This is a genomic window from Jatrophihabitans cynanchi (genome assembly GCF_027247405.1).
Lineage (GTDB): Bacteria > Actinomycetota > Actinomycetes > Mycobacteriales > Jatrophihabitantaceae > Jatrophihabitans_B > Jatrophihabitans_B cynanchi.
The window spans coordinates 2,159,611-2,612,893 of sequence record NZ_CP097463.1; the positions used below are offsets into that span (position 1 = coordinate 2,159,611).

The window sequence follows — 453,283 nt, forward strand, 5'->3', positions numbered from 1 at the left end:
AGCTGGGGTGGGGACGGGTGACCACCCGCGCGGTCGCCGACCGGGCCGGCCTGCCGCACGGTGCGGTCAGCTACCACTTCCGCGGTAAGCAGGAACTGCTCATCGACGCGACGATGTTCGCCTTCGAACGCGCGGTGCCGGTCGGTGAGTTCGCGGCACGTGCCACGGTCGCCGGGCTGATCGACCTGGTCGAGGTGCAGGTGGCCGATCGCGAGGCGATCGATCCGGTGACGTCCCGGCTGATGTTCGAAGCGATGCGCGAGGCCGAACGCGACCAGAAGCTGCGGGCCCGGATGGGCGCCATGCTCCACCAGTACCGCGAACTGATGATCCGAACCGTTGCCGACGACCAGCAACAGGATGCGGTATTCGCCGGCGCTCCCGCGGACGCGCTGGCCACCCTGCTCGCCGCCGTCGGCGACGGCCTGCTCCTGCACGCGTTGCTCGACCCGGACCTCGACATACGGGCCGCGCTCGACGCGCTGCGCACACTGCTGCAGGCGCGCGAGGGCAGCGCCGGGGCGCCGCGGCGTCCGAGCACGCGGCGGCGAAAGGAGCCCCGTGCTCGGCGCGAGCCCTGACCCGCCGGCCACCGGCGCAACCAGCCAAACGCGCGACGCGGCCGCGGTCGCCAGCCGCGGTGACCGGCGCTATGGCGGGTCGGCCTACCGCTACCGTGTCCGGTGACGATCGTGACGTAGTTGATCTAGCCGGGTGCGCGCGAGCCGTTGCAGCATCTCCGGAAATGCCGCGTCGAGTACCTGACCGGCGAGGTCGTCTCGCGCGCCCAGGACGACGCCGCTGATCGTCGACAAGTCGAGGTCGGCCTGAAATTCGAGCATCAACGATTCGGTGACGTCGGCGAGGCTGCCCGCCGTCACGTCACGAGCAGGATCTCCGCGGCGCTGGCTCACGGTCGATTCCGGCAGACGAGATCAGTGTGCAGCAGGCCGACGAGAGACGTCGCCGGTGCGGAAATCACGCGGCTCGCCTGGCCGCCACCCCGCTGCCCGCCGCCACGCGACGCCGTGCCCGTGACGCCGCGGGCCAGCACCGTTTCGCCGCCGCGAGCATTTGGCCGGCGGTTACAGCTGCGCATGGGACCAGTCGACGCGCCGCGGCGCCACCGTGGGCGTGCCGAGGTCGAGCTGGATGTCTTCGTGACTGGTCAGGGTGATCGACGCGGGGTCGCCGGTGTAGCGCTTGCCGTTGACGTAGGTCGTGACGTTGCCGGTTGCCGGTCCGACCTGATGGGGGCCGAGGGTTTGGTGCCAGATGCCGAAGAACTGGCCGAGGGTGTAGGTCGCGTGGCTGGGCGCCTCGACGTGGATGATGCCGTCCTGCGCGTGGGTGTGCAGCCAGTAGTAGCAGCGCGATGCCTCATCGAAGGTTCCGCGGCTGCCCTGCTGGGCTACCGGTTCGACGACGCCGATGCCGGCCGGGATCGGGCGCAGGGCGCCGTTGACGTAGACGGTCAGGTGCGTGTGGATGTGGTAGACGGCCTGTTCCATGGAGTTGCACTGAACGCCGTCTGTGGTCTGCCCGGTCGCGGCGGTGCTGGCCGGCGCGAGCGGGGTGCCTTCCTCGAGCACGATGCCTTCAGGTCCGGGCGGACCGGTCAGTGTCGCGCTCGCCGTGTCGGAGGACGCCGCGCTGGCGCCGGAGCCGTGGTGGCCGCCGCCACCGGAGAGGGCCAGCACGACGATCACGGTGACCGCGGCGGCGACCAGCGCGACCGATCCACCCCAGCGCAGCACGCGGAGCCGGCGCTGGCGCGCCGCCTCGGCGGCCCGGAACGCGGCCGCCTTACGTCGCGCGGCTCCGCTGCCGGAGCGGCTCGGCGGCGCGGTGCGTGCCGGACGCGAGGAGCGATTGGTCATCACGGAGTCCCCTTCCAGGTGTGTCTGGCTCGGAATGCAGCCCGCTTTCCGGCAGGCGCGGGTTCGCCGGGGCCGTGTCGGCCGCCCGGCGGTGCGCCGGCGCCGCGGTCATGACTTGCCGCCGGGGATGCGGTGGCCGGTGAGCCAGGCGAGGACCTGGAGCTCCTGTGGGAGGGTCCAGGTCTGGCTGTCGGGGTGGGTGAGGTTGGCTCGTCCGGTGGCGTCCATGAACCGGCGCAAGGTCGGGGGCAGTGGGGCGCCGGGCGCGACGTGCGGGGCGCCTTCGAGCAGGAAGCGTTCATGGCCTTGCTGGTCGAGGAAGAACAGTTCGTCGGAATGTGTCACGTCGTAGGTGAGCGGCTTGCCGGTGAGCCAGTCCTTAGGCGCGGGCGGGGTGTCCGGCGCTTTTTGGATGTAGACGCCGAGCTGTTTCCAGAACGCGGTCAGCGCGCCCGGGGCGCCGGCAGCGGTCAGCCAGTCGTTCGGCGCGGGTGCGTAGAGATGGCGGTAGGCGGTCAGCCGGGCGAGGGTGTCGCGGGCTGGGTCGATGGTCACGCTGAGGAACACGATCTTGTTACCGAGGCCGGCGCGTTCCGCGTCCCGGGCGGCGGCAACTACGTTGGCCGTGTCCAGCGGGCAGGTTTCCTGGCAGAGGGTCATCATGTCCGAGATCACGACGACCTTGCCGGCCAGTTGTGCCAGGTCCAGCCGGCGGCCGGCGGAGGTGACCAGGGTGGTGTCGCGCACCGCGACCGGCAGCGCGTCGTTCGCCTGCTGACCCACATTCGGGCCGGGCGCGGCGGGTGGCGCTGAGCGTCCGCACCCGGCCAGGACGGCGGCGGTCAAGGCGAGCGCCGCAAGCAAACCAATCGTCTTTCGTGCTTGCCGCACGCGGAGTCGACGCCAGCGGCCGAACGGCACGTCGGGGTCGAGATCGAGGCGGACGAACGGCAGGCTCGGCTCGTCGGGGTCGATGCGGGCCTGCAGGGTGGTTTCGAAAACTGGGCGTAGCGTGCGCCACGCGTGCGGGTGGTCGGCGGCATAGCCGGCCAGCGCGGCCGAGGCCTGCTGACCGGTGAGTAGCCGGGCGGTGCCAGGTCTGGGTCGGCGGCTGCCGACCCAGACCCTTACCCGTGGGTTGGCCATGACGTTGCGGAACCACTGTGCGCGGGCGCCGAAGCCGGAGGCGACGACGTAGTGCCCCGGCGCGGGGCGGGCGACGATCTCGAGCACGACGTGCCGGCGTCGGCCGGAGACGCGGCCGGTGTGTTCGAGCATCAGCAGCCGCGCGCCGAACACGGCGCCGAGTCTGGCGCGGTAGAGCCAGATCGGTGCCCGCACGAGCCAGCGCAGCCGCAGTAGTCGCGCCGCCACCGCCGCGGCGGCTCGCGAGCTTCTGGTGTCGGGCATCGCTTAGCCGCCTCCGGTTTCGACTAGGCCGCCGAGGGCGAGGGCCACGTCCTGGACGACGGATTGCTGCCCCACGCGTTCGCTGGTGTCGGTCGGGGCGGCGCTCCAGCCCGGGCCGGTGGCGTAGTAGGCAACCCGGTCGCGCAGTTCGGCTTCGACGGCGGCCTGGCTGGCGCGGCTGGTGAAGGTCAGTACGAGGGCGATGCGGCCGCGGAGCGCGCAGCTCGCGGCGGAACCGAGGTCGCGGGCGGCGGGCAGGTGCAGCCGTTGGGCCGCCGCGGGCGGGGTGAGCGTGTGCGGTTGGCAGCCGGTGATCTGCCGCGCGAGGGCGGCGGCCGTGGTGTGGTAGCCGGAGACCGGGCGTTGTGCGGCGGCTGCGGTGGGGAGCGGCGGCGATGTCTGCTGCTTCGCTCCCCCGGCTGCCGGGGTGGACGCGCATCCGGCGGTCAGCGCGAGAAGCACAGTGGCGATCGCGACCGCTGCGGCGCGGCGAGTGGTCGCGTGCGCGTCAGGCATGCTGGTTCGCCGGCGCCGGTGCCGCTGTTGGTGCGGGGGTGGCGGGTGGGGTGCTGAGCGCGCGGAGCACGTCCTGGTGGCTGAGCCAGCCGAGCAGCCGGGCGCGGTCGTGATCGAGGACGGGCACGGGTCCGTCGGTGGTCGCGAGCACGTCGAGGGTGTGCTGCAGCGGTTCGGCGGCGCTGACCGTGGGCGGGTACTCGACGATGGAGGCGACGGTGTCGGACTCGTGTCCGGGTCCAGCCAGGGTGTCGGCGAGGGCTCGGGCGGTGGCGACGCCGCGGTAGGCGCCGGCGGCGTCGATGACCGGCAGCTGGCCGTAACGGGTGCGGCTGAGCTGGGCTGCGGCCTCGGTCAAGGGCAGGTCGGCCGGCAGCGGCGTGCCCGTGGCGGGGCGCATGACCTGCCCGACGGTGACCGATGCCAGCGCGGCCGCGGCGGGGTCGGTGTTGAGGTCGATGCCGCGGCGGCGCAGCTTGAGGGTGTAGATGGTGTCCGGGGTGAGCAGGTGGCTGATTCCGGCGGCGAGCACGATGGCCGCCATCAGCGGCAGGATGATCGCGTAGTCGCCGGTGAGTTCGAACATGATGATCACTGCGGTGATCGGCGCGCGGGCCGCGCCGGCGAACACGGCGCCCATCCCGATCAGCGCGTAGGCGCCGGCCTGCCCGGACAGGCCGGGCGCAAGCTGGTGCAGTGTCTGGCCGTAGGCGGCGCCGGCCATGGCGCCGATGAACAGGCTGGGCGCGAACACTCCGCCGGAGCCGCCAATGCCGATGGTGAGGCTGGTCGCGACGATCTTGCCGGCGAGCAGGGCGAGCAGGAACGCGATGCCGTATCCGCCGGCGACGCCCTTGCCGAGGACCGGGTAGCCGACGCCGTACATTTCCGGCAGCACCAGCAGCAGGCCGCCGAGCAGGATGCCGCCGACCGCCGGGCGGGCCCACTCCGGCCCCCGCACGCGCTGCCAGGCCGCGTCGCAGCCGTCCTCGATCAGGTACAGCACCCGGGTGAACACGACACCGATCACGCCGGCCGCGAGCCCGAGGGCGGCGAACAGCGCGTACTCGATCGGATCCTGGACGGTGAAGGCGGGCAGGTGCAGGAAGGGTTGGTTGCCGAACGCGGCGCGGCCGATCACGCTCGCGGTCACCGAAGACAGCACGACCATGCCGAAGGATTGGGCGGCGAAGTCGCGCAGGATCAGCTCCATCGCGAAGAACACCCCGGCCAGCGGCGCGTTGAAGGTGGCCGCGATCCCGCCCGCGGCGCCGCAGGCGACCAGCACCCGCATCCGTGGCTCGGCCACCCGCACGATCGAACCCAGGGTGGAGCCGAGCGCGGAGCCGATCTGCACGATCGGTCCCTCGCGGCCGACCGAGCCGCCGCCGCCGATGCACAGCGCCGAGGCCAGTGCCTTGACCGCGGCCACCTGTGGGGGGATCCGCCCGCCGCGGCGGGCGACCGCGTACATCACCTCCGGCACGCCGTGACCGCGGGCCTCGCGGGCGAAGAAGTGCACCAGCGGCCCGTACACCAGCCCGGCCGCGACCGGGGCCAGCAGCACGAACCACCGTCCCAGTCCCGGCAGGTGCGGGTTGGCGGCGTGCCCGGCCAGCGAGTAGTCCCCGTGCCCGGACAGCAGGAGGGTGAACTGCTTGATCAGCCAGCGGAACAGCACCGCCCCGCCGCCGGCGCCGGCGCCCACGACCAGCGATAAGGCGAGCAGCCCGGTGTTCGAGGCGCGCATCGCGGTGACCAGCCGCGCGGGACCGGCTTGCGTTCGCAGCGGGGTGGCGAGCCGGCGCCGTTGTCCACCTCGACCATCGCTCATACGTGCATTATGCAACTAATGCTGTGTGCCTGGAAATTTGGTCTGCGGTGGGGCTCAGGTCGCGCGGGGGGTCGATCCGTGTCCGCTGGACTCCGCGGCATCGACGAGCATCCGCAGCGCTGCGCTGAGCTGCAGCCGTTCGGTGGCGGGGATGGTCTTGATCAGCCGGGCGATCTGCTGCTTGCGGCGTTTCGTGCTCGCCGCGATCAGCTCGTGCCCGGCCGCATGCAGGGTCAGCCGCATCCGCCGCCGGTCCGCGCGGTCGACCGCGCGGCGCACCAGCTTCTTCGTCACCAGCCGTTCGCACATCCGGCTCGCCGTCGACGGCGCGACCCCAAGTTCGCCGGCCAGCTCGGCGACCGTCATCGCCCCGCGCGCCTCGAGCAACACCAGCGCGCGGAACTGCGGCAGCGTCACCTCCGGCGTCAGCCCGGCTAGGGCGTTGGAGGCGACCGCGACGAACACGCGGCTGGCCGCCAGCACCGCGTCGACGACCTCCGCCTGCCCCTCCAGCACCTCGGCGGCGTCGGCAGCCGAACCCGCCACCGGCATCACTCTCCATTCCGTGCATCAAGCAACTAATGCTGTGACCACGATAGGCGGCTCGATGACCTGCAGCGGCGGCACCACGTCGGTTCGGCTCAGCTGGCGTGCGGGTAGCCCACTGTTGAAGGAGGTTCTTGCCGCTGTGCCCGAACGATGGCTGGTCACGCTGAGCTGGCTCGCACTCGCGGCCGGGTTTGCCGCCGCGGCCGACATCCTGATCGACACCTACCTCCGCCGCTACCGGCAGCAGATGCCGATCATGGAAGCAGTGTGGCCGGTCACCGCCCTGTACTTCGGCCCCCTCGCGTCCTGGGCCTATCGGCGCTTCGGCCGCCCCATGACCCGCCACTGGCTCGCCGAGCACGACCGCGACGAGCCGCCGGACAAGCCCGGCTGGGCCACCACCGCCGTCGGGGTCAGCCACTGCGGCGCCGGCTGCACGCTCGGCGACATCCTCGCCGAATTCGTGATCTTCGGCCTCGGCGCTGCGATCGCCGGCGAGGTCGTGTACGCGGAGATGGTCGGTGACTACCTGGCCGCGGTCGCGCTCGGGATCGCGTTCCAGTATTTCGCCATCGCCCCCATGCGCGGGCTGAGCCTGCGCAAAGGCCTGCGAGAGGCGGCCAAAGCGGACGTGCTCTCGCTCACCGCGTTCGAGGGCGGCGTGTTCGGCTGGATGGCGCTCATGGCTTTCGTGCTGTTCCCGGCGCCGCACCGCCTGCACCCGGACTCACCGGTCTACTGGTTCCTCATGCAGGTCGGCATGATCATCGGCTTCGGGACCGCGTGGCCGGCCAACGTGTGGCTGATCCGGCGCGGCATCAAGGCGATGTAGTCGCCGGAGTTGCGGAAAGGCGGTGCCATGGCGGCAAGCACGGGGCGAACAGCGGAGTCACGCGCCACGACTCGGCACGCGCAACTGAGACAAGGACAGCGGCGGGTGACTGGAAGCAGAAGGAGTGGGAGCGCATGTCCTGGCTGACATCATCATGGAGCGATCTCGGCATCACCGCAGGCAAGGCCGTGTTGATGTACGCGACAGCCTTGGTCGGACTCCGGCTCGGCGAACGCCGCACGCTGGCGCAATGGACGGCCATCGACTTCGCCGCTGCGGTCGCCATCGGCGCCATCATCGGCCGCACCGCAGTTGCGAGCACCCAGACCTACGCGATCGGTGCCGTCGCCCTCGTCAGCCTGCTCCTGCTCCACCGGCTGACCAGCCTCGCCCGCTTCCAACCGCTCTTCGGCCGGCTGACCGACCACCGCGTCCGCGTCCTCGTCGCCGACGGCCACCTGCGCCGCGACCAGCTCCGGCGTTGCGGGCTCACCGACGATGATCTCCTCGCCCAGCTCCGACAGCACGGCGTCTTCGACCTGCACACGCTCAAGTACGTGCTGTACGAAGCCACGGGCGGACTCACCATCGTCCCCGAAAACGACCAACACCACGCCAGCGATCTCGTGGACGCCGGCCTGCGATCCAGCGCCGGGTTCCCCATTGACCAAGCGCAACGGCAGAATTAGCGCCGGAGGCACTGCGGATAAGACGTCCTACGGGAGCGACCGGAGCACTCTGGTTCGCGGTTTTCGCGCCGGCTATCCGCCGCTTCCGGGTCGGCAGCACCTTTCTCACCCCTCGCCGGTGTGGTCTTCCCCGGCCGCGCATCTGATGATGTTGGGGTGGCCGCTCGGTCCCGCTGCGCTGCGTCCGCCGGGGCAGCGGGCCCGGAGCATCTGGCCGGCTCACGCCGTATCCGCGCCACCGTCTATCTGCGGGTCTCGACCGAGGGGCAGATCGGCGGGACCTCGATCGACTTGTCACGCGCCGCCACTGCTGCGTTCGCCAAGGAACCTCGTGAATCGCAGCACTCAGCTCGGCACTGGGGTCGCGGCGGTCGCAGCCTGTTGCAATACCTCGAGGCTCGTGCCCGCGGCCTCGACGACGAGCCGGACAGGACTGGGTCCGCGCAGCGGCAGTCCGAGGCGCCCGCGCAGCCGCCGCCGCCAAGGGTTGTTGAAGCAGCGGGGGCGATCTACCGGTTGCTCGGCGTCGCGCAACAGTCCGAGCAGAAGATCCGGCGCCTCGATGACGGGCCTGTTTCGTTCGCGACGCTGTTGCCCGGCGTAGTAGAGCGCCTGCTTGACCAGAATTGCCTTGCCGCACAGCGGTGACCACCCGGTGCGGCGGGTGACCTGTCGGGCGGCGTTATCGACCGCGGCGTCGCCGAAGGTTTGGCGCGCCGCGCGCATGACCGCGTCCAGGTCGATACCGAGCCCGCGGAGCAGGTCGGCATCGTTGTGCCAGGGCGGCGGCAGAACGCCTTGCTCGACGAGCCGGTCGAGCTCGCCGCGGATGGACTCGATATCCAGTCCGTGCCCGACGAGGATGCGGTTCGCGGGCGTCCCGGGCTGCTGGGCGAGCGCGGCGAGGACGTGTTCGCAGCCGATGTAGTTGTGGCCGAGGCGGTCCGCTTCCTGTTCGGCGACACGCAGGATGCAGCGTACGGGTTCGGCGAACTGATCAAGCATCGCGATTCACCGCCCGACACCGATACGGCGCCGGTATTTCTTGTGGACGGCCTGCTTGGTGACAGTCAGCCGATCGGCGATCGCCGGCCAGGTCCATCCCTGCGCTCGGGCGTTGTCGACCTGCAGGGCCTCGAGCACCTCCACCATGCTGCGCAGCGCGGCTACCGCGGCGAGGCCGATCGCGGGATCCTGATGTCGAGTCGCCGCCGCCAAAGTCGTCACCTCGTCCAGTTCGAGTTCACCCACGCTGGTCAATCTAAGTTGACCCGACCCGGTCGGTCAACCCACGTTGACCGTGCCGCTGGTGGTACGGCCCTCGCCGCGAAGGCACACGGCCGTCCCACCGGCATGCTGCCCCCGCCGACCGGCCGCCGCGAGAAACTAGCCTTGCCCCGTGACGGAGGTGGGAACGCAGTCACGCCTCGCGCTCCACGCGGCGGTTTCCGTCGCGGATCGCGCGGGCTATGCGGTAGCCGACGCCGCGTGCTGGCCGATTCGAATCACACGATCGTGTGGCTGCGACCGCATCAGATCCTCGCCAAAGTTGGTCGACGATCTGCAGAGCGCCTGCTGCTGCGTGAGCATCGCGTCGCGCGTGCGCTCGGCGAGGTCGGCGCACCCGTCGTCCCTCCCTTGTCGGGGGTAAAGCCCACGCGAGATCCGGACACCGCCCTGCTCGTGACGCTGTGGCCGCGAGTCGAGCACCTGGGCGAGGACAGCGCCGATGCCGCCGACGTCGGGCAGTCCCTTGGGGAGGTGCACCGTGCTCTCGACCGGTACGACGGCGAGCTGCCGAGCTTTCTCGACAAGCTGGAAGACGCCAGGGCGCTGCTCGGCGACGACGCTCGCATGAGCGCCCTCGACCTGGACAACCGACGCTGGCTTCGGACCGCTTTCGACGCACTGTTCGACGAGTTGAGATCACGCCGGTACGCCGTGCGAGGACTCCATGGTGAACCCCACGGCCAGAATCGGCTGACGACGCCGGCGGGTGTGAGATGGATCGACTTCGAGGGAGCATGTCTCGGACCGGTCGAATGGGACCTCGCCTTCCTGCCCGATGCTTCGTTGCCGGCGTACCCGCCACCGGATGAGGCGCTCGTCCAACTACTGCGCACGCTGAACAGCGCCCGCACCGCCACGCTGTGTTGGGCGCGCTACGACGTACCAGCGCTACGGTGGCACGCCAGGTTCCACCTCCAGCAGCTCCGCAGTCACCTGGTCTGACACCGCGATCATCGCGGTTCGCTGACTTCCGGACCGCCCGCGGGCGGTGGAACGACGCCAACGGTCGGCAACGGCTCGCGCCGCCGGACTGCGCTAGCGTGTGCGGTGGGTGCGTGAGGGCGCCTCCGGGTCCGCGGGCAGAACTGAGTTCACCTCTCGAGCGTGATCACCGGTCTTGTGATCATCTCCGGCCCTGGTACGCGGACCGCCGGGCACCGAGGAGATGTCATGTCGGACCTTCCTGTTCGCCCGGATGTAGCGCAGGCACGCCGCCAGGCGAAAGAGCTGTTGCGTGCGGCGCGCGCCGGCGATGCGGACGCGCTCGCGCGGCTGGCGCGCGTGTCGGCGCCGTTGACGCTGGCTGGGGCGCAACTGGCCCTTGCCCGAGAGCTGGGGCTGCCGAGCTGGGCGGCGCTGACCCGCGAGATCCAAGCGCGCAACACCGCAATCCCCGAGGACGTGCTGCGGTTCTTGAGCTCAAGCGTGAATCTGCAGATCGGCGCGGCCGCGCGCATGCTCCACGACGACCCGGCCTTGGCGCTGTCGGGGTTCCCGGCGGCGGTGGTTCTCGGCGATGCGGCGCGGGTGGAGGCCGAGTTGGCCCGCGATCCCGGTGCCGCCACCCGCGTGGACCCGGGGACGGGCTGGACCGCGCTGCACTTGGCGTGTGCGTCGCGGTTCCATCTCGATCCGGCACGAGCGCCGGGACTGGTCGCCGTGGCCCGCCGGCTGCTCGACGCCGGCGCGGACCTCGACGGGGCAAGCAGCGGCCGGCGGTGCTGGCGACCGCTGGAGTGCGCGGTCACCAGCGCCAACTCCAGCCGCAACAACGAACCGATCATCCGGCTGCTGCTCGAGCGCGGCGCTCCGGTGCGACCCGAAACCCTGGTTGCGGCGCTCTACGCGGCCGGCGGCACCTGGTGCCAGGAGCTGCTCACCCGCGCCGCCGCCGAGACGCCGGAGGTGTTCACCGACGCGCTCGCCGAAGCCGTGACGGGGCCGGACCTGGACGCGGTGGCGGTTCTGCTGGCCGCCGGCGCCGACCCGGACGCGCCCGGCAGCGACGGCCGCACGCCGCGCCGGCGCGCGTTGACCGCCGGACTCGCCGCCACCGTCGCCGCGCTCGGCGGCGCGGGCGCGGATCCGGTCGAGCACCTGCTGGAAGCGATCGTGACCGGTGACGCCAGCCGCGCCCGCCGGATCGCCGCCGCTGATCCAGGGCTCGTCGACCGCCTCCAACCCGACGACCGCGCAACCCTCGTCGCGACCGCCGAGCACGGCAACCGCGCGGCCGTCGCCGTCATGCTCGACCTCGGGTTCCCGATCGGCACACGCCGCGAGGGCGCCGACGAGGACGGCGCCACCGCGCTGCACGCCGCGAGTTGGGCCGGGTCCGCCGACACGGTCGCGCTACTCCTCGAGCGCGGCGCGGACATCGGCGCGCGCGACGCCCGATGGGAGGGTCAGCCGCTGCACTGGGCGCTGGTCGGCAGCGGCGAGGCCCCCGACACCGCGCCGGCACCGGACTGGGTCGCGACCGTCCAGATGCTGCTGGACGCGGGCGCGCCGATCGCGGAGATAACGCTCGACGCGGACGACCCGAAACCTCCCAGCCCGGCGGTGCGCGAGCTGCTGCGCACACGCGGGATCACCGGCACGGGACGCACCGGGTGAACGCCCGGCGCGCCGGGCACGGGTCGTCGCGCGCACGCGTGCCCATTCCGCCGCGGCTGGCGGAGGCGGTCGCCGAGGACGACCTGCCCAGCCGCTGGCAATGGCTCAGCGCACTTCCCGGACGAATCGAGGAGATAGCGGCCGATTGGGGCCTGCGCCTTGGCGAGCCCTACCTGCCCGGTGGTCAGTGCGCCTGGGTCGCGCCCGTCCGCGCCGCCGACGGCGAGGACCTGGTGCTCAAGGTCGCGTGGCGGCACCGGGAGGCCGAACACGAAGCCGCCGGGCTACGGCACTGGGACGGCGACGGCGCGATCCGCTGCCACGCGGCACGCGACCTCGACGACGCGACGACCGCGCTGCTGCTCGAACGATGCCGACCAGGTCGACCGTTGGCCGCCGTCCCGCCGACGCAGCAGGACGAGATCATCGCGGAATTGCTGCAGCGCCTCTGGGCCCGCCCACGGCGGACGGGGCATCCATTCGACACGCTGGAAAGCCTCTGCAACGAATGGGCCGACACCGTCGAGACCGCCTACGCCAGCAACACCCACCGGCTCGACCCCGGCCTCGCCCGGGCCGGCCTGGACATCCTGCGAACCCTGCCCGCCAGCACCTCCACCCACGTGCTGTTGTGCACCGACCTGCACGCCGAGAACGTCCTCTCGGCCGAACGCGAGCCGTGGCTGGTGATCGACCCCAAGCCGTTCATCGGCGACCCGGCCTTCGACGTCGTGCAGCACATGCTCAACTGCGACGACCGGCTCCATACCGATCCAGTCGGTCTGCTGGCGAGGATGGCTGGCCTGCTCGACCTCGAACCGCAGCGCGTGCGGCTGTGGCTGTTCGCCCGCTGCGTCCAGGAATCAGCAGGGTCCCTGACCGCCGGTGAGCTGGCCCGCCGCGTCGCACCCTGAAACCCTGCCCGACGGGGCGTGTCAGCGACGCTGGGCGTGCCGTTTGCGTGCCTCGAGTGCGTCGATCGGCGTGAACAGCAGGCAGAACAACCGGTCCCGACGATGCAGCAGCCAGTTCGGGATCGCCAGGAACTCGCAGCCACCTTCACCACGCGCGACCTGCACCGTCAGGCTGGCGCCGAGCGCGAGCAGCATCGCCACCGGCCACACCTGCGCCAGCGCGACGAACGCGACCACGGACAGGCACTGCACGCCGTGACCCGCCTGTAGCGCGGTGGCGTCGCGCCCACGCAGCCGCATGGCCAATGTCGCCACCGCCGGGACCAGCACGAGGCCGAGCAGCACGTTCCACCACAGCACCCCGGTACCCGGGACGTGTCCGAGCGGATGGTGATGCGGCACGGCCAGCACCCAGGCGAACGCGCCGGCGGCGGCCGCGGTGCGGGTGGCCGCGCCCCACGGCCCGATCGCGCGTCCGAACCGGTAGCGCACCGATCCGACCCATGGCTCCTCGGACGCGACCGGGTCCTGACTGGCGGTGTGCGCGGTGTGCGGGACGGCCGATTTTTCGATCATGCCTCGATGATCGACTCTGTACCCCGGTACCAGGTCAACCCGTTTCGTGAAGGTTGACCCTGTACCCAGGTACCGGGTTCATGCTGGAGGGATGCGAACCCGCGAAGTCGCCGACCGGGCCGGGGTGAACACCCAGACACTGCGCTACTACGAGCGGCGCGGGCTGCTCGCCGAGCCACCCCGCTCACCGGCGGGCTACCGCGAGTACCCGCCGACCGCGGTGCAGGTGCTGCGCTTCGTCAAACGCGCCCAAGAGTTGGGCTTCACCCTGACCGAGGTCGAGGAGCTGCTCGAGCTGGCAGATGGCGGGCCGGATAGTTGCGACGCCGCCCGGGCGCTGGCTGAGGGCCACATCGCCGACCTGGATCGCAAGATCGCCGACCTGCGCCAGATGCGCACCTCGCTGGCCTCGCTGGTCGCGACCTGCGAGCAGCCACGCGCCGATCGCGCCTGTCCAATGCTGGCCGCGATCGACGCCGATGCCCCGCTCACGGAGGTCTCGCGATGAGGGTGGAGGTGCTGCACGTGGCCGACTGTCCCAACACCGCCGTGATCACCCGACGGCTCGCAACACTGATCGCCGAGCGCAGTGACGTCACGCTCGTGCACCGGGTGATCCGGGACGAGGCTGCGGCGGTCGCACGCGGGATGACCGGTTCCCCCACCCTGCTCGTCGACGGAATCGACCCGTTCGCCGCCGGGCATCCGGCGAGCCTGTCCTGCCGGCTCTACACCGACGAATCGGGGACCGTCTCCGGGGCGCCGTCGCTGACCCAGCTGCGGACCGTGCTAGACGGCGCAGTGGAGGCGACGCCATGACCGGCGTGACGAGGACGATGACGGTCGGTGAGCTGTCCCGTCGCACCGGTGTGTCGAACAAGGCGCTGCGTGACTACACCGACTGGGGGCTGATCAACACCCTCGGGCGCAGCGGCGCGAACTACCGCCTCTACGACGAGCAGGCGCTGCACTGCGTGCACCTGATCGCCGAAATGCGCGGCCTCGGGCTCACCCTCGCCGAAATCCGCGCGTTGGCCCGCAGCTATCCGGACGAGAACGGGCAGTTCGTTGGTCCGCGGCTGGCGCAGCGGCTGCGCACCGCACGGGCCCGCGTGGAGGCTCAGATCGCCTGCCTGGAGCAGACGCGCTCCCGCATCGACGCGTTCGAGTCCACGCACCGGGCCCTCCTGGGCGGTCGGTGCGGCAGTGATGCGCGGCGGCTCGAAGGCGAGGCGTGCGCCTGCGCTTGACCTTCCCCCCGGGGGGAGCCCCTACGGTCACGATCGACCGACCCTCTGCTAGGAGGCACCGATCGTGACCGGCACCCCGACCGATCACCGCACCGACGCGAACACCCCGGCCGCGCAAACCGCACGGCTCGGGTCCGCGGCTGCTGCGATCGAGATCGCCGCGCTCAGCAAGATCTACCGCAACAAGCTCGTCGCGGTCGACGATGTGACGCTGTCGATTGCCGCCGGGACCGTGTTCGGTCTGCTCGGCCCGAACGGCGCGGGCAAGACCACCACGATCAAGATGATCGCCGGGCTGATCACGCCGACCACCGGCCGGATCCAGCTGGGCGGCTTCGACGTGAGCAGGCAGCGCAGCCAGGCGGTGCGCCAGATCGGCGCGGTGTTGGAGGGTTCACGCAACGTGTACTGGCCGTTGTCGGCGTGGCAGAACCTGCTGTACTTCGGCCGCCTCAAAGGGTTGCGCAGCGCGGGCATCAAGCCGCGCGCGCAGCAGCTGCTCACCGACCTCGGCCTGTGGGGCCGCCGGCACGACCCGGTCGGCTCGTACTCGCGCGGCATGCAGCAGAAGGTGGCCATCGCGGCCGCGTTGATCACCGACCCGCCGATCATCTTGCTCGATGAGCCCACCCTTGGCCTGGACGTGGAGGCGGCGCGCACGGTGCGTGACTGGATCACGCACCTGGCTCGCGAGGAGGGCAAGACGATCGTGCTCACCACGCACCAGCTCGACATCGCGCAGCAGCTGGCTGACCGGATCGCGGTCATCCGCAGTGGATCGGTTATCGCCGATTTGCCCACCCGCGAATTGCTCGCCCGCTACGCCGAAGACCGCGTCGAAGTGCGCGTCGCCGGATCACTGAACGGGATCTTGCTTCCTGCCGGGGTCATCGCCGAACCGGAGCACGGCGCCACGCGCATCATCGTGCCCAGCACGCGGACCAGCGACGTCTACGCGGTGCTGCGTCGGCTCGAGGCCGGCAACATCGCGATCGTGTCGATGACCCAGGCACAGCCCAGCCTGGAGGAGATCTTCCTGCGACTGATCGGCGATCGGGCGTGACGGTCATCGTGCTGCCGGCGACCAGCACGCCGCGGCTGGTCGGCAACGAGACACTGAAAGGGCTGCAGCTGGCGTGGCGGCGCCGCGCGCTGCTGACCACCTTCGTGCTGATGAACGGGATCACCTTCCTCGGCATCCGGCTGCTCATAGGGGGTGGGCACATCGTCACCCCGCTGCTCGCCGTGACGCTTCCCGCGCTGCTCGCCTACGCGGTCGCGCAAACCGCAGCCATGCAGGGCAGCGGCGGCATCGCCGAGGAGATCAACGGCGGCACGCTGGCCCAGTCGCAACTGTGCCCCGCCTCGCCGCAGCGCCAGGTACTCGGCCGGCTCACCGCCCTGACCGTCGAGGGGCTCGCCACCGCGGTCCCGCTCGCGCTCGTCTTCACGCTCGGCTACGGCGTTCACTACCGACTGCGTCCCGACGTCCTGGTCCCCGCCGCACTGACCGTCCTCGACGGGCTCGGCTACGCGTTGCTGATCATCGCGCTCACCGTGCGGGTGGTCAGCATCGGCGCGATCACGCACGTGTTCGGCATGGTGATCCAGTTCTTTGCCGGCAGCTTCGTGCCGATCACCGTCTTCCCGCACGCCCTGCAGTTCGCGGTCAAGTTCGTCCCGACCACGCTCGGTGTGCAGGCACTCAACACCACGCTGGCCGGACGTGGCCTATCGGCCGCGTGGGCGAACGGCACCGTGCCGTGGCTGATCGTGCATGCCGCTGTGTCGCTCACGCTCGGGTGGGCCTTGTATGCGCGCACCATGCGCCGCGCCCGTCGCGAAGGAGGCCTGTGATGCGCACGCTCACCGCGCTCGGCAATGAGGCCTACAAGGGCTTGCTGCACGCCTGGTCGGAACGGCTGCAGATCCTCATCGAACTGCCGTTCTTCGCACTGTTTGTCCTGCTGCTCGGCCCGCTGCTCGGCCACGGCCGCCAGATCGCCGCCGGGCACGTGCACTGGTCACTGTCCAGCGCCACCACGACCGTGCTGGTGCTGTGGTTCGTCCCGTTCATTTTCTTCTACATGCAGGTCGTCAAACTGTTCTGGCGCCTGCTCGCCGAGATCCAGACCGGCACCATCGAGCAGGTCTACCTCGCCCCGCTGCCGTCCTGGCTGGTCGTCGCCGCCGGACGCATCGTCGCCGCCACCGTCGAGACGGTCCTGGTCGCCGGCGCCACGTACGGCATCGTGTCGCCCTTCGTCCCCATCCACCTGCACTGGACGCCGGCCGCCCTGGTGCCAGCCGCAGCGATCATGATCAGCGGCGTCGGACTGTCCCTGATCGTCGCCGGCGCCACCCTGGTGTGGAAACGCATCCAGCTCGTCAACGACACCGTGCTCATGCTCGTGATGCTGTTCAGCGCCGCCGCCGTCCCACTCATCGCGGTACCCGCCTGGTGGGCGGACACCGCGCGGGCCTTTCCGCTCACCGCCGGCATCGCCAGCCTCAACAACCTCATGCTCGACCACCGCTCGATCAGCCAAACCTGGGGAACGGGCGGGCTCGTGCCGCTGATGGTCACCGCCGCCGGCTACCTCGCCGCCGGGATCCTCGCCTTCCGCCTCGGCGACCACACCGCCAAACGCCGCGGCAGCCTCGCCCGCTACTAACCCGAAAGGACCCCGACGTGACTACGCCCACCGACCCGACCACCCGTAGCGTCGACGCAGCCGCGTTCCGCCGCCTCCTGCACACCGGCGAACCGGCCACGACCACCCAACTCGCCGACGACCTCCAACAACCCGAGGCGACCGTGCAGGCCGCGATCGATGAATTGCACCGGCAAGGCCAACTACGTCTCGATGACGACGGGCGCATCCTCGGCTCGGCCGGACTGAGCATTCGACCCGACCGGCACGAAATCCACCTCAACGGACGCCAGTTCTGGACCTGGTGCGCCTACGACTTCTTCGGCATCTTCGCCGCCCTCGACGCCAGCGGCCACGCCACCACCGTCACCCCCGACACCGGTCAGACCGTCCGGATCGACTTCCGCCACGGCCTACCCGACGCCGCGGAGTTCGTGCTGTTCCTGCCTGCCGACGACCCCACCTGCAGCGCCGACGCCTACGACGCGTGGTGCCCGCACAGCAACCTGTTCCACAGCGCTGACGCTGCCCGCAAGTGGGCCGCCGACCGCGGCGTCACCGGGCACGTACTCACGGCGGCTGAGGCGACCGAGCGCGGCGCGCGTGCGTGGCGACCGGTCGCCGGGTCATCGCGATAGGCGACACCGCTATCCGTGACCGGCTGGACTGGTCAACGCTCGGGCAGCCGGCGTTGCAATCACCGCCAGCCGCCGTTCAAGCACGGTCATACACGTCGTTCGAATTGAACTAACACGCCTTCGAAGCGTGTCGGTGAAGACCGAGACGACGGTTCCGCCGACACTCTCGATCTCGATCTGTCAGTTGGCACCCGTCACCGGGCCGGAAGCAAAATTGGCAACGCCCCTTTGGCCCAAACTGGGATCGTCAGGAACTGCACGCCGCAGACCGAAGCTGGGCTCCGACACGCAGCAGGCCCGCACGTTCGCATGGCCACAGGTCCCCCGCCGCTACGATCACAAGCGACCCAGCCAGGCGGCCCGAAACGGCCCCACACCACGTAGGAGAGCGCAGTGCAGCCCCGTGAATACGGGCCTCTGACTGCGGATAAGACGTCCTACGGGAGCGACGGTGCCCACCGCATACTCCGCGGTGGTCATCCCGGCCTCGACCGACTGCCTGATCGCCTTTGCCCGCTGGGCAATTCGGGTTAAGAGTTCCATGGCGGCCAGCCAACTCCGATCGGCGGGACGTCGCCTCGGACCGGGGGGCGGATGTGGACGACACGCCTCTTGTGGACAGCGAGCACGCACGAAATGCCTGCTGGATCCTGCCTGACCAACGTCCGGCAGCCCAATGGCTCGGGCCCGCGGCGAGCACCCAGCCGGTGCCGTAGGTCGGCTGGATGTTCCGAACCTCGGACGCCGCCGCCCGTCGCGAGTACCGGCCGGTGACTAGGCTCGGAGCCACAGGCTCGCAGGTGCGGAGGGCGCAGAAACGCAGATGGACGTTCGCCCCCTCGTCAGCCTGCGCGGCAGCACGGCCGCACTGCCGTGAACAAGCGCGGCGTCGCGATCATGAGCCTCGCCCACGTCGTCGACGACTCCTACCAGGGCGCCGTGCCCGCGCTCCTTCCGTTCTTCGTCGCGGAGCGGCACTACAGCTACGCCGCGGTGTCCGGACTGACCCTGGCCGCGACGCTGCTCTCGTCGGTCGCGCAACCGGCGTTCGGCTGGTGGACCGACCGGCGCCCCCGCCGATGGCTGATCGGTGCCGGCATCCTGACGGCGGCAGCCGGGGTAGGACTGGCCGGCCTGTTCGCGAACTACGCGATCACCTGGTTCGTGATCGCCCTCTCCGGGCTCGGGATCGCCGCGTTCCACCCGTCCGCAGCGCGCGCGGCCCGGCAGGCGGCGGGCAACAGCAACCGGGCGATGAGTGTGTTCGCGGTGGGCGGCAACGCCGGGTTCGCCCTCGGCTCGCTCATCGCCACGCCCGTCCTGCTGGTCGTCGGGTTGCGCGGCACCGTGCTCCTGGTGCTTCCCGCGGTCGCGATGGTGACGATCCTGGCCGCGCGCCTGACCTCGACGCTCGACGGACCGTCCGGCGGGCGACGCTCGCTGCTGCCCACCGGCGAGGACGACTGGCCGGCCTTCGTGCGCCTGACCACGGTCGTCGTCGTGCGCGCCGTGGTGTTCTTCGGCCTGACCTCGTTCCTGGCGCTGTACTTCATCCACGGCCTGCATACGTCCAAGGCGGTCGGCGGCGCGGCGCTGTCGACCTTGCTCGTCGCCGGCGCGGTGGGCACGTTGCTCGGCGGCTGGCTGGCCGATCGGGCCGGCCGCCTGATCACCATCCGGACCGGGCTGGCGTGCGCGATCCCGGCGATCGCCGGGCTGGTGCTCGTCTCCAGCGTGCCGGTCGCGTTCGTCTTCGCGACGCTCGTGGGTATCGCGCTCTACATGCCGTTCAGCGTGTTCGTCATGCTCGGCCAGGACTATCTGCCCAACCGGATCGGCACCGCGAGCGGAGTGACGGTCGGGCTGGCGGTGAGCGTCGGCGGCCTGTTCAGCCCACTGCTCGGCTGGCTGGCCGACAGCACCAGCCTCCGGTTGACGATCGCGGTGCTCATGGTGCTGCCCGCGCTCGGGTTGCTGTTGTCGCTGCCGATGCACGAGCCGGTCGGGCACGCCGGGCCGATCGGCGACGATGCGGCCGCCGCGATCGGCGATGCGGCTGAGACAGCCGACTCCGCCGGGGTGCTGGGCCCGGACGCCGACCGGTCGAGGTGAACCGGCGGCACGCGGTGAGAGGGGCGGCTGCGAGAGTGCGGGCATGACCCGGCTCGATGCCCGATCCATGCGCGGGTCGACCGTCCCGCTCGGTAACAACCGGCTGTACGTCCTCGAGCAGGGCCCGGTCGACGGACCGGCGGTGCTGTTCCTGCACGGCTGGCCGCAGTCGCACCGGGCGTGGCGGGCGGTCCTGCCGCTGGTCGCGGCGAGCGGGTACCGGGCCGTCGCGGTGGACCTGCCGGGGGCAGCAGGTGCTCGCCAACCCTCGCACCGCCCGGCCGGGTGCGGGCGACCTGCAGCATGGCCGCGGCCGGGTCGACGCCGAGCACCCGGCGGCCGGCCGCGGCGAGTTCGACAGCGAGCACTCCGGTGCCGCAGCCGATGTCGACGACGTCTGCCGCGGACAGCTCATCGGCCAGCGCGAGGTAGAACCCGATGTCGCCGCGCCCGGCGTTCTCGGCGTCGTACAACGCGGCGAGTTCTGGAAGCCGGAAGCCTGCGTCGACCTGCATCGGCGGCTACCAGTGCGCGGGACGGGCGAGGGCGGACGGGATGCGGGTGTGCGCATCACCGCGCGCCGCGTTCAGCTGCGACTGGCTCACGTACAGGGCGCCGAACAGGTCGGCGCCGGACAGGTCGGCGTTGCGCAGGTCGGCGCCGAGCAGGTCCGCCCCACGCAGGTCGGCGTTGCGCAGGTCGGTCGCGATGAGCAGGGCGCCACGCAGGCTGACCCCGGACAGGTCGGCGGCGCGTAGCCGCGCGCCGGCCAGGTCCGCGCCGCGGCGATCCGGCTTGCCGCGACGGACCTCGGCTCGCGTCGCCGCGCTGACGAGCTCGAGCACGGGTCCGACCCGCTCGCGCAGGCCGCCGACGTCCACCTCGGCCAGCCGGTCGGCCGGCCCGGCGGCCAGGGCGGCGACCTCGGCGCGTAGCGCCTCCACCTCGGCACGCCCCCCGGCGCTGGCAAGGCCTACCGCCTGGGTCAGGTACCAGAGCAGTTCGTGCAACTGGCGCACGGTGTCGAACGCCGCGAACATGGCGCGTGCCCGGGCGCGATCCGACCGCCAGTCCGGTTCGCCGAAGATGACCTGCGAGACGCGCTGCCCGGCGCCGAAGCAGTCGAAGGTGACGCAGCCGGAGAAGCCGCGTGGCCGCAGCTCGGCGTGGATCGCGCAACCGAAGTCCGGCTGCAGGTTGGGGCACGGCGTGCCGGCCGGCTTGTCGATCGCGAAGTCGGCCGAGCGGGCGAACGGCAGCGCCACGCAGCACAACCCGGCGCACCGGCTGCAGTCGGCGACCAGTTCCGGCGCAGCCACCGGCGCGCTCATCGCGGCCGCGTCTCGGGTCGACCGTCGTCGCACCGGAGCGTCAGCGTGCTTCCATAGCCACCACTCGACGGTTCGGGCGGTGCCGACGCGAGCACGGGCGGCGCCTCCGAGTCGAGCGCGCCGCACGCCTGCTCGTCGTTCCACTGACGGACCGCCCCCAGCCGCACAGGTCGACCCTAGATGCGACGGTCAAGAAGAATCTGCTGCTGTGCGGCATCGAGCCGGGTAGCTGACCGACCTGACCGATCGGCGGGGCGGGTCACGGCACTGCATCGAGCACCCCGCTCGCGATTCCCACGATCGTCGGGACGATGCCGATGCAGACGAAAGCGGGCAGGAAGCAGAGCCCAAGCGGCGCCATCGCCAGCACGCCGGCCCGGTTGGCGCGGGCGAGCGCCGCGCTGCGCTGTTCGGCGCGCAGGTCACGGGCCAGCCTGCTGAACGCCGCGGCGAGTCGTGCTCCGCTTTTCGCGCTTCGCCGCGCAGCGACGGCGACGGGCGCCAGGTCGGCGTCCTCACCGACGCTCGTCCATGCCTGGTCGGGATCGGCGCCGAGCGCGATCAGGCCGGCGACCCGGCGCCACTGTGCCGCGGCGGCCGGCGCGAGCACGGGTGCGGCGAGCCGCAGCGCGTTCGCGACGTCGCGGCCGCAGCGCAGTGCCGCCGCGGTGAGGTCGAGCGCGAACGGCAGCCGGCCGTCCGGTGGCAACCGGGTGCCGAACAGCCGGGCACCCGCGCGGCGCACCCTGCTCTCGCCGCTCGGCTCGGCGTCCGCACCGCGCAGCAGCCGGTTCGTCCACACCAGCCCGAGGACGTCCAGGACGACGCCCACGCACCAGATCGCGTGCCCGCCCGTCGTGGCCAGCAGGACGTGAACCGGCCGCGCTCCCATCCCCGAGCCCAGGACGAGCCCGAGGATCGGCAGTAGGCCGAGCAGCACCGCCGTCGAGCGGGGACCGGCCAGCGCGGCGCGCACCGCCTGGCCCCGCTCGGTGCTGGCGGAAAGATCGGCACACAGCCCGGCGAGCGTGTCCGTGAGCGGCGCGCCCGAGCTGTCCGCCACTCGCCAGGCGTGCGCGAGTGCGTGCAGGTCCGGGGTCCGGTCCAGCTCGGTGGACAGATCCCCACCCGCACGTGCTGCGCGAGCGGCCGCCCGGCACGGTCCGGACAACCCGGGTGCCGCCTCGGCCGCCGCCTGCAGCGCGGCCGCGGCCCCGGCCCCGGCCTCGATCTCGGCCAGGACCGCCCGCACCGCCAGGTCGACAGACCGCTCGCGCAGCCGCGTGGTCCGCCGCACCGCCGCATCTGCGCCCAGCCGGGCGACGCACCAGAGCATCGCGCCGGCAGCGACGCCGAGCGCGCCTCCCCCGGCCAGGGCGACCAGCGTGGACACGACCAGTGTCAGCGCGACGCGCGGGCGCCGCGTTCCGAGCGCGCGAGCCGCCCGAGCCACCGTCCGGCGCGCAATGGCCGTCCGGCCGGATCGGTTCACCGGCGCGCGCCGCGGCGCGCCCGCACCGCCGGACATGTTCGACAGCCGGCCCCGCCGTTCCGCGGTCGCCGCATGGCGGGCGAGCAGGCGGCGCGCCCGGACGCGGCCCCGCACCCTGGCCTGGATCCCCTGCATCCCCGCAGGGCGTCGCCACGCCGTCACCGCAGCACCGCCGTCACCGCAGCACCGCCGGCACGTCTGCCTGCCGGGCCGCGAGCACGGCGGCCAGTGCGCCGCGCGCGACTCCCGGACCCTCCTCGAGTGTCCAGGCCGGGGCGACCGCGAGGCCGGTGGCCGTCCTCCGGAGCACCCCGATTTCACGAACCCGCCGCGTGCCGTCCTGCCCACGTGCCAGATGCACCACGACGTCGACGGCCGAGGCGGCCAGCTCGGTCACGGTGGCGGGTGGCACACCGGCCAGTGAGCCGAGCGCCGCGAGCCGCGCGGGCACGTCCTGGGCGGAGTTCGCGTGCACCGTCGCTGCCCCTCCCTCATGCCCGGTGTTCAGCGCCACCAGTAGCTCCACCGTCTCCGCGCCACGGAACTCGCCGACGACCAGCCGGTCGGGTCGCATCCGCAGCGCCTGGCGCACCAGCTCGCGCAACCCGACCGCCCCGGCCCCTTCGACGTTCGGCGCCCGGGTGACCAGCCGCACCGCGTGCGGGTGATCGATCACCAGTTCGCCGGCGTCCTCGATCACGACCAGCCGCTCGGCCGGCCGGACCTCGCCCAGCAGCGCCCCGAGCAGCGTCGTCTTGCCGGTGCCCGTCCCACCGCTGAGCAGATACGCCAACCGGGCCCGGACGACAGCCTGCAGCAGTTGCGCAGCCTCGTCCGGCACAGTGCCCCGGCGCACCAGTTCGGCGAGCGTGAACCGCTGCCGGGCGAGCACGCGCAGCGACAACGCGGTGGCGGGCACCAGCGGAGGCAGCACCGCATGCAGTCGGGTGCCGTCGGGCAGCGTCGCGTCGGCGAAGGGCGTCGCGTCGTCCAGCCGCCGTCCGCCGGCCGCGACCAGACGCTGGGCAAGCCGGCGCACGGCGGCGTCGTCGGCGAATCGCACCGGCACCCGCTCCACACCGTGCCCACGATCGATCCAGACCGCATCCGGCGCGGTGACCAGGACGTCGGTGACGCCGGGCAGCGCCAGCAGCGGTTCGAGCGGACCGGCACCGGCCAGTTCGGCGTGCACCTCGCGGCGCAGGACCGCGAAGACGGCGTCGTCGAGGATGTCCCCCGACTCCTCGCGAAGCAGGGCGTCCAGGTCAGCGCTCTCGCCAGCAGCCAGCCGATGCCGCACCCGGTCGACGAGCGCGCTCACGGCAGGCCCGCCGCGCCGACGGATGCTCTGGCGGCCGACTCCGCGCCCGGGCCCACGAGTCCGTCCCGACCGAGTCCGTCCCGACCGAGTCCGTCCCGACCGAGTCCGTCCCGACCGAGTCCGTCCCGACCGAGTCCGTCGACGATGCCGGCGGCGACGCGGGCCAGCGACCTCGGCGGCCGCCCGCGCCCGAGCGGCAGGCCGCCCGCCGGCCGCGGCAGGACGCCGAGCAGCGCGGCACCGACCAATGGCACCGCGTCACCCAACGGCACCTCCCCGCGGCGCAACACCGTCCCGACGTTGACGTCCGGCAACGCGCTGACCACCGCCCGCGCGGCGCTCAACTGCCGTACGCCGGCGTGGGCCAGGACCACCACCAGCCCGCACTCCTCGAGGGCCGCCTCGCGCGCCGGTGACGGCGCCCGCGGCAGGTCGAGCACCGTGCAGCCCAACTCGGCCACCGCCGCGAGCACCTCGCCGACCCCGCCGGCCGGAGGCGAGCGGTCGACGGCCAGCACGGGAACACCCGCCCACCGCGGTAGTCCGGCGGACAGCAGCGCCGGATCCAGCCGGCCGCCGCCCACCCGCACCCCCGACCACCGCGCCCCAGGGACCGCTTCGATGCCGAGCAGCACGTCGATCCCGCCGCCCCACGGATCCAGGTCCACCAACGTCCCACGCGCCGCCCAGGCGAGTACCGCGGCGAACGTGGACGCGCCCACGCCCCCGCTGCCGCCGATCACGCCCACCGCGATACCCACACCGACGACTTCACCGCGCGGCACTGTCAGGCGCCAGCGCAGCGACCCCGGCTGTGGACGACACGCCATCTGTGGACAGTGCGGCTGCAGAAATGCAAGCGCGCCGAGCGCCTCCCGCCCGCATCGATCGGCGCCCGTATCCTCGTAGGCCGTGGCACCCGAACCGGCTCAGGACAGGCGCACCGCCGCCTTCTTCGACCTGGACAAGACGATCATCGCCAAGTCCAGCGTGCTGGCATTCGGCAAGCCGTTCTACCAGGGCGGCCTGCTCAACCGGCGTGCGGTGCTGCGCAGCGCGTACGCCCAGTTCGTGTTCGCCCTCGCCGGCGCGGACGCGGACCAGATGGAACGCATGCGCGCCTACCTGACCGCGATGTGCACCGGGTGGGACGTCGGCCAGGTCCGCGACATCGTCTCGGAGACGCTGCACGAGATCATCGACCCGATCGTCTACGACGAGGCGGTCGAGCTGATCGGTATGCACAAGGCGGCCGGCCGCGACGTGGTGATCGTCAGCTCGTCCGGCGAAGAGGTCGTCGGGCCGATCGGCGCGATGCTCGGCGCGGACGAGGTGATCGGCACCCGCATGGTCGTCGAGGACGGCAAGTACACCGGGGTGATCAGCCTGTACGCGTACGGGCCGGAGAAGGCGGTGGCGATCCGCGCCCTTGCCGACGAGCGCGGCTACGACCTCGCCGCCTGCTACGCGTACTCCGACTCGGCAACCGACGTGCCGATGCTCGAGGCCGTCGGGCACCCGTTCGCGGTGAACGCCGACCGGGCGCTGCGCAAGATCGCGCTCGAGCGCGAGTGGCCGATGCTCACGTTCTCGAACGCGGTGCCGCTGCGCGAACGGATCTCCGGGCTGCGTCCGGAGCACCCGAGCGTCACGGCGGGAGCAGTCGGTGTCGGCCTGGCAGTCGGCGGGTTGGCCTGGTACGCGACCCGGCGGCGGCGCCGCGAAGCCTGACCCGGCAGGCGCGGCGAAAGCGCCCACTCCCGACATGCCGGTCAGGGGTTGCCAACCGCCCGGGCGGGGCGTCCAATACAGGCAAGGACGGGTGGTCGTCGATGGCGGTCCAGCCCCCAGCGGCGCCCGTCCCGCACGGACGATTGGGCACCCACGCGGCGAACCCACCACGCAACAGGTGAGTCGACGCGGACCGCGACATCTGTCGGCCCGCGCCTGACATCCGCAAGGGCACGCCTGGTAACCCCATCATCCGTGCAGGCGGCGCTGGCCTCGCCCACGGCGATACCGGCGCCGTCGTCACGTCCGGCCCATCACCCGCGGGCGATCGCCTCGCAGATCGCGGTGGTCTCCGCCACCCCGGCCACGATGGCGTCCGCGCAGTGCGTGAGCCAGCCGCCGATCCCCTGCGGTGTTCCGGACCGGTAGCCGGCGAGCGCCTCGGGGTAGGCGGCGCCCAGCTCGCGATGCCCGACCTCGAGCACCACCAGCGACTTGGGGTCCAGGCCACGGTCGATGAGGGTGAGCCGGACGGCCGCCAGTGCGACGACGCCGGACGCGGGCGCGAACGCGTCCAGGGAGAGCAGCTCACCGTGGACGATCCCGGCGACCACGGCCGCGGGCGCGGAGGTCGCGTCGAGCACCGCGGCCAGGGTGTCCAGTCGCTCCGCCGCCCCGCCTGCCGGCCGGCCGAGCGCGTCCCGATCCTCGACCAGGTCCGCGGCGGCCAGCGCGTGCAACCGGGCCAGCGCCTGCCGCGGGGCGTGCGTCCAGGTGTCGGCCAGCGCCGGGATCGCCGCGTACGCGCGCAGGGCGCCCTGCAGCACCGGATCGGTGACGGCGGCCCCCGAGCGGACGTCCTCCAGCGCGACGTCGACACCGGACAGCGCGGCGGCGGCCCGGGCCCCGCGCAGTGACGATTCGGCGGACACGTCGGCGGAACGGCGGCGCAGGGTGCGGTTGTTCAGCAGCCGGTCCACGCTGGTGCGGGTGGCTGTGACGCCGTCGGCGACACCGGGCAGTTCGAGCAGCGGGGCAAGTGGATCGGGACGCACGTCGGCCAGGCTACGGGCGACGGCCGAGCCGGACGGCGCCGCCCGGCCGAGACCGGCCGAGACGGGCCGAGGCCGGGCGACACGGCCATGCGCGACCGGGCGAGATCGGGCCGAGACCGGGCGTCCCGGCCATGATCAACGCCGAGTTGTGGTCGATCGGCAGCCACTACTCGACTTTGATCACGATCGCGCGGCTGGATCGCAGCCCGCCAGCCGCCCGCCAGCCGCCCGCCAGCCGCCCGCCAGCCGCTCGACAGCCGCCCGCCGACTGCCCCGTCGTCCACCGGGCGGTCCACAGCGCCTTGCGGCGCCCTCCGTCGACCGCGCGCCAGCTGCGAGCCTGGGCCGGTGTCCGAGCTCGAACTACCACGCGTCCTCGAACTACCACGCGTCGTGGTGACCGCCTGGCTCCCCCGCCTCGGGCTTACCCGCTCAAGGGTGCGCACCGAACTCGGCCACGGGAACTGGCGCGCGATCGCCCGCGGCATCGTGCTCACCCGCCCCGAGCAGCCGACACGCGCGGACTGGGTCGCGGTGGGGATCGCGCTTGCCGGACCGTCCGCCGCGCTCACCGGCTGGGACGCACTGCAGGTGCGCGGGCTCGGCGGCGAGCGCCCGCCGACGCCGCAAGCCACCGTGCTCACGCGCACCGGCAGTAACAGGGTGATCGGCGGGGTACGGATTCGCCGCACTGCCCGGCCGTACACCCGCACCGAGACGTCCGCCGAGGCGAGCCACCACCCGCTCACCCCGATCGTCGCGACCGAGCGGGCCGTGGCCGACACCGCATTGGACTGCAGTCGGCTGTCCGAGGTGCGCGCGCTCGTCGGGTTCGCGCTGGTTCGCCGCCGCTGCAGTCTCGACGCCCTCGTCCGCGAGCTGGACGGCCTGCCACGCAACCGGGGTGCGCACTTGCGGCGGGCGGTGGGCGAAGCACTCGACGGCGTCCGCTCGGCCGCAGAGGCGGACGCCGCCGCACGGCTCGCCCGCCATCCGCGCATCCCTGCCTTCGAACTCAACGTCCCGGTGGTAGCCGCCCGCGGCAGGTGCTTCCTCGTGGACTTCCTGTGGCGCGGACTGCGCGCTGTCCTGGAGATCGACAGCCTGGAGTTCCACATCAGCGCGGAGGACTGGCGGGCCACCATGGCCCGGCACAACGCACTCACCGCGGCCGGGTTTGCCGTCCTGCACCAGCCGCCGTCGGTGGTGGCGGGTCGGGACGGGTGGTGGCTGGACGAGACCGCGGACTGGCTGGGCCGCCGTTCGCGCGAGCTGGGCGTCGCGCTGCCACCGCCTGGCGGTGCGATCCGGTCGCAACCCGGCACCCACCCACGGCGATGATCAACGCCGAGTTGTGGTCGATCCGCAGCCACTACTCGACTTTGATCACGTTCCCGACTTCGATCACGCAGCCGAACCGCGCAAGCCCGCGCGGCTCGGTTGCCCTGCGGCGCGGCAGCGCGTATCACCATGGCATGGACGCAAACCGGCAGATTTCCGACCTCGTCCCGCTGGCCGGAACCGAGCGGGCCGCCGCACCGGAGGCCCGCGACGCCACCGCGCTCAGCCCGACCGAGCCCGTCGAGGCGCTGCTCGTGCTGCGGTACGGCACGCCCGGCCGGCTCGGCGCGTCCGGAAGCGACGCCGCACTCGTCGCCGGCACCGTCGAGTCGCTCGGACTGCAGGTGGTGCGCACCGACCTGCCGTCCCGGCGGATCCGGGTCCGCGGCACCGCCACCGACATCGCGGCCGCGTTCGGCACCGAGTTGCGGCAGGTCACCAGCCGCGCGCCGGACGGGGGCACGGCCACGCACCGGCACCGGACCGGGACGCTGCGGCTGCCGGCAGCGCTCGACGGCGTCGTCACCGCGGTCCTCGGACTGGACAACCGCCCGCAGGCCCGCGCGCAGTTCCGCGTCGCGGCCGCCGCCGACGTACGGGCCAGCTACACCCCACCGCAGCTCGGCCGGGTCTACGCGTTCCCGGACGGCACCGACGGCAGCGGCACCACGATCGCGATCATCGAGCTCGGCGGCGGATTCGGCACCGCCGACCTGGACGCCTACTTCGGCGGGCTGGGCATCGCCGCCCCGCGGGTGCGCGCCGTCAGCGTCGACGGCGCGCAGAACCGGCCCGGCCAGGACCCCACGGGTGCCGACGGCGAGGTGCTGCTGGACATCGAGGTCGCCGGCGCGCTGGCCCCCGCCGCCACGGTGCTCGTGTACTTCGCGCCGAACACCGACGACGGATTCCTGGACGCGGTCAGCGACGCCGCGCACGCCACACCGACGCCGACCGCGATCAGCATCAGTTGGGGGCAGAGCGAGGACGCGTGGACCGCGCAGGCCCGCACCGCGATGGACAGCGCGTTCGCCGACGCCGCACAACTCGGCGTCACGGTCACCGCTGCCGCCGGCGACAGTGGCAGCGCCGACGGGGCGAGCGACGGCAGCAACCACGCCGACTTCCCGGCCTCCAGCCCGCACCTGCTCGGTTGCGGCGGCACCACGCTGGACGCCGACCCGGACACCGGCGCCGTGACCGCCGAGACGGTCTGGAACGACGGCGGCGGCGCGACCGGTGGCGGGGTGAGCGTCGCGTTCGACCGGCCGCAGTGGCAGGCCGAGGCCGGCGTCCCGGGCTCCGGGCGGGGCGTGCCGGACGTGGCCGCGAACGCCGACCCGCGCACCGGCTACCAGGTGCGCGTGGACGGCACGGACACCGTGATCGGCGGCACCAGCGCGGTCGCCCCGCTGTGGGCCGCGCTCGTCGCACGACTGGCCCAGGCCGTCGGCCGGCCGCTGGGGCTGCTGGCCGAGTCGCTGTACGCGGGCACCGCCGCCGGCACCGTCCCGGCGGGCTTCCGCGACATCACCGAAGGCGATAACGGTGGCTACTCGGCCGGTCCCGGATGGGACGCCTGCACCGGACTGGGCGTGCCCGACGGCACGGCGCTGCTCGCCCGGCTGCAGGCCGGCCCGGCCGGCGGCGCAGGTGCGGGCGGGGCGCCCGGGCTGCAATGATCGGGCACGAACTCGCGCACCCCCGCGAGGTGAGGAGCGAACACCGTGACAGTGACACCCCAGTCGGACGAGGTGCCGCAGCCGGGTCGGCACGCTGCCGAGCCGACCGTCGGCCAGCTCGTCTCCGAGGCGTCCGCGCACCTGTCCACGATCATCCAGGGCGAGGTCGCGCTGGCCAAGCTCGAGCTCAAGTCCTCGGTGAAGAACGCCGGCGTCGGTGCCGGCTTCTTCGTGACGGCCCTGGTGCTGCTGTTCTTCTCCTTCACCTTCGGACTGATCGCGCTCGCCGAGGGCCTCACCGCCGCGGGCATCTGGCGCTGGCTGTCCTACCTGATCGTCTTCGTGTTCTTGCTGCTCCTGATCGGCGCGCTCGTCTTCCTCGGCGTCCGCAAGGTCAAGCGGGTGAAGGCGCCCAAGCGCACGATCGACACCGGCAAGGACACCGTCGCCTACCTCAAGGCCAACACGAAGCGGAGCTGAATCGCGCATGGGCTTCGGTCCGCTGCCCGGTTCGCCGGACAGCTCGATCGTCCTCGTCGACGGACCGTGGAGGCATCGGACGGTGCGCGCGAACGGCATCGCGCTGCATGTCGCCGAGCTGGGTACCGGCCCGCTCGTCCTGCTGTTGCACGGGTTCCCGCAGTTCTGGTGGACGTGGCGCCGGCAGCTGACCGATCTCGCCGAAGCCGGTTACCGGGCGGTGGCGGTCGACCTGCGCGGGTTCGGCGCGAGCGACAAGCCACCGCGCGGCTACGACGCTCCGACGCTCGCCGCCGACATGGCCGCGCTGGTCGCCTCGCTCGGCGAGCGGAACGCGATCGTCGTCGGCAACGACCTCGGCGGGCTGCTGGCCTGGACGATGGCGGCGAACCACGCCGAGGTCGTGCGCGGCATCGTCCTGCTCGGTGCCGCGCACCCACTTCGGCTGCGCGCGGCGATCGCCCGCAGTCCCGAGCAGCGGCACGCGTCGGCCTACGCGCTGCGCACCTTCCAGATCCCCCGCCGGCCCGAACACCTGCTGGCCCGCGACGGGCGTTGGGTGCGGCAGCTGTTCGACACCTGGACCGGACCGCGCTGGCGTGGCACGCCGGGCTATCTCGCCGACGTGGAGCGCTACGCCGAGGCGATGCGCATCCATCCCGTCGGCTACTGCGCGTCCGAATACTTCCGCTGGTTGGTGCGCTCGCTGCCGCGCGGTGACGGCCGCCGGTTCGCGTCGTCGCTGCGGGTTCCGGTTGCCGCGCCGGTGCTGCAGTTGCAGGGGGACTTCGACACCTGCGTACTGCCGTCCACGGCGCAGGGCTCGGGGCAGTACGTCGCCGGTGACTACGAGTACCGGGTCCTGGACGGTGTCGGGCACTTCCCGCAGAACGAGGTGAGCGAGCAGGTCAGCGGCGAGTTGCTGCGCTGGGTCAAGCTGCGCTGACCGGCAACTCGCGGGCTCAGGGCGTGCAGTGCCCGGTGCCGACCGGTCTGTCGAGCTGCTGCGCCTTGGCCAGGTCCGGCGCGATCTCGCCGTGCGACAGGGCATAACCGGTGTCCGAGGAGTCCAGCGCGGTCGCGAACACCATGCCGAGCACGGTCCCGTTCGTCGACAGCAGCGGGCCACCTGAGTTGCCGCTGCGGACCACCGCGCGGATCGAGTAGATCTCGCGGTGCACGTTGCCGTTTCCGTAGATGTCGCTGCCGCCGACCGTCGTCAGGGTGCGGATCCGCGCGGACCGAACGGAGAACGGGCCGTCCTGCGGGTAGCCGAGCACGACCGCGGCGTCGCCGTGCTTGGCCGGCAACGCCTCGAACGCGAGCGGCGGGGCGGTCAGCCTGGGGACGTCCAGCACGGCGACGTCCCGCTTCGGGTCGAACAGCACGACGGTCGCAGCCAGGTTGTGGTCCGGGTCGATCTGCACCGCCACCTGGCTGGTGCCGGCCACCACATGCGCATTGGTCACGATCCGGTGCTTGCCGATGACGAAGCCGGTTCCCTCGATGCCACGGCTGCACGACGGTGCCTCGCCGTAGATCTTGAAGATCGACCGGTGCGCCTTCTGGACGCGCAGCTGCACGTCGCGCGGCAGCGTGGCGTCGGGCGGCCCGACGGCGACGCTCGGCCCGTTGGGCAGGTCCCCGAACACCGGCGGGAAGCCGCTCTGGTCCAGGAACGAGCGCAGCGAGGTGTAGAGGTTGCGCACGTCGTCCGGCATCACGTCGTTCACGGTGCGGACGATCTTCGAACTGCTCGCCTCGGACGCCAGGGACGGGAAGGGCGAGGACGCGAGCGGGATCGCCACCATCCAGGCGACCAGCAACACCGAGGCCACCCCGAGCGCAGAGCCCACGCCGCTGTCGAGCACCCGGCCGCGGTCGGACCGGAACCGCGACCGGACGTGGCCTGCTATCCAGGCGCCGAACAGCTGGCCGAGCATCGCGAGCAGCAGCACGCACATGATCGCGACCGGCACCCGCGCCCGGCCGTGCGCCAGGTGCGAGCCGATCGGCTCGGCGATCTGCGCGCCGATCGCGGCGCCCCCGAAGAAGCCGAGCATCGACAGCGCCCCGACGATCGCGCCGTGCCGGAAGCCGCCGATGCCGTAGGCAACGGCGGCGACCACGATGACGACGTCGAGGAGGTTCACTCGGCTCTACTCGGTTGCACGGCTCAGCTCGGTAGCACGACCAGCGTGCCGGTCATGCCCTGCTTGGTGTGGATGGTGCACACGAATTGATATCGGCCGGCCGCGGGCGCGGTGAAGGTGGCTTCCTTGGTCTGCCCGTTGGAGGCGAGCGGGACGTAGTCGGCCGGGAAGTCGGGCAGCTTCCAGTCGTGTGGCGCGCCACCGCCGTCGTTGACCACCACGATCCGCACCTTGCCCGGGTGGACCGTGATCGTCGACGGGGAGAACCGGAAGTCGGTCGCGTGCAGGGTGATCTGCTGGACGCCGTCGACCACCGACGCGGTGCCGGAGCCGCTGTGTGGCTGCCGGTCGGCCGCGGACTTGGAGGTGCAGCCGGCGAGCACGCCGGCCGTGGCCAGCGTGATCGCGGCCAGCGCGGTCGCCGCGCGTGTCGAACGGGTCACGGACATGCACCGACCGTACCGGCGGAACCTGGGCGGCTGCCCGGTGAGGCTGTGTCGTCCGGACATGCGCTCGCGGTGAAGCGCGACGTTATTGCCTCGTGATCTTGTGCCGCTAGCGTGCCAGCGGTGACCCGGCGGCGGCGTGAGCCGCGAGTGCGTCTGTTGCAGACCGCGCCGTGGCGGCGGGCCCCGTTGTTGTTGCTGAGCCGGCCGGTAGTTTTCGCAGGCATCGCGGTCGCATCCGCGGTGCTTGCCCTGGCGGCATCGGCGGGGTTGCTGTTCGGCTCCACGTTGGGCACTGCCAGCTTGCGGGCGCAGGCCGCGGAGAGTTGTCCGGAGAGCTCGATGCCCACGATCAGCGGGTCGGTCTACCTGGATCCCGGTGTGCGTGATCGGCTGCCGGACGTCAACGCTGCCGGGGTGACTGCCCTGCACCGGGCGGGCGTCCCGGGTGACGGTTATTGGGTCGACATCAGCCGCAGCCAGTTCCAGGCGACGCCGGTGACCCTGTTCGCCCGAGCCGGTTCGCTGGGCCACGTCCATACCCTCACGCCGAACCGCGGTCAGCCTGGCTTGTGGTTCCCGGACGACTTCGCTACCAAGATCGGTGTCCATCCTGGCCAGAGCGTGCCGATGGCGAACGGCACGGTGCGGGTGGCGGGCATCTATCGGGCGCTGTCGCCGGACCCGTTCCACCTCGCCAAGCTGCCGCGCTACTGGTGTACGTGGTCGCCCCTGATCCTGTACAAGCTCACCGGCAACGGTGGCACGCCACCGTTGCTACTGGCCGATCCACAGACGCTGGCCAACACCGCCGTGAACGTCCCGAATGCGCTGGAATCCTTCGTCCAGGTCTCCTGGTACGCCCCGGCGCCGATCGGGCAGATGACACTGCAGGATGTGCGTGATGCAGCGCAGCGGTCCGGGCGGGCGAGCGCTCTGCTCGCCACCATCAAGCCGGCTGGCGTCGACCTCGCCACCGACACGACAGTCGATCTCGCGAACCAGGGCAACGGCAACCTACCGGTGACCGCCACCCCGCTGGATGCCGAGATTGGCCGGGCACAACGGATCCAGGACGGGCTGTCCGGTTCGGTCCTGCCGATCAGCATCGCTGGCACCCTGGTGGCGTTGCTGCTGGTGGCCGAAGCAGGCGGCTCATGGGCGGCACGCCGTTCACGGGAGGTGCGACTCCTGACCGCCCGCGGGGTCGGGCCGGCCGCTATCGGCGTCAAGGCGCTGCTGGAAGCCCTGCCGGCTGCTGTCCTCGGGCTTGGGGTCGGTTACGGGCTGTCGTACCTGCTGATGCGCACGCTCGGCCCGGCACCGGCGTTCGGGTCGGGCGTGCCGGCTCGGGCCGCCGCCGTCGCTGCCCTGGCGGCCGCAGCCGGACTGCTGCTGATCGCCGTGGTCGGCGGCCGGTCGGCACGCGACGCCCGCGCCACCGGCACCGTGCCGCGCGGGTACCGGCGCCTGGCCCGGCACCTGCCGTACGAGCTGCTGCTGGTCGGTGTGGGGGTACGGGCCTGGCTCACGATCCGCTCGGGCGATGGCATCAGCTACACGCAGAACATCATCACTGTCGGGCCGCTGCTGCTTGTCTTCCCGCTGCTCGCGCTGACCGGCATGGTGCTGCTGCTCGGCCGCGGCGCGGCGCTGCTGGTGCCGCGGACCGGACGGCTCGCGCGCGCCTTGCCGGCAGCAGGCTACCTGGCGCTGCGGCGAATCAGCGGCTCACCGGCGATCGCGGTCGGGCTGCTGCTCGGCACCGCGCTGCCATGCGGCCTGCTCGCCTACGCCGGTACGGTCAGCGTCGGCGTCCACGACGAACTCGTACGCAAGTACCAGACGAACCTCGGCGCACCGGACGTGCTGCAGCTGATCGGCGTCCACGACGCGACACCCAACTTGGCCCAGCACGGCACCGCTGTCGTGCTGTACTCGAATGGGCCCACACTGGCCAACGGTGCACCGGTTACCGTGATGGGAATCGACCCGGCGACCTTCGGGCGATTCGCCTACCTCGACAAGCAGCAGCGCACGGCGGTGACCAAGCTGGCCGACGGTGGAGCCGCCGCCGCAATCTGGGTCTACGCGCCCGCGCCTACGACTCCGACGCAGGCGAAGCTCGGCCAAACCACGCTCCCGCTGCACGTCGTCGCGCGCACGCACGTCTTCCCCGGCCTGCGCGGCAACTACCAGCCGATGCTCGTGGTCAATCGAGCTGCCTTGACCGGAATTGACGCCAACCTCGATCGACGCAACGAGGCATGGACCACAGACGCCGAAGTGGCGGCACTCAGCACTGCCGTCCAACGCGACGGATACAGCATCATCTCCGCGCTCGACGCGAAGATCCGCGTCTCCAACAGCGGCCTGCTACCGCTCACCTGGATCTTCGGATACCTGCGCGCACTGGCCGTCCTCATCGGCGCCGTCGCCATCGCCGGACTCGTCTTCGCACTGTCCGCACGCACGCGCCGCCGCACCGTTTCGTACGTGATGAGCCGCCGCATGGGCCTGCGCCCCGCTACCCACATCGCCTCGCTGCTGACCGAGTTGCTACTCGTCGTCGGCCTCGGCTGGATAGCCGGCACCCTGGCCGGCCTCGGCGGCTACGCGATGCTGACCCGCTCGCTCGACCTGCAGCCGCAACTGCCGCCCGGCGCCCAGTTCGTGCTGCCGACCATCTCGCTCGCGGCGACCGGTGCCGTCGTCGCCCTCCTCATCGCGCTCGCCGCTGGCGGAACGCACACCGCCGCCGAGCGCGCGAAGCCGGCGGACGTCCTCAGGCTCGAATGACAGCCGGCCGCCGCCGGATCGGCTAGCGCGCGGCAAGCGGGGGGACGGGGCGGCGTAGTGACTCGTCCCACGGGACACTCCACCCGGCCAGGGTGAGCAGCCGGTCCAGCAGCATGCCGGTGAATCCCCACACGAACAGGCCGTCGACCTCGAACCCGGGACCGAGCAGACCGGACGGGTGCACGGTGCGGAACCGGTGCGCCGGATCGGTGAGCGCCGCCACCGGCACGAGCGAGACCCGCTCGACCTCGCGCGCGCTCACCGGCGCGACCGGATGCGGGTCGTGCCACCACGCGAGCACCGGGGTGACCACGAACCCGGACGGCGGGATGAAGATCGGCGGCAGCTGCGCGACCGTCCGCACGCTGGCCGGGTCGAGCCCGACCTCCTCCTCGGCCTCGCGCAGCGCCGCGGCGACATGGTCGGCGTCGGTGTCGTCGACCGCGCCCCCGGGGAAGGCCACCTGGCCGGGGTGCCGGCGCAGGTCGGCGGCACGCTTGATCAGCAGCACGCCCGGCCCGTCGCCGGTGTCGGCGAAGGCGATCAGCACTGCGGAGGCGCGGCCGCTGCCGTCCTCGGGCGGCGCGAACCGCGTCTGGTCCGGTCCGGCCGTGCGCGCCGCGCGGACCAGCGGACGCAGCCAGTCAGGAACCGAACTCAACGCTCGGCCATCATCTGGCTGGCGCTGCGCACCAGCTTCGCGGCGACCTCCGGATCGGTCGGCCCCTCGCCGTACGAAGGGCACAGCTTCGCGATCGGGCAGACGCCGCAGGCGGGCTTGCGCGAATGGCACATGCGCCGCCCGTGCCAGATCACCCGGTGCGACAGGATCGTCCAGTCCTTCTTCGGGATCAGCTCGTTGATCGCGTGCTCGACCTTGACCGGGTCGGTCTCGGCCGTCCAGTGCCAGCGCCGGGCGAGCCGGCCGAAGTGCGTGTCGACGGTGATGCCCGGGATGCCGAACGCGTTGCCCAGCACCACGTTCGCCGTCTTGCGGCCGAAACCGGGCAGCGTGACCAGCTCCGTCAGCGTGTGCGGCACCTCGCCGTCGAAGCGCTCCACCAGCGCCTGCCCCAGCTTGATCAGCGAGGTCGTCTTGTTCCGGAAGAAGCCGGTCGAGCGGATGTACTCCTCCAGCTCGGCGCGGTCGGCACCGGCGTAGTCGGCCGCGGTGCGGTAGCGGGCGAACACCGCCGGCGTCACCTCGTTCACGCGCTTGTCCGTGCACTGCGCCGACAAGATCGTGGCCACCGACAGCTCGAGCGCGTTGGTGAAGTCCAGCTCGCAGTGCGCATCGGGGTACAGCGCGGCGAGCTCGCGGTTGATGCGGCGGGCGCGCCGGGTGAGGGCGAGCGGGGTTTCGGCGGGTACGGCGGTCGACGGCACGCCGTCAGCCTACGAGCCGGCCCGGACACCGCGATCGGGCACAATGGGCGGCGATGATCGGATTCCTGGTTCTGCTGTTCCCGCTCGTGCTGCTCGGCTTCGTCCTGTTGATGGAGCGCGTCGAGCAGCCGCTGAGCCGCGTGGCCGTCGAGCGCAAGATCGAGCACCTGCTCGAGGACGCCAAGTACGACGAACTGGACGCGTTCGTGCGCGGCGGCAACGATTCGGCGCTGTCCCGGCTGCGGCAACGGATCAGCCTGCCGCGGCGGCGCCGCGACCGCCGGTCCTGAGCTCCGGCGCCCGGGTGCCATAGACTGCCGCGAGACCTGAGAGTTGGCTCGCACCCGGGTGAGCGTGAGGAGCAGATGTGGACGAGATTCTGCGCAGGGCAGGCCTGTTCCAGGGCGTCGACCCGGATGCCGTCGAGGCACTGGCCAGCGAGTTCGAGATCATCGACGCCGTGCGCGGCGCGACCTTGTTCACCGAGGGCGAGCCGGGCGAGAGCCTGTACATCGTGCTGGCCGGCAAGGTGAAGCTGGGCCGGCGCTCCTCGGACGGTCGCGAGAACCTGGTCGCCGTGATGGGCCCGTCCGACCAGTTCGGCGAGCTGTCGCTGTTCGACCCCGGGCCGCGCACCGCAACGGCGACGGTGGTCACCGACGCCCGGCTGGCGCGGCTGCCCAAGGCCGCCCTGCAGAACTGGGTGCGCGAGCGGCCGGAGATCGCGATGCAGCTGCTGCGCGTCGTCGCCCGCCGGCTGCGGCGCACCAACACGATGCTCGCCGACCTGATCTTCGTCGACGTGCCCGGCCGGGTGGCCAAGCAGCTGCTGCAACTGGCCCAGCGCTTCGGCTCGGTCGAGGGCGGGCAGCTGCGCGTCACGCACGACCTGACCCAGGAGGAGCTGGCCCAGCTCGTCGGGGCGTCCCGCGAGACGGTGAACAAGGCGCTGGCCGATTTCGCCTCGCGTGGCTGGCTGCGCCTGGAGGGCAAGAGCGTCGTGATCCTGGACCGCGAACGGTTGGCCAAGCGCGCCCGCTGAGTTTGCGAGAAAGTCCCGGTCAGCCGCGCAGGTACTCCAGCTGCGCCTCGACGGACAGCTCCGCGGCCGGCCATACCGCGCGGTCGACGTCCGCGTAGACCAGCTCCACGATCTGGCGCGCCGCAACGTGCGGGCCCAACTGCTGCACCGCCGCGCGCACCTGCTCCAGGCGTTGCGCGCGATGGTCCAGGTAGAACTGCGCGGCCTGCCCGATGTGCGGCAGCTCGGGTCCGTGCCCGGGGAGCACGATCAGCCCGTCCAGGCTGCGCAGCCGGTGCAGCGAGTCGAGGTACTCGCGCAGGTTGCCGTCGGGGTAGGCGACCACGGTGGTGCCGCGCCCCAGGATCGTGTCGCCGGTGAGCACCGCCAGCGCCTCGCCGTCGGCCGAGCTCACCACGAAGGACACCGAGTCGGACGTGTGCCCGGGCGTGCCCAGCACGCTGATCCGCAGCCCGGCGGCGTCGAGCACCAGATTGTCGGTGAGCGGCTCGGCACCGTGGCAGTGCGCCGGATCGGCCGCGCGCACCCCGACCCCGGTGCGCTCGTGCAGTTGCGCCGCCGTCTGGCTGTGGTCGACGTGGCCGTGGGTGAGCAGCACGGTGCTCAGCCCGGGTGCCTGCTCGAGCAGCAGGTCCAGGTGCCCGTCGCCCCCCTGACCGGGATCGACCACGACGACCGCGTCCGAACCGGGCGCACGCAGCAGCCACGTGTTGGTGCCGTCGAGCGTCATCGGGCCGGGGTTGTACTGCAGCAGCACCGAGGCGCTCGGCGTCACCGGCCGGAGCGTCTCGTACGCCGGATGCGTCATCTGAACAGCGCCTTCGGCAGCTCGAACTCGGAGCCGTCCGGCAAGGTGGCGATGACCTTCTCCCCGTCCGCCCGGATCGTCGGCGAGATCGCGTCCAGCGACCGGCCCGGCGCCGCGTCGAGCGCCTGCTCGACGGTGCGGAACGGTGCCAGCGAGGCGAGCGTCGCGACGGTCGGCGGCAGCATTCCCCGCTCGCCGCGCTGCACCTGCTCCAGCGCCTCGCCCACGCCGACCCATCCCGCGGACGACGACTCGGACGTGACGTCCTGCGCCTCGGCGCCGTCCGGCAGCGCGCCGACGAAGAACCGCGTGTCGTAGCGGCGCACCTCCCCCGGCGGGGTGATCCAGCGCGACCACGGCCGCAGCGCCTCGGCGTCGATCCGCAGCCCGTTGCCGCGCAGCAGCTCGCCGAACGACACCCGGCCCGCCTCGACGTCCGCGCGGGCACCGGACAGGTCGGCGACCGGCGAGGTCAGCAGCACGGCGGCCTCCTCGAAGGTCTCGCGGACCGCGGCACCGAGCAGCGCGCGTGCGTGCCGCTCGTCCACCCCGTACCGTTCGGCCACCTCGGCGCCGGCACCGGGCGCGAACGGCAGGTCCACGTCGGCCTCGTCGACCCGTCCTCCGGGGAACACCGACATCCCGGCCGCGAACACCATCTCGCGGACCCGGGTCAGCAGCCACGCCTCGATGCCCGCGGTGCCGTCGCGCAGCAGGACGACGGTCGCCGCGTCCCGGATCGGGACGTCACTCACGCCGCGTCGACCTCGACGACGAGTTCCACCTCGACCGGCGCGTTCAGCGGTAGCACCGCGACCCCGACGGCCGATCGCGCGTGCCGCCCGGCGTCGCCGAACAGCCGGCCGAGGAACTCGCTCGCGCCGTTGACGACCGCGGGCTGGCCGGTGAACTCCGGCGAGGACGCGACGTAGCCGACGACCTTGACGACGCGCAGCACCGCGTCCAGCCCGACCAGGTCGTCGATCGCGGCGAGCGCGTTGAGGGCGCACACCTTGGCCAGCTCGGCCGCCTGGTCCGGCTGCAGGTCGCTGCCGACCTTTCCGGTCACGGCGAGCGCGCCGTTGACGAGCGGCAGCTGGCCGGAGGTCCAGACGAGCGAGCCGCTCCGCACGGCCGGGACGTACGCGGCCAGCGGGGCGGCGACTGCGGGCAGGACGAGGCCGAGTTCGGCGAGTCGGGCGCGATGGGCGGGCATGCAGTTGAACGTAGCCGGACGGCGCGCCGACGGCGCGGCTAGCCTCCGCCGAGACGCCGGGGGCGCGCTTCTCCTACGCTGAGCCGATGGTGTCGAGCAGGCCCGCGACCAGGGCCGCGTCGAAGCTGCGGGCGGAGATCTCCGCCCGCGCGCGCCTGCACATCGTCACCGGCAAGGGCGGCACCGGCAAGACGACCGTGGCCGCCGCGCTCGCGTTCGCGCTGGCGAACGCCGGGCGCAAGGTGCTGCTCGTCGAGGTCGAGGGCCGGCAGGCGATCGCCCAGCTGTTCGACGTCGCGGCGCTGCCCTACCAGGAGGTGCGGCTGACCACCGCGCCCTCGGGCGGCTCGCTGTGGGGGCTGGCCATCGACGCCGAGCAGGCGATGATCGAGTACCTGGACATGTTCTACGGGCTCAAGCGCTCCGCGCGCGGGCTGAAGCGGATGGGGGCGGTCGACTTCGTCACCACGCTCGCGCCCGGGCTGCGCGACGTGCTGCTCACCGGCAAGGTGAAGGAGGCGGTCACCCGGACCGACTCCGACGGGCACCCCGCCTATGACGCGGTCGTGCTGGACGGGCCGCCGACAGGCCGCATCGCCAAGTTCCTGGACGCCACCAAGGAGGTCGCCAGCCTGACCAAGTTCGGCCCGATCAACCGGCAGAGCGACGGCGTGATCACCTTGCTGCACGGACCGCGGACCGTGGTGCACCTGGTGACCCTGCTCGAGGAGATGCCGGTGCAGGAGACGCTGGACGCCGCTGCCGAGCTCGCCGGGCTGGGCTTTCAGCTCGGCGTGGTCGTGGTCAACCGGGCCCGTCCCGCGCTCGTCACCGACGGGCAGCTCGGCACCGACGGCGTCGACCTTCCGGTGCTCAAGGCCGGGCTGCGCAAGGCGCGCGTGCCCGTCGCGCACGCCACGGCGTTCGCCCACGAGATGGCCGACTACGCGCAGCGGCAGCAGCTCCAGGTGGAGAACTCACTTCGCCTGGACGCCCTCTCCGTGCCGCGGATCGAGCTGCCCGATCTCAACCCGCCGGTGGAGCTGGGCGAGCTGAACGAGCTGGCCGGCTACTTCCTCGAGGGCGACCGATGACCGGGCGCCGGAAGCTGGACGTGGCCGCGCTCGTCCGCGATCCGAACACGCGCATCATCGTCACCTGCGGCAGCGGCGGCGTCGGCAAGACGACCACCGCGGCGGCGATGGCACTGCTCGGCGCCGAGGCGGGCCGGCGGACCGTCGTGCTGACCATCGACCCGGCCCGCCGCCTCGCCCAGTCGATGGGGCTGACCGAGCTGGACAACACCCCGCGCGAGGTGACGGGCGTCGCCGGCGGGCGGCTGTCGGCGATGATGCTGGACATGAAACGCACGTTCGACGACGTGGTGCTGGAGCACTCCACGACCGAGCGGGCCGAGCAGATCTTCGCGAACCCGTTCTACCAGTCGCTGTCGTCCTCCTTCGCCGGCACGCAGGAGTACATGGCGATGGAGAAGCTGGGCCAGCTGGCCGGCACGAGGCAGTGGGACCTGATCGTGGTCGACACGCCGCCGTCGCGTTCGGCGCTGGACTTCCTGGACGCCCCGAACCGGCTCGGCCGGTTCCTGGACGGGCGGATGATCCGGGTGCTGACCGCCCCCGCCCGGGCCGGCGGCCGTACCGGGCTCAAGGTGATGACGGCCGGGATCGGCGTGTTCGCCAAGGTGTTCAGCCGCGTGCTGGGCGGTGACCTGATCCGCGACCTGTCCGCGTTCGTGTCCGCCCTGGAGTCGATGTTCGGCGGTTTCCGCCAGCGCGCGCAGCAGACCTACGAGCTGCTGAAGGCACCGGGCACCGCGTTCGTGGTGGTGGCCGCGCCGGAGCCGGACGCGTTGCGGGAGGCGTCCTACTTCGTCGAGCGGCTGTCCGCCGAGCACATGCCGCTGGCCGGCCTGATCGTCAACCGGATGCGCCGCACCGCCGACGCCGGGAGCAGCGCCCCGCTGTCCGCCGCGCGTGCCGAGGCCGCGGCGGAGGCGCTCGCGGCCGGGACCCAGGACCGCGCCGCGCAGCTGGCCGAGGTGGCACTGCGGGTGCATGCCGAGATCGCCGCCGCTTGCGAGCACGACGCCCGGATGACCCGCCGGTTCTGCACCGCGCATCCGGAGGTCGCGGTGGTCGAGGTGCGCGCGCTGCCGCTCGACGTGCACGATGTCGACGGCCTGCGGGCCATCGGCGAGCTCCTGACGGCAGGCTGAGCGCAGCCCGAGCGTACGACCCGGCAGGCGCGCCCCGGCCCGTACGCTGACCTCCGTGGCAGGCTCATCCGCGCGTCCCGACCCCTGGCTCACCGTCGCCAAGCTGCTGGCCGCGATGGTGGCGGCCGGAGTCCTCGTCGCCGGGTTGCTGCTGCCGTACGTCGGCGGCCTGGGTCTGGCGGCCCGGCACGAGGCCACCAAGTTCCTGGACACCACCTGCAACCTCACCGAGACGCCGCCGCCGCAGAAGACGACCATGTACGCGCGCGACGGCAAGACCGTGCTGGCCACCATCTTCAGCCAGGACCGGGTCCCGGTCCCGCTCGCGAGCATCCCGAAGGCGCTGCAGGACGCGCTGGTCGCGACCGAGGACCGCCGCTTCTACCAGCACCACGGCGTGGACATGCGCGGGCTGCTGCGCTCGGCCGTCAGCACCAGCAGCGGCGACACGCAGGGCGGCTCGACGCTGACGATGCAGTACGTCAAGCAGATGCGGTACTACCAGGCCGGCGACAACCTGGAGAAGCAGCGGGCCGCGATCGCGCAGAACCTCAATCGCAAGATCGAGGACGCCAAGTGCGCGATCTACATCGAGAACACCGAGCACGAGTCGAAGGACCAGATCCTCGACAACTACCTGAACATCGCGTTCTTCGGCGAGAACTCCTACGGCATCCAGACCGCGGCGAAGACGTACTTCAACAAGGACGCCAAGGATCTCACGCTGCCGGAGTCGACGCTGCTGGTCGGCCTGCTGCGTGCGCCCAGCGAGTACGACCCGTTCGTCAACCCCGACGCCGCCCGCCAGCGCCGCAACCAGGTGCTGCAGAACCTCGTCGACGTGGGCAAGCTGTCGCAGAGCGAGGCGGACAAGTACAAGGCGACACCGATCTCGCTGGCGACGAAGAAGCCGCCGGACGTGCGTGAGGGCTGCGCCAACGCGCCGGCCACGATCCGCAACGCGGCGTTCTTCTGCGAGTACGCGGTGAACTGGCTCAAGACCGTGGGCAAGATCACCGAGTCGCAGCTGGACACCGGCGGCCTGCACATCGTCACCACGCTCGACGCCGACCTGCAGAACTCCGCGCAGAAGAACCTGTGGAAGTCGATCCCGGCGACCAGCCGGATGACCGCGGTGCTGCCGGTCGTCGACCCGAAGACGGGTGACGTGCTGGCGATGGCGACCAGCAAGCACTACGGCGTCGCGACCTCCACCAAGGACCGCACGCACACGACGTACCCGGTGTTCACCGCGTACTCGGCGTTCGGCGCCTCGACCTACAAGCTGTTCCCGCTGCTCACCGCGCTGTCCACCGGGGTGCCGGACAACTGGCCGCTGAAGAACGAGGAGCCGTACAAGCCGAGCAACTGCCTGACGCCGTCGGAGACCAAGAACGGCGACGCGAACGAGCAGTACAGCAACAACGAGACGCTGAGTTCAGCAACCGCCAAGTCGTCCAACACGTTCTTCGTCGGCCTGGCCGACCAGATGTTCGGCTGCAACCTGCAGCCGATCGTCGCGATGGCCGAGCGGCTCGGCATGAAGGGCCTGACCCAGACGAGCGACGAGAACGCCAAACAGACCGTCGCGCAGGTGATCGTGGACAACCAGCGCGCGCAGCAACTCGTGCTGGGCGACGTGAGCACCAGCCCGCTCGAGCTCACCGGCGCCTACGCGGCCGTCGCGAACCGCGGCCGGTTCAACGCGCCGTCACCGATCCTGCGCATCACCGACAGCAACGGCCAGGAGCTGAACGTGAACCGTCCGGCGAGCGTGCAGGCGATCAGCCCGATGGTGGCCCTGCAGGCCGTGCAGATCCTGCAGGGTGACACCAAGTCGCCGGGCACGTCGGCAACGCCGTTCCAGAAGTGGTACGCGCAGAACAGCAGCGAGGTCGCCGGCAAGACCGGCACCAGCGTCGCGGTGATCCGCGGCAAGGACTCCGACCAGAACGCCTCACTCTGGTTCGCCGGGATGACGCCGGACCTGGTCGCCACCAGCGCACTGATCAACTTCGCCAGCCCGAACGACCCGGCGCGTGACCTGCCCGGCGTCAAGGACCCCGGCCGCGAGGCGTACGGCGAGTACGCGTCGGGTGTCTGGCTGGACGCGCTGATGCCGTCGCTGAAGAGCCGGCAGTGGTCCTGGCCGGACCCGCAGGGCGTCGCCGGCTCCGAGGTTCCGGACCTGACCGGGCACACCATGTCCGACGCCCGCGCGATGCTCAAGGACGCCGGCTTCCGGTTCCAGTTGCTGGACGCCGCCGACAACGTGCAGTGCGCGAGCAAGGTGCCCTACGGGTCGGTCGCCTTCTACGGGCCGAGCATCGCGGTCCAGGGCGCCGTCATCACGGTCTGCCCGTCCAGCGGCGTGGCCCAGCAGGTGTACACCCCGCCGCCACCGAAGAAGACCCCGAAGAAGACCCCGAAGCCGACCGGCCACAGCAGCAGCACCTCGAACCCGCCGCCATCGCGCCCCGGTGGCCGTAACCACGGGAGGCCGCCCGGACAGGGAGGCTGACCGGACTGCTCGTCGGGCCGGGCCGTGCCGTTTCAGCTGAGCTGGCGGCGCACCTCGTCGCTGACCCGCTTGCCGTCCGCGCGGCCGGCCACCCGCGGCTGTACCAGCTTCATGACCTGGCCCATCTGCTGCGGCCCGCTCGCGCCGGACTCGGCGACGGCGGCGCGCACCAGTTCGGCCAGCTCGGCGTCGTCCAGCTGGGCCGGCAGGTAGGTCGCCAGCACCTCACCCTCGGCCCGCTCGCGGTCGGCCAGCTCGGTGCGGCCGGCGTCGGCGAACGCCTCGGTCGCCTCGCGGCGCTTCTTGGCCTCGCGGGCGAGCACCTTGAGCACCTCGTCGTCGGACAGTTCGCGCGCGGTCTTGCCGGCGACCTCCTCGGTGGTGATCGCGGTGAGCGCCATGCGCAGCGTCGCTGTCGTCAGTTCGTCACGCGCCTTCATCGCGGTGTTGAGGTCGGCGTGCAGGCGACTCTTGAGCTCGGGCATACCCGTCACCGTACCCAGCGCGGCACGTAGGGTTGCTGGTATGTCGGGATTGGCACGCATCGCGGGGGGTGTGGTCGCAGCGGGTGCCGCCACGTTCGGCTACAGCCTCTGGGAGGCCAAGCAGTACACGCTGCGCCGGTTCGACGTGCCGGTGCTGCCGCCGGGCGCCGAGCCGCTGCGGGTGCTGCATGTGTCCGACCTGCACATCGTCGCGGCACAGCGCGACAAGCTGGCCTGGATCGCCGACCTCGCCCGCCTCGAGCCCGACCTGGTGGTGAACACGGGCGACACGCTGTCCGCGGCCGACGCCGTGCCCACCGTACTACGTGCGTTCGAGCCGCTGTTCGCGTTCCCCGGCTGCTTCGTGCCCGGCAACAACGACTACTTCGCGCCGCAGCGAAAGAACCCGGTCCGCTACCTGCTGCCGCAGCGGCCGCCCCGGTTCGGCCCGCCGCTTCGGTGGCCGGACCTGGCCGCCGCGATGACCGCCGCGGGGTGGACGGACCTCACCCACGCCCGCGTCGTCCTTCCCGCCGGATCCGGCAAGGTGGCGCTGGCCGGAACCGACGATCCACACCTGTTCCGGGCCCGCTACGCCCAGATCGCCGGGCCGGCCGACCCGGACGCCACGGTCCGGATCGGCGTCACGCACTCGCCCGAGCCCTACCTGCTGCGGGCGTTCGCGCGCGACCGGTACGACCTGGTGCTGGCCGGGCACACGCACGGCGGGCAGGTGCGCGTGCCGTTCGGGCCGGCGATCGTCACCAACTGCGGCATCGACGTGCGGCGCGCGCGCTGGCTGCACCAGTGGGACGAGCGGATGTACTTCCACATCTGCGCGGGGCTGGGTGCCAACCCGTACCTGCCGATCCGGTTCGCCTGCCGGCCCGAGGCGTCGCTGCTCACGCTGGTGCCGCGAGCCGGCTGAGCCGCCCGTCAATGGGCACGGACGCAACCGGTATGCTGGGCCGGTTGCACGCACCGGGGTGTGGCGCAGCTTGGTAGCGCGCTTCGTTCGGGACGAAGAGGCCGCAGGTTCAAATCCTGTCACCCCGACCACCATTGAGCAGGGACACCGTCGCACGGTCGGCGTGGCCTATGAGGAGGGGATACGCGCACGCGGGTCAGTACGCCCGCAGACGATCCCGCCGATTCCTTTTCCGCCCCGTTGCCGGCGGCGTCACGGCGTAGCCCAAGGACTCCAACACATCGACTGCGGCCTTGGGCGCGTCACGCACGCTCGCGCCGACCTGCTTGATCCGCCACCTCTCGCGGCCGTCGGCGAGAGTCTCCCGCGCGTCCTTCGGTGCATCGACGCCGAACTCGTCGATGAGCATTTCCAGGATGTCTTCGAGACAGGGCCGGAATCTGTGCCCCCCGAGCGTGAAGTGTAGGTCGGAGAGCTGGGGAATCCTGCGACCGGCGCCCTTGGCGCGCGCCCGTGACCGAGAGCTCCCGGCACCGGCGTTGGCCATTGTGTAGGAGATGGCGTCCCGATGTGCATGAATCTGAAAGTGCGCAGCCGGGGCGCTCTGTGCGGACCTGTTGTAGTCGTACCGGAACAGCGGTTCAGTCGCACCGAAGGCGGAAACCTTCGTGTAGGAAGTCTCGACAGCAAGGAACATTCTCCGGTGATCCCATACACAGCGGTAGTCGACCTGTAGGCGGAGGGTCGGCGCCTTATCGACGGTAAGAACGATGCCGGTCCGCTCCCCCTGGCGGACGACGAAGCGGTCGAGGCTGGCGACACCCTGGACAGCCGTAGCCCGGAAGGGGTCGGTGTTGGGCCCAGCGACCGCCCTTGCGCTTGCCGTCAACTCGTGAGCAAAGCTTCGCGCTTGCTGGAGGAGCCCCCGCGCTGGCGTGGGCGGGCGACCGCTCACCCTCAGCCGGCGAGCAGGAAGTCCAGGGACTCGATCTCCGAGAGGACCGCATCCTCTTCCGGGGTCAGTCTGTACTCCTCGGCCCGGCGGCGGAGTTCCTCCTCGGTCATACGGACCTGCTGAAGCAACTCACCACGTCGCTCAGCGATCTGGTCGCGAGTCAGCAGCTCAACCATCGGTCCTCCCTCGGGTATCGCCCTGTTTCTGCGGGCTCTGCGTTCCACTGGAGTATGTCGACAGGGTATGACAACTCTTGACAGTGGAATACCACCGACGGCCGAATTTGGCGGTCGGCACGAATGACCTCTTCAAGTGGACACCGTCGAAGGACGAAATGACTGGGTCGTCAACGCTATGGCCCGCCCGCTGTCCGGCCGGAGTGCGACGCGAACGGGCGGGGCACAGTACCGGGCCACCCACGGCGATCGGCTCGCCCCGGATGACCCGGACCTGACGACGACGTCAGCGGGCTTCGGCGCCCAGGGCGAGGTCGAAGCCCCCGCCGCTGCGTGCCAGGCCCATCAGCAGGATGCCGGCCCACTCCAGGGCATAGGCCATGGCAAGCCCTCCTGCGTCGAGCGGCCGCAGGTCCAGGCTCTCCAGAAACGCCGTGACGCGCGCCTTCGCCTCGGCGCTGTCGCCGGCGAGGAACGCGTCCAGCGGCTTGCCCTGGGCGAGAACGTGGCCGAAGATCGAATTCAGCGCCTTCACGACGTGTGTGCTTTCGGGGGTGGCAGCAGCGATCTGCTGGGCCGCCGAGTTTCCTGGCGTAGTCACGAGTCCGCTGGCGTCGGCGTTGAACGGGTTGGAGATGTCGACGACGGTCTTGCCGGCCAGCGCCTCGCCGTACTGCGTGATCACGTCGACCGCGCCGGCGTACAGGACGGCGAGGACGACAATGTCACCCGACGGCTTTGCGCCGAACGTGCCGACGGTGGCTCCGTTGCCGATCTCGTCGGCAAGTGCCTGAGCCTTGGCGGTGTTGCGGCTCATGAACTCGATCGTGTGACCGTGGTTCGCCGCCCGGGTGCCGATGGCGGTGGCCATGTTGCCCGAGCCGATGATGCTGATGGTGCTCATGACGTGTGCTCCTTCGTTGTGTCTGGACTGGTTCGTCGTGAGGGTCTTGCTGGCGGAGTCAGGTCGCCGATGCCGCGACTTGGCCGAAGGCGTCGCGGTGGTCGGACACGAACTGCGCGAAGGTCCGGGCGGGCCGGCCGACCAGGTCAGGTACGTCGCTGGTGACGTAGTCGGCGTCGCCGGTTGCGAACAGAGCCAGCGCACGGGCGTTGTCGCTGGCCGCGTTGCTCGATCGCGGCCTGGTTGCGCCGGCGCAGGATCGGGGAGTCGGCCGAGGCCTTGCTCGTCACCTTCACCAGGTGGTCCACACCCGCCTTGACGGCACTGGCCACCACCGCGAGTTCGTGCGCCGGCACCGCAGGTCTGACCAGCGCGACGGTCGATATGCCGTCCATGGCCGCGTCAACGGCTGCCGGATCGTCCAGGTCGCCGACAACCGCCTCGGCGCCCAACGCCGCCCAGCCGGCGACCGCGTCGCGGTCGCGGACCAGGATCCGCACCGACCATGCCTGTTCGGCCAGCAAGCGGGCGGTCTCGGCCCCGACCTTGCCGGCTGTTGTCACGAGGATCATCCCTGCTCCTAACGTTTGTTGCTCATGCCCTGCCGACTCTCGACGGGCCCTCGGTTCGCGCCATAGGCGCCCGGTGGTGCGGTTCAGGAGCGGATCAGCGAGATGTCGAACTCGAGTGCAATCTTGTCGCTGACCAGGACACCGCCGGTTTCCAAGGCGAAGTTGGTGGTGACGCCGAAGTCGCGGCGGTTGATGGTGGTCTTGCCTTCGAAGCCGGCCCGGAGGTTGCCGTACGGGTCCTTGGCGGTGCCCTGGAAGGCGAACTCGATGGTGACGGTCCTGGTGACGCCTTTGACGGTCAGCTCGCCGGTGAGGGTGAAGTCCTGTTCGCCGACCTGCTCGACACCACTGCTGGTGAAGGTGATCTCGGGGAACTCGTCCATCGCGAAGAAGTCATTGCCGCGCAGGTGGGCGTCACGGTCCTGGTTCCCGGTGTCGATGCTGGGCGCTTCGATCACGACCCGTGCGTTCGAGCGCGCCAGGTCGTGCTCGTCCAGGTGGACGATGCCTTGGAAGCGGGTGAACGAGCCGCGCACCTTGGTCACCATGGCGTGACGGGCCACGAAGCCGATGCGGCTGTGGGCCGGGTCGATGGTGTAGTCGCCGGTGAGTTCGGTGATGGCTTGGGCGGTGCTGGACATGGGTTCCTCCTGGGTGTGTCGGGCTGGAAGCTGGAGCGGTAAGTGGTGGACTCCTCAACCATATGCACTCATTGGTTGAGGAGTCAACCACCCGGTAGGCTGGCGGTATGGCGACTGGACCCAAATGGCTCAACAGCCGCGAAGACCGGGCCTGGCGGGCGTTCAAGCACGCCGGGTACCAGCTCGACGTGCGCCTGAACCGCCACCTGCTGCAGGAATCGCAGCTCACCCAGGCCGACTACGAGGTTCTCGCCGTCCTGTCCGAGGCCCCCACCGACCGCATGCCCGCGCGAGAACTCTGCGCCACCCTGACCTGGGAGAAGAGCCGGCTGTCGCACCAGCTCCGCGGCATGCAGCAGCGGGGACTGATCGCCCGCGAACCCAACCCGGACGACGCCCGCAGCGTCGTGATCCGCTTACTGCCCATCGGCCGCCGCGCCATCGAGAACGCAGCGCCGGCGCACGTGCGCCACGTCCGCCGGCACCTCATCGACCTGTTCACGCCCGCGGAACTGGAGACCCTCGCGGCGCTCAACGAACGCGTCCTGCGGCACCTCGCCGAGGAGCCGTTCGAAAGCTAGGCGCGACATTGGCGCTTCACGGCGCGAGGTCGGTGATCAGGTCGCGACCGGCTCCCCGGCGAGGCGGGCGGCGAGCTGGTGCCGGCCGCTGATGCCGAGCTTGCTGTAGACGCGGGCGAGGTGGGTCTGCACCGTTCGGGTCGAGATGCCGAGCCCGCCGGCGATCGCGGCATCGGAGTCGCCACGGCCGGCCAGCGCGGCGATCTGCCGTTCCCGGGGGGTCAGCGGCACCGCCAGCTCGGCGCCGGCCAGCCACGGCGCGGGCACCCCCTCGCAGCGCGCCCGCAGGATGCGCGAGCGGGCCGCGCTGGCGCGAGCAGCCCGGAACTGCCCGGCTGCGGCATGGGCAACCGCGGCCTCGGCCGCGACCTCGGCGGCAAGCGCGAGGACACCGCCCGCGTCGAACCGCCGGGCGAGCTCGTCCAGCGCGGCCGGATCCCGGGCGGCCAGCGCGGCGGCGTGGTCCACCAGGCAGCGGGCGAACGTTCCGTCCACGTGCGTCGCGGCGGCCCGCAGCGGCAGCAGCACGGCGCGGGCCCCGCCGTAGCGCGCAGCGTCGTGATAGCCCGCGACGGCAACGTTCCACTGTTCACGGTCCGCCGCCACACCGGCGGCCCAGGCCGCGCGATCGACTGCCTCGGGCAGCCGCAGCTCGGCGGCGTGCAAGGCCGCCACCGCGAGCTCGAACTCCGGTTCGTACGTCTTCATTCGCGGCGCGTCCGCGCAGGCGTCCAGCGCTTCCGCGGCACCGGACAGCTCGCCCACGCCGACGGCAGCGCGGGCGAGCATCGAGCTGATGTGCCGGACGAACGACTGGTCGAACGGCGTGAGCGCGACCAGGCACCGGCGCAACCGCCGCAGTGCGGTGCCGGGGCGCCCGCGGGCCAGATCGACGCGGGCCAGGCAGTACTCCGCGCGTGGCCCGGCGAACGGATCATTGTCGGCCGCGGCACGTGCCTGCAGGCGGAGCGCACGCGCCTCGGCCCGGTCGAACTCTCCCTCGTCCAGCAGGGCGCAGCACGCGATCAGCTCGATGCCGGCCGCGCCGAACGGCACGGCTTCGCGGACCGCGGCGGCGTCGGCAAGCACGGCGTCCGCCAGTTCGAGGGCGCGTCGGGTGTGCCCGAGCCAGTACTGCGCACCCACCCCGCCGATCGCGGCGAACGTCCTGGCCACCGGATCCACGGCGCGGTACTCGGCCGGGTGCTCGAGGAGCGGGCCGGCTACATCGAGCGCCTGGGCCGACCGTGCATCGAAGGCCAGCAGCGCCGCGTACAGGCCACGCAACCGGTTACTGGCCGCCGGGACCCCGCTCAGCACGCCCGCGACGAGCTCGGCGCCGGCGGCGGTGTCACCGGTCATCAGCCCCTGCCCCATGGCGGCGCAGTACACCAACGCCTCCCGGTCGGCCTGGGTGAGCGAATCCGGCGGCAGCGCTGCCGTCAGCGCCTTAGCCTCGGCAGTGCGTCCGGTGTGGGTGAGGATCTCGGCGAGCAGCAAGGTCGCCTGCAGCGATCCGCTCACCTCGTGCGCGCGCCGGGCGAGCCGCTCGGCGGTGTCCAGCCGAACGCTTCGCGCGGCGCGCGCGGCCGCCAGCAACCGGGCCGGATCGTCGGCCTGGCCGCTGTCCAGCCGCCACAGCGCGGCGCGGACGAGATCGTGCGGTGACGGTGTCGCCGCTGCTTCCAGGCGGCTCGCCAGGGACAGCCGGATGCGGCGCAGCCGCAGCGGCGGGGTGTCCGCGCGCAGCACCTCCCCGTGCAGCGGATGAGCGCTGCTGAGCTGCGGCCCGGCCAGCCCGGCGCGCACCGTGATCAGACGCTGCGCATCGAGTTCATCGACCATCGCTTCCCCGAGCAGTTCGACCGCGATGCCGAGCGCGAGTGGCTCACCCGCGGCCACCGTCTCGAGCGCGGACCGGTGCTGCTCGGGCAGCGCGCGCAACCGCGTTCTGACCAGCTCCCGGATGCCGGTGCTGACGGGTGGTTCGCCGGCCAGCGTCCACGCCGTGCCGCGCCACACCAGGGTGGCGGCGTCCAGCGCGGCGCTGAGCAGTTCGCGCAGCAGCAGCGGGTTGCCCTCGGCGCGCGCGGCGAAGGCGTGTGCGGTGACCGCATCGACCGGCGCATCCAGAACGGTCTCGATGAGGTCCGCAACGTCCGGGTCGCTCATCGCGCCCAACTCGATGCGCTCGCACCAGCCGTCGCGCCACAGGCGTGCGACACCTGTGGGCAGGTCGGTGTCGAGGGCGGTCGCCAGCACCGTCGCGGTCCCGTCCGCGGCAAGCTGCAGCAGCACCTGGGCCGACCGCTCGTCGAGCAGATGGGCGTCCTCGACCACGAACAGCACCGCCGTTCCGGCCGGCCGCGCGCACGCGTCGTCCACCCGGCGCGCCACCTCGGCCGGGCTCACGACAGCGCCGTCGGCCGAGGTGATGACCGCGGCGAAGGCCTCGTACGGCGTACCGCTGGACGCCGCGTGGCCGAACACTCGCTCGGCCCGCGCGCTCGTACCGGTCCGCTCGCACACGTGTCGCACCAGAGCGCTCTTACCGATTCCCGGTTCACCGAGGACCAGCGCGCCGACCCCGGACGCAACCAGGGAATCGATGCGCGCGGCCTCGCGCACGCGACCGACGAACGGCCACCGATCGGCCATGAGCGGCACGGTACCGCTGTTGTGGCCGCACGTACGTAGTAGTTACGGATGCGGAATGCCGCAGCGCCCGCTTGAGTGAGCGCACGCCGATGCCGCGCCGGCCGGCACACCGAGGAGGGTGGAGGATGCCTACCACTGCCGAGCCCCTGCCACTCGCCCGCGGCGCGACGTGCCTCGGCGTCGCCGTCGTTGTGCTGGTTTCGGCCGGCTGCAGCAGCAGCGGATCGCCGTCGCGGACGTCGCCGCCGGCACCGGTCACCACCGCGAGCGCGCCGACTTCGACGACGGCGCCGGCGACGGCCGCGGCGGTGACCTCCCCCGTCCCGACGCTGACCGGCGCGGCCGCGGGAACCGATCTGTCCGGGCGCTGGTCAGGCCGGTACAGCGGTGCGTTCTCCGGCACGTTCGCGCTCAACTGGCAGGAGACCGGGTCGAGTCTGCGCGGCACCATCACCCTCTCGGATCCGGCCGACACGCTGAGCCTGACCGGGAGCGTCACCGGCACCAGTATCCGTTTCGGTACGGTCGGCTCGGCGGCCATCACGTACTCCGGGACGGTCTTCGGACACTCGATGTCCGGCACCTATCAGGTCAGCGGCGCCGGCGGCGGGAACTGGAGCGCCAACACGAGTTCGTGAGCGGCAACGTAGCATCGGTGCCTCCTGGATCGGAGGTTGTCGATGCCCTGGCTGCTGGTGGTGGTCGCCGGCCTTTTCGAGGCGGGCTTTGCCGTCTGCCTCAAGCTCAGCCACGGTTTCAGCCGCCTCTGGCCGACCGTCCTGTTCTGCGTCTGCGCGCTCGCCAGCTTCGGGCTGCTGACCCTGGCGCTGAAGGATCTGCACGTCGGCCCGGCGTACGCGGCATGGACCGGAATCGGTGCGGCGGGCACCGTCATCATCGGAATGATCTGGCTGCAAGAGCCGGTATCGGTGCTGAAGCTGGTCTCGATCGCGCTGGTGCTCGCCGGCGTCGTCGGCCTGCAGCTCACCGGCGCGGCACACTGAGTTCGACTCAGCCGCCCGAGCTGATCCGGTGGGCGAGTTCGAGCAGCTCGTCGAGATGGTCCGCCAGCAGCAGCGCGGCGACCCAACACGCGGCGGCGCCGACTGCGCTCAGCGCGGCAGCGACCGGCTGCCTTCGCGGTTTCGGTGTGAGCAGGACCCGTACGCGATCGAGCACGTTCGCGCCCGCCGCGGCCAGGGCACCGCGCGGCGCGGGCCGGTGCGCCAACGCGGCAGCGGCCACTGCGTGCGCGACCAGCACCCGGTCGCCGACTTCGCGGGCGGCGATTTCGTCGGCCCAGCGCTCCACGGCAAGTTCGATCGCCCGGCAGACCGGCCGCAGCAGCGGGTTGGCCGATGCGGCGAGCTGCCCGAGCCGGACGTAGCGCTGGTGGTGATAGCGCAGGTGCGCGGCCTCGTGAGCCAGCAGCGCACGGCGTTCGGGCGCGGACAGCGCGCGCAGCATTCCGGTGGAGACCACGATGCGCGGCGTGCGCCCGGGCACGGCGTACGCGAGCGCCCCGGGGTCACGCACGATGACCAGGTTGTCGACGGCCGGACCCAAGCGGGCGGTGGCGGCGTCGATGCTGCCGGCGCGAGTCGCCAGTCGCAGGGCATGCCAGAGCACGGACAGCACCATCAACAAGGCGATCGCCGCCGCCGCGAACCCGACTGCCGGCGGCATCGGGACGTGATCACGCAGCGCGTCCACAGACACGTGACCCAGCGCGGCGGTGGGGACCTCGGCCAACGCGAGCAGCCCGGCCAGCAGCAGGACGACCGCGCACCCCGCCGCGACGGACGCCGCGAGGGTGGTCAACAGCGCAACGGCCGCCACGGGCGGCAGCCCGGTCGCCACCCGTCGCGCCACACGTGCGCCGACGCCGCCCACGAGGAACGGCACGAAGGCGGCCGCAAGGATCACTGCGGTCCGCTCGGGCGAGCTGTGCCCCGGGTGGTCATCGGCGCTTCGCCTCCCGAGCGTCGGACAACAGCTCGCGCAGCAGTTGCTCGCTCTCGCCGTCGAGGGTCTGCACGAAGCGGGACAGCACGCTCGCGCGATCTTCGCCGGCCTCCAACAGGGCACGCATCTGATGCGCGGTGAGGCTCGCCTGCGCGGTCGACACGTCGCCGACCAACTGGTACGCGAAGGCCCGCCCGCGCGGCGAACGCACGAGCGCCCGCTTGGCGTACAGCCGGGACAGGGTGGTCATGACCGTGGTGTAGGCGAGGTCTCCACCGATCTCTGCCTGGACCTGGGCCGGCGTCATCGGCTCATCGGCGATCGCCAGGCACGCGATGATCTCGCGTTCCAGCCCGCCGCTCGTTCTTGCTCTTCCCTGGGCCATCGCACTCCCCGTCCCGCCGCCGGCACGCGATGCCGCCGGCACATCCTGCAGTCTGTCACTCTTGATTCGCGGCGCGTCAGCTCGCGCGGCAGTCCGGTCTCCCGGTGACCAGCTGCATGCTCAGCCGCGCCCGGATCGTCACCTGCCCGGCCTGCGGCGAATGGACCTGCAACCATCCGTCCTGAGTCGTGTCGACGCAGGCGACGCCGGAGGTGACCAGCCAGAGCCGGCTCGACCTGATGTGGACGAGGACCGTCGCGGCCCGGGTGAAGCGCAGTTGCACCGACGCCGGCCCGAGAGCGGTGACGGCGGCCTCGCCCGAGACGAGCGACGGTGTGCCGGCCACCCGCCACACCCGCCAGTGCGCGTCGTGCCAGACCGGCACCAGGTACGGCGGCGGGTGGGCGAGCAGGTGCGCCTCGGCGGTTCCGCCGTAGTCCAACGGGACGGCCGGCAGCGCGACGAGAGCCACTGCGTTCTGCACCAGCCACGTGCGATAGGACGACGCGGTGAGCGGCCGGTACAGCACCCGGTTGTACTGCAGGTCGGCCTGCCGCTCCCAGCCCCGCGCGATCGGGAACCGCGGCGCGACATGGGCACTCTCCCAGTGCTCTCTCGTGAACGGGATCTCCAGCCGCCCGTCCGCCGCGTCCTGCGTCTTGAGGAACGACAGCAGGCCGCGGTAATAGGCCGCGTACTGCGACGGGTCGCTCGCGCCGTGCCAGACCGCGGTGGACAGGGGAATCAGCGGCCACAGCAGCGCGGCTTGCCCGGCGACCGCCAGTCTCGCGAACTGCCGGCGACGCTCGGGCGTGAGCAGGTAACACGCCAGTGGCAGCGCGACCAGCTTGCCGAGCCGGGTGATGTTTCCGCCGACCGGGTTGGGGACCACGAAGCACGCCACGCCGACCAGTGCGTACAGCACGGCGAAGCGCCGGAACACGATGTTCTCGCGCGGGCTCAGGGTGTACGCGAGGACGCTGAAGGCGAGCACGCCGAGCAGGCTCGGCCACGGGCAGGGGAACGGTCCGCCTGCCCCACCGATGACCCCCGCGACGAGCGGCCCGGCTAGCGCCGTCCCGAGCAGCCCGCTGCGCCGCCAGCCGAAGGCGGCGGCCAGCGCCGGGATGCTCAGCAGCAGGAAGGCCCCCGCCAGCGGGCTGGACAGCGAGCACAGCGCGGCGAGAGCGAGCGTCCACGCCGCCCGATCGCGGTCGAGTGCCAGGATCGCGGCGAGGCCGAAGGCGGTCCCGAGCAGGAACGGCACCTGACCGATCACCAGGTTGCTGACCAGCATGAGTGCCGCGGCCACGCTGTAGGCCCGATGCGCTCCGCGCCGGGTGCGCGGCAGCAGGCGATCGGCCAGCCAGGCCGCGGCGGTGGTCGCGAGGACCCCCGTTCCGGCGGCACCCAGCAGCGCGGCGAACACCGGATACAGGACCGAGTACCCGGGCAACGCCTGCCCGGCGTACCACTGATCGGTCCACGCGAGCAGCCCGTTGTGGACGGCGAAGCCCGCCCGGTACTCCTGCGCCGGCCAGTCCGGGCCCCAGCGGGCGAAGAGCACGACCACGATGCCGAGGACGAAGCTCAGGTTGGCGACGAGCGCGGCCGACCGCCTGGAGCCGACGATTGACGGCCCCTCGACCGCCGTCACCGATCGGCCTGCAACGTCAACGCGCACCGGCACGCCGGGCCGGGCCCATGGCCTGGCCGAAGCCCCGACCGACGCACAGCATCAGCCCGCTGGCCAGCAGGCCGAGCCAGCCGGCCGCGCACACCGGACCGTTCTGGATCGCGACCCCGACCGCCAGCGTCAGCACGGCAGCGAGCAGCGCCCACTCGGCGGCTCGCCACACCCGGTAGTGGGGTAACCGGCCCTCAGTCAAGGCCCGGTCCAGCTCGGGGCTCTCGTGCGACAGCTCGCGGTCGATCGCTGCCAGTCGCCGCGACTCCTCGCCGGTCAGTGACATCGTCGGCCTCCTGAATCTGCGGCGCCCGCGGACAGCGCACTCAGGCACGTACCGGCAACGTACTACTCATTGCGTAGTAGTGACGAGGATGCGGCCCCAGCCGTCACTCAGCCGGCGCGGGGTCGGCCGTCGGCGCCGCGCTGATCCGGACGCAGCAGCGACCGGGAGCCGGATCGAGGTGGGCGTGCAGCCCGTCGCACCCGCAGTGATTGAGCGCCGATTCGAGCAGGTCGTGGTTCACCCCGCAGATGAGGTCGGGGTGCTCGCGGGCGAGGTCGTGGAACGGGCAGTTGGCCAGGACCAGTTCGGCGCCGTCCGGGCGCGGCTCGTAGCCGTACTCGCTGAGCACGTCACTCACCGCCTGCAGGGCCTGCGCCCTGCCGGCGCGGCGGCTTAGCTGTTCGCGAGCCTGCTCGCCGAGCCGTCGTCCCGCGGCGGTGGCCGCGTCGCGTAGCGCCCGCGCGATCGAGACGCCCGACGTGCTCGCCGCGGTGATCGCCTGCGCCATGATGTGCCCGGCCAGGTCGTAGCGCCGCTCGGGCAGGCTCACAGCCACCTCGGCGGCCGAGCGCCGGTAGCGCTTGGCGGGACGCCCGGCGCCGGGTCCGCCCCGACCGGGCGGACGGCTGTAGTCGACGTCGAGCAGGCCTTCGGCCTCGAGCTTGTCGAGGTGGAACTTCGCCGCGTGGTGGGCGACGCCGACCGCGTCGGCCGCCTGCACCCGGTCGACCGGTTCGGGCTGCGCTGCGACGTAGCGGTACAGCGCGCGGCGGATCGGCTCGCCCAGGGCGGCGATCCGGCCGACCCGCTCGGCGAAGCTGTCGGTGCTCGGCGCCATCGATAGCACCACCCATTCTATCGGACACTTTTGTTGACGTAAGGCTCGCAGCCGTTCTATCGTTGAATTGTACATCCGATACAAAGGAGAGCGTCATGACGAGCACTGCCACACCGGCACCCGCTGTCACCCCGTCCGTCCGAGCTGCGACGGGGGCGCGATTGCGGTCCGATCCGACGTTCCAGGCCTACTGGCTGATGCGGATCGGGTTCACGATCGTCCCGATCCTGTTCGGCGCGGACAAGTTCGCGCACGTGATGGTGAATTGGGACAAGTACCTCGCGCCGGACGTGCAGCGCTGGCTGAGCCCGTTCGACACCGTGCACCAGAGCATGTTCGCGGTCGGCGCCATCGAGATCGTCGCAGGACTGGTCGTGCTGCTCCTTCCGCGCATCGGCGGCTACGTGGTCGCGCTGTGGCTCGCCGGCATCGTCGTGAACCTTGCGATGATCGGCGGCTACTGGGACATCATGATGCGCGACGTCGCGTTGTTCCTGCTCGCGCTCACATTCACCCGGCTGGCGAGCGCCTTCCCGGCCGGTGCCGTGTCCGACCGGTTGCTGTCCCGCACGCGGCGCGCGCAGCACAGCTGAGACCTGCGGGCAGAACCCTTACCGTTGCCGGGCGCCGCGCGCTCGGCAACGGTCGCGCTAGGTCTTGAGCGGGTAGTTCGGTCGTGGGTCGTGTGCGGTGTTGCGGATGGGGGTTTGGTTGCCTGTCCAGGCGGGTGGGATCCAGTGCGGGATGCCTCCCCTGCCGGCTACGCCTTCATTGGCGGGGGGACCCCCGCTGAGCATGCGGCACACCCAGCCGAGGCGTTCGAACGTGCGGTGGTGGTAGGTGCAGAGTAGGCAGCCGTTGTCGATGTGGGTGGGTCCGCCGTCGGCCCAGGGCACGATGTGGTGGACTTGGCAGTGTTGTGGGGGTGCGTCGCAGCCGGGGAATGAGCAGCCTTTGTCTCGGATGATCAGGGCGTGGCGTTGCTGGCGGGTGAAGATGCGGCAGGGGGTGCCGAGGGACTCGACACGCCGGTGCTACCCGCACGGTTGGCTGAAGACGCGTACCGCCGCGGGCGCTACGCCCGGCTGCAACCACACCAGCGGGCTGCCCGAACCAGCCGGCTCCATCAGGTGCAGCACGATCGTCTGCGTCGCGCCGCGCCGTAGCTCGACAGGCAGCCGGAAGATCGGCCGACCGTGATCGCTCTTGCGCGCTGCGGCAACGGGGTCGCCGTTGCGGCTGACGCTCAGTAACTGGGCGCCGTTGCTCGCGTAGTAGTCGAGCAGCGTGCTGTAGTCGCCCACCCGCGCGCCGGCCGGCGCGGCGTCCAGCCGGTCCGTGACGTAGCGCGGCAGTCCGGTAACGGGAGCGTGGTTGGTCAGCGTGATGGTGACCTGGACGTCGCGCATCGGGCCGCAGCCGCTGCGGTGATAGTCCAGCGTCCGGGCCAGGTAGAAGTCCAGTTTGCCGCCGGAGGTGTTGTTCAGCACCGGCCCGATGAACGGACGCGTGGTGTCCGGGATCGCGCCGGCGTAGGTGGTCTGCTCCAGCTCGCGTTGCGCGGCGGAGTCCGAACTCCACACCAGCAGGCGGCGCTGCGACGAGGCACGGACGAGAGCCTTCGCCAGGGCCGCCGCATCACCGACGCCACTGATCAACTTCTGCGAGGACGCCTTGAGCACCGCGACCAGGAACGCCTTGCGCTGCGCGTAGCCCGGGAACAGCGTGTACTCGTCGCGCTCGGTCAGCGTCACGATGTTCTGCGCGCTCACCGTCCGCCCGTCGGGCAGCCGCACCGGTCCGGTGGCCGCGAGCACGTAGCCGAGCACCGCTGGGTCGACGGCGACCGCACCATCGACGTGCTCACCGCTGGTGCGCTCCCACATGCGCGTCCACACCTGCGCCGCGTAGCGGAAGTCCGGGCTGACGTTGGAGTTCAGGAACGACGTGGTCGGCAGCGAGTCGCCGTACGCGCGCGCGTAGTCCGAGCCGAAGTCCAAGCCGGTGGCGATCAGCTTGTTCGTGTCGGCAGGCAGCAGTGCCGCGTCGCTCTCGAAGTGGGTGAAGCGAACCCGGCCGTGATCGGCGACCGCGATCGCGAACGCCCCGGGCAACCCTCCCGTGCCACGCGCCTCGGCCTCGTTCTGCAGGCCGATGATGTAGCGCCTCGGACCGTCGGCGCCGAGCAGCGGCGGCAGCACGCGTGCGGCGCGAGCGGCGGCGTCGACGTACCCGCCGAACTGGTGCAACTGCGCCGCCAGCGCGCTGCGCGGCCCGTCGACCGCGGGCAGCCAAGTGCTGTGCGGCAGCGCGTCAACCCGGTACGTCACCGCACGTAGCGTGCTCGCCGCGGCCTGCAGGTTCGGCGCCGCGGTCAGCAGCGCGTGCAGGTCGATCGTGTCACCGTGCACCCGCAGCCGCGCCGGGTCCATCAGCTTGGCGACGTCGATGAGTTGCGGGACGGCATCGGCACTCAGGTCGACACCGGCGGCGGTCGCCCCCCGGATCGTCTCGGCCGGCTCGCCGAGGTACGGCACATGCGCGGCCACCCACCAGGCCGGCCCGCTGGTCAGCAGATCGGCGCGGCGTGCGGCCGGGACGATCCCGGCGACCGCCTGCCGCGCCTCGTCCAGCCGTCCGGATGCCACGAGTGACTGCACCCGCCGCAGGTTGTGCTCGATCTGGCGCACCTGCTGGCGGGCGAGCAGCCCGGTGACCACGATCCAGGCGGCAGCCAGCAGGGCAAGGGCGCCGAGCGCGAACAGCACAGCACGGCGAACCCTGCGGTCGTACGCCAGGTAGCGCACCCGGGTCGGCAGCCGTCGACCCGCCGACCGCACCGCCGCGCCGACTGTGCTCACCGCTCCGACTGTGCTCACCGTGCCGACCGTGCTCACCGCTCCGACCGGGCCGACCGCACCGGCCCTCCCGGACCGTCCGGACCGTCCTCGCTTGGTGGGTGCGACGGCACGGTGCGTGCTCATCGGCTCAGCCGCACTCAGCCGCACTCACCTGCGCAGTGACCTGCGCCGGCCGACGTACATCAGCCCGATCCCACCACCGAGCAGCGCGGCCGCGAGCGCAATCAGCAAGGCGATCTGGGTGCCGGTGAAGGCCAGCCCGCCGGTGCCGCTGGCGCCACCGCCACCGCTCCCGCTTCCGCCGGCTGGACCGACCGCGATCGGGTCCACGCCCGCGCCCGCGCGAATCGTCAACACCAGCGAGTCACGGTCGGCGTTCAGGCCGCTCGCGCCGACCCCGGCGAGTACGCGCTGGCCGGTAGGGGCAGGCACCACGACCTGGATGTCGAACGCCCCGTTCCCGTCGGTGTGCGCGGTGGCCACGTGCTTGCCGCCGATGGTGATGTCGACGTCCTCGTTCGGGCAGTAGTTCGCCCCAGCGACCTTGATCGTCTGCCCGACGTACGGCGTGGTCGTGCTGGACATGATCGTCGCGCCCGGGGACATCGGATAGGCGACCGCGCCGGGACAGATCTCCTGCGGCGCGGCGGCGCGCGCGCCGGCCGCGCCGGGCGTGGCGCCCGCCACGGCCGGCACCGCCAGCAGGGCGGCGAGAAGCAGGGCGGGCACCGCGACGAACCGAATCAGACGGCGCATCGGGCATCACCTACACATTCGGCTCGTGGGACAGCGCATTCTGGGTGGATCAACGACGGCCTCGCCGCGGCGATACGCGCCGCGTGACCGCGGGCGCCCCGCGCCGGCTGCCGGTCAGCCGATCGAGCGCTTCACCTCGTCGTAGATCCAGCGGTAGGTCCGCTCCAGACCGTCCGCCAGGCTGATTGACGGAGCCCAGCCGTAGCGCCGGACGATCTCGGTGTTGTCGCTGCTGCGCCCGCGCACGCCCTGCGGCGCGGTGAGGTCGTGCCGGCGCTCGAGCCGCACCCCGGCAATCGTCTCGACGATGTCGACCATCTGGTTGATGGTGACCAGTTCGTCCGAGCCGAGGTTCACCGGTTCGGGGTCGTCCGCATCGGCGATCAGTTGGGTGCCCTTGATGCAGTCGTCGATGTACATGAAGCTGCGCGTCTGCAGCCCGTCACCCCAGACGTCGATCGTGCTGCCACCTGTGATCGCGGCGGTGGCCACCTTGCGGCAGATCGCCGCGGGCGCCTTCTCCCTGCCACCGTCCCACGTGCCGTGTTCGCCGTACACGTTGTGATAGCGCGCCACCCGCGTCTGCACGCCGTAGTCCTCGAGGTAGTGCCGGGCCATCCGCTCGCTGAACAGCTTCTCCCAGCCGTAACCGTCCTCCGGCATCGCCGGGTAGGCGTCCTTCTCGGTCAGCGGCACCACGTCCGCACTCGTCTGGTGACCGGCCGCGTAGACGCACGCGGAGGAGGAGTAGAAGTAACGCTCCACGCCCGCCTCACGGCTCGCCTGCAGCACGTGCGTGCTGGTGAGCACGGACATCATGCAGGCGGCCTTGTTGTTCTCGATGAAGCCCATGCCGCCCATGTCGGCGGCCAGGTTGTAGACCCGCTGCGCGCCGTCGACCGCTGCGCGGGCAGTCTCCAGCAGCGACACGTCACCACGGATGTTCTCGGCGCCGTCGTGCACCTGGTGCCATTGGTCAAGTGGCTTGACGTCCACCCCGCGCACCGATCTGCCCTGCTGCAGCAGCGAGGCGACGAGATGCCCGCCGATGAATCCACCTGCGCCCGTGACCAGAACGTCCACCGTTGAACACCCTTCGCGTGAGTGAGAACTCGGCTGCGAAACGTTCAACGACGCCGGCTACCGATCGGTAACGCTCAGCCCGCCTTGTCGTCGACGAGCGACTTCGCCGCGCGAGCTGCGCGTCGACGCGGCCGACGCGAGTGCGACGGGCCGTCGACCTCGGAGCGGTAATAGCTGTAGCCGTACTCGCCGCTGCGCTTGTTGGGGATGCGGTTGAGCACCAGGCCGAGCAGCGACGCATCGACGCGACGGAGGCTGTGCACTGCCCGCTTGATCTGCGTGTCGGTGGTGACCCCGTGCCGCACGACGAGCAGCGTTCCGTCGGCCAGCGCGGCGACCTCGGAACCGTCGGCCACGGGCAGCAACGGGGCGGTGTCGATGACCACGTAGTCGACGCGATCGAGCAGCGAGCGGATCACGTCCCGCACATAACTGGACGCGAGCACCTCGCTCGGGTTCGGGGGCGTGGGGCCCGACGAGAGCACGTACAGGCTCGAGCCGGCGTTCTGCATCGCCTCGCTGAGTTCGATCTGGTGGATCAGCACGCTGGTCAGGCCGACCGGGCTGAGCAGGCCGAGCACCTTGGCGATGGTCGGGCGGCGCAGGTCGGCGTCGACCAGACACACCGTGAAGCCCGCCTCGGCCAGCGTCGAGGCCAGGTTGATCGCGACCGTCGTCTTGCCCTCGCCAGGGATCGAACTGGTCACCGCGATCACCCGCGGGTGCTGGTCGACGTTCGCGAACTGCAGGTTGGCCCGCAGTTGCCGGTAGTTCTCGGCCCGCACGTTGCGCGTGCCCGCCCGGGTCGCGATCGGGTGCCGGCTCGCCTTCGGGTCGTCCACGACGATGCCCATGGTGGGCGCGCCGGCCACCTTGCTCAGCGCCTCGGCGTCCTTGATCCGGTTGTCGAGGATGTCCCGCGCGACCGCGATCGCCGCACCGACCAGCAGGCCGAGCAGCACGCCGAGCGATATGTTCAGCAGCGGCTTGGGCGAGACCGGTGACGACGGCGCGGTGGCGCGGTCGGTGACGTGCATCTGGACGGACGGCGGTGCCCCGCTGCCGTTCGTGTAGTACCCCTCGATGACGCTGATGAACGCGTTCGCGGCCGAGTTGGCGATCTGCGCGGCGCGGGAGGCCGACGAATCCTGCACGTGCAGGTCGACGATCGACTGGCCGGTCGGTGCGGTCGCGGTGAGCTTGCCCTGCAGTTCGCCGTCGGACATCTGCAGATCCAGGTCCTGCTGCACCTTGTGCAGCACGTCCGGCGACCCGACGATCTTGGCGAACGTCTGCACCTGGATCTGGGTGAACGCGGCACCCTGGGCCTGCAGCGCGGCGTTGGAGGTGTCCGTCGTGAGGACGAAGATCTGCACGTTCGCCTGATAGACCCTGGCACTGGTCGCGGTGACCAGCACGGCGATTCCCGTGGCCGCGATCACGAACAGGGCGACCAGCTTCCATCGCTCGCCGAGGACCCGCAGGTAGGCGCGGAGTGTCACGGAAGGCACCTTTCCCCGGCACCGGCAGGTTCGCCCGGCGCGAGCATGTGAGTAGTACCGGCTGATGGACTAACGCCCGGGCGCCCGATCGGTAACGTGCGGGCCACTCGCTCGTTGCACTGTGCGTGCCCACGCGGATCCGCAGCATGCTCGCCGTCGCGCTGCTGCTCGCGGCCGTGCTCGCGCTCGAAACGCTCGGGCTGAACAGCGGGACGACCGGGACCGTGCTGGTCGCGATCCTCGCCGCGATCGCTGTGACCGTCGTCGCCCTGCGCATCGATCTGGCGCGCGCGGGGCTGGCCGCCGCGGTGGCGGCGGCGTTCACGCTGACCTGGAACGGCTGGTATGTCGGCCCGCTGCGGCCGGGCGACGTCCTGGTGCTGCTCTCGCTGCTGTGTCTGCTGCTCGCGAACCCGAACGGTGCGTTCCGCACGCCGCCATGGTGGGTCAAGCAGCTGGCGGTGCTGGTGCTGGTCGTCGCCGCGGTGAACATCTACTTCCCGCCCGATCCGCTGTATCTCGCCAACCGCGTCGTCCTGAACGCGACCGGGCAGATCTCGCAGTCCACCAAGGGTTCGCTGGTGTCGGCGAACCTCGGTGTCGCGTTCAAGTTCGTCGTGGCCGTCGCCGCGCTGCCGATGGCGTTCGTCGGCGCGGCGCGGGTCGACCGGCGCGCCGTGCGCTGGCTGGCCGTCTCCTTCGGCGCCGGCGCCGGCCTGTCCGGCCTGGTCGCGACGGCCGACCACTTCGGCACCGACCTGGGCCGGCTCGTCACCCACGTCCCGAACGTCGCCTCGCGGCAGCTCGGCTTCTCCGACCACCCCAACTTCCTCGCGGCGGGCGCCACCCTCGGCGCCGCGTTCGCGTTCTGGATGCTGCTCTCCGACGTCCGTTGGGAACGGCTGCTCGGCGTCGCGTCGCTGCTCGGCTGCGTAGGTGGCGTGTACGCATCCGGTTCCCGTGGCGGCGCGGTCTGTGTCGTCGCGGTGCTCGCGCTGAGTGTGGTCATCCAGAAGCGCACCCGCGGGCACACCCCGACGATCGCGCTCGCCGGCCTGTTCGCCGCAGGTGTCGTGGTGGCGTTCGTACCGTCGCTCGGCGCCACGATCCTGCGGGTCACCCGGCTCGCGGGCGGGGTCGCGACCGAGGGCAGCGACTCGGTACGCGCGATCGTCGGCGCGCAGGGCGTGCGCGACTTCTACCACTCCCCGATCCACGGCATCGGCCTGCAGGTCTCCTTCGACGCCTCGCAGGTCTACCTGCAGGAGCTCGCGTCCGGCGGCCTGATCCTGTTCACCGCGATGTCGCTGTACATGCTCGGTGCGATCCTCACCGCTGCGCGGCGGATGCACACCTCGCCACTGGCGGGGGCCCTGCTGGCCGCCTTGTTGATCACCCTCGCCCTGAACGTTTTCGAGGCCGATCTCACCGACCGGTTCTACTACGTGCCCGCGGCGATCCTGATCGCCCTGGTCCAGGTCGGTGACCAGAACCGCGCCGACGGCGGCCCGGCCGACCCAGCCACTACGACCGGCGAGCTGTTGCCGGCGAGGAGCAGCCGATGAACCCCGTTTCCGGCCTGAGGTTCGCGGGCTACCAGGCACGCCGCGTTGCGCAGACCTGCCGTACCTTCAGCAACTGGCCGGTGCTGCTGCGCGAACTGGCCGGCGAGAAGATCGGCCGCGGCTCGGGCGAGCTGGAGTTCTGCACCCGCGGCGGGGCCCGGCTGTGCTGCCCCAACGTCCCCGGCGCACGGTTGCCGATGTACGAGCAGTTCGCCGACGACTGCTACGACCTGGCCTGGGTGCTCGGCCGTGACACCGGCCCGCTGCAGGTGCTGGACGTCGGCGCGCACGTCGGCGCGTTCGCCACCAACCTCGCGCTCGCCCGCCACGACCTCCGCGTCGAGTGCTACGAGCCGTCGCCGGACACCGCGCGCTACCTACGGCGCAACGTCGAACGCAACGCCCTGAGCGATCGGGTGCGGGTGCACGAGCTGGCGATGGCGGCCGAGGTCGGGACGGCGCTGCTGGACGACAACAGTGGCGGCAGCGTGCACAACGGCCTTGTGCAGCAAGACCATCGCCTGGTGGACGGCGCCGACGCGCCCGGCAGGCGCGGCACGATCGAGGTCAAGACGAGCACCTTCGAGCAGGCCCTCGCCGAGGCGCCGGCCCCGTTCGACGTCGTCAAGATGGACTGCGAAGGCGGCGAGTACGACCTGGTCTACGCCAGCTCGCCGGCGAGCTGGGCACCGGTGCGCCGCGTCGTCATGGAGTACCACCCGGTGGCCGGTCAGTCGTGGGCGGAGCTGCGCGCCTGGTTCGCCGCCGTCGGGCTGCGCATGGTGCGGCACAGCTCAAACCGACCGGGCCTGGGCACCGCCTGGCTGACGAGGTGAGGACACCGATGAACCCGCTGATCCGATCACGCCTCCACCGGCTCAGGCGGCTGGCGCAGACCCCGCGGGCGTTCGTCAACTGGGCGCAGTTGCTCACCGGCATGGCGCTGCGCACAGCGGGGTACGGGCCGGACACACTGCGGTTCCGGACGCGTACCGGCCTGGTGATCGATACGCCGAACCGTCCCGGCGCACGCGTCCCGGTGTACGAGATCTTCGCCGAGGACTGCTACCGGTTCGCCTGGTTCCTCGGGCCGCTGCTGATGCGGCCGATCCAGGTGATCGACATCGGCGGGCACGTCGGGACCTTCTCCTGCCGGCTCAGCCAGCTGCACGCCGGAGCGCGGGTGCAGGCCTTCGAGCCGTCCGCGACGACCGCGGCGTTCCTGCGCGGCAACGTCCTGCGCAACGGCTTCGGCGACCGGGTGAGCGTGCACGAGGTGGCGCTGGCCGCCACCACCGGGTTCGCGGTCTTCGACGACAACGGCGCCGGCAGCGGCCTGAACGGGCTGGCCGCCGCGGGCCACGCGGCCGGCACCGCGACCAAGGTCGAGACCGTCGCGTTCGACGACATCGTCGCCACCACGCCCGCGCCGGTGGACCTGGTCAAGATCGACTGCGAGGGCGGCGAGTACGACCTGGTGCTCGGTTCGTCCCCGGCGAGCTGGGCGAGCGTGCAGCGGGTCGTCATCGAGTGGCACCCGGTAGCCGGGCACGAGTGGGCCGAGCTGCGTGACTGGTTCGCCGCGGTCGGCCTGCACGTGCAGGACGAGGACGCGTTCGGCCGGCACGGGTGCGTCTGGCTCTCCCGCGAGCCGCTGCCGCCGTTCGTGCACTGAGCCCGTGGTCCGACTGCCGCCGCGGCTGCGCCCGCTGTTCCCGTACCTCAAGCCGGCATACGTCACGACCACGCGGCTGGTGGCACCGGTCGGGGTCCGGCTCAGCCGGCGCCGTGGCGGTTGGCTGCCGGTCGGAGTCGCGCCCACCCTGGAGCGGGCGGCGGCTGATTCCGGTGGCCGCTGCGTTACCGCGCGGCCCGCGGAGCGGATCGAACGTCCGGCGATGCGCGGCTACCCGGCCGGAACCGCCCTCGCCGACAGGCGCGACGGCGAGCGCGTCGAGCGGGTCGCCGTCGCCGAACTGCCGCGCGGCCGCGTGCTCGGGCCGCACCGCGCGGTGATCACCGGCACCGGCGAGCTGGTACAGGACGTGAGCTGGTACTTCGGGACGCGGCGGCCCCGCGAGCATCCGCTGTTCCTGAACCCGTTCCCCGCGGCACCGCTGCAGCTCGACGGTCGCGTCGGCGTGCTGGCGGCACGCGGCGACGGCAACTACTACCACTTCCTGATGGACGTGCTCACCCGGCTCGGCGTCCTGGAACAGGCGCCTGATGTCGCGCCGCCACAACGGTGGTACGTGCCGCAACGACTCCGTTTCCAGCGCGAACTGCTCGACCTGTTCGCCATCGACGTGGCCCAGCGGATCGATGCCGACCTGCACCCGCACGTCCGCGCCGAGACCCTCGTCGTCGCCGGACCACCCGCGATGGTCGAGAAGAACCCGCCGTGGGCAGTGCGGTTCCTGCGCTCACGGCTGCTTCCTGCGGTCGCACCGGCCGGTGGCGCGCGCCGACTGTACGTGACACGCGGGTCGGCAGCGAACAACCGCGCGGTCGTGAACGAACCAGACGTGCTGGCGCTGCTGCGCGATCGCGGCTTCGAGAGCATCGACCCCGGCGCGCTGTCGGTGCGCGAGCAGATCGGCGCGTTCGGCTGTGCCGACCTCGTCGTGTCCCCACACGGGGCGGCGCTGACGAACCTGGTGTTCGTGCCGCCGGGCGCAGGCGTCGTCGAGCTGTTTCCCGCCGGCTGCGTGCTCCCGGACTTCTGGCGGCTCGCCTGCGGCGTCCCTGGCCTGCGCTACCGCTACCTCTCGGCACCCGGCGGCCCGCGGCGGCCGACCCGCGCCGGCACGATCGTGCGCGACATCCGGGTGGATCTCGACGCGCTCACCGCGATGTTGGACGAGCTGGCCTGACGCGCTTCAGGCGTGCGGCGGTGCGGGCATTCGCAGGTGCGGCTGGGTGTCGGCCCACTCGGCGATCTCACGGGCCAGCTGCGTGCCTATCTCGCGATGCAGCTGTGGCGAGTAGTGGAAGCCGTCCGGGGTGGCCGCGTCGACATCGCCGTCGGCGTACTTGGTCACCAGCTCGCTGGTGCGGAACAGCCGCACGTTCGGCAGGTCTACGCGCGCGACCATCTCGGCGATCGCGTCGTTCATCACGGCGATCCGCTCGGTCATGCCGGGGAACCAGCTGCGATACCTCGTGGCCGGCGGCAGCAGCTCGAACACGAACACCAGCGGGCTGCCCACCTTCTGCAGCTGGCTGATCAACGCCTGCAGATCCGCGGCGACGTTGCGTGGTCGCGAGCGGCGAAGCGTCGGGTCCAGCACCGTATCCAGCTTGGCCTGCAGTTTGGCGAGCGCCATCCACACCGGGCGAAGCACGTGCTTGCGGTACAGGTTGGTGATGCGCCGCGGTCGGGTACGCAGGCTGTTCGCGTGCCGTTCCAGCCAGCGCGGCAGGAACAGGTGGATCGTCTCGTAGTGCCCGTACACCAGCACGACGACGTCCGGCGAGTAGCCGAGCACCTCCTTCTCCCAGCGCAGCAACGTGGTGCTGGTGCGCTCGGACGCGACCGAGATCGTCTCGACCCGTACCGGCCGGCCGGACGCGAGCAGCTCGGCCTCGATCGCGCGCGGGAACGCGAAGTCGGTGCGCGGGCCGCCCATGCCCGAGAGCCAGTTCACGGTGGACGCGCCCTTGACCAGCACGCGGATGGGCATCGGAAGCGGGGCGGACATGTCGCTCGCGGACTCCTACGGGTTCACGGCACCGTGCCGGGCACGGCGCCGAACTGACAACGGCGGAACCGGTTACTAGTGTCTGCGAAATGTCGTCATCTGGCATCTCGGGGGAACTGAGCCTGCGCGAGCTGGTGTTCTCCGACCTCGCGCGGCACCGCGCCGACGCCCGGCCGAGTTGGCTCAAGGTGTTCGCCCGCTGCCTGACGGTGCCGGGCATGATCGCCTCGCTCGTCCTGCGCAGCCAGCAGGTGCTGCACCGCTCGGGTCACGTGCGCCTGGCCGCGATGCTGCGCACGGTCGCGGTGGTCCTGGTGAGCGCGGACTTCGGGCCGGGCATGCAGATCGGCACCGGCCTGCTGCTGGCACACCCGGTCGGCGTCAACATCGGCTACGGCGTGCGGATCGGCAACAACGTCACCTTCGCCGGAGGCGTCACCGCGGCGGCGCGCTATTACGACAACCGCGGCCCGCAGGAGTTCGCCACGATCTGCGACGGCGCCACGATCGGCGCCCACGCCGTGCTCGTCGGCGGTGTGCGGATCGGCGAGAACGCCGTTGTCGGCGCGAACTCGGTGGTGCTCAAGGACGTGCCGGACAACGCGGTGGTGCTGGGCAGTCCGGCGCGCCAGATCGGCGTCAACGCGCCGGTGCCCTCACCCGCGTGACGGGTCGTGCCGGGCGATGAAGCCGGCGACGTCCGGGCTGTCGATCTCGTGCCGCAGCTCGGCCACCTTCTCGGCCGGCCAGTCCCACCAGCTGATCCGCAGCAGCGCGGCTCGGGTCGGCTCGTCGAAGCGGTACTTGACCAGCCGCGCCGGGTTCCCCGCGACGATCGAGTACGGCTCGACGTCCTTGGTGACGACGGCGCGCGAGGCGACGATCGCGCCGTCCCCGATGGTGACCCCGGACATGATCAGCGCCTCGTATCCGACGACCACGTCGTTGCCGATCACCACCGGGCCGCGGCTGTGGATCGAGCCGTCCGGGACCACCCACGATCCGGCCTCGCGGTGGATGTGCACCGCGCTGACGTAGTCCGAGCGGTGCAGCCCGCCGTGCAGGATCGTCGCGGTGTGATTGAGCACGCTGTACTTACCGATGCGCACCGGTTCGCCGTCGGCCGCGTTGTACTGCACCAGCCGCAGATCCGCGCTGGACGTGTCGTCGACGACCACGCGCCGCCGCGGGTCGCCGGAGAAGTTCGCCTCGGCGCCGTAGATCCACAGCTGCACCCGACGCTTGGCGATCATGTTCAGGCGCGACGCGACGCCGGGCCGCTCCGGTTGCAGGCTGTGCCGGTTGGTCACGGCTCGCAGGCTAGCGCGCGTGGACGCCCTGCGCTCGACGAGCGCAACCACCCGAACCGGGTTAGCCTGACGCCACCAGCGACGAGCGGGAGATCAGGCGAATGGGCGTTTCGGCGGACAAGTGCACGGCCGACGTGCAGGGCGTGCTCACCACGTTTCTCGCCCGCATCGACAAGCCGGCCGGGTTCGGTCTGGACACGTCGCTGTACGCGGGCGGCCTCGGACTGGACTCGCTGGAGACGGCCGAGCTGTCCGCGCTGCTCGAGGACGAACTCGGCACCGACCCGTTCAGCTCGGGCGTCATGCCGCAGACCGTCGGCGAGCTGAGCGCGTTCTACGGCCGCGGCGCAGGCGCCCGCTGATCGAGTTGCTGCGTTGATCGAACTGTTGCGGCGGGCGGCCGCGCAGGATGCCGACCGGCCCGCCATCGTCCTGGACGAGTACACCCGCAGCTACGGCGAACTCGTCCATGCGGCAGAGTCCGTAGCGGCCGCGCTGACCGACCGCGGGATCCGCCGGTTCGCAAGCGTCGAGCACGACGCGGCGACCGCCGCCGCACTGCTCGCCGGTGCCTCGCTCGCCGGCGCCGAGGCCTGCCAGTACCCGCCGATCCCGGCCGACGCGGACACCGCCGCCGACGAGATCATCGCGCGCGCACAGCGGTTCGACCATGAGGTTGTCGTGGCTGCGCGCGCGCTCGAGCTGCCCGGCCTGACCAGCCTCGCGGCGAGCGAGCTGACCGGAACCGAAGCGACCCGGCCGGCCCCACCGGAGCACCGGCCACACCTGGTGCTCACCACCGGCACCACCGGTACCCCTCGTGGCGTGCTGCACGACTGGAACCGGCTGCTGCGCGCGACGCAGCGCATCGCGCCCGGCGCGGGCCAGCGCTGGCTGCTCGCCTACGGACTGCACCAGTTCGCCGGGCTGCAACTGCTGCTGCACGTGTTCGCGGCCGGCGCCACGCTCATCGCCCCGGCGCCACGCCGCCCGCGCGAGGGGCTGGCCGCGATGCGCGCGCACGGTGTCACGCACGCGAGCGCGACGCCCACGTACTGGCGCTTCCTGCTCGCGGAACTGCACGCGGACGGCGGCCCGGTTCCCGCGCTCACCCAGCTCACCCTCGGCGGCGAGCCGATTCCCGGCCCACTGCTGGACGAACTGGCCGGCACATTCCCGTCCGCGCACATCTCGCAGGTCTACGCGGCGAGCGAGTTCGGCTCCACCGGGTCGGTCCGCGACGGCCGCAACGGGCTCACCCTCGAGGTGCTGCAGCGTGGCGAGGACGCCGACGTCGCGATGAAGATCGTCGATGGCGAGCTGTGGGTGCGATCGCGGGTGGGCATGCTCGGCTACTACGGCCAACCCGCGGTGGACGCGGACGGCTGGCGCGCCACGGGCGATCTCGTCGAGATCGTGGACGGGCGCATCCAGTTCCGCGGCCGCTCGTCCGAGATCATCAACGTGGGCGGGGTGAAGGTGCATCCGCTGCCGATCGAGGAGTTGGTCGCAACGGTGCCCGGCGTGGCCCTCGCGCGCGCCTTCGGCCGCCCGAACCCGCTCACCGGCTCGATCGTCGCGCTGGAAGTGGTAGCCACGACGGGTGCCGAGCAAGGGGTGGTCGAGGCCGCGATCCGCGGCGCCTGCGCCGAGTTGCCCGCGGCGGCCCGGCCGCGCAGCATCCGGTTCGTCGACGCCATCGCCACGGCCGGCGACAAGATCGCCCGGGCGTCGGCATGAGCGCGCGGGTGGTGATCGTGACAGGCGGCAGCCGCGGTCTCGGCGCCGGCATCGTCGCGTCCTACCTGCGCTCCGGCGACAAGGTTGCCACCTGTGCCCGCGCCGCCACCCAACAGGTCGACTCGTGGATCACCGAAAGCGGCGAACGGTTCCTGTTCCAGCCGGCCGACCTGTCCCGCGCGGACGACGCCAAGGCCTTCGTCGACGCGGTGATCGCCCGATGGGGGCGGGTCGACGTGCTGGTGAACAACGCGGGCGTCGCGCGGGACGGGGTGCTCGGGCTGGCCAGCGACGAGGATATCGACGTGGTCATCGACCTGAACCTCAAGGGCACGATCTACATGACGCGGTTGGTCAGCAGGCGCATGCTCGCGAACCGCAGCGGCAGCATCGTCAACATCTCCTCGATCGTCGGCCGCTCCGGCTATCGCGGTCTCGCCGTGTACAGCGCCACCAAGGCCGCGCTCGACGGCTTCACCAGGGCGATGGCGCGCGAGCTCGGATCGCGCGGCATCACCGTGAACTCGGTCGCACCCGGCTACCTGCGCACCGAGTTGAGTCACGGGCTGGACGAGCAGCAGTTGGAGCAGATCGTGCGGCGCACCCCGGCCGGACGCCTCGGTGAGCCCGAGGACATCGCGCGCACAGTGCAGTTCCTCACCGACCCGGCGAACAGCTATCTGACCGGCCAGGTTCTGGTCGTCGACGGCGGGCTCACCGGCTGAGCGTTCGCGTGGCGAGGTCCGCCGGGCTGGGAGAGGATTGCCCGGTGCCGATGACCGTGCTCGTCGAGCCGCACCCCAGTGGGCACCGCTTCCAGGCGGTCGCCAACGTCGCGCTGCTCGCGGCCCGCACGAGCGACGTGCTGCTGCTGACCTCGGTGGGCGCGACAGCGAGCGAGGAGTTCGCGGCGTACCTCTCCGACGTCCCGATCAAGGTCGAGGAGCGGTTCGCGGCCATCCTGCCGTCGACCCGCGAGCAGGCTCGCGCGATCGCGCAGGCGTGCCGCGCCGGCGACGTCGCGACCGTGGTGCTGATGGACGCCGACCAGGCGCTCAAGCGGTGGTGGTTCGTCGCCCCACGTGTATTGCGCCGGCTGCCCCGCCGGCCGCGGGTCGTGTTCATGCTGACCCGCTACCCCGCGCGCCTGTCGCTCACCGACCGCACCGGCTGGAAACTGCGGCTCAGCAAGGCGATCCTCGTGCTCGCCGCGATGGCGACCGGCAGCCTGCACCGCGTGGCCGGGTTCGCCGGCCGCGACGATCTGACGCGGGGCCGGCTGGTGAAGCGGGCGCGCGATCCCGCCGTCTGCCTTGCGCACTCGCGCGATCGCGCCCGGCTGCGCGCCGAACTCGGGCTGCCGGGGAACCGAAGCCTGGTCGGCATCTTCGGCGTGCTCACCGACCGCAAGCACGCACCGCTGGTGCTCGGGGCGATCGGCGCATCCGGTTGCGACGCCGACCTGCTGCTCGCCGGCCGGGTCAAGCCGGACGTTGCGGCGTGGCTGGACGCGTTGCCGGATGCCTTACGCAGCAGGGTGATCGTGCGCGACGGGTTCCTGGCCAACGCCACACTCGATGCACTGGTCGCATCGGTCGACGTGGTGGCGATCGCGATGACCAACAACGGCCCGAGCGGCATCATGGGCAAGGCACTCGCCGCCGGCGTCCCGGTGGTGTCGGCCGGCTCGACGGTGCGCGCCCGGGAACTGGCGGCAACCGGCAACGGCGAGGCTGCCGAGTTGACCGCCGCCGGCCTGGGCGCGGCACTGGGCCGAATCCTCTGCCGCGGCGGGGCGCCGGTACGTCCGCCGCGCGTCCCACCGGCGACCGGCGAGAGCTTCGCGGCAACCCTGCTCGGCCTGGACGGATCGTGAGCACCGCGGCGGGCAGCGGCGCCGGCGGGCTGAATGCGGTGGCCCGCAGCGCGCTCGCGCGGCTCGCCTCGTTCCTGCCGACCGCGGTCGCCACGCTGCTGACCAGCCGGCTGATCATCTCCCGGTTCGGCATCGACTCCTTCGACGCCTTCATCCTGATCCTGACCCTGATCAGCCTGGTGCCGTTGAACAATCTCGGGGTGGGCGCCGCGGTGACGTCGGCTTACGCGGCCGACGGGCCGGCGTCCGAGCGGTCGCGGCGGGTCACCCTGACCGCGGCGCGGGTGCTCACGCTGTCCACGCTGGGCACCGCCACCGCGGCGCTGCTGCTGAGCGCTGCCGGCGCCTGGCCGCGGCTGCTGGGCGCGTCGTCCGGACCGAACCTGTACTGCGGCATGGCGATGGCGATCTACGCGGTGAGCTTCCTGCCCGGCCTCGGCCAGAGCATGCTGCTCGGCGTGCACCGCAACCACGTCACGGTGCTGGTGCAGACCTTCTTCACGCCGACGATCCTGGTCGGCACCGGCGCGATCGTGCTGCTCGGCGTGGGCGGTGACGCGGCCATGCTCGTGCCACCCGCGGCGCTGGTCGTGAACAACACGGTGACCTTCGTGCTGGCCGCGCGCACGACCGGCCTGTCGTGGACGTGGCTGCTGCGCTCGCTACCGCTGCGCTCACGCGAGCCGGGAGCCTCGATCAGGGCGATGTCCGGGCCGGTGCTGGTGATCACGCTGGCCACGCCGATCGCGCTGCAGAGCGACCGGATCGTGCTCAGTCACGTGGCGAGCAAGCAGGCCGTCGCCAACTACTCGGTGCTGTTCCAGATCATCGCGCCGGCGATCGCGCTGATCGCGGCGTCGGCCCAACCGCTGTGGCCGGTGTTCGCCGAGGCACGGGCACAGGGCCGCGCCGGACCTTCGCTGACGCGGTTGACGGTGCTGTTCTGCGGCGCCGGCACGCTGCTCGGGGCGGTGCTCGCTGCGATCGCGAACCCGGTAGCCGAACTCATCGGCGGCGACGCGATCTCACTCGGCGTGCTGCTGCCGGTCAGTGGCGGCCTGGCGATCGTCACCGCCGCCGCGTCGTACCCGGTGGCGATGAGCCTGATGGACCCGGACCGGGTGCGGTTCGGCGCGTTCCTCACGGTGCTGGCGCTGCCGCTGAACATCGGCCTGTCGATCTGGCTGGCCGGGCTCGTCGGCGCGTCGGGCCCGCTGCTCGCCACGGTGGCGGTCGGCATCGGGGTGCAGGCCGTGCCGGGCCTGATCTACAGCCACACCTGGCGCGCGCCCGGCCGACACCGTCCGGCCACTGTGCCCGATCCGCAGCTGCTCGCTTCAGCGCGCGCGGTCAGCTGCTGACAGGTAGCGTGCACGGGGTGAATCCTGCCGTTCGCGCCGTGGCACGCGGCGCGGTGCGCACCGCCAACACCCCGATCGCGAAAGCCCGAACGGCCCGCGCGCTGGCCGCCGCACCGCGGCCGCTGAAGCTGGAGATCGGCGGACTGACACCCCGCCCCGGCTGGTTCGTGACCAACGTCAGCGCTCTGGCGCGCAACTACCTGGACGCGACCAGGCGCTGGCCGCTCGAGGACGGCTCACTCGAGTTCGTGTACGCCGACAACGTGATCGAGCACATCACGCTGCCCGCCGCGCGCGTGATGCTCGCCGAGGCGTACCGGTGTCTCGAACCGGGCGGCGTCATCCGTCTGGTCACGCCGGACATCCGCGCCCACGTCGAGCTGTACCTGGCCGGCGCCGGCTCGTTGGACACGCCGGCCGCCGCGCACTATCGCGACATGGGGCTGACCGTCGAGCACCCGATCGACCTGGTGCGCATCCCGATCGGCTCGTTCGGCCACCACGCCGGCTACGTCTACGACCTGGACACGCTGGACCAGGAGTTCAAGCGGGCCGGCTTCCACTCGACGCTCCGCTGCCGGCCGGGTGCGAGCGAGCACCCGGCGCTCATCGGCCTGGACCAGCGCGGCCACGAGGGCGGCGCCCAACTCGCGGTGGAAGCAACCCGCTGACGGGACCGCAGGAACAGCCGCACGGTGTGGTGCAAACCGGGATTCACGCGAGCCGGCACCGAGGCCCGTGCCGCCAGCTGTGAGCGCCGTGCATCCGATCATTCGTCCCGGTGTCGCCGTGGCTCCAGCGGCGCGCGTCCCCCACCGGCCGACGCCGTCTCGCGCTTCCCCCGGCCGACGCCGTCACACGCGCTTCCCCCACCGGCCGACGCCGTCTCGCGCGCTTCCCCCAGCCTCCGCCGGCGGCGCGCTTCCCCCACCGGCTGACGAAGTCGCGCGCGCTTCCCCCATCCAGCGGCGAGATTTCGGCTCGCGATCTCGTCGCTGGGTGGGGGAAGCGGATCAGAGTTCGTCGCTGGGTGGGGGGAAGCGGATCAGAGTTCGTCGCTGGGTGGGGGAAGCGGATCAGAGTTCGTAACTGGGTGGGGGGAGCGACACGGATCAGAGTTCGTCGCTGGGTGGGGGGAGCGGATCAGACCCGGCCAGGTCGGCTGCGGGCGCTAGGTGTGATCACCAGGGTCGACGCGGCGCAGCCAGAGCGAGGACGCCGGGTTCTTCTCCCGAGGCAGCGGCAGGTAGTCGTCGAACCGCTCGATCAGGAACCGCTCGTCGCCGTGGCGGATCAGCGGGGTGGACAGCATGATCTCGAACGCGGGATTGAACGCGAGGAACGCCTGCACCAGCATCGCCTCGTTCCAGTACACCGGCCAGCGCTCGCCGAAGAGCCAGGTGTCCGCCGGGTACGGGGTGTTGTACGGGAACGGAACGTCGTGGATGTGCACGAGCACACCGGGCGCGAGCCGGGGCAGTACCTCCAGGAACAGGTACGCCACGTCGCTGTCGATCTTCAGCGCGTGCGACGAGTCGATGAACAGCACGTCGCCGTCCTGCAGCCGTTCGAACCGTGCCAGCGGCACGTCCTGCACGAAGGCCTGCACCAGCTCGACGTCCGGCAAGGTGCGCAGCGCGGGGAACGGGTATGGCTCGATGCAGGTGATCTGCAGCGGCGCACCGTCGGCGACGTTGCGCGCGCCCGCGAGAGTCGCGTAGTACGTCGACAGCCCGGACCCGACCTCCAGGTAGCGGGCCGGCCGATGCTCGCGCAGCAGGTAGTACAGCGTTCGCGCGTCGCCCTTCGGGTAGCCGGGCCCGAAACCTGCACGCTGGTTGGCCGCGTAGTCGCCGGTCGCGGCCCGGAACTCCTCCTCCCAACGGTCGGCGAGTTCGCCCAGCAGCTTGGTCATGCCCGGCACGTCGACGTCCAGCCCGGCGAGCGGGCTGGGCCGGTCCCAGCGTGACCGGGTCGCCTCGATCTCGCGCAGCACCGGCAGCGTCGAGTAGTAGTCGGCCTTCTTGACGACGTTGAGGCCGAACAGCGCGAAGAACCCTTGCACAGCGCGGATCCCGCGCCGCCGCAGCCCGAACGCCATATGGTCCAGGAGCTGCACCATCGGAGCGGGAAGCACGCGCCGCAACCGCTGCTTGAAGCCCACTGCGGCGTGTTCACCGGACACGGTCGGCTCCTTCGCTGCGGACGGGAGTCAGCGCGAACACGCTCGAGTGCGCCGAGCTGCCCGCCGAACGGCGCAGCATCAGCGCACGGAAGGCCGCGAACGCGCCGGGAATGTGCAGGATCGCCGCCTTCACCGCGTCGCGCAGCCCGGACCGGCCCTTGGAACGCAGCGACTCGCGGCTGTACAGCAGGTCCGGGAACCAGGCGCGCTCGTGGTGGGCGACCGTGAAGCCGAGCCGCTCGGCGTAGCACGTGATGGTGCGATCACCCAGGAAATGCAGGTGATCGCCAAGGTTCCAGTTCGGCATGTCCGCCTTGTCGACGGTGCCGCTCAGCTCGCCGGTGGCCATGATCAGCACACCGTCCGGCTTGAGGATGCGGCGCAGCTCGCGCAGCGTGGCGGCCGGGCTGACCAGGTGCGAGAACACGTTGATCAGGCTGATCACGTCGAACGTCCGGTCCGGGTAGCCGAGCTCCTCGACCGGCCGGCCGTGGATGTCCAGCCCGGTGACCTGCGCGGCCGCGGCGCGCCGGTCGGCGTTCAGCTCGATGCCCGCGCCGGTGTAGCCCGCCTCCTGCGCGAGGGTCAGCAGTAGCCCGGCACCGCAGCCGATGTCCAGCCAGGTGCCGCTGCGCACGAACGCGCCGGCCAGCTCGACGTACCCACGGAACCGGTCGGCGAGCACCTGCTCGGCGGCCAACTGCTTGCCCGCGTCGAGCACCTTGTGCGTTCCTGCGTAGTGGCCGGCCTCCAGTTCGGTCATCCGCCCGGCCGGGACGTCCGCGATCGAGAGCAGGTCGCACACCGCGCACTGGCCCAGCGCGATGCCGTTCTCGCGGAACAGTTCGGTGCGCTCGGTCGATCCGCAGCAGTCGCACGGCACCGCGGTGTGCGTGCCGAGCCGGGTACGCGACGCGCTCATGCCGGTTCGCGGCGCAGGAACACGCCGTCCAGTTGCAGCAGCCGACGGGTGCCCGGCTCGGTGAACCCCGGTTCGAGGAACCACAGCTCGAACCCCCGCCCGGTGAGTGCCTCGAGGAGTTCCGGCATCAGCACCTGCCCCTCGTACAGCGCCACCAGTGACATCTCGGTGCGGATCGCGGCGAACCGATCCAGCGTCTTGGCCGCGCCGGCGAAGACCGCCTGCTCGTAACCCTGGACGTCGACCTTCAGCAGCGTGCGGTCCGGATCCAGCCGCTGCGCAACGACCAGGTCGTCGACCGTCGTGGCCGTGACGTGCTCCGTCGCGATGTAGCGGGTCTGCGGCGCGGCGGCCACGCTGCGCTCGAGGATCGGCAACGCCGACGAGGACACCGAGTTCTGCGAGACGTTCATCGTCAGCGTCCCGGGCGCGTCCGAGACCGCGGCGCGCTCAACCGTCCACCGCCGGTCGCGGCCGGCCGTGCGCTGCAGCCCGGCGAACGCCGACGCCAGCGGCTCGACCGAGTGGATCCGGTCGCGGTACCCGGCCCGGCGCAGCTGCCTGCCGAACTGACCGGTGTTGGCGCCGATGTCGAGCACGGTGTCGACGCCGCGGCCGGAAAGCGCGTGCAGGAAGCGGTACCTGAAGCGCTCGCGGGTGACGTCGACCCCGAACCGGTTCGCCAGTAGCACGGCCTGCTCCACGGCGCGCCCGGCAAGGCCGCGACTGTTCGCCATCAGCCGACACACACCTGGCGGCCGTACGCGCCGCTCGTGCTCTTGCGGCTGAGCACCTTTCCGTCGAGCGTGATGCTGCAGGTGATCGGCGTCCCGTCGGCGCCGGCCTGGACGAACACGAGCGCGTAGTAGGGGCTGCCGGTCACGGTGGTGTGCACGGCCCACTGCCGGCCCACGTGCTTGACGTCGCCGGACGGGTGGTCCGGGCTGGTCGGTGCGAGATAGCCGACCCGTCCGATCGCGTGCCTCGACGACGCGGCGAGCACGATCCGGTGCTCGGCGGGCGTGGCGAAGGCGAACCCGGGCGCTGCGGGAGGTGTGATCGTGTACGGCGGCAGGCTGAGAGCGTTCGGGTCGAAGGCGTTGGCCCGTGCCGCGCCGGCAGCCGCGGACGGCGACGGCGACGGCGACGGGGTGGCCGGCGCGGCGCTGCCGGTGGGACCGGCAGCCTCGTCATGCGACGGCCCGGCCTGCTGGTAGGCGCGCACGAACAGCCCGACACAGGTGAGCACTGCGAGCACGGCCGCCACCGCGCTCACGCGCTTGACGTTCCGTCGCGGCCTGCCCATACCGGATCAACGAGCCGGGCAGCGCGGCGTAACGCCGCCACCGCCTGCCGCGGTCAGTACGCGCCGCGCGAGCGGATGACCGCCCAGACGGTCCGCGCGATGATCGCCAGGTCGAGGGTGAGCGACCAGTTCTCGACGTAGTACAGGTCCAGCCGCACCGTCTCGTCCCAGGACAGGTCGCTGCGCCCGCTCACCTGCCACAGCCCGGTCATGCCCGGCTTGACGAGCAGCCTGCGGTGCACGTGCGGGTTGTACCGCTCGACCTCGTCCGGCAGCGGCGGGCGCGGCCCGACCAGCGACATAGAGCCGCCGAGCACGTTGCCCAGCTGCGGCAGTTCGTCCAGCGAGAACTTGCGGATCAACCGGCCGACGGGCGTCACTCGCGGATCGCGGCGCAGCTTGAACAGCATGCCGCCGTCGGCCTCGTTGTAGGCGAGCAGGTCGGCGCGGCGGGCGTCGGCGTCGGCGTCGGCGTACATGGAGCGGAACTTGTAGACCTTGATCGGCCACCCGTCCTGCCCGGTGCGGGTGGCGACGTACAGCGCCGGGCCACGGCTGGTCAGCCGGACGGCGAGTGCGATGAGCAGCAGGACCGGCGCGGCCAACGCCAGCAGGACGGCGGCACCGACCACGTCGACGGCACGCTTGACGACGCGGCGTAGCCCGGTGAACTGCGGCTGGTCCACCCACATCAGCGGCAGCCCCTCGACCGGGCTGACGTGCACGCGAGGGCCGGCGACCTCGGTCAGCCCCGGCGCCATCACCATCGCGCAACCGGTGCCCTCGAGCGCCCAACCCAGCTCGCGGATCCGCCGCGGCCCGAGTCCGGCGCCGGCCACCGCGACCACGTCGACGCCGAGGCGCGCCGCGGCAGCCGCGGCCTGGCCGACGTCACCGACCACCGGCACGCCCGGCGCGAGTTCCTCGCCCACCGCGAGATCCTCCACGCACGCACCGACGACGACCAGGCCCGCGGCCGGGTTGCGGCCGGTCACCTGCGCCAGGTGCCGCACCGACTCGCTGGTGCCGACCGCGAGGATCGAACTGGTCCACTCGCCACGAATCCGCAGCCGGTAGACGAACTTCCGGCCGGCGTACCGCGCCAACACCATGAGCAGCGCACCGGTCGGGATGACGACGGCGAGAAAGGTCCGCGCGATCCCGATCCCGGTCAGGTACCCGCCGATCGCCACGCCACCGGCCATGTTCATCCCGGCCCACAGGACCCGCTGGTACTCGCGGGCGCCGGTGCTGAGCCGGCGCACCTCGTACCCGTCCACGGCCTGGACGCACACCAGCCAGCCCAGCGTGAGCACGCCGCTCCAGAGCAGGTAGTCCAGCACCGCCGAGCGCTCGATGCGCAGCCCGCCGGCCAGCACGATCCAGCCGATCGCGATGGCCACGCTCATGCACAGCGCGTCGGAGAGCACCAGCCGTGCGGCGAACCGCCGCGACCATCGGGCGACGGGCGTGCGCGGTGCGACGCGGGTCTGCGGGCGCGCGACCGCGAGCGCGGGCGCGAGCACAGGCGCGAGCGTCGCCTCGCCGGGCCGCTCGACCGCGCGGGTCACAGCCGGATCCCCCCGGCCGATGCCAGTGCCAGCACCGGTTCCCTGGCGTGCTCGGCGATCCGGACGGCGTCGTGCAGCACCGCATCGAACTCGGCGCCGATCCGCGCGATGTCGAACTGCTCCTCGGCCAGCGCGCGTGCCCGCTTGCCCAGCACCTGCAGGCCGGCCGGGTCGCGAGTGACCTCCGCGATCCAGGACGCGGCCTCGTGCGCCCCGGCGACATCGGGTGTCGCCACGCAACCGCCGGCGCCGGCGACGTCCCGCGCCGCCGGGTTGCCCGCGGGCACCAGCGCCACGATCGGCCGCCCGGCGGACAGGTAGCTGTGCACCTTGCTCGGGACGGAGAACTGGGCCGCATCGGGTTCGAGCAGCGCGATCACGGCGTCGGCGCTGGCCAGCACGTCGGGCAGGTCGGCAGCCGGCTGATAGCCCATCAGCCGCACGTCGGCACGTCCCCGCGCCGCGACCGCCAGATCATCGGCGCCGACCCCCTCGGACACCACGGTCAGCACCGCGTCCACGCCGCGTGCGCGCACCGCGTCCAGCAGTTCCAGCAGCAGCAGCGGGTTGTGCTTGCGCCCCAGGGTGCCGGCGTACAGCAGCCGGACCGGCTCGACCGGAAGCCCGTTGCGCACCGACCACGCGTTCTCGCGCTCGCCCGGCACCAGGTGATCGACCGGCGCCCAGTTCGGGATCACCCGCACGTGCCCGGTCGGCACCCCCCAGCGCCGGTACTGCTCGAGGAACCCGTCACCGATGGCGACCACCGAGTCGGCCGCGCGCACCTGCGCCTGTTCGGCCCGCTGCACCGCGGACGCGATCACCCCGGCCACCGGGCCCGGCAGCCTGCGGCGCGCCTCAGCGGCGACGCCCAGGCTGTAGACGTCCTGGTGCCACAGCACCCACGGCTGGCGGCGGCGCGCGAAGTAGCGCCGCATCCGGGCCAGCGCGAACAGCGGGACGTTGCAGGCCACGACCACGTCGAAGTGCTCGCCCTCCAGCGCGCGCTGCCAGGCGCGCGCGTAGCTCAGCTCGAAGCGGGTGCGCCCGACCGGGGAGTACTTGACGAGCGGCTCGCCGGCACTGGTCGGAGCGAACGCGAGCGTGCGCGGGTCGTCCGATGTCCGCTCCAGCAGTCCGCGCCCGGTGACGTACTGCGCGCAGTAGCCGTGCAGCACGTGATGGCCGCGCGCCGCCAGGTCCCGGGAGAGCTGCGCCTGGAAGGGGTGGCCGCTGTAGTCATGGAGGTTCACCCGCACGCCCGTCCAACGAGAGAACGTGTTCTGGGTTGCGCTCGGAGATACTGGCAGGCGTGTCGTTCCGCATCCTGGCCGTCTGCACCGGAAACGTGTGCCGCTCGCCGATGGCCGAACTGCTGCTGCGCGACTGGGCGGATCCGCGCGCCGGGCTGCAGGTGTCCAGCGCCGGCACCCAGGCGCTGGTCGGCCGCACCGTCGACGGCGGCACGGCCGCCGTGCTCCGCCGATGGGGGCTGGATCCGACCCGGCACCGCGCCCGGCAGCTGACCTCGGCGATGGCCGCGGAGGCCGACCTGATCCTCACCGCCGAACGCGCGCACCGCGACCAGCTCATCCACGACCTGCCCAGCGCGTTCAAGCGGACGTTCACCATGGCCGAGTTCGCCCGGCTGGCCGAACGGCTGCGCACCAGCGACTCGCCGGCCGCGGCAGTGGCGGCAGTGGCCGCCGTCGCCGCGGCGCGCGCCGGCGCCGGACCCGTCCCGCCGGACGACGACGACCTGCCCGATCCGTTCGGCTGGACGGCATCGCGCACCCGGCCGGTGGCCGAGCGGCTCACCGGCATCGTCCAGCTCACCCTGGACGCGCTGAACTTCTCACCGCGGCGCATCCACCGGCTGTCGTCCGGGACGTGATCGGCCCACCCGCGCCGGATAGGCTCGCCATTCGTGACAGGAGATGCTCGCAAGATCACCGTGGTCGGGGACCCGGTGCTGCACACGCCGACCCGTGCGGTGACCGAGTTCGGCCCGGAGCTGGACCGGCTGATCGAGGACATGTTCGCCTCCCTCGCGGTCGCGCAGGGCGTGGGGCTGGCCGCCCCGCAGGTCGGTGTCGACCTGGCCGTGTTCGTCTACGACTGCCCGGACGACGAGGGTGAGCGGCACGTCGGCCACGTGGTGAACCCGACCATCACGACGAGCGGGCCGCCTGTCGTGCACGAGGAGGGCTGCCTGTCGGTGCCCGGCCCGTACCACGATCTCGCGCGCGCGGCCGAGGCAACCGTGCGCGGGGTCGACAGCACGGGCGCCCCCGTCGAGGTCAGCGGCACCGGCTACTTCGCCCGCTGCCTGCAGCACGAGACCGACCACCTCAAGGGCGTGCTGTTCATCGACCACCTGCCCCGCAACCGCCGGCGCCGCGTGCTGCGCGAGATGGAGCCGTTCGAGTGGAACGCGCCGGTGCCGTGAGCTCGCTGCTGCGGCTCGTCCGCGCCGACATCGAGGCGAGCACGCACCCGAACTTCCGGCTCTACGGCGACGCGGTGTTCTGGCGCCGCGCGCTCGGCAAGCTGGCGCTGAGCCCGAACGTGCGCGCGGTCGTGACGTTCCGGATCGCGCACGCGCTCGCCGAACGCGGCCTGCTGCCGGTGGCGCTGTGGCTGCGCGCCCGGGCGCTGCGGCGCAGCGGCGCGGAGCTTCACCCGGCCGCGACCATCGGCCCCGGACTGCTGCTGGTGCACTCGGCCGGGGTGGTGATCGGGCCCGAGGTGGTGATCGGTGCGCGGGCCCGGATCCACCAGGGCGTCACGCTCGGTGAGCCGGTGCCCGTCGGCGACGGGCGGTGGGCGGCGCCGCGGGTGGGCGACGACGTCGTGCTCGGCGCGCACGCGGTGCTGCTCGGTGACATCACGGTGGGCGACGGCGCGCGCGTGGGCGCGAACGCGGTGGTCACCCGCGACGTCCCGGCCGGCGCGACCGTGGCCGGCGTCCCCGCCCGCCCGATCTGACCGATCGTGCAGGCCGCGATCGCGCAACCCGCGCGCCGTGCCGAGCCGCTCAGAGCAGTTCGGCGATCTGAACCGCGTTGAGCGCGGCGCCCTTGCGCAGGTTGTCGTTGCTCACGAACAGCACCAGGCCGCGGCCGCCGTCCAGCGAGGAGTCCTGGCGGATCCGCCCGACGTAGGACGGGTCCTGGCCGGCGGCCTGAAGCGGGGTCGGCACCTCGGCCAACTCGACGCCCGGCGCGGCGGCCAGCAGTTGCTGCGCGCGCTGCACGCTGATCGGCCGTGCGAACTCCGCGTTGATCGACAGCGAGTGACCGGTGAACACCGGCACGCGCACGCAGGTGCCGGACACGCGCAGCTCGGGGATGCCCAGGATCTTGCGCGACTCGTTGCGCAGCTTCTGCTCCTCGTCGGTCTCCAGCGAGCCGTCGTCGACGACCGAGCCGGCGAGCGGCAGCACGTTGAACGCGATCGGGCGGGCGAACTTTGCCGGCTCCGGGAATGGCACGGCGCCGCCGTCATGGGTGAACTCGGCGGCGCGGTCCGCGACCTGGCGCACCTGCTTGTCCAGCTCGTCGACGCCGGCCAGGCCGGCGCCGGAGACCGCCTGGTAGGTCGAGACGATCAGGCGCACCAGCCCGGCCTCGTCGTGCAGCGGCTTGAGCACCGGCATCGCGGCCATCGTGGTGCAGTTCGGGTTGGCGATGATTCCCTTGACCGCACGGCGGACCTCGTCCGGATTCACCTCCGCGACGACCAGCGGGACGTCCGGGTCCATCCGCCACGCCGAGGAGTTGTCGACCACGGTGACGCCCGCGGCCGCGAACTTCGGCGCCAGCTCACGCGAGGTCGCCCCGCCCGCGGAGAACAGCGCGACGTCCAGCCCGCGCGGGTCGGCGACCGCGGCGTCCTCGACGCGCACGTCCACGCCCTCCCACTGCAGTGTCGTACCCGCCGACCGCGCCGAGGCGAAGAACCGGATCTCGTCCACCGGGAACGCGCGCTCGGCCAGGATGCGCCGCATGACCGACCCGACCTGCCCGGTCGCGCCGACGATTCCTACTTTCATCGTCCGGTACCTCCGTAGACGACGGCGGGTTCCTCGTCGGAGCCGAGCTCGAAGGCATCGTGGACGGCGCGCACCGCCTCGTCCAGGTCGGTGTCCCGGCACACCACCGAGATGCGGATCTCCGACGTCGAGATCATCTCCACGTTGATGCCGGCCGCCGCGAGCGCCGCGAAGAACTTCGCCGACACCCCGGGGTGCGAGCGCATTCCCGCGCCCACCAGCGACAGCTTGCCGATGTGGTCGTCGTAGAGCAGGTCGCCGAAGCCGACGGACGCCTGCACCTTGCGCAACGCGGCCAGCGCGGCCGGGCCGTCCGCTCCGGGCAGCGTGAAGGAGACGTCGGTGCGCCCGGTGCCACCGGTCGAGATGTTCTGCACGATCATGTCCAGGTTGATCTCGGCCGCCGCGAGTTCGGTGAAGATGGCGGCCGCCTCACCCGGCTTGTCGGGCACGCCCACGACGGTGACCTTGACCTCACTGCGGTCGTGCGCCACTCCGCTGATGATCGCGTCTTCCACTGCCAGCTCCTCCATGTGACCGGCGACCGTGGTGCCGGGCTTGTTCGAGAACGACGAGCGGACGTGGATCGGCACCCCGTAGCGCCGGCCGTACTCGACGCTGCGCAGGTGCAGGATCTTCGCGCCGCACGCGGCGAGCTCGAGCATCTCCTCGTACGTGACCGTGCTGAGCCGCTTGGCGTTCGGGACGATGCGCGGGTCGGCGCTGTAGACGCCGTCGACGTCGGTGTAGATCTCGCAGACGTCGGCCTGCAAGGCGGCGGCGAGCGCCACGGCCGTGGTGTCCGAGCCGCCGCGTCCGAGCGTGGTGATGTCCATGGTCTCCTTGGAGAAGCCCTGGAATCCCGCGACGATCGCGACGTTGCCGGCGGCCACCGAGTTCTCGACCCGGCCCGGCGTGATGTTGACGATGCGGGCGCGGCCGTGCACCGAGGTGGTCAGCACGCCGGCCTGCGAGCCGGTGAACGACTCCGCCTTGTCGCCGAGGGAGTTGATCGCCATCGCGAGCAGCGCCATCGAGATCCGCTCGCCCGCCGTGAGCAGCATGTCGTACTCGCGGCCGGACGGGACCGGGACGATCTGCTGGGCCAGGTCGATCAGCTCGTCGGTGGTGTCGCCCATCGCGGACACGACCACGACCACGTCGTTGCCCTCGCGCTTGGTCGCGACGATGCGCTCGGCAACGCGCTTGATGCGCTCGGCGTCGGCGACGGACGAGCCGCCGTACTTCTGCACGACGAGCGCCACGGAACTCCCCAATCCATCACTGCGGGCGGAGGTTCCAGGATACCGGCAGGCTCAGCGGCGGTTTCCCGCACGCTTGCGCACTTGGCGCTCCAGCTCCTCGTGCAGGTTGCGCGCCCAGATCTGCGGCGAGAGGCGGCTGCCCAGCGCGCGGCTGCCGTCGGACATCTCGCCCAGCCGTTTCGCACCGAGCGCGCTCATCCGGGCCATCGCCTCGGCCAGTTCGTCCACGTCGCCCGCCGGCACCGTCCAGCCGTTGAAGTTGTCCTGCAGCAGGTGCGGCACCGCGCCGACGCCGTCGGAACAGATCAGCGGCAGCCCGGCGGCGGCAGCCTCGTGCACCACGACGCCGTACCACTCGATGTGCGAGGGAAGGATCAGGCAGGACGAGGTGTGCATCAGCTCGGCGAGCTGCTCGGGCTGCACGAACCCCAGCAGCCGCACCCCGTCGATGCCCTCGAACGCGCCGGCGAGCGGGCCGCCGCCGGCCACGTCCAGGCCCCAGGGCTGCTCGGTGGTCGCGCGGTAGCGCCGGTACGCCTCGGCCAGCTCGGCAGGCGCCTTGTGCCAGATCAGCCGCCCGGTGAACAGGAACCGGCGCCGCTCGGCGAGCTCGTCCGCATCGCGCGGTCCGCGGTCGAACAGCTCGGTGTCGGCGGAGTTCGCGCCCCGGATGATGTCCCCGCCGCCGAAGCCGATCCGGCGCGCGAACCGCTCGGCGCGCTCGCCGGGCACCCACGCGCACTCGAACAGCGGGTCGACGTAGACGTGGTGCGCGAGCAGGCCGGCCCACTGCTTGGCGCTGCCGTGCCAGAAGTTGCTGGTGAACATCACCCGCAACGCGCGATCGCGTTGGGACCGCATGACCGCGCGGTACCCCTTGCCGTCCCACGACCACATGATCACGACGTCCGGCGCGAACCGCTCGACCAACGGCTGCAGCACCTCGGGGCCCGGCATCGTCGCCCAGACGTGCCGCTGCAGCGAGTGGGCGAACCGGCTCTTGTCGAACGGCGCGTAGGCCATCGAGTCCGGGTGCACGAGCAGCAGCTCGTCACCCAGGTCGCTGAGCGCCCGGAAGCAGGTGTCCTGGTAGGCCGTCAGACCGGTCATCAGCACCGCGATGCGCACGCCGATTCCCCTTCCGCCGCCGGCGTCGCGACGATAGCCCGACCGCGCGGGGTGCGCATCTCAGACGGACGCGGCGAACGCCTCCTCCAGCACGCCCAGGCCCTCGCCGAGCAGGCCGTCGCCGATCACCAGCGGCGGCAGGAAGCGCAGCACGTTGCCGAACGTTCCGCACGTCAGCGTGATCAGCCCGCGCTGGTGGCACGCGGCCGACACCGCGGCGGTCAGCGCCGGGTTGGGGGCGTGCGAGCCGCCGCCGTCGACGAGTTCGACGGCGAGCATGGCCCCGCGCCCACGCACCTCGCCGATCACGTCGAACTTCTCGGCCAGCGCGGCCAGCCGCGGGCGCATGATCGCCTCGATCCGCCGCGCGGCGCCGCACAGGTCCTCGGCCGCCATCGTCTCGATCGCCGCCAGCGCCGCCGCGCACGCGACCGGGTTGCCGCCGTACGTGCCGCCGAGGCCGCCGGCATGCACCGCGTCCATCAGCTCGGCCCGGCCGGTCACCGCGGCAAGCGGCAGGCCGCCGGCGATGCCCTTCGCGGTGGTGATCAGGTCCGGCACCACGCCCTCGAACTCGCAGGCGAACCAGTCGCCGGTGCGGCAGAAGCCGGACTGGATCTCGTCGGCGATGAACACGATCCCGTGCTCGGTGCACCACTGCGCGACCCGGGCCAGGAAGCCCGGCGCCGGAACGATGAAGCCGCCCTCACCCTGGATCGGCTCGATCAGCACCGCGGCCGTGTTCTGCTCGCCGACCTGCGCGTGCACCAGTTCGGCGAACTCGGCGAACGCCTCGTCGCTGCAGTGTTCCGGACCGGTCGGCCAGCGGTACGGGTACGCCATCGGCACCCGGTAGATCTCGGACGCGAACGGCCCGAAGCCTTGCTTGTACGGCATGTTCTTCGCGGTCAGCGCCATCGTCAGGTTGGTGCGCCCGTGGTAGGCGTGATCGAACGCGACGACCGCCTGCCTGCCGGTCGCGTGCCGTGCGACCTTGACGGCGTTCTCCACGGCCTCGGCGCCGGAGTTGAACAGCGCCGAGCGCTTCTCGTGGCTGCCGGGCGTCAGCTCGTTCAGCTTCTCGGCCACGGCCACGTACTCCTCGTACGGGGTGACCATGAAGCAGGTGTGCGTGAAGTCGGCGACCTGCTCCCGCACCGCCTCGACGACCCGTGGCGCGGAGTTGCCCACCGAGGTGACCGCGATGCCGGAACCGAAGTCGATCAGCTGGTTCCCGTCGACGTCGACCACGATGCCGCCGCCGGCCCGCTCGACGTACACCGGCAGTGTGGTGCCCACTCCGCTCGCCACGGACGCGCTCTTGCGCGCGTGCAGCTCGAGCGAACGAGGCCCCGGGATCGCCGACTTCAGCAACCGCTTCTGCTCAACCACGTCGCCAACCCTTCTCACCCGGTGTCGATCACCGCGATGACATCGCCCTCACCGATCGCGTCGCCCGCGCGCACCGCGACCTCGCGGACCACGCCGGTGACCTCGGCCAGCACCGGGATCTCCATCTTCATCGACTCGAGGATCACCAGCGTGTCGGCCGGCTCCACCCGGTCACCGACCCCGACGGCGACCGACCCGATGGTGGCGACGAGCTCCGCGGTGATCTCATGGCTTCGCACTGCTGCAGGTTAGGGCCGCGAGCCGCCGAACCGTCTCGAGGCCCTAGAACTCGATGTTGTGCATGACGTGCTTGATGCGGGTGTAGTCCTCCAGGCCGTACACCGACAGGTCCTTGCCGTAGCCGGAGTGCTTGAACCCGCCGTGCGGCATCTCGGCGACGATCGGGATGTGCGCGTTGACCCAGACGCAGCCGAAGTCGAGCCGCCGCGAGACGCGCATCGCGCGGCCGTGGTCCTTCGTCCAGACCGAGGACGCCAGGCCGTACTCGATGTCGTTCGCCCAGCGCACCGCCTCGTCCTCGTCGGTGAACTTCTGCACGGTGATGACCGGACCGAAGATCTCGTTCTGCACGGCGTCGTCATCCTGCTTCATGCCGGCCAGCACGGTGGGCTGCCAGAAGAACCCCCGCTCCCCCTGGCGCGCACCACCGGCGAGCAGCTGCGCATGGTCGGGCAGCCGCTGGAAGAAGCCGCCGACCCGCTCCAGCTGGTTGGCGTTGTTCAGCGGCCCGTACAGCACGTCGGCGTCGTCGGGCATGCCGGTCTTGGTGTTCTTCGCCTGCTCGGCAAGGGCGTCTGCCAGGTCGGACGCGATGCCGGGACCGGCGAGCACCCGGGTGGCCGCGGTGCAGTCCTGGCCGGCGTTGAAGTAGCCGGCGATCGCGATGTTCTCCGCCGCGTACTCGATGTCCGCGTCGTCGAACACGATCACCGGAGCCTTTCCGCCGAGCTCCAGGTGGGTGCGCTTGAGGTCCTTGGCCGCCGCCTCGGCCACCTCGTACCCGGCTCGCGTGGAGCCGGTGATCGACACCATCGCGGGCGTCTTGTGGCTGACGAGTGCCCGACCGGTGTCACGGTCGCCGCACACCACGTTGAAGATGCCGGGCGGGAAGAACTCGGCAGCGATCTCGGCCATCAGCGTGGACGAGACCGGGGTGGTGTCCGAGGGCTTGAGCACCACGCAGTTGCCGGCGGCCAGGGCGGGCGCGATCTTCCAGACCGCCATCATCATCGGGTAGTTCCACGGCGCGACCTGGCCGACGACGCCGACCGGCTCGCGCCGGATGTAGGAGGTGTGCCCGGCCAGGTACTCGCCGGCGCTGCGGCCCTCGAGCAGCCGCGCGGCACCGGCGAAGAACCGGAGCTGGTCGATCGCGGGCGGCACCTCTTCGGTGCGGGTCAGCTCGATCGGCTTGCCGGTGTTCTCGCACTCCGCCGCGATGATCTCCTCGGCGCGCTCCTCCATCGCGTCGGCGAACTTCAGCAGCGCCCGTTGCCGCTCGGACGGGGTGACGTCGCGCCACGACTCGAACGCGGTTGCGGCGGCGCGATACGCGGCGTCGACGTCCTCCGGGCCGGACAGCGGCGCCGAGCCGAACACCTCTCCGGTGGCCGGGTTGACCAGGTCGGTGCGCCGGCCGGCCGCTGCCTCGGCCGGCTTGCCGTCGATGAAGTTCTGCACGTTACGAGCCATTACCAACCTCATAGCTGCCTGTGGCGACGGATTCAGCATTGTTCTACCCGTTGGACAACGAAAAGGGAAGGTTAGCCGCCTGCCCGACCCAACGGCGAGCGATCCTGATACGCTGCAGCCACCATGACGCGCGCGCTGCTTCTTCGCTGCCGCGGCGAGGCCCGGTAACTCACTCCGGTCGGCCCCTCGTCGCGGGCCACCTGGCGTGCTCACAGCACACGCTGCCGACCTCCACCCTTTCCCTCCAGGAGAGCAGCCCGTCATGAGTAGTTCCTTCTCGCAACGCCCGTCCGGCATGCCGTGCCACCGCTACCGCCCCTTCCCCGCCGTCGAGCTGCCCGACCGGCAGTGGCCCGCCAAGCGCATCGAGGCCGCACCGCGCTGGCTCTCGACCGACCTGCGCGACGGCAATCAGGCGCTGATCGACCCGATGAACGCGACCCGCAAGAACACGATGTTCGACCTGCTGGTGCGGATGGGTTACAAGGAGATCGAGGTCGGCTTCCCCGCCGCCAGCCAGACCGACTTCGACTTCGTCCGCAGCCTGATCGAGGGCGGCCGGGTACCCGATGACGTCCGCATCTCGGTGCTGACCCAGGCCCGCGAGGAGCTGATCGAGCGCACCGTCCAGTCACTCGTCGGCGCCCACCAGGCGACCGTGCACATGTACAACGCGGCCGCGCCCACGTTCCGGCGCGTCGTGTTCGGCTTCCCGGGCGACGGGCGCGCGCAGTGCCGCGCGATCGCGGTCGACGGCGTGTCGGCGATCATGAAATACGCCGAGATCTACCTGCCGGACACCGACTTCGGCCTGGAGTACTCGCCGGAGATCTTCATGGACACCGAACTGGACTTCAGCCTGGAGATCTGCGAAGGCGTCATGGACGTCTGGCAGCCCGAGGCCGACCGCGAGATCGTGCTCAACCTGCCGTGCACCGTGGAGCGGTCCACGCCGAACGTCTACGCCGACCAGATCGAGTGGATGTCGCGGAACCTGTCGCGCCGCGAGTTCGTCGCGCTGTCGGTGCACACGCACAACGACCGCGGCACCGCGACCGCCGACGCCGAGCTCGCCGTGCTGGCCGGTGCCCAGCGCATCGAGGGGTGCCTGTTCGGCAACGGCGAGCGAAGCGGCAACGTCGACCTGGTGACGCTGGGCCTGAACCTGTACGCGCAGGGCATCGACCCGATGATCGACTTCAGCGACATCGACGAGATCCGCCGCACCGCCGAGTACTGCAACCGCATCGACGTCCACGAACGGCACCCGTACGCGGGCGACCTGGTGTACACGTCCTTCTCCGGCTCGCACCAGGACGCCATCAAGAAGGGCTTCGAGGACCTGGAGCGGACGGCACGGGCATCAGGTGTGTCCGAGCGCGAGCTGCCGTGGGACATCCCGTACCTGCCGATCGACCCGAAGGACGTGGGCCGCTCCTACGAGGCGGTCATCCGGGTGAACTCGCAGTCCGGCAAGGGCGGCGTCGCGTACATCATGAAGGTCGACCACCACCTCGACTTGCCGCGCCGGCTGCAGATCGAGTTCAGCCACGTCATCCAGCAGCACACCGATGGTGAGGGCGGCGAGGTCGACGCCGCGCTGATGTACGACATCTTCGCGAAGGAGTACCTCGCGCCCGGCGACTTCGCGCTCAAGGCGTTCCAGTCGACGAGCGACAACGGCATCGAGCGGATCGTCGCGGTCGTCAGCGCGTTCGGCACCGATCACGAGCTGACCGGCGTCGGCAACGGCCCGATCGCGGCCTTCTGCGCCGCGCTGTCCGAGGTCGACCTGGGGCTCGGCGGGGTGAACGTGCGGGTGCTGGACTACGCCGAGCACGCCCTGACCGCGGGCCGCGACGCCGAGGCGGCCGCCTACCTCGAGCTCGAGGTCGGCGAGCGGGTGTTGTGGGGTGTGGGCATCAGCGAGTCGATCGTGCAGGCCTCGCTGCGCGCCGTGATCGCCGGGCTGAACCGCGTCTCCCGGGACCGCTGAGGACCTGGTCAGCTCAGCCGGGCGACCGGCGGTTCGGTGGAGAAGTCGATCGTGGCACTCACCGGGGCCGCGACGGCGCTCTTGCGCGACACGATGTGCCGTCCCGCCGTGGCCCGGTACTCGAGGCTGAAGGTGAGCCGGCCGGATGCGTGCACCAGATCGGCATGGCGGTCATCGACGGTGTAGCTGAGCGCGCCGTACCCGGCCGGCTGCTGCCAGCGCGCCGTCCCGGTCCGCAGGCCGGGCAGCGCGCTGCGCGGGATCCGCTGCGGGCAGTCCGCGGGCGCCAGCGAGCGGGAGCTCACGCAGCGGCCGAGCGCGCTCTGCAGCGCGGCGGTGGCGGCCGACCGGCCGTCCGGGGTCAGCACGGCCTGCGGGCTCACCATCGCCGGCGCGTCCGGGTCGGTGAACACCGCGGTGCTCGGCGTCAGCGCGAAGTCGCTTTGGGTCGAGCCGAAGGTGAGCACGCCGGGGAACATCCACACCTCGCCGGTGTCCGCCAGCGGGACGCCGAGCGCGGTCGGTGCAGGCAGGTAGCTGGCCCCGCTGACCTCGACGTTGACGGCGACACTCGGCAGCGCCCAGCCGGTGCCACGCCGGATGACGTTGATCTCGTCGTCGACCGGCGTCTGCCCGAGCAGGTACTTCACCCGCACCACCGCGCCGTAGTCGCCCGAACGCGAGTCGACGACGGTGATGTCGTGGATCGGCGCCAACTCCTGCTGGCTGTGCAGCACCTGCGGGGTGAGCCGGCTGCGGTCCGCGGGCGCGGTGCCCATCGCCAGCGCGGCGGCCGCGTCGCTGCGCGCCAGGGCGCGCAGGTACGAGACGACGATCGAGGTCGCGCTCGGACCTCGGTTGCTCGCCCCGTACACGAGATAGCCGGAGGCCACCAGCACCGCGATCAGGGCGACGGCACCGCTGAACACGTAGAGCCGGCGGCGGGTCGCGGCCGGGACGGCGGGTGCGGGTGGTGGTGCGCTCATTCCGGGGCCGTCCGCTCGATGATCGCGTGCCACTGCACGCCGTCGTCGTCGACCTGTACCCGCGGTCCGGCCGGGGTCGGCGGAACCGGCGGCTCGGCCGGCCGGCGGCGCAGCAGGGCCACGACGGCGAGCGCGATCAGGGCGAGCAGCCCGGCCAGCGCGACCGCGAGCGCACCGAGCACGCGGGGCACCAGCAGCCGCGGCGAGCTCCCGATCCGGAACTCGCCTGTCGAGCCGATCTGCTTGGCCGCCGGCGCCGGGGGCTTGACCCGCGCGGCCTTCGCGAACGCATTCGCCCGGGCCGCGAACGGTGCTGCGGCGGCATAGATCGGGTTGGGCGCGCCGGCCGGCACCGTGGCCGTCACCGCCCGGTAGCCGTCGAGCTGCCCCCAGCCGTAGGCCGGATCGGGCTTGCTGCGCCGCCCGTCCAGGGTGGCCAGCACGCGGGCGATCACCTGCTGCCCGGTGAGCTTGGGATGCTTGGACCACACCAGGGCGACGACGGCCGAGGCGATCGCGGTGGCCTGGCTGGTCCCGTTGCCGGCGTAGGCGAGCCCGGCGACCCGGCTCAGCGACGGGACGTTCACGCCCGGCGCGGTGAACGCGACATACGGGTGTCGCGAGGAGAAGGGCGCGTGCTCGCCGCTGCGGTCGGTCGCACCGACGGCCACCACGCCGAGACAGACGCCCGGCTCCTCGACGGCGTTGTCGCCCTTGCCGCGGTTGCCGGCCGCGGCGAGTACCACGGCCCCCTTGCGCAGCGCGTAGAAGACGGCGGCCTGCTCGTCCGCCGCGCACGGCTCGCTGTCGCTGGACGGGTCGCGACGCCCGCCGAGCGACATGCTGATCACGTCGGCGCCGTGGTCAGCGGCCCACCGGATCGCCGCGCCGAGATGGTCGTCGCTGGAGGCGTCCGACGTGCCGCTGAGCGGGACCGCGATCGGCAGCACGCGCGCGTCCGGGGCGATGCCGGTGATCCCGAGCGTGCCCGGCCTGCCCACCATGATCGAGGCCATCGCGGTGCCGTGCCCGAACTCGTCCTGTTGCCGGTCGGTGCGTCCGTCACCGCTTCGGCCGAAGTCGGTGCCGGCCAGCACCCGGCCGCGCAGTTCGGGCAGCGCGGCGTTGACGCCGGTGTCGATCTCGGCGATCCGGATGCCCTGCCCGCGCGCGCCCTGCGACCACAATCGCGGGATCTGCCAGGTGTCGAACCAGTATTCGGGAGCATCGGGCGGTCCGGGTGCCGCCACCGCCGGCACGGTACCGAGCAGCAGCCCGGCGGCGAGCGCCACCGCGGCCAGCCGCCGCCCGCCGCGGCTCATGTGCCGGCCTTCCAGCGGATCACGATCGGTGACACGGGGTACGCGGCCGACGCGAGCGGCAGTTGCAGCGTGCCCTGCTTGTGCACGTCGAGGTTGTCGAAGGTCAGCTCGCGGTAGCTGCCCGTGAACGGGACGCTGCCGGTGATCTCGATGGCACCGGCGGCCGCGTCCTCGACGTCCAGGTTCATCGACCCCGCGGCGCTGCCGGTGATCCGGCCGGACAGGCTGCCGGGCACGAACCGATCGGACGGCAGCGGGCAGACCGGATCGGCTGCCTTGCCCGCGGCGAGGCAGCCGCGCAGCGCCTTCTCGAGTGCTGCGCCCACCGCCTTGCGACCGGCCTCGCTGACCTCGACCCGGCCCTGCCCCGCGTTCGGCCGGGCGAAGCTCACGCTCGCCGACTGCGGGACGAGCTGCAGGTAGGGCGTGTCGAACCGGATCGGGACCGCGCCCGGGAACGCCAGCACCGTCCCGTCCGGAACCGCCGCACCCAGCACGGTCGCGCGGTCCGCCGCCTGGGCGAGGTGCAGGTCGGTCGCGACCGCGGTGCGGTCCAGCCGCCAGGCGTGGCCGCGCCGGTGCACAGCGACGGTGTCGTTGACGATCTGGACGCCGGTGGCGAACTCGAGCCGGTAACGCACCGCCACCTGAGCCTGGTTCCCGGCCTGGTCCACGGACACGACCTGGACGCGGCGGATCGGGGCGATGCGCTGCTGTTCGCGCAGCACGGCGTCGGTCAGCAGGGTGTGCGGGCCGGCGGGCAGGTCGCCGAAGGCCAGCGCGGCGGGTGCGTCGGAGTCGGCGAGCGCGGCGAGGTAGCCCCGGACCGCACCGTCCGGGCCGGCCGTCGACCGGTATGCCTGGTAGGCCACCGCGGTGCCCCCACCGAGTGCGAGTACGGACAGCAGCACGGCCGCCCAGAACGCGCCGCGATGCCGGCGCACCCGGTGCGCGACCACTACTCCACCCGCCGCCGGCCGGAGAAGGCGCGGCCGAGCGTCACCTCGTCGGCATATTCCAGGTCACCGCCCACCGGCAGACCGCTCGCCAGCCGGGTGACCGTCAACCCCATCGGGCTGATCATCCGGGCCAGGTAGGTGGCGGTCGCCTCGCCCTCGAGGTTCGGGTCGGTCGCCAGGATGATCTCGGTGACGGCGCCGTCGCGCAGCCGGGCCAGCAGCTCGCGGATGCGCAGGTCGTCCGGCCCGACGCCGTCGATGGGGCTGATCGCTCCGCCCAGCACGTGGTAGCGGCCGCGGAACTCGCGGGTGCGCTCGATCGCCACGACGTCCTTCGGCTCCTCGACCACGCAGATGATGCTCTGGTCCCGGCGCGCGTCGCTGCAGATGCGGCACACGTCCGACTCGGCGACATTGCCGCACACGGTGCAGAAGCGGACCTCGTTCTTGACCCGGATGAGCGTGGCGGCGAGCCGTTCGACATCGGCCGGCTCGGTGGCGAGCAGGTGAAAGGCGATCCGCTGCGCGCTCTTCGGGCCGACCCCGGGCAGCCGGCCCAGCTCGTCGATCAGGTCCTGGACGGCACCTTCGTACATCACACCCACGGTCCGGTCACGGGCTCCGTCATTGCCCCCGTCGTTGATCCGGTCATTGACCCGGTCACAGGCCCGGCAGGCCGAGGCCGCCGAGACCGGCGCCACCGAGCCCGCTGGTGAGCGGGCCCATCTTGTCCGCGGTCAGCTCGGACGCGGCGCGGCTGGCGTCACGCACCGCGGCGACGATCAGGTCCTGCAGCGTCTCGACGTCGTCCGGGTCGACGACCTTGGGATCGATCGACAGGGCCTGCAACTCACCGGACGCGAGCAGTGTCGCCGTCACCAGCCCACCTCCGGCGCTGCCCTGCACCTCGGTGCTGGCGAGCTCGGCCTGGGCGGCCTCCAGTTGCTGCTGCATCCGCTGCGCCTGCTTCATCAGCTGCTGAATGTTCGGCTGCTGCCCGCCGATCCCACCACCGCGCCCGGCCACCAGGAGCTCCTTCGTCTCGGGGAGTTCAGGGTAGCCGCCGGGGCCGATAAGTTCGCGCCACGGCGCACGTACAGCGCGGGCGCAGCGGGCGTGGCGCACCGTGTGCGAGGGTGGACGGCGTGCTCGCCCGCCTCGCCGCCGCCGTCGTGCTCGCGTGCGCGCTGGCCGGGTGCGCGACCGGCCACGCCGGACCGTCGCCCGGCCGGTCGCCGAGTGCGGCCGGCACACCGAGCAGCGCGATGAGCCCGCAACCGGCGCCGCCACCCCGGCCGACGGTGAGTGCCCACAGCACGGCGTCGCGGACCACCGCCGCAGCGCGCTCGAGCGCACCGACGTCCGCACACGCGGCGCATCCGGCAAGCACCCACCCGCCGTTGCCGCCGGTGAACTTCCCGCCGGGCGACGGGCCGCTGGTCGTGCTCGACCCGGGGCACAACGGTGGCAACGCCGCGCACCCGGCCGAGGTGAACAAGCAGGTGTACGCCGGGTTCGGCCGGTACAAGGCGTGCAACACCACCGGCACGAGCACCAACGCCGGCTACCCCGAGCACGCGTTCACCTTCGACGTCGCGAAGCGGGTGCGCGCGATCCTGCAGGCGCACGGCGTGAGGGTGATCATGACGCGCACGAACGACACCGGTGTCGGCCCGTGTGTCGACCGCCGCGCCGCCATCCAGAGCACGAAGGGGGTGCGGGCGGCGGTGAGCATCCACGCCGACGGCGCGCCGTCGTCCGGGCACGGCTTCCACGTCAACGAGTGCAGCCGGCGGCCCGAGGGTGCGACCGCCGCGACGGTGGCGAAGTCCGAGGCGCTCGGCCGGGCCGAGCACGACGCGCTGGCGCACGGCTCCGGTCTGGTGCCCTCGACCTACATCGGCACCGACGGGTTCGTGCACCGCTCGGACTTCGCCGGCCTCAACCTGTCGACGGCGCCGACGACGTTCCTCGAGGTCGGCAACATGCGCAACGGCGGCGACGCGGCGCTGCAGTCGTCGCGGTCCGGACGCCAGCGCATCGCCGAGGCGATCGCCGCCGGGATCCTGGCCTTCCTGGCCTGAGGGCTCTCAGGTCCCGTCGATCGGACGGGCGCCCAGTTCGTCCTGCAGCAGCCTGACCGCCTCGGTCTCCGGATCGGCCGCGGCAGGTGCGGCTCCGGCCGGCTCGTAATCGGCGTCGTCGCGCGGATCGGGTTCCGGCTCGCGGGTCGGGGCGGGCGCGTCCGGCATGCGGGGCGCGGCGCGCCCGGACGCTGCGGCACCCTCGGCCTCGACGAGCACCCGCCACGAACCGCCGACAGCCTCGGTGAGCGCGGCTTGCAGGATCGTGGTGTTGCTGTCGTCGGCGATCATGCGGGCCAGTGCCGCCGGTGCACTCAGCGTGACCTGCTCGCCGTCCACCGCGGTGATCTGCGCGTTGTCCAGCAGTGCCCTGGCCCGGCGGGAGCTCTGCTTGACGATCTCCAGCACCTCCGGCCACAGGCGGCGCAGCGCGGTCGCGTCCAGGCCACCGGAGGACGCGGCCGGGACGGGTGCTGGTGCTGCCGCGAGTGCTGGTGCTGCCGCGGGTACAGGCGCAGGAACGGGTACAGGCGCAGGAACGGGAGCAGGGGCTGACGCGCTGGTCTCGGCAGCAGCAGGCAGCTGGGCAGCAGCGGGCGGCTGCGCGGCTGCGGGCGGCTGCGCGACCGGCGCCTGCACCGATTGCGGCGAGGTCTCGGCGATCAGCGAGGCGCGGCGTTCGAGCCGCTCCAGCCGCTGCAGCAGCGCCGCGGAGTCGGTGGCGGCGTCCGGCAGCTGCATCCGCGCGCACAGCAGCTCGAGCACCAGGCGTGGCGCGGTCGTCCCGCGCATCTCGAGCAGCGCGGTGTGCACGATCTCGGCGTAGCGGGTCAGCGTGGCACCGCCGAGCCGGACCGCCTGATCCGTCATCTGGGTCAGCTGGTCCTGCGGCACGTCGATCAGCCCGCGCGCGGCGGCGTCGGGCACCGCGTCGAGCACGATCAGATCCCGGAACCGCTCGAGCAGGTCGGCCGCGAAGCGGCGCGGGTCATGGCCGGCCTCGACCACGCGATCGACGGTGCCGTACACCCCCGCGGCGTCGCCCGCGGCGAGCGCGTCGACCATGTCGTCCAGCAGCGCGCCGTCGGTCACGCCGAGCAGCCCGACGGCCCGCGCGTAGGTGACCCCGTCAGCACCGGCACCGGCGAGCAACTGGTCCAGGATGGACAGCGAGTCGCGGGCCGATCCGCCGCCGGCGCGGACGACGAGCGGCAGCACGCTGGGTTCGACCGAGATGCGCTCGGCCGTGCAGATCGTCTCGAGATGCGCGCGCAACGCCTGCGGCGGGATCAGCCGGAACGGGTAGTGGTGGGTGCGCGAGCGGATCGTCGTGAGCACCTTGTCCGGCTCGGTGGTCGCGAACACGAACACGAGGAAGTCGGGCGGTTCCTCGACGAGCTTGAGCAGGGCGTTGAAGCCCTGCGTCGTGACCATGTGCGCCTCGTCGATGATGTAGACCTTGTACCGGTCGCGCACCGGTGCGAAGAACGCCCGCTCGCGCAGGTCCCGGGCATCGTCGACGCCGCCGTGGCTCGCCGCGTCGATCTCGATGACGTCGATGGAGCCGGGCCCGTTCGGTGCCAGCTCGCGGCACGAGTCGCACTCACCGCACGGGTCCGGCGTCGGGCCCTTCGCGCAGTTCAGCGAACGGGCCAGGATCCGGGCGCTGGACGTCTTGCCGCAGCCGCGGGGTCCGCTGAACAGATAGGCATGGTTGATCCGGCCGGCCGTGAGCGCCGCGCGCAGCGGCTCGGTGACGTGCTCCTGACCGATGACCTGCGCGAACGTCGCGGATCGGTACTTGCGATACAGCGCCAGATGGTCGGCCACAGCACGACAGTAGCCAGCCACTGCGACGACGCCACCGTCCGGGGAGCAGCGGGGCGCGCTGCGCGGTTCGGCCTCACCGGCGGTCACTGCTTCGCGATCACCGTGCCGTCGTCGGGACGGGCGCTTCGGGCTGAGGTGCAAGGGACCCCCCGCGCACCCGACAGAGCCTGCTTATCCTTGCTGCCTTCCGGCCCTGGGGAGGTTCGCAGGATGAACGCCGCACGGGGGGTCGAGCGTGAAGTCTACGCAGAGGGCGGCTGCGCCCGTACGCCCCGCGCTGCGTATCCTCAACCGCGGAGGATTCGCCTAGTGGCCTAGGGCGCACGATTGGAAATCGTGTTGGGAGCAATCCCTCAGGGGTTCAAATCCCCTATCCTCCGCCAGCAGACGCAGACCTCGGTGGGCGACCAGTCCGCCGGGGTCTGCGTCGGTTCCGGCCCGGCCCGCTACGCCGCCGGGTCGCCGTCCGTTGCTGGTCTGCATCCACTGCGGCCGTGCTCGTTCTGTCGGGACCTGCCGATAGCACAAGGCAAAAGTCGGTCCTGACGGGTAGACCCGTCAGGGCCGTGCTGTAGAGCCGAACGCATGGGCGAATCTGCTCAGATCACGGTCGACGGGATCAGGCCGCCACCGCCTCGAGTCGCTCGGCCCGAACGGGCGTGGTGGCGATCGCTGCCAACGGCGCGAGCGCGACCAGGCCGAACGCGAGCGCATAGCGCGAGTCGCCGATGATCGCCGCCAGCATCGGGGCGGAAGCGACCGCGACCAGGTTCTGCGCGGTGTTCTGGATGCCGAGCGCGCGTCCGGACCATTCGGATCCGGCAAGTTCTGCGACCGAGGTGTAGGCCAGCCCGTTGTCGGCGACCGTCACGACTGCGGCGAGGCCGAACAGCACCACGATCCAGCCGGCGTGCCAGTGGGCGCCGAGCGCGAGCCCGAGCATGAGCGCCGTGGCAGCGACGGCGAGTTGGCGCATCGGACGCAGCCGGCTGCGCACCCGGTCCGACCAGATGCCGGCCACGATCCGGCCGGCCGCGCCGACGACCTGGAAGCCGAAGACGACGCGACCGGCCGTGGACGGATCCCAGCCCCGCTCGCCGACCAGGTACACCAGGGTGAAGGTCGCCACAGCGAACTGCGGCAGCACGAGCAACGAACTGCTCAAGTGCACGCGCGCCAACTGCCAGGACCCGCGGTACGGCGAAGGCACACCGGGCTCACCCGCCGACCGCGGCGCACGCGGCGGATCGGCGACGAACGCCCACACGGCGAGCGCCGCGAGCCCGCACAACCCGGCAGGCAGCCACAGCGCGGCACGCGGCCCGATCGCGTCGGCCAGCGGCGGCAGCGTGAGCGCAGCGATCGCCACGCCGAGCGGCTGTGCGGTCTGCCGCGTGCCCATCGCCAGACCGCGCTCCTGCACCGGGAACCAGCCCATCACCATGCGTCCGCTGGCAGCATTCACCGACGCCCCCGCCGCACCCGCGGCCAGCAGCAGAACAGCGGTAGCCGCGACCGTAGGAACGAGAGCCGCAGCAGCGAGGCACACCGCGGCGGCACCGACACCCGAGCCGATCACGACGCGCTCGCCGTGCCGGTCCGCCGCGGCACCCCACGCGATCAGCGTGAGCAGCAGCCCGACCATCGGCGCCGAGACCAGCACGCTGCCGCCGAGTAGGCTCAGCCCGTCGTCACGCCGCAGCGCCGGCAACAGCATCGCGATGCCGTACAGGAACGAACACGTCGCTGCCTGGGTCAGCGTGCCGACCGCGAGGATCGTCCAGCGCCGACCGTCAACCATGCCGACACGCTATCGCATCGTCCTATTCAATGAGAATGTCGTCTCACATGTCAAGACGCATGGTTGCGTCCACGAATCGCGACACCGCGTCGGCGAACGCCTGGGCGTGCCGCCGGTGCGGCTCGTGGCCGCCGCCGGGAAACACGACGAGCGTGCAGGCGGGCAGGTACTCGCGGGTGGCGTGCGCATGCGCCACCGGGATCACCCCGTCCCCCTCGGACCACACCACAAGAGTCGGCACCTGCTCGGCCAGGTAGCGCATCTCCAGGAACGAGCCGCGCTGTCCGGACGGTTGGATGACCGCACGCAATGCCGCGAAGAAGGCCGAGCGACCTGCTTCGTCACCGAGTGCGCGGCCGGCACGGGCGAGGTTGACCAGGTTGTCCGGGGTCAGGTGCAGCAAGCGGTGCAGCCGCGGGTTGCGGTACACCGACTGCATCCGCGGCCGCATCGCCCAGCCGAGCACCCGCGGCGCCACCGGCAGCGCCGCCGCGCGCAGCACCGGGTGCACCTCGCGTCCGAGCCCACCCGCGGACACCAGCACCAGCCGGCGCACCCGCTCGGGATGGTGGTAGGCGAAGTGCACCGCGATCGCCCCGCCCAGGGAATGCCCGCACAGCGTCGCACTCCGCAGCCCGAGCACCTCGAACAGCTCGTCCAGTTGCGCGGCGAAGTCGTCCAGCGTGTAGCCAGCGCGAGGCTTGTCCGATCGGCCGTGCCCGAGCAGGTCGATCGCGAGCACCCGCAACCCGTGCGCGGCGAGCGGGGCGACTGCCTTGTCCCAGGTATCGCTGTCGGACGCGAGGCCGTGCAGCAGCACGATCGGCTCGCCGTCGGGCGGGCCGGCCTCCTGCAGGGCGAGCGTGTAGCCGCCCACCCGCACCGTCCGCCGAACCGTCGCACCCGCCACGAGCCAGCACGTTACAAGCCGCCGGCGGGCGACTCAGCGCACCGGCCTGATCCGTCCCGCGAGGCTCAGGCCGCGGCGGCGCGACGGCGCCGCGCCCGGCGCTCCGGCCTGTCGGCGCGCGCGGCGACCACGTCGTCGTCGAGACCGAGAATGGACAGCAGCATTCTGCAGTCCGAGGTGTCCTGCGCGGACGCGGCGACCACCCGGACGGCGCGGCGGCGCCACTGCGCGTGCAGTTCATCCTCGGCCTGCATCCGGGCCATGTCGGCGTCCGAGACGGGCGTGCCGTCCATGGCCATCCCCGCAATTCGTCCAGTCATGCCGCGACCATTCCCCGCGCAGGTGTCGCACAAACCAACTCGGCACGGCGCCCGGTGATCAGTCCGGGGGTAGCTGCGCCACCTTGCCGAAGAACTCGTCGATCTTCTTCACCACCCGGGCGAACGCGTTGAAGTCGACGGGCTTGGACACGTAGACGTTGGCGTGCAGGTCGTAGCTCTTGGTGATGTCCTCGGCGGCGGCGGACGTGGTGAGCACGACGACCGGGATCCTGCGCAGTTCCGGGTCGGACTTCACCTCGGCCAGCACCTCGTGCCCGGACATGCCGGGCAGGTTCAGGTCGAGCAGGATCAGGTCCGGGCGCGCCGCCTCGGCGTGCTCACCCGTGCGGCGCAGGTACGCCATCGCCTCGGAGCCGTCGCTCACCACCGTGAGCCGGGTGTGCAGCTTGGCCGCGTCCAGCGCTTCGCGCGCGATCACGACGTCTCCGGGGTCGTCCTCGACCAGCAGCACCCGCAGGGGCTGTTGCGGTGCCGGGGATGTGCTCACTAAGACGCCCTTTCCGGAAGTGTGAACCGGAAGGTAGCACCCGATGTGGCGGACGTATCGAGCCAGATCCGGCCGCCGTGGAACTCGACTATCCGGCGGCACAGGGCGAGCCCGATGCCGGTTCCGGCGTACTCGCCGCGCAGGTGCAGGCGCTGGAAGATGGCGAACACCCGGTCGGCATACTGCGGCTCGATCCCGATGCCGTTGTCCTTGACCGCGAACGTCCAGGTGTGCGTCTGCCGGTTGGACACGGCGGTGACCACGACGAGCGGCGGCTGCTCGGAGCGGTACTTGATCGCGTTACCGACCAGGTTCTCGAACAGCGACACGAGCAGCGTCGGATCGCCCATGACGATCGGCAGGTCGCTGTGCCCGACGCCGCCGCCGGCCTCGACGATCTTCTCGTCCAGGTTGCTCATCGCGCGCCGAAGGGCAAGGTTGGTGTCCACCGGCACGAACGCGTCCGTGGAGCGGCCCACCCGCGACAGCGCGAGCAGGTCGGCGATCAGCGCCTGCATCCGCTTGGCGCCGTCCACCGCGAAAGCGATGTACTCGCGCGCCCGGTCGTCGAGCTGCTCGCCGTACTGGCGTTCGAGCAGTTGGCAGAAGTTCGCGACCTTGCGCAGCGGCTCGGACAGGTCGTGCGAGGCGACGTAGGCGAACTGCTCCAGGTCGGCGTTCGAGCGGGCCAGGTCCTCGCTCGTCTGCTCGACGCGGGCCAACTCCTCCGCGATCCGGCGCCGCATCGTCTCCACGTCGCCGCCGAGGTCGATGAACTCCGGCGGGCCGGTGGGCACGATACGGCGCTCGCCCGTCCCCTCAGCGACATCGCGAGCCTGCAGCGCGAGTCCCTCGACGGGCGCCAGCACCCACCGGTGCAGCCCGCGCCAGGCCAGCAGGCCGACCGCGACGAAGAGCAGCACGGAGACGCTCAGCGCGATGAGCAAGGCGCGCAGCGCGTTGGAGCGATCGTGCAGTGCGGTCCGGCTCACCCCGTTGACCGCTGATGACAGGGTGGCTGCCGCCTTGCGGACCAGGTCGAAGCGGGTCTTGCCGTCGGGGTCGTCGACCAGGCTCGACGCCGACGGCTCGTGCGAGTTCACCAGCGAGATCAGCGGTATCGCGGTTTCGTCGCGCCATTGCTTCGCGACGGCCTGCAGTGTCGCCAGGTTGGCGTCGAGCACCGGGTAGCGCCCGACCAGTTCGTGCAGCCGCCGTTCGTCCACCGCCTGCTTGTCGCTGTACTGCTCGAACGGCTGCAGGAACGTGCGATTCATGCTGAGGACGAAGCCGCGGACGCCGGTCTCCTGGTTCACCAGGTCGGCGAACAGATCCTGCGTGGCGGCCGCCGCCGGCTCCCACCGGTTGACGACCTCGTTGCCCTTGCGGACGAAGTCGACGAGCGAGATGACGGTGGCGGTCATGAGCACCGCGAACAGCGCGGTGAACGCACCGAACCCGACCACCACGCGCCGGCGCAGGCTCCAGCCCCGCGCCCGCAACCGCAGGCGGCGCCGGGACGGCTTACTCATCGCGTGGAGGACGGGCCCGTGGTGATCACCACCACGGCCGTGTCGTCCACCACCGACTGGTTGGGCGCGCCGTTGAGCAGAGCCGGGATCCACGAGGCGACGGTGCCCTCGCCGGACGCGCAGCCGTCGACGGCCGCCACGAACTCCTCGATCCCGAGGCTGCCGCCGTCGGCGGTGTTCGCGAACGCGTCGAGCAGCCCGTCGGTGTAGACGATCAGCGAGGACTCCGGCTCCAGCAGCGCGTGCGTCTGCGGCCAGCCACCGGTCCGGATCCAGCCCGGCCGCATCCGAACCACGGACTCCATGCCCAGCGGCGGCCCGACCTCGACGTCCAGGTAGGTCGTCTTCCCGTGGGTGCACAACAGCGGGGCGGGATGCCCGGCCACCCGCAGGGTCGTGGTCAGGTCGGGGTTGATCGTGATGTCGCACGCGGTCACGAAGCCGAAGTTGCCGCCCGTCTCGGCCGCCAGCAGCGTGGCCAGCGTCGGCAGGATCTGGACGTCCGGCGTGCCGGCCAGCACCAGGGTGCGCCACGCGACGCGCAGGTGCACCCCGATGGCGGCCTGGTCCGGCCCGTGCCCCATCACGTCGCCGATGACCACCCGGATGCGGTGATCGGGCGTCTCGATGACGTCGAAGAAGTCACCGCCGAGCACCGCGTGATCCGGGCCGGGCCGGTAGTAGGTCGAGCATCGAACCCGGTGGCTGCGCAGCAGCGGCGTCGGCAACAGGCCTCGCTCGAGGCGGGACTTCTCGGCCGAACTCAACTGCGCCTCGCGCAGTTGCTGGCCGATGCGCTGCGCCCGCTTGCGCTCCATCGCGTAGCGGATCGATCGCTCGAGCAGGTCGCTGGTGATGTCGTCCTTGACGAGGTAGTCCTGCGCGCCGAGCGCCAGCGCCTCGGTACCGCCCTCGCCGTGGCGTCCGGTCAGGACGATGATCGGCGACGCAGGGGAGGCTTCGACAGCACCGAGCAGCGCGGACATCCCGTCGGCATCGGGCAACCCGAGGTCGAGCAGGACGCAGCGCGGTTGCCGCCTGATCGCGACCACGCCGTCGGCGAGCGTGCGGCACCATTCGATCTCGGTATCGCCGATGCCGGCCTCGGACAGGCAGGCACGCACGAGGAGAGCGTCGCCCTCGTCGTCCTCGATCAGCAGGATGTGCGGACCGGTTTCGCCGTACCTCATCACGCGTCCATGTCCACTCCCAGCGACCGGATTCGCCCAGACCGGAACCCTACCGCCGTCCGCGCCTGCGTGACGGGGCTCACCGGCAGAAGTTGTTGACACATCATGAAAGCGGGTACATTGTTGGTTGAGCAATCAACTACAGACCGGAAGAGGCTCCACATGACCACCAGCACCCCCACCACCTTCAGCACCCTGACCGGCGACTACACCTTCGACACCGCCCACTCGCGGCTCGGCTTCGTCGCCCGCCACGCGATGGTCACCAAGGTTCGCGGCTCGTTCAACGAGTTCGAAGGCACGGCCAAGATCGACGGCGACAACCCGGCGAACTCCGTCGTCGCCCTGACCATCCAGGTCGCGAGCGTCGACACCCGCAACGAGCAGCGCGACGGGCACCTGCGCACCAACGACTTCCTGGACATCGAGAAGTTCCCGACCATCACCTTCACCTCGACCGAGATCAAGCATCTCGGCGGGAACGACTTCGAGGTCACCGGCGACCTGACGATCAAGGACGTGACCAAGCCGGTGACGCTGCCGCTGGAGTTCCAGGGCGCAGCCACCGACCCGTTCGGCAACCAGCGGATCGGTTTCGAGGGCTCGACCACGATCGTCCGCAGCGACTTCGGCGTGAGCTACAACGCCGTGCTGGAGACCGGCGGCGTGCTGGTCAGCGACAAGATCACCCTCGAGTTCGAGATCTCGGCCATCAAGGCCGCCTGACGCTCCCCTCGCTCGGTGAACCGGCCCCGCGACCGCGCAGGTTGCGGGGCCGGTCGGCGTCCCGAGGTCAGTCCACGCAGAGACAGAACGGGTGGCCGGCCGGGTCGAGGAAGACCCGGAACGTCGTTCCCGGCTGGTGCGCTGCCTTGGAGGCGCCGAGCTCGAGGACGGCCGCCTCACCCGCGTCGAGCTCCTCCACGATCACGTCCAGGTGCATCTGCTGGGGCACCGTCTGAGCGGGCCACTGCGGTGCGCGGTAGTCGGCAACCTGCTGGAACGAGATGCAGTCCCCGCCGTCGGCCGGGCGGATCTCGGCCCAGTCGCCGTCCACCTTCGCGGTCCAGCCGAGCAACGCGCCGTAGAAGCGTGCCAGGGCGGCTGCGTCGGGGCAGTCGATGACGAATCCGGGAAAGCGTGCGATAGCCATGGGCGGACGCTACGACCGGCGTATGACACAGGTCCACGGCCGGCGCTGACGAGTTCCCATCTCGGGTCAGCGCGCAGGCACCGGGCAGCTCTGCTCCTGCAGGCCGGCGAGCATCGAGAAGCGGCCGACCAGGCAGAAGACGCACAGCAGCGCCAGTTCGACCACCTGCTGCGGGTCGAAGTGCTCACGCAGCGCCGCGGTCTGCTCGTCGGTGATCGACAGGTGGTCGGTGGCGAAGCGCTGCGCGAATGCCACCGCGGCCGCCTCGGCTTCGGTCATGCATCGCCGCTCGCCGCCGATCTCGCCGACCAGTTCCTCGGTGAGGCCCGCCGACACCGCCGCCCCGTGCCGGCCGGCCATGCACACCGGACAGCGCGTCGTCTGGGCCACTGCGATGCGGACCAGTTCGGTGAGCCGGACGCCGAGGTGGTTGTCGAAGCGCGCCGACGCGTAGGCGGCGTTGAACAGCCGGAACTGCTCGGGAGCATGCGCCATCAACCGCAGGAAGTCACGCAGTCCCTCACGCTCGGTGGCATCCCACTGGCGGCGCAGATCCTCGGGCAACTCCTCCGGCTCGACCAGCGGCATGAATTCAGCCATTCCGCTTTATAGCACTGCGGGCGTGCAAATGTGACGGGCAGTCAGCTTCGTTTCCGGCTCACTCGACATCGCCGGGCCGTCCCAGGTGGACCTGCAGCACCGCGGGTACGAAGGCGGAGCTGAGGGGTGGCCTCGGTGCGCCCTTCAGGGTGCCGATGGTGAGGACAGCTCCGCGGCGGCTTGACGAAGCTTCTCCAGGAGCCGGTGGAGCTGCGACACATCGCGCGGACCTAGGTCACGCAGCAGGGCCTCCTCGACCTCGCGTCGTGCGCGCTCGACGGGTTGCTGAAGTGCCTTCCCCGCATCGGTCAGCCACAGCCGCACCAGCCGGTTGTCCGCTGGGTCTCGCCGGCGCACCAGGAGTCCGGCCTTCTCCAGCACGGTCGCGCCCTTCGTCACCGCCGGGGTGCTGACCCCCATGCGCGCTGCCGCCTCGCCAGGCGTACGCCCGTCCTCGTCCCACAACTGCGCCAGGAGGTGATCTTGTCCAAGTCGCAGGCCGTGGCGCCGTAACGCGGCGTCGGTCGCAGCACGGACCACCTTGGTGGTGCGGCCGTACAGATCGAGCAGCTCGGTCATCGTCTCCCTCTTGCCGTCCGATCATTAACCCGTTAACGTTCTAGTCGTTTACCCGTTAACGATAAGGACGAAGTGATGATACTGATCACGGGAGCGAGCGGCCACGTCGGCAGGGAGCTGGTCGCGCAGCTGGCCCACAGCGGCGAACCGATCAGGGCGCTGGTGCGCGATCCTGCTCGCGCCGAGAACCTGCCGCGCGCGGCCGAGCTCGTGGTCGGAGACCTCTCGGACCCGGCGACACTGCCGCCCGCACTCGAGGGGGTCGACCGGCTCTTCGTGCTCTTCCCGGGCATCGATCATGCGCCGGTCGGCCACCTGCTCACCGCGGCGCGGACTGCGGGAGTCGAGCGCTTGACCTACCTGTCCAGCTACGCGGTGGGCATCGAGCCGCTCCCGGCAATGGGCCGCTTCCACCACGAGCGTGAGCAGCTGATCGCGTCCCATGACATCCCTGCCACCGTCCTGCGCCCCGCCGGGTTCATGACCAACACGCTCGACTGGCTCGCCACCCTGCGCTCGGACGGTTTCGTCCTCGATCCGGTCGGCCCTGGCCGCGCCGCTCTCATCGACCCTGCCGACATCGCCGCCGTGGCCGCCGCAACGTTGCTGGACGGGCGGCATGTCGGCGCGACGTACACGCTGACCGGCGACGAGCCGCTGACCGTTCGCGAACAAGCGCACATTCTCGAGCAAGCCGTCGGCCGGCCGATTCCGGTACGCGAGGTGGCCTCGCCCGAGGAGGCCGTCCGGTTCCGCTACCCCGACGGTGCGCCGCCGGCTCTTGCGGCGGCCATCGTCCAGGGCCTGCGGCAAATGCGCGCGGACACCGAAGGCTTCCTCACGCACGACGTCGAACGGCTACTCGGCCGTGCGCCCCGTTCGTTCGCCGACTGGTGCCGACGTCACGCCGACGCGTTCCGCGACGGTCTTGACCGCTGAGGTGACCTCGGCGTTCCGGTCACCGGGAATCTGCGGCCATCGCCGCGGGCTGCCGGGGACGGCGACGAGCAGGCTCCGGGTTTAGCGCGGCGCGCTAACGGGGAATGCTGCCAGCAGGCGGGACGGAGTGCATGTGTTCGAAGCAGAAGACATCCGGGACTGGCGTGGTCACGACGTCGTGGATCCTGCCGGCTCGAAGATCGGCTCGCTCGAGGCCGTGTACTTCGACACGGCGACCGGGCAGCCCACCTTCGCCACGGTCAAGGTAGGCATGGTGGGCCGCCACCGACTCGTGTTCGTCCCGCTGTTCGAAGCGAGGGTGTCGCCGGACCACATCCGCGTCCGCGCAGAGAAGAAGCTGGTCAAGAACGCACCGTCCATCGACACCGACGGCGAGCTCATCGACACCGAAGAACCACGGATCTTCGAGCATTACGGCCTGCGTTACGAACCAGGTGCATCGGGCGAGCGTCGGCTGGGGCGGCGGTAATCATGCTCGCCGTACTTCTGGCCCTGATCATCGTATGGATCGTGCTGGGCATCATCGGCTTCGTGGTGCACGGCCTCATCTGGCTGTTCGTGATCGCCTGCGTGTTGTTCGTGGCTACCCTCCTGGCCGGCGCATTCCGGCGCGGACGACGAACCGCCGGCCGGAGCCGATAGTCGCCTCGTTGACTCGACATCGAGCCACGGCGCGCCGGCCGAGCTTCATCAGGCCGCGTAGACTGGAGCTTGCCAAGTCCTCGTGCACGCCGGCCATTCGATTCCGGCTACAGGCTCTGGTGATCGCCAACTGGTCGCAATCCGATCAGATCGGGGCCCACGATGGCCTTCCCACTCTCGATGAACCTCGACTCCGTGCAGGAACCCGGATTCCAGGAATGTCACGGTAAGCGCGCGTCGAGACAAGGCACCGGGACGCTGACCGGATGACCACGACGACCGTTCCACGGAGGTCGACCCTGCTCGCTCCGCCTGCACAGCAGCCGGTGACGCGTCCGCCTACCGCGCTGGCCGCACGCGTGTCATTTCGCCAGCCGGTGACTTCTGCACCGCACGTGGACGCCGCGTGGTGGCCCCGCTCCCGCGATCTCACGGCGGAGCTGCCCGGCCTGCTCGAGGTGCTCTGGACCGCCGCTCGTGACGTGGACCGGGTGTCCTATCCGGTCGGTTCCTGGTTGCCGGTGACGCGCCGCCTGGATATCGACGGCCGTCGGGTCCGGCTCGGCGGATTCACCCATCAGGACCCGTCGATGATCTCTCTGCACGACGCGTGGGGTGCCGAGCGGATCGACATTCTGGTCATCCCGCCGGACGCAGAACCGGGGCTCGCCGCTGCCGTGATGGTCCTGGCGAACCGCAGCGGTCCGAACGAGCGCGCCTCCCGCATGCTCGAACTGGCCCGCACGACCGCCACGCGGTAGCCACTTCGCCTGCCGCTGACGCCGGATTCCGTCGATGACCGACAGGATCAGGCGCATGGCCGATCGTCAGAGCCCCGCGATGGCCGGCTTCGCTGCCGTCGATTCGGCGCGAAGCGGTGCTCCCATCGCATTGAGGTGGGTCAGGGCCACCCGGTAGGACCCGAGCAACGAGGTCTCGCAGTACGGCAGCCCGAGGGCTTCGCAGTGCGCGCGGACGAGGGGCTGCGCGTGGCGCAGCGAAGCGCGCGGCATGTTCGGGAACAGGTGGTGCTCGATCTGGTAGTTCAGTCCGCCGAGTGCGAAATCGGTGATCAGGCCGCCACGCACGTTGCGCGATGTCAGCACCTGGCGCCGTAGGAAGTCGAGAGTGTCCCCGCGCGCGATGATCGCCATTCCCTTGTGGTTGGGGGCGAAGGTGCAGCCCATGTAGACGCCCCACACCGCCTGGTGGACGGCGGCGAACGCGACCGCCTTCTCCGGTGACATCACCAGCAGTAGGAACGTGACGTAGAGCATCGCGTGCAGGATCAAGCCGATGGCCTCGTAGCGGCGGCTGCCACCGCGTGCGCTGCGGAACTTGCCGGTCTGCACGGCGACGGCGCTGTCGACGTGCAAGCTGATGCCCTCCAGGGTGAGCAGGGGGAAGAAGAGCCAGGCCTGGCGGCGGGCGATGAACCTGCTGACCGCGCCGGTGCGTCTGGCGGCTTGAGCGGCCGTGAACGCCAGCACCCCGTCGCCGATGTCAGGGTCGCGGTCCTCGTGGTTCGGGTTCGCGTGATGGCGGTTGTGGGTGTCCACCCACCAGCCGTAGCTCAGCCCGACCAGGAAGTTGCCGAGCGTACGACCGAGCGCGTCGTTCGACCGCCGACTGGTGAAGATGGCCTGGTGTCCGGCGTCGTGGCCGAGGAACGCGATCTGCCCCCACGCCAGGCCGAAGACGGCCGCATTGATCAACTGGTACCAGGAGTCGCCCACCCACACGACGGCGAGGCAGGTGGCCGCGTACAGGCCGAGCGTGAGCAGGCCGCGGATCGCGTAGGACGGCAGGCGGCGCTCGAGCAGACCCGCGTCGCGAACGGTCTTGATCAGCGCCGCGTAGTCGCTGCCGCGGGCCGCGGTGGCCGTCACGGCGTCACCGTTGCGGAGGTACGGAGCAAGAAGAGGAGAAAGAGCATGAGAGGCACCCTCAGAGAAGGCCGCCGATCGTGCCCGGCTACGAGCTGACGCTCACGGCAGCTTGTCGGGCTGCCGGCCCGGGCTGGCTAGGTCCCAGCCCTCGCAAGTCTACGCGCCTGGACGCGACGGGCCGCATGGTGGCGGACGGCCATCGAATGTGCGCGCGGTCCTTAGGTCACAGCCGCACGTCGAGGCTGGCGAATTCGTCCGGGTCGAGGATCAGGTCGATCTCGGCGATGCGATCATCGGCAAGGGTCAGCCGGACGACGCCAATCGGTCCGCGGCTGCCGCGGACGAGGATGCCAGCAGCTCCGTTGACCAGGGCCGGGTGGCACAGCGTGGCGAAGCGGGGTCCCTGGCTGGCAGCCTGGCGCGCCACGGCGTCGGCGCCGATGAGTAGAGGCGCGACCGCCCGGCGGCCGCCGCGGTCGACGTCAAAGACGACGTGTGGATCGAGGATGTGCAGGAGTTTGTCGAAGTCTCCTGCTCTGGCGGCTGCCAGGAAGGCATCGACGACGTGGCGCTGCCTGGTCAGATCGGGATTCGGAACGGCTGGTGCGCCTTGTACCCGGCGTCGTGCGCGGCTGGCGAGTTGCCGAGCGGCTTCGGGCGTGCGATCGAGCATCGGCGCGATCTGGTCGAACGGTACGTCGAACATGTCGTGTAGGACGAACGCGAGTCGTTCAGCCGGGGTGAGTGTTTCAAGCACGACGAGCAGCGCGAGGCCGACGGAGTCGGCGATGAGGGATTGTTGCTCGGGATCGTTCGCGTCCTCGCTCTGGACGACCAGTTCGGGCAGCCAGGTCCCCGGAAAGTCCTCACGCCGCGCGCGGCGGGCGCGCAGCATGTCCAGGCAGACCCGTCCGACGACGGTGGTCAGCCAGCCGGCCAGGTTGTCGATGGCGGCGCCGGAACGGTTCAGCCGCATCCATGCTTCCTGGACCGCGTCGTCGGCCTCGCTGACCGAGCCGAGCATTCGATAGGCGACTGCGCGCAGGCGCGCGCGGTCGTTCTCGAACTGCTCGGCCAGCCGCATCTCGTCGTCCACGCTCGCGCCCTTCACCAAGTTGTCGGTCCTACCCGCATGACGAAACGGGTGCGCTCGATGTGACCGCCCCCGAACCTGATCACATCCGGTCACGAGCGCACCGGTCGTCGACGACATCTCTGCAGGCACCACCCGTCGAGACCGGAGGTTTTCCATGGCAGCACCCACCGCTGCACCGTCGTTCCTCGCAACGCGCCGCGGCAGACTCACCCTGGCGCTGTTGTGCGCGATCGCATTCCTCGACTTCATCGACGCGTCGATCGTGAATATTGCGCTGCCCCACATTCGCACGGACCTGCACTTTTCAGTGCAGAACCTTCAGTGGGTGCTTTCCGGCTACCTGCTCACCTACGGCGGTTTCATGCTGCTCGGCGGACGAACCGGTGACCTACTAGGCCGCCGCCGCGTCCTGATTGCCGGGACTGTCTTGTTCGCTGCCTCTTCCCTACTCGGTGGACTCGCGCAAAACGCCGGCACCTTGGTTGGCGCCCGCCTCGCGCAGGGCCTGGGAGCGGCGCTCATGCTGCCCGCCGCACTATCGTTTCTGACCACGCTGTTCCCGGAGGGCAAGGACCGGCACACCGCGCTGGGCGTGTGGGGCGGCGTGGCCGGCCTGGCCTCCGCCGCCGGAGTGTTCCTCGGTGGCGTACTGACCGAGGGCCCGGGGTGGCGGTGGGTGCTCTTCGTCAATCCGCCGATCGCCGTACTCCTGCTCGTCGCCGTTGCTGTACTACTGCCCGGTGCGCGGCGCAGTGCACCGCTGGCCAACTTCGACTTGACCGGCACCGTGCTAGGGACCGGCGGCATGCTGCTGCTGGTCTACGCGCTGGTGAAGGCGCCTGATCAGCAGTGGGGTTCGGCCAAGACGATCGGCGAACTCGCCGGCGCGGCGGTGCTCCTGGGCGCGTTCCTGCTCGCCGAGGCGCGCAGCGGCAATCCGCTCGTCCCGCTGTCGATCTTCCGCGTGCGCGGGCTGGCCGCCGCGAACGTGACGCAGCTGATCGCGCTCGCAGGGTTCTTGTCGATGTTCTTCTTTCTCACCCTCTACATGGAGTCCGTGCTGGACTACTCGCCGCTGCGGACCGGGGCCGCCTACCTGCCGCTGTGCGTGGGAGTCGGCTTCTCGGCGGGCATCTGCTCTCAGCTACTGGCCCGGATCGGCACTCGCCCGATCATCACCGCCGGCGCCGTCATCGCCGCCGGCGGCCTGTACTACCTGTCTCGGGTGCCCGTCGACGGCTCTTACATGACGGACTTGTTCCCAGGGCTGATGATCGTCTCCTTCGGGTTGGGCGGCGTCTTCGTAGCGGTCACCACCGCCGCGAACGCCGGCGTACCCGCCGACCAGGCCGGGCTTGCCGCCGCGCTGCTCAACGCCTCGCAACAGGTCGGCGGCGCGCTCGGCCTGGCGATCCTGTCGGCGATCGCGACCGCCCGCACCAATCACCTGCTGATCAAGCACGCCAGCGCCGCCCACGCGCTGACCTCCGGATTCCACCGAGCCCTGCTAACCGGCGCCGCCTTCGTCCTCGCCACCGCGGTCATCGCCCTGCGCACCACGAACAGCCGCGGCGAGCAACTCGAACCGCAGGTCACAAGTCCGGTGCTCGAGCCAGCTACGACGCCGTAGCCCTCAGGCACGTCAGCTTCGACCTACCTACTCACCTCAGTCAGGTCGATCGAAGCAGAGATCATGCGCATCACCGTCATCGGCGCCAACGGACCACCGGACGCCTGCTCACCGAGCAGGCGCTGGCAGCTCGGCACCGTCCACCCCTCGAACCCACGGTGGCCATTAGCCACACACGCTTTCGAGTCTGAGTGGCGGGGACCGCGCGGGATCGTAGGCCGGCGTTTCCGCCGGGGCGGCTGCTTCGCGGCCCTGCGCGATACCTCACGACATCGGGTGAAACTGAAACTGAAACTGGTACGACGGACCGCATGGTGGCGGCCGGCCATCGGAGGTCCGCGAGGTCTGTTCGCAGCCGATTGACGCTAGAGGTCGAAGATCAGCGCCAGCGTCTCGCGCAGCTGCCGCAGGCTCACCACGCCGACGTTGCCGAGGCGGGCACCAACCCGTCCGGTAGCGATCGCGCGCACATGCTGGCACTGCGCGGCCGAGCGCAGCGCCAGGCCGCTACCCGCGGCGGGCTCGATGACGACCTCGCTCGCGCTGGACCGGATCGTGCGTGTCAACGGGACCACCTGGACGACGTTCGGGCCGCCACGCAGGATCCGGTCCGCCGTCACCACCACGGCCGGGCGTACCAGGCCGACCTCGGAACCCTCGGGAAACCCGAGGTCCAGCTCGACGACGTCACCCCCCGTCAGCACCAAGCCAAGCCGTCTCGTCGGTGGTCAACGGCGCCGCGAGGTCACGGCCGATCTGCTCCTGCTCGAGTAGCCGTACCGCTCGCGATGCAGCCTGGGCGACGGTGATGTGACGCTCGCGCGCCAGTCGGTTCAGGTGATCCCGGGTCGACCGGTCGACCCGGATCGTCGTCGTCTCGGCCATGGCATCAACGGTAGGCGATGTAGACGAATCCATCTACATCGCTACCGTCCGCGTCGTCATCACGCACGGGCAGGATGCCGGGGCGGTGCAGGGGGCGACACGCCAGAGGGAGGCGAGAGCGCGATGTACAAGGACGAACCCCCCGCCATCACGAGATCTCGGCCTCCCAGTTCGCTCATGAGCGCGCCGGTCTCGACCAGCTCCGAGAGCTCCTCCCCGTCATCCGCCAGTGCGACGGGAAGCCTCCGACGCGGCCTGCGACAGGCGGGCAACCTCGAGCCTGAGGAGCAGTTGCATCGACGCAATCGGCGGGGGCACAAACCCGGAGCGGAGGTAGAAGTTGCGTGCGGCGTCGTCGATCGCGTCGACCAACATCGCCCGGGCCCCGATGACCTCTAAGGACGCGGTGGCAGACCTTATCGCTTCACGAAGCAGGTCGGGCCCCCAGCCCTGGCCCTGATAGGCGCGATCAATGGCAAAGCGTCCCATGCGGATCACGGGCACGGGGTCAGCCGCCCGTCGCGCGATCTCGGCTGGGGCGTCTTGCCGACTGACCGATCCAGCCGACAAGCAGTAATAGCCGGCAATCACATCATCGTCCAGCAACAAGTGCGTCACTGCGGCGCGCGAGTCCATACTCTGGCGGGCTTGAGTGGTCAGCCAGCGGTTGAGGCTGTCATGACCACAGTCGAACGCCTTGCGTTGCTCTCCCGACGGGTTGACCTCGTCATAGCGACGCAGCCGCATACCGCGAGCAGTCAGCGTTCGATCCGCGAGGGCCGCGAGAACAGCGACACCAAGGCCGGGTCAGGCTCGGCAGGCTCATCAAGGATGGCCACGAACCTGTTCCACGTCTCGACGTCGAGGTCGAAGTGACGCTGGTCAGCGAGCACGTCGTGAGCGCGCTCCACAGCCGAGCTGGTCAGGAACTCACTCACTGACTGCCCCAACGCCGCCGCCGCCTGCCGCAGGAGCGCATCGTCGTCGGCGTTGAGCCGCAGGTTCAAACGCGCACTCTTCGTGGCAGGCATGACAACTCCTTGAACGAACGGCCGCACCCTGGCAGTCGTGTACAGACACTGTATGTACGCCTATCTTGGATGTCAAGCGTTCCTGGCGCGTGGTAGCCGGCTGCACGCTCGACCAACCCGACTCGACGACTTCTGTGGTCGAGCGGAGGAAGGCAGAAACCCTTATGCGATAAGGGTTTCAGGGCGGTGGCGGTGGGATTCGAACCCACGGTGGTGTTACCCACACACGCTTTCGAGTTCTGAGTGGCGGGTGTCGCGCGGCATCGTGGGCCAGCGTTTACGGGGGCTCGGCTACTGGGCGAGCCGCGGCGGCACCCCGCGATGCCGAGCGAACTGAGACTGAAACTGAGACGACGCGCGCCGAATGTGCGTGGCCATTTTTGCCGCGCTAGTCGCTGGAAGTACCAGCTGGACGAGTTCAGTCGTGCATCGCTACGGCGCCGACGCCAGGCTCATCAGCCGCTCGGTCAGCCGCTGCTTGAGGCCGTCTCGACCCTCGCCGTTGTTCAGGTACGTCAACGTCCGAATGGCGCGTAGGTCGAAGGGAACGTCGTCCATGGACTGCGTGATCTGGATGACCTCCCGACCGAGGCTGTGCGCGATGCCCGTCTCGTAGAAGACGTTCGGGTTCTTGCCGCTGAGGTCGGCGATTACGATGCGTGAACGCCAGATCAGGTTGATCACGTCATCCATGATGTGGGCGTTCACCCATATGTCGTCCGCGCGGAAGCACCGCATACGCGCTGCGGCGACCGCCTCCTGAAGCGAGGTGTACACGGTGGCAAAATCAGTGGCGAATGGCATCATCACCGCGACGAGGTCAGGCTCTGTTGGAAGTTCCGTCGGTAGCCGGAAGACCTTCGGCCCTAGCGTGGGCCCGAGTATCGATTCGTGGACGACCGCATAAAGGTCGACGTCTTTGACGGCCCAGTGGGTGCGATTGAACTCCCATCTGTCGATTTGAAGCGCTTGAGCCAAGTCCTCGATTCGAGATGTGTCGATCTCCGGGAGCCCAGGAGTGGGAACGAACCGAAAGCGGTAGAGACCTCCGGTCAGCGTCAGATCTTCTACATGTCCCACGCGCGCCACCTGGCGCGAGCCGCCGTCCTGTACCTCTGGCATCAGTAACGTCGGCAAGTTGCGAAGGCGCGCAGGATCGACCGCGCCGGACGGCGCGATGTACTGGAGTATCGCGTTGTCGGTGTACTCGACGACGCGGTCCGGCGACGCCTGGCCACTGGTGAAGCCGACAATCAAGTTGTACATGGGCTTGAACCTCCCATGATCATGAGACTCCGCGAACCTACATCAAGAGTTCGGCCGTAGCACTGAACTGCGCACTTCCTGTCGGGCCGACGGCCGGCTCAGCGAGTTCGGTCCCCAGCGCCGCGCCGTGACCGTCGCAGCAGCCGAACTCACCGTCTATCGTCGTCGGCAACATCGGCTATCGGCGCCGACCCCTGAGCATCCGTGTGATCGATATGCGCGGAGGAAAAAGTGTCTGGGCACCTCGATCACATCGCGGGCGCGGATCAGATCGCTTCGCTCCACCGTGACCCGGCCTCGTCTGTGACAGAAGAGGGGTCAGCAGCGTGGAGCACGCGCGTTCAGTGGCTTCTACCTCTCCTCGTCGGTTAGCGTCGCTCGATCGCCTACCGGCTGGTTGCAGCCCGTTTGAGTCGCCGGTGTCCGGAGCCTGACAGATTGGCCTTGGGGCAGCGGCGTGATCAACGATCAGCCACCTTCAGCAGGCGTCGGGATGTCTGCCCTCCGGTACACCACGAGCACCGCCTCACACCACGACCCCGGCGGTAGTTGCCCGCCCTTGATGACCAACTGGCGTCGAGCGCCGAAGACGACGAGACCGATTCGATGCAAGCCATCGAGCCCATCTTGAAGTGAGCGTTTTGCCTGACGTACGGCTGTCATGCCTTGGTCGATGACGTCATCGCTAATCTCACCCCAGTCTCGCGCCAGGTCGAGGAAGGTGTCGGCTTGGTCGATCTCCTCATCCGAGCCGTCCTCCGGTGATCGGAGCCGGTAGGCCTGTGAGTTGGCCACGACGTCCCAGATCGCGGCACCGTTGGCAAGAGGCGCCAATTCGATGGCGCCCCCGTCGGACGGATCGACGATCCGAATCGGTTCAGGCTCGGATGCCCCGAACTTGTCTGCAGCCCATCGCTCGTGTTCCGCCTTGATCGCGCGCAGCCGTTCGGCGGTGTACTCCTGCGGCTGGTCGTCGACGCGTTTGTGGTCAACTTTGCAGAGCAGGATGAGATTGTCGTAGCTATCGGTCATGTCAGCGGCGAGCACGCCCCCGCGCGGGCCAATGGTGGATCGGGCGGCGATGTGGGCTTCGTCACCGACGATCGATTCGCGGTCGGTAGTTGTGCTGTCCGCAATGAGGATGCGCTTGCAGATGGCGCACGAGTTATGCGCGCGAGCCCAGAGCACCTTGCGGTCGTGATCGCTGATCGCCACTCGACAATTGTCCTCGACCGTGCTGACAGGCCCATAATCGATGCTCGACGCGTTGGCCCCCGAATGCGGTTACGCGTTGCGAGGCACAGACCGTTCGCTGTCGCCTGACTCGCGCCGCTAGTGCGTACTGCGACGCCCCGGAAGTGTGACCGGCGATCTACGCGCCATACAGACGGCGGGCGAACGCCAGGGCCGCGCCCGCGTCATACCAACCCTTGTTGCGAAGGTGGTTCTCCCAATCCATCTCGTCGAGCCGTGAAATGGCGATCTGGTAACCGAGGTCTTCCGGTGGCAGCACATGGGTTTCGGTGAAGTACCAGCCATCGCGTCGCTCGATGATCCGCCGCAGGGTCCCGCGATACCCCATCAGCTCTTGTGCGCGGAGCCGAGTGACGTCCACAAGCATCCCCGCGAGCTGTTCAACCGATTCGGTCGGGTCGTTGAGACCGACCCCAAGGTCGCCGCCGGCGTTGCGCACGGCTTGGACCAACTGCTGGAAGAACTCCGCGGTCGGGGTGCCGGCGCTCCAGGGGTGCATCGAGATGATCGTGCCGTCGTCTTGTTCCAGCTGAACAGTCACATCGTAGTCGCGGGTACCGAGTACGAACCGGTAGTGCAGATCCGTCTCCCACACCGGGACACGCACACCCGCGGGGGTAAGGACGTCGACGTCGGTAGCGTGCCGCAAGGCGATGAACAGCGATTCACGTGTCGGCGCGGTCACCAGCCTTCGGTACAAATCGAGCTCGTCCTCATGTTCGGCTTGCTGGCGTGCCAAGAGGGTCTGTCGGATCTGTTCCAGTGACTGCTGAGTGCGTTCCGCTGTATCCATCGCCGCCTGTGATGTAGCACGAGCTTCGTCAACTCCGCGCTCTATACGAGCAAATCCGGAACGCAGGCGGGTCAATGCGAACTCGCCCGGGATCAGCAGCAGTATCACGACACCAACGTTGTCCAGGGTTGCCGACAACCACGGCGCAGAAGAGCTGACAAGCCAGGAACAAAGCAGCATCGCGCCGCCCAGGGCTAGCACCCCGACAACGAACGCGCGACGGCTCACCCGCTCATTCTCCCGTCCGCATTGGACAGGCAATGACGCGCGGTTTGACGTGCGGGTCGGGTGAGGGTTACCTCGACGGCTCGACGCCATCGAACGGATTCCGTGGTCTCCCGGAAGCAACGCGGGCGAGTTGGGTACTAGGCAAAGGCTCGTGCTCGGGCGTCACCATCCGTGCGTCGTGGTTGGCACCGCACAACAGAGGATCTCGCGGCAACTGGCCCGCGGTTATACGCGTTCGGCCACTCCGCGATATCCGGCGGCAGCCCGACGATGCCATGCGAACTGAGGCTGAGGTGACGGACGCTGCTGGCGTGGCCAGCAATCCGACGTTCGCGCAGCCGATCGAGGCTACAGATCGAAGATCAGGGCCAGCGTCTCGCGCAGCTGCCGCAGGCTCACCGCTCCGACGTTGCCGAGGTGGGCACCGACCCTTCCGGTGGCGATCGCTCGCACATGCTGGCACTGCGCGGCCGAACGCGCTGACAGGCCGTTACCTTCGGCGGGCTCGATGACGACCTCGCTTGCGCTGGATCGGATCGTGCGTGTCAACGGGACCACCTGGACGACGTTCGGACCACCCCGCAAGATCCGGTCCGCGGTCACCACGACGGCGGGGCGCACCAGGCCGGCCTCCGAACCCTCGGGAAGCCCGAGATCCAGCTCGACGACGTCACCCGCCCTCAGCATCGAGCCAAGCCGTCTCGTCAGTCGTCAACGGGGCCTCAAGGTCGCGGCCGATTTGTTCCTGCTCGAGGAGCCGTACCGCTCGCGATGCAGCCTGCGCGACGGTGATGTGACGCTCGCGCGCCAGCCGGTTCAGGTGATCCCGGGTCGATCGGTCGACCCGAATCGTGGTCGTCTCGGCCATGCCGCCAAGGATAGCTGTTGTAGACGAATCCATCTACAAGGCTGCGGGGGCGCGGACCACGGGACAGGCGTAGTTCTCTCCGCGGAGTGTGCGGCATCCCAAGCCGCCGACCGCCACAGAATAGGCTCCGAGCGAATCGAGACAACCACCTCCAGGAGGAGCTTGTGACCGCCTTGACGGGTGCGGAACCTCGCGGAGAGGTCGGAGACTGATGCCGCCGCGTCGAAAGGTAGCGAAGCCGCAGGAGCGGTCGCTGGAGCAGACGTTGTGGGACGCGGCCGACGAGCTGCGCGGGAAGATGGACTCCGCCCAGTACAAGCACGTCGTCCTGGGTCTGATCTTCCTCAAGTACGTCTCGGACACCTTCAAGGTCCGCCATGACGAACTCGCCCGGCTGGTCGACGACCCGGACTCCGAGTACTACATGCCGACCGCGGCCGCCAAGACGTCGGTCCTGGGCGACCGGGACGAGTACACCGCCGAGGGCGTGTTCTGGATCCCCGAAGGACACCGCTGGGAGGACCTGCGCAACGCGGGCCAGCAGGCCGACATCGGCACCCGGGTCGACAAGGCAATGGAGGAGATCGAGCGGGAGAACCCGACCCTGAAGGGCGTGCTGCCGAAGAACTACACCCAGCGCGAGCTGAGCAGCGAGACCATCGGCGGGCTGATCAACACCTTCTCCCGGCACGACCTCGCCGCCGCCGAGTACAAGGACCTCGACGTGCTCGGCCGGGTGTACGAGTACTTCCTGGGCAAGTTCGCCGCCAAGGAAGGCAAGAACGCCGGCGAGTTCTACACCCCCCGCTCGGTCGTCCAACTGCTCGTCGAGATGCTCCAGCCCTACCACGGCCGCGTGCTCGACCCGGCCTGCGGATCAGGCGGCATGTTCGTCCAAGCCGACAAGTTCGTCCGCGCCCACGGCGGCACCCACAACGACATCTCGGTCTTCGGGCAGGAGTCCAACCCGACCACCTGGCGGCTGGCCAAGATGAACCTCGCCGTACGCGGCATCGACGGCAACCTCGGCCCGGAATGGGGCGACTCCTTCCACACCGACGCCCACCCCGACCTACGCGCCGACTTCGTCATCGCCAACCCGTTCTTCAACGACAGCAACTGGGGCGGCGACCGGCTACGGCAGGACCCCCGCTGGGTGTACGGCACCCCGCCGGCACAGAACGCCAACTACGCCTGGCTGCAGCACTTCCTCCGGCACGTCGCCCCCACGGGCACCGTCGGCACCGTCTTGGCCAACGGGTCGCTATCCAGTCAGCAGAACGGCGAAGGCGACATCCGCAAGAACATGGTCGACGCCGACGTCGTCGAGTGCATCGTCGCCCTACCACCGCAACTGTTCTACGGCACCGCGATCCCGGTATGCCTGTGGTTCCTCACCAAGAACAAGGCCGGCACACCAAACGGGGCCACGACCCGGGACCGCCGCGGCGAGACCCTGTTCATCGACGCCCGCAAGCTCGGCTCCATGGAGACCCGCACCGTCCGGGCCTTCTCCGACGACGACATCAACCAGATCGCCGACGCCTACCACTCCTGGCGCGGCACCGACACCAGCAACGGCAAGCCCTACCAGGACGTGCCCGGCTTCTGCCGCGCCAGCTGGACCGCGGACATCGCCGTACACGGCTACGTCCTCACCCCGGGCCGCTACGTCGGCAGCGAACAAGCCGAAGACGACGGCGAACCCCTCGACGAAAAGATTGCCCGACTCAGCACCGAAATCCGCGACGGCTTCAAACGCCGCGCCGAACTCCAAGAAACCGTCCTCGCCGCCCTCGACTCCCTGGATCCGAGCGATGAGTGAGTGGGCCGAAACAACGCTCGGGGCCGTCTGCGGCAAACCTCAGTACGGGGCGATAGCCAGTGGCTCAGATGATCCTGTCGGCCCACTCTTCATCCGCCAGACCGACATCACCAGCGGCCGGGTGGATTGGTCAACCGTGCCCTACTGCGATCTTGCGCCCGATGAGTTCGATAAGTACGCAGTGGCACGAGGCGACATTCTCATCTCCCGACTGGGTGCGGGCGTTGGTAACGCCGCAACTGTGCGAGAGCCTCAGGACGCTGTGTTTGCTGGCTACCTGGTCCGATTCAGGGTCGACCCAGCGCAAGCCGTTGGTGAATACGTTGGCTATCTACTCCAGAGCGCGGCCTGGAAAGAGCATGTCGAGGGCTTTCGATCCGGGGCAGCACAGCCAACCCTAAATGCGAAGCAGATGGCGGCATTCTCGTTTCGACTCCCTTCTTTGAGTGAGCAGCGGCGGATTGCGGGGGTGCTCGGCGCGTTCGACGACCTCATCGAAACCAACCGCAGCCTGATGCGGCTCTTGTCGGCGGCGATGGGCGCCGCCTACAACGGTGCTTCGTCACGGGCGAAGGAGAGCGGTGAACTCCGTGAGTTCGTCGCGAGCGTCTCGCGTGGCATCGGACCGATGTACTCGGACGCGGCGGGTTGTGTGGAAGTCCTCAACCAGAAGTGCATCCGGGATGGCCGCGTGAGTCTTCATGCTGCCCGCAGAATGACGCCACGCAGCGTTCGAGCAGAGAAGATCGCCGAGCCGGGCGATACTTTGGTGAACTCGACTGGTGTCGGAACGCTCGGCAGAGCCGCAAGGTGGATGGGCGAAGCGCCGATGCACGTAGATTCACACGTCTCGGTCGTCAAGGCTTACCGACAATCCGAATCAGGATGGGTTGCTCGAGCCTTGATCGAGAGCCAAGAAGTGATCGAGGGACTCGGATCGGGCTCAACTGGACAGACTGAACTGTCGTCCGAGCGGCTCCTGTCGCTGCGCCTCCCGATACCCAGTGCAGGTACACGATCAAGGCTAGGAGGCTCGTTCGACACGATCGATGGATCCGTCGAGTCCCTGCAAGGAGAGATCGCGAATCTGACCCGGGTGCGTGATGAGCTGCTGCCGTTGTTGATGTCCGGCAGGGTGCGGGTGAGGGAGGTGGCGTAGGTGGCGAGCCCGACTGAGGATGATCTCGAGCGGTGGGTGCTGGAGATCCTCGGCGAGCTGGGCTGGCGCCACGTGTACGGGCCGGACATCGCGCCGGAGGAGCCCGGCGCCGAACGCGCTGACTGGCGCGAGACGATCCTCGAGGGCCGCCTGGCTGCGGCGGTCACGCTGCTGAACCCGGACCTGCCGCCGGCGGCGGTGGCCGACGTGGTGGCGACGGTGAAGCGGGCCGAGTCGCCGGTGGTGGAGTCGGAGAACTGGCGTGCCTACCGTTTCCTGACCGGCGGGGTGCCGGTGGAGTACCACGACGCCGGGGGCGCGGCCCGGACGGCGCGGGCGCGGCTGGTCGATTGGGACAGCCCGTTGGGTAATGACCTGGCGGCGGTGAACCAGTTCACGGTGCAGGGGCCGAAGAAGACCCGCCGGCCGGACGTGTTGTTGTTCGTCAACGGTCTGCCACTGGCGTTGTTCGAGCTCAAGCGGCCGGGTAAGGAGTACGCGAAGGTCACCGGCGCGTACCGGCAGACGCAGACCTACCGCGCCCAGATCCCGGACGTGTTCAAGTGGAACCAGGTCACGGTGATCTCCGACGGCCTCGAGGCGCTGGCCGGGTCGTTCTCGGCACCGTGGGAGCACTGGGCGGCATGGAAGACGATCGACGGGCGTGATCGCGACCCGCTTAACCGGGAGGGCAAGCGGATCCCGCCGGTCGAGGTGCTGACCCGGGGCATGTTCGCCCCGGCGGTGTTCTTGGATCTGGTGCGCAACTTCGTCGCTACGTTCGGCGACGGGGTGAGCACCCGCAAGGTGGTGGCGAAGTATCACCAGTACTGGGCGGTGAAGAAGGCCGTCGGCGAGACGTTGGAGGCGGTGGAGACCGACGGGCGGATCGGCGTGGTCTGGCACACGCAGGGGTCGGGCAAGTCGATGGAGATGGCGTTCTACGCGGGCGCCGTGATGCGCCACCCGGGTATGGCCAATCCGACCGTCGTCGTGCTGACCGACCGCAACGATCTGGACGACCAGCTGTTCGACGACACGTTCGCCTCGGCCAAGCCGGGTTCGCCGTTGCCGGAGGCGCCGGTGCAGGCCGAGTCCCGCGAGCACCTCAAGGGGCTGCTGGCCGGGCGGGAGTCCGGCGGGATCATCTTCACCACGATCCAGAAGTTCGGTCTCACGAAGGAGGACCGCGAGGCCGGCCGGCAGTTCCCGCTGCTGTCCGAGCGGCTGAACATCGTGGTGATGGTCGACGAGGCGCACCGGTCGAACTACGACATGATCGACGGGTTCGCCCGCAACGTACGCGAGGCGCTGCCGAACGCGTCGTTCATCGGGTTCACCGGCACCCCGATCGACGAGAAGGACCGCTCGACCATCGAGGTGTTCGGCGAGTACATCGACGTCTACGACATGACCCAGGCCATCGAGGACGGAGTCACCGTCAAGGTGTTCTACGAGCCGCGGCTGGCCCGGGTCGAGCTGCCTGAGGACGCCCGGGAGGAGATCGACGAGGAGTTCGACGACGCGACGACCGGCAGCGAGGACGAGATCAGCGAACGGCTCAAGACCAAGTGGGCCAAGATCGAGGCCATCGTCGGCTCGCAGAAGCGGATCAAGCAGCTCGCCGCGGACATCGTCGAGCATTGGGAAGCCCGCAAGGACGTCCTGGCCGGCAAGTGCATGGTCGTGACGATGTCCCGCCGGATCGCGGTCGACCTGTACCAGGAGATCACCCGGCTGCGGCCGGACTGGCACAGCGCCAAGGACACCGCGGGCACGGTGAAGGTGGTCATCACCGGCTCGGCCACCGACCCGGCCTCGTTCCAGCCGCACATCCGCAACGCGGCAGAGCGTCGGGCGATGAAGGCACGCGCCTGCGACGCGGACGACCCGCTGGAGGTGGTGATCGTCCGCGACATGTGGCTGACCGGCTTCGACTCCCCGCCGATGCACACCATGTACGTGGACAAGCCGATGCGCTCGGCCGGGCTGATGCAGGCCATCACCCGGGTCAACCGCACCTTCCGCGACAAACCCTCAGGGCTGGTGGTCGACTACATCGGCATCGCCGAGGACCTGCGCTCGGCTCTGGCCACTTACACCGACCGGGACAAGCGCGACCGAGCGATCGGTGAGGACGTGCGGGCCTCGGCGATCCCGGAGATGCTCGTCGAGCACTCCGTCGTGTCCGGGCTGCTTTCCGCGGTGGACTGGGTGACCACGCTCGCCTCCGGGGACGCGAAGGCCTACGTGTACGCGGTCACCGAGGCCGTCGACTACCTCCTCGAATCCGAACGCAACGACACCGACGACGGCACCGAGGGGGAGCCCGGCGAGTTCGACACCGGGCAGGAGACCGGGACCACCTCCCTCAAACGACGGTTCATGGCACACACTGCCCGGCTCAAGCGGCTGTATTCGCTCGTGCCGGCCTCGGCCGAGGCGGTCGCGATCCGGGACGACGTCGCATTCTTCGACGGTGTCCGGCAGTCCATCGCCAAGATCGAGTCCACCGACCGCGAGTCCTCCGGCGACGCGATGGACACCGCAATCCGGCAGATCATCTCCACGCATGTCGCCGGGTCCGGCGTGGTGGACATCTTCGCAGCCGCCGGGCTGGCCAAACCTGACATCTCCGTCATCGACGACGACTTCCTCAAGCACTTCGAGACCAGCGATCAGAAGAACCTGCAGCTCGAAGCGGTTCGCCGCCTGATCTCCAACGAGGTAAAGATCGTCGGCAAGCGCAACATCGTGGCCGGGCGCCGGTTCTCAGAAATGCTCGCCGACGCCATGAACCGCTACCAGAACCGGGCCATCACCTCGTCGCAGGTAATCGCCGAGATCGTCGAACTCGCCAAGGCCATCCGCGCCCAGCGCGAGCGCGGCGAGGCCACCGGCCTGTCCGAGAACGAACTGGCCTTCTACGACGCCCTGTCGACCAACGAGTCGGCCCGGGAGGCGATGAAGGACGAGACCATGCGCGCGATCGCCCACGACCTCACCGCGATCGTGCGCCGCGATGCCAAAACCGACTGGCAGGTCAAAGAATCGGTCCGCGCCAAGCTGCGCACCTCCATTAAGCGGCTGCTGCTCCAACACGGCTACCCGCCCGACCAGGAACCGGGGGCGACGAACCTGATCCTGAAGCAGGCCGAACTGATGGCCGAAGGCGAGGCAGCGGCCTGAGCGCCGGCGCCGACTAGATGACCAATTCCAAGGGGTCAGTGGTCGTATGCGGTCAGGGATCGTTTGACGGGTGCGCCGATCGTGTCGTTGTGCCAGATGGCGGCGGTGAGGGCGAGTACGCGTTGCCAGATGCGGACGATGACGCCGGTGGGGGTGTGTCCGCCGTGGGCTTCGAGGTCGAGTTGGCCTTTGAAGGTGTCGTTGATCGACTCGATGATCTGCCGCAGGGGTTTGAAGAATCGTGCGCCGGGTCGTTCGGTCTCGCCCTTGCGGGCCGGGCGGAGCAGCTCGATGCCGGTAGCGGCCAGGGTGGCCTCGAACTCTCGGCCGTAGTAGTTCTTGTCCGCGATGAGCGTCTGCCCGGGCCGGTGGCCGGCCAGCGTGGGGTCGGTGAGGATGTCGAGCAGCACCAGGCGTTCGTCGGCTTTGGCGCCGGTCAGTGCGGCCCCGACCGGCAGCCCGCCCAGGGTGCACAGCAGGTGCAGCCGCAGGCCCCAGAAGTAGCGGGTATGGCTGGGGCAGTAGCCGTATTCGGCGAAGCCGGCCAGCGCCGAGCGTTTGGCGGTCTCGCGGGAACGGCCGCATTCCACCGGCGTCGAGTCCGCGATCCACACGTCGTCGGTGAACACGCTCACCTCGCGGCCCAGCACTCCGATCAGCCAGCTGATCGTGCCGACCAGCTTGCGCAGCCGTTTGTTGTAGCCGGGCTGCTGCGGCAGGTACGGGAACAGCGGACGCAGATGAGCGCGGGCATAACGCAGCCAGCGGGCCTCGCTGGTGAACCCGAGCAGCGCCTGCATCACGGCCAGGGTGACCAGTTCCGCGTCCACCAGCTTGGGTGCGATCCCGACCCGCGGACGGGGTGGAACCTGTTCCGGGAAGGTCTTCAGCAGATCATCCACGCGCACGTAGAGTGCGGTCGCGAGGGTGTCCAGATCGGCGTCCACGATGAGCCTCCTGCTCGACGTTGGGTCTCAACGCCGATCCTGGACACCCTCGCCCCCAAATCACACACGCCACACCAGTCACACGGCTTGGAATTGGTCATCTAGCCTTTCAGGACCTCCATGAGGTGCGCGGGCTGCGCACGGAGCGCGGCGAGCGCGGGGTGATCCAGAAGCGCGTACGGACCGTGGCAGCACCCGATGGCGGCGACCGCGACGGGCGCAATGGCGGGTCCTCGCAGTTCGCCGTGATAGCCGTCGGCTCCGTCGAGCACGACCACTTCTGCCGTGAGATCGATGCCGACGGCTTCGATCGCCGTCCAGTAGATGGAGATCACTTCACCGGTGGGTTCGCGGGCAACGAGGCGCTGGTTGGTGATGAGCCATTCGAGGGTTCCAGCGCAGTTCAGAACGGGGCGGCGAATATTGGTAAGAGTGCTCCTACCGCCGTTGTAGCTGGTGCGTTGTTCGGTCCATGTTTGCTGGCCGCGCCACCAGTAGTCGGCCGGGGTGCGCTGCCACACGACCTCGCCCTCGCCAAGCACGATCCCGAAGTCATAGATCCGAAGTGCAGGCTGGTCGGCGCCGACGATGGCCACGGCGAGTGCGCGGGCGTTGTCGTACGCCAGGGCGCGGGTGTGATCGCACCACGCGCGGTACTGCCCGAGCCGCTTGCGCTTGCTCGTCATCGCTGCACTCCGATCTGCTCGACGACGGGTTCGGTCACCGTTGATGCTGTACCGGGGGTCTGACGGTTTGTGATGGCTCGAGCGCGTTCGATGGCCGCGAGCGCGGCGCGGGCATCGCCGGCCTCAGTCGCGGTATGCGCGTTCTCGACGGACACGGCTGTCGTTGCGTGGAGCTCGCGGAACGCCGCGACGGTGCGGGCTTCGCGCAGCCACTGCGCCCGTGGCGCGGGTTCGGTCGGCGGTGTGCCGAGGGCAGCGATCCACGGCTCGCGCCGCTCGATCGCCCGGCTGACGAGCTGGGCCGCGCGGTGTTCCATCGCGGCGGCTCGCTCGTCGAGGGCTCGCGCCATGTCCGGGTCGCCGACGTGGGCAGCCCGCGGGACGAGGCCGACGATGCTGCGATCCCGGGCCCTCGCCCGTCCCGTCCTAGCGGAGGAGACCCACCGATCGACGCGACCGTGCAGGACGGCGGCGACGTCCTCGGCGTCGGCCAGGGGCCGAGCCTGGACGAGCATCGGCAGCGCAGTCGCGATGTCCAGGCCTCGGGCTTCCGCAGTACGCAGGGCCGCGACGAGCGGTCCGTACGCCTCGGAGGCGAGCACCTCCACTACCTGATCATTGCCGACGCCGCAGCCTTCGATGAGGCTCTGCCAGTGATCGGCCTCAGCGGTCTTCGCAATCGTGGAGTACTCCTGCGCCAGCCGGACCAGCGAGTTCGCCTCGCGCTGCGCCTGCTCGGCAGTGGTGTGCGCGGCGAGATCGGTGCCGCGGTTGGCGAGCACCCGGGCCAGCACGTGAGCGACCGGGGTTTCGGGGACGGGCCCGTGGCTGGTGTCGTGGTCGGGGTCGTGGAACGTGTCGACGTAGATCCGGTTCATCTCCCGGCCGCGGGTGGCGGCGACGTAGAGGACCTCGCGAGGCGTCGTGACGGTGATCAGGGCGTGGGCGGTGTCGACGGTGGCGCCTTGGGCGCGGTGGGCGGTGGTGGCGTAGGCGAGTTCGACGTGCTCGCGCACGTACCCGGCGGGCAGCACGACCTCGCCGCCGCCGGTGGCGCGCTTCACCGTCATCGATCCGTCGGGGTGGGTGGCGGTGACGGTCCACCGGTCACCGTTCTTGACCCACCGCCGCCCGGTGGCCAGGTGGCGGTTGTTCTCCCGGGTCACGACGAGGTCGCCGACCCCTGCGACCCCGCCGGCAGCGACCTCCAGGCCGGCGGGCTGCACGTGGCCGGTGGCGATGCGGTCGGTGCGGGCTCGCTGGTTGAGCTCGGCGACGGTGTGCGCGTCGGCGGCGATCATCAGCGACGACTGTCCACCGTCGGTGTCGGTCTTCCAGGCGGTGTAGAGGGCGTCGAGCATGTCCTCGCGGTTGCCGGAGCGGATCCGCTCGTGGTCGGTGTAGGTGTCGATCACGGACGGGTCGCCGACGCGGAGCCGGGTGGAGGCGGCCTTCTCCCACGGCTGGTGGAAGCGGCGCACGTCGGTCAGTTCGGGGACGCGGTGGCGGTCGTGGACGAGCATCGCGAACGCGCCGCCGGCCTCGACCGCGGACAGCTGGGCCCAGTCCCCGACCAGCAGCACCTTCGCTCCTGCGGCGCGGGCGTGGCTGACCAGTTCGTCGAGGGCGAAGGTTCCGGCGAGGCTGGCCTCGTCGATGATGACCAACTGTCCGGCCCGTAGCGTCCACCGGCCGCGTTCGGCACGCAACGCGGCGAGCCGAGCGAGCAGCTGAGTGTGGGCCCCGCTCACGTCCCCCTGCTGTGGCTGCACTCGGGCCAATCGCTGCTCCAAGCGCGTGATCTCGGCGAGCCGATCGGGCGTCCGACGGGCCTCGGTGAGCCACTTGGCTGTGTTCTCGGCCTCGACCCCGAGCTGATCGCCGAGCGCCTCGGCGGCGGCCGCAGACGGCGCGAGGCCGACCACCGTCACGGGGCCGTGCGCCGCCTCCCACATGGCCCGCAGTCCGGCCATGCAGGTGGACTTCCCGGTCCCGGCCGGACCGACGAGCACGTCCAGTACCCGGCCGGAGGTGGCGACCTGCTCGACCGCCAGCGCCTGGTCGGTCGACAGCCCGTAACCGCGTCCAGGCAGGGCCGCGTCCGCGACGCGGGCGACGACACCCACGTCGACACGCGGCCCTGCAATGTCGCGTCCGGCCGCAAGCAGCCGGTCCTCGGCGTCCAACAGTGCCCGGGTGGTGTAGACGGCGGTGCCGATGCCGCGAAGCTTCGAGACGCCGTCGGCCCGCCGGAACCGTTCCGGGACGTGGTGCCGTTCGGCCGGTGCCAGGTCCAGCACCTCAGCGACGGCGAGGTTCGCTGTGTGCTCCCCTACGGCGATCCGGTCCGCCGGGTCGGCGAACCGGGCCCCGTGCAGTTGGCGGTGGATCTCGGCCAGAATATTTGCGCGGGTGAACGTGGCCCGCTTGTCCGCGACCGTCCATACCGCCGACCGGGCGAGGTCGGCCAGGATCTCCTCGGCAAGGTCGTCGGCGCGCAGCGCGGGCAGGTCGTTACGGCCTGCCAGGGTCGCGAGCCACGCGACGGTGTCGTTGCCGACGTAAGGGCGGGCCCGGTCCCGCCACGTCTCGGTTTGCTCGGCCAGGCTGTGGTGCTGCTTGTCCGGGCGGGTCGCGAGGGTCGCGCGTTGGCGCATCCGCAGCACCTCGACGGCGGTCGGCTGGCGGCCATAGGCGGCAGTGAAACGAGCGATGTAGCTGTCCTTGGTCATCTCGATCTGTGCGCTGCGTTGGGAGAACTCGCGCATCAGCTCCTCGGCCACGCCGGCGACTTCCCATTTCGGGACCGGGCTGTGGCGGCGGGTTCGCGCGTCCCAGCCCCACCCGAGACAGGCGCTGAGCAGATCGTGCAGGATGCCCTGGTGCAGCTCGGAGAGAGTGACGACCTGCCGGTACAGCGCCCGCGAATCGAGGGTGCGCCACCGGCCATCGAGTGACTGGGCCCGGTTCTGGATGACCACGTGGGTGTGAAGTTGGGGGTCGCCGGCGCGGGAGTCCCGGTGGTCGAACCCGGCGGCGACCACCCCCCGGATCGGTTCCTGCACGATGCCCTGCCGACCCGAGCGGGAGAAGAACGAGTGCTGTTCGGCGTAGGCGATCGTGACGCGGATCGCTTCCTGATGGGCTCGGTAGATGACCGATTGGGTGCCCGCGTCGGCCAGCGCCCAAGCGGTGGAAATCGACTTGGGGACCGAGAACGTCAGGTCGAACCCGGCCACCGTGTTGGCGCCGGGCCGCCGGCCGATTGGACGTCCGGTCACGGGGTCGGCGCACAGGCCGAGCAGGTTGAACAACATTTCCTCGCTGCACACGGTCCCCTCGGCGACACCCTCGCCGTCATTGACGCCGGCCAGCCCAGCACCGAGGAACCGACCTGGCGGGGTCCCCGTCTCGGCGTAATAGCGAGTCAATGGCGAGGAGCGGTCCGCCGCCCCGTCGCCGCGCGCGACCGACTCGATCAAGTACGCGTAGCCGGTGCCGAGTTTCATCGGCCGGATCGAGATCGTCACGCCCTCGGCCGTGCAGGCGTAACCGTCTCACCACCGGACGGTTCCTCGAGTGCCAGACGTGTAGAGGTTTAGAGGTTTTGGGGGCGGTGAGCGGGGGCTGGTCGGTGGGTACATCTCGGGTGTCGGCGCCGGTGAGGTCGGCTGAGATGCGGTCGGTGGGTCGGGTCGGTCGCAGCGCTGATGGGCGGGCGTGTCGCGGTCGACGTGCGTACTGTGCGGGCCGTGGATGACCCGGCCGATGTGCTGACCGTACGGCTGCGTCGTGCGCTGGGCATCGGCGATGACACGCCGTCCGGATCCGCCGACCAGGCGACCCGTCGTGAGCGGGAGGACGCGGCACTCGCCTCATGGGCCGCGGCCACCGCCGACTACGACCATGCAGTCCATGACCGCGAGCGCGTCATCGATCGACTCATCCTCGCGGTCGGTCAAGCGATGCGTCCGCTCGAACGTAGCTACTACGAGCGCATCGAAGGCTGCCTCGCTGCTGAGGACTGGACAGCGCTGGCCAGGTTCGACGGTCGCAACATCGCGCGCGTGGCCGCAACACGGCAGGCGGTCGAGGCGACCCGGGCCCGGCTCACCGCCGCGGCCGCCGGCGCGGACGCGACGGTGGAATCCGCCCGTGGCGCACGCCGAGCTGCAACCGAGAACTTGATCTCGATATTCGGGCTCGGTCGAGCGGCAGACATCACCGGGATGGAACGTCGTCGCCTGTCCGCAGTCCGCGCTGGCCGCTAACGCGATCTACCGCGCGCCGCGCGTAGAAACACCAGGACGCACACAACGACAGAGGGTGGTGCCGTGCCGCCCCGCCGATGGAGGCGGTGATACGCGCGCGCCTGGACGGCTTCTCCCTAGACGCCCTTCGCCATGGAGGGCCACGCGGGAGGCGGCCAGGATGCCCCGATCACCACGGACCGACCCGGCGATGCTCGACCGGCTACGGCAAGCACGGGCCGCCGAGGATGCGGCGCTCGCCGCGATCAGCTCCGCACAGGCACATCTGGACGCGGCGGCGGCCAGGCGTGCCACGGTGCTCGCAGACCTCGACGCTGCCGTCGAGAGCGCCGCGGCGGAACTGGCGCAAGCCCGCGGCGGCCTTGTCGCGGCGGCCGGCCTCGACCGGGCCGCGCTCGCGCTCGGTATGAGCAGGGCGGCACTCCGTCGGTCACTTGCCCGGGACAGGAGTCCGCTCGGGCGAGCGACACCGGATCGAAGCGACACGAGCAGCGTGGCGGCGCCGTCACCAGCGGGCGGTGAGCGATGAGGATCATCCCGGACCCCGAACGAGTCCGCGCGGTCCTTCGCGCCGCGCTCATCGAGCACGCGCTCGAGCTCGGTCTCGACCCGGACACGGTGCGGTTCCCCCGGCCGAACGCGATCACGGCGGTCACCGGCCACGGTCAGGCACTGTCCGTCGACGTGGGCGTCTACGGGATGTCGCGATGAGGACCATGGCGAGCACCCCTGTTGCCGCCGAGATCGGACGGTCGGCCGTCGAGCGCATTCAGATCATGCGAGCCAAGGGACGGTGCGCCGCGCAGATCGCCGACGGCCTCGGGCTGGACGTGTACGTCGTCGACGAGGTCTTCGCCTGGCATGACTGGCTGTGCGAGTGGAAGAAGTCAGAAGGCGGCATGGTTGCCACTCGTCCGCTGCACTGAGCAGGCGGGCGAGGCGCGCGGAATCGGTGTCGGCGACCGTCAGCGAGTTTCTATCCTCGCGCGACCTCGAGTCCGACACGGCCCGGCGCATGAAGCGGGACTGACGGCCCAGGGACGTACGCGACGCGCCCTCGTGCCGGTTGCGACCATCACGGATCGCCTGTACGCATCGACTGGTGAGTAACGACGAATCGTGGGCGCAGGCGACGGCCCGACGGCTTCTGAGTGAGGTCGGAGGCCGGTACCCCCACAGCGCCTGCGTCGCCACGCGCGCTGCCGAGGCTGCATGCGTGCTGCTCTCAAGTTCGGACGCCGAGCTCGTGACGGCGGCCGCATGGCTCCATGACGTTGGCTACTCGCCTGATCTGGTGCAGACGGGGTTTCATCCGTTGGACGGGGCCCGGTGGCTGCGCACCAAGGGCGTCGCGGAGTCGGTCTGCCGCCTGGTCGCGTGGCACACGTCGGCGTTCGCCGAGGCCACGGAGCGGGGCATGACCAACCTGCTCCTAGCCGAGTTCCCTCGCCCCGATGAGAAGTCGTTGCGGGTGCTCACTTGGGCGGACCTCACCTCCAGCGCCACCGGGCAGCCGTGCACCGTCGAGGAGCGTGTTGCCGAGATCCTGGCCCGCTACCCGTCCCACTCACCGGTCTACCGGACAATCACCGCCGCCCGCGCCGAGCTCACGAGGATCGGGTCCGAGGTCGGCCAGGCGATAAGGTCGACCAAGTGATGAGCTTCCGGACCGGCGTAGGACGCGACATCCACCGCCTCGTGCCCGGGCACCCGCTCGTCCTCGGCGGGGTCACGATCCCGGCCGACCGTGGCTTCGCGACGCACTCCGACGGGGACGTTCTATCCCACGCCCTGGTGGACGCCCTTGCCGGCGCGATCGCCGACGGCGACCTCGGCGTGCATTATCCGGAGGACGACCCGGACGCGCAGGACGCCCGGTCCCTGGACTTCGTGACCGAGTTTGGCGAACACGTCCGCAAGGCGGGCTACGCGATCGTGAACGTCGACTCGTTCGTCGTCCTCGGCCCGATCAAGCTGCGCCCGTATATCGAGCAGATGCGCTCCAATGTCGCCGGTGCGCTCAAGCTGCCGCTGGCTGACGTGTCGGTGAAGGCACGCTCGAACGACGGACTCGGCCTGGAGGGCGAGGGAGCTGCGTGTTCAGCGTGGGCCAGCGTGCTCGTCCGGCCGGTAGATCACTGACGAGTCCCAGATCGAGTCGAACGCGGCCGCCAGCCGCGTGGCGATGCTCGCGCGGCCGTCTTCGGGGATCCGGAACTGGAACACCGGGGCGTCGGCGGCCGGCGTGCCGTAGATGTGCCAGTTGACCAACAGCTGTTCGTCAAACCGGAAGATCGACGAGTACAGCGTCGTCGCGTGCAACCGCAGCGTCCCCGGCACGGCGCGCACGACCGGGGACGCGTAGCCGATCGCGAGCCTGCAGCGGCCGGTCATCGCCTCGCCGATCCCCTCCTCAGCACCGCGGGCTGCGACGGCGGCACTGTCCGGGTCGCCGAGACAGATGCGCACCTGGCAGCCGCGCTCGGCGGCATCGATGAGCCGGCCGGTGATGCCGGGCACCGTGTCCCACAACCAGGTCGCCGCGTAGGCGAGGACGTCCACATGACGCTCGGCGCCACGCAGCAAGGTCTCGATCTGGCCCGGTTGCAGCTCGCGGCGGCTGACATGCATATGCGCGAGTTCCTCGGGGATGTCACTGCGCAGTCCGAGGCCGGGCCACAAGATGCCGACCGGTACGCCGACCTCGGTCGCGACCGCCTGCGCCGTCGTGCGGTGCGGCTGCTGGCGGCCGGCGACCCATCGTTGAACCGTCTTCGGATCATCGACCGCGACGCGGCCGGCGAGCGCCGCCGGTGACAGGCCGGCGGCCTGCATCGCCGAAGCAAGGCGCTCGTTGCGGGGCACACAACGACCGTAGCACCAGTGGGGCGTTTGCGGCGATGAAACGCCCCAGCAAGTGCCCGAACAACGCGGTACCGGCGCTCTTCGCGCACCGGTCGAATCGGTCACATGTCAGCGAACATCACCAAGTGCCGCCAAGCATCGCACGGACGTGGACTACGCCGACGCGGCTGCGGCCGCTTCCCCGACATCGAGCCCACCCAGGCGCATCGCGATGACCAACTCGAACGCGAGGCAAGGCGGGTGGCAGCCGACTCCGGCCGGGCGTCGACACCGGCCGTCAGCCCGGCACGACCACCGTTGCCACCGAAGCTTCTGCCAGAAGGACTTCGCGACGCGATCGTCGCGGCGTACCGACAGCGAGCCGAGCTATCGGCCACCAGCGCGGATGCCGCCGTCTCGCGCCGCCCGATGTGGGACCTCACCTCGCTGTTGTGCGAGGCAGCTCCCGCACTGGCGATCGAACCCGGCGAGGTCGCCGTCCGACTCTGCGAGTTGCCGCTGAACGCAACGGCCGAGCAGGTGTGGGCCTGCGTACGGACTGCGCCCCGCGCGGACATGTGGGAGTACTCGAACGAGCACCACCAGTGTGTACGCATCGGCGACTGGCAGTCGTGGTTGCCGTGACCGCCGTCGCGGACGTCGACCCGTACCTCGACGCGGCCGAGCGGGTCTGCGCGCTGGTCACCTCAGCCACCGGCCAGAGCTGGCCGGCAGGCCTCGTCGCGGACATGGCGTTGGTGGTGGCCGCGGTCGCCGACCTCGACCCCGATCGCGACGCCTCGTACCGCTACCGGCCACGCTCCAATATCCGCTGGTTGCGCGGTCAGACCACGCACCGTCACATCAGCCCGGTCGTCCGCCGCGTGGTCGAGGTGTACGGCGTCGCGGAGCCGGTCGCACGACAGCTGTGCCACATCGGCCTCGGCACCGCGCAATTTGACGACCCTGGCCGCCCGGGATCCTCCTCCGCCCTGACCGTCAGCCTCAACGGCGTAGGTGACGTCAGCGACCGGATCGCCCACCGGTGGGCCGCTTGCCTCGCGCGCGCCAAGGGCGCCGGGCCTGTCCCGGTACTGGTCACCAACCGGATGCGACGCCAAGTCCGGCGACACCGCGACGGTCGAGCCGCCACCGGCCTCTTCGTGAGCGCCTGATCTCGCGGATCTCCCCCTCTGCACGTCGAACACCGTCGTGATCGCCCGGTCCGGGCTGGGTGAACCGTCGCCGCCTGGACGGCTGTGTTGGTGACGGCCCCTTCTCCGGCCGCACTTACCCGCTGGAGGTCGGATGCGCACGCTGCAAGGGAGCCAGACATGAAGCCCGCTGTGATCGGCGGGATCGCCGCAGCCCTCATCGGTGCCCTGGTCCTGTTCCTGGTGGTGATCGGCGGTAGCGCGTCGGGGGGTCTGGTTACCTCTGCGCTTGCGGTGACGCCGACCTGTGCCGGCAGGGGTCCGATCAGCGGATTGAATCCGACGCAGGCGGCGAACGCGCACACGGTGATCGCGGTTGCCGAGGGCGTGGGTGGCCGGCAGGCGGCGGTGATCGCGGTGTCGGTGGCGTTGGCCGAGTCGGACCTGCGGGACTTGGGCAACACGAGCGTGCCCGGGTCGGACATCGGACAAGGGATGGGCTCGGATCACGACTCGGTCGGCTTGTTCCAGCAGCGGGCGTCGTGGGGCAGCGTGTCCGACCGCCTGGACCCGACGACTGCGACGCGCCTGTTCGTGTCCCGGCTGCTGGCCGTAGCGGGGTGGCGGCAGATGCCGCCGTGGCTGGCCGCGCAAGCCGTCCAAGACTCGGCCCACACCGACGGGTCGAACTACGAGGCGACGCTCGCGCTGGCACGACAAATCCTCGCGGGCGCCGGTGGTGGAACGAGCTGCGACACGCTCACCGGTGGCGCAGCGGCGAACACCCGGCCGGGTTCGCACGGCTTGCCCGACGACTACATCATCCCGGCCACAGCGAACGCGGCCGAGACGGCGGTGATCACGTTCGCGATCGCCCAACTGGACAAGCCGTACGTGTTCGGCGCGGCGGGACCGAGGGCGTACGACTGCTCTGGGCTGACGATGACCGCGTGGGCCCAGGTCGGTGTCGGCCTGCCGCACTACACGGTTGCCCAGGCGCGCGCGGGCACCCCGGTGGCCAGCCCCGCTCGAATGTCGCCCGGGGATCTGATCCTGGTGCCCGGTGACGACGGCACCGTCGCAGCCCCCGGCCACGTCGGCCTGTACCTCGGCGACGGGTTGGTGATCAATGCAGCCGACCCGGCCGACGGCATCCGCGTGCAGACCTACACCAACTTCGTACAGGTGGGCCATGGCCTGTCCGGCATCCGCCACATCGGCTGAGAGGAGCCACGCATGAACGACGAATACCACACCGCAAGGCACGAGCGGCCGTGGATCGAGTACCGCACCGACGCAGACACCCCATGGCGCGAGCGTGAATTCGACACTGTCGAAGAGGCTGAGGCGTGGGCGCACCAGCACCTCGGGCTCGACGTCGCTGACGTCGGACCGGCCCAGATCCCCGAGCCGGTCGAGCCTCCCCTGGGCATCGGGTGGTGAAACGCCGCCGCCTGGACGGCTGAGGATGAGCGCCCCTTTCGTCCCGGGCGCGACCACCCGAACGATTCAGGAGACGAACGATGCGCATGCGCTCGCTGAACGGCGTGCTCGCCGGCCCGCCCCACATCGACCCCAACACCAACGGCCTACCCGGCGTCGGCGAGGCCGAGAAGATCGTCGGCGCGCTGCTCACCTTCGGGGTGATCGCCGCGGTCGCAGGGCTCGTAGTCGCGGCGATCGTGTGGGCGTTCGGTGGGCACTCGGCCAATCCGGCGCTGGTGCACCGCGGCAAGTCCGGCGTGCTGGTCGCGCTGGTCGCCGCGCTGCTGATCGGCGCCGCGAACGTACTCGTGCAGTTCTTCTGGAACGCCGGCACCGGTCTGTGACCGGCGGCCAGATCAAGACCGGAGGGGGTAGTCGTGTGGCGTGATCTGTGGGCCTACCGCCAGCGGACGGTTCTGGGCGCGGCGGGCGTGCTCGCCGGCCTGCTCGCGGTCGCCGTGATCGCGGCCGCGGTGTCCGGTGGTTCGGGTGGCCGCCCGGACGCGAGGACTACCCCCTCCCCGCCCACCGCATCGGTCTCCAAGCGCGGGCCGAGCGGCGCGGTGCCGGGGCCGCGCGCGAGCGGGTACGACCGGGCTGCGTGGAGCGCCGCACCGTCCGTCACTTCCGCGACCTCGACGGCGTACCCGGCGATCCCGGCCGCAGAGCGGACGCAACCAGACGTGTTCGCAACCGCCTTCGCCCGCGAGCTGCTGACCCGCGACTACCGGCACACCACCCGCGACGAGCTGCTGGCCTGGGCGCAAGCCTGCTCGGCGCCGTTGACGATCGTGCAGGTTCCGATGACCCCGGCCGACCGGGCCACCACGCTGGTCACCTCGCTGGTCACCCCCGGCTGGGACACCGGCGAGAGCGGCACCCCTGTCGGCACCGCCGCCGCATGGCTGGCGGCCCGCTCCCGCCAAGCCCACGCCACCGTCTCGGACGTGCGAGTGCAGTCGGTGCCGGACTTCCCGCCGCCCAAGACCAGTTTCACGCAGGCGACGTTCGACCGGCTAGTCACCGCCACCGTCACCCTGCATTCGACGGTGAGCGGCAAGCCGGTCGCCACCCAGGCGTCGGTGGCCTTCGAGGTCGTCATGACGGACGAGGCCGGGCGCCTTGGGGCGTCCGAGGTTCAGCACTGGGTCACCCGGAGGCGGTCGTGAGTGGCTGCTCGATCAATCCGCTGTCGTGGGGACAGTGCGTCACCGGCGCGCTCGGTCACGTGATCGGTGGCGCCGGGAAGGCGATCGCAGGCGGCGTGTTCGATTCGATCGCGCACGCGTTCGCTACCGCCGCCAGCGGTGCGGTGAACTGGCTGTGGCGCCAGATCGGCTCCGCGACCGCGATCGACCTGTCCAGCAGGTCGATGGGAACGCTGTACGGGATCGCGGCCGGGATCGGCGTGCTCATCGCGCTCGGCCTGTTCGCGGTCCAGGTGATCGCCTGCGCGGTGCGCCAAGACTTCGGCGGCCTCGGCCGGGCCGCCCGCGGCGTGGCCGTCTCCTCGCTCGGTGTGATCGTCGCGATCGGATCCGTCGCGGTGCTCCTGACCGCGGTGGACACCCTGTCGAACGGTGTCGTGCAGGTCGCCACCGGGACCACGATGACCGGTATCGGGAAGAGGCTGGTCGCCGCCGACGTGCTCACCGGCGGTCAGCTCAATTCCGCAGGCATGCTGCTGTTCTCCCTCGTCCTGCTGATCTCGGTCGTGATCGTGTGGTGCGCGCTGATGATCCGCAAGATGCTGATCGTCGTCGCCGCAGTCTTCGCGCCGATCGCGTTCGCCGGAGCAACCAGCGACCTGACCCGCGGCTGGGTCCGCAAGTGGATCGAGTTCACGGTGGCGCTCGTGTTCTCCAAGCTGATCCTCGTCATCGTCTTCATGATCGGCCTGTCCCTGGTCAACGGCGCGGCGGCGACCGGCGGCGTCACCGACCACGTCACGAACTTGGCGATCGGCGCCCTCACGCTGCTGCTCGCGGGGTTCGCGCCGTGGATGGCGATCCGCATGGTCCACTTCACCGGAGACCACTTCGGGCACCTGCACTCCCAAGCCGCCGCGGCCCGCGCCGGCGGCGCCGCGGCAGTCGCGGCGCCCGGGAAGTTGTCGGCCACGCACTCGCAAGCCACCGCCATGCGCTCCAAGATCACGCCGACCGCGGGCGGCTTCGGCTCGGGCTCCGGGCCGTCCAGCGGCAAACAGCCTCCGCCCGGTACCGGGGCAGCGACCGGTGCCGGAGCGGCAGGCTCGGCTGCCGGGATGGCAAGTGTCGGTCTCGCGGCCGCGCGGGCGCCGGGACAGATCGCCGGCTGGACGAGCCGAGCCGTCGACCAGGCCACCGCGGCAACCCCGTCGGCGAGCCCACCCACGGCGCCGGTCCGTCACGCGAACGGGGGCCCAACTCCCCCTGACCGCGGACAGTCAGAGTCTCCGCCGTCTCCGCCGGGCGCTCCACCGCCGCGCCGGTAGACGCGCCCACCCGCACTCGAGAAGCGAGGACACCCAACATGGCCTCACCCATCCCGCCCGTCCCGCTGACCCGGTTCGGCCGCCGCCAGACCAAGGGCCTTCTGCTCGGCTACTCCGCTCCGGTCGTGATCACGGTCGGCGTCGGGCTGCTCGTCCTCGCGCTCGCCCTGTTCACCGCGGGCGCGGCCGGCATCGCGTTCACCGCCCCCGCTTGGGGAGCGCTGGTGGCGGCCGGGTTCGTCCGCTGGCACGGAGCACCCGTGATCGAGTCCGTCTCGCTGGTCGCCCACTGGCAGATCCGCAAACTCACCGGCCAGACCCGCTACCGGGCCAAGCCCGACCGTCCCCGCCCGGCCGGAACCATGGGCCTGCCCGGCGACGCCGCCTGCTTACGGTTCCACGAACACCCGGCCACCGGGGCCGTGATGGTGCAGGACCCGTACCGGCGCACCCTCGCCGCGATCGTCCGCGTCTCACACCCGGCGTTCGTGCTCCTCGACCCCGGCGAGCAGACCCGACGGGTCACCGCCTGGTCCCGCGTGCTCGCCGGGCTCGCTGCGACCGGCACCTGCGCCGGCATCGGCGTTCTCGAGCAGGTGATCCCCGACCCCGGCCGCGGGGTCGTCGGCTGGTGGTGCGACCACGGCGTCCGCGACGGCACCTGGGCGGCCGAGGAGTACGAGACGCTGATGAAGGTCGCCGCACCGTCGGCGTCCCGGCACCGCACCCTGATCACCGTCACCCTCGACCTGCGCCGCGCCGCCGGGTCGATCACCCACGCCGGCCGCGGGCTGGCGGCAGCCGCCGACGTCCTAGCCGGCGACATGACCAATCTAGAAACCGGGCTGCGCAACGCGGGCCTGCACGTCGATGGCTGGCTGAGCACCGGCGAGCTGGCCGCGGTGATCAGGCAGGCCTACGACCCCGAACTCTCGCTCACTACCGGTGATCCTGGTGCGCGCCTCGACCTCGGGCCGGCGGCCATCGACGAGGCGTGGGACTACCTGCGCCACGACTCCGGCTACTCCACGGTGCTGTGGATCTCCGACTGGCCCACCGCCGACGTCACCCCGTCCTTTCTGCACTCGCTGATCTTCACCCCGGGCGTACGCCGCAGCCTGTCGCTGATCGCCACACCCCTCGATGCCAGCGAGGCGATGAGAGCGATCCGGCGTGAGAAAGTCGACTACCTCACCGACCGGGTCCAGAAGACCAGGACCGGACGGATCCTCGACGCCTCCGACGAGGCCGAATACGACGACGTCCTCGCCCGCGAACACGCCCTGATCTGCGGGCACGCGGACATGCGCTACACCGGCCTCATCACGCTGACCGCGACCAGCCTGCCCGGGCTACGCGCCGCGGTCGCCACCACTCAACGCGCCGCCACCAGTTGCATGCTCGAAACCCGGGTCCTCTTTGGGCGGCAGGCCCAGGGATTCACCGCCGCGGCCCTGCCGCTCGGACGGACGGTCAGCTGACATGCCCCTCCTCAATCGCCGGGCTAAGCACGCCGAGATGCCGGTCGCACCGCCCCGACCGACGCGCGAGCCGGTCGCCGGTGCCAGAAGAATCGCCGCTCCCGCCTACGTCCCCGCCGGCACCGGCCGGCAGGCCCGGCGTGCCGCCCGTCGGAACGTCCGTCGGGTCGAAGCCGGTGCCCGCGTCGCCGAGAGCTCTGCCCGCAAAGCTGCACGGGACGCCGACCGCGCTGAACGACAAGCCGCCCACTGCCTGCCCCGCGCCGGCGAGGATGGATCCGACTCGCTACGCGTCTACCGGCCGTTGAAGATCCAGCAGCATCGCGCCACCAGCGAAGTGCTCGCCGGCGCCTACCCGTTCCTGGCCGAAGCCGGCCTCGGGGAAAAGGGCGTCTACGTCGGCACCGACTCCTACTCCGGCGCCGCGTTCTGCTTCGACCCTTGGGTGCTCTACGCCGACGGGGTGCTCACCAATCCCAACGTGCTGCTGGCCGGGATCATCGGCCGCGGCAAAAGCTCCCTGGCCAAATCGCTCGCGACCCGCTCGATCGCGTTCGGCCGCAAGGTCTACGTCCCCGGCGACCCGAAGGGCGAATGGACCCCCGTCGCCGAGGCCGTCGGCGGACAAGCCATCCAGCTCGGCGGCGGACTCTCGACCCGGCTCAATCCGCTCGACGAAGGCCCACGCCCAGCCGCGCTCAGCGAAGCTGAGTGGATCAACACCGTCACCGGTCGGCGACGTGACCTGCTGCGCGCCATCGTCGAGATGAGCCTCGCCCGTCCCATGCACTCGGTCGAAGCCACCGCCGTGTTCACCGCCCTGGACGCCGCCGTCCGCGAGAACACCACACCGACCCTTCGGCACGTCGTCGAAGCGATGTTCAACCCGAGCCACGCCGTGGCCGGCTCCAGCATCGACCAACTCACCGCCGACGGTCGCGCGGTTGCGCACGCGCTGAACCGGCTCGTCACTGGCGACCTTTCCGGGCTATTCGACGGCCCGTCGACCACGCACTTCCACACGGACCTGCCGATGGTCAGCCTCGACCTGTCCCGAATCCACGGCTCCGACCAGCTGATCGCGCTGGTCATGACCTGCGCGTCCACCTGGATGGAGGCGGCCATCACCGACCCGGACAGCGGGCAACGGTGGGTCATCTACGACGAAGCCTGGCGGCTACTACGCTCCCCGGCCCTGCTGGCCCGGATGCAGTCACAGTGGAAGCTCTCCCGCGCGTGGGGCATCGCCAACCTCATGATCATTCATCGCCTGTCGGACCTGGACGCCGTCGGCGACGCCAACTCCGCCGTCCGCAACCTCGCTCTCGGCCTGCTCGCCGACTGCTCCACCCGCATCATTTACGCCCAAGAAGCCGGCGAATCTACCAAGACCGGAGCCGCCATAGGACTCGCCGCCGCCGAGATCGCACAGCTGCCCGACCTCGAACGCGGCGAAGGCCTATGGAAGATCAAAGACAGGGCCTTCCTGGCGCGGAACGTCCTCACCCCAGGCGAGCTCGCCGTTTTCGATACCAACAGCAGGATGGACGGCCCCGCAGCCCGGCGCCCGGCAGGACCATCGCCATGCTGACCCTGGCTAGCGCTAGCGTACGTAGACGGCCAGCTCCGGGCTCTCGCGCTGCCCGCGATCATGCCGGGAGGCGAGCGTCAGCCTCGCCGGGGTTCATCCACTCGGCCGAACCTTCATCCGGAATCCAAGGTGGTACCACCGGCCGCAGCGCGGGCTGCGCCGAATAGGTACACCGCTCAGCGACCGTTGGTTGCTTTTCCGATCCGGCGTTATGCGAGCACGAGTCGCCGCCCGATCCGGGACAACCAGCCCTCATTAGAAGGTTCGCGGCGTGGTCCCCAATGCCCGGGGGTCTACGCGTGAGTCAGCCACGCTCGAGAGCTTCTGGTGCACGTCCTCGGCCTGGTGAGCTGACTACGCCGATTCGGAGCTACCTCACGACGCGTGGAGCCCCGTGCTGCTTCCCGGACCCGTCGGCGTGCACGACGGCCGCGATCTCCTCCGGTCGGGCATAGAAGGTCGTGCCGTCGCGGCGCACGTAGTATTCGGGCCGGTTCTTATTGACTGTGAGGGCATGAAGGGTGCCGTCGCCGCCGGTAACCTCTAACATCAGAATGCTGCGCCCCTCCAGCCGGTGCGCACTGATGCGTGTACGCGGAGATGGCGTGACGAGATCGCGCAAGAGATCGGTGAGCCGCCTTCGCGCCACGGGCATCTTGTCGGCGATTCCGACCAAGGCGCCGTCCCCGTCGGCCACACCGAACAACACGGTGCCACCGTCACCGTTCGCGAACGCGACGACCGTCTTGAATACGGTGCGCTTCTCCTCGGCTGTATCGGGTAGTTTCGCCTTGTACTCCAGGTCCTGACCCTCCCCTTGGGCGGCCAACCGGGTCAAATCGGCGAGCGGGTCCTTTGGGAACTCATCGTTCTCCACATCAGGGCTAATGCGTCCGCCCCAACCGGACAGTGCCCGGAAATCTAGCCACTCATGCCCGGACTTCACCCACAACCAAGCATCGGCTGGCAGTCCATGCGGAAGCGGTATGGTCACCTGCCCTGGCTTCGTAAGGATGGCGCTCGTGCGGTCCTGCACGCCGTTGAGTTCCAGCCGAACGCCCCGCACTTGTCGCCCGCCGATCCACACGTCCAGTGACGACGGCCGGATCCGGACTCGATTGATGCGGGCCCTGTTGTCAATGACTCGCACGGTGATCAACCCCAGCGGCGGAGTGCCAGTGGAGGTAAGGGTGAAGTCGCCATGGAAGAACGCGCTGTACGCGGCGCTTAGGGTCGGAAAGGACGGCGCTTCGTCGCGACCGACCAGGTAACCGGCTGGCTGTTGGAACGTCTGCTGATTCGGCAGGTGCAGTTTGTACTCCGTCGACGGCCAGCGCAGGGCCAGCTGAGAGTAGGCGGCCAGACTGGGAAGCCGCTGCCACGAGAACGTCGTAGCCGGCAGTTCGAAGCCCGCCTCGACCGATCCCACAATCAATCGACGTTCACCGGGTTCTCCGAGCAGTGCAGCGAGCCGGGCGGTAGTCGACAGACTCGTCGCAAAGACGCAGTCCTCGTAGAACCACGACTCCTCACGCCAGCCCGGCGGGCACACGCCGACCACGATCTGCGCCGTCATAAGCCGGACCGGCCCGTCCGCTCGTTTGCTTGTGGGCGGGTCAACCGGTGTGTCGGATGGTCTTCCCTCGCGAACGGCCGTAATCCATACCTTGGATCGACGCGCGCGTAGATACGACCGCATCGCGCCGACGTCGATACTGCCCTGGTCCACACCCGGCAAGCTACGCCCGGCGCCGACACATCTAATGACGACGCACGGAGACGTCTCGTTGTGCCAAGCGCACGACCCGAAAACGGGCTGATGAGCGGACGCTAGCCGCTGCGCCCATTGCGGCGCGCGCGGAGGAAAGCTCGATGTCGGTGTACTGGTGCGGCCGCGACCAAGGGACCAGTCGCAGAGGCGGGAGTGACGAGGCCATGGCGACGGCTTTTAGACCCCGGCTGCGTCAAGCGCCGCCTGAAATCCCGACGGCATTCGCGACCGAGCTCCGGTCACAGCGAGCAAGCCGCCGAGGGTGCGGTAGAACCCGTGGCGGACAGCGTTCTCGTGGCTGCAGTCGCGCCGGGCGAGGCGCTTCTCAAGAGCGTGGATGTCTCCGGGCTTTGAGGCGAGCGTGGACTTGCGTGAGGCAGGAAAGTCGGTCTCGGGGAGCATCCTGTTGGTCGGGATTTGCGCGAGCCGGTCGTCGGTCATCGCGTTATTAACCGAGAAGTAGCACCCAAGCGCGACGGCTTCGCAGATCTCGTCAGGCGTCCCGTTGAACCAGTGGAGCACTGCCCCGGGATGCGGACGCTGGCGAAGGACGGCGAGCAGTTGACGCGTCCGCCCCGTGCTGTGCAGCGACAGCAGCACGGGCTGTCCCTGGCAGGCATGAAGGATCGCCTCCAGCACCTCCCGCTGCGGGCCGTGGGGACCTCTGCGGTCCAGCCCGACCTCCCCCACGATCACATGCCCCTGGACTGCCTCGCGCAGCACGGTCTCGTTCACCGTGCTGATGGCGTCGGGGAGCCCGGGGTGGGCACCAAAGCCCCACGCGAGTGTCGGATCGGATCGACGGGCGGCGGCGCGGGCCTCACTCGGCGTTCGGGTCATCGCGAACACCAGCGCGCCGTTGAGGCCGGCGATCTGGCGGCCGGTGACGTCCGGTGCGATGTGAGCGTGGCAGTCGAGCGGAGGCAGATCAGACGGGGACATGCGCGAGTTCCTCCAGCCCCCGGTCCACAAGGTCCAAGACGTGGTCGAAGTCCGTGTCCGGAGGCCAGACGGCAGACCCCAGGACGCGGTGCCTCGCAATCCCGTTGCGTGTGGCTGACCGCCACGCGGCGATGTCGTGCCGACGATACCTGCGGACGGCCTCGGCGGGTGCTTTAGCCCAAATACCGTTCAGTTAGTGGGTAGGAGGATGACGGTTGGTGGTGCGGCCGGTTGCGGCCAGCTCGCGTGGTGGGCGCGTTTGACGTGCCACTTGGTGTACTTGCGCTTGATCACGCGCGGGTTGGATCGCCGTCGGCGCCCGGGGTTGAGCCTGTTCAGGAGTTGGCGGATCGCCTCGCGCCACAGGCCGTCACGGCGTCGAGGGGGAAAAGGCGCCGCCCTGGGCGAGGGAGCGGCGGCTGACGCGTAGGGCGGCGACGAAGGAGACCCGGTCTGGGTCTCGACCGCCGGTGGTGGCGGTGTCGGCCATCAGCGCCCGGATCGCGTAGTGGCAGCACAGGTATCCCCAGATCTCCTGGAGCACCAGGTCCGGCGATTTGGACCGAAGCACGATGCGGGGCCCGCGCTGGTGCGTCTTGAGTTCGTCGAAGGTCGACTCGATCTCCCAGCGCTCGGCGTAGGCCAGCGCGAGCTGCTCGCCGGGCGCCTCGTCGGGATCGGTCAAGGTGGTGAGCAACCGGTAGGTGGTGGTGTTCTCGCGGCCGTCGTCGAGGGTGTAGTCGATGACCCGTACCGGCATCGGCTCACCATGGCGGTCGGTGGACCTGCGCAACTGGCCCAGCCAGGACCCGTCGGCAAGATCACGCACGTGTGTCGGGTTCGGCCCGAACCTGTCCGTGCGGACGCGCCACAGCAGATCGGCGTTCGTGTCGGTCGCCTTGCGCCACAGCGCGTAGGAGAAGAACCCACGGTCGGCCAGCACCACCATCCCCGGCCCGAACGCCGGCAGCAGTTTCTCGGTCAGCGTCGCTTCCGAGTCCCGGTATGCACCTACCCGCGCGGCCAGTATCGCGTGCGTGCCGCACTCGGCCAGCGCCACCACCCGGGCCTGCGGGAACGCGGACTTCTCGCCCTTGTTCACCCCGGGCCGGCCGAAGAACTCATCGTTGACCGGTACATCGGCAACGTCCAGGCAGGTGCCGTCGATCGCGACCATCCGCCGCCCGGCCAGCCATACCCCCGGCGTGTCCGGGCCGCCCAAGGGCGCAGCGACCCGCTCGAACAATGCCCGCACCGGCTCGGCACCCAGCCGGGCCCGAGCCTGGAAGATCGCCGACTTTCCCGGAAGCACGAACTCCGAACGCCAGCGATCCGACCATGCCAGCCCATCGGTCAGCTGCGCCAGCACGTCCTCGTACGACCCGTCGGCGTACAGCGCCATCCCCACCGCGAAGTAGGCCATCACCCGAGCCGGCAACAACCGGGACCGCTGCTGCGTGCGCCCGACCCGCTCGATCACCTCATCGACCAGATCCGGCGGGAACACCCGCGTCAGCACACCCACCGACACCAGATCCGACAGTCGGCGATCCGACGTCGGCTTCTTCCATCCCGCACGAGGCATGCAACCAAACTACACCGGTGTAAGCTTAACTGAACGGTATTGGCTTTAGCCCACGTCTGAACGGCGTAGTCGGTCAGGTCGGGCATCCCGGCGGCGATGAATGCTGCTCGGCGCACAAGGCAGGCGATGCAAACGCCGCACTGAGTGTTCGGGTTCCCGCCAGGAGGCCTGCCGGGATTGGGCTTGGCGCAGGACACGGTCGCTGCAGCGAGAGCCTGATCGGCGGCCGTTGCAGCGGGCATCGCCCGCTTGAGCAGCTGACCCTTAGTGAGATCGTGGTGCGGGTTCTCTACGGTGATGCCGGTCAGGCCGAGGGTCGCGAGCAGTTCTGCGAGCGCGTGAAAGGTCCAAGGGTGTGTGGAGCGCGTCGTCATCACGCCAGCGCGGGACGGCTCCAGTGGAGGGTTGATGCTGGTGAACCCGTTCTCGGGCACGAGTACGCGCCTCGCGCCCATGCCTGACGCGGCGACGACAGCCATCGTCATGAACAGCAGCGACCGCGTCTTCGGGGTTCGGTTCCCCACGTCGCCGCGATGACGCAGGGGGTACTGGGTGTAGGTGCGCGGCGGGGTCTGCGCGGCGAGGTGCATCTGGAGATGTTCCTGCGCGCGGCGGATGAGGGTCGAGGTGTCGGCGTGGCCGAGGAAGAACGGTGTCCCTGGCTCTCGGAGCCGGATGAGGGCCCCGCACAGCGAATCCAGTCCGCCGGAGACCAAGCAGATGTCGTCGGCGGCGGCCACCTTGAGATTGAGGGACAACTCGGGTTGCCTCGCTTTCGACGGGACGCATCGAAGGGCCCAGTCGTCGCCGGTCAGCCAGTGGAGAAGGTCGACGGCCTGTTCCAGCGCGGTGTCGGTCCACGAATCGGGCTGATCGACGTGGACGGTGAGGGTCAGCGGCCGTGTGAGAGCTTTGGCGGGCTGACGGGCTGTGCGGTCGGCGATGTAGGCCGCCGCGACGACCCGGAGCAGATCCTTGGCCTCGCGCGCTGGGAGGCCGAACTGGGTGGCGTGCCAGTCGATGCCCGCGCGGATCGTGTCGGTGTGGCCTGCTGCCAGCGGCCACTCGTGCAAGGCTGCGCCGGCGTCGCGCCGGCTGTCGCCCTCGCCGGCGAGCTCTATGCGGGCGCTGCTCATCGAGTTCTCCGGAAGATGCTCAGGACGTCTTGGGCCAGGCGGGCTGCCTTGTCGATGAGCCCCTGCTTGCTGAGCTTGCCGACCGGCTTGTCCACAGGGTTGCTGATGTCGCTCGCGATGTACTCCTTGATCTCCTGCTCCATCTTCGCCGCCTCGGAAGGCGGCACCGGGTCTTTGCGATGCTCAGAAGTCAGCTCGATGAGCGCGAACTCGTACGTGAGGTTGCCGGTGAACATCTCGACGAGCCGTTCGGCGTCGGGCTCCTCCGCTGCCTCCATCGCCTCAAGCATGGTCTCCATCGCCGCGGACTTGAGCGCGGCATCTTCGGGGTGCGTCGGGACGCCGAGCAGTTCCTGGGCGATCGCCTCGCATCGCGCCGTGTCGTCGGGTAGAGCGTCGAGCGCGGCCATGTCGAGACCGAGTTCTGCCAGTCCCTGTGCGTCTCGGGCGCGGTAGGCGCTCGCGCCTGCGACTGCGGCGGCCCCACGTGCAGCGCTGCCCGCCAGCCCCGGCCTTCCTCCGCCGCCACCGGTGAGGGACTTGCTGCGCGTGTAGCCCGCGGTGCCGGCCGGCCGGCTCGGTCTAATCTGACCGGCCGCGTACATGCCGGGAGCAGGCGGCGGTCCGCCCTGGGTCTTGTTGAGGGCCTGCGTGAGTGCTTTGACGAGGTCCTCGACCGGCGGCCTTCTGCCGCCTCCTGCTACTTGCTCGTAGAGGTCGTGCGCGTCATCCCACGACGCTGTGCCGCTGCCGCCGTACGCGCCCGAGGTGCCCATCAGCCTTCGTTGCGGGCCTTCTCGATGGCCTCAAGGCTCTTCTGCGCGGCCTTGGTCACCGCTTCGTCCAAGCCTCCGGCCTCAGCCAGCGCTTTCAAGACCGACGGCATCTTGCGAAACACGGGCACCCACTGCGCCTTGACCTTCTGCATCAGGGCAGGGCGCTGAAGCATCGTCTCGACCTCAGGCGCAAGTCTTCCGCTCTCGGTTGCTAGAGCGGTCAGCGAGAGGAACGCGGGTCTTGCATCGTCCTGGACGGGCAGCGACTCGCCGAGCGCACGGACAATGACGTCTTGGCTCTCGGGCGTCATGGCGAGGACGTCCTGGAGAGCAGCGCGCCGCACCGTGTCGGACTGGGCGAGCAGCTGCTCGACCATCTTGCGCTGTTGGCTGTCCATCGCTCCGCCGAAGGTAACGTCGGAAATCAGCGTCGCGGCCAGGCTCAGGTACCGCTCGATCTCGCTGCCACGACCTACCAGGCGCGGTTCGTTCTGAGCCCAGGCTTGTGTGGCGTCGGAGACCTCGGCCGGCTTCGCGGCGTCTTCCTTGCCGTCGGCCCAGTCCTCCCACCGCCGCAGCAGGTCCGTGCGCTCGTCCGAGCCCAGAGCGGCCAGTGTCTTGAACTCCGAGAGATGCCGCAGTTCGAGCAAGTACATCTTGACGAGTACGTCCAGAGGCAGGTGCGCGCCAGCCTCGTCAGCGATCTGCTCGCGGATCGCGAGATTGTTCAGGAACCGCTTGACCGCTCGCGGAGTCTGCCATCTGTCCGCGGACAGCCCGCGGGAGATCACCGCGGCGAGCCTCTGGTGCTCCGCGGTCGGACCTGGCGCGCCGGGGGCGCCGTCGATCGCGTAGGGCGCCTCACCAGCACGGCGGCGAATACGAGCACGCTCGATCATCGCCTTGTTCTGCTCGCCCGACATGTTCGACAGCTGACCGGCGAGAAGCAGCGCCACATACGCCTCGGCGTCGCGCTGGGACAGCCGGGGCAACGACAACGGGATCTGGACGATCTTCTCGGTGTATCGATTTGCGAACTCGCCCTGCGCAAGGCCGCCGAGATGGGAGTTGATGCTCGCTCGAACCAGCGCCTCATCCGCAGCAAGCACGAACGCCATCTTCTTGACCGACAAGAAGAGCTTGATCGCCTCCAGCGTCGCCACCGCCGACGCAGGCAGGCAGCGGTCGAGGTCGTCGACGAGCACGACCACCCTGGTGATACCGAGATCCGACTGCATGAGAGCCGCAAAGTCCTCACGGAAACCCGCCATGCTTTGCGGCTTCTCCTCGCCCTTTTCGTCCTTCCCGCTCGGCGGCGCGGGCGTAAGCGCGTCGATCAACTCCGGTAGGGCGAGCCCCTGCGTGGCCGCACTCGTGATCAGGACCTTCGCGACCCTCCCCCATGCGATCCGTCTGCGGAGACCTTGCAGCTTTTCCACGATGTCGTGGATGCGGTCTCTCGAGACGCCATCCGCCTCGGCCTCGACTCGCTCTTGGACGGCGTTGAGCACCAGGGCAATCAGCGTGCCGCGCACATCCTGACTTTCCTCGAACTCCCACGGGTCGACCGTGACCACCAGCAAGCGCTCGTGCGCCTTCAGTCTCTCCTCGACCAGCCTCAGCAATGTCGACTTTCCGCCGCCCCAGCCGCTCTGAACGCCGATCGTCACTGGGTCGAGCCCATTGGCGTCCAGCACCCTCACGACGGCATCAACGACGCCGCCGAACCCGAGAAGATCCAGAGTCGTCGGGTTGTCGTCGAACATCGGTGCCGACGCGGACTGGTCCATGCCGCCGAGTCTCCGTCACGTCGGACCCTCCGGGCCGCAGCGACACAGATCCGTCGAATCCGATGAACTTCAGGCCGCCTGCGCCAGACCGTCCGGACGAGAGCCTAGAACCGGGTCGCGATCGGCCGGCCGGCCTGCACTGTCTCCGTCGCGTCCGTGCACCCGCTAATCGACCGGTCATCTGACGGATCCAAGCGCGCGATCGACCCCGATCTCAGCGCCGAGCAGATGGACGGCTACGCGGGTCGGAGGCACGCATCATCAGCGGCATAGGGGGACGGTTCCGCGCGGTCGTCGGCACGCCCGCTGCGCAACGGTGCGGAATGGTTCGCGCGGGGCCGCGCGATCTTCCGTGGGATCCTTTCGGAGTGGATTCGCTGACCGAGCATGTAACCCCGAAGCGTTTGGCGACCATCTCCAAACGAGATCGGCGTCTTCTCGCAAGTGCCGGACTCACGTCATGGGCCGCAGGTGGAGTGGCAACCTTTGTCTCGGGAAACGGCTCCGGCGCAGTCGCGCTAGTTGCAGCGGGCCTGGCAGCCGGTGTTCTCGCAGGCGTCGGCAGATGGCCGACGCGAGTGGTTGTCTCCGGTAGCGAGATGTATTGGGAAGAGGTGGACGCCGAGCTCAAGGACGCCCAAGAGGATGCGAGTCCGGAGATGGTCGCAGAGCTCGAACAACTGCGAGCACGTCTCGCCGCTCTTCGCGAGACCCGAGGCGAGCCCACGAGCACACCTGAGGATTACGATCGACAGCTGCTGCTAGCGATCTCTCGCTTGCGCCCGGACGTGCGTGTCACGTCCGCGGAACTGCTGAGTCCATTCGCCGCAGACTTTCGTGCCGAGGCCGATGCTGGTGTGATCTGGATCGAGACGAAGTGGCGAAGGACGGAGGCTGCCCCCTTCCGGGGGCGCACGCTGTCCTCGCTGCTGGGTGGACTGCAGCCTTCGGATCGGCTCCTTGTGGTCGCCAACGCTATAGACGTTGAGCAAGCGTCGCAGCTGATCACCCAGGCACTCGGAGCACGAGGACGAGTTGTCGGCTGGCGTAATGCCACCGATGACGATGACCTTCTGATCGCCCTGAACGACCTTCTCCCGCTGCGGACATGAGAGGCGGATCGACCTGGTCGCGACTCAAGCCGACGGCAGGGCGCGACCGATAGCAGAACGTTGCGGGGCCGCAACGCTGCGCGTGACATCGGCAAGAACATCGATCCAGTCGTCGTGATCGTGCGCCATACCAACCGACCTGCGCCCCAGCTACATCGCCGCGACCCGCGGCGGTGATGGCGGCAGGATACTGAACCTCCGTTGTTCACCCCTGTGGCTGTGTCAACCTGAACTGGCCCCAGCTCGCGCATCTCACGCGGCCGCGGTGGTGTCCGCAATTAGCCGGGATGAGCGCGCACGGCGCTTCCGATCATGGCGATGAGGGGCGCGTCGTGGCACGACGGTTCGCCCGTTCGGCCACCGGCTTCCGCTGAAATCGGTGAAACCTGCTCGCATCGGCGGCTTCTTGTAGACGCCCTCGTTCGGAGGGTCGATCGAGGAGAAGCCGATGGCGAACGGTCCGATCCGTGCGTTACGGGTGACGCCGGGTGGCGCGATCAACGAGGTATTGCTCCCGTCCGGCTCCGAGGGTCAGCTCGGTGTGATGCGCGAGCAGATTGGCTGTTCGATGGTCGAGCCGGTGGGGCTCGGCCCGGATTTGATGATGTGGTGCGACGAGGAGGGTTTCCTCGCGGCCGAGCCGAAGCTGAACTTGTGTGCCACGGGGATCGGGGCCAGTCACGGACGGGTGGAGCAAGCGTATGTCCGCACGACCGTCTTCACTGGCGCAGCGGCCGGGGGCGTCGAGCTTGACGGGTTGACCGAGGCGCAGGTGGAAGAGCTGCGCCGCGAGTGCGCACATGTGATCCGGTTGGCGGTGATGTACCGGCTGTCCCGGCCGGGGTGCACGGCGGTCGACGAAGTACGCCTGGTCCAGGGCGCGTGCGTGACCGACACCGGGATCGGCGCCCGATGAGGCGGCAGCCGATGTCTCGGGAGGAGGCGGCGGCCGCGCGAGCCGAACGGATCGACGCCGCGCAGGCGGTGCTGGCCGACGCGGTGGCCGGCATCCGCGATGGGGACGGCTGGCAGCGGTTCCTGGCGTTCCAGGCCAAGCTGCACGCCTACTCGGCGAACAACTGCCTGTTGATCACGGCCCAGCACCTGCACAAGTACGAGCAGGGCCTCGTGCCGTCACCGCTGCCGACCTATGTCGCCTCGTACCGCAGATGGCAAGATCTCGGCCGGCAGGTGCAGCGGGGCCAGTCCGGGATGGCGATCGTCGCACCGATGCGGGGGTTCCGTCGTGAGGCGGTCGACGCCGACGGCAATACCCGCCGCCTCGCCGGGGACGAGCGCCCCGATGCCGGGGAGCAGGAAACGAAAACCGCCTACATGCGCGGATTCACCGTCGAGAAGGTCTTCTCCATGGAACAGACCGACGGCGACCCCCTGCCGCTGCCGCCGGCGCCGCACTTGCTGACCGGGCAGGCCCCTCCCGGGCTGAGTGACGCGGTCACCCGGCTGGTCGAATCCCGCGGGTTCGCGGTGTCGACGGTCGCCTCGGCAGTCGAGTTGGGTGGCGCGAATGGGCGGACCACCTGGTCGGACCGGACCGTCAAGATCCGGGCGGACATGGACGACGCCGCGCGGGTCAAGACGCTGATTCACGAGGTCGCGCACGTCTTGCTACACGACCCGACCACAGACGAGACCGGGGCGGGGTTACCGACCGGGCACAAGGAGGTGGAGGCCGAGTCGGTCGCGTTCGTCGTCGCGGACGCGCACGGCATGGCGACCGGCGAGTACTCGTTCGCCTACGTCGCTGGCTGGATCGACCGCGAGGACCACGCGAGCGTGATCGCGAAGACCGCGCAGCGGGTCGCGGCCTGCGCGAAACAGATCATCGCCGCCTCCCCGGCCGCGCATACCGACGGCGGGCGGCCGACGGTGCCGGAGCGGCCTGTGTCTCGGCCGGCCGAGCTGGCGCTGGCCGAACGTGAGGCGGTGGGACTTTGAGCGAGCAGGTCTTCGACGGAATGTCCATTCGTGAACACGCCGGGCAGGTCGCGGAATCGGTGCGGGCCATCAATCACCTCAGCCTGCCGTGGGTGGTCGAGGAGTCGCTGCCGTACCCGTCCGACGTGGCGGTCGTGGTGGCCGAGCTGGCTCGGGCCGCGCACGGACTGCGCCAGGCCACGGCCCAGCTCGCCGACCGCATCGAGCGGCTCGAGCAGGCCGGGCACATTCGCGATGCGGACCCCGACCCAACCCACCCGGATCGGGCGGCGCTGGCCTGTCTCTTGCTGAGTGTCTCGGTTGCCGCCGCTACCGGGCGGCTGGCGACCGCGCTGGACAGCGCCCAGCAGCACCTGTCCTGCCTGGCCTGTGCCGAGCAAACGACGCTGTCGACGCACACGGCCACGCCCGACACCACACCGACCGCGGCCGAACCGACCGAGCTGCGACGGCTGGCTCGATGACGACCGACGGGCCCCGCACCGACGCGGGGACGAACCTGGCGCTGGCCGGCATGGGGAGCCTGTTCGGGCTCGGAACTCTTCTGTGGGCTGGCGGGGTGTGCTCCGCGCTGGTGTGCAGCCACCGGGTTCCGCACGGCCGGCTGCTGGCCGGGTACGCCGCCTTCGCGCACGCCGGTGAACCGTCGGCGGCCTGGCACGCACCGGTCGGACCAGCCGTCGTCTACTGGCCGGTCACCGTCCTCGTCCTCACCACTGCTGGCGCGCTCGGTGTCCTGGGATGGCGGATCGTTCACGCCGGGCCCACCCGGCAGCACAGCGACCCCGCCCGCGTGGCAGGGCTGGCGACCCGGTCGCAGGTCAAGGCCGCGGCCGGGCAGCGGGCGCTGCTACGCCGCGCCCGCACCCTCCGACCGTCGTTGGCCAAGCCTGCACCGTCCGATGTCGGCTACCGGCTCGGGCACGCGCGGGGGATAGCGTGCTGGGTGTCGGTCGAGGACTCCATGGTGCTGCTCGGGCCGCCCCGATCCGGCAAGGGCCTGCACACCGTGATCGACGCGATCCTCGACGCCCCCGGCGCGGTCGTGACGACCTCGACTCGCCCGGACAACCTCACCGCCACACTCCAGGCCCGGCAGGCGGCCGGACCGGTGGCCGTGTTCGACCCCCAACACCTGGCCCGGGGGGTGCCGTCGGCGGTGAAGTGGTCCCCGGTGCGGGGGTGTGAGGACCCGCAGACCGCGATGATCCGCGCCCGGGCGTTGTGCGCGGACCCGGCCGAGGGCGTCGAGGGCGCCGCGTTCTGGGCCCAGCAGTGCTACACCGCTGTCCGCTGTCTCCTGCACGCCGCCGCCCTGGCCCACCGACCCACGGTGGAGCTGTACCAGTGGTCGCTGGCACCGGTCGCCGCGAAGGAAGCCGCCGAGATCCTCAAGGCACACCCGGCCTCCGCGCCGGCCTGGTCGCGGGCGTTGGAGGCGATCCTTTCCGCCGACCCGCGCCAACGCGACTCGGTGTGGGCGATGGTCGCCAACACCTTCGCCCCGCTGGCCGACCCTGACGTGCTCGCCACCCTCAGCCCGGCCGCGGGCGAGCAGTTCGACCCCGAGACGTTCCTACGCGGCGCGGGCGCGGTGTATCTGCTGGGCACCGCGTCCGGCGCGAGCGCCACCGCCGGGCTGGTGGCCGCGTTCGTCGAGGACGTCGTCGAGGCCGCCCGGCGTCTCGCGGCCGCCTCCCCCGGCGCCCGGCTCGATCCGCCGCTGGCGGTGATCCTGGACGAGGCCGCGAACTACCCGCTGCCCTCGCTGCCGGCGCTGATGAGCGAGGGTGGCGGCACCGGCATCACTACCCTCGTGGTCCTCCAATCGTTGGCGCAGGCCCGCGCCCGGTGGGGTCACGACGGCGCGGCCGCGATCTGGGACGCCGCGATCGTCAAACTCATCCTCGGCGGAGGCGGCAACGCCGACGACTTACGGGACCTGTCCGCGCTGATCGGCACCCGAGTCGAGCACAAGCGCTCCACCTCCACCGGTGGCCCATACGGGCGCACCTTCAACGACACTACCGAGGAAAAACCGATCCTCGACCCCGGCCAGCTGCGCACCCTCCCCTTCGGGAGCGGGCTGCTGTTGCTCCGCTCGGCGCCGCCGATCCTCACGCGCCTGACCGCCTGGACTGACCGTCCCGACGCCACCGCCCTGCGCGCTAGCAAGGCCGAGTTGGAGGCCGCGATCCACACCGCCCACACTGCCGACGCCGGACGTCGCCGTGCGTGACCCGCGGCCCGGTCGGCCCTGGCCCCTCGGAAGGGTCCGCGTGCGTGCCGCGTACCGCGACTACATCGGCTCGACGGATTGGCAAGCCCGCCGGCGCACCTGGCACGCCGCCTGGATCGATCGGCACGGCACGCGGCCGACTTGTCAGGCCTGCGACGCGCCCTGGGCCCTGAGCCGCGGGGATCTGCATCATCGGACGTACGCCCGCCTCGGCGCCGAGCTGTTCGACGATCTGGTTCCGCTGTGCCGGGCCGACCACGCCGCGCTGCACGACATACTCGAGACAGCCGCGGGCTGGCGACACCTTGGACGCCCTGCCGCGACCGCCGGGATCATCGCCATCCTCCGGCGGCTGCACCGCGCCGACGCGGCCGATCTGGGACAGCTGTGGTAAGCGTGTCTGGCGGCCCAGCTCAGCCGGACCCAGCGGCCCTCATGGCGCAGCTGTTCGCCGGCGACGACTACACCGAAGCCTCCGCCCCACCCGTGCACTGGCCCACACTGGCCGCCGAGGACCTCGCCGACCAGGCCCGCGGCCTGTACGCGTGGACGGTGAGGTTGCAGCACCGGTTCCCCGAAATGGTGCGCTTACCCGCCTGCTGGTACCGGCACAACAGCCTGGTCGAGCTATTGTCCGCGCTGCGCGACCACGAACGCGCCTGCTACGCCGACACCGCAGCCCCCACCGCCGCCGTCACCTGGATGACCGCCTTCCGCGACATCGAAACCCGCCTACGCGGCTGGGTCGCCGAACTGCGTTGCGGCGGCGACCCCCGCTATCACGACCTCAGCGTCCACGCCGTCGCCTCACTCGAGGGCACCACCCCCGCCGACCTCGACGCGTGGATCGCCGACACCATCGCCGCCCGCCAGCTGGCGGCAATCCACGCCGCCGTCGGCGCAACCGGTGAGCGGTGAAACGAGCACGCCCGGACGGCTACTGGTAGACGCGCTCATCCCCAGGCGCCCAGGGCGAGAGGTAGTTGCCGATGTCACCGCTGCTCGATCGGGGCGACATCGCCCGCATCCGCGCCGACCACCCCATCATCGGCGTCCTCGACCGGCTCGGCGTCTACCCGCCCGACCGGTGGAACGGCACCGCAGACTTCATGGTCTCTTGCCTGGTACCCGGGCACCGCGACTCGACGCCGAGCTGCATCATCCATCCCGACACCGGGCGCTGGCACTGCTTCGGCTGCGGTGCCCACGGGGACGTCCTCGACCTCGTCGCCCAGGCCACCGGCACCCGGTCACTGCGTGAGATCGCCGACCGGCTCGACACGCCCGGACCGATCCAGCCCGTCGTCGGCCCGTCGACGGCCACGGCCGCCAGCTCGACAGTCTCGACGGGCGAGCGTCCGGACGCGGGCCGTACTCCCTACGTCCGGGTGATGGCGGTCAACGCCGAAGCTTGGGCGTACACCTCTCAGCCCTTGCTGGCGCGCCGCGCCCACACCTACCTGGCCGGCCGCGGCATCGACCTCACCGCCCTGCAGGCCGAGGCCGGTGCCCCGTTGGCCGGTCACACCCCCTACCGGGCCGACGGGCTCACCACCCACCTGCTCGGCCTCGGGTTCACCGGTGACGAGATCGTCGACGCCGGCTGGGCCACTCGCGACGACGAGACGCTGACCGACCGGTTCCGCCGTCGCGTCATCATCCCCGTCCGTGACCAGGGCGGGCAGGTGATCGGCGTCTACGGCCGCGACGTCACCGGCCGGGCCGCGTGCAAGTACCTCAACACCGCCCACACCGTCGCCTTCCACAAAGGCACCGCCCTCTACCGACCCACCAGCGGCCCGCTCGGCCCCGACGCGACCGTGATCGTCTGCGAAGGCTCCCTCGACGCACTCACCGTCGCCGCCCACGCCGCCGCTGCCGGACTCTCGCGCCGGTACGCGCCCGTGTCCCCGTCCGGGACCGCGCTCACCGACGCCCAAGCCCGGCTCGTACTCGCGATCAGCCCCATGCCACCCGTGGTGTGCGGCGACGGAGACGCACCCGGCCAGGCCGCATCCGCCACCTGGGCCCGCACGCTCGTCCGCCACGGTCGCGAAGCCTTCGCCACGCTCCTTCCGGACGGGCACGACCCCGCCTCATGGCTGACCGAGCACGGCGCGTCCGGCCTCGCGGCGTTCACGCGGTCCGACAGGGCGAGCCAGCCTGTCGGCTCCGTCGGCCGGATCCCCGCCGCTGGACTACTTGCCGACCAGGTCCTCGCCGAGCACATCATCCGCGCGAGGCAGCGTCACCACGACACCGAAACCGTCGTCGTCCTACCAGCGGTCGTGCGGGAGATCGCGGGCCTTGCCGTCCACCTGCCCACCGACGCCGCGCGGGCGAGCTTCATCGAATCCGCCGGCGAAGCGCTTGCGAACTCGGCGGACGGAGGAAGTCCGAGCCAGCGCACCGCCCAGATACGCGCGGCAGTCGCGCGCGAGCTCGCACAACGGCCTGCACCCGAGCGAGCCGCACACGACGCCGGCGTCATGTCACTCGGTCGTTGACCCGCGATCGTCTCGAGCACACAAGGTCAGGAGGAAGAGCATGGGGTTCGATGAGGCGGTGCTCGCGGTCGTCGACGCACCTACGACGGACCTGCCCACGCCGCCGGGGGCGCTACTGCTGAGCGTCGATCAAGCAGCCGAGAGCCTCGGTGTCGGCATGACTCTCATGCGCGCGCTTGTCTCGTCCGGCGAGGTCGAGAGCGTCAAGATCGGCCGGTTGCGCCGGGTACCGGCCGACGCGCTGAGCGCCTACGTGGCGCAGCTACGTGAGCGGACTGCACGTGTGCGTGGCAGGGCGTGCTGACCATGGCCAAGCGCCAGATGAAGCGAGTGACGAACGGCCGGTCGACGATCTACCAGGGCGAGGACGGATATTGGCACGGGCGCGTTTCCGTCGGAGTCCGCGACGATGGCCGGCCGGACCGGCGCCACGTCCAGGGGCTGACCCGGGCCATCGTCGCGAAGAAGGTCGCCGACCTCGAACACGCCCGCACCGAAGGCAACGTCCTTCGCCCCGGACCGCGTTGGACGGTGGCGGGATGGCTGCAGCACTGGCTCGGCGACGTCCGCCCCCACATCAAGACGACGACCTACGACGGATACGAGCGGGCGGTACGCGTCCACCTCGTCCCCGGAATCGGCGCCCACAAGCTGACCGAGCTGCGCACCGAACACCTGGAGCACCTATACGGGCGGATGCTGACGCGGGTGACCAAGCGGGGCACGACGATGCGGCGCGCCGCCGTACACCAAGTGCACCGGGTCGCCCGCAAGGCGTTCAACGATGCGCTCCGGTATGGCTACCTGACGACCAACCCGGCTGCCTTCGCCCGGATCCCTCGCAACGACGAGGCGCTGCTCGAGACCGAGCCACTCACCGTCGTCGAGATCAAGAGGATGTTCGCGGCGGCCGCCAGCACCCGTAACGGGGCCCGATTCGTGATCGCCCTCGCGCTCGGTCTTCGGCAGGGTGAAGTACTTGGACTGCAGTGGGATGACGTTGACTTCGACAACCAGGTCCTCACCGTCCGCCGGGCGCGAGTGCGCCCCCGTTATGAGCACGGATGCGCCGGCACATGCGGCCACAAGTACGCGGGCTACTGCCCGCAGCGGCGCGAGACGAGGCCCACAACGGACACCCCGAAGTCGCTCGCCGGGCGGCGGACGGTCGGGCTGCCCGATCCGCTGGTCGCGCTGCTTCGCGTACACAGAACCCGCCAGGTGCGCGAGAAGCTCCAGGCTGGCGCACTGTGGCATGACGGCGGCTGGGTGTTCAGCGACGAGCTCGGGCGCGCGATCAGTCCCCGCACGGACTGGGGCCGCTGGAAGAAGCTCCTCCAGGTCGCGGGGGTGCGCGACGTCCGACTGCACGACGCGCGCCACACCGCCGCTACGTGCCTACTCCTGCTCGGCGTGAGCCCGCGCACAACCATGGCGCTGATGGGCTGGACCGACCCCGCCATGATGCAGCGCTACCAACACCTCGTCGCACCGTTGCGCACCGAAGTTGCCCAGCAGCTCAGCGCTTTCCTCTGGGAGGAAGACGTTCCACCGGCCGCGAGGACCACGGAGCCGCGCCCGAGGGGTTAGCCGTCGGCGTCGGTTGCCGGCTGCTCAGCGTCTTCCATGAACAAGGGTTGCCGGAGAACCCCGAGGGTCAACGTGGGCAGCCCCATTCGAGTGATCACGTCTTGGACGTACTCGCGCGCGTACGGGTAGACGGCGAAAGAACCGGTCGTCAGCGCGTATGCCTTGAGCTCAGCGGAAGACGGCGGCTCGTCTTCCTCCCGCATGAGAAGTTCGAAGAGCGCGCGATACGTGAAGGCGGCGGATGCGATCGGCGTCCGGTCCGGCTCTCCGCCGTTATCCTCCACGTCCGCTCCCGACTCCGATGCCGTCGGGAACGGGGTTTGCGCCAACGTCAACGTGTAGGTGCAACGAACTGAGAAGAAGGAATCTCCTTCGTTCCATTCCGAGTCGGCGTCGATCTGAAGGTCATACTCGAGTTGACCGCTGCCATCAGGAAGGTCCTCTAGTTCAAGCTTCGAGCTGAATAGGCGAAGGTCGCGCAGTTCGGCCCGCGCCGCGATGCGAGCCGCAAGCTCCCTCTGCGCTTCGATGGAGATCATGTGACCCGTCAGACCGCGACGGCGCGGTCGGCCGTTGATCCGATTGTTGCGTGCGCGAGGGCCCTCGCGATGGCGGGCAACGGCGACTGCTCCGGCTGGCTAACGCGGGTGGTGGTTGTACCACCCGCGTAGCGCATCATCGGATCGACAAACGCCAGAACCCCCGCGTTCGTGTTGAGGGCGAAGTGGATCGGGCGACCCTCGTAAGGGAAGCACCCGCGAGCGGTCCAAGCCGGAGCCGGAGCCACACTCACGCGAAGCCGAGTTCCGACTGCACGGGCGTACCGCTGCAGCGTGCTGATCTTCGGATCGCTGCTTTCAGTCTCGAACTGAGAAATCGTCGGCTGCTTGACACCCATGACGTTCGCGACGTCCGTCTGCGACATGCCACAGGCCTTTCGAAGGGCCACCAGCTCGTCAAGGATGTGGTGCAGCTCGCGAAGGTCCTCCCGCCGCTCGCGCACCTCAGGCTTCTCCGCCTCAACTCGGCGAAGGAACTTCTGGAGGTCGTCGAGTCCGTCGTCCGTCGCAACCGCGCTACCGGACTCGAACATGTCGACACTCATCTGTTCTCCTCATGTCCCGCGATGCTGCTAGTAGCATCGGTTCTAACCTATACAACCTTAGAACTACCGCGAACCTCGGTTTGTTTCAGGGTTCTTCGGTCCTGCACTGCTCGTGCCTTTAGGCCGAACCCACGCGGCGGAGCGCGTCCGCGCGCGCTTCAGGTCCTTCCGAGGGATCTTCTCTTGGTTCTTCGCGAACGCCGTGAGGGCAACGAGGTCGCCCTGGTCCCACTTGAAGATGAGGCGGAAGTGGTTGTTGCTGTGCTCGAAGCGCAACTCGTACAAGCCGTCGCCGATCGGCTTGAAGTGATTCCCTGGCCGGGTCGTGCCCTCCGCGTGCCGCTCCATCAACGTCGAGAGCCCGGAGATGGCGACGGCAGGTAGGCCTCCGAACTCGGCGCCGAACTCGGGGACGAACAGCCATTTCGGGGTCTTCTTGGGGGCGGCAGGCTTCGGTTCGATCGCAGCAGACCGGAACGGCTGCCTGCCGCTTCTACCCTTCGCCACCCGCGGTTCTCCCTTTCGCTCCATGCGCCGGGGCTACACACGGGAAGCGAATCACATTACTGGCATTCGAGCGAGGATCTTGAAGGCCGAGGCCGCCGACGACAGAGGCCTCGGCGTCGAGCGTCAGCCGCGACCGCTCTTGTTCTTCGTCGGGTCCACGTTCACCCACTTCTGCCCCGGCCGGGGCGTGGGCGGGAGCGTGTGACCCTTCGGCATGGTGATCTCCTTGCCGCCGGTCGCCGGCCGGTACTGCCCGGACGTCGGCGCCGGACGGCCCGGGGAAGTCGCCTTGCGCGCCATGATCCTCACCTCCTGTCCAGAACCTGGGTCCCGGACAGTGACCGCAAACAGGCAGGTCGCCCTATTCCGCCGAGTCACGTAAGCTCACGCCGCGCAGCCAAACGCCGACGAGAGCCCCGCCTGGAACCAGCCCTAGGAGCGGGGCTTTCGTGGTTCTGAGGGAGAGCATACACGGTGGAATATAGGTTGCAACCTATGACTCCGGGCTTTGGGATGGGGTAGGGCTCGGCGTCTGAGACCGCGGCCGCGCGGACAGTCGGAGGGCCCGAGAGCATGCGGCGAGCACGGACATGTTCACGCGGTTGGAACTCGTTGATCCAGACCTCTGCGGTTCGCAGTCCGCGCATATAGGCGGCAGCTCCGTCGGCCAAAGTGCCGTGCCGCGCGTAGTCGGCGTCTTCCGGGCGCGCCGCCGTCTAGCGGTGCCGCCCACAACCCGTCTCGGTCAACACCGTCGCTGGCGTCAGGGAGTCGAGCCGTGGCCGGACACAACTGAGACTGAAACTGAGACTGGAGCAGAAATTCTGGACGGAAGCTGCGAGGACCCTCGTAGGTGCCACGGCCGTACAGCCCAGCAAATCCGGGGCAATCTTGGCGGTGGCGGTGGGATTCGAACCCACGGTGGTTTTACCCACACACGCTTTCGAGCCGTATCACCGCGAGGCCAACGCAGGACAAGCGGCCCGTGATTGCTGACGTGCAGCGATCCTACCCGCCCCTGTGGCTTCCAAGCGGGCCTGCTAGTGGCTACCACGCTGGCACCGCACGCCGCGCGGACGCGGCGGATCAAGCCACCCACCTGCAGCAAGTCGGCGCGGGTGCATGTCAGATCGTCTGTATAACTGAACTGGCCTGACAGGCCGAGCTACAGCTTGGCGGGAACGCCAGCACTGACGGAACCTGGCTGCCACCTGGTCGGCTCGTGACGCCGGGTGGGGTTGAGCTTCGTGTCCGCGCACCGTCCGCGTTCAGCGGCGGAACGCGGTGTGCCCGGTCAGCGCCTGCCCGAGGACGAGGGTGTGCATCTCGCTCGTGCCCTCGTAGGTGAGCACCGACTCGAGGTTGTTCGCGTGCCGCATCACCGGGTACTCGAAGGAGATCCCGTTCGCACCGAGGATCGTCCGGGCGCTGCGGCAGATCGCGAGCGCCTCGCGCACGTTGGTGAGCTTGCCGAGGCTGACCTGCGCCGGTTGCAGCCGTCCAGCGTCCTTGAGCCGCCCCAGGTGCAGGGCGAGCAGCGTCCCTTTGGCCAGTTCGACCGCCATGTCGGCCAGCTTGGCCTGGGTGAGCTGGTAGGAGGCGATCGGCGCGCCGAACTGCACGCGCGTGCCAGCGTAGTCGAGCGCTGCCCGGTAGCAGGCGGAGGCGGCCCCCATCGCGCCCCAGAGGATGCCGTAACGGGCCTCGTTCAGGCAGGCAAGCGGAGCGCGCAGGCCACGCCCTTCGGGGAGCTGCGCGTCGGCCGGCAGCCGCACGTCGTCCAGCACAAGCTCGCTGGTGACCGAAGCCCGCAACGACGCCTTGCGCTTGATCGGCGGCGCTGTGAAGCCCGGGGTGCCGGCCGGCACGACGAAGCCGGAGATCCCGTCGTCCGTCCGCGCCCACACCACGGCCACGTCGGCGACCGAACCGTTCGTGATCCACATCTTCCGACCGGTGAGCACCCAGTCCGAACCATCACGCCGGGCCGTCGTCCGCATCGAGGCCGGGTCCGAGCCGGCGTCCGGCTCGGTCAGGCCGAAGCAGCCGATTGCGTCGCCGGCCGCCAGCGCCGGCAGCCAACGTTGCTTCTGCTCCTCGCTGCCGTGCTGCCAGATCGCGAACATCGCAAGCGAGCCCTGCACCGAGACGAGCGAGCGGAGCCCCGAGTCGACCGCCTCAAGTTCCAGGCAGGTCAGCCCGTACTCGACCGCGCTCATCCCGGCGCAGCCGTAACCGGACAGGTGCATGCCGAGCACGCCGAGAGCGCCGAGTTCCTTCACCAGCGCGCGAAGGTCGCTCTCCGGGAGCTCTCCGCGCTCGTACCAGTCGGCCACACCAGGCAGCACCCGCTCAACGCCGAAGTTGCGGATGGTGCCGCGCACCGCCGCCTCCTGCGGACCCAGCATGGTGGCGAGGTCGATCGGGTCGTAAGAGTCGAGCGCGTGGGCAGCGGCGGTGCCACTCATCATGTTCCTGCTCTCGTGGGAAGACTCTGATGCGGAAGCGGTCGGTCCGGCGGTCCGGCCAGCCAGGCGCGGACGAGATCGCCGTGCTGGTCCAGGGCGGGGGGCGGCACCGCCGCGGCCAGCGGGGAGTCGTAGCGCGCCGGGTGGCGGACCTGCGGCGCCCGGTCCGGACCCAGCTCGAGCAGCGGCTCGAGCCCGCACGCCTCGGCGAGCGCGACACCGGCGCCGATGTCGCCGACCGGACCGGCCGGCACGCCGACCGCGGTGAGGGCCCGCTCCCAGTGCGCGGCCGGGGCCGTCGCGAGACCCCGCTCGAGTTCGCCGATCAGCTCCGCCCGGTGGGCGAGCCGGGCCGGGTTCGTCGCGAAGCGCGGATCACCGGCCAGCTCGGGACGGGCGAGCGCGCCGGCAAGCTTGGCGAACTGGCCGTCGTTGCCGCACGCCACCGCCACCACCCCGTCGGCGCAGCGCAACGTCTCGTACGGCGCGATGGACGGGTGCTGGTTGCCCATCCGCCCCGGCGCCGTCCCGGTCACGAGGAAGCTGGCCGCCTGGTTGACGAGGCCGCCGAGCAGGCTCGACAGCAGCTCCACCCGGACGTGCTGGCCGCGACCGGTGCGCCGCCGGTCGGCGAGCGCGGCGAGGATCGCGATGACCGCGTCCTTCCCGGTGAGGACGTCGACGATCGGGAGCCCGACCTTCATCGGCTCGCCGTCGGCCGGTCCGGTGACCGACATCAGCCCGCCGGCCGCCTGCACGATGAAGTCGTAGCCGGGCCGGCCGGCCCCCGCCCCGGACCCGAAGCCGGAGATCGAGCAGTAGACCGCGCGGGGATTGCCGGCGGCGACCGTGGCGTGGTCCAGCCCGAACCGGTCGAGCGCCCCGGGGCGGAAGTTCTCGACGACGACGTCGGCCCGCCGGGCCAGCTCCGCGGCGAGCGCCCGGTCGGCGTCGTGGGCCAGATCGAGTACGACGCCGTACTTGCTGCGGTTCACGCAGTCGAAGTAGGCCGACGACCCGGCCGTCCACGGCGGGCCCCACTGGCGGGTGTCGTCGCCGGAACCGGGGCGCTCCACCTTCACCACCGTCGCGCCCAGGTCGGCCAGCGTCATCGTGGCCAACGGTCCGGCCAGCACCCGGCTGAAGTCGGCGATCAGCACCCCGGCGAGCGGGGCGGCTAGCCCGGCCACGCCGCGACCTCCACGCCGCAGCCGATCAGCGTCCGCAGCAGCGTCACGATCGCCAGGTGGACGTCCTCGTCGAGGCCGTCCGAGGTCGGCTCGGTGAAGCCGGTGACCCCGTCGATGAGGCCGGCGGCCGAACACGCCTGCAGCATCCGGTGCTCCAGCCGCTCGTCGTGCATCACCTCCGGTCGTCCCAGCACGGCGGCGAGCGCGGCGCAGATCCCGTAGCCACCCCAGTTCGACACGGTGACCGGTACGGCGACATCGGTCTCGGCGGCCGGAACCACCCCGCCGCCGCACCCGCAGCCACAGTCCCGCCCGTACGGCAGCACATCACGCAGGCTGCCGCCGGCGTTGCCCATGCCGAGCTCGTTGCCGCCGTCGCCGATGCCGATCGTCGGCACCGACCGCTCCCGGCACAGCGCGATCAGCGAGTCCATCGAGGCGACCGTGGCCGTGCACTCCCGGCCCTGGCTCATGTGCACCCGCCCGGCCTCGTTCGCACCACCCTTCTCGATGGCGATGAACGCCCCCACCCGGTGCACGAACAGGCCCTCGGCCGCGGCGCCCGCGGCGGCCCGGTCGGCCGGGTACGCGACCACGGCCGCCGCGTGCAGCAGCACGTCCGCGTCCCCCGTCCGCACCGCCTCCGCCAGCGGCAGGCAGCGCAGGCCGGCGGCGTGGACGACCCCAGTCATCGCCGGGACCAGTTCCGGCTCGACGAGGATCACCGGCACCGCGCCGAGGCCGATGCGCACCGCCCGGGCGAGCGCGGCCGCGCCGGTCGGGCCGTCGGACTCGGCGACGTCCGTGCTGACATAGGGCCGGTTGAGCCACCCGGTCGCGATGAGCACGAGATCACCTGGCCGGACCGCCGCGGTGAGGGTGCGGGCGGCGAGCAGGGTGAGCGGCTCGCCGTAGAAGTCGCGGAAGTGCGGGTACAGGATGTCGATCCGCCCGCGGTTGGGGAGGTCGGCGGTCAGCAGGCGGTCGATGCCCTCACCAATCCGCCGTACGGCGGCGTCCGGCTCGTTCGCGGTCACGGGGTCCCCCTCACGTCCAGGCCGCCGAGTTCACGCCGACCCCGGTCACCGCGCGCAGCAGCGTCACGAGCGCCTTGTGCACCGGCAGCTCGAGCCCGTCCGCGCTCGGCGCGACCCGGCCGCTGACGCCGTCGATGAGCCCGGCCTGCGCGCACGCTCGCAGGACGTCCTCCTCGAGCTGCGGGGTGTGCAGCAGGTCCGGCTGCTCGAGAAGGACGGCGAGCGCGGCGGCGATGCCGTAGGCGCCCCAGTTCGAGACCGTGGCGGCGACCACGACGTCGGTGGCCCGGCCGGGGACGACGCCGCCGCCACAGCCGCACTCGCAGTCGTCGGCGAAGCGGAGCCGGCCGCGGAGGCGGTCGGCGATCGTGCCCATCCCGATCTCATTACCGCCGTCGCCGACCCCGATGGTCGCGACGCCGCGCTCGGTGCAGGCGGCGAGGACGGCGTCGATGTTGGCCAGGACGTCGGTGGTGTCGTGCCCTCGGCTGGTGTGCACGCGCCCCTCCCGGTTGCGACCACCCTTCTCGACGGCGGCGAAGGCGCCCACGTCGTAGCGCTCGAGCAGCTGGCGGGCCATCGCCTCCGCCGCCACCGTCCCGGTGGGGAAGGCGACGACCGCGGCGGCATGCAGCGGGCTTGCCGACGCGCTCGCGGCGACCGCCTGCTCCGGTTCGACGCACCGCAGCCCGGCCGCCTGCACGGCGGCCGTCACGGCCGGCACGATCTCCTCCTCGGTCAGCACCAGCGGTACCGCGCCGAGGCCGAAGTGCAACGCCCGGGCCAAGGCGGCGGCGCCGGGTGGCCCGTCCGTCTCGGCGATGTAGCGGCTGACGTGCGGGCGATCCAGCCAGCCCGTGGCGATGAGCGCGACCCGGCCCGGGGAGAGGCGGGTGTGCAGCAGCCGGGCGGCGGCCAGCGTCAGCGATCCGCCGTGGTGCGCCCGGGCGGCGCCGTAAAGCAAGTCGATCACCCCCCTGCGGGGGAAGTCGATGGTGATCAGCCGGTCGATCTGGTCGCCCTTGCGGGCCACCGTCTCCTCCGTGGGCGCCGCCACGGCGTCAGGGGATCGTGACCGACAGCAGCGGCGCGTACTGCTGGGCGCCGAATACGTCGCTGTCACCGGGACTGCCGCTGGGCCGGTCCCGGCGGATGGTGAACTTGATCGCCCGCAGCGGTTCCAGCTCGAGGAAGGTCACGACCCGGCCCGGCTCGGTGCGGAACAGTTGTGCCACCGACTCCTTCGTCAGCGCGCGGCTGTCGACGACCCGGTGGAAGGTCTCGGGGTCTGGGAAGAAGATGTCGAAGGTGACCAGGTCGACTCCGGCGTTCTTCGAGCGCAGGGTCTTGGCGAGGTCGACGAGGCGGACGGGCTCGGGCATCGAGGCTCCAGTGGTCACGAGAGGGAAGAGACGACGTTCGTCGGGAACAGCCCCGGCAGCGCCGTCGCCGGGATGACGTGGTTGACGGTCCATTCGTAGGCCGGGCTGGCCGCGAGGACCTCGTCGAAGAGGAACGAGACACTGCCGGCGGTGCCCTTCACCTGCGGAAGGCGGGCGTAGAAGAGCTGGCGGGTGGCGGTCATCGCCACCGACTTGGCCATCGCATCGTCGCGCGCGACCGCTTCGACGACGACACCCAGTTCGTGCGCCGGCGTGGTCACGAACTCGGCCTTGCCCAGGATGGCGTCCCGACCGAAGACGTGGAAGTGCAGCTCGTAGCCCCCCTCGCCGAACCTGTCCGCGACCTGGCCGCGGGCCCAGGCGATGGCGTCGTCGATGTGCCGGATCGTGTACTCGTCCCGGACCCCGGCGAAGCCGATGTAACGGCTACCGACCAGGCCGGAGCCCTCGAGCTTGACGAACAGCTCGTCGGTCGCCGCGAACTTCGGACCGGTGACCCGCGTCGTCTTCTCCGCGACCTGCTCGTACCGGCACTCGGTCATGTCGAGCGTGCCGCCGGCGAGCGCCTCGAAGTAGGGGTGCGAGCGCTCGTACATCGAGTGGCTGGCGACCGAGGATGGCGTGCAGCGCTGGTCCGGATGCATGGCCGTGACATCCACGTACGAGTCGGTGATCTCACCCATCACGCTCTCCTTGCCGCCGTAGGGTTCGGCGCAGAAGGAGGCGCACTCGAGGACCTTGCCCATGTAGTAGGCGAGCTCCTCAGCGAACCCAGCCCGGATCGCGGGGGCGGCGAAGACGGCACAGTCGCTCGACCGCCCACCGATGATCACGTCGGCCCCGGCGTCCAGCAACGAGATGTAGGGCGCGGAGCCGGCAACGGCGACGATCCGGTCGGTGCGGTCGATGTCCTCGAGGGCCAGCTCCGCCCGGCCGTCCAACCCGGGGACCATCGTGCCCCGTCGGATCGCGTCCGCGACCGCTTGCGTGGGCACCTCCGAGTGGAAGTAGCCGATGCGGAACTCGTCGAGCTGGTGCGCGCTCGCGATCTGCTGGATCATCTCGACGAACATATCGACACTGCGGTTCCCACCGGTGTCGCCGGCCGAGCCGATCAGCATCGGGATCTTGCGTTCACGCGCGGCGAGGAGCATCAGCTCGAGGTCGTGGCACTGCCACTCACGCGGGCTCGCGCAGGTGTTGCCGCCGAGCGGGCCGGGGCCGATGTCGCAGCTGCCGGAGTCGGCGATCAGGAAGTCGGGGTCGTGCCGGAGCGACTCGTAGAAGCTGCCCGGGCGGGTGGGCGCGAATCCGAGGTGCCCATTGGGACTCACGATGCGCATCCGTCGCGGTGACATGCCTACCTCAGGATTCCCGGCCCGTGGCCGAACTGGTATGGACTGGTCTGGTACAGAGTAACAGGGAGTTGGTGGAAGTCAATCGCCGCGGCGCTCCGCCGCTAGGCTGAACCGCTGCGGGATCGCCCGGCAGGGCGTCCCGACACCGATAGCCATCGACCGCTGGTCCGGGTGGGCGACGACCGTGGCGATGGTCCAGCCGCTGCCCTCGTCGCCGTGCACGCAGGTCGCCCCGGGCTGCTCGTGCACCGACAGCGCCCCGAGGGGGTCACCGGCGAGCCGGTCGGCATCAGCCAGGTCCACGGCCAACCGTCTGCGCCGGGCCCGCGAATCCAGCCCCTCGGCCGAGCCGGCCGGGTGGCGGCAGGTCCCGGCCAACCCGTCACTCACGAAGTGGTTGGTCGCGCACACCTCGTCGCCGGCCGGTTCGATCACCGCCAGGCGGCTGTGACCGCACTCGACCACGGCGACCGCGCCCTCGGCGTCGGCGAGGATCAGGTTGCCGAAGCCCATGCGCGGGACGGATTCCAGGTAGGCGATCGCCTCGTCGGTCGTCCCGCACTGTTCGAGCGCGTGCATCATCAGGGAGAACCGGGGCAGGCCGATCCCGACATCGGTCGACGGGACGTGCGTGTCGGCCACTGCCAGCCCGCGCTCGTTGATCCCGGCCGAGTGCACTGCCGGGGCCCCGGCGGTCGAGAGCGCGAGCCACTCGTAGCCGGCGGCCGGCTGCACCCGCACGATGGTCTGCATCGAGCGGAAGCGCTGGTCGCTGTCGCGGTTCTTGGCGAGTACGGGGGGACGGCCGGCGGCGCCGCGCACGGCGAAGGTACTGCAGCCCCGGTCACCGCCCGGGATGTCGGCGCTGGCGAAGTAGGTGGCGAGCACGGCGACGAGCAGCCCGTCGGCCGGGACGCCGTACCCGCGCGCCATGCCCTCGACCTGGCCCAAGGTGCTCGGCGAGTGTTCCTCGAGCATGGTCCGGAGCTCGTGCAGCGACGCGCGCACGCCCGGTTCGTCCGGCGCGTAGGCCGCCAGGGCGCTGTGGCACCACTGCGCGACCTCTGCGCGCAGGTGGCTGGTCGCGGCCGCGATCGCCCGCCCGATCCGGTTACCGTCACCGGTTGCTTCGACAGTGGCGAGTTGGCTCACCGGGGCTCCTCCGTAGCAGGGCGGTCGCGGGCGAAGAGGTCCTCGACGGTCTCCCGCCGGACGGCGAGCCGTGCCCCCGCCGCGGCGCTCGAGAGCACGATCGGTGGCCGGAGCGCGCCGTTGTAGTTGCTGGCCGTCGTGTGGCTGTACGCGCCGGTCATCGGGAGCACGAGGACGTCCCCGATCCGCGGCGAGTCGAGCCGGGCGCCGCGGACCAGCCGGTCGCCGGACTCGCAGTGCCGGCCCACGACGTCGCAGACCTCACCGCCGTCCGGGCGGGCAGCGATCGCCGGCTGCATCGGCAGGTCGAGGAGCACGACCTCGAGGTTGTCGGCCATACCGCCGTCGACCGCGACGAACGTCCGGCCGGTGCGCTTCACCGTCGCGACCGTGTAGAGGGTGAGGCCGGCGCGGGCGACCAGGCTGCGCCCGGGCTCGACCAGGATCTCCGCGGACGGCGGGAGGCAGGCCCCGGCCGCCTGCGTCAACGTCTCGGCGTAGGCCTCCACCGTCGGCGGGTCGTCGGTGTCGGCGTAGCGCACGCCGAGGCCGCCGCCGAAGTTGTAGGCGGCGAACTCGCCGTACCGGGCCAGCGCGGCGGGGATCCGGGCAAAGGAGTCGAGGTCGAGGACCTGCGAGCCGACGTGGCAGTGCAGCCCGACCAGATCGAGCTTCGAGCGGGCCAGCCGGGCGATCGCCTCCCGTGCCTGGACCCCGGGGAGTCCGAACTTCGACTCGGGCTGACCGGTCACCATCGACTCGTGAGTGGCGACAGTGATCTCGGGGATCACGCGCAGCATGACGTGCTGCCCGGCCGGCGCCCATCTCAGCAGCCGGTCGATGTCGTCACCATTGTCGATGACGAAGGTGCCGACGCCGTGCTCGACGGCGGCCCGGATCTCCGCCTCGGTCTTGGCGTTTCCGTGGACGTAGACGTCGGCTGGGGCGAAGCCGGCTGCCAGCGCCAGCTCGAGCTCGCCGGTGCCGGCAACGTCGCAGCTGAGCCCCTCCTCGGCCAACACCCGGTAGATGGGCGTCGATGGGAACGACTTCGAGGCGAAGACCACCCGTGACTGCGTCCGGCGCGACCGGAACGCGGTGAGATACCGGCGGGCCTGCGCGCGCAGCTCGTCCTCGTCGACGAGGTAGCAAGGCGTCCCGAACTCGCCGGCGAGCTCAGTGAGCGGGCGGCGGTGCAGGACGAGTTCGCCGTCGGCGCCGATCGCCGCTCCGCCGGGGAGGAAACCCAGTACGCGCGGGGAAGGCGTCACGACTGCTCCGTCTGCTGGGTTGCGACCTCAGTCGCGAGGTCGTGGGCCACGCCCGGGCCGCGCAGGCGGGAGGCGGTCGCACCGCCGCAGTGCACCGTCACGGTGAAGCGATCCAAGGCCTCCGGGTTGCGGTCGTAGCGGGGCCAGCTGCTGTTCGCAACGTCGACCCGGATGCGGTGCCCCACGGCGAACCGGTTGCTGACGTGCAGCGGGCCGACGGTCACGAGGGTCGGCTCGCCATTCTGAGCGCCGGCGACCAGCTGCGTCCACGAGGCGCAGCGCCGGTACCCGTCGGCAAGGTTGAGGGCGAAGCCGTCGGGCCAGTCCCTCGAGGCCGGGTACTCGTCGACGATCTTCACCGACAGGTCGCAGGCCGCGCTCTCCGAGGTGAGCCACAGGTCGACGAAGAGCGGGCCGGTGAGGTCGACGTCGTCGGCCAGGGGGGCGCTGCGGAACGCCGCCACGTCGGGGCGCGCCGCGAGCGGCAACCCCGAGCCGGGGGAGTCGAGCGCGTCCGGCAGCTCGCGCTGATCCTGCCCGCCACTGGCGACGAAGCCGGGAATGATATCGGGGTTCCTGATCGAGCTGCCAATCGTCGGCACCGGACGCGCGAGATCCACCCGGAGGTCGCGCCGGCCGGCCGGGGTTGCGTCGTCGCCCGTCTCGAGCCGCCCGTCCGAGGTGAGGGTCCAGTTGAGGTCCCGGCCACCGGCCGGCGGCCACTGGTCGGCCTCGCGCCAGCAGCCGCCGTGGGCGAGGCGGCCGTTCGCATCCCGGCGACCGCTCCCGCCACCCAGTCGGAAGTAGGTGACCGTCGGGGTGTCGGTGGCTCGCTCGGCCTCGACGCCGCGGAGGTGGGCGTCGAACCAGCGCAGGCGCACCTCGTTCATATTCAGCGACGACTGCGCCCCGAACGCCGCCGCGCCGACGAAGTCCGGGTGGCCGTACGGGTCGGCGTGCAGCCAGGTGCCGACCACGACCCGCTTGGGCTTGCGGTGGTGCGCGAGCAGCTCCAGCTTGCGGAAGGTCGCCCACTGGTGGTGCCCGTACCAGCTAGTGACGAGCAGGACCGGGATGTCCGGATACCGGTCGACGTAAGGCTCCAGGTTCATCTGCGGGTTGTCCCACTCCGGCCCCGCGATCACCGAGTCCTGCGCGAACAGCAGCCAGTCCTCGTACTCGGGCAACGCCGACACCGGGGAGGCACCGCGCCGCCAGGGAGCCCTCCGGAACCAGTCGGCGGCGTGGTCGCGCGAGTGCTCGAGCGCGGCTCGCAGTAGGGGGTCGCGCGCGGCCTGCGGGCTCGACAGGGCCATCCGCAAGGCGTAGGTGCCCAGCTGTCCGAGCACGAACGCACCTTCCTCGCGGACCGTGCGCTTGAAGTAGTTCAGCCCGGCGTCGAGGATCACCTGGCAGCGCAGCGCCGGATGGTTCGTGATCGCCAGCGACTGCTGGTTCGCCCCCGTGTAGGAGAGCCCGGTCGTGCCCACCGCGCCGTCCGACCAGGGCTGCTCGGCGATCCAGGTAAGCAGGTCGGCACCGTCCTCGCCCTCGTGCGGCCGTGCGAGGTAGTGCTGGAAGACGCCCTCGGAGTCGCCGCGGCCGCGGGTGTCCTGCAGCACGACGTTGTAGCCGCGAGCGGCGAAGAAGTAGGCCATCGCCTGCAACTCCGGGTCCCGGCGACCGTAGGGGGTCCGCTCGACGATGGTGGGAGCCGGCCCGCGGGTGCCGTCCGGCGCCTGCGGGACGTAGGCGTCGGTGGCGAGCCGGATGCCGTCCCGGCAGGTGAGGAGGACCGTCTCGCGCGTCGTCCGACCGTGCAGCAGCCAGTGCGGGTTCATCAGTGGGCGGCCATCTCGAGCAGCTGCGGGTCCGGCTCGGGCCAGGTCGCGGAGAGTTCGCTGCCCCGCCGGTGGGCCTTCATCCGCGGATCGGCGAAGTCGCGCAACGCGTCGCCGAGCAGGTTCACCGCCAGCACGATGACGAAGATCGCCAGCCCGGGGATCGTGGCCAGCCACCAGGCGGTCGCCAGGTAGGCGCGACCGTCGGCCAGCATCGCGCCCCAGGTGGCGGTGGCGGCGTTGGCCCCGAGGCCGAGGAAGGAGAGCGAGGCCTCGGTGACGATCACGATGCCGAGCTCCAGCGTCGAGACGACGAGGATCGGGCCGTAGATGTTGGGGAGGATGTGCTTGACCATGATCGCGGTCCGGCTCACACCGAGCATGCGCGCCGACGTGACGTACTCGCGCTCCCTGATCGAGAGGGTCTCGCCGCGGACAAGTCGCACGTAGACGACCCACTCGCTTGCGACGAGTGCGATGATCACGTTACGGGTACCCGGCCCGAGGATCGCGATGATCGTGATGGCCAGGAGCAGGAACGGGAACGCGAGCCAGGCGTCGACGACGCGCATCAGCAGCGAATCGAGCAGGCCGCCGAAGTAGCCGCTGACCAGCCCGATGGCCACCCCCGCCACGACAGAGATGCCGACGGCGATGACCGCGACGAGTAGCGATTCGCGGGTGCCGGCGATGAGCCGGGAGAGGATATCGCGGCCCAGTACGTCGGTGCCGAGTGGATGCCCCGCCGAGAGGGGGGCGCGCAACCGGGCGGTCAGGTCCTGGTGCTGGGGATCGTCGGGGACGAGGAGCGGTGCGAAGGCACCGACGAACGCGAACGCGGCGCAGACTAGCGCGGCGAGCGTCGCGGCGAGCCCCAGCTGCCGCACCGGGCGAGCGATGTGCACCATGTCAGACCCCTGCCTTCTTGCCCTGGCGGACGCGCGGATCGAGGACGCCGTGGATCAGGTCCGTCGCCAGGTTGACCAGGACGAACAGCACCGCCATGACGAGCACACCGCCCTGGATAAGCGGGTAGTCGCGGGCGCTGATTGCGGTGACGATCAACCGGCCGAGCCCCGGCCACGAGAACACGACCTCGATCACGATCGCGCCGCCGAGCAGCGAGCCCACCTTGATGCCCATCATGATCACAGCCGGTGGGAGCGAGTTGCGGAGCATGTGCCGCACCACAGCCACCTCGCTCATCCCGCGGGCCCGCAGCGCCTCGACGAACTCCTGATTCTTGGCCTCGATGAGGCTCGCGCGCAGCACCCGCGCCAACGTCGCCGACATCGCGGCACCCAGGGTCACGGCGGGCAGGACGAGGTGCTCGAGGGCCGATCGGAGCGCGATCCAGTTGCCGGACAGCACCGCGTCGAGCGTGTCGATGCCGGTGATGTCCCGCACGCTGAGGCCGGTCGCGAGGCGCCCGCCCGTCGGCAGGATGCCCAGGTGGACGGAGAAGACGAGGATGCAGATGATGCCGAGCCAGAAGCTCGGCATAGAGATCCCGAACAGTGCCAGCGCGCTACCGGCCCGGTCGTAGATGCTGTTCTGCTTGAGCGCGGAGATCACCGCCACCGGAAAGCCGATCGCGACGGCCACGACGAGCGAGGCGACGGTGAGTTCGACGGTCGCCATCAGCGCCGGGCGCACCAGCGAGCCGACGGACGCGCTACGGAAGATGGAATTGCCGAGATCGCCCTGCAGCGCATGCAAGACGAAGTCGGCGTACTGGCGCCAGAGCGGCAGGTCGAGGCCGAGCTGGTGACGCAGCGCCGCCTTCTGCACGGCACTAACGTTCTGCTCGCCGTAGATCGCGTTGACCGGATCGCCCGGGGCGACGTGCATCAGCAGGAAGACGATGACCGACACGATGAACGCCACGATCACCGTCTGCATCAGCCGGACCGACACGAGCCGAACCATGGATCTCTACCCTCATTCGCAGCAGGAGTACGGGACGGGCGCCGAGGCACCGGGCGGGGCCGGGTGGGGCCGGCCGCGGCCGGCCCCATCCGGGGTGATTCAGCTCCTGCCCACTTGCGTGTTCAGGAGGTGGAACAGGCCGATCGGGGACGGTGTCCAGCCGGTCACGTTCGACGAGACGCCGTAGATCTCGTTCGGCGTCACGATCGGCACCCAGGGCGCGTCGGCCAGCAGGGTCTGCATGATGCCGGCGAAGATCTTCTGCCGCGCGGCCGGGTCGACGGTCGACTGCTCCTGTTTGATCTGGTCGTCGAGCGACGGGTTCGAGTAGTTGGTGTACTTGCTCGTGTCGTCGCGACCGCTCCAGAAGTGCCGGATGATGAGCGCATCGAGATCGCCTTCGGCGACGCCCCAGGAGGAGAGGTACGCCTGCTCCTGCCCGGCCTCGGTCTTGGTATCGAAGGCGCTGTCCTCGACGGTCTGGATCTGCGCCTTGAGCCCTGCGGCCTGCAGCTGTCCGAGCACCGCCTGGCCGAGCGTCGCGTCGGCCTGGGTGACGTCGATGACGACCGGCGTGGTCACGTTCTTGAGTACCGCGCTGGCCGCCGCCTGGTCGAAGGTGTTGCCCGGGATGTTCGGCTGGTAGCCGAGCATCGCCTTGAAGGCGTCCTGGTTCAGCGGCTGGGCCTCGCCGACGTAGAGGTTCTTCGCGATCGACTGGGTGTCGACCGCCTGCACCACGGCGCGCCTTACGGCGGGGTCGTCGAACGGCTTGGCCTTCACGTTCATGCCGAGGAAGAAGATGCGGGTACCCGACACGGTCTCGGTCTTGGTGTCACCGGTGAGGGTCTTGGCGACGTCCGGCGGGATCTCGTTGGCGATGTTGATCGCGCCCGACTGCAACGCGGCCACCCGGGCGGAGACCTCCGGGATGGTCTGGAAGACGACCGTCTTCAGCTTCGGCTTGCCACCCCAGTAGTCGTCGTTGCGGGTCAGGTAGACCTGGTCACCTTCCCGCTTGTCGAACTTGAACGGTCCCGAGCCGATCGGCGCCGTGTTGAACTGCTTGTCGCCGACCTTCTTCATGTACTGCTCGGGGACGATCTGCATGTAGTCGAGGATCGTGAGCAGGCCGGGCGCCGCGCTCTTGGTCGTGAGCTGCAGCGTCATGTCGTCGACAGCCTTGACGTCGCTCACGATCGCGCTCAACTGCGAGTAGTACGAGAGCTGCAGCTTGGAGTCGAGCACCCGCTCGATGTTGTACTTGGCTACCTCGGCGTTGAACGGCTCACCGTTGGTGAACTTGACGCCCTTGCGGAGCTTGAAGACCCAAGTCCGCGCGTCCGGGTTGCTCCACGACTCCGCGAGCCGGGGTTTGGGCCGCAGTTCGTCGCCCTGGGTGACGAGTGTGTCGAAGATCGAGTCGCGGATTGCGATCGTCTCGCGCCCGCCGGTCGGCGCGAGCCCCGGGTCGAGGTTCATGATCTCGGCCGATAGGCCGATGACCAGTCGTTGCCCGTCGGCGGAGTTCTGACCACCGCCGCTGGAGCTTCCAGTGCAGGCCGACAGCGTCACTGCGACGACGGCGGCCGTGGCGCCCAGCGCGGCGGCGCTGCGGTACCGGTGCCGTCTGGGACGTGGCTCACGCTTAGGACGGATCATGGAGGTGCCTCCTCAGGCGATGCGTTTACGCTTGGTCGGATCGGGTACGGGTGTCGCCGCGATGAGCCGGACGGTGTATGGATGCTCCGGTCGGCCGATGACCGCATCGGTCGTCCCCTCTTCGACGACCTCTCCGCGGTACATCACGGCAATCCGGTCACAGAGCCCTTCCACGACGGCCAGGTTGTGGCCGATGAATAGGTATGTGAGACCGAACTGGCGTTGCAGCTCCTGTAGGAGCGTGAGGATTTGAGCCTGGATCGATACGTCCAGCGAAGACACGGGCTCGTCCAGGACGAGGACCTTCGGCTCCACGGCCAGGGCGCGGGCGATCGAGATGCGCTGCCGCTGGCCGCCGGAGAATTCATGCGGGTGCCGGTCCATCATGTCCGCCGTGAGTCCGCAGCTCTCGAGCAGGAACACGACACGGTCGCGCCGCTCGGCCGGCGAGTAGAGGCCGTGGATGCGCAACCCCTCGCCAACCAGCGAACCGATCCGCCAGTACGGGTTGAGCGAGGCCAGGGGGTCCTGGAACACCATCTGGGTGAGCCGGCGAAACGGTTTGAGGTCGCGGCGCCGCAACCGGCCGAGGTCGAAGTCGGCGACCCGGACGTGTCCGGAGTCGATGCTCTCGAGGCCGCACACGATCTTGGCGACGGTGGTCTTGCCGGAGCCGGATTCACCCACGAGGCCGAAGGTGCTGCCGGCCGGCACCTGCAGCGTCACCTGCTTCACGGCCTGCACGTCCTGGCCGCGCTGGAACATCCCCCGGCCTGTGTGGAAGGTGCGGCTGAGGTCGTTGACCTCGATGATCGGCGCGCTCATTCGCCCACCTGCGGGCTCTCGCAGCAGCGGAACCGCCGGTCGCCGAGATCGGTCTCGGCCGGCAGGGCGCTGGCACAGCTGGCTGTCGCGTGCGCGCAGCGGGGCGCGAAGGGACAGCTGGTCAACCGCCCGACCACGCGGATGGGGGCGCCCGGGATAGCCCGGAACGTCCGTTGCTGACCGAGCTTGGGCAACGAGTCGAGCAGCGCGCGGGTGTACGGGTGACGGGGCTCGGCGAACAGCGCCACAGTCAAGGCCTCCTCGACGATCACGCCGCCGTAGAACACCGCCACGCGATCACACGTCTCTGCCACGACACCGAGGTCGTGAGTGATCAGCATGACCGCGGTCTTGCGCTGTTCGACGATCTGCTGGAGCAGCTCGAGCACCTGGCGCTGGATCGTCACGTCCAGCGCCGTGGTCGGCTCGTCGGCGATGATCAGCCGCGGGTCGGAGATCAGGGCAGTGGCGATGACCGCGCGTTGGCGCATCCCGCCCGAGAGCTGGTGCGGGTAGCTGTCCAGGCAGCGGGCCGGATCGCTGATCCCGACCTCGCCGAGCAGGTCCAGGCTGCGCCGCCTCGCGGCGGCGGCGCCGACCGAACCGTGGGTGCGTTGGATCTCGGCCAGTTGCTTGCCGATGGTGTAGACCGGGTCGAGCGCGGCCAGCGCGTCCTGGAAGACGAAGCCGATCGACCCGCCCCGCAGCTCGCGCAGCCGGCGGCGCGTGGCAGCGGTGAGCTCCTCCCCGGCGAGCCGGATGCTCCCGCTCATCACGGCGCCAGCCGGCAGCAGCCCGATAATTGCCCGGGCGGTCATGCTCTTGCCCGAACCGGACTCGCCGACGACGCCGAAGAACTCACCCTCCCCGACGGCGAAGGTTGCGTTGGTGACGGCATGCACGCGGCCGATCTGGACGCTAAGATCCGCTACCTCGAGCAGTGCCGGGGTCATCCGTCCGGGGTCCTCTCGCTGCGTCGGTGCCGACCGGTGGGAGTGGGGCCAGCCCGTCCCGCTCCAGCGCGGCTGCGCTACTGGTCTGGCGCGGTCTGGTCTAGGAGTTTTGTGAACCGTAGAGCGAGGGAACCGACGCGTCAAGCGCCGCGCCACGCCCATCGCCCCCCCAGTCCGCAATGGCCAAAAAATGTGCTGCACGAGCGACCCTGGCGCGACAAGATCATTTTTGCTTGCGGCACCTGCTACCCTGCCCGACAGGCCGCATGGTCTGGCCTGGTTCGGCTCGCGTCCCCTGTCCGGCTTCGGAGAATTCGCATGACGTCCACTGAGAACGACGGCTGGCTGAACTCGCGTCACGAGGCGGTCTTCGCGCACATCCAGCGCGAGATCGCGGCCGGTCGGCTCACTCCCGGGACGAAACTGCTCGGCGAGCGGCGGTTTGCCGAGCAGCTGAGCGTCAGCCGCGAGACCGTCCGACTCGGCTTACGGATGGCCGAGCAGGCCGGCCTCATCGTGCGCGTGCCGACCCGCGGGACCTTCGTCGCGCCGCCGCGGGTCGACCAGGACCTGGGGCGGATGGACGCCTTCGACAGCACGGTGCGGCACCTGCATCTCAGCCCGGCGTACCAGTTGGTGCGCACCGGCTCGGTCGCCGCCGACAGCCAGCAGGCCGAGCGACTCGGCAGCGTTCCCGGGACGGAGCTGCTTTCGGTGGAGGTGCTCGGGGTGGGCAGCGGGCTCCCGCTCGCCTACTACCAGTCCTTCCTGCCGCCCCATGTCGTCGAGCGGCTACCCGGGGAGCCGGAGTGGGGCGCGAAGTCCACCTACCAGATCGCCGGGCACGCGCTGGGAGCCAACGACCTCGACGTGTCCCAGGAGTTCGAAGCAGTGCCGCTTCCGCGAGAGATCGCGCAACTGCTCAGGGTGAGCGCGAAGTCTGCGGGCTTTCGCACGGTCAGCCTCTTCACGCACGGCGCTACGCCGGTCGAATTGCGCATCGGTTGGTATCCGGGAAGCCGCTACCGGTTCCGCATCACCCGGCAGGTCCGACTCACCGAGTGAGGCGTCTGCGGGTGATCGCGCCGCGCTGGAGAGGAACCGGGGAGGCCCAGACCGGCCTTGGCCGCGACGCCGAGATCGAGAAGGTCACCGACCACGGCCAGATCGCCAGCTACTGCGTCATGAGCACCCCGCCGTCGGTCGTCGACGACCAGGTGCTGCCCGCCGACACTGGGGGTCAGACACAGCACGACCCGCGCCGGCGCCAAGTTCGCCGAGCGCGTCGGCGGCCCAGTACCAGCCGTAAGTGGCCTCAGCACCACTTCCGGGGACTCGCCCGCGCGGGCCTCACCGCCACGAGCCGCTCCGGATCGTTAACGATGCGCACCGTCTCCAACCGCTCCCCAGACTCGGTCATCCGGACCAGCACCGAGCGGCGCCAGTTCATGTCCATTCCCACGTACTGCTTTCCTCGTACTGTTCGCTCACAAGGGGCCTCCTTCGTCGTGCCGACGCGAACACGCCGAGGTCTACTCGGTGAGTCCACGAGGAGCGAGGCCCCGCTCCTTCATCCCATCAAGCCCGTGTCCGAGTGTTGGACGAGCCCGTCGAGGCGGCCGCGCTCGCCGGCGACCCATGCTGACGTTCGGCTCTCGGTCGAGACCGAGAACTACGCCAATGAGCAGCTCTGGTCTCGTGGTGACCGCCCTGGTGGCGCTCGAGGTCGCGAATTTCCCGCACGACGAACCCGCACCACTGGATGCGCAACATGAACCTGTCTCGATCAACACCGTCGCTGGCGTCAGAGACGATGAACCCTGCCGCGCTAGCCACGGCGCGACACCAACACCGGACGGCGCCGCGTCACAACTGAGACTGAAACTGAGACTGGAGCAGAGTTCTGGGCGGAAGCTGTGAAGGCCCCCTACGTGTCTGCGGCCCTACAGCCCAGCAAATAGGGGAATTAAGTTTGGCGGTGGCGGTGGGATTCGAACCCACGGTGGTGTTACCCACACACGCTTTCGAGGCGTGCTCCTTTGGCCGCTCGGACACGCCACCGCCGGAAAGACTACAGGACGCAGCCTCAGCGCTTCGCCGCGAAGAAGTCCGCGAGCAGCGCCGAGCACTCGGCCTCGCACACGGCCGCCGCGACCTCGGGCCGGTGGTTCAGCCGACGGTCACGGACGACGTCCCAGAGCGAGCCGACCGCGCCCGCCTTCGGGTCCCAGGCGCCGAAGACCAGCCGGCGGACCCGCGCCAGCACCAGCGCACCGGCGCACATGGTGCACGGCTCCAGCGTCACCGCCAGCGTGCAGCCGTCCAGGCGCCACGACCCGAGCGCGGCACCGGCGCGGCGCAGCGCGATCACCTCGGCGTGCGCGCTGGGGTCCTGCCCGAGCTCGCGCTCGTTGTGCGCCCGGGCGATGACGGACCCGGCGGCGTCGAGGACGACGGCACCGATCGGCACCTCGCCGAGCGCCAGCGCGGCCCGGGCCTCGACCAGGGCGGCCTGCACCGCCAGCTCGTCCGCCGCCATCGGATCCGGCCGGGCGTCAGACACGCAGGTCGTCGAAGGCCTCGGCGCAGCCGGCCTTCTCGCAGACGTGCACCAGCAGGTCGATCGGCAGCATGCCCTCGTGCGCGCACATCGCGAGCAGCTCGCCGGCCGGTGTCCCGAGATCCTCGACGATGTCGGCATCGCCGAACGGTGCGCTGTCGTGGGCCGGCGGCGCATCCTCGTCGTCACTGAGCTCGTCCTCGCCGATCTCGTCCAGCTCCTCGATGATCACGGCCGCCAGCCGGTAGTTGTCCGCGGCGTGGCCGTAGGACAGGAACGCCCGCGGCTCGGTCTCGCTCTCATCGAGCCGCACGATCGCGGCGTACTCGTCGTCCTGCTCGATCACGAGCAGCCGCACGTCGCCGGCGACGTCCAGCACGACATCGGCGATATCGGTGACCGTCTCGCAGTCCTCCAGCGTCACCTCGCTCGCACGCCACCGCTCGCCCGTCCGCGTGAGCAGGGCAGCGAAGTAGGACATCAGCGCGCCCCGATCACCGCACGGCCCGGGCCGACTCGATGGCGCGGGCGTACTCGTCGGCCAGCCCCAGCCGATCCAGGATCTCCTCCAGCATCTCGTCCGGGTACGCGTCGATGTCATCGAGGATCTGTTCCATTTCGTCCTCGCCCAGATCGAGGTCGGCGAACAGGTCCAGGTCACCGATCGGCCAGACCTCGTCCAGCTCGTCGTCCTCCAGCGGCTCCTCGCCGAGCCGGACCAGCACCTGCTCGGCGAGCGGGTAGGCGACCGCCGCGGTGATGTCCGAGAGCAACAGCGCGATCCGGGGACCGTCCTGCCGCGCGATCAGGAAGAACTCGTCGTCGACGCTGGCAACCACGAACGCTCCGCCCTCGGGCGATTGCGAACGCAACGCCTGCAACAGCACGCCCAGATCGTCCAGCACGGCGGGCGGCAGCGGCTCGATCCGCCACACACCGCCGTCGCGAAACGCCGCCACGGCGAAGCCACGTTGTGCCACTTGCCCCACCGCCTCTCGTGCCGTCACCGTCGCGAGGTATCGATCCTGACACGTCTGTCCCGTCCGCGGGAAGTCGGCAACGGCCACGCGCTACCGTCGCTGGCGTGAGTGCACACAGACAGCATCGCGCGTGAGCGCCACTTTCGGCCGCGTCGCAGTGCTGGGGCTGGGTCTCATCGGCGGCTCGCTGATGCACGCCGTCCGGCAGAGCGGGCTGGACGTCGTCGGCTACGACATCGACCCGGCCACCGCGGCGGCGGCGAGCGCGTCCGGCTATCCGGTCACCCCGACCGACGCGGCAGCCGTCCACGGTGCGGACCTGGTGGTGCTGGCCATGCCGCTGCCCCAGGTGCCCGACGCGCTGCGCTCGCTCGCGCCACACCTGGCACCCGGGGCACTGCTCACCGACGTCGGCACGCTCAAACAGCCGGTGCATGCGGCCGTGCGCGAGATCGTGCCGCACGCGCGGTTCGTCGGCGGCCACCCGCTGGCGGGCACCGAGGAGAGCGGCTGGGGGGCCACCGACCCGCTGCTGTTCCGCGACGCGCCCTGGACGCTCACCATCGAGCCGGAGACCGATCTGGACGCCTGGCTGGCGGTGGCCGACCTGGTGTGCGACCTGGGCGCCAAGCCGGTTCCTGCGACGGCGGCCGAGCAGGACACCGCCGTCGCGCACGTCATCGGGCTGCCGCACGTGCTCGCCGAGGTGCTCGCCCTGACCGGGCTGGCCGGCGGGCCGCTCGGGCTGTCACTGGCCGCCGGCTCGTACCGCTCCGGCTCGCGCGTGGCCCGCACCCGTCCTGATCTGGTGGCCACCTGGTGCGACGGCAACGCCGCGCTGGTGCAGGCACTGGACGACGTCATCGGCCGGCTCAGCGGTGCGCGAGAGCAGCTCGCGGCGAACGGGTCGATGTACGAACTGGCCGCGGCCGGGCACGATGCGCGCGTCAACTGGGAGCACCGCCGGTTCGCGCCGGTCGAGCTGCGTGCCGGGGTCGAGGAGCTGTGCGATCACGGCCGCAACGGCGGCTGGATCACCGCGGTGCTGCGCGATGACGACGGCGTGCGGCTGCTGGGGATGCGTCCGCCGTCCTGAGCGGGCCGATTGGCACAATGGCGCGATGCTGCTCAACCTGCTCGGCCTGCTGCTGCTCGGACTGATCGCCGGCGGCATCGCGCGCATGTTCGTCCGCAGCCCGCAGCGGCTGGGCTGCCTGGGTACCGCGCTGCTCGGCATCGTCGGCTCGTACGCCGGTGGCAGCCTCGGCTCGATCCTGTTCCACGACAAGTTCGACCTGCGCAAGGCCGGCACGTTCGTCGGCGCGGTCGCCGGAAGCATCGTCGTGTTGGCGCTCTGGCGGCTGGTCGACCGCTCGCCCCGCCGCTGAGCTACAGCGAGCAGGTCTTCTGGCCGGCGTTCAGGTTCGGCTTCGGCACTGCCGGGTCGCCGGCCCTCGTCGCCGGTGCGGTAGGTCGGCCGGACGCGTCCGGCTGGCCGACCACCGTCGTCGTGCCGTTCTCGTCGCGGACCCACACCGGCTTCTTGTCCCGGATCACCGAGTCGTACAGCGCCCGCCCCTGGGTGCCGTCCAGCAGCACCCGTCCGGTCATCGACGTGCCGGGCGGCGAGTAGTTCCGGTCGGCGATCGGGGCGGTGTAGAACGTGACCCGCTTGGGGTCCAGGCCGTGCAGCGACGACGCCAGGTTACGCAGGTCGGCGAAGCTGGTGTCCTTGTCGATCGTGATCGCCCTGGTGGCCGCGTCCAGGAACGACGTGAGCCGGGTCGGGTTGGTGAGCATCGACCCGCTCATCGCCTGACGCAGCACCGCGCCCAGGAACATCTGCTGGCGCTTGATGCGGCCCAGGTCGGAGCCGTCACCGAGCGACTCACGGGCCCGCACGTAGGCAAGCGCCTGCGAGCCGTTGAGCTTGTTGTTGCCGGCCCGCAGGCGTAACCCGCTGCCGTGGTCGTAGACCGCCTGCGGGCTGCAGACGGTGACCGTGCCGATCGCGTTCACCATCGACTTGAAACCACTGAAGTCGATCTCGACGAAGTGGGTGACGGCGATGCCGGTGAGCTTCTGCACAGTGGCGATGGTGCAGGCCGGGCCGCCGACGGTGAACGCCGAGTTGAACATGTCCGAGTGCGCGGCGACGGTGCTGCCGTCGGCTGCCCTGCATGCCGGGATCTGGACCCACGAGTCGCGCGGGATGCTGATCACCGTCGCGCGCCGGTGGTCCGGCGAGATGTGCACGATCATCGTGGTGTCCGAGCGGGCCCCCGAGGCCAGCCCGTATTTCCGACCCAGGCCCGCACGCGAGTCCGACCCGATGACCAGGAAGTTCTCGGCGTTCAGCTGGCGCGCCGCCTCGCGGATGTTCGGGTCGTGGCGCTGCAGCACCGTGACGCGGTGCAACTGGTGGTTGTACTTCTCGTACAGATACCCCGCGATGCCGAACCCGGTGAGGATCAGCACGAGGGTGAACGCGACGGCCGAGGTCACGGCGCGCACCGCTACCCGCCGCCCCTTGCGCCGCCGGCGACCGGCGCTGCTGCCCGCGTTGCGAGTGCGCAGCCGCTCCAGCAACCGGTCCTGGTCCGGGGACAGGCCGGCCGCCACCGCAGGGATCAGCGGGATGACGGCCGTCGGCGACTCGTCGTACCCGTCGGCCTGTACCCGCGTGATCGGTGCGGTGAACTCCTCGGCCGCGTACGGATCCAGGGGCGGCTGGTCGAGCCACGATCCGGTAGGGGTCGTGTCGTCGGTGCCGGACACGATCCTCCTCGGACAACGTGCGATTGCGCGGGACCGGACGACCCTATTGCCCGCGCCCGAAACCCAGCGCGTTGCTGCCAGCCTGCTGTCAGCGCCCGGCGCCGCGTTCGCTGTGGATGCGCGGCGGCTCGCTTTGGAGGGCGGCGGGGGTGTCCCCTATGCTGGTCGCGGTCACCACCGGGGCTAGCATGATGCGGTTCGCCCTCATCGTCTAGAGGCCCAGGACGCCGCCCTTTCAAGGCGGTAGCACGGGTTCGAATCCCGTTGGGGGCACAGCAGTACCCAGATTTCGCAAGGCCCCGTAGCTCAGTTGGTTAGAGCGCCGCCCTGTCACGGCGGAGGTCGCCGGTTCAAGTCCGGTCGGGGTCGCCAGCCTTCTTCACGACGCCGTGCGGGCGCGTCAGCCCAGCCGGATCCCGGCCAACTGCGTGGCCTGCGCCACGAGCCGGCCGGTGCCGTCCCACACGTAGCACACCTCATCCACGCGCTGAGCGTCGATCAACTGCGCCCGCTGCAGGACCTGCACCGGGCCGGGCACCGGCAGCGCGCGCACGTACACCGACAGTTCCAGGGTCGGCACCCAGCCGGTCTGCTCGATCTCGAAGGTGGCCGGCGGGAAGGCGTCGACCGCGAACAGCAGCGCGGTGGGGTCGAACGGCTCGCCGTGCGTCAGCTCCAGCCAGCCGCGCAGTTCGCCACGGCCACTCGGCCGGCCCGCCGCGAAACTCAGCGTCGCCGGCTCGAGGCGCAGGTCGATCTCGCCCATCATCGGGACCGGGAAGCCGGTCGGCCCCACCGGCGGCAGCCGCACGCACTCGTCCCGGCCGACCTCGCCGGCGGCGGGCAGCCCGTCGGTCCAGTACGGCTTGGTGTCCGGGTCGAGCAGTCCGATCGTGAACAGCGCCTGGACGCACGGCTTGCCCGCCTGCGACATGCGTGCGCGCACCTGGCTGGCCGAGCGCCCGGCGCGCAGCACCTCGGCCACCACGTCGACGGGCCCGGGTTCCGGCGAGTGCAGGTAGTGCGCGCTCGCCGCGAGAACGTGCTGGTGCGCGCCCACGCGGCTCGCGGCCCGCCCGAGTACGGCCAGCAGGTAGCCGCCGTTCGGCTTGCCGGCGATCGTCCAGAGCGGACTCACCTCGGCGGTGAACCGTCCCGGCGCGCTCTGGTCGACAGCGGTCACGTCGGCGAAGGAGGACGTCGGCATGGGTTCATCAAACACCGCGGCCGGGCCATGGCCGCCCTGGCCTAGGCTCGTCCCGGCGGACCGGCGAAGGAGGCGGGCATGGGCGAGCGTCCCGGGCTGCTCGTCGCCGCGCACGGCACCGAGGTGGCCGCCGGCTCGGCCACGACGAACGCCCTGGTGGCCGCGGTGCGCGCAGCGCGGCCGGGGCTGCCGGTGTCGCTGTGCTTCCTGGACGTCGCGAGGCCGTCGCTGACCGAGGCGCTGGATGCGGCGTGCGGACCCCTCGTCGTGCTCCCGTTGCTGCTGTCCACCGGCTACCACGTGCAGTCGGACATTCCGGCCGTGGTCGCCAACCGGCCGGGCGTCCGGGTGGCCCGGCACCTCGGCCCGGATCGGCTGGTCATCGACACGCTGGTCGACCGGCTGGGGCCCTCAGACGCCGCCACGACCGCACTCGTCGGCGTCGGCTCGTCCCGGCCCGAGGCGCGGGCGGAACTGGACGAGGCGGCGCGGCTGCTCGCCGGACGGATCGGGCGGCCTGTGACTGCGCTGACGCTCGGCCAGGACGTGCGCGCCGCGCTGCAGGCGATGGCGCCGCCGGTGGACGTGGCCACCTACCTGCTGGCCGAGGGGCGGTTCGTGAACCGGCTCCGGCAGGCGGCCGCGGGGATCGCGCGGGTGGCCGACCCGATCGGCGTGCACCCGGCGCTGGTCGAGTTGGCGCTGGCCCGCTATGACGAGGCCGGCTTCGACGAGGCCACCGCTGGTCGCGAAGTAGCCCGGTCGAGGTCCGGTAGACTCTGCCGGGTTCGGCCGCCGACAGCACGTGGCGGCCGCACGGCCAGGTAGCTCAGCTGGTACGAGCGACCGCCTGAAAAGCGGTAGGTCGGCGGTTCGATCCCGCCCCTGGCCACCAGATCATGGACCTCACCGCGTGGAACCCGCCGCTCATCACCGACGGCGTGGTCGAGCCGCGCACTGACAGCAATCGCACTGGCAGGAATCGGACGTCGCGCGGATCGAACTGACGTGCGGTGCGGACAATCACACAGCGCAGAAGGTCGCCGAATGCTGCGGCTTCACCAGGCAGGGCGTGCTGCGTTCACACAGGAGTGCCCGGCGAACACGGCTGGCCAGCCGGGGCAATCGGGCTCTGCTCGCATGCTTGCAGGCAGAGCCCGACTGATTCGAACGACTACCGCACCCAGGCCGCCGACCTGCGGATCGGTCAGTGGCGCCCGGAATCGGCGCGTCCGGATGCTCGGACCACCTCGGACCACCCCGGCCCACCCCGGCCGACCGCTGACCCTGGCTAACGACTGACCCTGACCAATCCGTGTCGACCGTCCCGACAGCGACAGGACTTTCGGTCCTGTCGCGGGACCGCTGCACCGTGTGCACTGTTGCGCACACGGTCGACGAGCGACACGCACTCGCCTGCCGCCTGAGGAGATCCGATGGTTGCGACATACGTCTACCCGCGAGATCCCGTCGTGCGAGCCGCAGGTGATTACCTGCACTGGGGCGTCATCCAGCTCTCGCTGGCCAACCTGATCATCATCCTGGCGATGATCGCGATCTTCGTGCTCGCGCTGCTCCTCCCGTTCCCAGGCGGCCGGAATGATACCGCTGAGCACCGGGACCAGATCTCCGAGAAGGCCCAGCTCTCTGAAAAGGCCCGGATCTCTGAAAAGGCCCAGTCCGATGACGCCGGGTAGAGCTCGGGTTGCGGGTGCGCCGCCGGTCGCGACCAACTGGACGGTGCGGCTGCGACGCCGGGTCAGCCGCACCGTGCCGGAGGGCCAATGGCTGCCCGACCGGCAACCTGCCTACGTCCGGTCGTGGATCTACGTATTCGGCGTCGCGACGTTGGCCGCATTCCTCGTCGTGCTCGCCAGCGGCGGGCTGCTCGCCGTCGAGGGTGCGGCCTGGTGGCACGTCTCCTCGGTGGGCAGGTTCGTGAACTCGATGCACCTGTGGAGCGTCGAGCTGTTCTTCGCGTGCATGGTCATCCATCTGTGGGGCAAGTTCTTCATGGCGGCCTGGCGCGGAAAGCGGGCGCTGACGTGGGTGACGGGCGCTGTCGCGTTCGTCGGCTCCATCGGCACCGCGTTCACCGGCTACCTGTCACAGTCGAACTTCGACAGCCAATGGATCGCCGGGCAGGCGAAGGACGGGCTGAACGCGGTAGGCGTCGGGGCGTTCTTCAACGTGCTCAACCCGGCGCAGATGCTGCTGTGGCACATCGTGCTGCTGCCGCTGATCGTCGGAGTACTCGTCGTCGCCCACGTCGTCCTCGTGAGACGGCACGGCGTCGTGCCACCGTTCGACGCGGTGCCGCCCGCCGCCCATCCGGCCGAGGAGCCGGGGCGATGACTACCGCAACGAGGCGACGAGGCCGGCGTGACACCACGCCGGACGCACACCTGTTCCCCACCAGGTCCTACGACCTCGTCAAGGAGTTCGTGATCGCGCTCGTCGTGCTGACGGCCCTGACGGTGCTGCTCGCGGCTGTGTTCAGCTCGCCGGACCGCAAGGCGATCACGCTGCAGGCCTGGGCACGTGCGGCGCCGTCGGACGTTGTCGCAACCGCGACTGCCGAGCTCGGCGGGACCAGCACCAGCGCGTCGTACGGGGCACCGTACAACCATGCGAGTGAGGGCCAGAAGATCGGGCCTCTGGCGCTGCAGAAGTGGGCCGGGGTGCGCATCCCGATCGACAGCGCGAACGACCTCGTGATCAAGCCGCTGCGCAGCGTCCGCGGTGACGCCGTTCTGACGACAGCGTTGAACGCCTGGCACGGTGCCGCCGCCGCCCAGCAGACCGCGTGGGCGACGGCTTACTCCGACGCGCTCGCGGCTGCGCCGGATGGCGATCCGACGAAGGCGGGGGCGGGCGACTTCGGCCCGGTGCCGGTGCTGGCGGGGAAGTTCCGTGCGCTGGCCGCTTCGGGCGGTCTGGAGAGCCTGCTCGTGCGTGACTCGTTCTACCCGTCGGATCAGACCAAGCCGCTACTGCTCCTCGCCGACGGCGCGTACCTCGAGGACCAGGCGCGCGCCGAGAACCTCGGCGGCGACCAGTGGGGGATGATGAACGAGTCGGGAAACTACCCCGGCCAGCCGTGGATGTGGCTCTACACGTTCTGGTACCAGGTCAAACCGTTCTCGACGTCGGGGAACGCTGACGCCCTGGTGTGGGCCCTGATGATGATCCTCACGGCCGCGCTCGTCCTGGTTCCCTTCATACCGGGACTGCGCTCCGTCCCGCGGCACCTCGGAGTGCACAAGCTCATCTGGCGACGCACCTGAGCCGTCGGGCGCTCAGCTAGCGACAGCGTCAGCGCAGCAGCGCGAGCACCAGGGTGATGACACCGACGCCGACGATGCCGAACGCGATCAGGCGCGGCAGGCCGGTCCACGGCAACGGCGCGTCCGCGCGCATCGCCTGCTCGTTGCGCGACCAGTGCAGGTAGCCCTCCAGCGCGGTCAGCGTGCCGCCGACAGCCAGCACGACACCGATGACGATCGCGCCGACCCCTGGATGGTCGACGAAATGGACGACCGCGAACGCGGCGGCCAGCAACGCGATCGAGGTGCGGATCCAGGCCAGGAAGGTTCGCTCGTTCGCCAGCGAGAAGCGGTAGTCCGGACGAATGCCGTCGTCCAACCACTGCGGCCTGCGCAGGCTCGGCCACTTCACGCGCGCCCTCCTCAGGATCGTCCCGCCCAATCCAAGCAGAACGACTTCCGCGCCCGCGCGCACGGCGGTAAAGTGAAACACGTTCCAGTTTCGCCGACGTCGCGGGCAGGTACCGATGCAACCAGTTGCCGACTACATCGTGGTGGGCGCGGGCAGCGCCGGCTGCATCATCGCCAGGAGGCTGGCCGACACCGGCGCCGCGGTGCTGCTGATCGAGGCCGGCCGGCGCGACAACACCCAACTGGTGCGCAAACCCGGCATGATCGGCCCGCTGCACAGCGTGCCGCAGCTGAAGCGGACGGTCGACTGGGGCCACTACACGACCCCGCAGGCCGGCGCGCTCGGCCGGCGGATCCCGCAGACCCACGGCAAGGTGGTCGGCGGCTCCAGCTCGATCAACGGCATGGTCTTCGTGCGCGGCAACCGGCACAACTTCGACGACTGGGCGGCCGAGGGCAACGCCGGCTGGAGCTTCACCGACGTGCTGCCGAGCTTCAAGCGCTTCGAGTCCTTCGAGGACGGCGAGTCCAACTACCGCGGCGGCTCCGGGCCGATCAAGGTGACCCGCGCGAAGAACCTCACGCCTGCCTCGCAGAGCTTCCTGGAGGCATTCAGCGCGACAGCGGGCGTGAAGCAACTGGACGACTACAACGCCGAGAGCCAGGAAGGCGTGTCCCTGTTCCAGCAGAGCAACGCGGCCGGACTGCGCTACAGCACCGCGGTCGGTTACCTCGACGACCGCGGCTCGAACCTCACCGTGCTGCCGAAGACGCAGGTGGTCCGCGTCGTGATCGAGAACGGCCGCGCCACCGGTGTCGAGGTCTTGAGCCGCCACGGGCGCGAGATGATCCGCGCGAACCGGGAGGTGATCCTCAGCGCCGGCGTGTTCGGCTCGCCGCAGCTGCTCATGCTCTCCGGCATCGGACCGGCCGACCACCTGCGCGGACACGGCTTGGACGTGCTTGCCGACCTGCCGGTGGGCGAGAACCTGCACGATCACCTGTTCGTGCCGATGACCTACGCGATGCCGACCGGCGTGCACCGCCCGAACCCGCTCTACTTCGGCAACGCCTGGGTTCGGGAGCGCTTCCGCTCCGGCAGCACCTGGCTGGCCCGCAGCGTGTTCGAGGTGGTCGCGTTCGTGCGCACCCGGCAGGCGGGTGAGATTCCCGACCTGCAGCTCCACGTGCTGCCGTGGAGCTACCCCGCACCGAACCAGGACGCCCCGATCCGGCACAAGCCCGACCCGCGCCGGGCGCTCACGGTGATGTCCACCCTGATCTACCCGAAGAGCCGCGGCACGCTGCGGCTGGCGTCCGACGACCCGACCGCCGCCCCACTCATCGACCCGAACTACCTGGCCGAGCAGTCCGACGTCGACGTCCTGGTCGACGGGATGGAGCTGATCCGCGAGACGATGTCGGCCACTGCCATCTGCGACGGCGTGCAGTGCGAGATCGCGCCGGGCCCCGGCTTCCCGGATCGCGCCGCCCTCGCTCGTGAGGTGCGCAACCGTGCCACGACCGTCTACCACCCGGTCGGCACCTGCCGGATGGGCGTCGACGAGCGGGCGGTCGTCGATCCGGCCCTCATGGTTCGTGGCGTCGACGGGCTGCGGGTGGCCGACGCCTCGATCATGCCGAGCATCGTCGGCGGGAACACCAATGCGGCGTCGATGATGATCGGCGAGCGCTGCGCCGAACTGATCACGCGGCGCTGATCACAGCTGGGCCGCCAGCTGCACCGACATGCAGATGTCGGTGATGCTGCTCTCGCTCTCGCGCAACAGGAACATCGCCCGCTCCACCCGGCGCCGCTGCAGGTACCGGTGCGGCGTTTCGCCGAAGGTCGCGGCAAAGGTGCGGATGAAGTGGGCCGGCGACACGTGCGCGATCCGCGCCAGCGCGGCCACGTCCAGCGGCTGCGCGTAGGCGCGATCCATCGCGTCGCGCGCACGCAGCAGCCGCCGGTTCTGCTGCTCGCTCTCGCGGCTCACCGGCCGGTCAGCGGGTCAGCGTGGGCTGCTCGGGGTCGTGCGTGGCGCCGCCGGCGTCCGGGGCGTCCGGGTCACGTGCCGCCGCAGCCTCGCGCGCCGCCTGCAGACCGGACACCAGTCGCAGCGGCACCTCCTTGAGCATCAGCGCGAGCACGAACGCGATCACCAGAACGCCGGCGCCGACCAGGAACACCAGGTCCATCGCGTCGGAGAAGCCGACCAGGAACGGGTGCGCCAGTGCCTTGTCCAGCGAGTGCAGGAAGGAGGTGTCGTTCAGGTTGCCGCCGCCGCCGAGACCGAGCGTCTTGACCTGGTCCGGGTGCGCCTTAGCCGCCTGCTGGAAGGCCGGTGTCTCGGCCGCCTTGTCGTACGCCGTCTTGATCTTCGAGCCGGCACTGGAGAACAGGATCGACAAGAAGACGGCCGCGCCCAGGGTGCCGCCGACCTGCCGGAAGAAGGTCGTGGACGAGGTTGCCACGCCCATGTCCTTCGGTGGCACCGCGTTCTGCATCGCGAGCACCATCGCCTGCATGTTCAGGCCGAGGCCGGCGCCGAAGACCACCATGAACAGGTCGGTGACCACCAGGGACGTGTCCGCGTGCACCGTCGAGAGCAGCAACAGGCCGACCACCAGCATCGCGCTGCCGATCACCGGGAAGATCTTGTAGCGGCCGGTGCGCGCGGTCAGCTGACCTGCTGTCAGCGAGGCGACCATCATGCCGGCGACCATCGGCAGCACCAGGAGTCCGGCCTTGGTGGGCGAGGCGCCCTTGACGATCTGCAGGTACAGCGGGATCGACATCATGCCGCCGAACATCCCGACGCCGATGACGAACGACTGGCCGGAGCCGACGGCGAACGGGCCGATGCGGAACAGCCGTAGCGGGATCAGCGCCTCGTCGCCCATCAGCGACTCCACCCGGACGAACGCGACCAGACCGAGCACACCCAGGACGTAACAGAAGAACGCAGCGCCGGACGACCAGCCCCAGGACTGGCCCTGCTCGGCGACGATCAGCAGCGGCACCAGGCCGATGGCCAGCGTCGCCGCGCCCCACCAGTCGATGCGGTGCTCGTGCCGGTGGTGCGCGACGTGCAGCACCTTGGTGACCACGACCAGCGCCAGGATGCCGATCGGCACGTTGATGTAGAAGATCCAGCGCCAGCCGGTGACGCCGAAGATGTGGTTCGTGCCGGCGAGGAAGCCGCCGACGACCGGGCCGAGCACGGACGAGGTGGCGAACACGGCCATGAAGTAGCCCTGGTACCGCGCCCGCTCGCGCGGCGGGATGATGTCGCCGATGATCGCCAACGCCAGCGACATCAGGCCGCCCGCGCCGATGCCCTGGAACGCGCGGAACGCGGCCAGCATGTACATCGACGTCGAGAGCCCGCACAGCGCCGAGCCGATGACGAAGATCGTGATCGCGAACAGGAACAGCGGTTTGCGGCCGTAGATGTCCGAGAGCTTGCCGTAGAGCGGCGTCGCGATCGTCGAGGTGATCAGGAACGCGGTGGTGACCCAGGCCTGCGCGGCCAGCCCGTGCAGGTCGTCACCGATCGTGCGGATCGCGGTGGAGACGATCATCTGATCCAGCGAGGCCAGGAACATGCCCAGCATCAGGCCGGACAGGATCGTCAGGATCTGCTTGTGAGTCAGCTCGTCGGACGAGCGAGCCGGTGGTGCGGGCGCCGCGGACGCGGACATCAGTTCTCCCCTTCTGCCGGGCGGTGCCGCTGATCGGCGCGCTCGGAGATCCACTGCGTACTCGCCGACTCGTAGTCGCGAGTGAAGCGCCGCATCAGGTCCGCGAAGCGCCGCAGGTCGCGCTCGCTCCAGTCGGCCAGCATGGCGGCGAAGTACCTGTTGCGGATGTCGTCGTGCCGGGCAACGGTCTCGTCGGCCTTGTCCGTCAGCACGAGCAGGCTGGCCCGCCCGTCTTCGGGGTCGGCCCTACGCTCGACCAGGCCCTCCTTGACGAGGGCGGCAACCTGCCGGCTCACCGTGGACGGATCGGCGCGGACGTGCTCGGCGATCGCGCTCGAGCGCAGCGGCCCCTCGTTCGCCAGGCACTTGAGTACCAGCTGGGCGGTCCACTCGACGTCGTGCGCCGCCGCGTCCAGCACCCTGGCCCGGGTACGGGCGAAGGAGCGCATCAACTGGCTGACGTTGTCAGCGACCGCGACCACGTCCGGACTGAGGACGGGCTGTTCTGTCGCTTCCATGGCCACTCACTTACTTGCGCTAAACAAATAGTTGCAAGCCGCAAGCATCTACCTACCCGGCGCCCGAACGCAAATCCGTTCCGGTGCCGGCTACCCGTTCAGCGTGTCCGCCAGCACCTGTGCCTGGGACAGCCCCAGCTCGTGCGTCGCCGTCAGCAGGGTCAGCGGGCCGTGCGTGGCGCGGAGGTCGGCGAGGGCGCCGGCGGCCGGTTGCGCGGCGAGCTCGGCTCGATAGCGAGCCGCGAACTCCTTCTGCTTGTCCGGGTCGTGGCCGTACCACTTGCGCAGTTCGGTCGACGGGGCGACGTCCTTGCACCACAGGTCCAGGGCGGCGCGTTCCTTGGAGACACCACGCGGCCAGACCCGGTCGACGAGCACCCGCCGCCCGTCGTCCGGCACCGGGTCGTCATAGATCCGCTTCACCCGCACGTCCACACCTCGAGTGTGCCGCATCGGCCTCAGGACAGCAGGGCGATCGACTCCTCGCGCATCTGCACCTTGCGCACCTTGCCGGTGACCGTCATCGGGAAGGCGTCCACCAGGTGCACGTAGCGCGGGATCTTGTAGTGGGCCAGCTTGCCCGTGCAGAACTCGCGCAGCGCCTCGGCCGTGAGCGGCTCGGCTCCCTCGCGCAGCCGGATCCAGGCCATCAGCTCCTCGCCGAACCTCTCGTCCGGGACGCCGATCACCTGCGCGTCCACGACATCCGGGTGGGTGTACAGGAACTCCTCGACCTCGCGCGGGTAGATGTTCTCGCCGCCGCGGATCACCATGTCCTTGATCCGGCCCACGATGTTCAGGTAGCCGTCGGCGTCCATCGTCGCCAGGTCGCCGGTGTGCATCCACCCCCGGCGCAGCACGTCCGCCGTCTTCTCCGGCTCGTTCCAGTAGCCGATCATCACCGAGTAGCCGCGGGTGCACAGCTCCCCCGGCGTGCCGACCGGGACCGGCAGGTCGGTCTCCGGATCGACCACCTGCACCTCGACGTGCGGGTGCACGCGCCCCACCGTCGCGACGCGGCGATCCAGCTCGTCGTCGGCCCCGGTCTGGGTGGACACCGGTGACGTCTCGGTCATCCCGTAGGCGATGGTCACCTCGGCCATGTGCATCTCGTTGATGACCCGCTTCATCACCTCGACCGGGCACGGGGAACCGGCCATGCAGCCGGTTCGCAGCGAGCTGAGGTCGTAGTCGGCGAAGTCCGGCAGGCCGAGTTCGGCGATGAACATGGTGGGCACCCCGTAGAGCGAGGTGCACCGCTCGTCCTGCACTGCCTCCAGCGACGCGGCCGGGTCGAAGCCGGGCGCAGGGATCACCACGCAGGCGCCGTGGCTGGTGGCCGCGAGATTACCCATCACCATCCCGAAGCAGTGGTAGAAGGGCACCGGCACGCAGATCCGGTCCTCGTGGGTGTACCGCATGCCCTCGCCGACGAAGAAGCCGTTGTTGAGGATGTTGTGATGGCTGAGCGTGGCGCCCTTCGGGAAGCCCGTGGTGCCTGAGGTGTACTGGATGTTGATCGGGTCGTCGAACGAGAGGCCGGCCGACCGCTCGGCGACCTGCGCGCTGCTGACACCCGCTGCATCGGCGAGCAGCGCCGTCCAGGTCGGGCCGTCGGTGTACACGACCTCGCGCAGGGCCGGCAGCCCACCGCGGACCTGCTCGATCATCGCTCGGTAGTCGCTGGTCTTGAACTGCTCCGCCGAGATCAGCGTCCCGATCTCGGCCTGGCGGAGCACGTACTCGAGTTCGTGCGTGCGGTAGGCCGGGTTGATGTTCACCAGGATCGCGCCGATCCGCGCGGTCGCGTACTGGACGAGGAACCACTGCAGGCAGTTCGGCGCCCAGATCCCCACCCGGTCGCCGGCGCCGACGCCGCGCGCCATCAGCCCGCGGGCGAGCTCGTCGACCGCCTCGTCCAGCTGGTGATAGGTGAGGCGGCGTGCGGTGGCGCGATCGACGACGGCCTCGCGGTCCGGATGCGTCGCCACAGCTCGCCGCAGGTTGGCATCGATCGTCTCCCCGAGCAGCGGGAGGCTCGAGACGCCGTTGGAGTAGGAGGTCGCCAGCATGCGCCGATCCTAGGTCGCTCAGCTCACTGCCGGCAGCGCTCGATCGGCGTCCCGGCTTAACGCTCGAGCGCCGCACCGAAACCGCAGTAGCGGGGTTTCGGCGCGGCGCTCCGGTGCGCTTGGTCGGTGCCGTCAGGCGTCGACCGTTGCCTGGGTGTTGCCCTCCAGCAGCGCGCGGACCTCGGACTCGCGGTAGCGGCGGTGGCCGCCCAGCGTGCGGATCGAGGTCAGCTTGCCGGCCTTGGCCCACCTGGTGACCGTCTTCGGGTCGACGCGGAACAGCGTCGCGACCTCGGACGGGGTGAGCAGCGGCTCGGACTCAGGGCGGTGACGAGGAGTCGTCATCATTGCCCCCCTTCTGGGGAATCGTCCTGCGGGGTCCTGTCCCGCAAGTACTGCAATGCGGGTCCTGTTCCGCATTACTTGCCCAGTATGCCTATCCGGACACACCGTGCCTACTCGCCGCCTCATTCATGTCCACTGTGTGCCAACGGGGTGCACAGTGTCCGTTTCATCCGGCGCCCTGAACCGGCAGCAAAGGGACAATCGCGGCCGGCGCTTACCTACGTGCGGGCACGGCGGGGGGCGAGGTACGCTGGCAGCACGACAATGACAACTTTCCCGGCGGTATCCCGAACACCCATGCCGCCGGATGAGCGCGTGAGCGAGGGGGTCGAGCCATGGGGCGCGGCCGTGCCAAGGCAAAGCAGCAGAAAGTGGCTCGGGAGCTGAAGTACAACTCCCATCACACCGATCTGGACGCGCTCCAGCGCGAGCTGGGCGGCTCGCCGTCCTATCCGGCGGACACTGCCGAGTACGAGGACGAGGACGAGGACGATCGCGGCGACTGGGTCCGGGCCGGGCACTGAGCGCCGGCCCGTGACCTTGTGATCGCGTGCCAGCGACCCTGTGATCGCGTGCCAGCGACGCAGTTCGATCAGTTGGCGCGCGGACGCCGGATCGCGCCCCTATCGCACGGCCCGGACGCGGTGCGCGCTCAGCCCCAGGTCGCGCCCGGCCCGGCGTAGTCGCCGGCCAGCTCGACCCGCCCCGACCCGGGCCGGACCTCACCCAGCCGCCAGGCGGGTACGCCGCGCCCGGCGGCGACGGCGAGGCAGTCGCCCGCACGCTCGGCAGGAACGACGGCGACCATGCCCACGCCCAGGTTGAACGTGAGCTCGAGCTGTTCGCGCGAGACGTTGCCGGTGCGCGCGATCAGCTCGAACACCGGCTGCGGCGCCCAGGTGGAGCGATCGACGATCGCGTCCAGGTGCGGCGGCAGCACCCGCACCAGGTTGCCGGCCAGCCCGCCGCCGGTGATGTGGGCGAAGGCGTGGGCACCTGCCTGCTCGGCGAGCGCGAGGCAGTCCAGCGCGTAGATCCGGGTCGGCGTGAGCAGTTCGTCGGCAAGCGTCCGGCCGTCCAGCAGGTCCGGCGTCGCCGCCAGGTCCAGCCCGCCCTGCTCGAGCAGCACGTGCCGCACCAGTGAGTACCCGTTGGAGTGCAGGCCGGAGGAGCCGAGGCCGATCAGGACGTCTCCTGCGCCGACCCGTTCCGGGCCCAGGATCGCGTCGGCGTTCACGACCCCGACACCGGTGCCGGACACGTCGTACTCGTCCGGGGCCATCAGCCCGGGGTGCTCGGCCGTCTCGCCGCCGATCAGCGCGCAGCCGGCCAGGACACAGCCCTGTGCGATCCCGGCGACGAGCTGCGCGATCTGCCCCGGCACCACCTTGCCGGTGGCGATGTAGTCGGACAGGAACAGCGGCTCGGCGCCGACCACGACCAGGTCGTCGACGACCATCGCCACCAGGTCGATGCCGATCGTCTCGTGACGCCCGGTCGCCCGCGCGATCGCGATCTTGGTGCCGACCCCGTCCGTCGAGCTGGCCAGTACCGGGCACGGGTACCTGGCCAGGTCGAGGTCGAACAGCCCCGCGAAGCCGCCGAGGCCACCGCGCACGCCCGGGCGCGCGGTGCGGGCGACCTGCGCCTTCATCAGCTCGACGGCGCGATCACCGGCGGCGATGTCGACCCCGGCGTCCTGGTAGCTGGTCATCGGCAGGCGATCACGGGCGGGTCAGGGCGTCTTCGGCCAGGTAGCCGGAGGCATGCTCGGGCTCGCGCCCGGCTACCGACCGCTCGATGCCCTCCAGCACGTGCTTGCCGACCACGTCGGGCAGCGGGATCGGGTACTCGCCGTCGAAGCACGCGCGGCACAGCCGCGTCCTGGGCTGCTCGCTGGCCGCGATCAGCCCGTCCAGGGACACGTAGCCGAGCGAGTCCGCGCCGATCGAGGCACGGATGCCCTCGGTGTCCAGCCCGCTCGCGATCAACTCGGCCTTCGACGCGAAGTCGATTCCGTAGAAGCAGGGCCACTTCACCGGCGGGCTGGAGATGCGCACGTGCACCTCCAACGCCCCCGCCTCGCGCAGCATCCGCACCAGGGCACGCTGGGTGTTGCCGCGCACGATCGAATCGTCGACCACGACCAGCCGCTTGCCCCGGATCACGTCCCGCAGCGGGTTCAGCTTGAGCCGGATGCCCAGCTGGCGGATCGTCTGGGAGGGCTGGATGAACGTCCGCCCTACGTAGGAGTTCTTCACCAGGCCGAGGCCGTACGGGATCCCCGACGCCTCGGCGAAGCCGATCGCGGCCGGCGTCCCGGACTCCGGGACCGGGATCACCAGATCGGCCTCGACCGGGCACTCACCCGCCAGCCGCCGGCCGACCTCGACCCGGGTGGAGTGCACGCTGCGGCCGGCGATCGTCGTGTCCGGACGGGCCAGGTAGACGTACTCGAACAGGCAGCCCTTCGGCGCGGGCGCGGCGTAGCTCTGGCTGCGCAGGCCGTCCTCGTCGATCGCGATCAGCTCGCCCGGCTCGATCTCGCGCACGAAGCTGGCCCCGACGATGTCCAGGGCGGCGGTCTCGGACGTCACCACCCAGCCCCGCTCGAGCCGGCCCAGCACGAGCGGGCGCACGCCCTGCGGGTCGCGTGCGGCGTACAGGGTGTTCTCGTCCATGAACACCAGCGAGAACGCGCCGCGCAGCCGCGGCAGGACGTCCATGGCGGCCTGCTCCACCGACACGTCCGGGCTCGCGGCGAGCAGCGCGGTGAGCAGGTCCGAATCGGTGGTCGCCCCCTGGCCGCCGCCGAGCACGCCCTCGGCGCGGGCGGCGGCGAACAGTTCGGCGGTGTTGACCAGGTTCCCGTTGTGCCCGAGCGCGAGGCCGGTGCCTGCCGTGGTGGTCCGGAAGCTCGGCTGCGCGTTCTCCCAGGTGGTGGACCCGGTGGTCGAGTACCGGGTGTGCCCGATCGCGAGGTGCCCCTGCAAGGTCGCCAGGGTCGCCTCGTCGAAGACCTGGCTGACCAGGCCCAGATCCTTGTAGACCAGCATCGAGCTGCCGTCGCTGACGGCGATGCCGGCCGCCTCCTGGCCGCGGTGCTGCAGCGCGTACAGGCCGAAATAGGTCAGCTTCGAGACCTGTTCGCCCGGCGCCCAGACACCGAAGACGCCGCAGGCGTCCTGGGGTCCCTTGTCGCCGGCGAGCAGATCGTGCGTCAGTCTGCCGTCGCCCCGGGGTCCCGCCACGGGGCCAGTCTACGGGTGCACGGCGCCGGGTCCCGCCACGACCCGCACAGCTTCGCCGGGTACGGTGTGCTCTCGCTATGGGTGAAGTCCTGCTGGTCCTCGCGGTGTTCGCCGCGTGCGCTGTCGAATCGGTCGAGGCGCTGACGATCGTGCTCGCCGTCGGGCTGACCCGCGGGTGGCGCTCAGCCGTCCAGGGCACGCTCGTGGCGCTGGTCGTGCTGGGTGCGCTGGTGGCCGCGCTGGGGCCCGCGCTGCGGGTCGTCCCGCTGGACGCGCTGCGGCTGGTGGTGGGCGGGCTGCTGCTGGTGTTCGGGCTGGGGTGGCTGCGCAAGGCGATCCTGCGCGCGTCCGGTCTGAAGGCGCTGCACGACGAGGACGCGATCTTCGCGCGGGAGCGTGCGGCCGCGGCGGCCGCGAACAGCCGTTCTCGGGCTTCGGTACCGGACTGGTACGCCTTCACGCTGTCCTTCAAGGGAGTGCTGCTCGAGGGGCTCGAGGTGGTGTTCATCGTCCTGACGTTCGGGGCCAACCAGGGCCACATCGACCTGGCCGTCATCGGTGCGGCGGCCGCCGTGGTTTCGGTGGCCGCGGCCGGCTTCGCGGTTCGCGGCCCGCTCGCCCGGGTGCCGGAGAACACGCTCAAGTTCGGCGTCGGCGTGATGCTCACCGGTTTCGGGCTGTTCTGGGGTGCCGAGGGCGCCGGAGCACACTGGCCGGGCAACGACGCGGCGCTGCCGGTGGTGCTGGTGTGCGTGCTGGCCGGCGCGCTGGGTGCTGTCGCGGCGCTGCGCTCGGATCAGCCCGAGCGGGAGAGGATCGCAGCGTGAGGTCGATGGGCAGGTGGCTGAAGGGGTTCGCGCTGTTCTGGTGGGACTTCATCGTGGGCGACGACTGGCGGATCGCGGCAGGTGTCGTGGTCGCGCTCGCGCTCACCGCCGCGCTGGCGCACGCCGGTCTCACCGCGTGGTGGCTGCTCCCGCTCGCCGCGGTGGCGATGCTCGCCCTGTCGCTCCGGTCGGCACACCGCACCGCGCGTCCGGCTTCCCCCACCGACTGACGACGCCCGCCCCGGCTTTCCCCACCGGGTGACGACGCCCGCCCCGGCTTTCCCCACCGGGTGACGGCGTCCGCCCCGGCATCCCCCACGCGGTGACGACGTCCGCCCGGCTCCCCCCACCGGGTTACCAATGGGAGCGCTCCCATTTCGGGAGCCGGTGGGGGGAGCGCAGCGGCCCAGGGCAACTCAGCTGAGCACGGGCAGGTAGGCAGTCAGGTCGGCGCGGCTGCCGCTGGCCCGGACCGCACCGGCAGCGACCGCATCGCGAAACAGCGCGCGGCCGGTCGCCAGGCGCAGCCAGGTGAGCGGGTCGGTCTCCACCACGTTGGGCGGCGTCCCGCGGGTGTGCCGCGGGCCGGCGACGGCCTGGACCGCGACGAACGGCGGTACCCGCACCTCGACGGACCGGCCGGGCGCCTGCGCGGCCAGCAACTCGGCCAGCGTGCGGGTGGTGGACGCCAGCGCGGCCCGCAACAGCGGCACCGGGTCGCGATCGGCGAGTGAGCGGCTGACGTCGTCGCAGTGCACGACCAGGTCCAGCACCCGGGTCCGGGCGAAGTCCACGGCGGTGATCGGCCCGCGCGGGCCGGCGATGACGGCCCCGTCCGCGATCGCCTCGAGCTCGACCGGTTCGCGCAGCCGGGCGATCAGCTCGCCCGGGGAGCTGTCGCCGGTGGCTGCGATGGTCTGCTCGGTGATCTGCGCGGCGGCCGGGGCGTACGCCTGCACGTAGTCGGCCACGGCGATCGGCGGCCCGGGCGTGCGGTTCTCGCGGGTAGCCAGCCAGCTCTGCAGCCCGTCCTTGCTGCCGGCCAGGTGGCCGATCAGGGTGCGAACGTCCCAACCCGGCAACACCGAGGGAGCCGCGAACGACTCGGTCGGCACCTGCTCGAGCCACGCCCCGAGTGCGCCGCACTGGGCCCGGTACGCCGCGAGTTCCGCGGCGAGCCGCTCGCTCACGGCCACCGGGTCATGCGAAGCGGCTGGGCAACGTTCCGGACCACGCCGCCCGCAGTTCGCGCACCGGGATGGCGAACTGCCCCTGCACCTCGAGCGTGCCGTCGAGCAGGTCGATCACGCCGATGCGCGTGTGCGGCAACCCGCGGGCGGTGCACATGTCGGTGAAACGCACCTGCTCGCTGCGCGGCACGCTGACGATCGCCCGCCCGGTCGACTCGCTGAACAGCGCGACGAACGGGTCGGCGCCCTCGGGCAACACGATCCGCGCCCCGGCCGATCCGCGCAGGCACGACTCGACGAGCGCCTGCGAGAGGCCGCCCTCGGCCAGGTCGTGCGCCGAGTCGATCAGGCCGTCGCGCGAGGCGTTGATCAGGATGTCGGCGAGCAGCATCTCGTGGTGCAGATCCACCGCGGGCGGGAAGCCGCCGAGGAAGCCGTGTTCCACGTGCGCCCACTCCGAACCGCCGAACTCGTCCCGCGTCCGGCCGAGCAGGTAGATCAGGGCACCGTCGCTGCGGAAGGCCTGCGGAGTGCGCCGGGCGACGTCGTCGATCACGCCGAGGACGCCGATCACCGGCGTGGGCAAGATGGCGGTGTTCCCGGTCTGGTTGTAGAAGCTGACATTCCCCCCGGTGACCGGGGTGCCCAGGACCCGGCAGCCGTCGGCGAGGCCGCGCACCGCCTCGGTGAACTGCCACATGACCGCCGGGTCCTCCGGCGAGCCGAAGTTCAGACAGTTGGTGACGGCGAGCGGGCGGGCGCCGGTGGTTGCCACGTTGCGGTACGCCTCGGCCAGGGCGAGTTGCGCGCCGGCGTACGGGTCCAGCCGGGTGTACCGGCCGTTGCCGTCGGTGGAGACCGCGACGCCCCGGCCGGACACCTCGTCGACCCGGATCATCCCGGCGTCCTCCGGCTGGGCAAGCACCGTGTTGCCCATGACGAAGCGGTCGTACTGGTCGGTGATCCAGGACTTGTCCGCCAGGTTCGGCGAGGCCGCCAGCCGCAGCACGGTCGCGCGCAGCTGGGCGGCGCTGCGCGGGCGGGGCAGGTTGTGCCCGTCGTGCGCGTTGATCGCCTCCTGGTCGAGCGGGCGCTCGATCGGCCGGTTGTACTGCGGCCCCTCGTGCGCGGCGGTCCGCGGCGGGAGGTCGACGATCGTCTCGCCGTGCCAACGCATCCGCAGCCGGCCACCTCGCGCCGCCTCCTCCGCCGAAACCTCGGTGACGGTGCCGATGACGGTCGCCAGCACCTCCCACTTCGCGCAGACCGCCAGGAACGCGTCCAGCCGCTGCGGTGTCACCACCGCCATCATGCGTTCCTGCGACTCGCTCATCAGGATCTCTTCCGGCCCCAGCGTGGGGTCGCGAAGCGGCGCCAGGTCGAGGTCCACGTCCATGCCGCCGGTGCCGGCCGCGGCCAACTCGGTCGTGGCGCAGGACAGCCCGGCGGCGCCGAGATCCTGGATCCCGACGACCAGGTCGGCGGCGAAGATCTCCAGGCAGCACTCGATGAGCACCTTCTCGGCGAACGGGTCACCGACCTGCACGCTCGGACGCTTGGACGGTTTCGCGTCGTCGAACGTCGCCGACGCGAGCACCGACGCGCCACCGATCCCGTCGCCACCGGTGCGGGCGCCGAACAGCACCACCTTGTTGCCCGGCCCGTCGGCCTTGGCCAGCTTGATGCCGTCGGCTCGCATCGCGCCCACGCACAGCGCGTTCACCAGCGGGTTCCCGGCGTAGGAGGCGTCGAAGTACACCTCGCCGCCGATGTTCGGCAGGCCCAGGCAGTTGCCGTAGCCCCCGACACCCGCCACCACGCCGGGCAGCACCCGGTGCGTGTCCGGCGCGTCGAGCCGGCCGAAGCGCAACGAGTCCAGCACGGCGATCGGCCGGGCACCCATCGTCAGGATGTCCCGCACGATCCCGCCGACACCGGTCGCCGCGCCCTGGTAGGGCTCGACGTAGGACGGGTGGTTGTGTGATTCGATCTTGAAGGTGACCGCCCAGCCGTCACCGATGTCGACGACGCCCGCGTTCTCACCCATGCCGACGAGCAGCACCGGCTTGTCTGCGGCCTCCGGCGGCTTCTTCTCGGCGAACTGCCTCAGGTGCACCCGCGAGGACTTGTACGAGCAGTGCTCGCTCCACATCACCGAGTAGATCGCGAGCTCGGCGCTGGTCGGACGCCGGCCGAGAATCTCCCGGATGCGGCGGTACTCGCCCTCGGCCAGGCCGAGCTCGGCGTACGGCTGCGGCTGGTCAGCCGTGTTGGCCGCGAGCTCGACGGTGTCCAGCGCCATCTACGCAGCTTCCTGGACGCCCGCGACGCCGAGGAAGAAGCCCAGCCCGTCGGTGCCCGGGCCGGTGAGCGCCTCGACGGCGTGCTCGGGGTGCGGCATCAGCCCGACCACGTTGCCGCGTTCGTTGCAGATCCCGGCGATGTCGTGATAGCTGCCGTTGGGGTTGCCCCCGAGGTAACGTGCCACGACGCGCCCGTTCGCCTCCAGTTCGGCGAGGGTGCGCTCGTCGGCGATGTAGCCGCCCTCACCGTTCTTGAGCGGCACCACGATGTCCTGCCGCATGCGGTACGACGAGGTCCACGGCGTGCTCACGTTCTCGATCCGCAGCGGCTGTTCCTTGCACACGAACTTGCGGTGGTCGTTGCGGATCAGCGCGCCCGGCAGCAGGTGCGACTCGCAGAGCACCTGGAAGCCGTTGCAGATGCCCAGTACCGGCAACCCGTCCCGGGCGGCGGCGACCACCGTCTGCATCACCGGGGAGAAGCGTGCGATCGCGCCGCAGCGCAGGTAGTCGCCGTAGCTGAAGCCGCCGGGCAGGATCACCGCGTCGACATCGTGCAGCGACGGGTCGGCGTGCCACAGCGACACCGACTCGGCCCCGGCGATGCGCACCGCCCGCGCGGCATCACGGTCGTCCAGACTGCCTGGAAAGCTCACCACACCAACGCGAACCGGCACGCAGACCAGGCTACCGGCACCCGGTCCGGCAACGCGCTGCGGTCCAGGGCCGCAGCCGGTTGTGGAATCGGGTCAGCGGCGGATGGTGAAGTTCTCGATCACCGGATTCGCCAGCAGCGTGTCGGCGATCCTGGCGAGCGCCTCGTCGTCGACCTCGTCACCGACCTCGAGTTCGAAGTGCTTGCCCTGGCGCACGTCGCTCACCCCGTGCACGCCGAGCCGGCCCAGCGCGCCGACGATCGCCTGGCCCTGGGGATCCAGGATCTCCGGCTTGAGCACCACATCGACGACCACGCGGGCCACAGCCACTCCTCGGATCTACGGCAGGTATCGGCAGGCACAGCCTAGTGGCCGGTCGATCCGGCACCGGGTCCCGCGCCCGTCCGCAAGCTGCGGTTCGCCGCCTCGAGGTCCTCGGGCGTGTCCACCTCGACCGCGGACAGGTCGGAGATGTCCAGGGCGGCGAACCGCAGCGCGTCCCGCTCGATCGCCAGCTCGATGCCGCGCTCGAAGTAGTCCTGGTCGCCGACCTCGACCAACCGGGCGATCAGCGCCGCCTTGTCGGCCGCCGACACGTAGTTCAGCCCGACGGCCTCACCGAGTGCGGACGCCGTCGTCTTGGACAGCGCGTTGATCCAGCCGTCGGCATCGAGGGTGTACTTGACCTCCTCCTCGCCAACCGAGGCGGTGTTCACCGCGACGAAGGACCGGTCCCGCTCGACCAGCGGCACCGCCCGTTCCAGCACGGCACGCTCGAACACGACGTCCCCGTTCATCCAGAGCACGCCGCCGTCATTCGTGGCGCGCAGCGCTCGCAGCAGGCTCTTGGACGTGTTCGTCTCGTCATACGCCTCGTTGTAGACGAAGATCTGCTCGGGGTTCGCCTCCAGGATCATCTCCAGCTTGAAGCCGACGACGACGTACACCTGGGGGTTCGCGAAGACCGTGCCGAGGTGGTCCAGCTGGTGGGTGTGGATGGTGCGCCCGTCGCTCATCGGGGTCAACGGCTTGGGGTGCGGCCGGCCGAGCCTGGTGCCCCGGCCGGCGGCGAGGATCACCACCTGTTGTCTCATGCTGCGATCAGTCCCCCATCGGTCGTGCCGCTGCTCACGCTACTTGCGCCGCGCGGCCTGCGCGGAACTCTCCACCGCGGCGACGGTGCGCTCACAGCACCGGCCGTCCCGCTCGGGGAACGTTGCTGCGATGCGCTGCAGATACTCCGGCGCCGGGGCGCGCCGCGCGCCGGACACGGCGCCACGGACGGCCGCGACGGCCTGCTCGACACTGGCGCAGACAGGACCGAACCCGTCCCGCTCGTAGTCGTAGTAGCCGCGTCGCCCGACGTGGCCGCCACCCAGGACCCGATCCGCGTCGAACTGGAAGTAGACGACCGGGCGGTCCAGGTAAGCCGCGTTGAAGGCCATCGAGGAGTAGTCGGTCACCATGAGCGCGGCCTCGGCGATCAGGTGCTGCACGTCCCGGCCGGTGAACTCGAGCGGCTCGACGTGCGCCGGCAGGTCGATCAGCTGCAGCGCCGGTTGGATGTTCGGGTGCGGCAGGAACCCGATCCGCAACCCCTCGTCCGCAGCAAGCTGTCGCAACGACTCATCGCAGAGGAAGGCGCGCCACTGGTGGACGTACTCGGTCTGCAGGAAGTCAGGGTGGACGGTACGGCGGTGCGAGCCCGGTGCCTTCGCCTCGTTCAGCCATTCGCGCCAGGTCGGACACACCAGTACGTACTTGCGGTCGTCCGGCCGCACCGTCGCGCCGAGTTCGCGCAGTCGGTCGAAGCGTGGCAGGCCGGTCATCTTCACCTCCTTGGAGGTGAAGACGTACGGGGTGCGGTCGCCGGCGATCGACTCGTACTCGGCGGGCGTGCTCGTGACGAACACGTCGATGTCCTTGCTGTTCAGCCACCGCGAGATGTCGTCCTTGATCACGCCGTGCTGCAGGAAGGTGAACCGCCAGCCGGGCTCCCCCAATCGCACGACCTGGGCCGGCCGCGTGACGGGCGCGTCCACCTGCGAGGAGAGCAGGTGCGCGCAATTGAGCATCAGCAGCCTGTACTGCAGCGACCCGTAAGCCACCAGCCGGCGCCCGAAGCCGTCGCGCTTGAGCCGGATCCAGTCCGGCGTGCCCTCCTGCAGGACGAACCACGCGTTGATGTCCGGACGGTGCTCACGCAGGTAGCGGAACAGGCGCTCGGCGTTGTCGTCGGCCTCGTGCAGGCGATCCATCAGCGCCCACGCGCCGCGGTACTTCAGCCGCACCGGGACCGACCGCGCCAGCCGGAGGGCGGCCCGGTCGGCCGCGGTCACCTCGTCGGCGGCTTGGGCCGCCTGCGCCTTCGCGTCGGCGGTCGGGTCGGCCATGCGACGCAGCTGCGCGGGCCGGGCGTCCAGCACCACCGGCACCGGCCAGTCATCCCGCAGCGGCGCGGGCGTTCCGTCCAGTTCGACCCGCAGGGTGCCGTCGGCCGGAACCCACGCGATGCGTTCGTAGAGCAGGGTGTGCTCGAAGTAGTCGCACGTCCGCACCTTCGCGTGCTCCGGGACGATCCGGAGCCCGCGCGAGTAGATGACCTCCTCCGGCGGCTCGCCTGCGAAGCGGTAGGCGATCCGCACCAGCTTCTGCGCGCGGTCGTACTCGTCCACGACCACGTACGGCGAGACCCAGCGGGTCCCGCTCAGTCCGTGCAGCAGGATGTCGCGCCACTCGGACGGGAATCGCCGCAACGCGAAGCTTTCGATCGCTACCGGGTCGAGCAGGCCGGCGATCTCACCCAGCATCGCGAGGAACTGCTCGGCCACTTCGCCCTTGGCCGCGGTGGGGACACCCGCGACAGCGGCGTCCGAGCTGAAGTACCAGGACAGGTCGTAGAGGATCATGGTCTGCAGCCACTCGGGCATGTGATCGCGCCCGTCGCGTGCTCGATGCAGGATGTCGAGGTAGCCGTAGCGCGGTACGGCGAGATAGCGGTCGGGGTCCAGCAGGCTGTTCTGCAAGGTCGAGCTGCCGTCACCGCGTTTGCGGTAGGTGTAGCGGGCCGAACGCAGGAACCCGACCAGCGGAGCACCGCAGGCCAGCAGGTAGCGCGCGCAGAAATAGCCGTCCTCGTAGATCGGCCGGATCCGGCTGTCGAAGGTCAACCCCTCCCGCTCGATCACCTCGCGCCGGAAGAAGCCGGTGGCGACACTGTTGTGGAAGAAGCCCGGGGACCGGTCGAGGTCGACGAGTTGATCGCTCGTCATCATCCGGCGCATCGGGTGGTCCTCGGCGACGACGCCGGTCTTCTCGTAGAACATGATCCGGTTGGTAGCTACCAGTGCTACCCGCTCGTTCGCAGTCAGGAAGCGGTCGACGATCGACAGGTAGTCCGGGTCCAGCGTGTCGTCCGGGTCGGGGAACGTCACCCACTCGCCGTGCACGTGCTCGAGGGCGGTGTTGCGCGCCGCACCCTGGCCGGCGTTCGGCTGCGACAGCACGGTCACCAGGCCGGGACGGCGCGCCGCCCACTCCTGCAGTTCGGCCAGCGAGGCGTCCGTCGAACCGTCGTCGACCATGACGACCTCGACGCGCTCCAGGTCGAACGTCTGTCGGTCGATCGAGGCGATGAACTCGGGCAGGAAGCGCTGCACGTTGTGTACCGCGGAGACGATCGAGAACCGTGGCCCGGCCGCGGCAGGCAATCTAGCTCGCCTTCTCGAACGGGCTCGGCAGCGGGAAGTACCGCGGCAGGAAGTCGGCCAGGATGCGCTTCTGCGACTGCACGTCCGACTCCGCCGTCTCATGGTCGTTCAGGCAGAACACGTCGTAGTCGCGAGTACGCAGCAGGTTCGTCAACCGCCGTTCGGTGTCCGGGCGGGCGATGTCCTGGTAGGCGTACCTGATCCGTCCCGGCACGGCCCGGCCGAGGTTGTACGCGTAGTAGTGGTGCAGCGCTGAGGTGATCGAGTAGTCGTCCGGATGGCGGAAGCGGGAGCGCGCCACCTGCGCGAACAGCTCGGGGTACTGCTTTTCCATCTCTTCCAGGACGGTCCGCTGCTGCGCGATCGGGGTGTGCTTGAACTTGTGCGTCACGGTCACCCCGAAGCGCTCCTCGATCAGCGCCCGGTTGCGCTTGGCGGCACTCATCACCGGCAGGTCGCGGCTGCTCGGCGGGTCGATGTCCAGCGTGCCCTTGGACAGGAAGAAGTACGACAGGCCGTTCGCCTCGAAGAACAGCTCGGGCTGCACGAGGCGGCCGAAGAAGACGTCGTCGTTCAGGTACAGGTAGCGGTCGGACAGATTCTCGATGTGGTGCAGTTGCGACTCGATCGCGTGCGAGTTGAACACCGGCAGCACGCTCGGGTCGCTGAAGATCTGCTTGTGGTCGACCACCTGGATCTTGGGGTGACTGGTGTCCAGCCACGGCGGCACCTGCTGATCGGTGACCAGGTAGATCCGCCGGACCCAGTTCGCGTACATGGCGACCGAGCGCAGCGAGTAGCGCAGTTCGTCCCGGGACGCGAACCGTGATGGGTGGACCGCGGTGCGGTTGAGCTCAGCCGCCTCCTCGGGCGAGGAGACCGCTGCCTTGCGGGCGCGCCACGCCGGATCGTCTCCGTCCACCCAGGTGTAGACGACATCGATCGGTTCGCGGACCTGGAACACCGACGGTTTGCCCGCGGCGGCCGGCCAGTGCGCCGGCGAATGCACGGCTTCCTCCCAGGCGCCCGGACTGAGATAGCCGGTGACGGCGTTGTCCTCGTCCGACGCGATCCGGGTACCCGGTTCGAACATGCCACCGTCCACCCGCGGCTCGTCTTCGCGGGTGACCGTCCGCCAGAAGTCGAGCGGGATGCCGGTTCCGGCATCGTTCACCACCGTTCCGTCCGGCGCGGCGACCTGGCGGAACAGGATGCAGTGGGCGCTCGAGTCCAGCTCGGCCCGGCCGGCCGGTTCGCACAGCGGCATGCCCACGCCGGCCCAGCCGCGAGCCGGGCTCACCGGCGGCGCCACCGCCCATCCGGGGCCCGCGAGGCCGGCAACCAGGGCCGCCGTGGCCCGCGGGCGATCCTCCTCGGCGACCGCGATCTGTACGGGCGACTCGTGCGTGGCAGGCAGTACCACGTAGGCCACACCCGCGCCGTCGAGGGCCACCCCGATCGCGCGCGCCGTGTCGCGGCGGTGCTGGTGTGCGTCGTACTCGTGCACGACGTGCGGGATCAGGTGGCGGCCGGCCCAGTGCATCCCGTTTGCCTGGCGGCCGGACAAGCTACGCAGCCGTGCGGCGGTGCTCACCTGCCAGCCGAGCTCGCCGTTGCGGAACCGTACGAGCCGCAGCAGGGTCGACTCGGGTAGTCGCGCCGTCACCTGCTGCTTCAGCCCGCCGAACATGCCCACCTCGCCCTGTAGCTCCTCCGGTAGCGTGACCGTGTCCGTGTCACGTATCGAACGTTTACCGTACTTCAGCCGCGCGCTCGCGCTGCCGCGAGTGCTTGCTGACAGACGACCGGGGTCGCGCCCCCGGCAGTTGAGAGGTCAGGGGAGTCTTCCGGTGAGTGTTCCGCCACCGAACCCGGGCAAAGACCACATTGTCATCGTCGGGGCGAGCAAGACGGGAACGACCGGCCTGTACGCCTCCGTCAAGGCAGCACTGGTTGCCGCCGGGATCGCTGCGCGCACGATGTTCGAGCCGCGCCACGCGTTCCGCGTCGACAACATCTTCCGGCTGGCGCCCGGTCAACCGGTCCTGGTCAAGCGCACCCTCGACGGACTCGAGGGCGCCGTGCCGGATCCGCTCGCCTTCGACCGCCGGATCATCACCGTCCGCGACCCGCGCGACGTGCTGGTCAGCACCCTGTTGTTCCGGCCCCTCACCAAGCGGGCGCTCGAGCGAGTGGGTGAGGCAGAGGTCGAGCAGTTCATCGCAGCCCTCGAGCAGAAGGAGGCCGACCCCGCCTCGATCTCGGTGCGCGAGCTGTTCGAGCTGACCGAGACGCTCGGGATCGGCGGGCCGCCGTACAAGCAGATGATGTGGGACCTGACCGCGCAGCAGGGGCTGATGCGGGAGCAGGAATTCCACCCCGTTCGCTACGAGCGGTTCATCGCCGGCGACCTGGCCGACCTTGCCGACTATCTCGGCGTCGCCGTCACGACGGTGTCGAACACCGAGTCGGCGATGTTCGGACACATCGTGCGTTCGAAGTCCTCCGGAGCCTTCCGGCAGTGGTTCCGTCCGGACGACCTGACCTACTACAACGACCTGTTCCGGACCCACTTGACCGAGCTCGGCTATCCGTTGGACGTCGAACTGGAGACCGGCGTGAGGATTGATCCGGCCGAGTCCAGCGAGTACATCCGCACCCATTTCGCCGAACGCCGGGGCAAGCTGGCCACGGTCGAACGAGTCGCCCGGAGCGCCTGGTCGCCCACGGACGTCACCACGCTCGAGGATCTGCAGAACCTGATGAGCTTCGCAGCGGACGGTGACGGCGAGGCCTGCGTGCGGGTCGCCAAGGTCGCGTTGAGCGGGCACCTCCGTGAACGGGACGAGGCGATGGCCTTGCGGTGGGCACGAGCCGCGGCGCAGCTCGGGGTCGGCTCGGGCGTGCGGCTGACGATCTCGCTACTCACCGAGTCCGGGAGTACCGATCCGGCGGTGCATCGCGAACTTCGCGCCTGGATCAGCGAGCTGCGCCTGCGCGATCCCAAGCCGAACGACCAGGACTTGACCTCGCGGCTGCGCCGCGCTGAGGCAGAGCTGAAGCAGATCAAGCGCTCGGGCGGCTACCGGGTCGGCGCCCAGCTGGCCGCCGTGGCGCGCGACCCGCGCCACCGGGCCGCGCCGGCGGTCAAGGAGTTGGCACGCATCTGGCGCGGACGGCACCGGCGGTGACGGTGCCCGGCTGTCGGTGAGTTGCTCAGCAATTCCCCCTGTCGCGCGCGGGTAACCTGCGCTGGTGCCTCACCGGTCACCCTCCGAGCCCGACAACGCCCACCTGCCGAGCCATGCGTCGGACGAGGTGGGCGGCGGACGGCACCGCGGTATGGCACGGGACAGCGGCGCGTGGGTTGCCGGACGCATGGGCGCCAAGGTGCTGGGCGCGTTGCTGTCCGTCGCGCTGCTGCTCGGCTTCGGCTACGGCTGGTGGAACTACCGAAATCTGAACCAGAACCTGCACGTCATCCCGATCAGCAAGCCGACGCCGGCCGGCCACAAGGACATCGACGGCAAGGACCAGAACATCCTCGTCGTGGGCAACGACGACCGCTCGAACATGACCGACGCCGAGGTGCGCCAGCTCAAGGTGGGCCGCGACGGTGGGAGCCTGGCGACCGACACGATGATGATCGTGCACGTCCCCGCGAACGGGAAGAACGCCGCGCTGATCTCGCTGCCGCGCGATGCGTACGTGGCGATCCCCGGCCACGGGATGAACAAGCTCAACTCGGCCTACGCCACCGGCTACACGAACACGTCCGGGAGCTCGGACCAGAAGCGCGGGGCGGGTGCGACGCTGCTGATGCAGACCGTCACCAACCTGACCGGTCTGACGCTCGACAACTTCGTGCAGGTCGACCTGCTGGGGTTCGTGCGGATCAGCAACGCGATCCACGGGGTCACGGTGAACCTGTGCAACGCGGTCGACGACACCGTCGCCCACAACCGCGCCATCGGTAGCGACGGCGGCTCCGGCCTGGTGCTGTCGGCGGGCAAGCACGAGATCAGCGGGGTCACCGCCCTGGAGTTCGTGCGGCAGCGGCACGGCCTGCCCAACGGAGACCTCGACCGTGCCGCGCGGCAGCGGTACTTCCTGACCGCTGCGTTCCGCAAGATCGCCTCGGCCGGCACGCTGCTCAACCCGGGACGGCTGAACGGCCTGATCAGCGCGGTGACCAAGTCGCTGTACGTCGGCCCGGGGTTCAACGTCCTCAACTTCGCCCAGCAGATCAGCGGGTTGAACGCGAACAACATCAAGGGCCAGACGATCCCGTTCGTGCGCTTCGACACCACGGACGTGGGCAGTGTCGAGATCGTCGACCCGGCGCAGGTCAAGCAGTTCGTCAAGAACCTGCTCGGGTCCGGCCAGGACGTGCTCGGTCCGGTCCAGGCCGCCGATCCGGCCTCGGTGACCGTCGCGGTGCTCAACGGTGGCAAGACGAACGGGGCGGCGCAGACGAACGCCGCACGGCTGCAGGCCTACGGCTTCCACGCCACGTACTCCACGCAGGGCACCACGCTGGACGCGACGACGATCCGCTACGCCGACGGCATGCAGGCGCAGGCCAAAGCGCTGGCGGCCTACCTGCCCAAGACGGTGGTGTTCGAGAAGAGCGCCGTCACCCAGCTGACGCTGGTGCTCGGAGCCGACGGGCTCGCTGTCAGGGCCAAGGCATCCGGCTCCACCACACCGTCGAAGGCGACCAAGGCGCCCAAGCCGATCGACGCCGGCTGCATCAACTAGTACCCGGCTCAGCGCCAGCCGATCCGGCGCAGCAGCGCCAGCGATCTGGTCATGATGCGCGCGAAGGACGCATGGCTCAGCCGGCCCGGCGGGGCCAGGTTGACGAGCCGTTGACGGGCCACGGTCTGCGCCTCGGTGTACTTCAGCAGCCCCTCGCTGCCGTGCCTGCGGCCCAGCCCGGAATCACCCACGCCGCCCATCGGTGCGTCCACCGAACCCCAGGCCGCGGCGTAGCCCTCGTTGATGTTGACCGTGCCGGCGTGCAGCCGGGCCGCGACGTCGCGCCCACGCCGCGGGCTACGCGACCAGACGCTGGCGTTCAACCCGTACGCGGAGTCGTTCGCCCGCGCGATGCCGTCCTCGATGTCGACAAATCGATACACGCTGACGAGCGGACCGAACGTCTCGTCCCCGAAGCAGCGCGCTGCGGGCGGGACATCGGCGAGCACGGTCGGCTCGAAGAACAGCGGTCCGAGGTCCGGCCGCGCCCTGCCGCCGGCCAGCACCCGCGCGCCGTGGGCCACCGCGTCCTGGACGTGCGCGGTCACCGCGTCGAGCTGGGCGGCGGTGGTGAGTGAGCCCATGTCGTAGCCGAAGTCGTAGCCGCCGCCGAGACGCATCGCCCGGACCGCGTCGACGAAGCGCGTGACGAAGGCGTCGAAGATCGCGTCCTGGACATACATCCGCTCGATCGAGATGCACAGCTGGCCGGAGGAGGAGAAGCACGCCCGCACCGCGCCCTCGACCGTGCGGTCCAGGTCCGCATCGTCGAGCACCAACATCGCGTTCTTGCCGCCGAGCTCCATCGACGAGCCGATCAGCCGCGCTGCCGCCCGCTCGGCCATCCCTCGGCCGGTCGCGGTCGAGCCGGTGAACATCAGGTAGTCGGCGTTCTCGATAAGGGTGTCCCCGATCGTGGCACCGCTTCCCAGCACCAGCTGCCAGCTATCCGCGGGCAGACCGGCCTCGCGGGCCAGTTGCAACGCCCACAACGCGGTGAGCGCGGTCTGGTTGTCCGGCTTCTGCACCACCGCATTGCCCGCAATCAGCGCCGGGATGGTGTCGCCGGCGGCCAGCGCGAGCGGGTAGTTCCACGGCGAGATGACGCAGACGACGCCCTTGGGGTGCCGCAGCTCGCGGGTGGCGGTGAGGCCGGGCAGCAGCCCGGTGCGGCGCTTGGGGCGCAGCAGGCCGGCGGCGGTGCGTACGTAGTACCGCGCCGTGTTCGCGATGTCGGCGACCTCGAGGAACGCGTCGCGGCGCGACTTGCCGTTCTCGGCCTGGATCAGATCCATGATCTCGTCCTGCCGGGCCAACAGCAGGTCGTGCATCCGCAGGAAGATCGCCGCGCGCCGGCGCACCGGGGTCGCCGCCCAGGCGCGCTGCGCGGCGCGTGCGCGCACGAACGCGGCGGCGACATCGGCCGGACCGCACTGCGGCAGCTCGGCCAGCACCTCGCCGCTATACGGGGCCCTCGTGCGCTTGCTCGCCCCCGAGGTGCAACGCACCTGGCTGAGCAGCCGGTCGGTGCCGCCACCGGTCAGCACCGGCGGCAGCCCGACCGGCGCGGCGGGGACGGAGCGCTCGACGGCGGTCATGCGTCCATAGTGAACGACGTTCAGTAATCCGGCCAGCCCGGCGGCAGCACTGTGCGCGGCGCGCCGTCTCAGGCCGCGGAGTTCGCGCGCAGCGGCTTGAGCGCGTCGGCCACCCGCAGCAGTTCGTCGAGCATGGCCTTGGCGGTCCCGGTCGCGAGTTCGCCGGGCACCAGGACGCCGTCCACGATCGAGGAGGCGACGAACGGCAGCGACACCGAGGCCGGCAGCGCGAACATGTTCAGGGTGCTCACCACCGGCTTGAGCGACTGGACCGCCCGCAACCCGCCGGAGACGCCTCCGTAGCTGACGAAGCCCACCGGCTTGTACGCCCATTCGCCGTGCAGGTAGTCGATCGCGTTCTTGAGCGGTGCGGTGAAGGTGTAGTTGTACTCGGGCAGCACGAACACGAACGCGTCGGCGGCATCGACCTGCGCCGACCAGTCCTTGGTGTGCTGGTGCTGGTAGCGCCGCAGCTTGGGGTGGTTCGGTTCGTTCATCAGCGGCAACGCCAGCTCGCCCAGATCGCTCACCCGCACGTCGAAGCCGGCGTGCTGGCCGGCCAGGGCGATGAACCAGTCCGCGACGGTGGGCCCGACCCGGCCCGGCCGGGTGCTCGCGATGACGACTTGTAGAACCGGCTTACCCATCGATGGACCTCCCCGGTGATGAACTTGACGTGTCAACGGTATCGCTAGATTGATGACGCGTCAATAACTGAGCTATCATGGACGACATGCAGACCCGGTGGCTCAGTGCGGACGAGCAGCGGGCGTGGCGCGCCTACCGACGCATGTCGCTGCTCGCCGACGCCGCGATCGCGCGCGACCTGTCCCGCGAGTCCGGCCTCTCGATGCCCGACTACCAGGTGCTCTCCGCGCTGTCCGAGGCCGAGGACCGGCGCCGCCGGCTGTCCGAACTGGCAGCCAGCATGCAGTGGTCGGCCAGCCGCCTATCGCACCACGTGAGCCGCATGGAACAGCGCGGCCTGGTGATCCGCGCCGACTGCGATTCCGACGGTCGCGGCGCCTTCGTCGTGCTCACGCCCGCCGGGTACTCGGCGATCGAGCAGGCCGCCCCCGGGCACGTCGCCTCGGTACGCCGGCACCTGATCGATCTGCTCACCGCCGAGCAGCTCGCTGCGCTGACCGAACTCGGCGAGCGCGTCATCGACCACTTCGGCGAACAGCGTCCGGCGTTCCCGCTGGCCCCGACTAACTCAGCCAATCGCTGAACCGCAGGCCGGACAGCCGCTCGTACGCCTCGACGTATCTGGCGCGGGTTGCCGCCACCACGTGCTCGGGCAACGCCGGCGGCGGTTGCTCGGAACCGCGATCCCAGCCCGATTCAGCGGACTGCAGCCAGTCGCGCACGTACTGCTTGTCGAAGCTCGGCTGAGCGCCGCCCGGCCGCCACGAATCGGCCGGCCAGAAGCGCGAGGAGTCCGGCGTGAGCACCTCGTCGCCCAGCACCAACTCGCCGCTGACCGGGTCGCGCCCGAACTCGAACTTGGTGTCGGCCAGCAGGATGCCCCGCTCGGCCGCGATCTGCGCTGCGTGCCCGTAGATCCGTAGGGTCAGCTCCCGCAGCCGCGCGGCCGTCTCCGCGCCGACGGTGGCCACGACCGCCTGGTAGGATACGTTCTCGTCGTGCTCGCCCAGCTGCGCCTTGGCCGCCGGGGTGAAGATCGGCTCGGGCAGCCGGTCGCCGTCGACCAGCCCGGCCGGCAGCTCGACGCCGCACACCGCCCCGGTCGCCCGGTAGTCCAGCAGCCCGGACCCGGTGAGATAGCCGCGCGCGACCGCCTCCACCGGCACCATCTGCAACGGCCGGCACAGCATGGCGCGCCCGCGCCAGTGCGCCGGGATCGCCGGGTCGTCGACGCTGATCAGGTGGTTCGGTACGAGCGCCTCGAGCCGGGTGAACCACCAGAGGCTCATGGCGGTGAGGATCCGTCCCTTGTCCGGGATCGGCGTCTGAAGGATGAAGTCGAAGGCCGAGATGCGATCGCTCGCAACCATCAGCAGCCGGCCGTCGGCAGTGCGGTAGAGGTCACGCACCTTGCCGCTGTGCAGGTGGGTCAGACCGTCCGCGCCGCCGGCGTCATGGTCGGTGCCGTCGGTGCTGTCTGTGCTGCCAGGGAGCTCGCTCACGCGGCCAATCCTGGCACGAGCCGGGCACGCCGCTTAACGACACCGATCCCGCCCCGTCGCGCGCGGTTCGCATCGACGGATGCGGCGCGGCTACTGCCGGGGCGGGATCGGTTCGGCTGCTGCGGCCGCCAGGACTACGGTCGCAGCATGGGTGCTGGCGGGGTCACCACCACCAATCGCCGAGTGCCGAGTACGTCCCGCCGAAACCGGCGGACGTCGCGGCACTGGGCGAAGTCGTGTCTGCAGCTGCCGGAGCCGCGCTCGCGGCGAAGGCGAACCCGACCACCATGGCGAACACCGCCGCCATCCGGCGCAGCGTCGTGCGTGTCATGTCGCCCCCTTTGCGCTCTCACGATCCCGATTGACGAAAAATGAGCCTACCTGTGCCCCTTGCTGCTCGCCTGCCGAACAACTCCCTACCCATAGGATTCATTCGGGCGGACGCTATTTCAAATCCTCCAACTGGCAGCAAGTTGCCTGGCACGAAATCCCGGACGGCGATATGACCGATTCAGAAGAGCTGGGCGAGCTGGAGATAGCCCTGTACCGGTCCTTGCTCGCTGCCCCCGGCCGTCCGTCCGGCGACCTGGCGGACTCGCTCGAACTCAGCGTGGACGAGGTGCACAAGCCGCTGGCCCGGCTGACCGAGATGGGACTGGTGCGCACCGACGCCGCCGAACGCCACACCGCCGTCAGTCCGATGCTCGCCGAGGCGACCGTGCTCGGCGCCGAGGATCTCGAGCTGGGCGCCCGCCGCGCGATCCTGGAGGCCAGGCGCAACACGATCCGGCGGCTGGTGCCGGAGTGGAACGACGCGCTGACCTCGGCGGCGTACGAGACGGCCGTCGACGTCATCTCGGATCCGGCCAAGATCGGGAACGTGCTGATGCACTACGCCGACCAGTGCCGTGAGGAGTTGCTGTCCGTCGCGCCCGGACGGCTCCCGCGTACGCGCATCGACAGCCGGACCCGGATCGCGAACCTGTACTCCCTGCGCCGCGGGATCAAGACCAGGGCGCTGTACCAGCACACCGCGCTGCGCGACCGGCACACCCGCTCTTACCTGACCGAGCTTGCCGACAACGGCGCCAAGATCCGGTTCGCCCCGTCGGTGCCCGGCCGCAGCCTGGTCATCGACCAGGAGGTCGCGCTGCTGCCGATTCCCACCGAGACCGCGGGCCAGCAGGGGCTGGCCGTGGTGCGCGAGCGCAACGTGGTGGCCTGGGTGATCGCCACGTTCGAGCAACTCTGGGCCGAGGCGGTGCCGCTGGAGGAGGTCATCAGCAGGCAGAGCGAGGCGGCCGAACTCGACCAGACCAGGGCCGCGATCTTGCGGCTGATGGCCGAGGGCGAGAAGGACGAAGCGATCTCGCGGCGGCTGTCGATCTCGGTGCGCACCTGCCGCCGACACATCGCGGACTACATGGCGCAGGTGGGGGCGACCAGCCGGTTCCAGGCCGGGGTCATCGCCGCCCGCGCGGGGCACACCGACGGGCCATCGGTCGGCTGAGCGGCTGCCGTCTCGCTCAGCCGCAGTTCGCCGCCACGTAGTCCCCTATCTTCCGGGCGTCCTCCGGCAGCTTCTGGATCAGGTCCGAGAGCGCGCCCGCCGTCCCGGCACCCGGGTCGGTGAAGGCATCGCCGGCTGCCTTGAGCACGGTGGCCAGATCGTGGATCGCGGGCTTGATCTCCTCGGGGGCGCTCCGCTCGAGGTCGCTGAACACGGCCGCTTCGGCGTCGATCGCGGACTTGGCCGAGGCGGGATCGCTCATCGCGTCCCCGATCTGCCCCAGCTTGGTCTGCGCCTGCTGCAGTTTGATGCAGAATTCGCCGCCGCCGCCCGACCCGCCGGTCGCGGTGGGTGGTGCCGCGCTCGATTCGCCCGCTGTCGTCTCGCCCGAAGGCGCGGCCGCCGAGCCGCTGTCGCTGGTCGACGCCGGCTGGGTGACCGGGGCGTTGGTGCGCTGGCCGAGAGGGAGCCCACCCTTGCCATTGGTGCTGCTGCTGCAGGCGGTGAGCCCGGCGACGGCGAGCAGCGCGGCTGCGGCCGCGGCGATGCGCAACTTCATGACGGGCTCCCCTGATGAGTGCCGACTGTGTCCGAGCAGCGTAGCGATGCCCGGCGTTGCTCGGACAGGAGCGGCCGGCGCCCGATGTGATACCCGGGCGCGAGTTCGGGTGGCCGCTCGGGAGCCGACACGCCGGGCACGTACCCGCAGCGGGACCGCAGCCGAGCGTCGCAGTGGCGGAGGGCGTGGGATTCGAACCCACGGTTGGGGATCACCCAACAGCGGTTTTCAAGACCGCCGCACTAGGCCACTATGCGAGCCCTCCAAGGCTACGAACCTATCGGACTCGCCGGCTGCATCGGCCCCGCCCGACGGCGTCGGTTAGTCGGCCGCACCGGTCGGTGGAGTTCGGCCGGCCAGGGCGAGGTCGAAGCCCGCGTCGTGCGTGCCAGGCCGACCAGCGGGAGGCCCGCCCGTTCGAGGAGGTGGGCCAGTTCCAGCCCGCCGCGCCGAGGGCGCCCGCATTCCCAACGTCTCCCACGACCTACGAGCTGCCCTACGACGCCACGGTCCGTCTCAGCGAGGAGTTCGGGCCCGACCGATCCGCGCGCGTCCGTCAGGCGGCGCGCGCAGCCAGTTCTTTGCCTGCGTCGCGGGCCGACTCCAGCGCGCCTTGGTACAGGTCGTCCGCGAGTTCGGCGAACTCGTTCAGCGCGGGGTTGACACCGACCAGGGTGAACTCCCGTTCGACGACGGTGAGGTCGGCACCCCAGACGTCCTCGAGAATCCGGCGTAGGTAGCCGGTGGAGTGGTCCCAGCCCTCGCGCGGCGTCCCTGCGCCGTACGCGCCACCGCGCACCGTGCACAGCACGACCGGCTTGCCGGCGAGAAGCGGCGCTGCCCCGGCCCCGGCCCGCGGGTCCGCGATGATCAGGTCCATCCACGTCTTGACGTGCTGCGACACCCCGAAGTTGTAGAGCGGGACGGCCAGCACGATCGCGTCGGCGGCAAGCAGTTCGTCGACCAGTGCCGCCGCCAGCGCGACGGCCGCCTGCTGCTCCGGGGAGCGGGCGTCGGCAGCCACCCGGTTGCCGGCCACTGCCTGCGCCCACATATCGGCGCCCAACACGTCGACGCCGATGTGCCGCCGCTCGATGGTGTCGTGGGGATGGGCGGCCACCCATTCGGCTTCCACCACATCGGCGATCTCGCGGCTCGCCGAGCCCTCGGCACGGATGCTGGCATCAAGACGGAACAGGGGCATGTCGACCTCCAGGAGACTTCAATGTTGAAGTGACGGTTCCGTACTTCAACATTGAAGTCAAGAGGGACCGCGGCGTTCCTCGTATCCTTGCGGGCATGGCCGCCCGCTCCGTCCACCCGGCCGAACCGCGCTGGCTCTCGGACGACGAGCAGCAGGCATGGATCGCCGTCGCCTACCTCGTGCTCCAGTTGCCGGGCGCGCTGGACACCCAGCTCCAGCGCGACGCCGGCGTCAATCTGTTCGAGTATCTGGTGCTCAGCCGGCTGTCGATGGCGCCGGAGCGAACGTTGCGGATGAGCGAGCTGGCAGAGCTGACCGGCGGTTCGCTGTCCCGGCTGTCGAACGTGATCAAGCGACTGGAGCAGCGGGGATTCGTCCGCCGCGAGCCCGATCCGGGCAACGGCCGCTACACGAACGCGATCCTGTCCGGGCCGGGATGGGAGAAGGTGGTCGCCGCCGCCCCTGGCCACGCGGCCGCCGTGCGGCACCTGGTGATCGATCCGCTCGACCCGACCCAGGTTGCCGCGCTGGGCTCGATCGGCGAACGGCTGCGCACCCACATCCGTGGCGAGTGCGACGGCGCGCGCGACCGTCGACTTGCCGGTACGGACGACACCGCGGACTGCTGAGCTGGCGTCCGGGCCGGTGGCTGCGCGCCTCCGGCCCGGACGTCAGCGACTCAGGCGAGGTCGAACCGGTCGAGGTTCATGACCTTGTCCCACGCGGCCACGAAGTCGTGCACGAAGGTTTCCTTGGCGTCCGCGGCGGCGTAGTACTCCGCGACGGCGCGCAACTGGGAGTTGGCGCCGAAGACGAGGTCGACGGCGGTCGCGGTCCACTTGGCCGCACCGCTGGCGCGGTCGTGACCTTCGTAGACGTTCTCGTCGGCCGTCGACACCTTCCATTCGGTGCCCATGTCGAGCAGGTTGACGAAGAAGTCGTTCGTCAAGACGCCCGGCTGGTCGGTCAACACGCCGTGCTTCCTCTGTGCGACGTTGGCATCGAGTGCCCGCATGCCGCCGATGAGGACGGTCATCTCGGGGGCTGTCAGGTTCAGCATGTTGGCCCTGTCCAGCAGCAGCGTCTCCGGAGCGAGCTTCTCCCCGGCGTGCACGTAGCTGCGGAAACCGTCCGCGCGGGGCTCGAGCACCGCGAAGGAGTCCACGTCGGTCAGCTCCTGCGAGGCGTCGGTGCGTCCGGGCGCGAACGGCACGCTCACCTCGACTCCGGCGCGCTTCGCGGCCTGCTCGACGGCAGCGCAGCCGCCGAGCACGATCAGGTCAGCCAGTGAGACCTTCTTGCCGCCGGACTGGGCGCTGTTGAAGTCCTGCTGAACCCGCTCGAGGGCGGGCAGCACCGTGGCGAGCTCGGCAGGCTCGTTGATTTCCCAGCTGCGCTGCGGCTCCAGGCGCAGCCGCGCGCCGTTCGCGCCGCCCCGCTTGTCGGTGCCGCGGAAGCTGGCCGCCGCCGCCCAGGCGGTGCGGACCAACTGCGAGGCCGACGGCCCCGAGGCGAGCAGCTTGCCCTTGAGCGCGGCGATGTCGGCGGCGTCGATCAGCTCGTGGTCGACGGCCGGGACCGGGTCCTGCCACAGCTGCGGCTCGGGCACCCACGGGCCGAGGAAGCGCGAGACCGGCCCCATGTCGCGGTGCAACAGCTTGTACCAGGCCTTGGCGAACGCGGTCGCGAACTCGTCCGGGTGCTCCAGGAAGCGACGGGCGATCGGCTCGTAGATCGGATCCACCCGCAGCGCGACGTCGGTGACCAGCATCGTCGGCGGACGGGTGAGCTCGCCGGTCGCCGGGTCGGGCACGGTGTTGGCGCCGGCGCCGTCCTTCGCCTGGTACTGCCAGGCACCGGCCGGGCTCTTGACCAGCTCCCACTCGTAACCGAACAGGGTCTCGAAGAAGGTGTTGTCCCACGTGGTGGGCGTCGGCGTCCAGGTGACCTCGAGCCCGCTGACGATCGCATCGGCTCCCTTGCCGCTGCCGTACCTGCTCTTCCAGCCCAGACCCTGATCCTCCAGCGGCGCGGCCTCCGGCTCGGGCCCGATGTGGTCGGCGGGCCCGGCGCCGTGCGTCTTGCCGAAGGTGTGCCCGCCGGCGATCAAGGCCAGCGTCTCCTCATCGTCCATCGCCATCCGGGCGAACGTCTCGCGGATGTCCCGGGCAGCCTTCAGCGGGTCGGGCTCGCCGTTCGGGCCCTCCGGGTTGACGTAGATCAACCCCATCTGCACCGCACCCAACGGGTTGGACAGCTCGCGGTCACCGCTGTAACGCTCGTCGCCGAGCCAGCTGTCCTCAGGTCCCCAGAAGATCTCCTCGGGCTCCCAGACGTCCTCACGACCGAAACCGAAGCCGAAGGTGGTGAAACCCATCTCCTCCATCGCGACGTTGCCTGCGTACACGAGCAGGTCGGCCCAGGAGATCTTGCGGCCGTGCTTCTGCTTGACCGGCCACAGCAGCCGCCGGGCCTTGTCCAGACCCGCATTGTCCGGCCAGCTGTTGAGCGGGGCGAAGCGCTGCGCGCCCGCGCCGCCGCCGCCGCGCCCGTCGGCGATGCGGTAGGTGCCCGCCGAGTGCCAGCTCATCCGGACGAACAGCGGCCCGTAGTTGCCGTGATCGGCCGGCCACCAGTCCTGCGAGTCGGTCAGCACGTCGACGACGTCCTGCCGCAGGGCCGCCAGGTCGAGGCTGGCGAACTCCTCGGCGTAGTTGAAGTCCTCACCGAGCGGGTTGGACCGGGGCGAGTGCTGATGAAGCACCTGCAGGTTCAGCTGGTTCGGCCACCAGTCCCGGTTCGTCCGCGGTGCGGTCGCCTTCGGGGCGGGGGCTGAGATTACCGGGTTTTCGCTTTCGGACACGTCGATCGCTCTCCTGTCTGGCTGGTTAGCTCTCTCGGCTGATGGACTGGAGGGGAGCCGCTGTAGGCGCGGATCAGTCGGTGGGCGCCGCGGCGCACTCGGGGCACAGGCCCCAGTAGATGACCTCCGCCTCGTCGATCGCGAAGCCGTGGTCGTCGGACGCGGTGAGGCAGGGGGTGTCACCGACCGCGCAGTCGGCGTCGGCTATCGCACCGCACGAGCGGCAGACCACGTGATGGTGGTTGTCGCCGACCCGCGCCTCGTAGCGCGCCACCGAGTTCATCGGTTGGATGCGGCGCACCAATCCTGCCGTGGTCAGGGCGCGCAATACGTCGTAGACGGCCTGGTGCGACACATCGCCCAGCGCGGCGCGGGCCGCACCGATGAGGGCATCGGTGTCGGCGTGTGGATGCTCGTGTACCGCCGTCAGCACCGCCATCCGGGGCCGGGTCACCCGCAGCGCGGAACTCCGCAACAGGCCCTCGAGCTCTGCGGTCGTCGGCATGCTCGAAGTCTCGCCCATAATCTGGAACAGATCAAGTCCACGTCGATTCTCTCAGGTCCGGCCGCCCGCCGACGATCGTGATGTCCGGGCGGCGACCCGCGGTAGATGGCCGGTCGCCGCGTTCGGGCTTCGCCGCGCGCTCAGGGCGCAGCGGCCAGCGCTGCGCGCGCCGCCGGCAGTGCCGCGGCGCGCGCAGCCGGGTCCAGACCCACCCGGGTCCGCCGATCCAGCAGGTCGCCGACGTCCAGCGCGCCCTCGTGGCGCACCGCGAAGATCAGCTCCGCGCCGCACGTGCGCACGCCGCCGCAGACCGGCCGCAGCAGACCCGGATCGCCGCCGGCCGTCGCCTGCACGTCGACTGCCTCGCTGCCGTAACGGCCCACCAGCCGGTCGCCCGCGGCCACCCGGTCGGCGCCGGCCGCGCCCACGAGCGGCAACCGCCGGGTCACACACGGCCCGGCATCCAGCCCGGCCCGGGCGATCGCGGTGTCGACCGCGTCCTGCGCCATCCGCCGGTAGGTTGTCAGCTTGCCGCCGACGACGGTGACCAGACCGTCCGGCGCAGTCAACACCGCGTGCCGCCGGGACAGGTCCGCGGTGTCGGCCGCGCCCGAGTCCAGCAGCGGGCGCAGCCCGGAGTAGCTCCCGAGCACGTCGGCGCGGGTCAGCGGCACCTGCAGCGCCGAGCCGATCACCTCCAGCAGGAAGTCGATCTCGGCCTCCGACGCGGACGGGACGTCAGGGATCGGCCCCGGGGCATCCTCGTCGGTGAGGCCGACGTACACGCGCTCGTCCGGCGCGGGCAACGCGAACACGAACCGGCTCGCAGACCCCGGCACCGGGACGGTCAGGCCGGCGCAGAGCCCACCGAACGCGGCCTGCGGCAGCACCAGGTGGGTGCCCCGGCTCGGCCGCAACCGCACCGTCGGGTCCACCTCGCCGGCCCAGACCCCCGTCGCGTTGACCACCGCGCGGGCGGCGAGGTCGAGTCGTGCGCCGCTCAACTCGTCATGAAGCACCGCGCCGTGCCCGGTGACCTCGACCGCCGCGCAGCGGGTCAGGATGCGCGCGCCCAGCCCGGCCGCGGTCCGCGCGATCGCGACCACCAGCCGCGCATCGTCGGCCAGTTGGCCGTCCCACCCCAGCAGGCCGCCACGCAGGCCGCTCCGCGCCACGGTCGGTGCGTACCGGCGCACGTCGGCGGCGCCGATCCGGCGCGAGCGGGGCAGCACCGAGCCGGGCGTGCCGGCGGCCAGCCGCAGCGCGTCCCCGGCCGCGAACCCGGCGCGCAGCAGCGCGCTGTGGCCACGCGAGATCCCGGGCAGTAACGGCACCACCTGCGGCAGCGCGCGCACCAGGTGCGGTGCGGTGGTGGTCATCAGGATGCCGCGTTCGACCGCGCTCTCGTGCGCGATACGCACCGCTCCGGAGGCGAGGTAGCGCAGCCCGCCGTGCACGAGCTTGGAGCTCCACCGGCTGGTGCCGAACGCCAGATCGTGCTTCTCGGCGAGCACCACGGACAGCCCGCGCGCGACGGCGTCCAGCGCTACACCCGCGCCGGTCACGCCGCCGCCGACCACCAGGACGTCGACTGTCCCCCGCCCGAGTCCGTCCAGTTCGCGCGCGCGGCGGGCCGCGTTGAGCGAGGTGGCCGGATTCACGGCGTGAGGTACCGATCGAGCAGCTCGCGCAACTGCCCGTCCAGCTCGTCCAGCGAGACCCGCTCGTCGGCGAGGACCGGGCCGGTGAGCGCGAACGAGCCCGCGGCCAGCCACATCGCGCGGGCCAGGGCAGCCGGGTCGCCACTGCGGATCGACCCGTCGCCGGACCGGAGCGCGGCCTCCAGCAGGTCAAGCTGCGCGGCCGTCGATGTGCCGCGCCGCTCGAGCAGGTAGGGCAGCAGGAAGTCCGGATCGACCTCGACGATCTTGCGGGTGAGCGGGTGAGCGCGCACGCCCCGGACCACGCGCACCACCGCCTCGACCAGCGCGCCGCGCGCGTGCGGGCCATCGGCGGAGAACGCGGCAGCGGCGAGCGCGGCCAGCTCGCGCGTGGTGAGCGCGCCGACCACGGCCCGCACGTTCGGCCAGCGCCGATAGAGCGTGGCCCGCGAGACGCCGGCCCGGCGGGCGATGTCCGCGATGTTCATGCGCCGCATCCCCACCGCGAGCAACAGTTCGTAGGCGGCGTCCAGGATCTGCTGCTCGGGGATCGCATTGGCGGCGCGTGGCCCGCCCGACGCGCTCGGCGCTGCATTGCGTTGCTGCGACAGCACGTGTCACAGTGTATCAGCGAGCGGCGGCGGGAGAAGGGCGTGCGACCGTGACCGAGTCCGATCTTCCGGTCGTCCAACTGCGTCCCTACCGCTGGGGCGACCCGCAACGCCGGGCCGAACTGCCGGCCTTCGCCGCGGCCGCGCTCGGCGCACTGGGCGCGCGCCCGGCGCCACCTCCCGTCGATCCGGACGCCGCCCGGCTGCCCGACCACACGCTTGCCGACCCGGCCCGCGCCGCGCTGGAAGCGGTTGTCGGCGCCGAACACGTGACCGCCGAGCCAGCGGCCCGGGTGGCGCACACGCGCGGCTGGTCCACCCCCGACCTGCTCAAGCTGCGCGCGGGTGACGCCGACGACGCCCCGGACGCGGTCGTGCTCCCGGCCGACCACGACGAGGTGGTCCGGGTGTTGCAGGTGTGCGCCGAGCACCGGATCGCCGTGGTCCCGTTCGCGGGCGGGACGTCGGTGGTCGGCGGACTGGTAGCCGACCGCGACGCCTTCGCAGGCGTGATCGCCCTCGACGTCCGTCGCCTGGACGGGCTCGTCGGGCTCGATCCGCTCTCGCGCACCGCGACGCTGCGCGCCGGTCTGCGCGGCACCCGGGCCGAGCAACTGCTCGGCGAGCAGGGGTTCACGCTGGGCCACTTCCCGCAGTCGTACGAGGGCGCGAGCATCGGCGGATACGCGGCGACGCGCTCGGCCGGCCAGTCGTCCGCCGGCTACGGCCGCTTCGACGAGTTGGTGGTGGCGCTCGTCCTGGCAACACCGCGCGGCACCATCACGCTCGGCGCCGCGCCCCAGTCGGCCGCCGGGCCGGATCTGCGCCAGCTCGTGCTCGGCTCGGAGGGCACGCTCGGGGTGATCACGTCGGTGACCGTCCGGATCCGGCCGCGGCCCGCGCTGCGGGTGTTCGACGGCTGGCGGTTCGACACCTTCGCGGCCGGGGCGGCCGCCCTGCGCGCGTTGGCCCAGGACGGCCCGCTGCCGACGGTGCTGCGCCTGTCGGACGAGGCCGAGACGGCGGTAAATCTGGCCGACCCCGGCGCGGGCGGCAGCGGCGGTTGCCTGGCCATCGCCGGGTACGAGGGAACCGCGGCCGACGTCGCGGCCCGCCGGGCCGGCGCAAGCGCGGTGCTCGCAGCGGCCGGCGGCGAGAACCTCGGCACCGCCCCGGGGGAGGCGTGGCGGGCGGGCCGCTATCAGGCGCCGTACCTGCGTGACCCGCTCCTGGACGCCGGAGCGCTGGTCGAGACGCTGGAGACGGCGACGTTCTGGTCCGGTCTCGAGGCGCTGCGCGGCGCAGTGAGCGCCGCCCTGACCGAGACGCTGACCCGGCAGGGCACGCCACCTGTCGTCCTGTGTCACATCTCGCACGTCTACGAGACCGGTGCATCGCTGTACTTCACCGTGCTCTGCGCCCTGGGACCCGACCCGCTCGCTCAATGGGCCGCCGCCAAGCACGCCGCCACGGCCGCGATCCGGGCGGCGGGGGCCACGATCACCCACCACCACGGTGTCGGCACCGATCACCGCGACGCCTACCGGGACGAGATCGGCCCGCTCGCCCTCGAGGCGCTGCGCGCGGTGAAGCGCACGCTCGACCCGGCCGGCATCCTCAACCCCGGCGTCCTGGTCGGGTGAGGCCGTGCGCGCGTTCACCGCACTGATCAACCCGATCGCCGGCGGCGGACGGGCTACCCGGCACTGGGCGCCGGTGGCCGCGCGGCTCGCCACGGCCGGCGCTGACGTGCGGGTCGAGCTCACACGAAGCGGCGAGCACGCGCGGCAGGAGGCGCAGGCCGCGGCAGGCGCGGGCCGCGTCGTCATTGCCGTGGGTGGGGACGGCCTGGTGCGGGATGTGGCCGGCGGTGTGGTCCCCGGCGGCGGGCTCATGGGTATCGTCCCCGCCGGGCGCGGCAACGACCTCGCGCTGGCGCTGCGCCTGCCCGCGGACCCGGACAGCCTCGCCGAGCTACTGCTGGGCGCAGAGCCGCGGACGATCGACGCGATCGAGGCGGACCGAGGTACCCCCGGCAGCCAGGGCACAGCCGCGGGGGGCGTGATCGTGCCGGGCAACGTCTACGCCGGCATCGACTCGGTGGCCAGCGAGATCATCAACGCGAGCCGGTGGCTGCCGGCCCTGGTGGCCTACCGGCTGGCTCCCGTGCGCGCGATCGCCGGCTGGCACCCGCCGGTCTTCACGCTCACCCTCGACGGCGTCACCAGCACGCTCCGGGCGCACACCGTGGTCGTCGGCAACTCCGGCCGCTACGGGCACGGCCTGCACATCGTGCCTCCGGCGCTCGTCGACGACGGGCTGCTGCACGTGATGACGGTCGGCGCCGGGCCGCGTCGCGCGGTGATCTCGTTCCTGCGCCAGGCGGGGCACGGCGGCCACGTGCACCGGCCGGAGGTCGAGATCCGCACCGCCCGCGAGGTCACGATCGCCGCCGATCGTCCGCTGCCGGTGGGGGCGGACGGCGACGGGCTGGGCCGGCTGCCGATCACCGTCCGGATCCGGCCGGGCGCGTTGCGCCTGATCGCTCCGCCGCCGGAGGCGCACGCCACTTGAACGCGACGCGGCCGCGACGTCCGTCTAGAGTCGCAGGCAGTCCAGCGTCCCGGAGGCCGGCGTGTTGCATGGCGAGAAGCGCCAGATCGCTGATCAACTGGCGCAGTCGGTGGCCTTCGCCGGTTGCAGCCGCGACGACATCGAGGCGCTGGTCGCCGCGGGCAAGCAGACCTCGTTCCCGGACGGCTGGCCGTTCGTGCAAGAGGGCACCCCGGCCGACGCCTGCTACGTGCTGCTGTCCGGCACCGCCCGCGTCTTCCGCGGCCGGCAGGAGATCGCGGTGCTGGGCATCGGCGACATCATCGGCGAGATGGCCTTCGTCGAGGGCGGCCAGCGCACCGCGACCGTCTCGGCGGGCGGGCACGGCAGCGCACTGCGGGTGGAGTACGACGCGCTGCGCGAACTGCTCGCCGCCCGTCCGACACTGCGCGAGACGATGCTCACCGTCTACAACTCCCGGCACCCCAGCGGCTGATGGATACCCCCAGGACCCTTCCCCCAGCGGCTGACCCGCGTCCCACCTGCTTCCCCCATCGGCTGACGAGGCCGCGCCCGCTTCCCCCATCGGCTGACGAGATCTCGGCGCCGAATTCGGGAACTGGGTGGGGCAAGCGCGCGAAGGGCTGCAACTGGGTGGGGCAAGGTCACTCCACACCCGCTTCCCCCATCAGCTGACCACCCCGCGCCCGCTTCCCCCATCAGCTGACGAGAACTCGGCGCCGAATTCGGGAACTGGGTGGGGCAAGCGCGCGAAGGCCCGCAACTGGGCGGGGCAAGCGCGCGCCGCGCCGGGCCCCCACCAGCGGACGATTCCGTCCCCAGGACCACGCGCGTGCGTGGCCGTCGGGTAGTGATCAGGCGTCGAGCAGATGGGCGCGCAGCGCCGCCGCGTCCTGCTCGGTCCAGCCGTGGCTGCGCAACCAACCGCCGACGCCGTCGTACTTGGCGGTGATCGCGTCGAGCAACGCCCACATGGTCTCCGGACGGGTGCGGTGCTTGTCGATCTGCTGCCCGTCCAGGTCGCCGGCGTAGGTGCGTGAGGCCAGCAGCCGGGCGAAGATCGCTTCGATCCGCTCGCTGCTGAGCGCATAGTCGGCGACGATCTCCTCGCGCGGCACGCCCACTTCCGCCAGCGCGAGCGCGGTAACCACACCGGTGCGGTCCTTGCCGGCGGCGCAGTGCACGATCGTGGCCCCGTCGGTGCCGGCGATCAGGCGCAGCGCGGCCAGCGCCGAGTCGGGGCGGTCCTCCAGGTAGCCCAGGTAGACCGCGGCCGCGCCGTGGCGTTGGGCCCCGTCGTCCCGACGCTGCTGCCACGGCAGAACGATCGGCTGCTGCGGATCACCGTCCGGGTCTTCGTCCAGTGCCGCGGCGTCAGTGTTGTGTCCGGCCTCGGGGAACAGCGACAGGTGGGCGATCCGGACCCGCGGTTCGGCGGTCAGCGGGCCTGGTCCTTCGGCGTCGACCTCGACACCGGTGCGCAGATCGGCGACCGCGCGCACCCGATGGTTGTCCACGAGGACGCGGATGTCCGCTCGGCTCAGGCCCTGCAGGTTGTCCGACCGGATCAGCCGGTCCGGTCGTACCCGGCTGCCGTCGACGGTCGGCAAGCCACCCAGATCACGCGCGTTGACCGCACCGTCGAGCTCGATCCAGCGCGAATCCGTCACGCCCTCGACCCTACCGACCTGCTTCACGACCTCGCCGAGTGGCGACTCCCGGCTCCCAGTGGCGACCTACGGCGCGCCACTCGAGGTGGTAGGTCGCCACTCGGCGGAGCTGTGAGCGGTTCAGAAGGAGGCCTCGGAGACGTCCATCAGGGAGTTGTCGGTTGCCTCGACGACCTGGCGGCGCGCGGTCAGTTCGGGAAGGACGGTCTGGGCGAAGAACCGCGCCACCGCCGGCTTGCCCGCGTAGAACGCGCGTTCCGGGGCGGACAGGGCCGCCGCGGAACCGTCGCCATCGGCGTCCAGCTTCGTCAGCGCGACGGACGCCTGGCGCAGCAGAAGGTAGCCGACCATGAGATCGCCGGCCGACAGCAGCAGCCGGGTGGTGTTCTGGCCGACCTTGTAGACGTTGGCGACGTCCTCCTGCCCGCTCATCAGCTGCCCGAACATCGCCGCGACCATGGCGCCGAAGTCCTCGAGGGCCTTCTGCAGCGCGCCGCGCTCCTCCTTCAGCCGGCCCTCGTCCTCGATCGACGCCAGGAATGCGGTGATCTCGCCGGACAGCGCGCCGAGCGCGGCCCCCTTGTTCCTGACGATCTTGCGGAAGAAGAAGTCCTGGCCCTGGATCGCGGTGGTGCCCTCGTACAGGGTGTCGATCTTGGCGTCGCGGATGTACTGCTCCAGCGGGTAGTCCTGCAGGTAGCCCGAGCCGCCGAAGGTCTGCAGCGCCTGGGCCAGCTGGTCGTAGGAACGCTCCGAGCCGGCCCCCTTGACGATCGGCAGCAACAGGTCGTTGATCGCCTCGTCCAGGGTGTTGTCCGTGCCGGCGGCGTGGCCGATGACGATCCGGTCCTGCACGGTGGCCGTGTAGTAGACGAGTGCGCGCAAGCCCTCCGCGTACGCCTTGTTGAGCATCAGGCTGCGGCGCACGTCCGGGTGGTGGATGATCGTGACGCGCGGCGCGCTCTTGTCGCTGCTGCGGGTCAGGTCAGCGGACTGCACCCGGGTCCTGGCGAACTCCAAGGCGTTCAGGTACCCGGTGGACAGCGTCGCGATGGCCTTGGTCCCCACCATCATCCGGGCGTGCTCGATCACCTGGAACATCTGCGCGATGCCGTCGTGGACGTCGCCGACGAGCCAGCCCTTGGCCGGGATGTCCGGGTTCTCACCGAAGCGCAGCTCGCAGGTGGTGGAGGCCTTCAGCCCCATCTTGTGCTCGACGTTGGTGACGTACACGCCGTTGCGCTCGCCGAGCTCGCCGGTCTCCACATCGAAGTGGAACTTCGGCACGACGAACAGCGACAGCCCCTTGGTGCCCGGGGCCGCGCCCTCCGGACGGGCCAGCACCAGGTGCACGATGTTCTCGGTGATGTCCTGCTCGGCCGACGTGATGAACCGCTTCACGCCCTCGATGTGCCAGGACCCGTCGGGCTGCTCGATCGCCTTGGTGCGCCCGGCACCGACGTCCGAACCGGCGTCCGGCTCGGTCAGCACCATGGTGGCGCCCCAGCCGCGGTCGATCATGCGCTGGGCCATCTTGCGCTGCGTCTCGTTGCCGTTGGCGTAGAGGATGCCGGCGAACGGCGCGCCGGCCATGTACATGTGCAGGGACGGATTGGACCCGAGGACCTGCTCGGCGACAGCCCAGACGACGGTGCGCGGCACGAGCTGGCCGCCCAGCTCGGGGATCGTCTCGACCCGCCACCACTCGCTGTCGTACAGCGCGCGCCAGGACTTCTTGAGCGACTCCGGCAGGCGCACCGAGTTGGTGTCCGGGTCGAACACCGGCGGGTTGCGGTCGGCGTCGGCGAACGACTCGGCCAGCGGACCCTCGGCGAGCTTGGCGACCTCGCGGATGATGCCGCGCATCGTGTCGGTGTCCAGGTCGGCGAACGGCCCACTGCCCAGCACCCGGTCGGTGCCGAACACCTCGAACAGGTTGAACTCGATGTCCCGGACGTTGCTCTTGAAGTGGCCCATGGCTCGTCTCCCTGGTGCTCTTTCCCGTGCGGAGACCGCCTCGGGAAGCGGGGTTACCGGTCAGTAACTTCCAATGGTATTACTGACCGGTAACCCGTGCAAGGCCGGGGCGGGCTGTCGGTGCCGGTCCGGCCGGACGCCTACCGGACCGCCCGCAGCAGGGCCCGCCAGGTCGGCACGTTGAGCACGCCCGTGCTCGCCAGGTCGTGGCTGCGCTGGAAGGCCTGCACCGCGGTACGGGTGGCGGTGCCGAACGTGCCGGACGCGCTGATGTGCAGTGCGCTCTGCACAGCGCTCACGGCCGGACCGCGCGAGCCGCGCAGCAGCCGCGCCCCGGAGTAGCGCACCAGGGCGGCCTTCGTCGCGGACGCATGTGCCGGCGCCGGGACGCTGCGGTAGTAGGGGCACGGCTGTGGGTTCGCCCGGCGTCGCGGCGTCGCCCAGTTCAGGTCGGCTGCCCGGCAGGGACCGAAGTCGGTCGCGGCCACCGCGCTGCCCCAGAACGTGGTCGTGCCCATCGCCCCGTTCCAGCCCAACGAGATGTGCATGTGGTCACGGTGGCAGGAGGTGTCGTAACCGCGCCCGGGTTGCTTGGCGCAGTTGTTGTACGGCTCCCACTTGCCGTCCCAGGAGCCCCAGATCCGGTTGTTGTAGATCAGGTACATGACACCGAGGCGGCGGGCCATCGCGAAGCGGTTGCCCTGTGCGTCGGTGGCGAGCAGCCAGGCGATCACGGCCCTGGCGTCGGCATAGGTGCGCTTGTTGCGGATCGACACCATCCAGTCGATCGCGCGGCCGTCGTAGTGCTCGCTGATCGTCCCGTCGGTTCCGCAGGAGTACGCCGAGCCGTAGTAGGTGCCGGGGTAGGTGTGCACCAGTAGGTCGGCCAGCCGCTTGGTGCCCGGCTTGATGACCGGGTCGCACGAGACGTCGGCGGCGTAGGCGGCCAGCGGTTCGATGGCCGCAGGCAGGTGCGCGGGCGCCTGCGGTCGGGCCACGGCGGAGGCGGGGCCGGCGAGGACGAGGCCGGCGAGCGCACAGGTGACGGCGATCGCGGCGGCGAGGAGACGGCGGGACATTGGCGGACCTTCAGTTCGGACGGCGTCCCCCGCCGCTGATCATGATCGGTGATCCTGACCCGATTGTGCAACTTCCGGGGGTCTCAGACCGCAGGACGTTGCACGATCGGGTCAGAGCACGCGGAGCCGGACCGTCTCCGGAAGAGCGCGCAGCTCGTCGAGCATCTCCGCGGTCAGGCTCGCGTCGACATCGGTGACCACGTAGCCGTACTCGCCGCGCGTACCCAGCAGTTGCGCCTCGACGTTCACCTTGTGCTCGGCGAACACCCCGTTGACCGTCGCCATCACACCCGGCACGTTGCGGTGGATCAGGATCAGCCGGCTGGTGTCCGGGGCCTGTGGCAGCGCCAGGCCGGGCAGGTTCACGCTCATCGCGGTGGCGCCGTCCAGCACGAAGTCGCGGAACTTGCCGGCGACGAACCGGCCGATGTCCTGCTGGGCCTCCTCGGTCGAGCCGCCGATGTGCGGGGTGAGGATCACGTTGTCCAGGCCGCGCAACTCGGACACGAACTCATCCCCGCGGCCCTTGGGCTCCTTCGGAAAGACGTCGACGGCTGCGCCGGCGATGTGCCCGGCCTGGATGTGCCGGCGCAGCGCGGCGTAGTCGACCACGAACCCCCGGGACAGGTTCAGGAACAGCGAGCCGGGGCGCATCTGGGCGAACTCGGCCTCGCCGAACAGGTTCTTGTTGGACGGCCGGCCGTCCACATGCAGCGTGAGCACGTCGGCCTGCGCGAGCAGTTCGGCGAGCGAGATGCAGCGCCGCGCATTGCCCAGTGCGAGCTTGTCCGCGGTGTCGTAGAACAGCACCTTCATGCCCAGGTTCTCGGCGAGCACGGACAGCTGGGTGCCGATGTTGCCGTACCCGATGATGCCGAGGGTGCGGCCGCGCACCTCGTGGGCGCCCTCGGCACTCTTGTCCCAGACGCCGGCGTGCATCAGGGCGTTCTTCTCGGTCATCCGCCGCGTCATCGAGATGATCTCGGCGATCGCCAGCTCCACCACCGACCGGGTGTTGGAGAACGGCGCGTTGAAGACGGTGATGCCGCGCTCGGAGGCGGCGTCCAGGTCGATCTGGTTGGTGCCGATGCAGAACGCGCCGATTCCCACCAGATCGGGCGCGGCGTCCAGCACGCGTGCGGTGACCTGGGTCTTGGAGCGAAGCCCGAGCAGGTTCACCCCGGCGACCCGCTCGACGAGTTCGTCCTCGTCCAGCGCCCGCGACACCGATTCGACCTCGAAGCCGGCCGAGGTCAGGATCGCCTCTGCGTCGGGATGGATCTGTTCGAGCAGCAGGACGCGGACGGGATTCTGGGTCACCGGCCGATTCTATGGCTCGCCCCCGCCCGGGATTCCCGGACGGGGGCGAGTTCAGGTCTGGTCAGACGCGGCTCATCCGGCCGCGCGAACCGACCCGACGGTAGATCAGCAGCGCGATCACGGCACCGATGATCGAGCCGATGATGCCGGCCGGCTGCAGCGCGCCCTGCGACTTGTCGTGATGGAACAGCACGTAGCCCAGGAAGCCGCCGATGAACGAGCCGACGATGCCGAGCAGGATCGTGCCGCCGATGCCGATCGGGTCCCGGCCGGGGACCAGCAGCCGGGCGAGTGCGCCGGCGATCAGGCCGATGATGATGAGCGAGATGATCAGGCCGAGCATGGGAACCTCCTGGGGGTCCGGTGTGGTCCGATGTGCCTACCCTGGGTCCATGATCGGTAAACGCCGGTCACACAGCCTTACCCAGCCGACGCACGGCTGACTCCCACCCCGCCCCTGGTGTCGGCTCCGTACCTTGCGATCTCGCGGGCCAGATCCAGCGGCCGGATGCTCGTGCGGCCGGCCAGTGCCGCGTCGTCCAGCAGGTCGCGCGGCACGATCCAGGCGATCTCGAACTCCAGGCCGTCCGGGTCGTGTCCGTAGAGCGACTTGGTGGTGCTGTGGTCGGACGCGCCGCCGAGCGCGCCGGCCGCGGCGAGCTTGCCGGCCAGCGCCTGCAGATCGGCGAGCGTGTCGACCTCCCAGGCCAGGTGGTACAGCCCGACCGAGCCGCGGCCGGCACCCGAGTCCGCCGCCGCGGCACCGACCTCGAACAGGCCCAGGTCGTGATCGTTGGTGGAGTCCGGCGCACGCAAGAAGGCGGCGCCGCGCAGTTCGGCCATCCCCTCGATCGGGGTGAACCCGAGGACGTCGCGGTAGAACTCGACGCTACGGCGCACGTCGCGCACGTACAGGACGGCGTGATTGAGGCGGTGGATGGCCATGACGGCTCCTTGACGAGGCGAAACGGGAACACTAGCGCAAGCTAGTTGAGTATTCAACTATTCCCGGGACCGCTATCTCGTATTCTCTGCCCATGTCGACTGCGCGCTGGCTGAGTCCTGACGAACAGCGGGCCTGGCGCGCCTATCTCGAGGCCACCACCTTGCTGTTCGACGCGCTGGATCGCCAACTGCAGAGCGAGGCCGGCATGCCACACGGCTACTACGAGATCCTGGTCCGGCTGAGCGAGGCCGAGGGCCGGGCGATGCGGATGAGCGACCTGGCCGACAAGACCCGCTCCTCTCGCAGCCGTCTCTCGCACGCCGTGGCCCGGCTGCAGGAACGCGGCTGGGTCGAGCGCGCCGGCGTGCCGAACGACCGCCGCGGCCAGCTCGCACGGCTCACCGACGAGGGCTTCGCGGTGCTGGCCGGCGCGGCCCCCGGCCACGTCCGGGCCGTCCGCGCGGCAGTCATCGACCGGCTCTCCCCCGAGCAGATCGGCCAGCTCGAGCGCATCGGGCAGGCGATCGTCGCCGGGCTGGCCGAACCGGGCTGAACCCGCCCGACCGGTCGGCAGTTACCCGGCGTCGCCGGTCGTCGACCCGCCGGTCACCGGGCTGGACGGAGCCACCCCGGTCGGCCCGTCGGCCGCGGCGGCACTGGCCGACCGGTCACTCGCCGACCGGTCATTCGCAGACGGGTCATTCGCAGACGGGTCACTCGCAGACGGGTCACTCGCAGACGGGTCACTCGCAGACGGGTCACTCGCAGACGGGTCGCCGGACGGGGATTCGGGGCCGGACACCGACGGGCAACCGGCCGGCGGCGCGCTGACCGCGGCGGACTGCGACGGTGCGGACGAACTGGACTGCGCCGGCGACGTCGACGCGGTGGACGAGCCGGACGTGCTCGGCGATGTCGCCGGCGATGTCGACGTCGCGGACGGGTCAGCCGGGCACGCTGACGTGCCGCTCCCGGTGGGCGAACCCGAGGTGGGCCCGGTCCTGGACGGCGAGGTGCTCGGGGCAGCGCTCGGCCCGGGCGTCGGGTGCAGCGCGGGCGGCCGTCCCGGGTTCACCGGCGGCGCGGTTGGAGGTGGGATCGGCCCGGGATCACCCGGCAGCACCGGAACGGTCAGTCCGGGCACCCCGCGGGCGTACACCGCCTCCAGCGACAGCACTGTCTCCAGGTACGCGTCCGAGTGGTTGTAGGCGAGCACCGCGCGGCGCTGCCCGTCCAGGGTGGTCAGGTCGCCGCCTGCCGCGCACAGGTAGTCGGCAGCTGCTGCGGCCGCGTCGAAGATGTCGAACGGGTTCGCGGTGCCGTCCAGGTCGGCGTCCACGCCGTACCGGGCCCACGTCGACGGGATGAACTGCATCGGTCCGACGGCGTGGTCGTAGGTGCGGTCACCGTCCAGCCGGCCTCCGTCGGTGTCGCGGATCAGGGCGGTGCCGTGGCCGTTCAGCGGGATGCCGATGACGGGCGGGGAGGACAGCCCATCGGTGTGCAAGACGGCGCCGGCGAAGCGCCCGTGATCGGACTCGACCCGCCCGATCGCCGCCAGCAGCGGCCAGCTCAGGCCACACCCGGGCGCGCGGACCCGCTCCCGGTCCGCGGCCTGCCGGTAGGCGAGCAGTGCGGTCGCCGGGATGCCGTCGGCGGCCAGGGCGGATCCCGGAGCCACCTCGGCCAGCAGCTGCTCGTTGCCGCCCTCTTGATCGGTGAGGACGGCGGACGGCTGCACCGCTGCCACCGTGCTCGACGGGCTCGACGGGGCGGACGCCGCGTCCGGCAGCGTCTTCGCACTCGAGTGCGCCGGGGCCGGCCGTGCCTGCGCGCTCGGGTTCTGACTGCGGATCGCGAGGGTGGTCGCGGCCGCGGCAACGACCAGCAGCGCGATCGCCCCCCGCAACACCGTCCGCCGCCCGAGCGCGGCGAGCACGCCGGGCTGGGCGTGCGTCGGCACGTACGGCGCGTGGGACGAGTGCGGCATGGTCGGTCCAGACGGGAGCGGGCTTGATCGACGTTAGGCCGCAGTCGGCCGGCACGCCAGAGCGATCGGCCTCCCGATCGGGCGGCATCCGACGCCCGGCCGGCCGGTTCGCCGGTGCGACCGAGTCACGGCCACCTGCGCGGTGCCTGCGACGACCAGGCCGGCGTGGATCAGCTGATCAGACGTCCGCGGCTGACCCCGAAACCAGGGACGGCCGCGGAGATCCGCGGCGGTGATGGAGCCGGTGACGGGAATCGAACCCGCGCAATCTGCTTGGGAAGCAGAGACTCTGCCATTGAGCTACACCGGCGAGCGGTACAGATGCTACCGCGACTGCGCGGCCGTGCGGTCGGCCACCCAGCCGGCCACTATGTCCGCCAGCACCGGCATCGGCACCGACCCGCTGTCGAGCACGGCGGCGTGGAACCCGGGCAGGTCGAAGTCGGCGCCGAGGGCTGCCCGGGCTTCGGCTCGTAGCCGCAGGATCTCGCGCTGGCCGGACAGGTAGGCGAGCGCCTGGCCCGGCCAGGCGATGTAGCGATCTACCTCGTTGACGAGGAACGACTCTGGCAGCGCGACGTGGTCGAGCAGGTAGCCGACCGCGCGCTCGCGGCTCCAGCCGAACGCGTGCAGTCCGGTGTCGACCACCAGCCGGGCCGCGCGCAACATCGTCGTGCAGCGCAGCCCGAGCCGGGCGCGTGCGTCGCTGTACAGGCCCACCTCCTCGGCCAGCTTCTCGGCGTACAGCCCCCAGCCTTCGGCGTGCACGGTCATCGACAGCTGCTGCAGCAGCGGCAGCTCGGGCAGCAGCTGCAGCCGGGCCAGCTGCGAGTGATGGCCGGGAACCGCTTCGTGGAACGCGACCGCCTCCAGGTCCCAGCCGGTGCCCGCGGTGGCGCGCAGCGTGTTGAACCAGAACGTGCCCGGCCGGCTGCCGTCGCGCCGGGGCCGCGTGTAGTGCGGGGCCATCCCGGACTCGCCGACGCTCTGCGGCATCGGCTCGACGGCGCAGGGGGCGGGCAGCGGCGCCGGCATCAGCTCGGCGGCCCGTGACTCGGCGCGGGCGATCGCAGCCTGGGCAGCCGAGACGGCCGCCTGCGGGTCGCTTCCGGTGGCCGCCAGCCGCGCCGCGACGACGATCTCCTGCAGTCCGGACAGGCCGAGGTCCGCTCCGATGGCGAGCGCCTCCTCGGTGAGCTGCGCCATGGTGTCCAGGCCGATGCGGTGCAGCTCGTCCGGAGTCAACGCCAACGTGGTGTGCACGCCGACCAGCCGTGCGTAGTCGTCGGCGCCGCCCGGAATCGCGCTGACGCCGGCCTGGTCGTCGGGACGGGCGTGCGGGCGCAGCTCGAGCAGCAGGTCCCGCCACCGCCCGATCGCCGGCCCGATCTGCTCGCGCACCACGTCCTCGACCGCGTCCCGCCAGTCGCCCGCGCCGGCCCAGTCCGCCGGCGCGGCTATCCCGGTGAACGCCGGCGGCAGCGGCGTGGCCAGGGTGCGCTCGGCCCAGTCGATGGCCTGGTCGACGAGCTCGCCGACCGGCAGCCGCCCCTTGGCGCGCCCTTCGCGCAGCCGCTCGGTGGTGCCGTCGAGCCACCGCGGTGCGGCGCGCAGTCGGGCCAGGAAGTCGGCGGCGGCGGCCGCATCCGGCAGCACGGTGCGCGCCATGACCGCGCACAGCGCAGGAGGCCCACCGATCGGCATGGCCGACACGGTGAACTCCTCGGCGCGGCAGGCGAGGCGCTTGCGGCGCTGGTCGCACACGGCGCCGATCACGCCGGCCGTGATCACGTCGGCCCGGCCGTGCGGACGCAGCGCATCGGCGCGCGCGGCGATCGCAGCCAGGTTCGCGTCCAGGGCGTCCTCGGCCTCGGCGGTCGGGTCGGGCAGCAGCGCGTCGTACTCGCGCAGCCCCAGGCCGGTGGCGAGGAACGGGTCGGCCGCGAGCAGGGTGTCCATCAGCTCGTCGGCCAGGGCGGGAACGGGCGCGTCACTGCTCACCCGACGATCATGCCGGACCGGCTAGGTTCGGCGCATGCAGACGCTGCGCACGCCCGAGGAGCGTTTCCTGGACCTGCCGGACTTCGGCTTCGAGCCGCACTACGCCGACGTGCCGGATGCGGAGGGGGGCTCGTTGCGGATGGCCTGGGTCGAGGCAGGGCCCGCGGACGCGGAGCCGGTGCTGCTGTTGCACGGCGAGCCGTCCTGGTCGTTCCTGTACCGCTCGATGTTGCCGTTGCTGGCCGCCGCGGGACTTCGGGCGATCGCGCCGGACCTGGTCGGGTTCGGACGCTCGGACAAGCCGACCCGCCCCGAGGACCATTCGTACGAGCGCCACGTGGAGTGGGTGCGCGCGCTGGCCTTCGACGTGCTCGACCTGCACGGCGTGACGCTGGTCGGCCAGGACTGGGGCGGGCTGATCGGGCTGCGCCTGGTCGCCGAGCACCCGGACCGGTTCGCCCGCCTCGTCGCGGCGAACACCGGCCTGCCGACGGGTGATCACCCGATGCCGGACATCTGGCACGCGTTTCGCGAGGCGGTGCGCAGCGCGCCCGCGCTGGACGTCGCCCGGTTCGTGCAGAGCGGTTGCCGGACGCGGCTGACCGACCCGGTCCGCGCCGCGTACGACGCGCCGTTCCCGGACGAGACGTACAAGGCCGCCCCGCGAGCGATGCCGGACCTCGTCCCGACCGCACCGGACGATCCGGCGAGCGAGGCGAACCGTGCCGCGTGGGCAAGCTTGGCCGATCTGCCGATCCCGGCCCTGATCGCCTTCAGCGACGGCGACCCGATCACCGGGGCGATGGCGCCGGTCCTGCGTCGCGCGCTGCCGGGGGCACAGGGGCGCGAGCATCCGGTGATCGCCGGTGCCGGTCACTTCCTGCAGGAGGACGCCGGACCCGCACTCGCCGCCCGGATCGCGCGGTTCATCGAGCAGACACCCACCCAGTAACCTGTCGCGCATGCTGCTGTCCGACCGTGACATCCGGGCCGAGGTCCAGGCGAACCGCCTGGTGCTCGACCCCTGGGACGCCGAGCTCGTCCAGCCGTCCAGCATCGACGTGCGACTGGACCGCTTCTTCCGGGTGTTCAACAACTCGCAGTACACGCACATCGACCCGGCCGTGCAGCAGGACGAGCTGACCTCGCTGGTCGAGCCCAAGGGCGACGAGCCCTTCGTACTGCACCCGAACGAGTTCGTCCTCGGCTCCACGCTGGAGATCGTCACCCTTCCGGATGACCTGGCCGGCCGGCTGGAGGGCAAGAGCAGCCTGGGCCGGCTCGGGCTGCTCACGCACTCGACAGCGGGCTTCATCGATCCCGGGTTCACCGGGCACATCACGCTCGAACTGTCCAACGTCGCGAACCTGCCGATCACGCTGTGGCCCGGGATGAAGATCGGCCAGCTGTGCCTGTTCCGGCTGTCCTCGGCTGCGGAGTTCCCGTACGGGTCCAGCCAGTACGGCTCGCGCTACCAGGGCCAGCGCGGCCCGACGCCGAGCCGTTCCTACCAGAACTTCCGGCGCTGGCCGACGTCCTGAGCCGGTGTCCTGAGCCGGCGTCATGAGTGAGGGCCGCCAGCGAGCTAGGGCCGGCGCACCGTCCAGTCGTCAGGCGAGGGTGTGCATCCAGCCGTGGCCGTCGGGCACCTGGCCGGTCTGGATACCGGTCAACCGCTCGCGCAGTTGCATGGTGATCGGGCCCGGCTTGCCATCGCCGACCGTCCACGAGTCCGTCGCGCTCCGCACAGCGCCCACCGGGGTGATCACGGCGGCCGTGCCGCACGCGAACACCTCGGTGAGCGCCCCCGAGGCGCAGCCCTCGCGCCACTCGTCGGTGCTCAGCTTGCCCTCCTCGGCGGTGTAGCCGAGGTCGCCGGCCAGGGTGAGCAGCGAGTCGCGGGTGACGCCCGGCAGCAGCGTCCCGGTCAGGGCCGGCGTGACGATGCGCGCGCCGGGACCGGATCCGAAGACGAAGCACAGGTTCATGCCGCCCATCTCCTCCACCCAGCGGTGCTCGGCGGCGTCCAGCCAGACGACCTGGTCGCACCCCTGCGCGGTGGCGTGGGCCTGCGCGACGAACGCGGCCGCGTAGTTGCCACCACACTTGGCCTCGCCGGTGCCGCCGGGTGCAGCGCGGGTGTACTCGGTGGACAGCCACACGGTGACCGGCTTGACGCCGCCCGCGAAGTACGGACCGGCGGGCGAGGCGATCACGAAGTAGCTGTAGCTGCCCGCCGGCTTGTTGACGCCCAGCCCGACCTCGGTGGCGATCATGAACGGGCGCAGGTAGAGCGACTCGTCGGGCGCGGACGGCACCCAGTCCCGGTCGATGTCGACGAGCGCGCGCAGCGACTCGACGAACAGCTCCTCGGGCAACGCGGCCATCCCGAGCCGCTGTGCCGAGCGGGCGAAGCGAGCGGCGTTCGCGTCGGGCCGGAAGCTGGCGATCGAGCCGTCCGGCTGGCGGTACGCCTTGAGGCCCTCGAAGATCTCCTGGCCGTAGTGGAAGACGGTCGCCGCCGGGTCGAACGCCACCGGGCCGTAGGGGACGACCTGCCCCTCACCCCACCGGCCGTCGGCGTAGTCGATGCGCACCATGTGGTCGGTGAAGTACCGGCCGAAGCCGGGCGCGGCCAAGATGGCGGCGCGCTCCTCGGCGCTGCGGGGGTTCGGGTTTCGCTCGAGGCTGAACGTCATAGTCGGACATCCTAGTTCCGCCGGTGTGCGCGCGCGGAAGCCTTATCCACTGCCGATGGCCGCGTCCGCCGTCAGGATCGACACCAGCGAGCCGACCTGCTCGTCGGTGGCGGCAAGGACGAGCGCCGGCAGCGACTTGGTGAGCATCTCCTGCAGTTCGTCCCGACTCACCGTCCGGCTGTCGATCCAGCGGATCGTGCACTCCTCGCAGTAGGCGACCCAGCCGTGGACGGCGAGCTGCGCGCGCGGGCTGAGTTCGAAACCGAGCCGGCGGACCACCTCGATCACCCGGCCCGCCATGCTGGCGCGCGTCTGGTCGAAGATCGCGCGCATCTCGGCGTCGCCGCTGGCCGCGCCGCGCACCAGCGACTTGTAGCTGTCCGGGTTCTCCGCGACGTAGCCGATGAACGCGCCGAGCGCCTCGCGCAGTGCCTCGACGGGCGGCAGCCCGGTGTCCGGTTCGGTGCGCGCGAGCAGGTCCTGGGCGGCGGCCTGCGCGACCGCGGTGTGGAACTCCTGCTTGGAGGCGAAGTAGTGGAAGAGCAGGCCACGCGAGATTCCGGCCTGCTTGGCGATGTCCTCCACCGAGAGCGCGTCCAGGGTGCGGGTGGCGAGCATCTCGACGCCGAGCGCGATCAGCTGCGCCCGGCGAGCGGCGGGATCGAGCCGGGTGCGCTTCTCGCGGGTCATCGTCGTGAGCCTAGCGCCCTATTGAACAGCGGCCAACTAGCTATTGACTCGCGTTCAATGTCGTGTTTACCCTGGACGCCATGACTCAGGTACCCCGCCGGACGGTCGACGTCCTCATCATCGGCAGCGGGTTCGGTGGCCTGGGCGCGGCGATCCGCCTCGCCAAGGACGGCCGGGAGGACTTCCTGGTCGTCGAGCGCGGCAGCGAGGTGGGCGGCACCTGGCGCGACAACACCTACCCCGGCGCGGCCTGCGACGTCCCCTCGCACCTGTACTCCTACTCCTTCGAGCTGAACCCGAACTGGTCGCGCTCGTTCTCGCCCCAGGCGGAGATCCAGGAGTACCTGCGCGCGACCGCGGTCAAGTACGGCGTGCTCGACAGGCACCTGTTCGACACCGAGGTCACCCAGGCCCGGTGGGACGAGGCGGACCGGCACTGGCTGGTCGACACCACGAACGGCACCTTCCGGGCGCGGGTGCTGGTCGGCGCGATCGGTGCGCTGTGCGAGCCCAGCCTGCCGGACGTCAAAGGGCTCTCCAGCTTCCGCGGCGAGATCTTCCACTCCGCCCGCTGGAACCACGCCGCGAACCTGGCCGGCAAGCGGGTCGCCCTGATCGGCACCGGCGCCTCGGCGATCCAGATCGGTCCGGCCATCGTCGACCGGGTCGCCCACCTGGACGTCTACCAGCGCACCGCCCCCTGGATCATGCCGCGCCACGACCGCGCGTACCCCGCGGCCGAGAAGTTCGCCTACCAGCACGTGCCGCTCTTGCAGCGCGCCGCTCGCGAAGCGATCTACTGGGGCCGTGAATCGTTCGTGCTGGGGTTCGCGCTCCAGCCCAAGATCCTGCTCGCCGCGCAGCGCATCGCCCGGCGCAACATCGCCCGCGGCATCTCCGATCCAGCGCTGCGCGAGCGGGTGACGCCACAGTTCCAGATCGGCTGCAAGCGCATCCTGATCTCCAACGACTGGTACCCGATGCTCGCGCGCGAGGACGTCACGCTGGTCACCGACGGCATCGCCGAGGTGCGTGAGAACGCGATCGTCACGGCGAGCGGCGAGACGCGTGAGGTGGACGCGATCATCGTCGCCACCGGCTTCCACGTGACCGACTCCCCGACCTACGAACGGATCGTCGGCGCGGGTGGCCGGACGCTGGCAGACGTGTGGGACGAGCAGGGCCAGCAGGCGTACAAGGGCGCGACCGTTGCCGGCTTCCCCAACCTGTTCTTCGTGATCGGCCCCAACACCGGCCTCGGGCACAGCTCGATGGTGTACATGATCGAGTCGCACATCAACTACCTGTCCAGCGCGCTGGCGGAGATGGACCGGCGCGGGCTGGCAACCGTCGAGGTACGCGACGAGGAGCAGCGCCGCTACAACGACCGGCTGCAAAAGCAGATGCGCCGCACGATCTGGACGACCGGCGGGTGCGCCAGCTGGTACCTGGACAAGCACGGCAACAACACCACGCTGTGGCCGGGCTTCACGTTCGCGTTCCGCCGGATGACCCGCCGCTTCGACGTGGGCGCGTACCGGGTGAGCGCCCGGGCCGCCTCGTCCCCCGCTACCCCGTTGAGTGGCGACCTGTCCGCTGAGTGGCGGGCTATAGCCCGCCACTCAAGCGATAACCCGCCACTCAACAGTGTGGGACGGCAGGCGTGACCGCGATCAGGGGAAAGGTCGCTGTCATCACCGGCGCCGGCTCGGGCATCGGACGGGCGCTGGCGTACGACTTCGCGCGACGTGGCGCGCGGCTGGCGATCAGCGACGTCGACCCCGGCGGCCTCGCCGAGAGCGCCCAGCACGTGCGGGTGATCGGCGCGAGCGTGCACGAGCAGCGCCTGGACGTGACCGACCGGGCCGCGGTGCTCGCGTACGCCGACGCGGTCGCCACCGAGTTCGGCGCGGTGCACATCGTGGTGAACAACGCGGGCATCGCGTTCACCGGCGATGTCGAGGCGATGACGTTCGAGCAGATCGAGCGGGTGATGGACGTCGACTTCTGGGGCGTCGTCAACGGCACCAAGGCGTTCCTGCCGCACCTGATCGCGTCCGGTGACGGCCACCTGGTGAACGTCTCGAGCCTGTTCGGCCTGCTGGCGATGCCCAGCCAGAGCGCCTACAACGCCGCCAAGTTCGCCGTCCGCGGCTTCACCGAGTCGTTGCGCCAGGAGCTGCTCATCGCCGGGCACCCGGTGCGCGTCACCTGCGTGCACCCCGGCGGCATCAAGACCGCGATCGCGCGCAACGCCTGCGCGGTCGAGGGCCGGGACGCCGGGCAGCTGGCGGAGTTCTTCGACAGTCGACTTGCCCGCACGTCGGCGGACTCGGCCGCCAAGTCGATCGCCCGCGCGGTGATCGGCAACCGCCCTCGCGCCGTCGTCGGTCTGGACGCCAAGGCGCTGGACCTGTTCGTCAGGCTCGTCGGTCCGGCCTACCAGCGCGCGTTCGCCTGGTGCGCGGGCCGGGTGATGCCGCGGGCCGACGGCGCGACCGTGGCGCCCGTGGCGCCCGTGGCGCCCGTGACCGAGCGTCCCACGGTCTCGGCGTAGGACCGCGGTCATGGTGCACCTGCCGCGCCCCGTGGTGCGCGCGCTGTCCGCCCCGGCCTACCGGCTGGGCCTGGCCGAGCGCCGCTCCGTCCGCGCGCAACGGCTGATCACCGAGCTGTCCTGCCGCCTCAACCCGGCGCCGTCCGGCACCCGGGTCGAGCACATCGTGCTGGGCGGGCGACCCGCGGAGGCGACCGCCCTGGGTGCCGGCCGCAGCGCGGTGCTCTACCTGCACGGCGGCGGCTACGTCGTCGGCTCGCCGCGCATGTACCGCACCCTCGCGGCACACCTGTCCCGGGCGGCCGCGGCGGTCGTCTACAACCTGGACTACCGGCTCGCCCCCGAACATCGCTTCCCGGCTGCGCTCGAGGACACCGTGGCGGCATTCGGCGACCTGGTTCGCCACCACGGCTACCAACCCGGGCAGATCGCCCTCGCCGGCGACTCGGCCGGCGGCGGGTTGGCGGTCGCCGCGGCCCGCGTACTCACCGACGAGGGCATGCGTCCGGGCGCGCTCGCGTTGCTGTCACCCTGGACCGATCCGGCGGACCAGGACCTGCCCGAGCGCGATTTCGTCGTCAACGTCGGGTGGGGCCGGCGCTGCTCGGAGCTCTACCTCGGCCAGGCCGACCCCTCCGATCCGGGGTTCGCGCCGCTGCACGGGCGGCTCCACGGACTGCCCCCCATGCTGGTGCACTACCACGCCGAGGAGATGCTCCGGGCGCAGATCGGTCGGTTCATCGCGGCCGCACGCGCCGCTGGTGTCGACGTGCGCGAGTTCGAGAGCGCGCGCGTGTGGCACAGCGGTCACGTCCTCGCCGGCCTGCTTCGCGACGCGACCGACGAGGCCCGTTCCGTCGGAGACTTCCTGCGGCTGCAGCTGACCGGCGGGGACAGGGCCGCCGAGCACCGCGCGGCGGGCGGCACGTATCGCGGTTGACCGCCGTGATCGGCTGAGCGCGTGCTCGAACGCGCACGCGGCTTGCGGCCGGCGGCCCTGTCCGCGATCGCCGAGCTCGAGGAACGCACGATCGCGGGCGCGATGTCCTGCGCCGGGTCTGTTCCGGGCTCTTCGCCGCCGGTACCGACCGGATCGGCCTCGAGGTCGCAGTCGACAACGATCGGGCCCTGGGCCGGTACACCTCGATCGGCTTCACCCGGCTCGCCACCGAGGACTACTACGCGCTGCCCTGGCGGCAGCGGCCGGGAACCGCTCGCGGCGGCCCGTAGTTCTAGCTGCAGGAGGTGGTCATGTCCGCCGTCAAGGTAGTGCTGGTGCTTGTCGCGATCTGGGTCGCGCTGGGCGTCGTCGGGTTCATCATCAAGGGCCTTTTCTGGTTGTTCGTGATCGCCTGCGTCGCGTTCGGCTTCACGCTGGCCGGCTCGCTGCGCAAGCGCGGCATCCTCAGCAGCCGCCGCTGACGCCTCACCAGGCCGGCCGCAGCGGTCCGCCGGTGTCTATCCGGCGCAGCGCGCCGAGCAGCCGGCGCAGGCCGTCCGGGCTCAGCTGGTCAGCCCACGGCTTGACCGCCTCGGCGGCACCGGCTTGTGCGGCGCGGGTGCAGGCGCGCCCGCGTGGGGTCAGGCGAAGCGGTCGGCGCCGGGCGTCGTCCGGATCGACGGTGCGCTCGACGTAGCCTCGTGCGACGAGCTGCTCGACCAGCTGGCTGGCCGCCTGCTTGGTGACCCCGAGGTGCTCGGCGACGTCCAGCGTGGTCGCGTTGCCTGCGCTGATCCGGACGAACGCGAAGCCGTGTGCCGGCCGGACGTCGACGTAGCCCCGGCGGGCCAAGGCCTCCTGGATGCGGTCCACGACCTGCGTCGCGATCGACAGCACCCGCATCGCCAGCTCTTCGGCCTCTGCGTCCATCGATCCACTTTGACACAACGGTCAAGTTCCTGGACCATATGGTCAAGTAGCTTGACCATATGGAGGAAGTCATGCCTGTCTTGAGTCCGGCCGACGCGGTACAGCACGACGTGCACGGGAGCCGGTTCACCGCTTACGTCGCCCCGTCCCTCGGCAGCGCGCAGTTGTGCGCCTGGCAACTGGACGTCCCCGCCGGCACACCGGGGCTCGAGCACCGGGTCTCACGCGAGGAGGTGCTGCTCGTCCTCGCCGGCACCCTTCAGGTCACCGTCGACGGAATCGGTGGGCAGGTAGAGCAGGGCCAGGTCGTGCACGTTCCGGCCGGCTCCACGCTCCTCGTCGCCACCGGGGACCGGCCGGCGACGGCGTGGGTCACCACCACGGCGGGCCTGGTCGCCGAGCTCCCCGACGGGACCCGGTTCGAGCCACCCTGGGCGCGGTGACGATCAACTCGCGCCGGACACCGTGCCGGCCAAGTGCGGCTTGCCGGACTCCACTCCGCGCACGTCCAGCGTCCACCCCGCGCCCGTGCGGGTCGACCCGATCGCGACCGTCGTCGGTAACAGCACCGGGGTCTTGAACGAGACGTCGACGGTGAACCGCTCCGGCAGCCGGCCCTCGAGCATTGCCAGCGTGCGCGCCTTGAGCCACATGCCGTGCGCGATCGCCGACGGGAAGCCGAACAGCTTGGCGCTCAGCGCGGACAGGTGGATCGGGTTGCGGTCACCGGACACCGCCGCGTACCTGCGGCCGATGTCGGCGGGTACCCGCACCTGCGACACCGCCCCGGCCGGCGGCTCGAGCGCGTTCCCGGGTTTCGGACCGGCCGGGCGCCCCGGCGGCCGCCCGCCACGGCGCAGGTAGGTGCTGCGGCCGGACCACACGCGCTGCCCGTCGACGGCGCCCTCGCTGAGCAGGTCCAACTGGGTGCCGGCCGGATGCGGCCGCAGGTTCGCCGCCCGCACCGTGAACGACACCTGCTCGTCCACCGTCACCGGGCGGTGCACCGTGATCGAGTTGGCGACGTGCACCAGGCCGACGAGCGGGAAGGGAAAGCCGCGCTCGCTCATCAGCGCGACCTGAAGCCCGAAGGCGAGCACGTGCAGGTACGTCGGCGGAAGGACGGCGCCGTACCTGAACCCGCACACCCGCGCGTAGCCGGCCACGTGCCCGGGATCGATCGGCTGCGGGGCGAGTTCGTACACCGAGTCCGGCAGGTCGCCGCCGCCGCGGTGCAGTGGCGTAGTGGCCGCCGCACGCGCGTACAGCGCGGTCAGCGAGGGCGGGCTGGTCAGTGTGGGCATGGCACCTACGCCCCGACCAGGTTCTGGCCGCACACGCGCAGCACCTGCCCGTTGACGCCGCCGGCACCGGGCGAGCTGAGCCAGCCGACCGCCTCGGCCACGTCGATCGGCAGCCCGGCCTGCTGCAGGCTGGACAGCCGGCGGGCGACCTCGCGCGTTGCCAGCGGCATCCTCGCTGTCATCTCGGTGTCGATGAACCCGGGCGCGATCGCGTTGATCGTCGAGTTGCCGTGCGCGGCGAACGCCGCGGCGGACGAGCGCACCAGCCCGATGACGCCGGCCTTGGTCGCGCCGTAGTTGGTCTGCCCACGGTTGCCGGCCAGCCCGGTCGTCGAGGACAGGCACACGACGCGCGCCTGATCACGCAACTGGTCACTGCCCAGCAGTGCCGCGTCGATCCGCAGCTGCGACTCGAGGTTCACCGCCATCACCGCCGCCCAGTGCTCGGGCGACATGTTCGCGAGCAGCTTGTCGCGGGTGATGCCGGCGTTGTGGATCAGGATGTCCAGCCCGTCGGTGTGCGCCGCCAGGTACGCCAGCAGCCGCTGCGGCGCCTCGGCGGAGGCGACGTCCAGGTGCAGCGTGGTGCCGCGCAGCCGGTTGGCGACCTCGGCGAGCGCCTCCCCCGCGGCGGGCAGGTCGGCCACGACCACGTGTGCCCCGTCGCGTGCCAGTACCCCCGCGATCGCGGCGCCGATCCCGCGCGCCGCCCCGGTCACCAGCGCGGTCTTGCCGGCGAGCGGCCGATCCCGGTCCGCGGGTTCCGCGGCGACTCCGGTGCCGAGCCGGACCGACTGGCCGTCGACGTACGCGGAGCGGCCGGACAGGAAGAAGCGCAGCGCCGAGGGCAACGACGCCTCGTCCTGCACCAGGAGGAGGTTCGCGGTTGCACCACGGCGCAACTCCTTGGCCAGCGAGCGGACGATGCCGTCGAGCGCCTGGCGCGAGGCGTCCACCACGACGTCGCCGCCGTCGGCCGGCAGCCCGAGCACCAGTACCCGTCCGGACGGCAGCAACCGGCGCAGCCGGCCGGTGAAGAAGGCCTGGAAGCCGGCCAGGTCGCCGGGGGTCGCGACGGCCCGGGCGTCGAAGATCAGCGCCCCGTACCGCACGTCCGGACCGTCCAGCTCGGTCACCTCTGCCCCGGTGCCGGCAACCAGCCCGGTGAGTTCAGGCGTGGGCTCTCCGGGGGTGGCACCGAGCAACACCGGCCCGGGCAGCAGCGGGTCGCCGGGCCGGAAGCGGCGCAGCACGGCCGGGCGGGGCAGCCCGATCCGCGACGCGACGGCCGCGCCGACCGGCGAGTTGACCAGGCTGAGGTACTTGTCGGCCATCACGCCTCCAGGATCGCGACGACGCCCTGGCCGCCGGCCGCGCAGATCGAGATGAGACCGCGGCCCGAGCCGCGCTCGTGCAACTGCTTGGCCAAGCCGGCAACGATCCGCCCCCCGGTCGCGGCGAACGGGTGGCCGGCCGCGAGCGAGGAGCCGTTCACGTTCAGCTTCGCCCGCTCGATCGGGCCCAGCGCGCCGTCGAGCCCGAGCCGGGTGCGGCAGAACTCCTCGTCCTCCCACGCGGCCAAGGTGGTCAGCACGGTCGAGGCGAACGCCTCGTGGATCTCGTAGTAGTCGAAGTCCTGCAGGCTCAGCTTGTTGCGCTCCAGCAGCCGCGGCAGCGCGTAGACCGGCGCCATCAGCAGCCCGTCGGCCCGCCGGTCGCCGTGCACGTAGTCGACGGCCGCGGTCTCGGCGTCTACCAGGTACGCCAGCACCGGCAGCTTGTGCGCTGCCGCCCATTCCTCGCTGGCGAGCAGGACCGCCGACGCGCCGTCGCTGAGCGGGGTCGAGTTGCCCGCGGTCATCGTCGCGCCGTCGCCCAGTGACTTGCCGAACGCCGGGGCGAGCTTGGCCAGCTTGTCCACCGACGAGTCCGGGCGCAGGTTCTGGTCCCGGGTCAGGCCGAGGAAGCCGGTGACCAGGTCGTCCATGAAGCCACGCTCGTAGGCGGCGGCGAGGTTGCGGTGGCTGGCCGCGGCGAGCTCGTCCTGCGCCTCGCGGCCGATACCCCACTCGTTTCCGGTGATGGCCTGATGCTCACCCATCGACAGCCCGGTGCGCGGCTCGAGGTTCGCGGGGATCGCCGGGATCAGCTGGGTGGGCCGCAAGCCGGCGAGCGCCTTGAGCCGGCCGCCCAGTGACTTCGCCCGGTTGGCCTCCAGCAGCACCGCGCGCAGGTCCTCGTTCACCGCGATCGGGGCGTCCGAGGTGGTGTCCGTCCCCCCGGCGATACCGCAGTCGATCTGCCCGAGGGCGATCTTGTTGGCGACCAGGATCGCCGCCTCCAGGCCGGAGCCGCACGCCTGCTGCACGTCGTACGCCGGCGTGTACGGCGAGAGCCGCGAGCCGAGCACCGATTCGCGGGTGAGGTTGAAGTCCTTGCTGTGCTTGAGCACCGCGCCGGCCACGACCTCGCCCATCCGCTCGTCCTGCAGCCCGAACCGGGCCACGAGCCCGTCGAGCGTGGCGGTCAGCATGTCCTGGTTGGACGCGTGCGCGTACGGGCCGTTCGAGCGGGCGAAGGGAATCCGGTTGCCGCCGAGGATCGCGGCGCGTCGAATGGTCATCTTCAGGTCCTTTCCGGCTGCCTTGACCCCAAGGTATCCGCTACTTTGAGTAGCGTGAAGAATTCTGTGGCCGCGGTTACCAGCGACAAGCCCCCCGAGTCGGGTCAGGCTGCGCCGCGACCGGACGGCCGGCACTCCCGCTGGGACGCGCACCGCGCCACCCGGCGGGACGATCTGATCGCCGCCACGATCGCGGCGATCAGCGCGCACGGCGCGAGCGTCGGCATGGACCAGATCGCCTCTTTCGCCAGGACCAGCAAGCCGGTGGTGTACCGCTACTTCGCCGACAAGACCGACCTCTACCGCGCGGTGAGCACCCGGCTGGTGCAGCGGGTGCTGGCGAGCCTGACCGCCGTGGCCGCGACCGACCCGCCGCCGCGCAAGCTGATCCACGCCGGCATCGACGCCTTCCTCGGTCTGGTGGAGCAGAGCCCGGAGCTGTACCGGTTCGTCACCCAGCACCCGCAGATCGACACCGCAGACGGCACCGTCGCCGACTTCAGCGCGGTGGTCGCCGACCTGCTCAACGAGCAGCTCGGCGGGCACCTGGAGCAGGGCCGGCTCGACCCGGCGTTCGCGCACCCGTGGGGCGAGGGCATCGTCGGCTTCATCACCTCGGCCAGCCTGTGGTGGCTCGACCATCGGGACGCCATGACCCGGCAGCAGCTGACCGCCTACCTCGGCGCGTTGCTGTGGGGCGGGGCAGCGGGGGTGTACCAGTACGTGGGGGAGCCCGCCGACGCCCGGCCCGCTGCCGGGGTCTTCCCGCACCTGCCGGGTTAGCGAGTCCGGTGTCGCGATGACCGAGCGAGCGCAGGCGCACCCGGGCGACGAGAACCCGGCAACAGAGCACCCAGCGGACGAGCAGCTGCCCGCGGCGCCCGATCCCGCAGTGCTGCGCGCGCACCTGGACGGCCGTTGGGCGCAGGCGCGCCGGAGCGCCCGGGAGCTCTTCGCCGACCCGCGGTTCGCGCCGCCCCCGATCGACGCCGACCTGGCCACGCACCGCGAGCGGGTGCTCGACCAGTTGCTGCTGCTCGTCGACGCGGGCGCGACCCAGGGCGGCTTCCCGTCCCGGTACGGCGGCGGCGACGACCTGGGCGGCTGGATAACCGGGTTCGAGATGCTCGGGTTCGGCGACCTGTCGCTACTGGTGAAGGTGGGTGTGCAGTTCGGCCTGTTCGCCGGGGCGATCCTGCACCTGGGCACCGAGCGACACCACCAGGCGTACCTGCAGGACGCGATCAACGCCCGGCTGCTCGGCTGCTTCGCGATGACCGAGACCGGGCACGGCTCGGACGTCGCGTCCGTGCGCACCACCGCCACCTACCACCCCGGGACGCGGGAGTTCGACGTCCACACCCCGTACGAAGCCGCCCGCAAGGACTACATCGGCAACGCCGGCGAGCACGGCCGGCTGGCGGTCGTGTTCGCCCAGCTGATCACCGAGGGCGAGTCCAAGGGGGTGCACGCGCTGCTCGTCCCGATCCGCGACGAGCACGGCGAGCCGATGCCCGGCGTCCGGCTGCAGGACTGCGGGCCGAAGGCCGGCCTGAACGGCGTCGACAACGGCCGGATCTGGTTCGACCACGTGCGCGTGCCACGGGAGAACCTGCTCGATCGCTATGGCGAGGTGGACCCGGACGGCACCTACCGCACCCCGATCGCCAGCGCGTCACGCCGGTTCTTCACCATGCTCGGCACGCTGGTGCAGGGCCGGATCAGCGTCGGCGGCGCGGCCGGCAGCGCCACCAAGCTCGCGCTCACCATCGCGATCCGCTACGGCCTGGTCCGCCGGCAGTTCGCCCCGCCCGGGGGCGCGGAGATCGTGGTGCTCGACTACCTGGCGCACCAGCGCAGGCTGTTCCCCGCGCTGGCCAGGACGTACGCGCTGCACTTCGCCCAGGCCGAACTGGTCGAGCTGCTGCACGAGACGACACCCGGCCCGGACGCGCGGCCGGACGCGAACGGTCTGCCCGCCGAGGACCCGCGCCGCCGCCAGCTGGAGGCACACGCCGCCGGGCTGAAGGCGGTCGGGACGTGGCACGCGACCCGGACGATCCAGGCCTGCCGCGAGGCGTGCGGCGGCGCGGGGTACCTGAGCGAGAACCGGCTGCCGGGCCTGAAGGCCGACACCGACGTGTTCACCACGTTCGAGGGCGACAACACGGTGCTGCTCCAGCTGCTGGCCAAGGAGTTGCTCACCGGCTTCGCCGAGCACTTCGGTGAGCTGGACCTGCTCGGGACGGTCCGGTTCGTCGCCGACCAGACGGTCGAGACCGTTCTGGAGCGGGTGGGTGGCCGGCTGCTGCTGCAGCGGTTGCGCGATGTCGGCCCGTCCGCCGGCGACGAGGGCAGCATGCTGGGCCACGATTGGCAGCTGGAGCTGTTCGACTGGCGGGCCAGGCACCTGCTGGAGACGCTCGCCCGCCGGTTGCGCGCGGCGGCCGGTGGCGGCGACAGCACCGCGGCCTTCGCCGTGTTCAACGCCGCGCAGGATCACCTGCTCGCCGCCGCGCAGGCACACGTGGACACACTTCTGTTGCGCGCCTTCCTCGCCGGCATCGAGGCACTGCCGGCCGGCGCGGAACGCGACCTGCTGGACCTGCTCTGCGACCTGTTCGCCCTGTCCACGATCGAGGCCGACCGCGGCTGGGTGCAGGAGCACGGCCGGCTCACCGCCGCCCGGTCGAAGGCGGTCGTGGCCGCGGTGAACGAGCTGTGTCGCCGGCTCCGCCCGCACGCGGCCACCCTGGTCGACGCGTTCGGCATCCCGGACCAGGCCATTGCCGCCCCGATCGCCCAGGGTGCCGAGCTGGCCCGTCAGCAGCAGCTGCACGATCCCGGCGGCTGAGCACTCCCGGCGCGCACAGCCGGGGGGCGGTTCGCCGACCTGTCGCCGTGATGTATCGTCTTGATACATCACGACGAGATAGGGGGCCGGTCACATGCTGGAGATCGCCGTCCTCGGGCTGCTGGGCGAGAGCCCGATGCACGGGTACGAGCTCCGCAAGCGGCTGTCCACCCTGCTCGGAACGTTCCGGGCCTTTTCCTACGGTTCGCTCTACCCCACCCTGCGGCGTCTGTCCGAGGCCGGATGGATCTCCGAGGAGGAGCCGATCGAGCCGCCGAGCGGGGCACGGTCGCGACGCGGCAAGCGGGTGTACCGGTTGACGGCCGAGGGCAAGGAACACCTGGCCGACCTGCTGGCCGAGGTGGGCCCGGACGCGTTCGACGACGACGGGTTCGGCGCCCGGTTGGCGTTCTTCGCCCAGACCCGCTCCGACATCCGGCTGCAGGTCCTGGAGGGCCGACGCCGGCGGGTGGAGGAGCAGCGGGACGGCATGAAGAGCACCCTCGCACGCACCGGTGAGCGGCTGGACCGCTACACCCGGGAACTGCACGAGCACGGCCTGGAGTCGGTGGATCGCGAGGTCCGCTGGCTCACCGAGCTCATCGAACACGAACGGTCCGGAACCGAACGGGGCAACGAGCGATGAGTTCGCACCATCCAGCAAGCAGTCACAACCATGAAGGAGGAGCCCTGATGGGTTCAGAGAACAAGGGCGGTCCCATCAGGGTCGCCATCGTCGGCGTCGGAAACTGCGCGTCGTCGCTGGTTCAGGGCGTCCACTTCTACCGCGACGCCGACCCGAGCGGGAAGGTGCCCGGGCTCATGCACGTCGAGTTCGGCCCGTACCACGTCCGCGACATCCAGTTCGTGGCCGCGTTCGACGTCGACGCCAAGAAGGTCGGCCTCGACCTGTCGCAGGCGATCAACGCGAGCGAGAACAACACCATCAAGATCTGCGACGTACCGCAACTGGACATCCCGGTGCAGCGGGGCCACACCCTCGACGGCCTCGGCAAGTACTACCGCGAGACCATCACCGAGTCCGACGAGCAGCCGGTGGACATCGTCCAGGTGCTCAAGGACAAGCAGGTCGACGTCCTCATCTCCTACCTGCCGGTGGGCTCGGAGCAGGCTGACAAGTTCTACGCGCAGTGCGCGATCGACGCCAAGGTGGCGTTCGTCAACGCACTGCCGGTGTTCATCGCCTCCGACCCGGTGTGGGCCAAGAAGTTCACCGACGCCGGCGTCCCGATCGTGGGCGACGACATCAAGTCGCAGGTCGGCGCGACCATCACGCACCGCGTGCTGACCAAGCTGTTCGAGGACCGTGGCGTCGAGGTGCAGCGCACCTACCAGCTCAACGTCGGCGGCAACATGGACTTCAAGAACATGCTCGAGCGCGACCGCCTGGAGTCCAAGAAGATCTCCAAGACGCAGTCGGTCACCTCGCAGATCCCGGACCGCGACCTCGGTGCCCGCAACGTGCACATCGGCCCGTCCGACTACGTCGCGTGGCTGGACGACCGCAAGTGGGCGTTCATCCGGCTGGAGGGCAAGACCTTCGGTGACGTGCCGCTGAACCTGGAGTACAAGCTCGAGGTCTGGGACTCCCCCAACTCGGCCGGCATCATCATCGACGCGCTGCGCGCCGCGAAGATCGCCAAGGACCGCGGGATCGGCGGCCCGATCCTGTCCGCGTCCAGCTACTTCATGAAGTCACCGCCCGTGCAGTACTTCGACGACGAGGCCCGCAAGGCCGTGCAGGACTTCATCGACGGGACCGTCGAGCGGTAGTTCTGCATCTCGCGCCCCACTCGAAAGCCCGGACCACCCTGAAGAACGCGGTGGATCCGGGCTTTCGAGCGCAACGGTTCCGGCCCGCGCGGGCGTCTCTTCGCGCAGCGGCCCTCGCGTCGTTAGGGTGGCCGCCATGACGGTTCCGTCCGATTTCGACAGGCTCCGGTCGTTCTCGCTGCCGCCCGATCCGCATGCGCTGGTCGAGGCGGCGCGGGCCAGGGCGGACCGGCTGGCCGGGTTGCGTGAGCAGTTGGGCGCCCTGCTCGGCCGTGCCGCCACCGACGACGGCTACATCGCCGCGGCCTGGGACGGCACCGGGCTGCACGAACTCACTCTGGAGCCGCGGGCCATGCGGCTGCCGTCCGAGGACCTCGCGGCGGCGATCGTGACCGTCAGCCGGTGCGCTCGCGAGGACTACGACCGGCAGCGCAGCGAGCTGCTCGCCGAGACCGGCGCGCTGCCCGAGGTCGACCTGGAGCAGAGCCGGGCCCGGCTGGCCGAACTGCAGGAGAGCTTCCGCAGCGGCACTGGCGACCTGCTGGCCCTGTTCGAGCGGTTCCGGGCGCAGTCCGGCCGCTGAGGCCCCCCTCAGCGCGAGGAGTCGATCGGGGCGCTCGCCCGGTCCGGGATCGACTCGCCGGTGACGACGTCGGTGATCCCGAGTGCCCGCACCACCGTGCCGAAGCCACCGGCGAACGGGTTGCCGTAGACCTTGCCGACGCCCTCCTGGTAGAGCTTGGCGACCAAGCCCGCAGTGATCGTGCCGACGCCGTCGACGGTGGCCTGCGCGAGATCGGTGAGCGCGTCGTGGTCGCCCATCGCGAACTGAACGCCGACGTCTCCGGCGAGGAACGCACCGATGCCGGCCGCCAGCGCGGCGTCCAGCGTCAGCATCGCCGACTCCAGCTCGGCCATCGACATCTCGCACTCGATCGCGTACAGCAGCGCGTCGGCCTCCAGCGCCTCCGAGGCGCCCAGGTTTCCGACCACCGAGGCCATCGCGGCGAGGATCGCGCCCATGAAGGTCAGCAGGCCGGTGGCCATGACCGCGGCGATCGACACGATGATGAACAGCGAGACGGCGCTGATGATCAGGGCGATGCCGACCGTGCAGGCGAAGACCTGCCCGACCATCAGCTCGCGGATGTAGTCGGCGACCTTCGCGCTGTACGCCTCCTGGTCGGGTCCCTCCCAGCCGGTCGCGGCGACGGAGTTGTTCACGCCTTCGGCCGCGGTGACGGCATCGCCCAGATGCTGGGCCACCTGCAACCAGGCCATCCCTGCCTCGTACTGCGCACCGGGGTCGGACTGCAGCTTGTAGAACTCCCCGGCCAGCGCCCAGGCGTCCGGGATGACACAGGCCGCGGTCGTGGTGCCGATCAGCGCGAACTCGGCCAGGTACTTGCCGGCGTCCAGCGGGCTGCCGCTCATCAGCCGCCCCCACCCGGCTTGATCGTGCTCTTGTGCTCGGCGGCGTCCCAGTCCGCCGCTGTCTTGTTGAGCCGGGCGGCGAACTCCCCGGCGTTCTGCGCCTTGCGGTCCAGGTCGCGATTCTCGAAGTTCCACGCCTCGACATAGACGATCGCGAGCGGGATGTGCACGTTGGTGAAGTTCGAGTACTCGATCGAGCGGGCCTGCCCGAGGGCGCTCGTCGCCTTCGCCAGGTGCGCGGCGACCTCGGTCTCGAACCGGCCCGCGACCGCCCGCAGCGCGTCGGTGTCCACTGTCGCCAACGCGACGGCTCCCTTCCTGCACGGCCGGGCCAGCAGCCACCCTGCGTGCCCCTGCGAGAATCCCCGCGTGATCGATCTGCTCACTATGCCCCACGTACGCGTCGGCCTAACGGTCGAATCCGCCCGCAGCGCCGCGCCCTCGTTCGAGCTCACCGACGAGGACGACCGGCTCCTGGCATGCGCGGCGGTGCGTCCGCTCTCGGCATGGAAGCGGCTGCGCAGGTCGCTGTCGACCCGCGCGCGGTTCGGTTTCGTCATCGACCTGCGCGACCCGCACGACGGACTGGTCCTCACCATCACCAAGGCGCGCGACAGCATCCTGCGCGGCCCACTACGGGTGAGTGCGGCTCTGGCCGACGGCACGCCCGTCGGCACCGCGCGGCAGCGCGCGCCGTTCGCGCACCTGCGGCTGTGTGACGCGGCCGGGGCGGTGCTGGCCGAGGCCACCCGGACGCTGCCGAGCGGGTTCGACCTGGCCCGCCCGGACGGCGCGGTCGTCGCGACCGTCGACGTCCGCACCGTGGGCGTGCGTCAGGCGCTCGCCGGCGGCGCCTACCTGCGCGGCTACTCGCTGCGCTTCGGTGCGGGCACACCCGTCTCGGTGCGGGCGCTGACGCTCGGCGCCGTCCTGTGCCGCGACGTGCAGCTGCGCCCGTCAGGTGCCCGCTAGCGTCCGGACGTCCACCCGATCGGGGCCGAGCCGCGCGCGCATCACCGTGACCGCCTCGGGGTTGCTGTCGACCAGCACGAAGCGCCGGTCCAGCGAGCGGGCCACCGCGCCGAGGGTGCCGCTGCCGGCGAAGCAGTCGAGCACCCAGTCGCCGGGGCGGCTGCTCGCCTGCACGATCCGGCGCAGCACTCCCTCGGGTTTCTGGGTGGGGTAGCCGGTCTTCTCCCGCCCGGTCGGCGAGACGATGGTGTGCCACCAGACGTCGGTCGGCAGCTTGCCCCGTGCGGCCTTGTCCGGGCCGACCAGTCCGGGCGCCATGTACGGCTCGCGGTCGACCGCCTCGGCGTCGAACACGTAGTTCGCCGGGTCCTTCACGTACACCAGGATGTTGTCGTGCTTGGCCGGCCAGCGCCGCTTGGTGCGCGCCCCGAAGTCGTACGCCCAGATGATCTCGTTCAGGAAGCAGTCCCGGCCGAACAACGCGTCCAGCAGCACCTTGGCGTAGTGCACCTCCCGGTAGTCCAGGTGCAGGTAGAGCGTGCCGTCGTCGGCCAGCAGCCGCCAGAGCTGTTCGAGCCGCGGTTCGAGGTAGGCCCAGTAGTCGCCGAAGACGTCGTCGTAGGCAGTCACCCGGCCCAGCACGTTCTCGTAGGTCTGGCCGCGAAAGCCCACCCGGTTGCCGCCGGCGGAGCGGACCGTGCGCATCGACCTGCGCACCTGGGCCCGGCCGGTGTTGAACGGCGGGTCGAGGTAGATCAGCCCGAAGGCGCGGTCGGGCAGCAGCGGCAGCACCGCAGCGTTGTCGGCTGCGTAGATCAGGTCCGGCCCGCCGTCGAGCTCCACGGGCGGTGACGCTACCGCGCCACGGGCCGGCGGACGGGCGGGCGTCAGTTCATCGCCGGGTCCTGCGGGTAGGTCGACAGCAGGTTCAGCGGCGCGGGTTGGCGGCGCAGGACGCCGGACCAGAGCCGGCGGGGGTCGGCACTGAACAGGTCCTCCGCGGCGCCCGGGACCACCCACCAGGCGCCCTCGCCGATCTCGCCGTCCAGCTGCCCGGGCGACCAGCCGGCGTGCCCGGCGAACACGCGCAGCGCCGTGGTGCCCCGGGTGATCACCGAGACGTCCCCGTCCAGGTCGACCGTGCACACCCCGTCCACCACCTGTCGCACTCCCGGCACCTCGCCGGCGACCCGGCCTAGGCACAGCGCACCGTCCGGCTGCACCGGCCCGCCACCGAACACGACCGAAGGCCCGCACACCACGTCGTGCCAGTCGGGCAGCACCTGACCGACCGGTGTACGGCTGGGCCGGTTGACGATCACCCCGACGCTGCCGCCGCTGTCGTGCTCGAGCAGGTAGACGACGGCGCGGTGAAAGTGTGGATCGACCAGCAACGGGGTGGCCACGAGCAGCCTCCCGCCGGCCGGCACGAGCGTGTTCAGCGATCCCCAGTCCGCACTCGTCACCTGCCCATCTTGGCGCGCGTCCGGTCGCACTCACTAGCGTCAGGCCGTGCGAGCTCGCGGACACCTCACCACGATCCTGGCGGCGCCGGGATTCCGGCGGCTGTTCGCGGTGCGCCTGGCCGGCCAGTTCGGCGACGGGGTGTTCCAGGTGAGCCTGGCCGGCGCGGTGCTGTTCAGCCCCGACCGGCAGGTGCACGCGTCCGACGTCGCGGCCGGCTTCACCGTGCTGCTGCTGCCCTACTCGCTGGTCGGCCCGTTCGCCGGCGTCCTGCTGGACCGCTGGTGGCGCCAACGGGTGCTCGTCTTCTCGAACGTGTGCCGGGCGCTCGTCGTGCTGCTGGTCGCCGCGGAGATCGCCGCGCGGTGGAGCGGCGTGCTGTTCTACGCCACCGCGTTGGTGGTGATCTCGTTGAGCCGGTTCTTCCTGTCCGCCCTGTCCGCAGCGCTGCCGCACGTGGTCGTCGAGGACGACCTGGTGACGGCGAACTCGCTGTCCGGGACCGTCGGCTCGATCGCGACCACCCTCGGCGGGGCCAGTGCCCTTGCCGTACGCGCGGCCGCGGGCAGCTCGGCCGGCGCGTACGCGGTGATCGCCACCGTCGCGCTGGCCCCGTACCTCGGCTCGGCGGCTCTGGCCCGCCGGTTCGAGCGCGACCGGCTCGGCCCGGACGAGGTCGAGCGGGGGAACCGCGAGACGGTGGCCGCGATCGCGCGAGGGCTGCTGGACGGGGCGCGCCATGTCCGGGCCCGGCGGCCCGCGCTCTACGCACTGTCGGCCATCGCCGTGCACCGGCTGTGCTTCGGGCTCTGGACGGTGACCACGCTGCTGCTGTACCGCAACTACTTCGCCGCGTCCGGACCGGTGCGCACCGGGCTGGCCGGGCTGACCCAGGTGGTGGTGGCCGTCGCGATCGGCGGCGGTCTGGCGGCACTCAGCACGCCCGGCGCGGCCCGGCGGCTGGGCTACGCCACCTGGCCGGCGCTGCTGCTCGCCGGCAGCGGCGTCGTGCTGCCGGCCTTCGGCCTGCCGTACCGAATCACCCTCGCCCTCGCCGGGGCGCTGCTGCTCGGATTCGCCTCGCAGGGCATCAAGATCTGCGTGGACACGATCGTGCAGGTGAGCGTCGACGACGAGTTCCGCGGCCGGGTGTTCGCGCTCTACGACACGCTGTTCAACCTCGCCCTGGTACTCGCCGCGGCCCTCACCGCGCTGGCGCTGCCGGAGACCGGACGAACCCCGGTGACGCTGGTCCTGCTCAGTGCCGGCTACCTGCTCACCGCCGCCGGTTACCTCGCGCTGGCCCGGACGGTGACCGGCTCGGTCACCGCTGTTGCGCGTACCAGTCGGTGAGCTCTCGCACCGCACGCTCGTGGCCCAGCGGGCCGTGTTCCATACGCAGCGCGAGCAGGTACTGGTAGGCCTTGCCGACAAGCGGTCCCGGCGGCAGCCCGAGCAGCTGCATGATCTCGTTGCCGTCCAGGTCCGGCCGGATCGCGTCCAGCTGCTCCTGGCGCTGCAACTGCTCGATGCGCTGCTCGAGCGTGTCGTATGCCGCCGACAGCGCCGCCGCCTTGCGCTTGTTGCGAGTGGTGCAGTCGGACCGGACGAGTTTGTGCAGCCGTGACAGCAGTGGCCCGGCGTCCACGACGTAACGGCGCACGGCCGAGTCGGTCCACTCCCCGGTGCGGTAGCCGTAGAAGCGCAGATGCAGGAACACCAACTGGCCGACGTCCTCGATCAGCGTCTTGCTGCACCGCAGTTCGCGCAGCCTCTTGCGGGCCATCCGGGCGCCCACCACCTCGTGGTGGTGAAAGCTCACCCGCCCGCCCGGCCCGAACTCGCGGGTGGCGGGCTTGCCGATGTCATGCAAGAGCGCGGCCCAGCGCAGCGTCAGGTCACCGTCGGGCGAGTCGTCCAGGTCGATCGCCTGGTCCAGCACCTGCAAGGTGTGCGCGTACACGTCCTTGTGCTGGCCGTGCTCGTCGGCCGCCATCTGCAGCGCGGGCAGTTCCGGCAGCACGATGTCGGCAAGGCCGGCCTCCACCAGCACCTCCAGCCCCGCTCGCGGGCAGGCACCGAGCAGCAGCTTGTTCAGCTCCGCCTGCACCCGCTCGGGCGTGATCCGACCGAGCTGCCCGGCCATCGACGTCATCGACTCGCGCACCTCCGGCGCGAGTTGGACCTGCAGGGTCGCCGCGAACCGGGCCGCTCGGAGCATCCGCAGCGGGTCGTCGGCAAAGGACTCAGCGGGCAGCGCCGGGGTCCGCAGCACGCCGCGCGCCAGGTCGGCCAGGCCGCCGTAAGGATCGGTGAAGGTGGCCTCACCGGTGACCGAGAGCGCCATCGCGTTCATGGTGAAGTCCCGGCGGCGCAGGTCCTCGGCCAAGGACGTGCCGAACTCGACCGCCGGGTTCCGGCTGACCCGGTCGTAGCGGTCGGCCCGGAAGGTGGTGATCTCGCACATCCGGCCCTCGACACGCGCGCCGACCGTGCCGAACTCGATGCCCGTGGTCCAGGTCGCCTGCGCCAGCGGCTCGACCAGCGCCAGGATCTGCTCGGGCCGGGCGTCCGTCGTGAAGTCCAGGTCGGCGTCCGGCCGACCCATCAGCGCATCGCGCACCGTGCCGCCCACCAGGTGCAGCTCGTGCCCCGCGGCCGCGAAGGCCGTCCCCAGCCGAGCGGCGGCCGCCGGCACCGGGATCAGGTCTGCGGGCAGGCTCACGGCGTGTGCCCGCAGACGGGGCGGGCGCAGCGGGCGGCGTGGGGAGCGGTCACGGGCCGCCAGCGTACCGACCTGCGGATACCATCGGGGCCATGTCGCGGGGCTCGGACGGCCGTTCCGCGCGCAAGGCGCGGCAGCCGCGCCGGCGCCGGGCCCGTTGGCTGCGCCAGGTGAACGAGTTCAGTGCGGGCGGCCTGGTGGTCGACCTCGCCGGCGACGTCCCGCTCGGGGCGCTGATCGGGCGCACCGACCGGCACGGCCGGCTGCTGTGGTCGCTGCCCAAGGGGCACATCGAGCAGGGCGAGACCGCCGAGCAGGCCGCCGTGCGCGAAGTGGCCGAGGAGACCGGTATCAGCGGTGTGATCATGGGCGAGCTCGGCACCATCGACTTCTGGTTCGTGGCCGAGGGCCGGCGGATCCACAAGACCGTCCAGCATTACCTGATGCGTGCGACCGGCGGTGAGCTGTCCGACGCCGACATCGAGGTGGCCGAGGTCGCCTGGGTGCCGTTGCCGGAGATCCCCGGACGGCTCGCCTACCCGGACGAACGGGGCCTGGTCGACACCGCCGGCCGCCTGCTGGCCGACCCGGCATGACAGCACCCCGCATGAGACCCGCATGAGCGGTCGGCACCGCACCAGGGCCGTGCTGGCCGTGGCGGCGGCGCTGCTCTGCGGCACACCGCTCACCCGTCTACAGGCCGCGGCACGCGCGGACGTTCCGGCGAACGACACGGTCCAGGTCAGCGTGCTCGATGTGAATCCGACCACCCCGGCGGCCGGCCCGACGCCCCAGCCGCTGGTCGTGACGCTCAAGCTCACCAACACCACCGACCGGGCCCTCCCCGACCTGACCGTCGTCGGGACCCGCGGCAACCCGATCAGCAACCAGCACTCGCTCGATGCGGCCATCTCGAGCGTGCAGCCGCCCGACGAGTCGCTGGCCGGCCGCTTCGCGGCCACCACCCCGGTCAAGGCGTCGCTTGGCCCACTGGCCAGCCGAACCGTGAGCTACGCCAGCACCACCAGCATGGCGGGCGTGCAGGCGGGCCTGTGCATCTGCCAGACCCGCATCTACCCGCTGTACTTCGCCGTACACCAGACCGGCACGGACGGCGCGGACAGCGTGCTCGGCAGCACCCAGACCTTCATCCCGGCCTTCGCGCCGGACCAGCGCGTCGCACCGACCGAGGTCAGCTGGGTCTGGCCGATCCTGGAGCCGCCGCACCGCTCGCTGTCCGACGACGTGTTCGCCGACGACCGGCTGGCCGGATCGATCGCGCCCGGCGGCAGGCTGGACCGGCTGCTGCAGGTGGTGCAGAACGTCGGCAACAGCGTCCCGCTCACCCTGCTCGTCGACCCCAACCTGCTCGACGAGCTGGCGATCATGGCGGCCGGGCCGTACCGAGTGGCCGCCGCGGGCGCGGGCAGCGACGCCGGCAGCAAGACGGTCCCCGGCACCGGCACCGCGGCTGCCAAGGCGTGGCTGGCTCGCTTCAGCACCGCGTTGGCCGCTGCCCCGAACCTGCAACTCAGCTTCACCCCGTACGCCGACCCGGACGTGGACTCACTGGCCCGCAACGGCCTGGACTGGGCCACGCAACTGCCTCCCGACGCGCAGGCGCGGGTGAGCGCACTGCTCGGCGGCCGCAGCGCGTCCACCGGCCTGGCCTGGCCGGTGCACAGCACGCTGGGCGCGGCCGCGCTCACGGCACTGGTGCGCAACGGGACCGACACCGTCATCGTCGACGACCACACCCTTCCCGGCGGCACCGGCGGCTCGCCCCTGCCGAACGCTCTCGGCCGGCTGCGTAGCAGCGCGGGGCCGGCGACCATGGCGGTCACCTCCTCGACCGTCGAACAGTTCGTCGCTGCGGTGGTCGGCAACGGCGCAAACGGCACCGCGCTGCTGCCGCAGCTGGTGTCGGAGGTCGCGGTGCGCGCCGTCGAGGACGGCAGCCGTTCGCACTACCTGCTGATCACCCCACCGCGCGACGTCGACCCGGATCCGGCCGCGGCGACGCGCGCGATCCGGGAAACCGCCAGCACGGCGTGGTCCCGGGCGCTGTCCCTGCAGGCGGCGACCCACTCGGTCAGACCGGTCGGGCACGGTCGGCTTGCCGACCAGAGCAACTCCGGTGGGCTGCCGACCAGCACCGTGAACACCGCCAGGTACGCCGCCACCGCCGTCCCGACCCTCACCGGCCTGATCCCGGACGCCAAGCAGGCAGCCGACTCGTTCGGTTCGGTCGAGGCGGCAGTGCAGCGCAGCGAGTCCTCGGCCTGGCGCGACAGCCCGCAGCGCAGCGCGCAGATCGCCACCGCGATCCGGTCCCGGCTGAGCAAGCTGCTCGACGGCGTGCACCTGGTCCGTCCGAGCACCGGCTCGTACACGTTCGGCTCGGCCGACTCCCCGCTGCCGGTGACGATCTCCAACACGCTCGACGTGACCGTCTCGGTCCGGCTCGCGATCGGTACGGTCGGCGGGGTGCTCGGTTTCTCGGCCGACGATGTCGGTGCGCAGACCATCGCCCCGCACAGCAAGCTACCGCTGCACGTGCCGGCGCACATCGACCCGGTCCGCCGGATCAAGGTGAACGTGCAACTGCTGAACGGCGACGGTGACGTGGTCGGCAGCCCGCTGGTGCTGTCGGTGCGAAGTACCGCGCTGGGCACCATCGGCAAGATCATCACCTTCGGGGCGGCCGCGGTGCTCGCTGCGGCGCTGCTGTTGCGCGGCGCGCGGCGCTTGCGACACCGCCGGAAAGCGGCCGGACGGGCCCGGTGAGCGAGCCGGACGAGGGCTGGAGCAGGCCCGCGCTGTACACCGGCGGCGAGCGGGTGATCACGCCGCGCACGTTCACCGAAGCGGACCCGATCTCCTCGGTACTCGTCGCGGACTGGGGCGAGGGCGAGGCCGCCGACCAGGTTCGGTGGAGCACCCCGACGTATGTCGGGCGGCGCAGGCTACGGCCCGGCACCAAGCCGGCCGCGGAGACGATCGATCAGGCCAGACGAGACGGCGCGCTCGCCGTTGAGCCGGCCGGGCCTGCCGCGCCCGCCGGGCCTGCCGCGACCGAGCGGCCGCACGAGCCGGCAGCACAGCCCGGCGAGGATGCCGGTAAGCGCGGGCTGCTCGCGAACAGCCGCACGATGGCGATCGCGAGCCTCGTCAGCCGGGTGACCGGCTTCCTGCGAAGCAGCCTGCTGGTGGCCGCGATCGGGATCGGTCACGTCGGCGACGCCTACAACCTGGCCAACAACTTCCCGAACATGGTGTACGAACTGCTGCTCGGCGGCGTGCTCTCCAGCGTGCTGGTGCCGCTACTGGTGCACGCGCAGGAGGACGACGCCGACGGCGGCACCGCGTATACCCAGCGGCTGCTGTCGATCGCCACGGCCGCGCTCGGTGCGATGACGCTGGTCGCGGTGGCCTGCGCCCCGCTGATCGCCGCCGGCTTCGTTCCGTACCCCGATCAGCGCTCGCTCACCAGCGTGTTCGCGACACTGCTGCTGCCCGAGATCTTCTTCTACGGTGTCGGCGCGATGTTCATGGCCGTGCTGAACGTGCGGCACAGCTACGGCCCGGGCGCCTGGGCCCCGGTGGTCAACAACGTGATCATGATCGTCACCCTCGCGGTGTTCTTCGCGTTGCCCGGCCCGAACACGCTCACCCCGACCAGCATCACCACAGCCCAGATCCTGGTGCTGGGCATCGGCACCACCCTGGGTATCGCCGCCCAGGCGCTGGTACTCGTCCCCGCGCTGCGCAGCACGGGCTTTCGCTGGAAGTGGCGCTTTCGGGCGCGCCCCAACGAACAGGGCCGGATGCGCGAGGTGGGCCGGCTGGCGGGCTGGGTGCTCGGCTACGTGGTCGCCAGCCAGATCGGTGTCACCGTCATCGCCGTGGTCGGCGGCCGGCGCCACGTGTTCACCGTGTTCACGAACGCCGACCTGCTGGTGCAGATGCCGTACGGAATCCTGGTCGTCTCGCTGCTGACCGCGCTCATGCCGCGGCTCTCGCGCGCGGCCGCACGAGGGCGCACCGCCGAGGTGGTCGCGGACCTCGGTCTCGGTGCGCGGCTCTCGGCCGTGGCGCTGCTCCCGATCACCGCCGGGTTGATCGTGCTCGGCCCGGCGCTGTGCGTGACGTTGTTCGCCTACGGAGAGACCAGCATCGCGGGCGGCCGGTTGATCGGCACCGCGCTCGCGGCGTCCGCGTTCGGCCTGTTCCCCTTCGCCATCGTGATGTTGCAGCTACGCGTGTTCTACGCGATGCGTGACGGCCGCACCCCGACGATGATCAACGCGGTCATGGTCGCGACCAAGGTGGTCCTGGTGCTGGTGTGCACCGCGACGATCGACGATCCCGCGCACATGGCCGAAGCGCTCACCGTTGCGACCTCGGCGTCGTACCTGGTCGGCGCCGCTGCCGGCCACCTGCTGCTCAGCAGGCGGCTGGGGCACCTCGGCTTCGCGTCGGTGGCGAACACCGCGGTGCGGATCGCGGGGGCGTCGGCGCTCGGCGGCGCCGCGGCGTGGGCCGTGGTGCTCGGCTGCGAGCATGCGCTCGGCCGCGGGCATGTCGGCTCGCTCACCGCGCTTATGGCCGGCGCGGTAGTGGGGCTTGCCGTGCTCGGCGTCATCGCGTCGCGGCTGCGGCTGCCGGAGCTGCAGGACATCCGGGCCATGGTGCGCCGCTGATGCCCGGGAATCGCGCCGAACCTAGGATCGTTGAAGGCAGCACCAGCAGAGGTGGAAGGCACATCGTGACGCAGCATCGCAACGTGATCATCGTGGGGTCGGGGCCGGCCGGGTACACGGCTGCGCTCTACACCGCACGCGCCGACCTCGCCCCGCTCGTGTTCGAGGGTGCGCAGTACGGCGGCGCGTTGATGAACACCACCGAGGTCGAGAACTTCCCGGGTTTCCCCGAGGGCATCATCGGCCCGGACCTGATGCACCAGATCAGGGCGCAGGCCGAGCGGTTCGGCGCCGAACTGGTCAGCGACGACGTCGTCTCGGTCGATCTCAGCGGGCCGGTCAAGACGGTCCGGACGCTGGCCGGGGAGTACACCGCGGACGCGGTGATCCTGGCGATGGGCTCTGCGTACCGCAAGCTCGGCATCGCCCGCGAGGACGAACTGTCCGGGCACGGCGTGTCCTGGTGCGCCACCTGTGACGGATTCTTCTTCCGCGACCAGGACATCGCCGTCGTCGGCGGCGGCGACACCGCGATGGAGGAGGCCACCTTCCTCACCCGGTTCGCCAAGTCCGTGACGGTGGTGCATCGCCGCGACACGCTGCGCGCCAGCAAGATCATGGCCGAGCGGGCCGAGGCGAACCCGAAGATCCGCTGGGCCTGGAACAGTGCGGTCACGGACATCGCCGGCGAGAACGCCGTGTCGGCCATCACGCTGCGCGACACGGTCACCGGTGAGGAGCGGCAGCTGCCGGTCGGTGGACTGTTCATCGCGATCGGCCACGAGCCGCGCAGCGAGCTCGTCAAGGGCCAGGTCGACCTCGACGACGAGGGGTACGTACTCACCACGGTCGGCACCCGCACCAACCTGGACGGCGTGTTCGCGGCCGGTGACCTCGTCGATCACACGTACCGGCAGGCCATCACCGCGGCGGGTACGGGGTGCCAGGCTGCACTGGACGCCGAGCGCTATCTCTCCGCGCTCGCCGACACCATCCCGTCCACGAGCACCGGCGCCGGGCGGGGCTGACCGCCACACGAAAGCGCGGCGACCAGGGTCTTGCGGGAATCCGCCGGGCACACGTTATGTTGCACAGGTACCGCCGCAGGATCAGGAGATGAGAGACATGGGTCAGAACACCGTGCACGTCACGGACGCCAGTTTCGCCAGCGAGGTGCTGCAGTCCGAGCGCCCCGTACTGGTCGACTTCTGGGCGACCTGGTGCGGACCGTGCCGTCAGGTGGCACCCGTCCTGGAAGAGATCGCCGGTGAGTACGCCGACAAGCTGACGATCGCGAAGGTCGACATCGACGCGAACCCGGGCGTCGCCCGCGAGTACCAGATCATGTCGATCCCGACCATGGCCGTGTTCGAAAAGGGCAAGCTGGTCAAGACGATCGTGGGGGCGCGTCCGAAGGCCGCGATCCTCAACGAGCTGTCCGAGTACGTCGCCTGACTCGATCCGAACAGCATGCCACGAGGCGGCCGCCCGGTGCGGCCGCTTCGTCGTATCGCGCATCAACGTTCGCTGTGACGGCGACGGTGCCGGAGCCGACGTGAGGCACAATGACACCGACACGTGCCTGCCCCGAAACGACGAAGGTGCGCCTGACTCATGCACTCACTCCGCCGCGGCGCGACCGGTAGCGCCGTCGTCGAGGTTCGTCGCATGCTGGCTACCCTCGGCCTGCTGAACAACACCGACCCGAAGCAGGAGGACCAGTTCGACGAAGCCGTCGAGCTGGCGGTCCGGCACTTCCAGCAGCGCCGGTCGATCTCGGTCGACGGCACCGTGGGCGCCGAGACCTATGCCGCACTGGCCGGCGCGCAACGCCAGCTGGGCGACCGGCTGCTGGCCCACGACGCGGGCAACCCGCTCACCGGGGACGACGTCAGCGCGTTGCAGCAGCAGTTGCTCGAGCTGGGCTACAACGTGATCCGCGCCGACGGCGTGTTCGGGCCATCGACGGCCGACGCACTGCGCTCGTTCCAGCGCGACTACGGACTGGTTGCCGACGGGCTGTGCGGGCCGAACACGTTGCGGGCACTGCGTCAGCTGGGCCGGCGCGTGGTGGGTGGCAGCCCGCAGCTGCTGCGGGAGATGGTCGCGGTCGCGGTGTCCGGACCCAACCTGCTGGGCAAGCGGATCGTCATCGACCCGGGCCACGGCGGCGCCGATCCGGGCGTGGAGCACGAGGGCATCGCCGAGGCCGAGCTGGTCTGGGACCTGGCCAGCCGGCTGGAGGGCCGGCTGGCCGCGCTCGGGGTACGCACCTGGCTCACCCGCGGCCCGCAGAACGGGCGCTCGGACGCCGAGCGCGCCGAGCTGGCCAATGACGTGAACGCCGACGTGGTGCTCTCGCTGCACGTGGACGGCTTCGCCTCGCCCCGGGCCAACGGTCTGGCCGCGTACTACTTCGGGACGGACGGCTCCAGCTCGACCGTCGGTGAGCGGCTGGCCGACCTGGTCCGCCGCGAATTGGTCGCCCGCACCGGCCTGACCGACGGCCGCATCCACGGCAAGGCCTGGTCGCTGCTGCGGATGACCAAGATGCCCGCGGTGCGTGTCGAGGTCGGCTATCTCACCTCGCCGATCGACCGGCCCATGCTGCTCGACCCACTGTTCCGGGACACCGCCGCCGAAGGGCTGCTCGTCGCGATCCAGCGGCTGTACCTGGCCAGCGCCGACGACCCGCCAACGGGCGTGCTGCAGATCTCCAAGATCGCCGGCTGATCAGCGGGACAACACCGGCGACTGCATCGAGGACAGCAGCCGGTCCAGCGCGTACTCGACGTCCTCCCGCCACGACGCGGTGCTCTTGATGTCCAGCCGTAACCGCGGCGTCCTCGGGTGCGGCCGGAGGGTCTTGAACCCGACGGACAGCAGGTAGTCGGCGGGCAGCAGGCACTGCCGATCACTCGCGTCCGGCTCGCCGCCGTCGATGCGCCCGAAGGCCTCGATGGCCCTGATCCCGCGCCGGCTCACGTCGCGCGCGACAGCCTGCACCAGCGTGCGGCCGAGCCCGCCGCCGACGAACTCCGGCACCAGCCGCGCGGTCATCAGCAGCACCGCGTCCGGGCTGACCGGCGAGGTGGGGAAGGCGACCGAGCGTGGGACGTACGAGGCGGGCGCGTACAGCACGTAGCCGGCCGGGATGGTGTCGACGTACAGCAGGTACCCGCAACTTCCCCACTCCAGCAGGGTGTCCGACAGCCACGCCTCCTTTTCCAGCTCCGCCGACCCGGACGCGCAGGCACGCTCGCCCGCGACGGGATCGAGCTCCCAGAAGACACAGGAGCGGCAGCGATGCGGCAGGTCGTCGAGGTTGTCGAGCGTGATGCTGGTCAAGCGGCGCGTCACGACAGCCATTGTGCCCGGGCAAGGTCCGCACCGTCACCCCACTGGCCGACGCCGGCCGGTGGGGCGGGCTAGGCCCCACCGTCGTAGTCGGACAGGAAGGATCCGATCCGGCCGATCGCCTCGGTCAGATCGTCCGCCCGGGGCAGCGTGACGATCCGCAGGTGATCGGGCTCGGGCCAGTTGAAGCCGCTGCCCTGCACGACGAGCACGTGCTGCTCGCGCAGCAGTTGCAGCACGAACTGCTGGTCGTCCTTGATCGGATAGCGCTCCGGGTCGAGCCGGGGGAAGACGTACATCGCACCGGACGGGCGCACGCAACTGACGCCGGGGATCTTGTCCAACGCGGTGAGCGCGGCTTCACGTTGCTCGTGCAGGCGGCCGCCGGGAAGGACGAGCTCGCGGATGCTCTGCCGCCCACCGAGGGCGATCTGGATCGCGTGCTGCGCCGGGACGTTCGCGCACAGCCGCATGTTCGCCAGGATCGTGATGCCTTCGAGGTAGCTGGCCGCGTGCTTCTTCGGCCCGGACACCGCCATCCAGCCGGCGCGGAATCCCGCGACCCGGTAGGCCTTGGACAATCCGTTGAAGGTGAGCACGAACAGATCGGGCGCGACACGGGCGAACGCGGTGTGCACCGCGCCGTCGTAGAGGATCTTGTCGTAGATCTCGTCCGACAGGACCGCGAGGCCGTACTCACGCGCCACGTCGGCGATCTGCTCTAGTACCCCCGGTGGGTATACCGCACCGGTCGGGTTGTTCGGGTTGATGACGACGATCGCCTTGCTGCGCGGGGTGATCCGGGCGCGGATGTCCTCGATATCCGGCAGCCAGCCGTTCCGCTCGTCGCACAGGTAGTGCACCGGCACGCCGCCGGCCAGGGAGGTGGCCGCCGTCCACAGCGGGTAGTCCGGCGCGGGAACGAGCACCTCGTCGCCGTTGTCGAGCATCGCCTGCAGTGACATCGTGATCAATTCACTGACACCGTTGCCGAGCCACACGTCATCGACGGTGATCGACTCGATCTGCTGCTCCTGGTAGTGGTTCACGATCGCGGTGCGCGCCGACAGCAGCCCCTGCGAATCGCAATACCCTTGCGCCGTAGGCAGGTTACGCACGATGTCGACGAGAATCTCGTCCGGAGCCTCGAAGCCGAACGGTGCCGGATTGCCGATGTTCAACTTGATGATCCGGCGGCCCTCCTCCTCCAGGCGCTTGGCCTCTTGAAGGACCGGACCGCGGATGTCATAGCAGACGTCCTGCAACTTGCGGGACTGGCGCAGATCGCGGCCGCCCGTGCCGAATGAGCTCACGCGTCACACGATGGCACACCATGCGGGTCGCGAGCATCCGATATCACCAGCACCACATGCCGAGGGCGCCGGTTGTGCGCTGCCGGTGCGCTTCTCATGCCACAGTGGCGGCATGGAACTGAGCGAAGCGGTGCGCAACCGCAGGATGGTCCGCTCCTACGACCCGGATCGGCCCGTTTCACGCGAAGTGCTTGACGGGCTGCTCAGGCTCGCGATCAGGGCACCTTCGGCGGGGCATACCCAAGGCTGGCAATTCCTGGTCCTGGACGACATAACGTCGCGCAGTGCGTTCTGGACGGCCACCTCCGGCGGCGAAGCGGACGCTTGGTTGACTCGGATGCAGACCGCGCCCGCCTTGATCGTCTGCTTCTCCGACAAGGATGCCTACCTCGACCGGTACGCGGAGCCGGACAAGGGCTGGACCGATCGCGACGAAGCACGCTGGCCGGTCCCCTACTGGCACATCGACACAGGGATGGCCGCCATGATCTTGCTGCTCGCCGCGCAGGAGGCCGGCCTGGGCGCCTGCTTCTTCGGCGTGCCCGGCGAACGCTGGCCGCAGCTGCGCGCGGCGTTCGCGGTGCCGGATCGGCTGGCAGCGGTGGGTGTGGTGAGCCTCGGCTACCCCGCTGCCGACGTTCGCTCCCCTTCGCTGCGCCGCGGCCGCCGCCCGCTGGACGACGTGGTGAGTTACGGCTCGTTCGCCGCCGGCTGAGCTTCGGTGCGGCGCCGCGGTGAGAGCTGCGGCGCCATCACCGCGATGATCCGCTCGAGGTCGTCGACCGAGGCGAACTCGACGGTGATCTTGCCCTTGCGCCGGCCGAGTTCGACCCGGACCCGGGTGTCGAAGGCGTCCGACAGCTTGTCCGCGAGTTCGTTGATCGCCGGCGCGGTCATGCGGTGCGTGGGAGCGTGCCGGCCGGGCTTCTTGCCCGCGGCGCCACTGGCGTGCAACGCGACCTGCTCCTCGGTGGCGCGCACCGACAGGCCTTCGGCCACGATCCGGGAGGCGAGCTCGTCCTGCGCCTCGGTGTCCTGCAGGCCGAGCAGGGCGCGCGCGTGGCCGGCCGACAAGACCCCGGCCGCGACACGGCGCTGGACCGGGATGGACAGGTTCAGCAGCCGGATCGTGTTGGTGACCTGCGGCCGGCTCCGACCGATGCGTGCGGCCAGTTCGTCGTGCGTCGTCCCGAACTCCTCCAGGAGTTGCTGGTACGCAGCCGCCTCTTCCAGGGGGTTGAGTTGGGCCCGGTGGATGTTCTCCAACAGGGCGTCGCGCAGCATGGCGTCATCGGCAGTGGAGCGGATGATTGCCGGAACGACCGTCAGGCCGGCAGCCTCGGCTGCCCGCAGCCGTCGCTCCCCCATCACCAGCTCGTATCCGTCGCTATCGGGCCGGACGACGACCGGCTGCAGCACGCCGAACTCACGGACCGAGTGGGTCAGCTCGGCGAGCGCGTCCTCGTCGAAGACCTGGCGGGGCTGCTTGGCGTTCGCGTGGATGCGCTCGATCGGCAGTTCAGCGAAGCTGGCGCCCGCCACCGGCAGCAGCGTGGCGCCCGGTTCGACATCGACGGCCCCGTTGTGACCGGACGTGTGGTCGCCGGACATGTGGTCGCCGGACATGTGGTCGCCGGACATGGCTTCAGACGCCGTCGCCGATTCCACTGCCGACTCCACCGCCGGGTGCGCGGCCTCACCCGCGGGCGACTCGGGCATCGCCGGGTCCGGCACCGCAACTGTCGCGCCGGCTCCGAACCCGTCCGGACCGGGTCGTTCGGCGCTGTCGGTGGCCGAACCAGCCGGTGCGAGGGCATCTGCCGGTTCGACCACCGGTGGCGCGGTGGGAATCAGGGCACCGAGCCCGCGCCCCAGCCCGCCACGACGATTCTTGTTACTCATTCGCCAGATCCCCCCGCCTGCATCGTCCTGCCGCGCTCAGCCATTTCGCGCGCTGCCTGAAGGTATCCGATGGCGCCGCGTGAGCCGGCGTCGTAGGTCATCACGGTCTGCCCGAAGCCGGGCGCCTCGGACACGCGCACGTTCCGTGGAATGACCGGCTCCAGAACCAGCTCGCCGAAGTGGGCACGCACCTCGGACGCGACCTGATCGGCGAGCCGGGTGCGGCTGTCGTACATCGTGAGAAGCACCGTGGTGACGGTCAACTCGGGGTTCAGATGCGACTTGACCAGGTCCACCGTGTTGAGCAGTTGCGCCAGCCCCTCCAGCGCGTAGTACTCGCACTGGATCGGGATGAGCACCTCGCGAGCCGCGACGAGCGCGTTCAGGGTGAGCAGCCCCAGCGACGGCGGGCAGTCGATGAAGATGTAGTCCGGCGGCTCGGGCCGGCGCAGGTAGTCCTGGACCGCGCGCTGCAGGCGATGCTCACGAGCCACCTGTGAGGTCAGCTCGATGTCCGCTCCGGCCAGGTCCAGGGTGGCAGGCACGCACTGCAGCGTCGGTGCGAACTCTGCGATGGAGCACAGCTCGTGCAACGGCCTGCCGTTGAGCAACAGGTCATACACCGAAGGTGTGCCGACGCCGTGCGCGATACCGAGCGCCGTACTCGCGTTGCCCTGGGGATCCAGGTCGATCACCACGATTCGCAGGCCATGCAGCGCCATCGCCGCCGCGATGTTCACCGTGGTGGTGGTCTTGCCGACCCCGCCCTTCTGGTTCGCAACGGTGACGACGCGGGTTGCCGCCGGCCGGGGCCACTGCTCCTGGCGCACGTTCATGACATGCACCGCTTGAGCGGCTTCCCTGGCGATCGGCGTGTCGTAGGCCCGGTCCTGGTCACTCGTTTCACGTGAAACATCGCCGACCACGTCAGGAGATTCGAGCAGTGTTTCACGTGAAACCTGACCGGGCTCTGGCTCGCTCATGAACTCCCCTTCTGCTTCCGGTGCGCGGCCCGCTGTATCACGATCACCCGGCTCGGCTGGTCGAGTCCTGGGATCTGGCATTCGACGACCTGCCCGGCGGTGCCACCGGCGCGGCGCACGGCCACACCGTCACGATCGAGCTCTGCTGCTGCACTCCGACCCTTAAGTGCCAGCAAGCTGCCGCCGGGCGCCAGCAACGGTAGACACCATCCCACTAACCGAGCTAGTGGCGCCACCGCACGTGCGGTCACCCACTCGCACGCACCGACCGCGGCGCTGACGGTGCGCTCTTCGGCCCGGCCATGATGCACGCGGACCGCTTCGGCAAGCCCCAGCTCATCGACTGCCCGGACGAGGAAGTTCACACGGCGCTGCAGTGGCTCGACCAGGTCGACACGCAGGTCCGGCCGACGAATCGCCAGAACCAGGCCGGGAAGGCCGGCACCGGACCCGATGTCGACGAGCCGGGTGGACAGGGGGAGCAGGTCGGCGACGGCCGCACAGTTGAGCAGATGGCGGGCCCAGATTCGTTCGGCCTCGCGCGGACCTATCAGCCCGTGTTCCGTGCCGACCGTGGTCAGCAACCTGGCGTACCGGATCGCCAACGGCAGCCGGTCGCCGAACAGCTCCGAAGCGGCCGTCGCCTCCGGTCCGATCGGCGGTGCCGCATCAGGACCGGAGTTCACCGGCTCATCGGTCGGTGAGCACGACGACGCGCCGGTTCGGCTCCTCGCCCTCGGACTCGCTGCGCACGCCGTCGATCACCGAGATCGCGTCGTGCACGACCTTGCGCTCGAACGGGTTCATCGGCGTCAGCCGCGCCGACTCTCCGGACTCCAGTACGCGGGTCGCGGTGTCCCGGGCCAGTGCGGCCAGTTCGTCCCGGCGAGCCTGCCGGTGGCCGCTGACGTCCAGCATCAGCCGGCTGCGGTTCCCGGTCTTCTGCGCGACAGCCAGCCGGGTCAGTTCCTGCAGCGCGTCCAGGGTCTCCCCCCGCGGCCCGATCAGCGAGGTCAGCCCGGAGCCGACGATCGCGACGATCGCCCGGCCGTTCTCCACGTCCAGGTCGATGTCTCCGTCGAAGTCGACGATGTCCAGCAACCGCTCCAGGTAGTCGGCCGCGATGTCCCCCTCACGGACGAGCAGGTGATCCACATCCTGCGCGTCGCTGCCGTCCGCGTCGCTGCTGTCTGTGCCGATGCTGTTGGCGTCGTCGGCGGGCTCGGTCACAACGTCGGTGTCACTCACGGTATGGCTCTCTTTCGGTGTGTTCGTACTGCCCGCGCACGCGGTCAGCGGCGCTTCTTCGCCTGGGTGGGACGCTTGGCCGGTGGCCGCTTGTTCGCCTGCCGTTGCGGGCGCTGGCCCGGCCGGGGTGCGTTGCGTGCTGGTGTGGCCGGCGCGTCCTCGCTCGGTTCGACCGGCTCCTTGGTCAGCGAGGTGGTCCCGGGTCTGGCGCGCTGCGGGCGCTGTCCTGGTTTCGGCGCGAGGGTCTTGCCCAGCTCGCCCGCCGGCGCGGCGGTGAGGCCCTCGTGGGGGTGGTACTTGTTGATGTACAGCTGCTGCGCCATCGTCCAGGTATTGCTCGTGAACCAGTACAGCAGCACGCCCAGCGGGAAGAACAGACCAGACCCCAGGGTGCCCAGCGGGATCAAGTACAGCATCAGCTTCTGCACCGTTGCTGCGGTGCCCTCGGCCTGGGTCGGGTTGCCGGCCCGCACGAGCAACTGGGTGGTGAAGGTGGCCCCGGCGCTGATCAGCACCAGCACCAGAATTACGCCGATCATCACCCCGCGCTCGCCGCCGAGCACGTTCACCTGGTCGGCCGTGTCGGTGAGCCGCCCGGCCAGCGGCGCGCCGAACAGCTTGGCCTGGGCCGCGCCGCAGGTCTCGTTGCGCGTGAAGGTGTACAGCGTCAGCAGCTTGCCGTCGTAGGACGGCTGGTGGCACAGCAGGACAGAGTTCGAGAGGTGCCGCAGCACGTGGTACAGCGCGATGAAGATCGGGAACTGCAGGAACATCGGCAGGCAACCGGACAGCGGGTTGAAGCCCTGCTCCTGCTGCAGCGCCATCATCTGGCGCTGCATCTCGGCCCGGTCGTCCTTGTACTTCTTGCGCAGCTTCTGGATCTCCGGCTGCATCGTCTGCATGTGCCGCTGGTACTTGACCTGCTTGATGAACAGCCGGAACAGCAGCAGCCGGGCGGTGATCACCAGGAAGACGATCGACAGCGTCCAGTTCAGGCCGCCGTTCTTGTCCAGCCCTACCGCGTTGAACAGGTGGTGCCACTGCAGCAAGACCCAGGAGACCGGGGTGTACAGGAAGTTGAGCACTCAATGACTCCTAAACGGCCATCAGGTCGGTCGTGGCTGCGGACGCATCTGCGGTTCGATCAACGAGTGCGGGTACCGGGTCGTGCCCGCCGGCGTGGAACGGGTGGCACCGCAACAGCCGGCGCATCGCCAGCCACCCGCCGCGGGCCAACCCGAAGCGTTCGATCGCCTCGGCCGCGTACGCGCTGCAGGTCGGCGTGTAGCGGCACGACGGTGGCCGTGCCGGGCTGATCGCGGTCCGGTAGAAGGTGATCGCCCGCACCGCGGCGCGGGCCGGGGCTCTCATCTGCCGGCACCGGCAGGCCGCGGCACCCGGGCCAGCTTGCTGAGCGCCGCGTCCAGGTCGCGTCCGAACTCGGCGGACGAGGCCGACGCCGATGGTGGCAACGCCCGCACGACCGTTCCGGAGCCGACGGGCAGCAACTGCACCCTGGCGGCCAGCTGCGCCCGCAGCCGCCGGCTCACCCGGTGGCGGACGACGCTGCCACCCACGGAGCGGCCGACGACCAGCCCGGCGGTCGCCGGACCGTCGCTCAGGCCGGCCAACTGATGCACGACGAGGCTGCCACGGCGGACGCGCGCACCCGTGCGCACGACTGCGGCGAAGTCCGCGGACCGCCGCATCCGGTGCGCCGGCGCGAGCACGGGACGACGAACGTGTCGGCTCAGGCCGACAGTTCGCTGCGACCCTTACGCCGGCGGGCGGAGATGATGGCACGCCCGGCGCGGGTGCGCATCCGCAACCGGAAGCCGTGCGTCTTGGCGCGGCGGCGGTTGTTCGGCTGGAAGGTGCGCTTGCTCACGGACCGACTCTTTCCTATCGAGAGACCTACTCATCCCGCGGTGGTCGCGCGGGTGCGACCTGCAACCTGATCGGGACGCCGTGCGGGCAGCGATCAAGACGCGGACCGCACGGACCGGTCTCCACGGTACGGATCGCAAGCCTGCGCGGTCAAACCGGCCGGGGTGGCGAACCGGCCAACCTATGCCGGATTTACACTACTGCCCGGACGACACGCCGGAACCTATTGCCGCCCCAATCTAGCCGCTGTTAGGTTCCCGGACCGTGTCACCCGGCATTGCCTGACATCCGCGATCCGGTGGACTCCGGTGGTCTCTGCGTACACAGTGTGTGGAGAACTCTGTGGATTTCGCGCCGCCGTGCCGACGTGAGATCGTCGGCGAGCCGAGTTTCGCAGCGCATGACAGCACCTGGAGTGGACCCGATCCGTGGACGACCGATCAGATCTCGTTGCCGTCTGGGACAGGATCAAATCCCGATTCGACGACCCGTCGGTGCGTCCGCAGCAGCGTGCCTGGATCCGGCTGACCCGGCCGCTCGGCCTGGTCGAGGACACCGCGCTGTTCGCGGTGCCGAACGACTGGGCCCGCGAGTACTTCGAAGACCGGCTCCGCCCGCTGATCGCGACCATGCTCAGCGCCGAACTCGGTCACGAGGTTCGGGTGGCCACCACCGTCGACGAGCGCACCGACGAGGCCGCCTCCGACGAGGAAGCCGACCCGGAGGACGCCGAGGCCGACGAGCCTGAGCCGTGGTCACCCCGCCCGGCCCGGCCGGTGCGGACCGTCGCCGGATCGGACAAGGACGCCCGGCTGAACCCCAAGTACACCTTCGACACGTTCGTCATCGGCTCCAGCAACCGGTTCACCCACGCGGCCGCCGTCGCGGTGGCGGAAGCGCCGGCGCGCGCCTACAACCCGCTGTTCATCTACGGCGACTCGGGGCTGGGCAAGACGCACCTGCTGCACGCGATCGGGCACTACGCGCAGCGGTTGCTGCCCGGCCTGCGAACCCGGTACGTGTCCAGCGAGGAGTTCACGAACGACTTCATCAACTCCGTGCGCGACGACAAGATGCAGGCGTTCCAGTCGCGGTACCGCTCGGTGGACCTTCTCCTGATCGATGACATCCAGTTCCTCGAGCGCGCCGAACGCACCCAGGAGGAGTTCTTCCACACCTTCAACACGCTGCACAACGCCAACAAGCAGATCGTCATCAGCTCGGACAAGGCGCCGCGACAGCTCTCCTCGCTCGAGGACCGGCTGCGCACCCGCTTCGAGTGGGGCCTGATCAGCGACGTCCAGGCGCCTGACCTGGAGACCCGGATCGCCATCTTGCGCAAGAAGGCGGCCCAGGACGGGATGAACCTGCCGCCGGAGGTGCTCGAGTTCATCGCGACGAAGATCCAGAGCAACATCCGCGAGCTCGAGGGCGCGCTGATCCGGGTCACCGCCTTCGCCAGCCTGAACCGCCAGATCGTCGAGATGCCGCTCGTCGAGACGGTGCTGCGCGACCTGATCACCGAATCGGACACCCCGCAGATCACCGCCTCGATGATCATGGGTGTCACCGCCGAGTACTTCGCCGTGTCCATCGACGACCTGACCGGGACGTCGCGCAGCCGGGTGCTGGTCGGCGCCAGGCAGATGGCGATGTACCTGTGCCGCGAACTCACCGACCTGTCGCTGCCGCGCATCGGCGAGAAGTTCGGCAATCGGGACCACACGACCGTCATGCACGCCGAGCGCAAGATCAAGGCGCAGATGGCCGAGAAGCTCACTGTGTACAACCAGATCGCCGAGTTGACCAGCCGGATCAAGGTCCGGGCGCGGGCGTGAGCAGTCGCCTTGCCGTTGTCCACACCAGTTGTGCATGCCGCCGTGCACACGCAGCCGCCCGGCTGTGGACAGCGGCGCGGTCGGCGGATCCGTCCACCGGGCCGCGCTGTCGTCGGGATGACCTACGGTTGGTCGTCCACAGGGCCGGCGCCGGTGAACGCTAGCCTGCAGATGGTTATCCCCACTGTGCACAGCTGCGAAGACGATTGACGATGAACTCCCTTCAAGAACAAGAACCACAAGAGCAGACAGCAAACGCGCTGTCTGGGGACAGCCACAGCAGCGACCCGACAGCGAAGCCGTAGCGATGGAGGCACGATGAAGTTCCGGGTAGAGCGCGACGCGCTGGCCGATGCGGTCGCCTGGGCGGCCCGCAGCCTGTCCGCCCGGCCCACCGTGCCGGTGCTCGCCGGCCTGCTGCTGTCGGTCGAGGACGACGCCATCTCCATCTCCGGCTTCGACCTCGAGGCCTCCACCGAGGTCGACGTTGACGTGACCGGTGGCGAGAGCGGGCAGGCCCTGGTCTCGGGCCGGCTGCTCGCGGACATCACCAAGGCGCTGCCGCCGCACCCGGTGGACGTGGCGGTGTCCGGCTCACGGCTGTCGATCGCGTGTGGTTCGGCTCGGTTCACGCTGCCGACGATGCCGGTCGAGGAGTACCCGAAGCTGCCCGCGATGCCGAGCACCGCGGGAACCGTCGACGCCGGCGAGTTCGCGACCGCCGTCGCCCAGGTGGCCGTCGCGGCCGGCCGTGATGACACGTTGCCGATGCTGACCGGCGTCCGCCTCGAGATCGAGGGCGCCAAGCTCACCTTGGCCGCCACCGACAGGTACCGGCTCGCGGTCCGCGAGCTGACCTGGAATCCGCAGGACCCGTCCGCCGACGCGGCCCAGGTCCTGGTGCCCGCACGCACCCTCGCCGACGCGGCCAAGAGCCTCGCGCACAGCCAGAGCCTGACGATCGCGTTGTCCTCCGGCGGGGCCGGCGAGGGAATCATCGGTTTCACGGGCACCACCAGCGGGCGGGCCAGCCGCACCACCACCCGGCTGCTGGACGCCACGTTCCCCGCCTACCGCTCGCTGCTGCCCAGTGAATGGTCGTCCTCGGCCGAGGTGCCGGTCGGCCCCCTGGTGGAGGCAGTCCGGCGGGTTGCGCTCGTCGCCGACCGCAACGCCCCGGTGCGGCTGGAGTTCGCCGACGGTGCGGTCGCCCTGAGCGCCGGCGGCGATGACGAGGGTCGGGCCGAGGAGCAGCTCGAGGTGAGCTACGAGGGCGAGGCGATCACCACCGCGTTCAACCCGCAGTTCCTGCTCGACGGCCTCGGCTCGCTGTCCGCGCCGACTGCGCGGCTGCTGTTCACGTCCTCGAACAAGCCGGTCGTGCTGCGCCCCGCAGGTCCGCAGGACGGCGCTGACGGCATGGACTACACGTATCTGATCATGCCGGTCCGGCTCCCCGGCTGAGTCCGCGCGCCACATGTACGTCCGGCACCTGTCCGTCGCCGACTTCCGCAGCTGGGCATCGGCGGACGTGGCGTTCGAGCCGGGTGCGTGCGCGCTGGTCGGCTCGAACGGGCAGGGCAAGACGAACCTGGTCGAGGCGCTCGGCTACGTGGCCACGCTCGCCAGTCATCGGGTGCCGACCGACGCGCCGCTGGTGCGCACCGGCTGCGAGCGCGCGATCGTGCAGACGGCGATCGTCGCCGACGGCCGCGAATTGCGGGTCGAGCTGGAGATCAGCCCCGGTCGGGCCAACAAGGCGCGGCTCAACGGCGCGCCGGTGCCCCGTCCACGCGAGGTCCTCGGTGCGTTGCGCTGGGTGCTGTTCGCGCCGGAGGACCTGGCGATCGTGCGCGGCGACCCGAGTGAGCGGCGGCGGTTCCTGGACGAGCTGGTGGTGGCCCGCGCGCCGCGGCTGGCCGGAGTTCGGGCCGACTACGACCGGGTGCTCAAGCAGCGCGCGGCGCTGCTCAAGTCCGCCGGCGCGGCGCGGCGCAGCGGCTCGGGTAGCGACCTGCGCACCCTGGACGTGTGGGACGGGCATCTGGCCGAGCACGGCGCCCAACTGCTGGCCGCCCGGCTGCGCGCGCTACAGGCGTTGGCGCCACACGCTGCCGAGGCGTACGCGCGCGTGGCGCCGGCCGGTGCGGCCCTGGAAATGCAGTACGCCAGCTCGTTGTCCGGGTCGCTACCAGAACTGACCGCCGCCGGTGACCCGCCGGAGACCGTGGTGATCGAGGCGGCGCTGCTGGCAGAGTTGGCCCGTGTGCGGCCCAACGAGCTCGAGCGCGGCGTGAACCTCGTCGGTCCGCACCGCGACGACGTCGAGCTGCGCCTCGGTGCCCTGCCGATCCGCGGCTACGCGAGCCATGGTGAAGGCTGGTCGGCCGCGCTCGCGCTAAGGCTGGGCAGCTACGAGCTGCTGCGCGCGGACTTCCCGCGTGGTGCCGAGCCGATCCTGGTTCTGGACGACGTGTTCGCCGAGCTGGACACCGCTCGCCGTGAGCACCTGGCGCTCGTCGCGGGCAAGGCCGAGCAGGCGATCATCACCGCCGCGGTCGCCTCGGACGTGCCCGAACAGCTGGGTGGTGCGCGCTACGACGTGCACGACGGGACGGTGCGCCGTGTCCGGTGACCAGCCAGCCGATGACCTCACCCCGGCGCCGGAACCGGCACAGAACCGGGCAGAAACCCGCCCGTCGTCCACAGGCTCCGGTGGACAACCGGCACAAGCTGTGGACAACGGTGCTGTGGACGCGGTAAAAGCGGCCCTCGCGGCAGCGCAGGGAATCACCCGCGGCAAGGCGCGCCCGCACGCCAGGGGTGGCCGCCGCCGGCTGCGCGAGGAGAACCTGCGCGGCCGCACGCGCGGTGGCTACTCCGGCCCGGCGCCGGATGCCACCGACCCGCAGCGTCTCGGCGAGGTCGCGGCCGGCTACATCAGCGACCGGGGCTGGCGCCGCCCGTTGAACGAGGCCCGGGTCTTCGCCGACTGGCAGCAGATCGTGGGCACGGAAGTCGCCGCCCACTGCCGGCCGATCTCGCTCCGTGCGGGGGAGCTTCGGGTGGCCGCCGAGTCGACCGCCTGGGCGACGCAACTGCGGCTGTTGAGCGGCACGGTGCTGGCCCGGCTCGCCGCGGAGCTGGGCCCGGACGTGGTGCACAAGCTGCACTTCAGCGGCCCGAGTGCGCCGAGCTGGAAGCACGGCGGGTTCTCGGTGCGCGGTGCCCGTGGGCCGCGGGACACATACGGCTGACCATCGGCTCAGCTGGCGTTGACGTGCCGTGCGGGCGTGGGTACGTGGGGACACGTACCGACCGAGGCCAAGGAACGTCCAGGACTGATTCAGGCGCGTCTACAGCCACTTGTGTCATCCCGGTGCGGTAGACTTGGGTCGAAATCCTGGGGTCGGCGTCGGCCGGTGCAAGGTCCCACTCAGGGCACCGCGTGCACCGCTTCGTCCGCCCCTTGTTCGTGTCTGTAACTCGCCAGTCGCCGGCGTCCGTGCCGACGAGAGAGGTTCGTGCCTGTGACGCGCGTCGCCGCCAAGAATGAGTACACCGGCAGCTCCATCACCGTCCTGGAGGGGCTCGAGGCGGTCCGCAAGCGCCCCGGCATGTACATCGGGTCCACGTCCGAGCGCGGCCTGCACCACCTGGTCTGGGAGGTTGTGGACAACTCGGTCGACGAGGCCCTGGCCGGCTACTGCGATCGCGTCGAGCTCACCCTGCTCGCCGACGGGGGGGTGCGGGTCTCGGACAACGGGCGTGGCATGCCGGTGGACATGCACCCGACCCAGAAGCGGCCGACGGTCGAGGTGATCCTGACCGTACTGCACGCCGGCGGCAAGTTCGACGGCAAGGCGTACGCCGTGTCCGGTGGCCTGCACGGCGTCGGCGTCTCGGTCGTCAACGCCCTCAGCCACCGGCTCGAGGTCGAGATCGACAAGGACGGCTACCACTGGAGCCAGCCGTACGTGGACCAGAAGCCTGCCGAACCCCTCAAGCGCGGCGAGAAGACCAAGCGGACCGGAACGACCGTCACCTTCTGGGCGGACCCGAACATCTTCGAGACCACCCAGTACAACTTCGAGACCATCAGCCGCCGGCTGCAGGAGATGGCGTTCCTGAACAAGGGGCTGACCATCGCGCTGCGCGACGAACGGGCCGTCGAGGATCGGGTGAACCCGCAGGCGCCGACCGAGGTGACCTATCACTACGTCGGCGGCATCGCCGACTACATCAAGCACCTGAACGCCAGCAAGACGCCGCTGCACAAGTCCGTGATCAGCTTCGAGGACGAGGACGAGCAGGCGCGGATCTCGGTGGAGATCGCGATGCAGTGGAACGAGACCTACGCCGAGAGCGTGCACACCTTCGCGAACACGATCAACACGATCGAGGGCGGCACGCACGAGGAGGGCTTCCGGGCCGCGCTCACCACGGTCGTCAACAAATGGGCGGCCGACAAGAACATCCTCAAGAAGAACGACGACAAACTCACCGGTGACGACGTGCGTGAGGGTCTCGCGGCGATCATCTCGGTCAAGCTCGGTGAGCCGCAGTTCGAGGGGCAGACCAAGAGCAAGCTCGGCAACTCCGAGGCCAAGTCCTTCGTGCAGCGGGTCTGCAACCAGTGGCTGGCCGACTGGTTCGAGCGCAACCCCACCGAGGGCCGGATCATCGTCACCAAGGCCAGCCAGGCAGCGCGGGCCCGCAAGGCGGCGCAGCAGGCGCGCAAGCTGGCCCGCAAGAACGCCCTGGACACGATGGGTATGCCGGGCAAGCTCTCAGACTGCCGCTCGACCGACCCGAGGGAGAGCGAACTGTACATCGTCGAGGGCGACTCGGCCGGCGGCTCGGCCAAGTCCTGCCGCGATTCGATGTTCCAGGCAATCCTGCCGATCCGCGGCAAGATCATCAACGTCGAGAAGTCGCGCATCGATCGCGTCCTGAAGAACAACGAGGTGCAGTCGATCATCACCGCCCTCGGTACGGGCATCCACGACGACTTCGACCTGGCCAAGCTGCGGTATCACAAGCTGGTGCTGATGGCCGACGCCGACGTCGACGGCCAGCACATCACCACGCTGCTGCTCACCCTGCTGTTCCGGTTCATGCGCCCGCTGATCGAGAACGGGCACGTCTACCTGGCCGCCCCGCCGCTGTACAAGATCAAGTGGACGAAGGGGGGCGCCGACTACGTCTACTCCGAGAAGGAGAAGGACGTCGTCATCGCCGAGGGGCTCAAGGGCGGCCGCAAGCTGCCCAAGGACGAGGCGATCCAGCGGTACAAGGGCCTCGGCGAGATGAACGCCAAGGAGCTCTGGGAGACCACGATGGACCCGGCCAACCGGATCCTGCGCCTGGTCACGCTCGACGATGCGGCGACGGCGGACGAACTGTTCAGCGTGCTCATGGGTGAGGACGTGGAAGCACGCCGCTCGTTCATCATCCGCAACGCGAAGGACGTCAGGTTCCTTGATATCTGAGCGGATATCTGAGCGCGCGCCACTGGAGCGCAACCTGCCCGGGGCGTTGCGGCTGATCCAGTTCACGGCATGCCGGCGAGATAAGGCGATCTTCTGATGACTGACACCACCGATACCGGCAGCTTCGACCGGATCGAGCCGGTCGACATCCAGACCGAGATGCAGCGCAGCTACATCGACTACGCGATGTCGGTGATCGTCGGGCGCGCGCTGCCGGACGTGCGGGACGGCCTCAAACCAGTGCACCGCAAGATCCTCTACGGCATGTACGACTCGGGTTTCCGTCCGGACCGCAACTACGTCAAGTGCGGCCGTGTCGTCGGTGACGTGATGGGCAACTACCACCCGCACGGCGACACCGCGCTGTACGACGCGCTCGTGCGGATGGCGCAGCCCTGGTCGCTGCGCTACCCGATGATCGACCCGCAGGGGAACTTCGGCTCCCCGGGCAACGACCCGGCGGCTGCGTACCGGTACACCGAATGCCGGCTGCAGAACCTCGCGATGGAGATGCTGCGGGACATCGACAAGGAAACCGTCGACTTCATCCCGAACTACGCCGGCAACACCGTCGAACCGGTGATCCTGCCGGCTCGGATCCCGAACCTGCTGGTGAACGGTTCCGAGGGCATCGCGGTCGGCATGGCCACCAAGATCCCGCCGCACAACCTGCGCGAGGTCGCCGCCGGCGTCACCTGGGCACTGGATCACCCGGACGCCACGCCCGAGGAGCTCCTCGAGGAGCTGATCAAGCTCGTCCCCGGTCCGGACTTCCCGACCAAGGCGCTGATCGTCGGCCGGGAAGGCATCGAGGACGCCTACCGCACCGGCCGTGGCTCGGTGCGGATGCGCGCGGTCGTCACCGTGGAGGAGGACGCCAAGGGGCGCGCGATCCTGGTCGTCACCGAGCTGCCCTACCAGGTGAACCCGGATAACCTCGTCGAGTCGATGGCGCAGCTCGCCAAGGAAGGCAAGATCGCCGGCATCGCCGACATCAACGACGAGTCGTCCGACCGCATCGGCATGCGCATCGTGGTGACCCTCAAGCGCGACGCGGTGGCCAAGGTCGTGCTGAACAACCTGTTCAAGCACACCCAACTGCAGACCACGTTCGGCGCCAACATGCTGGCGATCGTCGACGGGGTGCCGCGGACGTTGCGGCTGGACCAGTTCGTCAGCTACTACGTCGAGCACCAGGTCGAGGTCATCGTCCGGCGCACCCGGTACCTGCTGGCCGAGGCCGAGAAGCGCGCGCACATCCTGCGCGGCTACCTCAAGGCCCTGGACCAACTCGACGCGGTGATCGCGCTCATCCGCCGCTCGCCGTCCGCCGACGAGGCACGGACCGGCTTGATGGAACTGCTCGAGATCGACGACGTGCAGGCCATCGCGATCCTGGACCTGCAGCTGCGCCGGCTGGCCGCCCTGGAGCGGCAGCGCATCATCGACGAGGCCGCCGAGATCGAGGCGAAGATCGCCGACCTCAACGACATCCTGGCCAAGCCGGGCCGGCAGCGGCAGATCGTCCGTGACGAGATGGGCGAGATCGTCGACAAGTACGGCGACGACCGGCGTACCAGGCTGGTCCCCTACGACGGTGACGTGTCCATGGAGGACCTCATCGCGAACGAGGAGGTCGTCGTCACGGTCACCCGCACCGGCTACGCCAAGCGGACCAAGACCGACCTGTACCGGGCCCAGCGCCGCGGCGGCAAGGGCGTGCAGGGCGCTGCGCTGCGCACCGACGACATCGTCGAGCACTTCTTCGTGACCTCCACCCACGACTGGATCCTGTTCTTCACCAACAAGGGCCGGGTCTACCGGGCGAAGGCGTACGAACTGCCCGAGGCGAACCGCAACGCCCGGGGCCAGCACGTCGCGAATCTGCTGGCCTTCCAGCCGGACGAGACGATCGCCGAGGTGATCACCCTCAAGAACTACGAGGTCGCGCCGTATCTCGTGCTCGCCACCAAGCACGGCCTGGTGAAGAAGTCCAAACTCACCGACTTCGACTCCAACCGCAGCGGTGGCGTCATCGCGATCAACCTGCGCGATGACGACGAGCTGATCGACGCCGCGCTGGTGTCCTCCGACGACGACCTGCTGCTGGTCAGCCGCAACGCGATGTCGATCCGGTTCCGCGCGGACGACGAGACGCTGCGGCCGATGGGCCGGGCCACGTCCGGTGTGTTCGGGATGCGGTTCAACTCCGGCGACGAACTGCTCGCGATGGAGGTGGTCCGGGACGACCTGGACGGGATCGAAATCTTGGTCGCGACTGAGGGCGGGTACGCAAAGCGCACCAAAATCGAGGAGTATCCGGTACAGGGGCGTGGCGGTAAGGGCGTCCTCACCGCGCGTATCGTGTCGACCCGAGGTGGGTTGGTCGGTGCCGTGGCGGTCAGCCCGAAGGATGAGATCTACGCGATCACGTCCGACGGGGTGGTCATCCGCACCAAGGCAGCGGAGGTTCGCCGGGCCCAGCGCCAGACCATGGGCGTGCGCCTGATGAACCTGCCCGAGGGCGTCAATGTGGTCGCCGTCGCCCGCAACGCCGACGAACCGGACGAGCAGGAGTAGGCGAATGACCCAGTCCCACGGGGGCCACTCGATCGGCCAGTCCGTCACGCCGGGCACCGATTTCGGCGCGACCACGGTGTCCGGCAAGGGCTGGGCGCCGGCCGAGGGGACCGCGGCGACTGCGACTGCGGCCGCCCCGCCGATCGTCTCGTCCGATCTGCACCCGCCGACCCCACCGGGTCAGCGGCCACCGGCGGGCGCCACTGCCGCTCCGCAGGCCAAGGGAGCCGGGCAACGCGGCAACGTCCGCGCGTCGCGCGGCCCGCGGCGCGCCAGGCTGCAGTTGCGGCACATCAACCCGTGGACGGTGCTGAAGTTCTCCTGCGTGCTGTCCATCGCGTTGTTCTTCGTGTGGCTGATCGTGATCGGCGTGCTGTACGGCGTGCTGGACGCCGCCGGCGTCATCAACAAGATCAACGACACGGTCACCACGATCAACGGCCAGGGCTCGAAGGATCCGGTCACCGCCGGCATCGTGTTCGGCGGCGCGGCGATCATCGGCGTGGTCAACATCGTGCTGTTCATCGCGCTGAGCACCATCGGCTCGGTGATCTACAACCTCTGCGCCGATCTGGTCGGCGGCGTCGAACTGACCCTCTCGGAGAGCTGAAACCGGCCGGTTTGGAGGGCGCATGAGTGGCCGGGTAGGCTCACTCTTCGCGTTTGCGGGCCTGTAGCTCAGACGGTTAGAGCGCATCCCTGATAAGGATGAGGCCGGAGGTTCAAGTCCTCCCAGGCCCACCGCAACCACCCATCGCGACGGCGCGGCAGGAGGATGAGGTCGTGACCAAGTCACTCGTGCTGCTGCTCGGCGCGGCCGCTGCGGCGCTTGCCGTGCTCCGCCGCCGCAAGGCCCAGGACACCACCGCACTGTGGCGCGAGGCGACCTCGGACACCTCGCGCTGACCCAACAGCTGAACAGCCCGGGGACGTAGCTCAATTGGCAGAGCACCGCCTTTGCAAGGCGGGGGTTAGGGGTTCGATTCCCCTCGTCTCCACAGCCTTGAGGCCCCGGATTTGCCGGGCTGCATGACCGTCCCTACTCGGTATCGGTGAACAGGGCGGCGTACCGGTCGAGGTAGAGCGGCCAGCCGGCGTCGCCGGCAACGCCGTCGGCGACGGCATTCCAGCCGGGTCCGTGCCGGTCGATGTGGCGGTGGACGAGCGTGACGCGGGTGCTCTCCGCGCTCTCGGCGGTGAAGGTGACCTCGACCTCGCTGGTGTTGGCGGGGTCGGTCTCGAGCTGCCAGGTCGGTCCGATGTCCCAGCTGAAGACGACGCGGGTCGGGGGGTCGTAGGCGAGGATGCGGGCCCATCGGCACTCGGTGCCGTCGGCCGCCCGGTCGTAGAGGTGGCCGCCGACCCAGGGCTCGAACCGGGTCTCGGCGATGGGCGCGCCGAGGAGGTTGTGCTCGGGCGGCTTGAAGTCGCCGAATCGTTCGGTGAATACGGTGAACGCCCGCTCGATGGCGGCCGGCACGACGATCTGGCGGTGGACCTCGGTGGCGGTCTTCTCGGTCATGGCTTCTCCTCGTTCGGGTGATCCGGGGCGTCGATAGCGTCGGAGTAGGCGGCCAGCGTGCGGGACCAGAACGTGTCGAGCTGGTCGCGCAGGGCGCAGACACCGGCCGGGTTGAGGCGGTAGATCCGCCGGGCGCCGGCGGCCTGCTCGAAGACCAGGCCGGCGTCCTTGAGCACCTTCAGGTGCTGGGACACGGCCGGTCGGCTGACGGGCAGCCGTTCCGACAGCTCGCCGACCGCCAGTGGACCGGCCGCGAGGTGCTCGACGATGGTGCGGCGGGTGTGGTCGCCGAGGACCGTCCACTCGTCGTCCGACCGGTAAGTGTCCACGAACGGTAAGTGTTAACTTACGGACTGGGGTCTGTCAACCACCGGTCGACACTGCACCCTGGGCTGGTACTCGATCTCAACCGGCACCAGACGACACCGCCCCGGCCCGGCGTCTGTCCTGCGATCGTGGTGCCCGCGGCCCGCAATCGCATGACAGAGCGCGCGCCGCCTTCGGTCAGCCGCGCACATTGCCCGCGCACAGGATTCACATGGCCACTCGTTGCGCGGCAGGAAGCAGACAGTTGCGCGCACTATTCGCTGCACGGTCGCGCCCCTAGCGTTGTGGCGTGCCGTAGCCCGGGCCCGAAACCGCCGGCCCCCGCACAGCCATCCATCACAAGTGGAGGTATCTGCATGCCCAAACGCCACGTCGCCGCCGCGCTCGGCGCAGTGTCGGCGCTCGTCGCCGGAATCCTGGCCGCATCGCCAGGAGCAGAGGCGGCACCCGCCGCGAAGGTCATCCCCAACACCGCGCCCAGTTGGGTCGGCCACGCTCAGCACCTCGGCCACGCCAGCACGAAGGCCCGCGTCCAGGCCAAGGTCTACCTCGCGCCGCGCGGCGGCCTGGCCGCCCTGCAGCGCGCCGCACTTGCGGTGTCGACCCCCGGCAGCGCCACCTACCGCCAGTTCCTGAACCCGGCGCAGTACCGCGCCCAGTACGCCCCGACCCGGCAGACCGTGGCCGAGGTCGAGTCGTGGCTGCGCTCGTCCGGGCTGAAGGTCACCGGCGTCGAGTCGCACTACCGCTACATCTCGGTCAGTGGCACCGCCGCGGCGGCCAAGCGGGCCTTCGGCGCGACGATCGACCGCTATCGGCACGACGGGCAGACGGTCCAGGCACCCAGCCGTACGCTCACCGCCCCCGCGTCCGTCGGTGCGGCCGTCCTCACCGTCACCGGGCTGGACACCACCGCGCACAAGGTCGAGCCGACCAACGTCAAGGCGCAACTGCCGCCGCCGGCAGGTTTCCGTAACGCGCGGCCGTGCTCGACCTACTTCGGCCAGTTGAAGGCGAAGACCCAGGCGGACTTCCACACCCCGTTGCCACAGTTCGACGGCAAGTACCTGTCCTACGCGCCGTGCGGCTACACCGGCCCGCAGTTCCGTGCCGCCTATGAGGGCAACACCACGCTGGACGGTCAGGGCGTCACGGTCGCGATCACCGACGCGTTCGCCGCGCCGACGATCTTCAACGACGCCAACAAGTACGCCGAGAACCACGGCGACGGCGCGTACCGGGGTGGCCAGTTCAGCCAGTGGACCGCGGGCAAGTTCCGGCACGTCGCCGAATGTGGCGGCAACGGCTGGTACGGCGAGGAGACGCTGGACGTCGAGGCCGTGCACGCCATGGCACCGGCCGCGAACATCATCTACTACGGTGCGGCCAGCTGCTACGACAACGACCTGCTGGCGGCGCTCGCCCAGGCCGTCGACGACAACGCCGCGCAACTGGTGACCAACTCCTGGGGCGAGGTCGAGGAGGGCGAGAGCTCGGACTCGATCGCGGCGTACGAGCAGGTCTTCCTGCAGGGCGCGATGCAGGGCATCAGCTTCATGTTCTCCTCCGGTGACAACGGTGACGAACTGGCGAACTCGGGCATCAAGCAGGCCGACTACCCGACGTCCGACCCGTACGTGACCAGCGTCGGCGGCACGTCCGCCGCCATCGGTGCGGACGGCAGCATGAGCTTCGAGACCGGCTGGGGAACCGTGAAGTACAGCCTGTCGGCGGACGGCCAGTCATGGAACCCGGTCGGGTACCTGTACGGCGCCGGCGGCGGGACGTCCTCGCTGTTCAACCAGCCGGCCTACCAGGCGGGCGTGGTGCGCAGCTCGTACCGGACCGTGCCGGACGTCGCGATGGATGCCGACCCGAACACCGGCATGCTGGTCGGTGAGACGCAGACCTTCCCGGACGGCAAGTACTACGACGAGTACCGCATCGGCGGCACGAGCCTGGCCTCGCCGCTGTTCGCCGGGATGACCGCGCTCAGCTTGCAGAACGCAGGCGGCGGGGTGGGGCTGCTCAACCCGGTGATCTATGGCAACGCGACGAGCGGGGTGTTCAACGACATCAAGGGCACGGCCAAGCAGGCCGGCGACGTCCGGGTCGACTTCGCCAACGGGGTCGACGCGACCGGCGGGCTGCTGTACTCGGTACGCACCTTCAACCAGGACTCGAGCCTGCAGGTGCGCAAGGGCTGGGACAACGTGACCGGGCTCGGCACGCCGAACGGTGGCTGGCTGACCGCGATCGCGCCACCCACATGAGCCGTCCCGCTTCCCCCATCCAGTAACCAGCTACGTCCCGCTCCCCCCACCCAGTAACCAGATCCGGGCCCCGGATCTCGGCACTGGGTGGGGGGAGCGGCGGCGTGTTGGGAACCGGGTGGGGGAAGGCGGGTCGGAAGGGCCGGCAGGTACCGTGGGCGGCATCATGAACGTGCTCGCGATCTGGCTGGGCAAGCTCACCCTGCTGGCGCTGCGAGCTATCGGACGGCGGGGCAACGCGCTGCCCGGCCTGGTGGTCGAGAAGCTGTTCCCGCACTTCCTCGCCCACGCGATGGCCACCCTGCCCGAGGGCGTCGTGGTGGTCACCGGCACGAACGGCAAGACCACCACCACCAAGATGCTGGCTACCCTGCTCGGCGAGCGTTACCGGGTGCTCACGAACGACACCGGCAGCAACTTTGTCCGCGGCGCCATCACCGCTACCTGCGAGCACGCCGGTTGGAGCGGCCGGCTGCCCTACGACGTAGCGGTCTTCGAACTGGACGAGGCCTGGGCGGTCCGCTTCGTGGCGCTCGTCCCGCCCCGCCGGGCCCTGCTGCTCAACGTGATGCGCGACCAGCTGGACCGCTTCGGTGAGATCGACACGACGGCGGGCCTGCTGAGCCAGGTCGCCGCCGCGACGACCGGCCACCTGGTGCTCAACCGCGACGACGAGCGCGTCGCGGCGCTGGCCGCCCGGACCTCCGCGCACGTGTCGTACTACGGCGTGGCAGCCGACCTGCGCAGTGTCTTCCCGAACGACGAGGAGCTGTACGGCGGCGAGATCCGGGTGTCGACGCTGCCGGCCGACGCGGAGCTGCGCGCGTTGCCGCACGACACGGATCCGGCCACCGTGCTCGCGATCGGCGGTGAGATCCGCAGCGTGCGGCTGCGCGCGGAAGGGGCACACAACGCGCAGAACGCGGCCGGGGCCGCGGCGGTGGCGCTCACCTTCGGGCTGTCCGCCGACGAGGTGGTGAGCGGTCTGACGAAGGTGGAGCCGGCTTTCGGGCGGGGCCAGTCGTTCACGGTCGACGGGCGGCGCCTCGTGCTGCAACTGGTGAAGAACCCGGCGGGTTTCCGGCAGAGCCTGCGCACGCTGGACACCGGCCGGTCGGCCGATGCCGTGGTAATCGCGATCAACGACGAGTACGCCGACGGCCGCGACGTCTCGTGGCTGTGGGACGTCGACTTCGCCGGGCTGGACACCCGCGCCGCACGGCTGTCGACCGCGGGCACCCGGGCTGCGGACATGGCGGTGCGGCTGCGCTACGACGACGTCACGGTGGCCGAGGTCGAGGCCGACCTGGAGAAGGCGGTGCGCTCTGCCGTCGAGGCCGCGCCCGCGGACGGGCTGGTGGTCGTGTTCAGCACGTACACCGCGATGTGGACGTTGCACGCGATCCTGCAACGGATCGGGACCCCGACGTGAAGCTGATCCACCTCTACCCGCGCGAGATGAACATCTACGGAGATACGGGCAACGTCCTCGTACTGCGCCGCCGGCTGATGTGGCGCGGGCTGCCGGTCGAGGTGGTGCCGGTGAGCATCGGCGACCGGTTGCCGCACGACGCGGACATCCTGCTCGGTGGCGGCGGGCAGGACGCCGCCCAGGGCGAGATCGGCGCCGACTTCGCCTCGCGCGGCGCCGAATTGCGGGCGATGGCCGACGACGGCGTGGTGATGCTGGCGATCTGTGGCAGCTACCAGATGCTCGGGCACGAGTTCATCACGCACGACGGGCAGCGCATCGCCGGCGTCGGCGTGCTCGATGTGATCACGCGGGGGCAGGCCGAGCGGCTGATCGGCAACAACCACGTCGACACCCCGGACGCCGGCCGGCTGGTCGGCTACGAGAACCACAGCGGGATGACCGAACTCGGTCCCGGCGTACGGCCGCTCGGGCGCACCGCGATCGGGCGGGGCAACAACGGCCGCGACCACACCGAAGGCGCGGTCCGCGACAACGTGATCGGCACCTACCTGCACGGCCCGGTGCTGGCCAAGAGCCCGCGCTTCGCCGACTCGCTGCTGCAGCGCGCGCTGCGCCGGCGCGGCGCGGACGTCGAACTGGAGCCGCTCGATGACACCCTGGCCGAGCAGGCGGCCTCGGTCGCGGTGCGCCGGCCACGCTGACCTCGCGCGGCGCGGGACCTGGTGATCGCCTAGGCTCGCCGCTCATGAGAGCGGCGCTCGGACTCCTCGCGGTGTGCGCGGCCGCCCTGGGTGCGTGCTCCTCGTCCGCCACCGATTCGCCGGTGGTCCAGGACAGCACGCAGACGCGGACGGTGACGCGCACCGCGACCGCGCAGCCCACGTACCTGCCGCCACCGGCGCGCACGGTCACACCGCAGCCGCCCGGCTCGAGGCTGCCGCGCGGCGAGGTGGAGCGGGCCTGCCCGTACATCGCGTCCACCCCGCAGGAGAACGCGCAGCACAACGTCGCCGACATCGAGGGCGATCACGTGTACCGCACCACCGTGCTCACCGACCTCGCGCCGGTCGGCTGCCGGTTCTACTTCTACGCCGGCCCGTACGAGGCGATCGCCGACATCGTCCCGCGCACCTTCGACTCCGCGCTTGCCGCGCACAACGCGATGGTGCTGACCGCGCAGCGCACCGGCAGCCAGGCCAGCGGCCGGAGCGACATCGTGCCCGGTGTGGACGCGGTGCTGTTCCGGACGAAGTTCTTCGGCCCGGACGGTGCCCGCGACTGGGCCTGCGCGTTCGCCAAGGGCAAGGTGATGGTGGTGGTGCACACCCAACGCACCGACCAGTCGGTGAGTGCTTTGGAGCTGGCGAAGGCGATCGCGTCGAAGTTCTGAACACGGCGGCGTGGCAGGATGGCGCAGACCAGCACCATGGCCAGCCACGCACAAGGGAGCCGTCTTGTCCGCGACCCAGATCGCCGTCCTGCACACCAGCGCCGGAGACATCCGCGTCAACCTGTTCGGCAACCACGCGCCGAAGACCGTGCGCAACTTCGTGGAGCTCGCCGAAGGATCGCGCGAGTGGACGCACCCCGGCACCGGTGCGAAGTCGACCGCGCCGCTGTACGACGGGACGATCTTCCACCGGGTCATCGAGGGCTTCATGATCCAGGGCGGCGACCCGCTCGGGCAGGGCTTCGGCGGTCCCGGCTACCAGTTCGGCGACGAGTTCCACCCCGAGCTGTCCTTCGACCGGCCGTATCTGCTGGCGATGGCCAACGCCGGGCCGGGCACGAACGGCTCGCAGTTCTTCATCACCGTCGGGCGCACCCCGCACCTGAACCGAAAGCACACCATCTTCGGCGAGGTCGCAGACGCAGACAGCCGCGCGGTGGTCGATGCGATCGCGACCACCGCCACCGGGCGCGGCGACCGCCCCGTCCAGGACATCACCATCAACTCGGTCAGCATTGAACCAACCGAGTGACCCCTCGGGTCCGCCGGTAGCGACCTGCTACCGGCACCCGAATCGGGAGGCGCTGGTCCGCTGCACGCGGTGTGATCGGCCGATCTGCCCGGAGTGCATGCGGCAGGCGGCCGTCGGCTTCCACTGCCCGGACGACGCGAGCCTGGGCGCGCGCAGCATCCCGAGGCAGCGCACGTCCGTCGGTGCCCGGCTGCGCGAATCGGCGCCGGTCGTGACCATCGCGCTGATCGTCCTGAACGTGGCGGCCTACCTGTACACCGGCGCGAAGTCGCCGGGCGGCCTGGACCGGCCGTACGCCGCCCGGCTGTTCCTGGACTGGCAACTGCAGCCGGACGTGGTCTACCACCACGACGAGTACTACCGGCTGCTCACCTCGGCGTTCCTGCACGTCAGCCTGCTGCACATCGGGGCGAACATGCTCGCGCTCGGCGTGATCGGGCCGCCGCTGGAACGGCTGCTCGGCCGCACCCGGCTGCTCGCGCTCTACCTGCTCGGCGCGCTGGGTGGCTCGGCCGCGATCTTCGCCTTCGGCACGGCGGAGCAGCCGGTGGTCGGGGCGTCCGGCGCGATCTTCGGGTTGTTCGCGGCGAGCCTGGTGCTGGTGCGCCGGCTCGGCCTCGACCCGCAGTGGCTGATCGGGATCATCGTGCTCAACTTCGTCTTCACCTTCTCGGTGCGTGACATCTCCAAGCTCGGGCACCTCGGCGGCTTCGTCACCGGCGGGCTCGCGGCGCTCGCGATAGCGGGTTGGCCGACGGTGCGCACCCGGCTGGCGACCGGTCGTCAGGTCGCCGGGCTGGCCGCGGTCGCCGCCGTGGTGGTGCTGGTCGTCGCGTTGCGCAGTGCGACCGGCGCCTCGTCGTTCTGAACCGGAGGATCAGTCCGGCCGGCAGGCACGCACCAGCGCGGCCACCTGCTCCGGATCGGCACCCAGGGCGCGACGGCTGAACACGACCAGGTGCGGCCCGGCGTCGATCTCCAGGGTGCGCGAGCGCAGGCCGAGCCGATCGCGCACGTCGGCCCGCACGTCGTCAACCTGCTCCCATGGCAGCCGCAGGTGGGTGAAGGGCGTGCGCAGCTCCAGGCCGTGCGCGTCGGCGGCCAGGCGCGGCCAGCACAGCAGGTCGATCAGCGCGTAGCCGAGCAGCACCGCAGCGGCGCCGGCGAACAGCAACCGGCCGGCCGGATCACCCGTCAGGGCTGCGGCACCCACGGCCAGAACGCAGAGCAACCCGGTCAGCGCCGTCAGCCGGTGGTCCGGGCCGAAGTGCAACCGGACCCGGCGCGGCGGGCCCATCCGTTCGTTGTCCACAGAGTTGTCCCCAGCTGGGGATGAGTTACAGCCGTGTAATCACAGGCGTGGACAATGCTGTGGACGCCCGGCTCAGCGCCACTTGACGGCCATGACCAGGCCGACGAGCATCACGCCGAAGCCGACGGCGAAGTTCCACGAGCCGAGGTCGGCCATCACCGGCACGTGTGGCGACGTGCCGCTGCTGGTGAGGTAGTACACGACCAGGTAGGCGAGCCCGATCAGCATGACCGCGGACATGACGATCGGGTACCAGCTCGGGCTAGGGGCAAGCTGCTTCGAGCTCGCGTGCAGCGCCTCGGCCCGCACCGGGGCGTCGTTCTTCTTGCGGACCTTGGACTTGGGCACGTCGATCTCCTGCTCGAGCATCGCCCGGGCAGCCCCCGGACGGGTGACCACGAGTGCGGGCCACACCGGTTAGCGTAGTCGGCGACCCCGATTCGCCCCAGCGACAGCCGGGCGGGGGGAATCGCCCGGGACGAAAGCCCGGACCCGAGCTCGGAAGTGAGGTGCGGTGGTGGGCAGGCTGAGCGGACGGCCCGGCGGGCGCGGCCCATGGCGGGTGCTCGTCCCGGTCGTCTGCCTCGTCGCCGGGCTCGGCTTCGCCGCGAGCGCCCGTGACTCGCGCGGCACCGACCTGCGCCCGGCCGGCACCGCCAATCTCACCGATCTGGTGCGCACGGCCGAGCGGCGGGTGCAGCAGGCCGACGCGGTGCTGGCCGGGCTGCAGCGGCAGGTCTCCGCAGCCGCCGTGGGGGCCGGCCGCGCGGACCATCGCGTCGCCGAGGCCCAGCAACAGGTGACCCCGCTGAAGGCGCCGGCCGGCCTGACTCCGGTCACCGGCCCGGGGATCGTCGTGGTGCTCGACGACGCTCCGCAGTCCGCCGACTCGGCCGGCGTGGATCCGAACCAGCTCGTCGTGCACCAGTCCGACCTGCAGGCGGTCGTGAACGCGCTCTGGGCCGGCGGCGCGGAGGCGATGAGCATCGCCGGGCAACGGATGATCGCCACCAGCGCGGTGCGCTGTGTCGGCAACACGCTGCTGCTGAACGGTGAGGTGTACTCGCCGCCGTTCCGGGTCGCCGCGATCGGGCCGTACCGGCCGATGGAGAAGGCGCTGGACGCCTCCCCCGGGGTGAAACTGTTCCAGCAGGCTGCCGGCTATTACGGCCTCGGCTACACCACTGAGTCACAGGCCGCGCTGCGGCTGCCCGCCTACCGTGGCACGATTGGGCTCGCCTACGCGCGGGCGGGGACGAAGTGAGGCCGAACCAGTGAGCGAGCAGACGCACACCGCGTCGGTCGGTGACGTCCCACCGCTCGTCCCGCCGACCGGTCCGCCGCCGGGCGGCGGCGATGACCCGGACGACAGCCACCGCCGCTCGTCCTTCGGGGACAAGGTGCGCTTCGTGGTCCGCGGCATCGGGCAGACGCTGATCACCGCGGGCGTCGTCGTGCTGCTGTTCGTGGTCTACGAGGTCTACATCACCAACTTCTACGCGCACCGCGCCCAGCACCGGGTGCACACCGCACTCGAGCAGCAGTGGGAGCAGGGCACCGACGTGCTGGCGCTGCCGCAGGGCGAGTTGCGCAAGCTGGACGGGCACGGGATCGCGAACCTGTACATCCCGCGCTTCGGCACGGACTACGCGTGGACGGTGGTCGAGGGCACCAACGACGCCGACCTGGAGAAGGGGCCGGGCCACTACCCGAACTCGCAACTGCCCGGCCAGCTCGGCGACTTCGCCGTGGCCGGCCACCGCGTCGGCAAGGGCGAGCCGTTCCTCAACCTGGACAAGCTGCGGGCCGGTGACGCGGTCGTCGTCGAGACCCAGACCACGTGGTTCGTGTACTGCGTGATCGGCGCCGGCAACGACAACCGCTCCTGCTCCCCCGGCGCCCGTGGTGCGAGCCTGTCGAACGTGGACGCGAACAAGGTGCCCGGCCGCGAGATCGTCAGCCCGAGCGCCGGGCAGGTCGTGCTGCCGGTCCCGAACGATCCGGGCGCGACCCGGCCGTACCGCACCGGCTACCTGACGATGACCACCTGCCACCCGAAGTTCACCGCGAACCAGCGGATGATCGTGCACGCCGTGCTGGACGCGCAGTACCCGCGCGGGATCGCCAAGCACAAGGCCGCGAACGGCAAGTACAGCACCGCGATCCCGGCCCCGATCAACGCCCTCTACACCCAGGTCGGTCACTGATGTACGTATGGATCTGGCGGCACCTACCCGGCACGTTGCCGCTGAAGCTGCTGCAGACCTTGCTGCTTCTCGCGGCGGTGTGCGCGCTGCTGCTGTTCGTCGTGTTCCCCTGGATCGAGCCGCACCTGCCGATCAACGACGTCACGGTGCCCGGCCAATGACCACCCCGCGGATCCTGGTCGTCGACAACTACGACAGCTTCGTCTACAACCTGGTCCAGTACCTCGGGCAACTGGGCGCCGCGGTCGACGTGCGGCGCAACGACGAACTCGTCCCGCAGGATGTGGACGGCTTCGACGGGGTGCTGATCTCACCCGGGCCGGGCACCCCGCAGGACGCCGGCCTCTCGATGGCGATCGTGTCCGAGTGCGCCACCCGCCGGTTGCCGCTGTTCGGCGTGTGCCTCGGGCACCAGGCGATCGGCGCGGTGTTCGGCGCGCCGGTGGTGCGCGCGCCGGAGTTGCTGCACGGCAAGACGAGCGCGGTGCTGCACGACGGCACCGGGGTGCTCGCCGGTTTGCCGTCGCCGTTCACCGCGACGCGCTACCACTCGCTCGCCGTCGAGCGTGCCGCGCTACCGGCCGAGATCGTGGTCACCGGCTGGACCGACTCGGGCGTGGTGATGGCGTTGCGGCACGCGGAGTTGCCGATCGACGGCGTGCAGTTCCACCCGGAGTCGGTGCTCACCCAGGGCGGGCACCGGATGCTGGCGAACTGGCTGACCCGCTGCGGCGCCACGGTGGACGACGCGCTGGTGTCGCGGTTGGGTGCCGAGGTCGAGTCGCTGCGCGAAAGCGCCTTCGCCTGAGTCAGCCGCCGGCGGCGGCGTGCGCCTGCGCGGCGGCTTTGGCCTGCTGCTTGAACGCGCGCACCGCCTTGAGCGATTTCGCGTCCACCACGTCGGCCACCGAGCGCAGCGCGCCCGCTACCCCGTAGTCACCCGCGGCCTCGCGCCAGCCACGCGGGCGGACGCCGAACTGCTTGCCCAGCAGTGCGGTGAAGATCTTGGCCTTCTGCGGGCCGAAGCCGGGCAGGGCGCTGAGCCGCCGCACGAGTTCGCTGCCGGAACCAGCCCCCGTCCAGATCGCGGCCGGGTCGCCGTCGTAGCCCTCGACGATCGCCTGCGCGAGGGCCTGCACCCGCTTGGCCATCGCGGCCGGGAAGCGGTGCAGTGCCGGCGGCTCACGGAAGATCGCCTCCAGGCCGGCCGGGTCGTGCTCGGCGATGGCCCGGGCGTCCAGCGCACCGCCGAGGCGCTCGCGCAGCACCTCAGGTGAGGTGAATGCCTTTTCCATCGGTATCTGCTGGTCGAGCAGCATGCCGACGAGCAGGGCCAGCGGGCTGTCGTCCAGCAGGCGGTTGGCTTGCGGGGTGCTCGCGAGGTACATGCGGTGATCCCATCACACCGAGCGGCTCACATCGAGTGCCATGACGGCGGTCAGTCGCGGTGGCGTGATTCCGGCAGCGGTGGCAGCTCCAGCTCGCCGGACTCGATGACGTCCTCGGCGATCGCGATCAGCTTGCGGTGCCGGCTCTGGCTGGCGATTCGCAACAGGTCGAAGGCCTGCTCGTCGGTGACGCGGTAGCTGGCCATCAGCACGCCAATCGCGGTGCCGATGCGGCGGCTGTTCACCAGCGCCTGCTCGAGGTTGTCGATCTTGTCCTGGCGGCGTGCCGCGGTGTGCGCGAGCGCGCCGTGCGTGGCGAGCAGGACCGCGGTCGTCTGGTCGGTCTCGTCGAATGCGTCGAGTTCGGCGGAGTACAGGTTGAGGCCGGCGAGCAGGTCGTCGTTCTCCAGGTACAGCCGGACGGACAGCATGCTGTGAATGCCGAACTCCGCGGACGCCCGCCGGCCGAACTCCGGCCAGGTGCGGTCGTGGGCGAGGTCGCCGACGCGGTAGGTGGTGTCGGCGAGGATCGCGTCGACGCACGGGCCGGAGCTGAGTTCGTACTGGATCGCGTCGACCCGCAACGGCAGCTCACTGGTGGCGGCGATCGTCTCGAACTTGCCCTTGCGCCCCCGGCTGATCGCCGCGTGCTGGGCCGCCGGGATCGACTCGAAGGCCCGCCGGCTGATCGTCTCCATGACCTCGTCGACGGTGCGCAGCGAGTTGAGCTCACGCCCGAACCCGGAGAACAGCCCCGCCAGCGCCGCCGGGTCGTGCTGTGCTCGGCTCACGTCGTCTCCCTCCCGATGGCCGCGTGGACGGGGCGACGCTACACCCGCGAATCGCCCGCGGTGGCGAGCGCCATGGCAGCCGGTGCGCCGGTGCGGCCCGCGGCCGTGGTTGCCGGGCGTCGCCGCAACTCGACGGCGAGGATCACCAGCGCGCTGGTGAGGGTGACGGTCGCCGCGACGGTGACGGCGAGGTCGTGCAGCACGAGCGCGTAGAACAACCAGGCGGCCTGCGAGGCACAGCGCATCAGCCAGGCACTGATCGACACCGCTGAAGGCACGTGCGCCGGCCGGGTGAGCGAGGTGATCAGTTGCGGCCAGGACGACACCAGTCCGATCGCGAACGCCAGCAGCCCGAGCAGCGTGGGCGGCGCCACGGCTGCGACGGCGCCGACCACGGCGAGCAAGGCGGCGAGCCGGGCTGCCCGGGTCCGCGGCGCGGTCACGCTCGGCACGAGCAGCGCGATCAGGACCGCGCCGCTGACGATCACCACGTTGCCGGGGATCTGTGGCAACTCGCGGGCACGGATGCCGTACAACAGCCAGGTGCTGCACGAGATCGCGGTGAGCGACCAGGACAGCGCCGATACGCCCGGCATGGCGCGGTTGCGCACGGTACGGGCGATCTGCGGGATCACCATGCCCATGCCCAGCGCAGCACCCAGATAGCCTGAGCCCACTGCCAGGCTGTGCAGATCGGGGATACCGGGCAGTAGCTGTATCGATACAGAAGCGTGCACGACTGTAACGATACAGTCAGCCACCAAATCGAGTGCGAGCACCACGAGAGGACAGCCGATGCCGGAAGGCCGGCCCACGCTGGATACGGTCGCCGCCGAGGCGGGGGTGTCCCGGATGACCGTGTCCAACGCGTACAACCGTCCCGATCAGCTGTCCCCGCAGACCCGCGAGCGGGTGCTCGCCGCAGCGGTCAGGGTCGGTTACGCCGGCCCGGACCCGACCGCCGCGTCGCTGCGGCGTGGCAACACCGCGACAGTCGGTGTCGTGCTCACCGAGCAGCTGCCGTACGCGTTCGCCGACCCCGGCATGGTCACGATCCTGCACGGCATCGCGGCCGAGCTGAGCGCGGCAGGGCACGCGCTGCTGCTGGTTCCCGCGGCCGGCCCGGGCAACAGCGAGCCGGGGGCGCTGCTGCGCCGCGTCATGGTCGATGCCCTGATCCTGTGTTCGATCGCGCCGGACGACCCGGCCGTGAGTGCCGCCCTGGACCGGCAGCTGCCCCTCGTCATGGTGGGCAGCCCGAAGCTGCCGAAGGTACCCAATGTCGGTGCGGACAACCACTCGGCAGCCGCCCTCGTCGCCGAGCACCTGTACCGGCTCGGGCACCGCCGCGTCGCGGTGCTGACCCACCAACCGCACAGCGGAACGGGTCCGCGGCGCCCTGGCTTCCAGAGCCGCACCGAGGGGTTCCGCGCCGCGTTGCTCGAGCGCGGCGTACCTGTCGACCACGTGACCGTGCACTCGGCGGAACGAAACGACCGCGACGCCGGTGCGGCGGCCGCGGCCGAACTGCTCGCCGTCTCGCCGCGCCCCACCGCCATCTTCGCCGTCACCGACATCCTCGCACTCGGCGTGATCGATGCCTCGATCGCGGCCGGCATCGCGGTCCCGGACGAGCTCTCGGTGGCCGGCTTCGACGACATCCCGGCCGCCGCAACGAACGTCCCGTCGCTCACCACGGTCGCGCATGCGCTGTACGAGCAAGGGGTCGCGGCAGCCCGGTTGGCACTGCGGCGGATCGCCGGCGAGCGCGTGCGGCCGCCCCGGCTCCCGGCCGAACTGGTCGTCCGGGGCAGTACGGCACGCGCGGCTCGGGCGCAGTGAGGCTAGGACGTACGTGACGCGGGGCAGCGGCTGCGACCGGCGGGGCACGGGGCCGGCTGACCTGCCGGTCGTGGTGGGCGCGGCGATCGTGCGCGCCGGCTCGGTGCTGGCGGCCAGGCGCTCCGCGCCGCCCGCCCTGGCCGGTCGCTGGGAGTTCCCCGGCGGCAAGGTCGAGGACGGCGAGTCGGACGCCGACGCGCTCACTCGGGAGTGCCGCGAGGAGCTCGGCGTCGACGTCGAGGTAGGGACGCAGCTGGCACGGGCGACCGTGCGTGACGTGCTGGAGCTGCGGGTCTACCGGTGCACGCTGCGCGCCGGCGAGCCGGTGGCGCTGCAGGATCACGACGAACTGCGCTGGGTCGGGGCGAGCGAACTCGGCGGGCTGGACTGGCTGCCTGCCGACCGCCCGGCGGTCGCCGCCGTCGGTCCGCTGCTCGGACCCTGAGCGCCCTTGCCGGCGGTAGCTTGGACGCATCAGCGCACCGAGCCGCGAGGAAGAGGCGAGCCGTGACACCGACTCAGCTGCGCGCCTTCGCCGCGATCGTGCGGCTGGGCTCGGTGAAGCGGGCGGCCGCCGAGTTGGCCGTGTCCGAGGCGGCGGTGTCCCTGCACGTGGGCCAGCTGCGCCGGGAGCTCGGCGACAAGCTGTTCTCCCGAACCGCGGCCGGGCTCGCGTTCACGCCGGGTGGGCTGCGTCTGGCCAGCCGGGCAACGGAGCTGCTGGGGCTGCAGGACCGCACCATCCTCGAGGTCAGCCAGGCGCGAAACGGGCGCCGGCTGCTTCGGGTGGCCACCTCGAGCATGTTCGCCGAGCACGCCGCGCCCGGCCTGATCGATCTGTTCACCGGCCGGGCCGCCGACCTCGACGTCGAACTGAGCGTGCACCGCAGCGCGGATTTCGCCCAGCTGCTGCTGACGCGGACGGTGGACGTCGCGATCGGCCCCCGCCCCGCGGTCGTCGACGAGCCGATGCTCTGCACCCCGTTCCTGAACTACGAACTCGCCCTCGTGGCGCACCCGGAGCATCCGCTGACCAGGATGCGACCGGGCGCCGGCGAGCTGCGCGAGCAGACCTGGCTGCTCGGGCCATCCGCGGCCGCGGAGAAGGGGCTGGTCTGGTCGATCCTGCGCCGGATCGAGGTTCCGGAGGACCGTCAGCAGATCTTCCAGAGCCATGCGGCCGCGCTCGAGGAGGCCAAGCGCGGCCGCGGGGTGGCGCTCGTCGTCTCGTTCGCGGCGGCGCAGGAGCTGGCGAACCACGAGTTGAAGAAGATCGTGGTTCCCGCGCTGCAGGCGCGCGAAGCGTGGAGCATCCTGACCCTCGCGGACCGCAGCGCCCCTGCGGCGGCGTCCGAGTTGCGGCGCTTCGTCATGACGCCGCGTGCCACGCAGGCGATGCTGCGCGGCTCCGGGGTCAGCGTCGGGCGGTTCCGTCCCTCGATCCACGTGACCTTGTGGAGCTGACCGCCGAGGAGATCTCGCCGATCGCAGCGGCCAGCGAGCCGAACGTGTCGGCGGGCAGCAGCGAATCGCAGTAGGGCAGCGCCGCCGCCATCGCCGACACCTGGGGGGTGAAGCCGGGTGCGGCCGCCCGCGGGTTCAGCCAGATCACCCGGTACGCCCGGCGGCGCAGCCGGGCCATCGCGGCGGCCAGCTGGGTGGCCGGGTCGCTGTCCCAACCGTCGGACGCGACGATCACGATGGCGCCACGCAGCGCGTGCCCATGGTGGGAGGCGAGCAGGTCCTGCACGTTCGTGGCGATCCGGGTTCCGCCGAAGCGGTCGGCAACCCGCCCGGTGGCCTGCTCGATCGCGGCCTCGGGCGAGCGATGTGCCAGTACGCCGGTGAGCCGGGTGAGCGTGGTCGCGAACGCGAACACCTCCGCGTCGGTGGCCAGCGTGAGGGCCCGCATCAGGTACAGGTACGCCGTCGCCTGCGCCTGCATGGACTGGCTCACGTCGCACAGCATCACCACCGGCCGCGGCTTGTGCACTGCGCGCACGTGCACCAGCTCGATCGGCTCCCATCCGGTGCGCCGGGAGCGGGCGATCGTCGACCGGAGCGCGATGCGGTGCCCACCGGTGGCGACGGCGGTACGGCGGGTACGCCGCGCGGGCCAGACCCGCACCGCGGCGGCCAGCCACTGCCCCAGCAGTCGCGTCTCGGCCGCACTCAGCTGGTCGAACGGAACCTCGGCACGAGCGGCGAGAGCGCTGGGCAGCCGCTCCGGGACGGCGAAATCGGCGTCGGAATCCTCGGCGCCGGCCACGACCGGAGGCAGCGACACCCAGGGCAGCCCGGAACCGGCCTGCTCGTCGCGCGCGCCGCCGGACACCGGGGCGAGCCGATCCTCTCCGGACGGGCCGATCGGTGGTGCGCGGTGGGCGCCGAGCTCCAGCATCGCGTCGTCGAACACCGCGGCGAACATGGCGTCGAACGCCGCCAGCTCGGACTGGTGCCGGACCAGGCTGATCCGCGCGGTCCAGTACAGCGCCGACCGCGACCGCGGCGGCGACACGGCGAGCGCCCGGGCGAGGACCTCGATCGCGGTCAGGCCCACCGGCACGCCGCGGTCGCGCAGCCGCACCGCCAGCGCCACCGCGAACGCCGCCCGGTCGACACCGCGCAGCAGCTGCGGCGACGCGTGCTCGGCAGCCACGGCGATCAGATCCGCGCGGCGTCCGGGTAGCCCAGTTCGTCCAGCGACTGCGCGATCGTGGTGCGGTCGTCGGGCGTCTTGGCGATCGTGCTGAGCGTCCGCACGATGTCGGCGCGCACGAGTTCGGTCACGCCGACGGCCGACAGCGCGGACACCCAGTCGATCGTCTCGGCCATGCCGGGCGCCTTGTCGAGATCGAGCTGCCGCGCCCGGCCGATGAACTCGGTGCTAGACGCGATCAGCGGCTCGCCCGCGGCCGGTACCGACCGGCGCACGATCTCCGCGGCGCGCTGCGGCTCGGGGAACTCGATCCAGTGATACAGGCAGCGCCGGCGCAGCGCGTCGTGCAGCTCCCGGCTGCGGTTGGAGGTGAGCACCACGATCGGCCGGCGAGTCGCGGTGAACGTGCCGAGTTCCGGGACGGTGATCGAGGACTCCCCGAGGAACTCGAACAGCAGCGCCTCGAACTCGTCGTCGGCGCGGTCGATCTCGTCGATGAGCAGTACCGGCGCGGACGGGCCGACGTAGCGGATCGCCTTGAGGACAGGGCGTTCCTGCAAGAACTCCTCGGTGAACAGGTCGGCGTCCGCGAGCGTGCGCCGGTTCGACTCGGCCAGCCGGATCGCGAGCAGTTGTCGCTGGTAGTTCCACTCGTACAGGGCCTCGCTCACCGTCAGCCCCTCGTAGCACTGCAGCCGGATGAGTTCGGTGCCCAGGGCGCGGGCCAGTGCCTTCGCCGCCGCCGTCTTCCCCACGCCGGGCTCGCCCTCCAGCAGCACCGGCTGGCCGAGCGTGAGCGCGAAGAACAGCGCGGTGGCGGTTCCCTCGTCGACCAGGTAGTCGACCTCGTCGAGCCGCTGACGTACCTCGTCGATGCTGCTGAAGGCCACGTGCTACGTCCCGACCTGCGCCGCGTAACGGTCGCGGCAGCCGGGGTTGCAGAACCAGAAGTCCTCGCCCCCGACGGCAAGGTGCGGGGTGTCCGGCATGACCGTGACCGTCATGCCGCAGACCGGATCGACGGCGCGCGCAGGGGCAGCGGCCGCGACGAGCGGTTCCGCACCGTGCCTGGCGCGTACCGAGGTGATCACTTCGGCAAGGATCGACAGCGCCACCTCGGGTGCCGTCCGCGCCCCGATGTCCAGGCCGGCGGGCGTGCTGACGCGGACCCGCTCCGCCTCGGTCAGGGCCAGCTCGTCCAGCACCGCGGTTCCACGCCGCGGGCTCGCCACGAGCGCGATGTAGCGCACCCCCGCGTCCAGTGCCGCCCGGATCGTCGCGTGCTCGTCCCGCCCGTGGGTCGCGATGATCACCGCGGCCGCCTCGCCCGGTGCCGTGCCGGGCGAGGACGGAGCCGTCGCATAGCCGAGCACGTCCGCGATCGCGACGACCGCGCGCGCGATGGGCGTGCTCCCGACCACCTGGATCAACGGCGGCGGCAGCATCGGCTCGAGGAAGATCTCCAGCGCGCCGCCGGACAGGCACGGGTTCACGACGACCCGGGCACCGGGTGTCTCCGGGAAGTCGGCGGCGTCGTCCGGGAGGACTCGCAGCAGCACGCTCTCGCCGGTCCGCAGCGCGTCGACCGCCGCCGTCCGGACCGAGCCCTCGGCACACTGGCCGCCGACGAAACCCTCGATCGCGCCGTCCTGCAGGATGATCGCGTCGTCACCGGCACAGGCCGAGGTGGGCACCTGCGCGCGCACCACGGTCGCGTGCACGAACGGGACGCGGGCGGCCGTCAACTCCATCACCCGGGTGGACATGGACCTGGTCATCGGCGGCTCCGGCTCAGATGGGCGGGTGCGGGTGGCCCTGCATCGCATCCCAGACCCGTGACGGCGTCAAGGGCATGTCCGCGTGGCGGACGCCGAACGGCGTGAGCGCGTCGATCACCGCGTTGACGACGGCGGGCGGCGAGCCGACAGTGGCCGACTCCCCCACGCCCTTCGCGCCGATCGGGTGGTGCGGTGACGGCGTCACCGTCGCACCGGTCTCCCAGTCCGGGACCTCGAGCGCGGTCGGGATGAGATAGTCCATCAGCGATCCGCCGAGACAGTTGCCGTCCTCGTCGAACGCGATCATCTCCATCAGCGCCATCCCCACGCCGTCGGCGAGGCCGCCGTGCACCTGGCCCTCGATGATCATCGGGTTGATCCTGGTGCCGCAGTCGTCCACCGCGACGAACCGACGCACCTTGACGACAGCTGTCCCCGGATCGACATCGACCACGCAGATGTAGGCGCCGTTCGGGTAGGTGAGGTTCTCCGGGTTGTAGCAGATCTGCGCTTCCAGCCCGCCCTCCACGCCCTCGGGCAGGTCGCCCGCGCCGTGCGCCCTCATCGCGATGTCCTGGATCGTGACCGACTTCGTCGGGTCACCCTTGACGTGGAAGGAGCCCTTGTCCCAGTCCAGGTCGGCCACCGAGACCTCGAGCATCCCGGACGCGATGATGCGCGCCTTGTCGCGCACCTTGCGCGCCACGAGTGCCGCCGCCGCCCCGGACACCGGCGTTGACCGGCTGCCGTACGTGCCCAGCCCGAACGGCGTCTGGTCGGTGTCGCCGTTGACGACCTGGATGTCTGCCGGCGGTATGCCGATCTCCTCGGCGATGATCTGCGCGAACGTCGTCTCGTGCCCCTGCCCCTGGCTCATGCAGGAGACGCGCACGACCGCCTTGCCGGTGGGGTGCACGCGCAACTCGCAGCCGTCGGCCATGCCCAGACCGAGGATGTCCATGTCCTTGCGCGGTCCCGCGCCGACCGCCTCGGTGAAGAACGAGATACCGATGCCCATCAGTTCGCCGCGCTCGCGCTTCTCGGCCTGCTCACGGCGCAGGCCGTCGTAGTCGGCGATCCGCATGGCTTCGCGCATCGTCGCCTCGTAGTTGCCGGAGTCGTAGATCCACCCGGTCTTGGTCGTGTACGGGAACTGGTCCGGCTGGATGAAGTTCTTGATCCGCAAGGCGACCGGGTCCATCTTCAGCTCGTCCGCCAGGCAGTCGACCAGGCGTTCGACGAGGTACACGGCCTCGGTGATGCGGAAGGAGCAGGCATAGGCGACGCCGCCGGGTGCCTTGTTCGTGTAGACGGCGGTCTGCTTGGCGTACGCCGCCTGCAGGTCGTAACTGCCGGTGAAGACGCCGAAGAAGCCGGCCGGGTACTTGACCGGCGCGGCCTGCCCGTTGAACGCCCCGTGGTCGGCGAGCACGTTGGTGCGGACCGCGAGGATCTTGCCGTCCTTGGTGGCGGCGATCTCCCCGCGCATGACGTAGTCGCGCGCGAACGACGTGCTGGTCAGGTTCTCGGAACGGTCCTCCACCCACTTGACCGGCTTGCCGGTGAGCAGTGAGGCGACGATCGCGCACACGTAGCCGGGGTAGATCGGCACCTTGTTGCCGAAGCCGCCGCCGATGTCGCCCGCCCGGATCCGGATCTTGTGCTCGGGCAGGCCGGCGACGATCGCGTACAGGGTGCGGTGCGCATGCGGCGCCTGGGTCGTGCAGTAGAGCGTCAGTTGGCCGTCGATGGAGTCGTAGTCCGCGACCGCGCCGCACGTCTCCATCGGGGCGGGGTGCACGCGCGGGTAGACCATGTCCTGGCTGACGACGACCTCCGCCTTCGCGAACACCGCCTCGGTCGCCGCCGCATCCCCGGTCTCCCAGTCGAAGCAGTGGTTGTCGGTCTTGCCGTCCAGGTCGTCGCGGATGACCGGCGAGGACGGGTCGAGTGCCGTCCGGACGTCGACCACGGCGGGCAGCACGTCGTACTCGACGTCGATCAGTTCCAGTGCGTCCCGCGCCGAGTACCGGTCCTCGGCGACGACGAACGCGACCTCCTGACCCTGGAACCGCACCTTGTCGGTGACCAGCACCGCCTGCACGTCGTTGGACAGGGTCGGCATCCAGGCCAGGCCCTTCTCGGCGAGCATCGCGCCGGTCACCACCAGCTTCACCTTCGGATGTGCCTGCGCCGCGCTGGTGTCGATGCTCACCAGCCGCGCGTGGGCCATCGGCGCGCGCAGGATCGCCAGGTGCAGCATGCCGGGCAGCTGCAGGTCGTCGACGTACCGTCCCTTGCCACGGATGAAGCGCGGGTCCTCCTTGCGCAGCATCCGGCCGTGGCCGACCGGGTGCTGGTCGTTGTCCTCGAACTCGGTGCGCGGTCGGTCCTGCAGGCTGGTCATGACGCGCTCCCCGCCCCGACGCTCGTGCGGGTGCCGGCCTGCTCGGCGGCAGCCCACTGGATGGATCGGACGATCGTGGCGTAGCCGGTGCACCGGCAGATCTGCCCGGAGATCGCTTCGCGGATCTCGCTCTGGGTGGGTTCGGGGTTGCGATCCAGCAGCGCCCGGGCCGTCATCATCATCCCCGGGGTGCAGAAGCCGCACTGCAGGCCGTGGCACGCCATGAAGCCCTTCTGGACCGGGTCGAGCTCGCCCTCCTGTTCGAGGCCCTCGACGGTCCGGACCTCGTGGCCGCCGGCCATCGCGGCCAGCACGGTGCAGGACTTCACCGGTTCGCCGTCGAGCCACACCACGCAGGTGCCGCAGTTGCTGGTGTCACAGCCCCAGTGCGTCCCGGTGAGGCCGAGGTGATCGCGCAAGAAGTGCACGAGCAGCAGCCGGCCCTCGATCTCGCGGGTGACCTCCTCGCCGTTGACGCTCATCGTCACCTGCATGCTCATCCCCTCTCGTTGATGCGGGCGACGGCGCGACGCAGCGTCCGCCGGGTCAGTTCGTCCGCGAGGTGCCGCTTGTACTCCTCGCTGCCGCGCATGTCGCTCGCCGGGCTGCAGCTACGCGCGGCGATCTCGCCCGCCAGCGCGTACATCTCCTCGGTCGGCGCCTGGCCGCGCAGTGCGGCCGAGATCTCGGGAAGCCCGGTCGTGTTCGGCCCGACCGCCGCGAGCCCCACCCGGGCGTCGGCGATGACCCCGCCGTCGAGCCACACCGCCGCCCCCGCGGACACCACGGCCCAGTCGCCGGCGCGTCGCTCGACCTTCTCGTACGCGCTCGAACCGCCCGGCCTGATCGGGAAGCGGACCTCGGTCAGGATCTCCGCGTCCCCGACCGCCGTCTCGTACGGGCCGCGATGGAACTCGTCCATCGTGACGACCCGCTCGCCGCCACTGCCGCGGATGACGCAGGTGGCGTTCAGCGTCGTGCACACCGCGGACAGGTCCTCGGACGGGTCCGCCTGGCACAGCGAACCGCCCAGCGTGCCGCGGTTGCGCACGATCGGGTCGGCGATCACCCGCTCCGCGTCGGCGAAGATCGGGAAGGCGGCGGCCAGGTCGGCGGACTCGAGCAGTTCGCGGTGCCGGGTCATCGCCCCGATGCGGATCTGCCCGCTCTCGACGGTGATGTAGCCGAGCTCGCGGTGCAGGTCGTTGATGTCGATCAGGTACTCGAAGTTGGCCAGTCGCAGCTTCATCATCGGCAGCAGGCTGTGGCCGCCGGCGACGAGGCGCGCGCCGTCACCCAGCCGGTCCAGCAATCCGATGGCGTGCTCGACACTGGAGGCCCGTTCGTACTCGAACGGCGCGGGAACCTGCATCGGCGGCCCCTTCCACTCGTGGGTGTGCGCACAGTGGGCGCCCCGCGGCGGGCAATGTCAACGGCAACCTAAGCAGCCACTTAATCTGCTCTTGCCGGGTCGCCGCGGGAGCCGGATGCTCCGCCGAGAGCGCCGTGCCGTGCACCGGACGCGAGGGGAGCGGTTTGTGGCGAATGTCGGCTGGCTGGACCTGGCACTCGCCGGTGCCATGGCGCTGACCGCCGCGCACCACCTGGGCCGGCCGCTCGCCGCACGGCTGTCCGGACGGCCCTGTGAACTGGACGTCAACCTGGCGCACGCCGCGATGGGCGCGGCGATGGCGGCCATGCTGCTCGGGCCGCCCGCGCGCGAGCCAGGCTGGGCCGTGGCGATGGCGATCCCGACGCTGTGGTTCCTCTGCCGCGGCGTGCACGCCTACGTGCTGCACGGGCGCGCCGCGGCGGCTCACCCGCTGCGCGAGGCGTTGCTCTGCGCGGCGATGCTGTACATGCTCGCGGCGCACGGGCCGCACGCCGTGATGGCCATGCCCGGCATGACCACCCCGCAGGGCCCGACGAACCTGGCCGCGGTTCCCGCGCTCACCGTGCTGTTCGTCCTCGCGCTGGCGGCGGTCGCGGTACGCAGCGTGCCGGCGGCAGGCCGGGCGCACCGGGCGGGGACTTCGGTTGCGCCCGCGGCGACGGCGGGCTGCCAGCTCGCCATGATCGGCGCGAGCGGCTACATGCTGGCGCTCATGCTGTAGCCGGTGCGGGGGTGGCCGGTGGCCGATCAGCCCTCCCGCATCGGCACGCGGACGCCCCGTTCGGCGGCCACCTCGGTGGCCCGCTCGTAGCCTGCGTCCACGTGCCTGATCACGCCCATGCCGGGGTCATTGGTGAGGACCCGCTCGAGCTTGGCGGCCGCCAGCTCCGTCCCGTCCGCGACGCTGACCTGCCCGGCGTGGATGGAGCGACCCATCCCGACGCCGCCGCCGTGGTGGATCGACACCCATGACGCGCCGCTCGCGACGTTGACCATCGCGTTGAGCAGCGGCCAGTCGGCGATCGCGTCCGAGCCGTCCAGCATGGATTCGGTTTCCCGATACGGGGAAGCGACCGATCCGCAGTCCAGGTGGTCGCGTCCGATGACGATCGGCGCGCTGATCTCGCCGTTGCCGACCAGCCGGTTGAACTCCAGGCCGGCGCGATCGCGCTCGCCGTAGCCGAGCCAGCAGATCCGCGCGGGCAGGCCCTGGAAGTGCACCCGCTCCTGGGCCAGCGTGATCCAGCGCGCGAGGGACTCGTTCTCGGGGAACAGGTCGAGAATCGCCTTGTCGGTACGGGCGATGTCCTTCGGATCCCCGGACAGCGCCGCCCACCGGAACGGGCCCTTGCCCTCGCAGAAGAGCGGGCGGATGTAGGCGGGGACGAAGCCCGGGAAGTCGAAGGCCCGGTTGTAGCCGGCCAGTTTCGCCTCGCCGCGGATCGAGTTGCCGTAGTCGAAGACCTCGGCGCCCCTGTCCTGGAAGCCGACCATCGCCTCGACGTGCCGCGCCATGCTGGCGCGGGCCCGGCCGGTGAACTCCTCGGGCTTGCGCGCCGCGTAATCGCGCCAGTCGTCGAACTCGACGCCGATCGGCAGGTAGGCCAGCGGATCGTGGGCGGACGTCTGGTCGGTGACGATGTCGATCGGGGCGTCGTTCGCGAGCAGTTGCGGGACGAGCGAGGCGGCGTTGCCCAACAGGCCTATGGACAGCGGCTTTCTGGCGTCACGCGCCTCGACAGCGAGGTTCAGCGCCTGCCGCACGCTGTCGGCGCGCACGTCCAGGTAGCCGTGTTGGATGCGGCGCGCGATCCGGCTCGGGTCGACGTCGATGCAGATGGCGACGCCGCCGTTCATGGTGACGGCCAGGGGCTGCGCGCCGCCCATCCCGCCGAGGCCGGCGGTCAGCGTGATGGTGCCCGCGAGCGTGCCGGCGAAGCGTTTCGCGGCGACGGCGGCGAACGTCTCGTAGGTGCCCTGCAGGATGCCCTGGGTGCCGATGTAGATCCACGAGCCGGCGGTCATCTGCCCGTACATCATCAGGCCCAGGTGCTCGAGGCGGCGGAACTCGTCCCAGTTGGCCCAGTCGCCCACCAGGTTGGAGTTCGCGATCAGCACGCGCGGTGCCCACTCGTGGGTGCGCATCACGCCCACCGGCTTGCCGCTCTGCACCAGCAGCGTCTCGTCCAGTTCGAGGTCGGTCAGGGTGCGCACGATGGCGTGGTAGCTCGGCCAGTCGCGCGCGGCCTTGCCGGTGCCGCCGTAGACGACCAGCTCCTCGGGGTGCTCGGCCACCTCGGGATCGAGGTTGTTCTGCAGCATCCGCAGCGGGGCCTCGGTGTGCCAGCCGCGGGCGGTGAGCGCGGTGCCGTGCGGCGCGCTGATCATGGCGTCTCCTTCAGCTCGGGTCAGGCCAGTGGTGCGGGCAGTGCGGCGTCGGCGGCGGCGACAGCGGCGCCCGAGCGGACGAACTCCACTGCCGCCTCCACCTCCGGGGACAGGTGACGGTCCGGACCAGGGCCGGCGACGCGCTCGCGCAACGCCGCGACGACCGCGCCGGTGGCCGGCCCGGGGTGCAGCGGGCCGCGCAGGTCCAGGGCGCGCGCCGCGGTGAGCAGTTCGATCGCCAGCACCCGGGTCAGCGCGTCGACCGACCGGCGCAGCTTGCGCGCCGCCGACCAGCCCATCGAGACGTGGTCCTCCTGCATCGCGCTGGACGGGATCGAGTCGACGCTGGCCGGCACCGCGAGCCGCTTGAGCTCGGACACCATCGCGGCCTGGGTGTACTGCGCGATCATGTGCCCGGAGTCGACGCCCGGATCGTCGGCCAGGAACGGCGGCAGGCCTCGGCTGCGCGCGACGTCGAGCATCCGGTCGGTGCGCCGCTCGCTCATGGACGCGACGTCCGCCGCCGGGATCGCGAGGAAGTCCAGCACGTACGCGACGGGCGCGCCGTGGAAGTTGCCGTTGGACTCGACCCGTCCGTCAGGGGTGATCACCGGATTGTCGACGGCGCTGGCGAGTTCGTGGCCGGCCACCAGGCGCGCGTGCGCGAGGGTGTCGCGGGCGGCACCGGCCACCTGTGGCGCGCAGCGCATCGAATAGGCGTCCTGGACGTAGGGGCAGTCCGGCCCGGTGTGGCTGGCGATGATCGGCGAGCCGGCCAGCAGCGCTCGCATGTTCGCGGCGGCGACCGCCTGGCCCGGTTGTGGCCGCAGCGCCTGCAGGTCGGCCGCGAACACCCGCGCCGTGCCCAGCATCGCCTCCACGCTCATCGCGGCGGTGAGGTCGGCGGTGCGCAGCAGCAGGTCCAGGTCGGTGCACGCGAGCAGCAACTGCCCGAGCATGCCGTCCGTCCCGTTGATCAGCGCCAGGCCCTCCTTCTCGGCCAGCTCGACCGGCTCCAGGCCGTGCCCGCGCAGCGCCTCGGCGGCGGGGAGCTCGGCGCCGTCCGCGGTGCGCACCGTCCCCTCGCCGATCAGCGCGAGCGCGACGTGCGCGAGGGGCGCCAGGTCGCCGGAGCAGCCGAGCGAGCCGAACTCTCGCACGATCGGGGTGATGCCGTTGTCGAGCAGCTCGGCGAGCAGGCGCGCGGTCGGCGGTCGGACGCCGGTGCGCCCGGTGGCCAGTGTGGACAGGCGTAGCAGCATCAGCGCGCGGGTCACCTCGCGCTCGACCTCGGGGCCGGAGCCCGCCGCGTGCGAGCGGATCAGCGAACGCTGCAGCAGGGCGCGCTGCTCGGGTGCGATGTGCTTGGTGGCCAGCGCGCCGAAGCCGGTGGAGATGCCGTAGTGCGGCTCGATGTCGTCGGCGAGGGAGTCGACAATCGCGCGGGACGCCTCGATCGCGGTGAGGGCGGCCGCGCCGAGCTGCACGCCGGCGCCGTGGCGGGCCACGGCCACGACGTCCGGCTCGGTCAGCGGCCCGACGTCCACGGTGATGCGCTCCATGACGCCCACTGTGCCGCCCGGGCCGGGCCAGCCGCCACCGCGCACGCACGCCGTCTGGTATCCCAGACTGCCCCAGCCGGCCGCACCCCCCGATCGCTCCGCTGAGTGGCGACTTCTGCGTTCAGTGGCGACCTATAGCCCGCCACTGAACGCGTAACCCGCCACTCAACGAAGGGGGGCGCGCGCTACGGTCGGCGGATGCGCGCTGTCGTCATCACCGAACCAGGCGGCCCCGAGGTGTTGCGGGTGCAGGAGGTGCCCGCACCCGAGCCCGCACCCGGCGAGGTGCTCGTCACCGTGGCCGCGACCGCGGTAAACCGGGCGGACCTGCTGCAGCGGCAGGGCAACTACCCGCCGCCGCAGGGCGCCTCGCCGTACCTGGGGCTGGAGTGCTCCGGCACCATCGCAGCAGTCGGCGCGGCCGTCACCGGCTGGCGGGTGGGTGACGCGGTGTGCGCGCTGCTGGCCGGCGGCGGCTACGCCGAGCAGGTCGCGGTGCCGGCCGGACAGCTGATGCGCGCGCCGCAGGGTGTGTCGCTGGTCGACGCGGCCGCGCTCCCCGAGGTCGCGTGCACCGTGTGGTCGATGGTCTTCGGCGCGCAGGCCGGCCGGCTGCAGCCCGGCGAGCGGCTGCTCGTGCACGGCGGGTCCAGCGGGATCGGGACGATGGCGATCCAGCTCGCCCGCGCGCGCGGCGCAACCGTGTTCGTCACCGTCGGCACGCCGCGCAAGGCCGCCTTCTGCCGCGAACTCGGCGCGGAGGTTGCGATCAACTACCGCGACGAGGTCTTCGACGAGCGCGTCCTCGCCGAAACGCACAACGCGGGTGTGGACGTCGTGCTCGACAACATGGGCGCCGTCTACCTGCCGCGCAATGTCCGCTCGCTCGCCGTCGGCGGCCGGCTGATCGTGCTCGGCCTGCAGGGCGGGCGCAAGGGCGAGCTGGATCTCGGCACGACGCTGGCCAAGCGGCTCACCGTGCACGCCGCCGGACTGCGCGCCCGGCCGTTGCCGCAGAAGGCGGCAATCGTCGCCGAGACGCAGCTGCAGGTGTGGCCGCTGATCGAGTCCGGCACGGTGCGGCCGGTCGTCGACCGCGTCCTGACCCTGGACGACGCGGTCGAAGCGCACCGGCTGGTGGAGTCCAGCGAGCACATCGGCAAGGTGCTGATGCGCGTCGCCGGGTAGCGCCTGGTTGCGTGCCGGGGGTGGTGCGTAAGACTGGACGGGTGAGCGATGACATCCAGCACCCGCAGCCCGAGCCGTCCGACGCCGACGAGCGGGCCAAGAACGAGATCGAGCCGGCCGAGCCGTCCGACGCCGAGGAGCTGACCGCCATGGTCGAGCAGCCGGCGAAGGTGATGCGCATCGGCACGATGATCAAGCAGCTGCTGGAGGAGGTCCGGGCCGCTCCGCTGGACGAGGCGGGCCGGCAGCGGTTGCGCGAGATCCACGAGTCCTCGATCCACGAGCTCGAGGACGGCCTGGCGCCCGAACTGCGCGAGGAGCTGGACCGGCTGAGCCTGCCGTTCGGTTCGGAGGTGCCGTCCGAGGCCGAGCTGCGGATCGCCCAGGCCCAGCTGGTCGGCTGGCTGGAGGGCCTGTTCCACGGCATCCAGACGGCGCTGTTCGCCCAGCAGATGGCCGCCCGTGCCCAGCTGGAGCAGATGCGCGGCCGCGCCCTGCCGCCCGGCGTCGGTGAGCAGCACGTGATCGTCGGCCCCGGCGGGCAGATGATCGTGCCGGGCGGGCGGCTCGGCGAGCCCGGCGAGGAGCGGCCGGAGCGCGGCACCGGCCAGTACCTCTGACCCGCCGGCGCGATCAGCCGGCCAGCAGCGACTCGATCAGGACGGCCACGGCGTCCTCGTCATTGCTGCCCAGCACCGCGCCCGCCGCTGCCACCGCCGCCGGATGCGCGTTGGCCACGGCGTAGCTCGTCCCGGCCCAGACCAGCATCGGCACGTCGTTGGGCATGTCGCCGACCGCCACGATCTGCGCCGCGCTGATGCCGTGCGAGCCGGCCAGGTCGGCCAGCCCGCTGGCCTTGGTGACGCCCGGCGCGCCGATCTCCAGCAGACCGAACGAGGACGAGTGGGTCACGCTGGCCCGCTCGCCGATCACGTCGCCGGCCAGGGTCAGGAAGTCGTCGGCATCGGCGCCGCGGTCCTTGGCGAGCAGCTTGACGGCCGGCTGCGCGAGGATCTCGGTCAGCTCGCCGACGACCGGTGGCGGTATCGGCCGGCCCTGCCGGTCGGCGCGCGGGTTGATCTGCCAGTCGTGCACGTAGCCGGGTTCGGCCGCGAAGCCGTGGCCGTACTCGGCCGCGAACTGCACGTCCGGGAACGCCGCACGCAGGTCACGGGCCAGCTCGGCCAGCGCCGGCGGCTGCAGGAAGTGCGCGCGCAGCACCAGCTCGCGCGCCAGGTCGTACAGCACCGCTCCGTTCGCCCCGACTGCCACGCCCAGGTGCCCGGTCGTCTCGATCACCTCGTCCAGCCAACGCGGCGGACGGCCGGTGACGAACGCGATCAGCAGCCCGGCGTCGTCGGCAGCGCGCAGCGCCGCGCGGGTGCGGTCGGACACCGTGCCGTCGGAGCGCAGCAGCGTGCCGTCCAGATCGGTCGCGAGCATCCGGATCGAGTTGCCTGCCGTAGCGGGGTTCATGCAGGCGTCAGCACCTCGCGGCCGCCGAGCCACGGACGCAGCGCGGCGGGCACGTACACCGAGCCGTCCGGCTGCTGGTGGTGATCGAGCAGGCAGGCGATCGTGCGGGCGATCGCGCACAGTGTCCCGTTCAGGGTGGCCACCGGCTCGTTGCCGGCCGCCCCGCGGGTGCGGATGTTGAGCCGGCGCGCCTGGAACGTCGTGCAGTTGGACGTCGAGGTGAGCTCGCGGTACGTGCCCTGCGACGGGAACCACGCCTCGCAGTCGTACTTGCGTGCGGCCGAGCTGCCCAGGTCACCTGCCGCCACGTCGATCACCCGGTAGGCCAGCTCGAGCGTGTCCAGGAACTGCCGCTCCCAGGCGAGCAGCCGCTGGTGCTCCTCGCGCGCGTCCTCGGCGGGCACGTAGGAGAACATCTCGACCTTGTCGAACCAGTGCACCCGGATGATGCCCTTGGTGTCCTTGCCGTACGAACCGGCCTCGCGGCGGAAACACGAGGAGAAGCCGGCGTAGCGCAGCGGCAGGCTGTCGCGGTCCAGGATCTCGTTCGCGTGGTAGCCGGCGAGCGCCACCTCGGACGTGCCGACCAGGTACAGCTCGTCGTCGGCCAGCTTGTACACCTCGGCCGCGTGCGCGCCGAGGAAGCCGGTGCCCTCCATCGTCTCCGGCTTCACCAGCGCGGGCGCGATGACCGGGACGAAGCCGGCCGCGGCGGCCTGCTCCATGGCCAGGTTGACCAGCGCCAGCTCGAGCTGCGCGCCGACCCCGATGAGGAAGTAGAAGCGCGCGCCGCTGACCTTGGCGCCACGCTCGGTGTCGATCGCCCTGAGCGCCGCGCCGATCTCGGTGTGGTCACGCGGCTCGGCGACCTCGGGCACGATCCCGACCGTCTCCAGGGTCACGAAGTCGTCCTCGCCACCGGGCGGCACGCCGTCCTCGACGACGTTCGGCACCGCGAGTTGGGCCGCCCGCAGCGCCGCGTCGGCGGCGGCCTGGTCGGCCTCGGCCGCCTTCACCTGCGCCGCGAGATCCCTCGCCCGCGCGAGCAGGTGAGCGCGCTCGTCCGCACCGGCCTTCGCGACCGATCTGCTGGCCGCCTTCTGCTCGGCACGCAACGCATCCGCCCGGGCCACCGCGGCACGCCGGGCGTCGTCGGCGGCGAGCAGCGCGTCGACCACGCCCTCATCCGCGCCGCGGACCCGCTGGGACGCGCGCACCAGGTCGGGGTCGTCGCGCAGCACTCTGAGGTCGATCACAGTGACCAGGCTATCGGCCGGGCCAATCTGTTCATCTGCCGTTCACCTGGACGTCGGAGACGTTCACCTGATCGCCCTAGCGTGCCAGGCGTGGACATCTCCTTCCTGGTGATCGTCGTGATCGTGACGGCCCTGGTGTTCGACTTCACCAACGGCTTCCACGACACCGCCAACGCGATGGCGACCTCGATCGCGACCGGCGCGTTGCAGCCGAAGGTGGCCGTCGCGATCTGCGCGGTGCTGAACCTGGCCGGAGCGTTCTTGTCGACCGCGGTCGCCAAGACCATCTCCGGCGGCCTGGTCGACGAGACCCGGGTGACACCGGCGATCATCTTCGGCGGCCTGGTCGGCGCGATCGTGTGGAACCTGGTCACGTGGCTGGCCGGGCTGCCGTCGTCGTCGTCGCATGCCTTGTTCGGCGGCCTGATCGGCGCGGTCTTCGTCGCCGCCGGCTCGGGCGCCGTGCACTTCGACGCGGTCGTCTCGAAGATCCTGCTGCCCGCGCTCGCGTCGCCGCTGGTGGCCGGCCTGGTCGCCTTGCTGGCGACGTCCGCCGTCTACCGGATCATCCGGCGCACCCGCCGCAGCACCGTGCAGCGCGGCTTCCGCGCCGGGCAGACCGTGTCCGCATCGCTGGTCTCGCTGGCGCACGGCACGGGTGACGCGCAGAAGACGATGGGCGTCATCACCCTGGTGCTGATCTCGGCCGGCGCGTTGCCTGCCGACTCCGGCCCCCCGTTGTGGGTGATCGTGACGGCCGGGCTGGCGATCGCGGCCGGCACCTACGCGGGCGGCTGGCGGATCATCCGGACGATGGGCAAGGGGCTCACTGACATCGAGGCGCCGCAGGGCTTCGCCGCCGAGACGTCCTCGACCGCCGTGCTGCTCGCCTCGTCGCACCTGGGCTTCGCGCTGTCGACCACGCACGTGTGCGCAGGCGGCATCCTCGGGGCCGGGCTGGGCCGCCGGCGCGCGCAGGTGCGCTGGACGCTGGCCGGACGGATGGCGATGGCCTGGCTGGTCACGCTGCCCATGGCCGCGCTGGTCGGCGGCGTGGCGGCGAAGGTGGCGTCCACCGGGAACGCAGGCGTCGCCGTGGTGGCGGCGCTGGCTCTCCTCGCCGTCGCTGCGATCTACCGACACTCGCGCCGTCAGCCGGTGACTGCGGACAACGTCAACGGGGTACCGGAACCCGCCGTCGAGCTGGCCGCTTCGGTGCCGGCCGTCGCCGCCTGAAGGGAGCAGCAATGATCCACTGGGCAGACCTGGCGAAGGTGGCATGGGTGAGTCTGGCCTTCGGCGTGGGCATCGCCGTGGTGTTCGCGCTCGGAGTCGTCGGCGCGGCTCAAGCCGATACGGCTCGGGCCGGTACGGGCCGGGCCGGTACGGGCCGGGCCGGTACGGGCCGGGCCGGTACGGGCCGGGTACGCGGCTATGTGGTCGCGGGCTCGTGCTTCACCGCGTGCGCGGCGGCCGCACTGTTCGGCATCTACCTGATCGTCCCGCAGTTCCACCGGTAGCCCAGTTCCACCGGTAGCTCAGTTCCACCGCTAGCCCAGTTCCACCGCTCGTCGGCGTGCAGTATGCCGAGATAGTGGGTCAGAGCCGACCCGACCCCGCGGCGAGTGCGAACCGCGCCCGCGGTGCCACGCTCACTGCTCGGGGACGGGCTCGTGGTACAGGTGACAGGACACCTCCACGGACGTACCGGCCACGGGCAGCAGCCGGGGCACCGCGCGCGGTACGAACTCCATCCGCACCGCGCCGCCGTCCACGCCCATGCCCACGACGCCGGTCCACAGCGGCTCGTCCGGGTCGCGGCGCCGCTCCTGCTCGAGCAGGTCGAGCAGGTCCTCGGCCGGACCGCGCCCCGGCTTGACCAGCGCCACCTGCGGTGCGGGCTCCTCGATCGTCAGGTCGCCGGCGATCGCCGACTCGTCGGCGTACTGATCCGGTGGGACTTCCGTCCAGCGCTGCTCGAGGATCATCGGCAGGTCGCGCGCCTGCCACCCGCACGGGGCGAAGGCCTGCGAGCAGCGCGGATGGAACGGGCAGCCGGCCGGCGGGTCGGACGCGTCGGGCACCTCGCCGCGGGGCAGGTCGCGGGCCACGCCGCGGGACGGATCCGGATCGGGCACCGCGCGCAGCAGCGCCTTGGTGTACGGGTGCCTCGGCTCTTCGAAGATCTGCTCGGTGGGGCCGATCTCGACGATCTTGCCGAGGTACATGATCGCGATCCGGTCGCAGAAGAACCGGGCGCTGGCCAGGTCGTGCGTGATGTAGATGTAGGTCAGCCCGAGGTCGCGCTTGAGCTCGTCGAGCAGGCCGAGGATCTTCGCGCGCACGCTCATGTCCAGCATCGAGATCGGCTCGTCGGCGACGAGCAGCTCCGGGCCGAGCGCGATCGCGCGGGCGATCACAGCACGCTGCTTCTGGCCGCCGGACAGCTCGGCCGGGTACTTGTCGATGAACCGGCCGGCCGGAGCGAGGCCGACCCGCTCCAGTGCGGTGGCCACGGCAGCTCGCCGCTCCCCCTTGCCCGGGAACAGCCCGTGGATGCGCAACGCGTCGGCGATCGCGCCGCCGACGGTCATCGACGGGTTGAACGACGCGCCCGGGTCCTGGAAGACCATCTGCAGGTTGCGGCGCAGCGGGCGCATCGTCGACTCGGACAGCCCGACCAGCTCCCGGCCGCGGTACCGGATGCTGCCGCCTGTCGGGCGGACCAGCCCGAGCAGCGCGCGCCCGAGCGTCGACTTGCCCGAACCGGATTCGCCGACCAGGCCGAGCACCTCGCCCGGCGCGAGGTCGAGGTTCACCCCGTCGACCGCCTTGACCGAGCCGGCCGAGCCGCCGACCAGCCGAGAGAGCGAGTTGGTGCGCAGCGCGAAGTGCACGTTCAGGTCGCGGATCGCGACGATCGGCTCGCCCGCCGGCAGCGGAGCGCCCGCGGACGTCACGTCAGGCTTCGTCGGCAACGGACACCTCCTCGCGTTGCAGTGGCCGGCGTTGCTCGTCGGTCAGCTCGTCGGCGAGCAGCCAGCACTCGGCCAGCTGCGCGTCGCGCTGCACCAGCGGCGGAAACGTCAGGCAGACGTTCATCGCGTGCGAGCAGCGTGGGTGGAACCGGCAGCCGGCGGGCGGGTCGACGAGGTCCGGCGGGGCACCCGGGATGGACACCAGCTCCTGCGTGCTCAGCGAGATCGTCGAGGACAGCAGCGCCCGGGTGTACGGATGCTGCGGGTTGGCGAACACCTCGCGCACCGGACCCTGCTCGACGATGCGCCCGGCGTACATCACCGCGACCCGATCGCACGCCTCGGCGACGATGCCGAGGTTGTGCGTGATCAGCAAGATGGCCGGCGCGTACGTCTCGCGGATGTCGGCGAGGATGCGCAGGATCTGGGCCTCGACCAGCACGTCCAGTGCGGTCGTCGGCTCGTCGGCGATGATGAACTTCGGACGCAACGCGAGCGCCAGCGCGATCATGATCCGCTGGCGCATGCCGCCGGAGAACTCGTGCGGGTAGTTGCGGTAGCGCGTCGGCGGGATCCCGAGTGAACGCAGCGCGTCGAGCGCGCGGTTGCGCCGATCGTGCCGTGACAGCGAGCGCTCGTGCGTCTTGATCGCTTCCTCGAAGTGCTCGCTCACGCGCATCAACGGGTCCAGCCGGGTCATCGGCTCCTGGAAGATCAGCCCCATGCCGGCACCGCGCAGCCGCTCGCGCTGCTTGCGCGGCAGTGCGAGGATCTCGGTGCCGTCGAACCGGATCTGCCCGTCGATCGCGGCGCCGCGCGGGAGCAGGCCCATCAGGCCGCGTCCGAGCGTCGACTTGCCGCAGCCGGACTCGCCGACCAGGCCGAGCACTTCGCCCGGCCGCAGCGCGAACGAGACGCCGTCGACGGCGCGGACCGGACCGGCCGGCCCGGCGTACCAGACCCGCAGGTCGCGGACGTCCATCACGTGCTCAGCGCTCACGGTAGCTCCCCGCTTCCAGGGCGGGCAGCTCGACATCGGTGACCTTCGCGGTGCGGAGCAACGGGTTCAGCACGTCGTTGAGGGACTCGCCCACGAGCGTCACGCCGACCACGATCAGGACGATCGCCAGTCCCGGGTAGAGCGAGGTCCACCACTGCCCGTTCCCGGCGTCGCTCACCGCCTTGCTCAGCTCGTAACCCCACTCGGCCCCGGCGGACGGTTCGATGCCGTAGCCGAGGAAGCCCAGCCCGGCGAGGGTGAGGATCGCGTCGCCGGCGTTGAGCGTGGCGATCACCGGCACGCTCTGCACCACGTTGCCGAACAGGTACCGCGTCATCAGCACCCGAGGTGGCGCGCCGATGGCACGCGCCGCCTCGACGTACGGCTCCTCGCGCGCGGCTACGGTCGCGTTACGCACCACGCGGAAGTACTGCGGCACGTAGACGACGGTGATCGAGATGGCCGCGGACAAGATGCCGCCGCCCTGGGTGTTCTGCCCGTGATTGATCGAGATCGACACGATGATCGCGAGCAGCAATGACGGGAAGGCGAACAGCGAGTCGGTGATCAGCACGAGCACCCGGTCCAGCCAGCCGCCGAGGTAACCGGAGACCAGACCGAGCGGCACCCCGATCACGATCGAGAGCACCACCGCGAGGATGATCACCTCGAGCGCGGTGCGAGCGCCGTAGATCACCTGCGACAGCACGTCCTCGCCGCCGGACGCGACGCCGAACCAGTGCTGCCCCGACGGCGGCGAGAGCCGGATGAAGAACTTGCCGTTCGCGGAAGCGTCGTTGAAGCCGTACGGCGCGAGCAGCGGCGCGAAGATCGCGACGACGGCGAAGAACAGCACGATGACGATGCCGGCGACCAGCATGCCGCGCTGGAAGCCGGACGTGGCCCGCATCGCGTCCATGCCGGGGATCCGGCTGTGCCGCCGGCCGCTCGGCGCGACCGCGACGGCGACCTCGGTGCTCTCGAGTTCGGGCAAGTTGATGCTCATGCTCAGTACCTCACCCGCGGGTCGATCAGCGCGGCGATGACGTCGATCACGAAGCTGATCAGCGCGACGATCACCGCCGCCGCAGTGACGATGCCCTGTACCGCGACGAAGTCACGCCGGTTCAGGAAGTAGGCGAGCTTGTAGCCGAGCCCCTGCCACTCGAAGGTGGTCTCGGTGAGCACCGCGCCGCCGAGCAGCGCCGCGATCTGCAGGCCCATCACGGTGACGACCGGGATGAGCGCGTTGCGGAACGCGTGCTTGCGTACCACCCTGCCCTCGTGCACGCCGCGGGCACGCGCGGCTTCGACGTAGTCCGAGCGCAGTGTCTGCAGCAGGTTGACGCGCACCAGGCGCAGGAACACGCCTGCGACGAGCAACCCGAGTGTGATCGCCGGCAGCACCGCGTGCTTGATGACGTCCCAGAAGTAGGACGGATCGCCGTACAGGATCGCGTTGATCGCGTAGATGTGCGTGTTCGGCGAAACGCTGTTCAGCAGCGGCTCGATCTGCCCGCCGGCGCGGCCGTTGGCCGGCAGCCAGCCGAGCTTGATCGCGAACAGCAGCTTGAGCAGCAGGCCGAGGAAGAACACCGGCACCGCGTACGCCAGGACCGCGAACAGCCGCAGGCCCACGTCCGGCAGCCGGTCGCGGTAGCGGGCCGCGACCCGCCCGAGCGGGATGCCGACGGCCAGCGCGACGATCACTGCCCAGAACGACAGCTCGAGGGTGGCCGCGCCGTTGACGATGAGGATGTGGCTGATCGGGGTGTTCTCGGTCAGCGCCTTGCCGAAGTTCCCGTGCGCGACGCTGGTGATGTAGTGCCAGTACTGCTCCAGCAGGGGCTTGTCCAGCCCGGCCGCGTGCTCCCGCTTGGCGATCTCGGCGTCGGACAGGTGGCCGGCGAAGGCGGACTTGATGGGGTCGCCGATACCGCGGACGGTGAAGAAGACGACGGTGACGAGGATCCACACCATCGGGATCACCAGCAGTAACCGGGTGATCAGGTAGGTGCGCAGTGATCCGGACGAACTCTTGGTGGTGGCCACCTCGGATGCGGGCCCTTCGTGCGAACCTCAGCAGGCGCCGGGCACGCCGTTCTGGCGTGCCCGGCGCACTGCCCGGGCGGAGCGGTGTCAGCTCTTGCTGAACAGCCACATCCGGAACTGATAGGTGGGGTCCAGGGTGTCCTGGACACCGCTGATCCCCTTGCCGGTCACGGCAACCTGCTTGCCCGAGAGCAGCGGCAGCAGCGGCAGGGTGCCGGTGGCCAGCTTCTCCTGGATCTGCTTGAACGCATCCGTGCGCTCGGCGCCGGCCTTGGTCTCCTCCTGGGTCAGGAGCGGCAGCACGCCGTCCTTGTCACACGGCCGGTTCTGGGCACCCGGGTCGCAGTAGTGCGCGTGGACGAAGTTGTTCTCGGCGAGGAACGGGCCGAGGTAGTTGTCGCCGTCCACGAAGTCCGGGAACCAGCCGAGCTGGTAGATCGAGTAGGTGTCCTTCACCCGCTCGGCGTTGTAGGTCGTCCAGGCCGTGCCGTTGATCTTAACCTTGAACAGCCCGGTCGACTCGAGTTGGCGCTTGATCTCGTTCCACTCGTCCGCCGAGGTCGGTCCGTAGTGGTCGGTGGTGTAGTCGATGTTCAGGTTCACCGGAGTGGTGACGCCGGCGGCCGTGAGCGTCTGCTTGGCCTTGTCCTTGTTCGGCGCGTCGCCGTAGGTGTCCTTAAACGGCTCGGTCGCATCGGCGATACCTTGCGGGATCATCGAATAGGCGGGCTGGTAGGTGCCCTTGTAGACGTTCGTCGCCAGGTCATTGCGGTCGACCGAGTACGCGATCGCCTGCCGGATGGCCAGCTTCTGCGCGTCGTTGTTGCCGGGCATCGTCTTGAAGTTGAACACCATGTAGCGCAGTTCGCCGCCGGAGCCGGTCAGCACCTTGACGTTGCTGTCCTTGCTCAGGCTCTCGACGTCGGTCGGGGCGAGACTGCGCCACGCGATGTCGATCGCACCGCTCTGCACGTCGAGCTTGAGGTTGTTCGACTCGGTGTAGTACTTCAGCGTGATGTCGCTGGCCTTGGCCTTGTTGGGGCCGGTGTAGTTCGGGTTCGCCTTGAGCTGCACCAGCGAGTTCTTGTTGTAGCTGCCGAGCATGAACGGCCCGGAACCGACGACCTTGTCGTCCGAGAGCAGCTTGTCGGCCGGGAACACCTTGCTGTCGACGATCGGCCCGGCGGAGGTCCCGAGCACGAACGGCCAGGTCTGGTCGTTCGGGTTCTTGAGCGTGAAGACGACCGTGCTGGCGTCCTTGGCCTCGACCTTGGTCATGTTGCCGATCAGCGAGGCGGGACCGTTAGGGTCGTTGATCTTGTTGATGCGGTTGAAGGAGAACACCACGTCATCGGCCGTCAGTGGATCGCCGTTGGAGAACTTCAGCCCCTGCTTGAGCGTGCACGTGTACTCGGTCGGCGAGGAGAAGCCGCACTTGTCGGCAGCATCGGGCGCGGGCGCCTTGCCGCCCGCGGGGACGTTCATCAGGAACTGGTAGATGTTGTCCTCGAGCAGCAGCGAGCCGTTGTCGTACGAGCCCGCCGGGTCGAGAGCGACGACCTGGTCGGTCGTGCCGATGGTGATCGCCTTGCTGCCCGTCGCGGACGAACTCCCGCTGCCGCCCGGCGCCGGGCTGGAGTTGTCGCTCTTCTTCTTCCCCGCGCCGCACGCGCCGAGCGACACGGCTAACGCTGCGGCCGCAGCCACGGCGAGTAGCCGGGTTGTTCGAGATGAGTTCAGCATGTCGTCCTCTCTCTCGCGGGCCTCGTCGCCCGCACTGGCTTCAGGTGACCGCAGCCACAAGCGGTGGCCGAGCCTAGTCCATCCTGAGGGCAGACTTGCCTGGTGATAACGGTTTCCAGGTATCGATTCGGTCAACTCGTCGACGACGCCCTCGACACCCTGCCGGACGAACTGCTGCGGCTGCTGGACAATGTGGTCATCCAGATCGCGGACCGGGACCCGGATGATCCGCACCTTTTGGGTGTCTATCACGGCATCGCCCTCACCGAGCGCACACACGACTACACGTTCGCGCTGCCGGACACCATCACCATCTTCCGGGAGGCCATCCTCGCGATCTGCGCGACGCAGGACGAGGTCGCACACGAGGTCGCGGTGACCGTGGTGCACGAGATCGGGCACCACTTCGGTATCTCCGAGGCCCGCTTGCACGAGCTCGGCTGGGGCTGAGACAGCTTCACCCCCGAATCCGCTCGCTACGCTCGTGCCGCTGGAGGTTGCTGATGGGATCACCTCAGGCTTTGAGCGAAGCCGAACGCCGCGTTCTCGCCGCCTGGGCGGCCGACTGCGCAGAGCGCGTGCGGGGCCTCCGGCCGGTCAGGATTCGCAAGGCCGGCTGCCCTGGCTGCCCTCGAACCGGACGCGCGGCGGTGGCGGCTGGTTGCGCATCCGGCCACCGCTGGCGGGCATGCGGTCACCGTAGGCGCAGCGCGCCTCGTAGGCTGGGCCGGTGAGCTCACCCCGCAAACCTGCGCCGTACCCAACACTCCGCACGTTCGCGGGGACCCCGAGGTGACCGATCGGCTGCCGATCAAGATGCTGCACGACCGCGTGCTGGTGAAGGAGCCGCGGGACGAGGGCGAGCGGCGCTCGTCCGGGGGCATCCTGATCCCGGCGACCGCTTCGGTGGCCAAGCGGCTGATCTGGGCCGAGGTGCTCGCGGTCGGCAACCACGTGCGCGCCGTCGAGGTCGGTGACCGCGTCCTGTTCAGCCCGGACGACCACCACGAGGTCGAGATCGCCGGCGACCAGTACCTGCTGCTGCGCGAGCGTGACCTGCATGCGGTCGCGGCCGAGCGCAACGACGCGAACACCGGCCTTTACCTGTAGCCAGCCCGGCGCCGCGCTTCACTGCGCAAAGGAACAGGTCGGACCGGTCAGCAGGCGAGCCCCGTCGAACACGTAGCGCTCAGGACGCGCCCGTCCCGCGGACCCGGTCCAACCAGGCCCGGGAGTCGGTGAAGTCGCCGTCGGTGCGCCCGCCCGGCACCGGGCCCTGGACGCCGTCGCGGCGCGGGTACGAGCCGAGGTAGCGCACGTCGGCGCACACCCGGCGCAGCGCGGCGATCGCGTCGCCCACCCGCTCGTCGCAGATGTGCCCCTCGCAGTCGATGGAGAAGCAGTACTGGCCGATCCGTCCCTTGGTCGGCCGGGACTCGATGCGGGTCAGGTTGACGGCGCGGGAGGCGAACTCGGTCAGGATCTCCAGCAGCGCGCCCGAGTGGTCCGCGCGCAGGTAGGCGACCAGCGTGGTGCGGTCGTTGCCGGTGCGTGCCGGCGGGGCGGCCGGGCGGGTGAGCAGCACGAACCTGGTGACCGCGCCGGGGTTGTCGGCGATGTCGCGCGCGAGCGCGGTCAGGCCGAACAGTCCTGCGGCAACCGGCGCGCTGATCGCGGCGTCGAACTCGCCGGCGGCCGTTGCCTGCGCTCCGCCGGCCGTCGAGCCCACCATCGCCACCTGGGCGCCGGGCAGGTTAGCCTGCAGCCACCGGCGAACCTGCGCCTCGGCGTGCGGGTGCGTGGCCACGGTGCGGACGTCGGCCAGCGCCGTCCCGTCCCGGGCGAGCAGGTCGAAGCTGACCGGCAGGTACGCCTCGGCCGCGATCACCAGCGGTTCGCCGCCCGCCAGTTCGTCCAGTGTCGCCGGCACCGCGCCCTCGACCGAGTTCTCCAGCGGCACCAGCGCGCCGTCCGCCGCGCCGGAACGCACCGCGTCGATCGCCGAGGTGACGGTGGCCATCGGTTGCAGCGTCGCGCCCGCGGCCGCGTCCAGCCCGAGCAGCGCGGCGTGCGCGAAGGTCCCCTCGGGGCCCAGGAAGGCGAGCGTGCTCATGGCCGCCGTCCTCCCCCGTTGAGTGGCGGGTTAGCGGCTGAGTGGCGGGTTACAGGTCGCCACTCAACGCGAAAGCCGCCACTCAACGAGAACGGGAGCATGGTGGTCAGCCGGCTTTGCGGGCGAGCAGCCCGCCGCGCTGCTTCTGCAGGGCGGACGTGACGGCCTGCGCCTCCTCGGGCGAGAGCTCGTGCTCGCCCTTGCCCGCGGCGACGCCCTTCGCGTACACCCGGGTATCGCTCTGCCCGGCGAGCGCGCTGATCGTCACCCCGTCGCCGCGCTCGTCCAGCAGTGCGAGTGAGAAGGACATCCGCCCGGACACGCCGGGGAACGCGTCGTAGCGCACCAGCGCCACGTGCTGCAGCACGCCCGCGACGTCGGCGGCACCGGCCTGCGCCGCGGCGAGCGCCTCCTCGCGGGCACTGGCCGTGAACTCGCGCAGCTCGGCCAGTTCCTGCAGCGCTGCGGTGGTCAGCTCGGCGTGCCGGCTGGTGGCCTCGAGCAGTGACTCCTGCCCCTGCTCACCCCGGGTACCCCGCGCGAGCAGCGTCGTCGCCCGGCGCACCTTGGCAAGCGTCCGCAGCGCGCAGTACGCCGCGACGAGGGCGACGTAGGCCATGATCAGCGCGAAAACCGCGACGTAGGTGGTGGACATCCTCACCAGGCTAGGGGCGGCGAGCCCGGATGCCCGGACGACACGGCAGGATGGACGCCCGTGACCTTTCTAGCAGCCGCGGCGATCGCGTTCGGCGTGATCGTGCTGGTCGAACTGCCGGACAAGACGCTGGTCGCGACGCTGGTGCTGTCGACGCGGTACCGCCCGCGTCCGGTTCTCGTGGGGGTTGCCGCGGCCTTCGCCGTGCAGTGCGCGATCGCGGCCACGGCCGGCAGCGTGATCACCCTGCTGCCGCGCCGGGCGGTCGAGGCCGTGGTGGCGGCACTGTTCGCGATCGGGGCGGTGCTGCTGATCCGCGAGTCGCTGGAGCCGGACGACGACGACGTCGAGTTGGCCGAACACCGCGAGTCGCGGCCGTTCTGGCGAATCGTGTTGACCTGTTTCGGCGTGCTGTTCGCGGCCGAGTGGGGCGACGCCAGCCAGATCGCGACGGCCGGGCTGGTGGCGCGCAAGGACGGCCTGCAGCATGCGGTGGCGACCGGGGTGGGCGCGTTCGCCGCGCTGGTCGCGGTGGCCGCGCTGGCGACCGTCATCGGCAAGGTGCTGGTGCGCCGGCTTCGGCTGCACCTGGTGCATCGGGTGGCCGGCGTGCTGTTCGCCGGGTTCGCCCTCATCGCGCTGGTGGCGGCGATCCGCGGCTGACCGCCACGCCACGGGTTAGGCAGATTGTCAGGCCTTTAGGCCTGTCAGCTGGGCATCCTGTGCAGAGTGTCAGGGTTTGCGGCGACAGGTTGCGGTATCGCAGCCCGGATTGAAAGCTGGCTCCATGACCAGTGTGGAGCTGACCCCCGACGAGCGCGCCGCCGAACTCACCGTCGAGCGCCTGAAGCAGCTCGTCGGCCTGGTGGACTACGACGAGGCGAAGGACCCGTTCCCGGTCACCGCGATGGACGCGGTCGTGTTCGTGGCCGGTAACGCCACCCAGAGCGCGCACTTCTACCAGCACGCGCTCGGCATGGAGCTCGTCGCGTACACCGGCCCCGAGACGGGCAACCGGGACCACAAGGGCTTCGTGCTGCGTGCCGGATCGGCGCGGTTCGTGATCCTCGGCGCGGTCGACCCGGCGAGCCGGTACGCCGACCACCACCGGCGGCACGGCGACGGGGTGATCGACCTCGCGCTGGAAGTCCCGGACGTCGACAAGTGCATCGCGCACGCGCGGGCCCAGGGGGCGACGGTGCTCGACGAGCCGCACGACGTCAGCGACGGGAACGGCACGGTACGGACGGCCGCGATCGGGATCTACGGCGAGACCCGGCACACGCTGGTGGACCGTTCGCGGTACGACGGCGTGTACCTGCCGGGTTACGTGCAGCGCACGTCCACCCTGCCGACGCCGGAGCGCCGGCTGTTCCAGGCCGTCGACCACTGCGTGGGCAACGTCGAGCTCGGCCGCATGGACGAGTGGGTCGACTTCTACAACCGGGTCATGGGGTTCGTGAACATGGCCGAATTCGTGGGCGATGACATCGCGACCGAGTACTCGGCGCTGATGAGCAAGGTGGTCGCGAACGGCAACCACCGGGTCAAGTTCCCGCTCAACGAGCCGGCGATCGCGAAGAAGAAGTCGCAGATCGACGAGTACCTGGAGTTCTACGCCGGCGCCGGCTGCCAGCACATCGCGCTGGCGACCAACGACATCCTGCGCACCACCGACGAGATGCGCGCGCGGGGCGTGGAGTTCCTGGACACCCCGGACTCCTACTACGAAGATCCCGAGCTGCGGGCCCGGATCGGCCACGTGCGGGTGCCGATCGAACAGCTGAAGGCGCGCAAGATCCTGGTCGATCGCGATGAGGACGGCTACCTGCTGCAGATCTTCACCAAGCCGGTGGGCGACCGGCCGACCGTGTTCTTCGAATTGATCGAGCGGCACGGCTCGCTCGGATTCGGCAAGGGCAACTTCAAGGCCCTGTTCGAGGCGATCGAGCGCGAGCAGGAACTGCGCGGGAATTTGTGATCTCGGCGCGGCAGCTAGCGCCCATCGCTCCGTGGCGGGCTACTGGGATGCTGTACGTGTGACTAGCTTCGCCGGACTGGACCTGCGCCCGGAACTGCAGCAGGCGCTCGACTCGCTGGGGTACGAGGAGCCGACGCCGATCCAGCGTGAGGCGATCCCGCAGTTGCTGGCCGGCCACGACCTCATCGGCCAGGCCGCGACCGGCACCGGCAAGACCGCCGCCTTCGCGCTGCCGATCCTGAACGTGCACACCCCCGGCGGGCGGGATCCGTACGCGCTGATCCTGGTGCCGACCCGCGAGCTGGCGATCCAGGTGTCTGAGGCGATCCACCGGTACGGCCGCGACCTGGGTGCCCGGGTGCTGCCCGTCTACGGCGGCCAGCCGATCACCCGGCAGATCCGCGCGCTCGAGTCCGGGATCGACGTCGTCGTCGCCACCCCCGGCCGCGCCATCGACCACCTGGCCCGCAAGACGCTGCGCACCGACAACCTGCGCATCGTGGTGCTGGACGAGGCCGACGAGATGCTGGACATGGGCTTCGCCGAGGACATCGAGGCGATTCTGCAAGAGATCCCGGCACAGCGGCAGACCGTGCTGTTCTCCGCGACCCTGCCGGCGCGCATCAACGGGCTGGTCAAGCGCTACCTCACCGACCCGGTCAAGGTGAAGATCCACCGCGAGGAGAAGGGCGGCGCAGCCAAGCGGGTGCGCCAGGTGGCCTACCTCGCCCCCCGCGCGCACAAGCCGTCCGCCCTCGGCCGGCTGCTGGACATCGAGCAACCCGCCGCCGCGATCGTCTTCTGCCGCACCCGCGAGGAGGTCGACTCGCTCAGCCAGAGCATGACGGCGCGCGGCTACCGGGCTGAGGCGCTGCACGGCGGCATGACCCAGGACCACCGCGACCGGGTGATGCAGCGGGTGCGCAGCGGCGCGGCCGAACTGCTCGTCGCCACCGACGTCGCCGCCCGCGGGCTGGACATCGACCACCTCACCCACGTCGTCAACTACGACGTGCCGTCGGCACCGGACGCGTACGTGCACCGCATCGGACGGGTCGGGCGCGCCGGGCGCGAAGGCGTGGCCATCACGCTCGTCGAGCCGCGCCAGCACCGGCTGCTCAAGACGATCGAGAAGGCCACCAAGCAGGCCATCGCGGTCGAGAAGCTGCCCACCGTGGCCGATCTGCGGGCGCGCCGGCTGGAGCTGACCCGCGCCGCGCTGCACGAGGCGCTGGAAGAGGACGACGTCGAGCAGTTCCGCGTGGTCGTCGACACGCTCACCGACGAGTTCGACCTGATGCAGGTCGCGCTGGCGGCGGTCAAGCTCGCGCACGAGGCCAGCGGGCCGGTCGACGCGGACGACGAGATCCCCGACGTCACGGTCCCGCGCGACGGGGACCGCCCGGCCGAGCGAGGTCGCGACGGGGGCAAGGGCAGCCACGCCGCGAAGGGGTCGCCCCGTGCGGTGTCGGGCGGTGAGTCCACCCGCATCTTCGTCAGCCTCGGGCACGCCGCCAAGATCCGTCCCCAGGACCTCGTCGGCGCGATCGCGAACGAGACCAGCCTGTCCGGCCGGCAGATCGGCGCCATCGAGATCACCCACAAGTTCTCCATCGTCGAGATCCCCGAGCAGTCCGTCGACGAAGTCGTCGCGGCACTGCAGGCGACCTTGATCAAGGGTCGCAAGGCGAAGGTGGAGCGGTACAAGCCGCGTACCGAACGACCAGAACGATCAGGAGCGAACAGGTGAGCGTGCAGCTGCGACCCGTCCTCGGCACCCTGCCGCCGTACGTCCCCGGACGGACCGTGCCGGGTGCGATCAAGCTGGCCAGCAACGAGACGCCGTACCCGCTGCTGCCGCACGTGGTCGAGCGCATCGCCGCGGCCGCCGCCGCCGCGAACCGCTACCCGGACAACGGCTCGGCCGAGCTGACCGCCGCGCTGGCCGCGAAGTTCGGTGTCGCCGCGGAGCGGGTCGCGGTGGGCTGCGGCTCGGTGTCGCTGTGCACCCAGCTCGTGCAGGCCGTCGCCGATGCCGACGACGAGGTGATCTACGGCTGGCGCTCGTTCGAGGCGTACCCGATCATCACCGCGGTCAGCGGCGCGTCGTCGGTGCAGGTGCCGCTGCGGGCGCACGTCCACGACCTGGACGCGATGGCCGAGGCGATCACCGGCAAGACCCGGCTGGTGTTCGTCTGCAACCCGAACAACCCCACCGCGACCGCGGTGCGCCGCGACGAGCTGGTCGCGTTCCTGGGCCGGGTGCCGGCGAACGTGGTCGTCGCGCTGGACGAGGCGTACCGCGAGTTCGTCACCGACCCGCAGGTGCCGGACGGCACCACGCTGCTCGACGAGCACCCGAACGTGGTGGTGCTGCGCACCTTCTCCAAGGCGTACGGGCTGGCCGGGCTGCGGGTCGGCTACGCCGTCGCGGCCGACCCGGCGATCGCGGGCGCGCTGCGGCAGACCCAGGTGCCGTTCGCGGTGACGACGGTCGCGCAGCAGGCCGCGCTGGCCTGCCTCGAGCCCGAGGCCGAGGCGCAGCTGATGAAGCGCGTGGACGAGATCGTCCACGAGCGCGACCGGGTGCACCGCGAGCTGATCGCGATGGGGTACGACGTGCCGCCGACCCAGGCGAACTTCGTCTGGTTCCCGCTCGGTGACGCCACCACCGACTGGGCCGCGCACTGCGAACAGCGGCAGGTGATCGTCCGCGCGTTCGCGGGCGCCGGCGTCCGGGTGACGATCAGCAATGCCGAGGAGAACGACCGTTTCCTCGCCGCCGCGCGCGAGCTCGCCCCGACGCCACACTGACCCGATTCGTAGGGTGAGGCGCTGATCGGCTGGTAGGAATGCGCGCATGAGCATTCGCGTTCGGCTCCTGCTCGCGAGCGCGCTGATGCTCTTCCTCGAGCTGGCGCTCATCCGGTGGCTGGGCGCGAACATCGTCCACCTGTCGTACTTCTCCAACTTCGTGCTGATGGGCTCGTTCCTGGGGATCGGCCTCGGGTTCCTCCGCGCCGCGGGGCGCGACCGCGGTCCCCGGCCGATGCCGCTGCACGCCCTGGTCGTCCTGCTCGGGCTGGTCGCGTTCGTCAGCGCCTACCCGGTCACGGTCGACAAGACGAGCAACAAGCTGATCTTCTTCACCACCGGCACGACGACCGGACCGCCGATCTGGATGACGCTGCCCGCCGTCTTCCTGGCCGTCGCGGGCGTTCTCTCCGGCCCGGGTGAGATCGTCGGCTCGTGCTTCGGCCGCCTGGAGCGGCTCGAGGCCTACCGGCTCGACCTGCTCGGCAGCCTGCTGGGCATCCTCGCCTTCACCGGACTGTCCTTCCTCGGCGCACCGCCGCTGGTGTGGTTCACGATCGTCGGCGTGCTGTTCATCGCGCTGCTCGGGCGGCCGGCGACGTCGGTGAGCGTGACGCTGCTGCTCGCGCTGCTGGTGATGTTCGTGTACCCGCTGCGCCACGACACCGGTGACTTCTGGTCGCCCTACTACAAGGTCTCGACCGCGCTCGTGGTCGACCAGGGCCAGCGGACGTGGAGCGTCGACGTCAACGGCATCCCGCACCAGCGGCTGACCTCTGCGGCGCTGCGCTCGTCGGAGGAGCCGTGGTACCTGCAGACCTACCGGCAGATCCCGCACCGGCCGGGCAACGTCCTGATCGTCGGCGCCGGGACCGGGACCGACGTGGCGATCGCCCTCGCCCAAGGCGCCACGCACATCGACGCCGTGGAGATCGACCCGACGCTGCTGCGGTTCGGCCGCCAGCACAATCCCGATCACGCGTACCAGGACCCACGCGTGCGCACCCACGTCGACGACGGTCGCGCGTTCCTGGAGAGCACCGGCACGAAGTTCGACCTGATCATCTTCGCCCTCCCGGACTCGTTGACCCTCGTGTCCGGCGCCAGCTCGTTGCGCCTGGAGAGTTACCTGTTCACCAGGCAGGCCGTTCAGGCGGTCCGCTCGCACCTCGCGCCCGGCGGCGCGTTCTCGATGTACAACTTCTACCGAGAGCAGTGGCTGGTCGACCGGCTGGCCGGCACGCTCGAGGACGTCTTCGGTCACGCGCCGTGCGTGTACGAGGACCGCGCCGCTACCGCACTGGCGGTGATGACGGCCGGGTTGACGCCCGAGGACCAGACGTGCGCCAGGCCCTGGGCGCGCACGGCCGCGACGCCCCCGCCGGCCACCGACGACCAACCGTTCCTGTACCTGCGCGAGAGCACGATCCCGTCCCTGTATCGGACGGCACTGGTCCTGATCGTGCTCGGCAGCATCCTGGCGATCGGATTCGTCCTGGCCCTGAACGCGGCGGGCGGTGGCGCCGGGGGCGCCCGCCGGCTGCGCGAGCAGGCGCGGGGCCTGTGGTCCTATCGCGACCTGTTCCTGCTCGGCGCGGCGTTCCTGCTGATCGAGACCAAGAGCGTGACCGGGTTCGCCCTGCTGTTCGGCACGACCTGGGTCGTCAACTCCCTCGTGTTCGGCGGCGTCCTGCTCGCGGTCCTCGCCGCGGTCGAGGTGACCAGCCGGACCAGGACCCCACCCCTGATCGCGATGTACGCGCTGCTCCTGGGTGGGCTGGCCCTGAGCTGGCTGGTTCCGGCGAGCTGGCTGCTCTCGCTCGGCGTGCTGCCCAGGGCGGTGGCGGCGATCGCGGTCAGCTTCCTGCCGATCTTCGCGGCCAACATCATCTTCGCCAAGCGCTTCTCGGCAACCGCCGATGCGCCGCTCGCGTTCGGCACCAATCTGCTGGGTGCGATCGTGGGCGGCTGCCTGGAGTACTTCTCGCTGGTGTTCGGCTATCGGGCGCTGCTGATCCTGGCGGCCGCGCTGTACGTCGGCGCCTACCTGGTCATGCCGCGAGCGGCGGTCGCCGGCCGGTCACTCGGCGGCCGGCTGCGGCGGCGCGGGGTGCCTGGTGCGGCGGTAGCCGTAGACACCGCCGGCGCCGAGTAGCGCGAGGACGACCAGGAACGGCAGCGCGGCGCCGAAACCGGTCGCGAGCCCGCCGGCGGCCGAGGTGAACGCGTCCCACCCGCGCTGCAGGCCGCCCAGGAAGCCGGTGCGCGCATGGTGCGCTGCAGCGGGCGTTGCCGCGGCCGTGCTCAGCGACAGATCGATCGTGGCCAGCGCGGTCTGGTGCGCGAGCGCCCGCTGCTGCGCCAGCAGGGCCTCCAGGTCCGACTGGCGCTGCGCCAGTTCGTTGTCGATCACGATCATGTCGCTGACCTTGCTCGCGCGGGAGTACAGCGCGTTGAGCTGGTCGATCGCCAGCTGCGCGCTGCGCACCCGGGAATCGACATCGGCCACCTGCTGGGTGACGTCCTCGGTGCTCATGTGCCGGTCGAGCTCCTTGCCGAGGCCGGCCAGGTCGTCCAGTGCGGCCGTGGTGTCCGCCGGCCGTACCTTGATGGTCACCGTCGCCGCGGCGTGCGCACCGCCGCTGCGTTGCTCCGCGTACACGTCCCCGCCGTAGCGGCGCGCGATCACGCCGGCCTGATCGGCCCGCGCGGCCACCTCGTCGGCGTGCTGGACGCTGACGCTGATGTCCGCCTTGACGATCTTGGACTGCGCATCGGCGACGTCCGGCGCCTTGGCCGCGCCGCCGCCGGCCGGGTTCGCCCGTTCGCCGGCCGCGTCGGCCGCACGTGCCGGTGCCGCCTTTGCCGCGCCGCCACTCACGAGGGACCGCCCGTCCGATGAGGACGATCCGGAGCACCCGGCCAGCAGGGTGGCAGTGGCCAGCGCCAGGCCGGCAAGCACGATCGGTCGCATGGTCCGCTCCAGTCAGCTCGGGTTCCTGACTGTCTGGACGAGGCGGCGGGCACGTGCGGTTCTGCGGCGCGACCGCCGGGACTGCTCAGTGCAGCCCGTGGTCGTCCGGCTCGGTCGGCTGCTGCGTCCCGGCGGCCTCGCGTACCGCGGCCGCCACGGCGGTGGGCACGGCCGGGTCGAACACCGACGGGACGATGTAGGTGGCGTTGAGCTGGTCGTCGCTCACGCAGCAGGCGATCGCCTCGGCGGCACCCAGCAGCATCGGCACGGTGATCTCCCGCGCGCGGGCGTCGAGCAGGCCGCGGAACACGCCGGGAAAGGCGAGCACGTTGTTGATCTGGTTCGGGTAGTCGCTGCGCCCGGTCGCGAGCACCGCCACGTACTGCTGCGCGGCGTCCACGTCGACCTCGGGGTCGGGGTTGGCCAGCGCGAACACCACCGGGCTCGGCGCCATGTCGGCGAGCCACTCGGCGGGCAGCACGTTGGGCGCGCTCACCCCGATGAACACGTCGGCGCCGCGCAGCGCGTCGTGCAGGTCGCCGGTGACACCGGCCGGGTTGGTCTGGGCCGCGAGCGCGGCCTTGGCCGGGTTCAGCGTCGGGTCGGTCGGCGAGAGGATGCCCTCGCGGTCCCACACCAGCACGTGCGCGGCGCCGGCGGCGAGCAGCAGCGTCACGATCGCGGTGCCCGCCGCACCGCCGCCGGAAATGACGATGCGCGCAGTCGCGAGCGTCTTGCTCACGCAGCGCAGCGCGTTGGTCAGCGCGGCGAGCACCACGATCGCGGTGCCGTGCTGGTCGTCGTGGAACACCGGGATGTCCAGTTCGGCGCGCAGCCGCCGCTCGATCTCGAAGCAGCGCGGCGCGGAGATGTCCTCGAGGTTGATGCCGCCGAAGCCGGGCGAGATGCCCCGCACGATGCGCACGATCTCGTCGGCGTCCTGGGTGTCCAGGCAGATCGGCCACGCGTCGATGTTGGCGAAGCGCTTGAACAGCGCTGCCTTGCCCTCCATCACCGGCAGCGCGGCGCCGGGCCCGATGTTGCCGAGCCCCAGCACGGCCGAGCCGTCGGTCACCACGGCGACCGAGTTGCCCTTGATGGTCAGCTTGGCGACGTCCTCGGGGTGCGCGGCGAGGGCGAGCGAGACCCGGCCGACACCCGGGGTGTACGCCATCGACAGGTCGTCACGCGTCTTGAGCGGCACCTTGGACTCCACGCTGATCTTCCCGCCCAGGTGCAGCAGGAAGGTCCGGTCCGACACGCGGTGCACGGTGACGCCCGGCACGCCGCGCATCGCCTCGACGATCTCCGCGGCGTGCTCGCCGTTGGACGCCGAGCAGCTGACGTCGATCGTGATCCGGTCCGGGCGGGACTCGCTGACGTCGATGGCGGTGACCAGCCCACCCGCGGTGCCGACCGCGGTGGCCAGCATGCCGACCACCGAGGCGGACGGGGCGGCGTAGAGGCGCACGGTGATCCCGTACGACGCGCTGGTGGGAAGCGGCCGCGGCCGCGCGGAGTCATGCATGCCCATCTGCACATCGTCTCAGTTGCCCGCACGTGACTGCGGCCCGGCACGGCGGAACGACCCGCCGTGCCGGGCCGCGACGGACCCGAGTGGTTGGCTCAGTGCGCCACCACGTGCCGCATCACGCTGTGCGCGGGCAGGTGGCGGGAGTTGCCGGCGTACCGCCACTGGTACCACGCGGAGGCGAACTGGCGGATCTGCGCGCTCGCCCGCCCTTGGGTACCGGTGATGCGCGTGGCCACCTTCACCCACGCGTGGTTGCGGTTGGCCCGCATCCAGAGCGTCACCTTCGCGTGCACCGGCTGGTGCGTCGTGGTGTCGACCACGCGCACCGTCAGCGTCGCGTGTCCGCCTGGGTGCACGTGCCGCGAGCCGCCGATGCCGACGTGCGTCCGGTCGAACGCCGGCCGCACCGGTGCCGAGGACGCCGAGTACGCGCTCGTGCCCGCCGAGGTCAGCGCCGCCACCTGGAACACGTAGCGCGCGCCGTTGGTCAGGCCGGTGATCGTCGCCGACGTGGCCGTCCGGTTGTGGTACGCCGCCGACGCCGACCGCCAGGTGTGCCCGTTGTTGCTGGAGTACCTGATGTCGTACCCGGTGATCGGGCCGGCGCCGGTCCAGCTGGGTGCCGTCCAGCTCAGCCGGACCGACCGGTTGCCGGGCGTGCCGCGCACGTGGGTCGGCGCCGACGCCTTGGCCGGGCCGAGGTCGACGACCTGGGCTCGGTTGCCGGTGGCGTTGTGCAGGTGCAGCACGAGCGCCTTGGTGTGTGCGTTGCGCACGTCGGCGTCGATCGACACCCCGGCCTGGTCGAGGTACAGCGGGTCGGAGACCGCCACCCGCGGCTTGGCGACGTCGAAGGCCACCGGGCCCACGTCGTCGACGTCGCCGTTGCTGAGCGGTGCCGCGTACGCGCTGAACGTGCCGACCGTGTAGCTGATCGGGAACTTCTTCGGGTTGCCGGTGACGCCGATCGCCGCCGGCCAAACCGGCAGGGTCACCACGTCGGTGTCGAACACGTTGCTGTCGACATCGCCCAGGTTGAAGTTCACCGGCTCGGCGTCGATCGCATCCCCGGTGTTGAGGTCGATCAGCCAGGCCAGCAGCACGTCGGTGCCGGGCGCGTTCTGTGCGTACACCTCGTAGTCCGGCACGTCGTCACCGTCGACGTCGATGTCCACGTACGGGATCGTCGCGTTGCCGATGGTGGCGTTGTCGCCGTAGGTCGCGACGCCGAAGTACAACCAGCCGTTCTCCAGCGTGCCGTCGTCCGGGCTCCGCGAGCTGCCTGCGCCGACATACTTGATGTCGCCGCCCCTGGCCGTCTCGTTGACCGTGCAGTCCGAGACGCCGTCGGCGCCGCAGGCGGGCAGCCGCCCGCTCGTGGCGCCGAGATCCATCACCGACACCAGCGAGTCGTACGCCTCCGAGGTGGTCGGGTCGCCCTGGCGCACCCCGGTGCCGGTCAGCTTCAGCGCAGCCTTGCCGGCGTGGAAGCTGCCTGTGGCAGTCATGCTGGACACCGGCTTGGCGGCGGCGTACACCGGCACCCGCAGCGTGTCGTGCCCGGCCTGGTCGATCAGCAGCCGGCCCGACGCGTCGGACAGGTACTGGCGGGCCAGCCCGGCCTGCTCGCTCGCCATGGTCGGGTCGATCGTGTGCCGCAGCGCGTCGGCGGTGACCGTCACGGTGACCGTGGCGTTCGTCGAAGCACCGGCCGCGATCGTGACCGAACTCGGCGAGACCGAGTAGCTCACCCCGGGCTGCTGGATCGCCGCGCCGTACGACAGCGACAGCGTCGCCGACGACGCACCGGTGTTCTCGACCTTGATCGTGTGGGTCCTGGTGACGGTCGTCCCGGCCGGCGCCTCGATCACGCCGAACGAGGCGCTGACGGCGCCTTCCATGCCCGCGTCGACGTCGTAGGCGAGGATCTCGGTGTTCACCGCGTCCAGGGCGTCGACCCGGCCGGCTCCGTCCCGGGCGGGACCGTAGATGTGACCGCTCTGGTTCGCACCGGTGTAGATGTCGTGCGAGGCGGTGTTCATGATCGCCGCCTTGACCTGCTCGGTCGTCCAGCTCGGGTGCTGCGCCCGGACCAGGGCGGCGATACCCGCGGTGTGCGGGGTCGCCATCGAGGTGCCCGAGATCGACAGCACCTCGTCGCCCGTGCCCATGCCGGCCGAGGAGATCGTGTCTCCGGGGGCCGTCACGTCCGGCTTGACCACGCCGATGGAGCCGTGCGTGCCGCGCGAGCTGAACGAGGACAGCAGGTCGGTGATGCTGGGGTCGGTCGAGGGCTGGTTGTTCAGCAGCGTCTTGGTGAACGTGACGTTCAGGGTGCCCGCGCCGGCTGCGGACTGCAGCCGCGCGGTCTCGGTCTTGGTCAGCTGGAACACCGGGATGTCCTTGTCGCCGGTGATGCCGGCGCCGAACACCGGGACGTCGCCGGTGAAGATCGCGCCGATCGCGCCGGCGGCCTTGACGTTCGCCGACCGTCCGACCGAGCCGCACTTGCGGGTGGCGTCGTCGGAGTCCCAGGTCAGCCAGGCGATCTTGCCGGCCACCTTGGCCGCGTCGGCACTCGAGAGCGCGGCGCATCCGTCCGCGTTGGCCGGCGACAGCTCGACCACGTCACCGGTCACGTCAGGGGCGTTGGCCCAGTCGTAGGCGACCGACACCTGGCCCACCGCGGTGCCGGCGACGCCGCCGGGCGCGTTAACGGTGATGCCGGACAGCAGTTGGTACGCGTCCACCGAGCTGGCCACGGCCAGCGAGCGCACCGCGTTGCCGGGCGCGCCGCCGGTGTCGGTCAGGTCGCCGTTGTTGCCCATCGCGATGACCGGCAGCACTCCGTTGGCCGCGAGCTGGTCGACGACCGCGTTCTCCGGGTCGTCCGGCGTCGCGTAGTCGCCGCCGAGGGACAGGTTGACGATGTCGAGGTGGTCGGAGAAGTCACCGTTGCCGTCCGGGTCCAGCGCCATGTCCAGCGCCGGGATGACCTCGTCGGTCGAGCCCTCGCAGCCGAACACCTTCAGCGAGTACAGGATCGCACCCGGTGCCATGCCGGGGCCGATCTTCATGCCGTCGAGGTCGGAGCCGGTCAGCGCGGTGTAGTCGCCGGTGAACGTCGATCCGTCGGCGTTCTCACCGTAGCCCGCGACTGTGCCGGCCACGTGGGTGCCGTGCTCGTTGCAGTCCAGTGGGTTGGCGTCCGGGTGCGGCACCGGCTGGTAGGTGTCCGAGGTCGGGTCGGCGTCGTAGTTGTCGCCGACGAAGTCCCAACCGCCGCCGACCTTGGCCTGCGCGAGGGGCGGCAGCGCGGCGCGCCAGTCGTACAGCCCGCCGGCGCTCGCGTGCGTCTCGGCCGCCTTGTACGCGGCCGTGGTGCCGGGCCCGCCGAAGTCGGCGTGCGTGTAGTCCAGGCCGGTGTCGATGATGCCGACCGTGACGCCGGCGCCGAGCTGATGGACGTTCGTCCACGTGTTCAGCACCTTCGTCAGCTGGGCCGCGCTGGCGTTCGAGGCGGTCTTGGGCACGATCTTGGAGATCTTGACGACGTCGCTGCGGGCGGCGATCGCGCGCAGCGCAGCGGCGTCAGCGGTCACGCCGATGCCGGGAACGGCGTTGCTGACCTGGAAGAGCTGGCGGGCGCTGCCGTCCTTGGCCCGGACGGCGGCGAGTACCGCGCTCGCGTCCTTCTTGACCTGGCTGCGGCGCGACAGCGCCGCGGACTTGGCCTTGGACCGCTTTGTCGAGGCGGCGCCGGGAACGGCGCGGTAGGTGTGCGCGGAGGTCGCGGCCGCCCCGGATCCGGCGAGCTGCACGAACACGGTCTGGCGTCCGGTGGCGTGCTGCAGCGCGCCCATCTTGGCGGCTCCCGGAATCGAGAGGCCGTGCTTGACCGTGGGCGCGGCGTGCGCGCCTGTCGGCGTGGCGTGTGGAGCCGACGGCTGCGCGTCGGCCGCGCCTGCGACCACTCCGGCGACGAGCAGTGCCACGGCCGTTCCGGCCGTCACCGCACTCGACCTGCGATACCTCATAGGACCTGTCCCCATCCCTGCGCCGCCGTCGAACTCGGGATCTCCGAGCGACCGAACGCGCGCATGGGCGGAGACGCTAACGCTCAGCGGACGCTTATGCCAGGCTTAGGCGCGAAATCGGCGGATTGATCGACCGCGCCTCTCCGGCCAGGACGCGCAGCCGGACCGGCGTGGTGCAAGGATGAGTGGCGCTCGCCGTTCGCACGTCACAACGAGGTGACCACGCCATGACCGAGACCCGTCCGGGCACCCCTGCGCCCAGCGGAGTCGATGCCGATACCTTCGCGCGCCGTTTCCTGGCCCACGCCGGCAGCCAGTTGCCCGGCCGGGACGACGACGAGCTGGAGATCCTCGCGAACGAGAACCTCGCCTTCGGCGCGGTGCGGCGGCCGGGTGAGACGTTGCTGCGGCTGCGTGAGCTGGACGCGGACACCAGCGCGATCGAGATCGTCACCTCGGACGCCGCGTTCCTGGTCGACTCGGTCCGGGCCGAGCTGCAGCGCTGCGGCCGGCCCGCCGAGCGGGTGCTGCACCCCCAGGTCGTCGTGCGGCGTGACTCCGACGGCGCGCTCATCGAAGTGCTGGACATCGACGACAACGCCGATGTGCCGCCAGGTGCACTGGTCGAGTCGTGGATGTACATCGAGCTGGACGCGGTGCCCGCCGAGGAGCAGCCGGTCCTGGCCGACGACGTGCGCCGGGTCCTGGCCGACGTGCACCACGCGCTCGACGACGCGCCCGCGATGTACGCCCGGCTGCGGCAGTTGGCGGACGCGCTGAGCGCCGACCCGGGCGAGTTCGACCGCGAGACCAGCGCCGAGGCCGGCGCGCTGCTGCGCTGGCTCGCCGACGGCAACTACATGATCTTGGGGCACGCCGCCTACTCGGCCAACGAGCTGGCCAGCCCGCGTGCCCAGGCGCAGGACGACGACGCCGAGGGGGTGCTGCGCGGGGCCGCCCGGATCTCGCCGCTCGAACTGCTGCCCGCGTACCGCAGCGGCGCCCCGCTGGTGATCTTCAAGTCCCCGCTGGTGTCGACGGTGCGCCGCTCGGTCCGCTACGACTGCGTCACCGTCGTGACGCAGGGTGACGGCAAGCAGATGATCCACGTGTTCCTCGGGTTGATCACGAACGCCGAGGACGGCCTGGTGGGCCGCGTGCCGGTGGTCCGCCGGCGCATCGCCGAGATCCTGCTGCGCTCCGGGGTGCGGGCCGACAGCCACACCGGCCGCCAGCTGCTCGCCGCGTTGCGCACCCTGCCGCGCGACGAACTGCTCGAGGCGCCGACCGGCGACCTGCTGCGGCTGGCCCAGCTGGTGGTGAACCGCGCCGAGCAGAAGACGGTCGGCGTGTTCGCCCGGATCCACCTCAACCGCGACTTCGTCAGCGTGCTGGTGTACTTCCCGGCCGATCGGTTCGGGCCGGAGACGCGGCGCCGGGTCACCGAGGTGATCTCCCGAAACTGGCCGGGCGAGATCATCGGCCGCGACGACCGGATCGTCGAGCTGGACCTGGCCCGGATGCAGTTCCTCATCGCGGTCCGGCCCGGCACGCAGCCGCCGTCGCCGGACCGGCCCGCCGTCGAGGTCGAGGTGGCCGCGGTGACCCGGCGCTGGAGCGACGACCTGCGCGACCTGCTGGTGGCGCAGCGGGGTGAGGAGGCCGCCGAGCGGCTGATCCGGATGTTCACCGGTGCCTTGCCCGAGGGGTACAAGGAGGACTTCGACGCGGCGGCGGGCGCGCGTGACCTGATCACGTTGGACGAGCTGCCGCGCGAGGACGGGCTGGCCTTCCAGCTCTACACGCCCACCGACGAGGACGAGGACGCCGACCGGCGGCTCAAGGTGTTCCGCACCGGCCAGGCCGTCACCCTCGCCCGGGCCCTGCCGATCTTCACCCAGATGGGGATCGAGGTGCTCGACGAGCGGCCCTACGAGATCGCACTGCGCGACGCCCAGGACGTCTGGATCTACGACTTCGGCCTGCGGCTGCCCGCCGGCGTCGACTTCGACGAGGAGCGCTCGACCGCGGTGATCGACGCGCTGCGGCTGCTGTGGCGCGAACAGATCGAGCAGGACGGGTTCAACGCGCTGGTGGTGCGCACCGGGATGTCGTGGTGGCAGGCCAACATCCTGCGCGCCTACGCCAAGTACCTGCGCCAGGCCGGGACCACCTTCAGCCAGGGCTACATCGAGCAGGCGCTCGTCGAGCACGCGGCGCTGGCAGAGGGCATCGTCGAGCTGTTCGAGGCGCGCTTCGACCCCGGGCGTGAGGGTCAGGCGACCGAGCCGCTGGTCGAGCGCATCGAGGCGCAGCTGGCCGAGGTGGCCAGCCTGGACCAGGACCACATCCTGCGCTCGCTGCTCGCGCTCGTCCGCGGCACGCTGCGAACCAACGCCTACCGGCTGGACGACGACGGCAACCGGCGCACCGCGCTGGCGATGAAGCTCGACCCGCGCGAGATCCCGGACCTGCCCGAACCCCGGCCCCGGTTCGAGATCTGGGTCTACTCCCCGCGCGTCGAGGGCGTGCACCTGCGTTTCGGCGCCGTCGCCCGCGGCGGGCTGCGCTGGTCGGACCGGCGCGAGGACTTCCGCACCGAGGTGCTCGGCCTGGTCAAGGCACAGATGGTCAAGAACGCGGTCATCGTCCCAACCGGCTCCAAGGGCGGCTTCGTCCCCAAGCAACTGCCCGATCCCGCCGACCGCGATGCATGGCTGGCCGAGGGGATCGCCTGCTACCGCATGTTCATCTCCTGCCTGCTGGACGTGACCGACAACTACGTCACCGACGCCTCGGGCGCGCAGACGATCGTGCCGCCGCCGCAGACCCGGCGCTACGACGGCGACGACCCGTACCTGGTGGTCGCGGCCGACAAGGGCACCGCCACGTTCAGCGACATCGCGAACGGGATCTCGGCCGACTACGGCTTCTGGCTCGGCGACGCGTTCGCCAGCGGCGGCTCGGTCGGCTACGACCACAAGGCGATGGGCATCACCGCGCGCGGCGCGTGGGAGTCGGTGAAGTACCACTTCCGCGAGCTGGGGCTGGACACCCAGACGCAGGACTTCACCGTTGTCGGCATCGGAGACATGTCCGGCGACGTGTTCGGTAACGGCATGTTGCTGTCCGAGCACATCCGGCTGGTCGCTGCCTTCGATCACCGGCACGTCTTCCTCGATCCCGACCCGGACGCCGCGAGCTCGTTCGCCGAGCGCCGCCGGCTCTACGGGATGCCGCGCTCGTCCTGGGCCGACTACGACACCTCGCTCATCTCCGCGGGCGGCGGGGTGTACCCGCGCACCCTCAAGGCGATCCCGATCAGCCCGCAGGTCGCCGCGCGGCTCGGGCTGCCGGCCACGACCAGCAAGCTCACCCCCACCGACCTGATCCACGCGATCCTGCTCGCGCCGGTGGACCTGCTCTGGAACGGCGGCATCGGCACGTACGTCAAGGCATCGACCGAGCCGCAGACGGCGGCCGGTGACAAGGCGAACGACGCGCTGCGGGCCAACGGCGCCGAACTGCGCGCCCGCGTCGTCGGCGAGGGCGGCAACCTCGGCTTCACCCAGTTGGGCCGCATCGAGTACGCGCGGGCGGGAGGGCAGATCAACACCGATGCGATCGACAACTCCGCCGGGGTGGACACGTCCGATCACGAGGTGAACCTGAAGATCCTGCTGAACCGGTCCGTCGCGGCGGGGACGATCACCGTCGCCGAGCGCAACGACCTGCTCGCGTCCGTCACCGAGGACGTCGCGGCACACGTGCTGCGCGACAACTACGAGCAGAACGTGCTGCTGGGCATGGCGCGCAAGCTGAGCCCGGCGTTGATCAGCGTGCACCAGCGGTTCATCCAGGCGCTCGAGACCGCCGGCGAGCTGGACCGCACGCTGGAGTTCCTGCCGTCGGACAAGGAGATCGCCGCGCGCGAGGCCGAGGGCATCGGCCTGGTCTCGCCGGAGAACTCGGTACTCGTCGCGTACTCGAAGATGACCCTCACCCGCAAGCTGGAGTCCTCGACGCTGCCGGACGAACCCTGGTTCCGCCGTGCCCTGGCCGGCTACTTCCCGCCGGCGATCGCCTCCCGCTTCGCCGACGAGTTGGACAAGCACCCGTTGCAGCGCGAGATCATCACCACCGTCGTCGTCAACGACATGATCAACCGCAGCGGGACGACGTTCGTTCACCGGGCGATCGAGGAGACCGGTGGCGACGCCGCCGAGATCACCCGCGCGTACAGCGTGGTCCGCGAGGTGTTCGGCCTCGGTGAGCTGTGGGCGGAGCTGGAGAGCCTGGACAACAAGGTCCCGACCGATGCGCAGCACGCCGGGTACCAGGAGATCCGCCGCCTCGTCGACCGGGCGACGCGCTGGCTGGTCGACGTCCGGTTCCCGATCTCGGACGTCGCGGCCGAGATCGACCGGTTCGGCCCCACGCTGCGCGAGCTCGGCCCGCGCATCGCCGAGCTGGTGCGCGGCGCCGAGCTGGCCGACATCCACGGCGAGACGGCACGGCTGGTCGAGCTGGGCCTGCCGACCGAGCTGGCGACGACGCTTGCGCAGCTGCTCAGCACGTTCCTGCTGCTGGACGTGGTCGAGATCGCCAACGCCAGCGAGCACTCACCGGCCGAGATCGCCGAGTTGCACTTCGCGCTGTCGGACCAGTTCTACGTCGACGAGATGCTGACCGCGGTGACCGCGTTGCCGCGAGATGACCGCTGGACGACCCTGGCACGCGCGGCGATGCGGCACGACGTGTACGCGGCGCTGTCGGCGATCACCACGGCAGTGCTGCGCGGCACCGACGACGCGCTGAGCGCCGATGACCGGACGCAGGTGTGGAGCGAGGCGAACATCGAACGCGTCGAGCGGGCGCGTTCGACCGTGCGCGCCGCGCTCGACCGGGACACGATCGACCTGGCGACGTTGTCGGTGGCACTGCGTGTGATGCGCGGCCTGCCCACCTGATCGCTGCCGCTTCCCCCCTGCTGCGACGGAAAATCGGCGCGAATTCTGGTAACAGGGTGGGGGGAGCGAAGCAAAGCGGGGCGGGAGGGCCCGGTTGGATCGGCCCGACGTGATCAAGAAAGCGACGTGATCAAGAAATCGACGCGACGCGGTGCACCGGCACGTGCGCCCAGACCCGCTTGCCGGAACGCAGCGGCACAACGCCCCAGTCGTCGGACACCGCGGCCACGATCTGCAGCCCACGGCCGGACGGTTCGGTGCTGCCGGGCGTACGCGGGCGCGGCGGTTCGGTGCTGGCGTCGGTGACCTCCACCGTCACCCCGTCCGGATCGAGCTCCCAGCGGACGGCGAGCGGGCCGTCGTCCGCCCTCGGCGTGTGCCGGACGGCGTTGCCGACGAGCTCGCTGAGGACCAGCACCACCTCGTCGATGGACTCCGGTTCGATGCCGCGCTCGGCGAGGTCGGCGCCGACCCTGCGGCGCACCAGCCCCGCGCTGGTCGGCTCGTGCCGGACCTCAATGGCGGACACCGCTCGCCTGCTCTCCTCCGACCGCAATTCCCCCGGACCTGTCGTTGATACCCGAGCCGCGCCGCCGGTTAACCGCCCGGGCTGTTCGCTCACACCCCGTCCACCTGGGCGATCACCTCGGCGGGGCGGTTGGTGATGATCGTGTCGACCCCCAGGCGCAGCACGTGCTCGACGTCGGCGGGATCGTCGACCGTCCAGACGTAGACCCGGTGCCCGCGGGCGTGCGCCCGGGCGACGAAGCCCGGATCGGCGCGCAGCAGGTGCAGGCCGGGTCCGGCGATCGGGACGCCGGCCGGCAGCATCCCCTCGCGGCGCACCGGATACAGCCGCTCCATCAGCAGCACCGTGGGGATGTCCGGCGCGAGCAGCTTGACCCGGCGCAGCGCGGTGGGCGCGAAACTCATCACGGTCACCGGGTTGCTCAGGTCGGCCGGTTCGCGCAGCGACTCCCCGGGTCCGGCTCGCCCGGCCCAGCCGAAGCGGCGCAGCAGCTCGACGAGCTCCTTCTCGACCAGCCCGCCGTAGCGGGTCGGGTGCTTGGTCTCGATCAGCAGCCCCACCCGGCGGTCGGCGTCGCGGACCAGTTCGAGCAGCCGCTCCAGCGTGAGCACGCCGCCGGACAGCGTCACCAGGTCGGGCGCGACACCGGACAGGTACGGCGCCGCGTTCACCAGGTCGTCGGCCGAGGCGGGCAGGTCGCCGTGCCATGACGAGAAGTCCAGCGCGCTGAGTGCTGCCAGGTCGAACTCGCTGACCACACCGCGGCCGTCCGAGGTCCGGTTCACCGTGCGGTCGTGCACGCAGACCAGGTGCCCGTCCCGGGTGAGCCGCACGTCGCACTCCAGCGCGTCCGCCCCGGACTCGATCGCGCTGAGGTAGGCAGCCAGGGTGTGCTCGGCCACGTCGAGTGACGCGCCGCGGTGGGCGACGATCAGCGGCCGGTCCGGCGGCTCGATCGCGGCGCGGGCTGCGCGGGGTCTCACCCGTCCATCGTGCCCGAAGCGCTCAGAGCACCTGCGGCGGCGCTCCGGTCTCGCTCACCATCGCGCGGCCGGCCTGTGCCCAGGCGTGCATGCCGCCGGCGATGTTCACCGCGTCGTAGCCGTTCTTGACCAGCCAGGCGGTCACCTGTCCGGAGCGGCCGCCCACGGCACACACGACGTGCACCCGCCGGTCCGTCGGGATGCGGTCCGGCTCGTAGTGGACGGTGGTGGGGACGCTGTTCATCGGGACGTGGACCGCGCCGGGGATGTGCCCGGCCTGCCACTCGTAGGGCTCGCGCACGTCCAGCACCGTGCCGTCCGCGGTCAGGTCTTCAGGCAGGTCGGCAACCGACGCGGACGGGGGCGCGGAGAAGAAGCTCACCGCCCCAGTCTGCCGCAGCGGCTCGGGGTGGCTCAGCGCAGCAGGCGGGACATGCGGCGGTCGGCCAGTTCGCGGCCCTCGGTCTGGCAGGTCGGGCAGTACTGGAACGAGCGGTCGGCGAAGGAGACGGTGCCGATCGAGTCGCCGCAGACCGGGCAGGGCAGCCCGCCGCGCGCGTGCACCTGCAGCCCGCTGCGCTTCTCCCCCTTCAGGGTGGCCGCCCGCTGCCCGACCGACCGCTCCACCGCGGCGGTCAACACCGACCCGATCGCGTCGTGCAGCCGGGTGATCTCGGCGTCGGTGAGCTTGGCCGCGAGCTTGAACGGCGAGAGCCGGGCGGCATGCAGGATCTCATCGGAGTAGGCGTTGCCGATGCCGGCGATCACGGACTGGTGGGTGATCGCGCGCTTGAGCTGGGCGCGCTCGCCGGCCAGTAGGCCGGCCAGCTGGTCGCGGGTGAGTGACAGCGCGTCCGGCCCGAGCTGGGCGATGCCGGGGACCTGCCGCGGGTCGGTGACCAGGTAGATCGCCAGCCGCTTCTGGGTGCCCGCCTCGGTCAGGTCGAAACCCGAGCTCGGCCCGGCCGGGAACTCAGGCGCCAGGTGCAGCCGGAACGCGAGCGGTCCGCGTCCGGGCTTCGGCGGCGCCGGGCTGAGCTGCTCGCGCCACTGCAGCCAGCCGGCGCGAGACAGGTGGGTGATCAGGTGCAGGCGGTCCGACCCGTCCCCGACGTCCAGCGAGAGGAACTTGCCGTACCGCGAGGCGCCGCTCACCACGGCCCCGTTCAGCGCGGACAGCGGTGGATCGAACGTCTTCACCGCGCTGAACGACGCGACGTCGGTGCGCACCACTGCGCGTCCGGCGGCCCGCTCGCGCAGGAAGCTCGCGAGCGCCTCGACCTCGGGCAACTCAGGCACGCGTCCAGATTACGGTGCGCCCGGACCGCGGCGTGGTGCTTGCCGTGTGCCACCGGCACCGACAGCATCACCGTGTGCAGGCATACGCCGTGACCGCCGATGGGCTGAGCGTGGTGCGCGGCGGGGTCGAGGTGCTGCGGGGGATCAGCGTCGAGATCGCCACGGGCGGCGTGACCGGCCTGCTCGGGCCGAGCGGGTCGGGCAAGACCACGTTGCTGCGCTGCATCCTCGGGCTGCAGCGGATCGCGCGGGGCACCGTGTGCGTACTCGGCCGGCCGAACGGGGACCCGGCGTTGCGCACCGAGGTCGGCTACGCCACCCAGGAGGCCTCCGTCTACGACGACCTCACGGTCGCGCAGAACCTGCGCTACTTCGCCGCGCTGCTCGGCACTCCTGCCGCGGACGTGGTTCGCGTGATCGAGGCGGTACAGCTGGGCGGCTACGCCGATCGGCTCGCCGGACGGCTCTCCGGCGGGCAGCGTTCGCGGGTCAGCCTGGCGGTCGCGATGCTCGGGACGCCCCGGCTGCTGGTGCTGGACGAGCCGACCGTCGGGCTGGACCCGCTGCTACGCGAGGACCTCTGGACCCTGTTCCATCGCGTGGCCGCGGACGGCGTCAGCGTGCTGGTGTCCAGTCACGTGATGGACGAGGCGGACCGGTGCGACCGGTTGCTGCTGCTGCGCGAAGGAGCGGTGCTCGCCCACGACACCCCGGCAGCGCTGAAGGACCGCACCGGCACCGGTTCGATGGAGGCCGCGTTCCTCACCCTGGTGCGCTCCGGGTGAGCCTCGGGACGACCGCCGTGGGGCGTAGCGCGGTGCGGACCGGGGCCACGGCCGGCAGGGTGCTGCGGCAGCTGCGGCACGACCCGCGCAGCGTGGTGCTGATGATCGTGGTGCCGTCGCTGCTCATGGTGCTGCTGCGTTACATGTACGACTCGCGCGCGGTGTTCGACCGCATCGCGCCCGCCCTGCTCGGGTTCTTTCCGTTCCTGATGATGTTCCTGATCACCTCGATCACGATGTTGCGCGAGCGGCGTGGCGGAACGCTGGAGCGGCTGTTGACCACGCCGATCGGGCGGCTCGATCTCATTGCCGGGTACGGCGTCGCGTTCTCGCTGTTGGCCCTGGTCGAGGTTCTCGTCGCGGTGCTCGTCAGCGTGTGGCTGGGGCTGTCGATTGCCGGCTCGTTGCTCTGGTTGCTGGTTGTCGCGGTCCTCAACGCACTGCTCGGCGTCGCCCTCGGCTTGCTGGCGAGCGCGTTCGCGCGCACCGAGTTCCAGGCGCTGCAGTTCATGCCGGTCCTCGTGCTGCCGCAGTTGCTGCTGTGCGGGCTGTTCCAGCCGCGCGGGCAGATGGCGAGCGTGCTGCGCTGGCTCTCGGACGTGATGCCGCTGTCGTACGCGGTCGATGCGCTGCAAACGGTGACGAGCGCGAGCTCGCTGAGCGGGACGTACTGGCGGGACGCGGCCGTCGTCGGCGGGTGCGTGGCGCTCGGCCTGGTGCTGGCCGCCGTGACGCTGCGCCGCCGCTCTGCCTGACGGGGAAGCCAGGGCTAGCGGGGGAAGTCCAGGGCTAGCGGGGGAAGTCCAAGCCGGTTGCCGCGTGGCAGCGGTACCCGTTCGGGTTCTTGGCCAGGTACTGCTGGTGGTAGCCCTCGGCGTAGTAGAACGGGCCGAGCGGGGCGATCTCCGTGCCGACCCGGTCGAAGCCGCGCGCCTGCAGGAACGCCGAATAGGTCGCCTTCGCCTCCTCGGCCACGGCGCGCTGCTCCTCGCTCGTGTAGTAGATCGCCGAGCGGTACTGGGTACCGATGTCGTTGCCCTGGCGCATGCCCTGTGTCGGGTCGTGCACCTCGAAGAAGCGGGCAACCAGTTCACCGAACTCGACCAGGGCGGGGTCGTAGGCCACCAGCACCGACTCGGTGTGACCGGTGCGCCCGGTGCAGACCTCCTCGTAGGTGGGGTGCGGGCTGAAGCCGCCGGCGTACCCGACGGCAGTGGTCCAGACCCCCTCGGTCTGCCAGAAGATCTCCTCGGCGCCCCAGAAGCAGCCGAGCCCGAACACCACCGTGCGGATCCCGTCCGGGAACGGCGGCTGGATCGGTCGGCCGTTGACGTGGTGCGTCGCGGGCACGGTGAACGGGTAGTCGGCCCGGCCCCGCAGCGCGTGCTCGGGGCTGATCAGGTCGGTCTTGGGATGCGAGAAGAGCATGACCTCAGGCTACGAGCGCGCGCCGATCGCGGCCACCGTGACGCGATAGCGATCAGGACGACGTAATCTGGCAGCTATGACGCAGTGGGGTCTGGACACCCTCTTCAATCCCGCCAAGAGGCACATGGATGAGGAGAAGCGTCGGCTGCAGTCGACCCGCGAGGAGGTCGGCGACAGTTCAGGTGGGAAGCGGATCGACCTCGAGTCCGGCAAGGTCCGGATCCGGCGCGACGATCGGGGCGTCCCGCGCGAGGAGGAGGATTCGGCCGCCGAACTGGTGGACGGTGCTGCTGCCGCCGCTGCCGAGGACGCCGCTGCCGAGGACACCGCACCCGAGCACTCCGCTCCCGACGCGACCGCCGCCGGCGCGGTCGAGCCGGGTTCGCCGGTGACGATCGCCGGATCGGCCGCCGAGCGGGCGGCCGCGCGTCGGCGCCGCGCGGCCAAGTAGCCGGCGCCCGCTCGATCGCGAAGCCCGGTTAAATCGCGAAACCCCCAGTGGGCGGGGGTTCCACTGGGGGCTTCATCGCGATCTCGGACCAGTTCCGGTGAGCGGGGGTTCCACCGGCGTTCGGACGTTGATCATTTTCGTCCTCGTGATCGGTTAGCGGGGGGGTTCACCGATCGGTCGGACTGTTCAGTTATCGGCTCGGTGGCCGCGGACTTGAGTCGAAGATCGAACTGAAGTTCCGCGCTTCTCGAACCCGCGTCATGGACGCAAACAGAACTATGCCGTGAAGTGTGTGTGAAGTCAAGTTGAGTTCCAAACTATTTAGCTTACATCGATGTAACTTGATCGGGCCGCGACACGGCGGCGGTCAGCTGGCGGACTCGCCGAGCGTGAGCGTCACCGTCGTGCTGTTCCCGCCCCGGGAGTAGGTGAGCTTGACCTGCTGGCCCGGAGCGTGGGAGCGGACCGCGGCCACCAGCGCGTCGGCCTCGTCGATGCGCTGCCCGGCCAGGGCGGTGACCACGTCGCCGACTCGCAGCCCGGCCTTGTCCGCCGGGGATCCGCTGGTGACGCTGCGAATGACCGCCCCACTGCCCTGCGTCGCGCTCCCGCCGACGCTGACCCCGAGCACCGCGTGGGTGGCCTTGCCGGTCGAGATGAGCTCGGTCGCGATCCGGCTCGCCTCGTCCGACGGGATGGCGAAGCCGATGCCGATGTTGCCCGACGAGCTCTGCTGCCCGGGCAGCTGCAGGCCGCCGCTGGACTGGTCGGTCGCGATCGCGGCGTTGATGCCGACCACGTCCCCGTTGAGATTCACCAGCGGACCACCGGAGTTCCCGGGGTTGATCGCGGCGTCGGTCTGCACCGCGTTGAACACGGCCTGATCGTTGCTGCTGTCCCCGGTCGTGACGGGGCGCGCGGTGTTGCTGACGATCCCGGCGGTGACCGTGTCGGACAGCCCGAGCGGGGCCCCCACGGCCACCACGGTCTGACCGACCTGCAGCGCGGACGAGCTGGCGAACGTCGCCGCGGTCAGGCCGGTCAGCTTCACCTTGAGCACGGCCAGATCGTCGGACGGATCGGTTCCGACGACCGTCGCGGGGACGGTGCGCCCGTCGGCCAGGGTGACCTTGATGGTGCCGTTGCCACCGGTGGCCGTCGCGATCACATGATTGTTGGTGAGGATGTAACCGTCCTGGCGGATGATCACGCCAGAACCGGTGTCACTCTCCTGGGGCGATGTGACGTTGATCGTGACCACGCTGGGGCCGATCTTCGCGGCGGCCGCGGTGACGGTGCCGTCGACCTTGGCCGCCGGCGCCGGCTGCGTGCTGAACGCCAGCCCCGCCGAGGGTGCCGTCGTCGCGTTGTCCCGGACGAGGGCAACCGTCCCGGCCCCGACGCCACCGCCGATCAGCGCGGCGATCACGGCGGCGGCCAGCACGGTGCGCCGCCCGGCCGCGGGACGCTGCGCCTGCTGCGGGCCGGCAGGGTGCGGTCCGGCAGGGTGCAGCTGGCCGGTCTCGGGTGCCTCGCCCGCCGGTCCGAACGCGCCGAGCGGCTGCTGCGCGTAGAGCGGGTACTGCGGCTCGGCCGGCTGGTACGGCTGGTATGGCTGATACGGCTGGTACGCCGCCCCGGACGGCTGCTGTGGGCCGGCCTGCTGTGGGCCTGCCTGCCGTGGTGCTGTGTCCGGCTGCTGAGGGTCGTTCGCGTTCGGCTGGTTCGGCTGGTTCGGCTGGTTCGGCTCGGTCATGCCGTCCAGGGTCGGCTGCGGCTCTGTGCGCTACCTGTGACCAAGCCGTGCGTTGCCGAGGGCTGGTGCCGAGAGCTGGTGCCGAGGGCTGGTGCCGAGGGCTGGTGCCGAGGGCTAGGCGGGCTCCGCGACGTCCTGCTCCCACCCGCCGCCGTGGGTGCGCTGGATCAGGTCGTTCACGATCGGTCCGATCACCTGCGGGAAGCCGGCCAGTTGTACCCCGATGCTGTACCGGTCGGTGGTCACGCCGCTGGCCGGGTCGGACTCGTCCAGCGTCATCCGCTCGCTGAGCGTGAGCATCTGGAACGCGATGCCCCGCGCGTTCAAGAACGCGGTGACGCGCTGCACCTCCGCGTCGTCGACCGTCTGCAGGAACACCTGACCGCTGAGCCACCCCGTCATGTCCATGGACCCGATTGTGCAACCCGCCGCGCCCCAGGCCCGCAGCGAGTTGCAGCGAGTTGCACAATCGGGCAGGTCAGGGCGTGAAGGCCAGCACCTGCGGGTCGTGATCGCTCGTCTGGTTCGTGTACTCGGCGTTGACGTGCACCACCTGGTAGTTAATGCCGCGCACCGCCCGGGTGACCAGGATGTGGTCGAGCACCTGCGAGATGCCGTTGTACACGTAGGTGTACTGCTGGTCGGCCGGCAGCGTGGTGATCAGGTCGGTCAGGCTCGCCGGCCCCGTCCCGGCCGCGTTCCCGGTCCGCAGCACGGCCAGCGCGGCGCTGAACTGGTAGTCGTTCAGGTCACCGAGCACGACCACCTCCGCCTTCTTTTCCACGTCCAGCAGCGACCGGACGAATTGGTGCACGACCAGCGCCTGCCCGGCGCGCTGCACCGTCGAGGACTGCTCGGGGTACTGGAAGCGCCCGTCGGCGTTCTGGTCGCCCAGCTTGGAGTCGAAGTGGTTGGCGATCACGATGACCCGCTGGCCGCGGAAGCTGAACTCCCCGGCCAGGGGCTTGCGGCTGTCCGTCCAGACCGGGTTGGTCGGGTCGATCCGCCCCGGCGACAGGCTCAGCGCCGCCTTGCCGTGCGACTTGACCGCCTGGGTGCCGGTGGTGGAGCGGTCGACGGACGTGCTGCCGGTGTCGACGAAGCTCACCCGGCTCGGGTCGTACAGGAACGCGACCCGGATGTTGCCGCCGGGCTGCCCGCCGTCCTTGTCGTTGACCGGGTCGATCTCGCGCCACTGGTAGGACGGCCCGCCGGCGGCACTGATCGCGGCGGTCAGCTTGGCCAGCGTCTGGTCGGCGGCCACGGTGCCGTCGTCGCGCGAGCCGGTGTTGTCCTGCACCTCCTCCAGCGCCACGATGTCCGGCGCGGCCAGGTTCGTGACCACGCCCTGCGCCAGCGCCTGGTACTTGGCCGCCGAGTCGCCCTGGGCGAGGTTCTCGACGTTGTACGTGGCGATGGACAGCTGGCGGGTCCCGGCGGGCTGGGCGACGACGGGCGCCGGGTGGTTGCGCTGCGGTGTGCCGACTGTGGTCGCGTCCAGGGCGTAGCCGCCGAAGGAGGACCAGTCGATCGGGCCCACCGTCGCGCCGGCCAGCACGTCGCCGACGTCCAGCCCGAGATCGGCGCCGTTCGCGGTGACCACCTCGAGCCGGCCGGACGGGGTCGCGTTCTCGGCGAGAACCTCGGTGCCGCCGCGGTAGGTGCGGTTCTGGTCGGGCTTGGTGGTGACGTACTGCTCGCCGTACTTGTTGGACGGGCCCACGACGCGCGCGTTGTCGACCTCCACGCGCATGCCCTCGAGCGACTCGTAGAAGTCGAGCGCGGAGCGATCCGGCGTGATCGGGGTGTCCTCGATGTTGCCGCCGCCGAGGTCCGGTGCGTAGGTGTCCGGGACGGTGGCCGGGGTGAGCACGACCGGGGCCGGCAGCGGGTTGCCGTGCGAGAGCACGATCGCAGTCGCGGTGCCGATCTCGGTGGTGCTCAGGTTGGAGGTCGTGCTGACCGTCTCGCCGCTGGACAGCGGATAGTAGTCGCTCACCTTGCCGCTGACCAGCACCGAGTCACCGACCGCGACCGGCGGTGCCGAGCCGGTGTAGACGAAGATGCCCTCACTGGTGGCCGCGTCACTGTCGGGCGCCGGGTCCTGCACCCAGTAGCCCTTGCTCGAGCCGCTGGTGCGCAGCCCGGTGACGATTCCGGGCACGTTGGTCACGGAGTCGCCGGCGTGCGGCGACACCCACTCGCCGCTCTGGATGTCGTGGATGCGCAGCGGGCCGGGCTCACCGGTGCCCGTCCCGCCACCGCCGGCCTCGTTCGCCGCGCCGGGCGTCGGGTCGGCGGCGGTGAAGTCGGTCCCGTTCTGGTCGGTGTCGGGACCGGAGCCACGCTGTACCGACGTGCTGTTGGACGGCCCTGGCGCGTCGGCATCGCCCTCGTGCACGACGGCCGAGCCGTACCCGACCAGGTCGACGACCGAGCCGTCGGCCGCGCAGGCGGGCACCGTCTTGCAGGTCAGCGCGGTCGGTGAGTTCACCAGCGCGACCGTGCCCGCGGCGCCGGACATGTTCGTGGTGCCGCTGGCCTGGGTCGGCGGCAGCGGGTCGCCACCGCCGCTCCCCGCACCCTCGCCGATCAGGTACAGCCCGCCCGGCGCGATCGAACCGGTCAGCGTGGTCACGGCCCAGCTCGAGCTCGCGCTGGCCGTCGCCGGCAGGTACTGCACCGACCACGACGAGAGGTCCACCGGCGCGGCGCTGCGGTTGGTCAGCTCGATGAAGTCGTTGTGCAGCGGGGCACCGGTGTTGCCGCCGCCGCCGTACACCTCGTTGAGGACGACGGTGGCCGAGGAGGCCGAGGCGGGGACTGCGACAGCGAGCAGCCCGGCGGCGCCGACAAGGGTGGTTGCGGCGAGCAGCGCCGGTAGGCGAAGTGAGCGCACGGGGGGTCCTTTCGAGCGGTGACCGGATCGGCTTTGCGGGGTGATCCGCCGATATGACGTCGAGCAGAACGTAACGCGCAATTCCGGCGCCGACCAGCGTTCGCCCTCGCCGGAGCGGGGTCACCCTCGCCTTTCCGGGGGCGCGGTGAAAGGGTGACGGTCATGAACGTGCTGCTGATCGGGCCGCCGGGTTCCGGCAAGGGCACCCAGGGCGAACGGCTCGCCGCGCGGCTGGGGCTGGAACACATCGCGGCCGGCGACCTGCTGCGTGCCGAGGTGCGGGCGGGCACGCCGCTCGGCCGGCAGGTGGTCGAGTTCATGCAGCGCGGTGACCTCGTGCCGGACGTGATCATCATCAGCCTGGTGATGCCGAAGGTGCTGGCCGCGGCGAGCGGGGCCGGTTACCTGCTGGACGGCTTCCCGCGTTCGGTGGAGCAGGCTCGCGAGGCGCGCGCTCTCGCCGAGCGGGTGGGCGCCTCACCGGACGCCGTGCTCTACCTCGACGTGCCGCGCGAGGAGCTGATCCGCCGCATCCTGCATCGCGCCGAGATCGAGGGGCGCGCGGACGACAACCCGCAGACCGTGGCGAACCGCCTGCAGGTGTTCAACGACGCGACCGCGCCGCTGATCGACTACTACCGCGGCCGTGGGATCTTGCACGTGATCGACGCCGACAAGGACGCCGACGAGGTCACCGAGGCGATCATCGGCGTCCTGCAGGCTGCCGCCTGATGCACTACTGCAGCAGCCGCTTGAGCACCTTGCCCGCCGGATTGCGGGGCAGCTCGTCGAGGAACACCACCTCGCGCGGCACCTTGTACCGGGCCAGGTTGGCCTTCACGAACTGCGTGATCGCGTCCTGGTCCAGCCCGCTCCCCGGCTCGCGGACCACGTAGGCGCGCAGCCGGGAGCCGAAGTCCGGGTCCGGCACCCCGATCACGGCGGCGTCGGTGACGTCCGGGTGCGAGGTCAGCAGCTCCTCGATCTCCAGTGGGAACACGTTCTCGCCGCCGGAGACGATCATGTCGTCGTCGCGCCCGTCGACGAACAGCCGGCCGGCCGCGTCGACATGCCCGACGTCGCCGGTTGCCATCAGCCCGGCGATGGTCTGCTTGCTGCCGCCGCCGGTGTAGCCCTCGAACGCGATCGAGCTGCCCACGAAGATCCGGCCGGTGTGGCCGGCGGGCACCCCTGCGCCGTCGTCGTCAAGCAGCTTGACGATGGTGCCGAGCGGCGGGCGGCCGACGGTGCCCGGTGCGGCCCGCAGATCCTGCGGGGTGGCGATGCTCGCGTACGCGACCTCGGTCGAGCCGTACAGGTTGTAGACGATCTCGCCGAGCAGGTCCATCGCGCGCGCGGCGAGTTCCGGCGACAGCGCCGAACCCGAGACGGCGACGACGCGCAGCGCGCTGAGGTCGTGGCGGGCGACCGCCGCGCCGTCGGCCAGCAACCTGGACAGCAGGACGGGCACGGTGATCAACGCGTCGCATCGCGTGCGCGCCAGCTCGTCCAGCGCCTCTGCCGCGTCGAACCGCCGGCTCATCACGAGCGTGTTCCCCAGGCCGAGTGCCAGCATCGCGCTGAGCAGGCCCCAGGCGTGGAATGCCGGCGCGGCAAGCAGCACCGGCCGGCCGGATCGCAACGGGATCTTGGACAGGTAGCCGCCGGGAATGACCAGGGAGAGGGCCAGCTCGCGCGGTGCGCCCTTCGGGGTGCCGGTGGTGCCGCTGGTGAGCAGCACGATGCGCTGCCTGCGGCCCGGACGCGGCGGAGGGCGGCCGCTCGCGCCGGCGCAGAGTCGATCCACGGTGAGCCCCGCTGTCGGGCCGTCCGTCCAGGCGATGACCGCGCCCAGGGGTGGTTCGTAGGCGGCCACGGCGGCGGCGAACTCGGCGTCGTGCACCAGCAGCGCCACCTGCTCGCGGGAGCACACGTCGGCCAGCTGGGGGCCGGCGAAGTCGGTGTTCAGCAGCAACGTGCGCGCACCGAGCCGGGCGCCGGCCAAGATCGCCAGGAACAGCCCGCGGTGGTTGCGGGCCAGGATGCCGAGGCTGTCGCCCGGGCGAAACCCCTTGTCGCGCAAGGCATTCGCGAGTTGGTTGGTACGCACGTCAAGCTCGCCGAAGGTGATCGAGCCGCGCTCGTCCGAGATCGCCACGGCACCGGGACGGGCCGCTGCCGCCAGCGTGACCGCGGCACCGGCGGGGCCGTACGCCTCGACGGCCCGCGCGCCGGCGAGCAACTTGTGCGGCGGCGTGAGGACGGCACCCGGACCGCGCGCGTGCAGCACGGTCGCGGCGTAGCGGGCCTCGGTGCCGGCGCGGACGAGCAGGTGGCGGGCGTCGCCGAGCAGGTCCACGGTCACCGGTGTACCAGGGGACGCACGTCGGCGCACCCGCAGCACGGCGCCCGGCGCGTCCGGGTCAGCCGTTGTGGCCGGGGCCGCGCCCGTGCCCGTGACCCTTCGGTTTCGGCTTGGCCTTCGGCTTGGGGGTGGTCGTCGGGGCGGGCTGGCGGATCACCGCCGATTTCCGGTCAACCGGTGCGACGACGGGCGACGGGCTCGCGGTGCGGGTGGCTGCAGTGGTCAGCTGTGCCCGCACCTTCGTGACCAGCGCGGCGATCTGCGCGGCTCGCGCCGGGCTGAGCGCACCGGCCGCCCGCAACGCGGTGAGGTCGCTGCTCAGGTCGGCCAGTGCGGCACGCGCCGCGGTCGGGTCGTGCCGCGCGGCGGCCCGGGCCACCGCGAGGACGTCGGTCTGCAGCTGGGTCCGGGCGCGGGCGGACAGCTCCGGTGCCGTCGGGCTCGGTGCCGAGGCGCACCCGGTCAGCACGGCGGCCAGGACGAGCGTGGCGAGGACGCGTCTCATCGGCCGACCGCCTTCTCCAGCTGGTCCAGATAGGTCCCGAGCGTCCCGCCGACCCTCGGGTACGCCGGCGCGGTGGGCGCGCCGTCCTGGGGCTGCCCGGTCTGCCCACTCGTCCCGGACGGCTGCGCGAGTACCAGCACGAGCGCGGCCACGCCGGCAGCGACCGCCAACGCGGCCGCCACGGCCCAGCCCAGCCGGCTGCGGCGTGCCGCCGGACGGTCGAGCAGCTTCGTCCCGCCCGAGCCCGCGGCGGGCGCGCTCAACAGCGCGGTGGGCGGGTCGGCCGCTGCCGGCGCGCTCGCCGGCACGGTACCGGTGGCCACCTCGATCACGGCGAGAGGTTCGCTCAGCGTTTCGGCGACCGCGGCCGCGGTCGGGCGTCCGGCCGGGTCGCGGGCGGTCATCGCGGCGAGCAGTTCGCACCACCGCGCGCCGAACCGGGTGGGGATCACCGGGTCGCGGTGCAGCCGGGCCGCCGCGGCGGCGACGCCCACACCGGGGAAGGCGACCTCGCCGGTGAGGCATTCGAGCAGTACCAGGCCGAGCGCGTACACGTCGGTGGAGCTGTCGACCGGTTCGCCCATCGCCTGCTCCGGGCTCAGGTAGTTGGCGGTGCCGACGGTCATACCCGCCTGGGTGAGCCGGGTGCTGTCGACGAGCCGGGCCACCCCGAAGTCGGCGAGCCGCGGCGCGAACTCGCCGTCCGGCGTGGGCTCGAGCAGGATGTTGGCCGGTTTGACGTCGCGATGCACGACCCCGTTGGCATGCACGTAGGCCAGCGTCGCTGCCAGCCGCCCCGCCAGCGCGGCGGTCTGCGCCGGGTTCAGCGGGCCGGCCCGCAGCTGCGTGGCCAGGCTCGGCCCGGCGACGAGCTCCATCACCAGGTAGGGCCGCTCGGTGCCGCCGACGGCCGCCGTGGTCCCGGCGTCGAACAGGGTGACCAGGCCGGGGTGGTTCAGCGCGGCGAGCAGGGTGATCTCGCCCGAGTGCCGGCGCGGGTCGGCGGCATCGGCCGCGGCGGGGAAGAACAGCTTGATGGCCACGTCCCGGCCGAGCAGGGTGTCCTCGGCGCGCAGGACCTCTGACATCCCGCCGCGCCCGAGCACCGGCCCGAGCCGGTAGCGACGGGCGAGCAGCACGCTGGCGTCGGCCGCGGGCGGGGCGGTCCGGGGTTGGGTGTCGACCATGGTCCCATTGGGTTACCCGATCCGGGCGAGCGGCAATCGGACACTGCCGCACCTGTCCGGGCCAGGGCCGCCCGCCGTCGCGGCGCCGGCCGGCCCGCACCCGCTCAGTGCGCCCGTGGCCGGCGCACCGCGAGCAGCGCGGCGGCACCGGCGAGCAGCAGCACGAGCGCCGCCCCGGTCAGCACGCCGACATCGCTGCCGGTGTTCGCCAACGGGGCGGTGCCGGCTGCCGCGGCACTCCGGCCCGACGCTGCGCGGCCGGCTGTTGCGGTGACAGCCATGACGCCGCGCCCGGTCGTGGTCGGCGTGGCCGTCGCGGCGGTGTGCCGGCCCGGGTCCGTCCCGGCGCCGGACGGTGCGCTCGGGGCGGACGCTGCTGCGCCGTCGGACCCGCCGCTCGTGCCCGTCGATGGCGATGATCCGGTGCCGGGGTCGCTCGGGGTGCCCGGATCGCTCGGGGTGGCCCGGTCGGTCGGCGTTCCGGCGTCCGGCGCCGGATTCACCTGCAGGGTGAACGTCTGGGTGATCGCCGTGCCGCCCGGAACGGTCTGCGCGCGGAGGGTGATCGTGTGGGTGCCGGCGGCGGCCGCGGGCGGTGTGCCGGACAGCTGCCCGGTCGCCGTATCGATCGACAGCCAGGACGGCGCGTCGCTGCCGCCGAGCGTGTACTCGAAGTTCGCCGGGCAGCCGAGCGCGCTCACCTGGAAGCCGAACGGCGAACCGACGGTCGCGGTAGCCGCCGCCGGGCTCACGAAGGTGGGCTGGGCGACCCCCACGACGAGCGTCAGCGGATCGATGATCGAGCCGGCCACGTTCTCCGCCTCGACCAGCAACTGGTACTGCTGCGGACCGGCAACGGGTCCGTCCGCGTGCAGGGTGACGGTGGTGGAGCCGTCGGCATCCTTGACGAGCCCGTAGATCTTCAGCCAGCCGGGTGCGTTCAGCAGCGACACCGACGGCGCGGGGTAGCCGACGGCGATCAGGCTGGGCAGGTAGGCGGACTGGGACAGGTCGCCGGTGTATCGGCAGCTCGGCGTGATGATCGTCGGCAGTTGCGCGACGTCGGTGGTGAACGTGATCGACACCGAACCGTCGGCCCGGTTGCTCCCGGCGGTGATCGACTGGTCCGAGCCGAAGGGGTCCGCGTAGCTGGCGCCCGCGCCGCCGCCCCCGCCCGCGCCGGCTCCCGCGCCGTGGTCGCCGCTGCCGCCACCCTGGCCGCCTCCGTCGCAGGCGCCCTGCCCGCCGCCGCCTCCGCCGCCGACACCGGAACCGGACGGCGCGCTTTCGCCCGGCTGGCCCGCGGCGAGCCAGCTCAGGGTGCAGATTCCCAGCTGGCCGGCGGCGCCGCCGCGGCCCGTGTGCAGGCCGGCGTAGCCGAGGCCGGGTGTGCCCGCCCCGTTGGTCCCGCCGTCGCCGCCGGTCTCGACGACCCACAGCCCGCTGCCGCCGCCGCCACCCCCGCCGCCGCCTGCGACCAGCAGCGGGTACTCGTTGGGGCCGTCGGCGACGACGTAGCTGGCGCCTCCTCCGTTGCCGCCGCTGCCGGACAGCTGCGAGCCGTAGCCGCGCTGCCCGCCGCCGCCCTTGGCACCGACGACGACCTTGAGCCTCTGGACGCCGGCGAGCTGGACCCGCACCCGCACGTCGGTGCCCGATCCGCCCGCGCCGCCGTGCGAGGAACCGCTGGACGAGTCGTCGCCGCCGAACCCGGCGCCGCCGACCCCCTTCAGATCGGCGTAGGCGGTGAGGGCGGGAACGTTCACGTAGTAGGTGCCCGCGCTGTCGAAGGTCACCGTCGGCTGCGTCGTCGTGTCGGCTGCGGCGGTCGACACCGGAAACACCGCCGACGCGAGCACGAGGAGGCTCCCGGCAGTCGCGAATACGGCTTTGCGTATGGGGATTCTCACGGGCGTTCCTTTGCGGTGTCAGTGGGCAACGAGGGGGCGGCTGTAGGCGCGGGCGCCGTGCAGCCAGAGCGCGTACCCGGCGACGAGGGCGCCGGCCAGGGCGAGCGCGCCGGTGCGGCCGAGCAGCGCGACCAGCGGCGCGACGATCGCTGCGCCGAGCGCGATGCCGCCGATCGAGGCCGGGAAGGCGAAGCCGTAGGCGCGGGCGAAGACCTCGTCCGGCAACTGCTCCTGCAGCACGGTCTCGGCGCCCACCTCGACGATCAGCGATCCGGCACCGGAGGCCAGCGACGCGAGCAGCACCGCGACGGGTGAGGGCAACGACGCCATGAGCGGCAGCGAAACCGCGACCGCGAGCAGGGCGAGCGAGAGCACCGCGCCCCGGCTGAACCGGCGCAGCGCCCGTGGCGCGATGCCGGTGCCGAGCAGCCCGCCGGCGCCGATCGCGGCGAGCAGCAGCCCGTACCCCGACTCGTGCCAGCCCAGCCGCACGCTGATTGCGACGAGCGCGACCGTCTGCATGCCGTAGCAGAGGCTGCACAGGATGTCGGCGCCGACCAGCCGGCTCGCGTCGGGTCGTCGCAGCAGTTCGCGCGCGCCGAGCGTCACGGCCGCCCACAGTCCGGGCTGCTGCTCGCTACCTGGCGTGGGCCGGAACGCGCTTCGATCGGGCACCGCAAGGACGAGTAGTGCGGACGCGGCGAACGTCAGCGCGTTGATCCCGAACGCCCACCCGGCGCCGGCCACGGCCAGCACCCCGGCCCCGAGCACCGGACCGGTGATGATGGCCAGCGGACCGATCGCGGCACGCAGCGCATTGGCCGCGGGCAACTGCTCACGGGGGAGCAGCCGCGGCAGGCTCGCCGCGACGCACGGCGGGTACGGGCTGGCCGCGGCGGTCGCGAACGCGGCCAGTGCCGGGACGAGCCACACGGCCAGCCCGTAGTGGGCGACCGCGACCAGACCGAGCATCGCGCCGACCCGGGCGACGTCGCTGGCGATCATGACCAGGCGCCGGTCGAACCGGTCGCCGAGCAGGCCGGCCGCCGGGCCGAGCAGCACGATCGGGAGCACCCGCGCCACCGTGGTCGCGCTGAGCCAGCCGGCCGAGTGCGTGCGCTCGTAGACGAATGCGAGCAGTGCCGCGTTGTAGAGCCAGTCGCCGAGCTGCGACACGGCCAGCGCCGCCATCAGCCGGCGGAAGTTCGGGCTGTCCAGCATGATCGCTCCTCGTGAGTAGGACGATCACGAGGTTGGCGCTAAGGCGGTCCGGTCCACATGCGGCAGCCGCCCTAGATCACGACTCAGATTCTGCTGTCGCCGCGCGCCGCTTCGTCATGCGATTGAGGGGCGTCGGCACCGCAATCGCATGCCGGATACGAGTTGTGTGGGCAAGGGGGGAGTTGAACCCCCACGTCCTTTCGGACACACGGACCTGAACCGTGCGCGTCTGCCATTCCGCCACTTGCCCGGCACGCGTGATCAGCTCACGCGTATGACAACGCGCAACGGTAGCACGCTCCTCAGGCCGCTTTTACCGGCCCGCTGGGGCCCGCCCGATAGACTGCCGCTGTCGCGTGAGTGCCCACGCGCTACAACCATGCCCCGCGAAGGAGGTACTCGTGAGCTTGGCGCAGCGGTTCGAGCGCCGCCTCGAGGGCTTGGTGGGCGGCGCGTTCGCACGGGTCTTCAAGGGCCAGGTCGAACCGGTCGAGATCGGCTCCGCGTTGCAGCGCGAGGCGGCCGACCGAAAGAACGTCATGGGCAACGGGCAGGTGCTGTGCCCGAACCGGTACCGGGTCACCCTGTCGCCCTCGGATCACGAGCGGCTGGTGCCGTGGGAGACCCAGCTGACCAACTCGCTCGCCGAGTTGCTGCAGGACTCGCTGGACGAGAACCGCTGGACGACCATCGGCGACATCGAGGTCTACCTCGCCCGCGACGACGAACTGCACACCGGCGTCTTCGGGGTGGCCTCGCGCATGGAGCCGCAGGCCCCGCCGCGCCGCCGCCCGTACGACTCGCTGTCGATGCCGGCCGTGCCCGGCCTGCCGCCGGGCGAGTACCCGCCCCCGCCGACCTACAGCGCGCCGCAACCCCCGGCATACAGCGCTCCGCAACCGCAGTCCTACGGCCCGCCGCCCGGTGCGTACGCGCCACCACCGGGTTACGCACCGCCGGCCCCGCAACCCGCGCCTCCTGGCAATCAGCAGTACGGTCCGCCGCAAGGCCCGCCGCCCGGGCAGCCGCGCCGGCCGGGAGCGTCCGTCACGGTCGATCAGACGCACCAGCGCTTCGAACTGCGGCACGGCAGCAACGTCATCGGCCGCGGCACCGACGCCGATCTGCAACTGCTCGACCAGGGCATCTCCCGCCGCCACCTGGACATCCAGTTCGACGGCAACTTCGCCACCGTCTACGACCTCGGCTCCACCAACGGCACCGCCGTGAACGGCCACGAGGTCGGCAGCCAGGTGCTGCGCCACGGCGACGTGATCCGCATCGGGCACACCCGGCTCGTGTTCCAGCAGGACACCCAGTGAGCTGCCGGACAGCGAAGCGCGCATGAACTCAGCCCTCGCGCTGCAGATCATGCGCTTCGGATTCCTCGCGCTGCTGTGGCTGTTCGTCTTCGGCGCGATCCGGGTGATCCGCAGTGACCTGCGCACCAGCGGCCAGCCGCGCATCGCCACCCCGCCGGCTCGCAAGGGCCGGGCGCGGTCGGTGGCGCCGCCGGCCGGCCGTGGCCCGTCGCAGTTGATCGTCACCGAGGGCAGCCTGCAGGGCACCCGCATCGGGCTCACCGGTGCGCCGGTGCTGATCGGCCGGGCGGACGACTCGACGCTGGTGCTCACCGATGACTACGCCAGCACCAGGCATGCGCGCATCACGATGCAGGACGGCATGTGGGTCGTCGAGGACCTCGGCTCCACGAACGGCACCTACCTCGGTCAGCGCAAGCTCGACGGCCCGGTGCCGATGGAGGTCGGCGTCCCGCTGCGCATCGGCAAGACCGTTCTGGAACTGCGTTAGATGGCGCTGATCCTGCGGTACGCCGTGCGTTCGGACCTCGGTCTGGTGCGCGGCAACAACGAGGACTCGGTGTACGCCGGCCCGCGGCTGCTCGCGGTGGCCGACGGCATGGGCGGGCACGCGGCGGGCGAGGTCGCCAGCAAGATCGTGATCGGCACGCTGGAGAGCCTGGACGAGGACCGCGCGCCGGGTGACGTGATGGCCGCGCTGCGCGATGCCGTGCTCGACGCGAACCAGCGGATCGCCGACGCCGTGCAGCAGGACCCCGCGCTGGACGGCATGGGCACCACGCTCACCGCGCTGCGCTTCGTCGGTTCACGCGTCGGGCTGGTGCACGTGGGCGATTCGCGCGCCTACCTGCTGCGGGCCGACCTGCTCTCGCAGATCACCCACGACGACACGTACGTGCAGTACCTGGTCGACATCGGCAAGCTGACGCCGGACGAGGCGAAGGACCACCCGCGCCGGTCGGTGATCCTCAAGGCATTGCGCGGCGCCGAAGTGGATCCCGACGTGTCGATCCGTGAGGCACGCCCGGGCGATCGGTACCTGCTGTGCAGCGACGGTCTGTCGGACGTGGTGTCGACCGAGACGATCCTGGACACGCTGCGGGTGCCGGATCCGCAGGAGTGCGCGGACCGGCTGGTCGAACTCGCGTTGCGCGGCGGCGGACCGGACAACGTGACCGTGATCGTCGCCGATGCGGTCGAAGCGCGCGCGGGCGATGTCATCGACGACGTCCCGGTGATCGCGGGCGCGTTCGTGGACCCGTCCGCGGCGGACGTCCCCGGCACCGACAGCCCGGCTGAGCGCGCCGCCCAGATGTCCCGCCCGAAGACGCCGTTGCCGGCTCCGCAGGCCGCGGTCAAGCGGCGCCCGCGCTGGCGGCTGATCGCGCTGCTCGTCGTGATCGCGGCCATGGTCATCGGTGTGCTGGCCGGTGTGTATGCCTGGACGCAGACCTACTACTTCGTGGGTCGGGACGGCACCGAGGTGGCGATCTTCCGCGGCGTGAACACCTCGTTCGGCCCGCTGAAGTTCTACGAGGTGGACGAGAACACCGACCTCAAACTCGCCGATCTCGACCCGTCCTCGCGTTCGCAGGTGAGCTCGGGCATCGCCGCGGGCAGCAAGGACGAGGCACGCAAGGTCATCACCCGGCTCGAGGCCGACCACATGCTGCCGCTGTGCTCGCAGTTGCAGCAGCCGACGATCACCCCCACCACGAGCCCGGCGGCGCCGCCGACCTCGCATGCCGCCTCCACACCGAAGTCGACGCCGAAGACGACGCCGAAGACGACCCCGAAGACGACGCCGAAGACGACACCGAAGACGACACCCAAGACGACCCCGCACACCACGCCGACGCCGACGCCGACCTCGCCCACGGCCGCCACCCCCACGGTGCCGACCTTTCCCGCACCGACGGTCAGCTACGGCCCGGACGACTGCCGGAGCGGATCGTGACCGTCCCGGCCGCGCTGAAGATCCCGACTCGCCGTGGCAGCGAGTTGCTGATGCTCGTGTTCGCCGTGCTGCTGGTCGTGGCGGCCGAGGCGGACGTCGAGGCCACGCGCGACGGGCACATCTCCAGCCGGTTGATCACCTACGCGGCCGTGCCGATCGTGGTCGGGCTCGTCACGCACCTGGTCATCCGCCGGGTCGCGCCGTACGCCGACCCGCTGCTGCTGCCGATCGTCGTGCTGCTCAACGGCCTCGGGCTGGTGATGATCCATCGCCTGGATCTCGGGCTCAAGCAGCAGGCCGCCCAGAGCGGTGACACGTTCAACAATCCGGCCGCACCGACCCAGGTGGTGTGGACCGCGATCGGGGTGGCGCTGTTCATCGTCCTGATCGTGCTCATCCGCGATCACCGCGTGCTGCAGCGTTACGCGTACACGCTCGCCCTCGCCGGATTGTTCTTCCTGGTCCTGCCCGCCGTCCTGCCCGCGAGCATGAGCGAGGTGAACGGCGCGCGCATCTGGATCCGGGTCGCCGGCTTCTCGATCCAGCCGGGCGAGTTCGCCAAGATCCTCTTGACGATCTTCGGTGCCGCCTACCTGGTCGCCAAGCGGGACGTGCTGTCGCTGGCCGGCAAGCGTGTCGGCTTCTCGATCCGGTCGCGGTTCATCGGCTTCGACCTGCCGCGCGGGCGTGACTTCGGGCCGCTGCTGCTCGCCTGGCTGCTGTGCATCGCGGTTCTGGTGCGCGGGCGCGACCTGGGCACGTCGCTGATGTTCTTCGGGCTGTTCGTGGTGCTGCTGTACGTCGCGACCGAGCGGGCCGGCTGGGTGGTGGTCGGCATCGCGCTGTTCGCGGTCGGCGCGTACCTGGCCTACCAGGTGTTCGGGACGGTGCAGACCCGCGTCGAGGTGTGGCTGCACCCGTTCGCGCCGCTCACCTCGGCCCAACTCGCGCAGGGGATCGATCCGGGCTATCAGTTGCGCCAATCGTTGTTCAGCCTGGGCACCGGCGGCATCTTCGGCAGCGGGCTGGGCAACGGCCACCCGGAACTCGTCCCGCTGCCCGCGACCGACTTCATCGTCTCCGCGTTCGGTGAGGAGATCGGGCTGTTCGGGCTGGTCGGCATCCTGGTGCTGTACGCGCTGTTCGTGGTTCGTGGCATCGCATCCGCGCTCGCGGTCCGGGACGCGTTCGGCAAGCTGCTCGCGATGGGCCTGTCGTTCCTGGTCGCGCTGCAGCTGTTCGTCGTGGTCGCCGGTGTCACCCGGCTGCTGCCCGAGACCGGGCTGACCACGCCGTTCCTGTCCTACGGCGGCTCGTCGCTGATCGGCAGCTACGCGCTGCTCGCGCTGCTGCTGCGCGTCTCGGACGCCGCGCGCCGGCCCGCCACCGTGCCGCCGGCCAAGGCGAAAGAGACGGTCCCGGCATGAACCGGCCGATCCGCAGAGTGGCGATCGCGCTCGGGGTGCTGTTCGCGGCGATCTTCGTGAACCTCAACTTCGTCCAGGTGGTCAAGAGCGACGAGTACCGCAACCACGTCGGCAACAAGCGGGTGCTGCTGAACGAGTACGCCAGCCCGCGTGGGCAGATCGTCGTCCAGGGCACCGCGATCGCGCTGAGCAAGCAGACCAGCGACGAGCTGAAGTACCTGCGCACCTACCCGCAGGGTGAGCTGTACGCGCCGGTCACCGGCTTCTACTCCTACGTCTACGGGCGAAGCGGGATCGAGGAGTCCGAGGACAAGGTGCTCTCCGGTGACGACCCGCGCCTGTTCGGCACTCAGCTGGGCAGCCTGCTGACGGGGCGCAACCCCAAGGGCGGCAGCATCCAGCTGACCCTGAACAAGGCAGCCCAGGCTGCGGCGTACAGCGCGATGAAGGGCGCGGACGGCAAGATGCGGCGCGGCGCTGTGGTCGCGCTCGATCCGACGACCGGGGCGATCCTGGCCGCGGTGTCCACGCCGTCCTACGACCCGAACGAGCTCAGCTCGCACAACGCGAACACGATGGAACGCGCCTGGAGCAAACTCAATGACAACCCGGCCAAGCCGATGCTCAACCGCGCCTTCAACGAGCTGTACGCGCCCGGCTCGGTGTTCAAGGTGATCGTCTCGGCCGCGGCGCTGTCCGATCCGGCGGCCAAGATCACGCCGGATACCAGGGTGCCGGCGCCCAACGGCTACTGGCCGTTCGACCCGAAGAAGACGAGCGCCTGCCCGAACGATCCGACGTCCTCGTGCGTGAAGAACTTCGACGGCGAGACGTGCGACAACGGCAAGACTGCGACGCTCGCGTTCGCGCTGGCCAAGTCGTGCAACACCGCGTTCGCCGCCCTGGCGGTCGACAAGCTGGGCGGGCAGCGGATCGCCGACCAGGCCAAGCTGTTCGGGTTCGGCGACCCGTACACCGGCGACCCGCCGGACCTGTGCCACCCGCCGGCGCTCAACGTGCCGCTGCCCGTGTGTACCTCGACGGTGGGCAGCACCGGCGATCTCACCGACAAGGGCAGCCTGTCGCACACCTCGTTCGGTCAGCAGGACGTGCGGATCACGCCGTTGCAGGCGGCGATGATCTCCGCGGCGGTCGCGAACAACGGCTCGCTGATGAAGCCGTACCTGGTCGCGAAGGAGCTCAGTCCGAACCTGTCGACGCTGAGCCAGACCGAGCCCACGCAATTGAGCCAGGCGCTGGACCCGGATCTGGACACCGACCTGCAGGAGATGATGGAAGGTGTCGTGACCGCGCCGGAGGGCACCGGTGGCGCGGCCCGGATCTCCGATATCCCCGGCGTGGTCGTGGGTGGCAAGACCGGTACCGCCGACACCGGCATCTTCGTGAACGGCAAGGAAACCCCGCCGCACGCATGGTTCTCCGGCTTCGCGCTGCAGAACGGCGCGCCGAAGATCGCGGTCGCCGTGATCATCGAGAACGGCGGAGTGAACGGTAACGAGACCACCGGCGGGCTGGCGGCGGCGCCGGTCGCGAAGGCGGTCATGGAGGCCTACCTCAAGTCAGGCGGGGGACACTAATGGCAAGCGATGAGAGGGACGAACGATGACGCAGGGCCGACTGTTCGGCGGCCGGTACGAGCTCGGTGAGCTCATCGGCTACGGCGGCATGGCCGAGGTGCACCGTGGGCGCGACATCCGGCTCGGCCGGGACGTCGCGATCAAGGTGCTGCGCGCGGATCTCGCTCGCGACCCCTCGTTCCTCAACCGGTTCCGACGCGAGGCACAGTCCGCGGCGGGCTTGAACCATCCGTCGATCGTGTCGGTCTACGACACCGGTGAGGACGCGGCCCCGGACGGCGGCAGCCAGCCGTACATCGTGATGGAGTTCGTCGAGGGACGCACGCTGCGTGACATCCTCAAGGCCGAGGGCAGGCTCCCGGCCCGGCGTGCCATGGAGATCACGGCCGACATCTGCGGCGCGCTGGACTTCAGCCACCGCAACGGGATCGTGCACCGCGACATCAAGCCGGCCAACGTGATGATCACGCACAGCGGCGCGGTCAAGGTGATGGACTTCGGCATCGCGCGCGCCGTGGCCGACAGCGCGGCGACCGTGACGCAGACCGCCAACGTGATCGGCACCGCCCAGTACCTCTCGCCCGAGCAGGCACGCGGCGAGGCCGTCGACGCCCGCTCGGACGTCTACTCGACCGGCTGCCTGCTCTACGAGCTGGTGACGGGCGTCCCGCCGTTCCAAGGAGATTCCCCGGTCGCGGTCGCCTATCAGCACGTGCGCGAGAACGCGATGGTCCCGTCGGCACGCAACCCCGAGGTGCCGCGCGCGCTGGACTCCATCGTGATGAAGGCGCTCGCGAAGAACCAGCTCAACCGCTACCAGTCCGCCGGGGAGATGCGCAGCGACCTGCAGCGGGCGCTGGCGAACCAGCCGGTGAACGCCGAGGCGGTGATGACCGACGCCGAGCGCACCCAGTTCATCGCACGCACCCCGCCGCCGGTCGCGGTCGCCCGGCACGACCTGGACGAGCCGATGCGCGAGGACGACCAGCGCCGGGCGGGGCTGATCTGGCTGGCGGTGATCCTCGCCATGCTGCTGGTCATCGGTGGCGTCGCCGCGCTGATCTACTTCACCCGCAAGCAGGACAATAACGGACCCAAGACGGCGACCGTGCCCGCGGTGATCGGCCTGTCGCCCGCCGCGGCGGAGACCGCGTTGAAGGGCGCCGGCTTCACCGACATCGTCGCGGGAGCGCCCATCACCGATCAGTCGCAGTGCCAGTCGCAAGTGCAGGCCGGCCAGGTCTGCACGGTCTCGCCGGCCGTCGGCGACTCCGCCAAGACGAACGTCAAGGTCAGCTACTCGATCTACTCGATCAAGATGGTGACCATCCCGCCGGTGACCGACATGCAGTACAGCGAGGCCGCGCCCGTGCTCACCAAGCTCGGGCTCGTGCCGAAGGTCAAGCAGGTGTTCGACCGGCACCCGCAGGGCTACGTCGTCACCCAGGATCCGCCGCCGTACGGCAACCAGGTGCCGGTCGGCACCACGGTGACGCTCGGTGTCTCGACCGGCACGATCAAGCTGCCGGACGTGCGCACCAAGAACGTCGACGACGCCAAGACGCAGCTGAACCGGCTGCAGTTCACCGATGTCCGGGCCGACGACACCAAGGTCACCCACGACAAGAAGCTCGAGAACACCGTGGCGGACATGAGCCCCAAGCCCGGGATCGCCTACCCGCCGGACACCACCATCCACCTGACCGTCTACGTGTACGAGAAGCCGCCGCCGACCTGCACCACACCGCCGCCGCCGGGCACCGGGAGCAGCACGCCCGGCGGGACGGCCACTACGGGGGTGACCGGTACCCCGACCGGCCCGGGTGGCGCGTCGGGCACCGGCCTACCGCCCTGCACCACGCCGTGACTGCGGCCCGCGATGCGGCCTGACGCCGCCGCTGATCGCAGTGGTGTCAGGCCGCATCGGCGGGAAGCACGACCAGGGCGAGCAGGCCACGCTGCCCGCTGGCTCGGTCGGTGAGCCGCACGCTGCCACCGTGTGCGCGTACCAGGTCGCGCACGATCGGCAGCCCCAGCCCGGTGCCGCCGGTCTCGCGGTCGCGCGCCTCCTCGATGCGGTAGAAGCGGTCGAACACCCGCTCACGTTCGGCCGGTGCGATGCCGGGTCCGTCGTCGGCGACGGACAGGCGCACGACCCGCCGCCCGGCCAGGTTGCCGAGCCGCACCTCGACGGCGACCTCGGTGTCGGCGTAGCGGACCGCGTTGTCCAGCAGGTTGATCAGCACGCGATGCAGGCCGTCCGGGTCGCCCTGCACGGTCACGTCGTGATCCACCGACGCGTGCACCGGGACGCGCGCATGCTCGTAGCCGTCGACCACGGTGGACACCAGATCGTCCAGCCGGACGGGCTCGCGGCGCGGGCTGCGTGCCTCGTCCATCCGGGCCAGCGCGAGCAGGTCCTCGACCAGCCGGTTCAGCCGCTCGACGTCGAGCATCACGTCGTCGACCACGCCGGACCAGTCGCTCGCCGGGCCCATCCGCTGCGCGACCTCCAGCTGCACGCGCAGCGAGGCCAGCGGTGAGCGCAGCTCGTGCGCGGCGTCGCCGATGAAGGTGCGCTGGCGCGCGGTGGCCGCGTCGATGCGGTCGAGCATCGCGTTCAGCGTGACGGCGAGGCGGTGGATCTCGTCGTGCGCACCGGGAACCGGCAGCCGCTGATCGGCCAGCCCGGCCGCGGTGATGTCGGCCGCCCCGTGCCGCAGCGCGGCGACCGGACGCAGCGTCAGCGCGACCACCGCGTAGGTCGCGAGCCCCATCAGCAGCACGGCGATCGGGCCGCCGATGAGCGCGGCCCGGCCCAGGATGCGCAGGCTGTCGTCGACCCGCGAGATGTCGCTGACGACCAGCACGGTCTTGCCCCCGACGTTCTGCGCAAGCACCCGCAGCCGGGCGTCGGAGGTGGTGCTGTCGATGTCCAGCCGCGCACCCTTGCGTGCCTCGCGGAGCTGGCGGGCATCGAGCACCGGAGTGGTGCGATCCGCGCCCGGCGAGGCCGCGATGACCACGTCCTGCGCGTTGACCACCTGCACCGCGGTGATGCCGCCGGTCGTGGGCAGCACGCTGGTGGGGTTCTTCCCGCTGCGGAACTGCCGGGCAATGTCGGACGCCGTCTTCTGCGCGGACGAGTCCAGCACCCGTACCAGGGCGTACCGCTGCAACACCAGCAGCAGCACCGCGCCGGTCGCGACCGCGAGCGAGAACAGCGCGGTGGCCAGCAGGGTGAGCCGCGCGCGCAGCGACTGCCGCGCCCACCAGCGGGCGGGCCAGCCCAGCCCGGACCAGCCGCGCCCGGCCATCAGCTACTCGCGGTGCCGGTCTCCGTGGTGAGGCGATAGCCCGCCCCGCGCACCGTCTGCACGCTCTGCCGGCCGAACGGCGTGTCGATCTTGCGCCGCAGGTAGCCCACGTACACCTCGACGACGTTGGCGTCCCCGTCGTAGTTGGCGTCCCACACGTGATGCAGGATGTCCGCCTTGCTGACCGCGTCGCCGGCGCGGCGCATCAGGAACTCCAGCAACGAGAACTCGCGCGGGGTCAGCTCGATCGACACATCGCCGCGCTTGACGGTGTGCGCCGCGGGGTCCAGCACCAGGTCGTCGACGGTGAGCGAGGCAGGCCGCGGCGTGACCCCGCGGCGCAGCAACGCCCGCAGCCGGGCGAGCAGCACGACGAAGGAGAACGGCTTGGTCAGGTAGTCGTCGGCGCCCAGGTCGAGCGCGTCGGCCTCGTCGTACTCGCCGTCCTTCGCGGTGAGCATCAGGATCGGCACCCAGTTCTCGGCCGCGCGCAGCTGCTCGATGATCCGGTACCCGGACAAGCCGGGGAGCATGATGTCCAGCACCACCGCGTCGTACGTGCTCTCCTGCGCCATGTGCAGGCCGTCCGGCCCGGTGTGTGCGAGATCCACGGTGAAGCCCTCGTTGGCGAGTCCGCGCTGCAGTGCGGAGGCCAACCGGACCTCGTCCTCGACGATCAGTAGCCGCACGGGTTCTCCTTCATCGACGACACCGGCCAGCCTGCCACTGTGGCCCCGCCCACGAGCGGCGACACCTCAGCCCGGTCACAGTGCCTCATCCTCATCCTTGATGAAGTGACGATCGCGTCTTTCGCCCGGCGACACCCCGCGTTGCGGTGGGTCGTCCCGACGACGATCCTCGCCATCGCTGCCACGTCGACCGTAGCGGTGTTCAGCCTCAGCCGCTCGGACGATCGCCTTCCGGAAGCGACCGCCGATTCGCTGGTGCGCGGCATCGAGGCGGCCCGCGACACCGGGTTCTCCGGGACCGTCCTCGCGCAGACCTCGCTGGACCTGCCGGTGTCGGCCGCCGCGTCCGGCAGTGGATCCCCGACGCTGCTCGAGGCCGGCTCGCACACGATGCGCTACTGGTACGGCGGTGCCCAGCGGCAGCGGGTCGCACTGCTCGCGGCCACCAGCGAGACCGACGTGTTCCACTCCGGCCGCGACGTCTGGCAGTGGGACAGCCAGACCCGCGTGGCCACCCACTCGCTGCTCGCCCCGGCCGCGACCGCCGCGATCGGCGCGCCGATCTCGCCGGCGCCGTTGACCCTCGCGACCCTCACCCCGCAGCAGCTGACCGAGCGCACACTGGCCGCCATCGACGAGCAGACCGAGATCATCTCCAGGCTCGGGCCGCAGATCGCCGATCGGCCGACATACGAGCTGATCCTGCGGCCGGCGGACGACGCGCAGACCCGCATCGGCGCCGTCCACATCGACGTGGACGCCGCGCGCAACGTCCCGCTCGGCGTGCAGGTCTACGCCCGCGGTCTGCTGCAGCCGTCCATCGACGTCGCGTTCACCAGCGTCACCTACAAGATGCCCGCGGCCGACTACTTCGCCTTCACGCCGCCGGCCGGGGCGACGGTGCTGCGCGGCCCGCAGCAACAGATCGTCGCGGCGGCTCCCGGCGCGGCGGTCGCCCAGGCCGCGATCGGCGACACCGGCTGGGCGGCGATCACCGAGTACCGCGCGGTCGGCGGCCCCTCTGCCGTCGTGCCGCGGGACATGCAGTCGACGATGAGCACAGTCTCCGGGGACTGGGGCTCGGGCGCGCTGCTCGACACCCCGCTGCTGTGCCTGCTCGTCACGGCGGACGGCCGGGTGCTCGCCGGCTCGGTGGAGCCCGCCGTGCTGTACGCCGCGGCCGCGCACAGCTGATCGGTCCGGGCTACTGCAGGTAGCCCTCCACCTCGTTCACGCTGCGTTCGCGTGCCGTGTCCGGGTTCTCGCCGGTGTCCTCGCGGGCGCGGCGCTGGCGCAGCAGGTCCCACGCCTGATCGAGCTGGTTCTCCAGGGCCTGCAGCCGGGTCCGATCGGCGCCGTCGAGTCCGTGGCCGCTCGCGCGCAGCCGCTTCTCCTCGGCGACCAGCTCGTGGATGTGTTCGAGGATGCCTTTGTCGGTGCCGTCGTCCATTTTCGGTTACAGCCTTTCGCTTTTAGGTCGGACGCTGAGCGCGACGGCGAGTGCAGCCAGGACGAGCAGGCCCACGCAGCACAGTGCCACCACCCGGTAACCGTGCACCATGACCGGCACCTGGCGGTAGGCCTCTCCGCGCAACCCGGCCAGCGGCGGCAGCACCGCCACCGCCAGCAGCCCGCCGGCGCGCGCGATCGCGTTGTTCACCCCGGACGCGATGCCGACGTCGTCACCGGGCGCGGCGGCCATCACCGTGGCCGTCAACGGCGCGACCAGCGTGACCAGGCCGAGTCCGAACAGGACGACGCCGGGCAGCACGTCGAGCAGGTAGTTGCGGTGCTGCGCGTCGATGCGCAGCGTCAGCAGCAGGCCGGCCGCCGCGAGCAGTGGTCCGGCGATCAGCTGTGCCCGCGGGCCGATCCGGGTGGCGAGGGCGCCGCTGCGCGCGGACAGCACGAGCAGCAGGATCGTGATCGGCAGCGTCGCGAGGCCGGCCGCCAGCGCGCCGTAGCCGCCGGAGACCTGCAGGTGCAGCACCAGCACGAACAGCACCGCCCCGAGCGCTGCGTAGGTCAGCAGCGTCATGGCGTTCGTCCCGCTGAAGGTGCGGTCGGCGAACAGGCGCAGCGGCACGAGCGGCTCGCGCGCCCGCCGTTCGACGAGCACGAACACGACGAGCAGCGCCGCGCCCGCCGCACACGTCCCGACCGTCACGGCGGACCAGCCCGCGGTGCCGGCGTGCGTGCTGCCGAAGGTCAGCAGTGCGAGGGCGCCTGCGACCAGGGCGGTGCCGGCGACGTCCGGGGTGTGGGACGTACGGGTCGAGCGGGTCTCCGGCACGAACCGCAGCCCGAGGAACACCACGAGCGCGGCGAGCGGCAGGTTGATCAGGAACGCCCACCGCCACGAGTGGTACTGCACCAGCCAGCCGCCGAGCAGCGGCCCGATCGCGGTGCTGACTCCGGAGAGCCCGGACCAGGCGCCGACCGCGATAGCGCGGTCCTCGGCGATGAAGCTCGCGGAGATGATCGCCAGGCTGCCCGGGGTCATCAGCGCGCCGCCGACACCCTGTACCGCGCGGGCGGCGATCAGCACGCCCGCGTTCGGGGCGAGCGCGCAGGCCAGTGAGGCCAGGGCGAACCACGTCGCGCCGATCAGGAAGATGCGACGCCGGCCGAGCCGGTCACCGAGCGAGCCGCCGAGCAGGATCAGACTGGCCAGCGCCAGCGTGTACGCGTTCAGCACCCACTGCAGCGCGGTGAAACCGGCGTGCAGATCCTGGCCGATGTGCTTGGCCGCGACGTTGACGATCGTGCTGTCCAGGAACGCCATTCCGGATCCGAGGACGGTTGCGGCCAGGACCGCGCGCCCGCGCGCCGTCTCCAACCGGACCAGTTGGCTCATGGGCACAGTCTGCCGGGCCTCGAATTCGCCGTTCGGGACTTGCGGGAAAGGCACCTTGCCTTGCTAGGCTGTTGCCGGTTGCCGCGATGGCTCGTACGCGAGGCAGGTAACCGGTTGATCGTCCTTCTCTCGGCTGTCGGGAAATGGTGTTCGCCCGGTGGTGACCTCGGAACCCGCAAGGTGCGGTTTCCTAGCAGCAATAGGAGAAGTTGACGTGGCTCAGGGCGTAGTCAAGTGGTTCAACAGCGAGAAGGGCTTCGGCTTCATCGCTCCCGACGGTGGCGCTCCGGACGTGTTCGTCCACTACTCGGCCATCCAGTCCGACGGCTACCGCTCGCTGGATGAGAACCAGCGGGTGGAGTTCGACGTGACCCAGGGCCAGAAGGGCCCGCAGGCGGAGAACGTCCGCCCGGTCTGACACCCGGTACCAAGCGAAGGGGCCCTGCCGCCGGCAGGGCCCCTTCGTCATCTGCTGGTGAGGCGCGTGCCGCTGTTACTGCGAGTCGCGCCAGGCGAGCCAGGACTTGAGCTGACCGAGGTCGTGCCCCTCGTTGCCGACGCCGACGGTGAACAGCGTCGCGCCCGCCTCGAGCAGCGGCCCCGCGACTTCGGCCGGTTCGCCGGAGGCTCCGGTACCGACCGACACCTCGATCTCGGCCGGGTCACGCCCGATGTCGGCGCAGTGCTTCCGCAGGACCGCCAGTTTCCGGGTGAGCGTCTCGGCGTCGCTGAAGGAGTGCCAGATGTTGGCGTGCCGGGCGACCATGCGCAGCGTCTTGCGCTCGCCGCCGCCGCCGATGAGCACCGGGAGCTTGCGTCGGGGCGGCGGGTTGAGCTTGCCGAGCCGCTCCTCGATCCGGGGCAGCGCTTCGGCCAGCACGTCCAGCCGCTGCCCGGCGGTGCCGAACTCGTAGCCGTACTCGGTGTAGTCGCGCTCGAACCAGCCCGACCCGATGCCGAGGATCAGCCGGCCGTCGCTGATGTTGTCGACGGTGCGGGCCATGTCGGCGAGCAGGTCCGGGTTGCGGTAGCTGTTGCAGCTCACCAGCGCCCCGATCTCGATCCGGCTGGTCTGCTCGGCCCAGGCGCCGAGCATCGTCCAGCACTCGTAGTGCTTGCCGTCGGGGTCGCCGTAGAGCGGGTAGAAGTGGTCCCAGTTGAACACGATGTCGGTGCCGAGGTCCTCGGCCTCCCGGACCCGGTCACGCAGCGTGGCGTAGTCGGCGTGCTGGGGTTGTAGCTGCAGGGCGATTTGGATCGCTGGATTCGTCACGTCCGGCAACGCTACTTGGCCGCAGCAGCGGGCCGCGCGCGAATTGCCCGGCTCAGCCGAGCAGGACCAGCTCCAGCTCGGTGGTGTCGCCGCCGGCGCGGACCTGGACGGGGACGCCCCAGTCCTGCCGGGCGAGGTAGCACGCGGGGTGTTCGCCTCCCGCGTCGTCGCAGGACGCGGCCTGCGCGGTCAGGTGCAGGACCCCGTCGCCCTCGGCGAGGACCAGGTCGCGGGCCAGCTCGGCCGAGTCGCCCGCGCCGTCCAGCAGCAGCGACGGCGGCGAGGCGCTGACGCTGAGCCGGGTGGACGGGCCGTACCGTTCGTCCAGCTTGCGCCCGGGCGCCGGCCGGAACACGACGCGCAGCCGGACCGGGCCGGCCGCTACCGGGGTCGGCGGGCGAGCCGTCCGCAGCGCCTTGCCGTCGACCTGCGCGCCGTCGACCTGCGCGCCGCGGAGCTGGGCCGCAGTCAGCGCCGGCAGGCGCACCAGCCGGTGCGCGGCCGACTCCACCACCACCAGGTCACCGCCGGCCAGCACCGCACCGGACGGTTCGGCGAGCCCGCCGGCGAGCGTGCTCACCTGGCCGGTTGCGGGGTCGTAGCGGCGGACGGCTCCGTTGTAGGTGTCCAGCACCGCGACGCTGCCGTCGGCCAGCACGGTGACGCCGAGCGGGTGCTGCAGGCGGGCCTGCGCCGCCGGGCCGTCGACGTGCCCGAACTCGAACAGCCCCGCGCCGACGGCGGTGTGCAGCTCGCCGTCCTGCAGGTAGCGCAGCGCGGACGTCTCCGAGTCGACGAACCACAGTCGATCGGCGGCGCCGGCAACACCGGCGGGGGCGACGGCGAGGCCGGAGGGCTGGGCCAGCCAGCCGTCTGCCGCCGGGCCGTCGCGCAGGCCCTCCACGGTGGTGCCCGCGAGCACCTCGGTGCTGCCGGTGCGCGGGTCGAAGGCCAGCAACAGGTGGACGCCTGCCGCGGCGATGACGACCCGCTCGATGGCCGGCCACCAGCTGACGTCCCACGGCGAGAGCATCGGCGGGATCGGGCCGGTCACCGTCCGCGTCCCGGCCAGGGCTGCGGCCAGGTCGATCGTCGCGACCACCTCGGCGGCCGCGGGCGTCCCGGTCGCGTCGGCCGCCTCGAGCCGGACCCCACGCAACACGTGGTTGGCGGTGTCGGCCACCAGCACGTCGTAGCGGGCGAGTCCGGGCGGCAGCAAGGTGAGGCCGTTCGGCTCTGCGAAGCGGGCCATCTCGGCCGGGCCGTCCACCCGGCCGCGGGTGCCGGTGCCGATACGGGCCAGGACGGTCTCGCCGTCGGTGGCCAGCTCGAGGAGCGAATGATGGCCGGCGTCGGCGACGAGCACGCTGTCGCGCTCGCGGCCGGTGCGGGCGGCGGGAAGGACGATCGCCTTGGCCGGGAAGCGCAGCGCGGACGGTGCGGCCGACGCGGTGACCGCCGGGGCGACGCCGCGGCGCAGCGTGCCGGCGGCCTCGTGCTCGGCCGCGAGCAGCTCGATCGTCGCCGCCAGCGCGCTGACCTGGCCCTCACCCGCGGCCTGGGCGACCAGGTAGCCCTGCGGGTCGATCAGCGCGAGCGTCGGCCAGGCCTTGACCGCGTACTGCTGCCAGAGGTGCAGTTCGGGGTCGTTCACGACGACGTGCTCGACCTCGTATCGCTCCATCGCGGCGCGGACGGTGCGCGGATCGCGTTCGTGGGCGAACTTGGCCGAGTGGACGCCCACCACGGTGAGGATGTCGCCGAAGCGCGCCTCGAGCGGGCGCAGCTCGTCCAGCACGTGCAGGCAGTTGGCGCAGCAGGACGTCCAGAAGTCCAGCAACACGAAACGCCCGCGTTGGGACGCGAGCGTTGTCGGGGTGCCGCCCAGCCAGTCCGCGCCCGCGCCGGGAAGTTCCGGAGCGCGGACGCGGGGCGGGCGGGCGGCGGCAGTCACCTCAGCGCAACGGCGGGTGGCTGCGGGCTGTTCCGCAGATCGGTCAGCGGTTGTAGTCGCGGCTGGCCGCGGCGATGAGCTCCTGCCGGACGGCCGGCGAGGCGGTGCGCAGGGCGCGGTCGAACTCGCGGGCGTTGCGGCGGGCGCGAATGCGGGCGGTGAACTTGCTGGTGGTGGACATCGTTGGCCTCCGTGGCGGTTGCTTTACGTGAACTATACCGCCACAACCGAGGAATCGAAGCCAATATGCCGCTCAGTGGCTAAGGTCACGAACCCTAAAGCAGTGCCAACCCTGGATCTGTTAGGACCTGAGCCACATCGGACAGGAACTGCGAACCCTGCTGGCCGTCCACCAGCCGGTGGTCGAAGGACACCGCCAGCTGGGTGACCCAACGCGGCTCGATCCGTTCGCCGGGCTGAGTGCGGTCACCGTCGGTCACCACCCACGGCATCCGCCGCACCGCGCCGAACGCGACGATGCCGGCCTCGCCCGGGTTGATGATCGGCGTGCCGGTGTCCACGCCGAACACGCCCACGTTGGTGATCGTGATCGTGCCGCCTGCCATGTCCGCCGGCGGCGTCTTGCCCGAGCGGGCCACCTCGGTGAGCCGGCCGATCGCGCCGGCCAGTTCGCGCAGCGACATCGTGTCGGCGTCCTTGATGTTCGGCACGATCAGGCCGCGTCCGGTGGCGGCGGCGATGCCCAGGTTGACGTAGTGCTTGAGGACGATCTCGCCGGCGGCCTCGTCCCAGGTCGCGTTGATCTCCGGGGTGCGCCGGGCGGCCAGGATCACCGCCTTGGCGACGAACAGCAGCGGCGAGACCTTGACGTCCCGGAACTCGCGCCGGGCCGCGACCCGATCGCGCAACTGCATCATCTCGGTCACGTCGACGGTGACGAACTCGGTGACGTGCGGGGCGGTGAACGCCGAGGCCACCATGGCGGCCGCGGTGTGCTTGCGCACGCCCTTGATCGGGATGCGGGTCTCCCGCGCCGCGGGGGCAGCCGGCGCACCGCTGGGCGCGTACGCCTGCCCGGACGCGGCGGCGTGCACGTCCTCGCGCGAGATCGTGCCGTTCGGGCCGGTCGGCTGGACGCCGCCCAGATCCACGCCCAGGTCCCTGGCCAGCTTGCGCACGGGTGGCTTGGCGAGCACCTGGTGAGCGTGCCGCGCGGCCGCGGGCACGGACGCCGGCGGCGGCATGGTGTCGCTGTCCGGCTCGGGCAGCGGCGGCCGCTGCGCCGCCGACGGCGGAAGGTTGAACGACGCGTTCACTCCGGCCGTCACGGCGGGAGTGGCGCGCCGCCTCCGGCGGCCCCCGCCGCCTTCCTGGGGGCCGTAGCCGACCAGGGTCAGTTGCTTCTCGTCGGCGCCGGACGGCTCGCCGGGCAGTTCGGGCACCAGGTCCTCGACCGCGGCGTTGCCCGGATCGGACGACGGCGCGCTCGCCGCTGCCCCGCCGGTGGCCACGTCGATCGAGATGATCGCGGTCCCGACCGGCACCGTCTCGCCCTCGGCGGCGTGGATGCCCGTGACGACCCCGGCCCACGGCGCCGGCAGTTCGACGGCCGCCTTCACGGTCTCCACCTCGGCGATGGTGTCGTTCACGGCGACCGTGTCGCCCACCGCGACCATCCACTTGAGGATGTCGCCCTCGGTCAGCCCCTCGCCGAGGTCCGGAAGCTTGAACTGCCTGATGTCACTCAACTCAGTACTCCAGTGAGGTGTCGACGGCGTCCAGGATGCGATCGACGCTGGGCAGCCATTCGTTCTCCAGCCTGCTCGGCGGGTACGGCGTGTCGTACGAGGTCACTCGCAGCACCGGTGCCTCCAGCGAGTAGAACGCCTGCTCCTGGACGCGGGCGGCGATCTCGGCGCCCGCGCCGAAGCTGCCCGGCGCCTCGTGGACGATGACCAGCCGGCCGGTGCGCCGCACCGACTCCAGCACGGTGGGCATGTCCAGCGGGGAGACCGAGCGCAGGTCGATGACCTCGAGGTTGCGCCCCTCCTCGGCGGCCACCGCGGCTGCCTCCAGCGTGGTGGTCAGCATCGAGCCGTACGCGAGCAGGGTGAGATCGGTTCCGGGACGGGCGATGCGGGCCTGGTAGAGCGGTGTCGGCCGCTCGGCGATCTCGGACTTGGCTGCGTGGTAGCGGCGCTTGGGCTCGAAGAAGATGACCGGGTCGTCGTCGGCGACGGCGTCCTGGATCATCCAGTAGGCGTCCGACGGGTCGGCGCAGACGAGGACCTTCAACCCCGCGGTGTGTGCGAAGTAGGCCTCCGGCGACTCGCTGTGGTGCTCGACCGCGCCGATGCCGCCGCCGTACGGGATGCGGATGGTGATCGGCATCTTGACCAGGCCGGACGAGCGGTTGTGCATCTTGGCGACCTGGCTGACGATCTGGTCGAAACCGGGGAAGACGAAGCCGTCGAACTGGATCTCGCACACCGGCCGGTAGCCGCGGATCGCCAGCCCCACGGCGGTGCCGATGATCCCGGACTCGGCGAGCGGGGTGTCGATGACGCGGTCCTCGCCGAAGTCCTTCTGCAGCCCGTCGGTCACCCGGAACACGCCGCCCAGCTTGCCGACGTCCTCACCCATGATGAGGACCTTCGGGTCGGCCTCCATGGCCTTGCGCAGCCCCTCGTTCAGCGCCTTGGCCATCGTCAGCTTCTCGCTCATGCCGCACCTGCCTCGTTGAGTGGCGGGTTATGGGTTGAGTGGCGGCCTGTAGCCCGCCACTCAACGGGAAAGTCGCCACTCAACGGGAGACGCCGTGAGGTGGTCATGCGGTTGCCTCCTGAAGGGACGCGACGAAGTCGGCGAACTCGTCGCGCTGCTCACGTAGTTCTGGCGGCATGGTGACGTGCACGTGCTCGAAGACGGACTGCGCGGTGGGGTTCGCCAGCGCCCGGCAGCCGCTGCGGATGTGCTCGGCCAGCTGCTCGGACTCGGCCGCCAGTTCGTCGAAGAAGGACGCCGGCAGCCCGGCCTGGCGGGTCAGGTAGGCGCGCACCCGCTCGATCGGATCCTTCAGCTTCCACGTCTCGCCCTCGCTGGCCAGCCGGTAGCGGCGCGGGTCGTCGTTGGTGGTGTGCGGGTTCATCCGGTAGGTGAACGCCTCGATGAGGGTCGGTCCCTGGGCGTTGCGGGCGTCGTCGAGCGCCTTGCGGGTGACCGCGAGGCTGGCCAGCACGTCGTTGCCGTCGATGCGGACGCCGGGGAAGCCGAAACCGTCCGCGCGCCGGTACAGCGGCACCCGGCTCTGCGTGGTCACCGGCTCGCTGATCGCCCACTGGTTGTTCTGGCAGAAGAAGACGACGGGCAGGTTGCCGGCGGCCGCGAACACGAACGACTCGTTCACGTCCCCCTGGCTCGAGGCGCCGTCGCCGAAGAACGCCAGGACCGCGGTGTCCCGGTCGTCGTCGCCGGTTCCGACGGCGCCGTCACGGACCACGCCCATCGCGTAGCCGGTCGCGTGCAACGTCTGCGCGCCGATCACGATCGTGTAGTTGTTGAAGTTGTGGGTGTACGGGCTGAAGCCGCCCAGGTTGGTCCCGCGGAACAGGCCCAGCAGCACCAGCGGGTCGACCTCGCGGCACCACGCGACGCCGTGCTCGCGATAGGTGGGGAAGGCCATGTCCTGCCGGCGCAGCGCGCGACCGGCGCCGATCTGGGCGCCCTCCTGGCCGAGCAGGCTGGCCCACAGGCCCAGCTCGCCCTGGCGCTGCAGCGCGATCGCCTCGCTGTCGATCCGCCGGACGAGCACGAGGTCGCGGTACAGCGCGGCGATCTGCTCGTCGGTGATCTCGAGCGGGTAGTCAGGGTGCTCGACGCGCTGGCCCTCCGGCGTCAAGAGCTGGACCATGTCCGGCTCGGGAGTCACCCGCTGGATGTGCTCGGTCATCTCAGGACACCACTTTCCGCATCGCGGCGCCGCGGGGGATTGCCACGCGAGCCGTCAGTTGGCCGGGCATCTCGTTGGTACAGGGGTGGCGCACCCGCCGAGATACCCAGGGGTTCCTACCATATCCGTGATCGCGGTCACGGCGGCACGTGCGGCATCGAGCGCGCCGCGCTCAGTCGCTCCCGTCGGGCAGCGCGTGTGCGCCCGGCGGCACGTCCCGGGACACGGCGGCACCGCGCTGCGCGGTGAGCACGGTCAGCCCGGCCTGCACCTGGGCCCGGGACACCTCGCGGCGCACCTGAAGCGGCAACCGCCCCCAGACGGCGTCCACGATCTCGGCGACGGTGGGGGCGGCGGCGCTCTCGTCCCGCTCCCGCGCGTCGCGATCGTGGCGGGCCAGCGCGTCCTCGATCCAGCCGCGCAGTTCCGTCCGGTTCAATCAGGCCGGGTTCGACGGCGGCTCGGGCTCGCGCGGTGGCACCTCGGGCGCGGTCTGTGGCAGCGGGTCCGGAGCCGGTGGCGGGTCGGACACCGGTGGCGCGTCGGGCACGACCGGCGACTCACGCCTCGGCTCGGGCTGGGACGGGTCGGTCGCGGGCGGCGCGCTCGCCGTCGAGTCATGGCCGGTGTCCTGCCCGCGCTCGTGCAGACCCTCGCGGAAGCCCTCGGCGGATTCCTTCACCTGGACGGCCATCTTGCCCGCCCGCTCGCGCGCCTTCGCGGCCAGCGGCTTGGCCCGCTCGACCGCGTTCTCGGCCATCGGACGCGCCTTCTGTGACATCTCCTGCGCGAGCGGCTTGGCCTTCTTGGACAGTTCTTCGGCCTTCAGCTTGGCTCGGTCCAGCAGCCCCATGGCGGTCCTCCTCGACGGCTCGGCTCCGTGCTGTTGACTACTACCCCGCCGTGAGCGCGGCTACACCGCGAGCTCGTCCGGCAACGGCTCGTCGTGCAGCACGGTCAGGCGGGACACCGCGCGGGTGAGCACCACGTACAGCCGGCGAAGTCCGCTGGTGCGTGTGGGCTCACCGGCGACGATACCCGCCGGTTCGACAAGAACCACCGAGTCGAACTCCAGGCCCTTGGCCTCGGAGGCCGGGACGAGGGTGACCCGCGGGTCCGCGTCCAGGTCCAGCTCCTCGGCGGTGATCCCGGCGTCGGCGAGTTGCTGGTGGACGGACTCGACGAGCGCGTCCGGGACGATGACGCCCACCGACCCCTCGGCCTGCAGGGTGCGCTGCACTTCCTGCGCGAGCGCGGCTGCGGGCGCGAACCGCAGCGCACCCTCGCCGGCGCGGACCGAGGTGGCGGCCGGGACACCGGCGGCGATGTGCGGCAACAACCGGTTCGCCACCTCGAGAACCTCGCCGGGCACGCGGTAGCCGGCGGTCAGCGGCCGCACCTCGGCGCCGGGGTGGCCGAGGTGGTGCAGCGTCACCGCCCAGTCGCCCGGCGCCCATGGCGTGGTGGCCTGGGCGAGGTCGCCGAGCACGGTGACCGAGCCGAGCGGGCACCGGCGGGCGATCGCGCGGCACTGCATCTCGGACAGGTCCTGCGCCTCGTCGACGACGACGTGCAGGAACGCGCTCGTCCCGTCGATCAGGCCGGCCAGCTCGTCGAGAAGTGCCGCGTCGGCCGGCGTCCACTGCGTCGAGCGCAGCGTGCGGGCGGGCTTGCGGAACAGCGCCGCGTGTTCGTCGTCGGTGAGCAGGCCGGCCGAGCACCGGGCGAGGAACTCCGGCTCGGCGAACAGCCGGGACAGCAGCGCCGGTGCGGTGAGGGCCGGCCATACGGTGTCGACGAACTCGCGCACCGCGGCCGAACGCGCGACCTTCGCCGTCTCGGCGTCCGACGGCGCGCCACCGACGTCCTCACGCTGGCGGCGGACGTCCTCGGCGAGCTGCATCCGCAACCGTTCGCGGGCCTGCGACCAGAGCAGGCCGCCGCTCGCGCCGGCTGTGGCGCCGGCCGCGGTCGCGGCGAGCGCCCGCCGCGCGTCGTCGACGTACCGGCGCAGGTGGTGCGCGCCGATCCGGTACCGCCGCGTGCCGACGATGGCGACCACGTCGTCGGTCGGCTTGCGGATGTGTGACAGCACGCCGCGGCGCAGCACCTCGGCCAGCCGTGCGTCTCCCTTGAGGGTGGCCAGCTCGGCGCTGTCGCGGGCCGGCCCGACGGCACCCACCAGGTCGTCGACCGTGGCCTGCTCGATGCCGATCTCGCCGAGGGAGGGCAGCACCTGGGCGATGTAGTGCAGGAACGCCTTGTTCGGGCCCACGACGAGCACGCCGGTGCGCCGCAGCCGCTCGGCGAAGGTGTAGAGCAGGAACGCGGCGCGGTGCAGCCCGACCGCGGTCTTGCCGGTGCCGGGCGCGCCCTGGATGCACAGCGAGGTCGCCAGGTCAGCGCGCACCAGTTCGTCCTGGTCCGGCTGGATCGTGGCGACGATGTCGCGCATCGGACCGACACGGGGGCGTTCGATCTCCTCGCGCAGCAACTCCGAGTTCAGCCCGAGCGCCTCGCCGCGATCCAGGTGCTCGTCCTCGAACGAGGTGAGCAGCCCGGCGTGGAACCCGAAACGGCGGCGCAACTGCACGCCCTGCCGGTCCGCCGGGCTGGCCCGGTAGAAGGGACGGGCCAACGGGGCGCGCCAGTCGATGACGACGGGATCGCCGGCCAGGTCGCGCACGTGCCGCCGGCCGATATGCAGGATCTCCGCGCCGGGCCGGTGGTCGTCGTGATCGCGGTCGGTGCGGCCGAAGAACGGCGGCGCGTCCGGGTCGGCGCGCAGCGCGGCCAGCCGTTCGGCGCGCATTCGGCCCAGCGCGTAGCTGGCCAGTTCGTCGACACCGTAGTCGGTGATGTGCTCGGCCGCCTCCTGCATCTGCAGGAGGCACCGGCGGGCGAGGTCGAGGTGGGCGCGTTCGTCGAGAAGGGCTTGGTCTACATCGTGGTCGGCCACGATCAGCTGACGTTACGCGCCGCGCGCAAGCCGATTCCGGCTCAGGTGGTTGCGAAGCGGTTCAGGGCGCGCATCATCTGCTCGGTCATCTCCGCACCTCCGGCGTGGCCGGTGCCGACGAGGTACAGCTCGGCGTCCGGCCAGGCCCGCGCGAGCAGCCAGGGCACGTCGGGCGGCCCGCCGAGATCGAGCCGGCCGTGGATCAGCACGCCCGGGATGCCGGCCAGGCGGTGCGCGTTCGCCAACAGCTCGCCCTCGTCCAGCCAGGCGGCGTTGGCGAAGTAGTGCGCGCAGAGCCGGGCGAACGTCATCCGGAACGCCGGGTCCGCGTACCGCGGGTTGGGCGCCCAGCCGTCCTCGAGCGAGACCACGGCGTCCTCCCACGCGCACCAGTCCAGCGCCGCCCTGGCCCGGACGTCCTCGTCCGGCTGCGCGTTCAGCAGCCGGTCGTAGGCGTGGATCAGGTTGCCGTCGCGCTGGTCGGCCGGCACGCCGGCGCGGAACCGGTCCCACTCGTCCGGGAAGAACCGGCCGGCCTCGTGGTAGAGCCAGTGGACGTCGGCGGGGCGGGTCATCGTCACCGAGACCAGCACGAGTTCGCTGACCCGGTGCGGGAACCGCTGCGCGTACGCGAGGGCGAGCGTGCAGCCCCACGAGCCGCCCCAGACCAGCCAGCGGTCGATGCCCAGGTGCTCGCGCAGCGCCTCGATGTCGGCGATCAGGTGCGCGGTGGTGTTCGCCGCCAGCGTCGTGGCCGGGTTGCTGACCGACGGCGTGCTGCGCCCGCAGCCGCGCTGGTCGAACTGGACGAAGTGGTAGCGCTGCGGGTCGAACGAGCGGCGCCGCCCCGGGGTCGTACCTCCGCCAGGGCCACCGTGCAACGCCAGGGCGGGCTTTCCGGCCGGGTTGCCGCTGGCCTCCCAATAGACGTGGTTGCCGTCGCCGACGTCGAGCAGCCCGCTCGCGTACGGCTCGATCTCGGGGTACCGGGTGAGCATCGCGCCATTACACCGCAGCCCTCGCCCACCCTGTCATGCTGTGAGCTGTGAGCACGCCGGAGCAGCCGCAGACACGTTCGGTGTGGAAGCGCCGCGCGGTCATCGCTGCCGGCGTCATCGTGCTGCTGGTCATCGGCTACTTCGTGGCGACCTCGTTCCTGCCCCGGTGGTGGTCGCACCGGGTCGGCGACCAGGTCGGCGGCACGTTCCGGTGGGGCATCTTCTGGGGGCTCGTGTACGGCGTGCTGTGCACGCTCGTCCCGATCCTGGTGGCGCGGCAGGCGATCTACCGGCAGCTCGGCTGGCGCGGCAAGGGTTGGATCGTGCTGGCGGCGATCGTGCTCGCGCTGCCGAACCTGATGACGCTGGGCATCGCGTGGGGTTCGGGCTCTGGCGCGCACGCCGGGCAGCGCACTCTCGACGATCAGGCGCCGGGCTTTCGCGGCGCGACGCTGGCGGGGTTCATCGTCGCGCTCGCCCTCGCGGTACTGATCGAGATCGCGCTGCAGGTGCGCCGCCGGCACAGCGCCGAGCTCACCGCGCTGCGCGTGGACAAGAAGATCCACGACGCGCGCGCGGACTGACGTCGTACCACCTCACGGCGAGGTGTCGCCGACCAGTGCCGCGGTCAGCTCGGCCACGAGCGCGCGGCGCGCGCGCGGGGTCTGCGGTAGCGCCGCCGGGACCGACTGGGTGAGCTGGACGTAGCCGAGGTACGCGGCGTACGCGAGTCGCGCCCGCCGCTCGGCAGCGGCCGCACCGAGGCCGGTTGCGCGCAGCAACCGCGCGACATAGGCGATCCGGCGCAGGGTGACCCGTTGCACCGCGGCGGCGACGGCCTGCTGCCCGGCCTGCTGTCCGGCGGCCTGCTGTCCGGCGGCGCCGAGCAGCCGCAGCTCGCCCGGCCGGGCCGACGTGGTGACCGCCGCGAACAGTTGCTGTACCTGGTCCGCCGCGGGACCGCCGGCCGCTTCGAGACGGGCGATCATCGAGTCGGTCACCTGCTCCTCCCACATCACGAGGGCGGCGGCGAGCAGTTCGTCGCGCGTGTGGAAGTGCCAGTAGAACGAGCCCTTCGTCGTGCCCAGGCGGCGGGCGAGCGGCTGGACGGCGACCGCGTCGGGGCCGGTCGTCATCAGCACGTCGAAGGCCGCCTCGACCCAGGTCGCCCTGCTGAGGCGCGCGCGTTCCACGTCTCCGTACTCTAGCGTATGGTTGTCCGTACGCCGACGTATGGAGGATGTGCGATGTCAGCTGCGCTGGAGCTCATGCCGCGGTCGGACTGGGCCACGGCAACCATCGTCACCGTGCCGGCGGCCGCGCCGGCCGACAGCCTCACCTGGGCCCGCGCGATCTTCGACGTCCGCTCGGTACCGGTGTGGGCCAAGGCGTTGTACGGGGTACGGGAGGCGCTGGTACGCGTCCTTGGCATCCCACCTGGCGAGCGGTCGATGCTGGCGGTCGACCACGTGCAGGACGGCGAGGCGATCATCGACACCGACGACGTACACCTGCACTTCGTGGCCGGCGTTCGCGTCGAGCCCGAGCGGGTGACGGTGACGACCGCGGTCACGCTCAAGGGCTGGCGCGGCCGGGTCTACTTCGTGCCCGTGCGGCTGCTGCACGATGCGATCACCCGGGCGATGATCGACGCGGCGGCACGCAGACTCGCCTGACCGATCGGCCCGCGGCGTGGCAGGGTAGGGGCGGTGAGCCGCCACGCCGTCGCCGAGGAGCGTGCGCACCGCAGCGCAGAGCACACCCGGCTGGCCGAGTCGCCCGACCCGGCCAGCCCGTGGCGGCTGTGGGGGCCGTACCTGTCCGGCCGGCAGTGGGGCACCGTCCGCGAGGACTACTCGCCCGACGGCGACGCGTGGGCGTACTTCCCCTTCGAGCACGCGCACCGGCGCGCCTACCGGTGGGGCGAGGACGGACTCGGTGGCATCTGTGATCGTTACGGTTTCCTCAACTTCTCCGTCGCGCTGTGGAACGGCAAGGACCCGGTCCTGAAGGAACGGCTGTTCGGCCTCACCAACGCCGAGGGCAACCACGGTGAGGACGTGAAGGAACACTGGTGGGCGCTCGACGGCACGCCCACCCATTCGTGGATGCGCTGGCGGTACCGGTACCCGCAGGCCGAGTACCCGTACGCGCAACTGCGGGCCGAGAACGCCCGGCGCAACCGCGAGGACCGCGAGTACGAGCTGGCCGACACCGGGGTGCTCGCCGAGAACCGGTTCTTCGACGTCACGGTCAGCTACGCCAAGGCCGCGCCGGACGACATCGCGATCGTCATCGAGGCGACCAACCACGGGCCGGACGCGGCGCCGCTGCACCTGTTGCCGCAGTTGTGGTTCCGCAACACGTGGGCGTGGGGACGTGACGTGCGCCGGCCGAGCATGCGCCGCGTCGATCCTCCCCGGTTGCCTGCCGGGCGCATGCACGTGCTCGAGTGCCGGCACGACTACCTAGGCCGGTACCACCTCAGTGCCGAGGACACCGCCGAAACCAACGCCGAGGTGCTGGTGTGCGAGAACGAGTCGGACCTCGTCTCGCTGTACGGCGTGCCGGCCAACCCGACCGCGTACGCCAAGGACGGCATCGATCGGCGGGTGATCCACGGCGAGCAGGACGCGGTGAATCCGGACGGAGCCGGTACCAAGGCGGCCATCTGGTACCGCTTCGACTCGATCGCGCCTGGAGCGAGTGTCCGCGTGCGGCTGCGGCTGTCGGCCGGACCGCCCGACGAGCAGTGCTTCGGTGCGGGGTTCGCGGCGGTGCTGTCCGATCGGGTCGAGGAGGCCGACGAGTTCTACGCCGAGACACTGCCGGAGCGGCTGAACGAGGAGGACCGCGCGATCGCGCGCCGTGCCTTCGCCGGACTGCTGTGGGGCAAGCAGCTGTATCGATACAGCGTCGAGGAGTGGCTGGCCGGCGACCCGGGCCAGCCCGAGCCGCCGCCGCAGCGCTCGCAGCCCGGCGCACGCAACACGTCCTGGCAGCACCTGGCGCTGGCCGACGTGCTGTCGATGCCGGACGAGTGGGAGTACCCCTGGTTCGCGTCCTGGGACCTGGCATTCCAGTGCGTCGCCCTCGCGCACGTCGACCCGGCGTTCGCCAAGGAACAGTTGCTGCTGCTGTGCCGCGAATGGGCGATGCACTCGGACGGCCAGTTGCCCGCGTACGAATGGGCATTCGGCGACGTGAACCCGCCGGTGCACATCTGGGCGGCCTGGCAGGTGTATCTGATCGACGGCCGCCGGGACAGCGACTTCCTCGTCCGCATCGTCACCAAGCTGCTGCTCAACTTCGGCTGGTGGGTCAACCGCAAGGACAGCGAGGGGAACAACCTGTTCGAGGGCGGCTTCCTCGGCATGGACAACATCGGGCTCTTCGACCGGTCCGCACCGCTGCCGGACGGCTGCCACCTGGAAGAGTCCGACGCGACGAGCTGGATGGCGTTCTTCTGCCTGAACATGCTCAAGGTCACGCTCGAGCTCGCCGGGACGGTGCCCGCGTGGGACGAGCTCGCCACCAAGTTCCTGCGGCACTTCCTGGACATCGCGCACGCCATGCGACGCTTCGGCTCGCAGGGGACCGGGCTGTGGGACGAGACGGACGGCTTCTGCTACGACGTGCTGGTGCACGCGAGCGGCCAGGCCGAGCCGTTGAAGGTGCGCTCGATGGTAGGGCTGCTACCCCTGCTGGCAGCGGCCCACGCGCCCGCATGGACCGCCGAAGCGCTGCCGGACTTCACCGCGCGGTTGCGCTGGCTGCAGCGGCGCCGTCCGGAGCTGCTCGACGGGCTGCTGTCACGCCCGGCCGAGCACGACGAGCCGGCCGACCAACTGCTCGCGGTGCTGGACGTCGACCGACTGCGCCGCGTACTGGACCGGCTCTTCGACGAGGACGAGTTCTTGTCCCGGTACGGCATCCGCTCGCTGTCGGCGGCCTACCGCACGCCGTTCACCACCGAGGTGGACGGCCGTCCGATGTCGATCGACTACGAGCCGGGCGAGTCGCGGACCGGCCTGTTCGGCGGCAACTCCAACTGGCGCGGTCCGATCTGGTTCCCGGTGAACGTGCTGCTCGCCGACGCGCTGCGGACCTATCACGCCTACCTCGGCGACGGTGCCACCTTCGACGTGCCGACCGGGTCGGGTACGGCGCTGCACCTCGGCCAGGCCGCCGACCTGATCGAGGCGCGGTTGATCGACCTGTTCCGCCGCGGCCCGGACGGACGGCGCCCGTGCGACGGCGCCCGGATCGAGAGCTCGGACGATCCGCTGTGGAGCGGGCAGCTGAGCTTTCACGAGTACTTCCACGGCGACACCGGCGAAGGTCTCGGCGCGTCGCACCAGACCGGCTGGACGGCGCTGGTCGCGCACCTGCTGTGCCGCGCAGACAGCTGAGCACGCCCTGGGCCCACCCGCCGGTGCGACCCAGGGCGTACTCAGGTGGTCAGGCCAACCGCTGCTTGAGCGCCTCGAGCTCGTCGTGCAGGGAGGACGGCAGCCGGTCACCGAGCTTGTCGAACCACTCCTCGATCTGGGCGATCTCGCCGCGCCACTCCTGCGGGTGCACCGCGAGCGCCTTCGCGAGGTCGTCGGCGGTCACATCCAGGCCGTCGATGTCCAGTGCGCCCGGCGCCGGCACCCGGCCGATCGGGGTGTCGACAGCGGCGGCGGTGCCGTCCATCCGCTCCAGCGCCCACTTGAGCACCCGGATGTTCTCGCCGAAGCCCGGCCACAGGAACTTGCCGTCCTCGTCGCGACGGAACCAGTTCACGTAGAAGATCTTCGGCAGCTTCCCCGCGTCGGCGCCCTTGCCCATTTCGATCCAGTGGGCCAGGTAGTCGCCGGCGTTGTAGCCGATGAACGGCAGCATCGCCATCGGGTCGCGCCGCACCACGCCCACCTGGCCGGTGGCGGCGGCGGTGGTCTCGGACGAGAGCGTGGCGCCCATGAACACGCCGTGCTGCCAGTCGCGCGCCTCGGTGATCAGCGGGATGGTGTCCTTGCGCCGACCACCGAAGAAGATCGCGTCGAGCGGCACGCCCTGCGGGTCGTCGTACTCGGCCGCGCGGGTCGGGCACTGCTCGATCGGGGTGCAGTAGCGGCTGTTCGGGTGCGCGGCCTTCTCCTCGCTCTCCGGCGTCCAGTCCTGCTGCTTCCACGACGTCAGATGCGCGGGCGGCTCGGCGCCCATGCCCTCCCACCAGATGTCGCCGTCGTCGGTCAGCGCGACGTTGGTGAAGATCGAGTTGCCCTTGTCGATCGTGCGCATCGCGTTCGGGTTGGTGTGGTAGTCGGTGCCCGGCGCGACGCCGAAGAAGCCGTTCTCCGGGTTCACCGCGTAGAACCGGCCGTCCGGTCCGATCCTGATCCAGGCGATGTCGTCACCGACCGTCTCCAGCCGCCATCCCGGCAGCGCAGGCTCGAGCATCGCCAGGTTCGTCTTGCCGCACGAGGACGGGAACGCGGCGGCGATGTAGTACTTCTTGTTCTCCGGCGAGATCAGCTTGGCGATGAGCATGTGCTCGGCCATCCAGCCGTCGTCGCGAGCCTGGACCGAGGCGATGCGAAGCGAGTGGCACTTCTTGCCGAGCAGCGCGTTGCCGCCGTAGCCCGAGCCGTACGACCAGATCGCCCGCTCCTCGGGGAACTGCACGATGTACTTGGTCTCGTTGCACGGCCAGGGCACGTCCTGCTCGCCGGGCTGCAGCGGCGCACCCACCGAGTGCAGCCCGGGGACGAAGGTGCGCTCGTCGGTGAACAGTTCGAGGGCACGCGTTCCGCAGCGGCTCATGATGTGCATCGAGGCGACCACGTACGGCGAGTCGGTGATCTCGACGCCCAGCATAGGCTCGTCGGCATCGAGCGGACCCATGCAGTACGGCAGCACGTACATGGTGCGGCCGGTCATCGAACCGCGGAACCGCTCGGTGAGGATCGCCTTCATGTCCGCGGGATCCATCCAGTTGTTGGTGGGCCCGGCGTCCTTCGGATCGGCGCTGCAGATGAAGGTGCGGTCCTCGACCCGCGCGACGTCGGCGGGGTCCGAGGCGCACCAGAACGAGTTCGGCTTCTTCTGCTCGTTGAGCCGGCGGAACGTCCCATTGGCGACCAGCAGATCGGTGATCCTCGTCCACTCCTGCGGCGAGCCGTCCACCCACTCGATCCGGTCCGGCTGGGTCAACTCCGCGCTCTCCCGGACAAATGTCAGTAGCTTCGCGTGCGTGGTGGGGGCCGAATCAAGACCAGGGATGGTTGCCGTCATGCGTGTGTCTCCTCGCCAGTCAACGTCGACTGCGCGGCAGCGCTGAACTCGCCGCCGCGTGTCACGTGGGATGGCAGGAACGTACCCGCTGAAAGCGCTATCAGACCCACCCAGAACGTTGCGTTCATGGTCACATCGGGCCCGCCCAACGCGTGCTTCCTCAGTGTCTGCGGCGGGTTCTCGTCGCGCTCAGCCGTGTAGCCGCAGCCCTTTGGTGATCTTGTCGGCGTCGCGCCGCGCGGTGCGGAACGCCAGCCCGGTGAGGTGCAGTTCGGCGGCGTGCACCGCCCGCACCGCGGCGCGATTGTCGGCGTCGTTCCCGGTCGCGAACAAATCCTCGGTGAAGATCGCCGGGACGACTCCGCGGGCGAGCGCGCGCTCGCGGGTGCGGGTCAACTCGGCCCCGGTGCCGGCGAAAACCATGGCCGGCTGGCCGAAGGTCGCCAGGTACTTGGTGCCGTCGGCGTCCTCGTAATGCTCGCCGATGGACTCGGGCGCGTCCGCGGCAATCGCAGCGGCCAGGAACGCGGTCATGTTCAGCTTCTGCCAGGACGCGAGATCCTCGCGCACCACGATGGCGATCTTGGTCTCGAAACGGGCGGGTTGCTCGGTCATGAGATAGAAAGCTAACTGGAAGTAGCGTAGAACGCGGAGGTTGCCGAACACTATTCGGTGATACAGCGATGGGCGGAGCGATGGACGAACTTGATTCGGCACTGGTCCAGGCGCTGCAGGCAGATGGTCGGCGCAGCAATCGCGACCTGGCCCGGATGCTGGGCGTTGCGCCGTCCACGACGCTGGAGCGGGTGCGCTCGCTGCGCGCCCGCAACGTGATCGACGGCGTGCACGCCAGCGTCGACCTGGTCGCGCTCGGCCGCCCGGTCCAGGCGATGATCACCGTGCGGCTGCGCCCGCAGAGCCGGGCGATCATGCACGGCTTCCGCGACTTCGTCGCCGCGCTGCCGGAGACGCTGAACGTCTACGTCACGACCGGGTTCGAGGACCTGCTGGTGCACGTCGCGGTGCCGAGCACGGACGCGTTGCAGGACTTCGTCCTGGACTCATTGACCAAGCGCAAGGAAGTCTCGGGCGTCCGGACCGAGGTGGTGTTCGAGCATGTCCGCAATCACGTGATCGCGCCGGTCAGGACGCCTGACTGACGGTCGACATGTTGAAGTCCGGGATCCGCAGCGCCGGCATCGCGGTGCGGCTGAGGTACTCGCCCCACTCGCGCGAGAGCGCGCGTTCGGTGCGGCCGACCTCGGTGGCGCGCGAGAGCAGGTCCACCGGTGACTCGTTGAAACGGAAGTTGTTCACCGCGCCCACCACCTCCCCGTTCTCCACCAGGTAGACGCCGTCGCGGGTCAGCCCGGTCAGCAGCAGCGTCTGCGGATCGACCTCGCGGATGTACCAGAGGCAGGTCAGCAGCAGCCCGCGCTCGGTCGCCGCGACCATCTCCTGCACCGTGGGCCCGCCGTCCGTGCTGTTCTCCAGGATCAGGTTGCCTGCGAACGGGCGCGGTTCGGCGCCGGTCTTGGCCGCCCAGGCGCGGGTGCGGATCAGGTCGCGCAGCCTGCCGTCGCTGATCCAGTCCCCGGCCGGGACGGGCGCGCCGTTGTCGAACACCGAGCGCAGCCCGCCGAGGGTGTCGGTGATCACCTCGAACGGCGCGCACTGCAGGCCCTGGTAGCCCGGGTCGGAGTACAGGTGAAGCGGGTGCGGCGAGAGTGCCTCGCCGATCCGCGTGCCGCCGGATCCGTCCGAGCCGGCCGAGTCGCTTCTCGCCGCGTAGACGTTGCGGCCCTCCTCGGCGTCGCGGGCCGAAGCCGTCCAGTAGGCGTAGACCATCAGGTCGGCAACGGTGCTGGGCGGCATGATCGTCTCGTAGCGGCCGGCCGGCAGATCGATCCGCTTGGCCGCCCAGTCCAGCCGCCGGTCCAGCTCGGCCCCGATCGCGGCGACGTCGACGTCGCTGAAGTCGGTGGTGTGCTGGCCGACGAAGCCCGATCGCGCGAAGTCTGCCGACTTGCCGTTGACCCAGACCGTCCCGTTCGGCTGGTCGAAGCGACGGCGCAGGCCGGTGGACGTCGCCACGAACTGTGCGGACATCGTGTGCTCGGCGTAGCCGAACAGCAACCGGTCGTTCTCGCGCCAACGACCGAACTCCGCACCCAGCCCGCCGGCGAAGTCGGCCAGGACGTCGATGTCGGTGCGAGCCGGTTCGGCGGACCAGTCGTCACCGTGCTGGTAGTTCGCCACGATCGGCGCGGCGTCGTCGGACGGTCCGGCGCCACGGCCGGCCTGCTCGGACGCGCGCACCAGCTCGAGCACCTCGTCCGCCGTGCTCACCGCGCGGGTCACCACGCCGGCGCTGGTGCCATCGGCCCCGTCGAACGTCGAGACGATGGTCAGCGAGCGCGAGTGCATCTGGCCGTTGGTGGTCAGGTTGTTGCCTGCCCAGCGCAGGTTGGCCTGGGTGCTCTCGTCGCCGACGACGATGCAGCCGTCGGCGGTGGAGGCGGCGACGGCCTGCTCGATGAGTTCCTGGATCTGCATCAGCGACCGCCCTCGGTCTTGGTGTTGAGCACGTTGACGTCGCGGAACAGTGCTGCCGGACAGCCGTGCGATACCGAGGCGACCTGGCCGGGCTGGCCCTTGCCGCAGTTGAACGCGCCGCCGAGCACGTAGGTCTGCGGTCCGCCGACCGCCTCCATCGAGCCCCAGAAGTCGGTGGTCGTCGCCTGGTAGGCGACGTCGCGCAGTTGGCCGACGAGCCTGCCGTTCTCGATGCGGTGGAACTGCTGGCCGGTGAACTGGAAGTTGAAGCGCTGCATGTCGATCGACCAGGACCGGTCGCCCTTGATGTAGATGCCGCGCTCGACCCGGCTGATCAGCTCCTGTGTGGACGGGCCGTCGGGAGCGGGCGAGATGGACACGTTCGCCATGCGCTGCAAGGGGATGTGCCCGGGGGAGTCGGCGTAACCGCAGCCGTTCGACCGGCTCTCGGCGCCGGCGAGCCGGTCGGCGTTGTCGTGCGCCATCTGCCGGTTCAACTGGTAGCCGACGAGCACGCCGTCCTTGATGATGTCGAACTGCTGGGTGGCGACGCCTTCGTCGTCGTAGCCGACGGTGCCCAGTCCGTGCTCGACGGTGCGGTCGCCGGTGACGTTCATGACCGGGCTGCCGTACCGCAGCGTGCCGAGCTTGTCGAGCGTCGCGAACGACGTGCCCGCGTACGCCGCCTCGTAACCGAGCGCGCGGTCCAGTTCGGTGGCGTGCCCGATCGACTCGTGGATGGTCAGCCAGAGGTTGGACGGGTCGATGACCAGGTCGTAGTGGCCGGCCTCGACGCTCGGGGCCTTGACGTGCTCGCGCAGCACGTCGGGCAGCTCGGCGATCTCGGCGTCGAAGTCCCACCCGGTGCCGGTCAGGTACTCCCAACCGCGGCCCGCCGGCGGAGCGAGGGTGCGCATCGAGGAGAACTGCCCGGCGGCGCGGTCGACGTTGACGGCGGTGAACTCCGGGTGCAGGCGCACCCGCTGCTGGGTGGTCATGGTTCCGGCGCTGTCGGCGTAGAACTTGTTCTCCAGCACCTGCATGAGGCTGGCATCGACGTGATCGACACCGTCGGAGGACATCAGCCGCGCGGACAGTTCGCTGAGCCGGCCGACCCGCTCGCCCTCCGGCACGTCGAACGGGTTCTGCTCGTACGCCGAGACCCAGGTGACGTCCGGGTAGACCGGCTCGGGGGCGAGCACGACGGGCTCGGAGCTGAGCTGCCGGCTGATCTTCGCCGTCGCGACGGCCTGTTCGGCCAGGGTGCGGGCGGCCGCGGCGGTGCGGGTGATGCCGCTCGCGAAACCCCAGGCGCCCTGGTGCACGACCCGCACGCACAGGCCGACGTCCTCGCTGTCCGAGCTCGTGGTCAGCGTGCCGTCGCGCAGCTGCAGGATGCCGACCCGGATCCGCTCGAGCCGGAAGTCGGCGTGCTCGGCGCCGAGTTCGGCGGCCCGCTGCAGCGCGGCGCCGGCCAGCTCCCGCGCCGGATAGGACAGAAAGGACGGATCGATGTCGGGCATGACGTCGAACCTAGCCGGTCGGCGGGCGAATCGTCAGCAGACCGACAGGCCGCCGCCGTACCCCTTGACGAACGACTGGACGCGCTGCAGGCCGGTGGTGCCCCGGGCACCGTAGGACTGGTCGAGGCCGACCAGGTTGAGCATCGCCGAGGTGGCCTCGTCCATGTCGGGCGGGGAGAGGGAGAAGGGCTTGTTGGGATCGGCGACGTTGATGTCCTTGGCATACGCGCCCGTGTAACAGATCGCGGCGTTCAGGGCCGAGGCGTCATCCGTCGAGCGGTTGAAGAGCTGGTGCCGCACGGCCATCCCCCAGCCGATCGCGAACAGGGTGCCGAGTGCGAAGTCTGCGGGCTGGTTGTCGACGAGCGTCACGTTGCCGTTGGTGCGATCGATCTTGAGGTCGGTGAGGCTGTAGTACGCCTTCTTGGCGAACGCGTTGCTGTAGTAGACGGTGTTGTCCTCCGGGCAGTAGCCGAACTCGCTACTGGCGCCGGCGCCGCACTTGGGGTGGTCGGCCTGGGCGATCTTGACGTCCTTCCAGTCCTTGTTGATCGTGCCGGCCGCGGCCTTCCAGAACCGGTTCAGGTCCGGCTGCAGGCCACCGGCGTTGCTGTCCTTGGTCGGGTCGTTCGGGTTCAGCACCTGCTCCAGGGTCTCGTTCCCGCCGGAGGCGTAGTCCTGGTCGGTGACGAACTGCCGCTCGGTGAAGGTCCGGTTGAAGTAGGACGGGTCGTAGCAGTAGGTGACACCCTTCTGGATGCCGTCCTCGATCGCCGACACCCGGTCGAAGCCGTTGCCGTGCGAGATGTCATCGGGCGACTCGGGTGTGGAGTCGCGGATCTGCAGGAAGCCGTTCAAGGCCTCGTCCAGCTGCGCAGGCGTGGAGCGGAAGTGCGGTGCGTTGCCCTTGAAGGCGGAGGCGATGAATGCGCCGGCCGCACAGTCGGCCTGGGACTCGGTCTTGATCGTCGGCAGGTTGTTGTCGGCGTCGACCTTGAGCCGGTACTGGATCGCGTGCCCGAACTCGTGCGCGAACACCAGCGCCATCAGCAGGTCGCCGTAGCGCTTCACCAGCACGCCGACGAGATGGTCGGGGTCGCGGTCCCAGACGATCGAGTCGTCGAGCAGGCAGAACGCCGCGTTGTCGATGATGAAGGACGGGCTGTGCTGGATGCAGGCCTCCTTGCCGGCTTCGCCCGCGACGGTCTTGGTACGCAGCACTTCGCCGCCGTCGACCGAGTAGAGACCGCCCTTGAGTGGCGGCAGTGCCGCTCCTCCGGAGACCTTCGGATAGTTCGTCTTCCAGAACGCCATGACGTCGCTGAGCGCGTTCTTGGCAGCTGTGTCGAACGCGCTGTGCGTGTCGCCGTAGACCTTGAGGTTGGCGTTGGGGACCTTGTTCTGCTCAGGGCTCCCGTCAACCACGGACGCGCAGCCGGACAGCGCGAGCGCCGCGGTGATGATCACGACCGCAGCCCGGCGGGCTCGGCTGAACTGTCCGCGCATGACGACCCCCCACAGAATTCGCAGGTGATGAGCATGCCATGAGATGGCCCGGACACGAATCAGCGAATGAGCTGTCAGGAGCTTCGACTTTGACACACTGGCCCGATGGGACGGCACTCGGCGGGCGACGCCGACCTCGACGACCAGCTCGAGGAGGTCGCCGAACCCAGCACTGGCGACGAGTCGGGCGGTAGGCACGCCCGAACGGGCGAGGACGATGCGGACGACCGTGCCGCGGCCGAGACCGCCGCGGTCGAGACCGGCGGGGTCGAGGCCGGTGAGGGTGCGTCCGGTGCAGCCATCGATGACGCCGCCGCTGCGCACCGTGATACCGAGCCGATCGATCTCATCGCCGCGATCGGCGGCCGGCCCGAGGTGGGCCCCCGCGACGAGGCTCCGGCCGCGGAACTCGCGACGCCGTCCGCGGCTGCGGCGCGCGAGGAGGAGGCAGAGTCTCCCGGTGACGCCTCCGGTGCTGCGCCGGTTACTCCGCGTGCGCCGTCCGGCACGCGCGCGGATCTGAAGCTGCTGCGTCAGAGTGCCAACCTGCGGGTGCGTTGCATCGGTGCGGTGGTTGCGACATTCCTGATCTACACGGTCGTGCTGATCGTGCTCGGACGTACCGATGTCTACCTGCTGTGGGTCTGGATTCCGACCGTCTTGTCGGGGATTCTCGTCGGCAGCTTTCTCGATGCCGCACATCGCCGAATCGCGCGTGCGACGGATCCGCCGGACGATGTCGCTATGTCTTGAGCGGGTAGTTGGGAGCCAGGCACGAGGCGGACCACCGCCGTCGGTGGGTGCCCTTCACCAAGCGGTACGCGACCCGGCAGCGCGAACCGCGCTCGACCTGGGCACGAGTCGAACCGACGCTCCCGCCCGCCCGCCCGTCACCACAGGCGAGGGCGACAACCCGAACCGTCGACTCAGTGGACGACGTGGAGCCCGGCAGCGACGGCGCCGTACGCGTCGAGGTACCCGCGGATCGCCCGCCACTGCTGCTGCAACGTCGCGCGCTCGGCCGCGGAGGTCGCTGGATCGGCCAAGGCGCGCGGGATGTCGATCAGTCGTAGCGCCGGGTCGTCCTGCATCCAGGTCGGGATCGCCTCGGCACGGGTGACCTGGAAATGCCCCGGCGATACCTCGGTGAAGGTGAACCGCGGCATGAGCCCCTCGCGTCCGGCCGCGATCGGGTCGGCGTGGCGCGAGATCTGGTTGCCCATGCAGAAGACGACCCACTTGCCGTGGAGCTTTTGCATCGGCTGCACGACGTGCGCATGGTCGCCGAGGATCACGTCGATGTCCGGCGAGGCGAGCAGCTGCTCGGCCTGTGAACGCTGGGTCGAAGTGGCCAAGTGGTCGTACTCGGTTCCCCAGTGCATCGACAGCACGACGATGTCGGCACCGGCCTTCTTGGCGCGGTGCGCGGCGGCCAGGATCGCCGGCACGTCGATGCGGTTCGCGAGCCACGGTTTGCCCGCGGGCACCGCGATGCCGTTGAAGTCGAAGGAGTACGCGAGCTGCGCGACCTTGACCCCGTTCGCGGTGGTGATGATCAGGGGGCGGGCCGCCTCGGCCGCGGTGCGCGCGCTGCCGGTGTGTTTCAGCCCGGCCGCGTCCAGTTCGTCGAGGGTGCGGACGACACCCTGGTAGCCCTCATCGATCGTGTGGTTGGACGCGGTGGTGCACGAGTCGTAGCCGACGCCCTTCAGTGCGGTCAGCACCTGGGGCGGCGCGGTGAAGGTGGGCCAGCCGGTGAACGGGCCCTGCGGCGGCGCGAGCGGCGTCTCCATTTCGCAGATCGCGAGGTCGGCGGCACGCGTGTCCGGCGCGACGCTCGCGTACATGGGGCCGAAGTCGTAGCCGGTGTGACCTGCTGCCCTCGCGTCGGCGTGCGCCTGCTGCCACAGCGGCGGGTGGATGAGCACGTCGCCGCTCGCGATGATCGTCACCGTGCGCGGCCGGACTGCGACCGGCGCCGAGGTCGCCGGCGCCGGTGCGGACGTCGAGCTGATCGAGTGCGCGGTCGACCGACGGCTCGGCTGCGTGTCCGGACCCACCGTGCAGCCGGCCAGGCACACTGCCGTGGCCGCCAGCGCCGCGGGAAACACACGGTGGCGGGCGGACACGCAGGCACGCTACCTCGCCGGCGATCAACGTGGCGACGCGGCTCCGGGACGGCTCGGGTGCTCGGCAGCGATGCCGGGCGGCACGTGCTCGTACCAGCGCTCGTGCGCCTCGAGCTGGGCGGCGAGCGAGATCAGCAACGCCTCGCTGTTCGCCGGCCCGAGCAGTTGCGCGCCGAACGGCAGACCCTCGGACGCGAAGCCGGCGGGGACGTTGACAGCGGGCCAGCCCAGGACGTTCCACGGCCACGTGTACGGGCAGGCGCCGACGATCACCTTGTCGGTCTGCCAGCCGGACAGTCCGTCGGTGGCGCCGATGCGTAGCGGGGGACGTGCGGTGGTGGGCGCCAGCACGACGTCCACCCGGCCGAAGATCGCACGGCCGTAGCGCGGGTCGGCGCAGATGACGTCGTGGCCCAGGGCGGCGAGCACGTCGGCCAGCCGGTACAGCCCGGCACGCAGCTGCGGGTCCAGGCTGGTGCGCACGCCGCTGAACGTGACCTCGCCGGCGGCCAGCGCGCGAACCTGCTCCTGCAACCGATGCATCGACCTGTCCCTCGTGGCGTCGCTGCGAACGCTAGGAGCGCGCGATCGGACCGTCCAGCCGGAACGCCTCAGGCCGGCAGGCCGACCAGTTCACCCAGTCGGGCGTGGTGCCGTGCGGCGCCGCCGAACGCGATCGAGTCTGCCTTGGCCCGCTTGAGGTACAGGTGCGCCGGGTGCTCCCAGGTGAAGCCGATGCCGCCGTGCAGTTGGATGCACTCCTCGGCGGCGGTCACGGCGAGCGGCGAGCAGTACGCCTGTGCCAGCGCCGCGGCGACCGGCGCGTCGGCCGCTCCGTCAGCGGTTCCGTCCGCCAGGCACGCCGCCGCGTACCGGGCCACCGCGCGGGCCTGGGCGAGGTTCGCCCACAGGTCGGCGCAGCGGTGCTTGAGCGCCTGGAACGAGCCGATCTGCCGGCCGAACTGGTAGCGCTCCTTCAGGTACGCGACCGTGCTGTCCAGGCCGTGCTCGGCCAGCCCCACCTGCTCGCTGGCGAGGACCACGGCACCGGCGAGCAGCGCCGCCTCGAGCGCACGTACCGCGCCGTCACCTTCGGCGACCACGCTGCCGGCTGCCGCGTCGAGGTGGACGTTCGACAGCGGGCGGGTGAGGTCGAGCGAGGTGACCGGCTCACACCGCGCGGCACCGGCCTCGACGCTCAGCAGCACGGGACCGGCCGGACCGGCGGCCGGCACCAGCAGCAGGTCGGCTGCGGCGGCGTCGGCCGCACTACGCACCTGTCCGGTTGCGTGCGTGCCGTCGAAGCTGACCTGCCCCGGGAACGCCGAGCCGGGCGGCGTCGACAGCGGCACCACGAGCACTGCCGTGCTGGTGCCGGCCGCGAGTGCGCCGACGAGCTCGCGCGCGGATGGGACGGCTGTCGCCGCCGCGGTCGCCAGCACGGTGCTGCCCAGGAACGGAGTGGCGGCGACCGCGCGCCCCAACTCCTCGGCCACCACGGCGACCTCGCGCCACGATCCGCCGTGCCCGCCGGCGCTCTCCGGCACGGCCAGCCCGGCGACGCCCAGCTCGCGCGCCAGCGCCGTCCAGAGCGCCGGTTCGTACGGCCGGTCCGACTCGGCACGGGCGACGGCACCGGACAGCGGGGCGCGGGCGGCGAGCAGGTCGCGCACGCTGGCGCGCAGCTGCTCCTCGACGTCGGAGTACAGCAGGTTCACCGTTGGCCTCCCAGCAGGCAAATCGTCGGCGTGTCGCCCTGCAGCGGGGCCAACGCGGTCACTTGGGCAGGTCCTTCCACGGGACGTCCTTGTCGACGCGGGGTTCGCCGGGCAGCCCGAGCACGCGTTCGGCGATGATGTTGCGCAAGATCTCCGACGTCCCGCCCTCGATCGAGTTGCCCTTCGCGCGCAGGTACCGATACCCGGGGGAGCGGGCCAGGAAGTCCACCGCCGCGGGCCGCTTCGTCGCCCAGGTACCGGTCGACCAGTCGTCGTAGCGCAGCGCCTCGTCGCCGAGCAGGTCCAGCTCGAAGCCGGACACCGCCTGGTTCAGCCGCGCGTAGGACAGCTTCGCGGCCGAGCCTTCCGGCCCCGGCGCGCCCACGGCCAACTGCTGCCGCAGCCGCAGCCCGGTCAGCCGCAGCGCCTCGGCCTCGACCCAGAGCCGCATCAGCTCGGCGTGCCCGGCCGGGGTGCGCAACTCGGGGCGCTCGCGCCACGTCCGGCAGACCGCCGCGATCGTGCCCGACTCGCGCGGCGCGGCCCCACCGCCGATCGCGACGCGCTCGTTCATCAGCGTCGTCTGCGCCACCCGCCAGCCGTTGCCCACGTCGCCCAGCCGGTACTCGTCCGGGATGCGCACGTCGGTCAGGAACACCTCGTTGAACTCGGCCTCGCCGGTGATCTGGCGCAGCGGCCGCACCTCGACGCCGGGTGCGGTCATGTCGCAGGCGAAGTACGTCATCCCGGCGTGCTTCGGGACGGACGGGTCGGTGCGCGTCACCAGGATCGCCCAGCGCGCCTCGTGCGCCATCGACGTCCACACCTTCTGCCCGTTGACGATCCACGAGTCCTGCTCACGCACCGCGCGGGTGCCCAGCGCGGCCAGGTCCGACCCGGCGCCGGGCTCGCTGAAGAGCTGACACCAGACCTCCTCGCCGGTCCACAGGGGGCGCAGCCAGCGGCGGCGCTGCTCGTCGGTGCCGTGCACCAGGATCGTCGGCGCCGCCATGCCGAGGCCGATGCCGATGCGGCGCGGGTCGTTGTCCGGCGCGCCGGCCGCGGCGAGCGCGTCGTCCACGACCGACTGCAGTTCGCGCGGCGCGCCGAGGCCGCCGAGCCCGGGCGGGTAGTGCACCCAGGCCAGGCCGGCGTCGAACCGGGCCTGCAGGAACGCGAGCCGGTCACCGGCAGGGTCGTGCTCGGCCAGCAACTGCTCGACGCGTGCGCGCAGCCCGTCCGCGTCGACGGTTGCGAACTTTTCCATCAGACTCCTCGTTCACCGGGCAAGCACCTTGCTAATGCTCGCGGCGGGTGGCCCCGAGCGGTACCGTACCGACTAGTCGGTCGGTTGGCGAGAGGACGGCGAGTTGATCACCAGCACGATGCAGGACGACTTCCCCCTGACGATCCACCTGATCCTCGAACACGGACGGCGGGTCTACGGCCGCAGCGAGGTGGTGACCTGGGCAGGTGACAGCGCGCGCCGGGCGACCTACGCCGAGGTTGCCGACAACGCCGAGCGGCTGGCCGCCGCGCTGGCGAAGCTGGGCGTGGGGCAGGGCGATCGGGTCGCGACGTTCTGCTGGAACACCCAGGAACACCTCGAGGCGTACTACGCGGTGCCGTGCATGGGTGCGGTGCTGCACACCCTGAACATCCGGCTGCCCGGTGCGCAGTTGGCGCAGATCGCGAACCACGCCGAGGACAAGATCGTCATCGTCGACGCCACGTTGCTGCCGCTGCTCGCCGCGGTCGCCGATCAGTTGACCACCGTCGAGGGCTACATCGTCGTGGGCGACGGGGACCTCTCGGCGCTCGGTGACGCCAAGCCGGTCTACCGGTACGCCGACCTGCTCGGCGCCGAGCAGCCCGGCTTCGACTGGCCGGCAGTCGACGAGCGTGCGCCGGCGTCGATGTGTTACACCAGCGGGACCACGGGCGATCCGAAGGGCGTCGTCTACTCGCACCGCTCGACCGTGCTGCACGCGCTGGCCACCAACTCCGCGTCGGTGACCGGCGCGACCGAGGCCGACCGGGTGCTCACCTTCGTGCCGATGTTCCACGTCAACGCGTGGGGCATCCCGTTCGGTGCGTTCTTCTCCGGCGCGAGCCTGCACATGCCCGGGCCGTACATGATGCCCGAGGGGATCTGCGCGTTCATCCGGTCCGAGCGCTCCACGCTCGCCTCGGCCGTCCCGACGATCTGGGCCGGCATCCTGGCCTACGGCGCCGAGCACGAGATCGACCTGTCCTCGCTGCGGATGGGCACGTCGGGCGGAGCGGCGATGCCGCGTTCGCTGATGGCCGCGTTCGAGCAGAAGTACGGGCTGCGGATCATCCAGGGCTGGGGGATGACCGAGACGTCGCCCGTCGGCGGCATGGCGCACCCGCCCGCGGACGTCGAGCTCGGCTCGCCCGAGGAGCTGGACTGGCGGCTCAAGTCCGGCCGGGTGATCGCGGGCATGCAGATGCGCATCGTCCACGACACGGGGGACGTGCTGCCGTGGGACGGCGCGGCGGTCGGCGAGATCGAGGTGCGCGGGCCGTGGATCACCGGGTCGTACTACCGCGCGGACGTCCCGGACAAGTTCGACGACGGCTGGCTGCGCACCGGCGACATCGGCACGATCGACCCGCGCGGCTTCTACCAGATCACCGACCGCAGCAAGGACGTGATCAAGTCCGGTGGCGAGTGGATCTCCTCGGTCGAGCTGGAGAACCTGCTCGCGGCCGCGCCCGGCGTGCTCGAGGCCGCGGTGATCGGGATCCCGGACGAGAAGTGGACCGAGCGCCCGCTCGCCTGCGTCGTGCCGCGGCCCGGCGAGGACGTCGACCCGGCCGCGCTGGCCGGCTTCCTGGAGGGGAAGGTCGCGCACTGGCAGGTGCCGGAGTACTGGACTTTCATCGGCGAGGTGCCCAAGACGACGGTCGGCAAGTTCGACAAGAAGGTGCTGCGGGCCCAGCACCAGGCCGGCGCGCTGCGCGTCGAGCGGACCCGTGACTAGGGCGTTGCCGAAGCCCGCCGGCTCGTCGAAGGCGCGGACGGGTAAGACGGTGCGGCTGAGCAAGGCCGAGCAGGCGCTGCCGTTGCAGCAGCGGCTGGTGCTCGTGGCCACTCGCCTGTTCGCTGCGCAGGGCTACGACGCGACGTCCGTGCAGCAGATCGTCGAGGCGGCCGGCGTCACCAAGGGCGCGCTCTATCACCACTTCACCTGCAAGGACGACGTGCTGTACGAGGTGTATCACCACGTGCTGGCCGAGCAGACCCGGCGGATGGAGGAGATCGCGGACGGTCCGGGCGACGCCGCTCAGCGGCTGGCCGCGGTGGTCGGCGATGTGATCGCCAGCAGCGTGGCGAACCTGGACGAACTGATCGTCTTCTTCCGCTCGATGCACCTGTTGCCCGAGGCGCAGCAGAAGACGGTGCGGGCCGAGCGGCGCCGCTACCACCTTCGGGTGCGTCGCCTGGTCGAGGAGGGACAGCGCGCCGGGGTGCTCACGACCGAGGTGCCCGCTGACCTGGCCGTGCACTTCGTCTACGGCGCGATCCACCAGATCGGCACCTGGTACTCCGACAGCGGGCCACTGACCGCGGACGAGATCGCGCAGCACTTCGAACGGCTGGTCCTGTCCGGGCTACGCCCCTGACGCCTGCTCACCGTCCCCGGGCATCCTCCCGGCTGAAGATCGTCCTCGGACCAGGGGCAATCAGCGCAGCGGCTCGAACGTGGCGGTGAAGTGCCGCAGCGCGGGCGGCTCGTCGATGATGCGGTAGCCGCGCAGGTCGCCTGCAGCCGCGACGACCTGTTCACAGACCTCGATGACGTAGTCGATGTGGCTCTGCGTGTACGTGCGCCGCGGGATCGCCAGGCGCACCAGGTCGAGCGGGGCCGGCACCTCGCTGCCGTCCGGCCGGCGCCCGAACATCACCGTGCCGATCTCGCAGCTGCGCACCCCGCCGGCCTCGTAGAGCGCTATCGCGAGCGCCTGTCCCGGATAGTGCAGCGGGTCGATGTGCGGCAGCAGTGCGCGCGCGTCCAGGTAGACGGCATGCCCACCGGTCGGGGACAGGATCGGCATGCCGACGCGCTGAAGGGCGTCACCGAGGTAGGCGGTGCTGGTGATGCGGTAGCGCAGGTAGTCGTGGTCGACGGCCTCGGTAAGTCCCTGCGCCAGCGCCTCCAGGTCGCGGCCGGCCAGCCCGCCGTAGGTGGGGAACCCCTCGGTGAGGATCAGCAGGCTGCGGCACTGGCTCGCCAGCTCGTCGTCGTTCATCGCCAGCCAGCCGCCGATGTTGCCCATCGGGTCCTTCTTGGCGCTCATCGTCATGCCGTCGGCGAGTGAGGCGATGTCGTGCACGATGTCGGCGACCTCGCGTCCGGCCTGCCCGTCCTCGCGCTCGTGGATGAACCAGGCGTTCTCGGCGAAGCGGCAGGCGTCGAGGAACAGGAGTTTGCCGTAGCGGTCGCACACTTCGCGGACCGCGCGCAGGTTGGCCAGCGACACCGGCTGCCCGCCGCCGCTGTTGTTGGTGATCGTCATGAACACGACCGGCACGTCGTCGGCCCGCTCGGCCAGCAGCGCCTGCAGGGCCTCGACGTCCATGTTGCCCTTGAACGGGTGCTGCGACCGTGGGTCCCTGCCCTCGGCGATGACGAGGTCGACCGCCTCCGCCCCGGTGAACTCGACGTTCGCGCGGGTGGTGTCGAAGTGGGTGTTGTTCGGGACGAGCTTGCCCGGCCCACCGAGCACCCCGAAGATGATCTTCTCGGCGGCACGGCCCTGGTGCGTCGGGATGACGTGCTCGAACGGGAACAGGGCGCGCACCGCGTCGCGGAACCGGAAGTACGACGGCGACCCGGCGTAGGACTCGTCGCCACGCTGGATGGCCGCCCACTGGTCGCGGCTCATCGCGCCGGTGCCGGAGTCGGTGAGCAGGTCGATCAGCACGTCCTGCGCGTCGACCTGGAACAGGTTGTAGCCGGCTTTGGCCACCGCGACCTCCCGCTCGGCACGCGTGGTCATGCGCAGCGGCTCCACGGAGTGGATCCGGAACGGCTCGATGATGGTGCGAAAGCCCGGTTCGGTCATAGCTATGAGGATGCGACCTGACAGCCGGCGCGAGAATGGCCGCCGGCACCTCGTCGAACGCGGACGACCTTGTGAACATGACGCCTTCGAGCACCGGACGTCGCGATCGCAAGGTGCCCCGACCGCCGATGACAGCCTGGAGCTGCTACCGGCGCCTGCCGAGGGCTTGCTCGACGGCGCCGGCCAGCACGGCCTGGCCGGCACGCGACGGGTGCAGGTCGCACCGCCCGTCCGGCCGGATCGCGAGCAGGTGCGCCGCGCAGGCCGAGCCGCCGGTGCCCGCGCTGGCGTCGGCAAACGCCCGGTAGCCGTCCGCGACAAGGGCACCGTGCCGCTTGGCCGCCGCGGTGATGATCGCGTTGAGCGCGGCGACCTGAGCGTCCGGGTACTGGGTCGCGTAGTAGCGCAGCAGCACGAGCGGTCCGTGATAGCCGGCTCGCACGCGCAGCGCGTCCAGGATGGTGTCCAGGTGGAGGGTCAGGCCGCGGGTGAACGCCGTGAGCGCGGCGCCCGAGCAGCCGGGGTGCAGGTCGCGGCAGACGAACAGGTCGTTGAGCCCGATGCCGAGGCTGACCAGCTTCACGCCGTGGTGGGTCTGCAGGAAGCGGACGGCGAAGGACAGCTGCGAGCTGTCGTACCAGGTGTGCAGCGCGTGGTGCTGGCGAAAGCCGCTGCGCTTTCCGACGTTGTTCTCGCAGCCGTGGCTCTGCGCCCGGGTGTCGATCATGCTGGCCGCGGTCTCACCGGGGCAGGCCGCGTTGACCAGCGTCAGCCCGAACTTGTGGGCGGTGTCGTCGGCGTAGCTGCGGAAGTTGGCCAGGTCGGCGAACTCGGTCGGCGGCGCGGGGTGCGAACCGAACGTGATCGAGTCGCCCAGCGCCAGATAGTCCGGCTCGGCCGCGCCGGCTCGCACGGCGCAGGCGGAGGTGAGCACGAGCAGCAGCGCGGCGGCGCCGGCCCGCGCCCGCTGCCAGCGTCGCGCGATCACGGCAGAATGATCGGCTGCCCACCCCGTCCGGACAAGTCACGGTTCGGCATCATTGCGGTGACCGGCCGGCCTCAGGGCTGGAACCGGTACCCCATCCCCGGTTCGGTGATCAGGTGGCGGGGCCGGCCGGGCTCGGGCTCGAGCTTGCGACGCAGCTGGCCGACGTAGATCCGCAGGTAGCTCGGGTCGGTGTGCTCGGGCCCACCGCGCAGCTGGGTCAGCAGGGCGCGGCCGGTCACGAGGGTGCCCGGGCGCCTGGCGAGCGTTTCCAGCAGCCGCCACTCGGTCGGGGTGAGGTGCACCGGCGCGCCGTCACGACCGGTCACCGTCTTGGCCACGAAGTCGACGACGGTGCCGCTCAGGTCGGCCAGCCGCGGCGCTTCCGGGGGCGGCACCCGCCGCGCGGCCGCCCGCAGCCGGGCGAGCAGTTCGTCGACGTTGAACGGTTTGGTCACGTAGTCGTCGGCGCCCAGATCCAGCGCGGCGACCTTCTCCCCGCTGCTGCTGCGCGCGGACAGCACGATGATCGGGGCCGGCGTGAACTGCCGCAGCGAGCGGATCACCTCCAGCCCGCTGACGTCCGGCAGGCCCAGGTCGAGGATCACCGCATCGGGCGGCTCCACCCGGGCGGACCCGAGCGCCGCCGCCCCGGAGGCCGCCTCGCTCACCTGGTGACCGCGCGCCGTCAGGTTCATCGAGAGCGCGCGGGACAGGGCGCGATCGTCCTCGACCACCAGCACCCTCATCGGACGTCCGCCACGAGTGGCAGGCGGACGACGATCGTGGTGCCGCCGCCCGGCGTCGGCTCGGCCCGGACGTCGCCTGCCATCGCCTCGGCGAAGCCGCGGACCGTCGCCAGGCCCAGCCCGATCCCGGCTCCCGGCGGGGGCGCGTCGCCCGCACGCTGGAACGCCGCGAACGCCGTGTCGGGGTCCCACGCGGCCAGGCCCGGGCCGGTGTCGATCACACGCAGCTCGATCCGACCGTCGACTGCCGCGCCGTGCACCCGCACCGGCGTATCGGGGGGCGCGAAGCGGAGCGCGTTCTGCAGCAGGTTGGCGACGACCCGCTCCAGCAGCCCGGCGTCGGCAAGGACCGCCGGCAAGTCGTCGGCGATCTCGAGCTGCAGCCGGGTGCCCGTCGGCGGCAGGTGCGCGAGCGCGCTCGCCACGACGTCGCCGAGGCCGACGGGCGCGGCGAGCACCGGCAGCACCCCGGCCTGAAGGCGGGACAGGTCGAGCAGGTTCGTGACCAGGTCGGTGAGCCGGTCCAGCGAGGCGTCCGCCGATGCGAGCAGTTCCTCCCGGTCGTCCGCCGACCACTCGACGTCCGTGGCACGCAGGCTGGAGACCGCGGCCTTGGCGGAGGCGATCGGCGTGCGCAGATCGTGGCTGGCCGCGTTGAGCAGCGCGGTGCGGGCGCGGTCCGCCCGCGCGAGCGGCTGCACGCGGCGGGCGGTGTGCACGATGCGCGAGACCAGGACGGCGACCAGCAGGAAGATCAGCAGCGCCAGCGCGTTCTGCCCCTCCGCGACGGTGAAGGCGTGCAGCGGCGGGGTGAAGTAGTAGTTCAGCAGCAGGCTGCCGGCGACGGCCGCCGCGAGCGCCGGAGCGAACCCGCCGGCGATGCTGGTGATCACCACGATCAGCAGGTAGATCGCGACGTCGCTGGCGAACGAGACCCGGTGCCGAAGCACGGCCAGCGCCACGGTGGCGCCCGCCAGCAGGACGGCGGCGAGCAGCGCGCCGCCCAGCGGGCGGCGCTCCTGGGGCCAGGTCACCGGCTCATCGTGCTACGCCGCGCCTGGCTTCGCCTCGCGCGGCCCGTGAGGAAGTCGTGAATGCGGCGTGAGCGGCGCGTGTGCGGCCTGCCCGCGCGGTGCCGGGCACGCTTTGGTGAGGGCGTGAACGAAGTGAACCTGCCCGAACGCGCCGGCTACCGGCTCAAGCGGCTCGTCCTCGGACCGCCGCTGGTGACCGCCCGGCTGCACGAGGAGAAGCTGTCCAACAAGGCGGCGCTCGGCGTGTTGAGCAGCGACTGCATCTCCTCCTCCGCCTACGGCTCGGAGGAGATGCTGATCGTGCTGCTGCCGGTGTTCGGGCTGGCCGGCTTTCACCTGCTGATGCCGATGACGGCAGTGGTGCTCGGGCTGCTGGTGCTGATGACGCTGTCCTACCGCGAGGTCGTCATGATCTACACGCGGGCCGGCGGCTCGTACGTGGTAGCGCGGGAGAACTTCGGTCCGCGCATCGCGCAGATCGCGTCGGTCGCGCTGCTGATCGACTACGTGGTGACCGTCGCGGTGCAGACGGCCGCCGGGACCGCGGCGATCACGTCGCTGGCGCCGCCGCTGCGGCCGTACACGGCGGAGATCACGATCGCGGCCGTGCTGCTGCTCGCCTACGGAAACCTGCGTGGCATCCGCGAGGCCGGCCGGTTGTTCGCGCTGCCCACCTACCTGTTCGCCGGCGCCGCGGGAACGGTGATCGTCGTGGGCGTGCTGCGCGAGGTTCTCGGCGATCTGCCGCGCGTCAGCTACACCGGACACGAGCGGACCCTGCTGATCGACGTGCACAGCTCGCACGGCGCGCTGCTGTCGGCGGGTGCGATCTACGTGCTGCTGAAGGCGTTCGCGAACGGCGGCGCCTCGCTGACCGGGCTCGAGGCGATCTCGAACGGGGTGAGCGCGTTCCGTGACCCGGCCGGGAAGAACGCGCGGCGCACGCTGTCGCGGATGAGCGTGATCCTGGGCGCCCTGGTCCTCGGGGTCTCGTTCCTCGCCTGGCAGACGCACGCGACGCCCTACGCGAGCGGCAGCCCGACCGTGATCAGTCAGGTGGCCCGCGCCGCGTTCGGCGCTGCCTGGTACGGCCAACTCGGCTTCGTCGTGGTGCAGGTCGCGACCGCGCTGATCCTGTTCACCGGCGCGAACACGCCGTTCACCGGTTTCCCGTTCCTCGCCAGCTTCATCGCCGAGGATTCCTTCCTGCCCCGCCAGATGACGCGACGCGGCCACCGGCTGGCCTTCAGCAACGGCATCCTGGTGCTCACCGTCGCGGCTCTGGCGTTGCTGCTCGGCGTCGGCGCGCACGTGGACAAGTTGATCCCGTTCTACGCGATCGGGGTGTTCACCGGGTTCGCGATGGCGGGCCTGGGCATGGCGCGCTATCACCAGCGCACGCGCGAGCCGCGGTGGCGCTCCAAGCTCGTGATCAACCTCAGCGCCGGCGCGGTATCGGCCTGTGTCGTGGTGATCTTCGCGGTGGTCAAGTTCACCGACGGCGCGTGGCTCGTCGTGGTGCTGTTCCCGGTCGGCTGGCTGGCGCTGCTGCGGCTGAACCGGCGCTATCGGGACGAGTCGCGTGCCCTCGAGCTGGCCAGTTGGGTGCGCCCCGACCAGGCGGAGGCGCCGAGCTACGCGCGGCACACGGTTCTCGTGTTCGTCGACCACCTCGACCTCGCGGTGCTCCGCGCGCTGCGTTATGCCGGCAGCCTGCGCCCGACGAGCGTTCGCGCGGTGCACGTGATGCTCGATGCCGCGGCTGCCACCCAGCTGCAACGCGACTGGATCGCACGCGGCCTCGGCGACCGGCTGCCGCTCGCGGTGGTGCACTGCCCGGACCGGCGCCTGGTGCGGGCCGCGGTAACGCTCGCCATGGACGCGGTGATCAGCGACCGGGCCGAGGTCACCGTGCTGTTGCCGCGCCGCACCTTCCGCCCGCTGTCGCGACGGTTGCTGCACGACCGCACCGCCGATCGCATCGCCGAGTCGGTCAGCCGGTTGCCGCATGTGGCGGCCACGATCGTGCCCTTCGACACGACCCTGCCGCACGCGGCCGTCGAACGGTTGGAGGCGATGCAGCTGGCCGCCGCTCGCGACCCCGCGCTGGTGCGGGTCAACCGGGCGGCGGCGCCTGTGCGCGAGGCGCCGGGCGCCGGCGCGGACGGTGTGCCGGATGGGCGATCGCCGATCGGGACGGTGGCGTGGCGGCAACGGGTGAGCATCGAAGGGCAGGTGGAACTGGTCCAGGCCGGTACCGCGATGGGACGTTCGCTTGAGGTGCACGTGTTCGACGACACCGGCGGATTGCGGCTGCTGTTCTACGGGCGGACCGCGATCCCCGGGCTGGTGCCCGGTGCCCGGGTCCGGGCGAGCGGACGCGTCGGCGAGTTCAAGGGCCATCTCGCGCTGGCGAACCCGCGCTACGAACTGCTCGCTCCGGCGGGGCCGTAGCAGCGGACCGGCTCGTTCAGCGCGCCTCCGCGGCCAGGCTCATGCCGAGTCCGACCATGACGCCCCCGGTGATCCGCTCCATCGCGCGGCGCACCCCTGGGCGCAGGATCGTGGCAGCCCGGTCGACCATCCAGATCAAGGTGCCGAACCACATCACGTCGTAGAGCACGATCACCGCGCCCATCCCGAGCGCGCTCGGCAACACGGCCGCGCCGGGCGCGAGGAACTGCGGCAACAGCGCGATGAAGAACACGGCCAGCTTCGGGTTGGCCGCGGCGGCGATCAGGCCGGTGCGCCAGCCGACGCGTCCGCGCGCGGGGGCGGCGTCCGCCTCCTTGCGGTGCAGCAGCGAGCGGACGCCGAGGTAGATCAGCACGGCGGCACCGAACAGGCGCAGCACGTCGTAGGCGATCTCGGACGCAAGGATCAGCGAGGACACGCCGATCGCGGAAAGGCTCGCCCACATCAGCACGCCGATGCTGTTGCCGAGCACCGCGCCCATGGCCGGGCGCCGGCCGTCGCGCGCGGCCACCCGCAGGACGAGTGCGGTGGCCGGCCCGGGCGTCAGCGTGACGACGAGCGCGACGAGCAGGAACTCCGGGATCGAGTGCACGGCTTCGACGCTACTGAGGCGAGCCAGCGCATTCGGCTGTCAGCGGCCGAGCAGCGAGCCGGGCCAGATCGCGCCGACGGCGAGACCGAGCAGGAACAGCCAGCCGAACGCGCGGTTGTGCACCAGGCACACGCGGTGGTACCAGAGCGGCCAGCCGACGTAGCCGGCCGGCGGTTCCGCCGGTGTCGGGCGCGACATGACGCTCAGCGCGCGCAGTGCCCTCGGGCCGGCGAGCAGCACGATCGCGACGAACGGGGTGAGCGCGCCGACCGCCACACCGAGCGCTGCGGTGAGGTAGATCAGGACGACGACGGTGAGGTTGAGCCGCCGCGCCCAGGCCTCGCCGAGCAGCACCGGCAGGGTGCGCTGGTCCTGGCTGGTGTCGAACCCGCGCTGGTCGATGTGCTTGCCGATCAGGATGGACGCCACGCCCAGGCCGTACGGGACCGAGGCGAGGAACGCGTCGCCGGACCAGTGGCCGGTGATCACGTAGTAGCCGCCGCCGATCATCAGCGGGCCCCACACCAGGAACGCGGCCAGCTCGCCCAGCCCGAGTTCCTTGAGCGCGCGCGGCGCGGCGTCATACGCGTACAGCAACACCGCGCCCGCGATGGTCAGCCAGACCGCGCCCCAGCCGCGCAGGGCGACGAAGTAGATCCCGATCGCAGCGGCGACGGCGCCCAGCACCACCAGGCCGGTTGCCAGGAAGCGCATCGTGAACACGCCGCTCGCGACCGGGTGCAGCGTGTAGCGCCGGCGCGGCGAGTCCTCGGTGTCGTGGCCGCGCTTGTAGCCGAAGTAGTCGTTCGACAGGTTGCTGATCGCGTGCAGCACCAGATAGCCGAGGAACACCAGCACGAACGGCGCCCACTCGAACCGGCGGTCGGTCGCGGCGAGCAGCCCCGCGATGCCGGCCGCCTGCGCCGAGATCACCAGGATCACGCTGCGTGCGGCGTACAGGAACCGGGCTACCGGGTCGAAGCCGTCCAGGTCGGTGGCGGTGGCCGGGTAGAAGCCGGTGAACGCGCCCGCCCACGCGAACGGACCGCGCTGCGGGCGCTTACCCAGGGCGGGGGTCGCTGCCATGACCCCAACATTACGGCGGCAGCGGATCGGCTCGGCACGACGGGACGGCCGCCGGCCGGCCCGGCCGCGACCGATCCCGGCCGGGCATGCCGGTCAGGCCGGTCATGCCGCGAAGGTCCCCGGCAGCGGCTGCAACCAGCGGGGGTGCTCGAACCCGGGTTCCCACGGGTACCGGCCGGCCTGGTCGGCCCAGCACAGCTGAAGCGCGGGGACCACCTGCCCGCCGTCGGTGCGATACAGCCGCTGCGCGGTGTGGGTGACCTGGTGCGCGTTCGGCAGCCGGAGGAGCCGCAGGTGCAGGTCGGTGTCGTCGGGGCCGCCGTGCACGGTCTCACCGGGGCGCAGCGTCTCGCCCGCCCGGACCAGCTCGCCGACCGCGTTGAGCAGCCGATGCGCGTCGGGCTGCGGCAGCCCGAACACCACCAGTTCGGGATGGCCGAACCCCCAGAGCCCCACGGTGTACGCGAACGCGGGCCGGCGGCGGGGCTCGTCGCCGGCTACCGCCTGGACCGCCCAGCCGTGCCGTCTGATCGTCTCGCGGAACCAGGCGTCGGACTGGTCGAGCCACTGCTGCACGACGACCGGGTCCTCGGTGCCCGGCCCGGCGCATCCGGGATTGCTACACACGGCGTCCTCCCTTTGCTAGAACGTGTGTGCGAACGCTAGCGACGGGTACCGACAGGAACGCCTCAGTCGCCGCGGAGCAGGCGCCGCACCGCGTCCTCGACGCCGGCGGCCGCGGCCAGCACCAGTTCGTCCCCGCCGCGCAAGGCGAGTCCCGGCTCGGGCGTCAGCACCGTCCCGGCCCGGAAGATCGCCAGCAGCGCAGCACCGGACGGGAGCGCAACCGCACTCACCGGCGAGCCCGCGAGGGGTGAATCGGGCGCAAGGGTCAGTTCGATGATGCTGCCCTGTCCCTGCTGCAACGTCATCAGCCGCACGACCTGGCCCACGGTCACCGCTGCTTCGACGGCACTGGCCACCGCGGTGGGCGTCGACACGGCGACGTCCACGCCCCACGGCTGCGCGAACAACCACTGGTTGTCCGGGTCGTTCACGCGGGCGACGACGCGCGGAACGGAGAACTCGGTCTTGGACAGCAAGGCGAAGACGAGGTTGGACTTGTCGTCGCCGGTCGCGGCCATGACCACGTCGCACGTGTCGATCCCGGCCTTACGCAGCGCGTCCAGCTCACACGCGTCGGCGAGCATCCAATCGGCGTCCGGGACGAGCTCGGGCCGGAAGTGCGGGCGGTCCCGCTCGATCAGCAGCACCCGGTGGCCGGTAGCGAGCAGCGCTTGAGCGACCGAGCGGCCGACGGCGCCGGCCCCGGCGATCGCCACCCGCATGCGGTTCTCCGTTCCGATCGCCGTGCTCGCCGGCCCTGGACGTCCCTTAGCCTGTGGAACACGTCGCGTCCGCAGCGAGATGCCGTCCCCAGTATCGAGCACACGCCGGATCGGAGGGTCAGTGACTCTGCACCAGCTGTACCTCGCGCTGCTGGCGGGCGGCCTCGTGGTGCTGGTGAGCATCGTCGCGACGCGGGTGGCGGTGAGTGTCGGGCTACCCAGCCTGCTGCTGTACCTGGCTCTCGGCATCGTGCTCGGCGAGGACGTCCTGGGCATCGACTTCGATAACGCCCAGGTCGCCCAGAACCTCGGCAGTGCGGCGCTCGCGGTGATCCTGGTCGAGGGCGGCCTGACGACGCGCTGGTCGGACATCCGCGAACTGCTCGCGCCCGCGGGCCTGCTCGGCTCGCTCGGAGTGGGCGTGAGCACCGTGGTCACCGCGGCCGGCGCCCACTTCCTGCTCGGCCTGCCGTGGCAGACTGCGCTGCTGCTCGGCGCGATCGTGTCCTCGACCGACGCCGCGGCAGTGTTCGCGGTGCTGCGGGTGCTGCCGCTGCCGCGGCGGGTCTCCGGCCTGCTCGAAGCCGAGTCCGGGTTCAACGACGCGCCGACCGTGATCCTGGTGATCGTCTTCAGCCAGACACCGTTCCACGTCAGCGCGGGTTCGCTGGTCGGCACGCTGGCCTACGAGCTCGCCGCGGGCGCCGCGATCGGGCTGCTCGTCGGCTGGCTGGGCGGCCTCGCGCTGCCGCGGCTGGCGCTGCCGGGCTCGGGCCTCTACCCGCTCGCGACCTTCGCCCTCGCGGTCGTCGCGTTCGCTGCGGCCGGGGCCGCGCACGCGAGCGGGTTCCTGGCCGCGTTCCTGTCCGCACTGGTGCTCGCGAACGTCGGCCTACCGCACCGGGCCGCCACCCGATCCTTCGCCGAGGGGCTGGGTTGGCTCGCGCAGATCGGACTGTTCGTGCTGCTCGGCCTGCTGGTCAACCCGACCGAACTGCCCCGCGAGATCGGCAACGCGCTCGTGATCGGCCTGGTGCTGCTCGTCCTCGCCCGTCCGCTCTCGGTCGTGTTGTGCCTGCTGCCGTTCCGGGTGCCGTTGCGCGAGCAGGTGTTCCTGTCCTGGGCGGGACTGCGCGGTGCCGTGCCCATCGTGCTCGCGACCTTCCCCGTCGTGGCCGGTGTGCCGCACAGCGACCGGGTTCTCAACGTCGTCTTCGTGCTCGTCGTGATCTACACCCTGGTGCAGGGTCCGAGCCTGCCTCTGGTGGCCCGCTTGCTGCATCTCACCCCACGCGAGGCGACCCGGCAGATCCTGGTGGAGTCGGCGCCGCTGGACGTGCTGGACGCCGAGCTGATGACGATGACCATTCCGCCGACGTCCGGCCTGCACGCTGTCTCGGTGATCGAGTTGCGGCTGCCGGACCCGAGCGTGATCACGCTGATCATCCGCGACGGGCGCAGCTTCGTGCCGTCCCCGGACACCCGGCTCGAGACAGGGGACGAGTTGCTGATCGTCACCACGCGCAAGCGCCGCGACCTTGCCGAGCGCCGGCTGCGGGCGGTGAACCGGCGCGGGCCGCTGGCGCACTGGTTCGACGAGTTCGGCGCCCCGGACTGAGCCGTATCGCGTCGGGCGCGACAATGGTGGCCGTGCCGGCGAATCATTTCGGCGCCGACGTTGCGGCGCGCTACGACGAGTCTGCGGCGGAGCTGTTCGAGCCGTCGTTGCTCGCCCGGACGGTGGACGTCCTGGCCGAGCTGGCCGGGAAGGGCGCGGCGCTCGAGTTGGGTATCGGAACCGGGCGGGTGGCGCTGCCGCTTCGTGCACGTGGCGTCCCGGTCAGCGGTATCGACCTGTCGCCGGACATGCTGGCCCGGCTGCGCGCCAAGCCGGGAGCCGAGCAGATCTCCTGCACCGTCGGCGACTTCGCGCACACGCGTGTCCCCGGGGCGTTCGGGTTGGTCTACCTGCTGTTCAACACGATCATGAACCTAACCACCCAGGACGCGCAGGTGGCGTGCTTCCAGAACGCCGCGGACTATCTCGAGCCGGGCGGCTACTTCGTGATCGAGGTCGGGGTCCCCGAGCTGCGGAGGTTGCCGCCCGGGGAGACGGTCCGGCCGTTCACGGTGACCGCGACCCGGTTGGGTTTCGACGAGTACGACGTGCCGACCCAAGGACTCGTCTCGCACCACTACCGCGTCGAGGACGGCGAGCTGCGGACGGACTCCGTGCCGTTCCGCTACGTGTGGCCGGCCGAGCTGGACCTGATGGCCAGGCTGGCCGGGATGAGCCTGCACGCGCGGTGGGGAGGCTGGGACCGCGAGCCTTTCACCGCCGACAGCCGCCGGCACGTGTCGGTCTGGCGGACCGACGGGCCGTGAACCCGGTGACCCGCCCGGATCGCGCGCCGCGGCCGGCCGGATCGTCGGCTGCGTACGGGTGCGGCGGTACGGCGCCGACACCGGCGAGTTCGGGCTGCTGGCCTCGGACCCGGCATACCGCGGTGTCGGCGTCGGCCGCGAGTTGGTCCGGTTCGCCGAGCGCACCTGCCGGGCGGACGGGCTGCGCGTCATGCGGCGGGACGTACTCGTGCCCCGGCACCGGCCCGATCCGGGTAAGCAGTCGCTGTTCGCCTGGTACGGCCGGATGGGGTACCGGCTCGGCCCGCACGCGGACCCTGGAGCAGGCGTACCCGGACCTCGTCCCGTTGCTGGCGGTGCCGGCCGAGCTGGTGAGCTACCGCAAGGATCTGGCTCCCTGACGTCAGGCTGCGGGATCGCGCCGGCCGGTGCTCTCGACCTCGTCGAACAGCAGCGCCGCCCGCGCGGCGGTGGTTGCGGCCCAGCGCCCGGTGCTCAGCAGCCCGAGAGCCACGACGCCGAGCCCGAGCCCCACCAGCAGCCACCACACGCCGTGCTCCGCGGTCGTGAACGCCGAGCCGCCGCGCGGTAGCGCTGAGCCGACGATCGTCCCGGCGATCGCGACGCCCAGCGTGGTGCCGGTCTGCCGGCCGGTGGACGCCAACGAGGCGGCGACTCCGGCCATCGACAGCGGCATCCCGGAGACCGCTGTGTTCGTGATCGGTGCGTTGACGGTTCCCATCGCGATGCCGATCAGCAGGTAGACGGCGAGCAGGGCGGGCAGCGGGGTAGCCGGCCCGATGAACGTGGACAGGGCACCGGCGGACGCCAGCGCCGTCCCCGCGACGACCAGTGGCAGCCGGGGGCCGCGCGAGCCGACGAGCCTGCCGGTGAGTGGTGAGAGCAGCACGATCAGCACGCCGACGGGGAGCAGGGACAGCCCGGCGGCCAGCGCGGACATACCGCGGATGTCCTGCAGGTACAGGGTGGTCACGAACAGGAACGCCCCGAACCCGCACAGCCCGAACAGCGCCATCAGGATCGCCGCGGTGAACGGCACGCCGCGGAACAACCGCAACTCCAGCAGCGGGTCGGCCCGGCGCGGTTCGTAGCCGAGAACGCCGAGCACGCCCAACGCCGCGACGCCGAACAGTCCGATAACCGCCGGCGAGGCCCAGCCCGCCTTGCCCGACTCGATGATCGCGAACACCACGCTGCCCAGCACGAGGATCACCAGGGCCTGCCCGACCGGGTCCACCCGTCGCGCTCGCGCGGCCCGCGACTCCGGGACGAACAGCGCGGTACACACGATCGCGGTGGCCACGATGGGCAGGTTGATCCAGAAGATGGAGCGCCAGCCCAGGCTGTCGACCAGGGCACCGCCGAGGATCGGTCCCAGGCCGAGCGCCAGCCCGGACATCGCGCCGAACACGCCGATTGCCCTGGCCCGTTCGGCGCGGTCGGGGAAGGAGTTGACGACGATCGCCAGCGCCACCGGGGTCAGCATCGAGCCGCCGACCGCCTGCAGTGCCCGCGCCGCGATCAGCGGGCCGATGCCCGGGGCCAGGCTGCACAGCAGGGACCCGATCCCGAAGGTCAGCAGGCCGACAACGAAGGTGCGTCGGCGCCCGAGCCGGTCGGCGGTCGACCCGGACAGCAGCAGCAGCGACGCCAGCACCAGGCTGTACGCGTCGACCGTCCACTGCAACCCGGACACCGAGGCGTGCAGGTCGTTGCGGATCGAGGGCAGCGCTACATTGACGATGGAGACGTCCATGACCGCGACGAGCAGGCTGGCGCAACAGATCGCGAGCACCAGTTGCCGGCGGCTCCGGCTGAGTGCGGGCGGCGGGGTGGGCGGTGGGCGCAGCGCGGAGGCGGTCATGATGTCCGAGGCTAGGATTTAGAGCGTGCTCGAAGTCAAGCCGAAGCCCACGAACCCGCTCGCCGAGGCCGTGCCCGAAGCCGGGCTGACGATCGCCGAGGCGGCGCGCCGTACCGGGGTCAGCGCGCACACGCTGCGCTACTACGAGCGGTCCGGCCTGGTGATCACTCCGGTCGGGCGCACCGAGGGCGGCCGCCGGCGGTACCACCGCGAGGACCTGCGCTGGATCTCGATCTGCACCAAGCTGCGCGCGACCGGGATGCCGATCAAGGCGATCCGGCGCTACGCCGAGCTCGTCTCGGCCGGTGAGGGCAACGGGGCCGAGCGGCTCGCCCTCATGAAGGCCCACCGCGTGGAGGTGCTCGCCCGCATCGCCGAGTTGCAGGAGAACCTGAAGCTGATCGACCACAAGATCGACGTCTACGGCCGGCGCGTCGCTGCCGGCGACGCCGATCAACTCTGGGCCGGCGCCTAGCAGCCGGCGGCGGTACCTGCCGGCCGCGTCACGAGCCGGCGGACTTCACCAGGGCGGTGACCTTCTTCTCCACGGCCGGGCTCCACGCCTCGAGCGCGAACGAGGCGGGCCACTTTTCGCGGTCGTAGAGGTTCGCGGCGTCCGGGAAGCCCAGGGTGCAGTAGCGGTACTTGAACTTGCCCGCGTCCAGGACGGCCTGCAGGCCGTCGGCCCTCTTGGCGCCCTTCGTGTCTCGGCACGCAACTCGGCGGCGCGCTCCTTCATGGCGGCGCGCTGCTCGGCGGCCTGACTAGTAGCGTCCGGCGGATGCGGTTGACGAGGAGGGACGGCGGCAGATGAGCGAGTTCACCGACGAGTACACGCGCGCGTCGAAGACGTTTCGTGCGGTCACCGAGCTGGCGCTGCGCCGGCACGGGCTGCACCTCGGGCAGAACCTGGTGCTCGCGGCCCTCGCCGATCGCGACGGGCAGACACCGGGCGAGGTTGCCGCCGCGGTGCACGTGAGCACGCCGACGATCGTGAAGATGGCCAATCGCATGGCCGAGGCCGGTCTGCTCACCCGCCGTCGTGACGATTTTGACAAGCGGCTCGTCCGACTGCACCTGACCCCGGCGGGGCGGAGGCTGCGCCGGCCCGTGGACGCCGAACTCGAATTGGTGGACCAGCGGTTGACGGAGGGGCTGACCAAGACCGAGCGACGCACGCTGCTGACGCTGTTGGCCAAGGTGTCCGACAACGGGCAGGCGCTGCTGACCGAATGGGACAAGAGGGCGTGAGATCGTCGCCGGTTCCTGCCCAGGAGCGGCGACTAGCCGGCGAGGCTGCTGATTCCTGCCGCGGCGCAGTCGTCGTCGTGACCGGGCGTCCCGCCACTGACGGCGATGGCGCCGAGGACGGTGCCGGCGCGGCGGATCAGCCGGGCACCGGCACCCACAAGGATGGGTTGTGGCGCGATCGGCTCGAGTTGGGCGAAGAATCCCGGGTTGTCGGTCTGCAGCTGTCGCAGCACGGTCCCGTCGCGCCGGAACAGCGCGGCCGTGGCCGCCTTGCTCTCCGCGATCCGGGCAGACAGCGGTGGCGCGCCCTCCATTCGGGACAGGTTCTGCAGTGCGCCCCCTTCGTCGACGACGGCGACCGTGACCTGCGCCCCGAGCTGCGTTGCCCGCTCGCGCACCGACGCGACAACGAGCTGGGCTTCTTCGAACGTGATCGGCACTGGATGCTCCTGCTTCGCTGGACCAGGACCGAGACGTTAGCTGGCTAATCATTAGCCGTCAAGCGACTTGCCTGAACTCGCGCTAGAGCGTGTGACCGACTGCTTCCGGGCATACCTGCCCGGAGGCTGCTGGTGCCGGCAGATCTGAGTCCCCGGCTAGGGCGACTGCCGCATGTGCGCCCGACCCCCTTAGCGGCAATCTCGTGATCGCTAGCGAACAGCGTTCATGTCCACATCACTGAGGAGCACAACTGATGAAGACTGCATTCACCCGCCGTCTCGTCGTCGGTGCCGCGATGGTCGCCGTCGCAGTCGCCGCCGCGGGTTCCACCGCGGCGCTGGCCAGCGAGCAGCCGTCGGCGGACGTCTATCAAGGCTGCCTGAGCCACAATCTCGGCGCGCTGTACCACGTCAGCACCGACGCGAGTCACCCGCCGCGGTGCCTCAAGCACGACACGCTGATCAGCTGGAACCAGAAGGGGCAACCAGGGCCGGCCGGTGTGCAGGGTCCGAAGGGCGACACCGGTGCCGCGGGTGCGACCGGTGCCACCGGTGCGACGGGTGCGACGGGTCCCAAGGGTGACGCCGGTCCGATTGGTCCCCAGGGCCCCCCGGGAGACCCCGGCGCCACAGGGGCAACCGGTGCGACGGGTCCCCAGGGTCCCAAGGGCGACACCGGTCCCAAGGGCGACACCGGCCCGAAGGGTGACACCGGTCCCAAGGGTGACACCGGCGCGCAAGGGCCGGCCGGGGCGCTCGAGTTGTACTGGCTGGGAACGCAGACGACGGCGACTTCGCCGAACAGCACGACGAAGCTCGCCTGCGACGACGGCGATCGGGTGTACGGCGGCGGCGTCTGGGGCACCAGCGGCGTGACGGTCAGCGAAAGCGCGCCCAGTGGCGACCTCACCGGCTGGTACGTGAATGTCACCAACCCGGACTTCCTGAGCACGTCATGGACCTACAACGTCTACGCGCTCTGCGGACCGCCGCACACGTCCCTGCGGATCAAGTGACACACCCGCCTCACGACGACTGTTCCTGAGCGGACGGGCTTCCCTGCGGGCTCGCAGGGAGGCCCGTCCGCGCCCGTTACGGGCTCCGAGGTCGTTCTGCGCGCGAGCCAACGGGAGATTCCAGAGCATCGGACGGCCGAGACGGGTGTCTCGCGTACCTCCGGGGCACCCATACCTGCTCCCCGCGGCACAGATCCCGGGACCGAGACCGCAGATCGATCGACAGCAGGCTAATTGGGCATGTCGGCGAAGCGGCTGTAGCGCCCCTGGAACGCGACGGCCACCGTGGCGGTCGGTCCGTTGCGGTGCTTGGCCAAGATGAGGTCTGCCTCGCCGGCGCGCTCGGTCTCCGGCTCGTACAGGTCGGGCCGGTGCACCATGATCACCATGTCGGAGTCCTGCTCGATCGAGTTGTGCACGACGATGCCGTCGGCGATGAAGTTGTGCTCGCCCGGAACGGTGGCGTCGAACACCTCCTGCTCGCCGAGTTCCTCGATCGCGACGACGCTGTCCCAGAACACGTCGTTCGTCGCGAGCATGTCCAACTCGGCATCGTCGAGGACGGTGGCAACCCGGGCGAGTCGTGGCCGGCTCGGCGAATGCTTCCCCAGGGTCGAACCGCAGAACTGAGTCGCCTGCGCCGTGGCGAATTCACGATGCGTCATGCGCCGCTCCTGCAATACGTCACGCACGCGCTTCCACACCTCGACGGGCACGGTGTCGACGTTGGTGTTCGGCGTCAGTGCCTCGACCAACGTCAAGGCGCGTGCCGCGAGCTGGCCCCGAGCACCGTGACATCCGATGTCCCGGAGGAAAACGAGCTGTTGCTCGGCGCCGACGACGTGCACGTGGTAGCTGTCGCGATCCCCCGCCTTACGTGTCGTCTTGATCCGCGCCGTGATGCCGAAACGGGTGAGCAGGCGCGTGACGTCGTCGGCTAGTCGCCGGCTCGTCGTCGAGTAATAGATGCGCACCTGCTGGCTCTTGGCGATGTGGACGCAGCCGTCGGTCGCCCACAGGTGACGCAGGAACAGCGCGACCTGCGCGTTGGGTAGGCCGAATACCCGGGCAGGCACGAACTTCTCGTGACTGCGGAGGTCGTACACCCCCAGCGAATCAAGCCACGCCACGACGGGGTTCCGCCGCCCGTGCGTGACGCGGTACGGGGAGGGCAGCCGGAGCGTGGTGACGCGGGCGGCCGGGTACTCGTCGCGAATTGCCGTGATCCCGAAGTGTGTTGCCGCCTCGGTCACCGCCGCCAGATTCGCCTCGTCGATGCCGGCGTAGCGCAACGGCTGCCGACGCAGCATGCAGCCGTCGCCGATCAAGTGGGCGAGCAACACGATCTGGTGCTCGGGCCAGCGAGCAGTATCGCGCGGCTCCGGCGCGACGCGCGGCACGGCCACTCGCTCACCCACCGCCAGTTCGCCCAGCGGGCGCCAGCCGTCGTACGTGTAGAACGGATGGTTGGCGGTGGCCTCCACGCGCCGACCGGAGGCGAGCCTTAGCCGGTAGACCTGCTTGACGCCGTTGGAGAACACATGGGTCATCCGGCGGCGGACCATGCGCAGCCGCTCGTCCAACGCCCACACCGGGATGTCGCGCTCGCCGCGCTCGTACAACTCGCCGAGGGTGACCTCCGCTCCGGTGTCTGCACGCCAGATCCGGGTCGACGCCGGCAGGCACCCTGATTCGCGCAAGTCGGACAGCAGAGGCTTCTTGTCGGTGCGCTGCTCGGGACCGCGGTTCAGCTGCGACAGCGTCACCACCGGAACGTCCAGCTCCTTGGCCAGCAGCTTCATCGCGCGGGAGAACTCGCTGACCTCCTGCTGGCGCGACTCGACCCGCTTGCCGGAGGTCATCAGCTGCAGGTAGTCGATCACGATCAACTGGATGTCGTGCCGCTGCCGCAGCCGGCGCGCCTTCGCGCGGATCTCCATCATGGTCAGGTTGGGGCTGTCGTCGATGAACAGCGGTGCCTCGGCCAGTTCGGACGAGCGGCGCGCCAGCCGAGTCCAGTCCTGATCGCTCATGTGCCCCGAGCGCATGTTCTGCAGGGCGACGCCGGCCTCCGCGGAGAACATCCGCATCATGATCTCGAGCTTGCCCATCTCCAGGGAGAAGATGACCGTCGGCTTGCCGTTCTTCACCGCCGCCGACCGCGCGAAATCCAAGGCGAGGGTCGAGTTGTGCGTCGGGATCATCGTCCGGCCGCAGAGATACATGTGGTCTTCGTTGTCGACCTGAACGCAGCGCACCGGGACGGAGGGGATCGGTCGCAGGTCAGTCACGGACCGCGTCCGCTGGGCGCCGGACGCGGTGTCCTGCACGTCGTGTAGCCCGGCCGCAAGGTCCCTGGTGGCGATGACGCCCCCCGCCTCGGCGATGCGCGCCCCAACCGTGACGAGCGCGTTCACGTGAACGCGCCACTGGTGCTCGGCGTCCGCAGTGATCACCGAGCCATCGGAGAACTCGACCTCGAAGCACGGTCGGTCGAGCATGACGTCGGTGGCGGCCACTACACGAGTCGGGCGCCCGTCGGCACCGAGCAGGAAGTCCCCGACCTGCACGGCGCCCATTGTCGTCCAGCCACTGGGCGTCGCAAGCGGCGTGTCCAGCGCCAGCGCCTTGCCCGAGCCCGGCCGGCCGGCCACCGTGATCATCTGACCGGGGTGCAGCCCGTTGGTGTACTCGTCCAGCTGCTGGAACCCGGTGGGGATGCCGGTGCCGACGCCGCCGTTCGCGCCGATTCGGTCGATCTCGTCCAGGGTGGGTTGCAGCAGCGTCTCGATGTGGACGAAGTCCTCGCTGGTGCGCCGCTCGGTGACCTCGTAGATCTCGGCCTGCGCCCGGTCGACCACGTCGTCGACGCTGCCCACCACATCGGATGAGCCGGATGCGGTGTCATAGCCCATCTGCACGATCCGGGTGCCGGCCGTGACCAGCCGGCGCAGCGTTGCGCGCTCGGCCACGATCTGCGCGTAGTAGCCGGCGTTCGCCGCCGTCGGGACCGTGTTGACGAGCGTGTGCAGGTAGAGCGCGCCGCCGACCCGGATCAGCTGGCCGCTGCGGGTGAGCTCCTCGGCGACGGTGATCGGGTCGGCCGGCTCGCCGCGCCCGTACAGATCCAGGATCGCGTCGTAGACCAGCTGGTGCGCCGGCCGGTAGAAGTCGCCCGGACGCACCACCTCGACGACGTCGGCGATCGCGTCCTTGCTCATCATCATCGCGCCGAGCACGGATTGTTCCGCCTCGATCGCCTGCGGCGGGGTGCGGTCGTACTCGCCAGGTCCCGACGTGGTCCGCGCCTCGTCAGCCAGCGTCATGGGCGTACGCCCTCCCGAAATCGACGATGCCGTGCACGCACACAACGATCCCGGCGGGGTATGACAGTTTCGGCTGTTGCCGACCCTCGTCATCTCGCCTGCACGACTGCGATGCGGTAGCCGCGACGCTATTGGGTAGGCCCGGCGCGCCACAAACCCGGCTGTGCACACACCTGTGGATAACGCTGTGGGAATCGCCGTCCGGGCTGTTCACGTCGTCGTGGACAACCTGTGGAAAACGGGAGGGCATGCGCCACGAACCCAGCGATTCCGGGGGGTGGATCGTCCACCTGCTGTGGACAGGAAAAAGTTCGCGGCGCCGGAAAGCCGACGAGCCCGGCGGCGCCGCGAGGGCGTCCGCCGGGCTCGAACCGGGTCGGGTGCGGTCAGACCGCGGCGACCGTGAGCGGCACGGTGGCCACCACATCCGGGTGCAGATCCACCGTTACCGTGTGCGTGCCGACCGTCTTGATGTGGCCGGGCAGCCGGATCCGCTTCTTGTCCAGCAGTGGGCCGCCGGCGCTCTTGACGGCCGCCGCGACGTCGGTCGCGGTGATCGAGCCGAACAGCTTGCCGTCCTTGCCGGCGCGGGCGTCCAGCGTGATCGCCAGCTTCTCCAGATCGGCCTTGATCTCGCGGGCGTGCCCGAGGTCGCGGATCTCGCGGGCGTCGCGCGCCCGCCGGATCTGCACGATCTGCTTCTCGGCGCCCTTGGACCAGGTGATGGCCGCGCCGCGCGGGACGAGGAAGTTGCGGCCGTAGCCGTCGGCCACCTCGACGATGTCGCCGGCGAGGCCGAGGCCCGTGACCTCACGGGTCAGGATGAGCTTCATGTGTTCTCGCCTCCTTAGCGTGCGGTCGAGGTGTAGGGCAGCAGGGCCATCTCTCGCGCGTTCTTGATCGCCTTGGCGAGCTGGCGCTGCTGTTGGCTGGTCACACCGGTGACGCGGCGGGCGCGGATCTTGCCGCGGTCGGACACGAACTTGCGCAGCAGGTTGGTGTCCTTGTAGTCGATGTACTCGATCTTGGCCGCGAGAAGCGGGTTGGCCTTCTTCTTCGGCTTGCGGATCGGGGGCTTGGGCATGTCAGGTACTCCGTATCAAGGGTGGTCGCGCTGCGCCGGCCGGGCCGGGGCGCGATCGCGAAATGGTGGTTTAGAAGGGGGGCTCGTCGCTGAAGCCGCCACCGCTGGACGGTGCTGCGCTGCCCCACGGGTCGTCGGCAGGCGCGCCGCTGCCGCCGGAGCCGCCGCCGTCCGAGCCGGACGAGCCGAAGCCGCCGCCACCGGACGAACCGCGCTGGGTGCGGTTCACCTTGGCCGACGCGTAGCGCAGCGACGGGCCGATCTCGTCGACCTGCAACTCGATCACGGTGCGCTTCTCGCCCTCGCGGGTCTCGTACGAGCGCTGCTGCAGCCGGCCCTGGGCGATCACCCGCATGCCGCGCGTCAGCGACTCGGCCGCGTTCTCGGCAGCCTGGCGCCACAGCGAGCAGCGCAGGAACAGCGCCTCGCCGTCCTTCCACTCGTTGCTGTTGCGGTCGAACGTGCGCGGCGTGGACGCGATGGTGAATGAGGCCACCGCCGCCCCGGACGCGGTGAACCGCAGCTCCGGGTCGGCGGTCAGGTTGCCGACCACGGTGATGACGGTGTCGCCAGCCATCGCGCTTACCGCTCGTCCGGGCGCAGGACCTTGGTCCGCAGCACCGACTCGTTCAGGTTCAGCTGGCGGTCGAGCTCCTGCACCGACGACGGCTTGGCCTGCACGTCGATGACGGCGTAGATGCCCTCGGCGTTCTTGTCGATCTCGTAGGCCAGCCGGCGACGGCCCCAGATGTCGACCTTCTCCACGGTGCCGCCGTCGGTCTTGACGACGTTCAGGAAGGTGTCGATGGACGGCGCGATGGTGCGCTCGTCGAGGCTGGGGTCGAGGATGACCATGACTTCGTAATGGCGAAGAGGAGTGCTCAAAGCGACTCGTCCTCCTGTGGACTGATCGGCCACGGGCTCTCCGTGGCAGGAGGTGCTCGCCGGCATGATGCGATTCCGGACATCCATGCGTCCGGGATCAGTCGGGCGAACCCGCTCAGCCTACCCGGCGGCGGCCGGGTTACCGAAATCCGGTGGACCTGTCAGTTGCGGCGCAGCAGGTACAGGCGCGCGTAGGTGGCGGTGACCAGCGACAGCGCGAGGATCGCGAGGATCGCGAGCAGGACCGGCAGTTGAGCGCTCGGCGACGGGTTGGCTGCCAGGTCGGCGGCGTTGCTGCTGACGCGCGCGGACGCCGGCGAGCTGCTGCCGGACGGGGCTGCCTCGGCACCGCCGGAGTCCGGCGCCCCGTTCACGAGGTTGCCGCCGAGATCGGGCAGCGCGTTACCGAAGCCGCCGCCGCCGACCGTCCCGGCGCCGTTCCCGTAGCCCGTGGGGACGACCTGCTCCGGGATGGTCAGGCCGGGCGGGGTGTAGTTCGTCCCCGAACTCGGCGCACTGCTGTGCCCGGATCCGGAGCCGGAGGTCTTGCTGCTGCCACCGGGAAGCAGGCCCCCGAGATCGGGCAGGGTGGGTTCTGGGACCGCCACGGTCACCGACGGCAGCGGCACCTTCACCGGGCCCAGCGAGATCGTCCCGGACGGCGCCGCGACGGCCAGCTTGCAGGTCGGCGCTGAGTCCGTGACGTGAATGACGCCCGACCAGTCGAGCGATGCACCCGCCTGTAGTGCCGATGAACTGAGCGGTACCGGAGGCAGCACGGCCCCTAGCAGGCCGGGAAGGAGGGCGATGGATTTCGCAGTCCAGGTGAGGGTGTGATCGCCCGCGCTCAGGTTCGCGACCGTGGTGTCCGTGCCCGCGGCTACGTCGGCGACCACCTTGCCGTCGATCCTGGCGGATACGTTGAGTCCCGCGATCTGCTTCGTCGTCAGGCCCAAAGTGGCGAGATCGATGCCCGCCAGGGCCGAGTCGAAGTCGATCGAGTCGCCGGGCTTGATCCACACCTCGGTGCCGCCGGTGCTGACCAGGCAGTTGCTGTCCAGCACGCCGGTGACCGTGAACGTGGCCTTGTCCTTGCCGGGGTGGTAGTTCGGGCTCGGGTCAGGGGCGGCGTGGGCGGGGGACATGGTCAGGACCGCAGCACCGGCGACTGCCAGTCCGGTCACTCCGGCCAGCCAGCGCCAGCCGCGCCGACGTGTGACGGCGTGTCGCCCTCGTCCTGACATGCCTGCTCCTTACCGACAGCGGACCGCCGTCAGCTTTTCCAACCGGCCACCTTCTCTAACGACGATGTTCAGTCTGAGTTACGTGCCGGCTGAATGCCAGGCTTGCCGTGGAGCGGGCGAGATGATCCTCGGCGCCGTCGAACTCGCCGCCGCCGGGATCGTCGGCGCCGTCGGAGCGCACCACGTCCAGCTCCGGCCGCCACATCTCCCGGATCATCAGGCCGGCCAGCGCCAGCAGCAGCGCGTCCCGCGCGAGCAGCACCAGCATCAGCCACCCGTAGCCCACGCCGTGCGCGCTCTGTGCCGGGTCGAGGCCCAGCAATAGCAACAGGGTCAGGAACCACACCGCGATCTCGACGAACTGCCAGATCAGCGCCAGCCGCCAGCGCGGCCGGGCCAGGGCGAGCAGCGGCACCAGCCACAGCGAGTACTGCGGGCTCCACACCTTGGTGGTGAGCAGGAACGCGAGCACGACCAGGAATGCGAGTTGGGCGAGCCGCGGCTTCACCGGCGCGCGCAACCCCACGTACGCGACGCCGCAGAGCGCGCCGATCAGCAGCAGCGCGACCGCCGCGCCCGGCGGCACCCAGTACACGGCGTCGGCGGCGCCCGCGCCGGAATCGACCAGCGTCTTGACGATCGCCCAGACCGTGCTGCGTTCCGTGGCCCGGTCGATGCTGAACCGGTAGAACTCCCACCAACCCTGGTGATAGGCGAGTGCCACCGGCACGTTCACGGCGGCCCACGCCGCGGCGGCGGCCGCGGTCGCCCAGCCGAACCCCGACCAGCGCCGGGTGCGGTAGGCCAGGATCGCGATCGCGATCAGCAGCAGCCCGGGGTACAGCTTCGCCGCCGTCCCGAGACCGACCAGGGTGCCGGCCAGCACCGGTCTGCCCCGGGCCCAGGCCCACAGGGCGCCGCTGGTGAACGCCATCGCCAGCAGGTCCCAGTTGGTGTACGCGTGGAAGATCAGCAGCGGTGACAGCGCGAACAGTGCGGCGTCGTAGGGACGTCGCCGGTTGGTGGCGGCGGTCGCGGCGGTCACGACCAGGGCGCACAGCGCGAGCAGGATCGCGCTGATCGCGCCGAACAGGACCAGTTCGGACGAGGACGTCGACAGGCCGTGGGCCAGCCGGGTCAGCTCCGCGGTGAGCCACATGAAGCCACCGGTCAGCACTGGGTATTCGACGGCGGTGTCGCGGTACGGCACCGCGCCCACATCCAGCCGCTCGTCACTCCACAACGGGACGATGTCGGAGTAGCACGCGTGCGTGTACTGCTTGTAGCCGGTCCAGTACCCGGTCGCGCAGGGCGATTTCTGCGCGTACCCGAGCAGCAGGCTCAGGCAGGCGAAGGCGAGCACGACCCGCGTCGGCGTCCACCACGACAGCGGCGACACCGCAGCGTAGCGACCCCAGATCCCACCGAGCATCCCGCTGGCTCGAGAGGCGGTGGGGTCGGTGCGGCTCGGCAGCGGCGGTGGCGCCGGTGATGGTGACAGCGATGGTGGCGGCGGCCCGGACGCGTCAGGCGGAGCGGCCGGGGAACTCACGCTGCACATCCTGGCACGGCGCGGGTCACGGAGCTGGCGGCGCCGGGCTGCTCGTGCAGGTGGATCCGAGCAGGCCGGGCCTGCAGGTCGGCGTCGGAGTGGGTGTCGGCGTGGTCGGTGGCGGGGTCGTCGGAGTGGGTGTCGGCGTGACCGGCGGAGGCGTGGTGATGATGCTGGACGTCGGCGCCGGCGTGCTGCTTCCCGCAGTGCTACTCGGCGCGGTCTTGGTCGGGCTCGGCGAGGTGGTCCGTGCAGTGTTCGCCGCGCCGATCTGCTGGGTGTCCGGGAGCGGCAGGTTCGCCTTGTCGGCCAGGTACGTGTCCATGAACAGCTTCCAGGTGCGACCGGGCAGGTCGCGGCCGTACTCGGCGTTGCCGTAGTGGTCGTAGATCGCGTGCGTCGAGTCGCCGCTGCCGGCCCACACCGCCGCGCTCACCTGCTGGGTGAACCCCACCGTCCAGGCATCGCTGTTCTTCGGCGAGTTCGTGCCGATGCCGACCGTCCCTGTCTTGGCCGCCGAGCGCCGGCCACCGTCGAGCCCGAACCCGGAGTTGCCGGCGATCGGCTCGAGCGTCAGCGTGACGTCGTTCGCGACCTTGCTGTCGATCGCCCGGTGTGAGGCCTTCTTGTGCCGGTACACGAGCTTGCCGGTGGAGTCGGTCGCGGACTGGACGAAGTACGGCGCGGTGGAGCGGCCGCCGTTGGCCAGCGTGCCGAACGCGCTCGCCTGATCCAGCGGGCTCACCGCGTAGTCGCCGATGCCGATGCCGAAGCCGGTGTGGCCGTCGGCGTCGACGAGCGTCGGGTTGCCGTGACTGTCGGTGGTCGCGATGCCCATCGCGTGTGCGGTCTTGGCGACATTGTCCGGGCCGGCCTGCGCGGCGAGCAGGTCGAACGTGGTGTTCAGCGAGTACTTCATCGCGTAGGCGATCGTTACCGAGGAGCCGCTGTACGGCGCGTCGCTGGGGTCGTTGCAGATCTGCAGTCCCTCGATCTTGACGCACTGGCTGCCGTCGACGTGGCTGCTGATCGTCAGGCGCGGCTTGTCCTTCGTCTTGTTCAGCGTCTGGGACAGCACGGTTGCCAGCGTGAACGGCTTGAACGACGAGCCGGCCGGTCGCGCGCCCACGCCCGCGTAGTCGTTGTAGTCCGGCTTGCCGTCGTAGCCGGTGCCGTTGGGTCCGCCGTAGTAGGCGAGGACGGCGCCGGTAGCCGGATTGACCGCCGTCAGCGCGTTCTTGTAGTTGCGTTGCTTGCGGGTCAGGTCGCTGAAGGTGGTCCGGATCGCAGACAGTGCGGCGGCCTGCGCCTTGCGGTCGATCGTGGTGCGGATCGACAGGCCGCGCTGGTTGATCTCGGCCTCGCTGACGCCGTGCGCCTCCAGGTCGGCGACCACCTGCCGGTAGATGAAGTACTTCCACCCGTCGGCGCCGAGCTGCTGCTCGTTGGTTGCCGAGCGCACCGTCGGGTACTTCATCGTGGCGGCCTGCTGCTTGGTCAGCTTGCCGATCGCGGCCATCCCGTCGATCACGTAGTGCCAGCGGGCCTTGGCCTGTGCCGGGTTCACCGCCGGGTCGTAGTAGCTCGGTGCACGCAACGAGGCCGCGAGCACCGCACCCTCGGCGGCATCGAGCTGGCTGACGTCCTTGCCGAAATAGGCCTGGGACGCTGCCTGGATGCCGTACGTGCCGCGGCCGAAGTAGACGGTGTTCAGGTAGAACTCGAGGATCTGGTTCTTGGAGTAGTCGCGGGCCAGTTTGACCGCGATCATCAGCTCCTTGAGCTTGCGGCTGAGCGTGCGGGCGTCGGTCAGGTAGGCGTTCTTCGCGTACTGCTGGGTGATGCTCGAGCCGCCCTGGGTGTCGCCGCCGGTGAGGTCGGTCATCGCCGCGCGCACGGTGCCCTTGATGGACACGCCCGGCTCGGAGTAGAAGTTGCGGTCCTCGGCGGCGATGACCGCGTAGCGCACCGCCTCGGGCACCTTGTCGAGGCTGACGATCGTGCGGTTCACCGTGCCGATGCGGGCCATCGTCGAGCCGTCGGAGTACTCGATCGTGGCCACCTGCGGCAGCGGCAGCGTCTCCGGACGGGGGACATCGCTGAGCACGTAGAACATCGCGACCAGGCTGACCACGCCGACGGTCAGCAGCGCGAGGATCCAGGTGCCGGTGATGCCGAAGCGGCGCAGGATCCGCCGGCGCCGGCTCATCGCGGCGAGGCGGCGCTTCTTGGCCGCGCGGCGCCGCTTGTGGCGCACGCGGATCCGCTCCCACCGGCTCGCGTTCGGGTCCACCGGCGGTTTCGCCTTACGCGTGCGGCGGTCCCGGCCGTACCGCAGCCGCTCCTTGTCCGCCACGAATCACACGCTACTTCGCAAACCGGGATCGCTCGCGCCGAGTGAGGGCGGCCTCTCAGGACGTGCTCGCGGCCTCCGGCTGCGAGTCTCCGGTGCTCGGCGTGCCGAGCGAACGGCGCAGGATCTGCGCGACGTCGAGCACCTCGACGTGCTCCTTGGCCGAGCCGTCGCCCTTCTTCTCGGCAACCGCGTCCGACAGCATGACCATGCAGAACGGGCAGGCAGTGCCGATCATGTCCGGGTCCAGGCCGATGGCCTCGTCGGTGCGTTCACGGTTGATCCGCTTGCCGATCTTCTCCTCCATCCAGAAGCGCGCGCCGCCGGCACCGCAGCAGAAGCCGCGGTCCTTGCAGCGGTGCATCTCCTGGGAAGTGAGGGACGGGATGGCCGCGAGCACCTCGCGCGGCGGCGTGTACACCTTGTTGTGCCGGCCGAGGTAGCACGGGTCGTGATACGTCACGGTCTTGTCGACCGGCTCGATCGGGGTGAGCCGGCCCTCCTCGACGAGGCGGCCGAGCAGTTGCGTGTGGTGCACCACCTCGTAGTGCCCGCCGAGCTGCGGGTACTCGTTCGCGATGGTGTTGAAGCAGTGCGGGCAGGTGGCCACGATCTTGAGCGGCCCGGCGCGCTCGATCGAGTTGAGCGTCTCGACGTTCTGCATGCCCTGCATCTGGTACACGAACTCGTTGCCCAGCCGGCGGGCCGGATCGCCGGTGCACGACTCGCCCTGGCCCAGCACCGCGAACTCGACCCCTGCGACGTGCAGCAGTTCGGCGAACGCGACGGTCACCTTGCGCGAGCGGTCCTCCAGGGCGCCTGCGCAGCCCACCCAGAACAGGTAGTCGATGTCGGCATCGAGCTTGGTACCCGGCGTGGCGCGTCGCACCTCGAAGGACAGTTCCTTCATCCACTCGTCGCGGCCGCTGTTGGCCATGCCCCACGGATTGCCCTTGTTCTCGATGTTGCGCAGCATGGTGCCGGCCTCGGACGGGAACGCGGACTCGATCAGCACCTGGTAGCGGCGCATGTCGACGATGTGGTCGATGTGCTCGATGTCGACGGGGCACTGCTCGACGCAGGCGCCGCACGTGGTGCACGACCACAGCACGTCCGGGTCGATGACGCCGCCGGCGGCCAGGTCGCCGACGAGCGGGCGCAGCGCCTGCTCGACCGTCGAGCCCTCGATGCGCGGGTAGCCGGCCTCCGGCACGTGGTGCCCTCGCCCGGCGGCTACGCCCCCACTGCCGGGGGGACCCCCATTGTCACCACCTTCGGCGGCGGGTGTGTTGAAGTTCGGGGTCGCCCCGTCAGGCACGGTCTGCGTGCCGAAGATGTACGGCGCCTTCGCGAACAGGTGATCGCGCAGGTCCATGATCAGCAGCTTGGGCGACAGCGGCTTGTCGGTGTTCCACGCCGGGCACTGCGACTGGCACCGTCCGCACTCGGTACACGTCGCGAAGTCCAGGTAGCCCTTCCAGGTGAAGTCCTCGATCTTGCCCTTGCCGAAGACGGTGTCCTCGGACAGGTTCTCGACGTCGGCGAAGTCGATCGCCTTGCCGTCGTCGTCGGTGACCGGCGGCAGCGCGCCCAAACCGTCGGGCAGCCGCTTGAAGTACACGTTGATCGGGGCGGTGCCGATGTGCAGGTGCTTGGAGTGCACCACCAGGATCAAGAAGGCGAAGACGACCGCCATCTGGGCCACGATGAAGAACGTCTCGATGCCCTGGTTGATCGCACCGGACGGCAGCAGCTGGGCGACCGCGTAGGAGAAGAACGGCGCCTTCGACCTGCCCCACGGGAAGTGGCCGGTGTTGTACTGCGCCGCGCGGTACAGCACGAGCGTCGCGACCACCAGGAAGATCATGAACAGCACGAACCAGGCCGGTCCGTTGTGCGAACCGTAGAACCGGCTGCTGCGCTTCTTGCGCTCCGGGCCGTTGCGCAGCCGGTTGATCGAGAACCAGATGATCGCGACCAGCACGGCGGCCGCGAACAGGTCCTCGAGGAACCCGAGCCAGCGCGCGTGGCCGAAGAACGGGAAGGCGAAGTCACGGCTGACGACCAGCGCGCCGTACGCCTCGACGATGGTGATGCCGAGGATGTTGAAGCCCCAGAACGTGAAGAAGTGGGCCAGGCCCGCGCCGGACCACTTGAGCAGCTTGCGCTGGCCGAGCACCTCCTCGCCGGCGTTCTCGGCACGCGGCCGCGGCTCGCGGGTGCGCGTCTTGTCCGCCTTGCCCGAGCGGATCAGCTTGGTGAGCCAGAGGATGCGCCGCCCGGCGACCGCGAGCGTGACGACGAGCATCGCGATGCCGAGCACGATCCGCAGCACGCCCGGGCTGTGGTACTCCCAGTCGACGAAGATGCCGTTGGCCTCGGCGTGCTGGTCGGCGAGCAGGCCGGCGAGCGGATGCGACACGGGCTCTCCTGACGATCGGCACGCGATGCGGGTCCGGCCGTGGGTACCGGCTCGTCGCGCGCGTTCGGGGCAACTGGCTGAGACTATTCGGTATTACTTTCCAGTAACCAATCGGGCGAGGCGATGTGGTGCGCCACACGCCAGCTCTTCCGGCGGCCCCGTTTCGGGAAGCGCACCCGCCGGCCGACTGAGGGAAGGGTCACAGATCGGTCACGGACTGCCCGAAACAGACGGATTGGGCGTTCGGTTGTCCGGTTACCCCTTTGCCGATGTCGTACCCAGATGGTGGGGTGGTTCGGTGATTCGGTTCGAATCAGTGACCAAGCGCTACCCGGACGGCACCCTCGCGGTCGACTCGCTCGACCTGCAGGCGCCCACCGGCAAGATCACGGTGTTCGTGGGTCCGTCCGGCTGCGGCAAGACCACGTCGCTGCGGATGATCAACCGGATGATCATCCCGACGTCGGGACGGATCTGGCTGGACGACATCGACACCGCGAAGATCAAGCCGGCGAAACTGCGTCGCGGCATCGGGTACGTCATCCAGCAGGCGGGGCTGTTCCCGCACCGGACTGTCGTGGAGAACGTCGCCACCGTGCCGGTACTGCTCGGCGAGAGCCGCCGCGACGCGCGCCGGCGGGCGCTGGAGGTACTGGACCGCGTCGGGCTGCCGGCCGAGCTCTCCGAGCGCTACCCGGCACAGCTGTCCGGCGGCCAGCAGCAACGGGTCGGGGTGGCGCGCGCGCTCGCGGCCGACCCGCCGGTGATGCTGATGGACGAGCCGTTCTCGGCCGTCGACCCGGTGGTGCGCGCGCAGCTGCAGGACGAGTTCTTGCGGCTGCAGGGCGAACTCGGCAAGACGATCGTGTTCGTCACGCACGACATCGACGAGGCGATCAAGCTCGGTGATCAGGTCGCGGTGATGCGGGTGGGCGGCCGGCTGGCGCAACTCGCCTCCCCCGCCGAGCTGCTGTCGAGGCCGGCCGACGCGTTCGTGGCCGGCTTCGTCGGACGCGACCGCGGGTACCGCGCGCTCGGCTTCGCGGCCGCCGGTGAGCTGCCGTTGACGTCCGAGCCGACGGTGCGGATCAGGTCCGACCTGGCGAGCGTGCGCGGCAACGCCGTCGACGGGTGGGCGCTGGCGGTCGACGACGACCAGCAGCCGCTGGGCTGGCTGGCAGTGGGCGGCCTGGCCGACGAGCAACTGCACGGCCCGGTGACGCCCGACCTGCTGAACCTCGGCGGCACGCTCACCACCGAGGCGGGCACGCTGCGCGAGGCACTCGACGCGGCGCTGTCCTCGCCGAGCGGGCGCGGTGTCGTGGTCGACGACGACGGGCGGTTCGTGGGCACCATCACCGCGTCCGAGGTCCTGGCCCGCATCGAGTCGCGCGCGTCCACGCTGCGGCAGGAGGCGATCGAAGCCGCGGCCGTCGAAGTCATGGCCGACCGGTGAGTGACCCCACGAACCTGCTCCGCCACAAGCACCGCGCACTTTCGCGGCGGCCCCGGAGGAGCGGAGCACAGTGAGCGAGATCTGGGATTACTTCCAGCACCACCGGGACGACGTCCTGCACTGGACGTGGACGACGGTCTGGCTGGCCGGGCTGCCGCTGGTCGTGGGCCTGCTCATCGCGCTGCCGCTCGGCTGGCTGGCCAGCAAGTACCGGTGGACGTACCCGCCGCTGGTGTCCGTCGCCGGCATCCTCTACACGATCCCGTCGCTGGTGCTGTTCATCGTGCTGCCCGGGCTCATCGGCACCCGCATCCTGGACACCGTCAACGTCGCGGTGGCGCTCACCGTGTACACCGTCGCGCTGCTCGTACGGGTCGTCGCCGACGGCTTGTCCTCGGTGTCCACCGACACGCTCGCCGCGGCGTCCGCGATGGGATTCACCGCGCGGCAACGCGTGTTCGGGGTGCAGCTGCCCATCGCGGTGCCGGTGATCGGCGCCGGCCTGCGGGTGGCAGCGGTCTCCAACGTCTCGCTGGTCTCGGTCGCCTCGATCATCGGGATACCGCAGCTGGGCCAGCTGTTCATCGACGGCAACAACCTGAACTCGCTCACCCCGATCCTGCTCGGCTTGATCATGATCGTCATCCTGGCGCTGCTGTTCGACGTCGCGATCCTGCTCGGCGTCCGGTTGCTGACGCCCTGGCAGCGGGCCACGGCGACATGAGAGCACCGAGATGAGCTCCTACCTGCCCGGGCTGGACCGGGTTCCGGTCTGGCTCAACGACCCGGCGAACTGGACCGGCGCCGAGGGACTGCTGGTGCGGATTCGCGAACACCTCGTGTACACCGGCGCGGCGGTCCTGATCGCGCTGCTGATCGGCCTGCCGCTCGGTCTGCTGATCGGGCACACCGGCCGCGGCGTGTTCCTGGTCGCCGGACTCGCCAACGGGCTGCGTGCCGTACCCACCCTGGGTCTGGTCATCTTGCTGGTGGTGTGGATCTCGCCGAAGATCCACCTGCTGCAGTCGGTGCCCGGTCTGGTCCCGCGAGGCGGCCTGCCGTACGTCGTCCCGATCGAGATCGCCCTGGTGCTGCTGGCGATCCCGCCGGTCCTGACCAACACCTACGCCGGCGTGCAGGCCGTCGATCCGGCTGCCGTCGACGCGGCGCGGGGAATGGGCATGCGGGGTGGCCAGGTTGTGCGTCAGGTGGAGTTCCCGTGCGCGCTGCCGCTGATCATGTCCGGCATCCGGAGCGCGACGTTGCAGGTGATCGCGACGGCCACCGTGGCCGCGTACGTCCCGTTCCTGGGCGGGCTGGGCAGATTCATCATCGACGGCGCGGCCCAGCTGACCGATCCCACCGCCGGGTACCCGGCGATGGTCGGCGCCGGGGTCGTCGTGGCGTTGCTGGCGGTTCTGGTCGACGCGGTGCTCGCGCTCGTGCAGCGCCTGGTCGTCTCGCGCGGGGTGTCCGAGCGCTTCGGACGTGAGCGCCGCCGTCCCGGTCCGGTGACCGCGGCCGTGCCGGAGGTGGAGTTGACCTAACCGGTTCCACCTCGCACGCCTGCCCCATCTGACTGTGTCCGCCCGAGCCTGAATCCACCTGAGCCTGAATCCACCTGAGCCTGAATCCACCTGAGCCAAGGAGAAGCATGAAGCGCATCTATCTGCTGCTGGCAGCATTGCTGGGCCTGACCTTGACCCTCGCCGCGTGCGGCAGTAGCGGCAGTTCGAAACAGACGAACTCGCCGCCGCCCAACACCCAGTCCGCCCCCGGCACCGCTGCCGGTAGCGCGACGGGCCTGCCCACGGCGCCCGGTTCGATCACGGTCGGCTCGGCCGACTTCCCGGAGAGCACGCTGCTCGCGGACATCTACGCCGGCGCGATGAGCGCCAAGGGCGTGCAGGTGACCAAGAAGCTGAACATCGGCGAGCGATCGGCGTACATGGCCGCCCTGAACGACGGCTCCATCGGGTTCATCCCGGAGTACACCGGGTCGATCCTGGTCTACCTGGACAAGTCCGCGACGGCGAAGACGCCGGACGAGGTGTACGCGGCGCTCAAGCAGGCCGCGTCCGGCCAGGGCCTGGTGGCGCTGCAGTTCGCGGCCGCGCAGGACAGTGACACGATCACCGTCACCAAGCAGACGGCGGACAAGTACCACCTGACCTCGATCGCCGATCTCAAGAGCGTCGCCGGGAAGCTCACCTTCGGGGCGCCGGCGCAGTTCAAGACGCGGGCCGACGGCATCCCCGCGCTCAAGAGCGTGTACGGCGTGGAGTTCGGCCGGTTCACCGCGCTGCAGGCCGGCGGCACGATCACGGTCACCGCGCTGAAGAACGGCAGCATCGACGCGGGCGACATCTTCTCCACCGACCCGTCGATCGCGAAGAACAACTTCGTGTCGCTGACCGACCCGAAGAGCATGTTCGCGGCGCAGAACATCGTGCCGCTGTTCGCGCAGGCCAAGCTGAGCCAGCCGATGGCGGACGCCTGCAACGCGGTGTCGGCGAAGCTGGACACCGCGACGCTCGCCGGACTGGTCGCGAAGGTGGCTGACGGGGCGGACCCGGACTCGGTCGCGAAGGACTGGCTGTCCAGCGCCGGGCTGAGCTGACAGCAGTCGACGGGTCCTCCTGCGCCGGATCTGGTGGCGCGGGAGGACCCGCCGATCTTCGCCGTGCCGCCGCGGCGGTTCCGGGCTAGCGTCCCCCGGGTGAGCGATACCGAGGACGCCGGCGGGTCGCGGCAGCTCGATCCGGTGCGGCCCTGGCAGGTCCGGCGGCTCGCAGGTCCGGCAGCCGAGCAGCCGGGTGCATCGCCTGCGCAGGCGCGCCAGGACGCCGCGGGGCTGCCCGCCCGGCTCGCGCAGGTCGAGGCCGAGCAGGTCCGACTCACCGCCGAGCTGGCAGCGTCCCAAGCGCGCAACCGCCGGCTCGAGCACGAACTGGCGCGGGCCACCGCCGACCGACGGGCCGAACGAGCCACGGCCGAGGCAGGCCGGGAGGCCGCCGAGCGCGACCGCGTCGCGGCAGAGAGCGAGCGGCAGCGGACGGCAGCCGAGCTCGACGGTGCGTGCCGGCGCGCCGAGCAGGCTGAGCACACCCTGGCCGAGGCCGTCGAGCTGATCGAAGCCGAGCGTTCACGGTCGCTGGCCGCGTCGCGCGAGCAGGCAGCTCGGCTCGCCGCGGCCGAGCAGCGGGCCGATCGTGCCGAGCAGCGCGCCGAGGCGATCCGGCGGGAAGTGCTGGAGGAGCTGGCGGCCGAGCGCGCCCGGATTCGGGCCGAGCCGGGCACGACCGGCACCGCGGACGGCTGAGCGCTCGCCCGCGACGACCCGATCGGGCTGGCGCTGCTGTGGGAGAATTCGCGGGGTGACCAGCATCGCCGAGCGGGCTCCCTGGAGCGCTCGGCTGGAGGGAATTCCGCGCGCGTACGCCCCGGCGTTGGTGTCCGCGCTGAACGCGGTCGCCTTCTTGCTGGTCCGTCCGGACGTCAACGATCTGTGGGCCGCGCGGGCGAGGGCGTCCGCAGTCGACCACGGCGTCGGCCTCACCTACTGGTTCTCGTGGTTCGGCGGCGGGTCCACGCCCGGCAACTACTCGATCCTCACCCCGTACCTCTCCGCGCTGATCACCGCCGAACTGCTCGGCGCGCTGTCGGCCGTCGCGATCCCGGTGCTGTGCGCCGTCGCGATGCGTGGCACCGAGCACCCGGTCGCCGGCACCTGGGTCGCCGCCTTCGCGAGCGGCGTGAACCTGTGGAGCGGGCGCGTGCCGTTCCTGTTCGGCGCCGCGCTCGCGCTCGGTGCCCTGATCACCTTGCGCCACAAGCAGATCGTGCTCACCTCGATCCTCGCGCTGCTCAGCATCCTCGCCTCGCCGGTCACCGGGGCGTTCCTCGCGATGGGCCTGTCCGGCGTGTTCCTGTCCAACCGCGAGTACCGCCGGATCAGCTTGATCACGATCGCGGTGATCGGTGTCGGGCTGGCCGTGGTGGGGTTTGCCTTCGGCGCCCCCGGCCCGGAGCCGTTCTCGAACGCACTCAAGGTCGAGGTGGTCAGCGGGCTGCTGCTGATGCTGCTGACCCGCCCGCCGATCTGGATGCGCAGCACCATCTGGCTCTCGGTCATCGCCACGTTCGTGATCGCCGCGATCCCGAACGGGCTGGGATCGAACTTCAGCCGCATCGTCTGGTACTGCTTGCCGGCGGCGGTGGTCGCGCTGAGCAAGTTCCGGGTGTGGCTGCTGACTCTCATCGTCCTGCCGTTGCTCGTCGCCGGCGCGAACGGGACGGTGATCGACCTTCGCAACGCCGGGAAGCCGATCTCGACCGTGGCGTACTACAAGCCGCTCGCGGCGCAACTGGACACCATCTCCGGTCTGGCCAACTACCGCGTCGAGGTCGTCAACCACGGCGCGCACGCCGCGTACGACGCGCTGCTCGACCACGCGGTGCTGGCCCGCGGCTGGGAGACGCAGGAGGACATCGCCCTCAACTCCTCGCTCGCGCAGCACGACCTGGATGCGGTCACGTACAAGGCCTGGCTGGACAACAACGCCGTCGGCTACGTCGCCCTGCCCGCGATCGCGGTGAACGACTATCCCGAGTACCGCCTGGTGCAGGCCGCGACGCCGGACTACCTCAAGCTGATCTGGCAGACGGACGACTGGCGGCTGTACCGGGTCGCCAATGCGACGCCGATCGTGCCCAAGCCGGCCACGTTGATCGACGTCAGCCAGTCGAAGCTGACCCTGGCGGTGCCGTGCGCCTGCACGGTGAACGTCCGGATTCGCGCCTCGAAGTTCCTGCACGCCGAGGAGCGCGACACCAAGGCGGTGGCCCGGGTCAGCGACGACGGCTCCGGCTGGACCACCATCACCACCCCGGAGCCCGGCACCTACGTGCTGCGCGGCAGCCTGAGCGGCGGCCTGCTCCGCTGAACGCATGGCCGGCCCGCGCGAACATGTGGACAAATCGCGCGTTTTAGGCAGCTGCGGTCCGAACCCGCGGGAGTCATGCGATCGGACGTGACCGGCGTCACAACGGGTCCCGGGAACTTGAGCGTGCTCGACTCAGTTCTTTTGACATAGGCCTACGCCAGAGAGCAGGATGCGGCATGGGCCGCAAAGCCCAGTACTGAACAGACCAACCTCAAGGAGCAATCCCATGGCACGTGCGGTCGGCATCGACCTCGGTACCACCAACTCCGTCGTCGCGGCCCTGTCCGGCGGCGAGCCGGAGGTCATCGCGAACGCGGAAGGCGCGCGCACCACGCCGAGCGTGGTCGCCTTCGCCAAGAACGGCGAGGTGCTCGTCGGCGAGGTCGCCAAGCGCCAGGCCGTCACCAACGTCGACCGGACGATCCGCTCGGTCAAGCGCTACATGGGCGACCCGGCGTGGAAGGTCGACATCGACGGCAAGGGCTACACCGCGCAGGAGATCAGCGCGCGCGTGCTGCAGAAGCTCAAGCGCGACGCCGAGTCCTACCTGGGCGAGACCATCGCCGACGCCGTCATCACCGTCCCGGCGTACTTCAACGACGCCCAGCGCCAGGCCACCAAGGAGGCCGGTGAGATCGCCGGCCTGAACGTGCTGCGCATCGTCAACGAGCCGACCGCGGCCGCGCTCGCGTACGGCCTGGACAAGGGCCACACCGAGCAGACGATCCTGGTGTTCGACCTCGGTGGCGGCACGTTCGACGTGAGCCTGCTCGAGATCGGCGAGGGCGTCATCGAGGTCAAGGCCACCAACGGCGACAACCACCTCGGCGGCGACGACTGGGACCAGCGGATCATCGACTGGCTGAGCGACAAGTTCAAGGCCGCGCACGGCATCGACCTGACCAAGGACAAGATGGCGATGCAGCGGCTGCGCGAGGCGGCCGAGAAGGCCAAGATCGAGCTGTCCTCCAGCCAGCAGACGTCCATCAACTTGCCGTACATCACCCAGGACGCCGAGAAGAACCCGCTGTTCCTGGACGAGTCGCTCTCCCGCGCCGAGTTCCAGAAGATCACCGCGGACCTGCTCGACCGCACCCGCGCGCCGTTCCAGAACGTCATCAAGGACGCCAAGATCGACGTGGGCAAGATCGATCACGTCGTGCTCGTCGGTGGCTCGACCCGCATGCCGGCGGTGGCCGAACTGGTCAAGGAACTGACCGGCGGCAAGGAGCCCAACAAGGGCGTGAACCCGGACGAGGTCGTCGCCGTCGGCGCCGCACTGCAGGCCGGCGTGCTCAAGGGCGAGGTCAAGGACGTCCTGCTGCTCGACGTCACCCCGCTGTCCCTCGGTATCGAGACCAAGGGCGGCATCATGACCAAGCTGATCGAGCGCAACACCACGATCCCGACCAAGCGCAGCGAGATCTTCACGACCGCGGACGACAACCAGTCCAGCGTGCAGATCCAGGTGTACCAGGGCGAGCGGGACATCGCGGCGTACAACAAGAAGCTCGGCATGTTCGAGCTCACCGGCCTGCCGCCGGCACCGCGCGGCATCCCGCAGATCGAGGTCACCTTCGACATCGACGCGAACGGCATCGTGCACGTCTCGGCGAAGGACACCGCGACCGGCAAGGAACAGGGCATGACCATCACCGGCGGCTCGGGCCTGTCCAAGGACGAGATCGACCGGATGATGAAGGACGCCGAGGCGCACGCCGAGGAGGACCGCAAGCGCCGCGACGAGGCCGAGATCCGCAACTCCGGTGAGGCGCTGCAGTTCTCGACCGAGAAGTTCCTCGCCGACAACGGTGACAAGCTGCCGGCCGACAAGAAGGCCGAGCTCGAGGCCGCCGTCGAGGAGCTGAAGAAGTCGCTCGAGGGTGCCGACTTCGACGCGATCAAGGCTGCGCAGGAGAAGGTCTCGGCGATCGCGACCGAGGCCGGTGGCGCGATGTACGCGGCGGCGCAGGAAGCGGCCGGCGCGGCCGGTGCCGCAGGCGCCTCCGGTGCAGGGGCTGGTGCCGATGCCGGTTCCGCCGACGACTCCGTCGTCGACGCCGAGGTCGTGGACGAGGGTCCGGCCGAGGAGCAGAAGTGAGTTCTGAACACCCGGCGGAGCCGGTCGTCATCCGCGACAAGCGCAAGATCGATCCGGTGACCGGGGAGGCGCGTGAGGTCCCGGCCGAGGCAACCGCCCCGGCCGGGAGTGCGGCGGAGGACGACGTGCCCAAGGCCGAGGCGTTGCTGCTCGAGGAGCGCACCCGCGACCTGCAGCGCGTGCAGGCCGAGTACGCCAACTACCGCAAGCGGGCCGAGCGTGAACGGTCGGCGGCGGGCGACGTGGCGGTGAGCCGGGTGCTCACCGAACTGCTGCCCGTGCTGGACGACATCGATCGGGCGCGCAGCCACGGCGACCTGACCGGTGGGCTCAAGGCCATCTCGGACCAGCTCGAGCTCGTCCTGTCCAAGTTGGGCCTGGCCGCGTTCGGGGAGGAGGGCGACGTGTTCGACCCGACGATCCACGAGGCGGTCATGCACAACGAGTCACCGGAGGTCACCGAGCCGAGTTGCACGACCGTGATGCGCAAGGGGTACCGGCACGGCGACCGGCTGCTGCGCCCGGCGATGGTCGGCGTGTCCGACCCGGCGTCCGACCCGGCCTCCGCGGCGCAGGCGGCACCGTCCGCGGCGGCGGACGAGATCGGCGACGAGCCCGCCGACAACGAAGCAGACGAGTAACGACGGGAGGAGGTGACGCCCAGCGATGAGCGGACGGGACTTCGAGAAGGACTACTACGCGGCGCTGGGCGTCGCCAAGGACGCCGACGCGGGCGCGATCAAGAAGGCGTACCGCAAGCTCGCGCGCGAGCTGCATCCGGACAAGAACCCGGGCGACGCCAACGCGGAGGCGCGGTTCAAGGACGTCTCCGAGGCCTACGACGTGCTGTCGGATCCGAAGAAGCGGGCCGAGTACGACGAGGCGCGCACCCTGTTCGCCGGCGGCGGCTTCCGTCCGGGTGGCTTCGGTGGCGGTGGCGGCGGGTCGACCTTCGACATGTCCGACCTGTTCGGCGGCTCGAGCGGCGCCAACCTCGGTGACCTGTTCTCGGACCTGTTCGGCGGTGCCACACCTGGCACGTCGCGGGGCGGCCGGCGAACCGGCCCGACGCGCGGGCAGGATCTGAGCGCCACCGTCAGCCTCGGTTTCGACGAGGCCGTGCACGGGACCACGCTGCCGCTGCAGCTGTCCGGCCCGGGCGCATGCCGGCGGTGCCACGGGTCCGGGGCGGAGCCGGGCACCGGCACACACCGCTGCCCGACGTGCGGCGGCATCGGCACCATCAGCCGCAACCAGGGCGGGTTCAGCTTCAGCGAGCCGTGCCGCGACTGCCGTGGCACCGGCACCATCATCGACACGCCGTGCACCGAATGCGGCGGCACCGGGGTCACCAACCAGACCCGCACCATCACCGTACGGGTGCCGGCCGGGGTCCGCGACGGCGCCAAGCTGCGCATCCCCGGCAAGGGCGGTCCGGGCAGTGACGGGGGGCGCGCCGGTGACCTGTTCGTCACCGTGCACGTCGGCGGGCACGCGCTGTTCGGCCGCAACGGCGACGACCTCACCCTCACCGTGCCGATCACCTTCGCCGAGGCCACGCTCGGGACCACGCTGCGCGTGCCCACGCTGGACGGGTCGGTAGGCCTGAAGATCGCACCGGGCACCCCGTCCGGCCGCACGCTGCGGGTGCGCGGTCGCGGCGTCCCGCGCAAGGGCAAGATCGGCGACCTGCTGGTCACCGTCGAGGTGGCCGTCCCGCAGAAGTTGTCCGCCGGCGCCCGCGAAGCGCTGGAGAAGTACGCGGCCGAGCAGCCGGACGACCCGCGCCCGGCCATCACCGCGGCGCTCGCAGCGGCCGCGCGGGAGGCGCCCCGTGCCTAGGCCGCTGATTCCGCAGGACGTGCCGGACGACGCGCCGGTGTTCGTCATCTCCGTCGCCGCCCAACTCGCCGGAATGCACGCCCAGACGCTGCGCCAGTACGACCGGCTCGGTCTGGTCACGCCCGGCCGCACCGGGGGCGGCGGCCGGCGCTACTCGGCGCGGGACGTCGCCCTGCTGCGCGAGGTGCAGCGCCTCTCGCAGGAGGACGGCGTCAACCTGGCCGGCATCAAACGCATCATCGAACTCGAGTCGCACGTGGACGCGCTGCGCGCCCGTGTCGCCGAACTGGCCGCCGAACTCGATCACGCGCACGCCGAACTGGTGCGCCGCAGCAACCCGTCCACCGCGCTCGTCGTGTGGAAGCAACAGCAGCGGAGGCGCTGAAGATGACCACCATCCACCTCGCGAGTGGCGACCTGTACCCCCCAGTGGCGAGCATCCAGTCGCCACTGGGCGCCCTGAGTCGCCACTCGGCGGGGCAGGGCAGCAGCACGCCGCCGTCAGAACAAACCTGGAGAACCTGAGATGGACATGACCACGCGAAGCCAGCAGGCGGTGTCGTCCGCGGCTACCAGCGCGGCCGAGCGCGGCAACCCGGCGATCGAGCCCGCGCACCTCGCGGTCGCGCTGCTCGACGACGCCGACGGGCTGCCCCGGCCGCTGCTGCAGGCGGTGGGCGTGGACCCGATGACGATCCGGGCCGAGGTGCAGCGGGTCATCGACCGGCTGCCCGCAGCGTCCGGCTCGTCGGTCGGGGCGCCGTCCGGATCGCGGGCGCTGCTCGGGGTGCTCAGCGCGGCCGAGCGCGAGGCCCGGGACCGCTCCGACGAGTACGTCTCCACCGAGCACCTGCTGATCGGCCTGGCCGCGAACGGCGGCGAGGTGGCCGACCTGCTCAAGCAGCACGGCGTCACCCCGGCCGCGCTGCGCGACGCGCTGCAGTCGGTGCGCGGGTCGCAGCGGGTCACCAGCGCCGACCCCGAGGGCACCTTCCAGGCGCTGGAGAAGTACGCCGTCGACCTCACCGCAGCCGCGCGCGAGGGCAAGATCGACCCGGTGATCGGGCGCGACGCCGAGATCCGCCGGGTGGTGCAGGTGCTGTCCCGGCGCACCAAGAACAACCCCGTGCTCATCGGCGAACCCGGGGTCGGCAAGACCGCGGTCGTCGAGGGCCTCGCCCAGCGCATCGTCGCGGGCGACGTGCCCGAGTCGCTGCGCAACAAGCGGCTGATGGCGCTCGACCTGGGCTCGATGATCGCCGGCGCGAAGTACCGCGGCGAGTTCGAGGAGCGGCTCAAGGCCGTGCTGAACGAGATCAAGGACTCCGGCGGCCAGGTCGTCACGTTCATCGACGAGCTGCACACCGTGGTGGGCGCCGGCGCGACCGGCGAGGGCGCGATGGACGCCGGCAACATGCTCAAGCCGATGCTGGCGCGTGGCGAGCTGCGCATGGTCGGTGCCACCACGCTGGACGAGTACCGCGAGCACATCGAGAAGGACCCCGCGCTCGAGCGGCGGTTCCAGCAGGTGTTCGTGGGCGAGCCGTCCGTCGAGGACACCATCGGGATCTTGCGCGGGCTCAAGAGCCGGTACGAGGCGCACCACAAGGTCCGCATCAACGACGGCGCGCTGGTGGCGGCGGCGACGCTGTCCGACCGGTACATCACCAGCAGGTTCCTGCCGGACAAGGCGATCGACCTCGTCGACGAGGCGGCGTCGCGATTGCGGATGGAGATCGACTCCCGCCCGGTCGAGATCGACGAGCTGCAGCGCTCCGTCGACAGGTTGCGGATGGAGGAGCTCGCGCTCACCAAGGAGACGGACGAGGCATCGCAGCAGCGGCTGGCCAAGCTGCGCGGCGAGCTGGCCGACCTGTCCGAGAAGCTGGACGCGCTGAACACCCGTTGGGAGCGGGAGAAGTCCGGCCTGAACCGGGTCGGTGAGCTCAAGGAGCGCATCGACGAGCTGCACGGCCGCATCGAGCGGGCACAGCGTGACGGCGATCTGGAGACCGCGTCCCGGCTGCAGTACGGCGAGCTGCCCGCGCTCGAGCGCGAGCTGGAACAGGCCAGTGCCGCCGAGCCTTCGGCGGCCACCGACGTCCTGGTGAAGGAGGAGGTCGCGGCCGACGACGTGGCAGAGGTCGTGCAGGCGTGGACCGGCATTCCGGCCGGGCGGTTGCTCGAGGGCGAGACCGCCAAGCTGCTGCGCATGGAGGACGAACTCGGCGCCCGGGTGATCGGGCAACGGGCCGCCATCACGGCGGTGTCCGACGCGGTGCGCCGTGCGAGGGCCGGCATCAGCGACCCGAACCGGCCGACCGGCTCGTTCCTGTTCCTCGGCCCCACCGGCGTCGGCAAGACCGAGCTGGCCAAGGCCTTGGCCGACTTCCTGTTCGACGACGAGCGCGCGATGGTGCGCATCGACATGAGCGAGTACTCCGAGAAGCACTCGGTGGCCCGGCTCGTCGGCGCGCCCCCCGGCTATGTCGGCTACGAGGAGGGCGGCCAGCTCACCGAGGCGGTGCGGCGGCGCCCGTACACCGTGGTGCTGCTCGACGAGGTCGAGAAGGCCCACCCGGACGTGTTCGACGTGCTGCTCGCCGTGCTCGACGACGGCCGGCTCACCGACGGGCAGGGCCGCACGGTCGACTTCCGCAACACGCTGCTGGTGATGACGTCCAACCTCGGCTCGACC

Annotated in this window: 440 protein-coding genes, 11 tRNA genes, 1 other RNA gene and 7 pseudogenes (2 of these 459 running past the window's edge); 201 read left to right on the top strand and 258 right to left on the bottom strand. The window is 70.8% G+C overall.

What is annotated here, in order from left to right; genetic code table 11:
• Positions 1-581 carry the 3' portion of a TetR/AcrR family transcriptional regulator gene (locus M6B22_RS10420; protein ID WP_269445697.1) on the top strand. 109 nt of this gene lie to the left of the window's left edge, so only the last 581 of its 690 coding nucleotides appear in the window; the start codon falls outside the window, past its left edge; its stop codon occupies positions 579-581.
• Positions 582-671: 90 nt separating this feature from the next.
• Here M6B22_RS10420 and M6B22_RS10425 read toward each other — a convergent pair whose 3' ends face one another.
• From M6B22_RS10425 to M6B22_RS10450, 7 genes and pseudogenes are all read right to left on the bottom strand, one after another.
• The gene (locus M6B22_RS10425) at positions 672-914 is read right to left on the bottom strand and encodes a hypothetical protein (RefSeq protein WP_269445698.1); all 243 of its coding nucleotides are present in this window, start codon (positions 912-914) and stop codon (positions 672-674) included.
• A gap of 171 nt (positions 915-1,085) precedes the next feature.
• On the bottom strand, positions 1,086-1,880 hold the full coding sequence (locus M6B22_RS10430) for a hypothetical protein (RefSeq protein WP_269445699.1): 795 nt from the start codon (positions 1,878-1,880) through the stop codon (positions 1,086-1,088).
• A gap of 108 nt (positions 1,881-1,988) precedes the next feature.
• Positions 1,989-2,801: an SCO family protein gene (locus M6B22_RS22170; RefSeq protein ID WP_407935681.1), complete on the bottom strand. Its 813-nt coding sequence runs from the start codon at positions 2,799-2,801 to the stop codon at positions 1,989-1,991.
• Positions 2,802-2,807: 6 nt separating this feature from the next.
• A pseudogene (locus M6B22_RS22175) lies at positions 2,808-3,290 on the bottom strand (nitroreductase family deazaflavin-dependent oxidoreductase); the annotation flags it as partial.
• Between the two features lie 3 nt (positions 3,291-3,293).
• A complete protein-coding gene (locus tag M6B22_RS10440; RefSeq protein WP_269445701.1) occupies positions 3,294-3,806 on the bottom strand; it encodes a hypothetical protein in 513 nt (170 codons plus the stop codon).
• Complete coding sequence (locus M6B22_RS10445) at positions 3,799-5,640, bottom strand: chloride channel protein (protein ID WP_269445702.1); 1,842 nt, start codon at positions 5,638-5,640, stop codon at positions 3,799-3,801. The genes M6B22_RS10440 and M6B22_RS10445 overlap by 8 nt, the downstream gene beginning before the upstream one ends.
• 54 nt (positions 5,641-5,694) lie before the next feature.
• Entirely contained in the window at positions 5,695-6,186 is a 492-nt protein-coding gene (locus tag M6B22_RS10450; protein WP_269445703.1) for a MarR family winged helix-turn-helix transcriptional regulator, read from the bottom strand.
• Positions 6,187-6,247: 61 nt separating this feature from the next.
• Here M6B22_RS10450 and M6B22_RS10455 point away from each other — a divergent pair, with 61 nt between their 5' ends.
• Together M6B22_RS10455 and M6B22_RS10460 are read left to right on the top strand one after the other, a co-directional pair.
• Positions 6,248-7,021 carry a DUF4396 domain-containing protein gene (locus M6B22_RS10455; RefSeq protein WP_269445704.1) on the top strand — a complete coding sequence of 258 codons (774 nt, stop codon included), beginning with the start codon at positions 6,248-6,250 and terminating at the stop codon, positions 7,019-7,021.
• A 134-nt stretch (positions 7,022-7,155) separates the two neighbouring features.
• Complete coding sequence (locus tag M6B22_RS10460) at positions 7,156-7,710, top strand: YetF domain-containing protein (RefSeq protein ID WP_269445705.1); 555 nt, start codon at positions 7,156-7,158, stop codon at positions 7,708-7,710.
• 345 nt (positions 7,711-8,055) lie between these two features.
• Here M6B22_RS10460 and M6B22_RS10465 read toward each other — a convergent pair whose 3' ends face one another.
• Entirely contained in the window at positions 8,056-8,715 is a 660-nt protein-coding gene (locus tag M6B22_RS10465) for a Clp protease N-terminal domain-containing protein (protein ID WP_269445706.1), read from the bottom strand.
• 6 nt (positions 8,716-8,721) lie between these two features.
• Positions 8,722-8,946 carry a helix-turn-helix domain-containing protein gene (locus M6B22_RS10470; RefSeq protein ID WP_407935682.1) on the bottom strand — a complete coding sequence of 75 codons (225 nt, stop codon included), beginning with the start codon at positions 8,944-8,946 and terminating at the stop codon, positions 8,722-8,724.
• Positions 8,947-9,063: 117 nt separating this feature from the next.
• Here M6B22_RS10470 and M6B22_RS10475 point away from each other — a divergent pair, with 117 nt between their 5' ends.
• The 3 genes from M6B22_RS10475 (at position 9,064) to M6B22_RS10485 (ending at position 12,530) form a co-directional block, all read left to right on the top strand.
• On the top strand, positions 9,064-9,942 hold the full coding sequence (locus tag M6B22_RS10475) for a phosphotransferase (RefSeq protein WP_269445708.1): 879 nt from the start codon (positions 9,064-9,066) through the stop codon (positions 9,940-9,942).
• Positions 9,943-10,170: 228 nt separating this feature from the next.
• Positions 10,171-11,616 carry an ankyrin repeat domain-containing protein gene (locus M6B22_RS10480; protein WP_269445709.1) on the top strand — a complete coding sequence of 482 codons (1,446 nt, stop codon included), beginning with the start codon at positions 10,171-10,173 and terminating at the stop codon, positions 11,614-11,616.
• 38 nt (positions 11,617-11,654) lie between these two features.
• Positions 11,655-12,530 (top strand): aminoglycoside phosphotransferase family protein, encoded by an 876-nt coding sequence (locus tag M6B22_RS10485; RefSeq protein ID WP_269445710.1) that lies wholly within the window; start codon positions 11,655-11,657, stop codon positions 12,528-12,530.
• A 21-nt stretch (positions 12,531-12,551) separates the two neighbouring features.
• On the opposite strand, the gene M6B22_RS10490 is transcribed toward M6B22_RS10485, so the two are convergent.
• The gene (locus tag M6B22_RS10490) at positions 12,552-13,106 is read right to left on the bottom strand and encodes a hypothetical protein (protein ID WP_269445711.1); all 555 of its coding nucleotides are present in this window, start codon (positions 13,104-13,106) and stop codon (positions 12,552-12,554) included.
• A 91-nt stretch (positions 13,107-13,197) separates the two neighbouring features.
• Between M6B22_RS10490 and M6B22_RS10495 the strand changes: the two genes are divergently transcribed.
• The 7 genes from M6B22_RS10495 to merB all read left to right on the top strand — a co-directional run bounded on the left by M6B22_RS10495 (position 13,198) and on the right by merB (position 17,648).
• On the top strand, positions 13,198-13,614 hold the full coding sequence (locus M6B22_RS10495) for a MerR family DNA-binding protein (RefSeq protein ID WP_269445712.1): 417 nt from the start codon (positions 13,198-13,200) through the stop codon (positions 13,612-13,614).
• A complete protein-coding gene (locus M6B22_RS10500; protein WP_269445713.1) occupies positions 13,611-13,925 on the top strand; it encodes a thioredoxin family protein in 315 nt (104 codons plus the stop codon). Before M6B22_RS10495 ends, M6B22_RS10500 begins: the two co-directional genes overlap by 4 nt.
• Positions 13,922-14,356, top strand: a complete 435-nt coding sequence (locus tag M6B22_RS10505) for a MerR family transcriptional regulator (RefSeq protein WP_269445714.1) — start codon at positions 13,922-13,924, stop codon at positions 14,354-14,356. Before M6B22_RS10500 ends, M6B22_RS10505 begins: the two co-directional genes overlap by 4 nt.
• Before the next feature lie 64 nt (positions 14,357-14,420).
• Positions 14,421-15,419 carry an ABC transporter ATP-binding protein gene (locus M6B22_RS10510; protein ID WP_269445715.1) on the top strand — a complete coding sequence of 333 codons (999 nt, stop codon included), beginning with the start codon at positions 14,421-14,423 and terminating at the stop codon, positions 15,417-15,419.
• On the top strand, positions 15,416-16,213 hold the full coding sequence (locus M6B22_RS10515; RefSeq protein ID WP_269445716.1) for an ABC transporter permease: 798 nt from the start codon (positions 15,416-15,418) through the stop codon (positions 16,211-16,213). The genes M6B22_RS10510 and M6B22_RS10515 overlap by 4 nt, the downstream gene beginning before the upstream one ends.
• A complete protein-coding gene (locus M6B22_RS10520; protein WP_269445717.1) occupies positions 16,213-17,031 on the top strand; it encodes an ABC transporter permease in 819 nt (272 codons plus the stop codon). Before M6B22_RS10515 ends, M6B22_RS10520 begins: the two co-directional genes overlap by 1 nt.
• Positions 17,032-17,048: 17 nt before the next feature.
• Positions 17,049-17,648 (top strand): organomercurial lyase, encoded by a 600-nt coding sequence (gene merB / locus M6B22_RS10525; protein WP_269445718.1) that lies wholly within the window; start codon positions 17,049-17,051, stop codon positions 17,646-17,648.
• A 336-nt stretch (positions 17,649-17,984) separates the two neighbouring features.
• Here merB and M6B22_RS22180 read toward each other — a convergent pair whose 3' ends face one another.
• On the bottom strand, positions 17,985-18,191 hold the full coding sequence (locus tag M6B22_RS22180) for a DUF4244 domain-containing protein (protein WP_407935607.1): 207 nt from the start codon (positions 18,189-18,191) through the stop codon (positions 17,985-17,987).
• 330 nt (positions 18,192-18,521) lie between these two features.
• Here M6B22_RS22180 and M6B22_RS10530 point away from each other — a divergent pair, with 330 nt between their 5' ends.
• Both M6B22_RS10530 and M6B22_RS22185 read left to right on the top strand, forming a co-directional pair.
• Complete coding sequence (locus M6B22_RS10530; RefSeq protein ID WP_269445719.1) at positions 18,522-19,760, top strand: MFS transporter; 1,239 nt, start codon at positions 18,522-18,524, stop codon at positions 19,758-19,760.
• A 67-nt stretch (positions 19,761-19,827) separates the two neighbouring features.
• Positions 19,828-19,974: pseudogene (locus M6B22_RS22185) on the top strand (alpha/beta fold hydrolase); the annotation flags it as partial.
• Positions 19,975-20,092: 118 nt separating this feature from the next.
• Here the strand turns inward: M6B22_RS22185 and M6B22_RS22190 are convergent.
• The 5 genes and pseudogenes from M6B22_RS22190 to M6B22_RS10550 form a co-directional block, all read right to left on the bottom strand.
• A pseudogene (locus M6B22_RS22190) lies at positions 20,093-20,275 on the bottom strand (SAM-dependent methyltransferase); the annotation flags it as partial.
• Positions 20,276-20,281: 6 nt separating this feature from the next.
• Positions 20,282-21,091, bottom strand: a complete 810-nt coding sequence (locus tag M6B22_RS10535) for a pentapeptide repeat-containing protein (RefSeq protein WP_269445720.1) — start codon at positions 21,089-21,091, stop codon at positions 20,282-20,284.
• A 259-nt stretch (positions 21,092-21,350) separates the two neighbouring features.
• Entirely contained in the window at positions 21,351-22,718 is a 1,368-nt protein-coding gene (locus tag M6B22_RS10540; RefSeq protein WP_269445721.1) for a type II secretion system F family protein, read from the bottom strand.
• A gap of 40 nt (positions 22,719-22,758) precedes the next feature.
• Complete coding sequence (locus tag M6B22_RS10545; protein WP_269445722.1) at positions 22,759-23,904, bottom strand: TadA family conjugal transfer-associated ATPase; 1,146 nt, start codon at positions 23,902-23,904, stop codon at positions 22,759-22,761.
• Complete coding sequence (locus M6B22_RS10550) at positions 23,901-24,734, bottom strand: hypothetical protein (RefSeq protein WP_269445723.1); 834 nt, start codon at positions 24,732-24,734, stop codon at positions 23,901-23,903. The genes M6B22_RS10545 and M6B22_RS10550 overlap by 4 nt, the downstream gene beginning before the upstream one ends.
• Before the next feature lie 82 nt (positions 24,735-24,816).
• Here M6B22_RS10550 and M6B22_RS10555 point away from each other — a divergent pair, with 82 nt between their 5' ends.
• Positions 24,817-25,635: an HAD family hydrolase gene (locus M6B22_RS10555; RefSeq protein WP_269445724.1), complete on the top strand. Its 819-nt coding sequence runs from the start codon at positions 24,817-24,819 to the stop codon at positions 25,633-25,635.
• Positions 25,636-25,949: 314 nt separating this feature from the next.
• Here the strand turns inward: M6B22_RS10555 and M6B22_RS10560 are convergent, their stop codons facing one another.
• Complete coding sequence (locus M6B22_RS10560) at positions 25,950-26,690, bottom strand: hypothetical protein (protein ID WP_269445725.1); 741 nt, start codon at positions 26,688-26,690, stop codon at positions 25,950-25,952.
• 348 nt (positions 26,691-27,038) lie between these two features.
• On the opposite strand from M6B22_RS10560, the gene M6B22_RS10565 reads away from it, so the two are divergent.
• From M6B22_RS10565 to M6B22_RS10580, 4 genes are all read left to right on the top strand, one after another.
• The gene (locus M6B22_RS10565; protein WP_269445726.1) at positions 27,039-28,031 is read left to right on the top strand and encodes a hypothetical protein; all 993 of its coding nucleotides are present in this window, start codon (positions 27,039-27,041) and stop codon (positions 28,029-28,031) included.
• Positions 28,032-28,165: 134 nt separating this feature from the next.
• Positions 28,166-29,713 (top strand): S53 family peptidase, encoded by a 1,548-nt coding sequence (locus M6B22_RS10570; protein ID WP_269445727.1) that lies wholly within the window; start codon positions 28,166-28,168, stop codon positions 29,711-29,713.
• A gap of 45 nt (positions 29,714-29,758) precedes the next feature.
• On the top strand, positions 29,759-30,193 hold the full coding sequence (locus M6B22_RS10575) for a phage holin family protein (RefSeq protein WP_269445728.1): 435 nt from the start codon (positions 29,759-29,761) through the stop codon (positions 30,191-30,193).
• Positions 30,194-30,200: 7 nt separating this feature from the next.
• Positions 30,201-31,139, top strand: a complete 939-nt coding sequence (locus tag M6B22_RS10580; protein WP_269445729.1) for an alpha/beta fold hydrolase — start codon at positions 30,201-30,203, stop codon at positions 31,137-31,139.
• 16 nt (positions 31,140-31,155) lie between these two features.
• Here the strand turns inward: M6B22_RS10580 and M6B22_RS10585 are convergent, their stop codons facing one another.
• Both M6B22_RS10585 and M6B22_RS10590 read right to left on the bottom strand, forming a co-directional pair.
• On the bottom strand, positions 31,156-32,346 hold the full coding sequence (locus M6B22_RS10585) for a MarP family serine protease (RefSeq protein ID WP_269445730.1): 1,191 nt from the start codon (positions 32,344-32,346) through the stop codon (positions 31,156-31,158).
• Between the two features lie 23 nt (positions 32,347-32,369).
• Positions 32,370-32,795 carry a cupredoxin domain-containing protein gene (locus tag M6B22_RS10590; protein ID WP_269445731.1) on the bottom strand — a complete coding sequence of 142 codons (426 nt, stop codon included), beginning with the start codon at positions 32,793-32,795 and terminating at the stop codon, positions 32,370-32,372.
• Between the two features lie 120 nt (positions 32,796-32,915).
• Between M6B22_RS10590 and M6B22_RS10595 the strand changes: the two genes are divergently transcribed.
• Entirely contained in the window at positions 32,916-35,591 is a 2,676-nt protein-coding gene (locus tag M6B22_RS10595; protein WP_269445732.1) for an ABC transporter permease, read from the top strand.
• 22 nt (positions 35,592-35,613) lie between these two features.
• On the opposite strand, the gene M6B22_RS10600 is transcribed toward M6B22_RS10595, so the two are convergent.
• Together M6B22_RS10600 and nth are read right to left on the bottom strand one after the other, a co-directional pair.
• Positions 35,614-36,252 carry an NUDIX hydrolase gene (locus M6B22_RS10600; protein WP_269445733.1) on the bottom strand — a complete coding sequence of 213 codons (639 nt, stop codon included), beginning with the start codon at positions 36,250-36,252 and terminating at the stop codon, positions 35,614-35,616.
• A complete protein-coding gene (gene nth / locus M6B22_RS10605) occupies positions 36,249-36,977 on the bottom strand; it encodes an endonuclease III (protein WP_269445734.1) in 729 nt (242 codons plus the stop codon). The genes M6B22_RS10600 and nth overlap by 4 nt, the downstream gene beginning before the upstream one ends.
• A 53-nt stretch (positions 36,978-37,030) precedes the next feature.
• On the opposite strand from nth, the gene M6B22_RS10610 reads away from it, so the two are divergent.
• Positions 37,031-37,267 carry a hypothetical protein gene (locus M6B22_RS10610; RefSeq protein ID WP_269445735.1) on the top strand — a complete coding sequence of 79 codons (237 nt, stop codon included), beginning with the start codon at positions 37,031-37,033 and terminating at the stop codon, positions 37,265-37,267.
• Between the two features lie 77 nt (positions 37,268-37,344).
• A complete protein-coding gene (locus tag M6B22_RS10615; RefSeq protein ID WP_269445736.1) occupies positions 37,345-38,019 on the top strand; it encodes a Crp/Fnr family transcriptional regulator in 675 nt (224 codons plus the stop codon).
• A 19-nt stretch (positions 38,020-38,038) separates the two neighbouring features.
• Here the strand turns inward: M6B22_RS10615 and M6B22_RS10620 are convergent, their stop codons facing one another.
• Genes M6B22_RS10620 through M6B22_RS10630 form a run of 3 tightly spaced genes read right to left on the bottom strand, consistent with a single transcriptional unit; the run spans position 38,039 to position 40,043 of the window.
• Positions 38,039-38,827 (bottom strand): MBL fold metallo-hydrolase, encoded by a 789-nt coding sequence (locus M6B22_RS10620; protein ID WP_269445737.1) that lies wholly within the window; start codon positions 38,825-38,827, stop codon positions 38,039-38,041.
• Positions 38,824-39,582 carry an NUDIX hydrolase gene (locus tag M6B22_RS10625; protein ID WP_269445738.1) on the bottom strand — a complete coding sequence of 253 codons (759 nt, stop codon included), beginning with the start codon at positions 39,580-39,582 and terminating at the stop codon, positions 38,824-38,826. The genes M6B22_RS10620 and M6B22_RS10625 overlap by 4 nt, the downstream gene beginning before the upstream one ends.
• Positions 39,579-40,043, bottom strand: a complete 465-nt coding sequence (locus M6B22_RS10630) for a RidA family protein (protein ID WP_269445739.1) — start codon at positions 40,041-40,043, stop codon at positions 39,579-39,581. Before M6B22_RS10630 ends, M6B22_RS10625 begins: the two co-directional genes overlap by 4 nt.
• Before the next feature lie 86 nt (positions 40,044-40,129).
• On the opposite strand from M6B22_RS10630, the gene M6B22_RS10635 reads away from it, so the two are divergent.
• From M6B22_RS10635 to M6B22_RS10645, 3 genes are read left to right on the top strand one after another with little or no spacing between them, the layout of a single operon-like run.
• Complete coding sequence (locus M6B22_RS10635) at positions 40,130-41,137, top strand: ArsA-related P-loop ATPase (protein WP_269445740.1); 1,008 nt, start codon at positions 40,130-40,132, stop codon at positions 41,135-41,137.
• Positions 41,134-42,279 carry an ArsA family ATPase gene (locus M6B22_RS10640; RefSeq protein ID WP_269445741.1) on the top strand — a complete coding sequence of 382 codons (1,146 nt, stop codon included), beginning with the start codon at positions 41,134-41,136 and terminating at the stop codon, positions 42,277-42,279. Before M6B22_RS10635 ends, M6B22_RS10640 begins: the two co-directional genes overlap by 4 nt.
• 55 nt (positions 42,280-42,334) lie before the next feature.
• A complete protein-coding gene (locus tag M6B22_RS10645; RefSeq protein WP_269445742.1) occupies positions 42,335-44,800 on the top strand; it encodes a transglycosylase domain-containing protein in 2,466 nt (821 codons plus the stop codon).
• Between the two features lie 32 nt (positions 44,801-44,832).
• On the opposite strand, the gene M6B22_RS10650 is transcribed toward M6B22_RS10645, so the two are convergent.
• The gene (locus tag M6B22_RS10650) at positions 44,833-45,285 is read right to left on the bottom strand and encodes a GatB/YqeY domain-containing protein (RefSeq protein ID WP_269445743.1); all 453 of its coding nucleotides are present in this window, start codon (positions 45,283-45,285) and stop codon (positions 44,833-44,835) included.
• Positions 45,286-45,325: 40 nt separating this feature from the next.
• Here M6B22_RS10650 and M6B22_RS10655 point away from each other — a divergent pair, with 40 nt between their 5' ends.
• Positions 45,326-46,213 (top strand): metallophosphoesterase, encoded by an 888-nt coding sequence (locus M6B22_RS10655; protein WP_269445744.1) that lies wholly within the window; start codon positions 45,326-45,328, stop codon positions 46,211-46,213.
• A gap of 54 nt (positions 46,214-46,267) precedes the next feature.
• Positions 46,268-46,344 (top strand) — tRNA-Pro (locus tag M6B22_RS10660).
• Positions 46,345-46,409: 65 nt separating this feature from the next.
• Here the strand turns inward: M6B22_RS10660 and M6B22_RS10665 are convergent.
• From M6B22_RS10665 to M6B22_RS10685, 5 genes are all read right to left on the bottom strand, one after another.
• A complete protein-coding gene (locus M6B22_RS10665) occupies positions 46,410-47,102 on the bottom strand; it encodes a hypothetical protein (protein ID WP_269445745.1) in 693 nt (230 codons plus the stop codon).
• A gap of 68 nt (positions 47,103-47,170) precedes the next feature.
• The gene (locus M6B22_RS10670) at positions 47,171-47,344 is read right to left on the bottom strand and encodes a hypothetical protein (protein WP_269445746.1); all 174 of its coding nucleotides are present in this window, start codon (positions 47,342-47,344) and stop codon (positions 47,171-47,173) included.
• A 286-nt stretch (positions 47,345-47,630) separates the two neighbouring features.
• Complete coding sequence (locus M6B22_RS10675; protein ID WP_269445747.1) at positions 47,631-48,248, bottom strand: NADPH-dependent F420 reductase; 618 nt, start codon at positions 48,246-48,248, stop codon at positions 47,631-47,633.
• A gap of 146 nt (positions 48,249-48,394) precedes the next feature.
• On the bottom strand, positions 48,395-48,820 hold the full coding sequence (locus M6B22_RS10680) for an SDR family oxidoreductase (protein WP_269445748.1): 426 nt from the start codon (positions 48,818-48,820) through the stop codon (positions 48,395-48,397).
• Positions 48,821-48,903: 83 nt separating this feature from the next.
• A complete protein-coding gene (locus tag M6B22_RS10685; RefSeq protein ID WP_269445749.1) occupies positions 48,904-49,461 on the bottom strand; it encodes a YceI family protein in 558 nt (185 codons plus the stop codon).
• Positions 49,462-49,568: 107 nt separating this feature from the next.
• Between M6B22_RS10685 and M6B22_RS10690 the strand changes: the two genes are divergently transcribed.
• A complete protein-coding gene (locus tag M6B22_RS10690) occupies positions 49,569-50,042 on the top strand; it encodes a MarR family winged helix-turn-helix transcriptional regulator (protein ID WP_269445750.1) in 474 nt (157 codons plus the stop codon).
• 36 nt (positions 50,043-50,078) lie between these two features.
• On the opposite strand, the gene M6B22_RS10695 is transcribed toward M6B22_RS10690, so the two are convergent.
• Entirely contained in the window at positions 50,079-52,700 is a 2,622-nt protein-coding gene (locus M6B22_RS10695; RefSeq protein WP_269445751.1) for a helix-turn-helix transcriptional regulator, read from the bottom strand.
• Between the two features lie 125 nt (positions 52,701-52,825).
• On the opposite strand from M6B22_RS10695, the gene M6B22_RS10700 reads away from it, so the two are divergent.
• Together M6B22_RS10700 and M6B22_RS10705 are read left to right on the top strand one after the other, a co-directional pair.
• A complete protein-coding gene (locus tag M6B22_RS10700; protein ID WP_269445752.1) occupies positions 52,826-53,338 on the top strand; it encodes a hypothetical protein in 513 nt (170 codons plus the stop codon).
• A 42-nt stretch (positions 53,339-53,380) separates the two neighbouring features.
• The gene (locus M6B22_RS10705; protein ID WP_269445753.1) at positions 53,381-53,704 is read left to right on the top strand and encodes a DMT family transporter; all 324 of its coding nucleotides are present in this window, start codon (positions 53,381-53,383) and stop codon (positions 53,702-53,704) included.
• Between the two features lie 7 nt (positions 53,705-53,711).
• Here M6B22_RS10705 and M6B22_RS10710 read toward each other — a convergent pair whose 3' ends face one another.
• The 5 genes from M6B22_RS10710 to M6B22_RS10730 all read right to left on the bottom strand — a co-directional run bounded on the left by M6B22_RS10710 (position 53,712) and on the right by M6B22_RS10730 (position 57,861).
• The gene (locus M6B22_RS10710; RefSeq protein ID WP_269445754.1) at positions 53,712-54,626 is read right to left on the bottom strand and encodes a M56 family metallopeptidase; all 915 of its coding nucleotides are present in this window, start codon (positions 54,624-54,626) and stop codon (positions 53,712-53,714) included.
• A gap of 34 nt (positions 54,627-54,660) precedes the next feature.
• Positions 54,661-55,050 (bottom strand): BlaI/MecI/CopY family transcriptional regulator, encoded by a 390-nt coding sequence (locus M6B22_RS10715; RefSeq protein WP_269445755.1) that lies wholly within the window; start codon positions 55,048-55,050, stop codon positions 54,661-54,663.
• Positions 55,051-55,126: 76 nt separating this feature from the next.
• Complete coding sequence (locus M6B22_RS10720) at positions 55,127-56,707, bottom strand: hypothetical protein (RefSeq protein ID WP_269445756.1); 1,581 nt, start codon at positions 56,705-56,707, stop codon at positions 55,127-55,129.
• A 16-nt stretch (positions 56,708-56,723) separates the two neighbouring features.
• Positions 56,724-57,023, bottom strand: a complete 300-nt coding sequence (locus M6B22_RS10725; protein WP_269445757.1) for a DUF3040 domain-containing protein — start codon at positions 57,021-57,023, stop codon at positions 56,724-56,726.
• Between the two features lie 103 nt (positions 57,024-57,126).
• Positions 57,127-57,861 carry a helix-turn-helix transcriptional regulator gene (locus tag M6B22_RS10730; protein WP_269445758.1) on the bottom strand — a complete coding sequence of 245 codons (735 nt, stop codon included), beginning with the start codon at positions 57,859-57,861 and terminating at the stop codon, positions 57,127-57,129.
• A gap of 95 nt (positions 57,862-57,956) precedes the next feature.
• Between M6B22_RS10730 and M6B22_RS10735 the strand changes: the two genes are divergently transcribed.
• Positions 57,957-58,454 (top strand): hypothetical protein, encoded by a 498-nt coding sequence (locus M6B22_RS10735; protein WP_269445759.1) that lies wholly within the window; start codon positions 57,957-57,959, stop codon positions 58,452-58,454.
• A gap of 57 nt (positions 58,455-58,511) precedes the next feature.
• On the opposite strand, the gene M6B22_RS22195 is transcribed toward M6B22_RS10735, so the two are convergent.
• From M6B22_RS22195 to M6B22_RS10755, 5 genes are all read right to left on the bottom strand, one after another.
• Positions 58,512-58,757, bottom strand: a complete 246-nt coding sequence (locus M6B22_RS22195) for a hypothetical protein (RefSeq protein WP_407935608.1) — start codon at positions 58,755-58,757, stop codon at positions 58,512-58,514.
• 138 nt (positions 58,758-58,895) lie between these two features.
• Positions 58,896-60,722, bottom strand: coding sequence for a DUF4012 domain-containing protein (locus M6B22_RS10740; protein WP_269445760.1), 1,827 nt, complete (start codon positions 60,720-60,722; stop codon positions 58,896-58,898).
• Positions 60,723-60,869: 147 nt separating this feature from the next.
• Entirely contained in the window at positions 60,870-61,478 is a 609-nt protein-coding gene (locus tag M6B22_RS10745) for a hypothetical protein (RefSeq protein ID WP_269445761.1), read from the bottom strand.
• A gap of 114 nt (positions 61,479-61,592) precedes the next feature.
• The gene (locus M6B22_RS10750; protein ID WP_269445762.1) at positions 61,593-62,561 is read right to left on the bottom strand and encodes an NAD-dependent epimerase/dehydratase family protein; all 969 of its coding nucleotides are present in this window, start codon (positions 62,559-62,561) and stop codon (positions 61,593-61,595) included.
• A 74-nt stretch (positions 62,562-62,635) separates the two neighbouring features.
• Positions 62,636-64,063, bottom strand: coding sequence for a polysaccharide biosynthesis tyrosine autokinase (locus M6B22_RS10755; RefSeq protein WP_269445763.1), 1,428 nt, complete (start codon positions 64,061-64,063; stop codon positions 62,636-62,638).
• A gap of 146 nt (positions 64,064-64,209) precedes the next feature.
• On the opposite strand from M6B22_RS10755, the gene M6B22_RS10760 reads away from it, so the two are divergent.
• From M6B22_RS10760 to M6B22_RS10775, 4 genes are read left to right on the top strand one after another with little or no spacing between them, the layout of a single operon-like run.
• Positions 64,210-65,628: an O-antigen ligase family protein gene (locus M6B22_RS10760; RefSeq protein WP_269445764.1), complete on the top strand. Its 1,419-nt coding sequence runs from the start codon at positions 64,210-64,212 to the stop codon at positions 65,626-65,628.
• Positions 65,625-66,464 carry an FkbM family methyltransferase gene (locus M6B22_RS10765; protein ID WP_269445765.1) on the top strand — a complete coding sequence of 280 codons (840 nt, stop codon included), beginning with the start codon at positions 65,625-65,627 and terminating at the stop codon, positions 66,462-66,464. The genes M6B22_RS10760 and M6B22_RS10765 overlap by 4 nt, the downstream gene beginning before the upstream one ends.
• An 8-nt stretch (positions 66,465-66,472) precedes the next feature.
• A complete protein-coding gene (locus M6B22_RS10770) occupies positions 66,473-67,303 on the top strand; it encodes an FkbM family methyltransferase (RefSeq protein ID WP_269445766.1) in 831 nt (276 codons plus the stop codon).
• Positions 67,304-67,307: 4 nt separating this feature from the next.
• A complete protein-coding gene (locus M6B22_RS10775; RefSeq protein ID WP_269445767.1) occupies positions 67,308-68,501 on the top strand; it encodes a glycosyltransferase family 61 protein in 1,194 nt (397 codons plus the stop codon).
• A gap of 6 nt (positions 68,502-68,507) precedes the next feature.
• On the opposite strand, the gene M6B22_RS10780 is transcribed toward M6B22_RS10775, so the two are convergent.
• Complete coding sequence (locus M6B22_RS10780; protein ID WP_269445769.1) at positions 68,508-69,329, bottom strand: SGNH/GDSL hydrolase family protein; 822 nt, start codon at positions 69,327-69,329, stop codon at positions 68,508-68,510.
• An 89-nt stretch (positions 69,330-69,418) separates the two neighbouring features.
• Here M6B22_RS10780 and M6B22_RS10785 point away from each other — a divergent pair, with 89 nt between their 5' ends.
• Positions 69,419-69,997, top strand: a complete 579-nt coding sequence (locus M6B22_RS10785; protein ID WP_269445770.1) for a serine O-acetyltransferase — start codon at positions 69,419-69,421, stop codon at positions 69,995-69,997.
• Here M6B22_RS10785 and M6B22_RS10790 read toward each other — a convergent pair.
• A complete protein-coding gene (locus M6B22_RS10790) occupies positions 69,986-70,639 on the bottom strand; it encodes a CatB-related O-acetyltransferase (RefSeq protein ID WP_269445771.1) in 654 nt (217 codons plus the stop codon). The two genes, M6B22_RS10785 and M6B22_RS10790, sit on opposite strands and share 12 nt — an antisense overlap.
• A gap of 101 nt (positions 70,640-70,740) precedes the next feature.
• Between M6B22_RS10790 and M6B22_RS10795 the strand changes: the two genes are divergently transcribed.
• From M6B22_RS10795 to M6B22_RS10820, 6 genes are read left to right on the top strand one after another with little or no spacing between them, the layout of a single operon-like run.
• On the top strand, positions 70,741-71,001 hold the full coding sequence (locus tag M6B22_RS10795) for an acyl carrier protein (RefSeq protein WP_269445772.1): 261 nt from the start codon (positions 70,741-70,743) through the stop codon (positions 70,999-71,001).
• Between the two features lie 13 nt (positions 71,002-71,014).
• A complete protein-coding gene (locus M6B22_RS10800; protein WP_269445773.1) occupies positions 71,015-72,379 on the top strand; it encodes a class I adenylate-forming enzyme family protein in 1,365 nt (454 codons plus the stop codon).
• Positions 72,376-73,104: an SDR family NAD(P)-dependent oxidoreductase gene (locus M6B22_RS10805; RefSeq protein WP_269445774.1), complete on the top strand. Its 729-nt coding sequence runs from the start codon at positions 72,376-72,378 to the stop codon at positions 73,102-73,104. The genes M6B22_RS10800 and M6B22_RS10805 overlap by 4 nt, the downstream gene beginning before the upstream one ends.
• Before the next feature lie 44 nt (positions 73,105-73,148).
• On the top strand, positions 73,149-74,255 hold the full coding sequence (locus tag M6B22_RS10810; protein WP_269445775.1) for a glycosyltransferase family protein: 1,107 nt from the start codon (positions 73,149-73,151) through the stop codon (positions 74,253-74,255).
• Positions 74,252-75,616, top strand: a complete 1,365-nt coding sequence (locus M6B22_RS10815) for a lipopolysaccharide biosynthesis protein (RefSeq protein WP_269445776.1) — start codon at positions 74,252-74,254, stop codon at positions 75,614-75,616. The genes M6B22_RS10810 and M6B22_RS10815 overlap by 4 nt, the downstream gene beginning before the upstream one ends.
• Before the next feature lie 17 nt (positions 75,617-75,633).
• The gene (locus M6B22_RS10820) at positions 75,634-76,287 is read left to right on the top strand and encodes a class I SAM-dependent methyltransferase (RefSeq protein WP_269445777.1); all 654 of its coding nucleotides are present in this window, start codon (positions 75,634-75,636) and stop codon (positions 76,285-76,287) included.
• 500 nt (positions 76,288-76,787) lie between these two features.
• Here the strand turns inward: M6B22_RS10820 and M6B22_RS10825 are convergent, their stop codons facing one another.
• The 6 genes from M6B22_RS10825 to M6B22_RS10850 all read right to left on the bottom strand — a co-directional run bounded on the left by M6B22_RS10825 (position 76,788) and on the right by M6B22_RS10850 (position 82,853).
• On the bottom strand, positions 76,788-77,801 hold the full coding sequence (locus tag M6B22_RS10825; protein WP_269445778.1) for a class I SAM-dependent methyltransferase: 1,014 nt from the start codon (positions 77,799-77,801) through the stop codon (positions 76,788-76,790).
• A complete protein-coding gene (locus M6B22_RS10830; RefSeq protein WP_269445779.1) occupies positions 77,791-78,723 on the bottom strand; it encodes a class I SAM-dependent methyltransferase in 933 nt (310 codons plus the stop codon). The genes M6B22_RS10825 and M6B22_RS10830 overlap by 11 nt, the downstream gene beginning before the upstream one ends.
• A complete protein-coding gene (locus M6B22_RS10835) occupies positions 78,720-79,460 on the bottom strand; it encodes an FkbM family methyltransferase (protein ID WP_269445780.1) in 741 nt (246 codons plus the stop codon). Before M6B22_RS10835 ends, M6B22_RS10830 begins: the two co-directional genes overlap by 4 nt.
• Positions 79,460-79,999, bottom strand: a complete 540-nt coding sequence (locus M6B22_RS10840; protein ID WP_269445781.1) for a hypothetical protein — start codon at positions 79,997-79,999, stop codon at positions 79,460-79,462. Before M6B22_RS10840 ends, M6B22_RS10835 begins: the two co-directional genes overlap by 1 nt.
• Before the next feature lie 83 nt (positions 80,000-80,082).
• A complete protein-coding gene (locus tag M6B22_RS10845) occupies positions 80,083-81,600 on the bottom strand; it encodes a sugar transferase (protein ID WP_269445782.1) in 1,518 nt (505 codons plus the stop codon).
• A complete protein-coding gene (locus tag M6B22_RS10850) occupies positions 81,597-82,853 on the bottom strand; it encodes a glycosyltransferase family 4 protein (protein ID WP_269445783.1) in 1,257 nt (418 codons plus the stop codon). Before M6B22_RS10850 ends, M6B22_RS10845 begins: the two co-directional genes overlap by 4 nt.
• Positions 82,854-82,912: 59 nt before the next feature.
• On the opposite strand from M6B22_RS10850, the gene M6B22_RS10855 reads away from it, so the two are divergent.
• Genes M6B22_RS10855 through M6B22_RS10865 form a run of 3 tightly spaced genes read left to right on the top strand, consistent with a single transcriptional unit; the run spans position 82,913 to position 84,588 of the window.
• Positions 82,913-83,494: an arsenate reductase/protein-tyrosine-phosphatase family protein gene (locus M6B22_RS10855; protein WP_269445784.1), complete on the top strand. Its 582-nt coding sequence runs from the start codon at positions 82,913-82,915 to the stop codon at positions 83,492-83,494.
• 33 nt (positions 83,495-83,527) lie between these two features.
• Positions 83,528-84,049, top strand: coding sequence for a peptide deformylase (gene def, locus M6B22_RS10860; RefSeq protein ID WP_269445785.1), 522 nt, complete (start codon positions 83,528-83,530; stop codon positions 84,047-84,049).
• Entirely contained in the window at positions 84,046-84,588 is a 543-nt protein-coding gene (locus M6B22_RS10865) for a serine O-acetyltransferase (protein WP_269445786.1), read from the top strand. Before def ends, M6B22_RS10865 begins: the two co-directional genes overlap by 4 nt.
• A gap of 49 nt (positions 84,589-84,637) precedes the next feature.
• On the opposite strand, the gene M6B22_RS10870 is transcribed toward M6B22_RS10865, so the two are convergent.
• The 6 genes from M6B22_RS10870 to M6B22_RS10895 are packed head-to-tail and all read right to left on the bottom strand — an operon-like array spanning position 84,638 to position 91,152.
• Positions 84,638-85,654: an aspartate-semialdehyde dehydrogenase gene (locus M6B22_RS10870; RefSeq protein WP_269445787.1), complete on the bottom strand. Its 1,017-nt coding sequence runs from the start codon at positions 85,652-85,654 to the stop codon at positions 84,638-84,640.
• Entirely contained in the window at positions 85,651-86,919 is a 1,269-nt protein-coding gene (locus tag M6B22_RS10875; protein ID WP_269445788.1) for an aspartate kinase, read from the bottom strand. Before M6B22_RS10875 ends, M6B22_RS10870 begins: the two co-directional genes overlap by 4 nt.
• 51 nt (positions 86,920-86,970) lie before the next feature.
• Positions 86,971-88,047: a glycosyltransferase family 4 protein gene (locus tag M6B22_RS10880; RefSeq protein WP_269445789.1), complete on the bottom strand. Its 1,077-nt coding sequence runs from the start codon at positions 88,045-88,047 to the stop codon at positions 86,971-86,973.
• 60 nt (positions 88,048-88,107) lie between these two features.
• A complete protein-coding gene (gene gabT, locus M6B22_RS10885; RefSeq protein ID WP_269445790.1) occupies positions 88,108-89,439 on the bottom strand; it encodes a 4-aminobutyrate--2-oxoglutarate transaminase in 1,332 nt (443 codons plus the stop codon).
• Between the two features lie 14 nt (positions 89,440-89,453).
• Positions 89,454-89,678 carry a biotin/lipoyl-binding carrier protein gene (locus M6B22_RS10890; RefSeq protein WP_269445791.1) on the bottom strand — a complete coding sequence of 75 codons (225 nt, stop codon included), beginning with the start codon at positions 89,676-89,678 and terminating at the stop codon, positions 89,454-89,456.
• Positions 89,679-89,721: 43 nt separating this feature from the next.
• Positions 89,722-91,152 carry a gamma-aminobutyraldehyde dehydrogenase gene (locus M6B22_RS10895; protein WP_269445792.1) on the bottom strand — a complete coding sequence of 477 codons (1,431 nt, stop codon included), beginning with the start codon at positions 91,150-91,152 and terminating at the stop codon, positions 89,722-89,724.
• Between the two features lie 262 nt (positions 91,153-91,414).
• On the opposite strand from M6B22_RS10895, the gene leuA reads away from it, so the two are divergent.
• Positions 91,415-93,148 carry a 2-isopropylmalate synthase gene (gene leuA, locus M6B22_RS10900; RefSeq protein WP_269445793.1) on the top strand — a complete coding sequence of 578 codons (1,734 nt, stop codon included), beginning with the start codon at positions 91,415-91,417 and terminating at the stop codon, positions 93,146-93,148.
• Between the two features lie 8 nt (positions 93,149-93,156).
• Here the strand turns inward: leuA and M6B22_RS10905 are convergent, their stop codons facing one another.
• The 5 genes from M6B22_RS10905 to M6B22_RS10925 all read right to left on the bottom strand — a co-directional run bounded on the left by M6B22_RS10905 (position 93,157) and on the right by M6B22_RS10925 (position 97,387).
• Complete coding sequence (locus M6B22_RS10905; protein ID WP_269445794.1) at positions 93,157-94,134, bottom strand: hypothetical protein; 978 nt, start codon at positions 94,132-94,134, stop codon at positions 93,157-93,159.
• Entirely contained in the window at positions 94,131-95,456 is a 1,326-nt protein-coding gene (locus M6B22_RS10910) for a S8 family peptidase (protein ID WP_269445795.1), read from the bottom strand. The genes M6B22_RS10905 and M6B22_RS10910 overlap by 4 nt, the downstream gene beginning before the upstream one ends.
• Positions 95,453-96,415: a hypothetical protein gene (locus tag M6B22_RS10915; protein WP_269445796.1), complete on the bottom strand. Its 963-nt coding sequence runs from the start codon at positions 96,413-96,415 to the stop codon at positions 95,453-95,455. The genes M6B22_RS10910 and M6B22_RS10915 overlap by 4 nt, the downstream gene beginning before the upstream one ends.
• Complete coding sequence (gene recR / locus M6B22_RS10920) at positions 96,415-97,011, bottom strand: recombination mediator RecR (RefSeq protein ID WP_269445797.1); 597 nt, start codon at positions 97,009-97,011, stop codon at positions 96,415-96,417. Before recR ends, M6B22_RS10915 begins: the two co-directional genes overlap by 1 nt.
• Before the next feature lie 64 nt (positions 97,012-97,075).
• Complete coding sequence (locus tag M6B22_RS10925) at positions 97,076-97,387, bottom strand: YbaB/EbfC family nucleoid-associated protein (protein WP_407935683.1); 312 nt, start codon at positions 97,385-97,387, stop codon at positions 97,076-97,078.
• A gap of 164 nt (positions 97,388-97,551) precedes the next feature.
• On the opposite strand from M6B22_RS10925, the gene M6B22_RS10930 reads away from it, so the two are divergent.
• Positions 97,552-98,499: an N-acetylmuramoyl-L-alanine amidase gene (locus tag M6B22_RS10930; protein ID WP_269445799.1), complete on the top strand. Its 948-nt coding sequence runs from the start codon at positions 97,552-97,554 to the stop codon at positions 98,497-98,499.
• 6 nt (positions 98,500-98,505) lie between these two features.
• Here the strand turns inward: M6B22_RS10930 and M6B22_RS10935 are convergent, their stop codons facing one another.
• Together M6B22_RS10935 and ffs are read right to left on the bottom strand one after the other, a co-directional pair.
• Positions 98,506-100,317 (bottom strand): DNA polymerase III subunit gamma and tau, encoded by a 1,812-nt coding sequence (locus tag M6B22_RS10935; RefSeq protein ID WP_407935684.1) that lies wholly within the window; start codon positions 100,315-100,317, stop codon positions 98,506-98,508.
• 149 nt (positions 100,318-100,466) lie between these two features.
• Positions 100,467-100,563, bottom strand: an RNA gene (ffs, locus tag M6B22_RS10940) — signal recognition particle sRNA small type.
• Positions 100,564-100,624: 61 nt separating this feature from the next.
• Between ffs and M6B22_RS10945 the strand changes: the two genes are divergently transcribed.
• Positions 100,625-100,712: transfer RNA gene (locus M6B22_RS10945), tRNA-Ser, on the top strand.
• A 236-nt stretch (positions 100,713-100,948) separates the two neighbouring features.
• On the opposite strand, the gene M6B22_RS10950 is transcribed toward M6B22_RS10945, so the two are convergent.
• The 6 genes from M6B22_RS10950 to M6B22_RS10975 form a co-directional block, all read right to left on the bottom strand.
• On the bottom strand, positions 100,949-102,130 hold the full coding sequence (locus tag M6B22_RS10950; protein WP_269441583.1) for an MFS transporter: 1,182 nt from the start codon (positions 102,128-102,130) through the stop codon (positions 100,949-100,951).
• A gap of 43 nt (positions 102,131-102,173) precedes the next feature.
• Entirely contained in the window at positions 102,174-103,040 is an 867-nt protein-coding gene (locus M6B22_RS10955; RefSeq protein ID WP_269441584.1) for an alpha/beta fold hydrolase, read from the bottom strand.
• Positions 103,041-103,105: 65 nt separating this feature from the next.
• Positions 103,106-103,360: a hypothetical protein gene (locus tag M6B22_RS10960; protein ID WP_269441585.1), complete on the bottom strand. Its 255-nt coding sequence runs from the start codon at positions 103,358-103,360 to the stop codon at positions 103,106-103,108.
• Between the two features lie 58 nt (positions 103,361-103,418).
• Positions 103,419-103,868: a response regulator gene (locus M6B22_RS10965; protein WP_269441586.1), complete on the bottom strand. Its 450-nt coding sequence runs from the start codon at positions 103,866-103,868 to the stop codon at positions 103,419-103,421.
• Positions 103,868-105,400, bottom strand: a complete 1,533-nt coding sequence (locus M6B22_RS10970; protein ID WP_269441587.1) for a sensor histidine kinase — start codon at positions 105,398-105,400, stop codon at positions 103,868-103,870. The genes M6B22_RS10965 and M6B22_RS10970 overlap by 1 nt, the downstream gene beginning before the upstream one ends.
• On the bottom strand, positions 105,397-106,590 hold the full coding sequence (locus M6B22_RS10975; RefSeq protein ID WP_269441588.1) for a PP2C family protein-serine/threonine phosphatase: 1,194 nt from the start codon (positions 106,588-106,590) through the stop codon (positions 105,397-105,399). The genes M6B22_RS10970 and M6B22_RS10975 overlap by 4 nt, the downstream gene beginning before the upstream one ends.
• Positions 106,591-106,752: 162 nt before the next feature.
• Between M6B22_RS10975 and M6B22_RS10980 the strand changes: the two genes are divergently transcribed.
• On the top strand, positions 106,753-107,316 hold the full coding sequence (locus M6B22_RS10980) for a YceI family protein (RefSeq protein ID WP_269441589.1): 564 nt from the start codon (positions 106,753-106,755) through the stop codon (positions 107,314-107,316).
• A gap of 67 nt (positions 107,317-107,383) precedes the next feature.
• Here M6B22_RS10980 and M6B22_RS10985 read toward each other — a convergent pair whose 3' ends face one another.
• The 3 genes from M6B22_RS10985 to M6B22_RS10995 all read right to left on the bottom strand — a co-directional run bounded on the left by M6B22_RS10985 (position 107,384) and on the right by M6B22_RS10995 (position 108,922).
• The gene (locus M6B22_RS10985; RefSeq protein WP_269441590.1) at positions 107,384-107,743 is read right to left on the bottom strand and encodes a VOC family protein; all 360 of its coding nucleotides are present in this window, start codon (positions 107,741-107,743) and stop codon (positions 107,384-107,386) included.
• 66 nt (positions 107,744-107,809) lie between these two features.
• The gene (locus tag M6B22_RS10990) at positions 107,810-108,343 is read right to left on the bottom strand and encodes a carboxymuconolactone decarboxylase family protein (RefSeq protein ID WP_269441591.1); all 534 of its coding nucleotides are present in this window, start codon (positions 108,341-108,343) and stop codon (positions 107,810-107,812) included.
• Positions 108,344-108,487: 144 nt separating this feature from the next.
• Complete coding sequence (locus tag M6B22_RS10995) at positions 108,488-108,922, bottom strand: MarR family winged helix-turn-helix transcriptional regulator (protein WP_269441592.1); 435 nt, start codon at positions 108,920-108,922, stop codon at positions 108,488-108,490.
• Between the two features lie 75 nt (positions 108,923-108,997).
• Here M6B22_RS10995 and M6B22_RS11000 point away from each other — a divergent pair, with 75 nt between their 5' ends.
• The 4 genes from M6B22_RS11000 to M6B22_RS11015 all read left to right on the top strand — a co-directional run bounded on the left by M6B22_RS11000 (position 108,998) and on the right by M6B22_RS11015 (position 111,285).
• Positions 108,998-109,861, top strand: a complete 864-nt coding sequence (locus M6B22_RS11000) for an NAD(P)H-binding protein (protein ID WP_269441593.1) — start codon at positions 108,998-109,000, stop codon at positions 109,859-109,861.
• 133 nt (positions 109,862-109,994) lie between these two features.
• Entirely contained in the window at positions 109,995-110,351 is a 357-nt protein-coding gene (locus M6B22_RS11005) for a PRC-barrel domain-containing protein (RefSeq protein ID WP_269441594.1), read from the top strand.
• Positions 110,352-110,353: 2 nt separating this feature from the next.
• Positions 110,354-110,524, top strand: coding sequence for a hypothetical protein (locus M6B22_RS11010; RefSeq protein WP_269441595.1), 171 nt, complete (start codon positions 110,354-110,356; stop codon positions 110,522-110,524).
• Between the two features lie 266 nt (positions 110,525-110,790).
• Positions 110,791-111,285, top strand: coding sequence for a DUF5994 family protein (locus M6B22_RS11015; RefSeq protein ID WP_269441596.1), 495 nt, complete (start codon positions 110,791-110,793; stop codon positions 111,283-111,285).
• Positions 111,286-111,351: 66 nt separating this feature from the next.
• Here M6B22_RS11015 and M6B22_RS11020 read toward each other — a convergent pair whose 3' ends face one another.
• Together M6B22_RS11020 and sigJ are read right to left on the bottom strand one after the other, a co-directional pair.
• Complete coding sequence (locus M6B22_RS11020; protein ID WP_269441597.1) at positions 111,352-112,413, bottom strand: fatty acid desaturase family protein; 1,062 nt, start codon at positions 112,411-112,413, stop codon at positions 111,352-111,354.
• 223 nt (positions 112,414-112,636) lie between these two features.
• Positions 112,637-113,509, bottom strand: a complete 873-nt coding sequence (gene sigJ / locus M6B22_RS11025) for an RNA polymerase sigma factor SigJ (protein WP_269441598.1) — start codon at positions 113,507-113,509, stop codon at positions 112,637-112,639.
• A gap of 154 nt (positions 113,510-113,663) precedes the next feature.
• Here sigJ and M6B22_RS11030 point away from each other — a divergent pair, with 154 nt between their 5' ends.
• Positions 113,664-115,139 carry an MFS transporter gene (locus M6B22_RS11030; protein ID WP_269441599.1) on the top strand — a complete coding sequence of 492 codons (1,476 nt, stop codon included), beginning with the start codon at positions 113,664-113,666 and terminating at the stop codon, positions 115,137-115,139.
• A gap of 365 nt (positions 115,140-115,504) precedes the next feature.
• Here M6B22_RS11030 and M6B22_RS11035 read toward each other — a convergent pair whose 3' ends face one another.
• The 9 genes from M6B22_RS11035 to M6B22_RS11075 all read right to left on the bottom strand — a co-directional run bounded on the left by M6B22_RS11035 (position 115,505) and on the right by M6B22_RS11075 (position 121,464).
• The gene (locus M6B22_RS11035; protein WP_269441600.1) at positions 115,505-115,843 is read right to left on the bottom strand and encodes a type II toxin-antitoxin system PemK/MazF family toxin; all 339 of its coding nucleotides are present in this window, start codon (positions 115,841-115,843) and stop codon (positions 115,505-115,507) included.
• Positions 115,827-116,024, bottom strand: coding sequence for a hypothetical protein (locus tag M6B22_RS11040; protein ID WP_269441601.1), 198 nt, complete (start codon positions 116,022-116,024; stop codon positions 115,827-115,829). Before M6B22_RS11040 ends, M6B22_RS11035 begins: the two co-directional genes overlap by 17 nt.
• 219 nt (positions 116,025-116,243) lie before the next feature.
• Positions 116,244-116,771 carry a GNAT family N-acetyltransferase gene (locus M6B22_RS11045; protein WP_269441602.1) on the bottom strand — a complete coding sequence of 176 codons (528 nt, stop codon included), beginning with the start codon at positions 116,769-116,771 and terminating at the stop codon, positions 116,244-116,246.
• A gap of 11 nt (positions 116,772-116,782) precedes the next feature.
• Complete coding sequence (locus tag M6B22_RS11050) at positions 116,783-117,055, bottom strand: type II toxin-antitoxin system TacA family antitoxin (RefSeq protein ID WP_269441603.1); 273 nt, start codon at positions 117,053-117,055, stop codon at positions 116,783-116,785.
• 432 nt (positions 117,056-117,487) lie between these two features.
• On the bottom strand, positions 117,488-118,321 hold the full coding sequence (locus tag M6B22_RS11055) for a hypothetical protein (RefSeq protein WP_269441604.1): 834 nt from the start codon (positions 118,319-118,321) through the stop codon (positions 117,488-117,490).
• Positions 118,322-118,789: 468 nt separating this feature from the next.
• Entirely contained in the window at positions 118,790-119,536 is a 747-nt protein-coding gene (locus M6B22_RS11060; protein ID WP_269441605.1) for an HNH endonuclease, read from the bottom strand.
• A gap of 157 nt (positions 119,537-119,693) precedes the next feature.
• Positions 119,694-120,596 carry a hypothetical protein gene (locus M6B22_RS11065; protein ID WP_269441606.1) on the bottom strand — a complete coding sequence of 301 codons (903 nt, stop codon included), beginning with the start codon at positions 120,594-120,596 and terminating at the stop codon, positions 119,694-119,696.
• Positions 120,597-120,944: 348 nt separating this feature from the next.
• Complete coding sequence (locus M6B22_RS11070; RefSeq protein ID WP_269441607.1) at positions 120,945-121,283, bottom strand: type II toxin-antitoxin system PemK/MazF family toxin; 339 nt, start codon at positions 121,281-121,283, stop codon at positions 120,945-120,947.
• Positions 121,267-121,464 (bottom strand): hypothetical protein, encoded by a 198-nt coding sequence (locus tag M6B22_RS11075; RefSeq protein ID WP_269441608.1) that lies wholly within the window; start codon positions 121,462-121,464, stop codon positions 121,267-121,269. Before M6B22_RS11075 ends, M6B22_RS11070 begins: the two co-directional genes overlap by 17 nt.
• A gap of 211 nt (positions 121,465-121,675) precedes the next feature.
• Between M6B22_RS11075 and M6B22_RS11080 the strand changes: the two genes are divergently transcribed.
• Genes M6B22_RS11080 through M6B22_RS11090 form a run of 3 tightly spaced genes read left to right on the top strand, consistent with a single transcriptional unit; the run spans position 121,676 to position 127,637 of the window.
• Positions 121,676-123,289 (top strand): class I SAM-dependent DNA methyltransferase, encoded by a 1,614-nt coding sequence (locus M6B22_RS11080; protein ID WP_269441609.1) that lies wholly within the window; start codon positions 121,676-121,678, stop codon positions 123,287-123,289.
• Positions 123,282-124,448 (top strand): restriction endonuclease subunit S, encoded by a 1,167-nt coding sequence (locus tag M6B22_RS11085; protein WP_269441610.1) that lies wholly within the window; start codon positions 123,282-123,284, stop codon positions 124,446-124,448. The genes M6B22_RS11080 and M6B22_RS11085 overlap by 8 nt, the downstream gene beginning before the upstream one ends.
• Positions 124,449-127,637 carry a type I restriction endonuclease subunit R gene (locus M6B22_RS11090; RefSeq protein WP_269441611.1) on the top strand — a complete coding sequence of 1,063 codons (3,189 nt, stop codon included), beginning with the start codon at positions 124,449-124,451 and terminating at the stop codon, positions 127,635-127,637.
• Positions 127,638-127,672: 35 nt separating this feature from the next.
• Here the strand turns inward: M6B22_RS11090 and M6B22_RS11095 are convergent, their stop codons facing one another.
• The 3 genes from M6B22_RS11095 to mobF form a co-directional block, all read right to left on the bottom strand.
• Positions 127,673-128,584, bottom strand: a complete 912-nt coding sequence (locus tag M6B22_RS11095; protein ID WP_269441612.1) for an IS982 family transposase — start codon at positions 128,582-128,584, stop codon at positions 127,673-127,675.
• A gap of 101 nt (positions 128,585-128,685) precedes the next feature.
• Positions 128,686-129,270, bottom strand: a complete 585-nt coding sequence (locus M6B22_RS11100) for a hypothetical protein (RefSeq protein ID WP_269441613.1) — start codon at positions 129,268-129,270, stop codon at positions 128,686-128,688.
• Positions 129,267-132,800 (bottom strand): MobF family relaxase, encoded by a 3,534-nt coding sequence (gene mobF, locus M6B22_RS11105; protein WP_269441614.1) that lies wholly within the window; start codon positions 132,798-132,800, stop codon positions 129,267-129,269. Before mobF ends, M6B22_RS11100 begins: the two co-directional genes overlap by 4 nt.
• Positions 132,801-133,022: 222 nt before the next feature.
• Here mobF and M6B22_RS11110 point away from each other — a divergent pair, with 222 nt between their 5' ends.
• The 6 genes from M6B22_RS11110 to ispF all read left to right on the top strand — a co-directional run bounded on the left by M6B22_RS11110 (position 133,023) and on the right by ispF (position 135,683).
• The gene (locus tag M6B22_RS11110) at positions 133,023-133,541 is read left to right on the top strand and encodes a hypothetical protein (RefSeq protein WP_269441615.1); all 519 of its coding nucleotides are present in this window, start codon (positions 133,023-133,025) and stop codon (positions 133,539-133,541) included.
• Between the two features lie 160 nt (positions 133,542-133,701).
• On the top strand, positions 133,702-134,070 hold the full coding sequence (locus M6B22_RS11115) for a hypothetical protein (RefSeq protein WP_269441616.1): 369 nt from the start codon (positions 133,702-133,704) through the stop codon (positions 134,068-134,070).
• Positions 134,067-134,252 carry a hypothetical protein gene (locus M6B22_RS11120; protein WP_269441617.1) on the top strand — a complete coding sequence of 62 codons (186 nt, stop codon included), beginning with the start codon at positions 134,067-134,069 and terminating at the stop codon, positions 134,250-134,252. Before M6B22_RS11115 ends, M6B22_RS11120 begins: the two co-directional genes overlap by 4 nt.
• Positions 134,249-134,467 (top strand): hypothetical protein, encoded by a 219-nt coding sequence (locus M6B22_RS11125; protein ID WP_269441618.1) that lies wholly within the window; start codon positions 134,249-134,251, stop codon positions 134,465-134,467. Before M6B22_RS11120 ends, M6B22_RS11125 begins: the two co-directional genes overlap by 4 nt.
• 290 nt (positions 134,468-134,757) lie before the next feature.
• Positions 134,758-135,198 (top strand): HD domain-containing protein, encoded by a 441-nt coding sequence (locus M6B22_RS11130; protein ID WP_331459715.1) that lies wholly within the window; start codon positions 134,758-134,760, stop codon positions 135,196-135,198.
• The gene (ispF, locus tag M6B22_RS11135; RefSeq protein WP_269441620.1) at positions 135,198-135,683 is read left to right on the top strand and encodes a 2-C-methyl-D-erythritol 2,4-cyclodiphosphate synthase; all 486 of its coding nucleotides are present in this window, start codon (positions 135,198-135,200) and stop codon (positions 135,681-135,683) included. The genes M6B22_RS11130 and ispF overlap by 1 nt, the downstream gene beginning before the upstream one ends.
• On the opposite strand, the gene M6B22_RS11140 is transcribed toward ispF, so the two are convergent.
• Positions 135,642-136,406 (bottom strand): hypothetical protein, encoded by a 765-nt coding sequence (locus M6B22_RS11140; protein ID WP_269441621.1) that lies wholly within the window; start codon positions 136,404-136,406, stop codon positions 135,642-135,644. The genes ispF and M6B22_RS11140 overlap by 42 nt on opposite strands.
• 105 nt (positions 136,407-136,511) lie before the next feature.
• Between M6B22_RS11140 and M6B22_RS11145 the strand changes: the two genes are divergently transcribed.
• From M6B22_RS11145 to M6B22_RS11185, 9 genes are all read left to right on the top strand, one after another.
• On the top strand, positions 136,512-137,030 hold the full coding sequence (locus tag M6B22_RS11145; RefSeq protein WP_269441622.1) for a hypothetical protein: 519 nt from the start codon (positions 136,512-136,514) through the stop codon (positions 137,028-137,030).
• Positions 137,018-137,560: a hypothetical protein gene (locus M6B22_RS11150; protein WP_269441623.1), complete on the top strand. Its 543-nt coding sequence runs from the start codon at positions 137,018-137,020 to the stop codon at positions 137,558-137,560. Before M6B22_RS11145 ends, M6B22_RS11150 begins: the two co-directional genes overlap by 13 nt.
• A gap of 159 nt (positions 137,561-137,719) precedes the next feature.
• Complete coding sequence (locus M6B22_RS11155) at positions 137,720-138,763, top strand: C40 family peptidase (RefSeq protein WP_269441624.1); 1,044 nt, start codon at positions 137,720-137,722, stop codon at positions 138,761-138,763.
• Positions 138,764-138,775: 12 nt separating this feature from the next.
• Positions 138,776-138,982, top strand: a complete 207-nt coding sequence (locus M6B22_RS11160; protein WP_269441625.1) for a hypothetical protein — start codon at positions 138,776-138,778, stop codon at positions 138,980-138,982.
• Between the two features lie 80 nt (positions 138,983-139,062).
• On the top strand, positions 139,063-139,368 hold the full coding sequence (locus M6B22_RS11165) for a DUF6112 family protein (protein ID WP_269441626.1): 306 nt from the start codon (positions 139,063-139,065) through the stop codon (positions 139,366-139,368).
• 33 nt (positions 139,369-139,401) lie between these two features.
• On the top strand, positions 139,402-140,193 hold the full coding sequence (locus M6B22_RS11170; RefSeq protein WP_269441627.1) for a hypothetical protein: 792 nt from the start codon (positions 139,402-139,404) through the stop codon (positions 140,191-140,193).
• Positions 140,190-141,500 (top strand): hypothetical protein, encoded by a 1,311-nt coding sequence (locus M6B22_RS11175; protein ID WP_269441628.1) that lies wholly within the window; start codon positions 140,190-140,192, stop codon positions 141,498-141,500. Before M6B22_RS11170 ends, M6B22_RS11175 begins: the two co-directional genes overlap by 4 nt.
• Positions 141,501-141,538: 38 nt before the next feature.
• Complete coding sequence (locus M6B22_RS11180; RefSeq protein WP_269441629.1) at positions 141,539-142,981, top strand: SCO6880 family protein; 1,443 nt, start codon at positions 141,539-141,541, stop codon at positions 142,979-142,981.
• Positions 142,982-143,018: 37 nt separating this feature from the next.
• Positions 143,019-144,572 (top strand): TraC family protein, encoded by a 1,554-nt coding sequence (locus M6B22_RS11185; RefSeq protein ID WP_269441630.1) that lies wholly within the window; start codon positions 143,019-143,021, stop codon positions 144,570-144,572.
• Positions 144,573-144,942: 370 nt separating this feature from the next.
• On the opposite strand, the gene M6B22_RS11190 is transcribed toward M6B22_RS11185, so the two are convergent.
• The 6 genes from M6B22_RS11190 to M6B22_RS11215 form a co-directional block, all read right to left on the bottom strand.
• Positions 144,943-146,148 (bottom strand): AlbA family DNA-binding domain-containing protein, encoded by a 1,206-nt coding sequence (locus M6B22_RS11190; protein ID WP_269441631.1) that lies wholly within the window; start codon positions 146,146-146,148, stop codon positions 144,943-144,945.
• A 372-nt stretch (positions 146,149-146,520) separates the two neighbouring features.
• On the bottom strand, positions 146,521-147,285 hold the full coding sequence (locus M6B22_RS11195) for a TatD family hydrolase (protein ID WP_269441632.1): 765 nt from the start codon (positions 147,283-147,285) through the stop codon (positions 146,521-146,523).
• Between the two features lie 370 nt (positions 147,286-147,655).
• Positions 147,656-148,870, bottom strand: coding sequence for an IS4 family transposase (locus M6B22_RS11200; protein WP_269441633.1), 1,215 nt, complete (start codon positions 148,868-148,870; stop codon positions 147,656-147,658).
• Positions 148,798-150,006 (bottom strand): 7-cyano-7-deazaguanine synthase, encoded by a 1,209-nt coding sequence (locus M6B22_RS11205; protein ID WP_269441634.1) that lies wholly within the window; start codon positions 150,004-150,006, stop codon positions 148,798-148,800. Before M6B22_RS11205 ends, M6B22_RS11200 begins: the two co-directional genes overlap by 73 nt.
• Complete coding sequence (locus M6B22_RS11210; RefSeq protein WP_269441635.1) at positions 150,003-150,782, bottom strand: hypothetical protein; 780 nt, start codon at positions 150,780-150,782, stop codon at positions 150,003-150,005. Before M6B22_RS11210 ends, M6B22_RS11205 begins: the two co-directional genes overlap by 4 nt.
• Positions 150,782-152,572 (bottom strand): KAP family P-loop NTPase fold protein, encoded by a 1,791-nt coding sequence (locus M6B22_RS11215; RefSeq protein ID WP_269441636.1) that lies wholly within the window; start codon positions 152,570-152,572, stop codon positions 150,782-150,784. Before M6B22_RS11215 ends, M6B22_RS11210 begins: the two co-directional genes overlap by 1 nt.
• A gap of 368 nt (positions 152,573-152,940) precedes the next feature.
• On the opposite strand from M6B22_RS11215, the gene M6B22_RS11220 reads away from it, so the two are divergent.
• The 10 genes from M6B22_RS11220 to M6B22_RS11265 all read left to right on the top strand — a co-directional run bounded on the left by M6B22_RS11220 (position 152,941) and on the right by M6B22_RS11265 (position 161,979).
• Positions 152,941-153,684 carry a hypothetical protein gene (locus M6B22_RS11220; protein ID WP_269441637.1) on the top strand — a complete coding sequence of 248 codons (744 nt, stop codon included), beginning with the start codon at positions 152,941-152,943 and terminating at the stop codon, positions 153,682-153,684.
• Between the two features lie 448 nt (positions 153,685-154,132).
• Entirely contained in the window at positions 154,133-154,600 is a 468-nt protein-coding gene (locus tag M6B22_RS11225) for a DUF3846 domain-containing protein (RefSeq protein WP_269441638.1), read from the top strand.
• 11 nt (positions 154,601-154,611) lie between these two features.
• Positions 154,612-155,643, top strand: a complete 1,032-nt coding sequence (locus tag M6B22_RS11230) for an ArdC family protein (protein ID WP_269441639.1) — start codon at positions 154,612-154,614, stop codon at positions 155,641-155,643.
• The gene (locus M6B22_RS11235; protein WP_269441640.1) at positions 155,640-156,107 is read left to right on the top strand and encodes a hypothetical protein; all 468 of its coding nucleotides are present in this window, start codon (positions 155,640-155,642) and stop codon (positions 156,105-156,107) included. Before M6B22_RS11230 ends, M6B22_RS11235 begins: the two co-directional genes overlap by 4 nt.
• Positions 156,104-157,882, top strand: coding sequence for a TraM recognition domain-containing protein (locus M6B22_RS11240; RefSeq protein ID WP_269441641.1), 1,779 nt, complete (start codon positions 156,104-156,106; stop codon positions 157,880-157,882). The genes M6B22_RS11235 and M6B22_RS11240 overlap by 4 nt, the downstream gene beginning before the upstream one ends.
• A 40-nt stretch (positions 157,883-157,922) precedes the next feature.
• Positions 157,923-158,276 (top strand): hypothetical protein, encoded by a 354-nt coding sequence (locus M6B22_RS11245; protein WP_269441642.1) that lies wholly within the window; start codon positions 157,923-157,925, stop codon positions 158,274-158,276.
• 41 nt (positions 158,277-158,317) lie between these two features.
• Positions 158,318-158,800, top strand: coding sequence for a hypothetical protein (locus M6B22_RS11250; protein ID WP_269441643.1), 483 nt, complete (start codon positions 158,318-158,320; stop codon positions 158,798-158,800).
• A 71-nt stretch (positions 158,801-158,871) separates the two neighbouring features.
• Positions 158,872-160,389, top strand: coding sequence for a CHC2 zinc finger domain-containing protein (locus tag M6B22_RS11255; protein WP_269441644.1), 1,518 nt, complete (start codon positions 158,872-158,874; stop codon positions 160,387-160,389).
• 40 nt (positions 160,390-160,429) lie between these two features.
• Positions 160,430-160,693: an excisionase family DNA-binding protein gene (locus M6B22_RS11260; protein WP_269441645.1), complete on the top strand. Its 264-nt coding sequence runs from the start codon at positions 160,430-160,432 to the stop codon at positions 160,691-160,693.
• A gap of 2 nt (positions 160,694-160,695) precedes the next feature.
• Positions 160,696-161,979 carry a tyrosine-type recombinase/integrase gene (locus M6B22_RS11265; RefSeq protein ID WP_269441646.1) on the top strand — a complete coding sequence of 428 codons (1,284 nt, stop codon included), beginning with the start codon at positions 160,696-160,698 and terminating at the stop codon, positions 161,977-161,979.
• On the opposite strand, the gene M6B22_RS11270 is transcribed toward M6B22_RS11265, so the two are convergent.
• The 18 genes from M6B22_RS11270 to M6B22_RS11355 form a co-directional block, all read right to left on the bottom strand.
• A complete protein-coding gene (locus M6B22_RS11270) occupies positions 161,976-162,518 on the bottom strand; it encodes a hypothetical protein (RefSeq protein WP_269441647.1) in 543 nt (180 codons plus the stop codon). The genes M6B22_RS11265 and M6B22_RS11270 overlap by 4 nt on opposite strands.
• 8 nt (positions 162,519-162,526) lie before the next feature.
• Positions 162,527-163,084 (bottom strand): helix-turn-helix domain-containing protein, encoded by a 558-nt coding sequence (locus M6B22_RS11275; protein WP_269441648.1) that lies wholly within the window; start codon positions 163,082-163,084, stop codon positions 162,527-162,529.
• A gap of 63 nt (positions 163,085-163,147) precedes the next feature.
• Entirely contained in the window at positions 163,148-163,591 is a 444-nt protein-coding gene (locus tag M6B22_RS11280) for a type II toxin-antitoxin system RelE/ParE family toxin (RefSeq protein WP_269441649.1), read from the bottom strand.
• A gap of 123 nt (positions 163,592-163,714) precedes the next feature.
• Positions 163,715-163,891 (bottom strand): hypothetical protein, encoded by a 177-nt coding sequence (locus tag M6B22_RS11285; protein ID WP_269441650.1) that lies wholly within the window; start codon positions 163,889-163,891, stop codon positions 163,715-163,717.
• A gap of 968 nt (positions 163,892-164,859) precedes the next feature.
• Positions 164,860-165,999, bottom strand: coding sequence for an acyl-CoA dehydrogenase family protein (locus M6B22_RS11290; protein ID WP_407935685.1), 1,140 nt, complete (start codon positions 165,997-165,999; stop codon positions 164,860-164,862).
• 59 nt (positions 166,000-166,058) lie between these two features.
• The gene (locus M6B22_RS11295) at positions 166,059-167,249 is read right to left on the bottom strand and encodes a CaiB/BaiF CoA transferase family protein (protein ID WP_269441652.1); all 1,191 of its coding nucleotides are present in this window, start codon (positions 167,247-167,249) and stop codon (positions 166,059-166,061) included.
• A complete protein-coding gene (locus M6B22_RS11300; protein ID WP_269441653.1) occupies positions 167,237-168,286 on the bottom strand; it encodes a glutamate cyclase domain-containing protein in 1,050 nt (349 codons plus the stop codon). Before M6B22_RS11300 ends, M6B22_RS11295 begins: the two co-directional genes overlap by 13 nt.
• Positions 168,287-168,296: 10 nt before the next feature.
• Positions 168,297-169,343, bottom strand: a complete 1,047-nt coding sequence (locus tag M6B22_RS11305) for a glutamate cyclase domain-containing protein (RefSeq protein WP_269441654.1) — start codon at positions 169,341-169,343, stop codon at positions 168,297-168,299.
• Between the two features lie 4 nt (positions 169,344-169,347).
• Positions 169,348-169,668 carry a DUF4387 domain-containing protein gene (locus M6B22_RS11310; RefSeq protein ID WP_269441655.1) on the bottom strand — a complete coding sequence of 107 codons (321 nt, stop codon included), beginning with the start codon at positions 169,666-169,668 and terminating at the stop codon, positions 169,348-169,350.
• A gap of 14 nt (positions 169,669-169,682) precedes the next feature.
• Positions 169,683-171,032 carry an acyclic terpene utilization AtuA family protein gene (locus M6B22_RS11315; RefSeq protein ID WP_407935686.1) on the bottom strand — a complete coding sequence of 450 codons (1,350 nt, stop codon included), beginning with the start codon at positions 171,030-171,032 and terminating at the stop codon, positions 169,683-169,685.
• A gap of 93 nt (positions 171,033-171,125) precedes the next feature.
• Complete coding sequence (locus M6B22_RS11320; protein WP_269441657.1) at positions 171,126-172,199, bottom strand: C45 family autoproteolytic acyltransferase/hydolase; 1,074 nt, start codon at positions 172,197-172,199, stop codon at positions 171,126-171,128.
• Positions 172,196-173,470 (bottom strand): diaminopimelate decarboxylase, encoded by a 1,275-nt coding sequence (lysA, locus tag M6B22_RS11325; protein WP_269441658.1) that lies wholly within the window; start codon positions 173,468-173,470, stop codon positions 172,196-172,198. Before lysA ends, M6B22_RS11320 begins: the two co-directional genes overlap by 4 nt.
• Positions 173,467-175,311, bottom strand: coding sequence for a CocE/NonD family hydrolase (locus M6B22_RS11330; RefSeq protein ID WP_269441659.1), 1,845 nt, complete (start codon positions 175,309-175,311; stop codon positions 173,467-173,469). The genes lysA and M6B22_RS11330 overlap by 4 nt, the downstream gene beginning before the upstream one ends.
• On the bottom strand, positions 175,311-176,219 hold the full coding sequence (locus M6B22_RS11335) for an ABC transporter permease (protein WP_269441660.1): 909 nt from the start codon (positions 176,217-176,219) through the stop codon (positions 175,311-175,313). The genes M6B22_RS11330 and M6B22_RS11335 overlap by 1 nt, the downstream gene beginning before the upstream one ends.
• 1 nt (position 176,220) lies before the next feature.
• Complete coding sequence (locus M6B22_RS11340; RefSeq protein WP_269441661.1) at positions 176,221-177,240, bottom strand: ABC transporter permease; 1,020 nt, start codon at positions 177,238-177,240, stop codon at positions 176,221-176,223.
• Between the two features lie 99 nt (positions 177,241-177,339).
• Positions 177,340-178,902, bottom strand: coding sequence for an ABC transporter substrate-binding protein (locus tag M6B22_RS11345; RefSeq protein ID WP_269441662.1), 1,563 nt, complete (start codon positions 178,900-178,902; stop codon positions 177,340-177,342).
• Positions 178,903-178,914: 12 nt separating this feature from the next.
• Complete coding sequence (locus M6B22_RS11350) at positions 178,915-179,727, bottom strand: ATP-binding cassette domain-containing protein (RefSeq protein WP_269441663.1); 813 nt, start codon at positions 179,725-179,727, stop codon at positions 178,915-178,917.
• On the bottom strand, positions 179,724-180,680 hold the full coding sequence (locus M6B22_RS11355) for an ABC transporter ATP-binding protein (RefSeq protein ID WP_269441664.1): 957 nt from the start codon (positions 180,678-180,680) through the stop codon (positions 179,724-179,726). The genes M6B22_RS11350 and M6B22_RS11355 overlap by 4 nt, the downstream gene beginning before the upstream one ends.
• A 318-nt stretch (positions 180,681-180,998) precedes the next feature.
• On the opposite strand from M6B22_RS11355, the gene M6B22_RS11360 reads away from it, so the two are divergent.
• Together M6B22_RS11360 and M6B22_RS11365 are read left to right on the top strand one after the other, a co-directional pair.
• On the top strand, positions 180,999-181,745 hold the full coding sequence (locus M6B22_RS11360; protein ID WP_269441665.1) for a GntR family transcriptional regulator: 747 nt from the start codon (positions 180,999-181,001) through the stop codon (positions 181,743-181,745).
• A 636-nt stretch (positions 181,746-182,381) separates the two neighbouring features.
• A complete protein-coding gene (locus M6B22_RS11365; protein ID WP_269441666.1) occupies positions 182,382-182,600 on the top strand; it encodes a hypothetical protein in 219 nt (72 codons plus the stop codon).
• Positions 182,601-182,653: 53 nt separating this feature from the next.
• On the opposite strand, the gene M6B22_RS11370 is transcribed toward M6B22_RS11365, so the two are convergent.
• From M6B22_RS11370 to M6B22_RS11385, 4 genes are all read right to left on the bottom strand, one after another.
• Positions 182,654-182,741 (bottom strand) — tRNA-Ser (locus M6B22_RS11370).
• A 25-nt stretch (positions 182,742-182,766) separates the two neighbouring features.
• Positions 182,767-183,219 (bottom strand): tRNA adenosine(34) deaminase TadA, encoded by a 453-nt coding sequence (gene tadA, locus M6B22_RS11375; RefSeq protein WP_407935687.1) that lies wholly within the window; start codon positions 183,217-183,219, stop codon positions 182,767-182,769.
• 16 nt (positions 183,220-183,235) lie between these two features.
• Positions 183,236-183,721: a tRNA adenosine deaminase-associated protein gene (locus M6B22_RS11380; protein WP_269441668.1), complete on the bottom strand. Its 486-nt coding sequence runs from the start codon at positions 183,719-183,721 to the stop codon at positions 183,236-183,238.
• 13 nt (positions 183,722-183,734) lie between these two features.
• Complete coding sequence (locus tag M6B22_RS11385) at positions 183,735-184,229, bottom strand: tRNA adenosine deaminase-associated protein (RefSeq protein WP_269441669.1); 495 nt, start codon at positions 184,227-184,229, stop codon at positions 183,735-183,737.
• 121 nt (positions 184,230-184,350) lie between these two features.
• Here M6B22_RS11385 and M6B22_RS11390 point away from each other — a divergent pair, with 121 nt between their 5' ends.
• Both M6B22_RS11390 and M6B22_RS11395 read left to right on the top strand, forming a co-directional pair.
• Positions 184,351-185,316, top strand: coding sequence for a prephenate dehydrogenase/arogenate dehydrogenase family protein (locus tag M6B22_RS11390; protein ID WP_269441670.1), 966 nt, complete (start codon positions 184,351-184,353; stop codon positions 185,314-185,316).
• 25 nt (positions 185,317-185,341) lie between these two features.
• The gene (locus M6B22_RS11395; RefSeq protein WP_269441671.1) at positions 185,342-185,608 is read left to right on the top strand and encodes a GlsB/YeaQ/YmgE family stress response membrane protein; all 267 of its coding nucleotides are present in this window, start codon (positions 185,342-185,344) and stop codon (positions 185,606-185,608) included.
• Between the two features lies 1 nt (position 185,609).
• Here the strand turns inward: M6B22_RS11395 and M6B22_RS11400 are convergent, their stop codons facing one another.
• On the bottom strand, positions 185,610-186,998 hold the full coding sequence (locus M6B22_RS11400; protein ID WP_269441672.1) for an LCP family protein: 1,389 nt from the start codon (positions 186,996-186,998) through the stop codon (positions 185,610-185,612).
• A 200-nt stretch (positions 186,999-187,198) separates the two neighbouring features.
• On the opposite strand from M6B22_RS11400, the gene M6B22_RS11405 reads away from it, so the two are divergent.
• Both M6B22_RS11405 and M6B22_RS11410 read left to right on the top strand, forming a co-directional pair.
• Positions 187,199-187,271, top strand: a tRNA-Glu gene (locus M6B22_RS11405).
• Positions 187,272-187,293: 22 nt separating this feature from the next.
• Positions 187,294-187,370 (top strand) — tRNA-Asp (locus tag M6B22_RS11410).
• A gap of 28 nt (positions 187,371-187,398) precedes the next feature.
• Here M6B22_RS11410 and M6B22_RS11415 read toward each other — a convergent pair.
• Positions 187,399-188,205, bottom strand: coding sequence for a thioesterase family protein (locus tag M6B22_RS11415; RefSeq protein WP_269441673.1), 807 nt, complete (start codon positions 188,203-188,205; stop codon positions 187,399-187,401).
• A gap of 78 nt (positions 188,206-188,283) precedes the next feature.
• Here M6B22_RS11415 and M6B22_RS11420 point away from each other — a divergent pair, with 78 nt between their 5' ends.
• The 5 genes from M6B22_RS11420 (at position 188,284) to M6B22_RS11440 (ending at position 191,492) form a co-directional block, all read left to right on the top strand.
• Positions 188,284-189,033 carry a sirohydrochlorin chelatase gene (locus M6B22_RS11420; RefSeq protein WP_269441674.1) on the top strand — a complete coding sequence of 250 codons (750 nt, stop codon included), beginning with the start codon at positions 188,284-188,286 and terminating at the stop codon, positions 189,031-189,033.
• Positions 189,024-189,100, top strand: a tRNA-Phe gene (locus M6B22_RS11425). Before M6B22_RS11420 ends, M6B22_RS11425 begins: the two co-directional genes overlap by 10 nt.
• 541 nt (positions 189,101-189,641) lie before the next feature.
• Positions 189,642-189,902: a hypothetical protein gene (locus M6B22_RS11430; protein ID WP_269441675.1), complete on the top strand. Its 261-nt coding sequence runs from the start codon at positions 189,642-189,644 to the stop codon at positions 189,900-189,902.
• Positions 189,889-190,560, top strand: a complete 672-nt coding sequence (locus M6B22_RS11435; RefSeq protein WP_269441676.1) for a cytochrome b N-terminal domain-containing protein — start codon at positions 189,889-189,891, stop codon at positions 190,558-190,560. Before M6B22_RS11430 ends, M6B22_RS11435 begins: the two co-directional genes overlap by 14 nt.
• Entirely contained in the window at positions 190,557-191,492 is a 936-nt protein-coding gene (locus M6B22_RS11440) for a hypothetical protein (protein ID WP_269441677.1), read from the top strand. Before M6B22_RS11435 ends, M6B22_RS11440 begins: the two co-directional genes overlap by 4 nt.
• A 28-nt stretch (positions 191,493-191,520) precedes the next feature.
• Here the strand turns inward: M6B22_RS11440 and M6B22_RS11445 are convergent, their stop codons facing one another.
• Complete coding sequence (locus M6B22_RS11445; protein WP_269441678.1) at positions 191,521-191,883, bottom strand: YidH family protein; 363 nt, start codon at positions 191,881-191,883, stop codon at positions 191,521-191,523.
• A 115-nt stretch (positions 191,884-191,998) separates the two neighbouring features.
• On the opposite strand from M6B22_RS11445, the gene M6B22_RS11450 reads away from it, so the two are divergent.
• Positions 191,999-193,603, top strand: coding sequence for a GMC family oxidoreductase (locus M6B22_RS11450; RefSeq protein ID WP_269441679.1), 1,605 nt, complete (start codon positions 191,999-192,001; stop codon positions 193,601-193,603).
• Positions 193,604-193,624: 21 nt separating this feature from the next.
• Here M6B22_RS11450 and M6B22_RS11455 read toward each other — a convergent pair.
• The 6 genes and pseudogenes from M6B22_RS11455 to M6B22_RS11480 all read right to left on the bottom strand — a co-directional run.
• Positions 193,625-193,879: pseudogene (locus M6B22_RS11455) on the bottom strand (helix-turn-helix domain-containing protein); the annotation flags it as partial.
• 7 nt (positions 193,880-193,886) lie between these two features.
• Positions 193,887-195,587, bottom strand: coding sequence for an MDR family MFS transporter (locus tag M6B22_RS11460; RefSeq protein WP_269441681.1), 1,701 nt, complete (start codon positions 195,585-195,587; stop codon positions 193,887-193,889).
• Positions 195,587-196,105 carry a MarR family winged helix-turn-helix transcriptional regulator gene (locus tag M6B22_RS11465; RefSeq protein WP_269441682.1) on the bottom strand — a complete coding sequence of 173 codons (519 nt, stop codon included), beginning with the start codon at positions 196,103-196,105 and terminating at the stop codon, positions 195,587-195,589. Before M6B22_RS11465 ends, M6B22_RS11460 begins: the two co-directional genes overlap by 1 nt.
• Before the next feature lie 90 nt (positions 196,106-196,195).
• Positions 196,196-196,558: a DUF488 domain-containing protein gene (locus tag M6B22_RS11470; protein ID WP_407935520.1), complete on the bottom strand. Its 363-nt coding sequence runs from the start codon at positions 196,556-196,558 to the stop codon at positions 196,196-196,198.
• A gap of 5 nt (positions 196,559-196,563) precedes the next feature.
• Positions 196,564-198,177, bottom strand: coding sequence for an AMP-binding protein (locus M6B22_RS11475; protein WP_269441684.1), 1,614 nt, complete (start codon positions 198,175-198,177; stop codon positions 196,564-196,566).
• 132 nt (positions 198,178-198,309) lie between these two features.
• Positions 198,310-198,522: a BldC family transcriptional regulator gene (locus tag M6B22_RS11480; protein ID WP_269441685.1), complete on the bottom strand. Its 213-nt coding sequence runs from the start codon at positions 198,520-198,522 to the stop codon at positions 198,310-198,312.
• 371 nt (positions 198,523-198,893) lie between these two features.
• Here M6B22_RS11480 and M6B22_RS11485 point away from each other — a divergent pair, with 371 nt between their 5' ends.
• Positions 198,894-199,046: a DUF3073 family protein gene (locus M6B22_RS11485; RefSeq protein WP_331459721.1), complete on the top strand. Its 153-nt coding sequence runs from the start codon at positions 198,894-198,896 to the stop codon at positions 199,044-199,046.
• Positions 199,047-199,174: 128 nt separating this feature from the next.
• Here M6B22_RS11485 and purM read toward each other — a convergent pair whose 3' ends face one another.
• Positions 199,175-200,236 (bottom strand): phosphoribosylformylglycinamidine cyclo-ligase, encoded by a 1,062-nt coding sequence (purM, locus tag M6B22_RS11490; RefSeq protein ID WP_269441687.1) that lies wholly within the window; start codon positions 200,234-200,236, stop codon positions 199,175-199,177.
• Positions 200,237-200,246: 10 nt separating this feature from the next.
• Complete coding sequence (gene purF / locus M6B22_RS11495) at positions 200,247-201,773, bottom strand: amidophosphoribosyltransferase (protein ID WP_269441688.1); 1,527 nt, start codon at positions 201,771-201,773, stop codon at positions 200,247-200,249.
• A 77-nt stretch (positions 201,774-201,850) separates the two neighbouring features.
• Between purF and M6B22_RS11500 the strand changes: the two genes are divergently transcribed.
• Both M6B22_RS11500 and M6B22_RS11505 read left to right on the top strand, forming a co-directional pair.
• Positions 201,851-202,600, top strand: a complete 750-nt coding sequence (locus M6B22_RS11500; protein ID WP_269441689.1) for a COG4280 domain-containing protein — start codon at positions 201,851-201,853, stop codon at positions 202,598-202,600.
• A 5-nt stretch (positions 202,601-202,605) separates the two neighbouring features.
• Positions 202,606-202,830, top strand: a complete 225-nt coding sequence (locus M6B22_RS11505; protein ID WP_269441690.1) for a hypothetical protein — start codon at positions 202,606-202,608, stop codon at positions 202,828-202,830.
• Between the two features lie 186 nt (positions 202,831-203,016).
• Here M6B22_RS11505 and M6B22_RS11510 read toward each other — a convergent pair whose 3' ends face one another.
• The 7 genes from M6B22_RS11510 to M6B22_RS11540 form a co-directional block, all read right to left on the bottom strand.
• Positions 203,017-203,796 carry a maleylpyruvate isomerase family mycothiol-dependent enzyme gene (locus M6B22_RS11510; RefSeq protein WP_269441691.1) on the bottom strand — a complete coding sequence of 260 codons (780 nt, stop codon included), beginning with the start codon at positions 203,794-203,796 and terminating at the stop codon, positions 203,017-203,019.
• A 4-nt stretch (positions 203,797-203,800) separates the two neighbouring features.
• The gene (gene purL, locus M6B22_RS11515; RefSeq protein WP_269441692.1) at positions 203,801-206,092 is read right to left on the bottom strand and encodes a phosphoribosylformylglycinamidine synthase subunit PurL; all 2,292 of its coding nucleotides are present in this window, start codon (positions 206,090-206,092) and stop codon (positions 203,801-203,803) included.
• Positions 206,093-206,770, bottom strand: a complete 678-nt coding sequence (gene purQ, locus M6B22_RS11520; RefSeq protein WP_269441693.1) for a phosphoribosylformylglycinamidine synthase subunit PurQ — start codon at positions 206,768-206,770, stop codon at positions 206,093-206,095.
• 72 nt (positions 206,771-206,842) lie between these two features.
• Positions 206,843-207,073, bottom strand: a complete 231-nt coding sequence (gene purS, locus M6B22_RS11525) for a phosphoribosylformylglycinamidine synthase subunit PurS (protein ID WP_269441694.1) — start codon at positions 207,071-207,073, stop codon at positions 206,843-206,845.
• A 41-nt stretch (positions 207,074-207,114) separates the two neighbouring features.
• The gene (locus tag M6B22_RS11530; RefSeq protein ID WP_269441695.1) at positions 207,115-207,843 is read right to left on the bottom strand and encodes a phosphocholine cytidylyltransferase family protein; all 729 of its coding nucleotides are present in this window, start codon (positions 207,841-207,843) and stop codon (positions 207,115-207,117) included.
• 39 nt (positions 207,844-207,882) lie between these two features.
• Positions 207,883-210,459 (bottom strand): bifunctional glycosyltransferase/CDP-glycerol:glycerophosphate glycerophosphotransferase, encoded by a 2,577-nt coding sequence (locus M6B22_RS11535; protein ID WP_269441696.1) that lies wholly within the window; start codon positions 210,457-210,459, stop codon positions 207,883-207,885.
• A 1-nt stretch (position 210,460) separates the two neighbouring features.
• Positions 210,461-212,149 (bottom strand): stealth family protein, encoded by a 1,689-nt coding sequence (locus M6B22_RS11540; RefSeq protein WP_269441697.1) that lies wholly within the window; start codon positions 212,147-212,149, stop codon positions 210,461-210,463.
• 43 nt (positions 212,150-212,192) lie between these two features.
• On the opposite strand from M6B22_RS11540, the gene M6B22_RS11545 reads away from it, so the two are divergent.
• Both M6B22_RS11545 and M6B22_RS11550 read left to right on the top strand, forming a co-directional pair.
• Entirely contained in the window at positions 212,193-213,650 is a 1,458-nt protein-coding gene (locus M6B22_RS11545; RefSeq protein ID WP_269441698.1) for a hypothetical protein, read from the top strand.
• A gap of 64 nt (positions 213,651-213,714) precedes the next feature.
• Positions 213,715-215,220 (top strand): LCP family protein, encoded by a 1,506-nt coding sequence (locus tag M6B22_RS11550; RefSeq protein ID WP_269441699.1) that lies wholly within the window; start codon positions 213,715-213,717, stop codon positions 215,218-215,220.
• A gap of 8 nt (positions 215,221-215,228) precedes the next feature.
• Here M6B22_RS11550 and M6B22_RS11555 read toward each other — a convergent pair whose 3' ends face one another.
• Positions 215,229-216,818, bottom strand: a complete 1,590-nt coding sequence (locus M6B22_RS11555; RefSeq protein ID WP_269441700.1) for a succinic semialdehyde dehydrogenase — start codon at positions 216,816-216,818, stop codon at positions 215,229-215,231.
• A 68-nt stretch (positions 216,819-216,886) separates the two neighbouring features.
• Complete coding sequence (locus M6B22_RS11560; protein WP_269441701.1) at positions 216,887-217,465, bottom strand: NADPH-dependent FMN reductase; 579 nt, start codon at positions 217,463-217,465, stop codon at positions 216,887-216,889.
• 86 nt (positions 217,466-217,551) lie between these two features.
• Here M6B22_RS11560 and M6B22_RS11565 point away from each other — a divergent pair, with 86 nt between their 5' ends.
• Positions 217,552-218,049, top strand: a complete 498-nt coding sequence (locus M6B22_RS11565) for a MarR family winged helix-turn-helix transcriptional regulator (protein WP_269441702.1) — start codon at positions 217,552-217,554, stop codon at positions 218,047-218,049.
• Here M6B22_RS11565 and M6B22_RS11570 read toward each other — a convergent pair.
• Both M6B22_RS11570 and M6B22_RS11575 read right to left on the bottom strand, forming a co-directional pair.
• A complete protein-coding gene (locus tag M6B22_RS11570) occupies positions 218,030-218,899 on the bottom strand; it encodes a phosphoribosylaminoimidazolesuccinocarboxamide synthase (RefSeq protein WP_407935688.1) in 870 nt (289 codons plus the stop codon). The genes M6B22_RS11565 and M6B22_RS11570 overlap by 20 nt on opposite strands.
• Positions 218,900-219,131: 232 nt before the next feature.
• Positions 219,132-219,299: a hypothetical protein gene (locus tag M6B22_RS11575; protein WP_269441704.1), complete on the bottom strand. Its 168-nt coding sequence runs from the start codon at positions 219,297-219,299 to the stop codon at positions 219,132-219,134.
• A 171-nt stretch (positions 219,300-219,470) separates the two neighbouring features.
• On the opposite strand from M6B22_RS11575, the gene M6B22_RS11580 reads away from it, so the two are divergent.
• Entirely contained in the window at positions 219,471-220,478 is a 1,008-nt protein-coding gene (locus tag M6B22_RS11580) for a helix-turn-helix transcriptional regulator (RefSeq protein ID WP_269441705.1), read from the top strand.
• 16 nt (positions 220,479-220,494) lie between these two features.
• On the opposite strand, the gene M6B22_RS11585 is transcribed toward M6B22_RS11580, so the two are convergent.
• The 3 genes from M6B22_RS11585 to M6B22_RS11595 all read right to left on the bottom strand — a co-directional run bounded on the left by M6B22_RS11585 (position 220,495) and on the right by M6B22_RS11595 (position 222,241).
• Complete coding sequence (locus tag M6B22_RS11585) at positions 220,495-221,037, bottom strand: hypothetical protein (protein WP_269441706.1); 543 nt, start codon at positions 221,035-221,037, stop codon at positions 220,495-220,497.
• Between the two features lie 174 nt (positions 221,038-221,211).
• Positions 221,212-221,302, bottom strand: a tRNA-Ser gene (locus tag M6B22_RS11590).
• Between the two features lie 291 nt (positions 221,303-221,593).
• Positions 221,594-222,241: an FMN-dependent NADH-azoreductase gene (locus tag M6B22_RS11595; protein WP_269441707.1), complete on the bottom strand. Its 648-nt coding sequence runs from the start codon at positions 222,239-222,241 to the stop codon at positions 221,594-221,596.
• Positions 222,242-222,336: 95 nt separating this feature from the next.
• Here M6B22_RS11595 and M6B22_RS11600 point away from each other — a divergent pair, with 95 nt between their 5' ends.
• Positions 222,337-222,870 carry a MarR family winged helix-turn-helix transcriptional regulator gene (locus M6B22_RS11600; RefSeq protein WP_269441708.1) on the top strand — a complete coding sequence of 178 codons (534 nt, stop codon included), beginning with the start codon at positions 222,337-222,339 and terminating at the stop codon, positions 222,868-222,870.
• A gap of 50 nt (positions 222,871-222,920) precedes the next feature.
• Here M6B22_RS11600 and katG read toward each other — a convergent pair whose 3' ends face one another.
• The 4 genes from katG to M6B22_RS11620 all read right to left on the bottom strand — a co-directional run bounded on the left by katG (position 222,921) and on the right by M6B22_RS11620 (position 227,884).
• The gene (gene katG, locus M6B22_RS11605; protein ID WP_407935689.1) at positions 222,921-225,110 is read right to left on the bottom strand and encodes a catalase/peroxidase HPI; all 2,190 of its coding nucleotides are present in this window, start codon (positions 225,108-225,110) and stop codon (positions 222,921-222,923) included.
• Between the two features lie 67 nt (positions 225,111-225,177).
• Positions 225,178-225,609 (bottom strand): Fur family transcriptional regulator, encoded by a 432-nt coding sequence (locus M6B22_RS11610; protein WP_269441710.1) that lies wholly within the window; start codon positions 225,607-225,609, stop codon positions 225,178-225,180.
• Positions 225,610-225,749: 140 nt separating this feature from the next.
• Positions 225,750-227,270, bottom strand: coding sequence for a glycerol-3-phosphate dehydrogenase/oxidase (locus M6B22_RS11615; RefSeq protein ID WP_269441711.1), 1,521 nt, complete (start codon positions 227,268-227,270; stop codon positions 225,750-225,752).
• On the bottom strand, positions 227,267-227,884 hold the full coding sequence (locus M6B22_RS11620; protein ID WP_269441712.1) for a TetR/AcrR family transcriptional regulator: 618 nt from the start codon (positions 227,882-227,884) through the stop codon (positions 227,267-227,269). The genes M6B22_RS11615 and M6B22_RS11620 overlap by 4 nt, the downstream gene beginning before the upstream one ends.
• Positions 227,885-227,931: 47 nt before the next feature.
• Between M6B22_RS11620 and M6B22_RS11625 the strand changes: the two genes are divergently transcribed.
• The 3 genes from M6B22_RS11625 (at position 227,932) to M6B22_RS11635 (ending at position 230,930) form a co-directional block, all read left to right on the top strand.
• Positions 227,932-229,524 (top strand): FAD-binding oxidoreductase, encoded by a 1,593-nt coding sequence (locus tag M6B22_RS11625; RefSeq protein ID WP_269441713.1) that lies wholly within the window; start codon positions 227,932-227,934, stop codon positions 229,522-229,524.
• A gap of 4 nt (positions 229,525-229,528) precedes the next feature.
• Entirely contained in the window at positions 229,529-230,455 is a 927-nt protein-coding gene (locus M6B22_RS11630) for a diacylglycerol/lipid kinase family protein (protein ID WP_269441714.1), read from the top strand.
• 61 nt (positions 230,456-230,516) lie between these two features.
• On the top strand, positions 230,517-230,930 hold the full coding sequence (locus tag M6B22_RS11635) for a Crp/Fnr family transcriptional regulator (RefSeq protein ID WP_269441715.1): 414 nt from the start codon (positions 230,517-230,519) through the stop codon (positions 230,928-230,930).
• Between the two features lie 379 nt (positions 230,931-231,309).
• Here the strand turns inward: M6B22_RS11635 and M6B22_RS11640 are convergent, their stop codons facing one another.
• The 6 genes from M6B22_RS11640 to M6B22_RS11665 form a co-directional block, all read right to left on the bottom strand.
• Positions 231,310-232,125: a tyrosine-protein phosphatase gene (locus M6B22_RS11640; protein WP_269441716.1), complete on the bottom strand. Its 816-nt coding sequence runs from the start codon at positions 232,123-232,125 to the stop codon at positions 231,310-231,312.
• 120 nt (positions 232,126-232,245) lie between these two features.
• Complete coding sequence (locus tag M6B22_RS11645; protein WP_269441717.1) at positions 232,246-234,102, bottom strand: acyl-CoA dehydrogenase; 1,857 nt, start codon at positions 234,100-234,102, stop codon at positions 232,246-232,248.
• A gap of 140 nt (positions 234,103-234,242) precedes the next feature.
• Positions 234,243-235,181, bottom strand: a complete 939-nt coding sequence (locus M6B22_RS11650; protein ID WP_269441718.1) for a peptidoglycan-binding domain-containing protein — start codon at positions 235,179-235,181, stop codon at positions 234,243-234,245.
• A gap of 111 nt (positions 235,182-235,292) precedes the next feature.
• On the bottom strand, positions 235,293-236,501 hold the full coding sequence (gene serA, locus M6B22_RS11655; protein ID WP_269441719.1) for a phosphoglycerate dehydrogenase: 1,209 nt from the start codon (positions 236,499-236,501) through the stop codon (positions 235,293-235,295).
• A 61-nt stretch (positions 236,502-236,562) separates the two neighbouring features.
• On the bottom strand, positions 236,563-236,844 hold the full coding sequence (locus tag M6B22_RS11660) for a GlsB/YeaQ/YmgE family stress response membrane protein (protein WP_269441720.1): 282 nt from the start codon (positions 236,842-236,844) through the stop codon (positions 236,563-236,565).
• Positions 236,845-236,921: 77 nt separating this feature from the next.
• Positions 236,922-237,446 carry a VOC family protein gene (locus tag M6B22_RS11665; protein ID WP_269441721.1) on the bottom strand — a complete coding sequence of 175 codons (525 nt, stop codon included), beginning with the start codon at positions 237,444-237,446 and terminating at the stop codon, positions 236,922-236,924.
• Between the two features lie 92 nt (positions 237,447-237,538).
• Between M6B22_RS11665 and M6B22_RS11670 the strand changes: the two genes are divergently transcribed.
• The gene (locus tag M6B22_RS11670) at positions 237,539-238,000 is read left to right on the top strand and encodes a MarR family winged helix-turn-helix transcriptional regulator (protein ID WP_269441722.1); all 462 of its coding nucleotides are present in this window, start codon (positions 237,539-237,541) and stop codon (positions 237,998-238,000) included.
• A 21-nt stretch (positions 238,001-238,021) separates the two neighbouring features.
• On the opposite strand, the gene M6B22_RS11675 is transcribed toward M6B22_RS11670, so the two are convergent.
• The 3 genes from M6B22_RS11675 to M6B22_RS11685 all read right to left on the bottom strand — a co-directional run bounded on the left by M6B22_RS11675 (position 238,022) and on the right by M6B22_RS11685 (position 241,438).
• Positions 238,022-239,437, bottom strand: a complete 1,416-nt coding sequence (locus M6B22_RS11675) for a lytic transglycosylase domain-containing protein (protein ID WP_269441723.1) — start codon at positions 239,435-239,437, stop codon at positions 238,022-238,024.
• A 236-nt stretch (positions 239,438-239,673) separates the two neighbouring features.
• Positions 239,674-239,747, bottom strand: a tRNA-Gly gene (locus M6B22_RS11680).
• Positions 239,748-239,761: 14 nt separating this feature from the next.
• Positions 239,762-241,438 carry a DUF885 domain-containing protein gene (locus M6B22_RS11685; protein WP_269441724.1) on the bottom strand — a complete coding sequence of 559 codons (1,677 nt, stop codon included), beginning with the start codon at positions 241,436-241,438 and terminating at the stop codon, positions 239,762-239,764.
• Positions 241,439-241,472: 34 nt separating this feature from the next.
• On the opposite strand from M6B22_RS11685, the gene M6B22_RS11690 reads away from it, so the two are divergent.
• Together M6B22_RS11690 and dcd are read left to right on the top strand one after the other, a co-directional pair.
• Positions 241,473-242,390 carry a haloalkane dehalogenase gene (locus tag M6B22_RS11690; RefSeq protein WP_269441725.1) on the top strand — a complete coding sequence of 306 codons (918 nt, stop codon included), beginning with the start codon at positions 241,473-241,475 and terminating at the stop codon, positions 242,388-242,390.
• A gap of 10 nt (positions 242,391-242,400) precedes the next feature.
• Positions 242,401-242,979 carry a dCTP deaminase gene (gene dcd, locus M6B22_RS11695; protein ID WP_269441726.1) on the top strand — a complete coding sequence of 193 codons (579 nt, stop codon included), beginning with the start codon at positions 242,401-242,403 and terminating at the stop codon, positions 242,977-242,979.
• A 69-nt stretch (positions 242,980-243,048) separates the two neighbouring features.
• Here dcd and M6B22_RS11700 read toward each other — a convergent pair whose 3' ends face one another.
• Positions 243,049-244,137 carry a branched-chain amino acid aminotransferase gene (locus M6B22_RS11700; RefSeq protein WP_269441727.1) on the bottom strand — a complete coding sequence of 363 codons (1,089 nt, stop codon included), beginning with the start codon at positions 244,135-244,137 and terminating at the stop codon, positions 243,049-243,051.
• Between the two features lie 42 nt (positions 244,138-244,179).
• Positions 244,180-244,827: a TetR/AcrR family transcriptional regulator gene (locus tag M6B22_RS11705; RefSeq protein WP_269441728.1), complete on the bottom strand. Its 648-nt coding sequence runs from the start codon at positions 244,825-244,827 to the stop codon at positions 244,180-244,182.
• 80 nt (positions 244,828-244,907) lie between these two features.
• Here M6B22_RS11705 and M6B22_RS11710 point away from each other — a divergent pair, with 80 nt between their 5' ends.
• From M6B22_RS11710 to M6B22_RS11725, 4 genes are all read left to right on the top strand, one after another.
• Complete coding sequence (locus M6B22_RS11710; protein ID WP_269441729.1) at positions 244,908-246,494, top strand: flavin-containing monooxygenase; 1,587 nt, start codon at positions 244,908-244,910, stop codon at positions 246,492-246,494.
• Positions 246,491-247,384, top strand: coding sequence for an SDR family NAD(P)-dependent oxidoreductase (locus tag M6B22_RS11715; protein ID WP_269441730.1), 894 nt, complete (start codon positions 246,491-246,493; stop codon positions 247,382-247,384). Before M6B22_RS11710 ends, M6B22_RS11715 begins: the two co-directional genes overlap by 4 nt.
• 10 nt (positions 247,385-247,394) lie before the next feature.
• Entirely contained in the window at positions 247,395-248,324 is a 930-nt protein-coding gene (locus M6B22_RS11720; protein ID WP_269441731.1) for an alpha/beta hydrolase fold domain-containing protein, read from the top strand.
• Positions 248,325-248,635: 311 nt separating this feature from the next.
• Entirely contained in the window at positions 248,636-248,806 is a 171-nt protein-coding gene (locus M6B22_RS11725) for a hypothetical protein (protein WP_269441732.1), read from the top strand.
• Positions 248,807-248,810: 4 nt separating this feature from the next.
• On the opposite strand, the gene M6B22_RS11730 is transcribed toward M6B22_RS11725, so the two are convergent.
• The gene (locus M6B22_RS11730; RefSeq protein ID WP_269441733.1) at positions 248,811-249,254 is read right to left on the bottom strand and encodes a MarR family winged helix-turn-helix transcriptional regulator; all 444 of its coding nucleotides are present in this window, start codon (positions 249,252-249,254) and stop codon (positions 248,811-248,813) included.
• 71 nt (positions 249,255-249,325) lie between these two features.
• On the opposite strand from M6B22_RS11730, the gene M6B22_RS11735 reads away from it, so the two are divergent.
• Positions 249,326-249,697: a cupin domain-containing protein gene (locus M6B22_RS11735; protein ID WP_269441734.1), complete on the top strand. Its 372-nt coding sequence runs from the start codon at positions 249,326-249,328 to the stop codon at positions 249,695-249,697.
• Positions 249,698-249,700: 3 nt separating this feature from the next.
• Here M6B22_RS11735 and M6B22_RS11740 read toward each other — a convergent pair whose 3' ends face one another.
• The 3 genes from M6B22_RS11740 to M6B22_RS11750 are packed head-to-tail and all read right to left on the bottom strand — an operon-like array spanning position 249,701 to position 253,181.
• On the bottom strand, positions 249,701-250,558 hold the full coding sequence (locus M6B22_RS11740; RefSeq protein WP_269441735.1) for a MaoC family dehydratase: 858 nt from the start codon (positions 250,556-250,558) through the stop codon (positions 249,701-249,703).
• 5 nt (positions 250,559-250,563) lie between these two features.
• Complete coding sequence (locus M6B22_RS11745) at positions 250,564-251,892, bottom strand: 3-oxoacyl-ACP reductase (protein WP_269441736.1); 1,329 nt, start codon at positions 251,890-251,892, stop codon at positions 250,564-250,566.
• On the bottom strand, positions 251,892-253,181 hold the full coding sequence (locus M6B22_RS11750; protein ID WP_269441737.1) for an acetyl-CoA C-acetyltransferase: 1,290 nt from the start codon (positions 253,179-253,181) through the stop codon (positions 251,892-251,894). The genes M6B22_RS11745 and M6B22_RS11750 overlap by 1 nt, the downstream gene beginning before the upstream one ends.
• 54 nt (positions 253,182-253,235) lie before the next feature.
• Here M6B22_RS11750 and M6B22_RS11755 point away from each other — a divergent pair, with 54 nt between their 5' ends.
• From M6B22_RS11755 to M6B22_RS11775, 5 genes are all read left to right on the top strand, one after another.
• The gene (locus M6B22_RS11755) at positions 253,236-253,964 is read left to right on the top strand and encodes a TetR/AcrR family transcriptional regulator (RefSeq protein WP_269441738.1); all 729 of its coding nucleotides are present in this window, start codon (positions 253,236-253,238) and stop codon (positions 253,962-253,964) included.
• 16 nt (positions 253,965-253,980) lie between these two features.
• A complete protein-coding gene (locus M6B22_RS11760) occupies positions 253,981-256,035 on the top strand; it encodes an acyl-CoA dehydrogenase family protein (RefSeq protein ID WP_269441739.1) in 2,055 nt (684 codons plus the stop codon).
• A 94-nt stretch (positions 256,036-256,129) separates the two neighbouring features.
• Positions 256,130-256,681 (top strand): PadR family transcriptional regulator, encoded by a 552-nt coding sequence (locus M6B22_RS11765; protein ID WP_269441740.1) that lies wholly within the window; start codon positions 256,130-256,132, stop codon positions 256,679-256,681.
• 47 nt (positions 256,682-256,728) lie between these two features.
• Positions 256,729-257,829, top strand: coding sequence for an inositol-3-phosphate synthase (locus tag M6B22_RS11770; protein ID WP_269441741.1), 1,101 nt, complete (start codon positions 256,729-256,731; stop codon positions 257,827-257,829).
• Positions 257,830-257,965: 136 nt separating this feature from the next.
• The gene (locus M6B22_RS11775; RefSeq protein WP_269441742.1) at positions 257,966-258,412 is read left to right on the top strand and encodes a hypothetical protein; all 447 of its coding nucleotides are present in this window, start codon (positions 257,966-257,968) and stop codon (positions 258,410-258,412) included.
• Between the two features lie 8 nt (positions 258,413-258,420).
• On the opposite strand, the gene M6B22_RS11780 is transcribed toward M6B22_RS11775, so the two are convergent.
• Positions 258,421-259,263 carry a hypothetical protein gene (locus tag M6B22_RS11780; protein ID WP_269441743.1) on the bottom strand — a complete coding sequence of 281 codons (843 nt, stop codon included), beginning with the start codon at positions 259,261-259,263 and terminating at the stop codon, positions 258,421-258,423.
• Entirely contained in the window at positions 259,263-259,565 is a 303-nt protein-coding gene (locus tag M6B22_RS11785) for a type VII secretion target (RefSeq protein WP_269441744.1), read from the bottom strand. Before M6B22_RS11785 ends, M6B22_RS11780 begins: the two co-directional genes overlap by 1 nt.
• 67 nt (positions 259,566-259,632) lie before the next feature.
• On the opposite strand from M6B22_RS11785, the gene M6B22_RS11790 reads away from it, so the two are divergent.
• Positions 259,633-260,235 (top strand): hypothetical protein, encoded by a 603-nt coding sequence (locus M6B22_RS11790; RefSeq protein ID WP_269441745.1) that lies wholly within the window; start codon positions 259,633-259,635, stop codon positions 260,233-260,235.
• Here the strand turns inward: M6B22_RS11790 and M6B22_RS11795 are convergent.
• Together M6B22_RS11795 and M6B22_RS11800 are read right to left on the bottom strand one after the other, a co-directional pair.
• On the bottom strand, positions 260,221-261,078 hold the full coding sequence (locus M6B22_RS11795; RefSeq protein WP_269441746.1) for a DNA-methyltransferase: 858 nt from the start codon (positions 261,076-261,078) through the stop codon (positions 260,221-260,223). The two genes, M6B22_RS11790 and M6B22_RS11795, sit on opposite strands and share 15 nt — an antisense overlap.
• Before the next feature lie 44 nt (positions 261,079-261,122).
• Positions 261,123-261,701, bottom strand: coding sequence for a YqgE/AlgH family protein (locus tag M6B22_RS11800; RefSeq protein ID WP_269441747.1), 579 nt, complete (start codon positions 261,699-261,701; stop codon positions 261,123-261,125).
• A 46-nt stretch (positions 261,702-261,747) separates the two neighbouring features.
• On the opposite strand from M6B22_RS11800, the gene M6B22_RS11805 reads away from it, so the two are divergent.
• On the top strand, positions 261,748-263,052 hold the full coding sequence (locus M6B22_RS11805) for an MFS transporter (protein WP_269441748.1): 1,305 nt from the start codon (positions 261,748-261,750) through the stop codon (positions 263,050-263,052).
• On the opposite strand, the gene M6B22_RS11810 is transcribed toward M6B22_RS11805, so the two are convergent.
• Positions 263,024-264,424, bottom strand: coding sequence for a CCA tRNA nucleotidyltransferase (locus tag M6B22_RS11810; RefSeq protein ID WP_269441749.1), 1,401 nt, complete (start codon positions 264,422-264,424; stop codon positions 263,024-263,026). The genes M6B22_RS11805 and M6B22_RS11810 overlap by 29 nt on opposite strands.
• A 92-nt stretch (positions 264,425-264,516) precedes the next feature.
• On the opposite strand from M6B22_RS11810, the gene M6B22_RS11815 reads away from it, so the two are divergent.
• The 6 genes from M6B22_RS11815 (at position 264,517) to M6B22_RS11840 (ending at position 271,860) form a co-directional block, all read left to right on the top strand.
• A complete protein-coding gene (locus tag M6B22_RS11815) occupies positions 264,517-265,020 on the top strand; it encodes an NUDIX hydrolase (protein ID WP_269441750.1) in 504 nt (167 codons plus the stop codon).
• A 22-nt stretch (positions 265,021-265,042) separates the two neighbouring features.
• Entirely contained in the window at positions 265,043-267,211 is a 2,169-nt protein-coding gene (locus M6B22_RS11820; RefSeq protein WP_269441751.1) for a DUF6049 family protein, read from the top strand.
• Positions 267,208-269,127 (top strand): murein biosynthesis integral membrane protein MurJ, encoded by a 1,920-nt coding sequence (gene murJ / locus M6B22_RS11825; RefSeq protein ID WP_269441752.1) that lies wholly within the window; start codon positions 267,208-267,210, stop codon positions 269,125-269,127. The genes M6B22_RS11820 and murJ overlap by 4 nt, the downstream gene beginning before the upstream one ends.
• A 65-nt stretch (positions 269,128-269,192) precedes the next feature.
• Positions 269,193-270,155 (top strand): thioredoxin-disulfide reductase, encoded by a 963-nt coding sequence (trxB, locus tag M6B22_RS11830; protein WP_269441753.1) that lies wholly within the window; start codon positions 269,193-269,195, stop codon positions 270,153-270,155.
• Positions 270,156-270,252: 97 nt separating this feature from the next.
• On the top strand, positions 270,253-270,582 hold the full coding sequence (trxA, locus tag M6B22_RS11835) for a thioredoxin (protein ID WP_269445828.1): 330 nt from the start codon (positions 270,253-270,255) through the stop codon (positions 270,580-270,582).
• Between the two features lie 159 nt (positions 270,583-270,741).
• On the top strand, positions 270,742-271,860 hold the full coding sequence (locus tag M6B22_RS11840) for an N-acetylmuramoyl-L-alanine amidase (protein WP_269441754.1): 1,119 nt from the start codon (positions 270,742-270,744) through the stop codon (positions 271,858-271,860).
• On the opposite strand, the gene M6B22_RS11845 is transcribed toward M6B22_RS11840, so the two are convergent.
• Both M6B22_RS11845 and M6B22_RS11850 read right to left on the bottom strand, forming a co-directional pair.
• Positions 271,861-272,487, bottom strand: a complete 627-nt coding sequence (locus M6B22_RS11845) for a hypothetical protein (protein WP_269441755.1) — start codon at positions 272,485-272,487, stop codon at positions 271,861-271,863.
• A gap of 68 nt (positions 272,488-272,555) precedes the next feature.
• Positions 272,556-273,797, bottom strand: a complete 1,242-nt coding sequence (locus tag M6B22_RS11850) for a pyridoxal phosphate-dependent aminotransferase (protein WP_269441756.1) — start codon at positions 273,795-273,797, stop codon at positions 272,556-272,558.
• A 112-nt stretch (positions 273,798-273,909) separates the two neighbouring features.
• On the opposite strand from M6B22_RS11850, the gene M6B22_RS11855 reads away from it, so the two are divergent.
• The gene (locus M6B22_RS11855) at positions 273,910-274,512 is read left to right on the top strand and encodes a nitroreductase family protein (RefSeq protein ID WP_269441757.1); all 603 of its coding nucleotides are present in this window, start codon (positions 273,910-273,912) and stop codon (positions 274,510-274,512) included.
• On the opposite strand, the gene M6B22_RS11860 is transcribed toward M6B22_RS11855, so the two are convergent.
• Genes M6B22_RS11860 through rpmH form a run of 8 tightly spaced genes read right to left on the bottom strand, consistent with a single transcriptional unit; the run spans position 274,488 to position 279,818 of the window.
• The gene (locus tag M6B22_RS11860; RefSeq protein ID WP_269441758.1) at positions 274,488-275,699 is read right to left on the bottom strand and encodes a ParB/RepB/Spo0J family partition protein; all 1,212 of its coding nucleotides are present in this window, start codon (positions 275,697-275,699) and stop codon (positions 274,488-274,490) included. The two genes, M6B22_RS11855 and M6B22_RS11860, sit on opposite strands and share 25 nt — an antisense overlap.
• On the bottom strand, positions 275,696-276,682 hold the full coding sequence (locus tag M6B22_RS11865; protein ID WP_331459728.1) for a ParA family protein: 987 nt from the start codon (positions 276,680-276,682) through the stop codon (positions 275,696-275,698). The genes M6B22_RS11860 and M6B22_RS11865 overlap by 4 nt, the downstream gene beginning before the upstream one ends.
• Positions 276,679-277,368 (bottom strand): 16S rRNA (guanine(527)-N(7))-methyltransferase RsmG, encoded by a 690-nt coding sequence (rsmG, locus tag M6B22_RS11870; RefSeq protein ID WP_269441759.1) that lies wholly within the window; start codon positions 277,366-277,368, stop codon positions 276,679-276,681. Before rsmG ends, M6B22_RS11865 begins: the two co-directional genes overlap by 4 nt.
• Positions 277,369-277,372: 4 nt before the next feature.
• Positions 277,373-277,930, bottom strand: coding sequence for a Jag family protein (locus M6B22_RS11875; RefSeq protein ID WP_269441760.1), 558 nt, complete (start codon positions 277,928-277,930; stop codon positions 277,373-277,375).
• A 44-nt stretch (positions 277,931-277,974) separates the two neighbouring features.
• A complete protein-coding gene (gene yidC / locus M6B22_RS11880; RefSeq protein WP_269441761.1) occupies positions 277,975-279,015 on the bottom strand; it encodes a membrane protein insertase YidC in 1,041 nt (346 codons plus the stop codon).
• Between the two features lie 10 nt (positions 279,016-279,025).
• On the bottom strand, positions 279,026-279,301 hold the full coding sequence (yidD, locus tag M6B22_RS11885) for a membrane protein insertion efficiency factor YidD (protein WP_269441762.1): 276 nt from the start codon (positions 279,299-279,301) through the stop codon (positions 279,026-279,028).
• Positions 279,298-279,639 (bottom strand): ribonuclease P protein component, encoded by a 342-nt coding sequence (locus M6B22_RS11890; RefSeq protein ID WP_331459729.1) that lies wholly within the window; start codon positions 279,637-279,639, stop codon positions 279,298-279,300. The genes yidD and M6B22_RS11890 overlap by 4 nt, the downstream gene beginning before the upstream one ends.
• A gap of 41 nt (positions 279,640-279,680) precedes the next feature.
• Positions 279,681-279,818, bottom strand: a complete 138-nt coding sequence (gene rpmH, locus M6B22_RS11895) for a 50S ribosomal protein L34 (protein WP_269441764.1) — start codon at positions 279,816-279,818, stop codon at positions 279,681-279,683.
• Between the two features lie 427 nt (positions 279,819-280,245).
• Here rpmH and dnaA point away from each other — a divergent pair, with 427 nt between their 5' ends.
• From dnaA to M6B22_RS11945, 10 genes are all read left to right on the top strand, one after another.
• Positions 280,246-281,655: a chromosomal replication initiator protein DnaA gene (dnaA, locus tag M6B22_RS11900; RefSeq protein ID WP_269441765.1), complete on the top strand. Its 1,410-nt coding sequence runs from the start codon at positions 280,246-280,248 to the stop codon at positions 281,653-281,655.
• A gap of 318 nt (positions 281,656-281,973) precedes the next feature.
• Positions 281,974-283,119 (top strand): DNA polymerase III subunit beta, encoded by a 1,146-nt coding sequence (gene dnaN, locus M6B22_RS11905; protein ID WP_269441766.1) that lies wholly within the window; start codon positions 281,974-281,976, stop codon positions 283,117-283,119.
• Between the two features lie 13 nt (positions 283,120-283,132).
• Positions 283,133-284,290 (top strand): DNA replication/repair protein RecF, encoded by a 1,158-nt coding sequence (gene recF / locus M6B22_RS11910; RefSeq protein ID WP_269441767.1) that lies wholly within the window; start codon positions 283,133-283,135, stop codon positions 284,288-284,290.
• Positions 284,291-284,390: 100 nt separating this feature from the next.
• Positions 284,391-284,912 (top strand): DUF721 domain-containing protein, encoded by a 522-nt coding sequence (locus M6B22_RS11915; RefSeq protein WP_269441768.1) that lies wholly within the window; start codon positions 284,391-284,393, stop codon positions 284,910-284,912.
• 273 nt (positions 284,913-285,185) lie between these two features.
• Positions 285,186-287,147: a DNA topoisomerase (ATP-hydrolyzing) subunit B gene (gene gyrB, locus M6B22_RS11920; protein ID WP_269441769.1), complete on the top strand. Its 1,962-nt coding sequence runs from the start codon at positions 285,186-285,188 to the stop codon at positions 287,145-287,147.
• Positions 287,148-287,243: 96 nt separating this feature from the next.
• Positions 287,244-289,727 (top strand): DNA gyrase subunit A, encoded by a 2,484-nt coding sequence (gene gyrA, locus M6B22_RS11925; protein WP_269441770.1) that lies wholly within the window; start codon positions 287,244-287,246, stop codon positions 289,725-289,727.
• 4 nt (positions 289,728-289,731) lie between these two features.
• Positions 289,732-290,337 (top strand): DUF3566 domain-containing protein, encoded by a 606-nt coding sequence (locus M6B22_RS11930; RefSeq protein ID WP_269441771.1) that lies wholly within the window; start codon positions 289,732-289,734, stop codon positions 290,335-290,337.
• A 57-nt stretch (positions 290,338-290,394) separates the two neighbouring features.
• Positions 290,395-290,468: transfer RNA gene (locus M6B22_RS11935), tRNA-Ile, on the top strand.
• 42 nt (positions 290,469-290,510) lie between these two features.
• Positions 290,511-290,633 carry a DLW-39 family protein gene (locus tag M6B22_RS11940; RefSeq protein WP_269441772.1) on the top strand — a complete coding sequence of 41 codons (123 nt, stop codon included), beginning with the start codon at positions 290,511-290,513 and terminating at the stop codon, positions 290,631-290,633.
• A gap of 19 nt (positions 290,634-290,652) precedes the next feature.
• Positions 290,653-290,725 (top strand) — tRNA-Ala (locus tag M6B22_RS11945).
• Between the two features lie 41 nt (positions 290,726-290,766).
• On the opposite strand, the gene M6B22_RS11950 is transcribed toward M6B22_RS11945, so the two are convergent.
• Positions 290,767-291,249 carry an SRPBCC family protein gene (locus tag M6B22_RS11950; protein ID WP_269441773.1) on the bottom strand — a complete coding sequence of 161 codons (483 nt, stop codon included), beginning with the start codon at positions 291,247-291,249 and terminating at the stop codon, positions 290,767-290,769.
• Positions 291,246-291,578, bottom strand: a complete 333-nt coding sequence (locus tag M6B22_RS11955) for an ArsR/SmtB family transcription factor (RefSeq protein WP_269441774.1) — start codon at positions 291,576-291,578, stop codon at positions 291,246-291,248. Before M6B22_RS11955 ends, M6B22_RS11950 begins: the two co-directional genes overlap by 4 nt.
• A gap of 354 nt (positions 291,579-291,932) precedes the next feature.
• Between M6B22_RS11955 and M6B22_RS11960 the strand changes: the two genes are divergently transcribed.
• From M6B22_RS11960 to M6B22_RS11985, 6 genes are all read left to right on the top strand, one after another.
• The gene (locus tag M6B22_RS11960; protein WP_269441775.1) at positions 291,933-293,849 is read left to right on the top strand and encodes a S53 family peptidase; all 1,917 of its coding nucleotides are present in this window, start codon (positions 291,933-291,935) and stop codon (positions 293,847-293,849) included.
• A 166-nt stretch (positions 293,850-294,015) separates the two neighbouring features.
• The gene (locus M6B22_RS11965; RefSeq protein ID WP_269441776.1) at positions 294,016-295,281 is read left to right on the top strand and encodes a Mur ligase family protein; all 1,266 of its coding nucleotides are present in this window, start codon (positions 294,016-294,018) and stop codon (positions 295,279-295,281) included.
• Positions 295,278-295,985 (top strand): type 1 glutamine amidotransferase, encoded by a 708-nt coding sequence (locus tag M6B22_RS11970; RefSeq protein WP_269441777.1) that lies wholly within the window; start codon positions 295,278-295,280, stop codon positions 295,983-295,985. The genes M6B22_RS11965 and M6B22_RS11970 overlap by 4 nt, the downstream gene beginning before the upstream one ends.
• A gap of 44 nt (positions 295,986-296,029) precedes the next feature.
• The gene (locus tag M6B22_RS11975) at positions 296,030-296,674 is read left to right on the top strand and encodes a hypothetical protein (protein WP_269441778.1); all 645 of its coding nucleotides are present in this window, start codon (positions 296,030-296,032) and stop codon (positions 296,672-296,674) included.
• A gap of 64 nt (positions 296,675-296,738) precedes the next feature.
• The gene (locus M6B22_RS11980; RefSeq protein WP_269441779.1) at positions 296,739-297,266 is read left to right on the top strand and encodes a peptidylprolyl isomerase; all 528 of its coding nucleotides are present in this window, start codon (positions 296,739-296,741) and stop codon (positions 297,264-297,266) included.
• Between the two features lie 97 nt (positions 297,267-297,363).
• Positions 297,364-298,134 (top strand): rhomboid family intramembrane serine protease, encoded by a 771-nt coding sequence (locus M6B22_RS11985; RefSeq protein WP_269441780.1) that lies wholly within the window; start codon positions 297,364-297,366, stop codon positions 298,132-298,134.
• Between the two features lie 9 nt (positions 298,135-298,143).
• Here M6B22_RS11985 and M6B22_RS11990 read toward each other — a convergent pair whose 3' ends face one another.
• Together M6B22_RS11990 and M6B22_RS11995 are read right to left on the bottom strand one after the other, a co-directional pair.
• Positions 298,144-298,578, bottom strand: coding sequence for a PH domain-containing protein (locus M6B22_RS11990; RefSeq protein WP_269441781.1), 435 nt, complete (start codon positions 298,576-298,578; stop codon positions 298,144-298,146).
• A 72-nt stretch (positions 298,579-298,650) separates the two neighbouring features.
• The gene (locus tag M6B22_RS11995; RefSeq protein ID WP_269441782.1) at positions 298,651-298,992 is read right to left on the bottom strand and encodes a cell division protein CrgA; all 342 of its coding nucleotides are present in this window, start codon (positions 298,990-298,992) and stop codon (positions 298,651-298,653) included.
• Positions 298,993-299,095: 103 nt separating this feature from the next.
• Here M6B22_RS11995 and M6B22_RS12000 point away from each other — a divergent pair, with 103 nt between their 5' ends.
• The 4 genes from M6B22_RS12000 to M6B22_RS12015 are packed head-to-tail and all read left to right on the top strand — an operon-like array spanning position 299,096 to position 301,593.
• Positions 299,096-299,842 carry a DUF881 domain-containing protein gene (locus M6B22_RS12000; RefSeq protein WP_269441783.1) on the top strand — a complete coding sequence of 249 codons (747 nt, stop codon included), beginning with the start codon at positions 299,096-299,098 and terminating at the stop codon, positions 299,840-299,842.
• A 10-nt stretch (positions 299,843-299,852) separates the two neighbouring features.
• Entirely contained in the window at positions 299,853-300,785 is a 933-nt protein-coding gene (locus M6B22_RS12005; protein WP_269441784.1) for a class E sortase, read from the top strand.
• Positions 300,785-300,946: a hypothetical protein gene (locus M6B22_RS12010; protein ID WP_269441785.1), complete on the top strand. Its 162-nt coding sequence runs from the start codon at positions 300,785-300,787 to the stop codon at positions 300,944-300,946. Before M6B22_RS12005 ends, M6B22_RS12010 begins: the two co-directional genes overlap by 1 nt.
• Complete coding sequence (locus M6B22_RS12015; RefSeq protein ID WP_269441786.1) at positions 300,943-301,593, top strand: aminodeoxychorismate/anthranilate synthase component II; 651 nt, start codon at positions 300,943-300,945, stop codon at positions 301,591-301,593. The genes M6B22_RS12010 and M6B22_RS12015 overlap by 4 nt, the downstream gene beginning before the upstream one ends.
• 1 nt (position 301,594) lies before the next feature.
• Here the strand turns inward: M6B22_RS12015 and M6B22_RS12020 are convergent, their stop codons facing one another.
• Genes M6B22_RS12020 through M6B22_RS12030 form a run of 3 tightly spaced genes read right to left on the bottom strand, consistent with a single transcriptional unit; the run spans position 301,595 to position 303,743 of the window.
• On the bottom strand, positions 301,595-302,173 hold the full coding sequence (locus tag M6B22_RS12020; RefSeq protein ID WP_269441787.1) for an HhH-GPD-type base excision DNA repair protein: 579 nt from the start codon (positions 302,171-302,173) through the stop codon (positions 301,595-301,597).
• Positions 302,174-302,223: 50 nt separating this feature from the next.
• Positions 302,224-302,964, bottom strand: coding sequence for a GAF and ANTAR domain-containing protein (locus M6B22_RS12025; protein WP_269441788.1), 741 nt, complete (start codon positions 302,962-302,964; stop codon positions 302,224-302,226).
• A 38-nt stretch (positions 302,965-303,002) separates the two neighbouring features.
• Positions 303,003-303,743 carry a PQ-loop domain-containing transporter gene (locus M6B22_RS12030; protein ID WP_269441789.1) on the bottom strand — a complete coding sequence of 247 codons (741 nt, stop codon included), beginning with the start codon at positions 303,741-303,743 and terminating at the stop codon, positions 303,003-303,005.
• Between the two features lie 16 nt (positions 303,744-303,759).
• Between M6B22_RS12030 and M6B22_RS12035 the strand changes: the two genes are divergently transcribed.
• The 3 genes from M6B22_RS12035 to M6B22_RS12045 all read left to right on the top strand — a co-directional run bounded on the left by M6B22_RS12035 (position 303,760) and on the right by M6B22_RS12045 (position 306,270).
• The gene (locus tag M6B22_RS12035) at positions 303,760-304,806 is read left to right on the top strand and encodes a LacI family DNA-binding transcriptional regulator (protein ID WP_269441790.1); all 1,047 of its coding nucleotides are present in this window, start codon (positions 303,760-303,762) and stop codon (positions 304,804-304,806) included.
• Positions 304,807-304,819: 13 nt separating this feature from the next.
• Positions 304,820-305,251: a (deoxy)nucleoside triphosphate pyrophosphohydrolase gene (locus M6B22_RS12040; RefSeq protein ID WP_269441791.1), complete on the top strand. Its 432-nt coding sequence runs from the start codon at positions 304,820-304,822 to the stop codon at positions 305,249-305,251.
• 62 nt (positions 305,252-305,313) lie between these two features.
• Complete coding sequence (locus M6B22_RS12045; protein ID WP_269441792.1) at positions 305,314-306,270, top strand: LysR family transcriptional regulator; 957 nt, start codon at positions 305,314-305,316, stop codon at positions 306,268-306,270.
• Here the strand turns inward: M6B22_RS12045 and M6B22_RS12050 are convergent.
• The 6 genes from M6B22_RS12050 to M6B22_RS12075 are packed head-to-tail and all read right to left on the bottom strand — an operon-like array spanning position 306,221 to position 313,022.
• Entirely contained in the window at positions 306,221-307,465 is a 1,245-nt protein-coding gene (locus M6B22_RS12050; RefSeq protein ID WP_269441793.1) for a vWA domain-containing protein, read from the bottom strand. The two genes, M6B22_RS12045 and M6B22_RS12050, sit on opposite strands and share 50 nt — an antisense overlap.
• Positions 307,466-307,470: 5 nt before the next feature.
• Positions 307,471-308,355, bottom strand: a complete 885-nt coding sequence (locus M6B22_RS12055) for an AAA family ATPase (RefSeq protein WP_269441794.1) — start codon at positions 308,353-308,355, stop codon at positions 307,471-307,473.
• Between the two features lie 3 nt (positions 308,356-308,358).
• A complete protein-coding gene (locus M6B22_RS12060) occupies positions 308,359-309,243 on the bottom strand; it encodes an XdhC family protein (RefSeq protein ID WP_269441795.1) in 885 nt (294 codons plus the stop codon).
• Positions 309,244-309,256: 13 nt separating this feature from the next.
• Positions 309,257-311,650 carry an aerobic carbon-monoxide dehydrogenase large subunit gene (locus M6B22_RS12065; protein ID WP_269441796.1) on the bottom strand — a complete coding sequence of 798 codons (2,394 nt, stop codon included), beginning with the start codon at positions 311,648-311,650 and terminating at the stop codon, positions 309,257-309,259.
• Positions 311,647-312,144, bottom strand: a complete 498-nt coding sequence (locus M6B22_RS12070) for a (2Fe-2S)-binding protein (RefSeq protein WP_407935690.1) — start codon at positions 312,142-312,144, stop codon at positions 311,647-311,649. Before M6B22_RS12070 ends, M6B22_RS12065 begins: the two co-directional genes overlap by 4 nt.
• Before the next feature lie 2 nt (positions 312,145-312,146).
• On the bottom strand, positions 312,147-313,022 hold the full coding sequence (locus tag M6B22_RS12075; RefSeq protein ID WP_269441798.1) for an FAD binding domain-containing protein: 876 nt from the start codon (positions 313,020-313,022) through the stop codon (positions 312,147-312,149).
• A gap of 166 nt (positions 313,023-313,188) precedes the next feature.
• On the opposite strand from M6B22_RS12075, the gene M6B22_RS12080 reads away from it, so the two are divergent.
• Positions 313,189-313,764, top strand: coding sequence for a DUF5134 domain-containing protein (locus tag M6B22_RS12080; protein WP_269441799.1), 576 nt, complete (start codon positions 313,189-313,191; stop codon positions 313,762-313,764).
• 26 nt (positions 313,765-313,790) lie between these two features.
• On the opposite strand, the gene hutU is transcribed toward M6B22_RS12080, so the two are convergent.
• On the bottom strand, positions 313,791-315,431 hold the full coding sequence (gene hutU / locus M6B22_RS12085) for a urocanate hydratase (protein ID WP_331459731.1): 1,641 nt from the start codon (positions 315,429-315,431) through the stop codon (positions 313,791-313,793).
• 20 nt (positions 315,432-315,451) lie between these two features.
• A complete protein-coding gene (hutH, locus tag M6B22_RS12090) occupies positions 315,452-316,993 on the bottom strand; it encodes a histidine ammonia-lyase (protein ID WP_269441800.1) in 1,542 nt (513 codons plus the stop codon).
• A gap of 198 nt (positions 316,994-317,191) precedes the next feature.
• Between hutH and M6B22_RS12095 the strand changes: the two genes are divergently transcribed.
• The gene (locus M6B22_RS12095) at positions 317,192-318,181 is read left to right on the top strand and encodes an NAD(P)H-quinone oxidoreductase (RefSeq protein ID WP_269441801.1); all 990 of its coding nucleotides are present in this window, start codon (positions 317,192-317,194) and stop codon (positions 318,179-318,181) included.
• 41 nt (positions 318,182-318,222) lie between these two features.
• Positions 318,223-318,801 (top strand): bacterial proteasome activator family protein, encoded by a 579-nt coding sequence (locus M6B22_RS12100; RefSeq protein ID WP_269441802.1) that lies wholly within the window; start codon positions 318,223-318,225, stop codon positions 318,799-318,801.
• Positions 318,802-318,814: 13 nt separating this feature from the next.
• Here M6B22_RS12100 and M6B22_RS12105 read toward each other — a convergent pair whose 3' ends face one another.
• Both M6B22_RS12105 and serS read right to left on the bottom strand, forming a co-directional pair.
• Positions 318,815-319,657 carry an HAD family hydrolase gene (locus M6B22_RS12105; protein ID WP_269441803.1) on the bottom strand — a complete coding sequence of 281 codons (843 nt, stop codon included), beginning with the start codon at positions 319,655-319,657 and terminating at the stop codon, positions 318,815-318,817.
• Complete coding sequence (gene serS / locus M6B22_RS12110; protein WP_269441804.1) at positions 319,654-320,913, bottom strand: serine--tRNA ligase; 1,260 nt, start codon at positions 320,911-320,913, stop codon at positions 319,654-319,656. The genes M6B22_RS12105 and serS overlap by 4 nt, the downstream gene beginning before the upstream one ends.
• A 90-nt stretch (positions 320,914-321,003) precedes the next feature.
• Between serS and M6B22_RS12115 the strand changes: the two genes are divergently transcribed.
• Together M6B22_RS12115 and M6B22_RS12120 are read left to right on the top strand one after the other, a co-directional pair.
• Positions 321,004-322,149, top strand: coding sequence for an inorganic phosphate transporter (locus M6B22_RS12115; protein WP_269441805.1), 1,146 nt, complete (start codon positions 321,004-321,006; stop codon positions 322,147-322,149).
• An 11-nt stretch (positions 322,150-322,160) separates the two neighbouring features.
• Positions 322,161-322,433 (top strand): hypothetical protein, encoded by a 273-nt coding sequence (locus tag M6B22_RS12120; protein WP_269441806.1) that lies wholly within the window; start codon positions 322,161-322,163, stop codon positions 322,431-322,433.
• 132 nt (positions 322,434-322,565) lie between these two features.
• Here M6B22_RS12120 and M6B22_RS12125 read toward each other — a convergent pair whose 3' ends face one another.
• From M6B22_RS12125 to M6B22_RS12145, 5 genes are all read right to left on the bottom strand, one after another.
• A complete protein-coding gene (locus M6B22_RS12125; protein WP_269441807.1) occupies positions 322,566-323,891 on the bottom strand; it encodes an ABC transporter ATP-binding protein in 1,326 nt (441 codons plus the stop codon).
• On the bottom strand, positions 323,875-324,891 hold the full coding sequence (locus M6B22_RS12130) for an ABC transporter ATP-binding protein (protein WP_269441808.1): 1,017 nt from the start codon (positions 324,889-324,891) through the stop codon (positions 323,875-323,877). Before M6B22_RS12130 ends, M6B22_RS12125 begins: the two co-directional genes overlap by 17 nt.
• Entirely contained in the window at positions 324,881-325,897 is a 1,017-nt protein-coding gene (locus M6B22_RS12135; protein WP_269441809.1) for an ABC transporter permease, read from the bottom strand. The genes M6B22_RS12130 and M6B22_RS12135 overlap by 11 nt, the downstream gene beginning before the upstream one ends.
• A 2-nt stretch (positions 325,898-325,899) precedes the next feature.
• Positions 325,900-326,871 carry an ABC transporter permease gene (locus M6B22_RS12140; RefSeq protein WP_407935691.1) on the bottom strand — a complete coding sequence of 324 codons (972 nt, stop codon included), beginning with the start codon at positions 326,869-326,871 and terminating at the stop codon, positions 325,900-325,902.
• 159 nt (positions 326,872-327,030) lie between these two features.
• Complete coding sequence (locus tag M6B22_RS12145) at positions 327,031-328,650, bottom strand: ABC transporter substrate-binding protein (RefSeq protein ID WP_269441811.1); 1,620 nt, start codon at positions 328,648-328,650, stop codon at positions 327,031-327,033.
• A gap of 135 nt (positions 328,651-328,785) precedes the next feature.
• On the opposite strand from M6B22_RS12145, the gene M6B22_RS12150 reads away from it, so the two are divergent.
• On the top strand, positions 328,786-329,136 hold the full coding sequence (locus M6B22_RS12150; RefSeq protein ID WP_407935692.1) for a metallopeptidase family protein: 351 nt from the start codon (positions 328,786-328,788) through the stop codon (positions 329,134-329,136).
• 366 nt (positions 329,137-329,502) lie between these two features.
• The gene (locus M6B22_RS12155) at positions 329,503-329,796 is read left to right on the top strand and encodes a GroES family chaperonin (RefSeq protein ID WP_407935693.1); all 294 of its coding nucleotides are present in this window, start codon (positions 329,503-329,505) and stop codon (positions 329,794-329,796) included.
• Between the two features lie 79 nt (positions 329,797-329,875).
• Here the strand turns inward: M6B22_RS12155 and pheA are convergent, their stop codons facing one another.
• Both pheA and M6B22_RS12165 read right to left on the bottom strand, forming a co-directional pair.
• Positions 329,876-330,799, bottom strand: a complete 924-nt coding sequence (gene pheA / locus M6B22_RS12160; protein WP_269441814.1) for a prephenate dehydratase — start codon at positions 330,797-330,799, stop codon at positions 329,876-329,878.
• A 106-nt stretch (positions 330,800-330,905) separates the two neighbouring features.
• Complete coding sequence (locus M6B22_RS12165) at positions 330,906-331,454, bottom strand: DUF4446 family protein (protein ID WP_269441815.1); 549 nt, start codon at positions 331,452-331,454, stop codon at positions 330,906-330,908.
• 60 nt (positions 331,455-331,514) lie between these two features.
• On the opposite strand from M6B22_RS12165, the gene M6B22_RS12170 reads away from it, so the two are divergent.
• The 5 genes from M6B22_RS12170 (at position 331,515) to M6B22_RS12190 (ending at position 338,404) form a co-directional block, all read left to right on the top strand.
• Positions 331,515-332,117: a TMEM165/GDT1 family protein gene (locus M6B22_RS12170; RefSeq protein ID WP_269441816.1), complete on the top strand. Its 603-nt coding sequence runs from the start codon at positions 331,515-331,517 to the stop codon at positions 332,115-332,117.
• 124 nt (positions 332,118-332,241) lie between these two features.
• A complete protein-coding gene (gene hppD / locus M6B22_RS12175) occupies positions 332,242-333,435 on the top strand; it encodes a 4-hydroxyphenylpyruvate dioxygenase (RefSeq protein ID WP_269441817.1) in 1,194 nt (397 codons plus the stop codon).
• 58 nt (positions 333,436-333,493) lie between these two features.
• A complete protein-coding gene (locus M6B22_RS12180; protein WP_269441818.1) occupies positions 333,494-335,185 on the top strand; it encodes a DEAD/DEAH box helicase in 1,692 nt (563 codons plus the stop codon).
• On the top strand, positions 335,182-336,249 hold the full coding sequence (gene hisC, locus M6B22_RS12185) for a histidinol-phosphate transaminase (RefSeq protein WP_269441819.1): 1,068 nt from the start codon (positions 335,182-335,184) through the stop codon (positions 336,247-336,249). Before M6B22_RS12180 ends, hisC begins: the two co-directional genes overlap by 4 nt.
• A 46-nt stretch (positions 336,250-336,295) precedes the next feature.
• Entirely contained in the window at positions 336,296-338,404 is a 2,109-nt protein-coding gene (locus M6B22_RS12190; protein WP_269441820.1) for a spermine/spermidine synthase domain-containing protein, read from the top strand.
• Here M6B22_RS12190 and M6B22_RS12195 read toward each other — a convergent pair.
• From M6B22_RS12195 to M6B22_RS12205, 3 genes are all read right to left on the bottom strand, one after another.
• Positions 338,330-339,223 carry a DUF4349 domain-containing protein gene (locus M6B22_RS12195; RefSeq protein ID WP_269441821.1) on the bottom strand — a complete coding sequence of 298 codons (894 nt, stop codon included), beginning with the start codon at positions 339,221-339,223 and terminating at the stop codon, positions 338,330-338,332. The two genes, M6B22_RS12190 and M6B22_RS12195, sit on opposite strands and share 75 nt — an antisense overlap.
• 85 nt (positions 339,224-339,308) lie before the next feature.
• Positions 339,309-340,757, bottom strand: a complete 1,449-nt coding sequence (locus M6B22_RS12200) for an NAD-dependent malic enzyme (RefSeq protein ID WP_269441822.1) — start codon at positions 340,755-340,757, stop codon at positions 339,309-339,311.
• 92 nt (positions 340,758-340,849) lie between these two features.
• Entirely contained in the window at positions 340,850-344,770 is a 3,921-nt protein-coding gene (locus tag M6B22_RS12205) for a S8 family serine peptidase (protein ID WP_269441823.1), read from the bottom strand.
• A 251-nt stretch (positions 344,771-345,021) separates the two neighbouring features.
• On the opposite strand from M6B22_RS12205, the gene M6B22_RS12210 reads away from it, so the two are divergent.
• A complete protein-coding gene (locus M6B22_RS12210; protein WP_269441824.1) occupies positions 345,022-349,764 on the top strand; it encodes an NAD-glutamate dehydrogenase in 4,743 nt (1,580 codons plus the stop codon).
• Positions 349,765-349,894: 130 nt separating this feature from the next.
• On the opposite strand, the gene M6B22_RS12215 is transcribed toward M6B22_RS12210, so the two are convergent.
• The 4 genes from M6B22_RS12215 to M6B22_RS12230 all read right to left on the bottom strand — a co-directional run bounded on the left by M6B22_RS12215 (position 349,895) and on the right by M6B22_RS12230 (position 352,575).
• Positions 349,895-350,293, bottom strand: coding sequence for an ATP-binding protein (locus M6B22_RS12215; protein WP_269441825.1), 399 nt, complete (start codon positions 350,291-350,293; stop codon positions 349,895-349,897).
• An 89-nt stretch (positions 350,294-350,382) separates the two neighbouring features.
• On the bottom strand, positions 350,383-351,276 hold the full coding sequence (locus M6B22_RS12220) for a glycerophosphodiester phosphodiesterase (RefSeq protein ID WP_269441826.1): 894 nt from the start codon (positions 351,274-351,276) through the stop codon (positions 350,383-350,385).
• Between the two features lie 22 nt (positions 351,277-351,298).
• Positions 351,299-351,658 (bottom strand): rhodanese-like domain-containing protein, encoded by a 360-nt coding sequence (locus tag M6B22_RS12225; RefSeq protein WP_269441827.1) that lies wholly within the window; start codon positions 351,656-351,658, stop codon positions 351,299-351,301.
• 32 nt (positions 351,659-351,690) lie between these two features.
• Positions 351,691-352,575, bottom strand: a complete 885-nt coding sequence (locus M6B22_RS12230) for an Fpg/Nei family DNA glycosylase (RefSeq protein WP_269441828.1) — start codon at positions 352,573-352,575, stop codon at positions 351,691-351,693.
• 74 nt (positions 352,576-352,649) lie between these two features.
• On the opposite strand from M6B22_RS12230, the gene M6B22_RS12235 reads away from it, so the two are divergent.
• Positions 352,650-353,360, top strand: a complete 711-nt coding sequence (locus tag M6B22_RS12235; RefSeq protein ID WP_269441829.1) for an ABC transporter ATP-binding protein — start codon at positions 352,650-352,652, stop codon at positions 353,358-353,360.
• A complete protein-coding gene (locus M6B22_RS12240) occupies positions 353,357-354,115 on the top strand; it encodes an ABC transporter permease (RefSeq protein WP_269441830.1) in 759 nt (252 codons plus the stop codon). The genes M6B22_RS12235 and M6B22_RS12240 overlap by 4 nt, the downstream gene beginning before the upstream one ends.
• Positions 354,116-354,149: 34 nt before the next feature.
• On the opposite strand, the gene msrA is transcribed toward M6B22_RS12240, so the two are convergent.
• The gene (gene msrA / locus M6B22_RS12245) at positions 354,150-354,788 is read right to left on the bottom strand and encodes a peptide-methionine (S)-S-oxide reductase MsrA (protein WP_269441831.1); all 639 of its coding nucleotides are present in this window, start codon (positions 354,786-354,788) and stop codon (positions 354,150-354,152) included.
• 76 nt (positions 354,789-354,864) lie between these two features.
• Between msrA and M6B22_RS12250 the strand changes: the two genes are divergently transcribed.
• A complete protein-coding gene (locus M6B22_RS12250; protein ID WP_269441832.1) occupies positions 354,865-355,239 on the top strand; it encodes a DUF6191 domain-containing protein in 375 nt (124 codons plus the stop codon).
• 367 nt (positions 355,240-355,606) lie between these two features.
• On the opposite strand, the gene M6B22_RS12255 is transcribed toward M6B22_RS12250, so the two are convergent.
• The 4 genes and pseudogenes from M6B22_RS12255 to M6B22_RS22205 all read right to left on the bottom strand — a co-directional run.
• Positions 355,607-356,995, bottom strand: a complete 1,389-nt coding sequence (locus M6B22_RS12255; protein ID WP_269441833.1) for a S1C family serine protease — start codon at positions 356,993-356,995, stop codon at positions 355,607-355,609.
• Between the two features lie 114 nt (positions 356,996-357,109).
• On the bottom strand, positions 357,110-357,403 hold the full coding sequence (locus M6B22_RS12260; protein WP_269441834.1) for a hypothetical protein: 294 nt from the start codon (positions 357,401-357,403) through the stop codon (positions 357,110-357,112).
• Positions 357,404-357,473: 70 nt separating this feature from the next.
• Positions 357,474-358,748, bottom strand: coding sequence for an endonuclease/exonuclease/phosphatase family protein (locus M6B22_RS22200; protein WP_407935694.1), 1,275 nt, complete (start codon positions 358,746-358,748; stop codon positions 357,474-357,476).
• A 717-nt stretch (positions 358,749-359,465) separates the two neighbouring features.
• Positions 359,466-359,894: pseudogene (locus M6B22_RS22205) on the bottom strand (lamin tail domain-containing protein); the annotation flags it as partial.
• Positions 359,895-360,056: 162 nt separating this feature from the next.
• Between M6B22_RS22205 and M6B22_RS12270 the strand changes: the two are divergent.
• Complete coding sequence (locus tag M6B22_RS12270) at positions 360,057-360,626, top strand: adenylate kinase (protein WP_269441836.1); 570 nt, start codon at positions 360,057-360,059, stop codon at positions 360,624-360,626.
• Positions 360,627-360,630: 4 nt separating this feature from the next.
• On the opposite strand, the gene M6B22_RS12275 is transcribed toward M6B22_RS12270, so the two are convergent.
• From M6B22_RS12275 to M6B22_RS12300, 6 genes are all read right to left on the bottom strand, one after another.
• Positions 360,631-362,259: an AMP-binding protein gene (locus M6B22_RS12275; protein ID WP_269441837.1), complete on the bottom strand. Its 1,629-nt coding sequence runs from the start codon at positions 362,257-362,259 to the stop codon at positions 360,631-360,633.
• Positions 362,260-362,317: 58 nt separating this feature from the next.
• Positions 362,318-362,764, bottom strand: coding sequence for a lipoprotein (locus M6B22_RS12280; RefSeq protein WP_269441838.1), 447 nt, complete (start codon positions 362,762-362,764; stop codon positions 362,318-362,320).
• Positions 362,761-363,951, bottom strand: coding sequence for a serine/threonine-protein kinase (locus M6B22_RS12285; RefSeq protein WP_269441839.1), 1,191 nt, complete (start codon positions 363,949-363,951; stop codon positions 362,761-362,763). The genes M6B22_RS12280 and M6B22_RS12285 overlap by 4 nt, the downstream gene beginning before the upstream one ends.
• A 104-nt stretch (positions 363,952-364,055) precedes the next feature.
• Entirely contained in the window at positions 364,056-365,786 is a 1,731-nt protein-coding gene (locus tag M6B22_RS12290; RefSeq protein WP_269441840.1) for a putative Ig domain-containing protein, read from the bottom strand.
• A 93-nt stretch (positions 365,787-365,879) separates the two neighbouring features.
• Positions 365,880-367,082 carry an MFS transporter gene (locus M6B22_RS12295; RefSeq protein WP_269441841.1) on the bottom strand — a complete coding sequence of 401 codons (1,203 nt, stop codon included), beginning with the start codon at positions 367,080-367,082 and terminating at the stop codon, positions 365,880-365,882.
• Between the two features lie 167 nt (positions 367,083-367,249).
• Positions 367,250-367,332 (bottom strand) — tRNA-Leu (locus M6B22_RS12300).
• Positions 367,333-367,483: 151 nt separating this feature from the next.
• Here M6B22_RS12300 and M6B22_RS12305 point away from each other — a divergent pair.
• Genes M6B22_RS12305 through pknB form a run of 6 tightly spaced genes read left to right on the top strand, consistent with a single transcriptional unit; the run spans position 367,484 to position 375,253 of the window.
• Entirely contained in the window at positions 367,484-368,404 is a 921-nt protein-coding gene (locus tag M6B22_RS12305) for an FhaA domain-containing protein (RefSeq protein WP_269441842.1), read from the top strand.
• Between the two features lie 22 nt (positions 368,405-368,426).
• Positions 368,427-368,894: an FHA domain-containing protein FhaB/FipA gene (locus tag M6B22_RS12310; RefSeq protein WP_269441843.1), complete on the top strand. Its 468-nt coding sequence runs from the start codon at positions 368,427-368,429 to the stop codon at positions 368,892-368,894.
• Entirely contained in the window at positions 368,895-370,361 is a 1,467-nt protein-coding gene (locus M6B22_RS12315) for a PP2C family protein-serine/threonine phosphatase (protein WP_269441844.1), read from the top strand.
• Entirely contained in the window at positions 370,358-371,788 is a 1,431-nt protein-coding gene (locus tag M6B22_RS12320) for an FtsW/RodA/SpoVE family cell cycle protein (RefSeq protein WP_269441845.1), read from the top strand. Before M6B22_RS12315 ends, M6B22_RS12320 begins: the two co-directional genes overlap by 4 nt.
• Complete coding sequence (locus M6B22_RS12325; protein ID WP_269441846.1) at positions 371,785-373,386, top strand: peptidoglycan D,D-transpeptidase FtsI family protein; 1,602 nt, start codon at positions 371,785-371,787, stop codon at positions 373,384-373,386. The genes M6B22_RS12320 and M6B22_RS12325 overlap by 4 nt, the downstream gene beginning before the upstream one ends.
• Before the next feature lie 25 nt (positions 373,387-373,411).
• Complete coding sequence (gene pknB, locus M6B22_RS12330) at positions 373,412-375,253, top strand: Stk1 family PASTA domain-containing Ser/Thr kinase (protein WP_269441847.1); 1,842 nt, start codon at positions 373,412-373,414, stop codon at positions 375,251-375,253.
• A gap of 46 nt (positions 375,254-375,299) precedes the next feature.
• On the opposite strand, the gene M6B22_RS12335 is transcribed toward pknB, so the two are convergent.
• The gene (locus M6B22_RS12335; protein WP_269441848.1) at positions 375,300-376,703 is read right to left on the bottom strand and encodes a sensor histidine kinase; all 1,404 of its coding nucleotides are present in this window, start codon (positions 376,701-376,703) and stop codon (positions 375,300-375,302) included.
• The gene (locus tag M6B22_RS12340; RefSeq protein WP_269441849.1) at positions 376,703-377,392 is read right to left on the bottom strand and encodes a response regulator; all 690 of its coding nucleotides are present in this window, start codon (positions 377,390-377,392) and stop codon (positions 376,703-376,705) included. Before M6B22_RS12340 ends, M6B22_RS12335 begins: the two co-directional genes overlap by 1 nt.
• A 105-nt stretch (positions 377,393-377,497) precedes the next feature.
• On the opposite strand from M6B22_RS12340, the gene M6B22_RS12345 reads away from it, so the two are divergent.
• A complete protein-coding gene (locus M6B22_RS12345; RefSeq protein WP_269441850.1) occupies positions 377,498-378,586 on the top strand; it encodes a LolA family protein in 1,089 nt (362 codons plus the stop codon).
• A 10-nt stretch (positions 378,587-378,596) separates the two neighbouring features.
• On the opposite strand, the gene M6B22_RS12350 is transcribed toward M6B22_RS12345, so the two are convergent.
• Together M6B22_RS12350 and M6B22_RS12355 are read right to left on the bottom strand one after the other, a co-directional pair.
• The gene (locus tag M6B22_RS12350; RefSeq protein WP_269441851.1) at positions 378,597-378,842 is read right to left on the bottom strand and encodes a DUF2630 family protein; all 246 of its coding nucleotides are present in this window, start codon (positions 378,840-378,842) and stop codon (positions 378,597-378,599) included.
• 6 nt (positions 378,843-378,848) lie between these two features.
• Complete coding sequence (locus M6B22_RS12355; protein ID WP_269441852.1) at positions 378,849-380,249, bottom strand: MFS transporter; 1,401 nt, start codon at positions 380,247-380,249, stop codon at positions 378,849-378,851.
• Positions 380,250-380,463: 214 nt separating this feature from the next.
• Between M6B22_RS12355 and M6B22_RS12360 the strand changes: the two genes are divergently transcribed.
• Entirely contained in the window at positions 380,464-380,667 is a 204-nt protein-coding gene (locus tag M6B22_RS12360; protein ID WP_269441853.1) for a cold-shock protein, read from the top strand.
• A 75-nt stretch (positions 380,668-380,742) separates the two neighbouring features.
• Here M6B22_RS12360 and M6B22_RS12365 read toward each other — a convergent pair whose 3' ends face one another.
• The 10 genes from M6B22_RS12365 to pip form a co-directional block, all read right to left on the bottom strand.
• Positions 380,743-381,531, bottom strand: coding sequence for an LLM class F420-dependent oxidoreductase (locus M6B22_RS12365; RefSeq protein ID WP_407935521.1), 789 nt, complete (start codon positions 381,529-381,531; stop codon positions 380,743-380,745).
• Positions 381,532-381,574: 43 nt separating this feature from the next.
• Positions 381,575-383,476, bottom strand: a complete 1,902-nt coding sequence (locus M6B22_RS12370; protein WP_269441855.1) for a thioredoxin-like domain-containing protein — start codon at positions 383,474-383,476, stop codon at positions 381,575-381,577.
• A gap of 43 nt (positions 383,477-383,519) precedes the next feature.
• Positions 383,520-383,657 (bottom strand): hypothetical protein, encoded by a 138-nt coding sequence (locus M6B22_RS12375; protein WP_269441856.1) that lies wholly within the window; start codon positions 383,655-383,657, stop codon positions 383,520-383,522.
• A 94-nt stretch (positions 383,658-383,751) separates the two neighbouring features.
• Positions 383,752-385,185: a dihydrolipoamide acetyltransferase family protein gene (locus M6B22_RS12380; RefSeq protein WP_269441857.1), complete on the bottom strand. Its 1,434-nt coding sequence runs from the start codon at positions 385,183-385,185 to the stop codon at positions 383,752-383,754.
• 1 nt (position 385,186) lies between these two features.
• On the bottom strand, positions 385,187-386,161 hold the full coding sequence (locus M6B22_RS12385) for an alpha-ketoacid dehydrogenase subunit beta (protein WP_269441858.1): 975 nt from the start codon (positions 386,159-386,161) through the stop codon (positions 385,187-385,189).
• Positions 386,162-386,264: 103 nt separating this feature from the next.
• On the bottom strand, positions 386,265-387,386 hold the full coding sequence (locus M6B22_RS12390) for a thiamine pyrophosphate-dependent dehydrogenase E1 component subunit alpha (protein WP_269441859.1): 1,122 nt from the start codon (positions 387,384-387,386) through the stop codon (positions 386,265-386,267).
• Between the two features lie 172 nt (positions 387,387-387,558).
• On the bottom strand, positions 387,559-387,825 hold the full coding sequence (locus M6B22_RS12395) for a hypothetical protein (protein ID WP_269441860.1): 267 nt from the start codon (positions 387,823-387,825) through the stop codon (positions 387,559-387,561).
• Positions 387,826-388,239 carry a hypothetical protein gene (locus M6B22_RS12400; RefSeq protein WP_269441861.1) on the bottom strand — a complete coding sequence of 138 codons (414 nt, stop codon included), beginning with the start codon at positions 388,237-388,239 and terminating at the stop codon, positions 387,826-387,828.
• Positions 388,240-388,299: 60 nt separating this feature from the next.
• Positions 388,300-390,345 (bottom strand): HelD family protein, encoded by a 2,046-nt coding sequence (locus M6B22_RS12405; protein WP_269441862.1) that lies wholly within the window; start codon positions 390,343-390,345, stop codon positions 388,300-388,302.
• 41 nt (positions 390,346-390,386) lie between these two features.
• Positions 390,387-391,343 (bottom strand): prolyl aminopeptidase, encoded by a 957-nt coding sequence (gene pip / locus M6B22_RS12410; RefSeq protein ID WP_269441863.1) that lies wholly within the window; start codon positions 391,341-391,343, stop codon positions 390,387-390,389.
• Positions 391,344-391,390: 47 nt separating this feature from the next.
• Between pip and M6B22_RS12415 the strand changes: the two genes are divergently transcribed.
• A complete protein-coding gene (locus M6B22_RS12415; protein WP_269441864.1) occupies positions 391,391-391,927 on the top strand; it encodes a hypothetical protein in 537 nt (178 codons plus the stop codon).
• 12 nt (positions 391,928-391,939) lie between these two features.
• On the opposite strand, the gene M6B22_RS12420 is transcribed toward M6B22_RS12415, so the two are convergent.
• Positions 391,940-392,536, bottom strand: a complete 597-nt coding sequence (locus tag M6B22_RS12420) for a TetR/AcrR family transcriptional regulator (protein WP_269441865.1) — start codon at positions 392,534-392,536, stop codon at positions 391,940-391,942.
• 54 nt (positions 392,537-392,590) lie between these two features.
• On the opposite strand from M6B22_RS12420, the gene M6B22_RS12425 reads away from it, so the two are divergent.
• Together M6B22_RS12425 and M6B22_RS12430 are read left to right on the top strand one after the other, a co-directional pair.
• Positions 392,591-393,019, top strand: a complete 429-nt coding sequence (locus tag M6B22_RS12425) for a DUF2867 domain-containing protein (RefSeq protein WP_269441866.1) — start codon at positions 392,591-392,593, stop codon at positions 393,017-393,019.
• A 33-nt stretch (positions 393,020-393,052) separates the two neighbouring features.
• Entirely contained in the window at positions 393,053-395,755 is a 2,703-nt protein-coding gene (locus M6B22_RS12430) for an MGH1-like glycoside hydrolase domain-containing protein (RefSeq protein WP_269441867.1), read from the top strand.
• 49 nt (positions 395,756-395,804) lie between these two features.
• On the opposite strand, the gene M6B22_RS12435 is transcribed toward M6B22_RS12430, so the two are convergent.
• A complete protein-coding gene (locus tag M6B22_RS12435; protein WP_269441868.1) occupies positions 395,805-397,622 on the bottom strand; it encodes a phosphoenolpyruvate carboxykinase (GTP) in 1,818 nt (605 codons plus the stop codon).
• A gap of 189 nt (positions 397,623-397,811) precedes the next feature.
• On the bottom strand, positions 397,812-398,237 hold the full coding sequence (locus tag M6B22_RS12440; protein ID WP_269441869.1) for a DUF2000 family protein: 426 nt from the start codon (positions 398,235-398,237) through the stop codon (positions 397,812-397,814).
• A gap of 80 nt (positions 398,238-398,317) precedes the next feature.
• Between M6B22_RS12440 and M6B22_RS12445 the strand changes: the two genes are divergently transcribed.
• A complete protein-coding gene (locus M6B22_RS12445) occupies positions 398,318-398,782 on the top strand; it encodes an Lrp/AsnC family transcriptional regulator (RefSeq protein WP_269441870.1) in 465 nt (154 codons plus the stop codon).
• On the opposite strand, the gene M6B22_RS12450 is transcribed toward M6B22_RS12445, so the two are convergent.
• From M6B22_RS12450 to M6B22_RS12460, 3 genes are read right to left on the bottom strand one after another with little or no spacing between them, the layout of a single operon-like run.
• Entirely contained in the window at positions 398,766-400,178 is a 1,413-nt protein-coding gene (locus M6B22_RS12450; protein WP_269441871.1) for a metallopeptidase TldD-related protein, read from the bottom strand. The two genes, M6B22_RS12445 and M6B22_RS12450, sit on opposite strands and share 17 nt — an antisense overlap.
• A complete protein-coding gene (locus M6B22_RS12455; protein ID WP_269441872.1) occupies positions 400,178-401,701 on the bottom strand; it encodes a TldD/PmbA family protein in 1,524 nt (507 codons plus the stop codon). The genes M6B22_RS12450 and M6B22_RS12455 overlap by 1 nt, the downstream gene beginning before the upstream one ends.
• Positions 401,702-401,734: 33 nt before the next feature.
• The gene (locus M6B22_RS12460; protein ID WP_269441873.1) at positions 401,735-403,207 is read right to left on the bottom strand and encodes a neutral zinc metallopeptidase; all 1,473 of its coding nucleotides are present in this window, start codon (positions 403,205-403,207) and stop codon (positions 401,735-401,737) included.
• Between the two features lie 105 nt (positions 403,208-403,312).
• Here M6B22_RS12460 and M6B22_RS12465 point away from each other — a divergent pair, with 105 nt between their 5' ends.
• Positions 403,313-403,960, top strand: coding sequence for a hypothetical protein (locus M6B22_RS12465; RefSeq protein WP_269441874.1), 648 nt, complete (start codon positions 403,313-403,315; stop codon positions 403,958-403,960).
• A gap of 173 nt (positions 403,961-404,133) precedes the next feature.
• Here the strand turns inward: M6B22_RS12465 and M6B22_RS12470 are convergent, their stop codons facing one another.
• The 4 genes from M6B22_RS12470 to M6B22_RS12485 all read right to left on the bottom strand — a co-directional run bounded on the left by M6B22_RS12470 (position 404,134) and on the right by M6B22_RS12485 (position 408,321).
• Positions 404,134-405,336: a CapA family protein gene (locus tag M6B22_RS12470; RefSeq protein ID WP_269441875.1), complete on the bottom strand. Its 1,203-nt coding sequence runs from the start codon at positions 405,334-405,336 to the stop codon at positions 404,134-404,136.
• A gap of 24 nt (positions 405,337-405,360) precedes the next feature.
• Positions 405,361-405,879, bottom strand: coding sequence for an amidase family protein (locus M6B22_RS12475; RefSeq protein ID WP_269441876.1), 519 nt, complete (start codon positions 405,877-405,879; stop codon positions 405,361-405,363).
• Positions 405,880-405,947: 68 nt separating this feature from the next.
• Complete coding sequence (locus M6B22_RS12480) at positions 405,948-407,054, bottom strand: acyl-CoA dehydrogenase family protein (protein WP_269441877.1); 1,107 nt, start codon at positions 407,052-407,054, stop codon at positions 405,948-405,950.
• Between the two features lie 58 nt (positions 407,055-407,112).
• Complete coding sequence (locus M6B22_RS12485) at positions 407,113-408,321, bottom strand: acyl-CoA dehydrogenase family protein (protein WP_269441878.1); 1,209 nt, start codon at positions 408,319-408,321, stop codon at positions 407,113-407,115.
• Positions 408,322-408,427: 106 nt separating this feature from the next.
• Here M6B22_RS12485 and M6B22_RS12490 point away from each other — a divergent pair, with 106 nt between their 5' ends.
• Complete coding sequence (locus M6B22_RS12490; protein WP_407935695.1) at positions 408,428-410,062, top strand: long-chain fatty acid--CoA ligase; 1,635 nt, start codon at positions 408,428-408,430, stop codon at positions 410,060-410,062.
• Positions 410,055-410,705, top strand: coding sequence for a TetR/AcrR family transcriptional regulator (locus tag M6B22_RS12495; RefSeq protein WP_269441880.1), 651 nt, complete (start codon positions 410,055-410,057; stop codon positions 410,703-410,705). Before M6B22_RS12490 ends, M6B22_RS12495 begins: the two co-directional genes overlap by 8 nt.
• Before the next feature lie 60 nt (positions 410,706-410,765).
• Here the strand turns inward: M6B22_RS12495 and M6B22_RS12500 are convergent, their stop codons facing one another.
• The 4 genes from M6B22_RS12500 to M6B22_RS12515 all read right to left on the bottom strand — a co-directional run bounded on the left by M6B22_RS12500 (position 410,766) and on the right by M6B22_RS12515 (position 414,916).
• Positions 410,766-412,148: a tryptophanase gene (locus M6B22_RS12500; protein ID WP_269441881.1), complete on the bottom strand. Its 1,383-nt coding sequence runs from the start codon at positions 412,146-412,148 to the stop codon at positions 410,766-410,768.
• A 145-nt stretch (positions 412,149-412,293) separates the two neighbouring features.
• Complete coding sequence (locus tag M6B22_RS12505) at positions 412,294-413,136, bottom strand: SGNH/GDSL hydrolase family protein (protein ID WP_269441882.1); 843 nt, start codon at positions 413,134-413,136, stop codon at positions 412,294-412,296.
• A 71-nt stretch (positions 413,137-413,207) separates the two neighbouring features.
• Complete coding sequence (locus tag M6B22_RS12510; RefSeq protein ID WP_269441883.1) at positions 413,208-413,882, bottom strand: response regulator; 675 nt, start codon at positions 413,880-413,882, stop codon at positions 413,208-413,210.
• On the bottom strand, positions 413,879-414,916 hold the full coding sequence (locus M6B22_RS12515; protein ID WP_269441884.1) for a sensor histidine kinase: 1,038 nt from the start codon (positions 414,914-414,916) through the stop codon (positions 413,879-413,881). The genes M6B22_RS12510 and M6B22_RS12515 overlap by 4 nt, the downstream gene beginning before the upstream one ends.
• A 123-nt stretch (positions 414,917-415,039) precedes the next feature.
• Between M6B22_RS12515 and M6B22_RS12520 the strand changes: the two genes are divergently transcribed.
• Positions 415,040-417,370 carry an amino acid permease gene (locus tag M6B22_RS12520; protein WP_269441885.1) on the top strand — a complete coding sequence of 777 codons (2,331 nt, stop codon included), beginning with the start codon at positions 415,040-415,042 and terminating at the stop codon, positions 417,368-417,370.
• Between the two features lie 16 nt (positions 417,371-417,386).
• On the opposite strand, the gene M6B22_RS12525 is transcribed toward M6B22_RS12520, so the two are convergent.
• The 4 genes from M6B22_RS12525 to M6B22_RS12540 all read right to left on the bottom strand — a co-directional run bounded on the left by M6B22_RS12525 (position 417,387) and on the right by M6B22_RS12540 (position 420,418).
• On the bottom strand, positions 417,387-417,983 hold the full coding sequence (locus M6B22_RS12525) for a LysE family translocator (RefSeq protein ID WP_269441886.1): 597 nt from the start codon (positions 417,981-417,983) through the stop codon (positions 417,387-417,389).
• Between the two features lie 39 nt (positions 417,984-418,022).
• The gene (locus M6B22_RS12530) at positions 418,023-419,069 is read right to left on the bottom strand and encodes a prenyltransferase (protein ID WP_269441887.1); all 1,047 of its coding nucleotides are present in this window, start codon (positions 419,067-419,069) and stop codon (positions 418,023-418,025) included.
• Between the two features lie 102 nt (positions 419,070-419,171).
• Positions 419,172-419,696, bottom strand: coding sequence for a DUF4262 domain-containing protein (locus tag M6B22_RS12535; RefSeq protein WP_269441888.1), 525 nt, complete (start codon positions 419,694-419,696; stop codon positions 419,172-419,174).
• A gap of 62 nt (positions 419,697-419,758) precedes the next feature.
• A complete protein-coding gene (locus M6B22_RS12540) occupies positions 419,759-420,418 on the bottom strand; it encodes a potassium channel family protein (RefSeq protein ID WP_269441889.1) in 660 nt (219 codons plus the stop codon).
• Positions 420,419-420,539: 121 nt separating this feature from the next.
• Between M6B22_RS12540 and M6B22_RS12545 the strand changes: the two genes are divergently transcribed.
• From M6B22_RS12545 to M6B22_RS22210, 3 genes and pseudogenes are all read left to right on the top strand, one after another.
• A complete protein-coding gene (locus M6B22_RS12545; RefSeq protein ID WP_269441890.1) occupies positions 420,540-422,036 on the top strand; it encodes a potassium/proton antiporter in 1,497 nt (498 codons plus the stop codon).
• A gap of 23 nt (positions 422,037-422,059) precedes the next feature.
• Positions 422,060-422,803 carry a class I SAM-dependent DNA methyltransferase gene (locus tag M6B22_RS12550; RefSeq protein WP_269441891.1) on the top strand — a complete coding sequence of 248 codons (744 nt, stop codon included), beginning with the start codon at positions 422,060-422,062 and terminating at the stop codon, positions 422,801-422,803.
• 58 nt (positions 422,804-422,861) lie between these two features.
• Positions 422,862-423,020, top strand: a pseudogene (locus M6B22_RS22210) (GNAT family N-acetyltransferase); the annotation flags it as partial.
• A 165-nt stretch (positions 423,021-423,185) separates the two neighbouring features.
• On the opposite strand, the gene M6B22_RS12555 reads toward M6B22_RS22210, so the two are convergent.
• Entirely contained in the window at positions 423,186-424,667 is a 1,482-nt protein-coding gene (locus M6B22_RS12555; protein WP_269441892.1) for a DHA2 family efflux MFS transporter permease subunit, read from the bottom strand.
• A 25-nt stretch (positions 424,668-424,692) separates the two neighbouring features.
• Between M6B22_RS12555 and M6B22_RS12560 the strand changes: the two genes are divergently transcribed.
• A complete protein-coding gene (locus M6B22_RS12560; protein ID WP_269441893.1) occupies positions 424,693-425,142 on the top strand; it encodes a MerR family transcriptional regulator in 450 nt (149 codons plus the stop codon).
• Between the two features lie 335 nt (positions 425,143-425,477).
• Complete coding sequence (locus M6B22_RS12565) at positions 425,478-425,918, top strand: MarR family winged helix-turn-helix transcriptional regulator (RefSeq protein ID WP_269441894.1); 441 nt, start codon at positions 425,478-425,480, stop codon at positions 425,916-425,918.
• Between the two features lie 32 nt (positions 425,919-425,950).
• Here M6B22_RS12565 and M6B22_RS12570 read toward each other — a convergent pair whose 3' ends face one another.
• Positions 425,951-426,358 (bottom strand): GlcG/HbpS family heme-binding protein, encoded by a 408-nt coding sequence (locus M6B22_RS12570; RefSeq protein WP_269441895.1) that lies wholly within the window; start codon positions 426,356-426,358, stop codon positions 425,951-425,953.
• Positions 426,359-426,834: 476 nt separating this feature from the next.
• Between M6B22_RS12570 and M6B22_RS22215 the strand changes: the two are divergent.
• Positions 426,835-427,113 (top strand): annotated as a pseudogene (locus M6B22_RS22215) (phage tail fiber C-terminal domain-containing protein); the annotation flags it as partial.
• 491 nt (positions 427,114-427,604) lie between these two features.
• On the opposite strand, the gene M6B22_RS12580 reads toward M6B22_RS22215, so the two are convergent.
• From M6B22_RS12580 to M6B22_RS12620, 9 genes are all read right to left on the bottom strand, one after another.
• Positions 427,605-430,700, bottom strand: coding sequence for a replicative DNA helicase (locus M6B22_RS12580; RefSeq protein WP_407935696.1), 3,096 nt, complete (start codon positions 430,698-430,700; stop codon positions 427,605-427,607).
• A gap of 386 nt (positions 430,701-431,086) precedes the next feature.
• Positions 431,087-431,533 (bottom strand): 50S ribosomal protein L9, encoded by a 447-nt coding sequence (gene rplI / locus M6B22_RS12585; protein WP_269441898.1) that lies wholly within the window; start codon positions 431,531-431,533, stop codon positions 431,087-431,089.
• Between the two features lie 14 nt (positions 431,534-431,547).
• Positions 431,548-431,784: a 30S ribosomal protein S18 gene (gene rpsR / locus M6B22_RS12590; protein WP_269441899.1), complete on the bottom strand. Its 237-nt coding sequence runs from the start codon at positions 431,782-431,784 to the stop codon at positions 431,548-431,550.
• A gap of 70 nt (positions 431,785-431,854) precedes the next feature.
• Positions 431,855-432,361: a single-stranded DNA-binding protein gene (locus tag M6B22_RS12595; protein ID WP_269441900.1), complete on the bottom strand. Its 507-nt coding sequence runs from the start codon at positions 432,359-432,361 to the stop codon at positions 431,855-431,857.
• A gap of 5 nt (positions 432,362-432,366) precedes the next feature.
• Positions 432,367-432,639: a 30S ribosomal protein S6 gene (rpsF, locus tag M6B22_RS12600; protein ID WP_331459733.1), complete on the bottom strand. Its 273-nt coding sequence runs from the start codon at positions 432,637-432,639 to the stop codon at positions 432,367-432,369.
• A gap of 191 nt (positions 432,640-432,830) precedes the next feature.
• Complete coding sequence (locus M6B22_RS12605; protein ID WP_269441902.1) at positions 432,831-433,853, bottom strand: hypothetical protein; 1,023 nt, start codon at positions 433,851-433,853, stop codon at positions 432,831-432,833.
• 115 nt (positions 433,854-433,968) lie between these two features.
• Positions 433,969-435,465, bottom strand: a complete 1,497-nt coding sequence (locus M6B22_RS12610) for a glycosyltransferase family 87 protein (RefSeq protein ID WP_269441903.1) — start codon at positions 435,463-435,465, stop codon at positions 433,969-433,971.
• 25 nt (positions 435,466-435,490) lie between these two features.
• Entirely contained in the window at positions 435,491-437,821 is a 2,331-nt protein-coding gene (locus M6B22_RS12615) for a transglycosylase domain-containing protein (RefSeq protein ID WP_269441904.1), read from the bottom strand.
• Positions 437,822-437,876: 55 nt separating this feature from the next.
• Complete coding sequence (locus M6B22_RS12620) at positions 437,877-440,150, bottom strand: (Fe-S)-binding protein (protein WP_407935697.1); 2,274 nt, start codon at positions 440,148-440,150, stop codon at positions 437,877-437,879.
• A 388-nt stretch (positions 440,151-440,538) separates the two neighbouring features.
• Here M6B22_RS12620 and M6B22_RS12625 point away from each other — a divergent pair, with 388 nt between their 5' ends.
• From M6B22_RS12625 to clpB, 11 genes are all read left to right on the top strand, one after another.
• Positions 440,539-441,696: an ABC transporter ATP-binding protein gene (locus M6B22_RS12625; RefSeq protein WP_407935522.1), complete on the top strand. Its 1,158-nt coding sequence runs from the start codon at positions 440,539-440,541 to the stop codon at positions 441,694-441,696.
• Positions 441,697-441,766: 70 nt separating this feature from the next.
• The gene (locus M6B22_RS12630) at positions 441,767-442,420 is read left to right on the top strand and encodes an ABC transporter permease (protein WP_269441907.1); all 654 of its coding nucleotides are present in this window, start codon (positions 441,767-441,769) and stop codon (positions 442,418-442,420) included.
• A 10-nt stretch (positions 442,421-442,430) separates the two neighbouring features.
• Positions 442,431-443,243 (top strand): ABC transporter permease, encoded by an 813-nt coding sequence (locus M6B22_RS12635; protein ID WP_269441908.1) that lies wholly within the window; start codon positions 442,431-442,433, stop codon positions 443,241-443,243.
• A 107-nt stretch (positions 443,244-443,350) separates the two neighbouring features.
• The gene (locus tag M6B22_RS12640) at positions 443,351-444,316 is read left to right on the top strand and encodes an ABC transporter substrate-binding protein (protein ID WP_269441909.1); all 966 of its coding nucleotides are present in this window, start codon (positions 443,351-443,353) and stop codon (positions 444,314-444,316) included.
• A gap of 99 nt (positions 444,317-444,415) precedes the next feature.
• Entirely contained in the window at positions 444,416-445,018 is a 603-nt protein-coding gene (locus M6B22_RS12645; RefSeq protein ID WP_269441910.1) for a hypothetical protein, read from the top strand.
• Positions 445,019-445,073: 55 nt separating this feature from the next.
• Complete coding sequence (locus M6B22_RS12650; RefSeq protein WP_269441911.1) at positions 445,074-446,642, top strand: hypothetical protein; 1,569 nt, start codon at positions 445,074-445,076, stop codon at positions 446,640-446,642.
• Between the two features lie 226 nt (positions 446,643-446,868).
• Positions 446,869-448,743, top strand: coding sequence for a molecular chaperone DnaK (gene dnaK / locus M6B22_RS12655; protein ID WP_269441912.1), 1,875 nt, complete (start codon positions 446,869-446,871; stop codon positions 448,741-448,743).
• A complete protein-coding gene (gene grpE, locus M6B22_RS12660; RefSeq protein ID WP_269441913.1) occupies positions 448,740-449,384 on the top strand; it encodes a nucleotide exchange factor GrpE in 645 nt (214 codons plus the stop codon). The genes dnaK and grpE overlap by 4 nt, the downstream gene beginning before the upstream one ends.
• Positions 449,385-449,409: 25 nt before the next feature.
• Positions 449,410-450,585, top strand: coding sequence for a molecular chaperone DnaJ (gene dnaJ / locus M6B22_RS12665; protein ID WP_269441914.1), 1,176 nt, complete (start codon positions 449,410-449,412; stop codon positions 450,583-450,585).
• Positions 450,578-450,970: a heat shock protein transcriptional repressor HspR gene (locus M6B22_RS12670; RefSeq protein WP_269441915.1), complete on the top strand. Its 393-nt coding sequence runs from the start codon at positions 450,578-450,580 to the stop codon at positions 450,968-450,970. Before dnaJ ends, M6B22_RS12670 begins: the two co-directional genes overlap by 8 nt.
• A 147-nt stretch (positions 450,971-451,117) precedes the next feature.
• Positions 451,118-453,283, top strand: partial view of an ATP-dependent chaperone ClpB gene (clpB, locus tag M6B22_RS12675; RefSeq protein ID WP_269441916.1) — the 5' portion only. Its footprint extends 408 nt past the window's final position; the window shows 2,166 of its 2,574 coding nt (coding positions 1-2,166); its start codon is at positions 451,118-451,120; its stop codon lies beyond the right edge, outside the window.

What these genes read in the sequence shown, in the direction of transcription:
- M6B22_RS10430 (WP_269445699.1), bottom strand. Translation starts at nt 1,880, where the DNA reads ATGACCAATCGCTCCTCGCGTCCGGCACGCACCGCGCCGCCGAGCCGC.
- M6B22_RS10440 (WP_269445701.1), bottom strand. Translation starts at nt 3,806, where the DNA reads ATGCCTGACGCGCACGCGACCACTCGCCGCGCCGCAGCGGTCGCGATC.
- M6B22_RS10445 (WP_269445702.1), bottom strand. Translation starts at nt 5,640, where the DNA reads ATGAGCGATGGTCGAGGTGGACAACGGCGCCGGCTCGCCACCCCGCTG.
- M6B22_RS10455 (WP_269445704.1), top strand. Translation starts at nt 6,248, where the DNA reads ATGACCTGCAGCGGCGGCACCACGTCGGTTCGGCTCAGCTGGCGTGCG.
- M6B22_RS10460 (WP_269445705.1), top strand. Translation starts at nt 7,156, where the DNA reads ATGTCCTGGCTGACATCATCATGGAGCGATCTCGGCATCACCGCAGGC.
- M6B22_RS10465 (WP_269445706.1), bottom strand. Translation starts at nt 8,715, where the DNA reads ATGCTTGATCAGTTCGCCGAACCCGTACGCTGCATCCTGCGTGTCGCC.
- M6B22_RS10475 (WP_269445708.1), top strand. Translation starts at nt 9,064, where the DNA reads ATGCTGCCCCCGCCGACCGGCCGCCGCGAGAAACTAGCCTTGCCCCGT.
- M6B22_RS10480 (WP_269445709.1), top strand. Translation starts at nt 10,171, where the DNA reads ATGTCGGACCTTCCTGTTCGCCCGGATGTAGCGCAGGCACGCCGCCAG.
- M6B22_RS10490 (WP_269445711.1), bottom strand. Translation starts at nt 13,106, where the DNA reads ATGATCGAAAAATCGGCCGTCCCGCACACCGCGCACACCGCCAGTCAG.
- M6B22_RS10495 (WP_269445712.1), top strand. Translation starts at nt 13,198, where the DNA reads ATGCGAACCCGCGAAGTCGCCGACCGGGCCGGGGTGAACACCCAGACA.
- M6B22_RS10500 (WP_269445713.1), top strand. Translation starts at nt 13,611, where the DNA reads ATGAGGGTGGAGGTGCTGCACGTGGCCGACTGTCCCAACACCGCCGTG.
- M6B22_RS10505 (WP_269445714.1), top strand. Translation starts at nt 13,922, where the DNA reads ATGACCGGCGTGACGAGGACGATGACGGTCGGTGAGCTGTCCCGTCGC.
- M6B22_RS10520 (WP_269445717.1), top strand. Translation starts at nt 16,213, where the DNA reads ATGCGCACGCTCACCGCGCTCGGCAATGAGGCCTACAAGGGCTTGCTG.
- M6B22_RS22180 (WP_407935607.1), bottom strand. Translation starts at nt 18,191, where the DNA reads ATGGAACTCTTAACCCGAATTGCCCAGCGGGCAAAGGCGATCAGGCAG.
- M6B22_RS10535 (WP_269445720.1), bottom strand. Translation starts at nt 21,091, where the DNA reads ATGAGCGCGCCGGTGGCTGCGCCGGAACTGGTCGCCGACTGCAGCCGG.
- M6B22_RS10540 (WP_269445721.1), bottom strand. Translation starts at nt 22,718, where the DNA reads ATGCAGGGGATCCAGGCCAGGGTGCGGGGCCGCGTCCGGGCGCGCCGC.
- M6B22_RS10550 (WP_269445723.1), bottom strand. Translation starts at nt 24,734, where the DNA reads ATGGCGTGTCGTCCACAGCCGGGGTCGCTGCGCTGGCGCCTGACAGTG.
- M6B22_RS10570 (WP_269445727.1), top strand. Translation starts at nt 28,166, where the DNA reads ATGGACGCAAACCGGCAGATTTCCGACCTCGTCCCGCTGGCCGGAACC.
- M6B22_RS10580 (WP_269445729.1), top strand. Translation starts at nt 30,201, where the DNA reads ATGGGCTTCGGTCCGCTGCCCGGTTCGCCGGACAGCTCGATCGTCCTC.
- M6B22_RS10590 (WP_269445731.1), bottom strand. Translation starts at nt 32,795, where the DNA reads ATGTCCGTGACCCGTTCGACACGCGCGGCGACCGCGCTGGCCGCGATC.
- M6B22_RS10610 (WP_269445735.1), top strand. Translation starts at nt 37,031, where the DNA reads ATGATCGGATTCCTGGTTCTGCTGTTCCCGCTCGTGCTGCTCGGCTTC.
- M6B22_RS10620 (WP_269445737.1), bottom strand. Translation starts at nt 38,827, where the DNA reads ATGACGCATCCGGCGTACGAGACGCTCCGGCCGGTGACGCCGAGCGCC.
- M6B22_RS10630 (WP_269445739.1), bottom strand. Translation starts at nt 40,043, where the DNA reads ATGCCCGCCCATCGCGCCCGACTCGCCGAACTCGGCCTCGTCCTGCCC.
- M6B22_RS10635 (WP_269445740.1), top strand. Translation starts at nt 40,130, where the DNA reads ATGGTGTCGAGCAGGCCCGCGACCAGGGCCGCGTCGAAGCTGCGGGCG.
- M6B22_RS10640 (WP_269445741.1), top strand. Translation starts at nt 41,134, where the DNA reads ATGACCGGGCGCCGGAAGCTGGACGTGGCCGCGCTCGTCCGCGATCCG.
- M6B22_RS10650 (WP_269445743.1), bottom strand. Translation starts at nt 45,285, where the DNA reads ATGCCCGAGCTCAAGAGTCGCCTGCACGCCGACCTCAACACCGCGATG.
- M6B22_RS10655 (WP_269445744.1), top strand. Translation starts at nt 45,326, where the DNA reads ATGTCGGGATTGGCACGCATCGCGGGGGGTGTGGTCGCAGCGGGTGCC.
- M6B22_RS10670 (WP_269445746.1), bottom strand. Translation starts at nt 47,344, where the DNA reads ATGGTTGAGCTGCTGACTCGCGACCAGATCGCTGAGCGACGTGGTGAG.
- M6B22_RS10675 (WP_269445747.1), bottom strand. Translation starts at nt 48,248, where the DNA reads ATGAGCACCATCAGCATCATCGGCTCGGGCAACATGGCCACCGCCATC.
- M6B22_RS10680 (WP_269445748.1), bottom strand. Translation starts at nt 48,820, where the DNA reads ATGATCCTCGTGACAACAGCCGGCAAGGTCGGGGCCGAGACCGCCCGC.
- M6B22_RS10685 (WP_269445749.1), bottom strand. Translation starts at nt 49,461, where the DNA reads ATGTCCAGCACCGCCCAAGCCATCACCGAACTCACCGGCGACTACACC.
- M6B22_RS10690 (WP_269445750.1), top strand. Translation starts at nt 49,569, where the DNA reads ATGGCGACTGGACCCAAATGGCTCAACAGCCGCGAAGACCGGGCCTGG.
- M6B22_RS10695 (WP_269445751.1), bottom strand. Translation starts at nt 52,700, where the DNA reads ATGGCCGATCGGTGGCCGTTCGTCGGTCGCGTGCGCGAGGCCGCGCGC.
- M6B22_RS10700 (WP_269445752.1), top strand. Translation starts at nt 52,826, where the DNA reads ATGCCTACCACTGCCGAGCCCCTGCCACTCGCCCGCGGCGCGACGTGC.
- M6B22_RS10705 (WP_269445753.1), top strand. Translation starts at nt 53,381, where the DNA reads ATGCCCTGGCTGCTGGTGGTGGTCGCCGGCCTTTTCGAGGCGGGCTTT.
- M6B22_RS10715 (WP_269445755.1), bottom strand. Translation starts at nt 55,050, where the DNA reads ATGGCCCAGGGAAGAGCAAGAACGAGCGGCGGGCTGGAACGCGAGATC.
- M6B22_RS10725 (WP_269445757.1), bottom strand. Translation starts at nt 57,023, where the DNA reads ATGTCACTGACCGGCGAGGAGTCGCGGCGACTGGCAGCGATCGACCGC.
- M6B22_RS10730 (WP_269445758.1), bottom strand. Translation starts at nt 57,861, where the DNA reads ATGGCGCCGAGCACCGACAGCTTCGCCGAGCGGGTCGGCCGGATCGCC.
- M6B22_RS10735 (WP_269445759.1), top strand. Translation starts at nt 57,957, where the DNA reads ATGACGAGCACTGCCACACCGGCACCCGCTGTCACCCCGTCCGTCCGA.
- M6B22_RS10745 (WP_269445761.1), bottom strand. Translation starts at nt 61,478, where the DNA reads ATGCGCCGTCTGATTCGGTTCGTCGCGGTGCCCGCCCTGCTTCTCGCC.
- M6B22_RS10760 (WP_269445764.1), top strand. Translation starts at nt 64,210, where the DNA reads ATGCTCGCCGTCGCGCTGCTGCTCGCGGCCGTGCTCGCGCTCGAAACG.
- M6B22_RS10765 (WP_269445765.1), top strand. Translation starts at nt 65,625, where the DNA reads ATGAACCCCGTTTCCGGCCTGAGGTTCGCGGGCTACCAGGCACGCCGC.
- M6B22_RS10770 (WP_269445766.1), top strand. Translation starts at nt 66,473, where the DNA reads ATGAACCCGCTGATCCGATCACGCCTCCACCGGCTCAGGCGGCTGGCG.
- M6B22_RS10780 (WP_269445769.1), bottom strand. Translation starts at nt 69,329, where the DNA reads ATGTCCGCCCCGCTTCCGATGCCCATCCGCGTGCTGGTCAAGGGCGCG.
- M6B22_RS10785 (WP_269445770.1), top strand. Translation starts at nt 69,419, where the DNA reads ATGTCGTCATCTGGCATCTCGGGGGAACTGAGCCTGCGCGAGCTGGTG.
- M6B22_RS10795 (WP_269445772.1), top strand. Translation starts at nt 70,741, where the DNA reads ATGGGCGTTTCGGCGGACAAGTGCACGGCCGACGTGCAGGGCGTGCTC.
- M6B22_RS10805 (WP_269445774.1), top strand. Translation starts at nt 72,376, where the DNA reads ATGAGCGCGCGGGTGGTGATCGTGACAGGCGGCAGCCGCGGTCTCGGC.
- M6B22_RS10830 (WP_269445779.1), bottom strand. Translation starts at nt 78,723, where the DNA reads ATGAGCGCGTCGCGTACCCGGCTCGGCACGCACACCGCGGTGCCGTGC.
- M6B22_RS10835 (WP_269445780.1), bottom strand. Translation starts at nt 79,460, where the DNA reads ATGGCGAACAGTCGCGGCCTTGCCGGGCGCGCCGTGGAGCAGGCCGTG.
- M6B22_RS10870 (WP_269445787.1), bottom strand. Translation starts at nt 85,654, where the DNA reads ATGAAAGTAGGAATCGTCGGCGCGACCGGGCAGGTCGGGTCGGTCATG.
- M6B22_RS10895 (WP_269445792.1), bottom strand. Translation starts at nt 91,152, where the DNA reads ATGGCTCGTAACGTGCAGAACTTCATCGACGGCAAGCCGGCCGAGGCA.
- leuA (WP_269445793.1), top strand. Translation starts at nt 91,415, where the DNA reads ATGAGTAGTTCCTTCTCGCAACGCCCGTCCGGCATGCCGTGCCACCGC.
- M6B22_RS10905 (WP_269445794.1), bottom strand. Translation starts at nt 94,134, where the DNA reads ATGAGCGCACCACCACCCGCACCCGCCGTCCCGGCCGCGACCCGCCGC.
- M6B22_RS10910 (WP_269445795.1), bottom strand. Translation starts at nt 95,456, where the DNA reads ATGAGCCGCGGCGGGCGGCGGCTGGCCGCGGTGGCGCTCGCCGCCGGG.
- recR (WP_269445797.1), bottom strand. Translation starts at nt 97,011, where the DNA reads ATGTACGAAGGTGCCGTCCAGGACCTGATCGACGAGCTGGGCCGGCTG.
- M6B22_RS10925 (WP_407935683.1), bottom strand. Translation starts at nt 97,387, where the DNA reads ATGAAGCAGGCGCAGCGGATGCAGCAGCAACTGGAGGCCGCCCAGGCC.
- M6B22_RS10950 (WP_269441583.1), bottom strand. Translation starts at nt 102,130, where the DNA reads ATGGTTGACGGTCGGCGCTGGACGATCCTCGCGGTCGGCACGCTGACC.
- M6B22_RS10960 (WP_269441585.1), bottom strand. Translation starts at nt 103,360, where the DNA reads ATGACTGGACGAATTGCGGGGATGGCCATGGACGGCACGCCCGTCTCG.
- M6B22_RS10970 (WP_269441587.1), bottom strand. Translation starts at nt 105,400, where the DNA reads ATGAGTAAGCCGTCCCGGCGCCGCCTGCGGTTGCGGGCGCGGGGCTGG.
- M6B22_RS10975 (WP_269441588.1), bottom strand. Translation starts at nt 106,590, where the DNA reads ATGAGGTACGGCGAAACCGGTCCGCACATCCTGCTGATCGAGGACGAC.
- M6B22_RS10980 (WP_269441589.1), top strand. Translation starts at nt 106,753, where the DNA reads ATGACCACCAGCACCCCCACCACCTTCAGCACCCTGACCGGCGACTAC.
- M6B22_RS10985 (WP_269441590.1), bottom strand. Translation starts at nt 107,743, where the DNA reads ATGGCTATCGCACGCTTTCCCGGATTCGTCATCGACTGCCCCGACGCA.
- M6B22_RS10990 (WP_269441591.1), bottom strand. Translation starts at nt 108,343, where the DNA reads ATGGCTGAATTCATGCCGCTGGTCGAGCCGGAGGAGTTGCCCGAGGAT.
- M6B22_RS10995 (WP_269441592.1), bottom strand. Translation starts at nt 108,922, where the DNA reads ATGACCGAGCTGCTCGATCTGTACGGCCGCACCACCAAGGTGGTCCGT.
- M6B22_RS11000 (WP_269441593.1), top strand. Translation starts at nt 108,998, where the DNA reads ATGATACTGATCACGGGAGCGAGCGGCCACGTCGGCAGGGAGCTGGTC.
- M6B22_RS11010 (WP_269441595.1), top strand. Translation starts at nt 110,354, where the DNA reads ATGCTCGCCGTACTTCTGGCCCTGATCATCGTATGGATCGTGCTGGGC.
- M6B22_RS11015 (WP_269441596.1), top strand. Translation starts at nt 110,791, where the DNA reads ATGACCACGACGACCGTTCCACGGAGGTCGACCCTGCTCGCTCCGCCT.
- M6B22_RS11030 (WP_269441599.1), top strand. Translation starts at nt 113,664, where the DNA reads ATGGCAGCACCCACCGCTGCACCGTCGTTCCTCGCAACGCGCCGCGGC.
- M6B22_RS11040 (WP_269441601.1), bottom strand. Translation starts at nt 116,024, where the DNA reads ATGGCCGAGACGACGACGATCCGGGTCGACCGGTCGACCCGGGATCAC.
- M6B22_RS11045 (WP_269441602.1), bottom strand. Translation starts at nt 116,771, where the DNA reads ATGCGGCTGCGTCGCTATGACGAGGTCAACCCGTCGGGAGAGCAACGC.
- M6B22_RS11050 (WP_269441603.1), bottom strand. Translation starts at nt 117,055, where the DNA reads ATGCCTGCCACGAAGAGTGCGCGTTTGAACCTGCGGCTCAACGCCGAC.
- M6B22_RS11055 (WP_269441604.1), bottom strand. Translation starts at nt 118,321, where the DNA reads ATGTACAACTTGATTGTCGGCTTCACCAGTGGCCAGGCGTCGCCGGAC.
- M6B22_RS11070 (WP_269441607.1), bottom strand. Translation starts at nt 121,283, where the DNA reads ATGCTGAGGGCGGGTGACGTCGTCGAGCTGGATCTCGGGCTTCCCGAG.
- M6B22_RS11075 (WP_269441608.1), bottom strand. Translation starts at nt 121,464, where the DNA reads ATGGCCGAGACGACCACGATTCGGGTCGACCGATCGACCCGGGATCAC.
- M6B22_RS11080 (WP_269441609.1), top strand. Translation starts at nt 121,676, where the DNA reads ATGCCGCCGCGTCGAAAGGTAGCGAAGCCGCAGGAGCGGTCGCTGGAG.
- M6B22_RS11085 (WP_269441610.1), top strand. Translation starts at nt 123,282, where the DNA reads ATGAGTGAGTGGGCCGAAACAACGCTCGGGGCCGTCTGCGGCAAACCT.
- M6B22_RS11100 (WP_269441613.1), bottom strand. Translation starts at nt 129,270, where the DNA reads ATGACGAGCAAGCGCAAGCGGCTCGGGCAGTACCGCGCGTGGTGCGAT.
- M6B22_RS11115 (WP_269441616.1), top strand. Translation starts at nt 133,702, where the DNA reads ATGCCCCGATCACCACGGACCGACCCGGCGATGCTCGACCGGCTACGG.
- M6B22_RS11120 (WP_269441617.1), top strand. Translation starts at nt 134,067, where the DNA reads ATGAGGATCATCCCGGACCCCGAACGAGTCCGCGCGGTCCTTCGCGCC.
- M6B22_RS11125 (WP_269441618.1), top strand. Translation starts at nt 134,249, where the DNA reads ATGAGGACCATGGCGAGCACCCCTGTTGCCGCCGAGATCGGACGGTCG.
- ispF (WP_269441620.1), top strand. Translation starts at nt 135,198, where the DNA reads ATGAGCTTCCGGACCGGCGTAGGACGCGACATCCACCGCCTCGTGCCC.
- M6B22_RS11145 (WP_269441622.1), top strand. Translation starts at nt 136,512, where the DNA reads ATGTCAGCGAACATCACCAAGTGCCGCCAAGCATCGCACGGACGTGGA.
- M6B22_RS11155 (WP_269441624.1), top strand. Translation starts at nt 137,720, where the DNA reads ATGAAGCCCGCTGTGATCGGCGGGATCGCCGCAGCCCTCATCGGTGCC.
- M6B22_RS11160 (WP_269441625.1), top strand. Translation starts at nt 138,776, where the DNA reads ATGAACGACGAATACCACACCGCAAGGCACGAGCGGCCGTGGATCGAG.
- M6B22_RS11165 (WP_269441626.1), top strand. Translation starts at nt 139,063, where the DNA reads ATGCGCATGCGCTCGCTGAACGGCGTGCTCGCCGGCCCGCCCCACATC.
- M6B22_RS11180 (WP_269441629.1), top strand. Translation starts at nt 141,539, where the DNA reads ATGGCCTCACCCATCCCGCCCGTCCCGCTGACCCGGTTCGGCCGCCGC.
- M6B22_RS11185 (WP_269441630.1), top strand. Translation starts at nt 143,019, where the DNA reads ATGCCGGTCGCACCGCCCCGACCGACGCGCGAGCCGGTCGCCGGTGCC.
- M6B22_RS11190 (WP_269441631.1), bottom strand. Translation starts at nt 146,148, where the DNA reads ATGACGGCGCAGATCGTGGTCGGCGTGTGCCCGCCGGGCTGGCGTGAG.
- M6B22_RS11195 (WP_269441632.1), bottom strand. Translation starts at nt 147,285, where the DNA reads ATGTCCCCGTCTGATCTGCCTCCGCTCGACTGCCACGCTCACATCGCA.
- M6B22_RS11200 (WP_269441633.1), bottom strand. Translation starts at nt 148,870, where the DNA reads ATGCCTCGTGCGGGATGGAAGAAGCCGACGTCGGATCGCCGACTGTCG.
- M6B22_RS11205 (WP_269441634.1), bottom strand. Translation starts at nt 150,006, where the DNA reads ATGAGCAGCGCCCGCATAGAGCTCGCCGGCGAGGGCGACAGCCGGCGC.
- M6B22_RS11210 (WP_269441635.1), bottom strand. Translation starts at nt 150,782, where the DNA reads ATGGGCACCTCGGGCGCGTACGGCGGCAGCGGCACAGCGTCGTGGGAT.
- M6B22_RS11215 (WP_269441636.1), bottom strand. Translation starts at nt 152,572, where the DNA reads ATGGACCAGTCCGCGTCGGCACCGATGTTCGACGACAACCCGACGACT.
- M6B22_RS11225 (WP_269441638.1), top strand. Translation starts at nt 154,133, where the DNA reads ATGGCGAACGGTCCGATCCGTGCGTTACGGGTGACGCCGGGTGGCGCG.
- M6B22_RS11230 (WP_269441639.1), top strand. Translation starts at nt 154,612, where the DNA reads ATGTCTCGGGAGGAGGCGGCGGCCGCGCGAGCCGAACGGATCGACGCC.
- M6B22_RS11240 (WP_269441641.1), top strand. Translation starts at nt 156,104, where the DNA reads ATGACGACCGACGGGCCCCGCACCGACGCGGGGACGAACCTGGCGCTG.
- M6B22_RS11250 (WP_269441643.1), top strand. Translation starts at nt 158,318, where the DNA reads ATGGCGCAGCTGTTCGCCGGCGACGACTACACCGAAGCCTCCGCCCCA.
- M6B22_RS11255 (WP_269441644.1), top strand. Translation starts at nt 158,872, where the DNA reads ATGTCACCGCTGCTCGATCGGGGCGACATCGCCCGCATCCGCGCCGAC.
- M6B22_RS11260 (WP_269441645.1), top strand. Translation starts at nt 160,430, where the DNA reads ATGGGGTTCGATGAGGCGGTGCTCGCGGTCGTCGACGCACCTACGACG.
- M6B22_RS11265 (WP_269441646.1), top strand. Translation starts at nt 160,696, where the DNA reads ATGGCCAAGCGCCAGATGAAGCGAGTGACGAACGGCCGGTCGACGATC.
- M6B22_RS11270 (WP_269441647.1), bottom strand. Translation starts at nt 162,518, where the DNA reads ATGATCTCCATCGAAGCGCAGAGGGAGCTTGCGGCTCGCATCGCGGCG.
- M6B22_RS11275 (WP_269441648.1), bottom strand. Translation starts at nt 163,084, where the DNA reads ATGAGTGTCGACATGTTCGAGTCCGGTAGCGCGGTTGCGACGGACGAC.
- M6B22_RS11285 (WP_269441650.1), bottom strand. Translation starts at nt 163,891, where the DNA reads ATGGCGCGCAAGGCGACTTCCCCGGGCCGTCCGGCGCCGACGTCCGGG.
- M6B22_RS11290 (WP_407935685.1), bottom strand. Translation starts at nt 165,999, where the DNA reads ATGCTGGGTCCGCAGGAGGCGGCGGTGCGCGGCACCATCCGCAACTTC.
- M6B22_RS11310 (WP_269441655.1), bottom strand. Translation starts at nt 169,668, where the DNA reads ATGCCCGAGCCCGTCCGCCTCGTCGACCTCGCCAAGACCCTGCGCTCG.
- M6B22_RS11315 (WP_407935686.1), bottom strand. Translation starts at nt 171,032, where the DNA reads ATGCGCATCGTGAGTCCCAATGGGCACCTCGGATTCGCGCCCACCCGC.
- M6B22_RS11330 (WP_269441659.1), bottom strand. Translation starts at nt 175,311, where the DNA reads ATGAACCCGCACTGGCTGCTGCACGGTCGGACGACGCGCGAGACGGTC.
- M6B22_RS11335 (WP_269441660.1), bottom strand. Translation starts at nt 176,219, where the DNA reads ATGGTGCACATCGCTCGCCCGGTGCGGCAGCTGGGGCTCGCCGCGACG.
- M6B22_RS11340 (WP_269441661.1), bottom strand. Translation starts at nt 177,240, where the DNA reads ATGGTTCGGCTCGTGTCGGTCCGGCTGATGCAGACGGTGATCGTGGCG.
- M6B22_RS11345 (WP_269441662.1), bottom strand. Translation starts at nt 178,902, where the DNA reads ATGATCCGTCCTAAGCGTGAGCCACGTCCCAGACGGCACCGGTACCGC.
- M6B22_RS11350 (WP_269441663.1), bottom strand. Translation starts at nt 179,727, where the DNA reads ATGAGCGCGCCGATCATCGAGGTCAACGACCTCAGCCGCACCTTCCAC.
- M6B22_RS11355 (WP_269441664.1), bottom strand. Translation starts at nt 180,680, where the DNA reads ATGACCCCGGCACTGCTCGAGGTAGCGGATCTTAGCGTCCAGATCGGC.
- M6B22_RS11360 (WP_269441665.1), top strand. Translation starts at nt 180,999, where the DNA reads ATGACGTCCACTGAGAACGACGGCTGGCTGAACTCGCGTCACGAGGCG.
- tadA (WP_407935687.1), bottom strand. Translation starts at nt 183,219, where the DNA reads ATGGCGGCGGACGAGCTGGCGGTGCAGGCCGCCCTGGTCGAGGCCCGG.
- M6B22_RS11380 (WP_269441668.1), bottom strand. Translation starts at nt 183,721, where the DNA reads ATGTCCTACTTCGCTGCCCTGCTCACGCGGACGGGCGAGCGGTGGCGT.
- M6B22_RS11395 (WP_269441671.1), top strand. Translation starts at nt 185,342, where the DNA reads ATGCTGCTCAACCTGCTCGGCCTGCTGCTGCTCGGACTGATCGCCGGC.
- M6B22_RS11415 (WP_269441673.1), bottom strand. Translation starts at nt 188,205, where the DNA reads ATGCCGACGTCCTCCTTCGCCGACGTGACCGCTGTCGACCAGAGCGCG.
- M6B22_RS11420 (WP_269441674.1), top strand. Translation starts at nt 188,284, where the DNA reads ATGGGCGAGCGTCCCGGGCTGCTCGTCGCCGCGCACGGCACCGAGGTG.
- M6B22_RS11430 (WP_269441675.1), top strand. Translation starts at nt 189,642, where the DNA reads ATGGTTGCGACATACGTCTACCCGCGAGATCCCGTCGTGCGAGCCGCA.
- M6B22_RS11435 (WP_269441676.1), top strand. Translation starts at nt 189,889, where the DNA reads ATGACGCCGGGTAGAGCTCGGGTTGCGGGTGCGCCGCCGGTCGCGACC.
- M6B22_RS11440 (WP_269441677.1), top strand. Translation starts at nt 190,557, where the DNA reads ATGACTACCGCAACGAGGCGACGAGGCCGGCGTGACACCACGCCGGAC.
- M6B22_RS11450 (WP_269441679.1), top strand. Translation starts at nt 191,999, where the DNA reads ATGCAACCAGTTGCCGACTACATCGTGGTGGGCGCGGGCAGCGCCGGC.
- M6B22_RS11460 (WP_269441681.1), bottom strand. Translation starts at nt 195,587, where the DNA reads ATGTCCGCGTCCGCGGCGCCCGCACCACCGGCTCGCTCGTCCGACGAG.
- M6B22_RS11465 (WP_269441682.1), bottom strand. Translation starts at nt 196,105, where the DNA reads ATGGAAGCGACAGAACAGCCCGTCCTCAGTCCGGACGTGGTCGCGGTC.
- M6B22_RS11470 (WP_407935520.1), bottom strand. Translation starts at nt 196,558, where the DNA reads ATGCGGCACACTCGAGGTGTGGACGTGCGGGTGAAGCGGATCTATGAC.
- M6B22_RS11475 (WP_269441684.1), bottom strand. Translation starts at nt 198,177, where the DNA reads ATGCTGGCGACCTCCTACTCCAACGGCGTCTCGAGCCTCCCGCTGCTC.
- M6B22_RS11480 (WP_269441685.1), bottom strand. Translation starts at nt 198,522, where the DNA reads ATGACGACTCCTCGTCACCGCCCTGAGTCCGAGCCGCTGCTCACCCCG.
- purM (WP_269441687.1), bottom strand. Translation starts at nt 200,236, where the DNA reads ATGACCAGCTACCAGGACGCCGGGGTCGACATCGCCGCCGGTGATCGC.
- M6B22_RS11500 (WP_269441689.1), top strand. Translation starts at nt 201,851, where the DNA reads ATGGGTGAAGTCCTGCTGGTCCTCGCGGTGTTCGCCGCGTGCGCTGTC.
- M6B22_RS11505 (WP_269441690.1), top strand. Translation starts at nt 202,606, where the DNA reads ATGGGCAGGTGGCTGAAGGGGTTCGCGCTGTTCTGGTGGGACTTCATC.
- purL (WP_269441692.1), bottom strand. Translation starts at nt 206,092, where the DNA reads ATGGCGCTGGACACCGTCGAGCTCGCGGCCAACACGGCTGACCAGCCG.
- M6B22_RS11530 (WP_269441695.1), bottom strand. Translation starts at nt 207,843, where the DNA reads ATGAGACAACAGGTGGTGATCCTCGCCGCCGGCCGGGGCACCAGGCTC.
- M6B22_RS11540 (WP_269441697.1), bottom strand. Translation starts at nt 212,149, where the DNA reads ATGTTCGGCGGGCTGAAGCAGCAGGTGACGGCGCGACTACCCGAGTCG.
- M6B22_RS11555 (WP_269441700.1), bottom strand. Translation starts at nt 216,818, where the DNA reads ATGACCGCCGTCGAGCGCTCCGTCCCCGCCGCGCCGGTCGGGCTGCCG.
- M6B22_RS11560 (WP_269441701.1), bottom strand. Translation starts at nt 217,465, where the DNA reads ATGGGTAAGCCGGTTCTACAAGTCGTCATCGCGAGCACCCGGCCGGGC.
- M6B22_RS11565 (WP_269441702.1), top strand. Translation starts at nt 217,552, where the DNA reads ATGCAGACCCGGTGGCTCAGTGCGGACGAGCAGCGGGCGTGGCGCGCC.
- M6B22_RS11575 (WP_269441704.1), bottom strand. Translation starts at nt 219,299, where the DNA reads ATGACACGCACGACGCTGCGCCGGATGGCGGCGGTGTTCGCCATGGTG.
- M6B22_RS11580 (WP_269441705.1), top strand. Translation starts at nt 219,471, where the DNA reads ATGACCGATTCAGAAGAGCTGGGCGAGCTGGAGATAGCCCTGTACCGG.
- M6B22_RS11585 (WP_269441706.1), bottom strand. Translation starts at nt 221,037, where the DNA reads ATGAAGTTGCGCATCGCCGCGGCCGCAGCCGCGCTGCTCGCCGTCGCC.
- M6B22_RS11595 (WP_269441707.1), bottom strand. Translation starts at nt 222,241, where the DNA reads ATGCCCCTGTTCCGTCTTGATGCCAGCATCCGTGCCGAGGGCTCGGCG.
- M6B22_RS11600 (WP_269441708.1), top strand. Translation starts at nt 222,337, where the DNA reads ATGGCCGCCCGCTCCGTCCACCCGGCCGAACCGCGCTGGCTCTCGGAC.
- M6B22_RS11610 (WP_269441710.1), bottom strand. Translation starts at nt 225,609, where the DNA reads ATGCCGACGACCGCAGAGCTCGAGGGCCTGTTGCGGAGTTCCGCGCTG.
- M6B22_RS11645 (WP_269441717.1), bottom strand. Translation starts at nt 234,102, where the DNA reads ATGGGCCACTTCAAGAGCAACGTCCGGGACATCGAGTTCAACCTGTTC.
- M6B22_RS11650 (WP_269441718.1), bottom strand. Translation starts at nt 235,181, where the DNA reads ATGTCCCGCCGTCTCCTCGCCGCCGCGATCGCCGTCACCTGTGCGCTC.
- M6B22_RS11660 (WP_269441720.1), bottom strand. Translation starts at nt 236,844, where the DNA reads ATGCTCGGCCTGATCATCTCGCTCATCATCATCGGCCTGATCGCCGGC.
- M6B22_RS11665 (WP_269441721.1), bottom strand. Translation starts at nt 237,446, where the DNA reads ATGGCCATCCACCGCCTCAATCACGCCGTCCTGTACGTGCGCGACGTG.
- M6B22_RS11670 (WP_269441722.1), top strand. Translation starts at nt 237,539, where the DNA reads ATGTCGACTGCGCGCTGGCTGAGTCCTGACGAACAGCGGGCCTGGCGC.
- M6B22_RS11675 (WP_269441723.1), bottom strand. Translation starts at nt 239,437, where the DNA reads ATGCCGCACTCGTCCCACGCGCCGTACGTGCCGACGCACGCCCAGCCC.
- M6B22_RS11690 (WP_269441725.1), top strand. Translation starts at nt 241,473, where the DNA reads ATGCAGACGCTGCGCACGCCCGAGGAGCGTTTCCTGGACCTGCCGGAC.
- dcd (WP_269441726.1), top strand. Translation starts at nt 242,401, where the DNA reads ATGCTGCTGTCCGACCGTGACATCCGGGCCGAGGTCCAGGCGAACCGC.
- M6B22_RS11700 (WP_269441727.1), bottom strand. Translation starts at nt 244,137, where the DNA reads ATGACGTTCAGCCTCGAGCGAAACCCGAACCCCCGCAGCGCCGAGGAG.
- M6B22_RS11705 (WP_269441728.1), bottom strand. Translation starts at nt 244,827, where the DNA reads ATGACCCGCGAGAAGCGCACCCGGCTCGATCCCGCCGCTCGCCGGGCG.
- M6B22_RS11710 (WP_269441729.1), top strand. Translation starts at nt 244,908, where the DNA reads ATGACTCAGGTACCCCGCCGGACGGTCGACGTCCTCATCATCGGCAGC.
- M6B22_RS11720 (WP_269441731.1), top strand. Translation starts at nt 247,395, where the DNA reads ATGGTGCACCTGCCGCGCCCCGTGGTGCGCGCGCTGTCCGCCCCGGCC.
- M6B22_RS11725 (WP_269441732.1), top strand. Translation starts at nt 248,636, where the DNA reads ATGTCCGCCGTCAAGGTAGTGCTGGTGCTTGTCGCGATCTGGGTCGCG.
- M6B22_RS11730 (WP_269441733.1), bottom strand. Translation starts at nt 249,254, where the DNA reads ATGGACGCAGAGGCCGAAGAGCTGGCGATGCGGGTGCTGTCGATCGCG.
- M6B22_RS11735 (WP_269441734.1), top strand. Translation starts at nt 249,326, where the DNA reads ATGCCTGTCTTGAGTCCGGCCGACGCGGTACAGCACGACGTGCACGGG.
- M6B22_RS11740 (WP_269441735.1), bottom strand. Translation starts at nt 250,558, where the DNA reads ATGCCCACACTGACCAGCCCGCCCTCGCTGACCGCGCTGTACGCGCGT.
- M6B22_RS11745 (WP_269441736.1), bottom strand. Translation starts at nt 251,892, where the DNA reads ATGGCCGACAAGTACCTCAGCCTGGTCAACTCGCCGGTCGGCGCGGCC.
- M6B22_RS11750 (WP_269441737.1), bottom strand. Translation starts at nt 253,181, where the DNA reads ATGACCATTCGACGCGCCGCGATCCTCGGCGGCAACCGGATTCCCTTC.
- M6B22_RS11760 (WP_269441739.1), top strand. Translation starts at nt 253,981, where the DNA reads ATGACCGAGCGAGCGCAGGCGCACCCGGGCGACGAGAACCCGGCAACA.
- M6B22_RS11765 (WP_269441740.1), top strand. Translation starts at nt 256,130, where the DNA reads ATGCTGGAGATCGCCGTCCTCGGGCTGCTGGGCGAGAGCCCGATGCAC.
- M6B22_RS11770 (WP_269441741.1), top strand. Translation starts at nt 256,729, where the DNA reads ATGGGTTCAGAGAACAAGGGCGGTCCCATCAGGGTCGCCATCGTCGGC.
- M6B22_RS11775 (WP_269441742.1), top strand. Translation starts at nt 257,966, where the DNA reads ATGACGGTTCCGTCCGATTTCGACAGGCTCCGGTCGTTCTCGCTGCCG.
- M6B22_RS11780 (WP_269441743.1), bottom strand. Translation starts at nt 259,263, where the DNA reads ATGAGCGGCAGCCCGCTGGACGCCGGCAAGTACCTGGCCGAGTTCGCG.
- M6B22_RS11815 (WP_269441750.1), top strand. Translation starts at nt 264,517, where the DNA reads ATGTCGCGGGGCTCGGACGGCCGTTCCGCGCGCAAGGCGCGGCAGCCG.
- M6B22_RS11820 (WP_269441751.1), top strand. Translation starts at nt 265,043, where the DNA reads ATGAGCGGTCGGCACCGCACCAGGGCCGTGCTGGCCGTGGCGGCGGCG.
- trxA (WP_269445828.1), top strand. Translation starts at nt 270,253, where the DNA reads ATGGGTCAGAACACCGTGCACGTCACGGACGCCAGTTTCGCCAGCGAG.
- M6B22_RS11840 (WP_269441754.1), top strand. Translation starts at nt 270,742, where the DNA reads ATGCACTCACTCCGCCGCGGCGCGACCGGTAGCGCCGTCGTCGAGGTT.
- M6B22_RS11855 (WP_269441757.1), top strand. Translation starts at nt 273,910, where the DNA reads ATGGAACTGAGCGAAGCGGTGCGCAACCGCAGGATGGTCCGCTCCTAC.
- M6B22_RS11860 (WP_269441758.1), bottom strand. Translation starts at nt 275,699, where the DNA reads ATGAGTAACAAGAATCGTCGTGGCGGGCTGGGGCGCGGGCTCGGTGCC.
- M6B22_RS11865 (WP_331459728.1), bottom strand. Translation starts at nt 276,682, where the DNA reads ATGAGCGAGCCAGAGCCCGGTCAGGTTTCACGTGAAACACTGCTCGAA.
- yidD (WP_269441762.1), bottom strand. Translation starts at nt 279,301, where the DNA reads ATGAGAGCCCCGGCCCGCGCCGCGGTGCGGGCGATCACCTTCTACCGG.
- M6B22_RS11890 (WP_331459729.1), bottom strand. Translation starts at nt 279,639, where the DNA reads ATGCGGCGGTCCGCGGACTTCGCCGCAGTCGTGCGCACGGGTGCGCGC.
- dnaN (WP_269441766.1), top strand. Translation starts at nt 281,974, where the DNA reads ATGAAGTTCCGGGTAGAGCGCGACGCGCTGGCCGATGCGGTCGCCTGG.
- recF (WP_269441767.1), top strand. Translation starts at nt 283,133, where the DNA reads ATGTACGTCCGGCACCTGTCCGTCGCCGACTTCCGCAGCTGGGCATCG.
- gyrA (WP_269441770.1), top strand. Translation starts at nt 287,244, where the DNA reads ATGACTGACACCACCGATACCGGCAGCTTCGACCGGATCGAGCCGGTC.
- M6B22_RS11930 (WP_269441771.1), top strand. Translation starts at nt 289,732, where the DNA reads ATGACCCAGTCCCACGGGGGCCACTCGATCGGCCAGTCCGTCACGCCG.
- M6B22_RS11950 (WP_269441773.1), bottom strand. Translation starts at nt 291,249, where the DNA reads ATGACCGAGAAGACCGCCACCGAGGTCCACCGCCAGATCGTCGTGCCG.
- M6B22_RS11960 (WP_269441775.1), top strand. Translation starts at nt 291,933, where the DNA reads ATGCCCAAACGCCACGTCGCCGCCGCGCTCGGCGCAGTGTCGGCGCTC.
- M6B22_RS11965 (WP_269441776.1), top strand. Translation starts at nt 294,016, where the DNA reads ATGAACGTGCTCGCGATCTGGCTGGGCAAGCTCACCCTGCTGGCGCTG.
- M6B22_RS11975 (WP_269441778.1), top strand. Translation starts at nt 296,030, where the DNA reads ATGAGAGCGGCGCTCGGACTCCTCGCGGTGTGCGCGGCCGCCCTGGGT.
- M6B22_RS11985 (WP_269441780.1), top strand. Translation starts at nt 297,364, where the DNA reads ATGCGGCAGGCGGCCGTCGGCTTCCACTGCCCGGACGACGCGAGCCTG.
- M6B22_RS12010 (WP_269441785.1), top strand. Translation starts at nt 300,785, where the DNA reads ATGTACGTATGGATCTGGCGGCACCTACCCGGCACGTTGCCGCTGAAG.
- M6B22_RS12015 (WP_269441786.1), top strand. Translation starts at nt 300,943, where the DNA reads ATGACCACCCCGCGGATCCTGGTCGTCGACAACTACGACAGCTTCGTC.
- M6B22_RS12020 (WP_269441787.1), bottom strand. Translation starts at nt 302,173, where the DNA reads ATGTACCTCGCGAGCACCCCGCAAGCCAACCGCCTGCTGGACGACAGC.
- M6B22_RS12035 (WP_269441790.1), top strand. Translation starts at nt 303,760, where the DNA reads ATGCCGGAAGGCCGGCCCACGCTGGATACGGTCGCCGCCGAGGCGGGG.
- M6B22_RS12060 (WP_269441795.1), bottom strand. Translation starts at nt 309,243, where the DNA reads ATGACCAGGTCCATGTCCACCCGGGTGATGGAGTTGACGGCCGCCCGC.
- M6B22_RS12065 (WP_269441796.1), bottom strand. Translation starts at nt 311,650, where the DNA reads ATGACCAGCCTGCAGGACCGACCGCGCACCGAGTTCGAGGACAACGAC.
- M6B22_RS12070 (WP_407935690.1), bottom strand. Translation starts at nt 312,144, where the DNA reads ATGCAGGTGACGATGAGCGTCAACGGCGAGGAGGTCACCCGCGAGATC.
- M6B22_RS12075 (WP_269441798.1), bottom strand. Translation starts at nt 313,022, where the DNA reads ATGCAGGTTCCCGCGCCGTTCGAGTACGAACGGGCCTCCAGTGTCGAG.
- hutU (WP_331459731.1), bottom strand. Translation starts at nt 315,431, where the DNA reads ATGATCAGCGCGCCGCACGGCACCGCGCTCACCGCCCGCGGCTGGCAC.
- hutH (WP_269441800.1), bottom strand. Translation starts at nt 316,993, where the DNA reads ATGGAGCGCATCACCGTGGACGTCGGGCCGCTGACCGAGCCGGACGTC.
- M6B22_RS12095 (WP_269441801.1), top strand. Translation starts at nt 317,192, where the DNA reads ATGCGCGCTGTCGTCATCACCGAACCAGGCGGCCCCGAGGTGTTGCGG.
- M6B22_RS12105 (WP_269441803.1), bottom strand. Translation starts at nt 319,657, where the DNA reads ATGAACCCCGCTACGGCAGGCAACTCGATCCGGATGCTCGCGACCGAT.
- M6B22_RS12120 (WP_269441806.1), top strand. Translation starts at nt 322,161, where the DNA reads ATGATCCACTGGGCAGACCTGGCGAAGGTGGCATGGGTGAGTCTGGCC.
- M6B22_RS12135 (WP_269441809.1), bottom strand. Translation starts at nt 325,897, where the DNA reads ATGAGCATCAACTTGCCCGAACTCGAGAGCACCGAGGTCGCCGTCGCG.
- M6B22_RS12140 (WP_407935691.1), bottom strand. Translation starts at nt 326,871, where the DNA reads ATGGTGTGGATCCTCGTCACCGTCGTCTTCTTCACCGTCCGCGGTATC.
- M6B22_RS12155 (WP_407935693.1), top strand. Translation starts at nt 329,503, where the DNA reads ATGCTGCACGACCGCGTGCTGGTGAAGGAGCCGCGGGACGAGGGCGAG.
- pheA (WP_269441814.1), bottom strand. Translation starts at nt 330,799, where the DNA reads ATGAGCACGCTCGCCTTCCTGGGCCCCGAGGGGACCTTCGCGCACGCC.
- M6B22_RS12165 (WP_269441815.1), bottom strand. Translation starts at nt 331,454, where the DNA reads ATGTCCACCACCTACGTCGCGGTTTTCGCGCTGATCATGGCCTACGTC.
- hppD (WP_269441817.1), top strand. Translation starts at nt 332,242, where the DNA reads ATGACCAGTGTGGAGCTGACCCCCGACGAGCGCGCCGCCGAACTCACC.
- M6B22_RS12190 (WP_269441820.1), top strand. Translation starts at nt 336,296, where the DNA reads ATGAGCATTCGCGTTCGGCTCCTGCTCGCGAGCGCGCTGATGCTCTTC.
- M6B22_RS12195 (WP_269441821.1), bottom strand. Translation starts at nt 339,223, where the DNA reads ATGCGACCGATCGTGCTTGCCGGCCTGGCGCTGGCCACTGCCACCCTG.
- M6B22_RS12200 (WP_269441822.1), bottom strand. Translation starts at nt 340,757, where the DNA reads ATGGGCATGCATGACTCCGCGCGGCCGCGGCCGCTTCCCACCAGCGCG.
- M6B22_RS12210 (WP_269441824.1), top strand. Translation starts at nt 345,022, where the DNA reads ATGACCGAGACCCGTCCGGGCACCCCTGCGCCCAGCGGAGTCGATGCC.
- msrA (WP_269441831.1), bottom strand. Translation starts at nt 354,788, where the DNA reads ATGCTCTTCTCGCATCCCAAGACCGACCTGATCAGCCCCGAGCACGCG.
- M6B22_RS12250 (WP_269441832.1), top strand. Translation starts at nt 354,865, where the DNA reads ATGACGCAGTGGGGTCTGGACACCCTCTTCAATCCCGCCAAGAGGCAC.
- M6B22_RS12255 (WP_269441833.1), bottom strand. Translation starts at nt 356,995, where the DNA reads ATGACCGAGCCGAACCAGCCGAACCAGCCGAACCAGCCGAACGCGAAC.
- M6B22_RS12260 (WP_269441834.1), bottom strand. Translation starts at nt 357,403, where the DNA reads ATGGACATGACGGGGTGGCTCAGCGGTCAGGTGTTCCTGCAGACGGTC.
- M6B22_RS22200 (WP_407935694.1), bottom strand. Translation starts at nt 358,748, where the DNA reads ATGCGCGTGGAGGTCGACAACGCGCGCGTCGTGGGCCCGTCCAACAAG.
- M6B22_RS12270 (WP_269441836.1), top strand. Translation starts at nt 360,057, where the DNA reads ATGAACGTGCTGCTGATCGGGCCGCCGGGTTCCGGCAAGGGCACCCAG.
- M6B22_RS12280 (WP_269441838.1), bottom strand. Translation starts at nt 362,764, where the DNA reads ATGAGACGCGTCCTCGCCACGCTCGTCCTGGCCGCCGTGCTGACCGGG.
- M6B22_RS12285 (WP_269441839.1), bottom strand. Translation starts at nt 363,951, where the DNA reads ATGGTCGACACCCAACCCCGGACCGCCCCGCCCGCGGCCGACGCCAGC.
- M6B22_RS12295 (WP_269441841.1), bottom strand. Translation starts at nt 367,082, where the DNA reads ATGCTGGACAGCCCGAACTTCCGCCGGCTGATGGCGGCGCTGGCCGTG.
- M6B22_RS12310 (WP_269441843.1), top strand. Translation starts at nt 368,427, where the DNA reads ATGAACTCAGCCCTCGCGCTGCAGATCATGCGCTTCGGATTCCTCGCG.
- M6B22_RS12315 (WP_269441844.1), top strand. Translation starts at nt 368,895, where the DNA reads ATGGCGCTGATCCTGCGGTACGCCGTGCGTTCGGACCTCGGTCTGGTG.
- M6B22_RS12325 (WP_269441846.1), top strand. Translation starts at nt 371,785, where the DNA reads ATGAACCGGCCGATCCGCAGAGTGGCGATCGCGCTCGGGGTGCTGTTC.
- pknB (WP_269441847.1), top strand. Translation starts at nt 373,412, where the DNA reads ATGACGCAGGGCCGACTGTTCGGCGGCCGGTACGAGCTCGGTGAGCTC.
- M6B22_RS12335 (WP_269441848.1), bottom strand. Translation starts at nt 376,703, where the DNA reads ATGGCCGGGCGCGGCTGGTCCGGGCTGGGCTGGCCCGCCCGCTGGTGG.
- M6B22_RS12350 (WP_269441851.1), bottom strand. Translation starts at nt 378,842, where the DNA reads ATGGACGACGGCACCGACAAAGGCATCCTCGAACACATCCACGAGCTG.
- M6B22_RS12355 (WP_269441852.1), bottom strand. Translation starts at nt 380,249, where the DNA reads ATGAGCCAACTGGTCCGGTTGGAGACGGCGCGCGGGCGCGCGGTCCTG.
- M6B22_RS12375 (WP_269441856.1), bottom strand. Translation starts at nt 383,657, where the DNA reads ATGTCCACCACCAGCAAGTTCACCGCCCGCATTCGCGCCCGCCGCAAC.
- M6B22_RS12385 (WP_269441858.1), bottom strand. Translation starts at nt 386,161, where the DNA reads ATGAGCGAGAAGCTGACGATGGCCAAGGCGCTGAACGAGGGGCTGCGC.
- M6B22_RS12390 (WP_269441859.1), bottom strand. Translation starts at nt 387,386, where the DNA reads ATGACCGAGCACATCCAGCGGGTGACTCCCGAGCCGGACATGGTCCAG.
- M6B22_RS12400 (WP_269441861.1), bottom strand. Translation starts at nt 388,239, where the DNA reads ATGGGGCTGCTGGACCGAGCCAAGCTGAAGGCCGAAGAACTGTCCAAG.
- pip (WP_269441863.1), bottom strand. Translation starts at nt 391,343, where the DNA reads ATGCTCACCCGGTACCCCGAGATCGAGCCGTACGCGAGCGGGCTGCTC.
- M6B22_RS12425 (WP_269441866.1), top strand. Translation starts at nt 392,591, where the DNA reads ATGTCAGCTGCGCTGGAGCTCATGCCGCGGTCGGACTGGGCCACGGCA.
- M6B22_RS12435 (WP_269441868.1), bottom strand. Translation starts at nt 397,622, where the DNA reads ATGACGGCAACCATCCCTGGTCTTGATTCGGCCCCCACCACGCACGCG.
- M6B22_RS12440 (WP_269441869.1), bottom strand. Translation starts at nt 398,237, where the DNA reads ATGACCGAGCAACCCGCCCGTTTCGAGACCAAGATCGCCATCGTGGTG.
- M6B22_RS12445 (WP_269441870.1), top strand. Translation starts at nt 398,318, where the DNA reads ATGGACGAACTTGATTCGGCACTGGTCCAGGCGCTGCAGGCAGATGGT.
- M6B22_RS12450 (WP_269441871.1), bottom strand. Translation starts at nt 400,178, where the DNA reads ATGCAGATCCAGGAACTCATCGAGCAGGCCGTCGCCGCCTCCACCGCC.
- M6B22_RS12455 (WP_269441872.1), bottom strand. Translation starts at nt 401,701, where the DNA reads ATGCCCGACATCGATCCGTCCTTTCTGTCCTATCCGGCGCGGGAGCTG.
- M6B22_RS12460 (WP_269441873.1), bottom strand. Translation starts at nt 403,207, where the DNA reads ATGCGCGGACAGTTCAGCCGAGCCCGCCGGGCTGCGGTCGTGATCATC.
- M6B22_RS12465 (WP_269441874.1), top strand. Translation starts at nt 403,313, where the DNA reads ATGGGACGGCACTCGGCGGGCGACGCCGACCTCGACGACCAGCTCGAG.
- M6B22_RS12475 (WP_269441876.1), bottom strand. Translation starts at nt 405,879, where the DNA reads ATGCATCGGTTGCAGGAGCAGGTTCGCGCGCTGGCCGCCGGCGAGGTC.
- M6B22_RS12485 (WP_269441878.1), bottom strand. Translation starts at nt 408,321, where the DNA reads ATGGAAAAGTTCGCAACCGTCGACGCGGACGGGCTGCGCGCACGCGTC.
- M6B22_RS12500 (WP_269441881.1), bottom strand. Translation starts at nt 412,148, where the DNA reads ATGACCGAACCGGGCTTTCGCACCATCATCGAGCCGTTCCGGATCCAC.
- M6B22_RS12510 (WP_269441883.1), bottom strand. Translation starts at nt 413,882, where the DNA reads ATGAGGGTGCTGGTGGTCGAGGACGATCGCGCCCTGTCCCGCGCGCTC.
- M6B22_RS12530 (WP_269441887.1), bottom strand. Translation starts at nt 419,069, where the DNA reads ATGGCAGCGACCCCCGCCCTGGGTAAGCGCCCGCAGCGCGGTCCGTTC.
- M6B22_RS12540 (WP_269441889.1), bottom strand. Translation starts at nt 420,418, where the DNA reads ATGCGGGTGGCGATCGCCGGGGCCGGCGCCGTCGGCCGCTCGGTCGCT.
- M6B22_RS12550 (WP_269441891.1), top strand. Translation starts at nt 422,060, where the DNA reads ATGGTGGCCGTGCCGGCGAATCATTTCGGCGCCGACGTTGCGGCGCGC.
- M6B22_RS12555 (WP_269441892.1), bottom strand. Translation starts at nt 424,667, where the DNA reads ATGACCGCCTCCGCGCTGCGCCCACCGCCCACCCCGCCGCCCGCACTC.
- M6B22_RS12565 (WP_269441894.1), top strand. Translation starts at nt 425,478, where the DNA reads ATGAGCGAGTTCACCGACGAGTACACGCGCGCGTCGAAGACGTTTCGT.
- M6B22_RS12580 (WP_407935696.1), bottom strand. Translation starts at nt 430,700, where the DNA reads ATGACGCTGGCTGACGAGGCGCGGACCACGTCGGGACCTGGCGAGTAC.
- rplI (WP_269441898.1), bottom strand. Translation starts at nt 431,533, where the DNA reads ATGAAGCTCATCCTGACCCGTGAGGTCACGGGCCTCGGCCTCGCCGGC.
- rpsR (WP_269441899.1), bottom strand. Translation starts at nt 431,784, where the DNA reads ATGCCCAAGCCCCCGATCCGCAAGCCGAAGAAGAAGGCCAACCCGCTT.
- M6B22_RS12595 (WP_269441900.1), bottom strand. Translation starts at nt 432,361, where the DNA reads ATGGCTGGCGACACCGTCATCACCGTGGTCGGCAACCTGACCGCCGAC.
- rpsF (WP_331459733.1), bottom strand. Translation starts at nt 432,639, where the DNA reads ATGGTCATCCTCGACCCCAGCCTCGACGAGCGCACCATCGCGCCGTCC.
- M6B22_RS12635 (WP_269441908.1), top strand. Translation starts at nt 442,431, where the DNA reads ATGAGCTCCTACCTGCCCGGGCTGGACCGGGTTCCGGTCTGGCTCAAC.
- M6B22_RS12640 (WP_269441909.1), top strand. Translation starts at nt 443,351, where the DNA reads ATGAAGCGCATCTATCTGCTGCTGGCAGCATTGCTGGGCCTGACCTTG.
- dnaK (WP_269441912.1), top strand. Translation starts at nt 446,869, where the DNA reads ATGGCACGTGCGGTCGGCATCGACCTCGGTACCACCAACTCCGTCGTC.
- dnaJ (WP_269441914.1), top strand. Translation starts at nt 449,410, where the DNA reads ATGAGCGGACGGGACTTCGAGAAGGACTACTACGCGGCGCTGGGCGTC.